General features: G+C 62.0%; 405 protein-coding genes, 5 tRNA genes, 1 other RNA gene, 17 pseudogenes and 2 riboswitches (2 of these 430 cut by a window edge). Of the genes and pseudogenes, 214 read left to right on the top strand and 214 right to left on the bottom strand.

What is annotated here, in order from left to right; genetic code table 11:
• Positions 1-449, bottom strand: the 5' portion of a protein-coding gene (locus tag E5E96_RS15570) for a LysR family transcriptional regulator (protein WP_171282547.1). It extends 400 nt beyond the left edge of the window; 449 of the gene's 849 nt are visible here — the first part of the coding sequence; it begins with the start codon at positions 447-449; the stop codon falls past the left edge of the window.
• A 110-nt stretch (positions 450-559) separates the two neighbouring features.
• Here E5E96_RS15570 and E5E96_RS15565 point away from each other — a divergent pair, with 110 nt between their 5' ends.
• Positions 560-1,063, top strand: coding sequence for a nucleoside deaminase (locus E5E96_RS15565; RefSeq protein ID WP_166463576.1), 504 nt, complete (start codon positions 560-562; stop codon positions 1,061-1,063).
• Positions 1,056-2,291: a cyanate transporter gene (locus tag E5E96_RS15560; protein WP_171282546.1), complete on the top strand. Its 1,236-nt coding sequence runs from the start codon at positions 1,056-1,058 to the stop codon at positions 2,289-2,291. The genes E5E96_RS15565 and E5E96_RS15560 overlap by 8 nt, the downstream gene beginning before the upstream one ends.
• Before the next feature lie 74 nt (positions 2,292-2,365).
• On the opposite strand, the gene rluF is transcribed toward E5E96_RS15560, so the two are convergent.
• On the bottom strand, positions 2,366-3,415 hold the full coding sequence (gene rluF, locus E5E96_RS15555; RefSeq protein WP_171282545.1) for a 23S rRNA pseudouridine(2604) synthase RluF: 1,050 nt from the start codon (positions 3,413-3,415) through the stop codon (positions 2,366-2,368).
• A gap of 619 nt (positions 3,416-4,034) precedes the next feature.
• On the opposite strand from rluF, the gene gdhA reads away from it, so the two are divergent.
• Both gdhA and E5E96_RS15545 read left to right on the top strand, forming a co-directional pair.
• Positions 4,035-5,381, top strand: coding sequence for an NADP-specific glutamate dehydrogenase (gene gdhA, locus E5E96_RS15550; RefSeq protein WP_171282544.1), 1,347 nt, complete (start codon positions 4,035-4,037; stop codon positions 5,379-5,381).
• A gap of 198 nt (positions 5,382-5,579) precedes the next feature.
• The gene (locus E5E96_RS15545; protein WP_171282543.1) at positions 5,580-7,163 is read left to right on the top strand and encodes a carboxylesterase; all 1,584 of its coding nucleotides are present in this window, start codon (positions 5,580-5,582) and stop codon (positions 7,161-7,163) included.
• A 114-nt stretch (positions 7,164-7,277) separates the two neighbouring features.
• On the opposite strand, the gene E5E96_RS15540 is transcribed toward E5E96_RS15545, so the two are convergent.
• Together E5E96_RS15540 and E5E96_RS15535 are read right to left on the bottom strand one after the other, a co-directional pair.
• Positions 7,278-7,646 carry a VOC family protein gene (locus E5E96_RS15540; RefSeq protein WP_043160720.1) on the bottom strand — a complete coding sequence of 123 codons (369 nt, stop codon included), beginning with the start codon at positions 7,644-7,646 and terminating at the stop codon, positions 7,278-7,280.
• A gap of 153 nt (positions 7,647-7,799) precedes the next feature.
• Positions 7,800-8,267 carry a hypothetical protein gene (locus tag E5E96_RS15535; RefSeq protein WP_171282542.1) on the bottom strand — a complete coding sequence of 156 codons (468 nt, stop codon included), beginning with the start codon at positions 8,265-8,267 and terminating at the stop codon, positions 7,800-7,802.
• A 256-nt stretch (positions 8,268-8,523) separates the two neighbouring features.
• Between E5E96_RS15535 and E5E96_RS15530 the strand changes: the two genes are divergently transcribed.
• Positions 8,524-9,201: an HNH endonuclease signature motif containing protein gene (locus E5E96_RS15530; protein ID WP_253264649.1), complete on the top strand. Its 678-nt coding sequence runs from the start codon at positions 8,524-8,526 to the stop codon at positions 9,199-9,201.
• Between the two features lie 57 nt (positions 9,202-9,258).
• Here E5E96_RS15530 and E5E96_RS15525 read toward each other — a convergent pair.
• The 4 genes and pseudogenes from E5E96_RS15525 to E5E96_RS15510 form a co-directional block, all read right to left on the bottom strand.
• A pseudogene (locus E5E96_RS15525) lies at positions 9,259-9,846 on the bottom strand (histidine phosphatase family protein).
• 144 nt (positions 9,847-9,990) lie between these two features.
• Positions 9,991-10,644 (bottom strand): transcriptional regulator, encoded by a 654-nt coding sequence (locus E5E96_RS15520; RefSeq protein ID WP_017779224.1) that lies wholly within the window; start codon positions 10,642-10,644, stop codon positions 9,991-9,993.
• A gap of 58 nt (positions 10,645-10,702) precedes the next feature.
• Positions 10,703-11,992, bottom strand: a complete 1,290-nt coding sequence (locus tag E5E96_RS15515; protein ID WP_171282540.1) for a serine dehydratase subunit alpha family protein — start codon at positions 11,990-11,992, stop codon at positions 10,703-10,705.
• Between the two features lie 22 nt (positions 11,993-12,014).
• Positions 12,015-12,398, bottom strand: coding sequence for a Rid family detoxifying hydrolase (locus E5E96_RS15510; RefSeq protein WP_171282539.1), 384 nt, complete (start codon positions 12,396-12,398; stop codon positions 12,015-12,017).
• Between the two features lie 248 nt (positions 12,399-12,646).
• Here E5E96_RS15510 and E5E96_RS15505 point away from each other — a divergent pair, with 248 nt between their 5' ends.
• From E5E96_RS15505 to E5E96_RS15495, 3 genes are all read left to right on the top strand, one after another.
• Positions 12,647-13,942: an amino acid permease gene (locus E5E96_RS15505; protein WP_216368090.1), complete on the top strand. Its 1,296-nt coding sequence runs from the start codon at positions 12,647-12,649 to the stop codon at positions 13,940-13,942.
• A gap of 189 nt (positions 13,943-14,131) precedes the next feature.
• Complete coding sequence (locus E5E96_RS15500) at positions 14,132-16,141, top strand: methyl-accepting chemotaxis protein (RefSeq protein ID WP_171282538.1); 2,010 nt, start codon at positions 14,132-14,134, stop codon at positions 16,139-16,141.
• A 285-nt stretch (positions 16,142-16,426) separates the two neighbouring features.
• On the top strand, positions 16,427-16,717 hold the full coding sequence (locus tag E5E96_RS15495) for a hypothetical protein (protein ID WP_171282537.1): 291 nt from the start codon (positions 16,427-16,429) through the stop codon (positions 16,715-16,717).
• A gap of 65 nt (positions 16,718-16,782) precedes the next feature.
• Here E5E96_RS15495 and E5E96_RS15490 read toward each other — a convergent pair whose 3' ends face one another.
• Positions 16,783-16,971, bottom strand: coding sequence for a hypothetical protein (locus E5E96_RS15490; protein WP_011705509.1), 189 nt, complete (start codon positions 16,969-16,971; stop codon positions 16,783-16,785).
• Between the two features lie 285 nt (positions 16,972-17,256).
• A complete protein-coding gene (gene speA / locus E5E96_RS15485) occupies positions 17,257-19,158 on the bottom strand; it encodes a biosynthetic arginine decarboxylase (RefSeq protein WP_024943754.1) in 1,902 nt (633 codons plus the stop codon).
• A 27-nt stretch (positions 19,159-19,185) separates the two neighbouring features.
• Here speA and E5E96_RS15480 point away from each other — a divergent pair, with 27 nt between their 5' ends.
• The 3 genes from E5E96_RS15480 (at position 19,186) to E5E96_RS15470 (ending at position 23,315) form a co-directional block, all read left to right on the top strand.
• Positions 19,186-19,443 (top strand): hypothetical protein, encoded by a 258-nt coding sequence (locus E5E96_RS15480; RefSeq protein ID WP_043124035.1) that lies wholly within the window; start codon positions 19,186-19,188, stop codon positions 19,441-19,443.
• 782 nt (positions 19,444-20,225) lie between these two features.
• On the top strand, positions 20,226-21,449 hold the full coding sequence (gene pepT, locus E5E96_RS15475) for a peptidase T (RefSeq protein WP_171282536.1): 1,224 nt from the start codon (positions 20,226-20,228) through the stop codon (positions 21,447-21,449).
• A 141-nt stretch (positions 21,450-21,590) separates the two neighbouring features.
• Entirely contained in the window at positions 21,591-23,315 is a 1,725-nt protein-coding gene (locus E5E96_RS15470) for a lysophospholipid acyltransferase family protein (protein ID WP_171282535.1), read from the top strand.
• A gap of 62 nt (positions 23,316-23,377) precedes the next feature.
• Here E5E96_RS15470 and E5E96_RS15465 read toward each other — a convergent pair whose 3' ends face one another.
• From E5E96_RS15465 to E5E96_RS15450, 4 genes are all read right to left on the bottom strand, one after another.
• Entirely contained in the window at positions 23,378-23,689 is a 312-nt protein-coding gene (locus tag E5E96_RS15465) for a SelT/SelW/SelH family protein (RefSeq protein ID WP_171282534.1), read from the bottom strand.
• Between the two features lie 37 nt (positions 23,690-23,726).
• Complete coding sequence (locus E5E96_RS15460) at positions 23,727-24,848, bottom strand: adenosylhomocysteinase (protein ID WP_171282533.1); 1,122 nt, start codon at positions 24,846-24,848, stop codon at positions 23,727-23,729.
• 186 nt (positions 24,849-25,034) lie between these two features.
• Positions 25,035-25,772: a hypothetical protein gene (locus E5E96_RS15455; RefSeq protein WP_102989058.1), complete on the bottom strand. Its 738-nt coding sequence runs from the start codon at positions 25,770-25,772 to the stop codon at positions 25,035-25,037.
• Positions 25,772-26,332: a YceI family protein gene (locus E5E96_RS15450; RefSeq protein ID WP_011705502.1), complete on the bottom strand. Its 561-nt coding sequence runs from the start codon at positions 26,330-26,332 to the stop codon at positions 25,772-25,774. Before E5E96_RS15450 ends, E5E96_RS15455 begins: the two co-directional genes overlap by 1 nt.
• 110 nt (positions 26,333-26,442) lie before the next feature.
• On the opposite strand from E5E96_RS15450, the gene E5E96_RS15445 reads away from it, so the two are divergent.
• Positions 26,443-27,345 (top strand): LysR family transcriptional regulator, encoded by a 903-nt coding sequence (locus tag E5E96_RS15445; RefSeq protein WP_005299405.1) that lies wholly within the window; start codon positions 26,443-26,445, stop codon positions 27,343-27,345.
• Between the two features lie 23 nt (positions 27,346-27,368).
• Here E5E96_RS15445 and E5E96_RS15440 read toward each other — a convergent pair whose 3' ends face one another.
• Complete coding sequence (locus E5E96_RS15440; RefSeq protein ID WP_171282532.1) at positions 27,369-27,785, bottom strand: hypothetical protein; 417 nt, start codon at positions 27,783-27,785, stop codon at positions 27,369-27,371.
• A 66-nt stretch (positions 27,786-27,851) separates the two neighbouring features.
• Here E5E96_RS15440 and E5E96_RS15435 point away from each other — a divergent pair, with 66 nt between their 5' ends.
• A complete protein-coding gene (locus tag E5E96_RS15435; protein ID WP_171282531.1) occupies positions 27,852-29,582 on the top strand; it encodes a formate--tetrahydrofolate ligase in 1,731 nt (576 codons plus the stop codon).
• A 330-nt stretch (positions 29,583-29,912) separates the two neighbouring features.
• Here the strand turns inward: E5E96_RS15435 and E5E96_RS15430 are convergent, their stop codons facing one another.
• Together E5E96_RS15430 and folE are read right to left on the bottom strand one after the other, a co-directional pair.
• Complete coding sequence (locus E5E96_RS15430; protein WP_060388980.1) at positions 29,913-31,568, bottom strand: methyl-accepting chemotaxis protein; 1,656 nt, start codon at positions 31,566-31,568, stop codon at positions 29,913-29,915.
• A 410-nt stretch (positions 31,569-31,978) separates the two neighbouring features.
• On the bottom strand, positions 31,979-32,635 hold the full coding sequence (gene folE / locus E5E96_RS15425; RefSeq protein ID WP_011705496.1) for a GTP cyclohydrolase I FolE: 657 nt from the start codon (positions 32,633-32,635) through the stop codon (positions 31,979-31,981).
• Positions 32,636-32,940: 305 nt separating this feature from the next.
• On the opposite strand from folE, the gene moeA reads away from it, so the two are divergent.
• Together moeA and moeB are read left to right on the top strand one after the other, a co-directional pair.
• Positions 32,941-34,167, top strand: coding sequence for a molybdopterin molybdotransferase MoeA (gene moeA / locus E5E96_RS15420; RefSeq protein WP_171282530.1), 1,227 nt, complete (start codon positions 32,941-32,943; stop codon positions 34,165-34,167).
• A complete protein-coding gene (gene moeB, locus E5E96_RS15415; RefSeq protein WP_171282529.1) occupies positions 34,164-34,919 on the top strand; it encodes a molybdopterin-synthase adenylyltransferase MoeB in 756 nt (251 codons plus the stop codon). Before moeA ends, moeB begins: the two co-directional genes overlap by 4 nt.
• Positions 34,920-35,021: 102 nt before the next feature.
• Here the strand turns inward: moeB and E5E96_RS15410 are convergent, their stop codons facing one another.
• The 3 genes from E5E96_RS15410 to E5E96_RS15400 form a co-directional block, all read right to left on the bottom strand.
• Positions 35,022-36,212, bottom strand: coding sequence for an amino acid aminotransferase (locus E5E96_RS15410; protein WP_171282528.1), 1,191 nt, complete (start codon positions 36,210-36,212; stop codon positions 35,022-35,024).
• 175 nt (positions 36,213-36,387) lie between these two features.
• The gene (locus E5E96_RS15405; RefSeq protein ID WP_171282527.1) at positions 36,388-37,329 is read right to left on the bottom strand and encodes a hypothetical protein; all 942 of its coding nucleotides are present in this window, start codon (positions 37,327-37,329) and stop codon (positions 36,388-36,390) included.
• 230 nt (positions 37,330-37,559) lie between these two features.
• Complete coding sequence (locus tag E5E96_RS15400) at positions 37,560-38,681, bottom strand: porin (protein WP_017409876.1); 1,122 nt, start codon at positions 38,679-38,681, stop codon at positions 37,560-37,562.
• 381 nt (positions 38,682-39,062) lie between these two features.
• Between E5E96_RS15400 and dinG the strand changes: the two genes are divergently transcribed.
• From dinG to E5E96_RS15385, 3 genes are all read left to right on the top strand, one after another.
• On the top strand, positions 39,063-41,135 hold the full coding sequence (dinG, locus tag E5E96_RS15395) for an ATP-dependent DNA helicase DinG (protein WP_171282526.1): 2,073 nt from the start codon (positions 39,063-39,065) through the stop codon (positions 41,133-41,135).
• Positions 41,136-41,308: 173 nt separating this feature from the next.
• A complete protein-coding gene (locus tag E5E96_RS15390) occupies positions 41,309-41,968 on the top strand; it encodes a DUF2057 domain-containing protein (RefSeq protein ID WP_171282525.1) in 660 nt (219 codons plus the stop codon).
• An 84-nt stretch (positions 41,969-42,052) separates the two neighbouring features.
• Complete coding sequence (locus E5E96_RS15385; protein WP_171282524.1) at positions 42,053-42,949, top strand: histone deacetylase; 897 nt, start codon at positions 42,053-42,055, stop codon at positions 42,947-42,949.
• Between the two features lie 185 nt (positions 42,950-43,134).
• Here the strand turns inward: E5E96_RS15385 and E5E96_RS15380 are convergent, their stop codons facing one another.
• Positions 43,135-44,283, bottom strand: a complete 1,149-nt coding sequence (locus E5E96_RS15380; protein ID WP_171282523.1) for an MFS transporter — start codon at positions 44,281-44,283, stop codon at positions 43,135-43,137.
• A 371-nt stretch (positions 44,284-44,654) separates the two neighbouring features.
• Complete coding sequence (gene ylqF, locus E5E96_RS15375) at positions 44,655-45,605, bottom strand: ribosome biogenesis GTPase YlqF (RefSeq protein WP_016351290.1); 951 nt, start codon at positions 45,603-45,605, stop codon at positions 44,655-44,657.
• Between the two features lie 332 nt (positions 45,606-45,937).
• Between ylqF and E5E96_RS15370 the strand changes: the two genes are divergently transcribed.
• The 8 genes from E5E96_RS15370 (at position 45,938) to E5E96_RS15335 (ending at position 54,573) form a co-directional block, all read left to right on the top strand.
• A complete protein-coding gene (locus E5E96_RS15370; RefSeq protein ID WP_171282522.1) occupies positions 45,938-47,329 on the top strand; it encodes an alkaline phosphatase in 1,392 nt (463 codons plus the stop codon).
• Positions 47,330-47,352: 23 nt separating this feature from the next.
• The gene (locus tag E5E96_RS15365; RefSeq protein WP_171283240.1) at positions 47,353-48,747 is read left to right on the top strand and encodes an alkaline phosphatase; all 1,395 of its coding nucleotides are present in this window, start codon (positions 47,353-47,355) and stop codon (positions 48,745-48,747) included.
• A gap of 50 nt (positions 48,748-48,797) precedes the next feature.
• Positions 48,798-49,481, top strand: coding sequence for a hypothetical protein (locus E5E96_RS15360; RefSeq protein ID WP_171282521.1), 684 nt, complete (start codon positions 48,798-48,800; stop codon positions 49,479-49,481).
• Between the two features lie 80 nt (positions 49,482-49,561).
• Entirely contained in the window at positions 49,562-50,293 is a 732-nt protein-coding gene (locus E5E96_RS15355) for an ABC transporter substrate-binding protein (protein ID WP_253264648.1), read from the top strand.
• Between the two features lie 231 nt (positions 50,294-50,524).
• On the top strand, positions 50,525-50,920 hold the full coding sequence (rnk, locus tag E5E96_RS15350) for a nucleoside diphosphate kinase regulator (RefSeq protein WP_011706600.1): 396 nt from the start codon (positions 50,525-50,527) through the stop codon (positions 50,918-50,920).
• A gap of 189 nt (positions 50,921-51,109) precedes the next feature.
• Positions 51,110-51,700 carry a transcriptional regulator UhpA gene (uhpA, locus tag E5E96_RS15345; RefSeq protein ID WP_171282519.1) on the top strand — a complete coding sequence of 197 codons (591 nt, stop codon included), beginning with the start codon at positions 51,110-51,112 and terminating at the stop codon, positions 51,698-51,700.
• Positions 51,697-53,217, top strand: a complete 1,521-nt coding sequence (uhpB, locus tag E5E96_RS15340; protein ID WP_011706602.1) for a signal transduction histidine-protein kinase/phosphatase UhpB — start codon at positions 51,697-51,699, stop codon at positions 53,215-53,217. The genes uhpA and uhpB overlap by 4 nt, the downstream gene beginning before the upstream one ends.
• A 27-nt stretch (positions 53,218-53,244) precedes the next feature.
• Complete coding sequence (locus E5E96_RS15335) at positions 53,245-54,573, top strand: MFS transporter (protein ID WP_011706603.1); 1,329 nt, start codon at positions 53,245-53,247, stop codon at positions 54,571-54,573.
• Positions 54,574-54,577: 4 nt separating this feature from the next.
• Here the strand turns inward: E5E96_RS15335 and E5E96_RS15330 are convergent.
• Positions 54,578-55,716: pseudogene (locus E5E96_RS15330) on the bottom strand (GGDEF domain-containing protein).
• 501 nt (positions 55,717-56,217) lie between these two features.
• Here E5E96_RS15330 and E5E96_RS15325 point away from each other — a divergent pair.
• From E5E96_RS15325 to E5E96_RS15315, 3 genes are all read left to right on the top strand, one after another.
• Positions 56,218-57,006 carry a transporter substrate-binding domain-containing protein gene (locus tag E5E96_RS15325; RefSeq protein WP_016351298.1) on the top strand — a complete coding sequence of 263 codons (789 nt, stop codon included), beginning with the start codon at positions 56,218-56,220 and terminating at the stop codon, positions 57,004-57,006.
• A gap of 90 nt (positions 57,007-57,096) precedes the next feature.
• A complete protein-coding gene (locus E5E96_RS15320; protein ID WP_041213497.1) occupies positions 57,097-58,056 on the top strand; it encodes an amino acid ABC transporter permease in 960 nt (319 codons plus the stop codon).
• Positions 58,040-58,783, top strand: coding sequence for an amino acid ABC transporter ATP-binding protein (locus E5E96_RS15315; protein ID WP_011706607.1), 744 nt, complete (start codon positions 58,040-58,042; stop codon positions 58,781-58,783). Before E5E96_RS15320 ends, E5E96_RS15315 begins: the two co-directional genes overlap by 17 nt.
• Positions 58,784-58,855: 72 nt before the next feature.
• Here E5E96_RS15315 and E5E96_RS22590 read toward each other — a convergent pair whose 3' ends face one another.
• The 3 genes from E5E96_RS22590 to E5E96_RS15305 form a co-directional block, all read right to left on the bottom strand.
• A complete protein-coding gene (locus E5E96_RS22590; RefSeq protein WP_253264645.1) occupies positions 58,856-59,074 on the bottom strand; it encodes a DUF2059 domain-containing protein in 219 nt (72 codons plus the stop codon).
• A complete protein-coding gene (locus tag E5E96_RS22585) occupies positions 59,071-59,316 on the bottom strand; it encodes a hypothetical protein (protein ID WP_253264644.1) in 246 nt (81 codons plus the stop codon). Before E5E96_RS22585 ends, E5E96_RS22590 begins: the two co-directional genes overlap by 4 nt.
• A 249-nt stretch (positions 59,317-59,565) precedes the next feature.
• A complete protein-coding gene (locus E5E96_RS15305) occupies positions 59,566-60,333 on the bottom strand; it encodes an ABC transporter substrate-binding protein (protein ID WP_043119166.1) in 768 nt (255 codons plus the stop codon).
• 229 nt (positions 60,334-60,562) lie between these two features.
• On the opposite strand from E5E96_RS15305, the gene E5E96_RS15300 reads away from it, so the two are divergent.
• Complete coding sequence (locus E5E96_RS15300) at positions 60,563-61,402, top strand: sterol desaturase family protein (protein ID WP_171282518.1); 840 nt, start codon at positions 60,563-60,565, stop codon at positions 61,400-61,402.
• Positions 61,403-61,489: 87 nt separating this feature from the next.
• Here E5E96_RS15300 and E5E96_RS15295 read toward each other — a convergent pair whose 3' ends face one another.
• From E5E96_RS15295 to tadA, 9 genes are all read right to left on the bottom strand, one after another.
• Positions 61,490-62,890 carry a basic amino acid/polyamine antiporter gene (locus E5E96_RS15295; protein ID WP_171282517.1) on the bottom strand — a complete coding sequence of 467 codons (1,401 nt, stop codon included), beginning with the start codon at positions 62,888-62,890 and terminating at the stop codon, positions 61,490-61,492.
• 9 nt (positions 62,891-62,899) lie between these two features.
• Positions 62,900-63,802, bottom strand: coding sequence for a homocysteine S-methyltransferase family protein (locus E5E96_RS15290; RefSeq protein WP_171282516.1), 903 nt, complete (start codon positions 63,800-63,802; stop codon positions 62,900-62,902).
• Between the two features lie 271 nt (positions 63,803-64,073).
• On the bottom strand, positions 64,074-64,616 hold the full coding sequence (locus tag E5E96_RS15285) for a hypothetical protein (RefSeq protein WP_017409856.1): 543 nt from the start codon (positions 64,614-64,616) through the stop codon (positions 64,074-64,076).
• Positions 64,617-64,635: 19 nt separating this feature from the next.
• Positions 64,636-65,955 carry a hemolysin family protein gene (locus E5E96_RS15280; protein WP_011706614.1) on the bottom strand — a complete coding sequence of 440 codons (1,320 nt, stop codon included), beginning with the start codon at positions 65,953-65,955 and terminating at the stop codon, positions 64,636-64,638.
• A 192-nt stretch (positions 65,956-66,147) separates the two neighbouring features.
• Entirely contained in the window at positions 66,148-66,858 is a 711-nt protein-coding gene (gene phoU / locus E5E96_RS15275) for a phosphate signaling complex protein PhoU (protein WP_005334097.1), read from the bottom strand.
• Positions 66,859-66,957: 99 nt separating this feature from the next.
• A complete protein-coding gene (gene pstB, locus E5E96_RS15270; RefSeq protein WP_011706615.1) occupies positions 66,958-67,776 on the bottom strand; it encodes a phosphate ABC transporter ATP-binding protein PstB in 819 nt (272 codons plus the stop codon).
• A gap of 109 nt (positions 67,777-67,885) precedes the next feature.
• The gene (pstA, locus tag E5E96_RS15265; protein ID WP_011706616.1) at positions 67,886-69,535 is read right to left on the bottom strand and encodes a phosphate ABC transporter permease PstA; all 1,650 of its coding nucleotides are present in this window, start codon (positions 69,533-69,535) and stop codon (positions 67,886-67,888) included.
• Positions 69,536-69,567: 32 nt separating this feature from the next.
• Positions 69,568-71,805, bottom strand: a complete 2,238-nt coding sequence (locus tag E5E96_RS15260; RefSeq protein WP_171282515.1) for an ABC transporter permease subunit — start codon at positions 71,803-71,805, stop codon at positions 69,568-69,570.
• A 206-nt stretch (positions 71,806-72,011) separates the two neighbouring features.
• Entirely contained in the window at positions 72,012-72,551 is a 540-nt protein-coding gene (gene tadA / locus E5E96_RS15255; protein WP_085735736.1) for a tRNA adenosine(34) deaminase TadA, read from the bottom strand.
• A gap of 272 nt (positions 72,552-72,823) precedes the next feature.
• On the opposite strand from tadA, the gene E5E96_RS15250 reads away from it, so the two are divergent.
• The 4 genes from E5E96_RS15250 to aceA all read left to right on the top strand — a co-directional run bounded on the left by E5E96_RS15250 (position 72,824) and on the right by aceA (position 77,047).
• A tRNA-Pro gene (locus E5E96_RS15250) sits at positions 72,824-72,900 on the top strand.
• Positions 72,901-73,187: 287 nt separating this feature from the next.
• A complete protein-coding gene (locus E5E96_RS15245; protein WP_162837656.1) occupies positions 73,188-73,334 on the top strand; it encodes a hypothetical protein in 147 nt (48 codons plus the stop codon).
• 716 nt (positions 73,335-74,050) lie between these two features.
• Positions 74,051-75,658 carry a malate synthase A gene (gene aceB / locus E5E96_RS15240; protein WP_171282514.1) on the top strand — a complete coding sequence of 536 codons (1,608 nt, stop codon included), beginning with the start codon at positions 74,051-74,053 and terminating at the stop codon, positions 75,656-75,658.
• A gap of 75 nt (positions 75,659-75,733) precedes the next feature.
• On the top strand, positions 75,734-77,047 hold the full coding sequence (gene aceA, locus E5E96_RS15235) for an isocitrate lyase (protein ID WP_011706620.1): 1,314 nt from the start codon (positions 75,734-75,736) through the stop codon (positions 77,045-77,047).
• A gap of 112 nt (positions 77,048-77,159) precedes the next feature.
• Here the strand turns inward: aceA and hda are convergent, their stop codons facing one another.
• The 3 genes from hda to upp form a co-directional block, all read right to left on the bottom strand.
• Positions 77,160-77,861 carry a DnaA inactivator Hda gene (hda, locus tag E5E96_RS15230; RefSeq protein WP_016351307.1) on the bottom strand — a complete coding sequence of 234 codons (702 nt, stop codon included), beginning with the start codon at positions 77,859-77,861 and terminating at the stop codon, positions 77,160-77,162.
• A gap of 215 nt (positions 77,862-78,076) precedes the next feature.
• Positions 78,077-79,105 (bottom strand): DUF2066 domain-containing protein, encoded by a 1,029-nt coding sequence (locus E5E96_RS15225; protein WP_171282512.1) that lies wholly within the window; start codon positions 79,103-79,105, stop codon positions 78,077-78,079.
• A gap of 143 nt (positions 79,106-79,248) precedes the next feature.
• Complete coding sequence (gene upp, locus E5E96_RS15220; protein ID WP_005302745.1) at positions 79,249-79,875, bottom strand: uracil phosphoribosyltransferase; 627 nt, start codon at positions 79,873-79,875, stop codon at positions 79,249-79,251.
• A gap of 175 nt (positions 79,876-80,050) precedes the next feature.
• On the opposite strand from upp, the gene purM reads away from it, so the two are divergent.
• Together purM and purN are read left to right on the top strand one after the other, a co-directional pair.
• A complete protein-coding gene (purM, locus tag E5E96_RS15215) occupies positions 80,051-81,088 on the top strand; it encodes a phosphoribosylformylglycinamidine cyclo-ligase (protein WP_016351309.1) in 1,038 nt (345 codons plus the stop codon).
• Between the two features lie 32 nt (positions 81,089-81,120).
• Positions 81,121-81,759: a phosphoribosylglycinamide formyltransferase gene (purN, locus tag E5E96_RS15210; RefSeq protein WP_029303974.1), complete on the top strand. Its 639-nt coding sequence runs from the start codon at positions 81,121-81,123 to the stop codon at positions 81,757-81,759.
• A 118-nt stretch (positions 81,760-81,877) separates the two neighbouring features.
• On the opposite strand, the gene E5E96_RS15205 is transcribed toward purN, so the two are convergent.
• The 5 genes and pseudogenes from E5E96_RS15205 to E5E96_RS15185 all read right to left on the bottom strand — a co-directional run bounded on the left by E5E96_RS15205 (position 81,878) and on the right by E5E96_RS15185 (position 87,903).
• Complete coding sequence (locus E5E96_RS15205) at positions 81,878-82,639, bottom strand: Nif3-like dinuclear metal center hexameric protein (RefSeq protein WP_171282511.1); 762 nt, start codon at positions 82,637-82,639, stop codon at positions 81,878-81,880.
• A 147-nt stretch (positions 82,640-82,786) separates the two neighbouring features.
• A pseudogene (locus E5E96_RS15200) lies at positions 82,787-84,129 on the bottom strand (sigma-54-dependent transcriptional regulator).
• A 61-nt stretch (positions 84,130-84,190) separates the two neighbouring features.
• Entirely contained in the window at positions 84,191-85,225 is a 1,035-nt protein-coding gene (locus E5E96_RS15195) for a sensor histidine kinase (RefSeq protein WP_011706627.1), read from the bottom strand.
• 106 nt (positions 85,226-85,331) lie between these two features.
• Positions 85,332-86,753: a sigma-54 dependent transcriptional regulator gene (locus E5E96_RS15190; protein ID WP_029303977.1), complete on the bottom strand. Its 1,422-nt coding sequence runs from the start codon at positions 86,751-86,753 to the stop codon at positions 85,332-85,334.
• Positions 86,754-87,030: 277 nt separating this feature from the next.
• Complete coding sequence (locus tag E5E96_RS15185; RefSeq protein ID WP_171282510.1) at positions 87,031-87,903, bottom strand: DUF2726 domain-containing protein; 873 nt, start codon at positions 87,901-87,903, stop codon at positions 87,031-87,033.
• Between the two features lie 211 nt (positions 87,904-88,114).
• Here E5E96_RS15185 and E5E96_RS15180 point away from each other — a divergent pair, with 211 nt between their 5' ends.
• The 3 genes from E5E96_RS15180 (at position 88,115) to ppx (ending at position 92,252) form a co-directional block, all read left to right on the top strand.
• A complete protein-coding gene (locus E5E96_RS15180) occupies positions 88,115-88,627 on the top strand; it encodes a glycine cleavage system protein R (RefSeq protein WP_016351315.1) in 513 nt (170 codons plus the stop codon).
• Between the two features lie 75 nt (positions 88,628-88,702).
• Positions 88,703-90,772 (top strand): polyphosphate kinase 1, encoded by a 2,070-nt coding sequence (gene ppk1 / locus E5E96_RS15175; RefSeq protein WP_044799672.1) that lies wholly within the window; start codon positions 88,703-88,705, stop codon positions 90,770-90,772.
• Complete coding sequence (gene ppx, locus E5E96_RS15170) at positions 90,762-92,252, top strand: exopolyphosphatase (RefSeq protein WP_065478294.1); 1,491 nt, start codon at positions 90,762-90,764, stop codon at positions 92,250-92,252. Before ppk1 ends, ppx begins: the two co-directional genes overlap by 11 nt.
• Positions 92,253-92,315: 63 nt before the next feature.
• Here the strand turns inward: ppx and E5E96_RS15165 are convergent, their stop codons facing one another.
• Both E5E96_RS15165 and dnaQ read right to left on the bottom strand, forming a co-directional pair.
• Entirely contained in the window at positions 92,316-93,581 is a 1,266-nt protein-coding gene (locus E5E96_RS15165; RefSeq protein ID WP_011705466.1) for a TIGR03503 family protein, read from the bottom strand.
• Entirely contained in the window at positions 93,578-94,312 is a 735-nt protein-coding gene (gene dnaQ, locus E5E96_RS15160; protein WP_011705465.1) for a DNA polymerase III subunit epsilon, read from the bottom strand. The genes E5E96_RS15165 and dnaQ overlap by 4 nt, the downstream gene beginning before the upstream one ends.
• A 52-nt stretch (positions 94,313-94,364) precedes the next feature.
• Here dnaQ and rnhA point away from each other — a divergent pair, with 52 nt between their 5' ends.
• The gene (gene rnhA, locus E5E96_RS15155) at positions 94,365-94,829 is read left to right on the top strand and encodes a ribonuclease HI (protein ID WP_017409841.1); all 465 of its coding nucleotides are present in this window, start codon (positions 94,365-94,367) and stop codon (positions 94,827-94,829) included.
• A gap of 51 nt (positions 94,830-94,880) precedes the next feature.
• Here rnhA and E5E96_RS15150 read toward each other — a convergent pair whose 3' ends face one another.
• Positions 94,881-95,603 carry a class I SAM-dependent methyltransferase gene (locus tag E5E96_RS15150; protein ID WP_016350242.1) on the bottom strand — a complete coding sequence of 241 codons (723 nt, stop codon included), beginning with the start codon at positions 95,601-95,603 and terminating at the stop codon, positions 94,881-94,883.
• Positions 95,604-95,674: 71 nt separating this feature from the next.
• Between E5E96_RS15150 and gloB the strand changes: the two genes are divergently transcribed.
• A complete protein-coding gene (gloB, locus tag E5E96_RS15145; RefSeq protein WP_171282509.1) occupies positions 95,675-96,439 on the top strand; it encodes a hydroxyacylglutathione hydrolase in 765 nt (254 codons plus the stop codon).
• A 70-nt stretch (positions 96,440-96,509) separates the two neighbouring features.
• Complete coding sequence (locus tag E5E96_RS15140; RefSeq protein WP_171282508.1) at positions 96,510-98,057, top strand: LysM peptidoglycan-binding domain-containing protein; 1,548 nt, start codon at positions 96,510-96,512, stop codon at positions 98,055-98,057.
• Between the two features lie 86 nt (positions 98,058-98,143).
• On the opposite strand, the gene E5E96_RS15135 is transcribed toward E5E96_RS15140, so the two are convergent.
• On the bottom strand, positions 98,144-98,989 hold the full coding sequence (locus E5E96_RS15135) for an endonuclease/exonuclease/phosphatase family protein (RefSeq protein WP_016350239.1): 846 nt from the start codon (positions 98,987-98,989) through the stop codon (positions 98,144-98,146).
• A gap of 111 nt (positions 98,990-99,100) precedes the next feature.
• Here E5E96_RS15135 and E5E96_RS15130 point away from each other — a divergent pair, with 111 nt between their 5' ends.
• On the top strand, positions 99,101-99,325 hold the full coding sequence (locus tag E5E96_RS15130; protein WP_005299261.1) for a hypothetical protein: 225 nt from the start codon (positions 99,101-99,103) through the stop codon (positions 99,323-99,325).
• A 6-nt stretch (positions 99,326-99,331) separates the two neighbouring features.
• Here E5E96_RS15130 and yciA read toward each other — a convergent pair whose 3' ends face one another.
• The 5 genes from yciA to E5E96_RS15105 all read right to left on the bottom strand — a co-directional run bounded on the left by yciA (position 99,332) and on the right by E5E96_RS15105 (position 106,634).
• Positions 99,332-99,727 (bottom strand): acyl-CoA thioester hydrolase YciA, encoded by a 396-nt coding sequence (yciA, locus tag E5E96_RS15125; RefSeq protein WP_005299258.1) that lies wholly within the window; start codon positions 99,725-99,727, stop codon positions 99,332-99,334.
• Positions 99,728-99,867: 140 nt separating this feature from the next.
• Positions 99,868-100,680, bottom strand: coding sequence for an NAD-dependent epimerase/dehydratase family protein (locus E5E96_RS15120; protein WP_171282507.1), 813 nt, complete (start codon positions 100,678-100,680; stop codon positions 99,868-99,870).
• Positions 100,681-100,938: 258 nt separating this feature from the next.
• Entirely contained in the window at positions 100,939-101,937 is a 999-nt protein-coding gene (locus tag E5E96_RS15115; RefSeq protein WP_024943788.1) for a LacI family DNA-binding transcriptional regulator, read from the bottom strand.
• Between the two features lie 179 nt (positions 101,938-102,116).
• Positions 102,117-104,033, bottom strand: a complete 1,917-nt coding sequence (locus tag E5E96_RS15110; RefSeq protein WP_029301374.1) for a transglycosylase SLT domain-containing protein — start codon at positions 104,031-104,033, stop codon at positions 102,117-102,119.
• Positions 104,034-104,117: 84 nt separating this feature from the next.
• Positions 104,118-106,634, bottom strand: coding sequence for a bifunctional diguanylate cyclase/phosphodiesterase (locus E5E96_RS15105; protein ID WP_171282506.1), 2,517 nt, complete (start codon positions 106,632-106,634; stop codon positions 104,118-104,120).
• A 371-nt stretch (positions 106,635-107,005) separates the two neighbouring features.
• Here E5E96_RS15105 and raiA point away from each other — a divergent pair, with 371 nt between their 5' ends.
• A complete protein-coding gene (gene raiA / locus E5E96_RS15100) occupies positions 107,006-107,344 on the top strand; it encodes a ribosome-associated translation inhibitor RaiA (protein ID WP_016350234.1) in 339 nt (112 codons plus the stop codon).
• Positions 107,345-107,425: 81 nt separating this feature from the next.
• Here the strand turns inward: raiA and E5E96_RS15095 are convergent, their stop codons facing one another.
• Positions 107,426-107,941, bottom strand: coding sequence for a VC2046/SO_2500 family protein (locus tag E5E96_RS15095; RefSeq protein ID WP_171282505.1), 516 nt, complete (start codon positions 107,939-107,941; stop codon positions 107,426-107,428).
• 125 nt (positions 107,942-108,066) lie between these two features.
• Here E5E96_RS15095 and E5E96_RS15090 point away from each other — a divergent pair.
• Both E5E96_RS15090 and E5E96_RS15085 read left to right on the top strand, forming a co-directional pair.
• Positions 108,067-108,151: transfer RNA gene (locus tag E5E96_RS15090), tRNA-Tyr, on the top strand.
• 52 nt (positions 108,152-108,203) lie between these two features.
• Positions 108,204-108,288, top strand: a tRNA-Tyr gene (locus E5E96_RS15085).
• A 137-nt stretch (positions 108,289-108,425) separates the two neighbouring features.
• Here the strand turns inward: E5E96_RS15085 and E5E96_RS15080 are convergent.
• Together E5E96_RS15080 and E5E96_RS15075 are read right to left on the bottom strand one after the other, a co-directional pair.
• Entirely contained in the window at positions 108,426-112,211 is a 3,786-nt protein-coding gene (locus tag E5E96_RS15080) for a translocation/assembly module TamB domain-containing protein (RefSeq protein ID WP_171282504.1), read from the bottom strand.
• Positions 112,212-112,420: 209 nt separating this feature from the next.
• Complete coding sequence (locus tag E5E96_RS15075; protein WP_282098626.1) at positions 112,421-114,121, bottom strand: autotransporter assembly complex family protein; 1,701 nt, start codon at positions 114,119-114,121, stop codon at positions 112,421-112,423.
• Positions 114,122-114,770: 649 nt separating this feature from the next.
• Between E5E96_RS15075 and E5E96_RS15070 the strand changes: the two genes are divergently transcribed.
• Together E5E96_RS15070 and E5E96_RS15065 are read left to right on the top strand one after the other, a co-directional pair.
• Positions 114,771-115,145 (top strand): hypothetical protein, encoded by a 375-nt coding sequence (locus E5E96_RS15070; protein ID WP_171282503.1) that lies wholly within the window; start codon positions 114,771-114,773, stop codon positions 115,143-115,145.
• An 81-nt stretch (positions 115,146-115,226) separates the two neighbouring features.
• Entirely contained in the window at positions 115,227-115,505 is a 279-nt protein-coding gene (locus E5E96_RS15065; RefSeq protein WP_011705448.1) for a peptidylprolyl isomerase, read from the top strand.
• A 14-nt stretch (positions 115,506-115,519) separates the two neighbouring features.
• Here the strand turns inward: E5E96_RS15065 and E5E96_RS15060 are convergent, their stop codons facing one another.
• On the bottom strand, positions 115,520-116,080 hold the full coding sequence (locus tag E5E96_RS15060) for a peptide-methionine (S)-S-oxide reductase MsrA (protein WP_171282502.1): 561 nt from the start codon (positions 116,078-116,080) through the stop codon (positions 115,520-115,522).
• A 51-nt stretch (positions 116,081-116,131) separates the two neighbouring features.
• On the opposite strand from E5E96_RS15060, the gene E5E96_RS15055 reads away from it, so the two are divergent.
• From E5E96_RS15055 to mltB, 8 genes and pseudogenes are all read left to right on the top strand, one after another.
• Complete coding sequence (locus tag E5E96_RS15055) at positions 116,132-116,806, top strand: DUF1499 domain-containing protein (protein ID WP_171282501.1); 675 nt, start codon at positions 116,132-116,134, stop codon at positions 116,804-116,806.
• An 11-nt stretch (positions 116,807-116,817) separates the two neighbouring features.
• Positions 116,818-117,399: a carboxymuconolactone decarboxylase family protein gene (locus tag E5E96_RS15050; protein ID WP_171282500.1), complete on the top strand. Its 582-nt coding sequence runs from the start codon at positions 116,818-116,820 to the stop codon at positions 117,397-117,399.
• Complete coding sequence (locus tag E5E96_RS15045; RefSeq protein ID WP_171282499.1) at positions 117,399-119,552, top strand: FAD-dependent oxidoreductase; 2,154 nt, start codon at positions 117,399-117,401, stop codon at positions 119,550-119,552. Before E5E96_RS15050 ends, E5E96_RS15045 begins: the two co-directional genes overlap by 1 nt.
• Positions 119,553-119,572: 20 nt before the next feature.
• Positions 119,573-120,756: pseudogene (locus E5E96_RS15040) on the top strand (ABC transporter substrate-binding protein).
• Positions 120,756-122,432, top strand: coding sequence for an ABC transporter permease (locus tag E5E96_RS15035; protein WP_171282498.1), 1,677 nt, complete (start codon positions 120,756-120,758; stop codon positions 122,430-122,432). The pseudogene E5E96_RS15040 and the gene E5E96_RS15035 overlap by 1 nt, the downstream one beginning before the upstream one ends.
• Before the next feature lie 23 nt (positions 122,433-122,455).
• On the top strand, positions 122,456-123,094 hold the full coding sequence (locus E5E96_RS15030; protein ID WP_171282497.1) for an ATP-binding cassette domain-containing protein: 639 nt from the start codon (positions 122,456-122,458) through the stop codon (positions 123,092-123,094).
• A 14-nt stretch (positions 123,095-123,108) separates the two neighbouring features.
• Positions 123,109-123,711, top strand: a complete 603-nt coding sequence (locus E5E96_RS15025; RefSeq protein ID WP_130632664.1) for a CDP-alcohol phosphatidyltransferase family protein — start codon at positions 123,109-123,111, stop codon at positions 123,709-123,711.
• Between the two features lie 95 nt (positions 123,712-123,806).
• Positions 123,807-124,910, top strand: coding sequence for a lytic murein transglycosylase B (gene mltB, locus E5E96_RS15020; RefSeq protein ID WP_171282496.1), 1,104 nt, complete (start codon positions 123,807-123,809; stop codon positions 124,908-124,910).
• A gap of 77 nt (positions 124,911-124,987) precedes the next feature.
• On the opposite strand, the gene E5E96_RS15015 is transcribed toward mltB, so the two are convergent.
• Complete coding sequence (locus tag E5E96_RS15015; RefSeq protein ID WP_171281221.1) at positions 124,988-125,653, bottom strand: peroxiredoxin-like family protein; 666 nt, start codon at positions 125,651-125,653, stop codon at positions 124,988-124,990.
• Between the two features lie 112 nt (positions 125,654-125,765).
• Here E5E96_RS15015 and E5E96_RS15010 point away from each other — a divergent pair, with 112 nt between their 5' ends.
• Positions 125,766-126,356 (top strand): TetR/AcrR family transcriptional regulator, encoded by a 591-nt coding sequence (locus tag E5E96_RS15010; RefSeq protein ID WP_162517039.1) that lies wholly within the window; start codon positions 125,766-125,768, stop codon positions 126,354-126,356.
• A gap of 24 nt (positions 126,357-126,380) precedes the next feature.
• Here E5E96_RS15010 and E5E96_RS15005 read toward each other — a convergent pair whose 3' ends face one another.
• A complete protein-coding gene (locus E5E96_RS15005; protein WP_039213181.1) occupies positions 126,381-126,863 on the bottom strand; it encodes a MarR family winged helix-turn-helix transcriptional regulator in 483 nt (160 codons plus the stop codon).
• 96 nt (positions 126,864-126,959) lie between these two features.
• Here E5E96_RS15005 and E5E96_RS15000 point away from each other — a divergent pair.
• Positions 126,960-127,840, top strand: a pseudogene (locus tag E5E96_RS15000) (DMT family transporter).
• Positions 127,841-127,924: 84 nt separating this feature from the next.
• Here E5E96_RS15000 and pgm read toward each other — a convergent pair.
• A complete protein-coding gene (pgm, locus tag E5E96_RS14995) occupies positions 127,925-129,574 on the bottom strand; it encodes a phosphoglucomutase (alpha-D-glucose-1,6-bisphosphate-dependent) (protein ID WP_043164826.1) in 1,650 nt (549 codons plus the stop codon).
• A gap of 57 nt (positions 129,575-129,631) precedes the next feature.
• The gene (seqA, locus tag E5E96_RS14990) at positions 129,632-130,141 is read right to left on the bottom strand and encodes a replication initiation negative regulator SeqA (protein WP_139392625.1); all 510 of its coding nucleotides are present in this window, start codon (positions 130,139-130,141) and stop codon (positions 129,632-129,634) included.
• A 292-nt stretch (positions 130,142-130,433) separates the two neighbouring features.
• Here seqA and E5E96_RS14985 point away from each other — a divergent pair.
• From E5E96_RS14985 to fldA, 4 genes and pseudogenes are all read left to right on the top strand, one after another.
• Positions 130,434-131,197 (top strand): annotated as a pseudogene (locus tag E5E96_RS14985) (alpha/beta fold hydrolase).
• 55 nt (positions 131,198-131,252) lie between these two features.
• The gene (locus E5E96_RS14980) at positions 131,253-131,474 is read left to right on the top strand and encodes a DUF2788 domain-containing protein (protein WP_011705431.1); all 222 of its coding nucleotides are present in this window, start codon (positions 131,253-131,255) and stop codon (positions 131,472-131,474) included.
• 20 nt (positions 131,475-131,494) lie between these two features.
• Complete coding sequence (ybfE, locus tag E5E96_RS14975) at positions 131,495-131,791, top strand: LexA regulated protein (protein WP_011705430.1); 297 nt, start codon at positions 131,495-131,497, stop codon at positions 131,789-131,791.
• Between the two features lie 39 nt (positions 131,792-131,830).
• A complete protein-coding gene (fldA, locus tag E5E96_RS14970) occupies positions 131,831-132,355 on the top strand; it encodes a flavodoxin FldA (RefSeq protein WP_011705429.1) in 525 nt (174 codons plus the stop codon).
• A gap of 60 nt (positions 132,356-132,415) precedes the next feature.
• Here the strand turns inward: fldA and E5E96_RS14965 are convergent, their stop codons facing one another.
• Positions 132,416-132,898 (bottom strand): DUF4442 domain-containing protein, encoded by a 483-nt coding sequence (locus E5E96_RS14965; protein WP_024943809.1) that lies wholly within the window; start codon positions 132,896-132,898, stop codon positions 132,416-132,418.
• 244 nt (positions 132,899-133,142) lie between these two features.
• On the opposite strand from E5E96_RS14965, the gene fur reads away from it, so the two are divergent.
• Positions 133,143-133,571 carry a ferric iron uptake transcriptional regulator gene (gene fur, locus E5E96_RS14960; protein WP_011705427.1) on the top strand — a complete coding sequence of 143 codons (429 nt, stop codon included), beginning with the start codon at positions 133,143-133,145 and terminating at the stop codon, positions 133,569-133,571.
• Positions 133,572-133,815: 244 nt separating this feature from the next.
• Here the strand turns inward: fur and glnS are convergent, their stop codons facing one another.
• The 4 genes from glnS to nagE form a co-directional block, all read right to left on the bottom strand.
• Positions 133,816-135,477: a glutamine--tRNA ligase gene (glnS, locus tag E5E96_RS14955; protein WP_171282495.1), complete on the bottom strand. Its 1,662-nt coding sequence runs from the start codon at positions 135,475-135,477 to the stop codon at positions 133,816-133,818.
• A 100-nt stretch (positions 135,478-135,577) separates the two neighbouring features.
• On the bottom strand, positions 135,578-135,721 hold the full coding sequence (locus E5E96_RS22860; protein WP_080644403.1) for an Ada metal-binding domain-containing protein: 144 nt from the start codon (positions 135,719-135,721) through the stop codon (positions 135,578-135,580).
• Between the two features lie 103 nt (positions 135,722-135,824).
• Positions 135,825-138,488, bottom strand: a complete 2,664-nt coding sequence (locus E5E96_RS14945) for a beta-N-acetylhexosaminidase (RefSeq protein ID WP_124251887.1) — start codon at positions 138,486-138,488, stop codon at positions 135,825-135,827.
• A gap of 122 nt (positions 138,489-138,610) precedes the next feature.
• Complete coding sequence (gene nagE, locus E5E96_RS14940) at positions 138,611-140,065, bottom strand: N-acetylglucosamine-specific PTS transporter subunit IIBC (protein WP_011705424.1); 1,455 nt, start codon at positions 140,063-140,065, stop codon at positions 138,611-138,613.
• A 273-nt stretch (positions 140,066-140,338) separates the two neighbouring features.
• On the opposite strand from nagE, the gene nagB reads away from it, so the two are divergent.
• The 3 genes from nagB to E5E96_RS14925 are packed head-to-tail and all read left to right on the top strand — an operon-like array spanning position 140,339 to position 143,513.
• Positions 140,339-141,139, top strand: a complete 801-nt coding sequence (gene nagB / locus E5E96_RS14935) for a glucosamine-6-phosphate deaminase (protein WP_011705423.1) — start codon at positions 140,339-140,341, stop codon at positions 141,137-141,139.
• Between the two features lie 9 nt (positions 141,140-141,148).
• Entirely contained in the window at positions 141,149-142,294 is a 1,146-nt protein-coding gene (gene nagA, locus E5E96_RS14930) for an N-acetylglucosamine-6-phosphate deacetylase (protein WP_017409813.1), read from the top strand.
• 4 nt (positions 142,295-142,298) lie between these two features.
• Positions 142,299-143,513, top strand: a complete 1,215-nt coding sequence (locus E5E96_RS14925; RefSeq protein WP_016350209.1) for an ROK family protein — start codon at positions 142,299-142,301, stop codon at positions 143,511-143,513.
• 111 nt (positions 143,514-143,624) lie between these two features.
• On the opposite strand, the gene E5E96_RS14920 is transcribed toward E5E96_RS14925, so the two are convergent.
• From E5E96_RS14920 to aspS, 3 genes are all read right to left on the bottom strand, one after another.
• Positions 143,625-145,241 carry a phosphoethanolamine transferase gene (locus tag E5E96_RS14920; RefSeq protein ID WP_171282494.1) on the bottom strand — a complete coding sequence of 539 codons (1,617 nt, stop codon included), beginning with the start codon at positions 145,239-145,241 and terminating at the stop codon, positions 143,625-143,627.
• A 281-nt stretch (positions 145,242-145,522) separates the two neighbouring features.
• Entirely contained in the window at positions 145,523-146,263 is a 741-nt protein-coding gene (locus tag E5E96_RS14915) for a YebC/PmpR family DNA-binding transcriptional regulator (protein ID WP_011705419.1), read from the bottom strand.
• 95 nt (positions 146,264-146,358) lie between these two features.
• Positions 146,359-148,125 carry an aspartate--tRNA ligase gene (gene aspS / locus E5E96_RS14910; RefSeq protein ID WP_016350206.1) on the bottom strand — a complete coding sequence of 589 codons (1,767 nt, stop codon included), beginning with the start codon at positions 148,123-148,125 and terminating at the stop codon, positions 146,359-146,361.
• A gap of 432 nt (positions 148,126-148,557) precedes the next feature.
• Between aspS and E5E96_RS14905 the strand changes: the two genes are divergently transcribed.
• From E5E96_RS14905 to E5E96_RS14880, 6 genes are all read left to right on the top strand, one after another.
• The gene (locus E5E96_RS14905) at positions 148,558-149,406 is read left to right on the top strand and encodes a DUF72 domain-containing protein (RefSeq protein WP_171282493.1); all 849 of its coding nucleotides are present in this window, start codon (positions 148,558-148,560) and stop codon (positions 149,404-149,406) included.
• Positions 149,407-149,799: 393 nt separating this feature from the next.
• Positions 149,800-150,549: a carboxy-S-adenosyl-L-methionine synthase CmoA gene (gene cmoA / locus E5E96_RS14900; RefSeq protein ID WP_011705416.1), complete on the top strand. Its 750-nt coding sequence runs from the start codon at positions 149,800-149,802 to the stop codon at positions 150,547-150,549.
• Positions 150,546-151,523 (top strand): tRNA 5-methoxyuridine(34)/uridine 5-oxyacetic acid(34) synthase CmoB, encoded by a 978-nt coding sequence (gene cmoB, locus E5E96_RS14895; protein WP_171282492.1) that lies wholly within the window; start codon positions 150,546-150,548, stop codon positions 151,521-151,523. The genes cmoA and cmoB overlap by 4 nt, the downstream gene beginning before the upstream one ends.
• An 82-nt stretch (positions 151,524-151,605) precedes the next feature.
• Entirely contained in the window at positions 151,606-152,364 is a 759-nt protein-coding gene (locus E5E96_RS14890) for an ATP-dependent zinc protease (RefSeq protein ID WP_016350202.1), read from the top strand.
• Between the two features lie 3 nt (positions 152,365-152,367).
• On the top strand, positions 152,368-153,906 hold the full coding sequence (locus tag E5E96_RS14885) for an inactive transglutaminase family protein (protein WP_011705413.1): 1,539 nt from the start codon (positions 152,368-152,370) through the stop codon (positions 153,904-153,906).
• A 3-nt stretch (positions 153,907-153,909) separates the two neighbouring features.
• Entirely contained in the window at positions 153,910-154,875 is a 966-nt protein-coding gene (locus E5E96_RS14880) for an alpha-L-glutamate ligase-like protein (RefSeq protein WP_011705412.1), read from the top strand.
• 209 nt (positions 154,876-155,084) lie between these two features.
• Here E5E96_RS14880 and E5E96_RS14875 read toward each other — a convergent pair whose 3' ends face one another.
• The gene (locus tag E5E96_RS14875; protein ID WP_005299113.1) at positions 155,085-155,687 is read right to left on the bottom strand and encodes a peroxiredoxin C; all 603 of its coding nucleotides are present in this window, start codon (positions 155,685-155,687) and stop codon (positions 155,085-155,087) included.
• A 146-nt stretch (positions 155,688-155,833) separates the two neighbouring features.
• Here E5E96_RS14875 and E5E96_RS14870 point away from each other — a divergent pair, with 146 nt between their 5' ends.
• A complete protein-coding gene (locus E5E96_RS14870) occupies positions 155,834-156,742 on the top strand; it encodes a hydrogen peroxide-inducible genes activator (protein ID WP_011705410.1) in 909 nt (302 codons plus the stop codon).
• Positions 156,743-156,807: 65 nt separating this feature from the next.
• On the opposite strand, the gene ahh1 is transcribed toward E5E96_RS14870, so the two are convergent.
• Positions 156,808-158,673 (bottom strand): hemolysin Ahh1, encoded by a 1,866-nt coding sequence (gene ahh1 / locus E5E96_RS14865; protein ID WP_171282491.1) that lies wholly within the window; start codon positions 158,671-158,673, stop codon positions 156,808-156,810.
• 854 nt (positions 158,674-159,527) lie between these two features.
• Here ahh1 and E5E96_RS14860 point away from each other — a divergent pair.
• A complete protein-coding gene (locus E5E96_RS14860) occupies positions 159,528-159,977 on the top strand; it encodes a C40 family peptidase (RefSeq protein WP_011705408.1) in 450 nt (149 codons plus the stop codon).
• A gap of 58 nt (positions 159,978-160,035) precedes the next feature.
• On the opposite strand, the gene E5E96_RS14855 is transcribed toward E5E96_RS14860, so the two are convergent.
• Positions 160,036-160,329 (bottom strand): hypothetical protein, encoded by a 294-nt coding sequence (locus E5E96_RS14855; RefSeq protein WP_005299095.1) that lies wholly within the window; start codon positions 160,327-160,329, stop codon positions 160,036-160,038.
• Positions 160,330-160,540: 211 nt separating this feature from the next.
• On the opposite strand from E5E96_RS14855, the gene E5E96_RS14850 reads away from it, so the two are divergent.
• The 4 genes and pseudogenes from E5E96_RS14850 to E5E96_RS14835 all read left to right on the top strand — a co-directional run bounded on the left by E5E96_RS14850 (position 160,541) and on the right by E5E96_RS14835 (position 164,281).
• The gene (locus E5E96_RS14850) at positions 160,541-161,971 is read left to right on the top strand and encodes a coniferyl aldehyde dehydrogenase (RefSeq protein ID WP_171282490.1); all 1,431 of its coding nucleotides are present in this window, start codon (positions 160,541-160,543) and stop codon (positions 161,969-161,971) included.
• Between the two features lie 10 nt (positions 161,972-161,981).
• Entirely contained in the window at positions 161,982-162,584 is a 603-nt protein-coding gene (locus E5E96_RS14845) for a TetR/AcrR family transcriptional regulator (protein WP_041216624.1), read from the top strand.
• Positions 162,565-163,080 carry an SCP2 sterol-binding domain-containing protein gene (locus E5E96_RS14840; protein ID WP_029303475.1) on the top strand — a complete coding sequence of 172 codons (516 nt, stop codon included), beginning with the start codon at positions 162,565-162,567 and terminating at the stop codon, positions 163,078-163,080. The genes E5E96_RS14845 and E5E96_RS14840 overlap by 20 nt, the downstream gene beginning before the upstream one ends.
• Positions 163,081-163,097: 17 nt before the next feature.
• Positions 163,098-164,281: pseudogene (locus tag E5E96_RS14835) on the top strand (iron-containing alcohol dehydrogenase).
• A gap of 33 nt (positions 164,282-164,314) precedes the next feature.
• On the opposite strand, the gene E5E96_RS14830 reads toward E5E96_RS14835, so the two are convergent.
• Positions 164,315-164,596 (bottom strand): hypothetical protein, encoded by a 282-nt coding sequence (locus tag E5E96_RS14830; protein ID WP_029303477.1) that lies wholly within the window; start codon positions 164,594-164,596, stop codon positions 164,315-164,317.
• 166 nt (positions 164,597-164,762) lie between these two features.
• Positions 164,763-165,666 (bottom strand): annotated as a pseudogene (gene cysM / locus E5E96_RS14825) (cysteine synthase CysM).
• A 134-nt stretch (positions 165,667-165,800) separates the two neighbouring features.
• On the opposite strand from cysM, the gene E5E96_RS14820 reads away from it, so the two are divergent.
• The 6 genes from E5E96_RS14820 (at position 165,801) to E5E96_RS14795 (ending at position 171,159) form a co-directional block, all read left to right on the top strand.
• On the top strand, positions 165,801-166,058 hold the full coding sequence (locus E5E96_RS14820; protein ID WP_011705401.1) for a GNAT family N-acetyltransferase: 258 nt from the start codon (positions 165,801-165,803) through the stop codon (positions 166,056-166,058).
• Positions 166,048-166,668 carry a nucleotidyltransferase family protein gene (locus tag E5E96_RS14815; protein ID WP_171282489.1) on the top strand — a complete coding sequence of 207 codons (621 nt, stop codon included), beginning with the start codon at positions 166,048-166,050 and terminating at the stop codon, positions 166,666-166,668. The genes E5E96_RS14820 and E5E96_RS14815 overlap by 11 nt, the downstream gene beginning before the upstream one ends.
• Before the next feature lie 70 nt (positions 166,669-166,738).
• On the top strand, positions 166,739-168,562 hold the full coding sequence (locus E5E96_RS14810) for a SulP family inorganic anion transporter (protein ID WP_171282488.1): 1,824 nt from the start codon (positions 166,739-166,741) through the stop codon (positions 168,560-168,562).
• A 146-nt stretch (positions 168,563-168,708) separates the two neighbouring features.
• Positions 168,709-170,055 (top strand): MATE family efflux transporter, encoded by a 1,347-nt coding sequence (locus E5E96_RS14805; RefSeq protein WP_039213156.1) that lies wholly within the window; start codon positions 168,709-168,711, stop codon positions 170,053-170,055.
• A gap of 11 nt (positions 170,056-170,066) precedes the next feature.
• Positions 170,067-170,657 carry a hypothetical protein gene (locus E5E96_RS14800; RefSeq protein WP_029303482.1) on the top strand — a complete coding sequence of 197 codons (591 nt, stop codon included), beginning with the start codon at positions 170,067-170,069 and terminating at the stop codon, positions 170,655-170,657.
• A gap of 286 nt (positions 170,658-170,943) precedes the next feature.
• Positions 170,944-171,159, top strand: coding sequence for a YdcH family protein (locus E5E96_RS14795; RefSeq protein WP_011705396.1), 216 nt, complete (start codon positions 170,944-170,946; stop codon positions 171,157-171,159).
• A 404-nt stretch (positions 171,160-171,563) separates the two neighbouring features.
• On the opposite strand, the gene E5E96_RS14790 is transcribed toward E5E96_RS14795, so the two are convergent.
• From E5E96_RS14790 to E5E96_RS14780, 3 genes and pseudogenes are all read right to left on the bottom strand, one after another.
• Entirely contained in the window at positions 171,564-171,923 is a 360-nt protein-coding gene (locus E5E96_RS14790; RefSeq protein ID WP_168755188.1) for a hypothetical protein, read from the bottom strand.
• Between the two features lie 212 nt (positions 171,924-172,135).
• Positions 172,136-175,710 (bottom strand): annotated as a pseudogene (nifJ, locus tag E5E96_RS14785) (pyruvate:ferredoxin (flavodoxin) oxidoreductase).
• On the bottom strand, positions 175,707-177,353 hold the full coding sequence (locus E5E96_RS14780) for an NAD(P)-binding protein (RefSeq protein ID WP_171282487.1): 1,647 nt from the start codon (positions 177,351-177,353) through the stop codon (positions 175,707-175,709). Before E5E96_RS14780 ends, nifJ begins: the two are co-directional and overlap by 4 nt.
• A 390-nt stretch (positions 177,354-177,743) precedes the next feature.
• Here E5E96_RS14780 and E5E96_RS14775 point away from each other — a divergent pair, with 390 nt between their 5' ends.
• On the top strand, positions 177,744-179,558 hold the full coding sequence (locus E5E96_RS14775; protein ID WP_171282486.1) for a hybrid-cluster NAD(P)-dependent oxidoreductase: 1,815 nt from the start codon (positions 177,744-177,746) through the stop codon (positions 179,556-179,558).
• Positions 179,559-179,780: 222 nt separating this feature from the next.
• Complete coding sequence (locus E5E96_RS14770) at positions 179,781-181,493, top strand: methyl-accepting chemotaxis protein (RefSeq protein ID WP_101614151.1); 1,713 nt, start codon at positions 179,781-179,783, stop codon at positions 181,491-181,493.
• A 61-nt stretch (positions 181,494-181,554) separates the two neighbouring features.
• On the opposite strand, the gene htpX is transcribed toward E5E96_RS14770, so the two are convergent.
• The 5 genes from htpX to bioB all read right to left on the bottom strand — a co-directional run bounded on the left by htpX (position 181,555) and on the right by bioB (position 186,377).
• On the bottom strand, positions 181,555-182,427 hold the full coding sequence (gene htpX / locus E5E96_RS14765; protein WP_011705391.1) for a protease HtpX: 873 nt from the start codon (positions 182,425-182,427) through the stop codon (positions 181,555-181,557).
• Positions 182,428-182,539: 112 nt separating this feature from the next.
• Entirely contained in the window at positions 182,540-183,220 is a 681-nt protein-coding gene (bioD, locus tag E5E96_RS14760) for a dethiobiotin synthase (RefSeq protein ID WP_044799636.1), read from the bottom strand.
• A gap of 82 nt (positions 183,221-183,302) precedes the next feature.
• Positions 183,303-184,106, bottom strand: coding sequence for a malonyl-ACP O-methyltransferase BioC (gene bioC, locus E5E96_RS14755; protein ID WP_171282485.1), 804 nt, complete (start codon positions 184,104-184,106; stop codon positions 183,303-183,305).
• Positions 184,096-185,292 (bottom strand): 8-amino-7-oxononanoate synthase, encoded by a 1,197-nt coding sequence (bioF, locus tag E5E96_RS14750; protein WP_171282484.1) that lies wholly within the window; start codon positions 185,290-185,292, stop codon positions 184,096-184,098. The genes bioC and bioF overlap by 11 nt, the downstream gene beginning before the upstream one ends.
• Positions 185,289-186,377 carry a biotin synthase BioB gene (bioB, locus tag E5E96_RS14745; protein ID WP_016350182.1) on the bottom strand — a complete coding sequence of 363 codons (1,089 nt, stop codon included), beginning with the start codon at positions 186,375-186,377 and terminating at the stop codon, positions 185,289-185,291. The genes bioF and bioB overlap by 4 nt, the downstream gene beginning before the upstream one ends.
• Before the next feature lie 191 nt (positions 186,378-186,568).
• Between bioB and bioA the strand changes: the two genes are divergently transcribed.
• Positions 186,569-187,843 (top strand): adenosylmethionine--8-amino-7-oxononanoate transaminase, encoded by a 1,275-nt coding sequence (bioA, locus tag E5E96_RS14740; RefSeq protein WP_171282483.1) that lies wholly within the window; start codon positions 186,569-186,571, stop codon positions 187,841-187,843.
• A gap of 135 nt (positions 187,844-187,978) precedes the next feature.
• Positions 187,979-188,812, top strand: coding sequence for a HAMP domain-containing protein (locus E5E96_RS14735; RefSeq protein WP_171282482.1), 834 nt, complete (start codon positions 187,979-187,981; stop codon positions 188,810-188,812).
• On the opposite strand, the gene E5E96_RS14730 is transcribed toward E5E96_RS14735, so the two are convergent.
• Complete coding sequence (locus tag E5E96_RS14730; RefSeq protein ID WP_171283239.1) at positions 188,809-189,111, bottom strand: hypothetical protein; 303 nt, start codon at positions 189,109-189,111, stop codon at positions 188,809-188,811. The genes E5E96_RS14735 and E5E96_RS14730 overlap by 4 nt on opposite strands.
• A gap of 240 nt (positions 189,112-189,351) precedes the next feature.
• Here E5E96_RS14730 and asnS point away from each other — a divergent pair, with 240 nt between their 5' ends.
• From asnS to E5E96_RS14715, 3 genes are all read left to right on the top strand, one after another.
• A complete protein-coding gene (asnS, locus tag E5E96_RS14725) occupies positions 189,352-190,752 on the top strand; it encodes an asparagine--tRNA ligase (protein WP_139392046.1) in 1,401 nt (466 codons plus the stop codon).
• Between the two features lie 377 nt (positions 190,753-191,129).
• A complete protein-coding gene (locus E5E96_RS14720) occupies positions 191,130-192,473 on the top strand; it encodes an anaerobic C4-dicarboxylate transporter (protein ID WP_168756560.1) in 1,344 nt (447 codons plus the stop codon).
• A 135-nt stretch (positions 192,474-192,608) separates the two neighbouring features.
• On the top strand, positions 192,609-193,265 hold the full coding sequence (locus tag E5E96_RS14715) for an adenine nucleotide alpha hydrolase (RefSeq protein WP_168756561.1): 657 nt from the start codon (positions 192,609-192,611) through the stop codon (positions 193,263-193,265).
• A 92-nt stretch (positions 193,266-193,357) separates the two neighbouring features.
• Here the strand turns inward: E5E96_RS14715 and E5E96_RS14710 are convergent, their stop codons facing one another.
• Complete coding sequence (locus E5E96_RS14710) at positions 193,358-194,497, bottom strand: M20 family metallopeptidase (protein WP_168756562.1); 1,140 nt, start codon at positions 194,495-194,497, stop codon at positions 193,358-193,360.
• An 84-nt stretch (positions 194,498-194,581) separates the two neighbouring features.
• Positions 194,582-195,958: a C4-dicarboxylate transporter DcuC gene (dcuC, locus tag E5E96_RS14705; RefSeq protein WP_043124176.1), complete on the bottom strand. Its 1,377-nt coding sequence runs from the start codon at positions 195,956-195,958 to the stop codon at positions 194,582-194,584.
• 285 nt (positions 195,959-196,243) lie between these two features.
• Between dcuC and E5E96_RS14700 the strand changes: the two genes are divergently transcribed.
• The 9 genes and pseudogenes from E5E96_RS14700 (at position 196,244) to E5E96_RS14660 (ending at position 204,668) form a co-directional block, all read left to right on the top strand.
• Entirely contained in the window at positions 196,244-196,558 is a 315-nt protein-coding gene (locus E5E96_RS14700) for a hypothetical protein (protein ID WP_024943845.1), read from the top strand.
• 316 nt (positions 196,559-196,874) lie between these two features.
• A pseudogene (locus E5E96_RS14695) lies at positions 196,875-197,785 on the top strand (LysR family transcriptional regulator).
• A 195-nt stretch (positions 197,786-197,980) separates the two neighbouring features.
• On the top strand, positions 197,981-198,331 hold the full coding sequence (locus E5E96_RS14690) for an ArsC family reductase (RefSeq protein WP_171282481.1): 351 nt from the start codon (positions 197,981-197,983) through the stop codon (positions 198,329-198,331).
• A 22-nt stretch (positions 198,332-198,353) separates the two neighbouring features.
• Positions 198,354-199,481, top strand: a complete 1,128-nt coding sequence (gene dapE, locus E5E96_RS14685; RefSeq protein ID WP_171282480.1) for a succinyl-diaminopimelate desuccinylase — start codon at positions 198,354-198,356, stop codon at positions 199,479-199,481.
• Positions 199,478-200,167, top strand: coding sequence for a M15 family metallopeptidase (locus E5E96_RS14680; protein ID WP_171282479.1), 690 nt, complete (start codon positions 199,478-199,480; stop codon positions 200,165-200,167). The genes dapE and E5E96_RS14680 overlap by 4 nt, the downstream gene beginning before the upstream one ends.
• Positions 200,164-200,310, top strand: a complete 147-nt coding sequence (locus E5E96_RS14675; protein WP_005298986.1) for a hypothetical protein — start codon at positions 200,164-200,166, stop codon at positions 200,308-200,310. The genes E5E96_RS14680 and E5E96_RS14675 overlap by 4 nt, the downstream gene beginning before the upstream one ends.
• A 242-nt stretch (positions 200,311-200,552) precedes the next feature.
• Positions 200,553-202,280 (top strand): potassium/proton antiporter, encoded by a 1,728-nt coding sequence (locus E5E96_RS14670; RefSeq protein ID WP_011705375.1) that lies wholly within the window; start codon positions 200,553-200,555, stop codon positions 202,278-202,280.
• 42 nt (positions 202,281-202,322) lie between these two features.
• Entirely contained in the window at positions 202,323-203,426 is a 1,104-nt protein-coding gene (locus E5E96_RS14665) for a beta-N-acetylglucosaminidase domain-containing protein (RefSeq protein WP_171282478.1), read from the top strand.
• A 33-nt stretch (positions 203,427-203,459) separates the two neighbouring features.
• Positions 203,460-204,668 (top strand): sodium:proton antiporter, encoded by a 1,209-nt coding sequence (locus E5E96_RS14660; protein WP_171282477.1) that lies wholly within the window; start codon positions 203,460-203,462, stop codon positions 204,666-204,668.
• 106 nt (positions 204,669-204,774) lie between these two features.
• Here the strand turns inward: E5E96_RS14660 and E5E96_RS14655 are convergent, their stop codons facing one another.
• Both E5E96_RS14655 and E5E96_RS14650 read right to left on the bottom strand, forming a co-directional pair.
• Positions 204,775-205,563: a DUF1460 domain-containing protein gene (locus tag E5E96_RS14655; RefSeq protein ID WP_171282476.1), complete on the bottom strand. Its 789-nt coding sequence runs from the start codon at positions 205,561-205,563 to the stop codon at positions 204,775-204,777.
• Positions 205,564-205,816: 253 nt separating this feature from the next.
• Positions 205,817-206,449 (bottom strand): LysE family translocator, encoded by a 633-nt coding sequence (locus E5E96_RS14650; RefSeq protein ID WP_011705371.1) that lies wholly within the window; start codon positions 206,447-206,449, stop codon positions 205,817-205,819.
• Between the two features lie 164 nt (positions 206,450-206,613).
• On the opposite strand from E5E96_RS14650, the gene E5E96_RS14645 reads away from it, so the two are divergent.
• The 3 genes from E5E96_RS14645 to E5E96_RS14635 all read left to right on the top strand — a co-directional run bounded on the left by E5E96_RS14645 (position 206,614) and on the right by E5E96_RS14635 (position 209,269).
• A complete protein-coding gene (locus E5E96_RS14645) occupies positions 206,614-208,236 on the top strand; it encodes a methyl-accepting chemotaxis protein (RefSeq protein WP_171282475.1) in 1,623 nt (540 codons plus the stop codon).
• Between the two features lie 177 nt (positions 208,237-208,413).
• Positions 208,414-208,944, top strand: a complete 531-nt coding sequence (locus E5E96_RS14640; protein WP_016350163.1) for a DUF1523 family protein — start codon at positions 208,414-208,416, stop codon at positions 208,942-208,944.
• Positions 208,945-208,972: 28 nt separating this feature from the next.
• Positions 208,973-209,269 (top strand): helix-turn-helix domain-containing protein, encoded by a 297-nt coding sequence (locus E5E96_RS14635; RefSeq protein ID WP_171282474.1) that lies wholly within the window; start codon positions 208,973-208,975, stop codon positions 209,267-209,269.
• Between the two features lie 178 nt (positions 209,270-209,447).
• Here the strand turns inward: E5E96_RS14635 and E5E96_RS14630 are convergent, their stop codons facing one another.
• Both E5E96_RS14630 and rihA read right to left on the bottom strand, forming a co-directional pair.
• On the bottom strand, positions 209,448-209,918 hold the full coding sequence (locus tag E5E96_RS14630; protein WP_016350162.1) for a hypothetical protein: 471 nt from the start codon (positions 209,916-209,918) through the stop codon (positions 209,448-209,450).
• A gap of 34 nt (positions 209,919-209,952) precedes the next feature.
• Positions 209,953-210,888, bottom strand: a complete 936-nt coding sequence (rihA, locus tag E5E96_RS14625) for a pyrimidine-specific ribonucleoside hydrolase RihA (protein ID WP_171282473.1) — start codon at positions 210,886-210,888, stop codon at positions 209,953-209,955.
• 151 nt (positions 210,889-211,039) lie between these two features.
• On the opposite strand from rihA, the gene E5E96_RS14620 reads away from it, so the two are divergent.
• Positions 211,040-211,804 carry an RluA family pseudouridine synthase gene (locus E5E96_RS14620; protein WP_171282472.1) on the top strand — a complete coding sequence of 255 codons (765 nt, stop codon included), beginning with the start codon at positions 211,040-211,042 and terminating at the stop codon, positions 211,802-211,804.
• Between the two features lie 121 nt (positions 211,805-211,925).
• Here the strand turns inward: E5E96_RS14620 and udp are convergent, their stop codons facing one another.
• Positions 211,926-212,681, bottom strand: a complete 756-nt coding sequence (gene udp, locus E5E96_RS14615; protein WP_011705364.1) for a uridine phosphorylase — start codon at positions 212,679-212,681, stop codon at positions 211,926-211,928.
• A gap of 392 nt (positions 212,682-213,073) precedes the next feature.
• Here udp and yiaY point away from each other — a divergent pair, with 392 nt between their 5' ends.
• The 3 genes from yiaY (at position 213,074) to E5E96_RS14600 (ending at position 215,459) form a co-directional block, all read left to right on the top strand.
• The gene (gene yiaY / locus E5E96_RS14610) at positions 213,074-214,225 is read left to right on the top strand and encodes an L-threonine dehydrogenase (RefSeq protein ID WP_106552128.1); all 1,152 of its coding nucleotides are present in this window, start codon (positions 213,074-213,076) and stop codon (positions 214,223-214,225) included.
• Positions 214,226-214,360: 135 nt separating this feature from the next.
• Complete coding sequence (locus E5E96_RS14605; protein ID WP_011705347.1) at positions 214,361-214,699, top strand: outer membrane protein assembly factor BamE; 339 nt, start codon at positions 214,361-214,363, stop codon at positions 214,697-214,699.
• A gap of 124 nt (positions 214,700-214,823) precedes the next feature.
• Positions 214,824-215,459: an NAD(P)H-binding protein gene (locus E5E96_RS14600; protein WP_171282471.1), complete on the top strand. Its 636-nt coding sequence runs from the start codon at positions 214,824-214,826 to the stop codon at positions 215,457-215,459.
• A gap of 127 nt (positions 215,460-215,586) precedes the next feature.
• Here the strand turns inward: E5E96_RS14600 and E5E96_RS14595 are convergent, their stop codons facing one another.
• Positions 215,587-215,934, bottom strand: coding sequence for an RnfH family protein (locus tag E5E96_RS14595; protein WP_011705345.1), 348 nt, complete (start codon positions 215,932-215,934; stop codon positions 215,587-215,589).
• Entirely contained in the window at positions 215,927-216,361 is a 435-nt protein-coding gene (locus tag E5E96_RS14590) for an SRPBCC family protein (protein WP_011705344.1), read from the bottom strand. The genes E5E96_RS14595 and E5E96_RS14590 overlap by 8 nt, the downstream gene beginning before the upstream one ends.
• 169 nt (positions 216,362-216,530) lie before the next feature.
• On the opposite strand from E5E96_RS14590, the gene smpB reads away from it, so the two are divergent.
• The 8 genes from smpB (at position 216,531) to E5E96_RS14550 (ending at position 226,194) form a co-directional block, all read left to right on the top strand.
• Complete coding sequence (gene smpB, locus E5E96_RS14585; protein ID WP_011705343.1) at positions 216,531-217,019, top strand: SsrA-binding protein SmpB; 489 nt, start codon at positions 216,531-216,533, stop codon at positions 217,017-217,019.
• A gap of 119 nt (positions 217,020-217,138) precedes the next feature.
• Positions 217,139-217,498: a transfer-messenger RNA gene (ssrA, locus tag E5E96_RS14580) on the top strand.
• Between the two features lie 203 nt (positions 217,499-217,701).
• A complete protein-coding gene (locus E5E96_RS14575) occupies positions 217,702-218,640 on the top strand; it encodes a restriction endonuclease (RefSeq protein WP_171282470.1) in 939 nt (312 codons plus the stop codon).
• Between the two features lie 2 nt (positions 218,641-218,642).
• Positions 218,643-222,176 (top strand): type I restriction-modification system endonuclease, encoded by a 3,534-nt coding sequence (gene hsdR, locus E5E96_RS14570; RefSeq protein ID WP_171282469.1) that lies wholly within the window; start codon positions 218,643-218,645, stop codon positions 222,174-222,176.
• A gap of 99 nt (positions 222,177-222,275) precedes the next feature.
• A complete protein-coding gene (locus E5E96_RS14565) occupies positions 222,276-223,790 on the top strand; it encodes an N-6 DNA methylase (protein WP_171282468.1) in 1,515 nt (504 codons plus the stop codon).
• Entirely contained in the window at positions 223,790-225,175 is a 1,386-nt protein-coding gene (locus E5E96_RS14560) for a restriction endonuclease subunit S (RefSeq protein ID WP_171283238.1), read from the top strand. The genes E5E96_RS14565 and E5E96_RS14560 overlap by 1 nt, the downstream gene beginning before the upstream one ends.
• Positions 225,172-225,528 (top strand): 50S ribosome-binding protein YggL, encoded by a 357-nt coding sequence (locus tag E5E96_RS14555; protein WP_171282467.1) that lies wholly within the window; start codon positions 225,172-225,174, stop codon positions 225,526-225,528. Before E5E96_RS14560 ends, E5E96_RS14555 begins: the two co-directional genes overlap by 4 nt.
• Positions 225,529-225,648: 120 nt before the next feature.
• A complete protein-coding gene (locus E5E96_RS14550) occupies positions 225,649-226,194 on the top strand; it encodes a M949_RS01915 family surface polysaccharide biosynthesis protein (RefSeq protein WP_146062331.1) in 546 nt (181 codons plus the stop codon).
• 83 nt (positions 226,195-226,277) lie between these two features.
• Here the strand turns inward: E5E96_RS14550 and dsdC are convergent, their stop codons facing one another.
• Positions 226,278-227,246, bottom strand: coding sequence for a DNA-binding transcriptional regulator DsdC (dsdC, locus tag E5E96_RS14545; RefSeq protein ID WP_171282466.1), 969 nt, complete (start codon positions 227,244-227,246; stop codon positions 226,278-226,280).
• Positions 227,247-227,459: 213 nt separating this feature from the next.
• Here dsdC and dsdX point away from each other — a divergent pair, with 213 nt between their 5' ends.
• The 3 genes from dsdX to E5E96_RS14530 all read left to right on the top strand — a co-directional run bounded on the left by dsdX (position 227,460) and on the right by E5E96_RS14530 (position 230,656).
• Positions 227,460-228,797 carry a D-serine transporter DsdX gene (dsdX, locus tag E5E96_RS14540; RefSeq protein ID WP_171282465.1) on the top strand — a complete coding sequence of 446 codons (1,338 nt, stop codon included), beginning with the start codon at positions 227,460-227,462 and terminating at the stop codon, positions 228,795-228,797.
• A 16-nt stretch (positions 228,798-228,813) separates the two neighbouring features.
• Positions 228,814-230,145, top strand: a complete 1,332-nt coding sequence (locus E5E96_RS14535; RefSeq protein ID WP_171282464.1) for a D-serine ammonia-lyase — start codon at positions 228,814-228,816, stop codon at positions 230,143-230,145.
• A gap of 334 nt (positions 230,146-230,479) precedes the next feature.
• The gene (locus E5E96_RS14530; protein ID WP_011705338.1) at positions 230,480-230,656 is read left to right on the top strand and encodes a hypothetical protein; all 177 of its coding nucleotides are present in this window, start codon (positions 230,480-230,482) and stop codon (positions 230,654-230,656) included.
• An 86-nt stretch (positions 230,657-230,742) separates the two neighbouring features.
• Here the strand turns inward: E5E96_RS14530 and icd are convergent, their stop codons facing one another.
• Positions 230,743-231,996 carry an NADP-dependent isocitrate dehydrogenase gene (gene icd, locus E5E96_RS14525; protein ID WP_011705337.1) on the bottom strand — a complete coding sequence of 418 codons (1,254 nt, stop codon included), beginning with the start codon at positions 231,994-231,996 and terminating at the stop codon, positions 230,743-230,745.
• A 202-nt stretch (positions 231,997-232,198) separates the two neighbouring features.
• The gene (locus E5E96_RS14520) at positions 232,199-233,074 is read right to left on the bottom strand and encodes an AraC family transcriptional regulator (RefSeq protein WP_171282463.1); all 876 of its coding nucleotides are present in this window, start codon (positions 233,072-233,074) and stop codon (positions 232,199-232,201) included.
• 129 nt (positions 233,075-233,203) lie between these two features.
• Between E5E96_RS14520 and manA the strand changes: the two genes are divergently transcribed.
• The 5 genes and pseudogenes from manA (at position 233,204) to E5E96_RS14490 (ending at position 239,365) form a co-directional block, all read left to right on the top strand.
• Entirely contained in the window at positions 233,204-234,403 is a 1,200-nt protein-coding gene (gene manA, locus E5E96_RS14515; protein WP_171282462.1) for a mannose-6-phosphate isomerase, class I, read from the top strand.
• 239 nt (positions 234,404-234,642) lie between these two features.
• Positions 234,643-235,148, top strand: a pseudogene (locus tag E5E96_RS14510) (hypothetical protein).
• Positions 235,149-236,109: 961 nt separating this feature from the next.
• Positions 236,110-237,996 carry a PTS fructose transporter subunit EIIC gene (locus E5E96_RS14500; RefSeq protein ID WP_171282461.1) on the top strand — a complete coding sequence of 629 codons (1,887 nt, stop codon included), beginning with the start codon at positions 236,110-236,112 and terminating at the stop codon, positions 237,994-237,996.
• Positions 237,997-238,197: 201 nt separating this feature from the next.
• On the top strand, positions 238,198-238,485 hold the full coding sequence (locus E5E96_RS14495; protein ID WP_017409991.1) for a hypothetical protein: 288 nt from the start codon (positions 238,198-238,200) through the stop codon (positions 238,483-238,485).
• 91 nt (positions 238,486-238,576) lie between these two features.
• A complete protein-coding gene (locus E5E96_RS14490; RefSeq protein ID WP_171282460.1) occupies positions 238,577-239,365 on the top strand; it encodes a hypothetical protein in 789 nt (262 codons plus the stop codon).
• A 27-nt stretch (positions 239,366-239,392) separates the two neighbouring features.
• Here E5E96_RS14490 and E5E96_RS14485 read toward each other — a convergent pair whose 3' ends face one another.
• Both E5E96_RS14485 and malX read right to left on the bottom strand, forming a co-directional pair.
• The gene (locus E5E96_RS14485) at positions 239,393-240,595 is read right to left on the bottom strand and encodes a MalY/PatB family protein (protein ID WP_171282459.1); all 1,203 of its coding nucleotides are present in this window, start codon (positions 240,593-240,595) and stop codon (positions 239,393-239,395) included.
• A gap of 73 nt (positions 240,596-240,668) precedes the next feature.
• Positions 240,669-242,255 (bottom strand): maltose/glucose-specific PTS transporter subunit IIBC, encoded by a 1,587-nt coding sequence (gene malX / locus E5E96_RS14480; protein ID WP_045790287.1) that lies wholly within the window; start codon positions 242,253-242,255, stop codon positions 240,669-240,671.
• A 275-nt stretch (positions 242,256-242,530) separates the two neighbouring features.
• Between malX and E5E96_RS14475 the strand changes: the two genes are divergently transcribed.
• Positions 242,531-243,568 (top strand): Mal regulon transcriptional regulator MalI, encoded by a 1,038-nt coding sequence (locus tag E5E96_RS14475; RefSeq protein WP_113994002.1) that lies wholly within the window; start codon positions 242,531-242,533, stop codon positions 243,566-243,568.
• A 25-nt stretch (positions 243,569-243,593) separates the two neighbouring features.
• On the opposite strand, the gene E5E96_RS14470 is transcribed toward E5E96_RS14475, so the two are convergent.
• Complete coding sequence (locus E5E96_RS14470) at positions 243,594-244,838, bottom strand: NADH:flavin oxidoreductase/NADH oxidase family protein (RefSeq protein ID WP_171282458.1); 1,245 nt, start codon at positions 244,836-244,838, stop codon at positions 243,594-243,596.
• A gap of 212 nt (positions 244,839-245,050) precedes the next feature.
• On the opposite strand from E5E96_RS14470, the gene E5E96_RS14465 reads away from it, so the two are divergent.
• The 21 genes from E5E96_RS14465 to E5E96_RS14365 all read left to right on the top strand — a co-directional run bounded on the left by E5E96_RS14465 (position 245,051) and on the right by E5E96_RS14365 (position 264,747).
• A complete protein-coding gene (locus E5E96_RS14465) occupies positions 245,051-245,515 on the top strand; it encodes a MerR family transcriptional regulator (protein ID WP_118881617.1) in 465 nt (154 codons plus the stop codon).
• Between the two features lie 95 nt (positions 245,516-245,610).
• The gene (locus E5E96_RS14460; protein ID WP_139397454.1) at positions 245,611-245,886 is read left to right on the top strand and encodes a hypothetical protein; all 276 of its coding nucleotides are present in this window, start codon (positions 245,611-245,613) and stop codon (positions 245,884-245,886) included.
• 55 nt (positions 245,887-245,941) lie between these two features.
• Positions 245,942-246,391, top strand: coding sequence for a GNAT family N-acetyltransferase (locus E5E96_RS14455; RefSeq protein ID WP_171282457.1), 450 nt, complete (start codon positions 245,942-245,944; stop codon positions 246,389-246,391).
• A 134-nt stretch (positions 246,392-246,525) separates the two neighbouring features.
• Entirely contained in the window at positions 246,526-246,984 is a 459-nt protein-coding gene (locus tag E5E96_RS14450) for a GNAT family N-acetyltransferase (RefSeq protein WP_171282456.1), read from the top strand.
• A 69-nt stretch (positions 246,985-247,053) separates the two neighbouring features.
• Positions 247,054-247,569, top strand: coding sequence for an AAA family ATPase (locus E5E96_RS14445; RefSeq protein WP_171282455.1), 516 nt, complete (start codon positions 247,054-247,056; stop codon positions 247,567-247,569).
• A 50-nt stretch (positions 247,570-247,619) separates the two neighbouring features.
• Entirely contained in the window at positions 247,620-248,075 is a 456-nt protein-coding gene (locus E5E96_RS14440; protein WP_171282454.1) for a hypothetical protein, read from the top strand.
• A 50-nt stretch (positions 248,076-248,125) separates the two neighbouring features.
• Positions 248,126-248,650: a hypothetical protein gene (locus E5E96_RS14435; RefSeq protein WP_171282453.1), complete on the top strand. Its 525-nt coding sequence runs from the start codon at positions 248,126-248,128 to the stop codon at positions 248,648-248,650.
• Between the two features lie 48 nt (positions 248,651-248,698).
• Positions 248,699-249,490: a hypothetical protein gene (locus E5E96_RS14430; RefSeq protein WP_171282452.1), complete on the top strand. Its 792-nt coding sequence runs from the start codon at positions 248,699-248,701 to the stop codon at positions 249,488-249,490.
• A 661-nt stretch (positions 249,491-250,151) separates the two neighbouring features.
• Entirely contained in the window at positions 250,152-252,059 is a 1,908-nt protein-coding gene (locus E5E96_RS14425) for a fructose-specific PTS transporter subunit EIIC (RefSeq protein WP_171282451.1), read from the top strand.
• 193 nt (positions 252,060-252,252) lie between these two features.
• Positions 252,253-253,674, top strand: coding sequence for a hypothetical protein (locus E5E96_RS14420; protein ID WP_171282450.1), 1,422 nt, complete (start codon positions 252,253-252,255; stop codon positions 253,672-253,674).
• Positions 253,675-253,682: 8 nt separating this feature from the next.
• Entirely contained in the window at positions 253,683-254,096 is a 414-nt protein-coding gene (locus E5E96_RS14415; RefSeq protein ID WP_171282449.1) for a CesT family type III secretion system chaperone, read from the top strand.
• 406 nt (positions 254,097-254,502) lie between these two features.
• Positions 254,503-255,909, top strand: a complete 1,407-nt coding sequence (gene uhpT, locus E5E96_RS14410) for a hexose-6-phosphate:phosphate antiporter (RefSeq protein WP_043124246.1) — start codon at positions 254,503-254,505, stop codon at positions 255,907-255,909.
• A 156-nt stretch (positions 255,910-256,065) separates the two neighbouring features.
• A complete protein-coding gene (locus E5E96_RS14405) occupies positions 256,066-257,028 on the top strand; it encodes an IS1595 family transposase (protein ID WP_118880797.1) in 963 nt (320 codons plus the stop codon).
• A gap of 174 nt (positions 257,029-257,202) precedes the next feature.
• Complete coding sequence (locus E5E96_RS14400; protein ID WP_101616025.1) at positions 257,203-257,508, top strand: PTS fructose transporter subunit IIB; 306 nt, start codon at positions 257,203-257,205, stop codon at positions 257,506-257,508.
• The gene (locus tag E5E96_RS14395; protein ID WP_171282448.1) at positions 257,509-258,276 is read left to right on the top strand and encodes a PTS sugar transporter subunit IIA; all 768 of its coding nucleotides are present in this window, start codon (positions 257,509-257,511) and stop codon (positions 258,274-258,276) included.
• Between the two features lie 77 nt (positions 258,277-258,353).
• Positions 258,354-259,298: a pseudouridine synthase gene (locus E5E96_RS14390; protein ID WP_171282447.1), complete on the top strand. Its 945-nt coding sequence runs from the start codon at positions 258,354-258,356 to the stop codon at positions 259,296-259,298.
• Positions 259,299-259,393: 95 nt separating this feature from the next.
• Positions 259,394-259,861, top strand: coding sequence for an NUDIX hydrolase (locus E5E96_RS14385; RefSeq protein ID WP_044799537.1), 468 nt, complete (start codon positions 259,394-259,396; stop codon positions 259,859-259,861).
• Between the two features lie 158 nt (positions 259,862-260,019).
• Entirely contained in the window at positions 260,020-261,126 is a 1,107-nt protein-coding gene (mnmA, locus tag E5E96_RS14380; protein ID WP_171282446.1) for a tRNA 2-thiouridine(34) synthase MnmA, read from the top strand.
• A gap of 212 nt (positions 261,127-261,338) precedes the next feature.
• Positions 261,339-261,953: a high frequency lysogenization protein HflD gene (gene hflD / locus E5E96_RS14375; protein WP_005334622.1), complete on the top strand. Its 615-nt coding sequence runs from the start codon at positions 261,339-261,341 to the stop codon at positions 261,951-261,953.
• Between the two features lie 127 nt (positions 261,954-262,080).
• On the top strand, positions 262,081-263,451 hold the full coding sequence (gene purB / locus E5E96_RS14370; RefSeq protein WP_113993992.1) for an adenylosuccinate lyase: 1,371 nt from the start codon (positions 262,081-262,083) through the stop codon (positions 263,449-263,451).
• A 165-nt stretch (positions 263,452-263,616) separates the two neighbouring features.
• Complete coding sequence (locus E5E96_RS14365; protein WP_039215278.1) at positions 263,617-264,747, top strand: cupin domain-containing protein; 1,131 nt, start codon at positions 263,617-263,619, stop codon at positions 264,745-264,747.
• A gap of 142 nt (positions 264,748-264,889) precedes the next feature.
• Here E5E96_RS14365 and E5E96_RS14360 read toward each other — a convergent pair whose 3' ends face one another.
• The 8 genes and pseudogenes from E5E96_RS14360 to E5E96_RS14330 all read right to left on the bottom strand — a co-directional run bounded on the left by E5E96_RS14360 (position 264,890) and on the right by E5E96_RS14330 (position 274,296).
• Positions 264,890-267,757 (bottom strand): hypothetical protein, encoded by a 2,868-nt coding sequence (locus E5E96_RS14360; protein ID WP_171282445.1) that lies wholly within the window; start codon positions 267,755-267,757, stop codon positions 264,890-264,892.
• 618 nt (positions 267,758-268,375) lie between these two features.
• Positions 268,376-268,885: a GNAT family N-acetyltransferase gene (locus tag E5E96_RS14355; protein WP_017409969.1), complete on the bottom strand. Its 510-nt coding sequence runs from the start codon at positions 268,883-268,885 to the stop codon at positions 268,376-268,378.
• A gap of 32 nt (positions 268,886-268,917) precedes the next feature.
• Entirely contained in the window at positions 268,918-269,430 is a 513-nt protein-coding gene (locus tag E5E96_RS22580; protein ID WP_253264641.1) for a hypothetical protein, read from the bottom strand.
• A gap of 38 nt (positions 269,431-269,468) precedes the next feature.
• Complete coding sequence (locus E5E96_RS14350) at positions 269,469-270,530, bottom strand: GNAT family N-acetyltransferase (RefSeq protein WP_253264640.1); 1,062 nt, start codon at positions 270,528-270,530, stop codon at positions 269,469-269,471.
• The gene (locus E5E96_RS14345; protein ID WP_171282444.1) at positions 270,530-271,144 is read right to left on the bottom strand and encodes a glutathione S-transferase family protein; all 615 of its coding nucleotides are present in this window, start codon (positions 271,142-271,144) and stop codon (positions 270,530-270,532) included. The genes E5E96_RS14350 and E5E96_RS14345 overlap by 1 nt, the downstream gene beginning before the upstream one ends.
• A gap of 29 nt (positions 271,145-271,173) precedes the next feature.
• Entirely contained in the window at positions 271,174-271,812 is a 639-nt protein-coding gene (gene pdxH / locus E5E96_RS14340) for a pyridoxamine 5'-phosphate oxidase (RefSeq protein WP_216368088.1), read from the bottom strand.
• 182 nt (positions 271,813-271,994) lie between these two features.
• On the bottom strand, positions 271,995-272,318 hold the full coding sequence (locus E5E96_RS14335) for a hypothetical protein (RefSeq protein ID WP_171282443.1): 324 nt from the start codon (positions 272,316-272,318) through the stop codon (positions 271,995-271,997).
• Positions 272,315-274,296 (bottom strand): annotated as a pseudogene (locus E5E96_RS14330) (reprolysin-like metallopeptidase). Before E5E96_RS14330 ends, E5E96_RS14335 begins: the two are co-directional and overlap by 4 nt.
• 209 nt (positions 274,297-274,505) lie before the next feature.
• Here E5E96_RS14330 and E5E96_RS14325 point away from each other — a divergent pair.
• The gene (locus tag E5E96_RS14325; protein ID WP_044799530.1) at positions 274,506-275,717 is read left to right on the top strand and encodes an RsmB/NOP family class I SAM-dependent RNA methyltransferase; all 1,212 of its coding nucleotides are present in this window, start codon (positions 274,506-274,508) and stop codon (positions 275,715-275,717) included.
• Between the two features lie 77 nt (positions 275,718-275,794).
• Here the strand turns inward: E5E96_RS14325 and E5E96_RS14320 are convergent, their stop codons facing one another.
• A complete protein-coding gene (locus tag E5E96_RS14320; protein ID WP_010673955.1) occupies positions 275,795-276,139 on the bottom strand; it encodes a Grx4 family monothiol glutaredoxin in 345 nt (114 codons plus the stop codon).
• Between the two features lie 286 nt (positions 276,140-276,425).
• Between E5E96_RS14320 and sodB the strand changes: the two genes are divergently transcribed.
• Positions 276,426-277,010 carry a superoxide dismutase [Fe] gene (sodB, locus tag E5E96_RS14315; RefSeq protein ID WP_011705306.1) on the top strand — a complete coding sequence of 195 codons (585 nt, stop codon included), beginning with the start codon at positions 276,426-276,428 and terminating at the stop codon, positions 277,008-277,010.
• A gap of 133 nt (positions 277,011-277,143) precedes the next feature.
• On the opposite strand, the gene E5E96_RS14310 is transcribed toward sodB, so the two are convergent.
• From E5E96_RS14310 to E5E96_RS14110, 41 genes are all read right to left on the bottom strand, one after another.
• Positions 277,144-277,956: a VacJ family lipoprotein gene (locus tag E5E96_RS14310; protein WP_162518589.1), complete on the bottom strand. Its 813-nt coding sequence runs from the start codon at positions 277,954-277,956 to the stop codon at positions 277,144-277,146.
• Between the two features lie 80 nt (positions 277,957-278,036).
• Positions 278,037-279,311 carry a c-type cytochrome biogenesis protein CcmI gene (gene ccmI, locus E5E96_RS14305; RefSeq protein WP_171282442.1) on the bottom strand — a complete coding sequence of 425 codons (1,275 nt, stop codon included), beginning with the start codon at positions 279,309-279,311 and terminating at the stop codon, positions 278,037-278,039.
• Positions 279,308-279,787 (bottom strand): cytochrome c-type biogenesis protein, encoded by a 480-nt coding sequence (locus E5E96_RS14300; RefSeq protein WP_011705303.1) that lies wholly within the window; start codon positions 279,785-279,787, stop codon positions 279,308-279,310. The genes ccmI and E5E96_RS14300 overlap by 4 nt, the downstream gene beginning before the upstream one ends.
• 11 nt (positions 279,788-279,798) lie before the next feature.
• Positions 279,799-280,329: a DsbE family thiol:disulfide interchange protein gene (locus tag E5E96_RS14295; protein WP_005298853.1), complete on the bottom strand. Its 531-nt coding sequence runs from the start codon at positions 280,327-280,329 to the stop codon at positions 279,799-279,801.
• Positions 280,326-282,281, bottom strand: coding sequence for a heme lyase CcmF/NrfE family subunit (locus tag E5E96_RS14290; protein ID WP_011705302.1), 1,956 nt, complete (start codon positions 282,279-282,281; stop codon positions 280,326-280,328). Before E5E96_RS14290 ends, E5E96_RS14295 begins: the two co-directional genes overlap by 4 nt.
• 82 nt (positions 282,282-282,363) lie before the next feature.
• Positions 282,364-282,855, bottom strand: a complete 492-nt coding sequence (gene ccmE, locus E5E96_RS14285; RefSeq protein ID WP_171282441.1) for a cytochrome c maturation protein CcmE — start codon at positions 282,853-282,855, stop codon at positions 282,364-282,366.
• Positions 282,852-283,058, bottom strand: coding sequence for a heme exporter protein CcmD (gene ccmD / locus E5E96_RS14280; RefSeq protein WP_011705300.1), 207 nt, complete (start codon positions 283,056-283,058; stop codon positions 282,852-282,854). The genes ccmE and ccmD overlap by 4 nt, the downstream gene beginning before the upstream one ends.
• A gap of 2 nt (positions 283,059-283,060) precedes the next feature.
• Positions 283,061-283,801 carry a heme ABC transporter permease gene (locus E5E96_RS14275; RefSeq protein WP_011705299.1) on the bottom strand — a complete coding sequence of 247 codons (741 nt, stop codon included), beginning with the start codon at positions 283,799-283,801 and terminating at the stop codon, positions 283,061-283,063.
• Positions 283,802-283,964: 163 nt separating this feature from the next.
• Positions 283,965-284,633, bottom strand: a complete 669-nt coding sequence (ccmB, locus tag E5E96_RS14270; protein WP_101616000.1) for a heme exporter protein CcmB — start codon at positions 284,631-284,633, stop codon at positions 283,965-283,967.
• A gap of 5 nt (positions 284,634-284,638) precedes the next feature.
• A complete protein-coding gene (gene ccmA, locus E5E96_RS14265; RefSeq protein WP_011705297.1) occupies positions 284,639-285,274 on the bottom strand; it encodes a cytochrome c biogenesis heme-transporting ATPase CcmA in 636 nt (211 codons plus the stop codon).
• A 154-nt stretch (positions 285,275-285,428) separates the two neighbouring features.
• Positions 285,429-285,815, bottom strand: a complete 387-nt coding sequence (locus E5E96_RS14260) for a DUF2802 domain-containing protein (RefSeq protein ID WP_011705296.1) — start codon at positions 285,813-285,815, stop codon at positions 285,429-285,431.
• Positions 285,816-285,833: 18 nt separating this feature from the next.
• A complete protein-coding gene (locus tag E5E96_RS14255) occupies positions 285,834-286,322 on the bottom strand; it encodes a chemotaxis protein CheW (protein WP_005298836.1) in 489 nt (162 codons plus the stop codon).
• A gap of 69 nt (positions 286,323-286,391) precedes the next feature.
• Positions 286,392-287,264, bottom strand: coding sequence for a chemotaxis protein CheW (locus E5E96_RS14250; protein WP_171282440.1), 873 nt, complete (start codon positions 287,262-287,264; stop codon positions 286,392-286,394).
• Positions 287,261-288,055, bottom strand: a complete 795-nt coding sequence (locus tag E5E96_RS14245) for a ParA family protein (RefSeq protein WP_011705294.1) — start codon at positions 288,053-288,055, stop codon at positions 287,261-287,263. The genes E5E96_RS14250 and E5E96_RS14245 overlap by 4 nt, the downstream gene beginning before the upstream one ends.
• Before the next feature lie 4 nt (positions 288,056-288,059).
• Positions 288,060-288,986 carry an OmpA family protein gene (locus tag E5E96_RS14240; RefSeq protein ID WP_017409958.1) on the bottom strand — a complete coding sequence of 309 codons (927 nt, stop codon included), beginning with the start codon at positions 288,984-288,986 and terminating at the stop codon, positions 288,060-288,062.
• Positions 288,987-288,988: 2 nt separating this feature from the next.
• Positions 288,989-289,726 (bottom strand): flagellar motor protein, encoded by a 738-nt coding sequence (locus E5E96_RS14235; RefSeq protein WP_024943899.1) that lies wholly within the window; start codon positions 289,724-289,726, stop codon positions 288,989-288,991.
• Positions 289,727-289,728: 2 nt separating this feature from the next.
• Entirely contained in the window at positions 289,729-290,844 is a 1,116-nt protein-coding gene (locus E5E96_RS14230; RefSeq protein WP_017409957.1) for a chemotaxis response regulator protein-glutamate methylesterase, read from the bottom strand.
• 32 nt (positions 290,845-290,876) lie between these two features.
• Positions 290,877-293,066, bottom strand: coding sequence for a chemotaxis protein CheA (locus E5E96_RS14225; protein ID WP_171282439.1), 2,190 nt, complete (start codon positions 293,064-293,066; stop codon positions 290,877-290,879).
• 11 nt (positions 293,067-293,077) lie between these two features.
• Entirely contained in the window at positions 293,078-293,818 is a 741-nt protein-coding gene (locus E5E96_RS14220) for a protein phosphatase CheZ (RefSeq protein ID WP_011705289.1), read from the bottom strand.
• Positions 293,819-293,830: 12 nt separating this feature from the next.
• Positions 293,831-294,214 (bottom strand): chemotaxis response regulator CheY, encoded by a 384-nt coding sequence (cheY, locus tag E5E96_RS14215; protein ID WP_010634617.1) that lies wholly within the window; start codon positions 294,212-294,214, stop codon positions 293,831-293,833.
• 111 nt (positions 294,215-294,325) lie between these two features.
• The gene (locus E5E96_RS14210; protein WP_017409955.1) at positions 294,326-295,045 is read right to left on the bottom strand and encodes an RNA polymerase sigma factor FliA; all 720 of its coding nucleotides are present in this window, start codon (positions 295,043-295,045) and stop codon (positions 294,326-294,328) included.
• Entirely contained in the window at positions 295,038-295,913 is an 876-nt protein-coding gene (locus tag E5E96_RS14205; protein WP_010634619.1) for a MinD/ParA family protein, read from the bottom strand. Before E5E96_RS14205 ends, E5E96_RS14210 begins: the two co-directional genes overlap by 8 nt.
• Before the next feature lies 1 nt (position 295,914).
• Positions 295,915-297,336 (bottom strand): flagellar biosynthesis protein FlhF, encoded by a 1,422-nt coding sequence (gene flhF, locus E5E96_RS14200; RefSeq protein WP_171282438.1) that lies wholly within the window; start codon positions 297,334-297,336, stop codon positions 295,915-295,917.
• Positions 297,337-297,352: 16 nt separating this feature from the next.
• The gene (gene flhA, locus E5E96_RS14195) at positions 297,353-299,455 is read right to left on the bottom strand and encodes a flagellar biosynthesis protein FlhA (protein ID WP_024943902.1); all 2,103 of its coding nucleotides are present in this window, start codon (positions 299,453-299,455) and stop codon (positions 297,353-297,355) included.
• Between the two features lie 107 nt (positions 299,456-299,562).
• Positions 299,563-300,693: a flagellar biosynthesis protein FlhB gene (gene flhB / locus E5E96_RS14190; protein WP_024943903.1), complete on the bottom strand. Its 1,131-nt coding sequence runs from the start codon at positions 300,691-300,693 to the stop codon at positions 299,563-299,565.
• 134 nt (positions 300,694-300,827) lie between these two features.
• Complete coding sequence (gene fliR, locus E5E96_RS14185; RefSeq protein ID WP_171282437.1) at positions 300,828-301,619, bottom strand: flagellar biosynthetic protein FliR; 792 nt, start codon at positions 301,617-301,619, stop codon at positions 300,828-300,830.
• A 67-nt stretch (positions 301,620-301,686) separates the two neighbouring features.
• Entirely contained in the window at positions 301,687-301,956 is a 270-nt protein-coding gene (fliQ, locus tag E5E96_RS14180) for a flagellar biosynthesis protein FliQ (protein WP_011705282.1), read from the bottom strand.
• A 27-nt stretch (positions 301,957-301,983) separates the two neighbouring features.
• Positions 301,984-302,763, bottom strand: a complete 780-nt coding sequence (gene fliP, locus E5E96_RS14175) for a flagellar type III secretion system pore protein FliP (RefSeq protein WP_171282436.1) — start codon at positions 302,761-302,763, stop codon at positions 301,984-301,986.
• Entirely contained in the window at positions 302,750-303,133 is a 384-nt protein-coding gene (gene fliO / locus E5E96_RS14170) for a flagellar biosynthetic protein FliO (protein WP_171282435.1), read from the bottom strand. The genes fliP and fliO overlap by 14 nt, the downstream gene beginning before the upstream one ends.
• A 61-nt stretch (positions 303,134-303,194) precedes the next feature.
• Positions 303,195-303,587 carry a flagellar motor switch protein FliN gene (gene fliN / locus E5E96_RS14165; protein ID WP_011705280.1) on the bottom strand — a complete coding sequence of 131 codons (393 nt, stop codon included), beginning with the start codon at positions 303,585-303,587 and terminating at the stop codon, positions 303,195-303,197.
• 51 nt (positions 303,588-303,638) lie between these two features.
• Positions 303,639-304,709 (bottom strand): flagellar motor switch protein FliM, encoded by a 1,071-nt coding sequence (fliM, locus tag E5E96_RS14160; RefSeq protein WP_011705279.1) that lies wholly within the window; start codon positions 304,707-304,709, stop codon positions 303,639-303,641.
• Positions 304,710-304,718: 9 nt separating this feature from the next.
• Positions 304,719-305,237, bottom strand: coding sequence for a flagellar basal body-associated protein FliL (gene fliL, locus E5E96_RS14155; protein ID WP_011705278.1), 519 nt, complete (start codon positions 305,235-305,237; stop codon positions 304,719-304,721).
• A 57-nt stretch (positions 305,238-305,294) separates the two neighbouring features.
• Complete coding sequence (locus E5E96_RS14150; protein WP_171282434.1) at positions 305,295-307,301, bottom strand: flagellar hook-length control protein FliK; 2,007 nt, start codon at positions 307,299-307,301, stop codon at positions 305,295-305,297.
• 91 nt (positions 307,302-307,392) lie between these two features.
• Positions 307,393-307,833: a flagellar export protein FliJ gene (fliJ, locus tag E5E96_RS14145; RefSeq protein ID WP_011705276.1), complete on the bottom strand. Its 441-nt coding sequence runs from the start codon at positions 307,831-307,833 to the stop codon at positions 307,393-307,395.
• A 26-nt stretch (positions 307,834-307,859) separates the two neighbouring features.
• Positions 307,860-309,191 (bottom strand): flagellar protein export ATPase FliI, encoded by a 1,332-nt coding sequence (gene fliI / locus E5E96_RS14140; RefSeq protein WP_011705275.1) that lies wholly within the window; start codon positions 309,189-309,191, stop codon positions 307,860-307,862.
• Between the two features lie 72 nt (positions 309,192-309,263).
• Positions 309,264-310,070, bottom strand: a complete 807-nt coding sequence (fliH, locus tag E5E96_RS14135) for a flagellar assembly protein FliH (protein WP_171282433.1) — start codon at positions 310,068-310,070, stop codon at positions 309,264-309,266.
• A gap of 64 nt (positions 310,071-310,134) precedes the next feature.
• Entirely contained in the window at positions 310,135-311,196 is a 1,062-nt protein-coding gene (gene fliG / locus E5E96_RS14130; protein ID WP_011705273.1) for a flagellar motor switch protein FliG, read from the bottom strand.
• Positions 311,189-312,901: a flagellar basal-body MS-ring/collar protein FliF gene (gene fliF / locus E5E96_RS14125; RefSeq protein ID WP_016350050.1), complete on the bottom strand. Its 1,713-nt coding sequence runs from the start codon at positions 312,899-312,901 to the stop codon at positions 311,189-311,191. Before fliF ends, fliG begins: the two co-directional genes overlap by 8 nt.
• Before the next feature lie 57 nt (positions 312,902-312,958).
• The gene (gene fliE, locus E5E96_RS14120; protein ID WP_029301485.1) at positions 312,959-313,276 is read right to left on the bottom strand and encodes a flagellar hook-basal body complex protein FliE; all 318 of its coding nucleotides are present in this window, start codon (positions 313,274-313,276) and stop codon (positions 312,959-312,961) included.
• Between the two features lie 202 nt (positions 313,277-313,478).
• A complete protein-coding gene (locus tag E5E96_RS14115) occupies positions 313,479-314,255 on the bottom strand; it encodes a hypothetical protein (RefSeq protein WP_171282432.1) in 777 nt (258 codons plus the stop codon).
• 217 nt (positions 314,256-314,472) lie between these two features.
• Entirely contained in the window at positions 314,473-315,564 is a 1,092-nt protein-coding gene (locus tag E5E96_RS14110; RefSeq protein WP_171282431.1) for an HD domain-containing phosphohydrolase, read from the bottom strand.
• A gap of 270 nt (positions 315,565-315,834) precedes the next feature.
• Here E5E96_RS14110 and rimO point away from each other — a divergent pair, with 270 nt between their 5' ends.
• The 3 genes from rimO to E5E96_RS14095 all read left to right on the top strand — a co-directional run bounded on the left by rimO (position 315,835) and on the right by E5E96_RS14095 (position 319,448).
• Entirely contained in the window at positions 315,835-317,163 is a 1,329-nt protein-coding gene (rimO, locus tag E5E96_RS14105) for a 30S ribosomal protein S12 methylthiotransferase RimO (protein WP_011705268.1), read from the top strand.
• A gap of 228 nt (positions 317,164-317,391) precedes the next feature.
• Positions 317,392-318,066 (top strand): response regulator, encoded by a 675-nt coding sequence (locus E5E96_RS14100; RefSeq protein WP_016350040.1) that lies wholly within the window; start codon positions 317,392-317,394, stop codon positions 318,064-318,066.
• Positions 318,066-319,448: an ATP-binding protein gene (locus tag E5E96_RS14095; RefSeq protein ID WP_029301488.1), complete on the top strand. Its 1,383-nt coding sequence runs from the start codon at positions 318,066-318,068 to the stop codon at positions 319,446-319,448. The genes E5E96_RS14100 and E5E96_RS14095 overlap by 1 nt, the downstream gene beginning before the upstream one ends.
• 301 nt (positions 319,449-319,749) lie before the next feature.
• On the opposite strand, the gene glk is transcribed toward E5E96_RS14095, so the two are convergent.
• On the bottom strand, positions 319,750-320,718 hold the full coding sequence (gene glk / locus E5E96_RS14090; RefSeq protein ID WP_171282430.1) for a glucokinase: 969 nt from the start codon (positions 320,716-320,718) through the stop codon (positions 319,750-319,752).
• Between the two features lie 349 nt (positions 320,719-321,067).
• On the opposite strand from glk, the gene E5E96_RS14085 reads away from it, so the two are divergent.
• Together E5E96_RS14085 and pyk are read left to right on the top strand one after the other, a co-directional pair.
• Complete coding sequence (locus E5E96_RS14085; protein ID WP_005298732.1) at positions 321,068-321,922, top strand: MurR/RpiR family transcriptional regulator; 855 nt, start codon at positions 321,068-321,070, stop codon at positions 321,920-321,922.
• Positions 321,923-322,085: 163 nt separating this feature from the next.
• Entirely contained in the window at positions 322,086-323,525 is a 1,440-nt protein-coding gene (gene pyk / locus E5E96_RS14080) for a pyruvate kinase (protein WP_024943919.1), read from the top strand.
• 65 nt (positions 323,526-323,590) lie between these two features.
• Here pyk and E5E96_RS14075 read toward each other — a convergent pair whose 3' ends face one another.
• The 4 genes from E5E96_RS14075 to E5E96_RS14060 all read right to left on the bottom strand — a co-directional run bounded on the left by E5E96_RS14075 (position 323,591) and on the right by E5E96_RS14060 (position 330,912).
• The gene (locus tag E5E96_RS14075; RefSeq protein WP_171282429.1) at positions 323,591-324,637 is read right to left on the bottom strand and encodes an efflux RND transporter periplasmic adaptor subunit; all 1,047 of its coding nucleotides are present in this window, start codon (positions 324,635-324,637) and stop codon (positions 323,591-323,593) included.
• Positions 324,638-324,652: 15 nt separating this feature from the next.
• On the bottom strand, positions 324,653-327,715 hold the full coding sequence (locus E5E96_RS14070) for an efflux RND transporter permease subunit (RefSeq protein WP_171282428.1): 3,063 nt from the start codon (positions 327,713-327,715) through the stop codon (positions 324,653-324,655).
• A gap of 170 nt (positions 327,716-327,885) precedes the next feature.
• The gene (locus E5E96_RS14065; protein ID WP_171282427.1) at positions 327,886-330,210 is read right to left on the bottom strand and encodes an acyl-CoA dehydrogenase; all 2,325 of its coding nucleotides are present in this window, start codon (positions 330,208-330,210) and stop codon (positions 327,886-327,888) included.
• A gap of 48 nt (positions 330,211-330,258) precedes the next feature.
• Positions 330,259-330,912: a TetR/AcrR family transcriptional regulator gene (locus tag E5E96_RS14060; protein ID WP_011705252.1), complete on the bottom strand. Its 654-nt coding sequence runs from the start codon at positions 330,910-330,912 to the stop codon at positions 330,259-330,261.
• 468 nt (positions 330,913-331,380) lie between these two features.
• Between E5E96_RS14060 and E5E96_RS14055 the strand changes: the two genes are divergently transcribed.
• Both E5E96_RS14055 and E5E96_RS14050 read left to right on the top strand, forming a co-directional pair.
• Positions 331,381-332,121 carry a phosphatase gene (locus E5E96_RS14055; RefSeq protein WP_005298720.1) on the top strand — a complete coding sequence of 247 codons (741 nt, stop codon included), beginning with the start codon at positions 331,381-331,383 and terminating at the stop codon, positions 332,119-332,121.
• Positions 332,122-332,206: 85 nt separating this feature from the next.
• Positions 332,207-332,282, top strand: a tRNA-Thr gene (locus E5E96_RS14050).
• Between the two features lie 116 nt (positions 332,283-332,398).
• On the opposite strand, the gene E5E96_RS14045 is transcribed toward E5E96_RS14050, so the two are convergent.
• Entirely contained in the window at positions 332,399-334,687 is a 2,289-nt protein-coding gene (locus E5E96_RS14045; protein ID WP_171282426.1) for an FdhF/YdeP family oxidoreductase, read from the bottom strand.
• A complete protein-coding gene (fdhD, locus tag E5E96_RS14040) occupies positions 334,674-335,480 on the bottom strand; it encodes a formate dehydrogenase accessory sulfurtransferase FdhD (RefSeq protein WP_029303622.1) in 807 nt (268 codons plus the stop codon). Before fdhD ends, E5E96_RS14045 begins: the two co-directional genes overlap by 14 nt.
• A gap of 148 nt (positions 335,481-335,628) precedes the next feature.
• Between fdhD and E5E96_RS14035 the strand changes: the two genes are divergently transcribed.
• From E5E96_RS14035 to E5E96_RS13955, 17 genes and pseudogenes are all read left to right on the top strand, one after another.
• Entirely contained in the window at positions 335,629-336,543 is a 915-nt protein-coding gene (locus E5E96_RS14035; protein ID WP_171282425.1) for a LysR family transcriptional regulator, read from the top strand.
• A 414-nt stretch (positions 336,544-336,957) separates the two neighbouring features.
• Complete coding sequence (locus E5E96_RS14030; protein ID WP_029303624.1) at positions 336,958-337,530, top strand: TetR/AcrR family transcriptional regulator; 573 nt, start codon at positions 336,958-336,960, stop codon at positions 337,528-337,530.
• A 21-nt stretch (positions 337,531-337,551) separates the two neighbouring features.
• Positions 337,552-338,361 carry a winged helix-turn-helix domain-containing protein gene (locus tag E5E96_RS14025; protein WP_029303625.1) on the top strand — a complete coding sequence of 270 codons (810 nt, stop codon included), beginning with the start codon at positions 337,552-337,554 and terminating at the stop codon, positions 338,359-338,361.
• Positions 338,361-338,876, top strand: coding sequence for a FidL-like protein (locus E5E96_RS14020; RefSeq protein WP_029303626.1), 516 nt, complete (start codon positions 338,361-338,363; stop codon positions 338,874-338,876). The genes E5E96_RS14025 and E5E96_RS14020 overlap by 1 nt, the downstream gene beginning before the upstream one ends.
• 725 nt (positions 338,877-339,601) lie before the next feature.
• Positions 339,602-339,880, top strand: coding sequence for a BMC domain-containing protein (locus E5E96_RS14015; RefSeq protein ID WP_010634659.1), 279 nt, complete (start codon positions 339,602-339,604; stop codon positions 339,878-339,880).
• 16 nt (positions 339,881-339,896) lie between these two features.
• Positions 339,897-340,181 (top strand): BMC domain-containing protein, encoded by a 285-nt coding sequence (locus E5E96_RS14010; protein ID WP_011705244.1) that lies wholly within the window; start codon positions 339,897-339,899, stop codon positions 340,179-340,181.
• 14 nt (positions 340,182-340,195) lie between these two features.
• On the top strand, positions 340,196-340,474 hold the full coding sequence (locus tag E5E96_RS14005) for a BMC domain-containing protein (RefSeq protein ID WP_002442217.1): 279 nt from the start codon (positions 340,196-340,198) through the stop codon (positions 340,472-340,474).
• Between the two features lie 53 nt (positions 340,475-340,527).
• On the top strand, positions 340,528-342,114 hold the full coding sequence (locus E5E96_RS14000) for an acetaldehyde dehydrogenase (acetylating) (RefSeq protein ID WP_171282424.1): 1,587 nt from the start codon (positions 340,528-340,530) through the stop codon (positions 342,112-342,114).
• Positions 342,115-342,140: 26 nt separating this feature from the next.
• Positions 342,141-342,398, top strand: a complete 258-nt coding sequence (locus E5E96_RS13995) for a EutN/CcmL family microcompartment protein (protein ID WP_010634663.1) — start codon at positions 342,141-342,143, stop codon at positions 342,396-342,398.
• Positions 342,399-342,413: 15 nt separating this feature from the next.
• Positions 342,414-343,568, top strand: a complete 1,155-nt coding sequence (locus tag E5E96_RS13990) for a 1-propanol dehydrogenase PduQ (RefSeq protein ID WP_171282423.1) — start codon at positions 342,414-342,416, stop codon at positions 343,566-343,568.
• Between the two features lie 25 nt (positions 343,569-343,593).
• A complete protein-coding gene (cutC, locus tag E5E96_RS13985; RefSeq protein ID WP_171282422.1) occupies positions 343,594-346,980 on the top strand; it encodes a choline trimethylamine-lyase in 3,387 nt (1,128 codons plus the stop codon).
• Between the two features lie 113 nt (positions 346,981-347,093).
• A complete protein-coding gene (gene cutD / locus E5E96_RS13980; RefSeq protein ID WP_171282421.1) occupies positions 347,094-348,041 on the top strand; it encodes a choline TMA-lyase-activating enzyme in 948 nt (315 codons plus the stop codon).
• A 12-nt stretch (positions 348,042-348,053) separates the two neighbouring features.
• Positions 348,054-348,287: pseudogene (locus E5E96_RS22855) on the top strand (BMC domain-containing protein); the annotation flags it as partial.
• A gap of 215 nt (positions 348,288-348,502) precedes the next feature.
• Entirely contained in the window at positions 348,503-349,123 is a 621-nt protein-coding gene (locus tag E5E96_RS13970) for a phosphate propanoyltransferase (protein WP_168756528.1), read from the top strand.
• Between the two features lie 11 nt (positions 349,124-349,134).
• Entirely contained in the window at positions 349,135-349,827 is a 693-nt protein-coding gene (locus E5E96_RS13965; RefSeq protein WP_171282419.1) for a hypothetical protein, read from the top strand.
• Between the two features lie 19 nt (positions 349,828-349,846).
• Entirely contained in the window at positions 349,847-350,260 is a 414-nt protein-coding gene (locus E5E96_RS13960; RefSeq protein WP_171282418.1) for a multidrug efflux SMR transporter, read from the top strand.
• 17 nt (positions 350,261-350,277) lie between these two features.
• On the top strand, positions 350,278-350,607 hold the full coding sequence (locus tag E5E96_RS13955; RefSeq protein WP_011705235.1) for a multidrug efflux SMR transporter: 330 nt from the start codon (positions 350,278-350,280) through the stop codon (positions 350,605-350,607).
• 138 nt (positions 350,608-350,745) lie between these two features.
• Here E5E96_RS13955 and E5E96_RS13950 read toward each other — a convergent pair.
• Positions 350,746-350,835, bottom strand: a tRNA-Ser gene (locus E5E96_RS13950).
• 419 nt (positions 350,836-351,254) lie between these two features.
• Between E5E96_RS13950 and E5E96_RS13945 the strand changes: the two genes are divergently transcribed.
• A complete protein-coding gene (locus E5E96_RS13945) occupies positions 351,255-352,172 on the top strand; it encodes a L,D-transpeptidase family protein (protein WP_171282417.1) in 918 nt (305 codons plus the stop codon).
• A 27-nt stretch (positions 352,173-352,199) separates the two neighbouring features.
• Positions 352,200-353,198, top strand: coding sequence for a DUF481 domain-containing protein (locus E5E96_RS13940; RefSeq protein WP_171282416.1), 999 nt, complete (start codon positions 352,200-352,202; stop codon positions 353,196-353,198).
• A gap of 148 nt (positions 353,199-353,346) precedes the next feature.
• Here the strand turns inward: E5E96_RS13940 and E5E96_RS13935 are convergent, their stop codons facing one another.
• From E5E96_RS13935 to E5E96_RS13925, 3 genes are all read right to left on the bottom strand, one after another.
• Positions 353,347-354,063, bottom strand: a complete 717-nt coding sequence (locus tag E5E96_RS13935; protein ID WP_171282415.1) for a MaoC family dehydratase — start codon at positions 354,061-354,063, stop codon at positions 353,347-353,349.
• A gap of 270 nt (positions 354,064-354,333) precedes the next feature.
• Positions 354,334-355,290, bottom strand: coding sequence for a 23S rRNA (adenine(1618)-N(6))-methyltransferase RlmF (gene rlmF / locus E5E96_RS13930; protein ID WP_171282414.1), 957 nt, complete (start codon positions 355,288-355,290; stop codon positions 354,334-354,336).
• 148 nt (positions 355,291-355,438) lie between these two features.
• Complete coding sequence (locus E5E96_RS13925) at positions 355,439-355,927, bottom strand: C40 family peptidase (RefSeq protein ID WP_005298673.1); 489 nt, start codon at positions 355,925-355,927, stop codon at positions 355,439-355,441.
• 275 nt (positions 355,928-356,202) lie between these two features.
• Here E5E96_RS13925 and E5E96_RS13920 point away from each other — a divergent pair, with 275 nt between their 5' ends.
• Both E5E96_RS13920 and E5E96_RS13915 read left to right on the top strand, forming a co-directional pair.
• Positions 356,203-356,925 (top strand): 4'-phosphopantetheinyl transferase superfamily protein, encoded by a 723-nt coding sequence (locus E5E96_RS13920; protein ID WP_171282413.1) that lies wholly within the window; start codon positions 356,203-356,205, stop codon positions 356,923-356,925.
• Positions 356,922-357,770 carry a tetratricopeptide repeat protein gene (locus tag E5E96_RS13915; protein WP_171282412.1) on the top strand — a complete coding sequence of 283 codons (849 nt, stop codon included), beginning with the start codon at positions 356,922-356,924 and terminating at the stop codon, positions 357,768-357,770. The genes E5E96_RS13920 and E5E96_RS13915 overlap by 4 nt, the downstream gene beginning before the upstream one ends.
• Before the next feature lie 142 nt (positions 357,771-357,912).
• Here E5E96_RS13915 and E5E96_RS13910 read toward each other — a convergent pair whose 3' ends face one another.
• Positions 357,913-358,155 (bottom strand): Lpp/OprI family alanine-zipper lipoprotein, encoded by a 243-nt coding sequence (locus E5E96_RS13910; RefSeq protein ID WP_010634682.1) that lies wholly within the window; start codon positions 358,153-358,155, stop codon positions 357,913-357,915.
• Positions 358,156-358,379: 224 nt separating this feature from the next.
• Complete coding sequence (gene ribB / locus E5E96_RS13905; RefSeq protein ID WP_011705223.1) at positions 358,380-359,033, bottom strand: 3,4-dihydroxy-2-butanone-4-phosphate synthase; 654 nt, start codon at positions 359,031-359,033, stop codon at positions 358,380-358,382.
• A gap of 102 nt (positions 359,034-359,135) precedes the next feature.
• Positions 359,136-359,293, bottom strand: a riboswitch (FMN riboswitch).
• 198 nt (positions 359,294-359,491) lie between these two features.
• Between ribB and purU the strand changes: the two genes are divergently transcribed.
• A complete protein-coding gene (gene purU, locus E5E96_RS13900) occupies positions 359,492-360,328 on the top strand; it encodes a formyltetrahydrofolate deformylase (protein WP_011705222.1) in 837 nt (278 codons plus the stop codon).
• 69 nt (positions 360,329-360,397) lie between these two features.
• Here purU and E5E96_RS13895 read toward each other — a convergent pair whose 3' ends face one another.
• On the bottom strand, positions 360,398-361,660 hold the full coding sequence (locus tag E5E96_RS13895; RefSeq protein WP_171282411.1) for a DUF945 family protein: 1,263 nt from the start codon (positions 361,658-361,660) through the stop codon (positions 360,398-360,400).
• Positions 361,661-361,755: 95 nt separating this feature from the next.
• The gene (gene cls, locus E5E96_RS13890; RefSeq protein ID WP_011705220.1) at positions 361,756-363,237 is read right to left on the bottom strand and encodes a cardiolipin synthase; all 1,482 of its coding nucleotides are present in this window, start codon (positions 363,235-363,237) and stop codon (positions 361,756-361,758) included.
• A gap of 97 nt (positions 363,238-363,334) precedes the next feature.
• Here cls and E5E96_RS13885 point away from each other — a divergent pair, with 97 nt between their 5' ends.
• Positions 363,335-363,877, top strand: a complete 543-nt coding sequence (locus E5E96_RS13885) for a DUF1439 domain-containing protein (RefSeq protein WP_026080151.1) — start codon at positions 363,335-363,337, stop codon at positions 363,875-363,877.
• Positions 363,878-363,881: 4 nt separating this feature from the next.
• Here E5E96_RS13885 and E5E96_RS13880 read toward each other — a convergent pair whose 3' ends face one another.
• On the bottom strand, positions 363,882-364,361 hold the full coding sequence (locus tag E5E96_RS13880; RefSeq protein ID WP_011705218.1) for a GNAT family N-acetyltransferase: 480 nt from the start codon (positions 364,359-364,361) through the stop codon (positions 363,882-363,884).
• Positions 364,362-364,789: 428 nt separating this feature from the next.
• Between E5E96_RS13880 and E5E96_RS13875 the strand changes: the two genes are divergently transcribed.
• The 3 genes from E5E96_RS13875 (at position 364,790) to E5E96_RS13865 (ending at position 368,464) form a co-directional block, all read left to right on the top strand.
• Entirely contained in the window at positions 364,790-365,950 is a 1,161-nt protein-coding gene (locus E5E96_RS13875; protein ID WP_171282410.1) for a M23 family metallopeptidase, read from the top strand.
• Between the two features lie 194 nt (positions 365,951-366,144).
• Positions 366,145-367,542, top strand: coding sequence for an alpha-amylase family protein (locus tag E5E96_RS13870; protein WP_171282409.1), 1,398 nt, complete (start codon positions 366,145-366,147; stop codon positions 367,540-367,542).
• A 172-nt stretch (positions 367,543-367,714) separates the two neighbouring features.
• Positions 367,715-368,464: a lytic transglycosylase domain-containing protein gene (locus tag E5E96_RS13865; RefSeq protein ID WP_171283236.1), complete on the top strand. Its 750-nt coding sequence runs from the start codon at positions 367,715-367,717 to the stop codon at positions 368,462-368,464.
• A gap of 123 nt (positions 368,465-368,587) precedes the next feature.
• On the opposite strand, the gene aqpZ is transcribed toward E5E96_RS13865, so the two are convergent.
• From aqpZ to E5E96_RS13845, 3 genes are all read right to left on the bottom strand, one after another.
• The gene (gene aqpZ, locus E5E96_RS13860; RefSeq protein WP_011705214.1) at positions 368,588-369,274 is read right to left on the bottom strand and encodes an aquaporin Z; all 687 of its coding nucleotides are present in this window, start codon (positions 369,272-369,274) and stop codon (positions 368,588-368,590) included.
• Positions 369,275-369,599: 325 nt separating this feature from the next.
• A complete protein-coding gene (gene ruvC / locus E5E96_RS13855) occupies positions 369,600-370,121 on the bottom strand; it encodes a crossover junction endodeoxyribonuclease RuvC (protein WP_005298649.1) in 522 nt (173 codons plus the stop codon).
• 273 nt (positions 370,122-370,394) lie between these two features.
• Entirely contained in the window at positions 370,395-371,303 is a 909-nt protein-coding gene (locus tag E5E96_RS13845; protein ID WP_171282408.1) for a Gfo/Idh/MocA family protein, read from the bottom strand.
• A gap of 187 nt (positions 371,304-371,490) precedes the next feature.
• Here E5E96_RS13845 and E5E96_RS13840 point away from each other — a divergent pair, with 187 nt between their 5' ends.
• Positions 371,491-372,024: a DinB family protein gene (locus E5E96_RS13840; protein WP_171282407.1), complete on the top strand. Its 534-nt coding sequence runs from the start codon at positions 371,491-371,493 to the stop codon at positions 372,022-372,024.
• Entirely contained in the window at positions 372,021-372,455 is a 435-nt protein-coding gene (locus E5E96_RS13835; protein ID WP_171282406.1) for a hypothetical protein, read from the top strand. The genes E5E96_RS13840 and E5E96_RS13835 overlap by 4 nt, the downstream gene beginning before the upstream one ends.
• A gap of 76 nt (positions 372,456-372,531) precedes the next feature.
• Here E5E96_RS13835 and E5E96_RS13830 read toward each other — a convergent pair whose 3' ends face one another.
• The gene (locus tag E5E96_RS13830) at positions 372,532-372,747 is read right to left on the bottom strand and encodes a hypothetical protein (RefSeq protein ID WP_171282405.1); all 216 of its coding nucleotides are present in this window, start codon (positions 372,745-372,747) and stop codon (positions 372,532-372,534) included.
• A 469-nt stretch (positions 372,748-373,216) separates the two neighbouring features.
• Here E5E96_RS13830 and E5E96_RS13825 point away from each other — a divergent pair, with 469 nt between their 5' ends.
• Positions 373,217-375,340: a P-loop NTPase fold protein gene (locus E5E96_RS13825; protein ID WP_171282404.1), complete on the top strand. Its 2,124-nt coding sequence runs from the start codon at positions 373,217-373,219 to the stop codon at positions 375,338-375,340.
• Positions 375,341-375,432: 92 nt separating this feature from the next.
• Here E5E96_RS13825 and E5E96_RS13820 read toward each other — a convergent pair whose 3' ends face one another.
• The 4 genes from E5E96_RS13820 to E5E96_RS13805 form a co-directional block, all read right to left on the bottom strand.
• Entirely contained in the window at positions 375,433-377,838 is a 2,406-nt protein-coding gene (locus tag E5E96_RS13820; protein WP_171282403.1) for a YgiQ family radical SAM protein, read from the bottom strand.
• A gap of 137 nt (positions 377,839-377,975) precedes the next feature.
• Positions 377,976-378,344: a hypothetical protein gene (locus E5E96_RS13815; RefSeq protein ID WP_168756539.1), complete on the bottom strand. Its 369-nt coding sequence runs from the start codon at positions 378,342-378,344 to the stop codon at positions 377,976-377,978.
• A 93-nt stretch (positions 378,345-378,437) separates the two neighbouring features.
• A complete protein-coding gene (locus tag E5E96_RS13810; protein ID WP_171282402.1) occupies positions 378,438-381,557 on the bottom strand; it encodes an efflux RND transporter permease subunit in 3,120 nt (1,039 codons plus the stop codon).
• The gene (locus tag E5E96_RS13805) at positions 381,557-382,606 is read right to left on the bottom strand and encodes an efflux RND transporter periplasmic adaptor subunit (protein WP_253264638.1); all 1,050 of its coding nucleotides are present in this window, start codon (positions 382,604-382,606) and stop codon (positions 381,557-381,559) included. The genes E5E96_RS13810 and E5E96_RS13805 overlap by 1 nt, the downstream gene beginning before the upstream one ends.
• Positions 382,607-382,814: 208 nt before the next feature.
• On the opposite strand from E5E96_RS13805, the gene E5E96_RS13800 reads away from it, so the two are divergent.
• Positions 382,815-384,368, top strand: coding sequence for a diguanylate cyclase (locus E5E96_RS13800; RefSeq protein ID WP_171282400.1), 1,554 nt, complete (start codon positions 382,815-382,817; stop codon positions 384,366-384,368).
• 33 nt (positions 384,369-384,401) lie between these two features.
• Complete coding sequence (locus E5E96_RS13795; RefSeq protein WP_024944723.1) at positions 384,402-385,268, top strand: patatin-like phospholipase family protein; 867 nt, start codon at positions 384,402-384,404, stop codon at positions 385,266-385,268.
• Between the two features lie 86 nt (positions 385,269-385,354).
• On the opposite strand, the gene E5E96_RS13790 is transcribed toward E5E96_RS13795, so the two are convergent.
• Both E5E96_RS13790 and E5E96_RS13785 read right to left on the bottom strand, forming a co-directional pair.
• Entirely contained in the window at positions 385,355-386,716 is a 1,362-nt protein-coding gene (locus tag E5E96_RS13790) for a sodium-dependent transporter (protein ID WP_171282399.1), read from the bottom strand.
• 205 nt (positions 386,717-386,921) lie between these two features.
• Positions 386,922-387,188: a DNA-binding transcriptional regulator gene (locus tag E5E96_RS13785; protein WP_005298604.1), complete on the bottom strand. Its 267-nt coding sequence runs from the start codon at positions 387,186-387,188 to the stop codon at positions 386,922-386,924.
• Between the two features lie 258 nt (positions 387,189-387,446).
• On the opposite strand from E5E96_RS13785, the gene E5E96_RS13780 reads away from it, so the two are divergent.
• From E5E96_RS13780 to E5E96_RS13765, 4 genes are all read left to right on the top strand, one after another.
• Positions 387,447-388,043 carry a hypothetical protein gene (locus E5E96_RS13780; RefSeq protein WP_085734680.1) on the top strand — a complete coding sequence of 199 codons (597 nt, stop codon included), beginning with the start codon at positions 387,447-387,449 and terminating at the stop codon, positions 388,041-388,043.
• Positions 388,044-388,351: 308 nt separating this feature from the next.
• On the top strand, positions 388,352-389,386 hold the full coding sequence (locus E5E96_RS13775; protein ID WP_011705194.1) for an OmpA family protein: 1,035 nt from the start codon (positions 388,352-388,354) through the stop codon (positions 389,384-389,386).
• A gap of 431 nt (positions 389,387-389,817) precedes the next feature.
• Entirely contained in the window at positions 389,818-390,819 is a 1,002-nt protein-coding gene (ompA, locus tag E5E96_RS13770; protein WP_016349943.1) for a porin OmpA, read from the top strand.
• 211 nt (positions 390,820-391,030) lie between these two features.
• Entirely contained in the window at positions 391,031-392,083 is a 1,053-nt protein-coding gene (locus tag E5E96_RS13765; RefSeq protein WP_171282398.1) for an OmpA family protein, read from the top strand.
• A 140-nt stretch (positions 392,084-392,223) separates the two neighbouring features.
• On the opposite strand, the gene E5E96_RS13760 is transcribed toward E5E96_RS13765, so the two are convergent.
• Entirely contained in the window at positions 392,224-393,918 is a 1,695-nt protein-coding gene (locus tag E5E96_RS13760) for an NAD-dependent malic enzyme (protein WP_011705191.1), read from the bottom strand.
• A 68-nt stretch (positions 393,919-393,986) separates the two neighbouring features.
• A complete protein-coding gene (locus E5E96_RS13755; protein WP_171282397.1) occupies positions 393,987-394,844 on the bottom strand; it encodes an AraC family transcriptional regulator in 858 nt (285 codons plus the stop codon).
• Between the two features lie 120 nt (positions 394,845-394,964).
• Here E5E96_RS13755 and E5E96_RS13750 point away from each other — a divergent pair, with 120 nt between their 5' ends.
• Together E5E96_RS13750 and E5E96_RS13745 are read left to right on the top strand one after the other, a co-directional pair.
• The gene (locus tag E5E96_RS13750; RefSeq protein ID WP_171282396.1) at positions 394,965-396,344 is read left to right on the top strand and encodes an MATE family efflux transporter; all 1,380 of its coding nucleotides are present in this window, start codon (positions 394,965-394,967) and stop codon (positions 396,342-396,344) included.
• A gap of 150 nt (positions 396,345-396,494) precedes the next feature.
• Positions 396,495-396,743: a YciN family protein gene (locus E5E96_RS13745; protein WP_005298586.1), complete on the top strand. Its 249-nt coding sequence runs from the start codon at positions 396,495-396,497 to the stop codon at positions 396,741-396,743.
• Positions 396,744-396,777: 34 nt separating this feature from the next.
• Here E5E96_RS13745 and E5E96_RS13740 read toward each other — a convergent pair whose 3' ends face one another.
• Positions 396,778-397,917, bottom strand: coding sequence for a diguanylate cyclase (locus E5E96_RS13740; RefSeq protein WP_011705188.1), 1,140 nt, complete (start codon positions 397,915-397,917; stop codon positions 396,778-396,780).
• Positions 397,918-398,163: 246 nt separating this feature from the next.
• Here E5E96_RS13740 and E5E96_RS13735 point away from each other — a divergent pair, with 246 nt between their 5' ends.
• Both E5E96_RS13735 and E5E96_RS13730 read left to right on the top strand, forming a co-directional pair.
• Positions 398,164-399,561 carry a nucleobase:cation symporter-2 family protein gene (locus tag E5E96_RS13735; protein WP_171282395.1) on the top strand — a complete coding sequence of 466 codons (1,398 nt, stop codon included), beginning with the start codon at positions 398,164-398,166 and terminating at the stop codon, positions 399,559-399,561.
• Positions 399,562-399,660: 99 nt separating this feature from the next.
• Positions 399,661-400,362, top strand: a complete 702-nt coding sequence (locus E5E96_RS13730) for a protein ligase (protein WP_171282394.1) — start codon at positions 399,661-399,663, stop codon at positions 400,360-400,362.
• Between the two features lie 108 nt (positions 400,363-400,470).
• On the opposite strand, the gene E5E96_RS13725 is transcribed toward E5E96_RS13730, so the two are convergent.
• Positions 400,471-401,847 carry a sodium:alanine symporter family protein gene (locus tag E5E96_RS13725; RefSeq protein WP_130632801.1) on the bottom strand — a complete coding sequence of 459 codons (1,377 nt, stop codon included), beginning with the start codon at positions 401,845-401,847 and terminating at the stop codon, positions 400,471-400,473.
• 249 nt (positions 401,848-402,096) lie between these two features.
• A riboswitch (glycine riboswitch) is annotated at positions 402,097-402,207 on the bottom strand.
• Positions 402,208-402,704: 497 nt separating this feature from the next.
• Between E5E96_RS13725 and E5E96_RS13720 the strand changes: the two genes are divergently transcribed.
• Positions 402,705-403,856, top strand: a complete 1,152-nt coding sequence (locus E5E96_RS13720; protein WP_171282393.1) for a type III PLP-dependent enzyme — start codon at positions 402,705-402,707, stop codon at positions 403,854-403,856.
• Between the two features lie 66 nt (positions 403,857-403,922).
• Here the strand turns inward: E5E96_RS13720 and E5E96_RS13715 are convergent, their stop codons facing one another.
• Both E5E96_RS13715 and E5E96_RS13710 read right to left on the bottom strand, forming a co-directional pair.
• Positions 403,923-404,891: a calcium/sodium antiporter gene (locus E5E96_RS13715; RefSeq protein ID WP_171282392.1), complete on the bottom strand. Its 969-nt coding sequence runs from the start codon at positions 404,889-404,891 to the stop codon at positions 403,923-403,925.
• A gap of 124 nt (positions 404,892-405,015) precedes the next feature.
• Positions 405,016-405,489: a peroxiredoxin gene (locus E5E96_RS13710; RefSeq protein WP_171282391.1), complete on the bottom strand. Its 474-nt coding sequence runs from the start codon at positions 405,487-405,489 to the stop codon at positions 405,016-405,018.
• A gap of 126 nt (positions 405,490-405,615) precedes the next feature.
• Between E5E96_RS13710 and E5E96_RS13705 the strand changes: the two genes are divergently transcribed.
• Entirely contained in the window at positions 405,616-406,542 is a 927-nt protein-coding gene (locus E5E96_RS13705) for a phenylacetate--CoA ligase family protein (RefSeq protein WP_171282390.1), read from the top strand.
• 62 nt (positions 406,543-406,604) lie between these two features.
• On the opposite strand, the gene yfcD is transcribed toward E5E96_RS13705, so the two are convergent.
• Positions 406,605-407,108, bottom strand: a complete 504-nt coding sequence (yfcD, locus tag E5E96_RS13700) for an NUDIX hydrolase YfcD (RefSeq protein WP_029301531.1) — start codon at positions 407,106-407,108, stop codon at positions 406,605-406,607.
• A 188-nt stretch (positions 407,109-407,296) separates the two neighbouring features.
• Here yfcD and E5E96_RS13695 point away from each other — a divergent pair, with 188 nt between their 5' ends.
• Entirely contained in the window at positions 407,297-407,512 is a 216-nt protein-coding gene (locus E5E96_RS13695) for a DUF1107 domain-containing protein (protein ID WP_016349931.1), read from the top strand.
• Between the two features lie 56 nt (positions 407,513-407,568).
• Here E5E96_RS13695 and E5E96_RS13690 read toward each other — a convergent pair whose 3' ends face one another.
• The 16 genes and pseudogenes from E5E96_RS13690 to E5E96_RS13615 all read right to left on the bottom strand — a co-directional run bounded on the left by E5E96_RS13690 (position 407,569) and on the right by E5E96_RS13615 (position 422,220).
• Positions 407,569-407,895, bottom strand: coding sequence for a DUF2845 domain-containing protein (locus tag E5E96_RS13690; protein WP_029303666.1), 327 nt, complete (start codon positions 407,893-407,895; stop codon positions 407,569-407,571).
• Positions 407,880-408,893 (bottom strand): ABC transporter permease, encoded by a 1,014-nt coding sequence (locus E5E96_RS13685; RefSeq protein ID WP_171282389.1) that lies wholly within the window; start codon positions 408,891-408,893, stop codon positions 407,880-407,882. Before E5E96_RS13685 ends, E5E96_RS13690 begins: the two co-directional genes overlap by 16 nt.
• A gap of 73 nt (positions 408,894-408,966) precedes the next feature.
• Positions 408,967-409,848, bottom strand: coding sequence for an ABC transporter ATP-binding protein (locus E5E96_RS13680; protein ID WP_171282388.1), 882 nt, complete (start codon positions 409,846-409,848; stop codon positions 408,967-408,969).
• A gap of 129 nt (positions 409,849-409,977) precedes the next feature.
• Positions 409,978-410,589 carry an FKBP-type peptidyl-prolyl cis-trans isomerase gene (locus E5E96_RS13675; RefSeq protein WP_005298548.1) on the bottom strand — a complete coding sequence of 204 codons (612 nt, stop codon included), beginning with the start codon at positions 410,587-410,589 and terminating at the stop codon, positions 409,978-409,980.
• A gap of 184 nt (positions 410,590-410,773) precedes the next feature.
• Positions 410,774-410,887: pseudogene (locus E5E96_RS13670) on the bottom strand (copper homeostasis protein CutC); the annotation flags it as partial.
• Between the two features lie 12 nt (positions 410,888-410,899).
• Positions 410,900-411,625 (bottom strand): copper homeostasis protein CutC, encoded by a 726-nt coding sequence (locus E5E96_RS13665; protein WP_171282387.1) that lies wholly within the window; start codon positions 411,623-411,625, stop codon positions 410,900-410,902.
• A gap of 42 nt (positions 411,626-411,667) precedes the next feature.
• Positions 411,668-412,569 (bottom strand): annotated as a pseudogene (locus E5E96_RS13660) (ROK family protein).
• A gap of 109 nt (positions 412,570-412,678) precedes the next feature.
• Positions 412,679-413,185, bottom strand: a complete 507-nt coding sequence (locus tag E5E96_RS13655) for a GNAT family N-acetyltransferase (protein ID WP_011705172.1) — start codon at positions 413,183-413,185, stop codon at positions 412,679-412,681.
• Positions 413,173-413,979 carry a M48 family metallopeptidase gene (locus E5E96_RS13650; protein WP_011705171.1) on the bottom strand — a complete coding sequence of 269 codons (807 nt, stop codon included), beginning with the start codon at positions 413,977-413,979 and terminating at the stop codon, positions 413,173-413,175. Before E5E96_RS13650 ends, E5E96_RS13655 begins: the two co-directional genes overlap by 13 nt.
• 163 nt (positions 413,980-414,142) lie before the next feature.
• Positions 414,143-415,117, bottom strand: a complete 975-nt coding sequence (locus E5E96_RS13645; protein ID WP_011705170.1) for a PstS family phosphate ABC transporter substrate-binding protein — start codon at positions 415,115-415,117, stop codon at positions 414,143-414,145.
• Positions 415,118-415,493: 376 nt separating this feature from the next.
• Complete coding sequence (gene phoR, locus E5E96_RS13640) at positions 415,494-416,789, bottom strand: phosphate regulon sensor histidine kinase PhoR (protein WP_011705169.1); 1,296 nt, start codon at positions 416,787-416,789, stop codon at positions 415,494-415,496.
• A gap of 8 nt (positions 416,790-416,797) precedes the next feature.
• Entirely contained in the window at positions 416,798-417,487 is a 690-nt protein-coding gene (phoB, locus tag E5E96_RS13635) for a phosphate regulon transcriptional regulator PhoB (RefSeq protein ID WP_005298527.1), read from the bottom strand.
• Between the two features lie 102 nt (positions 417,488-417,589).
• Positions 417,590-418,000 (bottom strand): VOC family protein, encoded by a 411-nt coding sequence (locus tag E5E96_RS13630; protein ID WP_171282386.1) that lies wholly within the window; start codon positions 417,998-418,000, stop codon positions 417,590-417,592.
• 127 nt (positions 418,001-418,127) lie between these two features.
• Positions 418,128-419,282, bottom strand: a complete 1,155-nt coding sequence (locus E5E96_RS13625; protein ID WP_171282385.1) for a CaiB/BaiF CoA-transferase family protein — start codon at positions 419,280-419,282, stop codon at positions 418,128-418,130.
• Positions 419,282-420,457, bottom strand: a complete 1,176-nt coding sequence (locus tag E5E96_RS13620; RefSeq protein ID WP_171282384.1) for an acyl-CoA dehydrogenase — start codon at positions 420,455-420,457, stop codon at positions 419,282-419,284. Before E5E96_RS13620 ends, E5E96_RS13625 begins: the two co-directional genes overlap by 1 nt.
• 86 nt (positions 420,458-420,543) lie before the next feature.
• Positions 420,544-422,220, bottom strand: coding sequence for a sigma-54-dependent Fis family transcriptional regulator (locus E5E96_RS13615; protein ID WP_171282383.1), 1,677 nt, complete (start codon positions 422,218-422,220; stop codon positions 420,544-420,546).
• 236 nt (positions 422,221-422,456) lie between these two features.
• Here E5E96_RS13615 and E5E96_RS13610 point away from each other — a divergent pair, with 236 nt between their 5' ends.
• The gene (locus E5E96_RS13610) at positions 422,457-423,974 is read left to right on the top strand and encodes an aldehyde dehydrogenase family protein (protein ID WP_171282382.1); all 1,518 of its coding nucleotides are present in this window, start codon (positions 422,457-422,459) and stop codon (positions 423,972-423,974) included.
• 62 nt (positions 423,975-424,036) lie between these two features.
• Here the strand turns inward: E5E96_RS13610 and E5E96_RS13605 are convergent, their stop codons facing one another.
• A complete protein-coding gene (locus E5E96_RS13605) occupies positions 424,037-424,843 on the bottom strand; it encodes a helix-turn-helix domain-containing protein (RefSeq protein WP_171282381.1) in 807 nt (268 codons plus the stop codon).
• Between the two features lie 103 nt (positions 424,844-424,946).
• Here E5E96_RS13605 and E5E96_RS13600 point away from each other — a divergent pair, with 103 nt between their 5' ends.
• Positions 424,947-425,846, top strand: coding sequence for a DMT family transporter (locus E5E96_RS13600; RefSeq protein WP_017408562.1), 900 nt, complete (start codon positions 424,947-424,949; stop codon positions 425,844-425,846).
• Positions 425,847-425,931: 85 nt separating this feature from the next.
• On the opposite strand, the gene E5E96_RS13595 is transcribed toward E5E96_RS13600, so the two are convergent.
• From E5E96_RS13595 to E5E96_RS13575, 5 genes are all read right to left on the bottom strand, one after another.
• Entirely contained in the window at positions 425,932-426,624 is a 693-nt protein-coding gene (locus E5E96_RS13595; protein ID WP_011705161.1) for a response regulator, read from the bottom strand.
• A 3-nt stretch (positions 426,625-426,627) separates the two neighbouring features.
• Positions 426,628-428,196 carry a sensor histidine kinase gene (locus E5E96_RS13590; RefSeq protein WP_024944745.1) on the bottom strand — a complete coding sequence of 523 codons (1,569 nt, stop codon included), beginning with the start codon at positions 428,194-428,196 and terminating at the stop codon, positions 426,628-426,630.
• A gap of 17 nt (positions 428,197-428,213) precedes the next feature.
• Positions 428,214-429,764, bottom strand: a complete 1,551-nt coding sequence (locus E5E96_RS13585) for an NAD-dependent malic enzyme (protein ID WP_171282380.1) — start codon at positions 429,762-429,764, stop codon at positions 428,214-428,216.
• An 11-nt stretch (positions 429,765-429,775) separates the two neighbouring features.
• Positions 429,776-431,083, bottom strand: a complete 1,308-nt coding sequence (locus E5E96_RS13580; RefSeq protein WP_101614614.1) for a 2-hydroxycarboxylate transporter family protein — start codon at positions 431,081-431,083, stop codon at positions 429,776-429,778.
• A 545-nt stretch (positions 431,084-431,628) separates the two neighbouring features.
• A complete protein-coding gene (locus E5E96_RS13575) occupies positions 431,629-431,820 on the bottom strand; it encodes a hypothetical protein (protein ID WP_073349272.1) in 192 nt (63 codons plus the stop codon).
• A gap of 319 nt (positions 431,821-432,139) precedes the next feature.
• On the opposite strand from E5E96_RS13575, the gene slyA reads away from it, so the two are divergent.
• The 5 genes from slyA (at position 432,140) to E5E96_RS13550 (ending at position 436,099) form a co-directional block, all read left to right on the top strand.
• The gene (gene slyA / locus E5E96_RS13570) at positions 432,140-432,613 is read left to right on the top strand and encodes a transcriptional regulator SlyA (RefSeq protein ID WP_010634735.1); all 474 of its coding nucleotides are present in this window, start codon (positions 432,140-432,142) and stop codon (positions 432,611-432,613) included.
• 1 nt (position 432,614) lies between these two features.
• Positions 432,615-433,670 carry an HlyD family secretion protein gene (locus E5E96_RS13565; RefSeq protein ID WP_171282379.1) on the top strand — a complete coding sequence of 352 codons (1,056 nt, stop codon included), beginning with the start codon at positions 432,615-432,617 and terminating at the stop codon, positions 433,668-433,670.
• Positions 433,671-433,680: 10 nt separating this feature from the next.
• On the top strand, positions 433,681-434,709 hold the full coding sequence (locus E5E96_RS13560) for a DUF2955 domain-containing protein (protein WP_011705154.1): 1,029 nt from the start codon (positions 433,681-433,683) through the stop codon (positions 434,707-434,709).
• 141 nt (positions 434,710-434,850) lie between these two features.
• Positions 434,851-435,612, top strand: a complete 762-nt coding sequence (locus tag E5E96_RS13555; RefSeq protein WP_171282378.1) for an ABC transporter substrate-binding protein — start codon at positions 434,851-434,853, stop codon at positions 435,610-435,612.
• Positions 435,613-435,739: 127 nt separating this feature from the next.
• Entirely contained in the window at positions 435,740-436,099 is a 360-nt protein-coding gene (locus E5E96_RS13550; RefSeq protein ID WP_029303683.1) for an MliC family protein, read from the top strand.
• 31 nt (positions 436,100-436,130) lie between these two features.
• On the opposite strand, the gene E5E96_RS13545 is transcribed toward E5E96_RS13550, so the two are convergent.
• The 4 genes from E5E96_RS13545 to nrdD form a co-directional block, all read right to left on the bottom strand.
• Positions 436,131-436,523, bottom strand: coding sequence for an energy transducer TonB (locus E5E96_RS13545; RefSeq protein WP_171282377.1), 393 nt, complete (start codon positions 436,521-436,523; stop codon positions 436,131-436,133).
• Positions 436,524-436,667: 144 nt separating this feature from the next.
• Positions 436,668-436,838: a YqaE/Pmp3 family membrane protein gene (locus E5E96_RS13540; protein WP_005303354.1), complete on the bottom strand. Its 171-nt coding sequence runs from the start codon at positions 436,836-436,838 to the stop codon at positions 436,668-436,670.
• 64 nt (positions 436,839-436,902) lie between these two features.
• A complete protein-coding gene (gene nrdG, locus E5E96_RS13535) occupies positions 436,903-437,412 on the bottom strand; it encodes an anaerobic ribonucleoside-triphosphate reductase-activating protein (protein ID WP_171282376.1) in 510 nt (169 codons plus the stop codon).
• Between the two features lie 96 nt (positions 437,413-437,508).
• Positions 437,509-439,626: an anaerobic ribonucleoside-triphosphate reductase gene (nrdD, locus tag E5E96_RS13530; RefSeq protein WP_045790404.1), complete on the bottom strand. Its 2,118-nt coding sequence runs from the start codon at positions 439,624-439,626 to the stop codon at positions 437,509-437,511.
• A gap of 442 nt (positions 439,627-440,068) precedes the next feature.
• On the opposite strand from nrdD, the gene E5E96_RS13525 reads away from it, so the two are divergent.
• Positions 440,069-441,046 carry an ABC transporter substrate-binding protein gene (locus tag E5E96_RS13525; protein WP_011705146.1) on the top strand — a complete coding sequence of 326 codons (978 nt, stop codon included), beginning with the start codon at positions 440,069-440,071 and terminating at the stop codon, positions 441,044-441,046.
• A gap of 73 nt (positions 441,047-441,119) precedes the next feature.
• On the opposite strand, the gene ligA is transcribed toward E5E96_RS13525, so the two are convergent.
• From ligA to E5E96_RS13510, 3 genes and pseudogenes are all read right to left on the bottom strand, one after another.
• Positions 441,120-443,126, bottom strand: coding sequence for an NAD-dependent DNA ligase LigA (ligA, locus tag E5E96_RS13520; protein WP_024946009.1), 2,007 nt, complete (start codon positions 443,124-443,126; stop codon positions 441,120-441,122).
• Positions 443,127-443,225: 99 nt separating this feature from the next.
• Positions 443,226-444,338: a cell division protein ZipA gene (gene zipA / locus E5E96_RS13515; protein WP_011705144.1), complete on the bottom strand. Its 1,113-nt coding sequence runs from the start codon at positions 444,336-444,338 to the stop codon at positions 443,226-443,228.
• A gap of 15 nt (positions 444,339-444,353) precedes the next feature.
• Positions 444,354-447,727, bottom strand: a pseudogene (locus E5E96_RS13510) (AAA family ATPase).
• Positions 447,728-447,836: 109 nt separating this feature from the next.
• Between E5E96_RS13510 and cysZ the strand changes: the two are divergent.
• Together cysZ and E5E96_RS13500 are read left to right on the top strand one after the other, a co-directional pair.
• Positions 447,837-448,601, top strand: coding sequence for a sulfate transporter CysZ (gene cysZ / locus E5E96_RS13505; RefSeq protein WP_016349905.1), 765 nt, complete (start codon positions 447,837-447,839; stop codon positions 448,599-448,601).
• A 142-nt stretch (positions 448,602-448,743) separates the two neighbouring features.
• Positions 448,744-449,358: a trimeric intracellular cation channel family protein gene (locus E5E96_RS13500; protein ID WP_011705141.1), complete on the top strand. Its 615-nt coding sequence runs from the start codon at positions 448,744-448,746 to the stop codon at positions 449,356-449,358.
• A gap of 94 nt (positions 449,359-449,452) precedes the next feature.
• Here E5E96_RS13500 and E5E96_RS13495 read toward each other — a convergent pair whose 3' ends face one another.
• From E5E96_RS13495 to E5E96_RS13480, 4 genes are all read right to left on the bottom strand, one after another.
• Complete coding sequence (locus tag E5E96_RS13495) at positions 449,453-449,704, bottom strand: hypothetical protein (protein WP_005303367.1); 252 nt, start codon at positions 449,702-449,704, stop codon at positions 449,453-449,455.
• Between the two features lie 92 nt (positions 449,705-449,796).
• On the bottom strand, positions 449,797-450,342 hold the full coding sequence (locus E5E96_RS13490; protein WP_011705140.1) for a DUF882 domain-containing protein: 546 nt from the start codon (positions 450,340-450,342) through the stop codon (positions 449,797-449,799).
• Between the two features lie 150 nt (positions 450,343-450,492).
• Positions 450,493-451,977 carry a murein L,D-transpeptidase gene (locus E5E96_RS13485; RefSeq protein WP_171282375.1) on the bottom strand — a complete coding sequence of 495 codons (1,485 nt, stop codon included), beginning with the start codon at positions 451,975-451,977 and terminating at the stop codon, positions 450,493-450,495.
• Positions 451,978-452,058: 81 nt separating this feature from the next.
• The gene (locus tag E5E96_RS13480) at positions 452,059-452,829 is read right to left on the bottom strand and encodes an ABC transporter substrate-binding protein (RefSeq protein WP_102989174.1); all 771 of its coding nucleotides are present in this window, start codon (positions 452,827-452,829) and stop codon (positions 452,059-452,061) included.
• Between the two features lie 326 nt (positions 452,830-453,155).
• Here E5E96_RS13480 and E5E96_RS13475 point away from each other — a divergent pair, with 326 nt between their 5' ends.
• The 5 genes and pseudogenes from E5E96_RS13475 to E5E96_RS13455 all read left to right on the top strand — a co-directional run bounded on the left by E5E96_RS13475 (position 453,156) and on the right by E5E96_RS13455 (position 458,666).
• Positions 453,156-453,701 (top strand): hypothetical protein, encoded by a 546-nt coding sequence (locus tag E5E96_RS13475; protein ID WP_016349902.1) that lies wholly within the window; start codon positions 453,156-453,158, stop codon positions 453,699-453,701.
• 56 nt (positions 453,702-453,757) lie between these two features.
• Positions 453,758-454,819: a glycosyltransferase family 2 protein gene (locus E5E96_RS13470; RefSeq protein WP_017408578.1), complete on the top strand. Its 1,062-nt coding sequence runs from the start codon at positions 453,758-453,760 to the stop codon at positions 454,817-454,819.
• Positions 454,816-455,186 (top strand): annotated as a pseudogene (locus E5E96_RS13465) (GtrA family protein). Before E5E96_RS13470 ends, E5E96_RS13465 begins: the two are co-directional and overlap by 4 nt.
• On the top strand, positions 455,186-456,349 hold the full coding sequence (locus E5E96_RS13460; protein ID WP_011705134.1) for a membrane protein: 1,164 nt from the start codon (positions 455,186-455,188) through the stop codon (positions 456,347-456,349). Before E5E96_RS13465 ends, E5E96_RS13460 begins: the two are co-directional and overlap by 1 nt.
• A 208-nt stretch (positions 456,350-456,557) precedes the next feature.
• Positions 456,558-458,666: an alpha-amylase gene (locus E5E96_RS13455; RefSeq protein ID WP_171282374.1), complete on the top strand. Its 2,109-nt coding sequence runs from the start codon at positions 456,558-456,560 to the stop codon at positions 458,664-458,666.
• 96 nt (positions 458,667-458,762) lie between these two features.
• Here the strand turns inward: E5E96_RS13455 and E5E96_RS13450 are convergent, their stop codons facing one another.
• Entirely contained in the window at positions 458,763-459,389 is a 627-nt protein-coding gene (locus E5E96_RS13450) for a glutathione S-transferase (protein ID WP_171282373.1), read from the bottom strand.
• A 158-nt stretch (positions 459,390-459,547) separates the two neighbouring features.
• Here E5E96_RS13450 and E5E96_RS13445 point away from each other — a divergent pair, with 158 nt between their 5' ends.
• The 3 genes from E5E96_RS13445 to E5E96_RS13435 form a co-directional block, all read left to right on the top strand.
• Positions 459,548-460,192, top strand: a complete 645-nt coding sequence (locus E5E96_RS13445) for a response regulator transcription factor (protein ID WP_171282372.1) — start codon at positions 459,548-459,550, stop codon at positions 460,190-460,192.
• Between the two features lie 87 nt (positions 460,193-460,279).
• Positions 460,280-460,861, top strand: a complete 582-nt coding sequence (locus tag E5E96_RS13440) for a TetR/AcrR family transcriptional regulator (RefSeq protein WP_017408581.1) — start codon at positions 460,280-460,282, stop codon at positions 460,859-460,861.
• A 71-nt stretch (positions 460,862-460,932) separates the two neighbouring features.
• On the top strand, positions 460,933-461,373 hold the 5' portion of the coding sequence (locus E5E96_RS13435; RefSeq protein WP_171282371.1) for an alpha/beta hydrolase. It continues 429 nt past the right edge of the window; only the first 441 of its 870 coding nucleotides appear in the window; its start codon is at positions 460,933-460,935; its stop codon lies off the right edge, out of view.

Below are 461,373 nucleotides of genomic sequence, written 5' to 3'. Positions count from 1 at the left end.
CCCTGTCCCCGCGCCTGTTTGACCAGCGCCAGATCCAGCTCGCCGGCCTCGAAGCGCTGCCAGATCGCGTGACTGAGGCCGCTGTGCACCTCCAGCCGCACCTGCGGGTAATCGCGGGCAAAGGCTGCCAGCACCGGGGCGATGGCGCCGGCGGCAAAATCCTCCGGTACCCCCAGGCTCAGTTGCAGGCTGGCCTCGGCCACCTGCTCCTCGGCCCGGGCCAGCAGGGCCAGGATGCTGCGGGCCAGCCCCAACAGCTTCTCCCCCTCTGCCGTGGTCACCACCTGGCGACCGGAGCGGTCCAGCAGCGGGCAGCCGAGCTGCTGCTCGAGCCGCCGCATCTGCTGGCTGATGGTGGATTGGGTGAGGTGCACCCGTTCACCGGCACGGGTAAAACTGCCGCTGTCGACGATGGCGACAAAGCTGCGCAGCAAGAGGGGATCCAGCATGGCGACTCCATTTACAAAACCACTGGATATCATTCTATCATTTAATTTCCCCATGACTGATTCCCCCGCTAGGCTGGTCTCCTCTCATCCCCTTGCCTCGAGGATCCGTCATGCCCCACTCCCTTGCCGAACCCGCCGGCTCACGCCTGATCGCGTCGCTGACCGCCAACCCCAGTCATCAGGAGTGGCTGGAGCAGGCGTTGCAACTGGCCCTCCATAACCGCCAGCAAGGAGGCCGCCCCTTTGCCGCCCTGCTGGTACGAGACAACCAGCTGGTCACCAGCGCCGTCAACGGCATGCACCAGGATGGCGACCCCACCCGCCACGCCGAGCTGGAAGCCCTGCGCCAGGCCAGCCAAGTCGGGCCGCTGGCGGGCGCCATCGTCTACGCCAGCGGTCACCCCTGCCCCATGTGCCTGAGCGCCCTGGTGATGAACGGCATTGCCGCCGTCTATTACGCCTTCGATAACGAGGATGCGGCCCCGTTCGGCTTTGACAGCACAGCCGCCTACCACAAGCTGGGCCTGCCCCTCGCCCCTACCCCCCTGCCACTCATCAAGCTGCCGAGCCCGCTGGCCGCCGCCGAGCTCTACGGTGCACAAGACCATGCTTAAGGCCCGCGTCGATGCGCGCCAGCAGCAGGCCCTGCTGGTGCTGGTGATCCTGATCGGGCTCAACCTGCGGCCGTTTCTCACCGCCATCGGCCCCCTCAGCCGCGACATTGCCGAGGCGCTTGGGCTTGGCATGGACACCCTGGCCTGGCTGACCCTGCTGCCACTCTGGCTCATCGGCGGCGGCGTGCTGCTCACCCCCGCCCTGCGCAGTCGCACCGGGCCGCGTCAGCTGCTGGGGGCGGCCCTGCTGCTGCTGGGCATGGGCAGCGCCATGCGCTTCGAAGCAGGCAGCGGCGCCCTGCTCATCGCCAGTGCCGCCCTCTGCGGGCTGGGCTCGGCCCTGGTGCAGGGGGTGCTGCCCGGCCTCATCAAGCAGGCCTTTGCCCAGAAGGTCCCGCTGGTGATGGGCATCTTCTCGGCCTGCATGATGGGGGGCGGGGCGCTGGGTGCCAGCCTCACCCCGCAGCTCGCCGCCCGGCTCGACTGGTCCCAGGCGCTGGCGCTGTGGAGCCTGCCGGTGCTGCTGGCCATGGGCTGGCTCGGCTGGCGAGTACGGCTGCCCGCAGCGCCGGTGGCGGTATCCGGCGGCGGCGAGCAGCGCCTCATCAGCCTGCCCCGCAGCTGGCTGCTGATAAGCTGCTTTGGCATCATCAACAGCGGTTACGGCATCGTCGTGGCCTGGCTGGCGCCGGCCTACATGGCGCAGGGCTGGAGCCCCCAGCAGGGGGGCGAGCTGGTGGCCTGGCTGGCGCTGGCCCAGACCGTGAGCGGCCTCGGCCTGCCGCTGCTGGCCGCCCGCCGGCTCGACCGGCGGCCCTGGATGGGATTGGCCATCGCCATGCAACTGGCCGGCTTTGGCGGCCTCTGGCTGGCGCCGACTGCCGCCCCCATCCTCTGGTGCATGCTGTGCGGCGCCGGCCTTGGCGGCAGCTTCTCCCTCATCATGGTCATCGCGCTCGATCACCTGCCGGATCCGCGCCGCGCCGGTACCCTCAGCGCCCTGATGCAGGGGTTCGGCTTCATGCTGGCGGCCACCGGCCCCTGGATAGCGGCCCGCCTGCATCACCTGAGCGGTGACTTCGCCGCCGCCTGGCAGTGGCAGCTGGCCGGCCTGGTGCTGATGAGCCTGCTGGTCTTGCGCCTCGACCCGCGTTACTACCCGAGGGCGATGCGACAATCCAGCAGCGAAGCCACGGCTCCGTTGACGCGGGACACCCCTTCCGCCTAGCTCAATCGCCAAAACAAAAACACCGGCCTGTGGCCGGTGTTTTTTTACTGTCAACGCGGGGAGTGAGAGGGCGCTTAGCGCCCCTTCTTCTGCCGCCCACCCTGACCGGCGCGCGGTTTGCCGGCGGCCGGTTTGGCCCCCTTGTTCGGGGCGCCTTTGCCTGCGCTCCCTTTGACCGAGCCGCCTTTTGCTGCGCCGCCTTTGCCGGCAGTCCCCTTGCCGGCCGGGCTCTTGCTTTCGAATGCCGACGGCCCCGGCACGTTGGGACGCCCGCCAATCTCGTGGTCATCATCCCGGCGCGGTTTTTTGCCCGGGGCCGGCTTGCCGGCTTGCGCGGTAGACCCCTTGGGTTTACCGCCTTGCCCGGCGGCAGCTTGCCCGCCTTTGGCCGGTTTCACCTCGGAGGAGGAGTCTTCAATCAGCTTGAACAGCTCGATCAGTTCGTCGTCGGTGAGATCGCGCCACTCGCCCACCGGCAGCCCCTTGAGGCTGACGTTCATGATGCGGATACGCTCGAGCTTGGTCACCTCGAAGCCGAAGTGCTCGCACATGCGGCGGATCTGGCGGTTCAGCCCCTGCACTAGCGTGATGCGAAACACGAACGGCGCCTCTTTTTTCACCTTGCACTTCTTGGTGATGGCACCCAGGATCGGCACCCCGGCGCCCATGCCCCGGATAAACTCGTCGGTGACCGGCTTGTCCACGGTCACCAGATACTCTTTCTCGTGATCGTTGCCCGCCCGCAGGATCTTGTTGACCAGATCGCCGTGGTTGGTCAGGAAGATGAGCCCCTGGGAGTCCTTGTCGAGCCGGCCGATGGGGAAGATGCGGGTACTGTGGTTGACGAAGTCGACGATGTTGTCCTTCTCGCCCGCCTCGGTGGTGGAGACGATGCCCACCGGCTTGTTCAGGACGATGAAGACCAGACTGTCCGCCTCGCGCGGCTCGATCACCTGGCCGTTGACCTTGACCAGATCCCCGGCAAACACCTGATCCCCCACCCCGGCCCGCTTGCCGTTGATGAAGACGTTGCCCTGCTCGATAAAGCGGTCAGCCTCGCGGCGCGAGCAGATGCCGCTCTCGCTGATGTATTTGTTCAGGCGCATGGATTCATCAGCCAGCATGGGTCACCTGCCACTGGCCTGCGGCCTGGATCCGGGTCATCAGGGCGGCACGCTGCCGGTTCACTAACTCAAAATTGTGCATATCATTCCATCTTCAAAAAAGGCCGCTACCGACCTGTCCGGCAAAAAGCGCCGACACATTAACATATTGCCCCCTGACACACGCCGGATAGTTGCACTCGGCCCGCCCCCTTCTCGCAAAATGCGCCCCCTGTCACGCGGCCAGCCCCCAAAAATGCATGACAATTCGATTGCCGCCGGCGCCGCCGAAGCCAGCATGGCAATGGCCACTTCTGCCGTTGCACGGGATCTTCTCGCTACGCCATAAAGATGCATAAAATATGCAAGAAACGATAACCCAAGCCAAATGACAGCAACATTTTCTTGCTATTTATTAATCAAAAATGCATAAAAAGATTTTGATTCGCGCGAATTATCTGCCCCTGTCGGCGCTCTTTTCTGCTGTTTTCGGCGATTCACACAATAATTTTCGCCCAATTGCGAAAAACACCAAATATTCACCTGCATCCAGGCCTGACAAAAACCATAAATTTGGCTGCAGGGTGTGCACTTTTCTCTGGCAAGAGGCCACTTTTACCCTTCACTACAGGAGTTACAGATGAGTCATTCCCTCTCCCAGGCGGATTTTCTGGCCCAAGTCGCCAGCCGCAATCCCCATCAACCGGAGTTCATTCAGGCCGTGAGCGAGGTGATCGCCTCCATCTGGCCTTATGTGACGCGCCACCCCCGCTACCTGCAGCACGGCCTGCTGGAGCGGCTGGTGGAGCCGGAGCGGCTGATCCAGTTTCGGGTGAGCTGGGTGGATGATCGAGGCCAGGTGCAGGTGAACCGGGGCTACCGGGTGCAACACAGCTCTGCCATCGGTCCCTTCAAGGGGGGGATGCGCTTTCACCCCTCGGTGGATACCTCGGTGCTCAAGTTCCTCGCCTTCGAGCAGACCTTCAAGAATGCCCTCACCACCTTGCCCATGGGCGGCGGCAAGGGGGGCAGCGATTTTGATCCCAAGGGCAAGAGCGAGGGAGAGGTGATGCGCTTTTGCCAGGCGCTGATGCTGGAGCTGCATCGCCACCTCGGCGCCGATACCGACGTGCCAGCTGGCGACATCGGGGTGGGCGGGCGCGAGGTGAGCTACATGGCGGGCATGATGAAGAAGCTCACCAACAGCGCCGAGTGCGTCTTTACCGGCAAGGGGCTCTCCTTTGGCGGCAGCCTGATCCGCCCGGAAGCCACCGGTTACGGCCTGCTCTATTTCGTCGAGGCCATGCTGGCCAACCGGGGACAATCCCTGGACGGCATGACGGTCTCTGTGTCGGGTTCAGGCAACGTGGCCCAGTACGCCATCGAGAAGGCGATGGCCCTCGGCGCCCGGGTCATCACCGCCTCCGACTCCGGCGGCACCGTCTACGATCCGGCGGGCTTTACCCCCGAGAAACTGGCGCGGCTGATGGCGCTCAAAAACGAGCAGCGCAAGCGCATCGCCGATTACGCCCACGAGGAGGGGCTGGAGTTTTTCAGCGGCCGCACTCCCTGGCACCTGCCGACGGACGTCGCCCTGCCCTGCGCCACCCAGAACGAGCTGGATGAATCGGACGCCGTCACCTTGATTGCCAATGGCGTGCAACTGGTGGCCGAGGGGGCCAACATGCCGAGCAGCGCCGCCGCCATCCGCCGCCTGCACGAGGCCAAGGTGCTGTTTGCCCCGGGCAAGGCCGCCAACGCCGGCGGGGTCGCCACCTCGGGCCTCGAGATGAGCCAGAATGCCCAGCGCCTCTGCTGGAGCCGGGATCAGGTGGATGCCCACCTCAAGGGGATCATGACCAGCATCCACGCCACCTGTGTGCACTATGGCCAGGATGAGACGGGTCACGTGAACTACGAAAGCGGCGCCAACATCGCCGGCTTCGTCAAGGTGGCCGACGCCATGCTGGCCCAGGGGGTCTGCTGACGCCGCCAGCGACCGCACAGACGGACAGCATTACCACAGAGGGCAGCCCCGGGGCTGCCCTCTGTTTGCTCGGATGAGTCGCTCACTGTCTGTACTTATCACCTTGTTTCCCTTAGGCTTTAAGCCAGCTTTCGACCCTTAGTACGGCCGCCGTGGACGCGGAGCCGCCCCTCTTTTATCAGTGCCAAGGATTCTCCCATGCTGGCTCGCACCCGCCGCCTCGTTCGCCGCCTTCTTCTCAGCCTGCTGGGCTTGCTGCTGCTCGGCTGGACCCTGATCGCCTACTTCGCCTGGCAGGCAGCGCCGCTGCAGCCCTGGCACACCCTGGTGCCACCCGAGCTCAGCGCCGAGCAGCTCGATGACAGCGACTGGCAGGCCTATCTGGCCCACGAGCAGCAGCTGTTCGAGCTGGTGACCAAGGAGGTGATCGTCAGAACGCCGCCGGAGCAGCAGCTCGACAGCAATCGCTACTATCAGGATGCCCCCATCAATCCGGCTCATTTTGCAACCGACTGGAACCGCTCCTATCTGCTGCGCCCAAGCGGCGAGGTGAAAGGTGTGGCGGTGTTCCTGCACGGTTTGACCGACTCCCCCTACAGCCTGCGCCACCTGGCCCAGCGCTACCGCGAGCAGGGCTTCATCGCCCTGGGGCTGCGCATTCCGGGCCACGGTACCGTGCCGGCCGGGCTGGTCGACATCGACTGGGAGACCTGGCTGGCCGCCACCCGGCTGGCGGTGCGCGAGGCCAGGGTACTGGCGCCCAGCCCGCTGCCGCTGCATCTGGTGGGGTTTTCCAACGGCGGCGCGCTGGCGGTAAAATATGCGCTCGATGCGGAAGGTGACAAGACGGGCACGCTGGCAAGGCCGGATCGGCTGGTACTCATCTCCCCCATGATAGGGGTGACCCGCTTTGCCCGTTTCGCCGGTCTCAAGGCGGTGCCCGCCCTGCTACCCGCTTTTGCCAGCGCCGCCTGGCTCGACACCATGCCGGAGTTCAACCCCTTCAAGTACAACTCGTTTCCGGTCAACGGCGCGCGCCAGTCCTACCGGCTGACCCACGCTATCCAGCAGCAGGTGCGTGAGCAGGCCGCCAGCGGCGAGTTGGCGGCCTTCCCGCCCACCCTCACCTTCCAGTCGGTGATGGACTACACCGTCAGTACCCGCTCCATCATCGCCGATCTCTATCACTTCCTGCCTGCCAACGGCAGCGAGCTGGTGCTGTTCGACATCAACCGCGGCACCCTGTTCGGCCCATTGCTGAGCAGCGCCTCCGAGCTGGCGCTGAGCCACCTGCTGCCGCGCCCGCCGCTCTCCTACCGGCTGACGGTGGTGGGCAACCAGGCGCCCGCCAGCACCCGCACCCAGGCTAGCAGTTTGCCGGCCGGTGGCGGGCCTGAGCAGATCCAGCCCCTCGACATCGACTACCCCAGGGAGATCTACTCCCTCTCCCACGTGGCCCTGCCCTTCCCGATGGATGACCCCCTCTACGGCATGGCGCCACGGCCAGAGCAGCGCGAGCAATACGGCATCAACCTGGGGGGCCTGGCCCTGCGCGGTGAGCGCGGGGTCCTGATCGTCAACCCCGGCGCCCTCACCCGCACCTCCTCCAACCCCTTCTACCCCTATCTGCAGCAGAAGGTGATAGAGACGCTCACCGCGCCAGCCCAACCGCCGGCCGGCAAGCAGCCAACCCCGGTCTGGGACAGCGAAGACGAGGCCGCCTATCAGGCGGAGCGGGAACAGTTTCTACAGGATGCGCAGGAGAGCGAGGCTCCCTTCTAGGGCCCTTGCCAGGGCCCGTTGCGGCTGTGCGTCAGGATGGGGCCAGCGCTAGGCCTCTCACAACTCGCCCCGGCAGGGCGGTATCCACCGGCCGTCACACGATGGGAAGCGCCATCAGGGATAGCGGCTGATCTCAATCAGGTTCTGATCCGGATCCAGGCAGTAGACCGACTCGATGGGGCCGCAGGCCCCGCTCTTGGTCACCGGCCCCTCCACTATCTCCACCCCGTGGCAATGGAGCTGGGCGATGACCTGATCCAGCGGCCAGCGAGTGATGAGGCAGAGATCCCCCGAGCCCACCTGCGCCCGGTTGCGCGGCTCCTGCCCCAGCAGTTGCAGATTGATCTTCTGGTTGCCAAAGCGCAGGGCCCGGCGCCCCGCCCCGAAGGTGATGGCTTCCATGTTGAGCACTGAGCTGTAAAACGCGACGGCCCGCTCGATGTCACTGACCGTCAATACCAGATGGTCGATATGGCTGATCATGTCCCCTCCTGGCTGATGTGTGTCGATAGTGCTGGCCCGACAGACGGCTCTGTGGGCACCCTCATCATACCCAATTGTCCACCTGGCAACTGTGCCGAATGGCGCAAAGGTGGCCGAGTAAAGCCGCTAGCTGAGCGAAGGCGGCATTGGCCTTCACTGCTGGGGACCACACGCCTGATCACGCTGGGCCAGCAGGGCTTCATCATCACTGTCCATCGCGGCCAGAATGGCCTGATTGCAGGCGCGCTCAGCCTGCCGAGCCGCATCCGGTTTGCTCTCGCGAATGTCGGCGATCATGGGGCGGTAGTTAACTGAAGCGGCGCAGTACATGGCGCGATACTGGGGCTGCTGCACGTTGCTGTCGTCCTGGCGGGACAACTCGCCACACAGCTTGCTAAATAGTGCCGCAGCCTTGACGGTGCATTGGCTGAAGCGCCGTGCATCCTGCTCGTAACTGCGGCAGACGCTTTTCGGCTGCAGTTGCCAAAACTGGAAAGCAAAGGGGATTTGTTCCCCCTCATACTCCACCACCAACGACTTGAGCTCAGTGCCATAAATATCCGATACCTGCTGCTGTACCAGATTGAGATAAGCCGAGAAAAGATAAGAAACCGGATCCATCACCACCTCCTTGTGGTTGACCTGGGTGAATTGACGTTTGTAACTCCCCTACTCTAAGTCCTCCACGAAAGGACCCACTCTAGCCTACTGCTTACTATCAGCTAATTGCTTGATGATGCACACATTATTGTGTCAACACAGCTGAAACAAGGTGTCGATTGGATTAAGATGCGCACCATATCAGGTAACTCGGATGGGGCCATCCCGATCAAATCGGGGCTCAGGGCGACCGAGAAACAGGGCTGAGGAGCCAGTTTTGCGCGGGACATGGACAGAAGAGGAATTAAGGGCGACGGTCAGCGCCTATCTGGCGATGCGCACCATGGAGCAAAATGGCGCCCCCTTCGTCAAAAAGCGCTATTACACCGAACTCGCTAACCAGTTTGGCCGCACCGAGAAGGCATTCGAGTATCGAATGCAGAACATCTCCTATATCTGCGCCCTGCTAGGGCGGACCTGGGTATCAGGTCTCAAGCCGGCTAAAAACGTGGGCCCCCACAATGCCCCCATCATAGAGCGCCTGCTCTGTGAGCTCGATGGCCAACCCTATACCGGCAAGGCTGCCTTTGAGCATCAAGTGAGCCGCTACCAGACCAAGCCAGTACTCCCCACGCCCATCGGCATCCAAGAACCACAGCCGCGTTATGGAGCCAACCCTGGCTATGGGCGAGATCCAAAGGTGAAGGCTTGGGTATTGATGACGGCGGTGGGCCATTGCGAAAGCTGCGCACAGCCGGCCCCTTTTCATGCCACCACGGGAGACGCCTTTTTAGAGGTGCATCATCTGCGCACACTCGCCGAAGGGGGTTCGGATACCATCAGCAACACGGTGGCGCTCTGCCCTAATTGCCACCGTGAGCTGCACTATGGCGTCAACCAGGCACAAAAGCGTGAAGCTCTTTACCAGGCGCTGCCCAGGCTGGTGCGAGAATAACGCGCCTGCTACGCTCATAAAAAACGGCTCGCCAATGGCGAGCCGTTTTGGTCGGGGTCAGCAGGGGATCCGCTCGATGCGGCCGCCGCTCAGTTTGAAGAAGGCATCCTGCGGCAGCTCCTGCAGCCAGGTGGTGGTGTAATCCAAGTCCGCATAGGCGCCGCGCAGCATGGCGCCGAACAGGCCGTGGGAGACCACGATGGCGCGCTCGGCGATACGCTCATCCTGCAACCAGCTCAGCGCCCGGCCTTGAATGCTTTGAAAACTCTCCCCCGCGGGAGCTTGCAGATACCAGTCTGGCTATTCCAGATCGAGCTCGGGGTGGGCCGCCAGCAGCTCGGGCACCCGGCGACTCTCCCACTCCCCCATCCCCAACTCCACCAGCCGCTCGTCCCAGACGATACGCGCTTGGTCCAAGCCAAGCTGCTGGCACACCCGCTCCGCGGTCTGGCGCGCCCGGCCGAGGGGGCTGGCGTAAATGGTCCAGTCGGCAGGCTCGGCCAGTAGCTTGGCCAGGCGGGTGCCCATGGCGAGGGCCTGGGCTTCCCCCTTGGCGGTCAGTTCGGAGTTGCAGCGCCCCTGCAGCCGCAGTTCGGCGTTGTAACGGGTCTGGCCGTGGCGCAGCAGATAGAGGGTACGGGACATGGTTTCTCCAGCAGGTTCAATGAGATAACAAAAACAGAAGAGGCATGATAACAGATGCGCCGGGGCAGCCAAGGCGCAGGCGGGGGGCGTAAAAAAACAAAACGGGTCAATGCTGACCCGTTAATGCTGGCAGGCGCCGCGCGCTCAGCCCTTCTTGATCTCCCGCAGATAGCGGTAGATGGAGTGCACCGAGATGCCGAGCTGGCGGGCGGCTATCTGGGCGCTGTCTTTGAGCTCGAAGATGCCGAGCTCGTGCAGCTGGTTGACCATGACCCGGGTCTTCTGGGACGGGGGCACCGCCTCGTTGCCGCGCACCTCGGCACTGACGGTGTCGATGGTGCTGTTGAGGGCCTCGTCGATGTTGCGGGCAAACACCTCCGGGGTGGCGTGACCATCGTGGCCGTGCAGGCACTCCGGCATCATGGTGCGCAGCACGGATTGCAGCGGGGCATCCATGTCGGTGTTGATGCAGAGCAAGCCGATGGCCTGCCCTTCACCATTGCGAATGACGGTGGTGAGCGAGCGCAGCGTCTTGCCGGTGGCGCACTTGGTCATGTAGGGGCTGGAGATATCCTGCCCGCTCTTGAGTTTCATCATCGCCAGATTGGTGATGGGGGCACCAACGCTGCGCCCCGTGATATGGCCGTTGGCAATCTTGATGATCGACGGATTGCGCGCATCCAAGCTGTGCAGCAACACCTCGGTGTGCTGACCATACATGGCGGCGATGCCGTCCACGATGATCTCCATCGCCTTGAGGATCTCGAAATCGGTCGGACTCAGCTCTTGCAGCTTCACATTGAAACCTTATAAAAGGGCCGCCGACCCGGGCAAGGGCGGCAGCCGACAGGGACACTCAGGCGGACATGATATCAATAATGGTGCTGTCTGTGGCAGACATGCCGTCTTTGACCATCTGGCCCACGTTGCGAATGGTCTGCTCCACGTTGCCCGCCACTATCCCCTGCCCCGATACCCCGTGGCTGTTGAGCGCCATCAGGAAGCCGCGCACCGCCGCCCCGGAGGAGGTGCTCACCTTCATGGCGCAGGAGGCCTTGGCGCCATCGCACACCATGCCGGCGCTGTCGCTCAGCACGTTCTGGATGGCGTGGCAGGATTGCTCGAAACTGCCGCCCGCCAGATAGACCATGGCCATGGCGGCCGCCGCGCTGGTGACCGTGTTGCCACAGAAGGCCGACAGTGGCGGATAGTGGGACTTGATGTAGATGGCCCCCAGGTGGCTCATGATGAGGGCGCGGGCCAGCTGCTCTTCGCTGGCACCGAAGCGCTCGGCGATGACCACCACCGGGATGGTGGCGGCGATGCCCTGGTTGCCGCTGCCGAAGTTGCTCATGGCCGGCAGGCTGGCGCCCCCCATGCGGGCATCGGAGGCCGCCGCGGTGCGCATCACGATGCGGTTCATCACGTCCTCGCCGATGAGGCCGGCCTGGATGTTCTGCTGCATGGTGCGGCCGATCTCGAGGCCGTAGGGGTTGTTCATCCCCTCGTCGGAGAGTTTGCCGTTGAGCTCGGAGGCCTGCAGGATAAAGCGGATCTGCTCGAACTCCACCTGGGTGGCGAACTCATGAATGGCGGCGATGCTGATGTCGACCCCGTCGCAGATGGCTCCGATGGCGCCGCCCTGGCCCTGCTCGGCCGTGAAGGTCACTTCATCATTGCGGCGCTGCTCGACGATGCGGGTATGGCCGCCGCACAGGGTCACCTCGGCGCTGTGTTCGGTGCCCTCTGCATCAAGGCCCAACAAGCGGACCCGGCAATAGATGAACTCAGGGGCCGAGGTGCGGCTCACCTGCACCTGGCCTGCATCGATCAGCTCCTGCGCCTCTGCGACCTGGGCCGGTGTGATGGCGGCCAGCACCTCCAGCCCGGCCTCGGCGTTGCCGCCGATGGCGCCGGCGGCAGCGGCAATGGCCAGCCCAATCTTGCCGGTGCCCGGCACATAGACCCCCATGGAGTTCTTGTAGAGGTTGTCCGAGACCACCACCTCCAGCCGGACGGGCTTGCAGCCCAGTTGCCGGGCGGCGACGGCGGCGGCATAAGCGGCGGCGATGGGCTCGGTACAACCCAGTGCCGGTTTGACAACCTGTTGAATAATCTGCAGATACTGCTGCCACGCTTGCTTCATCAGAACACCCTTTCTATCAACATTAACCAGCGATGTGAGCGATCGCTTCCACTTCCACCCTGACACCCATCGGCAGATCCTTCACGGCAAAGCAGCTGCGGGCTGGGCAATCTTTCAGGAAATAGCGTTTATAAACCTCGTTGAACGCGGCAAAATCAGTGATCTCGGCGAGATAGCAGGTGGTCTTGAGCACGGTATCCAGGTTGCCGCCGGCGGCCTCCAAGACATGCTTGAGGTTCTCCAGCGCCTGACGGCTCTGGGCTTCAATACCCCCTTCCACCACGCCGCCCTGCTGTTTGCACACCGGCAGCTGGCCGGAGGTAAAGATGAGATCGCCATAGGCAGTGCCATGGCTGTAGGGACCGATGGCATCGGGTGCGGCACCCGCCACGATGATCTTTTTCATATCGCCACTCCTTAAAATGCAATTATTTTTGCAATCAATAGTCTCGTCTTGTTCAACATTATTTGCTTATTAGGCATTCCATTCAACTAAAACCTGCAAAAACAGCGATAAATTCGGTAGCAGGCGCAAATTGAAAGCGTGATCTGTCTCCCTCTTTAGGTAGAAGAGCGATAAAAAGCATTGTTTTGCCGCTTTTCATTCAACTATATTTGCGCCTGATTTTTACCCCTACAAAAACAAGGTATTTTATGGACGCGCACAGTACGACACTCACCCGGCCCGTGATGGGCACGCTGGAATGGAAAGAAGCGGTTCGTTTCGACAGCACCGACTGGGGCTGGGTCATCATGAGCATCGGCATGGCCATCGGGGCGGGGATCGTCTTCCTGCCGGTGCAGGTGGGACTGATGGGGCTGTGGGTGTTTCTGCTGTCGGCGGTGATCGGCTACCCGGCCATGTACATGTTCCAGCGCCTCTTCATCAATACCCTGGCCACCTCGCCCGAGTGCAAGGACTACCCCAGCGTCATCACCGGCTACCTCGGCAAGAACTGGGGCGTGCTGCTCGGCGCCCTCTACTTCGTGATGCTGGTGATCTGGGTGTTCGTCTACTCCACCGCCATCACCAATGACAGCGCCTCCTTCCTGCAAAGCTTCGGGGTCACCCAGCAACTGCTCTCCGAGAATCCCTTCTACGGGCTGGTGCTGATCTGCGCCCTGGTGGCGCTGGCCTCGCGCGGCGAGAACCTGCTGTTCAAGATCTCCACCTTCATGGTGCTGACCAAGATCAGCGTGGTGGCGGTGCTCGGCCTGATGATGGTGAGCAAGTGGGATGCCGCCAACATCACCGCCATGCCGGCCAGCGGTGACTGGCTGAAGGATGCCATCGTCATGCTCCCCTTCACCCTCACCTCCATTCTCTTCATCCAGAGCCTGAGCCCCATGGTGATCTCCTACCGCTCGCGGGAAAAATCCCTGGAAGTGGCCCGCTTCAAGGCGATGCGCGCCATGAACATCGCCTTTGGCATCCTGTTCGTGGTGGTGTTTTTCTACGCCGTCTCTTTCACCCTGGCCATGGGCCACGAGCAGGCGGTCAAGGCCTCCGAGGAGAACATCTCGGCGCTGGCCATGGTGGCTCAGGGCATGCCGGGCCAGACCCTCAAGCTGCTCAGCCTCACCCTCAACATCTTCGCGGTAATGACCGCCTACTTCGGCGTCTATCTGGGCTTTCGTGAAGCCTGCCAGGGGCTGGCGATGAACCTGCTGCGCCGGGTGATGCCGGAAAATCGCATCAACAAGGGGCTGGTGGGCAAGGGCATCATGCTGTTCACCGTGCTGCTCTCCTGGGGGGCCATCGTGCTCAACGCCCCGGTGCTGAGCTTCACCTCCATCTGCAGCCCCATCTTCGGCATGGTGGGGTGCCTCATCCCGGCCTACCTGGTCTATCAGGTACCGGCGCTGCACAAGTACAAGGGAGTCTCCCTCTACATCATCATCGTCACCGGCCTGCTGCTCTGCGTCTCGCCCTTCCTGGCGTTCAACTGAGCCGCGACCTTCTCCCATCGGCAACGGGCCACCCTCAGGGTGGCCCGTTTTTCTGACCCATTCAGCCCCCCTCACCACGGGAAAAAGCCAAGGGGATCACAACTTCCACCCCGCCCCCAGCCGAGCCCCCCGGCGAGGAGTAATATCCAGCCATCCCGCTACACGCCCCGTCGGGGCCCGAGGCTTCATATGAAATGGATATTCACGCCCGCCATCCGGCTCGGCAATCAGCTCTCCTTCAAGTACAAGTTTTTGCTCTGGTCCTGCCTGATGCTGCTGCCGCTCGCCTACAGCATGACCAACCTGCTGGGCCGGCTGCAGGATGACAACACCCAGGCCCGCAAGGAGCTGGCCGGCGTGGTCAAGCTGGCGCCGCTGCCCGCCATCGAGCAGGCCCTGCTGAGCCATCGCAACCTGGTCACCCGGCACGGCTATGAGCAGAACCCGGTCGGCGAGGAGGAGGTCAAGGCCGCGGCCCGGGCCGTCGATGCGAGCCTGGCCGCCTTTGCCGCCACCAAACAGCAAAACCCCGTGTTCGATACTCTCGCCCAGGAGTGGTCCAGCCTGCAAAACGAGGCGCTCGGGCTCGAGGTGGATCAGAGCAACCTGCGCCACGACAAGCTGCTGACCGAGGTGCGCCACCTCTACAAGAGCACCACCGCCGCCAGCAGCCTGGTGCAGGATCCCGCGCTCGGCACCTACTACATGGTGGTGCTCGCCAGCGAGCGGCTGCCGCAGCTGCGCGATCTGCTGGCCCAGGTGCGGGATCGGGCCGCCACCATCGCCGACTTCGGCCTGTTTCAGGCCCAGGGCTACAGCGCCCTGCGCTTTCGCCTCGACCTCATCAACGCCACCCTGCAGGAGCTGGAGGCCGACCTGACCCTGCTCTATGAGATGGCGCCCGCCTATCGCAGCGAACTGGGGGGCCAGCAGACCGACGCCCTGCTGCAGCAAGCCTATCAGGGGATCGATACCCTGGAAAACAAGATGATGAAGGATCAGCAGGTGCAGCTCTCCAGCAAGGAGGTGCTGGCGCTGGGGGATGGGCTGGATGCCGCCATCACGGCGCTGGCGGGTCAGGTGCGCCAGCGGCTGGAGGCGGATCTGCACCAGCGCATGACCGCCAACCAGCGCCACTTCTGGTGGGTGACCGGGCCGCTGACCGCCATCCTGCTGGTCTATCTCTACCTGATGATCGGCGCCTATCTCTCCTTACGCGGCACCGTGGGCCGGGTGCGGGAGATCGCCGCCCGGGTCAACGCCCAGGATCTCAGCCAGCAGATCGAGATCGTCGGCCAGGATGAGCTGGCCGCCATCAGCCGGGATTACAACGTGACCCTGCAGACCCTGCGCACCCTGATGCTGCGGGTGCGGGAGAACGGCGTCAGCGTGGTGGAGAGCGCCACCGAAATCGACGCGCGGACCTGCCGCTCCCAGGAGGTGATCGCCGATCAGCAAGGGGAGACCCATCAGGTGGCCACCGCCATCAAGGAGCTGGCCGCCACCTCCCACGACATGGCAGGCAACGCCCAGCAGGCCGCCCGCATGACCCAGGAGGCGCAGGCTGTGGTGGGTCAGGGCGAGGCGGTGGTCGAGCGTACCATCAAGGCCATCGACCACATCAACCGCGAGGTGCTGCACACCGCCGAGACCATCGGCCAGCTGGAGCAGCAGTGCAGCCAGATTGGTGGCGTGATCGGGGTGATCCGCAGCATCGCCGAGCAGACCAACCTGCTGGCGCTCAACGCCGCCATCGAGGCGGCCCGCGCCGGCGAGCAGGGGCGCGGCTTCGCGGTGGTGGCCGACGAGGTGCGCTCGCTGGCCAACCGCACCCAGGGGGCCACGGTCGAGATCCAGCAGATGATCGAGCAGTTGCAAACCGGCGCCCGCGCCTCGGTCAGCGCCATGTCCGCCGCCAGCCGCGAGGCGCAGGAGGGGGTTGGTCTGGCCCAGGAGGCCCAGCAGGCCTTTGGCGCCATCACCGAGCGGGTGGGCAGCATGGTCGATACCAACTCGGTGATCGCCAGCGCCATCGAACAACAAGGGGCCGTGGTCAACGAAATAGAGCGCAACGTGGTGCGCATCTCCGATGGCAGCGACGAGGCGCTGCAGGTGGCCAACGCCGCCCGCGACGCCGCCCGCCAGATCCACCAGCTCACCGAGCAGCTGCGAGCCATGGTGCAAAGCTTCGTGCTCTGAGCCGGCGCCCATCACCCACGCCATCGCCAGCCCCTGCCGGGGCTGGTTTTTTTTGCCAATTCAGACGATCGGGCAGCATTGTTTTTCTTGGCGAAAAAAGTATCGACTACCCATTGTGCGATAAGGATAAAGCGGGGTAATCTTCAGCCACAACAAGATTCGAACGTTACCTTTATTGCCTGCAACAGGCCCGGGGATCAGTTCGACGCCCGAGAAACAGTTCGACGAAAGTTCGGCGAGAGGAAGCTCGCATCACGACACAACCGTTCAGGCGAGGTATCGCAAATGGCGAAGTACCAGTTTTTCTCTATCCCGGCCTCCAACCGGCAGCAGTACACCTTTATCGACATGGCCTCCCCCACTTTCCTGCCCGAGAAAGCGGCGCTGCTGGCGCAGGGGTTCGAGGTGGAAGAGGATTTCATCGACGCGGCCAACCCGCGCGAGGCGGTGGAGAAGTATCGCTCCAACTTCCTCTACGTGGCCGATGAGATAGGCAAGTCGGACGCCGGTTACGCCGCGGCCATCGCCGTGCAGGCGCTCGGCAAGACACTGCTGGGGCAAAACCGAGACAATTGAGCTGATAAATGAAGCGCGGCCAGCGGCAAGCTGCCGATGGCCGCAGGCAATGCTGGCAATGTAGTTCAGCAGCGGGCGAGCTGGCGGAGCATCTCGATAAGCTCCTCCTCGCTGCTGGGCTCATAAGCGAGCTGCAGGCTCGGCGCGGCGCCCCCCATCAACATGTAGACGTGGGTGCTGCAGTGATCGTAGTGATACCACTTACCGTCGATACAGACGTCGGTGTAGCATCTCGGGTCCCTTTCAAGTTCCATACGCACATCCTTTTGTTACATCCCTTCAACATCACTCTGACCGTAAGATAACCCGGCCACTGCAAACTTGATGCAGATCAAGGGAAGCGACGGCCGACGCGGATATCTGCCGGATCTGCGGTCCATGGGGCCCAACACCGACATCCATCAGCCGTACCCAACCCAAGATTCACCCCGCCAGCGCCTGCTGAGGCAGATCGTGCGCAACAAAAACGGCGCCCGCAGGCGCCGTTTTTTTATGCCCGCACCACATGGTCACGCGGTGCGGATGAACAAGTCTCGGGCTTATTCGTCTTCCAGGTAGGCGTAGCCTTGCAGACCCAGCTCCAGCTCGTCGAGCAGGGCCTTGCGGGTCGCGTCGTCCAGCGCCGGGTGGGAGACGATGCGCTGGTAGTTCTCGCGGATGACGGACGGGTCGATGTTGACGTAACGCAGCAGCTGGTCGACGGTGTCGCCGCGCACCACGTTGCGAATGTCCATCTTGCCTTCATCATCGAGCCACACTTCCGCGCAGTGGGTATCACCGAACAGGTTGTGCAGATCCCCCAGGATCTCCTGATAGGCACCGACCAGGAAGAAGCCGACGTGGCACTCTTCGTTCTCGCCATACACCGGCATCGGCAGGGTGCTCTCGACCCCCAGACCGTCGACGTAGTGCTCGACCTGACCGTCGGAGTCACAGGTGATGTCCATCAGGATGCCACGGCGGGTGAGCGGACGCTCGAGGCCGGCCAGCGGCATCACCGGGAACACCTGACCGATACCCCAGGCATCCGGCAGGGACTGGAACAGGGAGAAGTTGGCAAAGCACTTGTCAGCCAGTTTCTCGGAGAGCTCGTCAGCCAGCGCACGGTGGTTGCGGTTGACCGGGTTGAGCAGCTCTTTGAGCGCCAGACAGGTGTTCTGGTGCAGCATCTCGGCCCAGGCGCGTTGCTCCAGGTTCAAGAGACCCATGGTGTACTGGGTATTCACATCACCCAGATCGGCCACCGAGTCATGGAAGATCTCCAGCAGGGAGGGATCTTCGCTGCGCAGGTCCAGCCAGCCTTTCCACATGTTCTGCAGAATGGTGGGCGCATCGTCGTCCGGTGCGCTGATGTCGTTCATCTCCACCCCTTCGGCACCAATGATGTTGGTAACCAGCACGGCGTGGTGAGCGGTCAGGGCACGGCCGGACTCGCTGATGATGGTCGGGTGCGGCAGGTCGAACTCGCGGCAGACATCGCCGATGCCCCACACCACGTTGTTGGCGTACTCGGAGAGGCTGTAGTTGGCGGAGCAGTGGCTCTGGGAACGGGTTCCCTCGTAGTCCACCCCCAGGCCGCCACCGACGTCAACCACTTCGATGTTGGCACCGAGGCGACGCAGTTCGGCGTAGAAACGGCCGCACTCGCGGATGCCGCCCTGGATGTCGCGGATGTTGGCGATCTGGGAACCCAGGTGGAAGTGCAGCAGTTGCAGGCAGTCCAGCTTGCCCAGCCCGCGCAGACGCTCGATCAGCGCCAGGATCTGGGAGGCGGACAGACCGAATTTGGACATGGAGCCGCCGCTCGATTCCCACATGCCGGAGCCGGTGGAAGCGAGCTTGGCACGCACCCCGATGTTGGGCTTGATGTTGAGACGAGCTGACTCGTCCAGCACCATTTCCAGCTCGGAGGGCTTCTCCACCACGATGTAGACCTTGTGGCCCATCAGGTTGCCCAAGAGGGCGTGGCGGATATATTCGCGGTCTTTGTAACCGTTGCAGACGATCACCGAGCCTTGCTCATGGTGATGGGACAGCACGGCCAGCAGTTCCGGTTTGGAACCAGCTTCCAGGCCAAGCCGGGGCTTGTCGCTGTAGGACTGGCTGATGGTCTCGATGACGCGACGCTGCTGGTTTACCTTGATCGGGTAAACGCACAGGTAGTCCCCTTCATAGCCTGACTTCTCGATGGCCTGACCGAAGGCGTTGAACAGCGCATCGACCCGACTCTTGAGGATGTCAGGGAAACGCAGCAGTACCGGAGTGGTCAGCCCGGATTGACGCAACTGTTCGATGGCGTCGGAGAGCACGATCTGTGCATCAGGGCGTGATTTGTCGGGAGCGACGGTCACATGACCGGCGTCATTGATGTTGAAAAAACCCGCACCCCAGTAGGGAACGTTGTAGACCTTCAAGGAGTCCTTGCTGGACCAGTTAGTCATGGGCTATGCCTCGCAAATGAGCGGCCGGTGGCCGCCTTCGTTACCCTCAATCACATCCAGACCATCGATGACAAGGTGCGGCGCGCCGAGGCGGCCTGCCGGGTCGGGAAGGGCGACTCCTGCAACCTGCGCGCACTACGCGGCGGGTTGACCCGGGCCCTTCCGTCACATCCCTTGCACATCGCGGCAAGCCTAGGCTGCCTGGTGGATCTTGGGGAAGTAACGAGTCTTGATGTGGGGCTGGTGGCTTTACATCAAGCTCAACGGTATGCGGTGCTGCGCTAACAGCGCCGCGGTACTTTGATGACGGACAGCATCAGCCACGCGGTCCGTTCATCATTCGGCAGCCATCACGACAGCAAGGGAAGGTTTCAAGGAAGAGAAGCGAAGGCGTCAGCACGCGTGCGTGTTGATAGACGACAACAACCACAGCCAGCTCAGCACCAGTGACCGCCCATGACAAGGGAAGATGATGAGCCGTTGGCTCACTCGGTCAGCTGGACATTGAGTGTCCGTTGTTCTCCCTGATACCGGAGCCTAACCGGTATTAAAGAAACCATACCCTAGCAGTGTCTGTCGTTGCTGCGTGCCTCGCCCTATAGGCGTCTGATCTTCCGGGAGTCTGGCGGCCTCTGCCTGCTCAGGGTTACCCTTGGATCGGCGCGGAGTGTACACACTTACCGCCAGCGGTGACAATAAAAAATAGTGTTCAAAAACTGCTTTTAATAAGGCGATCAAATCTTGCTGCCAGCAGGCCTGGCACGCGGGGGAAGAAGTCCGTCCACCCCCTCTTTTCCACCCTGAAAATAACGCCGGTTTGCGCCATCCGTTGTCGCCCCCGACACCATAAGTAATGAGCGCCTGCCGAGCCACATCACAAGCCGCTTAAAAATGTCAGCTATTGGATATTTTATGCTGCGCTTGATATCAACAACCACAGCCTGAACCACCTTACACGTTTACAGCCAGATCTTCGCCAAAAAATGCGGCAAAAACTGCGCTGACGCAAAAAGCCGCGCCGCCAGATTGGCCACAATGGCCCTTCCCCACCGGTACGAGGCTTGCCAATGGATACCTTGCTTGAGCGTTTTCTGCGTTACGTGACTTTTCATACCCGCTCCGATGCGACCAATCCCGCCTGTCCCAGCAGCGAAGGGCAGCTCGTCTTCGCCCGCGCCCTGTGCGACGAGATGCAGCAGATGGGGCTGAGCCGGGTCACCCTGGACCAATACGGCTACCTCACCGCCTGTCTGCCGGGCAACCAGCCGGACGCGCCGGCCATCGGCCTCATCGCCCACATGGATACCGCCGACTACGAGGCGGCGCACGTGGTGCCCCAGATCATCGAAAACTATCAGGGCGGCGACATCTGTCTGGGCAAGGGGGACGAGGTGCTGGCCATTCGCGATTACCGCTTCCTGAAAAACTACCTGGGGCAGGATCTCATCACCACCGACGGCAGCACCCTGCTGGGGGCTGACGACAAGGCGGGCATCGCCGAGATCCTCACCGCCATCGACCACCTGCTGACCCACCCCGAGATCCCCCGCGGCGATGTCTGGGTCGGCTTTACCCCGGACGAGGAGATAGGCCGCGGCGCCGATCGCTTCCCGCTGGACCGCTTCCCGGCCAAGTGGGCCTATACGGTAGACGGCGGCGAGCTCGGTGAGCTCGAATACGAGAACTTCAACGCCGCCGGCGCCACCGTGCGTTTTATCGGCAACAACGTGCACCCCGGCACCGCCAAGGGCAGCATGATCAACAGCCAGACCCTGGCCGCCCGCTTCCACGCCGCCATGCCCGCCGAGCAGACCCCGGAGGCGACCGACGGCTATCAGGGCTTCTTCCACCTGGCCCAGATGAACGGCACAGTGGAAGAGACCAGCCTGCACTACATCATCCGCGACTTCGACGACGAGGGCTTCGCCGCCCGCAAGGCCCAGCTCAAGGAGCGGGTCGCCTCGTTGCAGCTGGAGGCCCCAAGGGCGCGCATCGAGCTCACCCTGACCGACAGCTATCGCAACATGCGCAGCCAGATCGAGCCGCACATGCACATCGTCGAGCTGGCCAAGGCCGCCATGCAGGCCGCCGACGTCACCCCGAGGATCAAGCCCATTCGCGGCGGTACCGACGGCGCACGGCTCTCCTTTATGGGGCTGCCCTGCCCCAACCTGTTTACCGGCGGTCACAACTTCCACGGCAAGCACGAGTTCATCCCGCTGCAATCCATGGAAAAAGCGGTCACCACCCTGGTGGCGCTGGTGCGCCTGACTTCGGCCTGGCGCGGCTAGACCGGCCATCGTCACCGCCATGACCAAAGAGGGGAGCCGGTTAACCGGCTCCCCTCTTTGCCATCAAACTGTCATCCCGCTGCCATGGGGCGGGAACAGAAGGGCGTCACGCTAGGGCAACGACTCATCGGAGCCCAGCCCATGTTCAGTGTCGATGCCCTGCTACAACAACACCTGCCCCGCCTCTCGGCCCACGGTCTGCTGCGCCCCCTGCTCCGGCAGGGGCTGCGCTGGCTGCTGCACGAGCAGGCGTTTCAACGCTTCGCCACGAGCCATCCCCACTTGCGCGGACTCGACTTCGTCGAGCAGGCGCTGACCGAGCTCGACTTCGACTACCGGGTGAGCGAGGCCCAGCTCGAGCACATTCCGGCCAGCGGCCGGGTCATCATCGTCGCCAACCATCCCATCGGCTCCCTCGACGGGCTGGCTCTGCTGCGCCTGCTTGGCCGCATCCGGCCGGACGTCAAGATAGTGGCCAATCAGCTGCTGGCCCAGCTGACGCCACTGCGCCCCCTGCTGCTGCCGGTGGACAACCTGGGCGGCAAGACCGACCGGCGCGCCATCCTGGCGATGGGGGAGCACCTGGCAAGCGAAGGGGCGCTGGTGATCTTTCCCGCCGGCGAGGTGTCGCGTCTCGGCCCCAAGGGGGTCAAGGACGGCCCCTGGCAGGCGGGCTTCATCAAGCTGGCCCAACGCACCCGCACCCCGCTGGTGCCCATCCACCTGGACGGGCGCAATGGTCTCTCCTTCTATCTCGCCGCCTGGCTCCACAACGACTGGGCGGGGCTGTTGCTGGTCAAGCAGCTGTTTCGCCAGCAAGGGAAACGCATCGGCGTCACCATCGGCGCCCGCATCCCGGTGAGCGGAGTGCAGGAGCTGCCCGCCAAGAGCGCGGCCCGGCTGGTGCGCAGCCACCTCTACCGGATCGGACGCGGCAAGCGGGGTTTGCTGGCCACCGAGGCCCCCATCGCCCTGCCGGAGGAACGCCGTCAGCTCAAACAGGCCATCGACGCCTGCGAGGCGCTCGGTCATACCCCGGATGGCCAGGGGATCTACCTTTACCGGCGCCACGAGCTGAGCCATTCGGTGATCCTGCGCGAGCTGGGGCGCCTGCGGGAAATCGCCTTTCGGGCGGTGGGGGAAGGCTCCGGCAGGCGGCGGGATCTCGACGCCTTCGACGATGACTACCACCACCTCATTCTCTGGGATCCGGCCCGGCTCGAGATCATCGGTGCCTACCGTTTCGCGCCGGTGGCCGAGTTGCTGGCTAGCAAGGGGCTTGGCGGCCTCTACAGCCACACCCTGTTCGGCTTCGAAGAGAAATTGCTGCCCAGGCTGGCGCTGGCCATCGAGCTTGGCCGCAGCTTTATCCAACCCGCCTACTGGGGCAAGCGGGGGCTCGATTACCTCTGGTTCGGCATCGGCGCCTATCTGGCGCGCTATCCCCGCTACCGCTACCTGTTCGGGCCGGTGTCGCTCTCCGGCAGCCTGCCGGCGGCAGCCAAAGATCTGCTGGTGAGCTTCTATCGCCAGCACTTTGCCCCCGAGCTGGCCCTGGCTCCGTCGCGCCGCCCCTACCCCGCCACACCGCCGCTGTTTACCGGGCTGGATTACGGCGCCGATCTGCGGGAGCTCAAGGCCCGCCTCGACAACCTGGGTTGCGCCATTCCCACCCTCTACAAGCAGTACTCCGAGCTGTGCGAGCCAGGTGGCGTGCAGTTCATGGATTTTGGCATCGACCCCGACTTCAACCACTGCATCGACGGCCTGGTGTGGGTGGATGTGAGCCGCCTCAAGCCCCACAAGCGGGCCCGCTATATCGGCCTTCCCGCAGAGGAAGAGCCGGGCACAACTGCCGACCGTTGAACGGGCGCCACAACGAGAGAGGGAGGCCTGTGCCTCCCTCTCTCTGTCATTGATGCTGTGGCCTACTCGGCGGCCGGCTTGCGATCGGCATGGCCGAGGTCGCGCTCGGGGGCAATAACATCGCGTACCCGCTGCTTGATCTCCTTGGCCTCGGGGAAGCCCTCGTCGGCCACCCTATCCCACACCAGCACCCCGTCCACCAGAATGCGAAATTCCCCCTTGCTGGCCGGCACCAGCGCCACCTCACCCAGATCGCTGTCGAAGGTAGAGAGCAGCTCCTGGGCCAGCCAGGCAGCGCGCAGCATCCAGCGACAGAGGGTGCAGTAGCGGATCTCGATGCGAGGTTTGGGGGCGGGCAGCGTCGTGTCGCTCATGTCGTCACTCCATCAATGGCGGCTAAGAAAAAAACACTCACTGGGCAACCCCGTGGAAGTCGGCCAGCCAGTGGCGGGCAATGGTGCGCATGGTCGATTGCGGCAGGTCAAACAGACCGGGGGCCAGCGGCTGCAACGCCAGCTGACGCACCCCTTCGATGATCTCCGCCAGCACCAGATAGACATATTCGCCGATGACGGCGCCGTGGACGAAGTTGACCGCCTCGCCCCGGTTGAGCAGGAAGATGGTGCTACCGTCGGGGCGGGTCAGTGCCAGCACGTGGGGGCACACCTCCTCGCTCGGCCAGGGCAGCTGGACGAGGCAGAACGCAAACTCGTCGTCCGCCGAGGTGACCGAGGCGACCATGGTGCCGGGGCGCAGCTGCTGCAGATCCGCCAAGTCCAGCGCGCCGTTGCCGGTGGAGCAGATCACCAGCTCGGCCCGACCGAGGGCTTCGGCCTTGCCCACCAGCTTGAAGCCGTGGGAGAGCGCCTCCACCTGGCGCAACACGTCGGTCTCCACCAGCTCCAGATGCAGGTTGCGGCACCTGAGTTCACGGGCGATGCTGCGGCCCACCTTGCCGTAGCCGAACAGGGCGGCCTGGCAGACATTGAAAGTACGGTTGAGGGTGCGGGCCAGGGATTCGGCGGAGTAGACCACGCTCAGACCAATCTGGATATCCTCGGCCTGCTTGAGGGGGCTGCGCGCCACCGAGATGACCGGGGTAGCCAGCACCTCCTGCTCGTAGCGCTGATGGCCGTTTTCGGTCATCTCCACCACCCCGAGGAAGCGGGGGCCAAAATACTCGCTGAGGGTGACCTGGGTCCTGGCGAAATAGCCCCCAATATCGAGGATAATCAGCCGCTCATGAGGCGCCACCAGCGGGGCTATGTGCTCGATCACCCCCTGCGGGGTGTTGGTCCACTGGCGATTGAGAGGCAGTACCGGATAGTGTTGCTGGGCCCAGGTCAGGGTCGGTCCATGCACTGACTTGGGTTTGGGCAGGATGGCGCCGATCCGCCCGATCTGATCGAGGGCCTGGATAAACTGGGGGCGATCGGGAAGCAGATGGGTAACCAGCAGAATGCAGAGCCCGTCGAGACGTCCCTGCTCGGTGAAATGGCGAAAAAACAGATGCTCAGATCCTTGACTGCGCAACTGTGGCCTCCTTAGCGCGCCGCAAACAAGCAGGCAAACAGAACCCGGTCAGACCGGGTTCTGTGTGTGTCCAGATAATTGAAAATCCTTTTTATCTGAAAGCACTATGGGGCTCAATCTTTATCTGTGCAGACTATGACGAAGTCGGCAACTTTTGGGTTAATTGTCTGTTTTTTATGCTAAAAATCAGTACAACGAGGCTTCCGGCCACACCTTCCAGAGACTGAGTCCGGCTCCTGCGCCCGCCAGCAGGATCAGCAGGGCCCAGCGCTGGATCCAGGGCTTGCTGCGCAAGGTCCACTCCAGCAGGGGCAGCAGCCAGACCGGCAGCAGCACCAGCAGCGGCACTTCCACGTATTGCCAGGCGAGCATCTGCACAAAGGCCAGCGCCAATCCGAGCGCCGCGGGCGCCACCTGGCAGCCGGCAAAGGCTCCGAGCAGGGCACGGAAACCGGCGAACGCCGCCAGCGCGCCGGCCAGCTGGGCAATCAGCAGGCTGCCGTCGATGCCGATCACCAGTGCCAGCCAGATGAAGCCGAGGGCAAAGCCGAGCCCCTCGCGGCTGTCACCGCGCAGCCCGGTCCATCCCAGCCAGGCAATGGCAGGCAGCAACGCCAGCCAGATGGCAGGCTCGCTCGCCAGCACAGAGGCCAGCCCCTGCCACCACACCAGCGCCCCCAGAGCGGCAAACAGTGCAAGCGCGGCCCGTTGGTCGGCCAGCTGCGCCGCCAGGGCGGGCACCAGCAGAGTCAGCGGCAGCCACTGCCACGCCTTGACCGGCAGCCCGTAGGCACCGCCCAGCAGACAGCCCACCAACCAGAGCGCCAGGGCGCCCCACAGATACCCCAGCCGCGGCCAGCGCCACGACAGCAAAGCGGCTCCCAAAGGAGCCGCCAGGGTTTGCAGCAGGAGTGCCGCGCCCATTACTTGCGCACGCCTTCGACGAACAGATTGATGCTCATCTCGTCAGGGATGTTCGGCACCATGTAGTTCACGCCAAAGTCGCTGCGCTTGATGGTGGTGGTGGCGTTGAAGCCGCTGCGGTAGCCACCCCAGGGATCCTTGCCTTCACCGATGTGGACCAGATCGAAGGCCACTTCCTTGGACACGCCGTGCAGGGTCAGGGTGCCTTTCAGTACGCCTTTATCCTTGGTGCCCTCATAGCCGGAGCTGACGAAGGTCATCTTGGGGAACTGCTTCACGTCGAGGAAATCAGGGCTGCGCAGGTGTTTGTCGCGCGGCTCGTGGTTGGAGTCCACGCTGGCGGCATCGATCTCGAAGCTCGCCTTGGCCGCCGCCGGGTTGGCGTCGTCCATGCTGAAGGTGCCGCTGAAGGTATTGAAACGGCCCACCAGTTCGGAGAAGCCGAGGTGACCCACCTTGAACTGCACCGTGGTGTGCGCCGCATCGACGTCGTAATCGGCTGCCATCAGGGGAGCCGCCATAAACAGGCAGGAGGCCAGCAGGGCCTTGGTCATTTTCATCCGTTCGTTCCTTCATATTGGGGGTTCACAACAACAGCCAAGATGCTAACCTCCATATCGGAATAGATAATCAGCGATTTATTAAAATAATTATCAACTGAGAGTGAAAGATGGACCAGATAGCCGCCATGCGCACCTTCATCAAGGTGGTGGAGTGTCAAAGTTTTACCAAGGCCGCCAACCAGCTCGGCATCTCGGTCGCCATGACCTCCAAGCTGATGCAGCAGCTGGAGGAGTCGCTCTCCACCCGGCTGCTGTCGCGCACCACCCGCCAGGTCAACCCCACCGAGGCCGGCCAGTTCTACTACCAGCGTTCCCAGGCGCTGCTGGCGGAACTTGAAGAGACCCACAGCCAGCTGACCCGCAACAACCAGCAGCCCCAGGGCACCCTCAAGCTGTCGGTGCCGATGGATTTCGGCTACCTCCACCTCTCCCCCGCCCTGCCGCTGTTTCGCGAACGCTACCCGGATCTGAAGCTGGAGATAGAGTACAGCGACCGACGGGTGGCGCTGGTGGAAGAGGGGTTCGATCTGGCGCTGCGCATCGGCAACCTGCCGGACTCCTCCCTGGTGGCCAAGCCGCTGGCCATGATGCGACTGGAGGTGTGCGCCAGCCCGGCCTATCTGGCCCGTCGGGGGACGCCAAACACCCCGGAGGATCTCAAGCAGCACGACTGCCTGCTCTATACCCTGACCCAGCCGGACTGGGTGTTCAAACGGGATGGCGAGCAGCTGAGCGTGCGCCCGCAGGGGCCGCTGCGAGCCAACAACGGGGTGGCCCTGACCCGGGCGGCCTGCGACGATCAGGGCATCATATTGCAGCCCACCTTCATCGTCGGCGATGCGCTGCGCTCCGGCGCCCTGGTGTCACTGCTGCCGGAGTGGGAGAAGGGGCAGGTGGGGCTCTATGCCCTCTATCCGCACCGCCGCTTCGTCTCGGCCAAGGTGCGCTGTTTCATCGAATTCGTGCAGGAGCGTTATCTCGCCCCCCACTACTGGGATCGCAAGGCTTAAGTCTTGCCGCGGTGACGGGATGGCTAAGAGGCGGCGCTATCGGCAGGCAGCGGCAGCTCGGCCACCAGCAGCAAATCGCGCAGGTTCAGCTGCCAGCGCGGCAGGCGCTGGCGCAGGGTCGCCAGCTGCGCCTCGTCAAAGGCATAGGGCAAGATGATGTGCAGGCAGTGGCAGTCGAGCATGCCGGCCAGCTGCAGGGTCAGGATGAGATTGGCCTCGTCGGTCTTGTGCTTGTTGATGCGCTTGCCCAGTTCATGGCGAAAGTGGGTCTCGGGATCCTGGGTCATCGCCTGCCAGCCATAACCAAACAGCGGAATGAAGGCGCTGACGACCCCCAGCGCGGTCAACGGCTGTTTGGGCGGGTGATAGAGGACGTTGAGATCCAGCTCGATGGGCGTTAGATGCAGCTCACGATTGCCGGACAAAATAGTATTACTCATTGGATAACCCTGTTGATTCCACTAGACTGCGCCGCATATTTGACCTGACATGCCAACGAGGTGCTGATGCTAAGCGATATCGAGATCTCCCGCCAGTCCCCCCGTCTCCCCATTCACGCGCTGGCCGAACGCCTCGCCATCCCTTCGCACCAGCTCCATCCTTACGGTCACTACAAGGGCAAACTCAGCCTCGAGCTGCTCAAGTCTCTCCCCAAACCGGCGGGCAAGCTGGTGCTGGTGAGCGCCATCACCCCCACCCCGCTTGGCGAGGGCAAGACGGTGACCACCCTCGGCCTCTCCATGGGGCTCAACCATATCGGCCAGGCCAGCATCGCCACCATCCGCCAGCCGAGCCTGGGCCCGGTGTTCGGGGTCAAGGGGGGCGCCGCCGGTGGTGGTCACGCCCAGGTGGTGCCGATGGAGGAGATGAACCTGCACCTCACCGGCGATTTTCACGCCCTCACTGCCGCCCACAACCTGGCGGCAGCGGCCCTCGATGCCCGCCTGTTCCATGAGCGCAAACTCGGCGACCAGTTCAGCGCCAGAACCGGTTTACAGCGCCTCGATATCGATGCAGACAACATCCTCTGGCCGCGCACCCTCGACATGAACGACCGCGCCCTGCGTCACCTCACCATCGGTCAGGGGGGCGCCGCCGATGGCGTCGAGCGCCAGGATCGCTTCGTCATCACCGCCGCCTCCGAGCTGATGGCCATTCTGGCTCTCGCCAGCGATCTGAAAGATCTGCGCCAGCGCATCGGCCGCATCCAGCTGGCCCGCGACCTGCACGGCAAGCCCATCACAGCCGAGCAGCTGGAAGTGGCGGGCGCCATGACTGTGCTGCTCAAAGAGGCCCTGCAGCCGACCCTGATGCAGACCACCGAGCAGACCCCGGTGCTGGTGCACGCCGGCCCCTTTGCCAACATCGCCCACGGCAACTCCTCGGTGATCGCCGATCGCATGGCCCTCGGCCTCACCGATTACGTGGTGACCGAGGCGGGCTTTGGCTCCGACATGGGGCTGGAGAAGTTCTTCAACATCAAACATCGCCAGTCCGGCATCACGCCGGCCTGCGTGGTGCTGGTGGCGACGGTGCGCGGCCTCAAGGCCAACAGCGGCCTGCTCGACATTCGACCGGGTCAGCCGCTCCCGGAAAGCCTGCTGCGCGAGGATCTGCCGACCCTTGAGCAGGGCTGCGCCAACCTCGGCTGGCACATCGCCAATGCCCGCCGCTACGGGGTGCCGGTAGTGGTCGCCATCAACCGCTTCCCCACCGACAGCGAGGCCGAGCTGGCCCTGCTGGCCCGCGCGGCGATGCAGGCCGGCGCTTGTGGCAGCGCCATCTCCAGCGCCTTTGCCCAGGGCGGGGCCGGTGCCAGCGAGCTAGCACAGGTCGTGGTGGCCGCCTGTGAGCAACCGGGCAAGGTCAAACTGCTCTACCCCGACGAGATGAGCCTCGACGCCAAGCTGGCGACCCTGGTGGAATGCGGCTACGGTGGGCGCGGCGTGCAGCTTTCCGATAAAGCGCGCCGGCAGCTGGCACAACTCTCTGCCGAGGGGTGGGATCACTTGCCGGTCTGTATGGCCAAGACGCCGCTCTCCATCAGCCATGACCCCGCCCTCAAGGGAGTGCCGACCGATTTCGAGGTACCCATCGACGAGGTGAAGCTGTGCGCCGGTGCCGGCTTCGTCTATGCGCTGGCGGGCCCCATCATGACCATGCCGGGCCTTGGCAGCCTGCCGGCCTACCGTCATATCGACATCGACGATAACGGCGAGATAGTCGGCCTGAGCTGATGGTGAGTGGCAGCTGCTGGCCAAGCCACCGCCTCGACAGCCTACCACCGGTTACCGTCATATCGATATCGACGATAACGGCGAAATAGTCGGCCTGAGCTGATGGTTGATGGTGAGTGGCAGCTGCAGGCCAAGCCACCGCCTCGACAGCCTGCCACCGGTTACCGTCATATCGATATCGACGATAACGGCAATATCGTCGGCCTGAGCTGAATGGCCGGATAAAGGGTCTGGCGCCGGCCGATGGCGCTGCGCTCAGCAAACCAGCCAGAAACAACAAGGCCCCGCCGATTGGCGGGGCCTTCTGTTATCTGTGACCGAGGGTCAGCCTTAGAGGGTGAAACGCTGGGTCATATGGTGCAGCGTATTGGCCAGCTTGCTCAGCTCCACGCAGGCCTGGGCGGTCTGCTGGGCTCCCAGGGCGTTCTCGTCAGCCGCATTGTGGATGTTGACGATGCTGCGGTTGAGCTCCTCGGTCACCGCGTTCTGCTCCTCGGTGGCGGTGGCGATCAGGGTGTTCATGTCGGTGATCTGGGTGACAGCACCGTTGATGGTGTCGATGCTGCTGCCCGCTTCCCGGGCCAGCCCCACGCTCTCCTGCATCTGCTGGCGACTCAGCTGCATGGCGCTGCCCGCCTCGGCGGTACGCTCCTGCAACACCTCGATCATCTTGCTGATCTCGGCGGTGGAGTTCTGGGTACGCTGTGCCAGAGAACGCACCTCGTCGGCAACGACCGCAAAGCCGCGGCCCTGCTCGCCGGCACGGGCCGCCTCGATGGCCGCGTTGAGCGCCAGCAGGTTGGTCTGCTCGGCGATGCCGCGAATGACGTCCAGCACCATGCTGATGTTGTTGCTGTCCTGCTCCAGCTGCTGCACCACGGCGCCCGCCTGCTCAATCTTGACCGATACCTCCTCGATGCTGCTGATGGCGCTGCGCACTACCTGGTTGCCCTGGGTCGAGGTACGGGAGGCATCCTTGGCGGCACTCATGGCGTCCGTGGTATTGCGGGCCACCTCGTTGACGGTGGACTGCATCTCGTTCATGGCGGTGGCGACCTGGGAAACCTCGCTCTGCTGGCGAGCCATGCCGGTGGCGGATTGCTCGGAGATGGCGCTCACCTCCTCCACCGCACTGCTGAGCTGGCTCACCGAGCCGGCGATCTCGCTCACCAGATCCGCGAGCGAACCCTGCATGCGATCGATGGCGGCGCCGAGCTGACCCAGCTCGTCACGCTTGAAGCGACTGCCGCGGATCCACTCCTGCAGTTCGCCCTTGCCCAGATCACCGCTCGCGATGCGCTGCGCCTGACGGGCCAGCATCACCAAGGGATCGCGGATCTGGCGGGTCAGCACGGTGGAGAGCACGGCCGCCAGCCCCAGACCCAGCAGCAGGGCGATGATGATGCTCAGCTTGGCGCTGTCAAACGCCTCCACCACCTGGGCACGAGAGTTGACGGAGTAGCCGTGGTTGATGCGGATCAGATCCGCCACCGACTTGGCCAGATTGGTATAGAGAGTGATCCCCTCGCTCATGAACAGCTGCTGGGCCTCGGCCAGCTGGCCGCCATCCTGCATCAGCCGCACCCGCTGGTGCAGGGCGACGTACTTGTCCCAATCCTGCTTGACGATATCGAAGGTGCGACGCTCCTCCACATCCTCTGCCCAGATGGTGGCATCGTGGGCTTTTACCTGCCGGGCAACCTCTTGCAGGCTCTGCTCGCTGAGATCCCGATAGTGGGCCCGCTGCTGCGGATCGGCCGCCACCAGAAACACATCCAGTTCATAGCGGCGCAGGGTGTTGATGGTCTCACCCAGAGTGCTGGTGCGCACCACGGCGGGCAGTATGCTGTCGGTAAAGCCGATGGCCGCCCGGTTCATGTTGCCGAACTGCAGCAACGAGAAGCCGCCGATGAAGGCCATCATCAGGCCGAGCACGGCAAAGCCGGCGGTGAGTTTCTTGCCAATGGTCATGGTACTGGTATTCATGGCATGTCCTGGATATGAGTGAACAGATAACGCTCGTCTGGACCGTAGCGATACGATCCGCGGTCACCGCCTCCATGGCGGCTCATCCAGCCTTGATGAATCTATGTCCTTGCATGAACGAGGCGAACAGTTTTGCCAAAGTGCCGATCTGCCCAAGCGCCGAGCCCAAGCCGCGATGGCACATGGCAGGGAAACGGCAGCAAGACCCGGTCGAGAGAGCCACCGGAACAGGCACCTTGCTGGCTTGCCTGCACTCCCAAAGAGCGCACCCAAGCCATGAAAAGATATATCGACCGGGCCTGCCAATCCCTTGAGGAAAATCGTCGGGGCGACCGGCGGGCAGTCAGGAGAAGGAAAAAGGATGGAAAAGCGAGGAGACATGCCGCAGCGGCGGCACGTCTCCGGGCAGATCAGCGCTTCAGGCCGGCCAGGAATTCGGCGCGGGTATCAGGCTGGGTCTTGAACACCCCACCGAGGGAGGTGGTGGTGGTGTAGGAGGTGGAGTCCATCACGCCGCGGGCCTTCACGCAGAAGTGGGTCGCCTTGATGCTGATGGCCACATCCTTGGTGCCGAGCAGGGTCTGCAGCGCCAGCAGGATCTGCTGGGTCAGCCGTTCCTGCACCTGGGGGCGGCGGGCAAAGAACTGCACGATGCGGTTGATCTTGGAGAGCCCGATCACCTTGCCACGGGGGATGTAGGCCACATGGGCCAGCCCGTCGATGGTGACGAAGTGGTGCTCGCAGGTGCTGGTGAGGCTGATGTCCCGCACCATGATCATCTCGTCCACCTTCATCTTGTTCTCGATCACCGTCACCTTGGGGAAGGTGGCGTAATCGAGGCCGGAGAAGATCTCGTTGACGTACATCTTGGCGATGCGGTGCGGCGTCTCCGCCAGACTGTCATCGGCCAGATCCAGCCCCAGCGTCTCCATGATGGCGCGCATGTGGCCTTCGATCTTCTCCCGCTTCTGCTGACCGTCCAGTGCATTGGCCACCAGAGGTGTTTCGAGGCCCTCGGCCTCGAGGGCGGCCCTGACCAACAGGGCTTCCCGACTTAAGCTCGTCATCTTGTTCCTCTCCCACGCTCAGGGACTGTGATGGCCGCCTTGTCTATGACGGCATTCTGTTTTGGCGCAATAGTAAACGGCGATTATTGTCATAATTCAAGCTAACTCAAGCCCGTTCCCTGACTTTATGCCAATCAGGCGAATTTTACCCCGCCGGCGCTCCCCATACGGGGGTACCCTTTCGCTCCGGTCGCTGCCTATCTGTGCAGCCAGTCGGTTTTATCCCGCGGCAACCTGCCCATCCAGCTGGATTTTTGGGATAATCCGCCCTCTACTCCCCCTCCATCACACAATGAGGTCATGACATGGGATTTGATACCAGCGGACTACTACCCCTGAGCGACGCCCTGCAAGGCATGCTGGCACAGCTTGACGGCTGCTGCGACAGCGAACAGCTGCCCCTGCCAGAGGCCCTTGGCCGGGTACTCGCCATGGATATCGCCTCCCCCCTCTCCGTACCTCCGTTCGACAACTCCGCCATGGATGGTTACGCGGTGCGGCTGGCTGATCTCGCCGGCGGCGCTCCCCTCATCATGGTGGGCAAGGCCTTTGCCGGGCAGCCCTATCAGGGCGAGTGGCCCGCCGGCCACTGCGTGCGCATCATGACCGGCGCCCCGGTGCCGGCCGAGACGGATGCGGTGGTGATGCAGGAAGAAACGCAGGCCGACGGCGACAGGATCACCTTTTTGACCACGCCGGTGCCCGGCCAGAACATTCGCCGCCGCGGCGAAGACATCCGCGAGGGCGCCAGCGTGCTCGCGGCCGGTACTCGCCTCACCGCCCGGGAGATGCCGCTGCTGGCCTCCCTCGGCATTGCCAGCGTGCCGGTACGTCGGCCGCTCAAAGTGGCCATATTCAGTACCGGTGACGAGCTCAAGCCGGTCGGTACCCCCCTTGCCCACGGCGACATCTACGATTCCAACCGCTACGGCGTGCGGGCCATGCTGGATCGCATGGGCTGTGATTGTCTCGACCTTGGCATCATCCCGGACGATCCGGCCCAGCTGCGCGCCGCATTCCAAAAGGCCGATCGCGAGGCCGACGCCCTCATCACCACCGGCGGCGTCTCGGTGGGGGAAGCGGACTTCACCAAACAGCTGCTGGAGGAGCTCGGCGAAATCGGCTTCTGGAAGCTGGCCATCAAGCCGGGCAAGCCGTTTGCCTTCGGTCGTCTGCCCCACGCCTGGTTCTTCGGCCTGCCGGGCAACCCGGTCTCCGCCATGGTCACCTTCGATCAGCTGGTGCAACCGGCGCTGGCCAAGCTGGCCGGCCAACGTTTCGAGCGCCCGCTTCAACTACAAGCCATTGCCGCAGAGCAGCTCAAGAAGGCGCCGGGCCGGCTCGACTTCCAGCGCGGCATCCTGACTCAGGGGCCAAACGGCCTGGAGGTGCGCAGCACCGGCTCGCAGGACTCCGCCGTGTTCAGCTCCCTGTCGCAGGCCAACTGCTACATCGTCCTTGAGCGCGAGCGGGGTCGTGTCGCAGCAGGCGAGACGGTCACCGTCGAACCGTTCGGGGGATTACTGCTGTGAGCGAAATCCTGAGCGATGCCGAGCTCTTGCGCTACAACCGCCAGATCATCCTCAAATCCTTCGACTTCGAGGGGCAGGAGGCGCTCAAACAGGCTCATGTGCTGGTGATCGGCGCCGGCGGCCTCGGCTGCGCCGCCAGCCAGTATCTGGCGGTGGCCGGGGTCGGCCAGCTCACCCTGGTCGATTTCGATCGGGTGGAGCTCTCCAACCTGCAGCGCCAGGTGCTGCACACCGATGAGCGCATCGGCCACTACAAGGTAGACTCCGCCGCCCAGTCCCTGCGCGCCCTCACCCCCTGGCTCAAGGTGGAGACCCACGCCGCCGTGGCCGACGAGGCGCTGCTCGATACCCTGTTGCCCCGCCACCAGCTGGTATTGGATTGCACCGACAACCTGGCCATTCGCAACCTGCTCAACCAAAAGGCCCGCCAGCACGGTGTGCCGCTGGTCAGCGGCGCCGCCATCCGGCTGGAGGGACAAGTCTGCAGCTTCACCTGGCAGGAGGGGGAACCCTGCTACGCCTGTCTCAGCGCCCTGTTCGGCGAGCAGGCGCTCACCTGCGTCGAGGCGGGGGTGCTGGCCCCCGTGGTGGGGCTGGTGGGCAGCCTGCAGGCGCTCGAAGCCATCAAGCTCTTGGCGGGGATGGGCCGCAGTTACAGCGGTCGCCTGCTGATGATCGACGGCCTTGGCGGTACCTTTCGTGAAATGAAGCTGCCCAAACGCCCCGACTGCCCGGTCTGCTCGCACGGATGAACAAGGCCGTTTTCGCATCATGATGCGGCTATGAGAAAAGACGAAAAAGCCCGTCGGGTCTCCCCGGCGGGCTTTTTACTGAACGGATATCGGCGGTGGTGCTTACAACACCTTGGCGATGGCATCGCACAGCGGATCTATGTTGGCGCGGGTGATACCGGCCACGCTGATCCGGCCCGAGCCGACGATGTAGATGGCAAACTCGCTCTTGAGGCGTTCCACCTGATCCTTGGAGAGACCGGAGAAGGAGAACATGCCGTTTTGCTCGCGGATAAAGCTGAAGTCCTGGTTCACGCCGCGCGCCGCCAGTCTCTCCACCAGCAGCTCACGCATCTCGCGAATGCGCACCCGCATGGCCGCCACTTCTTCCACCCACTCGGCATAGAGAGCCGGATCGCTCACCACGGCGGTGACGACGGCGGCACCGTGTGACGGCGGGTTGGAGTAGTTGGCACGAATGACAGTCTTGACCTGAGTAAAGGCCACATCGGCAATCTCCTTGGTCGCACTGACTAGGGTGAAGGCGCCGACCCGCTCGTTGTAGAGGCCGAAGTTCTTGGAGAAGGAGCTCGCCACCAGCAGTTCGTCGTGGCACTCGGCAAAGATGCGCAGACCTTCGGCATCCTCTTCGATACCACGGGCAAAGCCCTGATAGGCGAAGTCAAACAGCGGCAACCAGCCGGCGGCAGCACTCTGCTTGGCCAGTGCGCGCCACTGATCAGCGGTCGGGTCAATACCGGTCGGGTTGTGGCAGCAGCCGTGCAACAGCACCAGATCGCCTGCCTGCACTTCAGCCAGCGAGGCCTGCATGGCGGCAAAGTCGAGGCCCTTGCTGGCCGCATCGTAGTACTTGTACCACTTGACGGTCAGACCCGCGGCCTGGAACACGCTGACGTGGTTGGCCCAGGTGGGATCGGAGATCCAGACAGTCTTGGCCAGGCCGTTGCGCACCACGAACTCGGCGGCGATGCGCAGGGCACCGGTGCCGCCCGGCGCCTGAGCAGTCTTGGCCCGGCCGCTGGCGACCAGCGCAGAATCTTGCCCGAACAGCAGTTGCTGCACGATGCTGCCATATTCGATATTGCCTTCGATACCGAGGTAATTCTTGGTCTTCTCGTCGGTCAAGAGCTTCTGCTCGGCTTTCTTGACGCAGTGGAGAATGGGGGTGGCACCGGTCTCATCCTTGTAGATCCCGACCCCCAGGTTGATCTTGTGGCTGCGAGAGTCAGCACGGAAGGCTTCGGTCAGGCCCAGGATCGGATCCGCTGGGGCGGCAACAACCTTTTCAAACATGGTATTCCCTGTATTCCGTTGAGTTCGTTGGCTGGCAAAGCGTGTTGGCACACCGTCCGTGACACGCAAAACACGTGGCAAACAAAAGCGCCCATCTGGCGAGCGCTTCGTCAACTCTTTATATCACCGTGCAGGGTGGGGGCAAACCGCTTTTTCGGCCGGATCTGCGGCAATCTCAACCGATGGCATACCACTGCGGCGCCAACGCGCACACCTCAGCAGACAAGCCACCATTGGACTCAACCAAACCGCTACAAACTGCTAACAATGACTTGGGGATCCGGCTCGGCTCCCAGGGACGGGAATCGGTCAGCGGCAGGGCATAGGCCGCCATGATGGGAGCCAGTGAGGTAGGCAGCCACCAGCTAGCCGGACGGCCCAGCCGTTGGGCCAGGGTCAGCACCCGATCCACCCCGCTCGGATCGAGAGAGGTAAGATGGCTCCACTGCACCTGGGGCGGCAGAGCGGCGATCACTTGCTGCAGCGCCTGCTGCGCCGAGGCGGGAGCCCAGACCAGCAGCGTCCCCACCGGCAGCATCAGCTCGGCAAAGGCACCGACGCTGTCGGTGGTGATCACCCGCAGCAGCTCCCCCTCCCCCCACAGGATCTTGCCAAGGCCGGCCAGGGTACGCTCAGGTAGTGCCACCTCGCCGAGCGCCTGCAACCAGGGGGCGGCATCGAGCAGGGTGCCGCCGCTAAAAAACAGGCTGAACGGCTCAGAGGCGCGCAGACGCAGCAACTGATCGGCACAGAGCCGGATCCCCTTGTCTTCAAAATCGATCTGCTCGTTGGGGGAAAAGCTCACCTCGCTCTTGCGATAGAGCGCCGCGAGCACCCGCTCGTTGACCTGCTCCGCCAGCTGCCACCCCTGCCCATGCAGCCACTCCTCCGGGGTCGGTGGTGCCGTGGCGATCTCGGCCAGCGTCAGTTCACGAGTCAGGTAGCGGCGGCCGGCAGGTGTCAGCTCATAGTGGTGGTTGCCCAGCGCCAGTAGCAGCTGGTTGTCCTTGAGCAGGCCCAGCAGGGGTTGCCACTGACGGGCGCGGACCACCGAGGTGGGGTTGTCCAACAGCTGGCGGGCCAGCTCCCGCCACTGTGGGTGACTAAAGTCAATCAAGCGTCATCCTTCCCTGTCTGCCGAACATACTGCAACGAGCTGAATAATCTAGCGATTCGCTGACTAGGAGCCAAGTACAGAAAAGAGACAACGTGAACTGGCGCAAACCAAACAGGAGAAGGAGAGAATGATCAACAGAGGGGAACAGAGACAATCAGATGGGAAACAGATAAAACAAAACGGCCAAGCAAGCTTGGCCGTTTATCAACTAAATCAGCGCAGAGGCTAGATTAGAAGTTGTATTGCAGGGCAACAGTCCACTCGTCGTCCATCTTGTCGATACCCTGGATTTTGTACTCGGTGTAGGCTTTCAGCTTGGAAGTGAAAGCGTACTGTACGCCCAGCAAGGTTTCGTCAACGATGTCTTGGTACTCAGCACCAGCTTTGTTGGAAGCAACTTTACCTTCAGTGAAGTTGTAACCAGCCAGGAAAGTCCAAGCATCAACGTTGTAGGAAGCAGCCAGCTCGTAGCCACGGCCTTTGTCTTTGTCACCACCGGTGGTGGTGTCATAGCTCAGGTCTGCTTGGGTGTAGACACCGGCGAAGTAGAAACCGTTGATGGCGTAGTGCGCACCCAGTGCCCACTCTTTCTTGTCGCCAGTGTTGTTGGTTGCGGTATTTTCCAGATCGGAGTAGGCGTAACCTGCGTTCAGACCCAGACCGAAGTCGAAGTCATAACCGGCAGCAGCGGCATAACCGTAGTTACGCTTAACATCTTTGCCGTACACCGCTTTTTCTTTGATACCTTGACCAACATCGGTAACTTTAACGGCTTTGTCATCGTTGGTTTGATAGGACAGTTTGCCTTTGAAGCCGCCGTAGGTGTTGGAGTAGATGACCTGACCTTCTTGACGACCGTCATAGAAGTTACCTACATCGCCCCACTCGTTGAAGATATCGGTCGGTTCCAGCACGTCGTAGAACGCGGTGTCAGTCTGACCGAAGATGATCTTACCGTACTGGGTGCCGTCGAAACCAACGTAGATGTGGCGGGAGTCAAACTTGTTGGCAGAGTTTTCAGCAGAAACTTGCCACTCGGTCTTGGCGATACCGGACCAGGTGTTGTTCAGGGCAATCTTGCCGGACCAGCCCAGACGGGAAGAACCAACCAGCTCACCATCGACATCAGAGTAATGAGCCGCGGTACCAGGAGTATATTCCGGAGTACCAGTTTCACTGAAACCCCAAGATCCATCGGTAGCAGCTACAGATTTGTTGTGGTCACCGTAGTAGTTAGCCTGAACACGGCCGTATACGTCAAAAGTGGTACCGTCTTTGTCATAAACCACTGCAGCGTTAGCGGCAGATGCAAACAGAGCCGGGATAGCAATAGCCAGAATTGTCTTTTTCATAGTTTCCAATGCCTACTGTAATTAAACACTAAGTCGTTGTTATTCCCTGTGTTAGCGATGTACTTTGCATCACTATGGCGCCGAGACTAGCACCGGGTTTTCCAATCCGCAATGAAAAAACTTGGAACTTTTTACGAAAAGCATAGTCATAGCGGAAAAATTGTGACCTGAATCCCACATTGTTTGCACGTCATGGGAAAACGTTTACAGTGATAACCGCTGGTATTATTCGGTCAGATTGGTGATTTATCACACAATAGCGGTGCCACGCCCTATATAAAGAAGAGGAGGTCGGATCTGTGCGTTGCCACATGCCTCGACCCGGGTTGCCAGTTGCAGGTATCCTGTTCCCCTTCACCCTGTGCAACGGTCATTTTTTTCATGCTGTCTACCCGTCTCAAAACCACCATTCGCAATACCTATCGACAAATTGCCGATGGCTTACCCGGTTTTGTGCCGCGCAAGGAGCAGAATTTTCTGGTGGCCGAGATAGCCAAGACACTGACCGGGGAATATGACAAACAGCGTCGCATCCTGGTGGCCGAAGCCGGTACCGGCATCGGCAAGTCTCTCTCCTATGCCCAGGGGGCCATCCCGGTGGCACGGCTCACCCAGAAGAAGCTGGTGATCTCCACCGCCACCGTGGCGCTGCAGGAACAGCTGATCCACAAGGACCTCCCCTTCTACCACCGCCACAGCGAGTTGCCGTTTCGCTTCATGCTGGTCAAGGGACGCCAGCGCTACTGCTGCGAGCACCTGCTGGAACAGGCCGCAAACGGCAGCGAGATGGCCAACTTCGAGTTCGACTTCGGCAGTCTCAGCAAGCACAAGCCATCAGAATCCGACAAAAGCTGCTATCAGGCGCTGTGGCAGGCCTACACGGACGGTAAATGGGATGGCGATCGGGACAACTGGCCCAAGCCCATCCCCGATCTCTGCTGGGATCGCATCGCCGCCGACCGCCACACCTGCAACAAGGCGCTCAGTCATCATCAACACTGCCCCTTCCACCGCGCCCGCAACGACATGGATGCGGCCGATGTGCTGGTGGTCAACCATGCCCTGCTGCTCTCCGACCTCACCATGGGGGGCGGCATCATATTGCCGCCGCCGGACGAGTGTATCTATGTGCTGGATGAGGCCCACCACCTGCCCACCATCGCCCGTGATCACGGCGCCGCCTCGGCCAGCGTCAAGGGTTCGCGCCGCTGGCTGGAGAAGCTGGCGCAGGGTGCCGGCAAGCTGGCCAGAACCCTCAACAAGGAGAGCCTGCTCGATCCCCAGCTCAAGCTGCAGGATGCGCTGGCCTCCCTGCAGCCGGATCTGAAGGCGCTGGAGCAGTGGCTCGCCGCCAACGACCGGCTGTTCAATGAGGAAAAACACTGTCGCTTCGCCGATGGCGTCCTGCCAGACCCGCTGCCGATGCTGGCGGAAAACCTGAAGGAGGCGAGCAAGAAGGCACTGCGGGCGCTGGACAGAATGCAGGGCGCCATTGGCGAGGCGTTGAAGGATGGCGAGATCCGCCGCAAGGAGGCCGAACCCCTGCTGGCGGAGAGCGGCTTCTATCTGCAGCGGCTGGAGGGTTTTTGTGCCCTGTGGGAGATGTTGGGGCGGCACGTGGCACAAGGCAAAACGCCGTTGGCTCGCTGGATGGTCAAGAGCGATGACGGCGACATCTGGCTGCATGCCTCTCCCATCGAGGTCGGCTATCTGCTGGAAGAGTGGCTCTGGTCCAGGTGTCTTGGCGCCGTGCTGGTGTCTGCGACCCTGACCGCCCTCTCCTCCTTCAGCTATTTTCGCCATCAGGTGGGGCTCAAAGAGCACGACGGCTCCCGCTATCTGCGCCTGCGCTCCCCCTTCGATTACCAGAAGGCCGAGCTCTATCTGCCCAAAATGGAGCACGAGCCCAGCGCCCCCGCCTTCACCCAGGAGCTCATCAGCACCTTGCCCCGCCTGCTGGCAGGCAAGGAGGCGAGCCTGGTTCTCTTCTCCTCTTACCGGCAGATGAACGAGGTGGCGGTGGGGCTGCGGGCCAAGGGGCTCTCCCTGCTGGTGCAGGGCGAAGCCTCCCGCAATGCCCTGCTCACCCTGCACAAGCAAAAGTGCGATGGCGGCCAGGCCAGCATCCTGTTCGGCACCGGCAGCTTCTCGGAAGGGCTGGATCTGCCCGGCCACTACCTCACCAACCTGGTGATCACCAAGCTGCCATTTGCGGTACCCAACTCGCCAGTGGAAGAGGCCACCGCCGAGTGGGTCGAGAAGCGGGGCGGCAATCCCTTCCTGCAGCTGACGGTGCCGGAGGCCTCCCGCAAGCTCATTCAGGCCTGCGGTCGTCTCATCCGCAAGGAGGCGGACAGGGGCAGGGTCACCATCCTCGACCGACGTCTATTGACCAAGCGTTATGGCAAGGGGCTGCTCGACGCGCTGCCCCCCTTCAGCCGTCGGATTGAGTAAGACAAGGGTCGATTGGCTCAGCCAGAACCCGTGCCGTCGCTCGCGTTCGCTTTAAACAGCGGGGCCGAGAGGCAACCCAGGCGCCATAAACGCCTATTGCTGCCCTTGGGCAAACCTGTAAAAATGAGCCCCTGTTTTTCAGTGGGCACTCGCCGACTGTTCAAGGAGATGAAATGAAACTGACTGTTCTGGTGCCGGCCCTGGCTGGTCTGTTGTGGGCAGGTAGTGCCCTGGCCGATGCCCAATTCGAAGTGACCAACCCCTACGTCGTACAGCTGGTCGATGGCCAATCCATCAATCCCAAGCTGCTCGACAAGACGAGTACCTATCCTATCAAAGCTGGCAAGCACCAACTGGTTGTCGCCTTTGAAGGCAACTACTCCAGCCGCAACGAGACCAAGTTGGTCACTGCCGAGCCGCTGGTGATCAACTTCACCGCCGCCGACAACCAAAAGCTGGTGCTGGACTACAAGAAGCCGCGCAACGAAGCTGAAGCCAAGTTGTTCGTCAAAGAGCAGAAAGTCGCGCTGAAAGACAAGAGCAGCAACCAGGTCGTTGCCAGCGAGCAGTTCGTACTGCCGAAAGTCGAAGGCTTCCAGCTGACCCGTGACTATCAGCAAGAACTGATCAACATGGGCAAAGCCTTCAATCAGCCCAAAACTGTTGCCATCTCCACCGCCGCCGTCATGGCCGCCAACAGCGCCCCGGTGCAAGTAGCCCCGAGCAAGGCTCAAAGCAACCCGGAAGCCCTGACCCAGCTGCAAAACTGGTACAACAAGGCCGATGCGGAGACTCGCAAAGCCTTCCAGATCTGGGTGATCCAGCAGCAGTAATGGCGCGCGAGCACTCGTTTCGTGCGACAAGGGGAGCCTGGCTCCCCTTTTTCATATCTGCCTCTCTGCCAAGGCCCTGCCGTCATGTCACTGCGCATCTTCTATCACCCCCTCTACTCCGCCCTGACCCTGCCAGCGCGTCATCGCTTCCCGCTGGCCAAGTACCAGGCGCTGTTCGAGCGGCTCGGCAACCTCGGCTATCCGCTGGCAGAGGCCGCCCCCTCCAGCCCTGAGCAGATCAAACGGGTGCACGATGCCGCCTATGTGGAGGCCGCCCTCGTCGGCACCCTTGATGCAGGCGCAATTCGTCAGCTCGGTTTCCCCTGGTCGCCCCTGTTGATTGAGCGCACCCTGCGCTCGGTGGGGGCCACCCTGGCCGCCAGCCGCCACGCCTTGGAGCAGGGTTGTGGCCTGCAGATTTCCGGCGGCTATCACCACGCCCACCGGGATGTTGGCAGCGGCTTTTGCCTCTTCAACGATCTGGTGATCGCCGCCCAGGTGTGCCTGGACGAAGGGCGCTGCGAGCAGGTATTGATCGTCGATCTCGATGTCCATCAAGGGGATGGCAGCGCAGCACTGTGCCAGGGGCGGCGCGACATCATCACCCTCTCCCTGCACGGGGAGCACAACTTCCCCCGCCACAAGCCCGCCTCCCACATGGATTTTCCCCTGCCAAGCGGCATGGCGGACGATGCCTATCTCACCACGCTGGCAGAGGCGCTCAACCTGGCGCTGCGGCTCTACACCCCCGACCTCATCCTCTATCAGGCCGGGGTCGATGTGCATAAGGACGACGAGCTTGGCTATCTCGCCTTGAGCGATGAGGGGATACGCCAGCGCGATGCCATGGTCTTTGACTGCGCACTGCGGCACGGGCTGCCCATCGCTGCCGTGCCGGGCGGCGGCTACCGGCGCGACTGGCAGCAGTTGATCCCGCTGCATATGTCCTTGTTTGAAGAGGCGAAAAAGCGCTACGGCTAGCCGTTCATCTCTTCGTTCATCTCTTCGTTAATCTCTCCATGAATCTCTAACTGGCAACCGTTGCAAACAACAAGGCGGCCCTGGGGCCGCCTCTTCTTTATACCGGGTACCCTATTGACATCGGGCATCCTAGCACCGTTTTGAACCCCTTGTCGGAAAGTGAGGCTGGGGCCCTGCCGCCCCGTTCAGGCGTGTGCCACCGGCGTCGGGTGTTCACCCAGCTTGCGCAGCAACATCAGCAGATAAAGGCACGACACGCCGGCGATCACGATGAACAGCTGATTGTCCGAGTAGTGCTGCATCAACAGCGCGGTACAGGCCGGGCCCAGCAGGCTGCCGATGGTGTAGCTCAGCAGCAGCGCCTGATTCATCGCCACCAGCTGATGGTGCTCAACCTTCTCGCAGGCCCACGCCATGGCCACCGGATAGAGGGTGAAACCGGCGGCGCCCAGCACAAACAGCGCCGGGCCCATCGCCACACCGCCGAGCATGGCGCAACACCCCAGGATCACCACCAGCACCTGTACCCGCAGCACCGGCAGGCGACCAAACCGATCCGCCAGACGGCCCACCGGCCACTGCCCCAGGATGCCCGCGCTCACCATCACAGCCATCCAATAGCCAATGCCGGCATCGCTCACCCCGCGGTGGTTCAGATAAAGCGGCATCAGGCCGTACAGCGACCCCAATACCATGCCGGAGATGATGCAGCCATCGACCCCGAGCCGTGCCTGCCGCAGCCGCAGCATAGGCCAGACCCGGGTGCTCCCTTGCTGCTCATTGCGCTCACTGACAATGCGGGTGAACAACAGCGGCAGGATAGCCGCCAATATCAGCCCGGTCGCCCAGGGCAGTACCTCCATCAGACCGGTCGGCAGCTTGCTGATCAGCAGTTGCCCGAGCACGGTCCCCAGGTAATAGACCATCATGTAGGCGGCCAGCAGCCGCCCCCGATTGCACGCGTTGCCGCTGCACATCAGCGCGCTCTCCACCACCACCCAGATCATGGCGCAGCCGATGCCGGCGAGGAACCGCCAGCCGAGCCAGCTCCAAAAACCAAGGGTGATACCGAGCCCGACACAGCCAGCGGCAAAGAGGGCGGAGGCCAGGTAGTAGCTGCGGTTGAACCCGTAGCGCTTGATCAGCGCCCCCGCCAGCAGGGTGCCCAGCAGGTTGCCACTGAAATAGGAGGAGCTGACCATGCCCACCTGCCAGGTCGGTAGATTGTCATGGGCCAGCCAGAGCGGCACCAGGGTGTTCAACACCGCGATGGCCAGCGTGAGCAGCAGCAGGCCGCAGAGCAACAACAGCACTGGCCGGGTGTAGGTGGTCATGGGTAATACCGTGAGGAGAGTCAAAATGCGAGCGCATCATGCCACCGCCAATGCCATTGTCAATCGGCGTTAATTGGCGCAGGGGATGTTTTTTTCGCGCTGGCAACAAATCCTCATTTGGCACAGCGCTGCACTTGCTCGGCAGCCGGCTTATCCCCTTGATTAACGGGTAGTTTGGTGGTGTTGGTGAGGGCATGGCCGGTCGGTCATCCTCATCGACCTTGCGCGGCGCCATGAACATGGCAGCGGAGCGGCACACAAAAGTACGCGACCACAGTGGCCAAGCCGCCCCGTCACTGATGCTCAGTCTGCCCAAAAACGAAGAGGCGGCCCAGGGGCCGCCTCTTGGTGAGTACCAGGCACAACGCCGGTTAGCGCTGACGCTTCTTGGCGTACTTGCGACGCGCCCGTGCCTGACGCTCCTCTTCCCGCTCTGCCTTCTCCTTGGCCTTTTGTTCGGCCTCGGCCTCGGCTTCCACAATCTCGACGCTCACCATCGCCGGGGTCTCCAGAGAGATGCGACCCAACAGGCCTGAGCGGAACTCGTTGACCAGGATCTCGGAGGCCTTGTGCAGATCGGCCAGGCCGCCCTTGCGCATGAAGCCGCGCTGGCGAGCGATAAGCTCCAGCAGTTCGATCTCGGTTTCCGGCAGCTCGCTCAGCTGGTAGCGCGCCTGGATCCGCTCCGGGTAGGCCTTGATGAAGTAATCGGCGGCGAACATGGCGATGTCGGCGTAGTCAAACACCGTGTCCTTGATGGCGGCGGTGATGGCCAGCCGATAACCACAGGAGGGCGGGTTGAGCTTGGGCCAGAGGAAACCCGGGGTATCGGTCAGGATGACGTTGTTGTCGAGCTTGATCCGCTGCTGGGACTTGGTCACCCCCGCCTCGTTGCCGGTGCGGGCGATGATGCGCCCGGCCAGGGTGTTGATCAGGGTGGATTTGCCCACGTTGGGAATGCCCATGATCATGGCACGCACGCCGCGCAGCTCCAGATTGCGCTCCGGCAGCATCTCGTGGCAGAGAGTCAGCAGCTGCTTGATCTTCTCCGGCTCCTGCTGGGTCAGGGGCAATGCCTTGATCCCCTTCTCCTGCTCCATGTGGGCCACCCACAGCTCGGTGATCTCGGGATCGGCGAGATCCGCCTTGTTGAGCACCTTGATCACCGGAGTATCGCCGCGCAGCTCGGGCACCAGCGGGTTTTCGCTGGAGAAGGGGATGCGGGCGTCGAGCATCTCGATGATGACATCGACCTGGGGCATGACCTCGGCAATCTCTTTGCGGGCCTTGTGCATGTGGCCGGGGAACCAGTTGATGGACATATCCGTTACTCTCATCTAGGGACTGCGGGCGCTGGCTTGCGGTGGAGCGAGCGGCGAGCGGTGGCGGACGCAGGGCGTCGCAAGGGGGCGCATTTTACCTGCACACGCCCTGATTTGACAGGCCATTCTAGCCGCCAGCCCGCAATCCGGCCAGATTCGCCCCCACCCGGCCCCCTCGCCCACCGGCGTCCCGTGCTCCGGCTGCATTAATATAAGCTATTGATACAACATAACATTCACGCAACACCTTCATCGGATTGTCATCCCGTTTCACTAAAAGTGTCATCTGCGACCTCTAGGCTGCGCTCAGGTTTTACAAGGAGCGAACCCCAATGAGAAAGATGGCAGGACTTGCATTGATGATCGGCGCCGCCCTGGCCGCCGGCTGCAACTCCAACAACGACAGCAGTGCGCCCGCCCCCGGCGCCAAGAACGTGATCTTCTTCCTCGGCGACGGCATGGGTCTCAATACCCTGACCGCAGCCCGTATCTACGGCGTCGGTGAAGAGGGCAGCCTCACCATCGATACCCTGCCGGAGACGGCCTTCATCAAGACCTTCTCCCACGATGCCCAGGTGACCGACTCGGCCCCCTCCATGTCCGCCTACATGACCGGGGTCAAGAGCAACAACGGCGTCATCAGCATGGACAGCGACGCCACCCAGGAGAGCAACTGCAGCAAGAGCGGCGGCAAGCCGGTCACCACCTTGCTGGAGCTGGCCAAGGCCGCCGGTCGCGGCACCGGCGTGGTCACCACCACCCGGGTGACTCACGCCACCCCGGCCGCCACCTATGCCCACCTCTGCAACCGGGATCTGGAAGCCGACATCGCCGCCCAGCTGGTGCCCGGCGGCGCCGGTTACAACAGCGCCCTCAAAGAGGGGGTGGACGTGGTACTCGGCGGCGGTAGCAGCTTCTTCCTGCCCAAGGCCGACAAGGGCAAGCGCGAGGATGGCCGCAACCTTATTAGCGAAATGCAGGCCAAAGGCTACCAGTTTGCCAGCAATCTGGACGAGCTGAACAAGGCCGAGGCAGGCAAGCCGCTGCTGGGGCTGTTTGGCTCAAGCCACATGAAATATGACCTGGACCGGCCCGCCAGCGAGCCTTCCCTGGCCCAGATGACCCTGGCCGCCATCAAGCAGCTCAAAGACCAGAAACAGGGCTACTTCCTGATGGTGGAAGGGGGCCGCATCGACCACGCCCTGCACGACACCAACGCCAAGCGTGCCCTGCAGGATACCCTCGCCTTCGACAACGCCATCAAGGCGACCCTCGACGAGGTAAAGAAAACCGATCCCGAGCTGAAAAACACCCTGATCGTGGTCACCGCCGACCATGACCACACGCTAGTCCTGAATGGTTATGCCAAGCGTACCGGCAAGACCACCGCCGACAACCCCGGCGTGCTCGGGCTGGTGAAGAACTACGAAACCGGCGAGCCGAGCAAGGATGCCGATGGCATGCCCTACACCATCATCGGCTTTGGCAACGGCTACAACCGGGTGGACGGGCCGCGCAGCAGCGTGGCGCCGCTGGACGACGCCACCGTCTCCGCCAACGACTATCACCAGGAGGTGGTGGTCAAGGTGGGCGAAATAGGCAACGAGACCCACGGCGGCACCGACGTCTTCCTCGGCGCCATCGGCCAGGGAGCGGACAGCTTCCACGGCTCACTCGACAACACCGCCGTGTTCGGCAAGGTCAAGGCTGCGGCCGGGCTGTAAGGAGCATTCCCATGAAAAGAGCCATCAACCAATCCATGAAGCAGAACCTGCATAAAACCCTGGTCAGCACGGCCCTGCTGGCCGCCCTCGGCGGCGCGGCCCAGGCACAGGCAGCCGACGCCAAAAACGTCATCCTCTTCATCGGCGACGGCATGGGCCCCACCGTGCTCACCGCCACCCGCCTCTACAAGGTGGGAGAAGAGGGCAATCTGGAGATGATGAAGCTGGCTCGCAGCGCCCGCATCAAGACCTTCTCCAACGATGCCCAGACCACCGACTCGGCCCCCTCCATGGCGGCCTACACCACCGGGGTCAAGATGAACAACGAGGTGATCGCCATGAGCAGCGACACCAAAGCCGTCGCCCCCGGCAAGGATGTCAACGGCAACAAGGGCGTCAACAACTGCGCCAGCGACAACGGCAAGCCGGTGCCCACCCTTCTCGAGCTGGCCAAGGCGGCTGGCAAGTCGGTGGGGGCCGTCACCACCACCGAGCTGACCCATGCCACCCCGGCCGCCACCTACTCCCACATCTGCCACCGCGATGCCGCCTACGCCATCGCCGAGCAGGCGGTACCGGGCGGTGCCGGCTTCAACCAGGCGCTGGGGGACGGGGTCGACGTGCTGATGGGGGGCGGCGCCAATCACTGGACGCCTTACAACAGCACCAGCAACAAGGGTGGCCGCGCCGACGGGCGGGATCTAACCGCCGAGCTGACGGCCCAGGGCTATCGCTACGTCACCACCAAAGATGAGCTGGCTGGCGTCAACTCGGGCAAGGTGCTTGGGCTGTTCAGCACCAAATCCCACCTCGACTACGAGCTGGACCGCGTCGCCAAGGGGGCAGCCAATACCCAGCCGTCGCTCTCCGAGATGACCGCCAAGGCGATCGATCTGCTCAGCCAGAACAGCCAGGGTTACTTCCTGATGGTGGAAGGGGGCCGGATCGACCACGCCCTGCACGGCACCAATGCCAAGCGCTCGCTCACCGATGCGGTGGCACTGGACGACGCAGTCAAGACGGCGCTCGGCAAGGTGGATTTGAAAGATACCCTGATCGTGGTCACCGCCGACCATGACCACACCATGACCATCAACGGCTACTCGGCCAAGGGCAACAAGGTGCTGGATCTGGTGAAAAATGGCGACGGCTCGACCCAGAACGACGTGGATGGCAAGCCGTTCACCACCCTGGTGTTCGGCAACGGCCCCAACCGTCCCGACGTGCGCCCCACCCTCACCAGCGATCAGGTGATGGCGGACGACTACCTGCAGGAGACCGGGGTCAAGCTCGGCTCCGAGACCCACGGCGGCGGCGACGTGATGCTGTTCGCCGACGGTGCCGGCAGCAGCCGCTTCAAGGGGACGCTGGACAACACCCGGGTGTTCGGCAAGCTGAAGGAGGCGCTCGGCCTGTAAACGGCAGGGCCCGGCAGGGTGCCGGGCCCTGCTCGTTCGAGCGATCACCCATGATGCGATATTTACTTCCGTTGTGGCTGCTCGCCAGCAGCCTCTCTTTTCCCCTCCTGGCCGATGAAGTCCCCGATCTGGCCGCCCGCATCCGCTATCAGGACAGGGTCACCAGCAGCGATGGCATCAGCAAGGAGAGCCAGTGGCAGGAGAAGTGGCTGCGGGTTGGCGATCAGGTGTGGAGCCAGCGGCTCATCCCGCTGCCCCTTGCCCGCGCCTATCACGCTACCCACGATGCCACTCCGGGCCACAAGCACTTCACCCACCAGATGGCGGCGCGCTGGGTGACCCGCGACCAGCAGGGGATGCTGCAACTGTGCTACGCCGACAGCTGGCACAACCAGCTGGTGGAGGTGCCGGAGGAGGAGTACGGCCAGGTGGCCTTCAAGCCCGACTGGCTGCGGATCCGCCACCTCATCAACCCGGCTCTGTTGCAGGAGATGACCCCCCTCGACGAGGCGGCCCCCGAACAGGCACGCTGGTATGAAAAACGCGAGGACAACCAGCGCACCCGCATCCTCTGGTCGAGCCGCTGGCAGCTGCCGCTGGTGGTGGAGTCGGCAAGCCTCGACGGTTATCGCAGCTACCGGATGGAGGTGACCCTCAAGCCCCTGCCAAAGAGCCTGCCCTGGCAGCAGCTGGAGGGCTACCAGACCCTGGATCTGCGGGATTTCTTCGACTGACGGGACGCCCCGAATGGGGTGAGCTGATTTGTGCTGACGGGATGTTACACTCTGTGTACTCATCCCGGATCCGGCCTGCCATGCGTACTTCCCTGCTCTTGCTGCTTTGCGCCCTGCTCTTCCCCGCCGCCCAGGCTAAGGCCGTGGTGGTCATCGCCGCCGAGATCCCCCCCTATGTCATTCGCTCCTATCAGGGCGCCCCGAGCGGCATGGCCATCGAGGTGCTGGAGGAGGCGGCCCGCCGCCTGAAGGAGCCGCTCACCATTGAGCTGATGCCGCTGGCCCGCGCCCTCAGCCAGACCCGCCACCGCCAGGACGTGCTGCTGGTGCCGCCGGTGCGCAGCCCCCAGCGCGAGCCGCAGTTCCTGTGGATTGCGCCGTTGCTGGACGAGGCCTTCGTGCTGGTCAGCCATCGCCAGTACCACCCGGCCCCCATCACCAGCAAAGAGCTGCCCGGCCTCACCGTCGGGGTGATGCGCGGCTCCTATGGCCAGAGCCTGCTGCAGCCCTACCCGCAAGTGAAACAGGCGCTGGTGGCCGAGGAGATCCACAACGCCAGCAAGCTGGCGCTGGGTCGCATCCAGGGCTGGGCGGTGGCCTGGAACAGCGCCCGCTACAACCAGCAGCAGGCCGGCCTGCCGCTGGCGGATCTGGTGCGCGGCGACACCCTGCAGCGGGCTTCGCTCTATCTGGCCGCCAGCCCCCGTTTCCCGGCCGCCGAGGCAACCCGCTGGCGCAAGGTCATCGCCACCATGCACGACGATGGCAGCCTGGCGCGCATCATCAAGCAGTACGATTACCAGGCCCCCTGACAAGCTTGTCAGGATAATTGCCAAAGCAGTCCAGAATGGTTATGGTATCCCCATGAAAGCGCTCATTATTTTATCAAGCCAGCTCACACCCCGTTGAGCCCCCGCCCTCGCCTCCGACAGCGAGTCGTTCGGGGGCATCGCATTCCCGATCTGTTTTTTCGTATCGCACACTCTTTTTCGACCAGCTTGCCCGTCATCCTGGTCCTTTAACCCATTGATAAGGAATATCTTATGAAACAACCTCATCTCGTGATCTCCAGCCTGGATCTCGACCGCATCGAGCAACTGCTCGGCAACCATCCTCAGCACTTGGCCCTGCAGGAGGAGCTGGATCGCGCCGAGATGCGCGAGCCGGCCGACATGCCGCCGGACGTGGTCACCATGAACAGCACGGTGCGCTTCAAGATGCCGAGCAGCGGCAACGAATTCTGCCTGACCCTGGTCTACCCGAAGGACGTGCAGGGTGACGAGTCGAAGATCTCCGTGCTGGCCCCGGTCGGCAGCGCCCTGCTCGGCCTGAAGGTAGGCGACAGCATCGCCTGGCCCGGCCCGGCCGGTCGCACCATCGAGGTGGAGATCCTGGAAGTGGTCTATCAGCCGGAGCGTGCCGGCGAGCTGCATCGCTAATCCTCCCGGGTACGTGCCAAGTGGCTGCCGCAGGCCTGCGCACGTGCCCGCCCCTGATCCCGATCAAGCTTTGCCACAGAAGCGCCGCCGATCCCGCTCACCTGCCCTGCTTTCTCTTGAGCCCGGACGAGGCGGCAGGTATCTTGTTGGCCGCGCCAGCACCCTGGCCGCAGATTTCAGGCTGACATCATGATAAAGATTGCCCTCATCGACGATCACCAGATCGTCCGCTCCGGCTTTGCCCAACTGCTCAATCTCGAACCCGACCTGCAGGTGGTGGCCGAATTCGGCTCCGCCGCCGAGGCGCTGGCGGGCCTGCCCGGCAGCGGCGTGCAGCTGTGCGTGTGCGACATCTCCATGCCGGACCAGTCCGGGCTGGATCTGCTCAAGCACCTCCCTTCCGGCCTCGCCGTGGTGATGCTGTCGGTACACGACAGCCCGGCGTTGATCGAACAGGCGCTGCAGGCCGGCGCCAAGGGGTTCCTCTCCAAACGCTGCAGCCCGGACGAGCTGATCGCCGCGGTGCGCACCGCCGCCCACGGTGGCTGTTACCTCACCCCGGACATCGCCCACAAGCTGGCCTGCAACAGCCAGGATCCGCTCACCAACCGGGAGCGGGAGGTGGCCCAGCTGCTGGCGCGGGGACTGGAGGTGAAGGCCATCGCCGAGCAGCTCGGTCTCTCCCCCAAGACGGTGCACGTGCACCGCGCCAACCTGATGGACAAACTCAAGGTCAGCAACAACGTGGAGCTGGCCCACCGCATGCTGGACAGCTGGTGATCCCCCGTCTTGCCAGCTATGTCGCCATCTCGCTGGCGGCCTGTTTCATCTTTGCCGCAGGCTGGTTCTGCCTGTGGAGCATCGGCCTGCACCTGGCGGGATCGCCCATGCTGGCGGCCCTGCTGTTCCCCTTCGGCCTGCGTCTGGGGCTACTGCTGCAAAGCCCTATCTCCTACTGGCCGCCACTGCTGCTGTGCGAATCCCTGCTGCTCTACTGGCTCAACCAGGAGGTGGGGCTGCCGCTGTGGCCGCTCATTCAGGCTGGCAGCCTGCTCACCCTGCTGCCGCTGCTGATCGCCCGCCGCCAGCCGGTGCGCAACGACTGGCAACAGCTGCTGGTGCTGCTGGCCACCGTCACGGTGGCGGCGGGGCTGCAATCCCTGCTCTGGCATCTGGCCGGCGAGGATGGCCTCACCGCGCTGCTGCTCACCCTCACCGGCGGGCTGACGCTGACCTCCACCTGCATGCTGATCTGGCACTACCTCACCCGCGCCACCTGGGTGCCGCTCGGGCCGACCCTGGTGGATCAACCGGTGGACTGGCGTTTTCGCCATCTGGTCTGGTATCTGCTGCTGTTCGTGCTGAGCCTCTGGCTGCAGCTCGGCCTGCCCGACTCGCTGGTGCGCTTCACCCCGTTTTGTCTGGCCATCCCCATCATGGCCATGGCCTGGCGTTATGGCTGGCAGGGGGCCCTGCTCGCCACCCTGATGAACACGGTGGCGCTGATGGCCGGCCAGGCCTGGCACGATCATCCGCTCGACCTGCTGCTCTCCCTGCTGGCCCAGAGCCTCACCGGCCTGCTGCTCGGCGCCGGCATCCAGCGCCAGCGCGAGCTCAACCAGGCGCTGACCCGCCAGCTCGCCCACAATCGCCAGCTCACCGAGCGGCTGCTGGAGACCGAAGAGAGCATCCGCAAGGAGGTGGCGCGCGAGCTGCACGACGACATCGGCCAGACCATCACCGCCATCCGCACCCAGGCCGGCATCGTGCGCCGCCTCGCCCCGGACAATGCCGGGGTCGGCCAGAGCAGCGCCCTCATCGAGACGCTGTCGCTGGGCATCTACGACGCGGTGCGCGGCCTGCTCGGCCGGCTGCGCCCCCGCCAGCTCGACGACATGAGCCTGGAGCAGGCGGTACGCGGCCTGCTGCGGGAGCTGGAGCTGGAGCGCCGCGGTATCGTCACTCGGCTCGAGTGGCAGCTGGCGGACGCCGGCCTCTCCGATGCCCAGCGGGTCACCCTGTTTCGGGTCTGTCAGGAGGGGCTCAACAACGTGGTGAAACACGCCAATGCCAGCTCGGTCACCATTCGGGCCCACCGCCAGGGCGAGCGACTGACGCTGCTGCTGGAAGACGACGGCTGCGGCCTGCCCGAACACCGCACGCCCCAAGGCTATGGCCTGCTCGGTATTCGCGAGCGGGTGCAGGCGCTGGGAGGCGCATTGCAGCTTTCTTGCGTGCACGGCACCCAGCTGACCGTGACCCTGCCCGGCCGCAAACGGGAGGAGAGTCATGAGTAACACCCAGCCGCAGGGGAGAACCGCCTGATGCTCAGCTTCATGAGAAGCGCTCCGCCCCAGCCCCTCATCCGCGATCAGGCCGAGATCGACGCCTGTTATCGCCACTGGCGGCTACACATCCTGCTGACCATGTATCTGGGCTACGCGGTGTTCTACTTCACCCGCAAAAGCTTCAACTTCGCCATGCCGGACATGCTGGCCAGCGGCATGCTGAACAAGGCCGACATCGGCATGCTGTGGACCCTGTTCTACATCACCTACGGCTGCTCCAAGTTCTTCTCCGGCATCATCAGCGACCGCGCCAACCCGCGCTACTTCATGGGCCTCGGGCTGATGGCGACCGGAGTCATCAACATATTGTTCGGGCTCTCGTCGTCGCTGTGGCTGTTCGCCGCCCTCTGGGTGGCCAACGCCTTCTTCCAGGGCTGGGGCTGGCCTCCCTGCTCCAAGCTGCTCACCAGCTGGTACTCGCGCAGCGAGCGCGGCTTCTGGTGGTCGGCCTGGAACACGGCCCACAACGTGGGCGGCGCGCTCATTCCCCTCATCGTCAGCACCCTCGCCCTGCAGCACGGCTGGCGCTACGGCATGATAGTGCCCGGCCTTATCGCCATCCTGGCGGGATTGTTCCTCTGCTGGCGGCTACGCGATACCCCGGCCGCCATGGGGCTGCCCACGGTAGGCGAGTGGCGCAACGATGCCATGGAGCTGGCCCAGCAGACTCAGGATGCCGGCCTCTCCCATCGCCAGATCCTGCGCAAATACGTGCTCGGCAACCCCTATATCTGGCTGCTGGCCTGCTGCTACGTGCTGGTCTACGTGGTGCGCACCGCCATCAACGACTGGGGCAATCTCTACATGACCGAGCAGCGCGGCTTCAATCTGATGAGCGCCAACTCGGCCATCTCCATGTTCGAAGTGGGGGGCTTTATCGGTGCCCTGGTGGCGGGCTGGGGATCGGACAAGCTGTTCAACGGCAACCGCGGGCCGATGAACCTCATCTTCGCGGTGGGCATATTGCTGGCGGTGGGATCGCTCTGGCTGATGCCCTTCTTCAGCTACGTGATGCAGGCGGCCTGTTTCTTCACCATCGGTTTCTTCGTGTTCGGCCCCCAGATGCTGATCGGCATGGCGGCGGCCGAGTGCTCCCACAAGAATTCCGCGGGGGCCGCCACCGGCTTCGTCGGTCTGTTTGCCTACATGGGGGCGGCGCTCTCTGGTTATCCGCTCGCCAGGGTGCTGGAGATCTGGCACTGGCAAGGCTTCTTCGTGGTGATCTCGGTGGCCGCCGGCGTCTCCGCCCTGCTGCTGCTCCCCTTCCTCAAGGCGCAGGCGCCGCGCCCCCGCGACGCCGGTTGACCGGCTAGGCTTGTGCCAGCCGGCAGACCCGGTTCTTGCCCTCCCGCTTGGCCTGATAGAGGGCGCGATCCGCCTGGCTGAACAGGGTGTCGAAGTGCCAGCTGTGCTGGCAGCGCACCAGCCCCATGCTGACGGTGATGCCGATCCCGTGCATGTCCTGCGCCGCCAGAGAGCGAATGATCTGCTCGCAGCGCTGCTGCTGCGCCATTTCATCCTCCTGCGGCAGCAGCAACACAAACTCCTCGCCGCCAAAGCGACTGGCCACCAGCTCATGCTGAGCGCCGAGATAGGCCCCCACCGCGGCCAGCACCCTGTCGCCCATCTCATGACCATGGCGATCGTTGATCTGCTTGAAGTCATCGAGATCCAGCACCGCCAGGGCGCCGAACTCGGTCATCCGGCGCCGGGCCATCAGCTCCATGAAGCCGCGCCGGTTGAGCAGGCCGGTGAGCGGATCGTGGCTCGCCTGCTGGCGCAGGGCCAGTGCCCGGTACTGGGTGCAGAGCAGCAGCACCCCGAAGGTGGAGAGGTAGCTGCCCATCAGCATGGAGAGGAAGGGCAACACGTTGACACCGCTCTGATCCATCAAGACTCTGGCGTCCCCCTGCAGCAGAAATGCCATGCGCAGCAGGTTGAAGCCATAGAGCAGGATATTGACCACGGTGAACACCAGTACGGCGGGCAGATAGGCGGGATAGCCGTGCCGCCAGATGAGAAAGACGATCACCGCCCCCAGCACCATGTAGCTCAGGCAGGCCAGCAGCACCCGGGGGCCATCTGATCGTTGAAGGCAATGCTCCAGCTCAGGATCAGCACATAGATCAGCATGAACCAGCCGCTGGCAGACCAGCTGAGGGGCTGGCCGAAGAAACGCTGCAGCGCCAGCGGCATCAGGGCGATGCAGACGGTGATCAGCAGATTGGCCAGCCAGATCCCCGCCAGACTCGGCATGAAGGCCTGCAGGGTAAAGAGGCTCTGGGCCGCCAGTGCGAACAGACTGGACCACCACCAGTATCCGAGTCCGGGGATCTCCCTGTGGGTCGACCAGATGATGGAGAGGGTGATGAAGCCGAGGCTGTAGCCACCCAGCGCCATGATCATCAGGGTGAATACATCCAGCTTGAGCAGTATTGAGGCGTCCATACCAGTGCCACTAAACGAAGGTAACTGAGTATATTGGAAGCGCAAAACAAGACCCAGCGGTGTCTGACTAAATCCTCAATTAAAAACCATTTGGTGGGCGGCAATCGCACACACTAAATTCATTCGAATCTGTTTTTTGGCGCTTGGCGGCCAGGTGAGCAACAATTGACACTACTGATGGCGGACTGGCTTGTAACAAAATGTGCTGAATACATTTTTGGCTTGAACCCGCCTCATTAGATAGATATGTTGTTTTCGTGTGATTTTATGAGTGTCGCCACGGGGAAAAAGCGCCACTAACCTATTGAGTCATCTGGCACAATCGGAATTTGGTACATTTTTCACTCAGTCGGCAGCAAATAGAATCTCATATGGGGCTTTTGCCTCAATCAAGACAATAATCCTGTCTTGCCCTGTTGCCGGATGCAGCAGTCTCTTGTGCCACGGAGTCGCACGGGATCAGGTTCAAGGCCGAACACACTTTTGACAGAGACGTCACTTATGATCAAAAAACTCATTCTTTCTACCCTGCTGCTGTGCGGGCTGGCCAACGCCGCGCCCACTTCCACCCTGGATGCCGTGCTGGAGCGCGGCGTGCTGCGGGTCGGTTTCGACGCCGGCTATCAACCCTTCGAGATGACCAACAAGCAGGGCCAGTACATCGGCTTTGACGTGGATCTGGCCAAGATGGTCGCCAAGGAGATGGGCGTGAAGGTCGAGTTCGTCAACACCGCCTGGGATGGCATCATTCCGGCCCTCTTGACCGACAAGTTCGACGTCATCATGGGCGGCATGACCGTCACCCCCCAGCGCAACCTGCGCGTCAACTTTGCCGACCCCTACATCGTGGTCGGGCAGACCATCGTCCTGCGCAAGGACAAGGCCGGCGAGATCAAATCCTTCACCGACCTCAACGATCCCAAGTACAAGATCGCGGTCAAGCTCGGTACCACCGGCGAGCAGGCGGTCAAGCGTCTGATCCCGAAAGCCACCCTGCTGCAGTTTGAAACTCAGGATGACGCCAAGCTGGAAGTGATCAACGGCAAGGTCGACGCCTTCGTCTACGACCTGCCCTACAACGCCATCTTCGCCACCCAGAACAAGGGCGCCGTGGTGCACCTCGACAAGCCGTTCACCTTCGAACCGCTGGCCTGGGCCATCCGCAAGGGTGACCAAGACACCCTCAACTGGTTCAACAACTACCTGCGCCAAATCAAGGGCGACGGCAGCTACGACCGCCTCTACCAGAAGTGGTTCGAGTCCACCGCCTGGCTGAACCAGCTCAAGTAACCTCGCAAGGGGCGGCCCGCCGCCCCTTCACGCAGATCCCCACACAATAACTACAACGAGGTTGCGACAGTGCACAACCCAACAAGACAGATGGAAAAACAACCCAATCAACTGCTCTGGCACGGGATCTTCCTGCTGATCGTGCTGGCCGCCATCTTTGGCATCTACAAGGCCGTGCAATCGGTGGATTACACCTGGCGCTGGGAGCGGATCCCCCAGTACATCGCCTATCAGGCGGAACAGAAAAACTACGCCGAATTTGACGGTACCGTGGTCGCCGGCACCACCGAGGCCGACAAGGGCAAGCTGTTTTTGCAAAACGATCTCGATCCCAACCAGCGCCAAGCCATCGCCATCAGCGGCGGCCAGGTAGCGGAAGGGGACACCGTCTTTCGCGGCGACACCCTCGACACCCAGCTGAGCTGGACTGCCGGCCCCATCGCCTGGGGCGTCTGGGTCACGGTCAAACTCTCGCTGGTGGCAGGCATCTTCGCCATCCTGCTCGGCACCCTAGCCGGGCTGGCCCGACTCTCCCCCAACCCCGCCCTGCGCAACCTGGCGGTTACCTACGTGGAGCTCATCCGTGGCACCCCGCTGCTGGTGCAGATTTTCATCGTCTACTTCTTCATCGGCACCGTGCTGAACCTAGACCGGTTCACCGCCGGGGTGGCGGCACTGGCGGTCTTTACCGGCGCCTACGTGGCGGAAATCGTCCGTGCCGGCATCAGTTCCATCCACAAGGGGCAGATGGAAGCGGGCAGAAGCCTCGGCATGACCTCGGCCCAGACCATGCGCTACGTCATCCTGCCGCAGGCGTTCAAGCGGGTGCTACCACCGCTGGCAGGCCAATTCATCAACCTTATCAAGGACTCCTCGCTGGTCTCTGTCATCTCCATCACCGATCTCACCAAGGCAGGGCGCGAGGTGGTGAGCTCCACCTTCAGCCCGTTCGAGGTGTGGTTCACCGTGGCCCTGCTCTATCTGGTGCTGACTGGCACTCTCTCCTTCCTGGTGCGTCGTCTGGAGGTGAAATATGCGCGCAGCAACTGATCCCATTATCAAGGCCAGCGGTGTAGAGAAGTTCTACGGCACCGAAGTGCACGCCCTCAAGAACGTCAGTACCCAGGTCGCCGAGGGGGAAGTGGTGGTGATCGTCGGCCCCAGCGGCTCCGGCAAGTCCACCTTCCTGCGCACCCTCAACCAGCTGGAGACGATCAACGACGGCAATATCGTGGTGGATGGCATCAGCCTGACCGAGCCGGGGGACGTCAACAAATTGCGGGAAGAGGTGGGCATGGTGTTCCAGTCTTTCAACCTCTTCCCCCATCTGAACGTGCTGGACAACATCTGCCTCGCCCCGCAGAAGGTGCGCGGGCTGTCGCGTCGCGATGCCGAAGACAGAGCCAAGGCCCTGCTGCTCAAAGTCGGCTTGTCGGCCAAGGCCGAAAGCTACCCCTCCCAGCTCTCCGGCGGCCAGCAGCAGCGGGTGGCCATCGCCCGGGCGCTCGCCATGCAGCCGCGCATCATGCTGTTTGACGAGCCCACCAGCGCGCTCGACCCCGAGATGGTGGGCGAGGTGCTGGACGTGATGAAGGGACTGGCCCGCGAAGGGATGACCATGGTGGTGGTTACCCATGAAATGGGCTTTGCCCGCGAGGTGGCAGATCGCGTGCTCTTTATGGAGAGCGGCGAACTGCTGGTAGACGAGAAGCCGACGGACTTTTTCGACAATCCCCCCTCCCCGCGCCTGCGCCAGTTCCTGAGCCAGGTGCTGTAATAGCGCCGGCGATAAAAAACAGAAGAGGGAGCCCATGGCTCCCTCTTTTCGTTGATGCCCTGCCGACCATATCTATTTTGTCGCGTTGCGTTTTGCTTCATCCAGCATGGCTTGCAGTGCCGGCATGTTGCGCTCGGCCAGAGATTGGCCCACCAGCGAGCTCTCCTGAAAGATGGCCGGCATGGTATCCAGGGATTTCTTCCCGACCGGACTCTGATAAAAGGCGATCAGCGCCTTGAGCTCAGCCTCGGTGAAATGCTTGCGATAGATAGCGGCCACTTCGGTACTCATGGCCCCCAGGAGAGGTAACGGCTCACCCAGGCTTCCAGTACATCGCGGTGCTGGGCCAACTCCTGTGCATGTTCACCGGCGCCCCGGATGATCAGCGGGATCATCTGTGCCTGCATCTGGGCCTGCAGCTGCTCCGCCTGCTGCTCGCTGTTGAGCAGGTTGACTAGTTCCTGAGCGGGATCGGCCCACACACTGCCACTCCACACCAGGGCGATGACAACCCCTCTTTTCACCCACTGCATAATCACCTCACTAATCATATAAAAACAACAGGTTACATTGATTTATCAAACAGACCAGTCGCCAGATGGTGGTGATGAATGCAAGGTCTATGATGGTCACCCGGATCTGTGTCGGCGACCCCTGTGGTACAACCTTGCCCGCTGCCGTGACCGGTGACCCACCAAAAACAGCAGAGGGACTCTCAGTCCCTCTGCTGTTGGCCGAAACCCTGTGTTTATCGGCTGAATCTGACTGGCTCCCTTATCAGTTCAGCGCGGGGACTTTCCCAGATAACGCTCCACTATGGTTCGGATCCCGTCCCGCTTCTTGAGCTCGTAGAGCCGCTTGTCGAACTGCTCGGCAAAGTCCTCCTTGAAGTCGAACTCCCCCTTGCGGCTGTAGCCGAGAAACCCCTGCTCCTTGCTGAGCACCGGCCCCTGCTTGAGCTGAGACATGTCGGCCACCGCCAGCTGATTGCCCTTGATCATGTTGAGCAACTCATAGAGCAGGGAGAGGCGGTCGTTGACGGTACAGTCCACCCGGCCGCGCACTATCTTGAGCAGGTTCTCCCGGTTGCTCTTCACCTCCTCCAACCCGATCTTCTGCTGCTGGACCGCCTGCCAGAAGGGGGCACCACCTATGGTGAAACCGGCATTCATGCCAAAGCGCAGCCCGTAGTAGTCGACCGGGAACTGCGCCTGCGGGGTATTGACCGCCACCCCGGCGCCGCACATCACCACCAGCTCCTCGTCGAGCAGGGGTTGGGAGTAGGGCCACATCCAGGGACGGCTGTCGGGTTGGTAGTAGGGTGGAAAGATGGCGAAGGCACTGCCCTGTTCCACCATGCTGAGACCCCGCCGCCAGGGCATGGCCTTGAGCACCACCTCGTACTCATCCATGGAGGCCGTCACGCTGCGCACTATGTCGGCATAGATCCCCTTCACCTCCTCCCCCTCCTGCCAGGAGTAGGGCGGATAGTTGGCATCGGCCAGGATCTCGACCCGGGTCTTGGCCTGCGCCAGCAGGCAGACTCCCATCAACAAACAACACCACAGCCGCATCATCTGCCACTCCAGAGGTAGAAAACCTCATCAAGCATAGTCACTGCGCCATGGCTCAGAGGGCCATCACGCCCTTTCATGGCCATGCATTTGCGAACTCCTGCCGCCAGCATCAGATGGCGACGTCCATCGGGTGAAAATTGTTAATGAAAGATTAAATTCATCCTTTATGCTGGAGAGCAATTGCTCTGACTGGATACCCGACATGGATGTGCAACTGATCCTGCTCTACCTCTCGCCCCTCTTTCTGGCCTTCATCGGCTGGGAGATGCTCTACCTGCGCAAACATGGCGCCGCCTATCCCACCGCCGGCTACCAGTGGAAGGATCTCTTCGCCAACGCCACCCTGGCGCTGATGCATCAGGGGGGCGACGCGCTGACGGCCATCGCCATCGCCTATCTCTACGACGCCCTCTGGGGCTGGCGGCTGCTGGATATCGATCTCAACCTCTGGACCCTGTTGCTGCTTTTTCTGTTGCAGGATCTCTGCTACTGGCTGTTCCACTTCGCCAGCCACCACGTGCGCTGGTTGTGGGCCTCCCACGTGGTGCACCACAGCTCGGAGCGACTCAACCTCTCCACCGCCTTTCGCCAGAGCCTGATGTACCCGGTCTCCGGCATGTGGCTGTTCTGGATCCCGATGATCCTCATCGGCTTCCCGCCCGAGGCGGTGGTGGCCACCGTGCTGCTCAGCCTGGGTTTTCAGTTCTTCGTCCACACCCAGGTGGTGGGCAAGCTCGGCAGGCTGGAGTGGGTTTTCAACACCCCCTCCCACCACAGGGTGCACCACGCCAGCAACGCCAAATACATAGATCGCAACTTCGCCGGCGTGCTCATTATCTGGGACAGGCTGTTTGGCACCTTCGTGGAAGAGGACCCTGCCGAGCCGTGTCGCTTCGGCATCACCAAGCCCATCCACAGCTTCAACCCGCTCACCCTCACCTTCCACGAGTGGCGCGACATGCTGCAAGAGGCCCGCGGCCTGCCCTGGCGGCAAAAGCTCGCGGTGCTGTTTGGCAAACCCGCCGGCCCCGCCAGCCGCTAAGTCCTTGCCGCAGCAAAACAAGTCCGCATTGCAGACAAAATGAGAGCGCCCCCTTGGGCGCTCTCTTGCATTGGATCACCACCTCACTCAGACGTGGGCAAAAGACCAGATGGCGGGGATCAGGCTCAGCAGCGTCACCCCGGCCAGCAGCCGTTCTCGCCCGCTGAGTCGCAGTTCGGCCCCCAGCTGGCGGCGGCTGTAGAGAAACAGCAGCAGACCCGGCCCGTAGAGCAGCAAGGAGAGCAGCAGGTACTCCACCCCGGCGGCATAGAGCAGCCAGAGGCCGTAACCGCTCGATACCAGCGCTACCGCCCGCATCAGGCCATTGCCCTCCCCACGCAAGGAGAGCTTGAGCAGGAACAGACCGATCAACAGGTAGGGCACCAGGATCATCGAGGTGGAGATGAGCAGCAGGTTGGTGTAACCCTTGCCGAGCAGCCACACCAGCAGCAGACAGCCCTGCACCGTCAGGCTGGTGAGCCACAGCGATGCGATGGGGGTGCCGTTGCGGTTCTGGCGCCGGAAGATGGCCGGGAAGGCGCCGTGGCGCGCCGCGCTGAACGGCACCTCGGCCGAGAACAGGGTCCAGCTCACGTAGGAGGCCAGCACCGAGACGATGAGGCCGACGCTGATGAGCAGCTTGCCCCAGGAGCCGGTCATCTGCGCCATCAACCCCGCCATGGAGGGGTTGGGCAGGGCCGCGAGCTCGGGGCGGCTCAGGATCCCGAGCGCCAACACCGAGATGAGCACATAGAGCAGCAGCGCCAGCACCACTCCGAGCACGGTGGCGGTGCCCACGTCCCGCTTGTGTCTGGCCCGGGCCGACAGCACCGCTGCCCCTTCGATGCCGGTGAAGACCCAGAGGGTGATCAGCATGGTGTTGCGCACCTGCTCGGAGACCGGTACCGCCAGGGTGCTGCCCTGCTGATCCGCCGCGAAGGTGACCGGATCGAACCAGTAGCAGGCGAACAGGATGAACAGCAGCAGCGGCAGGCTCTTGGCCAGGGTCGCCACCAGATTGAACAGGGCCGCCTGCTGTACGCCGCGGGCCACCAGCAGGTGCACCGCCCAGAGGATGCAGGACTCGCCGATGAAGGCCGCCAGGGTGTTGCCCTCGCCAAACCAGACCTGTCCCGGGGTGTCGACGAAGCTGCCCAGCGCCGCGAAGGCGATCACCAGATAGCCTACCACGCCGATGGTGGCGCAGAGCCAATAGCCCCAGGCGGAGAAGAAACCCACCAGATCGCCGAAACCGGCGCGGGCATAGCTGTAGATGCCGCCATCGAGATCCGGCCTTAATCGCGACAGATACAGAAAACTCATGGCCAGCGCCAGGATGCCCACCCCGGTCATCCCCCAGCCGATCAGCACGGCGCGGGCGCCTGCCACCTCGGCCATGTTCTGCGGCAGACTGAAGATCCCCGCCCCCACCATGGAGCTGAACACCAGCGCGGTGAGGGACCAGAGCCCGATCTTGCTCTCTTTCATGGGCTCTCCTTAGCGCAGCCGACTGCTCAGTGCCTGGATATGCTCCGGCCCGATGCCGCAGCAACCGCCGATAAGGTTTGCCCCGGCAGCGCGCCAGCGCTCGGCCCAGCCAAGGTAATCCAGCGGTCCCAGATCGGTGCGGATCTCGTCCAGCCCGTCGTTGGCGGTCGCCTCCTTGGGCTGGGGCGGGAAGGCGTTGGCATAGGCGCCGAGCCGGATGTCGCTGCGACCCTGCTCTTGCAAAGCGGCACCGGCCACCCTGAGCGCCTCTTCGATCACCTCGGGCTGACAGCAGTTGAACAGGATGGCGTCCACCCCGGCCGATGCCAGCGCGGTAACCGCATCGGCCACTCGCTCGCCGGAGCGCAGGGTCGGCTCACTGCCCGGCGCCTCGTCTTCCAGGGTGAAGGAGACCCAGAACGGCTTGCCATCCTCGGGCAGCAGGGCCCGGATAGCCAGCGGCTCGGCGATGAGGCTCATGGTCTCCGCCAGCCAGAGATCCACGTGGGGGGAGAGCGCCCGAATAAGCGGGGTCGCCAGCTCGCTCGCCCGGCCCGCATCGAACAGGTCGGCGCGATAGGAACCAAACAGCGGCGGCAAGGAGCCGGCCACCTGCACGCGACCCGGCTGCTCGTCAGCCACCTCGCGGGCCAGCTGGCCGGCCAGCGCCGCCAGCCCTTCCCCCTCTGCCACAAAACGCGCATCACCAATATGAAACGGCACCAGCGCATAGCTGTTGGTGGTGATGACCCGGGCCCCGCTCGCCACATAGGCCTGATGCACCTCGCGCACCGTCTCGGGGGCCTCCATCAGGGCCAGCGCCGACCACTCCGGCTGGCGAAACGGCGCGCCCCGCCGTGCCAGCTCGCGTCCCATGCCACCATCCAGTACCCACAAATCCTTTGTATCCATCTCTGTCTCTCTGCGTGTCCCCGTCGTGACGGGTATTTATTGTGTTGAACCAAAAAAAAAGCCATCAAAACATCTAGACGGCTAGAATGCCTTTTCATCATGACCCAAAGTAGAACAAGAGGCAATCGGGTGCTACGAACAAATCTGAACAAGCTCAGGGAGATAGCGGCAAAGGAAGGGAGGTATGACTGTTGAAGGCTCAACACCAGGATGAGAAACGACAAGAGGCCACCCGAAGGTGGCCTCTTGTGGCGACAGGTACACTGGCGGCTCAACGCCCGGCCAGTACCCGCTTGGTCTGTTTGACCCAGTCGGACACTCGACCCTGCTGGGGATATCCCTGCCAGATCTGCTCCCACTGGGCGGGGCTGAGCGGGCGGCCCAACCGGCGCTGCACCCCGGCATAGAGGTAGTCGTGAGCCGTGGTGCGTGCCTGGGCGGAGGTAAGGAACTTGGCCACCGGATCGGTCAGGCGCACGTCCCGCATGCCGAGCAGCGGGTAGTCGCTGTGCACCGCCGCCAGCATGGTCTCGCGCATGGCCGATTCGATGTAGCCGCGGGCAAACAGGGCGGTCACCGACTCGAGCGATCCTTGATCCGGGCCGTGATACTCCTCGTCGAACACCGGACTCGGCTCCGCCACGGCGCTTTGCACCACCGCATCGGGATCCTGCTGCGGCACGACCACGGCCGCCTTGGGGGCAACCGGTTTGGCGACTGTGGTGGCCTTGCGCGGTGCGCTCTGGCTGCAGGCACCCAGTGCCAGGGCGAGCGCCACACAGGCCAGCGCACGGGAATGAGACTGCATCTTCATGATTGCTAACTAGCTCCTTTTACGATTCCTGAGCGGGTTTCTCGGCCGGCGTGGGCTCAACCCGGGTGACCAGCAGCTGGTCAATCTTGTAGCTGTCGATGTCCACCACTTCGAACTTGTAACCGGCGTATTTGACCGAGTCGGTTCGCTTGGGGATCTTGCGCAGCATGTACATGATGAAGCCGGCGATGGTTTCATAATTCTGGTTTTCCGGGAACTCCTCGATGTCGAAGGCGCGCATCACGTCGGAGATGGGGGTCACCCCGTCCACCAGCCAGGAGTTCTCGTCCCGCTGCACGATCTGCTCTTCCACCACGTGGGTGGCCCACTCGCCCATCACGGTGCTCATCAGGTCGTTCATGGTGACGATCCCCACCACCAGGGCGTACTCGTTCATCACTACGGCAAAGTCGCCACGATGGTTCTTGAAATACTCCATCGCCTCATAGAGGTTGAGGGTGTCGGGGATGATGATGACGTTCTGCACCAGCGAGCCGCTGTTGAGATCGATGCTCTGGCCGCTGATGACACGGATCAGCAGCTCCTTGGAGTCGACGAAGCCCTTGATGCTGTCGAGGTTGTGGTCACACACCAGGAACTTGTTGTGGGGGTGTTCGGCGATCTTGGCCTTGATGCTCTCCTCGCCCTCTTGCAGGGTGAAGTAGATGAGACTCTCTCGCGCGGTCATGGCGGAGGTGACGCCGAGGGACTGCAGCTCAAACACGTTCTCGATGAGCTGGTGCTCCTCACGCTGGATGACGCCAGCTTCGGCGCCTGCATCCATCACCGCATAGATGTCGTCGGAGGTGATCTCGTCGTTGCGCACCATGGAGATGCGCAGCAGGCGGAACAGGCCGTTGGCCATGCCGTTGAACAGCCACACCAGCGGCATCAGCAGGGTGACGCACAGCAGCATGGGGCGCACCACCACCACGGCGATCCGCTCCGGCATGGTCATGGCGAGGCGCTTGGGCATCAGATCGGCGATCAGGATGAACATGCCGGTGACGAACACGAAGGAGGCTGCCGAGCTGATCTCGCCAAGCCAGGGCCCCTGATAGAACTCGGAGATGAACTCCTTGATAGCCGGGTTCAGGGCAGACTCGCCCAGGATACCGCCCAGGATGGCGACGGTGTTGAGCCCGATCTGCACCACGGTAAAGAAGTTGCCCGGCTGGGCCTGCAGTGCCAGTACCTTTTCGGCATGGCGGTTGCCCTCATCGGCCATCACCTGCAACTTGATCTTGCGGGAGGCGGCGAGGGAGATCTCGGAGAGAGAGAAGAACACGCTGCCGGCGACCAGCAGCATCAGGAAAAATAAACTATCGGCAAAACTCATGATTAACCTATTGCAACAGCCGCCTTAGCACAAGACGGCAAACTGGGTCCGGGGGGCCGGACCGTGAGTCAATCCGGGACTCACACAGGGGGCATATTCTAGCAGAAAAGCGCCAAGCGGGTGGCGATATCTTGCGCTGACTGAAAAGGCAACAAAAAAGGCGCTCAAAGCGCCTTTTTATGCATCTCAGACTCACCCTTTCCCCAGCAGGGTGCCCAGATCGTCCGCCTTGGTGTGGCGCACGTCCTTGCCCTTGACGTAATAGACGATGTACTCGCAGATGTGCTGGCAGCGATCCCCCACCCGCTCAATGGCCCGCGCCGCCCACAGCACGTTGAGCACCTGGGGGATGGTGCGCGGATCTTCCATCATGTAGGTCATCAGCTCGCGGATAATGGACTCGTATTCGCGGTCCACCTTGTCATCTTCCTTGTAGACCGCCAGCGCCGCGTCCAGATCCATGCGGGCGAAGGCGTCCAGCACGTCGTGCAGCATCTTGATGGTGCGGCGCCCCATGTTCTCCAGCGACACCAGCGGCGGCTGCGGCTTGTTGGCGTTGTCGGTCAGCATGCGGGCGATCTTGTCCGCCACATCGCCGATGCGCTCGAGATCGGTGATGGTCTTGATGATGGCCATCACCAGCCGCAGGTCGGAGGCGGTGGGCTGGCGCTTGGCGATGATGCGGGTGCACTCCTCGTCGATCGCCACTTCCATGGCGTTGACCTTGTGGTCATTGGCGACGATCTTGCGCGCCGCGTCCAGATCCTGATCGTGGATCGCCGCGATGGCGTCGGTCAGCTGCTGCTCTACCAGCCCGCCCATCACCAGCACCTGGTTGCGCACGCTCTCGAGCTCGGCATTGAACTGACCGGAGATGTGTTTGTTGAGGTTCATATTGTCCATACAAATAATCCTTGATGCTCCGAGTATGCCTTAGTCGTTGAACTGACCGGTAATCTGTTTATTGATGCTCATCTTGCTCATCTCCATCGCCAACATCCCTTAGCCGTAACGACCGGTGATGTAGTCTTCGGTCTTCTTCTTGGCCGGGGTGGTGAAGATGGTGTTGGTGTCCGAGTACTCGATGAGCTCACCCATGTACATGAAGGCGGTCTGATCCGAGACCCGCGCCGCCTGCTGCATGTTGTGGGTCACGATCACCACGGTGAACTGGCTCTTGAGCTCGTTGATCAGCTCCTCGATGGTGAGGGTGGAGATGGGGTCGAGCGCCGAGGTCGGTTCATCGAGCAGCAGCACTTCCGGCTCGATGGCGATGGCACGGGCAATCACCAGTCGCTGCTGCTGACCGCCGGAGAGACCAAAGGCATTGTCGTGCAGACGATCCTTCACCTCGTCCCACAGGGCCGCGCCGCGCAGGGAGCGCTCAGCCGCCTCGTCCAGGGTGCGGCGGTCATTGATGCCCTGCAGGCGCAGGCCATAGACCACGTTCTCGTAGATGGACTTGGGGAAGGGGTTGGGACGCTGGAACACCATGCCCACCTGACGACGCAGGGCGGAAACATCGACGCTCTTGTCGTAGATGTTGTGGCCGTGAAGCTGAATTTCGCCCTCGATGCGGCAGATCTCCACCAGGTCATTCATCCGGTTGATGCAGCGCAGCAGAGTGGACTTGCCGCAGCCGGAGGGGCCGATGAAGGCGGTGACCTGGCCCTTGGGGATCTTCATGTTGACGTTGAACAGCGCCTGCTTGTTGCCGTAGTACAGGTTGAGATCCTTCACTTCCAGCGCGGTCTGCTCCGGGCTCAGGTTGAGCAGGTCGGTCGCAGTGTGCTGGCTGGATGCGGTCGTTACGTTGATCATCTGTTACCTCAAAATCTGTCGGTGGCGGCGGGCACTCTCATTGCCCGCGGCCGGAACGCTTGGCTGGCAGGGAACCCCGTTCCCTGCCCGTCTCTGTGGTGCTGGTCTATCAATGTTCCAGCGACCGGAATTTCTCGCGCAAGTGGTTGCGGATCCCGATGGCCGTCAGGTTGAGGCCGACGATCACCGTCACCAGCAGGAAGGAGGTGGCGTAGACCAGGGGGCGCGCTGCCTCGACGTTCGGGCTCTGGAAGCCGACGTCATAGATGTGGAAGCCCAGGTGCATGAACTTGCGCTCCACGTGCAGGTACGGGAAGTTACCGTCCATCGGCAGGGTCGGCGCCAGTTTCACCACCCCCACCAGCATCAGCGGCGCCACTTCACCGGCCGCGCGGGCGATGGCCAGGATAAGGCCGGTCATGATGGCCGGGCTCGCCATCGGCAGCACGATGCGCCACAGGGTCTCGGCCTGGGTGGCCCCCAGTGCCAGCGAGCCCTGGCGGATGGTGCTCGGGATCCGGGCCAGCCCCTCTTCGGTGGAGACGATCACCACCGGCAGGGTCAGGATGGCCAGGGTCAGCGCCGACCAGATGACGCCAGGGGAGCCAAAGGTCGGGCTCGGCAGCGCTTCGGGGTAGAACAGCTGGTCCAGCGAACCACCGAGGGTGTAGACGAAGAAGCCCAGACCGAACACGCCGTACACGATGGAGGGCACGCCCGCCAGGTTGATCACCGCGATGCGGATGATCTTGGTCAGGCTGTTCTTGCCCGCGTATTCATGCAGATAGACCGCCGCCACCACGCCAAGCGGGGTCACGATGATCGCCATCAGGAACACCATGAACACGGTGCCGAAGATGGCCGGGAACACCCCGCCCTCGGTGTTGGCCTCGCGCGGATCGTCGGAGACAAACTTGCCGATCTGGTGGAACCAGTAGCCCACCTTGGCCGGCAGACTCATGTCGTTGGGCCACACCACGTCCAGCACCTTGGACATGGGCATGGTCACCAGCTCGCCGCGCATGTCCTTGACCGTGATGCTGTCTCTGTCCGCCTGGGCACGCAGGGAGAACAGCTCTTTTTCCAGCACCTGATAACGGTCGTTGAGGGCCTGACGCTCGCTCGCCAGCTCGGCTTTAAGCTGATCGGTCAGCTTGTCGTCCAGCTCGGCCTTGCGCTCTTTCAGGCGCAGCCGCTCCAGCTGATAGTTGATGCTGCCGATGTCCCCTTTTTGCAGATCGTCGGCCTGCTCGGAGAGACCGTTGGCCCGCGCCAGCACGCGCTGCAGGGCCGGATGCAGGTTCTCGGTCAGCGCCTTGCCATCCTCTTTCACCCCGACGATGTAGCCGTAGAAGTTGCCGTTGGTGGCACGCTCCACCATGGCCAGCTCGGTCGGCAGGCTCTGGGACTTGATGTCGGTCTCCAGTACCCAGCGAAAATCCAGATCGACGAACTCGCGGTTGCCGGTCTTGACCAGATAGCGGGTCAGCAGCTCGCGCTCTTCCCCCTCCAGCGGCAGGCCGGCGGCCCGCAGCCGCTCTACCGGCACCAGCTCGCGGTCGTTGATTTCGCCGATCAGCACGCTCTTGTTGCCCTGGGCGTCTTCCAGTTGCCACTCATAGATGGGATGGGGCCAGAAGTAGACCAGACCACGCCAGCCGATCAGCAGCAGCAGGCCCAGTACCGCTACCAGACTCAGGCTGACGGCGCCGCCGGTCATCCAGATCCAGGGGGCCCCCGATTTAAACCACTTACCCATTGTCGATTCCTCGGTCCTTTCAGAGCAGCCCATCACAGAGAGCTGTATTTTTCACGCAACCGCTGACGGATGAACTCGGCCAGGGTATTGAACAAGAAGGTGAACACGAACAGCACGAAGGCAGCGAGGAACAGCACCCGGTAGTGCGAGCTGCCCACTTCCGATTCCGGCATCTCCACCGCGATGTTGGCGGCCAGGGTGCGCAGCCCCTGGAACATGGAGAAGTCCATGATGGGCGTGTTGCCGGTGGCCATCAGCACTATCATGGTCTCGCCCACGGCGCGGCCAAGGCCCATCATCACCGCCGAGAAGATGCCCGGGCTCGCGGTGAGGATCACCACCCGGCTCAGGGTCTGCCAGGGGGTCGCCCCCAGCGCCAGCGAGCCCTGAGTAAGGTGCTTGGGCACCGAGAAGACCGCGTCTTCGGCGATGGAGAAGATGGTCGGAATGACCGCGAAGCCCATGGCGATGCCCACCACCAGCGAGTTGCGCTGGTCGAACTTGATGCCCATCTCGTGGGTCAGCCAGATGCGTGAATCACCGTGCATGAAGGCGTTCTCGATGAGCGGGCTCACCGCGAAGGCGCCCCAGCCAATCAGCAGCAGCACCGGGATCAGCAAGATGGCGTGCCACCCTTCCGGCAGCCAGGATTTGCCGCGCTCCGGCAGGTAGTTCCAGATCAAGGCGGTCAGCAGCATCCCCATCGGCAGCAGGATCAGCAGCAACACCACGCCGGGCAGCGCCCCCTCGATGATGGGTGCCAGCCACAGACCGGCCAGGAAGCCCAGGATAACGGTCGGCAGCGCCGCCATGATCTCCACCGTCGGCTTGACGTATTTGCGCAGCCCCGCCGACATGAAGTAGGCGGTGTAGATGGCGCCGGCGACGCCGAGCGGCACCGCAAACACCATGGCATAGAAGGAGGCTTTCAAGGTACCGAACACCAGCGGCACCAGGCTCAGCTTGGCTTCGAAGTCGTTGCTGGCGGATGTGGACTGCCACACGTACTGGGGCTCGGGATAGCCTTCATACCACACCTGTTGCCAGAGGGCCGACCAGGTCACCTCGGGGTGTTCGTTCTCCACCGCGAACAGCTTGAAGGCATCGCCCTGCTGCATCAGCAGCACGTTGTGACGGGGTGAGATGGCCAGGGCCGACAGGGCGCCGCCCTCTACCTTCTCGCTCAGCAGCTTGGTCTCACCAGTGGCGTGGAAGAAGCTGACGGAGCCCTCTTTGTCGGCACTGATGAAGCCCTTGCGAAAGTGTTCCGGGGTCAGCTGCGCCACGGCACCATCGCCCTTGAAGTCACGGATCTGGGTGAACTGGCGCTTGCCATCCCGGGCCACTTCGAACCACTGGGAGATGACGCCGTTGTCGTTGCCCACCAGCAGGGAGGAGGCGCCGGAGAGCAGCTCGACCCGGGTCACGTTGGCGTTGGGGGCGTTTATCTCCATGACATCGCGCAGGGAGATGTCATTGAGGTTGTGAATGTCATAGACGGAGAGGCGGTTGCCTTCGCGCACGAACAGAATGCGCAGGTTGGGGGTCAGCAGCATCTGATCCACATGACGCGGCAGGGACGGGATGCTGTAGTTCTGGGCGCTCCACTCGATGTCACCGGAGAGGAAGTTCTCCTCGCCGCTCATCACCGCCATCACGCCACGACCATCGGCGGTCACGGCGGCGGTGGCCATCTTGTCCTTGGTGGCCTCAAACACCATCAGCGTCAGCGCCTTGCCCTGGGGGTCCACCACTACCGGCTCTTCGCCGAAGGGGGACTGCAGGCTGGGCTCAATGACCCGCACGTCGTTGGGATAGGAGACCTTGAAATAGGGCTGCACCACCTGGGCTTTGCCGTCGGCGAAACCATAGGCGATGAGCTTCTGGCCTGGTGCGGGAGGGGCGACAGCGGTGATGTCACCCTTCACCTGCGCCTGACCCAGCACCTGCCCCACCTTGACCTTGCCATCCCCCTGGACGGCGAAGAAGTTGACCTGGCCTTTGTCGCTGAAGCGATAGCCAATCTCGTTCTGCTCTTCCACCCCGAGCCAGGCGGTCTTGCCCGCCACGGGCAAGGTAAATGACGCGGTCGGCTCCATCGTGGCGCCATTGAAGATGGGTTTCACCACATAGAGCAGATAGAAGAAAATGAGCAACAGGGCGACCAGCACCAGAGCACCACCCGTGGTGACCCCGTACTTGGCCAACTTATCCTTGATACGGCGCTTTCTGCTGCCCGCCATACCTAAGTTTATCGATTCCGATGACATGCAAAACCTCAATGTGAGCTAGGCTTGGCGGCATTATATGGCGGTTGCATGACAGTTTTGTTACATTAAGGCCCTCTGGGAAGAGGTTATTTTGAAGGGGAATTCAGACCAGAACTCGCTGACAGACAGCATTGCCAACCATCTGTTTTATAAGAAGATACAGGTAAATATAACGCGCGAAGGCGGCCTCACCGACTTCGCCGTTCTCAGTCGGCGGGGCCGCCGCTTTGTTGCAGTGCCAATCTGGCGGCCTTTTTCTCGGCGCGCCGCCGCCGAAAGAAATCCGACAACTGGGCCGAGCACGCATCGGCCAGCACACCGCCGGTCAGTTCAACCCCGTGGTTGTGGCGCGGGTCCTGCAAGATCTCGAACACCGAGCCCGCCGCGCCGGTCTTGAGATCACGGGCGCCATAGACCACCCGTTTGACCCGGCTGTGGATGAGGGCACCGGCACACATGCAGCAGGGCTCCAGCGTGACATAGAGGGTGGTATCGAGCAGACGGTAGTTTTGCAGCCGAACGCCGGCGGCTCGGATCGCCATCACTTCGGCATGGGCACAGGCATCGTGCTCGCTGATGGAGCGGTTCCACCCCTCCCCCACGATCTCGTCACCCAGTATCAGCACGGCCCCGACCGGGATCTCGCCGATCCCCTCCGCCCTTTCGGCCAACGCCATGGCATGGCGCATCCAGCGTTCATCCTGCTCGCGCTGGCTCACTGATTCTGTGACGTCTGATGGTTTCACACCCTGGTTCCTCTCTGTGACGGGTTGCCGGCGATGCACTTGCAGCTTGATTGCCTGCCGACCATTGGCCGCAACCAGGTAGCGCCGCCAAGCAGCATGATGGCGGGATCCCCACAATACGGGGCGGCGATTATGCCAAATCTGCGCCACAGCCCCAAGTCGCATCTTGTCTGCACAATAAAGAAGCAGTCAGCATCTCCCTGATAAAAAAGGAGTTGCACCCATTTGCTCAGATCATTAGACTTCCCTCCGTCAGCTCGAACTGACCTCGTCGGTGTGTAGCGCAGCCAGGTAGCGCATCTGCATGGGGTGTAGAGGGTCGGAGGTTCGAATCCTCTCACACCGACCAATTTCCCCGAAAATAGCCCAGTCTCGCGACTGGGCTATTTTTTTGCCTGCTTTAATATTCCTGCCGCAACTGTCGTAGCACATCAGCCGACCGTCTGAATGCTTTTCCTGGGTGAACCTGTCGCAGAGTCACCACACAGTTGTGGTACAAATTTCATTCAGAATCGCTTGAAACCTTTCAAGAGTCCCGCTAGGATACGCCACTTTTCCGCCGGCAGTTCAAACAGGGAGGTGGGAGCGCGGGTGATGGAGTCACCGACCGGCTTGCAATCAATGAGGCAAGCACCCATGACCAAAGCAGTTGAAACACAGCCCGAGTACGCCCCCCTGCCCCAACCGGCTACCGAGTCGGCAACCAATCAGTATGCGACCGAACACGGCCCGGTCGTGCGACTCGATGTCGTCGATCTGGCGGCCCCGGACGATGATTACTGAGCCGACAGCGCAGACATGCCGCTCTTGAACTACCGGGAGAAAATGGCAGTGGCACTGGAAATGGCGCCCCGTTTTACCTCCTTTGAGGGCCAGGATGGCCCGCTGACACAAATAACAATAAAATGCTACACAACCAAACAACAGTAGTCATATCCACTGCCACATCCCCTCCCCGCCCCCAGGCACCTCATCCACCCAAGTGATACAAACCTACGTTATTGCGCCTCACTTTCTCCTCTTCTGTCGACCAGATCCCATTCGACCCCTTTTAGCCTAGTTTGTTTTAAACAAATGTTCTCTCCTTAACGCCAGCAGGAGTTATATGCCTGCTGGGTTTACGCCTTTCATTTCATACATGTGTTTTTTAGAAGCTTGGAGTTAGGTCGGGATTTGTTTTTGCATTTGTAATTTTATTACGTAATAACTTACACCCCCGTATCCATCTCCCCCCTCACCATCCGCCACCGGCAGGGGATGAAAAACAAGAGCATAACCATCTGCATAGAGTTTTTACGCTAATCACATAAACTCTTTATAAACATCAACTTAACATCATGACCAAAACGTGCGTTTTAAAAAACCTGTTGACGAATAGAGCAATATTTCGCACCTTATGAATCGTGTTACCCCGTTGTTACGGTAAGTTTGAAAAAACAGGGATCGACTTTAGTCGTAGTTAATTAGTTCAAAATGTAATTCTCAAAGGAGTGAACCCTATGTCGGCACCGGCCCAGACCCACTGCAGCGCTCGTCTGCGCATCCAGGGCGAGACGCATCCCGATTACGCGCAAATTCTGACGCCGGATGCGGTGGCCCTGGTATCCGAACTGGTGGAACGCTTTGCTCCCCAACGGGACGAATTGTTGAAACAACGTGTGGCGCGTCAGGCCCGCATCGACGGCGGTGAGCTGCCCGATTTTCTGCCTGAAACCGCCCACATCCGCGCCGGAGACTGGACGGTGCGCGGCATTCCCGCCGACCTGCAAGATCGCCGCGTGGAGATCACCGGCCCAGTCGAGCGCAAGATGGTGATCAACGCCCTCAACGCCAACGTCAAGGTATTCATGGCGGACTTCGAGGATTCGCTGGCACCGGCCTGGAACAAGGTGATCGAGGGTCAGATCAACCTGCGCGATGCGGTCAACGGCACCGTCTCCTATACCAGCCCGGAAGGGAAGGCTTATACCCTGAACGCCGATCCGGCCGTACTCATCTGCCGGGTGCGCGGTCTGCATCTGCCGGAAAAACATGTCACCTTCGATGGAGCACCCATTCCCGGCGGCCTGTTCGATTTCGCCCTCTATTTCCTGCACAACTATCAGGCACTGCTGGCCAAGGGCTCCGGCCCCTACTTCTACGTACCCAAGCTGCAGAGCCATCTGGAAGGGCGCTGGTGGAGCGAAGTGTTCGCCTGGACCGAGGACAAATTCGGCCTGCCCCGCGGCACCATCAAGGCCACCGTGCTGATCGAAACCCTGCCAGCGGTGTTCGAGATGGACGAGCTGCTCTATCAGATGAAGGATCACATCGTCGCCCTCAATTGCGGCCGCTGGGATTACATCTTCAGCTACATCAAGACCTTGAAGAACCACCCTGATCGGGTCCTGCCGGACCGCCAGGTAGTGACCATGGACAAACCCTTCCTCTCCGCCTATTCGCGGCTGCTGATCAAGACCTGCCACAAGCGCGGTGCGCTGGCCATGGGTGGCATGGCGGCCTTTATCCCGGCGAAAGATCCTGCCGTGAATGAACAGGTATTTGCCAAGGTTAAGACTGATAAAGAGCGTGAAGCCAACAACGGCCACGACGGTACCTGGGTGGCCCACCCCGGCCTTGCCGATACCGCTATGGCGGTGTTCAACGCAGCCATCCCGGCTGGCGCCAGCAACCAGATCGGCGTGCTGCGCGAGCAGGATGCCCCCATCACGGCCGCCGAGCTGCTGGCCCCCTGCGAGGGTGAGCGCACCGAGGCGGGCATGCGCACCAACATCCGGGTGGCGCTGCAATACCTGGAAGCCTGGATCAACGGCAACGGCTGCGTGCCCATCTACGGTCTGATGGAAGACGCCGCCACCGCCGAGATCTCCCGCACCTCCATCTGGCAGTGGATCCGCCACGGCAAGAGCCTGTCGAATGGCAAGGTGGTGACCAAGGATCTGTTCCGCCAGATGCTGGCCGAGGAGCAGGAGGTGGTCAAAGCCGAAGTGGGGGCCGAGCGCTGGCAGGCAGGCCGCTTCGCCGAGGCGAGCGAGCTGATGGAACAGATCACCTGCGCCGATACGCTGATCGATTTTCTGACGCTGCCCGGTTACGAGCGGCTCTGAACTACGGGCCTCCCCAGCGGGGCTCGCCAATAACAAGTCAATGGAAACGTGAAATCAATGAAAGAGGGAACTGATATGGCACTGACCCGTGAGCAACAGATCCAGGCTATCGAGAAAGACTGGGCGGAAAACCCCCGCTGGAAAGGGATCAAGCGCGGCTACAGCGCCGAAGACGTGGTAAACCTGCGTGGCAGCCTGCAACCGGTGCACACCCTGGCCCAGCGCGGTGCCGACAAGCTGTGGGAACTGATCCACGGCGGCGCCAAGAAAGGCTATGTAAACTGCCTCGGCGCGCTGACCGGCGGTCAGGCGGTGCAACAGGCCAAGGCGGGCATCGAGGCAATTTACCTCTCCGGCTGGCAGGTGGCGGCGGACAACAACCTCTCCTCCACCATGTACCCGGATCAGTCTCTCTACCCGGCCAACTCGGTGCCGTCGGTGGTGGAGCGCATCAACAACTCCTTCGCCCGTGCCGACCAGATCCAGTGGGCCAACAAGGTGGGCCCGCAGGACAAGGGCTTCATCGACTACTTCCTGCCCATAGTGGCGGATGCCGAAGCCGGTTTCGGCGGCGTGCTGAACGCCTTTGAATTGATGAAGGGGATGATTGAAGCGGGCGCCGCCGGCGTGCACTTCGAAGATCAGCTCGCCTCCGTCAAGAAGTGCGGCCATATGGGTGGCAAGGTGCTGGTGCCGAGCCAGGAAGCGGTACAGAAGCTCATCGCGGCCCGTCTGGCAGCCGATGTCTGCGGCACCACCACCCTGGTGATCGCCCGTACCGACGCCAACGCCGCCGACCTGCTGACCACGGACGCCGATCCGTACGATGCCGGCTTCCTGACCGGTGAGCGCACCTCAGAAGGCTTCTACAAGGTGCAGGCCGGTATCGAGCAAGCCATCTCCCGCGGTCTGGCCTATGCCCCTTACGCCGACATGGTGTGGTGCGAAACCGCCAAGCCGGATCTGGACGAGGCGCGCAAGTTTGCCGAAGCCATCAAGGCCCAGTACCCGGACAAGATCCTGGCCTACAACTGCTCGCCAAGCTTCAACTGGAAGAAGAACCTGGACGATGCCACCATCGCCCGCTTCCAGCAGGAGCTGTCCGACATGGGCTACAAGTACCAGTTCATCACCCTGGCGGGCATCCACAACATGTGGTTCCACATGTACGAGCTGGCCTACCAGTACGCTCGTGGCGAAGGGATGAAGCACTATGTCGAGATGGTACAGCAGCCGGAATTCGCCGCTGCCGAGCGGGGTTACACCTTCGTGGCACACCAGCAGGAAGTGGGAACCGGTTACTTCGACAAGGTCACCACCGTCATTCAGGGTGGCCAATCCTCGGTGACCGCGCTGACCGGTTCCACCGAAGAAGATCAGTTCCACTGATAGGCAAAACTCTTTGAGAGAGTCCTTGAGATAGCAAAACCCCGGCCAGTGGCCGGGGTTTCTTTTTATTCATTGCCTCGGCGTCGCTCGCGCTCAAGCACACCCGAAGGGCTCAGAGCTCGAGGATCTCTTTGACAAAGGGGATGGTCAGCTTGCGCTTGGCACGGAAGGAGGCGTTGTCGAGCTGATTGAGAGTGGTGAGCAGGGTGCGCATGTCGCGCGAGAGGCGGTTGAGCAGGAAGCGGCCCACGTCGATGGGCAATTTGAAGCCCCGCAGCTCGGCACGCAGCTGCAGGGCACTGAGCTTGCCTTCGTCGTCCAGCTCGTCGAGATGAAAGCTCACTCCCCAGTCCAGCCGCGAGGCGAGATCCGGCAGTTGCAGCCCCAGTTTGCGCGGCGCACTGCAGCCGGTCACCACCAGGGTGCCCTCGCCCTTCTCCTGCCAGCGGTTGTAAAAATCGAACAGGGCCCGCTCCCACAGCGCATTGCCGGCGATCGCCTCCAGGCTGTCGAGGCAGACCAGCGGCAGGCTTTCGAGGGCGTCGAGCATGCTGGGATCCAGCTGTTCGAACTGATCGAGGGAGAGATAAGCGGCTGCGGCGTCGCGGGCATTGACCTCGGCGCAGGTGGCGTGCAGCAGGTGGGAGCGGCCCGATCCCTTGGCCCCCCAGAAATAGAGGAAAGGTGAGCCCTGACCAATGGCCGCATTTTTGAGGGCGGTGATCAGATGAGCATTGTTGCCGGGATAAAAACTGACGAAGGTTTCATCATCCGGTAGTTGTACGGCTAAAGACAGTTGGGCCGGTTGCTTCACTCGTTGGGCTTTGACTGTGACATTTGCGAGCAAGTGTATCATCGCGAAGGCGGATAGAGAACCGCCCGGACGATGCCGGGCGGTGTGGATCCTCATAAAGGATCGAGGCTGCGACCATTGCTAACGAAAGCGGCTACTCCTTGGCCGGCGCGAAAAACCGCACCTTGAGCTCACGCTGGTTGTGCGCGACCAGCCGGTCAGGATCCTCGCCAGGATCAGGGCTGCGACCATTGATAACTCAGCCCCTCGGGAGTATCCGCCAGCTGGCGCAGCCGGCTCTCCAGCTGCAGCCCGCGGATGAGCTCGGCCTTGTCCCCTTGCAGGCTCAGGTTGAAGGTCACCTTGTCCCCCTCCAGTTTGCCAATCTCCACCTTGGTGACGCTGGCCATCCCCTGCAGCATCTTCTGCACCGTGATCATGCCGTCGATGCCGGACAACCCCTCCACCACCAGTGTCTGACTGGAGGCGACACCGGAGATACGCGCCCCGTAGTTCTGCACCAGCCAGCCTGCCAGGGCATCGGCGAACGTCTGCGCCACCTCGGCCTGGGTGCCGGCGCCCTCGCCCTTGGTCAGTTCGCTCAGCTCACCGCCCGCTTTGGGGCCGTAGAGTCCCCAGTCGATGTTCCACTTGCCCTCCTCCTTGCCATCGGGCGTCAGCTTGCCCAGCACCACCATCTCGGCGCCGTAACGCTGGCTCGCCTTGAGGATGGGGTCGGCGAAGCGGCCCCAGACGTCGGTGGCGTTGACCGCCATGTTGTCGTCCAAGTCCATCAGTGGAATGCTGACCGGCAGCCCCATGGCCTGGGCCTGGGTACGCAGGGCGGCAGCCCAGCCATCGCTGGACTGATCCGGCAGAATGCGCCGCTCCCCTTCATTGATCACCAGCCAGATGGCCACTTGTGGCCGAGCCGGGCCCAGCAGGGCGAACTTGCTCTCGGCCACCAGGGCATTGACCTTGGCCACATCGAAATCGGCCTTGAGAAACTTCACCGGCCCCACGTCCTGATAACCGTAGTGCTGCACGAACTCGCCGGGGGCCGCCAGCGCCTTGACCACCGCTGGCTGGGTCAGGATGTCGCGCTTGCCGGTCACCTTGATCAGCACCTCGCCCAAGGCCTGGGACTGGGCCGCCGCCATGTCGCCGCTGGTGGGCGCCTTGCCCTGATAGAGATCGGTCACCTGGGCGGCCGACACCATGAATGACAAGCCGCAGCAGAGGGCGGTCACAACACGTTTGAGCATGAGAGGAGTCTCGAAATGGGAGATGGTGCTTATGGTAGCGGCAAGGCGCGCATGGCAGCAAGCCGGGGCGGGAGAAACAGCGGAGCCGGCGGGGTGCCGGCTCCGTTTGCGCGCCTGCTGGCGCGCGATGAGGCGATCGAGGCTTACTTGGTGCCGAAGATCTTGTCGCCGGCGTCGCCCAGACCCGGAACAATGTAGCCCTTCTCGTTCAGGCCCTGGTCGATGGAGGCGCAGAACAGCTCCACGTCCGGGTGAGCGGCTTCCAGCGCCTTGATGCCTTCCGGCGCGGCAACCAGCACCAGCACCTTGATGGACTGGCAGCCCTTCTTCTTGAGCAGGTCGATGGTGGCGATCATGGAGCCACCGGTGGCCAGCATGGGGTCGATGACCAGCGCCAGACGCTCTTCGATGTTGCTGACGATCTTCTCGAAGTAGGGAACCGGCTGCAGGGTCTCTTCGTCGCGGTAGATACCGACCACGCTGACGCGGGCGCTCGGCATGTGCTCCAGCACGCCATCCATCATGCCCAGACCGGCACGCAGGATGGGCACGACGGTGACCTTCTTGCCCTTGATCTGGTCAACTTCCACTGGCCCATTCCAGCCATCGATGGTAACCTTCTCGGTTTCGAAGTCAGAGGTCGCTTCGTAGGTCAACAAACTGCCCACTTCCTTGGCCAGTTCACGGAAACGCTTGGTGCTGATATCGCCTTCACGCATCAGACCGATCTTGTGCTTGACCAGGGGGTGTTTGACTTCAACGACTTTCATTATTATCTCCTCTAACTGCCGCAAAAAAATCGCGGAATCATACAACAAAAGCCGCCGCTTGTAGAGCATTTCCGCGCAAAAACGCGCAAACGATTTCCTTTCTGGTTTTTCACCGCCACTGTTAGAATACGCCCCGAATTTTACCCTCCACTTCTTTATATGACGGGGAATACGCGTGACTGACAAAACCTCACTGAGCTACAAGGATGCTGGCGTGGATATCGATGCCGGCAATGCACTGGTTGAACGTATCAAGGGCGTGTCAAAGCGCACTCGTCGTCCTGAAGTCCTTGGTGGTCTTGGCGGCTTTGGGGCCTTGTGTCAAATCCCTGCGGGCTACAAGGAGCCGGTGCTGGTCTCCGGCACCGACGGGGTGGGCACCAAGCTGCGCCTCGCCATCGACCTGAAGAAGCACGACACCGTCGGCATCGATCTGGTGGCCATGTGCGTCAATGACCTGATCGTGCAGGGCGCCGAGCCCCTCTTCTTCCTCGACTACTATGCCACCGGCAAGCTGGACGTCGACACCGCCGCGGCCGTGGTCACCGGCATCGGTGCCGGCTGCGAGCAGTCCGGTTGCGCCCTGGTGGGCGGCGAGACCGCCGAGATGCCGGGCATGTATGAAGGGGAAGACTACGACATCGCCGGTTTCTGCGTCGGTGTGGTGGAGAAGAGCGAGATCATCGACGGCAGCAAGGTCGGCGAAGGGGATGCCCTGATCGCCCTGGCCGCCAGCGGCCCCCACTCCAACGGTTTCTCGCTGGTGCGCAAGATCCTGGAAGTCTCCAAGGCCGACGTGCAGCAGCCGCTGGGTGACACCACCCTGGCCAACGCCCTGCTGGAGCCGACCCGCATCTACGTGAAACCCGTGCTCAAGCTCATCAAGGAGTGCGAGATCCACGCCCTGTCCCACATTACCGGTGGCGGCTTCTGGGAGAACATCCCGCGCGTGTTGCCCGCCAACACCCAGGCGGTGATCGACGAGCAGAGCTGGCAGTGGCCGGCGGTGTTCAGCTGGCTGCAGCAGGCTGGCAACGTTACCCGCCACGAGATGTACCGTACCTTCAACTGCGGCGTCGGCATGATCATCGCCCTGCCGGCGGATCAGCTGGAAAAAGCCCTGACCCTGCTCAAGGCCGAAGGCGAGAACGCCTGGCATATCGGCCATATCGCCAAGGCGGCCGATGGTGAGGAGCAGGTCATCATTCAATGAATGACCGGATCAACAGCCAAATGACCTCCCCCATGAAACGCATCCTGGTGCTGATCTCCGGCAACGGCAGCAACCTGCAGACCATCCTCGACGGCTGTGCCGGCGGCAAGATTGCTGGTCAGGTGGTCGGCGTCATCAGCAACAAGGCCGATGCCTATGGTCTGGTGCGTGCCAAAGAGGCGGGGGTGGCCACCGCCATCCTGGCCCAGCAGCAGTTTGCCAGCCGGGAGGAGTATGACGCAGCCCTGCTGGCGCTGATGGCGGACTATCAGCCCGATCTGGTGGTGTTGGCCGGGTTTATGCGGATCCTGAGTGCCGACCTGGTGCGGCACTTTGCCGGGCGGATGATCAACATCCACCCCTCCCTGCTGCCCAAGTACCAGGGGCTGCACACCCACCAGCGAGCCATCGACGCCGGTGACGACGAGCATGGCGCCAGCGTCCACTTCGTCACCGAAGAGCTGGACGGCGGCCCGGTGATCCTGCAGGCCCGCGTCCCCATCTTCGAAGGGGATGATGCCGACGAGGTGGCGGCACGGGTACAGGTGCAGGAGCACAGCATCTACCCGCTGGTGGTGCAGTGGTTCTGTGAAGGGCGCTTGCAGATGCGAGCAGGGTCTGCCTTGCTCGATGGCAAGCAGCTTGGCCCGGCAGGCTATGCCAGCGAGTAATCGTTAACAACCGCATGCAAAATAGAACAAGGGAGGCCCAGGCCTCCCTTGTCATTTCTATCTACCAGCGCAATTGCTGTCATCACGTCCGATTACGCCGCTGCGCGGCTAACCGGCCCTACACCGGATTGTCGATATCGATAAAGGTGACATCCAGCCCGTGCACCGTCGCCAACCACTCCCCCAGCGCCTTGACGCCGTAACGCTCGGTGGCGTGGTGACCAGCGGCGTAGAAGTGCATCCCCATCTCGCGGGCGGTGTGGATGGTCTGCTCGGAAGCTTCGCCGGAGATGAAGGCATCGATGCCCTGCTCCGCCGCCAGATTGATGTAGCTCTGGCCGCCGCCGGTGCACCAGGCCACGGAGCGGATAAGCTCGGGGCCACTGTCGCCACAATGGAGCGGTTCACGGCCGAGCCGCTCGGCAATCAGCTTGGCAAAATCGCTGCCGCTCATGGGCTCTTCCAGCTTGCCCACCATGGCGACGCTCTTGCTGTTCCAGGGCTCGAGGCCGCGGCGCACCTTGATGTCGAGCAGCTTGGCGAGCTGGGCGTTGTTGCCCACCTCGGGGTGCACGTCCAGCGGCAGGTGGTAGGCAAACAGGTTGATGTCGTGGGTCAAGAGGGTCTTGATGCGGCGATGTTTCATGCCGGTGATCTGGGCCGGCTCACCGCTCCAGAAGTAGCCGTGATGAACCAGGATGGCGTCAGCATCGGCGGCCACGGCCGCATCGATCAGGGCCTGGCTGGCGGTGACGCCGGTCACCACCTTGCGAATGCGCTCACGCCCCTCCACCTGCAGGCCATTGGGGCAGTAATCCTTGATGGCGTGCGGTTCGAGCAGATGATTGAGTACGGTTTCGAGTTTTCGATGAGAGATCATAGGGGTCCCTTATAAAGGCGCCGACCCCTGTGCTGCGATACAGACAGGAATCGGGCTCATAACGCCGAGGCCCCATGATAATCGAGGCCGGCCGCCAAGACCATGATGCCTCCCGCACTGTGGCCCGTGGCAGGGCCTGGAATGGCTTCAGGCCGGCAGGTCGATCCCCGCCTCGCGCATCTGGGCCAGCTTGTAGCGCAGGGTGCGCGGGCTGATGCCGAGCCGGTCGGCCACCGCCTTGCGGCTGCCGTTGCAATCCTGCAGGGTGTCGAGAATGATCTGGTGTTCCTGCTGCTTGAGCTCGCTGCCCAGGTGTTCGCTGCCGCTGCTGCGCTCACTGCCGACAAGGCGGATCTCTTCTTCCTCCACCTCTTCCAGGATGAGGTGCTCGCAGCCGATGAGGCCATCCGGGCTCAGAATGAGGGCACGCTGCACCACGTTGTCGAGCTCGCGCACGTTGCCGGGCCAGGGGTGAGCCAGCAGCCGCGCGCGCGCGGGTTCTGTGAGCTGCGGCGTCGGCAATCCCTGCTGACCGGCATGCAGCGCCAGCAGGTGCTCCGCCAGCGGCAGTATGTCACCAGGACGCTCCCACAGCGCCGTCCAGCGCAGCGGGAAGACATTGAGCCGGTAGTAGAGATCCTCGCGAAACAGGCCGTCCTGCACCGCTTTCTTCAAATCCCGGTTGCTGGTGGCGATGACCCGCACGTCGAGCGGGATCATCTTGCGACTGCCGAGCCGCTCCACCTCTTTCTCCTGCAGCACCCGCAGCAGCTTGGCCTGCAGCCCCAGATCCATCTCGGTGATCTCGTCGAGCAGCAGGGTCCCCCCTGCGCCTGCTCGAACTTGCCGGGGCAGCCCTGTACCGCGCCGGTAAAGGCCCCCTTCTCGTAGCCGAACAGGGTCGCCTCCAGCATGTTCTCCGGAATGGCGGCGCAGTTGATGGCGACGAACGTCTGTTCGGCGCGGCTGGAGTTGTCGTGGATGTAGCGGGCCAGCACCTCTTTGCCCGTCCCGCTCGGACCGGTCACCATCACGGTGGCCTCGCTTCTGGCTACCCGGGTCGCCAGCTGGAACAACTCGGCGGTCTTGGGATCGCCGTAGACCACGGCCCGTTTCTCCACCTTCTGGGCCGGCACATAGCGGCTGACCTGGTTGAGCAGCACCTCGGGCGAGAAGGGCTTGGCCAGGTAATCGATGGCGCCTTCGCGCATGGCGCGCACCGCACCGTCGATGTTGGCGTAGGCGGTCATCAACAGCACCGGCACCTGGGGATATTGCTGACGAATGTTGGCCAGCAGGGTCAGGCCATCCATGCCACCCATCTGGATATCCGAGATCACCATGTCAAAGCTCTGGCGCGACAGGGCCAGCAAAGCCCGCTCGCCACTGTCCACCTCGCGGCACTCATAGCCCCCCAGCAACAGGGTATCCACCAGCGCTTCGCGCAGGCCATTGTCATCTTCCACTACCAGGATCCGGGCCTGAGTCATGCTACACCTCCCACCACAGCCAACCTGGCCGCTGCAATATTCATTTCCACGAGCCTGACGCTCATGCTACACCCCCCAGCTGCACCGCTTGCTGGTGCAGGGGGAACGACAGGGTAAAACAGGTCCCCTCGCCGGGTACCGAGGCCACGCTGACCTCGCCCTGATGGGCACGGACCACGGATTGCACCACCGCCAGCCCAAGGCCTGTGCCCTGGGAGCGGGTGGTGAAGAAGGGTTCGAAAATCTGGCTGAGCAGGTGAGCGGGCATCCCCTTGCCATTGTCGAGAATGCGCAGCTCCACCCGGGCGCCGCTGCGCACCGCGCTCACCAGAAGCGAGGTGGCGCCGGCCTGCTGGGCGTTGGCGATGAGGTTGTTGACCGCCCCCGCCAGCGCGCTGCTGTTGGCCAGCAGGCAGAGATCGGGCTCCGGTGCCTCCATGTGCAGCTCACAGCCCTGCTGGCTGCAAAATGCCTCGGCGCCGGCCTGCACCTCGGCCAGCAACCCCTGCACCGACGTCGGGGTCACCACCTGGTTGTCGCCGTTGCGGGCAAACAGCAGGATGTCGCTGATCTGTTTCTCGAGATCCTGCAGGCGCGCCATCAGCTTTTGCTGGAACTGGCTGCGGGATTCAGGTTTGAGGGTGCGGTTGGCCAGGTTGGCCGCATAGAGCATGGCGGCGGAGAGTGGCGTGCGGATCTGGTGGGCCAGCGAGGCGGCCATGTTGCCAAGGGCGGACAACCGCTTCATGTGGTTGATGCGGTCTTGCAGCTGGCGGGTTTCGGTCAGATCGTTGATGAACACCAGCTGGCCAGGCTGATCCGGCAGCGGCTGGGTCGACAGCTGAACCCGGCGCCCATCGCGCAAGGAAATCTCGTGGCCGTCATCCTCGCGGGGCTGGAAACAGCGGTCGATGATCTGGCGCCAGGCCTGGCCTTCCAGCGGCTCCCCCAGCAGCGCCTTGGCGGCCGGGTTGGCGCGGGTGATCCGGCCCTCGCCGTCGAGCAGCAAGACACCGGTGGGCAGCGCCGTGAAGATGGCGTAAAGCTGGCTCACCTCGTGAGACTGGAGCGGGGTATCCTGCGGCTGGGCTGTCATAAAGCTGACCTCAAACTGGCGACTGAGTCAGCTTATTCAATTTCCATGCCACTAAAATTCACGTATAAAATCAAAGCCTTGAAGCTTGGCGTCAAGGCTTTGACCCTTATGCTTCCTTGCTCATCCCGTATTTTTTCATCTTCTCCACCAGGGTGGTACGGCGCATGCCGAGCAGGTCAGCGGCGCGGGCCACCACCCCGTCCTGGGACTCCAGCGCCTGGCGGATCAGTTCCACCTCAAGGTCGGCCAGCATCTCCTTGAGGTTGACCCCCTCCTCCGGCAGTTGCATGGCGCGGGCGTGGCTGGCGGGCAGATCCAGCTCGGGCGGATCCTGGAACACGGCGGCCAGCGCATCGCGCTCGTCCATCTCGGTCAGCCGCTCGTCCCGCGGCTCGCACGGCAGCAACCGATAGCGGCTCGGCAAGTCAGCCACGTCGACGATCTGCTGCGGATAGAGGATGAGCAGCCGCTCCAGCAGGTTGGAGAGCTCGCGCACGTTGCCGGGCCAGGGGTACTGCATCAGGGATTCCATGGCGCGCTGGGTCAGGCGGATCATCCCCTGATGCAGCTCGGCATGGCGGTTGAGCAGCTCCTGCAGCAGCAGCGGGATGTCATCGGCCCGCTCCCGCAGCGGCGGGGTCTCGATGGGGAAGACGTTGAGGCGATAGTAGAGATCTTCACGAAAACCCTGGGTACGGATCATGGCTTCCAGATCCCGGTGGGTGGCCGCGATGATGCGCACATCCGCCTGAATGGGCTTGCCGCCGCCAACCCGATCAAACAACCGCTCCTGCAGCACCCGCAGCAGCTTGACCTGCATCGGCAGCGGCATGTCGCCGATCTCGTCGAGAAACAGGGTGCCCCCCTGTGCCAGCTCGAAGCGGCCGCGCCGGGCCGCGATGGCGCCGGTGAAGGCCCCCTTCTCGTGGCCGAACAATTCGCTTTCGAGCAGCTCAGCCGGAATGGCGCCGCAGTTGATGGGTACGAAGGGGCCCTGGCTTCGGCCGGACAGCTCATGGATGGCGCGGGCCACCACTTCCTTGCCGGTACCCGATTCGCCGAGGATCAGCACATTGGCATCGGTCTCTGCCACCTGGCTGATGAGCCGACGCACCTCCTGGATCCCCTTGCCCTTGCCCACCAGCAGGCGCAGCAGCGCCTGTCCCTTGTCGTGGGTCTGCTGACGGGGATGGAGGGAGACGAAGGCCTGGCAAAAGTGCAGATGGCGGGTCAGGGATTCGTAGGTGAAGGGCGCCTCGGCCACTCCGATGAAGTTGCTGTTGGGGAAGTCGGCCTCCACCAGCGACAGGAAAGGCACCCGGGGGAATCCGGTCAGCAGCTCGCCCAGCGGGCGGCCGTTGAGGGAGCCGGTCAACACCCCCTGCAGCGGGCCGGATGACTCGATGGCCACATCCAGATCGCCCTCGGCAACGTCCTGCCAGGGGATCCCCATGAACGAGAGAACTGTCCCCAACTGTTGGCGCCGCTGCGCATCGGCGTCAACAATCAACACTCCCATTGCCATCATATCCATCCCTCTATTCTCGACGTAACTTATTGTTTTATTGTGCTTATGTGGTCAAACCACGCACTTTATGCAGGATGCACAAAGTGCCAAAATTCCGACGCATTGTCAAAATTTGTCGCATTTCACCTAAGTTTATCGACCCAACGGCGCAACAAGATAAATTTTGTCGCCTCTTTTTTTGGGTACGGTGGGCAGGCAGCGGGCAAGCAAGAGAGGCAGGAACACGAGCAGATGCGCCTGTTTGCGGCCGGCAGCAGGCCGCAGACAGGCGGTGGGATCAATGGCGGGCGTGAGTATGGGGGGCGGCGTAGCGGCACTCGGGGAAGCGGCTGCAGGCCAGGAACAGCCGGCCGGCATGGGGGCCCTTCTTGGCTTCCCGCTCCACCAGCGGCGCATCACAGCGCGGGCAGTGCGGCACCTGATGGGGATACTCTTCCTCCTCATCCTCCTCTACCTCGGCAAACAGATTCTCCACCAGCTCGGCATCGGCCGCCGGCAGCGGCGCGCTGCGCGGTGATACGATCGCCTTGATGGGGGCTACGGCCGGGGCACGACCGCCATGGCGAGGCTCTTCCACCTCGACCCGATCCAGCTGCAGGGGGCTGAAAGTGGGCTCGCGGCGATCACCTGGCAGCAGATCCTCATCCGGAGCACGGCGGGGACCGCTTAGCAGCGGCAGGATCTGTTCGCGCAGCTCCTCGACCTGATAATGGCTGCTTGCCGGGATCTGCAACAGCGGCAGACCGGCGCTGTCAAAGGCGGCCTTGAGGAAACTGTCGCGCACCTTGCGCTTCTGGTGGCGATGGGAGCTGTCATCGAGCTCGATGGCGCAGATGAAGGAGAGATCGGAGGGGTGGCAGAGCAGATAGTCCACATGCTTGGCGCTGATCTTGTTGAACGCCTGCTGCCACTTGCTCTTGCCCATGCCCGTCTCCGGCGTCAGCACATCGGCCACCCGCACCTTGGCAAAGACCCGGGCCTGGTCGCCGACCGCCAGATCCAGCACGCCGAGGAAGGAGCGTTCGGCGGGGCTGAACAGGGTCTCCTGCAGATCATAGGGCAGCGCCTTGCCCTTCTTGCCCCTGCTCCAGAAGATCGCCAGCAGCAGCAACACCAACAACACCAATCCCGATACGACAAGGCTATTCATACGCGCACATCCCGTTCACAAGAGCTATCCGGTTCACAATACAAAACAGGGGCATCACTCTACCACGGTGCAGCGGGCGCAGGCAGTGCAGAAATGGCGCCCACCCCCTCCCGGCGGCGCTTTTTCGCCATATTTGCGGTGGGCGGGGCTTCATATGGCCTGTGACAGCAGGCACAATGCTACGGAGTACCCATTTTCCAAGGAGAGCAGGATGCAAAAGCAATTGGTCGTGACCGTGATAGGCGCTGACAAGCCCGGTATCGTCGAGAGTCTGGCGGACGTCATCACCCACCAGCAGGGCAACTGGCTGGCCAGTTCCATGAGCGAGCTGGCGGGACAATTTGCCGGCATCCTGCACGTCAGCGTGCCTGACGAGCACTACCGCAGCCTGTGCGAGGCGCTGGTGATGCTGCCCGGCCTTACCGTCAGCTTCGCCGAAGGCCAGCTCAGCCAGGAGCCGGAACGGCAGGTGATGGTCAGCGTCACCGGCAACGACCGGGCCGGCATCGTCCACGAAGTGGCCAGCATCCTGCGTCAGCTCAACATCAACGTGGCCGACCTCACCACCGGCTGCGAACCGGCTCCCCACTCCGGCGCCCCGCTCTTCTACGCCCATGCTCTGGTGGCGCTGCCGCCCCGACTCGAACTGGGGGATCTCATCAGCGCGCTGGAGTCGCTGTCGGACGATCTGGTGGTCGACATCGATCAGGCCATCATCGACTGAGCGGATGGTCATCAATCTGTCATATTTCCACGCCATAACTGCCGCGCAGACGCGACCTGACCACAGAGGCATCACATGAGCACCGACAAGCAGTATGAAGAGAAGGAGCTGAGTTGGCTCTCATTCAATGAACGGGTGTTGCAAGAGGCAATGGACAAGACGGTCCCGCTCATCGAGCGGGTCCGCTTCCTCGGGATCTTCTCCTCCAACCAGGACGAGTTCTTTAAAGTGCGGGTGTCGGACGTCAAGCGCCGCATCCTGATCAACGAGGTGCACGGCGGCGACGACGAGGCCAAGGTGCTGCTGCGCGCCATCCAGCAGAAGGTGATGGCGCTCGGCGAGGCGTTCGACAACACCTACAAGGAGCTGTTGATCGCGCTAGCCCGCCACAACATCTTCCTGGTCAACGAGTACCAGCTCTCCGAGTCCATCCAGCAGTGGCTGCGGGTCTTCTTCAAGGAGAAGGTGCTGCGCCACATCATCCCGATCCTGCTCAACAAAGAGGTCAACCCGGTCAAGTTCCTGAAAGACGAGTACACCTATCTGGCCATAGAGATGAAGAAGAACGGGCAGGTGATCCAGTACGCGCTGGTGGAGGTACCGACCGACGATCTGCCCCGCTTCTTCCAGCTGCCGCCGGAAGGGACCCGTCGCAAGAAGCAGATCATCATCCTCGACAACGTCATCCGCTTCTGTCTCGACGAGATCTTCAAGGGCTTCTTCGACTACGACGAGATAGCCGCCTACGCGGTCAAGCTGACCCGGGATGCCGAATACGATCTCTCCGACCAGCTGGACTTGAGCCTGGTGGACAAGATGAGTGACGGCTTGAAGCAGCGTCTCACCGCCATGCCGGTGCGCTTCGTCTACGAGCGGGAGATGCCGGCGGCGATGATCAGCTTCCTGAAGCTCAAGCTGCAGATCAGCTCCTACGACGCCATCATGCCGGGCGGCCGTTATCACAATTTCAAGGATTTCATCGGCTTCCCCAACGTGGGCCGGGACTATCTGGAAAACCCCAAGCTGCCGGCGCTGGATTGCCGTGATTTTGACGGCTTCGTCAACGCCTTCGACGCCATCACCAAGCAGGACATACTGCTCTACTACCCGTACCACAAGTTTCACCACTTCACCGAGCTGGTGCGTCAGGCGGCGTTCGATCCGGCGGTCAGCGCCATTCGCATCAATATCTACCGGGTAGCCAAGAAGTCGCGCATCATCCACTCCCTGATCGACGCCGCCAACAACGGCAAGAAGGTGACCGTGGTGGTAGAGCTGCGCGCCCGCTTCGACGAGGCGGCCAACATCGACTGGGCCAACATCCTGACCGATGCCGGCGTCAAGGTGGTGTTCGGAGTGCCGAGCCTCAAAATCCACTCCAAGCTCTGCCTCATCACCCGCCACGAGCAGGGTGAGGCGGTGCGCTACGCCCACATCGGCACCGGCAACTTCAACGAGAAGACGGCGAAAATCTATACCGACTTCTCCCTGCTGACCCGTCACCCAGACATCACCGCCGAGGTGGAGGGGGTGTTCGAGTACATCGAATATCCCTATCGGCGCTACAAGTTCAACCACCTGCTGGTCTCCCCCATCAACAGCCGCCGCCAGCTCTACCGGCTCATCGACAATGAACTGGCCAACGCCAAGGCGGGCCAGCCGAGCGGCATCACCCTCAAGATCAACAACCTGGTGGACAAGGATCTGATCAACCGGCTCTATGCCGCCGGTCAGGCCGGGGTGCCCATCCAGATGATCATCCGCGGCATGTGTGCCCTGCGTCCGGGCGTGCCGGGCCTCAGTGACAACATCAGGGTGATCAGCATCATCGACCGCTTCCTTGAGCACCCGCGGGTGATGGTGTTCCACAACAAGGGCAATCCACAGCTCTATATCTCCAGCGCCGACTGGATGAGCCGCAACATCGACGGCCGCATCGAGGTGGGCACCCCCATCTATGACGAGCGGCTCAAGCAGCGCATCCTCGACATTCTCGAGCTACAACTGAGTGACACCTGCAAGGCGCGGGTCATCGATGCCGACCAGAAGAACGAGTACGTGAAGCGGGGCAACCGCCGCAAGATCCGTTCCCAGGTCGCGATTTACGACTACCTCAAACGCATAGAGTCAAATAATGGACAATAGCCTGTACGCCGCCGTGGATCTGGGCTCGAACAGCTTTCACATGGTCATCGCCCGCCTCACCGAAGGACGGCTGCAGATCGTCGATCGGATAAAAGAACGGGTGCGGCTGGCAGAGGGAATGGACGGCCAGCGCCGCATGTCTGCCGAAGCCATGACCCGGGGCCTCGACTGCCTCGCCCTGTTTGCCGAGCGGCTGACCAACATCAAGCCGGATCAGATCCGCATCGCCGGCACCTATACATTGCGCCGAGCCAGCAACGCCCGTGAGTTCGTGAGCGAGGCGGCCAAGGTGCTCAACCACCCCATCGAGATCATCAGCGGCCAGGAAGAGGCGCGCCTCATCTATCAGGGGGTCGCCCATACCCAGCACATCGAAGGCCAGGTACTGGTGGTGGACATTGGCGGCGGCAGCACCGAGCTCATCATCGGCGAGGGGTTCGATCACAAGGCGCTCACCAGCCGCAAGATGGGCTGTGTCAGCTTCACCCAGAGCTTCTTTGCCAACGGCAAGCTGAGCGAGAAGGCCTTCAACAATGCCGTGCTGGAAGCCCAGCACCAGCTCGCCCCCATCATCAACCAGTACCGCAAGCTGGGCTGGCAGAGCTGCCTCGGCAGCTCGGGCTCCATTCGCACCGTGCGCGATGTGTTGCAGGGAGAAGAGTGGACCGATGGCGCCATCACCCTGGCCGGGCTGGAGCGGCTCAAGCAAGAGATGATCCGGCACAAGCGGGTCAGCGATCTCAAGCTGGCCGGCCTCACCGAGGAGCGTCAGGAGGTATTTGCCGCCGCTGTGGCCATCCTGCTCGGGCTCTTCACCTCGCTGCCCATCGAGCGGATGGACTATTCCGATGGCGCCCTGCGTGAGGGGCTGCTGTACGAGTTCGAGGAGCGCTTGCAGCACCACGACATTCGCGAGCGCACCGCCCTGGCGCTCTCCACCCACTATCGCATCGACAAGCGTCAGGCTGGCCGGGTCGAACAGAGCGTGCTGACCCTGTTCGATCTGCTCAGCGGCCCCTGGGAGATGCCGGAGGAGCCCTATCGCGCCATCCTCGGCTGGGCGGCGCGGCTGCACGAGATCGGCCTTGCCATCAACTACAGCGGCATTCACCGCCACTCCGCCTATATCCTGCAGCACACCGACCTGCCCGGCTTCAACCAGGACGATCAGGCCCTGCTGGCCGCGCTGGTACGTTTTCACCGCAAGGGGCTCAAGCTCTCCGAACTCCCTTCCCTTCCCAACCACGACGAACAGACGGTGCTGCGCTGCATCCGCATCCTGCGCCTCGCGGTCGCCGCCCACCACAGGCGCCAGGACAACCTGCTGCCCGATTGGCATGTGCAGGCCGCCGGCGATCAGCTGGTGGTCACCCTGCCACTGGACTGGTGCGACGAGAACAAGTTGCTGATGCAGAATCTGGAGAAGGAGCACCGCTACTGTCAGGAGCAGGGCTGGCCACTGCTGTTCCAGCTCGGCTGACGCCGAGCTACCCAGAAATAAAAAAGCCGCCTCGATGGGCGGCTTTTTCATGCGGTTACCCGGTTATTGTTCGGGCAGGTTCAGATCCAGCTTGGCTTCCGGCTTGGCGCTTTCGCTCTCGGCTTTCTGCGCCGCCATCGCTTTTTTCAGTGCTCGCCGCTTTTGCAGCAAGATGAAACCGACGCCGCCCAGCAAGACCAGCAGGATGCCGACCCCACCCAGCAACCAGATCAGCCAGCCGCTGCTCTGTTTTTCCTCGAATTTCACCTGGTTGGGCACTGCAGCCGAGGTTTCAGAAGCCGCAGAGGCCGCCGATGGCTCAGCCGCCAGCACCGGGAAGATATTGAACGATTTCACCGGCAGCGTGACCTGGATCTCGCGGCCCAGCCGGGTCGTGCCAAACAGGGTGGCAGTCACCTCATACTGGCCAACCTCCTTGATGGCGGAGAGATCCACTTCCACCCGGGGTTCGGTCGCCACCGCATTGAACGCCATGCTGGCTCCCACCGTGTTGGTCGCCTTGCCCTCAATCACCACGGAGGCCGGATCCAGCTCATCGGCATCGATCAGGAAGGAGAGTTTGGCGCCAAACTCCTGCGAGGGAGGCGCCAGGGTATAGCTGACCGGCAACGGGTAGATCAGCACGTCCTGATAGCGAGCGCGGGAGAACACCTGATTGCCCGTGCTGTACATGGCCCGGTATTTTCCCGCAGCCACATCCAGCACCGCCTCGGCGGTCATGATGCCGTCACCCGGCACCTCGTCGAGCCCCTTGCCATCGTCACGATAGTGGCCGAGCACTTCGTCAACGATGGGCTCCCCCTCCTGCTTGGCGTCGTTGAAACGCTGCAATCGCACCGTCATGCCAAGGTCGGTGAGGTAATAACCGGCCTTGGGCGGTGCATCGTCGATCAGCAGCCAGGACTTGAGCTTGACCCTTTCTCCCTGATAGAGCTGGGTCGGCAGTTGATCGGTTTCCAGCCTGATGTTCGACAGCAGGCGCACCCGGTTGTCCGGGTCCACCTCGCCGATGGCCTGCCAGGGGCCCGGCATGGGATCGCGGATGGTGATGAGATCCTGATCCTTGAGCGCCAGCCAGCCCACATCGGGGGGCGTCACCTTGCCCACATAGAGCTTGCTGCCGTCCGGACGCACCAGGATCACCGACGGGGTGCCCGGCTTGCGCGTCACGATGAAGGTGATCTCTTTCACCCCGTAATCAATGCGAAAGCGATTGTCGAGCAGGGGAATGTCGGAGGGGGCAAACACCTCGTTGGCCGAGGCCGTCAGCGAGGCCAATAACAGCAGGCCGCTCCATAGCTTGCTCATTGCCGCCACAGGCAGGCTCCTCCTTTTTTCTGCACCAGATCCAGCCGCGCTTCGTGCACCGCCTCAATCTCGGCGCTGGCACGGATCACCTTGAGCGGTGGGCGATTGCTCTCCAGCCGGCGGATGCTGGTGTCCTGATTGCTCTCATTTTCACTGCTCTCGGTAGCCAGATTCAACTTGGTCTGGCCACCCGTCATCAGCAGGTAGACGTCCGCCAGGATCTCCGCATCGAGCAAAGCCCCGTGCAGGGTACGGTGCGAGTTGTCGATACCGTAGCGATCGCACAGCACGTCGAGGTTGTTGCGCTTGCCCGGGAACAGGTCCCGCGCCATCGCCAGGGTATCCGTGATGCCGCAGATGTCGGCAGTCTTGAAATTGAGGCCGAGCTTGCCGAACTCATAGTCCATGAAGCTCACATCAAACGGAGCGTTGTGGGCAATCAGCTCGGCACCGCGGATGAACTCGATGAACTCGTCGGCTATCTGGCTGAACGACGGCTTGTCACGCAGGAACTCGTCGGTGATGCCGTGCACCTGGATGGCCTCGGGGTCCACCAGCCGATCCGGCTTGATGTAGACGTGGAAGTGGTTACCGGTCAGCTTGCGGTTGATCACCTCCACACAGCCGATCTCGATGATGCGGTGTCCCAGATAGACGGGGCCACCGGCGGTGTTCATACCTGTGGTTTCAGTATCCAGAATGATCTGGCGATTCAGTTGGGGTGTGTTCATGATCCAATCTATGTCAAACTTCGGCTTTACCCGCTAGTTTACCCCAAGACTCATGCTAAAAAAGATCGATTTGTATACGGATGGTTCCTGTCTCGGCAACCCGGGCCCTGGCGGCTATGGTGCCGTCATGGTCTATGGCAAGCACCGCAAGGAGCTCGCCGCCGGTTTTCGCCTCACCACCAACAACCGGATGGAGCTGATGGCCGCCATCATGGGGCTGCGCACCCTGAACGAGCCCTGCCAGGTCAGACTCACCACCGACAGCCAGTATGTGCGCCAGGGGATCACCCAGTGGATCATCGGCTGGAAGAAGAAAGGGTGGGTGACTGCCAGCCGCCAGCCGGTCAAGAACGTTGATCTCTGGCAGGCATTGGATGCGGAAGTGGCGCGCCATCAGATCGAATGGCTCTGGGTCAAGGGGCACTCCGGTCACCCGGAAAACGAACGCTGTGACGAGCTGGCCCGCGAGGCCGCCAGCGGCAAGCAGCTGGCCGAGGATACCGGCTACCAGCCCTGATCCAAGTCAGCCTCCCCCATCAGGACCGCCAGCCAGGGCGCCCGAGACTGGCTACCAGCCCTGACGCGCCATGCCCGGCGTCGCAATCGACTCGGGCAAGCGCCAGCGGCGGCGTACCGGCGTCAGGGGGAAGCGCCGCTTGCGCGCCGCTATCACGTAGACGGACGCAAACGGCCTGCAATAATCCCGCCCCACACTCTCCCGCCACCAGCCGATCCGGCTTTGCTTGCCCATGAACGAGTAGCCAAAGCGCTCGTCAAACATCACTTCACACCCGAGCAGCTGCAGCCAGTCGGTGACCCGCGCCGGAGTGAACATGCGGGCCGACCAGGGCAGATGTTGACGCAGGAAAGGCAGGCAGTGGCCGATGCCGACCAGGCTGAGCGGATTGTAGCCGCTGACGATGAGCCAGCCATCGTCGGTCAGTACCCGCTCCGCCTCGCGCAGCACCTGGTGGGGGTCTGGCGAAAAGTCGAGGCAGTGGGCCAGCAGGCAGGCATCCACGCTGCCGGTACGCACCGGCAAGGCCAGTGGATCGCCCTTGAGATCCAGCAATCTGCCGCTGGGGGCAACCCCTATCTGATGGCGAATGGAAGAGCAGCCGCAGGAGAGTTCGGCGCTCAGCGCCCCGACTTTAAGCAGATGATAACCAAACAGATGTGGGCACCAGCTGTCGAGCCGCTCCTGGATCTCGGCGGCTACCCAGTCCCCCATGGGCAGTGCCGACCAGCTGGTCGGGATCTCGATTTGTTGTTCGGTACGTGCCACCTGCATAATAGGGCTCAACTTGGGGTTCGAACGCCATCCAGTTATATAAGATACCCTCCATAAAGAGAAGCAGACTCATGTATCCAGTGATCACAGTTCCTGCCTTTAACGACAACTACATCTGGTTGATCCGACACGAAAATCACTGCCTGGTCGTCGATCCTGGCGATGCCGAACCCGTGCTGGAGCGACTGGCCGCGCTGGACCTGCAGCTCGATGCGATTCTGCTGACCCATCACCACCACGATCATGTGGGAGGAGTCACCGCCCTGCTCGGCTATTTCCCCCATGCCAGACTCTATGGCCCTAAACTTGACCCCATGCCCGCTCATCACGGCCAGTGGCTCGATGACGGAGATCAGATCAACTGGCACGGCCTGAGTCTCGAGGTGATCCATGTGCCCGGCCATACCCATGGCCACATCGCCTATTACGGCCACGGCATGCTGTTTTGTGGCGATACCCTCTTCAGTGCCGGTTGCGGCCGTCTGTTCGAAGGTACCCCGGCCCAGATGCACGCCTCACTGCAACGACTCGCCACCCTGCCCGACGACACCCTCATTTATTGTGCCCATGAGTACACCCTCTCCAACCTGCGCTTCGCCTACGCGGTCGAGCCGGACAACCAGGCGATCCAGCAGCGGATCGGGCTGATCAGCAAGCTGCGCCAGCAGGGTCTGCCGAGTCTGCCCTCACGGCTGGGGGATGAGCGGGAGTTCAACGTTTTTCTGCGATGCGAACAGGATTCCGTGAAATTTTCTGCTGAGAAACACGCCTTAAAATGCTTGGAAAATCCAGAGGATACCTTCACCGTGCTGCGATCCTGGAAGGACGTTTTTTGAACAAACCTTGATCAGGGGGCCATTGCCCCTTATGATGCGAGCTGTTTTTCCTAAAGATGACCTGAGCGAGATGAAGGTACGAACGGCCTTATTGGCGGCGCTGTTTCTCAGCGGCTGCCAAAACCTGAGCCATCAGGATGACCGGGCGCTAACGGCAATCGAGCCGATCAAGTCCCCCCAAGTCAACAAAAAAGCGTATAAAAAACATTCGGCGCGCTTCCTGTTCGGAGACGAACAGATCGACGAACTGGATGACACCGATAACCTGTGGGTGCGTATCAGCGATGATATGCAGTTTGAGCCGCAGGAGAACGACCGTGTCCGCCAGCAGCGTGATTGGTTGTTGCGCAATGATAAGCATCTGGCGACCATTGCCAGCCGGGCTGAGCCCTACCTGTATCTGATGGTAGAGGAAATCGAACGGCGTGAGCTGCCAATGGAGCTTATTACCATCCCCATGATCGAGAGCATGTTCGATCCCCACGCCCGTTCCCGCAGCAATGCGGTGGGTCTGTGGCAGTTCGTTCCTGCGACCGGCAAGAACTTCGGCCTGCGCCACGACAACTGGTACGACGGCCGCCGTGATGTACTGGCCTCCACCAATGCCGCGCTGGATTATCTGGAGTACCTGAACCGTTTCTTCGACGGCGACTGGCTACAGACGCTGGCGGCTTACAATGCCGGTGAAGGACGGGTGCGCAACGCCATCACCCGCAATCAGAAGGCAGGCCGACCGACCGACTACTGGTCACTCGATCTGCCCCGCGAAACCCGGATGTATGTGCCCAAGATCCTGGCCATGGCCGACATGATCCGCAATGCGGACAAGTACAATGTCACCCTGCCGGTGCTGGCCAACAAGCCTCAGCTGCGGGTGGTCAACACCGGCGGCCAGATCGATCTGAACGTGGCAGCCCAGCTGGCAGGCCTGCGTCCGGCTCAGCTGAAAGAGGTCAATCCGGCCCTGACGCGCTGGTCGACCTCACCCAAGGGGCCCTATCGCCTGCTGGTACCGGTCGAGTATGCCGATACCCTGGAGCTGGCCCTGGCCGATCTGCCCCAGAGCGAGCGCATCCGCACCCGCTCCTATCAGGTCACCAGCGGCGACACTCTCTCCCGCATCGCCCAGAATCACGGGGTGAGCGTGCAGCAGCTCAAGCTGGCCAACAACCTGAGTGGCAATCACCTGCGCCGTGGCCAGACCCTGATGATCCCGACCAGCGGCAGCAAGCCGGTGGTCAGTCAGAGCGCTCAGAGCAAGCCACAGCAGCTCGCCAGCCGCAGTGCCGGCAAGATCCAGTACAAGGTACGTGCCGGTGACAATCTGTGGAGCATCAGCCAGGCGCATGGGGTCACCCATGACGAGCTGGCCAAGTGGAACGGTCTCAACGCCAAGTCGGCCTTGAAGCCTGGCATGAAGCTGGTGGTCTGGCCCAAGCAGGGCAAGAGCAGCAACAAGTCCATGGTCTATCAGGTGCGCCGCGGTGATTCCCTCTCCTCCATCGCCGCCCGTTTTCAGGTTGCCGTGATGGATGTGATGCGCTGGAATCAGCTGGGCAAGAGCGATTACCTCAAGCCGGGTCAGGAGCTGACCCTGTTCGTGAAGAACAACAGCTGATCGTTCATCACTTCATAAAAAAATACCCCGCCAAAAGCGGGGTATTTTTTTATCTGGAACAGGCCACCCTAGCGGCCTGTACGGCTTCAGGGAGTGATGGCCTGAGCTGCGAAACGGGCCATGATGGGGTTGTGATCGGAGGCATCGGTCGCCGGGCTGCTCACTTCCACCAGGTCCAGGTTGCGGTAGTAGAGGTGATCGAGCGGCCGGCCGAAGGCGGTCCGGCGCAGATCCGGCACCGGGATCGCCTCCTGCAGCCCCAGTTCTCCCACCAGCTTGTTCAGCCAGAATTCGCGCTTGTCGCTCCAGGTGTTGAAATCTCCGGCCAGAATAACCGGGCCCTGATGGCGATGGATGAGGGCGGTCAGATCGTTGAGCTGCTCGCGAAAGGTCGCCATCCCCAGCTCGAAGTTCACCGCATGCAGGTTCACCACCAGCACGCCGTCAGGATCCCCCTGCAAGGGGTAGAGGCTGACCAGACCGGATTTGGGGATGCGCAGCAGCGGCTCGGGGGAACGCACGCCGCACACGAACGCCTGCGGCGTCTTGGCCACCGTCATCACGCCGAAAGAGACACCGCCCTGGGTAAAGGCTTGCAATTGCTGCCACTGGAAATCACCGGCCTTCAGCCATTCCAGCATGTCGGGGCGGGTCGCCGACTCCTGCAGCAGTACCAGATCCTGGGATTTGGCATACTCGTCCAGCCCTTCGCGCCAGTTTTTACGCTGACCCTTGTAGAGATTCCAGACGGTAATGCCGAACTCGCGGGGCAAGGCGGTGGAAGCCAGCGCCACCAGCGGCGGCTTCTGGCAGTTGGCGCCGGGAATGATGCCCTGCGCCGTGACCAGGTGATCCTGATCCGGCACCTCGAAACAGCCGACCAGTCCCAACGTCAGCAGCGACGTACCCAGAATGCGATAACTATTTTTCATTGGCTAACAACCACCTGCCTCTGCATTGTGTCCTGACCATCACAAATGTCATCGCTGCCGACTAGGCTGATAGCTCGTGTCCGGCCCGGCTCATCCAGAAGGAATTCAACGATGGCGAGACAGCACCAGTACCGCGTGACATTTTATGATCAACAAGGAAATTGTCATCAAGTGGAGCTTTCCACCGTCTATCAGATCAGACGGGATCCCCAGTGCGATCTCTGCCTGTTCGACACCCAGCAGTGCGTCGGCTCGGAAGAGATGCTGGAACGCATGATACGGCAAAAAACCGGGTTTGAGCAGGAAATATCCATCATCAACGCCCGGCTTATCTGAGCCGGATCAGACCGGTACCGGACGGGATTTTCCCTGTTCGTCGATGGCGACATAGGTGAAGATCCCTTCGGTCACGCAGTAGCGCTGGGCCTCGTTTTCACGCAGCACCGGCTTGACCCACACCTCCAGCTTCAGCCGCATGGAGCTGCGACCGATCTTCAGACAGCGCCCGTAGCAACACACCACGTCGCCCACCTTGACCGGACTGTGAAAGGTCATGCCCTCGACGGATACGGTACAAATACGTCCTTTTGCCAGCTCCTTGGCCATGATGCCCCCACCTATATCCATCTGGGACATGATCCAGCCCCCGAAGATATCGCCATTGGGGTTGGTATCGGCTGGCATTGCCAGGGTTCTCAGCAACAGTTCCCCATCGGGGTGACGTCTTGTATCTACCATCTTTACCGCTCTCTCTGTATGGATGGCGGCATGATAGGGGGCGAGCCCCCCCTTGGCAAACCTCAATTGCCCGCCGCGCCGCACCATTGGCGCCACCTGTGCCCCACCTGTGCCCCGCTCTATAGCACCGAACGGGATGCTCAGTGACCCCGGGCCGCCAGCTCGGCAAACCAGTGCGCCGGATCGGGCCAGCGATAGACAAAACCGAGCTGCTCGCAGATGCGCAGCCCCTCGACGGGGAGAAACCGGCCGGCCGGCTCGATGAAAACCGGAGCCGGCAGGCCCAGCTGGCGCGCGGCAAAGGGATAGAACTGCTCCCGGCGCGGGTGTACCGGCGCACTCAGGTTGTAGGCATCCCCATCCTTTCCCTGCGCCAGCAGCAGCTGACAAGCGGCCACCACGTCATCCAGGTGCACCAGGTTCACCGCCTGACCGCCGCCTTCCAGGGTCTTGCCCGCCAGGAAGCGACCGGGATGGCGCTGTGGCCCGTACAACCCGGCCGGGCGCAGCACCATGGCACAGGGAATGCTGACCCCCATCGCCGCCTGCTCGGCGGCCAGCATCCGCATCCCGCGCTCGTGGGCAGGCATGGGGTGTTCATCCTCCCCCTGCCCCGGCGCCCAGACCGAGGTGGCACTCACGAACACCAGCCGCTGCACACCGGCGGCCCGCGCCAGCTCGGCCACCCGCCCGATGGCGGCCGGGTAATCCTCAACCTTGCTCGGCGGCACGCAGATCACCAGCTCGCGGCAGCGAAACGGCAGGGCGGTCAGCCCGGTGCCCAGTTGCAGCGGCCAGGCCTGCAGCCCTTCTGCCGTCAGCTGTGCGGCTTTCTGGGCCGAGCTGACCGTCACCGCCACCTGGCGGCCCTCGGCCTGCAGCGCCCGGGCCAGCGGTAACCCCAGCCAGCCAGCGCCCACGATCCCCGTCTGGTATTCACTCTCTGTTGTCATGACAAAATCCTGGCAAAAAAAAACGGCCATCCATGATGACCGTCGAAAGTAACGAAGGAAATAGCTGGATTAACCAGTTACCTCCCACAGCGGGAAAATCGGGAGCGCAGGCTCCTAATTCGTGGGGCCTATGCTAGTGGCAGGCAGTCCAAAAAGCTTTGAAGCGGATCACAGTTGAAAAGGATTTCTGAAAACGCTTTCAATTTTTCCGCAAAACAGGGGAGCAACATTGGCCCATTCAGGGCCAATGTCGGCCACTCAGGCGACGGATTCCCGTCTGACCAGCTCGGCCTCGAACTTGAGCTCCAGCCCCTCGGCCGGTTTGTGATCCAGCAGGCTCAGCGCCAGTTCGGCAGCCCGGCCGCCCATCTCCTCAATGGGGTAGCGCACCGTGGTGAGCTTGGGGTAGATGTAGCGGGCATAGGGAATGTCATCGAAGCCCACCACCGAGATCTGCTGCGGGATCTTGTATCCCCGCTCCAGCAGACAGGAGATGGCCCCCGCCACCATGGCGTCGTTGAAACCGAGCACGGCGGTAAACTCAACCCCCCGATCCAGCAGTTCGCCCATCGCCACGTAGCCGCCGTTCTCGTCGGCAAAGGCGCGGCCGATAAGGGCAGGATCAAGAGCGATGCCGGCCCGCTGCAGGGCGTGATGATACCCCGCCATCCGCTGCTGGCCATCGACGAACTCTTCATCGTCCGAGGTGACGAAGGCAATCTTGCGATGGCCCGCATCCAGCAGGTGCTGGCAGGCGGTGGTGATGCCGGCCTGGTTGTCCAGCCAGACGCAGCGATCTTCGGCACCTGGCACCTGGCGGTTGATGAAGACCACCGGGGTGCTGCCCGCCACCAGCTCGCTCAGCTCCTCGTCGGGCAGCGCCTTGCTGTGCAGGATCAGCGCATCGCACTGGCGCTGCAGCAGCGCCTGGATGGCGTGGCGCTCGCGCACCTCGTCGTGATTGCCGGACATGACGATGGTGAACTTGTCCGCCTTGTCCACCACGCTCTCGATGCCGCGCATCATCTGGGCGAAGAAGGGGCCACCACACAGATCCCCCACCAGCACACCGATACAGTTGGAGCGCTTGCTGACCAGCGCCTGGGCAAAGCTGTTGGGACGAAAATTGAGTTCCTTCATGGCCGCCATGACGGCCTCACGCTTTTCTGGTGCCACCTGCGCCGTGTTGTTGATGACTCGCGACACAGTTGAAATGGACACATTAGCCAACCGGGAAACGTCTTTAATCGTTGCCACTATCAATTCCTTTGTTGGGGGAGCCTGTCTGTGTTGAACGGGCGATTATAACGAACCTGCCAGACCAAGAGATGGCGCCCGATCACCTGGCAGGTTTCCTTTTGTAACAAAACCTTATGGGATAATAACCATTTTGGGGAGGGAATGGGAATCCGGCTGCCGCCAGGGCGGCAGCCGTCTCAATAAGCGTGACTCAGCTCGCGCTCGGACATGAAGCGCAGCGGCTGCTGCAGCTTGTGCTGATAGATGAGATCGAACGACAGCACGTTCTGCACATAGTTGCGCGTCTCCTTGTAGGGGATGCTCTCGACCCAGACATCCATCGGCTTGTCCGCACTCTGATCGCGCCAGCGTTTCACCCGGCCGGGGCCGGCGTTGTAGGCCGCCGCCGCCAGGATCCGGTTGCCGTCGTACACATCCAGCAGCCGCTTGAGATAGGCGCTGCCAAGGCGGATGTTCATGGCGGGATCAAACAGCTGCTGCTCGTTGCGATAGGGCACTCCCAGCTTGCTGGCCGTCTCCTTGGCGGTGGTCGGCATCAGCTGCATCAGTCCCCTCGCCCCGACCGGCGACTGTGCCAGCGGGTAGAGCGCGCTCTCCTGACGGGAAATGGCGTAGAGCAGGCTGGTGTTCATGGTCCGCTCCTGTGCCATCTGGGAGAAGGTGTGCTTGAGCGGCAGCGGGAAGCGCAAATCGAGGGCATCCCAGGCCTCGGCCCGGATGCTGGCCAGAATGGCCAGTTCATGCCAGCCCTGGTTGAGGGCGATGTGACCGAACTCCAGGCGCTGGGCCACCGGATTGCGATCCATGTTGTGGATCCACTCCGCCCGCGCCGCCGTGATCTCGTTCATGTCGAGCAACTCGCGCACCCGCAACAGGAAGGGCCAGCGGCTGCTGGCGGTGCGCCAGTCCGGCACCTTCTTCGCCACGCTCTGATTCTTCATCCGATAGGGCACGCCGCTGCGCTGCGCTGCCATGAAGCCATAGAAGCCACGCAGATTGGCGGTTTCCAGATAGAGATCCCGCGCCGGTTTCTGCTGACCCTGTACCTCCAGCGAGCGCGCCAGCCAGTAGCGCCAGCGATCCTCCTTCTGCAGGGCCATGGGCATCCGCTTGACCCAGCCGGAGAGCCCTTTCCAGTCCTGCTCCCAGATGGCGAGCCGGGCCCGCAGCTCCAGCAGATCCGGGTCAGCCTGGCGCACCACGGTGGCATCCAGCCAGTTGCGCTGGGCGGTTGAGCGATCCAGCAGCAGCCGTCTGGCCACCGCCCGTTCCACCGGCTTGAGTTCGGCGGTGCTCAGCGCGAAACGCGAGCGCAGATAGCCGAGCTGTCCCAGCACCGCTTCCGGCTGCTGGTTGGCATAGCGGGCCAAGCCCAGCAGCAGCAACTTTTTGGAGGGCGCGGCGGTAGTGAAATAGGCCGTGTTCATCGCCTTGGCGGGCTGTTCGAACAGGGTAATCATCTGATCCCCGTACGCCTTCATGCCGCTGCCGAGCTGGGCACCGAGGTGGCGAATGAGGTTCGGGTTCTCCGCCTCGAAGGCCAAGGTCATGCGGGTCCAGATCTTCTCCTGGGTACGCAAACCGGCCTGTTGCCAGAGCTGGAACAGGGGATCGCAGGCATCGGGGCGAGACTGACCGCTCAGCCAGAGCTTGCCCGCCTCCTGCAGTGCCTGGCTCTGCTGGCCGGTGTAGTAGCGCGCCTGATAGTGCATGCAGAGCAGATCGGTGGAGTTCGGCTTGGCCGGATAGAAGCGCAGGAACTGGGACCACTGCTGGCTCTGGGCCAGATAGGTGAGGTAGCTGCGCTCCAGCCGGTTGGATTGGGGGGTGTCGCCGTGCTCGCGGATGAAGCGGGTCACGTCGTCATACTCTGCTGCCCCCGGCCGAAAGGCCAGCTGGTAGTAATCGAGATAGGGCAGCAGCGGATAATGGGTCAAACGGGCACGAATTTGCTGAAAACGGGCCTGATCGTCGGCCCGCACCGCGTCATAAGCCTGGCGATAGAGAGATTGTTCCAGAGTCTGCGCCGCAACCTGCGTCAGCAGCCCCGGCACGCACAGCGCCGATAAAATGATTCCCTGCACGGCTTTCACGAGAGACGTCTCCATTGAGAGGCAATGCCACCGCCCGCTGGCGGTGGTGTCATATTCCCTCATTCTACCCGTTAACCCGAGGGGCTACAGCTCGCCGGCGAGACTATTTTTACCCCCGGCCAGCGGGCTTTCGCTGCGGGCAAGGCGCTGCACGTAGCGCTCCAGATAGGGCACCGGCAGCGGCTTGGAGGCCAGGTAGCCCTGGTAGAAGTGGCAGCCCTGGGCCTGCAGAAACTCCAGCTGCTGACGCGACTCCACCCCTTCCGCCGTCACGTTGAAGCCCATGTGGCGCGCCATGGCGATCACCGCCTCGACGATGGCCATGTTGTCGCCATCGCGCGGGATGTCCTGGATGAAGGAGCGGTCGATCTTGAGTTCGTCCGCCGGCAACCGCTTGAGGTAGCTCAGCGATGAGTAACCGGCGCCGAAGTCATCGATGGCAAAGCTGATGCCGAGCACCTTGAGCTCGCTCATCTTGCTGATGGTGTCTTCTGCGTGCCCCAGCACCACGGATTCGGTGATCTCCAGGTTCAGGCTGGCGGGATCCATGCCGGTGGAGGCCAGCACGTCGTGGATCCGGTCGACGAAATCGGTGGCGTGAAACTGCTTGGCACTGACGTTGACCGACAGCTGCGGGATGTGGATGCCATTCTCCTCCCAGCGCACGTACTGGGCGCAGGCTTCGTACAACACCCAGTTGCCGATGTCGACGATAAGGTCCGTCTCCTCGGCGATGGGGATGAACTCGGCGGGTGACACCAGGGCCCGGCCTGGCGGCTGCCAGCGGATCAGCGCCTCGACGCCGATGATGTCTCCCCCCTCCACCATGTGCTGGGGCTGGTAGTAGAGGGTCAGCTCCTGCTGGTCGAGGGCGCTGCGCAGCTCGTTGTGGATGAGCAGCCGGCGATCCGCCTGCAACTGCATGGAGGCATCGAAGAAGCGCCGGGTCTTGCGACCGGCCGACTTGGCCTGATACATGGCGGTGTCCGCCTGCTTGAGCAGATCGTCCACCCCCTGCTCCCGGCCGGGGAAGAGGGTGATGCCGACGCTGGCGCCGATATGCAGCACCTGGCCCGCGTGGTTGTAGGGGGCCGCAATCTCGCTGATGAGCCGCTCGGCGATGAGGTCGGCCTGCATCTCCGCCTGGGGCGGGCTCGCCGAGAGCGAGGGCAGCAGCAGCACGAACTCGTCGCCGCCGAGTCGCGCCAGACAATCCCCCTGCCGCACCAGCCGCTTGAGCCGACTGGCGACCTCCTTGAGCAGCCAGTCGCCGGTGGCGTGGCCGAGGGAGTCGTTGATGGTCTTGAAGTGATCCAGATCGATGAACAGCAAGGCGCCGATCAGATGGTCGCGGCTCGCCTCGCCAAAGGCGTGGGCCAGGGTTTCGTGCAGCTGGCGGCGGTTGGGCAGGCCGGTCAGCTCGTCGTAATAGGCGAGATCCTGGATGCGGCGCTCGGCCTCTTTGCGCTCGGAGATATCCTCGAAGCAGATGACGAAGTGGCTGATCTCCCCCCTGTCATCCTGCACCGGGGTGACTATCTCCCACTGCGGATAGGGGTAGCCATCCGCGTGCAGCCGCTGGGTCTCCCCCTGCCAGCGGCTCAGGGTGCCGAGCTCGTAGCCAAGTCCCCCCAGCCCGCACCAGAGATCGTTGCCCAGATGCAGGCCGATCACCCGCTGGCTGTCAAAGCCGGTGATCTGGCTGAAGGCGTGGTTGACCCGCAAAATCTTGAAATCGGGGTCGGTGATGATGATCCCTTCATGGGTTTCAAACGCCACGGCCGACAGGCGCAGCTGGGCATCGCTCTGCAGCCGCTCCAGCTCTGCCACCATGCGCATGGAGAAGGTGGTCAGCACCGACCCCAGATTGGGGATCGCGCTCTGATCGGAGAAAAGCAGCGCCAGGTGGCCCAGGATCTGGCCGTTGCGATCACACAGCGGCAGGCCGTAGTAGCCCTGCCCCGCCTTGAAACCGGTATAGGAGGGCAGCTCGTTCGCCAGGGGAATGACGCAGGCCTCCCCCGCCAGATAGACCTGCTGGCAGGGCATGCCGTCGAGTTCGTACTCCTTGAGGTCGATGCCGTGGCAGGCCAGCACCTTGAGCCGTCCGCTGCCGGTGCGCTCCGCCAGCCAGACCGCGTCCGCCACCAGGATGTGGGCGAGCTGGTTGACCAGGGTATTGAAGAAATCGAGCCCGGTCCGGGCAGAGAGCGCCTGCGCCAGCTGGGTCAACAAGGGGTCTTGCAGCAGCGGCAGTTGCTGGGAGAGGTCGGCAGGCAGCTGGGTGCTGCGGGTGGTGTCGAGCGGTGCAATCCAGCCGCAACACATCTGCTGGGCCGGCACGTACTGGCCGCTCCAGAGCACATGGCGCACCTCGCCACTCTCCTCGCAGAGGTGACCGATGAACTGGGCCGGTTGATGTGAGTGGTAAAGTCTGGCGAGAAAGTCGGCAAAGCCGGCCTCGTCATCTGCCGCCAATTGCCCGAACCAGGGGTGAGGCCCCTCTCCTTGCCAGAGCTGGTAGGAGGCATGATCGGACAGACTCCACTGGGCGTGTTGCCGATCATAAAACCACATCATCTGAGTGGCCTGCTGTTTCATGTACTACTCCAACACCACAACAACCACGTTCAAGTCCCTGACGACTTGGCAGAGCCCACATTCACAGCGCGCACGTCGGCAAGGGCGGTGCGGGGAGAAAGTGCAAAAGATGCGAGACTAAGCGGTGAAAACCGGACATGAGGTCGACATGCGGCGCTGCCACGAAGGGACAGAAACGATCCAAGTTTCTCCATACTGCCTGCCAGTTTCGTGGAGCTCAAGCGCTTTTTGGTGCAGAACGGGAAAAGATCACAATTTATTCCTCCCCTCGGAAGCAAGGCCACAGTTCGTGACACAGATCACATTTTAATGTTCAGCCATGAGTAATCTGAAGGTGAAGACACAAGCAAGACGACCCGAAGGGGGCCAATATGAAAATCGAAATTACCAGCAAAATCATCGACATCACCCCGGCTATCCGCGAGCGCATTGAATCCCGTTTTGACAAGCTCGAGCGTCTTCAGGTGCCTCTTATCACACCCCATGTGATTGTCTCCAAAGAGCGTCTGATGTTCATCGTTGAAGCCACTGCTGGCATCCCCAACGGCAAGCTGTTTGCCCAGGCAGAACATGAGGACTTGTACGCCGCCATCACCGAACTGGGGCAAAAGCTGGAGCGCCAGATCAACCGCCACACCGAAAAACCCATCGCCCGTCGCGCCGCAGCGGCTGGCAAGGAAGTGCCGCAAGAGGATGAAGCCGACGCCTAAACTGCGCCACGGCACAGCCAACAACGACAAAGGCGGGATCTCCCCGCCTTTTTGCTGCCCGAATGCCGGCGCTTGCCGCCTTCAGCAACCACTGAGCCAGTGCAGCCTGGCATCCACCCCCGCCTTGAGCGTATCGAGGATCGGCAGCATCAGCAGGGGATCGTCGCGTCTGGGCTGATCCGCCAGCTTGCCCTGCCAGCGCTCCCGTCCAAGCGGCGACAGGTTGTCATAGACGGCGGGCTCCAGCGCCGGCGGGGCGCCGAGCAGCGGCGGTGAGCGCAGCGCCAGCCAGAGCCGCACATCCACCATGGAGCCCCCCTGTTGCAGCCGCTCGTTGAGCAAAGCGGCCTCTTCATCGTTTGCACTGCCCTGCAGGGGCGTGGCTGGCGGCAACTCAAAGCGGCTGCGCCAGACCCGGCTCTCACCCTTTGTTTGCTGCATGGGATCGAACCAGGGCTGCTCTTCCACCGCATCGGTCAGCAGGGCCAGATGCAGGCGAAAGTCAGCCCTGTCTCCGTGCTGGAGATCCTGATTGAGACGTTGCCCCAACTGGGCCTCGTCCACCAGCCACTGCTCACGAATGGTGCTGGGTAGCATGAGATAACTCTTGGAAACGGTGGTTTCATCCTTTATCGGCCGCAAATACGATCCTTTAAGCAGGAAAAATCCCGCCAAGGGGTTCACAACCCCGGCAGATCTGTTAGTATGCGCCTCGCACTTGTGGAGGGGTTCCCGAGTGGCCAAAGGGATCAGACTGTAAATCTGACGGCTCTGCCTTCGAAGGTTCGAATCCTTCTCCCTCCACCATTTCAAGTGCAATCACGGCGCCCGTCGTGGATAAAAATTGGCAATACCCCGTGGAGGGGTTCCCGAGCGGCCAAAGGGATCAGACTGTAAATCTGACGGCTCTGCCTTCGAAGGTTCGAATCCTTCTCCCTCCACCATCATTCAAGAAAACCCGGCCTCGCGCCGGGTTTTCGCTTTTCAGCATCCCCCTGATCATCAGCATCAACGTCAGCCGCATCAACACCGCCAATAAAAACGGGAGGCTTGCGCCTCCCGTTTTGTCTCTTCCTGCCCGCTACAGGGTGAAGCGATAGAAGATATCCACCGCCTGGGCCACCCCGCTCATTGCCTGCAGGTAGAGCCTGGGCATCAGCTCGTAGCGCAGCTTGAACTCGGCGATGGGGCTGAACACCCCGACCCCGTACTGGAACTGCAGCCCCGGCAGCAGATAGGCCGACAGGGTCACCTGGGTGTTGTCGCCACTGCCAGCGGTATCGAGGGCCACATCGCTCATGCCGAGAGATTCCCCCAGGCTGGAGACCACTCCGTTGGCCTGGCTGACCGCGCCCGCCACCAGCAGACCGTTGAAACCGCCATCCTCGCCACTGGTCTGCAGCCCCTTGCCGCGCAGCAGATAGGAGAGCTGCTCGGACTGGGCCAGCTGTGGCTCCGAGTAGACGGTGATCTTGGGCTTGCTGGCCGGCCCCGTCACCCGCACCCCGACCGTCACCTTGTCCTCTATGGTATCGGGATCCCGATACGCCTCTATGTTGAGGAACGGCTGATCGAGGGGGCCGGAGAAGAGGATGCGGCCATCCTTGATGATGAGGTTCTGGCCATAGGCCTTGAAGCGGCCATCGTTGAGCACCAGCTGACCGTTGCCCGCCAGCGGCCGCGAGGGATCCTGGCGGATGTTGATGCCGCCCCCCACCTTGGTCTTGAGCCCCATCGCCTCCAGCCGCACGTCGTCACCCAGCCGGATGGCCAGCTTGATCGCCATCGGCAGCGGCGCCGCCTTGGGCACCGGCGGCAGATCGTCGTAGACCACGGTCACGTCGTCGGAGACGGCCACCGCGCTCTCGGGCAGGCTCTTGACCAGGATCCGCGCCCAGGGGATGTCGACCTGACCGGTGATCCGGGTCTCCTCCCCCAGCGAGATGGCGATGTCCGGGGAGACCCGCACCCGACCCATGCCAGGATACTGGGCTTCCAGCTCCTTGCCCTGGATGGTGAGGCTGCCGGTGACCGGCAGTTGCGCCCAGCTCAGCCAGCCCCCCAGTGCCAGCGGCCCCTTGCCCACCAGCATGGTGCCGTCCAGCTCGGCCCGGTTGCCTTCAATCTTGAGGCGGGTCACCAGCTTGGAGAGGGTCACCATGTCGGAGTGGGTCTGCACCTCCCCATCCAGCAGGTTGAGCTGGCCAAACAGCAGCGGCGAAGCCAGGGTACCGTCGAAACGGGCATCGGCCGAGATGACTCCCTGCAGGGAGCGCACCTCGGGGATGAGCGGGGCGAAGGTGGTCAGCTTGAGGTCGTCAAACTTGAGCTGGCCGGAGAGATTGCCGCGACCGGACGGATCCCGGATATAGAGCTTGGTGTCGATGTTGCCAATCTGCTCGGAGGCAAAGTCGAGCCGGATGGCTGCCTGCTGGCGCTCGAAGTCCACCCCGAGCTCGAGGCGCTGATAGTCGGTCTTGAGCTCGTCGGCCACGAAGGTGCCCGGCGTGGTGCGCACGGTGGCGTGCAGGGTCGGCTGATTGCCGCGCCAGCTGGCCCGCCCGTCGGCGGAGAGCACCGCCTGCCAGCGGAAGTTGTCCGGCAGCCAGGGGCGCAGGCGCTTGAGGTCGAACTGGTTGAGGGCAAACTCCAGGCTGCCCTGCTGGGCCGATACCTGACTGCCCTTGACGCAGAGACTGGCCCCCTGGGAGCCGAGGCAGAGATCCCCCATGGTCAGCCGCTGACGCGGCAGATCGAGGTCGAGGGCCCAGGGCGCGCTCAGCTCCCAGCGCCGCAGCGGCGTCTTCAACTTGAGCTCGCTGAGGGCACCGCGCCAGCGCTCCCCGCGCAGACCGCCGCTCAGCTTGAGGTTGGCCGCCACCGGGTCACCCTTCATGGTGAGCGACAGGGCGTGCTGGTTGAGATCGCCGCTCAGGTTGAGCGCCAGCTGGCTGAGGCTGGTCGCCCCCTGCACCAGGCTGGCCACCGTCAGGGCCACTTCCCCTGCCGGCTTGTCACCGACCAGCGCATTGCCCTTGATGGCGATCCCCTTCAAATCGGTGCCGGCATAATAGAGGCGGCTGGCAGCCAGCTCTGTGGTGACCCGCGGCGCTTGCTGATTGCCGGTCAGACGCACCAGCCCCTTGATGTCCCCCTTGAGCCCGGGGTAGAGCCCGGCCAGATTGGGGGCATTGAGATCCGCATCCAGCTTCCACGCCTGCTGGCTCAGGCTGCCCTTGACCTGCAGCTGGTTGGGGCCGCTTTGCAGCGCCAGCGCCGGGATGGTCCACTCCATCTTGTCGTTGCCGCTCGCGCTGCCCTTGATGGCCAGCGGATACTGGTTGAGCTTGCCGTCCACCTTCAGCTCCGGCAGTTGCAGTTGCCAGTGGCCCGCCTCATCGAGCTCGAAACGGCTGGCAATCTTGCCCGCCAGCGCCCCCTTGAGCTCGGGCACCAGCTCGGCCGGGTTGATCCCCTTGAATTCCGTGGTGCCCTGCCAGCGAACCCCCTTGTCCCAGGCGAGCTTGCCGTCCAGCTTGAGCTCCCCCTTGAGGGCATTGAGCAGCAGGTTGATCTGGTTCAGCTGCGCCAGATCCCCCTTGCCCGTCAGCGCCAGCTTGAAGGGGGGCACATCCGTGCCCTTGCCGGCGGTATTCAAGGCAAACTGGTAGCCGGAAAGCTTGCCCTTGGCACTCAAACTGCCCTTGTCCAGCCGGTAGCTGGGCTCATCTTTGGCAGGCTTGTGCAGCGGCCAGCCCAGACTCTTCCACTCCAGCCCCGCATCAAAGGGCAAGTCGGGGTCGAGGGCCGCCAGAGAGCCCTTGAGGCTGGCGGCCACCGGCCCCTTGGCCTGCAGCGCCAATGCCAGCTTGCCCACCGAACCGCCGAGGGTCAGGCTGGCCTGCTGCCCCTGCAGTTCGCCATCCAGCAGCCCCTTGCGGGCCTTGGCATCCAGGGTCAGGGCGAGCGGATAATCGTCTTTGAGCTGGATCTTGCCCTTGAGCGCCAGATCCGCCATGGCGTGGCGCAGGGAGAGCTCGCGCAGTGCGATGTCGCTCCCCTCGGCACTGGCCGACAGCAGCAGCTTGTCGAGCCCTTCAATCAATTCACCTTGCTGATAGCGAAACGCCGTGACCTGCAACCCTTCCAGCTGGATGGGGAACGGCAGCCGGATGGCGGGCAGCTCGATGGGGGCCACCTTGGTTGCCTGCTGCGCCTTGCTCTCATCCGCCGGCTTCGCCTTGGCGGTGACAGGCGACTTGGCCACAGCCTTGTCTTGGGAGCTTGCCTTGGGGTTGGCCGGTTTGGCAGCCTCGGTGGCCTGCGTCTCGACCAGGGTCACCTTGAGGCCGTCCAGCACCGGCCCCTGCACAATGAGCCCCTTGCGGCTGAGGGTGGCGCCGATGTCGAGGGACTTGAGGCTCACACCGACTCCGGGCACCGTCACATCGAGATCCGCCACCTGGAGGCTGTCGACCTGAATTTTCAGGGGCAATGGGTGCCAGACGAAGGGCTCTGACGGCTCTTCCGGAGTCGGCTCGGAGTCGGCCACCTTGACCACCGGGTGGGTAACGTTAAGGGATTTGATCCAGAGCTTGCCCTGCAGCAGCTTGCCCAGATCCCAGTCCAGTACGGCGCGATCCACCGTGACGTCCACCAGCTCGTCCTGCCAGCCGACCCCTTCCAGGGTCCAGCCATAGCCGAGCTGGCCCGCCACCAGTTCCCCCTTGAGGGAAGGCAGGGCGGCCCTGGCCTGCTGCCACAGCCACTTGTTGCCCTGATGGGTGAAGCCCAGCAGGCTGACACCGATGAGCAGCAGGAAGATGAGCCCCATCAGCCAGAGAAAAATACGTTTTACCCAGATCACAGCGCAGACCCCCGCGAAAGATGCAGCCGCAGCGGCCAGAGAAAAATACGTTTTACCCAGATCACAGTGCAGACCCCCGCGAAAGACGCAGCCGCAGCGGCCAGAGAAAGATGCGTTTTACCCAGATCACAGCGCAGACCCCCGCGAAAGATACAGCCGCAGCGGCCGGTCAGGAGAACAGAAGAGAAGAAGAGTTGAGTGCGGCTGGATCATAGTTCAGGCCCCAGCGCGAAGTGGAGTCGCAGCGGCTTCTCCTCCTCGGAAATGCCCACCGCCAGGTCGAGCCTGACCTGACCGATGGGGGTCACCCAGCGCACGCCGACCCCGGTGCCTATCTTCCAGGCCTCGCTGTAGTCGACCGTGGCGGTACCGCTGTCGACGAACAGGGCCCCCAGCCACTTGTCGCTGAAGCGGTAGTTGTACTCGGCGCTGGCGACGCTCACGTAGCGGCCCCCCAGCAGCTTGCCGTCACTGCCGCGCGGCGAGATGGTCTCGTAGCCGTAGCCGCGCACCGTCTGGTCACCACCGGTAAAGAAGCGCAGCGAAGGCGGCACCAGCGAGAAGCTGTCCCCTATGATGGCCCCCTGTTCGGCCCGCAGCAGGAAGCGGTGATCCTCCCCCAGGGTGCGCAGCCACTTGCTGCGCCCCCACACCCGCACGAAGCTGATGTCGGAGCCCCAGTAGGGATCGGAGAACTCCAGGGTGAGCTGCTGGCGATCGCCCCAGTCGGGCACCAGACCGCCGCGCACCCGCAGCCGCGACCAGGAGACGCCAGGGATCAGCAGCAAGCTGTTGCCCTCGTCGGCGCCCTGGGTATAGATCTCGTTCTCCAGCCGGATGAACACGTCCCGATCCCAGCTCTCCGGCCGCCGCTTCCAGCGGTGCACGCTGAGGGTGGTCAGGTCGGAGCGGGTATCGTTGTTGTCCTTGTATTGATAACCGGCCTGCAGCGAGTAGTAGTCCCGCAGCGGGTTGCCCACCGGGATCTGGTAGTCGAAGCTGAGCTCGGCCTCGGGCTGGGAGACCTTGGCGGTGGCGTTGAGCCGGTGACCGTAGCGGTTGACCCAGGGCTTCTCCCAGGTGGCGCTCATGCGCGGCCCCACGTCGGTGGCATAGCCGATACCCGTTTCAATCTCGTGATCGACCCGGTTGGAAAGAGTCACCTGCACCGGCACCCGGTTGCCCTCGGCCTGGCTGATGAGGGGCTTGATGTCCACCTGCTTGAACAGCTTGGTGGAGGAGACATCCTGCGACATCTCCGCCAGCCGGATCGCCAGATAGGGGTCACCGCTCTTGATGTTGATCAGCGGGCGGATGAGGCGCAGCGCCTCCGGCGTGGCGTCGTAGTGGATCTCGCCGAAGTGGTAGCGCGGGCCGGAGCGAAACAGGATGTAGATCTCGGCGGTGCCCTGATCCGGGAACACCTTGACCTGGCTCTTGCTGATTTTGGCGTCGAAGTAGCCGCGGGCCAGCCCCAGACTGCCCAGATCCGCCTTGATGGATTCGTATTTGCCGTGGTTGAGGGGATCCCCCTCTTTCAGCGGCAGCTTGTCCAACAGCTCGCTGTAGAGCTCGTCGCTGCTGGCATCCCCTTCCAGCAGGATGTCGAGACGGGAGATGATGACCGGCTTGCCCGGCTCCACCTCGATGATCACTTTGGCGGGCGCCTTCTTGTCGCGGCTCAGGGTGATCTTGGGCTGGTAGTAGCCATAGACCTGCAGCGCCTTTTGCACGCTCTCGGTGATCTTGGCGCGGGCCGGACGGTACTGGCGCTCCTGATAGACCGGCAGGGCATTGAGGTAGGCCTCGACGTTGTCCTTGTTCTCCCCCTTCAGTCCCTTGATCTGATAGGTGAGTTTGGCCGCCATGGCAGGCGTGACAAACAGCAGCAGACAGAGGCTCAGTCCCAGCGCGCGAAGCCCACGACGAAAGGCCCGTGCGGGCGGTGAGATCCCTGCAGGCAGGGGCGGATTGCATCCTGTCAAACGTCAATTTCCCCGAAGAACATGATTAAAATAATGCGATATTCAGAACGAATATGAGGCTCACTCGATCGCAAACGCGCCTCATCCTAGCATATCCCCGGCCCGACATCAGAGCGGGGTAACACCGAATTTCGCCATATTATTGAAGCCTTTGCCCGCGCAGGCCGCGTATTTTTCACACTTTCCCCCGCAGACTTATGCCACTGCGGGCCAAAAAGGGCAATCCATGACCAGCACGACCATGCCAGATGGCCCCTGGCGGCCCATCCGGCCCGGTATCGCGCCATCCCTTGTTTGCCGATGGGCGCGACATCAACTGTCGGCAACTGGTCAAGATAGCGGCAATTCCCTCTCTCGCCGGGCCCACCAGCAGCATTCTGGCTACCACAGGGCCGCCCGCCTTGCCCCGCTCTCGCAGGATCAGTGCATTTTATCTCGCAGGATCAAACAGTTGCCATCACGCAATCAAAGCCTCGTTCAACCCAATCGATTTATCCCGCTGCCCCCCTGCTCACTTCTCGCCCACACTGGGCTTATTGCACCAAGGCTCGCATCCCATCAGAGGAGACACCGTATGCACGCACGCAGCGAACAGATGGCGGACTACATCGCCGACCGACTCGAATTCATCACCTTTCTCGCCTGTTGCAGCGCCCTGCTGGCCCTGCTGACCGGCATGAACGGCCAGCAGGCGCTCGCCTTCACCGCGCTGAACCTGCCGTTCGGGCTCGCCATCCTGCTGGGCATGGCCATGCTGGCACCGCTGCCGACCCACTGGCGCCTGCCGGGCATCACCTTGCTGCTGGCGGGCAGCGCCCTGGCGACCCTGCAACTGGGGGGCAACTGGCTCAACCCGCTGGCCATCTGGAGCCTGCATGCCCTGCTCGGGCTGGAGACCCTCTGGCAGGCACGGCCCAAAACCCGGCTTGCTGCCCGGGCCCGCAGCTGAATTTGCCATGACGGCTGACGCGCGGCAGGAATTGGAGTAATCTTTGCGCCCCCGATTTGCCCACCGCCGAGGAGCGTCCCGATGAGAAAAGCCTGTGCCCAGCACATCCTGGTCAAGACCGAGAAAGAGTGTCTGGAGATCAAGGAGAAGATTGCCAAGGGAGCCGACTTCGGCCAGATGGCCAAGCGCTTCTCCACCTGCGCCTCCAGCAAGCGCTTCGGCGATCTGGGGGAGTTTTCGAAAGGCGACATGGTCAAGGCGTTTGACGATGCCGTGTTCAAGGGCGAACTGCTGACCGTGCTCGGCCCGGTGCGCACCAAGTTCGGCTTTCACCTCATCAAGGTGCTCTACCGCAACTGAGTTCAGGGCCCGGTTCAGGGTTCAGGGGTCAACTCCACCGGCCAGCCGCCGCAGCGGCGGGCATAGAAGCCGAAACGCCAGGGATGGCGCGCCGCCCAGTCCTCCATCTCGGGCGCCGGGGTGAACCGGCTCTGCGGCCAGAGCGCAACCCGGCTCGGCCGCCCGTGCAGCGCCTGCCAGCGCGTCAGGCTCACCTGGGCCAAGCGCCACTGGTAGTCATCCTTCGGCAGCAGGGCCGGCGCAAATGCCAGCCCCCGGTTGCAATACTGGCCGTCGCCATCGAGTCCATCCACCAGTTGCCAGAAGACGTTGAGCAGATCGCCGTACCCCACCTTGACCGGGTCATAGTCGATGCGCACCGCCTGGCGTCGCGGCGGCACTTCCCGCCAGCTCGACCCCGTCGCCGCCAGCTGGCTGACGTAGCCAGGCTCCACCCGGCTGACCCCGGGCAGGGTCTCGTAGACGGCTTCGGCGCGCCACATGTCCCCCGCCGCCAGCACGGCGCTGTCCGCCCACAGCGGAACGCTTGGGAAAAGCAACAGGATTGAGATAAATTTACTAACGTTATCAGTCAATTAAGTTTATCCTTCTGGGCACTTGTCCATCATAACCAGTGGATCCCCGTTATGCCCAGTTATTTGTGGTGGCCGCTTCTGGCCTGGTTGCTGCCGCTCGCCGGCGCCCTCGGCAGCCGTGTTCACCTCTGGCCCTGGTGGCTGGGGTTTGCCATCTGCCTGCTCGGGGCTCTCGTCTCCCTCGTCTTGCTGGCTCGCCTGCCCTGGTCTCGCAGCCGCTGCGCCAACGGTTGGGGCGCCGTCCCCCTGCTGTTGCCCCTGGCCTTTGTGGTGCAGGCACTGCGCACGCCGCTGGTCAACGATGTGAGCACGGATCCCAACAACCCGCCCCAGCTGCACTGGGCCAGCGAGCTCAGAACGGCGCAGGATCTGCCGATTAATCCAGCTCCGTTGAAAGCATTTGAGGGGAAACCCGGTCCTCTCTTTACCAGCGCCTCCCCGGTCGAGGTGATCACCGAGGCCCACGCCCTGATGGAGCAGCTCGGCTGGCAGGTGCGGCCAAGCCCGGATGGCCTCGAGGCGGTGGTCACCACCGGCTGGTTCGGTTTTCAGGATGATGTGGCGCTGCGGGTCTTTGCCGGGCCCAAGGAGACCCGCATCGACATGCGCTCCGCCTCCCGTCAGGGGCAGAGCGACCTGGGCACCAACCGGGCCCGCATAGAGGAGTTTCTGATCCGCCTCAACGAGCGGCTGGGTCAGGCCTACAAACCCAACTTGAAGCAATAAGAAGGTCATCCATGCGCGTCGAGGTGAAAGCCGACCGGGAATATGCCTGGTTCATCCGCCCCTTTTTCTGGCTGCAACAGCGCAACTACGGCCAGGTGCTCATTCCGGGCAAGTGCTGGGGCCGCTCGCCGCGCCTGTTTGCCGCCGTCGCCATCCTCTATGGCGTCATCAACCGCAAGCGCTCCCCCATCGACCCCGTGCTGCGCTCCCTGGTGACGGTGCGGGTCTCCCAGCTCAACTGGTGCCGCTTTTGCGTCGACATCAACGCCATGACGCTCATCAAACGGGCGGGCTCCAGCGAGAAGGTGGAGGCGCTCGCCAACTGGCGCGAAAGCCCCTTGTTCGATGAGAGGGAGAACGCGGTGCTCGACTACACAGAGGCGATGACGGGGCTGGATGGGGTCAGCGATGAGCAGGCCGCCCGCCTCAAGCCCTGGTTCGACGACGACGCCATGGTGGAGCTCACCGGCCTCATCGCCTTCCAGAACATGTCGGCCAAGTTCAACGCCGCCCTCGATATCGCCCCGCAGGGCTTCTGCCAACTGCCGGTGCAACCCGAACGGCCAGCCCAGCCAGATAGCAAGGACGCCTGATGAGAGGCTCCCGCCTGCTGCTGGTGCTGGTGATGGGCTGCCTCATCGGCGCCTTTTTCGCCTTCGACCTTGGTCACTACCTGAGCCTGCCCCAGCTGCAGGCCCGTCAGGCCGAGCTGGCCGCTCTGGTCGATCGCCATTTCGTCAGCGCCGCCCTGCTGTTCGTCGCTGTCTATGTGGTGAGCACTGCTCTCTCTCTGCCTGGTGCCAGCCTGCTCACCCTGGCCGGCAGCGCCGTGTTCGGCGTTGTCTGGGGGCTGCTGCTGGTCTCTTTTGCCAGCAGCATTGGCGCGACCCTGGCCTTTCTCAGCGCCCGCTTTTTGCTGCGCGACTGGGTCGAGCGGCGCTTTGGCGACAAGCTGGCCAGCCTGCAGGCAGGCATGAAGAAGGAAGGGGCGCTTTATCTGCTGAGCCTGCGCCTCATCCCCATCTTCCCCTTCTTTCTGGTCAACCTGCTGATGGGGCTCACTCCCATCAGAGTCAGCACCTACTACTGGGTGAGCCAGCTCGGCATGCTGCCCGGCACCTTCGTCTACGTGCTGGCGGGCAGCGAGCTCGCCAACCTCACCAGCACCGGCAATATCCTCTCCCCCGGCCTGATGGTGGCGCTGACCCTGCTCGGGCTGATGCCGATGCTGCTCAAGGGCCTGCAGCGGCGCCTCGCCCTGCATCGGCTGCACGCTTCCTACCGCAAGCCGACCCGCTATGACTACAACCTGCTGGTGATTGGCGCCGGAGCCGGCGGCCTCGTGACCAGCTATATCGCCGCGGCGGTGAAGGCCAAGGTAGCGCTCATCGAGAAGCACAAGATGGGGGGCGATTGCCTCAACAGCGGCTGCGTCCCCTCCAAGGCATTGATCCGCAGCGCTCGCTTTGCCGCAGAGCAGCGCCGGGCCAGTGAGCTGGGCTTTGGTCCAAGCCAGACCAGCGCCGATTTCGCCGCCGTGATGGAGCGGGTCGCCCGCGTCATCAAGGAGGTCGAACCCCACGACTCCATCGAGCGCTATGAAGGACTTGGGGTGGAATGTACCGAAGGGGAGGCGCGGCTGGTCTCCCCCTGGGAGGTGGAGGTGAACGGCCAACGCCTTGCCAGCCGCCATATCGTGCTCGCCACCGGCGCCCGGCCGCTGGTGCCCACGCTGCCGGGCCTTGAGCAGGTGCCTTTCCTCACCTCCGACACCCTCTGGCAACTGCGAACCGCGCCGCGCCAGCTGCTGGTGCTGGGCGGCGGCCCCATCGGCTGCGAGCTGGCCCAGAGTTTTGCCCTGCTTGGGGTGCCCGTTACCTTGGTGGAACTCTCGGATCAGCTGCTGCCGCGCGAAGAGCGGGAGGTGGCCGAGTTGCTGGCGGAACAGCTGGCCCGCGATGGCGTGCGGGTGCTCACCGGCTGGCGCGCCGAGCGAGCCGACTATCTGCCAGCGGCCGCGGGGGATCTCCCCATCCGGCTGCAACTGCATCGGGGCGACGAGACACAAACCATTGCAGGGGATCAGCTGCTGCTGGCGCTGGGCCGGGTGGCCAACGTCAGCGGCTTCGGGCTCGAAGCGCTGGGAGTAGAGCTGGCCCCGCGCGGCACGGTGGCGGTCGATGGTTTCCTCGCCACCAACTACCCCAGCATTCTGGCGGTGGGGGACGTAGCGGGTCCTTACCAGCTCACCCATGCCGCCGCCCATCAGGGCTGGTACGCCGCGGTTAATGCCCTGTTCAGCCCGTTCAAGCGCTTTCGGGCCGACTATCGGGTCATGCCGGCCGCCATCTACACCACGCCAGAAATCGCCCGGGTCGGCCTCAACCAGAAAGAAGCCAGGGCGCAGGGCATCCCCTTCGAGCTGACCCGCTTCGAGCTGGCCGAGCTGGACAGGGCCATCGCCGACGGCGAGCGTCAGGGCTTTATCGAGGTGCTCACCGTGCCCGGCAAGGATCAGATCCTGGGTGTCACCCTGGTGGGCACTCACGCCGGCGAGCGGATCGCCGAGTTCGTGCTCGCCATGCGTCACCGCCTCGGCCTTGGCAAGATCCTCGCCACCATCCACGCCTACCCCACCCTGATGGAGGGGAACAAGTATCTGGCAGGCGAGTGGCGACGGGCCCGTCAGCCCGCCACCCTGCTGGCGCTGCTGACCCGTTATCACCGCTGGCGCCGCGGCGCCTGACCCAACTCCAGGTAACCCAGATGCGACACTCATTGCCCTTGTTCAAACAGCTGTTGCGCGCCCTGCCCCTGCTGGCAGGCAGTCTTCTCTTTACTCAGGCCAACGCCGCCGACAACCCGCAGTGGCAGCAGACCCTTGAGGAGGCCAAGGGGCAGACCGTCTACTTCAATGCCTGGGGCGGCAGCCCGGAGATCAACGCCTATCTGGTGTGGGCCAGCCAGGAGCTGGCACGCGAATACCAGGTCAAGCTGGTGCAGGTGAAGGTGGACGACATCGCCCAGAGCGTGAGCCAGCTGCTGGCCAACAAGCAGGCCGGCAAGCAAGCTGGCGGTCCCATCGACCTACTCTGGGTCAACGGCGAAAACTTCAAGGCGCTCAAGGAGCAGGGGCTGCTCGGCGCCCCCTTTACTCGTGAGCTGCCCAACATGGCGCTGGTCGACGGCGCCCTGCCGGTGAGTGAGGACTTCACCGTGCCGGTGGAGGGGCTGGAAGCCCCCTGGGGCATAGGCCAGCTCAACCTGATGGTCAACGGCGAAGAGGTCAAACAGCTGCCCACCTCGGCGGCGGCCCTGCTCGCCTGGAGCAAGGCCCACCCCGGCCGCTTCACCTATCCCAAGCCGCCCCAGTTTCACGGCTCCAGCTTTCTCAAGCAGATCTTGCTGGAGCTGACCCCGGACCCCGCCCCCCTCTATCGGGAGGCGACCGATACCGACTTTGCCAAGGTTACCGCCCCCTCTGGGCCTGGCTGGATGAGCTCCACCCGGCGCTCTGGCGCAAGGGCAAGCTGTTCCCCAGCAGCGCCGCCGAGACCCGCCAGCTGCTTGATGACGGCGAGCTGGCAATGGCCATCAGCTTCAACCCACAGGAGGCGCAGAGCGCGGTACAAAACGGTACCCTGCCCCCCGGCGTGATGGCGGTGGCCATGGCGAAAGGGGCGCTCACCAACAGCCACTTCCTCGCCATCCCCTTCAACGCCAACGCCCGCGCCGGCGCCAAGGTGGTGGCCAACTTCCTGCTGAGCCCCGCCGCCCAGGCGCGCAAGGCCGAGCCCGCCTTCTGGGGCGACCCCAGCGTGCTGCGGGCCGATGCCCTGCCCGCCACCCAGCAGCCGGTGCCGGCGCTGCGCTTCAAATCGGTGGCCGAACCCCACCCCAGCTGGCAGCTCAGGCTGGAAGCAGCCTGGGCCGAGCGCTACGGTCATTGATGAGCCGGTTCGGCCGCTCTTCGCTTGATTGGCGCCCTCTGTTCACCGCCGGGTGCGCCCTGGTTTTTGGCCTCCCGCTGCTGGCGGGAGGCTGGCAACTGCTGGCTGAGGGGCTGAGTCAGGCCCACCTGCAATTGCTGCTGGCCCAACCGGGCCTGTGGCACTCGGCGCTGCTGAGCCTGTGGATTGGCGCAGCCTCGACCCTGGCCAGTCTGCTGCTGACCGCCCTGCTGCTGGCCCACAGCGACAGCCGGGCCGTCGGCTGGCTGCGCCGGCAGCTCTCGCCCTTGCTGGCGCTGCCCCACGTCGCCTTTGCCATCGGCTTTGCCTTTCTGCTCGCCCCCTCCGGCTGGTTGCTGCGCCTGCTCTCACCGACCCTCACCGGGTTCGAGCTGCCCCCCGACTGGCAGACCCTGCGCGATCCCGCCGGGCTCGGGCTCATCCTCGCCTTGACCCTCAAGGAGACCCCCTTCCTGCTGCTGATGGCCCTCGGTGCGCAAGACCCCGCCAGGGTAGCGCGCCAGCAGTGGCTGGGGGCGAGCCTTGGCTTCAGCGCCCCCCAGATCTGGTGGCGCCTGCTGCTGCCGGCGCTGTGGCCTGCCCTGCGTCTGCCCCTCTACGCGGTGGCCGCCTACGGGGTAGCCGTAGTGGATCTGGCCCAGCTGCTCGGACCCGATGCCCCCGCCCCGCTGGCTGTGCGCCTGTGGCTCTGGTATCAGGACCCGGATCTGGTCTGGCGCGGCGCCACCGCCAGCGGCGCCCTGCTGCTACTCGCCATCACGGCGCTGCTGCTGCCCCTGCTGCGGTTGCTGGAGCTGGCCCATCGAACCCTTGGTAAACCCGGCTGGCTCGATGGCAGGCGAGCAAACCCAAGCACTCTTGGCCGCACCCTTGCCACCGGCAGCGTGACGACCCTCATCGTCCTCAATCTGACGGTGCTGGGGGCGCTGCTGCTCTGGTCGCTGGCCCGGCGCTGGCCCTTTCCCGCCCTCTGGCCGAGCCAGTGGAGCGGCCGCTATTGGCTCGACCTGCTGCCGACCCTGTCGCCGCTGCTGACCAGCAGCATCCTGCTGGCGCTGGCAAGCGGAGCCATAGCGCTGGTGATGGCGGTGCTGAGCCTGGAGGCGCAGGCCGGCCGCCGCCCCTGGCCGCTCTGGCTCATCTGCCTGCCACTGTTGCTGCCGCAGGCCAGCCTGCTGTTTGGCGTTCGCCTCGGGGTAGACTGTTTCAGCCTCGGGTGGGGGGGCGATGGCATCGGCTGGGGCTGGGTGCTCTGGGGCCAGCTGCTGTTTGTTTTTCCCTATGTTTATTTGTGCCTGCACGGCCCCTATCGCCAGTTCGACACGCGGATCACCCAGAGTGCCCTGCTGCTGGGGGCAACCCCGTGGCGAGCCTGGTGGCAGGTGAAAGGGCCGCTGCTGGCCCGTCCGCTGCTGTTTGCCTTCGGCGTCGGAGCCGCTGTGAGCCTGGCCCAATACCTGCCGACCCTGCTGTTTGGCGCCGGCCGGGTGGTCACCATCACCACCGAGGCGGTGGCCATCGGCAGCGGCCTCAACCGGCGGCTGGCGGGCCTCTACGGCCTGTTGCAACTGCTGCTGCCGCTCGTTGTCTATCTGCTGGCGCTCTGGCTGCCGGCCCGACTCAACCCGGCGCTCAAGGGGGGCGGCTCACGATGAACTCTCATGATGGAAATAGCCATATGCTGAGCACCACGCCCCTTCGCCTCTATCTGGAGGAAAACCTGCTGTTCTCGCTGCCCGCCCTGCAGGTGGCGCCGGGCGAAGTATTGACCCTGATGGGCCCCAGTGGCTGTGGCAAGAGCTCGCTGCTGGCGGCGCTGGCGGGGGTGCTGCCCGCAAGCGGCCCGCTCCGGCTGGAGGGGGACGTGACCCTCGGCGCGCGCCGGCTCACCCAGCTGCCGCCCCAGGCGCGGCGCATCGGCATGCTGTTTCAGGATGATCTGCTGTTCGAGCACCTGACGGTGGCCGAGAACCTGATGTTCGGCATGCCTGCGGCCATCAAGGGAAAAAGTGTGCGGCAGGAGAAGGCGGTGGCCGCGCTGGCGCAGGTGGATCTGACAAATCAGGTGGACAAGCTGCCGGGGGCGCTCTCCGGCGGCCAGAAGGCCCGCGTCAGCCTGCTGCGGGCGCTGCTGGCCGAGCCCGAGGCATTGTTGTTGGACGAGCCCTTCTCCCGCCTAGACAAGCCGCTGCGGGCCGCCTTTCGCGAACTGGTGTTCGCGCAGATCAAGGCGCTGGCCATCCCCGCCATTCTGGTGACCCACGACGAAGACGACGCGCCGGGCACCATACTCCAGCTCACCGAATCCCATTTTTGACCGAGGAGTGCACCTTGTTTGATCGCCACCTGATCCCCGTTATCCGCAGCCCCCTCACCCGGCTCGCCAGACCGCTCTGCCGAGCCGGGATCAGCGCCAACCAGATAAGCCTCACCGGCTTTGCCATCGGCATGCTGGCGTTGCCGCTGCTGGCTTTTGGCTGCTATGAGTGGGCGCTAGCAGCCATCCTGCTCAACCGGCTGCTGGACGGGCTCGACGGCGCCGTCGCGCGGGAAACCGGCATCACCGACTGCGGCGGCTTTCTCGACATCACGCTGGATTTCATCTTCTACGCCGCCGTGGTGCTGGGCTTTGCCCTCGCCGCCCCCGCCAATGCGCTGCCCGCCGCCACCCTGCTGTTTGCCTTCATGGGCACCGGCTCGAGCTTTCTGGCGTTTGCCATCATGGCGGGCAAGCGGGGCATCGACAATCCGGTCTACCACCACAAGTCCCTCTACTATCTGGGCGGCCTCACCGAGGGGAGCGAGACCATCGCCCTGTTCGTGCTGATGTGCCTGTGGCCCGCCGCCTTCGCCCCGCTCGCCTACGGCTTTGCCCTGCTCTGCGCCATCACCACCCTGACCCGGCTCTGGAGCGGTTACCACACCCTGCGTTGAGGCAGGACGACGGGAGGGGCCCGCTACGGAACACTTGCGCATGGACGACAATGTTTTACCATGGCGACACTCTTTTTCAGGCTCATGAGAACCTTATGCGTCGCCTTGTCTCCGTGCTCACCCTCTCCCTGTTTCCCATGCTCTATGGCTGCAGCAGCACGCCGGCTGCCAAGCCCGTGGTCAAGCCCCAGCCCAACAGCGCCTTCATCAACCAGACGCCGCCGAGCAACCCCTTCTACGGGCAGGTGAGCCAGCCGGGTGTCAGCAAGGGGGACTTCGCCAATCGCGCCAACGTGGACAACTTCGTACAGCGGATGGTGCAAAAGCACGGCTTCGACGGCGCCGAGCTGCACCGGGTGCTGGCCCAGGCCGAGCGCTACGACTGGATCATCCGCCTGATGGATGCCCAGGCCCCCACCACCACGCCGCCCACCGGCCCGACCGGTGCCTGGAATCGCTACCGCGCCAAGTTCATCACCCCGGACAACGTACAGAACGGCGTCAGCTTCTGGCGTGAGTACGAGAACGAACTCAACCGTGCCCAGCAGGTGTATGGGGTGCCGCCGGAGATCATCGTCGGCATCATAGGCGTGGAGACCCGCTGGGGCCGGGTGATGGGCAAGACCCGCATCCTGGATGCGCTGGCGACCCTGGCGTTCGACTACCCGCGCCGGGCCGAGTTCTTCACCAGCGAGCTGGAATCCTTCCTGGTGATGACTCGCGACGAGGGGATGGATCCCACCGAACCCAAGGGCTCCTACGCCGGCGCCATGGGTTACGGCCAGTTCATGCCCTCCAGCTTCCAGCGCTACGCGGTGGACTTCAACGGCAACGGCCACACCAACCTGTGGGACCCGGTGGATGCCATCGGCAGCGTGGCCAACTACTTCAAGGCCCACGGCTGGGAGAAGGGACAACCGGTGGCGGTGCGCGGTCAGGGCCAGCTACCCGGCTACGAGCACGGTTTCCAGACCCGCTACCCGGTCGCCTCCCTGCGCCGCGCCGGGCTGACCCCCACCAGCACCCTCGGCAACCACAGCGAGGCGAGCCTGTTGCGCCTCGATGTGGGCACCGGCTATCAGTACTGGTACGGCCTGCCGAACTTCTACACCATCACCCGCTACAACCACAGCACCCACTACGCCATGGCGGTGTGGCAGCTGGGGCTGGCGGTCAAGGATGCCCGCGGCGGTTACTGAGTCGGCCGGATAAAAAAGGCGGCCCTCTAGGCCGCCTTGCCAACCATCCACACTGCGCCTTCGGGCGCAGTGTGCGTTTACAGTGCCCCCGCCTTCGCCAGACGATCCAGCTCGGCAAGCAGGGCGGCCGGCTCGACCCGACGGGTGTAATCGGCGTTGATGAAGTGGTAGTGCACGGTGCGGTCCTGACCGATGATGTAGCTGGCCGGCACCGGCAGGGTGAAGCTCTCGTCGCCGTTGCTCGCCGGGATGTCGATGCCAAAGCCGGCATAGATGGGCCTGAGCGCCTCCGGCAGCTCGAACACCAGTCCCAGCGCTGCCGAGACCCGGTTGCCCTCGTCGCTCAGCACGGTGATCGCCAGCCCGTTGGCAGTGAGGGTATCCTGCGCCGAACTGGGGGTTTCCGGCGTCATGCCGATGAGGTTAACACCGCGCTCACGCAGCGCCGGCAACACGGCGTTGAGCGCCTGCATCTCCATGTTGCAGTAGGGGCACCAGCCACCGCGATAGACGTTGAGCAGCACAGGCCCCTCCGCCAGATAGTGGGAGAGCGGGCGCACCACCCCGTGCTGATCCGGCAGGGCGAAGTCGGGCATTCGCTCTCCGCGCCCCAGCGCCGCTTGCTCCAGCCCGCTTTTCTGCAGGCTGCGGGTCGCCTCCTCCATCAGGGCCAGTACCGGGGCCGGTACCTGGCGCTGCTTCTGCTCATCGTACGCTTTGATTTTTTGCTCGAGTGTGTGCATCATGACCATCCTTTTTGTAGTGGTCGCTACAATATCGAGCGGACCACGCCCCATGGTCAAGTTGTTTTTTAGCGATCACTCCAAAATGGAGTTTCACAAGGCAGGAATCGAGATGGCAAGACCCGCATCATTTGACAGAGAACAGGTACTGGAAATCGCTCTCAACGCCTTCTGGGATACCGGCTTCAGCAATACCGGCATTGCCGCGCTGGTCGAACGGATGGGACTCAAGCCCAGCAGCCTGTACGGCGCCTTCAGCTCAAAGGAGGGGTTGTTCATGGAGGTGCTGCAGCGCTATTCGGCGCAGAGCCTGGCGCAGATCGAGCAGATCCTGAGCTCGGCAGCCTCCCCCCTGGCGGCCGTGCAGGCCCTGCTCGATGCAGTGGCCCGGGATGCCATCGCCAGCGAGGCGCACCGTGGCTGCCTGCTGGTCAACACCTTGCTGGAAATCGGCCGCCACCACCCGCTCATTCAGGAGACCGCCAGCAGCCACCTCGCCGAGGTCGAGCTGCGGGTCAGCGCAGCCCTGCGCCAGGCGCAGGCGGCAGGGGAGCTAACCGCCGGGCGCGACGTCGATGCCACCGCCGCCTTGCTGATGACCATGGTGTGGGGATTGCGCGTACTGGGCCGCACCCATCCGCCCGCCACCAAGGTGAACGCGGTACTGGCCCAGATGCAGGCCATTCTGTCTGCGGACGCCTGACGACCGCTCACCCGGCTGCGGGGTTCACTCGTTTTCCAGCAGCCAGCGCTTGAGCAGGGCGGCCAGCTGGTCCTGCTCGGCCAGGGTCAATGGCGCCAGCAGGCGCCGCTCGTTGGCCACGTGCCGCTCCACCGCCCGGTCAACCAATTCCCGGCCCGCGTCGGTCAAACAGACCAGCAGGCTGCGCCGATCGCTCGGGGCGGCTTGGCGTTCGATCAAGCCCCGCTCTGCCAGTTTGTCGAGGCGGGCGGTCATGGCCCCCGAGCTCAACATGGCGGATTGATAGAGCACGGTCGGGGTAAGCGGTTCGCCGGCCCGACGCAGGGTCGCCAGAATGTCGAAGTCGCTGCCGAGCAGGCCGCACTCCTTGAGCTCCTCGCTCACCTCCCGTCCGGCGATCGCCGCCATTCGCGCCACCCGTCCCAGCACGCCCATGGGAGAGCAGTCGAGATCCGGTCGCTGCCGGGCCCACTGGGCCAGCAGCAGGTCTACATGATCTGATTCCATCTTCGGCCACTTATCTTTTTATCGAGATACTTGATGGTAAACCAATTTGAGGCTAATTTATCTTTACTTAAAGATACTTCATAAAGAGACAAGTTCATGCCCATGCTGATCGCCCTGCTGGCCCCCCTGCTCTGGGGCAGCACCTATGCCGTCGTCAGCCTCTATCTGACCGACTACTCCCCTACTGGGTGGCGGTGTGGCGGGCATTGCCGGCCGGGTTGTTCCTGTTGCTGGTACGCCCGCGCCTGCCGCCCCTGCCCTGGGGCAAGCAGTGCCTGCTGGCGTTTTGCAACATCGCTGCGTTTTTCGCCCTGCTGTTCGTGGCCGCTTTCCGGCTGCCTGGGGCCGTGGCGGGCACCCTGGGTGCCACCCTGCCGCTGGTCTTGATGTTGCTGGCCTGGTTGCAAGATGGCGTCAGGCCGTCCCTGAAATGGCTGCTGCTGGGCCTGATGGGGCTGGGTGGGGTCTTGCTGCTGCTCAACCCTTCCGCCAATCTGGATCCTGTCGGCGTGACCTGCGCCCTGCTGGCGACCCTGCTCATCGGCCAGTCCAGCCGCTGGATGCAGCGCTGGCCGGTGAGCGATCTGCTGGCGCTGACCGCCTGGCAACTGCTGCTGGGCGGCCTGATGCTGATCCCGCTCGCCTGGTGGCTGGCCGGCCCCATGCCGCTGCCGCAGCCGGCAAGCGTTCCCGGCCTGCTCTGGCTGATCCTGCTCAACACGGCGCTGGCCTACTGGGCCTGGCTGTGGGGGCTCAAGCGCCACGGCCCGGAGGTGATGGGCATGCTGGCCCTCACCAACCCCATGGTGGCGGTCTCCTGCGGCGTGCTGATGGTGGGGGAAACGCTGGATGCTCGCCAATGGCTCGGCATCGGGGTGATCCTGCTCTCCCTGTTCCTGATGAAGCTGCCTGCTCGCCCCTTCTTCAAACGCTGGCAGGCCCGCCGGGCGAGCACAGGCCAGTGCGGCAGGCCGTGAGCACGACCCATTCAGCTTAAGCGCAATAAAAAAGAGGAGCCATCAAGGCTCCTCTTTCACATTCCGCAGGTGTTTGAGTCGAACTCAGACCCCGGCCTTGGCCAGGGCGGCGGAGACGATCTGCTGGGCTTCCTGCTGGATGAGGTCCAGGTGCGCCTCGCCCTTGAAGCTCTCCATGTAGATCTTGTAGATGGACTCGGTGCCGGAGGGGCGCGCCGCGAACCAGCCGTTCTCGGTCACCACCTTGAGGCCGCCGATGGCCGCATCGTTGCCCGGCGCCTTGGTCAGCTTGGCGATGATGGGCTCGCCGGCCAGGGTGGAGGCTTCCACCAGCGCCGGATCCAGCTTGGAGAGCACCGCCTTCTGGGCGCTGTTGGCCGGGGCGTCGATGCGACGATAGCTGGAGCGACCAAACTTGGCTTCCAGTGCGTCGTAGTGGGCCTGCGGATCCTTGCCGGTCACCGCCAGAATTTCCGCTGCCAGCAGCGCCAGGATGAAGCCATCCTTGTCGGTGGTCCAGACGGTGCCGTCTTTGCGCAGGAAGGAGGCGCCCGCGCTCTCCTCGCCGCCAAAGCCGAACTCGCCGCTGTAGAGGCCATCCACGAACCACTTGAAGCCGACCGGCACCTCTTTGAGGGTGCGGCCAATCTCGCCGGCCACCCGGTCGATCATGGAAGAGGAGACCAGCGTTTTGCCGACCGCAGACTCTTTGGACCAGCCGGTACGATGGGTAAACAGATACTGGATCGCCACCGCCAGATAGTGGTTCGGGTTCATCAGGCCGGACTTGGTGACGATGCCGTGACGGTCGTAGTCAGGGTCGTTGCCAAGGGCGATGTCGAACTTGTCCTTGAGGGCAATCAGGCTGGCCATGGCGAACGGGCTGGAGCAGTCCATCCGGATCTTGCCGTCTTTATCCAGGGTCATGAAGGAGAAGGTCGGGTCGACCTTGTAGTTCACCACCTCGATGTTCAGACCATAGGTCTTGGCGATGACGTCCCAGTAGGCGACGCCGGAGCCGCCCAGCGGATCGACACCGATCTTGATGCCGGCCTGCTTGATGGCCTCCATGTCTAGCACGTTCTTCAGGTCATCCACATAGGGCGTCACATAGTCGTGCAGGGCCACGAACGGGCTCTTGAGGGCCTCGGCGAACGGCATGCGCTTCACCCCGGCCAGACCCGCTTCCAGAATCGCGTTGGCGCGATCCTCCACCCACTTGGTGATCTCCCCTTCGGCGGGGCCACCATGGGGTGGGTTGTACTTGAAGCCACCATCTTCCGGCGGGTTGTGGGACGGGGTGATCACCACGCCGTCGGCACGGGCAGCCGGTTTGCCCGCGTTGTGGCGCAGGATGGCGTGAGAGATGACCGGGGTCGGGGTAAAACCGAGGCCGGCCTGAATGCGAGTCTCGACGCCGTTGGCCGCCAGCACTTCCACCGCGCTGGCAAAGGCGGATTCAGACAGGGCATGGGTATCCATGCCGACAAACAACGGGCCCGTGATGCCGGCCTGCTGGCGATACTCCACCAGCGCCTGGGTCACCGCCAGGATGTGGGATTCGGTGAAGGCGTTGTGCAGGGCGCTGCCGCGGTGACCGGAGGTGCCGAAGGCAACCCGCTGCTCGGGGCGGCTCATGTCGGGCTTGTTGAGGTAGTAGGCGCTGACCAGACGGGGGATGTTGGTCAGGTCGCTCAAACGGGCCGGCTGACCGGCGTGGGAATGCTGTGCCATGGCGTTGTCCTTGCTTGATGGCGGCCTTGCCCGGCAAGGCCTGAGTCTGATGAACCGTTAAATTGCGCCGCACACCCGGGCGATCACCTCGTCGCCATACCCCATGCTGGTCATCAGCTGGGCCACCATGTTCTGCTTGCGACTGGTGTTGGTATTGGTGATCACCCAGAACGGGGTCTCCGGCACCGGCTTGGGCTTGGTGGTGCTGCCGCTGGCGCGCAGGGCATCGGGATCCCGCGAGAAATAGACGCGCTTGCGCCCCTTGATTTCGGTGGCCTGGGTAAATCCGACCGGGTCATCCCGGTAGAGGGTACTGAGCACCTGCATGAAGCGGTTGATGGACTTCTCTTCTTTTTGCAGCTCGCCAGAGTCGAGCAGCGCCTCCAGCCCCATGGCATCGGCCACGACGTGCGGCTGGGCCGTCGTCACCGGCTCGGCAACCGGCGCAGCCTGGTTGGCGGGCTGTTCCAGCAGGCGGCGCAGGATATCGGAGGCACTCTCGCCGATGTGCCGGGTCTGGCTGGCGATATAGAAGTAGAGATCGTCATCAAGCTCGATGGTTTTCATAGGGATGCGCTGGACTCGTCGAAATTCGGATGCGGCGATTATACATAGGCAAACCCGGCAGCCCAAGCAAGGGGCGGACAGATGTGCATGAATCTCATCGAGAATACGGCATAATAGCGGGCCAAGTGTGTGATCCGTCGCACTGATAGCCGATCTGGCAGACTTTTTTTAGAAAAAAAACCACACTTTTTTGCTCCGCAATGAGTGAAATCCTTTTCTTTCCAGTGTGTTAAATCACAACGTGCAACGCACTCACGACCGACAAGGTGTCATTTTGCAACAAAACCCATTATTGAACTTCAAGGAGCAGGGCCAGGGCCAGCCCGTCGTGCTGATCCACGGGCTGTTCGGCAGTCTGGACAACCTCGGCCTGCTGGCGCGCCCGCTGAGCGAACAATACCGGGTCATCAGCGTCGATCTGCGCAACCACGGCGCCTCCTTTCACTCCGACGAAATGAGCTACCCGGCCCAGGCCGCCGATCTGCTCGCCCTGCTGGATAAACTCGGGCTTGAGCAGGTGGCCATCGTGGGTCACTCCATGGGAGGCAAGGTGGGCATGCAGCTGGCGAAGCTCGCGCCAACGCGCGTTGCCAAGCTGGTGGTGGCCGATATCGCGCCGGTCGCCTACCCCCACGCCCGCCACCAGAATGTGTTCGCCGGCCTCAACGCCACCCTCGAACAGGTTCCGCAAAGCCGCAGCGAGGCGGAAGCCATCCTGGCGCAGCACATCGAGATCGCCGGCGTACGCCAGTTCTTGCTCAAGTCGTTTGCCAAAACAGGGCACGGCTGGAGCTGGCGTTTCAACGTCCCGGCCCTTGAGCGCAACTACGCCAACATCATGGGCTGGCCCGATGCACAGAGCCGTTTCGAGGGCCCAGCGCTCTTCATCAAGGGGGGGATTCCGACTACATGCAACCCGAGCATACCGAGACGGTGATGGCGCAATTCCCCGCCGCCAAGGCCCGGGTCATCGCCGGTACCGGTCACTGGCTGCACGCGGAAAAGCCGGTTTTGTTCAACAAACTGGTTGTGGATTTCCTGTCGACAGGCGGTTAACAGTTTCAAATCCTTTGTGATATAGTGCGCCCGTCATAAGGAGTGTGCGCAATCCATGCTAAGTGAACATATCGACCTGATTGAGAGTCTGGGCCTGAAGTTATTCTTTGTGGCCATTTTCGTATTGATTGGCCTGGCCATTCAGGACGTGCTCAAACGCGGTAACGTGCCCCGTTTTGGCCGACTCATCGTCTGGTTGGTACTCTTCCTGGGTTGTGCAGGTTTTGTCGCCAAGGGGCTGATCGAACTGGGCTGGGAAGGCTCAGGCATCGGCTAACTTATTTTCATCTGTGATGTATGGCCAAACAGCAAACTGATCGAACAACACTGGATCTGTTCGCAAATGAGAAGCGCCCCGGCAGGCCAAAGACCAACCCACTCCCCCGCGAGACCCAGCTCAAGATCAACAAGCGCAACCAGCTCAAGCGCGATCGGGAGAACGGTTTGAAGCGGGTAGAGTTAAAGGTGGAGGCCGAGTTGCTGGAACGCCTGAACCAACTTGCGTTACAACAGAACGTCAGCCGAGCCGAGCTGATCCAATCTATCCTGAAGCAACAGATTGAGTCTGCACATGCTGCAGGCATCACAATCTGACCGTTAAGCATTAACACCAGATACGGGTAACTAAACACTATGGCTAGTGTAGGTCTGTTTTTCGGCAGCGATACCGGTAATACCGAAGCTGTCGCCAAGATGATCCAGAAAGAACTGGGCAAACAACTGATTGAAGTCCGTGACATTGCCAAGAGCAGCAAGGCCGACATCGACAGCTTCGATCTGCTGATGTTCGGTATCCCGACTTGGTACTATGGCGAAGCCCAGGCCGACTGGGACGACTTCTTCCCCGAGCTGGAAGAGATCGACTTCACCAACAAGCTGGTCGCCATCTTCGGATGCGGCGATCAGGAAGACTATGCCGAATACTTCCTCGACGCCATGGGCACCCTGCGTGACATCGTCGAAGCCAAAGGCGCCATCGTCATCGGCAACTGGCCAACCGCCGGCTACGAATTCGAAGCCTCCAAGGCACTGGTGGACGACAAGCACTTCGTGGGTCTGGGCATCGACGAAGATCGCCAGCCAGAGCTGACCGCCGAGCGCGTCAAGGGCTGGTGCAAGCAGCTGCACGAAGAGATGTGCCTGGCCGAGCTGGAGTGATCCAGGCTCGCCAGCCTCTCTGACAACAAGGGCCCCCGCGGGGCCCTTGTTGTTTCTGACTCAGCCTCTTTCGCCACTTCGGTGTTCCGGTTTGGCCCGCACATAGAGGGTGCGCTTGACCTGGGCCACCAGCTCACCGCTTTGATCCTGCACCGTCACCTCGAACTCGGGGAAGTGCTTGTCTCCCCCATCGGTCGCCGCCACGATGGCAGCCAGCTTGCCGTCGGTCAGGTTGAATTCGGCCACCAGCTTGCCCTTGCCCGGCTTGATGTAGTTGATGCTGCCCGCCTTGTCCCAGACGTAATAGCGGTTCTTGAAATAGCCCATCAGCATCAGTGGATAGATGGGATCGGTCATCGCAAACATGCTGCCGCCAAACTGGGTACGGTTGGCGTTCTTGTTCCACCAGCGGGACTTGAGGGTGACCCGGCAGAAGCGAAAATCATCGCTCAATGTCTCTATCTTGATGCCGGCGCCCCAAAAGGGGGGCCAGGCGTTGAGGGCGCGGCGCACCCAGGCCGCATTGTCAAAAAGCCAATCCATGGATCTCATCCGACCAGACAGTGAAGAAGGTTACATTTTATCAACATTCACCAAACGAGCAAGCCGTCACGAGAATCCGTCCAATTCCACCGGATGGCGCCATCTGCGCTAAAGCCCTTGAATTACTGGGTTTATTTTTAGGTGAGCTACGACCTATAATGACAGGCCAAGCGAGTTCGTGGTTGCCATTCCAGCGGCAGTCAATCAGAATAACCACACCTTCGAGAATGCGAATAAATAGAATATGGCAGACAACAACCAAGCGTTAAAAAAGGCCGGGCTCAAGATCACCTTGCCCCGTGTCAAAATCCTGGAAATCCTGCAACAGCCGGACTGCCAGCACACCAGTGCGGAAGATCTGTACAAACGACTGATCGACCAGGGTGAAGAGATTGGTCTCGCTACCGTATATCGCGTTCTCAACCAGTTTGATGATGCCGGTATTGTTACCCGTCACCACTTCGAAGGGGGCAAGTCGGTGTTCGAACTGGCCACCCAGGAACACCACGACCACCTGGTCTGCCTCGACTGCGGCAAGGTGATCGAGTTCTCCGACGAGGTGATCGAGCAGCGCCAGCGCGATATCGCCCAGCAGCACAACATCCGGCTGACCAATCACAGTCTCTATCTGTACGGCCACTGCGCCGCCGGCGAGTGCAAGCACGAAGATTGACCCGCCAGACAGAGCCAATAAAAAAGCCAGCATCGCGCTGGCTTTTTTGCGTCCGTCATTTAGAACCCGCTTAAGCTCTTGCTCCGAGGTCGTGCTCAAGGCTCACCTGCTGCTCAAAACCCTCACGTATCTCTATACGCGCCGGTTCCTGTGCCGCTTCACCTTGCTGACAACCTCTCGTCACAGCTCGTAAACAGGCTCCCAGATCAAGAAAGGGCAGGGTCTCCCCTGCCCTCTTCTGTTATCAGGCCTCGGCCTTGCCCCACACGTCGCGCAGGGCCACGGTGCGGTTGAACACCAGATGCTCCGGGCTGGAGAGCTTGTTGTCGGCGCAGAAGTAACCTTCACGCTCGAACTGGTAAGCCTGCTCCGGCTTGGCGTTCTTCAGGGAGGCCTCGACACGGGCACCCTCGATGATCACCAGGGAGTCCGGATTCAGGGCCGCTTCGAAGTCCTCTTCGGCGCCCGGGTTCGGCACCTTGAACAGGCGGTCGTAGAGACGCACTTCGGCCGGCAGGGAGTGAGTGGCGCTGACCCAGTGGATCACCCCTTTCACCTTGTGACCATCAGCCGGATCCTTGCCCAGGGTCTCGGGATCGTAAGAGCAGTAGATGCAGGTGACCTTGCCATCGGCATCTTTCTCGACCCGCTCGGCCTTGATGACGTAGGCATTGCGCAGGCGCACTTCCTTGCCCAGCACCAGTCGCTTGAACTGCTTGTTGGCTTCTTCTTTGAAATCCGCTTCATCGATGAGGATCTCGCGGGTGAAGTTCAGTTCGCGGGTGCCCATCTCGGCGTTGTTCGGGTGGGCCGGGGCAGTCAGCACTTCGTCGGCGGCCAGGTTCTCGATAACCACCTTGACCGGGTGCAGCACAGCCATGGCGCGCGGGGCATTCTCGTTGAGATCTTCGCGGATGCAGGCTTCCAGCATGCTCATCTCGACGATGTTGTCCTGCTTGGTCACGCCGATGCGCTTGCAGAACTCGCGGATGGAGGCCGGGGTGTAGCCGCGACGGCGCAGACCGGAGACGGTCAACATGCGCGGATCGTCCCAACCGTCCACGTGCTTCTCGGTCACCAGCAGGTTCAGCTTGCGCTTGGACATGACGGTGTATTCGAGGTTCAGCCGGGAGAACTCGTACTGACGGGGGTGGCAGTCGATGGTGATGTTGTCCAGCACCCAGTCGTACAGACGACGGTTGTCCTGGAATTCCAGCGTACAAATGGAGTGGGTGATCCCTTCCAGGGCGTCCGAGATGCAGTGCGTGAAGTCATACATCGGGTAGATGCACCACTTGTCACCGGTCTGGTGGTGGTGGGCAAACTTGATGCGATAGATGACGGGATCGCGCATCACCATGAAGGGAGATGCCATGTCGATCTTGGCGCGCAGGCAGGCGGCGCCTTCGGCAAACTCGCCGTTCTTCATCTTCTCGAACAGGGCCAGGTTCTCGGCCACCGAGCGATCGCGGAACGGGCTGTTCTTGCCCGGCGCAGTCAGGGTGCCACGGTATTCGCGCATCTGCTCGGCAGAGAGCTCGTCCACGTAGGCCAGCCCCTTCTCGATGAGCTCGATAGCATAGCCGTGCAGCTTGTCGAAATAGTCGGAGGAGTAGCAGATCTCGCCGTTCCACTGGAAGCCGAGCCACTGCACGTCCTGCTTGATGGACTCAACGTACTCGATATCTTCCTTCACCGGGTTGGTGTCGTCGAAGCGCAGGTTGCACTGGCCCTGGTAGTCGCGGGCGATGCCGAAGTTCAGGCAGATGGACTTGGCGTGACCGATATGGAGATAACCGTTCGGCTCGGGCGGAAAACGGGTATGCACGCTGCTGTGCTTACCGCTGGCCAGATCTTCATCAATGATCTGACGAATAAAGTTAGTTGGGCTGTTCGCCTGACTCATGGCTCACCTCAAAAATGCGTCACTGGCGGAAGTTGTGCCGGCTGGCACCCTCATACCCCCGCCGTCAAGCCGGATATGATCCCTCATTACGCGCCCTGTCTCAACCTGAATTTGCCCGTTTCGGGGTACTGGCGCCGCAAAACGCCCTGCACTGGTGGCCGGTTTGACTGACTGACGAAAAAAAGACCCCGCGCGAGGCGGGGTTCAAGGTGATGAAAAACAAAAACAGACAATATACACACACAACAAAGGCTCACACGCACAGTCAACCTTTCCCAAGCCCGATGGCCATCGCCCTTGGGAAAGGCGGGTCTTGCGACCCACCTTGCGTTATGGATTGAAGGCTATCAGTTCAGCTCGGTGACGCGGCTGGTGCGCTTGCCATCGAAGCTGGTGGTACGCAGGTAGACCTTGCCATCCACGGTCGGCTTGGCTGCAGCGTCGTAGGCGCTCCAGCTCTTGCCATCCAGGCTGTACTGGATGGGCAAGCCCGGCAGATCCACGTTTGCTTCCAGCACGCCGTTCACCACCTTGGCGCCCGGTACGGAGAGGCGGTATTCCACCCCGGCCTGGTCCAGTTTCGGCAGCACGCGCTGACCCAGTACGTTGGCGAACTGGTTCCACTCCTTGTTCAGGGTGGCCTTGTTGACGAACTTGGTAGTACCGGAGAACTCGCGGTTCTTCACGTAGTCCAGCTCGAAGCCGCCCTTGTGCCAGGCACGCTCGGCCATGGAGAAGATACGCGGGTAGACCATGTACTCGTATTGCGCGTCGGTACGCACGGTTTCACTCCACTGCTGACCGGAGATCCCCTTGAACTTGACCGGATCCTGGTCACCCTTGGCCACGAAAGCGTTGCCGTCGCGGTCAACCGAGGTTTCGGCGTTCTGCGGCAGGTTTTCCGGGGCGAAGGCGAACACCTTGCGGGTGTCGTTGAAGCGGGTAGCCCAGTAGTAGCCGCGCTCGGCCGGGTGTACCTCGTTCGGGAAGTCGAAGTAGAGGTAATCCGGGTTGGAGAGCACCACGTCATAGCCCTTGTGCGCCCACTTCATCGCTTCGTTGAAGCCACCCCAGTAGAGGGTTTCCCAGAAGTTGACACGAGTCTTGTCAGTGGCAAACACGCTGGCATCCGTGGCGTACTTCAGACCATCTTCCCACGCCTGCAGGGTGGAGAAGCCGTGGCCCTTGACCATTTCGCTCACTTCCTTGGCGAAGTAGACCGGCAGCTCGGCCACGTCCTTGATCTTGCCATCGTCGATCATCTTCTGGCACATCGGCGACTTGCCGAACGGCTTGTCCTGCTTGCTGGAGTCGACGTTGCCCTTCCAGGCGACCAGCTCTTCTTTCTTGGTGACGGCCGGATCCTGGTAACCACCGCCCTGCATGATGTTCTTCGCCTCGTCACCACCGTAGTGCCAGGCGGTCAGCGGCTGGCCGGCGGCCTGGTGCATCTGGGCCACTTCGTCCATCACCTTGGCCACGAAGGTAGCGGCGCCCGGCTGGCAGGGGTTGATGAAGGACATCTTGTCGTAGAACTGCACCGAGGTGACGTTGGAGGTATCGGCCGGGTCAGTCAGACGGAACTGGTTGGCTTCGGTCTCTTTACCTTCAGCCATCAGGCGCTTGTAACGCGCTTCCATGGAGACCACGGCGGCACGGGCGTGTGCCGGCATGTTGATCTCGGGGATCACGGTCACGCCGCGGGCCTTGGCATAACGAACCAGGTCGATGTAGTCGGCCTTGCTGTAGAAACCGGAACCCTGGTTGTCGCTGGTCGGGCCGGAGCCCAGCTGCGGCATCAGGCACTTGGTTTCGGACTCGTCGTGGCAACGCTGGCTGCCGACGTCGGTCAGCTCCGGCAGACCCGGGATCTCCAGACGCCAGCCTTCATCGTTGGTCAGCCCCAGGTGCAGCACGTTGAGCTTCATGGCGGACATCTGGTCCACCAGCTTCTTCAGAGTCTCTGGGCTTCTGAAGTGACGGGCCACGTCGGTCTGCATGCCACGGTATTCAAAGCGCGGCGCATCTTCGACATGCATCTGGCTGACCAGCTTGTCGTTGACCCCCAGGAGGGAGATCAAGGACTGGGCCCCCCAGAAGGCGCCTTCGATGTCATGACCCTGCACCACAGTGCCTTTCTGGCCGATGGTCATGTCGTAGCCTTCGGCCTGCTTGAGCTTGCTGCCGAGCTTGATGGTCACTGGGTAGCCGGTGTCGGAGAGGGTAACACCCAGCTTGGTCAGTTGAGCCTTCAGGGCTTCGGCGCGATCGCTCGGCAGGTCCAGGGCATTGAGCTTGATGGTGGAGAAGTCGACCTGCGGGCCGGCCTTGACCACCTGCTTCATCGGGGTCGGCAGGATCTGGTTGTCGACCTTGCCAGCCGGCAGCAAGCTGCTGGTCTGGTTGGCGGCGAAACGGGTTTCGCTGTTCATCAGGATGTTGTTGTCATCCTTGGTGCGCTTCCAGCCGTCGGCCGGCATCGGCTTCTCGTAGGTGGTGGCATCGTCGATGTTGCTCATGCTGGCCAGCACTTTCGGCTCGGCCCCTTCGCTGGCGACATACCAGTTCGGCATGATATCAGATTCGAACAGTACCCAGTACTCCACCACCAGCGGCACTTCGACCGTGGCATCCTTGGCAAAGCCCTGGAACTTCTCGGTCGGCGTCAAACGATAGAGGTCGCCGGTCAGGTGGGTGATGGTGAACTGGTCGTTGTCCACCCGCTGGATGCGGCGGATGGAGGAGACATAGATGCTCCAGTCTTTGGAGGTGACGTCAGCACCGGTATTGGTCAGGTGCAGCTTGGCAACGCCGCAGCTCGCCCACTCGGAGCCCAGCGCCTGGCAGTCGAGGCCGGCGCCGGCACCGTCGTTGGTGACGACTTCGTACTTGACGACGAGGTTGCTGGCGAGGGCGTCGACCACGGCTTGCTTGGCGGCATCGGCTGCCTGTACCTGGCTGACGAAAACGGTAGACATGGCAATGGCTAACAGAGAATGTTTCAAGTTCATAACTGCTGCTCTCATTTGAAGTAAAGGTTGGATTTTCTTGGCTTTTTTTATATGGGGCCCCGAGGCGGGGCCCTTAGTTATGTCAACAATGGACTTAGACTTGAGGCGAGCTTGGCGCCCGATTAACGCAGGGCCTTCATCTCACCGGCGATGATTTCGGCCAATGGGCCCAGAATCACCTGCAGGTTCTGCTCACCGAGCTTGACCACACCGGCCGCGCCCAGGGCTTTGAGCTTGCGCTCGTCAACGATGCTGCGGTCTTTCAGGGTCAGACGCAGACGGGTGATGCAGGCATCGATGGTCACCAGGTTCTCCTGACCGCCCAGCACTTCCAGATACTGGCGTGCCAGTTCGGTACGGTCGGTGGTCTGAGCCTGTGCCGGTACTGCTTCGTCATCTTCACGACCCGGAGTTTTCAGGTTGAACTTGACGATGACGGCGCGGAACACCACGTAGTAGAGACCGAAGAACACCAGGCCTTGTACCAGCAGCATGTACCAGTGGGTCGCCAGCGGGTTACGGCTGGAGAGCACCATATCCACCAGACCGGCACTGAAGCCGAAGCCGGCAATCCACTGCATGGAGGCAGCGATGAACACGGACAGACCGGTCAGCAGGGCGTGGATGACGTACAGCACAGGTGCCACGAACATGAAGGAGAACTCGAGCGGCTCGGTCACCCCGGTGAAGAAGGCGGCAAAGGCGGCTGCGATCATGATGGACGCAACTTTCTCTTTGTTCTCTTTCTTGGCGGAGTGGTAGATGGCCAGCGCGGCACCCGGCAGACCGAACATCATGATCGGGAAGAAGCCAGCCTGATACATGCCGGTCACACCCACGATGCCCTTGCCGGCGTCGATGGAGGACTGGCCGCCCAGGAAGTTCGGGATGTCGTTGATGCCGGCCACGTCGAACCAGAACACGGAGTTCAGGGCGTGGTGCAGACCGACAGGGATCAGCAGGCGGTTGAAGAAGGCGTAGATACCGGCGCCGGTGGAGCCCAGGCTGACGATGGATTCACCAAAGCTCACCAGACCACCGTAAATGACCGGCCAAACGGCCATCAGGATGAAGGAGACGACGATCATCACCACGGAGGTTACGATCGGCACCAAACGGCGGCCGGAGAAGAAAGCCAGCGCCTTGTGCAGTTCCACGCTGCTGAAGCGGTTGTAGAGCTCAGCGGCGATGACACCACACAGGATACCGACGAACTGGTTGCTGATCTTGGCAAAGGCAGCCGGAACCTGATCGGCCGGGATACCCTTGATCTGGGCAACGGCGCCCGGACTCAGCAGCGTGGTCACCACCAGGAAACCGACCAGACCGGCCAGCGCGGCAGAACCGTCTTTGTCTTTGGACATACCATAGGCAACACCGACAGCGAACAGCACGGGCATGCTGTCGATGATGGCTGCGCCGGCCTTGATCAGGAACGCGGCGACAGGACTGCCACCACCCCAACCATTCGGGTCAATCCAGTAGCCAATCCCCATCAGGATCGCGGCGGCAGGCAATACCGCTACCGGCACCATCAGGGCACGGCCGATCTTTTGCAAATAACCGAGAATGTTCACGGTTCCTCTCCTTAGTTAATGTTTTTCTAGAAATTAAGTGCTTATCACGTTTGACGCATAAGCCATCAAGGCTTGATTGGCAGTCTAGGGCTTTTATTTCGCTGCGCAAATTAATAAACCTATAATCGTGATCATTATCACCCAAACGAGATAAAGGTGGCGGATAGATGTGGCTTAGTTCGCAATCTTTATTTACGCTATAAAACAACTTGAATCCGTCCCAGTCTATTTGCCGCCGACATCCCGGCAGCAACCCGTACAGAGGTATCTACAATGCGCCTGATCCCGTTGAAATCTGCCAGCCAAGTGGGCCTGTGGTCTGCCCGTTACATCGTTGACCGTATCAATGGGTTCAAACCCACTGCCGAGCGCCCCTTCGTACTGGGCCTGCCCACTGGCGGTACCCCGCTCAACACTTACAAGCGCCTGATTGAACTGCATAAAGCCGGTGAAGTGAGCTTCCAGAACGTGGTCACCTTCAACATGGACGAGTACGTCGGCCTGCCGGAAGATCACCCCGAGAGCTACCACAGCTTCATGCACAACAACTTCTTCAGCCACATCGACATTCGCCCCGAGAACATCAACATCCTCAACGGCAACGCGCCGGATCTGGTGGCCGAGTGCAAGCGCTACGAAGACAAGATCAAGTCCTACGGCAAGATCCATCTGTTCATGGGCGGTGTCGGCAACGACGGCCACATCGCGTTCAACGAGCCGGCCTCCTCCCTCTCCTCCCGCACCCGGGTCAAGACCCTGACCGAAGACACCCGCATCGCCAACTCCCGCTTCTTTGGCGGCGACATGGAGCAGGTGCCCAAGCTGGCGCTGACCGTGGGTGTCGGCACCCTGATGGATGCGGAGGAGATCATGATCCTGGTGACCGGTCACGGCAAGGCCCAGGCCCTGCAGGCCGCGGTAGAAGGTAGCGTCAACCACATGTGGACCATCTCCACCCTGCAACTGCATCCGAAGGGAATGATGGTGTGTGACGAGCCCTCCACCATGGAGCTCAAGGTCAAGACCGTGCGTTACTTCCAGCAGCTCGAAGCCGCCAACATCGGCCGTCTGTAAGGAGTCACCATGTACGCATTGACCAACTGCACCCTCTACACCGGCAGCTGCGTGCTGACCGGTTACGGGGTGGTCATCGAGGGCGACAAGATTGTCGCCATCTCCCGCCTGGCCGAACTGCCGGCCGGCATCGAACGCATTGATCTCAAGGGTGCCAACCTGAGCGCCGGTTTCATCGACGTCCAGCTCAACGGCTGTGGCGGCGTCATGTTCAACGGCCACATCACCACCCAGACCCTGGCGACCATGCAGGCCGCCAACCTGAAATCCGGTACCACCAGCTTCCTGCCGACCCTGATCACCAGTCCGGACGCAGACATGAAGCAGGCCGTCGCCGTCACCCGCGACTACATGGCGGCGCACCCCAACGAGGTACTGGGCGTCCATCTGGAAGGGCCCTACACCAACCTCAAGCGCAAGGGGATCCACCCGGCCGAGCAGATCCGCCAGCCCGCCGACGAGATGATCGACTTCTTCTGCGCCAACGCGGATGCCATCGCCAAGATCACCCTGGCGCCGGAGCGCAACAAGCCGGAGCACATCCGCCGGCTGGTGGAGGCCGGCATTCTGGTCTCCGCGGGCCATACCGCTGCCAACTATGACCAGGCCATGGCCGGCTTCGACAACGGCATCCGCTTTGCCACCCACCTCTACAACGCCATGACTCCGACCGTGAACGGCCGCGAGCCGGGCGTAGTCGGTGCCATCTACGATCGCAAGGATGTCTACGCCGGCGTCATCGTCGACGGTCATCACGTGCACTGGGCCAACGTGCGCCTCGCGCACAAGATGCTGGGAGAGCGACTGGTGCTGGTCACCGACGCGACCGCACCGGCAGGGGCACCGGAAGGCTTTGAGAAGTTTGATTTTTGTGGCGCAACCGTCTATTTCCGCGATGGTCAGTGCGTCGACGAGAATGGTACACTCGGCGGCTCTGCCCTCACCATGATTGAGGGGGTGGAGAATCTGGTCAAACAGGTCGGATTACCGCTCGATGAAGCACTGAGAATGGCCACCCTTTACCCTGCTCGCGCCATTGGATGGGACTCACGTCTCGGTAGTATCCAGGTCGGAAAAATAGCCAACCTGACTGTCTTTGATCAGGCCTTCACGGTCTGCGGGACCGTGGTTAACGGACACTACACAACACAGTGACACTATGACTGGCGGACAAATAGCAAACGTAGATCTTATCAAGCAGGTCAACAGTGCAGCCGTGTATCGGCTCATCGACCTACAGGGGCCCATCTCGCGGGTCAAAATTGCCGAGTTGAGTCAGCTGGCCCCGGCCAGCGTGACCAAGATAACCCGGCAACTGATCGAGCATGGCCTGATCAAGGAGACCTCGCCGCAAGCCTCCACCGGCGGACGGCGCGCCATCTCCCTGACCACCATCAAGCATCGCTTCCAGTTTGTGTCCGCCAAGCTCGGCCGCGGCTACCTGCAGCTCGCCCTGTATGACCTCGACGGCAAGGAGCTCGATCAGCACATCACCCAGGTGACCGAGATCGAGCAACAACCGGTGGTCGACATGCTGCTGCGGGAGATCGGTGCCTTCATCGACTCCCAGCAGGATCGCAGCCGCAACCTCATCAGCATTGCGCTGACCATGCCGGGTCTGGTCAATCCGGAATCGGGCATGGTCATCTACACCCCCAAGTACCAGATCCGCAATCTGGCGCTGGCCAAGCTGCTGGAAAACCACTTCAACCTGCCCTGCTACGTGGGCAACGACACCCGCTCGCTGGCACTGGCCGAACACTTCTTCGGCGAGTCCCGCGACTGCATGGACTCCATCCTGGTGAGCGTCCACCAGGGGGCGGGCTCCGGCATCATCACCAAGGGCAAGGTATTCCTCGGTCAGAACCGCAACGTCGGCGAGATCGGCCACATCCAGGTCGAGCCGCTCGGCAAGCGCTGCCACTGCGGCAACTTCGGCTGCCTGGAGACCATCGCCTCCAACGAGGCCATCGTCGACAAGGTGAAGGAGCTCATCAGCCGCGGCCACTTGAGCTCGCTGCAAGAGAAGCACATCACCATCCAGGAGGTGTGCAAGGCGGCCATGGCCGGTGACGAGCTGGCCCGCAGCGTGATCGAGAACGTGGGTGAGCATCTGGGACGGGCGGTGGCCATCACGGTCAACCTGTTCAACCCGCAGAAGGTGCTGATCGCGGGCGAAATCACCGCCGCCGAAGAGATCCTGTTCCCGGCCATCCGCCGCTGTGTGGAGCACCAGTCGCTGCCGAGTTTCCATCGTGGCCTGCCCATCGTGAAGGCACGCTTCCAGAATCAGCCCACCGTCGGCGGTTTCGCGCTGGTGAAGCGGGCCCTGCTGGAAGGGGATCTGCTGCAGATCATCATGGAGCAAAAGTAAGGCCCCGGCCTTGCAAGACAACAACGGCAGCCAGTGGCTGCCGTTTTTATTGATAGATTCTTCAAGCGTAGGTTCGATTAGCCTCATAGCGGCGTAATCGGACGCGGTGGCTCACCCTGCCCGGCACGGTTTGAACAGATCCAGCGCCCCGTTGTAGACCTGAGTCTGAACATCCATGATGCCGAGCATCGAGTGGAACAGATTGTCGTGGGAGAAGCGCTTGCTGGCCGCCTCCTGCTGCAGACAGGTCATATCCAGCTGGCGATCGGCCTGCAACTGGGGGGAGAACCAGGTCATCAGCGGCACCCGGGTCTGATCGTCCGGCGCGAACTTGTAGGGGGTGCCGTGCAGGTAGAGCCCCATGGCCCCCAGAGATTCGCCGTGATCCGACAGATAGACCAGCCCCACGTTGTAATCCTGCTCCAGCGTCTTGAGCTTGTCGATGAGACGGGCCACCACCTTGTCGGTGTAACGGATGGTGTTGTCATAGGTGTTGACCAGCTCTTCATTGGTGCAGTTTTCGATGTCGCTGCGCGGGCAGTCCGGCACAAAGGTCCGCTCACTGGCGGGATAGCGGCGATAGTAGGTCGGGCCGTGGCTGCCCATCAGATGGAAGGCCACCAGCTTGTTGCCCTTCATCTGCGCGATCTGCCGATCCAGCCCCTCCAGCATCACCTCGTCGTAGCAGGAGCCTCCCTGGCAATACTGGGGAAAATCCTTGGCCTCGATCTCGATGGTGGGCACGTTCTTGCACACCCCCTTGCAGCCGCCATCATTCTCCTTCCACAGCACGGAGACGCCGGCGTGCTGCAGCACATCCAGCATGCCGTCGCGGGACTGGGCCAGGGTGTCGTCATAGCCACGCCGCGTCAGGTTGGAGAACATGCAGGGCACCGAGACCGCGGTGGCGGTGCCGCAGGAACGCACGTTGCGAAACGAGACCATGCCCGATTCCCGCGCGGTGAAGCTGTTGGTGGCCTTGCCATAACCGTTGAGGGAGTAGTTCTGGCTGCGCGCCGTCTCCCCCACCACCAGGAACATCAGGGTCGGCTTGCCGCCCTGCCCCACCACCCTGGCATCCGTGCCCAACTGCTGATACGGGATCGGAGTGGCAAACAGGATGTCGGTGGCGTAGCGATAGAGGCCGTGCACATAGTTGGCGGGCACTATCTCCTTGCCGAGGGACTTGTTGTTGCGCCCGACCGAGGCGTAATCCTGGTAATAGAGCGCCGCCACCCCCACCAGAAACAGCAGGGACAGGGCGATGGAGCCGAGCCGCAGGCCCAGCCCCTTATACCAGGGACGGGGATACTCTATCTTCACCCACAGCAGGGCCAGCGCCGGCAGCAGGCCGGTCAGCACGAACCAGAGCAGGATGGAGGCATTGAAGTAGGAGGTCGCCTCCCCCGTGTTGGTCTCGACGATGTTCTGCACCATGCTCACGTCGAAGATGACGCCGTACTTGAGCATGGCGTAGCTGACCACGGATCCCATCAGGATCAGCAGCACGAAGAAGGGCTTGAGCAGATAGCGAAAGGTAAAGGGCAGGAACACCGCGTTGAGCGCGGCCAGCAGCACGAAGGGGATCGAGAGGGCGAAACCCGTCTTGACGTGTTCCAGCTTGGTGAGAATGGTGTAAAAGTGCAGGAAAATGGGCCAGTTGAATACCAGTGCAAACAACAGCACCAGCAACAGATTCACCTTCATCACACCCAGGGTGATGCGCATAACGATACTCCGACAAACCAGGCAGGACAGGGGCCACAGAGGGCACCTCTTGTTGCAGTCTCGCTTGCCGAACCCTCCTCCCGAGGTGATGGCGGCAAGGGGCAGCGAGGCCCGGACACGGCAGGCAGCTTAAAAAGCCAAACTTAAGGGAAAATTAAGGCGGGCAATGCCATGGTCGGACAGCCTTCAGGCGTCAGGTCATCACAAGAAAAACGGCAGCCGAGGCTGCCGTTTCAGCGGGGGCGAACAGAGCGTCGCCACCTGGGTGTTCACGAACCGGGTTACAGGGTCGCGGCGACTTCGTCGGAGATGGAGCCGTTGTGGTACACCTCCTGCACGTCGTCCAGATCTTCCAGCATGTCGATAAGGCGCATCAGCTTGGGCGCGGTCTCGGCATCCAGCTCGGCTTCGGTGGACGGGATCATGGTCACTTCGGCGCTCTGGGGCTTGAAGCCGGCGGCTTCCAGACCATCGAGCACGGTGCCGAAATCGTTCGGGGTGGTATACACCTCGATGGAGCCATCCTCTTCGGTCACCACGTCGTCGGCACCGGCTTCCAGGGCGGCATCCATCAGGGCATCTTCATCGACGCCCACGAAGGTCAGCAACCCTTTCTTGCTGAACAGATAGGCAACAGAGCCATCGGTGCCCAGGTTGCCACCGCACTTGCTGAAGGCGTGACGCACTTCGGCAACGGTACGGTTGCGGTTGTCGGTCAGGCACTCCACCATGACGGCAGAGCCGGCCGGGCCGTAACCTTCGTACACGATGGTCTCGAGCTGCTCGCCATCGCCACCGCCGGCGCCACGCTGGATGGCACGGTTGATGGTGTCGCGGGTCATGTTGCCGGTCAGGGCAGCCGCCACCGCCGCACGCAGGCGCGGGTTGTTGGCAGGATCGGCATCACCCAGACGCGCGGAGGTAGTGATTTCGCGGATCAGCTTGGTGAAGATCTTGCCGCGCTTGGCGTCTTGCGCCGCCTTGCGGTGTTTGATGTTGGCCCATTTACTGTGACCTGCCATAGGGACTCTCCGTTATTTTTGAATATCAGTAACACTGGTCATGACTAATGCAAGGGAAAGGCCGCATTGCTGCGGCCTTTGCTGCCGGTAACGGCTTATTCATCACCCTTGACGGTGGTCGCAATCGCCAGCTCGCCCAGTTGGGCGGCGTTGGCAAAGCTGGGGGCGTCTGTCATCAGACAGGCGGCCGCCGTGGTTTTCGGGAAGGCAATCACGTCCCGGATGTTTTCAGTACCGGTCAGCAGCATGCTCAGACGGTCCAGGCCGAAGGCCAGGCCGGCGTGCGGCGGGGTACCGTACTTCAGGGCGTCCAGCAGGAAGCCGAACTTCAGGCGCTGCTCGGCCGGGGTAATCCCCAGGATGTCGAACACGGTGGCCTGCATCTCGCTATTATGGATACGGACAGAACCGCCACCCACTTCGTAGCCGTTGATCACCATGTCGTAGGCGTTAGCGTAAGCGCCTACCGGGTTGGCTTTCAGCTGTTCCGGGCTCAGGCCGCTCGGCGCGGTGAACGGGTGGTGCATGGCCGCCAGACCGCCTTCGCCATCTTCTTCGAACATCGGGAAGTCGATGACCCACAGCGGCTTCCAGCTGTTCTCCAGCAGACCCAGATCACGGCCCACTTTCAGACGCAGGGCGCCCATGGCATCGCACACCACTTTCTTGGAGTCGGCACCGAAGAAGATGATGTCGCCGTCGGCAGCGCCGGTACGGGCCAGGATCTCGCGCACGATGGCGTCGGAGAGGAACTTGGCCACCGGGGACTGTACCCCTTCGATGCCGTTGGCCGCTTCGTTGACCTTCATCCAGGCCAGGCCCTTGGCACCATAGATGCCGACAAACTTGGTGTACTCGTCGATCTGCTTACGAGAGAGCTCGGCGCCGCCCGGTACTTTCAGGGCTGCCACGCGGCCTTTCGGATCGTTGGCGGGGCCGGCGAACACGGCGAACTCGACCGCGGTCAGCAGATCTGCCACATCGACCAGCTCCATCGGCAGACGCAGGTCCGGCTTATCGGAGCCGTAGCGACGCATGGCTTCGTCGAAGGTCATGATCGGGAAGTCGCCCAGATCCACGTTCAGGATGTGCAGCCACAGTTTGCGGATCATCTCTTCCATGATTTCACGCACCTGCGGTGCGGTCATGAAGGAGGTCTCCACGTCGATCTGGGTGAATTCCGGCTGGCGGTCGGCACGCAGGTCTTCGTCGCGGAAGCACTTGACGATCTGGTAGTAGCGATCGAAGCCGGACATCATCAGCAACTGCTTGAACAGCTGCGGGGATTGCGGCAGGGCGTAGAACTTGCCCTTGTGCACGCGGCTCGGCACCAGGTAGTCGCGGGCCCCTTCCGGGGTCGCCTTGGTCAGCATCGGGGTCTCGATGTCGAGGAAGCCGTGCTCGTCCATGAAGCGGCGCACGAAGGCACTGGCCTTGGCGCGGGTCTTCAGGTACTTGGCCATCTCGGGGCGACGCAGGTCCAGGTAGCGATACTTGAGGCTCACCTCTTCGCTGTTGACCTGGTTGAAGTCCAGCGGCAGCGGCTCGGCACGGTTGATGATGGTCAGCTCGTGGGCAAACACCTCGATGGCACCGGTGGCCATGTCGCTGTTGCGCTGGGAGTCGGGACGGGTGCGCACCACGCCGGAGACCTGAATGCAGAATTCGCCGCGCAGTTCGGAGGCCAGGGCAAAGGCGTCCGGTTTGTCCGGATCGAAGAACACCTGCACGATCCCTTCCCGGTCGCGCATGTCGATAAAGATGAGGCCGCCCAGATCGCGACGACGATGGACCCAACCGCACAATGTAATGGTCTGCCCTGCATGGGCCTCATTGACCTGTCCGCAATAGATAGAGCGCATGGACTTCTTCCTTCGAATTTGTAGAGAGACGGTTAACCTGGGTCGCCGGGCACGACTGGCAAGCACCGTCTGTCTCACAGCTGGCCAGATCCTGTTCTTGCCCGGTTTGAAATCTGTCTCGTACCGTCCGACCGCCGGGATCGGACACCTGCCGCCGATATCGGCTCGACCAGAGGCGGCTGGCAAGCGGCCGGGGTGTCGGGCGGAGGGCATCGGCAAGCGATTGTTGTTTGGCCGCATCATGGCCGCTGCCGTCGTCACAATATGCGTACAGCGGCGTGAGTCACAACAAATTGGCAAACAAAAGGGCTGGCATTATAGAGGAAAACCCCCATTTGGGTAAAATGGCCAGCAGCCTCCTTTGCCCTGTTTTTTACATCCCGGGGCAAAAAAGGGGGATAAAACGAGATAAACCCGCAGACAGGATCCCTCATGAGCCTCTTTTTGGGCCTGCCACAATGGTCTCACCCGGCCTGGCCAGGTCACTTGCTGGGCGTGGGCGCCAAGCCCGCCGAGCACCTCGCCCACTATGCCCGGGTATTCAACACGGTGGAAGGCAATACCACCTTCTACGCCTCGCCGACCCCCGACACGGTCCGGCGCTGGGCCGATGCGGTGCCCGCCCACTTTCGGTTCAGCTTCAAGTTTCCGCAAACCATCAGCCACCAGAGCGATCTGGTGAGCGCCGACAAGCAAGTGAGCGACTTCATCCGCCTGCTGGAGCCCTTGCACGACAAGCTGGGACTGCTCAAGCTGCAGCTGCCCGCTCGCTTCGGCCCACAGGGACTGCCCCGTCTGGCGGCCTTTTTCGAACGGCTGCCGCCGGCGTTTCGCTATGCCCTAGAGGTGCGCCACCCCGATTTCTTCGCCAAGGGCGAGGCGGAACGGCAGTTGAACCGGCTGCTGATGGAGAGAGGCATCAACCGCATCATGCTCGACAGCCGGCCGTTGTTCTCGGTGCCAGCCACCACGGCAGCCATGATCGATGCCCAGGGCAAGAAGCCGAGACTGCCGGTGCACCTGCTGGCCACCGCCAATGCTCCCGTGGTGCGGCTCATCGGCCTGCCGGATCCGGCCGCCAATCACCCCTTCCTGCCAGGCTGGCTCCCCCACTGGCGCCAGTGGCTGACGGAGGGCAAAGATCTCTACCTCTTTATACATACGGCTGACAACGCCCAGTCCCCCGAGCTGGCCCGTCAGGTTACCCGCCTGCTGGGGGAAGAGATGGCCCCCTGGCCGGGGGAAAACGATCGCGCACAGCAGGGCGTGCTGCCCTTTTAGTCAACCGCCTCACCCCGTCTTCCCCGCCGCGAAAAAAAGCCGTTTTTTTGTGGCCGGACGGGGCTTGGCGTCAAGACAAACGCCGACCTTTCCTCTACACTAGCGCCCCAAGTAAGGACCCGGACCGCCAGCCCAGCACAATCCGATGCAGGCAGGCATCCGGCGCCATAAACAGGGCCCAGACGCCAGTGCGCTGCAACTCGTTGCCGCAGATGGTGCCGCCCTCAGAAAGGACCAGGATGATGGTCCATTGCGAACGGAACCGGCCCGATGGATCTCAAGGCCCGCCACCCCGTTCGTGAACCGGTGACGATCCGGCCCGGACCGGTGTCACCCAACGATTCAATTGAACAAAACAGTCGGTTCGCGCACCGGCTGTCAGGTTGCGCCAGCATGCATACCAAAGATCAGATTTTTGCCGCCCCTATCGCTCGATTGGGGGATTTTTGCTTTGACGAACAGGTCGTCGATGTCTTCCCCGACATGATCCAGCGCTCGGTGCCGGGTTACAGCAACATCATCTCCGCCATCGGCATGATGGCCGCCCGTTACGCCCAGCCACAGAGCCGGCTCTATGACCTCGGCTGTTCGCTCGGCGCCGCCACCCAGGCGATGCGTCGCCACGTCACCCAGCCCGGCTGCCACATCACGGCGGTGGATCTCTCCCACCCCATGATCGAGCGCGCCCGCGCCCACCTCTCTGGCTTCAAGTCCGAGGTGCCGGTGGAGCTGGTGGAGGCGGACATCTGCGACATCGCCATCGAGAACGCCTCCGTGGTGGTGCTCAACTTCACCCTGCAGTTCGTCGAACCCGAGAAACGGGCCGCCCTGATCCAGCGCATCTTTGATGGGCTGCGCCCGGGCGGGATCCTGATCCTGAGCGAAAAGTTCCGCTTCGAAGATGCGCCGGTCAACGAGCTGCTCATCGACCTGCACCTCGACTTCAAGCGCGCCAACGGTTACAGCGAGCTGGAGATCAGCCAGAAGCGCACCGCCCTTGAAAACGTGATGCGCACCGACAGCCTGCCGGTCCATCAGGCCCGCCTGCGCGATGCCGGCTTCGCCCATCAGGATCTCTGGTTCCAGTGCTTCAACTTCGGCTCCATGATTGCCATCAAATCGAGCGAGCCTGCCCAGCCATGATCGACTTTGCCAATTTCTATCAGCTGATCGCCAAGAATCGGCTGAGCCACTGGCTGCATACCCTGCCCGCCCAGCTGCACGCCTGGCAGCACGACAACCAGCACGGCGATCTGCCGCGCTGGAACCGCGCCCTCAACAAGCTGCCGCAGGTGGCCCCCGGCCACATCGAGCTGCACAGCCAGGTCGAAATCGGCTCGGCCGAGAACCTCGGCGAAGGGGAACGCAAGAAGGTGGAGAGCCTGCTGCGCCACTTCATGCCCTGGCGCAAGGGGCCGTTCACGGTGCACGGCATCCACATCGACACCGAGTGGCGCTCCGACTGGAAGTGGGATCGAGTGCTGCCCCACATCAGCCCGCTTGCCGGTCGCTACGTGCTGGACGTGGGCTGCGGCAGTGGCTACCACCTCTGGCGCATGGTGGGTGAAGGGGCCAAGCTGGCGGTCGGCATCGATCCGAGTCCGCTGTTCCTCTGCCAGTTCGAGGCCATCCGTCACTTCACGGGCAACGACCAGCGTGCCCACCTGCTGCCGCTCGGCATTCAGGAGCTGCCGGAGCTGCGGGCGTTTGACACCGTCTTCTCCATGGGGGTGCTCTATCACCGAAAATCCCCCATCGAGCACATCGAGCAGCTGCGCAACCAGTTGAAAGACGACGGCGAGCTGGTGCTGGAGACCCTGGTGATCGACGGCGGCGTCAACGACGTGCTGGTGCCCACCGATCGATACGGCAAGATGCGCAACGTCTGGTTCATCCCCTCCAGCGCGGCCCTCAAGCTGTGGGTCGAGCGCTGCGGATTTACCGATGTGCGGATTGTCGACGAGAATATGACCAGCACCGACGAACAGCGTCGTACCGACTGGATGATTAATGAATCCCTGAGTGATTATCTGGATCCAACCAATCCCGCACTCACGGTAGAAGGACACCCGGCACCGAAACGTGCCGTACTGATTGCCAGAAAGGCCAAAGACTAGCCGATGGCGGCTGTGGAAGTTACACTGACCCAATTCCAGGAAGCACAGTTAAATGAATGACATGAAAAGCAAATTAAAAGGAATGACCCTGCTCTCCCTGCTCAGTCTCGGCGGGTGTGTCAGTATGGAGAAAGCGCCCCCGGTACCTACCTTGACGCTGGCCGAGCTTCGCAACGAGATCAATCTGAGCGAGCAGCGCCTGCAAACATCCATGGAACAGCAACAGAAGCAGTATGTGCAGCAACAGCACCTGCTGGTTCAGCTCAACACTGATGTCAACAACATGAAAGAGTCCGTGAACAAAGTCGGCAGCAAGCTCGAATCCCTGCCGCCCGAGCCGCCCAAGCCCATGGCGATCCCGACCGAGAAGTGCCAGGCCCCGAGCCAGGGTCACACGGTCGACGGCAAGCTGCTGGTCGGCGAGGCGGAGTGGATCTGGGTTGACGCGGCCAACGACGCCTTCCAGGCGCGGGTCGATACCGGTGCCACCACCTCCTCCATCAGCGCCCAGGACATCACCATCTTCGAGCGCAACGGCAAGAACTGGGTGCGCTTCTTCCTGAGCCATCAGGAGATGGACGACAAGATCCAGATTGAAGCGCCGCTGGTGCGCCATGTACGGGTGCGTCAGGCCTCCGCCGACGATCTCGACCGCCGTCCGGTGGTGCGCCTCGCGGTACGCATCGGCGACATGACCGAGAAGGCCGAATTTACCCTGAAGGACCGCAGCGACATGGCCTTCCCCGTGCTGCTCGGCCGTGAGTTTTTGAAAGACATCGCCGTGGTTGATGTGGCCCGCGAATATATCCAACCCAAACCCAAGCTCAAGGATGTGAAATAATCCATGGTTTCCCGTAAGCCGTTCTATTTGCTGGTAGCCCTGCTGTACATTGTCGGCCTGGGGATGACGTTCTATCACCACATCGCGCTGGACGTACCGCTCACGCCGGGTGAAAAACGCCAGATCTGGTCCATCGAAGCCAAGCTGGAATTCGAGGCCACCGGCGAGCCGGTGATCGCCTCCCTGGCCATTCCGGGCACCCAGCCCGGTTTCACCCTGATGAACGAGAACGCCGCGAGCCCCGGCTACGGCCTCTCCTTCGTCGAGAAGGATGGCGATGCCCGCGCCGAGTGGTCCATTCGCAGCGCCTCCGGTCGTCAGGAGCTCTACTACCGCGTCGACATGATGGCCGATGCCCATGCCAAACCGGCCGCCAACCCGCTGCCGCCGGCCATCGAGAAGCAGATCGAGAGCGAGCCCTACGCCACTGCCATGAAGCAGATCCTGGAACGTGCCCAGGAGCGCTCCGCCGACGGCTACACCCTGACTCGCGAGATCATCAAGGAGATCGAGAAGCAGGAGCAGAACGCCGAGCTGCTGAAGAAGCACAAGAGCCGCGCCAACCTGATCGCCGAGCTGCTCAACAACGCCGACGTACCGACCCGTGTCGTTCACGCACTGAGCCTGGAAGATGGCCGCCGTCGTCAGGAGCTGGTGGATTACCTGCAAGTGTTCAACAGCCCGACCGACTACAAGCTGTTCAATCCGCAGACCGGTGAACAGGGTCGCCCTGCCAACCTGCTGCTGTGGGAGTACAACTCCGGCGCCCTGCTGGACGTGACCGGTGGTCACAACTCCCGCGTCAGCTTCTCGATGATCGAGCAAGAGCAGCCGGTCAGCGTGGCGCTGGCCCAGAAGTTTGAAAAATCGGAGATGATGAACTTCTCCATCCACAGCCTGCCGCTGGAAGAGCAGACCCTGTTCAAGGGCTTGCTGCTGATCCCGATCGGCGTGCTGATGGTGGTGTTCCTGCGGGTACTGGTGGGGATCAAGACCTCGGGTACCTTCATGCCGGTGCTGATCGCAGTCGCCTTCATCCAGACCTCGCTGGTCACCGGTCTCATCGGTTTCCTGCTGATCGTCGGCACCGGTCTGGTGATCCGCTCCTACCTGTCGCGGCTCAACCTGCTGTTGGTCGCCCGAATATCGGCCATCATCATCATGGTGATCTCGATGATCGGCATCTTCTCCGCGTTTGCCTTCAAGCTGGGGCTGACCGACGGCATGAAGATCACCTTCTTCCCGATGATCATCCTCTCCTGGACCATCGAACGGATGTCCATCCTGTGGGAAGAAGAGGGTCCTAAAGAGGTGTTCCGCCAGGGTGGCGGCTCTCTGCTGGTGGCCGTCATCGCCTATCTGGCCATGGATAACGAACTGATCCGTCACCTCACCTTCAACTTCCTCGGCCTGCAGCTGGTGCTGATGGCGACCGTGCTGTTGATGGGTAACTACACCGGCTACAAGCTGAGCGAACTCAAGCGCTTCAAGCCGCTGGTGGACGAGATCAAATCGGGTGCCACTCCGGGTAAGGACAAGTAACAGATGTGGTTCTGGGAAAAGTACACCACCCCGTGGAGCCTGTCCCAATCAGGCATCCTCGGCATGAACAAGCGCAACCACTCCTACATCAGCCGCTACAATCCGCGCAGCCTCTATCCGCTGGTGGATGACAAGCTGCAGACCAAGCGCATCGCGCTGGATGCCGGCGTCACGGTACCGGAACTGATCGGTACCATTCGTGCCCAGCACGACGTGAGCCGCATCACCGAGCTGGTGAAGGATTGGCCGGGCTTCTGCATCAAGCCGGCGCGCGGCTCCGGCGGCAAGGGGATCCTGGTGATCCTGCGCCAGGAAGAGGGCCTGTTCTACAAGCCCAATGGCAGCGCCTCCAACGGGCAGGATCTGGAGCGCCATGTATCCAACATCCTGGCCGGGCTCTATTCGCTCGGCGGCAAGCCCGACGTGGCGCTGGTGGAAGGCCTCATCAACTTCGATGACGTGTTCGACGGCTACTCGTTCGAAGGGGTCCCCGATGCCCGGGTGATCATCTTCAAGGGCTTCCCGGTGATGGCCATGATGCGCCTCTCCACCGCTGCGTCCGACGGCAAGGCGAACCTGCACCAGGGCGCCGTGGGGGTGGGTCTGTGCCTGCGTACCGGCCGTGCGCTGCGGGCGGTGCAATTCGGCAATCCGCTGCGCCACCACCCGGACACCGGCCTCGATCTCTATGAGCTCAAGGTACCCCACTGGGACACCCTGCTGACCCTGGCGGCCTCCTGCTACGAGATGTCGGGCCTGGGCTACATCGGGACCGACATGGTGCTGGACAAGTTCCGCGGCCCCATGCTGCTGGAGCTCAACGCTCGCCCGGGCCTCGCCATCCAGATCGCCAACGGCCGCGGTCTGGTGCCCAATCTCAAGACCATCGAGAAGCTGGGCCAGGTGAAGATGAACGTGGAGCAGCGGGTCAACTTCGCCAAGGATCACTTCGGTATCTTTGACGAGTAGTCCAGGCCCCCATGACAAAAGCGCGCCAAAGGGCGCGCTTTTTTATGCATGCCGTTTATCGGCAATCTGCCGGCAACCACAATCCTGCTGAGCAAGGGTTGCTGGACAAGGGTTGCTGGACAAGGTTGCGAAACGAGAGTACCGAATCACGGCCATAAAAAAACCGATGCCTGGGCATCGGTTTTTCACTATCCGGTTTGCCGACCCGATTACAGGGAAGCAGCGTTCTCGGACAGGTATTTGGCAACGCCGTCCGGAGAGGCGGTCATGCCTTTTTTGCCTTTCTCCCACTGAGCCGGGCACACTTCGCCGTGCTCTTCGTGGAACTGCAGGGCGTCGACCATGCGCAGCATCTCGTCGATGTTGCGGCCCAGCGGCAGATCGTTGACAACCTGGTGACGAACGACACCGTTCTTGTCGATCAGGAAGGAGCCACGGAATGCCACGCCGGCTTCCGGGTGCTCGACGTCATAGGCTTTGCAGATCTCGTGCTTGATGTCGGCAACAAGCGGGTACTTGACCGGGCCGATGCCGCCGTCTTCGATCTTGGTGTTGCGCCAGGCGTTGTGGGAGAACTCGGAGTCAATGGAGACACCGATCACTTCCACGCCACGCTTGTTGAACTCTTCCAGACGGTGATCGAAGGCAATCAGCTCGGACGGGCAGACGAAGGTGAAATCGAGCGGATAGAAGAACAGGACGGCTGCCTTGCCCTTGATGTGGGATGCCAGGTTGAAGGAGTCAACGATCTGGCCATTGCCCAGAACGGCAGCAGCGGTGAAATCGGGTGCGGGACGGCCTACCAATACCATATTCAATTCCTCTTTATGTGAAGTGAACAATCCTGTCAGGATCAGGCTACCTAGAGCCAAGTCCGTCTAATTAAAGCGACAAACTATAGCCCCGATGGTAGATTAGTTAAATCAAATTAAATAGATAGCATTAATCGGGTTTTCCTATGCAACGTTGGCCCAGCCTGAAACAGCTGCAATATCTGGTTGCTCTCGACGAGCACAAGAACTTCAACCGCGCCGCCAAGGCCTGTCATGTCAGCCAGTCGACCCTGAGTACCGGGATCCAGACGCTGGAGGACATGATGAACCTGCAACTGGTGGAACGGGACCACAAGAGCTTCATTATGACCCCGGTCGGCATGGAAATCGTCGAGCGAGCTCGCAATTTGCTCTCCGATGCACGGGATCTGATGGAGCTCGGCCAGCATCAGGGGGGCGTCATGCACGGCACGGTACGCCTTGGCTGCATTCCCACCATCGCCCCCTTCCTGCTCAGCAAGCTGCTGCAGGTGTGCGGCAAGACTTATCCTGAGCTGGAATTGTTGCTGCGTGAAGACACCACCACCAACCTGCTCAAGCAGCTGGAACAGGGTCAGCTCGACCTGCTGATCCTGGCGCTGCCGGTGGAGATCGGCGGCTTTCACTGCAAGACGGTCGGCCAGGATCCCTTCCACATGGTGATGCCCGCCAGCATGGCGGCCAGCCTGCACACCCCGTTCGACTACAAGGAGCTGCCCAACCAGAGCATCTTCCTGCTGGAGCGGGAACACTGCCTCACCGAACACGCGGTGAGCGCCTGCCGGCTGCGGGACAAGAGCAAGATCAACCCGTTTGCCGCCACCAGCCTGCACACCCTGGTGCAGATGGTCGGCGCCGGGCTCGGCACCACCTTCCTGCCGCAGATGGCCATCGATGCCGGCATCCTCGACAACACGGATCTGGTGGCCATCCCGCTGCCGGGTGAGCACCCCTACCGCGAGATCGGGCTGGTGTGGCGCCCCAGCACCACCCGGGTGCAGACCTTCTACAAGCTGGCGGAGCTGCTCGCCCCGCTCATCGAAAACAAGGCCTGATCCGCCACCCATAAAAAACGCCGGCACTTGCCGGCGTTGTTGTCTTGGGCGCAAGGCCCTGCTCGTCAGTGACTGGTCGGTGGCCCGAAGATGCGGGTGTAGGAGGTCAGGGTCCGTACGCTCACATTCTGCGGGTTGCCGTTCTCGTCGTAGAGCCCCAGCGCTCCGCTCTGCTTGTCATGACCCAGCAGCTGGTGGGCACTCAGGTTGCTGAGCGCATCGCTGTCCGCTTTCCACTCCCAGCGCTGACCCAGGCTCAGGCTGCAGCTCTGCAGCTGGCCGAGGTTGTTGCCGTCCAGGCAGCGGCGGGTATCCTGCGCACTGACATAGCGGCCGTACTGGTCATAGATGAAGGACTGGGCGGCCGAGGTCTCGTCACAGGTTACCGCGCTCAGACCATGGTTGGCATCTGCGCTCAGGCAGCGGTTGTCAAAGCCCCCCAGCTGCAGGTTGACCGGGCGACCGCCGGTAAACACCGGGTGGTTCCAGTCCACCTTGAAGCTGGTGGACGCCGTCACCCGTCTGCGCTTGTCGGTATCTTCGAAGCCCTGGAAGGAGACATGGGCCCCCACCACGTAGTAGTGCTTGTAGATGCCGGTGTAGATGGGGCGGATGTTGACCGAGGAGTCGATCTTGAACTCGGTGCTGCCCGTCTCGTCCGGCGCGGCCTTGTAGATGACGTCCAGATTCGGCACGAACCCCTTGTAGCTGAGCGGCTGGATGCGGTTGTGATCCACGTCGTAGCCCATGCCCCAGACGGTGGCCGTCTTGGAGGAGAGCAGGGACTCCGCAGTCGCGTATTGATCGCGCACCCAGCTGAAACTCACCTTCTGGGCGCTCGGCGCCGAGCGTTCGACCCGGTAATCCTGGGTGTTGTAGGCCAGCTGGCGCTGCTGGCTGAACTTGGCCGACGCCTCCAGCTTGGCCTTGGGCCCATCCTTGTTCACCTCGACCCCGCCGGTCACCCCCACCTCGAAGCCCGAGATCTCGCGATGCTCGTACTTGCTGTTGAGGTTGGTCGGCAGGCTCTTGAGCACCGCCGCCTTGGTGTTGGACGCCTCGATGCTGAAGCGATAATCCTGGGCGATGGCATCGGTGGCATAGTCGCGGGCCCAGCCATCCAGCAGCAGGTAGTCCGCGATGTTCTCGCTCCAGCTCAGATCCTCGTTGAGCTGGATACCGGCACCGGCCGACTCTTCGTCCAGCGAGATCCGCACTATCTTGGCATCCGGCGTGGCGGAGCCGGTGTTGCCAAATTGCAGGGAGCGCTCCAGGTTGACCCGGTAAACCAGCGAGATGTTCGGCGAATCGCAGAACAGCCGATCGCCCCGGCTCCAGGTGCGCGAGCGCGGGAAGGTGCACTCGGCATCGCTGATCTTGCGGTTGACGTTGAGGTAGAAGGCCACGTGGGGCAGGCCGGCCTCGGCGGCGGGCGGCTGGGTCAGCGAGCGCTTGTGGCGCTTGCCCTGCCCTTCCAGGCTCTCGACCCGATCCATCACCTGATAGAAGGCCGGGTCATCGACGCCTCCCAGCGGGGTGAACAGCAACTCCCCCTTGTAGCCGGACACCAGCACCCAGTCCGCATCAAAAGAGATGCCGGTCAGCTGCTCCATGGCTTTTCTGGCTTGCTGTCGCTCATTCTTGTCGGTGACGGCGCTGAAATCGATGAACAGGCGCTCGCCCCGTGCCAGCACCCGCTCACGCAGCTGATCCCGGGTCATGAGCGGCGTCGCGCCCTGCCCCTTCAGCCAGACGTCGGCATTGAGGTAAATCAGCCCCTGTTCGGATTGCAGGCTGGCCAGCATGGCGGTGCCCTGGTCGGTACGTTCGCCAATATCTTCGGCTTGCACGCTGCCTGCCAACAAGGCCAGCGCGAGCAGACTGAGAGTGGGGGCTTGCGTGATGAATTTGCGTGGTTTTTTGTTTTTCATTGTTATCTCCTTGTCGAATCACGCCAAGCTATTTAAACAATGAACGAATACGGCATAACCATATTATTCACGGTTATATTTCGGGGCGTTATTCTGCTTGCCTGTCATGACATTCATTATTCTCGCCGTGAATTAACAGCGTGGCGGCGAATGCATTTATTGTTGACAGAACAAGGATCGCGATGCGATCTAAGGTGGATGATTCGGCATGCGCCGATGCTATTACACGGGAATCGCGCTCTGATGGCAATCTTCCCTCAAGGTCGCCTGACTGCGCCTTGCATCTCGCACCGTGCCCATTGGCTTGGCGGTAGCGCCCATCGGCCTGAACGATGGTGCGACAGCCTGATACCGCAGGCCTCCTGGTGCGAGGGAACACTCACTGCTATGGACCGGATATCATGGGATGGCCCTCCTCTGTCTGGTGATATTGTCAGCCGACGCCAGTCATTGGCCGAATATTATTATGTGAACCAGTTGCGGGAATATACCCAGAGATATCTTGTGGTGCTGCCATCATATTGGCGGTGAAAATGGCGGGGTCCCTTGCCATTTATTTGATGGCGCTATCATAACGAATTAACCCTGAGACAGAACGTGACACAGATCACGGGGCGGCGTCAACAAGGTTAATTATCATTTCATAACAAGGCTGATTGGAATAACTACTTTAATATTGAAATACTCATTCAAGATAATCGCCAAACATTATTCAAATGAATACAAATAATAATATAACCCTCTGCATTTTCGCCTCTTTTGAGGTAGCCAGAGGCTGTTTCTTGCAAGCAAGGCTATGTTCGAGCCCCGAACCCCGTTTATGATGGAGACGTTGTCGTCTCGAAGGAGCCCCCATGGATTGCAAATGGCTGCTACCCCTGCTGGCCCTGTTGCTGGCCGCCTGTTCCAGCACACCCGAGCCTGCCCCGCCGCGCCAGCAGAGCAGCGCCTTTGAAGGCTTCTATCAGCAGTGGCGCGGCGTGCCCTATCGCATGGGCGGCTCGGATCGGGCCGGCCTCGACTGCTCCGCCTTCACCCAGCTCGCCTACCAGCAGGTGATGGGCTTCAACCTGCCCAGAACCACCGAATCCCAGGCCAATCTGGGCCGACCGGTCGATCGCTACCGGCTACAGCACGGCGATCTGGTCTTCTTCAAGACCGGCTGGCAGCAATACCACGTCGGCGTCTACACCGGCGGCGGGGAGTTTATCCACGCCTCCACCAGCAAGGGGGTGATCCGCTCGCGCCTCGACAACGTCTACTGGAACAGCCGCTACTGGCAGGCGCGCCGCCTCACCCAGTGACCGCCATAAAACAACAGGGCCCGCAACGGGCCCTGTTGTTGTTGATTCAACGGATGGTTCAGTGCTTGCGATGCCAGCGCGGCGAGGTGGCCCGCTCACCCCAGGGGGTCACGCAGGGCAACAGCGCTCCTTCGATCACCTTGTCACTGCCAGCCAGGGCCTCGGCAATCTTCTCGTGCAGCACCCGCAGCAGGCGCCCCTCCTGTTCGGCCAGGGAGTGACCCGCGGCAAAAAACTCGCGCTGATGCTGCAACGCCAGCTTCTGGGCAAATTCATAGGTGTTGAAGCAATCCGGCATCCGCTCGACCACATCTTCCAGGCGGGCCAACAAGCTGTTCAGTTCCCTGGTCATAACACTCTCTCCTTGTCGGTTGATAGCCAAAAACTACCCCTTATTGGATAATTCACCAACCCCAAATCCACGAAAGTGTGGAGGCCAGCACAGTCGCCGGGTGAGTCATCCGCGCCCCTTCCTAAGCCAACGGGCAAAACTTTACAGCCAGTTAACAAGACGCTAGATTTAGACCGACCAATCAGTCGGTCCCTAACCAGCGGGGTATGCCATGGAAGCGATGCAGTTGCAGGAGGCCACCGACAAGCTGTCGCTGCCGGCCAGACTGGCCAGACTCAGAGACGCCTGTCAGCAACATCCCATGCCGAGTCTGAGCGAGCGCAGAGCCCACCTCAGCCAGCTCAAGCGCGCCCTGATCGCCTACAAGCAACCGCTGTGCGATGCCCTGGCCAAAGACTATGGCCAGCGCAGCGACTACGACAGCATGATTGCCGACATCCTCCCCTGTGTCATGCAGATCAACTACACCCAGAAACGGATCAAGCGCTGGATGCGCCCGCACCGCCGCCACACCGGCCTGCTGCTGGCGCCGGCCCGGGTGGAGGTGTTCTATCAGCCACTCGGGGTGGTCGGCATCATAGTGCCCTGGAATTTTCCGGTGATGCTGAGCCTCGGCCCCCTCATCAGCGCCATCGCCGCCGGCAACCGCGCCATGCTGAAGCTCTCCGAATTCACCCCCCACACCAACCGGGTGCTGCGCGAGCTGCTGGACGGCGTCTTCGACGAGCGCGAGGTGATGGTGATTGAAGGTGACGCCCAGGTGGCGGCTGCCTTCAGCGCCCTGCCCTTCGATCACCTGCTGTTTACCGGCTCCACCGCGGTGGGCCGGCTGGTGATGGCCGCAGCGGCCCCCCAGCTCACCCCGCTCACCCTGGAGCTCGGCGGCAAGAGCCCCTGCCTCATCGCCCCCGACATGCCGCTGGCGCTGGCGGTGGAGCGGATGATCTTCGGCAAGAGCCTCAACGCCGGCCAGATCTGCGTCGCCCCCGACTATGTGCTGCTGCCGCGCGGTCAGGAGCAGGCCTTTGTCGAGGCCTATCGCGATCACTTCGCCCGCCTCTATCCCCAGGGGCTGGCCAGCGCGGATTACGGCTCCATCATCAATGGCCGCCAGTATGAACGGCTCACCAGCTGGCTGGCCGAAGCCGAGCGGGCAGGCGCCCAGATACACCCCTGTGGCAGCCCGGCCCGGGACGATGGCGCCCACCGCCTGCTGCCCCATCTGCTGACCGAAGTGCCCAGCCACTGCCAGCTGATGCAGCAGGAGATTTTCGGCCCGCTGCTGCCGATCGTGCCCTATGACTCGCTGGACGAGGCGCTCGCCTACATAGCCGCGCGGCCCCGTCCGCTCGCCTTCTACCTGATGAGCCTGGATCCCGCCCTGCAGCACAAGGTGATCCGGGAGACCCACTCCGGCGGCATGGCCATCAACGACAGCCTGTTCCAGGTGGCCGCCGACGACGTGCCCTTTGGCGGCATTGGCGCCTCCGGCATGGGCCACTACCACGGCCACGAGGGGTTTCTCACCTTCTCCAAGGCCAAGACCGTGCTGAGCCGGGGACGCTTCAGCACCGGCACCATGGTGCACCCTCCCTATCGGCGCTGGCACCAGCGGCTGATGATGGCCCTGTTTTTGCGCTGACGAGACCAGCATGAACACACCCGTGACCGACAAGCGCCGCCAGATCCTGGATGCCGCCCTTGCTCTGTGCGCCGAAGATGGCTTGCAGGGCGCCGCCACCGCCCGCATCGCCAAGGCAGCCGGGGTGGCCAACGGCACCCTGTTTCACCACTTTCCCAGCAAGGAGGTGCTGATCCAGAGCCTCTATCAGGACATCAAGCTGCGCCTTGGCGCCGCCATCACCGAGGCCGACGCCGCCCTGCCCCTCCAGGAGCAGGCGCGCCACTACTGGAGCCAGGCGATGACCTGGATGCAGGCCCACCCCCACGAGCTCAAGTTCGTGCTGGGCTTCTTTCACTCACCCCTGCTGGCTCGCCCGCTGCGCAGCCAGATCCTGAGCGACACCCTGCGTTTTCTACCCCGCCTGCTGGCCCAGGGCCAGGCCAGCGGCGAATTGATGCAAGCTCCACCGGCCCTGATGCTGGAGGTGTGCCAGGGCCAGTTCCTGGCCTGCGCCTCGCTGTTTGTCGACCAACCTGAACTGGGACGGGACGGCCACTGGCAAGCCAGCGCCTTCGCCCTGTTCTGGTCCGCCATCTCGGGAGTTCACGCCTATGCACAACCGACACCTTGATTCCCTGGCGGCGCTGGGTCGCCGGCTCTGGATCAGCTGCCTGCTCTGGATCATCGGCCGCACCCTGTGCCGCGCCGCCCGCATCGACGAGGCGGTGCGCCAGGAGCTCGCCCCCCTGCCGGACGGGCTCACCATCCGGCTGGAGGTGAGCGGCATGGCCCACGGCCTGACCATCCACAAGGCGGCCGGCCGCTGGCAGAGCGGCCCCGCACCCGACACCGGCGGGCTGCATCCGCTGCGGGTGCGCTTCAAGCATCCTGCCATCGCCTTTCGCGCCCTCAGCTTTCGGCTCGGGGTCAATCAGGCGTTCAGCGAAAACCGTCTGCTGGTGGAGGGGGATCTCACCGTCGCCATGCACCTGGTGCGGGCGCTGGAGCAGCTGCAGGCGCTGATCCTGCCGGCCTTCATCGCCCGTCCCTTGCTGCGCCACTATCCGAGCCCGCGCCACAAGCTGAGCCGGGCCTGCCACATCTACCTGGGTCTGTTGACCGGCTGAACGAGAGGATGAGCACCATGAGTCGCTATTACGATTTTTTCTGTCCGGTCAAACTAATGGCGGGCGAGCAGGCACTGGAGCAACTGGCCGGCGAGCTGGCAGGATTGGGGGCACGCAGGCCGCTGCTGCTCACCGACAAGGGGGTCAGCGGCACTGGCCTCGCCACCCTGCTGGCCGGGGTACTGGCCGAAGGGGAGCTGCCGGTGGCCGCCATCTGGGACGAGATCCCGGCCGACTCCTCCACCGCCGTGGTAGAGCGGATTGCGGCCCGTCATCGGGAGCTCGGCTGTGACAGCCTGGTGGCGCTGGGCGGCGGCTCCGTCATCGACACCGCCAAGGCGGTCAACATTCTCGCCTCCATGGGGGGACGCGGCTGCTGGATTACGCCGGCGCCGGCTGCCTGACCCGGCCGCTGCAACCGCTGGCGGTGGTGCCCACCACGGCGGGCACCGGCTCGGAAGTGACCCTGGTGGCGGTGATCAAGGACGAGGCGAGCGGGCGCAAGGTGCCCTTTACCTCCCCCTTCCTGCTGCCCCAGCTGGCGGTGCTGGATCCGCGCCTCACCCAGGGGCTGCCTCTCAACATCACGGCGGCCACCGCCATGGATGCCATGACCCACGCCATCGAGGCCTTCATCGGCAATGCCAAGAACCCGGTCAGCGACGCCCTGGCCCTGATGGCGGTGGAGAAGATCGCCAATGCCCTGCCCCAGGTGCTGAGCAACCCGCAGGACAAGCGGCTGCGGCTGCAGCTGGCGGAAGGCTCCACCCTGGCGGGCATGGCCTTCTCCAACTCCATGGTGGGACTGGTGCACGCCCTCGGCCACAGCCTGGGAGCCCGCTGCCACCTGCCCCACGGCCTGTGCATGAACCTCTTCCTGCCCACCGTGCTCGACTACAACCGGCCGGGCATCGACCCTGAGCTGGCCCGCCTGCTGTTGCCGCTGGTGGGGGCCGAGCGCTTTGCCGCAACCCCGGCCGCCGCACGGGCCCAGGCCGCCATAGAGGCGTTGCAGGCGCTGCGCGATACCCTGTGGCAGGCGGTCAAGCTGCCGCGCACCCTGCGCGAGGCCGGCGTCACCGACAAGGCGCTGCTGCCCGAGATCCGCGATCTCGCCATCAACGACGGCGCCCTGCTCTACAACCGCAAGGATGCCGACCGCACCCAGCTGCTCGGCCTGCTCGAGCTGGCCTGGGAGTAATCAGACAGAGGCCCCGCATCGCGGGGCCTCCTGTTACCAGCTGATGGTGGCGCCAGCGCCGTAGTTGCCGCGCTCCTCGGGCGCTTTTTCACGCCAGATGGACTCCTTGTTGCGGCGAACGGCCTCTTCCCGCTCCTGCTTGCGCTCCCAGACGGGTTTTACCTCGTCCAGCGGACGCTCGTGTTTCTGCCCCTGGTGATCAATCACCGAGCACTGCTTGTCTCCGCACTGATAGGCATAGGGTTCGACGGTACAACCCGCCGTGGCCAGACAGAGGCCAAACAGAGAAAGACGAAGAGAGGAAGGCAAGATCATGGGACGCTCCTGTTTACATCGGTCAACCAAGGGCGCCGAGTGTCAAACAGGAGGCAAATGGAATCAACCCTGCCAGCAGGGTTGATTGTTACAAGGGGTACACAGTGCAATGTATCAGCAAGCTGTTGATAAATGTCACGTTAATCATCGCGCTGACGCAGCACTCTTACACCTGCTCGTCGCTGAACACCCCGGTGGAGAGGTAGCGATCCCCCCGATCGCAGATGATGGCCACCACCACCCCTGCTTGATCTCTGCCGTCACCCGCAAGGCGCCGGCCACGGCCCCCCCGAGCTGACCCCGCAGCAGATCCCCTCCTCCCGCGCCAGCCGGCGCATCATGGCGAGCGCCTCCTGCTGGGTCACGTCCAGCACCCGATCGACCCGGGCAGGCTCGAAAATGGCCGGCAGATAGGCCGCGGGCCAGCGCCGGATCCCCGGGATCTGGCTCCCTTCGGCCGGTTGCAGGCCGATCACCTGCACCGCCGGGTTCTGCTCCTTGAGGTAGCGGGAGACCCCCATGATGGTACCCGTGGTGCCCATGGCCGAGACGAAGTGAGTGACCGCCCCCTCGCTCTGGCCCCAGATCTCGGGGCCGGTGGAGAGGTAATGGGCATCCGGGTTGGCCGGATTGTTGAACTGATCGAGCACCAGCCCCTCGCCCCGCGCCTGCATCGCCAGGGCGAGGTCGCGCGCAGCCTCCATGCCGCCCTCCACCAGCACCAGCTCGGCGCCGTAGGCCTGCATGGCATCGCGCCGCTCCTGGCTCATGGTATTTGGCATGACGAGCCGCATCCGGTAGCCCCGCGCCGCCGCCACCATGGCCAGCGCGATGCCGGTGTTGCCGGAGGTGGCCTCGATGAGGCGGGCCCCAGGCGCTAAGTGACCGCTCGCCTCCGCACACTTGATGAGGTTCAGCGCCGGCCTGTCCTTAACCGAGCCGGCCGGGTTGTTGCCCTCCAGCTTGACCAGCAGGGTGACACCGGGGTGGGGATTGATGCGACGCAGCGCCAGCAGGGGGGTATTGCCGATCAACTCTTCCAGCGTGGCAAAAGCCATAATGGGATCCATCCTTCGTGAACTGTTCTATACCTTGGCTAGCGGGTATGTACCCGGCCGGGCTCGCAGTGTAAGCGACCCCGAACAGTTGGCAAAGGGGCGCCAACATGGTCAGATAACCCCATCCCCCGTACCGAGGAGCAAGCATGAGCGAGATCATTCATCAGGCCAACCAGCAGCAATTCATCTGTGTGGTGGATGGCAAGGAGTCCAGGCTGCGTTACCGGCGGCTCGACGCCAAGACCATCGACGCCTACAGCACCTTCGTCCCGCCCGAGCTCAGGGTACAGGGGATCGCCGATCAGCTGGCGCGCACCTTCTACAGCTGGACCCAGGCAGAAGGGCTCACCATAGTGCCGAGCTGTAGCTACATCGACGTCTGGTTGCGCCGCAATGCCGGCTGACACCCAGACGCGTCACAGCACGCCAGCCTCGCACGCTCGCCAGAGCGCCCTGGAAGCCGACCTGCAGGCACAGACCGAAGCCCTGCTGCGGGCCGATGATCAGCGCATGGATTGCCTGCGGGCAGCCCGTGAACTGGCACTGCCCGACTGGGCGCTGGGGGCCGGTTTTATCCGCAACCTCATCTGGGATCACCTGCACCATAAATCGGTGCCGACCGCCCTCAACGACATCGATCTTATCTATCTGGACAGTGCTGATCCCGCTGGATTGCAGGAGGCCGAACACGAAGCCTGGCTCGCCGCCAGGATACCGGGCCAGCAGTGGGAGGTGCGCAACCAGGCCCGCATGCATGTGCGCCAGCTGGTACCCCCGTTCACCAGCTCGCTCTCGGCCCTCAGCCACTGGGTGGAAGTGCCCACCTGCATCGGAGTCCGGCTGCTGGCAGACGATTCATTCGAGTGGCTGGCCCCCTACGGCTTTGCCCCCAACTGGTCCCTGCTGGTGGATCCCAACCCGCGCTGCCGCCAGGAGCGCCGGGTCTTTACCGAGCGGGTCAAGGCCAAGGGGTGGCAACAACTCTGGCCTGACCTGGTGGTGAACTGGCCATAACCTGATTGCAATGTTTCGATAACCTTGGGCACACTAAGGAAAAGCTGTTTGTAACTCAATGGGTTAAATAATGCGCGACTTCTTCTCACTCGAACGCTGGCTACCGGGCCTCGCCGCCCTGCTGCAATACCAGCGGGCCTGGCTGATGCCGGATATGCGCGCTGGATTGTCGGTGGCCGCCGTGGCCCTGCCCGTGGCCATCGCCTATGCGGAGCTGGCCGGCGTGGGGCCGCTGGTCGGCCTCTACTCCTGTATCCTGCCCATGCTGGTGTATGCCCTGTTCGGTACCTCCCGCCAGCTCATCGTCGGCCCGGACGCCGCCACCTGCGCGGTGATCGCCGCCGTGGTGACCCCGCTCGCCGCCGGGGATGCCACCCGCCACTGGCAGTTGGTGATGACCATGACCGCCATGACCGGCTTCTGGTGCCTCATCGCCAGCCGCTTCAAGCTGGGGGTGCTGGCGGACTTTCTCTCCCGCCCGATCCTGATGGGGCTGCTCAACGGGGTGGCCATCACCATCATGGTGGGCCAGCTCTCCAAGATCTTCGGCTTCACCTTCAGCGAGCGCTACCTCATCGAGCGGATCGCCGGCGGTGCCAGCTACATCACCCAGACCCATCTGCCCACCCTGGCCATGAGCCTGACCGCCCTGCTCACCCTGCTGCTGGCCAAGCGCTTCAAGCCGGCCTGGCCCTCCTCCATGGTGGCCATGGTGGTGACGGCGGGACTGGTGTGGGCGCTCGATCTCGGCCAGTTCGGCATCGCTACTCTAGGCGCCATCGGCTCGGGCCTGCCCGCCTTCCAGATGCCGGAGTTTCCCCCCGGCCTGATGCGGGAACTGGTGCTGCCGGCGCTCAACCTGGCCATGGTGAGCTTCGTCTCCATGATGCTGACCGCCCGCAGCTTTGCCGCCAAAAACGGCTACGAGATCGATGCGGACAAGGAGTTTCGGGCCCTCGGCATGGCCAACCTGGCGGCGGCAGCCTCTCAGGGCTTTGCCATCAGCGGCGCGGATTCGCGCACCGCGGTCAACGACGCCAACGGCGGCAAGAGCCAGCTGGTCTCCATCATCGCCGCCGCCGTCATCGCCCTGGTCACCTTCTACCTGACGGCGCCGCTGCAATACATCCCCACCGCCGCCCTCGGCGTGGTGCTGGTGATGGCGTCTTTGTCCCTCACCGACTTTCGCGGCCTGTGGGCCCTGCGCCACTCCGATCGCTCCGCCTTCTGGCTGGCGCTCATCACCTTCATCAGCGTGCTGGCCATGGGGGTCATTCCGGGCATCACCCTCGCGGTGCTGCTGGGACTGTTCCAGTTCCTGCGCAACGTGATGCGCCCCACCGACCAGCTGCTCGGCATGGACGACGAGGGCGTGGTGCGCACCCTGGGGGACAACGAACAGGCCAAGGCCATTCCCGGCATCCTGGTCTATCGCTTCAACTCGCCGCTCACCTACTTCAACGCCCCCTACTTCAAGCGGCGGGTACTGGCGCTGCTGGTGCAGGATCCCCACAGTCCCAAATGCCTGGTGGTGGATGCGGTCGCCTGCTTCACCCATCAGGACATCAGCGTGATGAGCATGCTGGGGGAGCTGCACAAGGATCTGAAACGGCGCGGCATCCACATGGTGATGGCCGGCCGCCACGGCCAGATGAGCCTGTGGCTCAAGCAGGCCGGGATCCGGGTCGGCGACGAGGGGATCATCCTCTGCCCCGACATGTATCAGGCGCTGCGCATGACCCGCTGCTACCGCGAGCCGGTGTTCAGGGATGATGAGGTGGTGGAGAGCACCACCGAGGCCATTCTCTCGCGCTGGCCCCAGGATGACGCCCTGCCCGATTCGGCGCGCCTCACCCTGCCAAGCGAACAGGAGGCGGGCGCCACCCCGGCCTGATCCCGAGCGGGCCCTGCCCATGGCGGCAGGGCCCGTGCGCTCTTCCCCTGCTTGGTGACCGCCACGATTGCGCCTCGCCCCCGCTTGGTGTTAAATGCCCGTCCAGATGGCGCTGACGAGGGCCATCCCCAGTATTTGGACACCCCATGCAAACTCAATCCCACGCAGGTCCGGGCACCCTCTTCTCCCTGACCTGGCCACTGTTTATCGATCTCGCCCTGCACTTTCTGACCGGGGCCCTCAACACCTTCATGGTGGGTCACGTCTCCTATCAGGGGGTGGCGGCGCTCGCGGTCGGCAACCAGGTGTTCGATCTCGCCATCACCTTATTCAGCTTCGTCAGCATCGGCACCAGCGTGGTGATCACCCAGTATCTGGGAGCTGGCGACAAGGAGAAGGCGCGCGTCGTCATCCACACCGCCATCGGTTTCAACCTGCTGGTGGGACTGGTGGCCGCCGTCGGCGTCATCGCCGGGGCCAGTACCATGCTGGCGCTGATGAACCTGCCCGCCAACCTGATGAGCGATGCCACCCTCTACCTGCAGATCATCGGCCTGTGCCTGCTGCCGGAAGCGGCGGCCCTCTGCCTGGCCGCCACCCTGCGCGCCCACGGCCACACCCGTCAGGCGATGTACGTGACCCTCATCGTCAACCTCATCACCTTCGTCGGCAACCTGCTGCTGCTCTACGGCTGGTTCGGCCTGCCCCAGCTCGGGGTAGCCGGGGTCGCCATCAGCACGGTGGCGGGCCGCATCGTCGGGGTGGTACTGCTGGTGTGGCTGGTGGCGCGCAAGACCGGCATCCGGCTGCGCCTGCCGGAGATCGTCAAACCCAGCCGGTTGATGCTGGGCAAGGTGCTGCACATCGGCCTGCCGGCCGCCGGCGAGAACCTCTCCTGGATGCTGCAGTTCATGGTGGTGACCGCCTTCGTCGGCCTGCTCGGCGACAAGGCGCTGGCGACCCAGTCCTACTTCTTCCAGATCTGCCTGTTCATCCTGCTGTTCGGCCTCTCCATCGGCCTTGGCAACGAGATCATCATCGGCCACCTGGCAGGGGCTCGCCGCTTCGAGCAGGCCTACCGCCAGCTGCTCAAAAGCCTGAAGCTAGGGCTCGTCGTCACCGCCTTCATCGCCTTGCTGGCGGCCCTCAACGGCCGCACCATCATCAGCCTGTTCACCGATGACGCCGACATCATCACCCAGGTGGCGCAGCTGTTCTTGATAAGCCTCATTCTGGAACCCGGCCGTACCTTCAATCTGGTGGTGATCAACGCCCTGCGCGCCACCGGGGACGCCCGTTTCCCGCTCTACATGGCGCTCGTCTCCATGTGGGGGATTGCCGTTCCACTGGCCTATTTCCTTGGTATCATGCAGGGTTATGGACTGGTCGGTATCTGGTTGGCGCTCGCCTGCGACGAGTGGGTGCGCGGTCTGGCCATGTTCTGGCGCTGGCGCAGTCGTCGCTGGCAAAACAAAATTCTTGTTGAAACATAAGCGGAATCACAATGAAGAAGATAGGACTCTTGTTGGCGGCCATCCTGCTCAGCCCGCTCGCCATGGCGCAAACCGCCCCCGCCGCCCCCAAGGCACAGGCGGCCCAGACCTGGTACGTGGCCCCCATCGCCATCGATGAAACCAGTGAAGCGCAAAAAGCGCTGACCAAGGACTTCATGGCCCAGATGATCAAGACCATCAAGATCAACGAGTACCAGACCGGCAAGGCGGTGGGCAAGACCAAGTCGCCCAAGTGGCTGATCCGCACCAAGCTGATGCCCGCAAGCCAAGAGCCGCTGGTCGGCAAGAAGCACCCGCAGGGCCTCACCTACGGCAAGGGCATCCCCACCCAGGAGATCGTCGGCGAGCTCATCATGAACGGCACCCTGGTGGCCCATGTGGGTCAGGGCTGGCGCGAGCCCATCGTCCCGGGTACCCCGGTGGCCGAGAAGATCACCATCGCCAACTACCAGTACGCCATCGGCAACGAAGCCAAGGCCGCGGATCTGGAAGAGCTGGCGGCGCAGATCGGCTTCGAGGTGGGCAAGGTGATCGCCCGCGATGGCAAGCCGCTGCCCGAGAAGAAAAAGAAAAAAGAGTAAACGCCACACCTGTTACCAAGAAGGGGCCCTGCGCCCCTTTTTGCTGCCCGCTTGGCGGCCACAAGCTGTCATCCGGCCGTCACAATTGTGATCCATCCGGCACTTTTCAGACTCTCTACTTACCGATAAAAGTCTTATCAGCTTGTGATTCAAACAGTTAAAAATCGCCCGTCGAATACAGCAAATCATTGGTCCCGAATTGGAGCCGGATCACATTTATCTCGCGGGGGACGCGGTAGTTTGGTCTTGCAGGCACAATCAAACGAAACCAAGGAGGCCGCATTACATGTTCCCAGAGTACAGAGAGCTCATCTCGCAACTGAAGAGCAGTGATGTCCATTTCCAAAAGAAGTTTGACTTGCACAACGACCTGGATGTGGAGATTAGAAAGTTGGAAAAGCATCACGCCAGCGACTACAGCTCCGAGGTGAAGGATCTGAAAAAACAGAAACTTAAACTGAAAGAGGAGATCTACGACATCCTCAAACAACATCCACAATAGACGCCTCGACGAATACCTGGATAAGCAACTTATCCTGCCAGCCCGGCCCGACGCCGGGCTTTTTGTTGGCTGCTCACGACAACGCTGAGCAGGCCATATCAGGTGGCACTCTCGCCGCTGCTAGCCGTGATAGCTAACTGCTGCCTGCCGACCACAAGGCACGCGCCAGCGGCAGCCCGAGCCAACCAGCCCCCAGAGTACCGATCGTCCCGGCGATATGTTGCTCTGTCATCGTCCCTTCTCCTGCTTGACGCTATTTGCCATGCACAGCTTACCTAACTTGGAAGGAAAACAAACCCTTAGCTTACCCCCTACAGCCTACAGAAATAAAATGCTGCCAAGGTGGCGGCATTTTATTTCTGTTTCTGTGTCTGTTTCTTATAAAGCCTTTTTCTACAGATCTTTCATCCTGCACTCTTGCCCTGAGCCTCTGCAAAAAGGTAACCACCAGAATCTCTGCGGATGGTTATGAATTCATCTTCATGTTCCCCGTCAAAAAAGGTGCACTCATACGAGGCGGATCGATCTGCTTCAATCCTTATGCCCGCTACTGTTGCAGGCACTGAACTTCCAATGCTTATCGCAGCAAGTTCTTCCACTCTGGAAATATCAGACTCTAGCTCAGGAAGAATTTCTTCTGCATTACGCAAACAAGCTACACGGTTTTTGCCTGAAGGGTACTCGACCCAAATAAGCAATCGCCCAATTTGAAATTCGTCGCACTTTGGATATGAACCCAAGAGATTTAAAAGGCGGTTAGTCATAAGCACCTAACAAATTTATTCAGTGAATGACTCACTCTAACACAGACATGTTTATTAAAAACTTTCAATGCCCTAGAGCCAATCCCTTTCAAAAGCAACCTCCATTAAAGTCGGAAATATGGATGTTTTTACTCTATACCGAGCCTGTCACTACCCAAATGCCAAAAAAGCGGGCCAATGGCCCGCTTTGTCATACCTATTTCACCCAATCATCACACCGGCGGATGGAAATGGCTGGCCTCGCGGGTAGCCATCTCCTCGTAGGTGGCCCACTTCTGCCACGCCACTTGTTGTGCCACCTGCATCAGCCGCTGCGCCTCTTCCGGATGGCTCTGGGCCAGCACCCGATAACGGGTCTCCTCTTGGCGGTATTCGGCAAGCGGAATGGAGGGGCGCAGGCTGTCGAGGCTGAAGGGGTTCTGCCCCGCACTGCGCAATACCGGGTTGTAGCGCATCAGCGGCCAGTGACCGGAGGCCACGGCGCGTTTTTGCTGGGTCAGGCCAAACTCCATATCGATGCCGTGGGCGATACAGTGGCTGTAAGCGATGATAAGCGACGGGCCCGGATAGGCCTCCGCCTCCCGCAGGGCCTGCAGCGCCTGCTGCGGGTTGGCCCCAAAGGCGATGCGGGCCACATAGACGTTGCCGTAGGAGATGGCCTGCAACGCCACATCCTTCTTGGCCAGCGTCTTGCCCCCCGCCGCGAACTTGGCGACGGCGCCGAGCGGGGTCGATTTCGACATCTGGCCGCCGGTGTTGGAGTAGACCTCGGTATCCATCACCAGCACGTTCACATCGCGCCCGGAGGCAAGCACATGATCGAGCCCCGCCGAGCCGATGTCATAGGCCCAGCCATCACCGCCGATGATCCAGACCGAGCGGCGCACCAGCTGATCGATAAGCGAGAGCAGCTCGCGAGCCTTGCCGGATTTCACCTCTTCCAACCGTTCCCGCACTTGCGCGACCCGGGTGCGCTGGGCGCGGATCTCCGACTCCAGCCGCTGCGGGGCGCTGACAAGTGTCTCCACCAGCTCGGCCCCGATCTCCCCCTTCATCGCCTGCAAGGCTGCCACCGCCTGACCGTGATGCTGATCGGCGGTGAGGCGAAAACCAAAGCCAAACTCGGCGTTGTCCTCGAACAGCGAGTTCGACCAGGCCGGTCCCTTCCCTTCGCCGTTCTTGGCCCAGGGGGTGGTCGGCAGGTTGCCGCCATAGATGGAGGAGCAACCGGTGGCGTTGGCCACCAGCATACGGTCACCAAACAGCTGGGTCAGCAGCTTGAGGTAAGGGGTCTCGCCACAGCCAGCGCAGGCACCGGAGAATTCGAACAGGGGTTCGAGGAACTGGGTGCCGCGCACCGTGGAGAAATCCACCCGCTCGCGAGCAGGCCAGGGCAGGCTCTCGAACCAGCGCAGCGCCTGTTTCTGGCCGGCGAGGTGCGGCGCCTTGTCCATCATGGCGATGGCCCGCTCGCCCTCACCGTTTTCATCCGCTCCGACCCGCACCGGACAGGCCTGCACGCACTGGCCGCAGCCGGTGCAATCCTCCGGGTAGAGCTGCAGGGTGTAGCGGCTGTCGGGAAAGCCCTTGGCGGTGACGGGTACCGACTGGGCTGCCTCGGGGGCAGTTGCCAGCCAGTCCTGATGGTAGAACTTGGCCCGCAGCGCCGCGTGGGGGCAGACAAAGACGCAGTTGCCGCACTGGATGCAGATATCCGAGTGCCAGATGGGGATCTCGCGGGCGATATCGCGCTTCTCGAAGCGGCTGGTGGCGGTGGGGTAAGTGCCATCTACCGGCAGCATGGAGACCGGGATGCGATCGCCGCGCCCCGCCAGCATCTCGCCGGTGACCCGCTGGACAAACTCGCTGCCCCCCGGAGCCAGCGGCAGCGGATAGTCGCTGAGCTGCTCCTCACCGGCTGGAATGGCCACCCGGTGTAGATGGGCCAGGGTGTCGTCCACCGCCGCGAAGTTGCGCGCCACCACCTCGGGCCCCTTGCGGGCATAGCTCTTCTCGATGCTCTCCTTGATGAGCGCGATCGCCTCGTCCCGCGGCAAGATGCCGGCCAGGGCGAAGAAGCAGGTCTGCATGATGGTGTTGATGCGATTGCCCATGCCGTTGCGCTCGGCCACCCGATCGCCGTCGATGCAATAGAGCTGGATATTGAGGGCGCGGATGCGGGCGCGCAGCCGCTCGGGCAGCTCGGCCCAGACCCGGTCGGGCTCATGGGGGGCATTGAGCAGCAGGGTCGCCCCCTCGGCGGCAAACTCCAGCAGATCCACCGATTCGACAAAGCCCCACTGGTGGCAACCGATAAAGCTCGCCTGCTCGATAAGCCAGGGGGCGTCGATGGGCTCGGGGCCAAAGCGCAGGTGGGAGACAGTGCGCGAGCCCGACTTCTTGGAGTCGTAGACGAAGTAACCCTGGGCGTGGAAGCCCTCCAGCTCGCCGATGATCTTGATGCTGTTCTTGTTGGCACCGACTGTGCCGTCGGCACCGAGGCCGAAGAACAGCGCCCGCACCCGGCTGGCAGGTTCCAGATCGCCGATGGGGTGCCAGGCCAGACTGAGGCCGGAAACGTCGTCCACAATCCCCACCGTAAAGCGCGGGCGCGGCGCATCGGATGCCAGCTCCTCGAACACCGCCGCGCACATGGCAGGGGTGAACTCTTTGGAAGAGAGGCCATAGCGGCCACCACTGAGCCACGGAAGCCGCTTGATAAGGCCGCGCTGCAAGCCGTCGATGAGGGCGCTCTGCACATCCAGCAGCAGCGGCTCGCCGCCGGCGCCCGGCTCCTTGGTGCGATCCAGCACCGCCATGCGCCGCACGCTCTCGGGCAGCGCATCGAGCAGCGCCTGTACCGGGAAAGGGCGATAGAGGCGAATGACCAGCACCCCGGTCTTGCGATCCTGCTGGTTGAGCCAATCCACCGTCGTGCGGGCGGTGGCCGCCCCCGACCCCATCAACACGATGACGTCGGTGGCATCGGGGGCGCCGTGATACTCCACCAGCCGGTAGTGACGACCGGTCAGCTCGCCGAGGTTGTCCATGCACTGCTGCACTCGCGCCGGTACCGCCTCGTAGAAGGGGTTGACGCTCTCGCGGGACTGGAAATAGGTATCCGGGTTCTGGGCGGTGCCTCGCATCACCGGATGATCCGGGTTGAGGGCCCGGGCACGGTGGGCGCGTACCCAGTCGTTGTCGATAAGGGCCCGGATCTCATCTTTATGCAGCGCGACTATCTTGTTCACCTCGTGGGAGGTGCGAAAGCCGTCGAAGAAGTGGATAAAGGGCACCCGGCACTGCAGGGTGACGCTATGGGCGACCAAGGCCAGGTCCTGCGCCTCCTGCACCGAGCCGGAGGCGAGCATGGCAAAGCCGGTGCTGCGCGCCGCCATCACATCCTGATGGTCGCCAAAAATCGACAGCCCCTGCGCCGCCAAGGATCGGGCCGCCACATGGAACACCGCCGAGGTCAATTCGCCTGCGATCTTGTACATGTTGGGCAGCATCAACATCAGCCCCTGACTGGCGGTGAAGGTGGTGGCGAGCGCCCCCGCCTGCAGGGCGCCGTGTACCGTGCCGGCAGCCCCCCTTCACTCTGCATCTCCACCACGGTGGGGATGTTGCCCCACAGGTTGGTCTGCCCTTCTGCCGCCCAGGCATCGGCCAGCTCGGCCATGGTCGAGCTCGGGGTGATGGGGTAGATGGCACACACTTCGCTCAGCTGGTACGCCACCCGGGCCGCGGCTTCGTTGCCGTCAACCATGATCAGTTCATGTTTCATTGGGACTCCTCCGGTTGGCGCAGCTCGATGGCGTGACAAGGGCATTGGTCGTGGCAGGCACCGCAGCCGGTGCAGCGCTCGGCATCCACCTGATACCCCAGACCCGGCCCCAGCTTGGCGATGGCCTGCTCGGGGCAGCTGCCATAGCAGCCGTCGCACTCAAAGCAGTTGCCGCAGGAGTAGCAGCGCGCCGCCTCGTAGCGAGCGGCCACCTCATCCAGCCCACCGATGATCTCGCCAAAGTCGTCCCGCGCCGAAGGCGGTTTGACCGGTTGGCTGCTGGCCGGCGCATGGGTCTGGAACCAGAGCTGCAACTGCTCCGGCCCCACCAGCGGGTAGGAGAGCGGTTTGTGATAGTGGCGACCGCGCAGCCAGGCATCCATGTGGCGTGCCGCCTTCTTGCCGTGACCGGTGGCGATGGTGACGGTGCGCTCGGAGGGCACCATGTCGCCGCCTGCAAACAGACCCGGCACATCCGTCATCAGGTTTTCGCCAACCTGCACCACCCCCTCCTTGTTGACCCGCACGCCGGGAATGCTCTCCAGCACCGAAAGGTCGACCTCCTGACCGAGCGCCAGAATAAGGGAGTCCGCTTCGAGGGTTTCAAACTTGCCGGTGGGTACCGGCTTGCCCTCGGCATCCAGCGCCATCACCTCCACTTCGATATTGGTGCTATCGAGCTGGCGGATGGTGCGCAGCCAGTTGATCTTGATCCCCTCCTCCTCGGCCTCATCGGCTTCGAAGGCGTGGGCCGGCATATGGTCGCGATCGCGGCGGTAGATGATCATCGCCTCTTCAACGCCCAAACGTCGGGCGGTGCGAGCCGCGTCCATGGCGGTGTTGCCGCCGCCGTAGATGGCCACCCGCCGTCCCAGTTTTGGCGGTGGCAGTCCTTTCTCTTCGGCAAGACTGGCCTGCTCGAGGAAACTCACCGCATCGAGGATCTTGCCCGCTTCCCGGGCCGGAATATCGACCCGCTTGGCCAGATGGGCGCCGATGGCCATAAAGACGGCGTCAAAGCCCCCCTCGTCGCGCTCGCGCAGCACATCCTCCACCTTGTGGTTGAGAGTCAGGGTCACCCCGGCAGCGACGATGCGGGCTACCTCCCTGTCCAGCATGTCGCGGGGTAGGCGGTAGGCGGGAATGCCAAAGCGCAGCATGCCGCCGGCGAGCGGGCCCGCCTCGCGGATCTCTACCTGATGGCCGAGCCGGTTGAGGTGCCAGGCACAAGAGAGGCCGGAGGGGCCGGCACCGATCACCAGCACCTTCTTGCCGCTGGCGGGCGCGGGGGGAGCAGGCTGCCAGCCACGGGCCAGCGCCTCGTCGCCGAGGAAGCGCTCGATGGCGTGAATGGAGACGGCATCATCCACCTGAGCGCGGTTGCAGGCCGTTTCGCAGGGGTGATAACAGACCCGCCCGTGGACTGCAGGCAGGGGATTTTCTTCGATCAGTCGTTGCCAGGCCGCCTCAAAGCGGCCCGCTTCGGCCAGGGCAAGCCAGGCCTGGATGTTCTCGCCAGCCGGGCAGGCATGGTTGCAAGGTGGCAGGGCCGGCCGCCAAACGGGTAGCCGAGTACGGACCGGGCCTGTTCCCGTTTTCTGGGAGAGATCCGGCTGTGGGGTCATATCCAGTTGTTTGCTCATACATTGCTTTCTTCTTTTTGTGTGACAGGCCCCATCCGATGGCGCTTGATACCGTTTTGCCTGGGCAGACGGTGGCCGGAGGGGGAAGAAGCGAAAGCGTTAGAAACTGGAAGCTGACTCGATAATGGACTGATTTGTGTACCGAATGACGGATCAGGATCAAAAAATGTTGCACTTTATGAGGTATGGAGTGCACAACGTGACCCGTGTAACATCTTGCCCGTCTGCAGGAGTCACCGCTCGGGCTCGCGCCCCGCAAGCAACGCCACGCCGTTCTCTGGCCCCGTGAGCCGGCCGCATCAGGCCCCCCTCCTGCAACGATTGCTGCACGGAACAGCTCCCGCTATCTTGTCTCCTGCACTGGAACCACCACAGCACAAGGACCCGGCCATGCCCAAGCTCGCCAGCATTCATCTCTACCCCATCAAGTCGACGGCAGGCATGCCACTGACCCGCGCCCTGGTCACCGAAGAGGGGCTGCAGGGGGATCGCCGCTACATGGTGGTCAAGCCGGACGGCAGCTTCATCACCGCCCGCACCCATCCCCAGTTGCAGCAGGTAGTGGCCACCCCCATCGAGGGCGGTCTGCAGCTGCGCTATCCGGGCCTTGACCCTCTCATCCTGCAAGAGCAGGAGTTTTCCCGCACGCCTAGGGCCACCGGAGTCTGGAGCGACAGCTTCAGCGCCCTGCAGACCCAGCCCCAGGCCAATCAGTGGCTGAGCCAGGTGGCGGGGGAGCCGGTTCAGCTGCTCTGGCTCGGTGAAGAGTCCGCCCGCTTTCGGGAGAAGACCGGCACCCGGGTCAGCTTTGCCGACGGCTATCCGCTGCTGCTGATAAGCCAGGCCTCGCTTGAGGATCTCAACCTGAGATCCGACGCGCTGCACCAGATGAGCCAGTTTCGCACCAACCTGGTGGCAAGCGGCACCCTCCCCTTCGAAGAAGACGGCTGGAGGCGGATCCGCATCGGCGAGGTGGAGTTTCGGGTCGCCAAGCCCTGCAGCCGCTGCATCATGACTACGGTGGAGCCGGGCACGGATCGCTTCAATGCCCTCAAGGAGCCGCTGGCTACCCTCACCCGTTATCGGCGCGGCGAGGATGGCGAGGTCTACTTCGGCCAGAACCTGGTGGCCCTCAACGAGGGCTGGATTGAGGCGGGCAGCGAGATCGAGGTGCTGGAGCGCGCCCGCGCCCCCGTCTACCCCAACGCGGCCCCGAAAAAACGGGAGCTGGTGTGCGTGGCCCGCGAGCCGCTGGCGCGGGATCTGGAGACCTTCTGGTTCGAGGCGGCCGATGGCGAGCCGCTGCCCGACTATCTGCCGGGCCAGCATCTGCCCATCAGCCTGGACATTGGCCTGGGTCTGCGGCGCGAGCGTCTGCAGCGCCGCTATACCCTGAGCTCCACGCCGGAGCGGCCCGAGCGTTACAGCATCAGCGTCAAGAAGGTGGGGGGCGGCCGCATCTCCCACTGGCTGCACCAGCAGTTGCAACCCGGTGACCGGTTGCTGGCCGCGGCACCGGCCGGCGAGTTTCACCTAGGCACCGGGCGCACCCTGCTGCTGCTCTCGGCAGGCTCGGGGGTCACACCCATGCTCTCCATTGGCCGCACTCTGGCCTTGCGTGGGGAGCTCGGCGATGTGCACTTTATGCACCTGTGCCGCAGCGAGGCGGATATTCCCGCCGCCGCCGAACTGCACGCCCTGGCGCAGCAGGGGATGACCCTCACCCTGATCCTGAGCCAGCCGGATACGCACTGGCAGGGGCTCAAGGGACGGCTCGGCGATGAGCACCTCAAACAGGTCAAGGCGCTCGCCGAACGGGAGGTGTTTATCTGTGGCCCCCACGGCTTTATGGCCGATGCGGCCGCCAGGCTGACCGCCCTTGGCGTGCCCGCCGAGCGGATCCGCCAGGAGAGCTTTGGCGGCGCCATCCTCTCGGTGGCGCGCCCCCACCAGGCGGTGCAACTGCGCATCGGCAAGCAGAGTTTTGCCGGCAACAATCAGGGCACAGTGCTGGATCAAGCCCACAAGCAAGGGGTGGATCTGCCCTGGAGCTGCCGCGCCGGCATCTGCGGCAGCTGCAAGCAGACCCTGCTCGCGGGCGAGGTGGATCACCCCGATGCCCCGGCCATCACCGCCGCCGAACGGGCCGAGGGCAAGATCCTCACCTGCTGCGCCGTACCGCTCACCGACCTTGTCATCAAATAAGGTGATCGAGCAGCGATAACCCCACCGGCCGGGCGCCCGCTCCCGGCCGTTTTCTATCTGTTTCGGTACGTTTTCCCTCGCCTCCACCTTTTCTCCAAACCCCCGTAACCTTGCCGGGCCCCGCTCCTATACTCACAGCAACAACAACAAAACCCCTCCGACGTAGCGGCCTTTGCCGTCTGACCAAGGGGGTTATCCGGTGAGAATAAGGACGCTCAAACCATGGAACAGAACAGACCCGCCTTTCAGCTCAACCTGCTGCTCTCCGTCGTCACCCTGATCCTGCTGTCGCTGGTATTTTTTGCCTACAGCTGGTCAGGAACGCAACTCGAGCAGAGCTATCAGCAACGCTATCAATCCTATCTGCTGGCCGATGAACTGCGGCAATCCTCCGACGACCTGACCCGCCTCGGCCGCACCTACGTGATCACCAAGGATCCGGCCTACGAACAGCAGTACATGCGGATCCTGGCCATTCGCAACGGGGAGCAGAACCGGCCGCAGGGCTACAACCGCATCTACTGGGACTTCGTCGCCGCCAACGGCCAGAACCCGCGGCCCGACAGCCAGGTGCGCCGTGGCCTCATCGACCTGATGAAGGACACCGGCTTTACCGAAGAGGAGCTGGCCAAGCTCAACGAGGCCAAGAACAACTCGGATGCTCTGGTCAACACCGAGGTAGCCGCCTTCAAGCTGGTGCAGCAGACGGACGGCGATCTGGTCGCCAACCAGCAAAAGGCCATCGCCATGATGCATGACAAGGCCTATCACCAGAACAAGGGGCGCATCATGTCCCCCATCGACGACTTCTACGTCCTGATGGAACACCGCACCCAGCAAGCGGTGGACGATGCCGCCAGCCAGTCCGCCATGCTGCGCTACCTGTTCATCGCGCTCGGCCTGGTGTTGATGTTCTTCCTCTGGCGCACCTACAAGGCGCTGCTCGACCTGGTCGGCACCTCGGTCGACCAGCTCAGAAGCGATCTCAACCACCTGGCCGAGGGGGACTTCTCCCAGCCGATCAAGGTGCCGGCCGGTGCCAAGGAGAGCCTGATCGGCCTGCTCGCCACCATGCAGGGCACCCTCAAGGGGATCATCGCCCAGGTCTCCCACTCCAGCGAGGAGCTCTCCGGTTCGGCCGACAGCATCGCCCAGATAGCGGAGCAGACAGCCCAGTTCGCCACCTCCCAGCAGACCAGCACCCAGACCATGGCGGCCGCCATCGAGGAGCTGGTGGTGAGCATCAGCCACCTCTCTGACAACGCCACCCACGCCGACGAGCTGAGCAAGGTCTCCGCCAACACCCTGGCGGAAGGCTCCGGGGTCATCAAGCAGACCCTCGACAGCATCCAGAGCATCTCGGATACCGTCTCCAACGCCGCCAGCAGCATCGCGGATCTCAACAGCCACACCCAGCAGATCTCGGAGATCATCGAGGTGATCCGCGGCATCGCCGATCAGACCAACCTGCTGGCGCTCAACGCCGCCATCGAGGCGGCCCGGGCCGGCGAGCAGGGCCGCGGCTTCGCGGTGGTGGCCGACGAGGTGCGCAACCTCGCCAGCCGCTCGGCCGCCTCCACCCAGCAGATCACCGGCATGATCGGCAAGATCCAGAGCGGGGCGGATGCCTCCATCCGCAGCATGGAGAACACGGTCAACAACGTCTCCCGCGGGGTGAGCCTGGCCAGCCAGACCGGCGAGGCCATCGCCAGCATCCAGAACCACGCATCCAACCTGACCGGCCTGATGGGGGAGATCAGCCACACCCTGCGCGAACAGTCCACTGCTGCCAACGAGGTGGTCTCCACCGTCGGCAACATCACCTCCCTCTCCGAGCAGTCGGGGGACGCAGCCCGCCACGTCTCGCAGGAGGCGGCCAAGCTCAAGCAGCTGTCACGGCTGCTGCGCCAGGAGATGGCCCACTTCAAGCTGTAGCGCAAAGCGCACAAAGCAAAACGGCTGCCCGAGGGCAGCCGTTTTCATTGGTACGGTACGCTTAACCGCGCAGGGCGGCGATGCGTTGCTCGATGGGCGGGTGGCTCATGAACAGCTCGCTCATGGAACGCTTGCCGTTGATGCCGAACGCCATCATGGAGCCTTCCAGCTGCGGCTCCGCACCGCGGGAGAGGCGCTGCAGCGCGGCGATCATCTTGTCGCGACCGGCCAGCTTGGCGGCACCGGCGTCGGCGCGGAATTCACGCTGACGGCTGAACCACATGACGATGATGGAGGCCAGCACGCCGAACAGCATCTCCAGCACGAACACGGTGATCATGTAGGCAAAACCGCCGGTGCTGCTGCTCTCTTCGTCATTGTTGGAGCTGAAGAAGTTGCTGATGACGCCAGCCACGATGCGGGCGAAGAACATCACGAAGGTGTTCACCACCCCCTGGATCAGGGTCAGGGTCACCATGTCGCCGTTGGCCACGTGGCTCACCTCGTGGGCCAGCACGGCTTCCGCCTCGTCACGGCTCATGCTGTAGAGCAGACCGGACGACACGGCGACCAGCGAGTCGTCACGGCGGGCGCCGGTGGCGAAGGCGTTCATCTCGGGGGAGTCGTAGATCCCCACTTCCGGCATCTTGATGCCCGCTTCACGGGCCTGACGGGCCACGGTACTGACCAGCCAGTGCTCGGTCTCGTTACGGGGTTGCTCGATGACCTGGACACCATAGCTGCGCTTGGCCATCCACTTGGACATCAGCAAGGAGATAAAGGAACCCCCAAAACCGAACACGGCGCAGAACACCAACAGACCGGAAATGCTGGACTTGTTGATCCCCAGAACCGAGAACAGGATATTGAGTACCACCCCCAGCACCAGCATGACGGCCAGGTTGGTCACCAGGAATAGCATAATTCGCTTCATATTGACTCCTTGTGAGATATGGACGCGTGGCCCGTCACCAGCTCGCTGCCGGTCGGGCCACACCTGTCACGCATAATAGACAGTTTCTATGAATGTTCGCTGAATGTCGGATTCAGAGCAGGGGCGAAATGTCGAGTCGCCCGCGCAGATCAGCCTCGAGCGGATTGTTTACAAAGGGTATTTCACCCAAAAACGGAGCCGGCAGCAAGCCCCGCAGGGTGTCCAGATTTTCCTGATAGTGGCTCATGGAGCCGTGCAGCCGGTTGATGACCCAGCCCGCCACCGGCAGGTTGTTGTTGCGAATGGCGGCGAAGGTGAGCAGGGCATGGTTGAGACAGCCCAGTTTGGCCCCCACTACCATGATCACCGGCATGTTCTCCTGCTTGACCCAGTCCGACAGCAGATGTTTGCGATCCAGCGGCAGGAACCAGCCCCCCGCCCCCTCCACCACCACCAGCTCGGCCCCCGCCTGTTCAATCTGGCGCAGCCCGTCCGACAACCCCTTCAGGGTAATGGCATCGCGCGCTTCGCTGGCGGCGATATGGGGCGCGATGGGCGGCTCGTAGGCGTAGGGATTGACCAGATCGTAGGGCAGCGGCAGGCTCGCCGCCTCCTGCAGCAGCACGGCATCAAGATTGCGCAGCCCGTCCGGGGTGCGGGCACAGCCGGCTGAGATGGGCTTGTAACCGGCGCAGCGAATACCGTGTGCGGCGAATTCCAGCAACAGGGTGCGGGCGACCAGCGTCTTGCCCACATCGGTATCGGTGCCGGTGACGAAGAAGGATTTAACCATGATGACTCCTCAATACGGGGCAGCTGCCCGGGCTCGCGATGGCGGGCAGCGGCTTCTCAATTCTCTCGGCCCATGAGACCGGTTAACGGCGGATCAGCTGGCCGAGGCACACCTGATAACTGGCGGCCAGCAGGCCGTCCGGTTGGCGATGGGCTTCATAGGCCTGGCTCAGGCGCTGCAGACGCTGGCGACTGCTAAGTCCGGTATGACGCTCGTCATTGACCTGGCTGGCGCCGATCCCCTTGAGATCGCGCAGCAAGCCGTTGAGTTCGGGGTAGGCGAGCGACCAGGTCAGGCTCTCCAGCACCGGGGCGGCAAAACCACCGGCGGCAATGGCATGCTGCAATTGTGGCAGGCTGAGGAAGCGATTGACATGATCACACTCGTCAACCGTGCGCCAGGCCTCACGCAATTGCCAAAGCGACTCGGCCAGCAGGGTGGAGAACAGCAGCCGGCCGCCGGGTTTGAGCACCCGGTGCAGCTCGGCGAAGGCCTGGGCCGGTCGCTCGCACCACTGCAGCGCCAGGCTGGAGAAGACCCAATCAAACGTCTCGTCGGCAAAGGGGAGCTGCTCGGCATCGCCGCACAGCAGGCGGGCGCCGCTGCCGCGAAGGGCGGCCTGCGCCAGCATGCCGGGAGCCAGATCCAGCCCGGTCAGCTCGCTGCAACGCCCGGCCAACGCCGGCAGGAAGAAGCCGGTGCCGCAGCCCAGATCCAGCCCGCTCACTGTCAGATCTGTGCCAACCTGCCTGTCCGGCATGCGCTCCAGCAGTGCCTGCCCCACCTCCTGCTGGAAGCGGGCGTGGGCGTCGTAGTGACGGGCGGCGGCGCCGAAACGGCGGGCAAGCTGGGCCTTGTTGACCGCCTGAAAACGCTCATGCAGCATGGATGCCTCCTCTTTCGTCGCCCACCGGGCAGGGGCCGAGGGCATCGAGCAAGCGATCCACATCCTGTTCACTGTGAGCGGCGCTCAAGGTGATGCGCAGCCGCGCCGTGCCCACCGGTACCGTGGGCGGGCGGATGGCGCCGGCCCAGACGCCGCATTCGCGCAGCCGCTCGGCCAGTTGCAGGGCGGCGATGCTCTCCCCCACCAGCAGCGGCTGGATGGGGGTAGTGCTGGCCCCAAGTTGCCAACCCAGCGCCTGCGCCCCTTGCCGAAAACGGGTGATCAGCTGGCCAAGCTGGGCGCGGGCCTCGTCGGCGGCGCGCACCAGTGCGATGCTCTGGCGCACCGCGCAGGCCTGGGCAGCCGGCATATGGGTGCTGTAGACGTAGTGGCGGGCGAAGTTGACCAGGTACGCCACCAGCTCGCGGCTGCCGCCCACAAAGGCGCCAGCCACCCCGAGCGCCTTGCCAAAGGTGCCCATCTGGATGTGTACGCTGGCAGGAGCAACCCCCTGCGCCGCCAGGGTGCCGCGCCCTTGTGGCCCCAGCACGCCGAGGCCGTGGGCATCGTCAATCATCAGCCAGTTGCCGCTTGTGGCAGCCAGAGCTGCGAGCTCGCGCCAGGGGCCCTGATCCCCGTCCATGCTGAACACCCCCTCCGAGACGATAAGCCCGCTATTTGGCTCAAGTTGACGCTCAAGGGCCGCCATGTCGTTGTGGCCGAAGCGCTTCATCTTGCAGGGGAGCTGGCTGCCCATCTCCTGCAGGGAGGCGTGGTTGAGTCTGTCCTGCCACAGCAGGTGATCCTTGCCGAGCAGGGCCTTGAGCACCGCCTGATTGGCGGAAAAGCCGCAGTTGAACAGCAGCACCGCTTCCACCCCGAGCCAGTCAGCAAGGGTCTCTTCCAGCTGTTGGTGGGCCCGGCTGTAACCGGTCACCAGCGGCGAGGCACCGGCCCCCGCACCATAGCGCTCGATGCCCTCCTGGAAGGCGACCTTGATGGCGGGGTGATCGGCCAGCCCCAGATAGTCGTTGGCGGAAAAGTTGAGGTAATCGCGCCCCGCCACCCTGAGCCGTCCGCCACTCGCCCCGTCGATCGCGATGCGGCTGCGCAGCAGGCCCGCCTGCTCGCGTTCGGAGAGCGCCGCGCTCAACCCAAAGGGGCCCGTTGCTGCAGGGCCGTTCATGACCGAGCGGCCCCAGCACGGGGGCGGGTGGCGTCATAAAACATCTCGGCGGGCTCGCTCTGGCGACTCACCTCGGCCAGCAGCTCCTCTTCCTGAACTTGATCCGGCTTCTGGGCCCGCTGGGCGGGGCGAATGCCGAGCCGCTTGAACAGCTGCATGTCGCTGTTCTCGTCCGGATTGGGGGTGGTCAGCAGCTTGCAGCCGTAGAAGATGGAGTTGGCCCCCGCCATAAAGCACATGGCCTGCATCTGCTCGTTCATCTTCTCCCGCCCGGCGGAGAGGCGCACGTGGGAAGCCGGCATCATGATGCGCGCCACGGCGATGGTGCGGATGAATTCGAATGGATCGAGGTTCTCCTGGTTCTCCAGCGGCGTTCCCTTCACCTTGACCAGCATGTTGATGGGCACGCTCTCCGGGTGGCGCGGCAGGTTGGCGAGCGCCATCAAGAGGCCCGCCCGATCTTTTGCCTGCTCGCCCATGCCGACGATACCGCCGGAGCAGACCTTCATGCCGGCGCCGCGCACATGCTCCAGGGTATCGAGCCGATCCTGATAGGTGCGGGTGGTGATGATGTCGCCGTAAAACTCCGGCGAGGTGTCGAGGTTGTGGTTGTAGTAGTCAAGGCCGGCGGCACCGAGGCGCGCCGCCTGATCGGCGGTGAGCATCCCGAGCGTCATGCAGGTCTCCATGCCGAGCCCGCGTACCTCTTCGATCATCCGCAGGATATAGGGCATGTCCTTCTCTTTGGGGTTGCGCCAGGCGGCCCCCATGCAGAAACGGGACGAGCCGTTGGCCTTGGCTTCGCGGGCCCGCTCCAGCACTTTCTCCACCTCCATCAGCCGCTCGGCCTCAAGGCCAGTGTGATAACGGGCGCTCTGGGGGCAGTACTTGCAATCCTCCGGGCAGGCACCGGTCTTGATGGAGAGCAAGGTGCTCACCTGTACTTCATTCGGATCGAAATGGGCGCGGTGCACGGTCTGGGCTTGGAACAGCAGATCGTTGAATGGCAGGGCAAACAGGGCCTGAACCTCGGCGAGGGTCCAGTCGTGACGAAGGGCGTGAGCGCCCGCGGTGACAGCATTCATACATGGCTTCCAATTGTTATAAGTGGGATCCTGCGCCGCCAGCTTGCATGGGCAAACGCAGAAGCCGCCACCCGGCCTGCACCCGAGTCGGGTTGCACGCAGCCAAGTGGCTGAAATTGTTGGCTAGTGTAGAGAGCGCGCGTAGACTGTCAACACCGACCAGATCAAACCAATTGACAACAGAATATAAAATGACCAATCAAGAATTCGACCTGCACCACGTCTGGCACCCCTATACCTCCCTCACCCATCCCCTGCCCTGCTATGAAGTGGCCAGTGCCAGGGGAGTGACCCTCACCCTCAGCGACGGCTGCGAACTGGTGGATGGCATGAGCTCCTGGTGGGCCTGCGTGCATGGCTATCAGGTACCGGAGCTCGATGCGGCCGCCACTGCCCAGCTCGGCAAGATGTCCCACGTGATGTTTGGCGGCCTCACCCACGCCCCCGCCGTCGATCTGTGCCGCAAGCTGGTGGAGATCACCCCGGCTGGGCTGGATCGGGTGTTTCTGGCGGACTCGGGTTCGGTAGCGGTAGAGGTGGCGCTCAAGATGGCGCAGCAGTACTGGCATGCCAAGGGGACGCCCAGGGCCAAGTTTGTCGCCCTGCGCGGCGGCTATCACGGCGATACCTTCGGCGCCATGAGCGTCTGCGATCCGGATGGCGGCATGCACGAGCTCTACAAGGGCTTCCTGCCCGAGCACCATTTTGTCGAAGCGCCGAGTTGCCGCTTCCACGCCGAGTGGGACGAGCAGTGCGTGGTGGAGCTCGCCACCCTGGTGGCGGACCACCACGAGGAAATCGCCGCCATCGTGCTCGAGCCTATCGTGCAGGGCGCAGGCGGCATGCGCTTCTATCATCCCCGCTACCTGCAGTGGGTACGGGCCCTGTGTGACGAGTTCGGCCTGCTGCTGATTGCCGACGAGATCGCCACCGGCTTTGGCCGCACCGGCCAGCTGTTTGCCTGCGACTGGGCCGGCATCAGCCCCGACATCATGTGTCTGGGCAAGGCGCTCACCGGCGGCTACCTGACGCTGTCGGCCACGCTCACGACCGAGCATGTGGCTCGCACCGTGTGTGACGGGAAGGCGGGCGTCTTCATGCATGGGCCGACCTTCATGGGCAACCCCTTGGCCTGCGCCGTGGCCAACGCCTCCATCGATCTGCTGCTGGCCTCGCCGTGGCAGAAGCGGGTGTGCGCCATCGAACACCAACTCAAAACCGAACTGGTGGCGCTGACCCTGCACCCGGCGGTGGCGGATGTGCGGGTACTCGGCGCCATCGGGGTGGTAGAGATGAAGGAGCGGGTGGACGTGGCGCGCATCCAGCGCAAGTTCGTCGAACTGGGTGCCTGGATCCGCCCGTTTGGCAAACTGGTCTATCTGATGCCCCCCTTCGTCATCAGCCCGGCACAATTAACCGTGCTGACCAACGCCATCACCGCCGCCATCCACAGCGGCGAGTTCTGAGTCAGACGTGGCAGGCCCTGCCCGACCAGGCAGGGTCTTTTGACTCTTTTTCATCAGAATGTGAGCGAGACACCAGACCCGGGCGGCCAAGACGCGTAGACTGCGCGGGTTTTACCCAACAGATGTACCGTTCCCATGCGCCTCTCCATTGCTGCCAAAATCAACTTCTTCCTGCTGTTCATCTTCTCCATGGTGCTGGTGTTCTCCGCCGCCTACCAGGCGGTGCGCGAACGCGACCTGATCCTGACCCTCATCAAGGAGCAGAGCCGCGAGCAGACCGAGGCCTACTTCGACGGCCTCAACATGCTGATGCTGACCGGCAAGATGGATGCCCGTGACACCCTGCGCGGCAAGTTTCTCGAGCACGCCCACGTGGAGGATGCCCGCATCGTGCGCAGCGAGGCGGTGAGCAAGCAGTACGGAGCTGGCCACCAGAGCGAGCAGCCCAAGGACAGGTTCGATGAGCTGGCACTGGCCGGCAAGGGCAGCCTGGAGGTGGTGCACGACGGCATGCACAGCAAGCTGGTGGTGACCCGCCCGCTGCTGGCCAAGAAGGATTTTCGCGGCACCGACTGCACCAGCTGCCACCTGGTGCCGGAGAATACCGTGCTGGGGGCGGTGCGCTTTGACTACTCCCTCGACACCCTGTTTACCCGGGTCGAGCAGAACATCCTCACCTCGGCGCTGAGCCTCACCGTCATCTTCGGCCTGGGTCTGTTGCTGACCCTCTGGGTCATCCGCACCTGGATCGTCCGCCCCCTCAACCAGCTGACCCGCTCCATGGAGGAGGCCACCGACCTGCACGACTTCGGCCACCGGCTGGAAGGGGATGAAGGGGACGAGATTGGCCGGGTGGCGCTCGCCTACAACCAGATGCTCGACAGCGTGGAGCGTCAGCTCGGCAAACGACCCGCCGCGCCGGTGGAGGGGAGCGAGCAGAAGGCGACAGAGAGAAGAAAAGAGGACTAGCCCAGGTAGTAGAACAGCAGACTGGCCATCAGGATCAGCAGCAAGATGGTCAGGTGCACCCGCCCCGTGTCCTCCTGCCGCCGGCAGCGTCGGCGCTCCGCCAGCAGCACCGCCAGGGTCAGCAGGCAGCATCCCCAGAGCCCGTGCAGCAGCCAGGGGGTGAGCAGGGGATCCCAGCTCTGGCGTACCCTGACTCCGCCATAGACCAGAAAACCGTAGGCCGTCTGAGGTCTGGCGAAGTGGTAGAGGGAGAGCAGACCGATGAAGCCGCCCCAGCAGAGCATCACCAGCCCCTGCAACACCCGTGTCAGCCGGTCCGGCCCCCGTCGCCGCTCTTTCACGCTTATCCCCTGTCCAACTGGCCTGCCAATCCGCCGATAGGCGCCGAAATCCCCCCAGAGTCCGACATTTTTGCTTGTTTATCAAACCTGCGCGGGTAAGATTGACGGCTTAGTCTGCCATGATGGGCCAAGATTGCCCGGGCCAGACCCCAAGTGTTGCAAATAGCGCTGCAAGAACAAGCTGGAGACAATATTTCGATGACGCACGCATCCGTAGTAGATGTGCTGACCGGTAAGTATGCGGTCGGCACCACCCAGACAGTCAAAGGGTGGATCCGGACCCGCCGCGATTCCAAGGCGGGGATCTCATTTTTGGCCATCTCCGATGGCTCCTGTTTCCATCCGGTACAGGCAGTCGTCCCCAATACCCTGGCCAATTACGAGAATGAAGTGCTGCGTCTGACCACGGCTTGCTCGGTGGAAGTGACCGGCCTGGTAGTCGAGTCTCAGGGCAGCGGCCAGGCGTTCGAACTGCAGGCCACTGACGTCAAGGTGGTGGGCTGGGTCGAAGATCCGGACACCTACCCCATGTCTGCCAAGCGTCACAGCATCGAATACCTGCGCGAGCAGGGCCACCTGCGCGCCCGCACCAACATCGTCGGCGCCGTGACCCGGGTACGCAACTGCCTCTCCCAGGCCATCCACCGCTTCTTCCACGAGCAGGGCTATCTGTGGATCGCAGCGCCGCTCATCACCGCCTCCGACACCGAAGGCGCCGGCGAGATGTTCCGCGTCTCCACCCTGGACATGGAAAACCTGCCGCGCACCCCGCAAGGCAAGGTGGACTATGACAAGGACTTCTTCGGCAAAGAGACCTTCCTGACCGTATCCGGCCAGCTCAACGTCGAAACCTACGCCTGTGCGCTGTCCAAGGTCTACACCTTCGGGCCCACCTTCCGCGCCGAAAACTCCAACACCAGCCGCCACCTGGCCGAGTTCTGGATGGTGGAGCCGGAAGTGGCTTTCGCCGATCTGGAAGACAACGCCGCCCTGGCCGAAGCCATGCTGAAGTATGTCTTCAACGCCGTGCTGGCCGAGCGCCGCGACGATCTGGAGTTCTTCGCCCAGCACGTGGACAAGGACGCCATCGGTCGTCTGGAGCGCTTCGTCGCCTCCGACTTCGCCCAGATTGACTACACCGATGCCATCGAAGTGCTGAAAAACTGCGGCAAGAGCTTCGAGTTCCCGGTCTCCTGGGGTATCGACCTCTCCTCCGAGCACGAGCGCTACCTGGCCGAAGAGCACTTCAAGTCCCCGGTGGTGGTGAAAAACTACCCGAAAGACATCAAGGCCTTCTACATGCGCCTCAACGACGACGGCAAAACCGTCGCCGCCATGGACGTACTGGCCCCGGGCATCGGCGAGATCATCGGCGGTTCCCAGCGTGAAGAGCGTCTGGACGTGCTGGATGCCCGTCTGGCCGAGATGGGTCTGAACAAGGAAGACTACTGGTGGTATCGCGACCTGCGCCGCTACGGTACCGTGCCGCACTCCGGCTTCGGTCTGGGCTTCGAGCGCCTGGTGGTTTACGTGACCGGCATGGGCAACGTCCGCGACGTGATCCCCTTCCCGCGCACCCCGCGCACCGCCGAGTTCTGATTACAGGACTTTGCCTTAAAAGCCGACCTCAGGGTCGGCTTTTTGTTGCCCGTTCGGCGGCCGGACGGCCTTGCCAGCACCACAATTAATCACTCTTGCCGCCCTCCGTCATGCCCCCTTGCTGACACACCCGCCCCGCGCCAGCCGTTGAGCCCCATACGCTGCCACTTATTGCCCGCAAAATAACAAAAACGTTAATACGTGGTTTTTATGACGTTAAATCAAAAAGCGATGAGTTATTGAAGTACCTCAAATTTTTGCCCTTTTTTGGCAGGCACAATAACCACTAACCCTTTAGGGCTAAATAAAAAACAGACAATCCCGGTCCATGAGCCCAACACAGCACAGACATGGATTAAATAACGCGAGGTAATGGAATGATCTTGATGGAATTTTTGGTGGTACTCGGCTGCTTGCTGCTGGGTACCCGGTTTGGGGGCATGGGGCTGGGTCTCATCAGCGGCATCGGTCTGTTCCTGCTGACCTTCGTGTTCGGTCTCACCCCGGGCGAACCGCCGGTGCAGGTGATGCTGACCATACTCGCGGTGATCGGCTGCGCCGCCACCCTGCAGACCGCTGGCGGTCTCAACCTGATGATGCAGGTGGCCGAGCGCCTGCTGCGCCGCCACCCCCAGTACATCACCCTGCTGGCGCCGCTCACCACCTGGACCCTCACCTTCCTGTGCGGTACCGGCCACGTGGTCTACACCATGTTCCCCATCATCGCCGACATCGCGCTGCAGAAGAACATCCGCCCGGAACGGCCGATGGCGGTGGCTTCCGTCGCCTCCCAGATGGCGATCTGCGCCTCGCCGGTGTCAGTGGCCGTGGTCTCCATGGTCTCCATCCTGGCGGCCGGTCATGGCATCGGTCAGGCCTACAGCCTGCTCGACATCCTGATGATCGCCATCCCCTCCTCGCTGACCGGGGTCATAGTCGCGGCCCTCTGGAGCCTGCGTCGCGGCAAGGATCTGGACAAGGACGAAGAGTTCCAGGCCAAGATCAAGGATCCGGAGCAGCGTGCCTTCGTTTACGGCGGCGGTGAGACCCTGCTCAACACCAAGTTCCCGAAAGAGGCCTACTGGTCGACCTGGATCTTCTTCGCCGCCATCGCCGCCGTGGTCGTGCTGGGGGCCGACGCCTCCCTGCGCCCGGTGTTCGAGATGGGTGGCAAGACAGGCCCGCTCTCCATGAACCTGGTGATCCAGATGATGATGCTGATCGCCGGCGCCATCATCCTGATGCGCTGCAAGGTCAAACCGGGTGACATCTCCAACGGCGCCGTGTTCAAGGCCGGCATGGTGGCGATCTTCTCGGTATTCGGGGTCGCCTGGATGAGCGAAACCTTCTTCCAGGCCCACATGCCGCTGCTCAAAGAGACCCTGGCCCACGTGGTGCAGGCCCAGCCCTGGACCTATGCCCTGGTGCTGTTCCTCATCTCCAAGCTGGTGAACAGCCAGGCCGCCGCACTGACCGCCATCGCCCCCATGGGGCTGGCGCTGGGTGTCGAGCCGAAACTGCTGATCGCCTTCCTGCCGGCCAGCTACGGCTACTTCGTGCTGCCGACCTACCCAAGCGATCTGGCCTGTATCGGTTTCGACCGCTCCGGCACCACCCGCATCGGCAAGTTCATCATCAACCACAGCTTCATCATTCCGGGTCTGATCGGGGTCGCCACCTCCTGTACCCTGGGTTATCTGCTGACCAACATACTGCTCTAAGCAACAGGCACCGCTTAGCCAGTTCAGCAGGCCCCCACCCGGGGGCCTGCTGTTTTGTGCCCTGCCCCATCCCGTTTTGCCAACTGCCCGCACTCTGGGTAGCATGGCCCCTCTTTTCTTTGCGGAATCTCCCCCATGTCTCGCGTCATCGTGCTCTGGAGCGGCGGCAAGGATGCCATGCAGGCCCTCTGTCATGCCCGCGAGGCGGGTCATCAGGTAGTGGCACTGGCCACCTTTGCCCCGCCCGAACCCCGCTTTCTGGCCCATCCCCTGTCACAGGTGCGTCGGCAGGCGGCGGCTCTCGGGCTGCCCCATCTGCTGATCACCATAAAAGCGCCGTTCGATCTCGGTTATGAGCGGGCGCTGGCGGCATTGAAAGAGGAGTGGCGCCTGGATGGGGTGGTCACCGGCGATATCGACAGCGTGGGGGGCGCACCGAACTGGATCCGCGAGCGCTGCCGCCCGCTCGATCTGGCCGTTCACACCCCGCTCTGGCAACAACCCCGCGAGGCGCTGCTGGCGGATCTGCTGACCCGCGGCATCGTCGCCCATCTCTCCTGCGTCGACACCCGGGTGCTGGTCCCCGAGTGGGTGGGGCGCACGCTCGATACCGCCACCCTGGCCGAATTGCAGCAGCTGGCGGCAAGCCGGGGCTTCGATGCCTGCGGCGAGCAGGGGGAGTACCACACCATGGTGACCGACGGCCCCGGCTTTGCGGCGCCGCTGGTGCTCGGTCACTGGCAGGTGGCCCGTCAGCAACAGCTTGCCTACCTGCTGGAGGATGAGGGGTAGCGGCGCAGCGCTGTTCGATCTCTCTGCACCGGCAGGACAGATAAAAAAACGGGAGGCGATGGCCTCCCGTTTTGCTTTTCTTTGACGCTGACCTAGTTGGCCAGCTTGCCCAGCACCCGCTGCAGCAGGCGGATGCGCGGCGCTATGCTGTCCAGCAGCAGGAATTCCGCCTCCGAGTGGAAACCGCCCCCCATGGGGCCGAAGCCATCGAGCGACGGCACACCGGCGGCGGCGGTAAAGTTGGCATCCGAGCCGCCACCGGCCTCCAGCCAGTTGAAGGAGATCCCCTCCTCTTTCGCTGTCGCAGCCACCAGCGCCATCAACGCCTCGGTGTCGCCACTCGGGCGCATCGCCGGCTTGAAGCTCTGGCGATCCACCTCGACCCGGCAACCGGCGAGGAAGGGGTTGTTGGCCATGAAGGTGAGCCGCTCGTGCACGGCGGCCGCTTCGTCATTGCTCCAGAAGCGCAAGTCGACGATCGCCTCGGCAAAGTCGGGCACCACGTTGACGCCGGTCCCCCCCTGCACCACCCCCACGTTCATGGTGGTGCCGGTATCGAGGTTGACCTGCTCGTTGATGGCGAGCACCCAATGAGCGAGTTCCGTGATGGCGGAGATCCCCTCGCTCAGCGCCGAGCCGGCGTGGGAGGCCTTGCCGTGGAAGGTAATGCGGTACTTGGCGTTGCCCTTGCGGGCGCTGATGAGATCCCCGTTCGGGCGAGCTGCCTCGGCCACCAGTACGCAGCCACTCTGTTTGGCTTTTTCCACCAGCCACTCTTTGGACCAGGGGGAGCCAATCTCCTCGTCGCAGTTGCAGCAGACCAGCACCTTGAGCTTGGCCAGCACGGCCGGGTCCATCTCCTTGAGGGCATACCAGGTGGAGAGCAGGCCGCTCTTCATGTCCGACACGCCGGGGCCAAAGGCCTGATTGCCCTCAATTTTCAGCGGACGCTTGGCCGCCGTCCCCTCGGGGAAGACGGTGTCCATGTGGCCCACCAGCATCACGTCGTAGTGAGCCGCCCCCGGCGCATTGGTTGCCTCGAGGCAGGGGCCGCACTCGGCGGCGAACTGGTGGCGAGTCACCTGCCAGCCGATGGCCTCATATTTCTCGGTCATGATGTCGGCCACTGTCGCCACCCCGGCCGGGGTGCGGGTGCCGCAATCGAGATTGATGAGGGGGGCCAGATCCGCCAGGTAGGCGTCCAGAGAAAAAGCGTTGCGAGAGTCTGTCATTGTCATCTCCTGGGACGGAAGGACACACCTCCCGCCCGACGGCCGAATGAAAGGGGCGGACGGCTCGTGCCGTCCGCCGCCCGGTTACATAAACAGCAGATAGTTGAGGGTCAGCGCCGTCACCAGGGCGCCGGCCATGGGCACGCAGGTGCGCTTGACCACCACGAAGGGGGAGACCTTGGCGATGCCCGCACAGGCGATCAGCACCGCCGCGATGGGGGAGACGGTGCGGCCGATGCTGGAGGCGAGCTGCATCGGCAGCAGCATGGTCACCGCCGGTACGCCGAACTTGGCCGCCACCGCCGGTGCCAGGGTCGAGAAGCTGAGGAACGCCGCGTTGCCCGACCCCATGATGACCGCCGCAACCATGATGAGGCCCACCATCACCAGCGTCATCAGGCCGCTGCCGATGCCGGCATTGCTGGCCGAATGAAGCAGGGTGTCGATGGCACCGATGGCCTTGAGGGATTCGGCGAACAGCTCGGCGCAGACGATGAGCGCCACCACGGGGCCGAACACCTTGCCCATGCCGTCGAGGAAACTGGAGAGCCCGGCGAAGGCGGTGCGCACCGAGCGGGTACGCAGCAGCTCGCACAGCATGCCGATAAAGACCGACAGCAGCATGGCCACCTCCACACTGACGCTGATGGTGGTCACCAGCAGCTTGGAGAAGGTCATCATCAACACGAAGGGGATGATGGGCAGCAGGGCGTACCAGATGGGCGCCGCTACCGCCTCGGTGCCTTTCTCGTCCAGCTCGGCGTGCTCGCCGCGATGCTGGGCCGGATCCCAGCCATCCTGGCGGTCACAGTGCCGCTGCCAGAAGAAGTGCAGCACCATGGTCACCAGCAGCATGGGGGCCACCAGCCAGATCTGGTAGTCGACGAAATAGCTGGTGGGATCCATGCCGGATTGGCCGGCGGAGAAGATGGCGTTGGTCTGGGTCGGGCCAATCTCGAACGCCTGGGAAGTGGCGATGACGCCGCAGGCGGAGGCCGGGCTGATGCCGAGGTTGCGCATCACCGGGTACATGGTGACCATCAACAGCAGGCCAAGGCCGGTGGCGGAGGTGACGAACAGGGAGACAAACACCGCCACCAGGTAGCAGATGGCCAGCATCAGGTAGCTGGACTGAATGCCCGCCACCGGTTTGACCGCCACTCGCACCAGCGCCTGGGAGGCACCGATATGGGACATGTAGGTGGCAAAGCCGGCCACCGCCATGATGGTGAGGCCGAGGCCCGCCGCCCGGTAGGAGAAGATCCCCTTGAACACCTCGAACAGATCGAACAGGGCGAAGCCGGTGCTCTTGTCGGCGGGCAGAATGGGGTGCAGTCCCAGCCAGTAGGCGACGGTGAAGATGGCCATGCCGGCCAGTGCCAGCACCGCCTGCGGGTTGTAATCCTTGACGATGCCGTAGACCACGGCCAGCAGTACGAGCAAGACGAAGACGAGTTCCAAATATTCACTCCTGATAAAGTTATCGAGGAGCGGAATCTAGTGGTCTGACCGCGCTTTCCCATTGATCCCCGTCAAGAAAGATGGCTTGACCGCATTCCAATGAAACAAAATGCTATACACTTGACAAAAAACAGCAATTTAAACTAAAGGCAAACCTTTAGAATCCCTTTGCCACGCGTTCTGGCGAATAACCTCAGGCTTTTTTGCTTTGGATCAACGTCAGGGGCCAGTGAACTGGCCAAGATGCGCATCGACACACAGCGACCATTCGCGCCGGAGAGAGTTATGACAGACCGAGCCAACGCAGGCATGACGACCTGCGACTACAAGCTATGGGACATCCTCGTCGAGTCTGCAAAGGAACGCACCACCATTCGTTACTCCAAGCTGGCCAGGCAGGCCGGGCTGGAGAATTGCCAGGATGAGCTGCGCACGCTGCTGCAACGCATCCGCATGTACTGCACCGAGCACCAGTTGCCGATCCTCTCCGCCATCGTGGTGGACGATGTGGGCAAATATACCGGCCTCTCCTCCAGTCTGCCGGACGCCCCCTGGGAACGTGCCAAGGTGTTTGACTACCAGTGGCCGGTTGCGCCCTGAGTCATCCACCCCTCACAATAACGCGCCCGCCGGCGCGTTTTGTACTTCTTTGGGCCCCCTTTTCCTGAACCGCAGGCAAAAAAAACCCGCCGAGACGGCGGGTACTAAGCAAGCAACGCTCTGGATGACCAGAGTAAAGAGTTCAGGCTGTCGAATCTTGCCACCTCCGGCACCACGCGAAAGAGGTAACAGGACAACATGGGTTTGCATAAATCGCTGATTTATCCAAGCTTCATGCTGACCATCGACGGGAAATGAGACTAAAGTGAAGGCCCTGCTTAAGGAAATGATTTATTAGTATTCCATTATGCACAGAATGAATTTACGAGGCGTCGACCTCAACCTGCTGGTGGTGCTCAAGGCACTGCTGGAGGAGCGCAACACCACCAAGGCCGCCGAACGGCTCGCCATGAGCCAGCCAGCCGTCAGCCGGGCACTGGCCCGCTTGCGTCTGCTCTATGACGATCCCCTGCTGATCCGCACTCCCCAGGGCATGGAACCCACCGCCCGGGCGGAGGCCTTGCTGTTGCCGCTGCGGGAGATCCTGCACGACATCGAGCAGACCTTCAGCCCCCCCGAGCAGCTCGACCCCGCCCAGTTCGAGGGGGTGCTGCGCATCGGGGCCCACACCTATGTGGAGTACGTGATGATGCCGAGCCTGCTGGCCCGGCTGCAGCAGCAGGCGCCCAACCTGCGCATCCACATGGTGCCGCTCAATGCGGACTACGAGAGCCAGCTCGACGAAGGGGTCATCAGCATGGTGATCAGCAAACAGGACGAGGTGCCCGGCCGTTTTCGCCGCATCCCGCTGTTCGAGGACAAGCTGATCTGCGCCGCCCACCGCAGCCACCCGCTGCAGGGCCAGGTGCTGTGCATCGAATCCTTCGCCCAGGCCCAGCACCTGCTGGTCGCCCCCCGCGGCAGCGAAGGGGCATCGTCGATGATCTGCTGGCCGCCCACGGCATGACCCGGCACACCCCCTTGATAGTGCAAAGCTTTCTGGCTGCCCCCTTCATCCTGCCGTGCGCGCCTCTGCTGCTCACCTCCCCCGCCCGGGTGCTGCGCCCGCTGATGCCGCTGCTGGATCTGGTGGAATACGAGACCCGCTTCGCCCTGCCCACCTTCGAAGTGAGCCTCATTCGTCATCGTCGCGACGACAACAACGCCATGCTCAACTGGTTCGAATCCGAACTGCACCTCTGGTGTCGCACCCAGAGCGAACTCTGATGCCCGCCGGCGCGTCCCGCGCCGGGCACTTTTCCCCTCCCCCCAGGCCCGACCAGCGCCTAGCCCCACCTCCCCCATGCGCATCGGCGTTGCCTTGAGATCGCCACAATGCCAGAATCGGGCCTCTTCTTGATTTCCCGTTTCAGGACTCAAGTTTCGGCTTTCCGGGCCCATGCCCGCAGACAAGGACTCCCCATGGCCACCACCCTCTATGGCATCAAGAACTGCGACACCATCAAGAAAGCCCGCAAGTGGCTGGAGCAGGCCGGCATCGACTACCGCTTTCACGACCACCGTGCCGACGGCCTGCATCCGGCCGACCTCGACCGCTGGCTGAGCCAGCTCGGCTGGGAGGCGCTGCTCAACAGCCGAGGCACCACCTTCCGCGCCCTGCCGGACGAGGCCAAACAGGGGCTCGACGCCGCCAAGGCGCGCGCCCTGCTGCTGGAGCACCCGGCCATGATCAAGCGCCCGCTGCTGGACCGGGACGGCGAGCTGACCCTGGGCTTCAAGGCCGATCACTACCAATCCCTCTTCTCTCGTTAAACTTTTTTGCTAAGGAACGCTGATGTCGGATGTCATCGCACTGGCCAAGGATCTGATCCGCCGCCCCTCCGTTACCCCGCTGGATGAAGGGTGCCAGACCCTGATGGCGGAGCGCCTCGCCAAGCTCGGCTTCGTCATCGAGCCCATGGTGTTCGAAGACACCACCAACCTCTGGGCCCGCCGCGGCAGCGAGGGGCCGCTGTTCTGCTTCGCCGGCCACACCGACGTGGTGCCCGCCGGTCCGCTGGAAAAATGGCATACCCCGCCGTTCGAGCCGACCATCCAGGATGGCGTGCTGTACGGCCGTGGCGCCGCCGACATGAAGGGCTCGCTGGCCGCCATGGTGGTAGCGGTCGAGCGCTTTGTGGCCGAGCATCCGGATCACACAGGGTCCATCGCCTTCCTCATCACCTCCGATGAAGAGGGGCCCTTCATCAACGGCACCACCCGGGTGATCGACACCCTGGAAGCGCGCCACGAGAAGATCACCTGGTGCATCGTCGGCGAACCCTCCTCCACCGCCGTGGTGGGGGACGTGGTGAAGAACGGCCGGCGCGGCTCCATCACCGGCGATCTGCTGGTGCGCGGGGTACAGGGCCACGTCGCCTACCCCCATCTGGCGGACAACCCCATTCACAAAGCCGCGCCAGCGCTGGCGGAGCTCGCCGCGACCGTGTGGGATCAGGGCAACGCCTACTTCCCCCCCACCAGCTTCCAGATCGCCAACATCTCGGCGGGCACCGGCGCCTCCAACGTCATTCCGGGCGAATTGCATGTCCAGTTCAACTTCCGCTTCAGCACCGAACTGACCGACCTGGATATCCGCGAGCGGGTCCAGGCCCTGCTGGACAGGCATGGTCTGGATTACCAGATCGACTGGACCCTCTCCGGCCAGCCCTTCCTCACCGACACCGGCAAGCTGCTGGCGGCGGCGGTTTCCGCCATCGAGGCGGTCAACGGCCAGCAGCCGGCCCTGCTCACCACCGGCGGCACCTCGGACGGGCGCTTTATTGCCCCCACCGGCGCCGAAGTGATCGAGCTGGGCCCGGTCAACGCCACCATCCACAAGGTGAACGAGTGCGTGAAGGCGGACGATCTGGATCTGCTGGCAGACATGTACCAAGGGGTGCTCGCGAGGTTGCTGGCATGACCCAGGAGCAACTGCTGGGGTTGGATGAAGGTCACCTCATTTTGGTGGGGCAAGGCCCGCACCGGCTGACGGCCGCCACCGCGGCGGCCTTCAACGACATGCAGGTGGCCGCCGCCCACGCCGGTTTCAACCTGCAGCCCGCCTCCAGCTGGCGCGGTTTTGATCGCCAGCTCGCCATCTGGAACGGCAAGTGGCGCGGCGAACGACCGCTGCTCGATGCCCACAGCCAGCCCATCGACGCCCTGCAACTGAGCGACGAGGAGCGCCTCCACGCCATCCTGCACTGGAGCGCCCTGCCCGGCACCAGTCGCCACCACTGGGGCACCGATCTCGACGTCTACGATCCGGACTGCCTGCCCGCCGGCACCAGGCTGGCGCTGGAGCCCTGGGAGTATGAAGCCGGTGGCTGGTTCGCCGACCTGAGCGAGTGGCTTGAAGATCGCATGAACGACTTCGGCTTCTTCCTGCCCTATGCCAAACCGGCCGGTGCCGGCAGCGGCGTCGCCTACGAGCCCTGGCACATCAGCTTTGCGCCTGAGTCCCGCGAGCAGCGGCTCGACCCGGCCGCGCTGGCACTTTGCCTGCAACAGGCGGATATTGAAGGCAAGGCGACCATACTGGCCAACCTCGACGAGATCCTGGCCCGCTATGTCACCCTGGCCACCGACGAAAGGAGTAGCACATGAACCTCTGGCTCTGGATAGGCTTGCCACTGCTCTTCCTGCTCGGCCTGTTTCTCAACGCCATCAAGGACATGAAGCGACTGGAGAAAGAGCTGCCCCGCTACAAGGACAAGATCCGGGAAGTGAAGGACGACGAGGACGACTGACTCGAGTCCGCCGACAGGGGCACCCACGGGTGCCCCTGTCGCTATCTGCCCACTTTGTGAACATGGTCACGTTGCTTGCCGCCCTGGCGACGCCAACGCACCCCTTTTGATGGCCAGAACCCTTCGCAGCCATGACACCAAAAATGTAAAAAACTGCAAACAAATGCACAATTAAGCCACACCGAGCCCAACAAACTGCATATAATGTGCCTGATTTGCATTTTGACAGAAGGAGTTCGCCATTGGATGCCGTCACCATCAACAGTTTTTTCCTCGTCGCGGCCTTGTTGGTGGGCGCCAGTGTCCTGTTGAGCGCGCTCTCCTCCCGTCTCGGTATCCCCATCCTGGTGATCTTCCTCGCCGTCGGCATGCTGGCCGGTGAAGATGGCCCCGGCGGCATCCACTTCGCCGACTACTCCATCGCCTATCTGGTGGGCAACCTGGCGCTCGCCATCATCCTGCTCGACGGCGGCATGCGCACCCGGGTCTCCTCGTTTCGGGTGGCGCTCTGGCCCGCGCTCTCGCTGGCCACGGTCGGGGTGGCCATCACCACCGGCCTCACGGGCCTCGCCGCCGCCTGGCTGTTTGACCTCAACCTGATGCAGGGGATGCTGATCGGCGCCATCGTCGGCTCCACCGATGCGGCGGCGGTCTTCTCCCTGCTCGGCGGACGCAGCCTCAACGAGCGGGTCAGCGCCACCCTGGAGATAGAGTCGGGCAGCAACGACCCCATGGCGGTGTTTCTCACCGTCACCCTAATCGAGGTGCTGGCCAGTGCCCAGCAGGACCTCAACGCCGGCTTTCTGCTGCTGCAACTGCTCAAGCAGTTCGGCCTGGGCGCCGGCATCGGCCTTGGCGGCGGCTGGCTGCTGTGGAAGCTCATCAACAGCGCCAAGCTGGCCCCCGGCCTCTACCCGCTGCTCACCGTCAGCGGCGGCCTGCTCATCTTTGCCCTCACCACGGCGGTGGGCGGCAGCGGCATCCTCGCCATCTATCTCACCGGCCTCTTGCTCGGCAACCTCTCCCTGCGCAGCCGCAGCACCACCTTGTCGGTGCTGGACGGCCTGACCTGGCTCAGCCAGATCGGCATGTTTCTGGTGCTGGGGCTGCTCGCCTCCCCCCACAAGCTGCTGCCCATCGCCCTGCCGGCGCTGGCGCTGGCCATGTGGATGATCCTGTTCGCCCGCCCCATCTCGGTCTGGATCGGGCTGCTGCCGTTCAAGAACTTTGCCCCCCGCGAGCGCTGGTTCATCTCCTGGGTCGGCCTGCGCGGCGCCGTGCCGATCATTCTGGCGGTGTTCCCCATGATGGCGGGGCTGCCCAACGCCCAGCTCTACTTCAATGTCGCCTTCTTCGTGGTGCTGGTCTCGCTCATCTTGCAAGGCAGCTCGCTGCCGCTGGCCTCCAGGCTAGCGCGGGTGGAGGTGCCGGCGCCCCCCTCGCCCATCAACCGCTCCGGGCTCGAGATCGATCTCGACTCCCAGTGGGAGACCTTCGTCTATCGCCTGAGCGACGAGAAGTGGTGTATCGGCTCGCCGCTGCGAGATCTGCGCATGCCCAAAGGCACCCGCATCTGTGCCCTGTTCCGCGATCAGGAGCTGCTGCACCCCTCGGGCAGTACCTGTCTGCAATCCGATGACATCCTCTGCGTCATCGGCCACGAGCGCGACCTGCCCGCCCTCGGCCAGCTGTTCAGCCAGGCGCCGGAGCAGGATCTGGGCCCGCGCTTCTTCGGCGACTTCCTGCTGGAGGCGGCCGCCAACCTGGTGGATCTCGCCCCCCTGTACGGGCTGGATGTGAGCGAGGTGGCGGATCAGACCCTGGGCCATTTCATTGCCCACCAGTTGGGCGATAATCTGGTGGTCGGCGACCACGTCGAATGGCAGGGACTGATCTGGACCGTGGCCGAAATGGACGAGGGTGAGCCCCGCAAGATCGGGGTGCGCTTTCTGGAAGAAGATCCGGTCTGATCGTCGTTGTCTGCCTCGTCCTCTGCGAGAAGGGAGTTACCTATGCCTTACCAAACCCTGTTGTCCGGCTTGCAACCCCCTTCGCCCCAGCTGGGGGTGCTCGAGGGCTTCTTTGGCAAGGGCTGGAGTTGGGAAGCCCGCGCCCGCTATGCCCAGTGGCTGCCCCGCCACGGTTACGGCTTCTATCTCTATGCCCCCAAGGAAGATGGCTACCTGCGCAAGCACTGGGCCAAGCCCTGGCCTGCCGCCCAGCTCGAGGCGCTGCGCCAGCTCGCCCGCCAGTGTCGCGACAACGGCCTCGCCTTCGGGGTGGGCCTGAGCCCCATGGGCGCTCACCACGACTATGCCCGCCAGCGGCCAGCCCTGCTGGAAAAGGTGCGGCTCATCGAGGAGGAGCTCAAACCCGACATCCTGGCCGTGCTGTTTGACGACATGAAGGGGGATACCCCGGATCTCGCCCACTGGCAGCTCACCATCGCCCACGACATCGCGGCCCACACCCGTGCCGGCCGACTGCTGTTCTGCCCCAGCTACTACTCGACGGACCCCGTGCTGGAGAAGGTGTTCGGCGCCATGCCGCCCCACTATCTGCAGGATCTGGGGCAGGGGCTGGACAAGCGCTTCGAGATCTTCTGGACCGGCCCCAAAGTCTGCTCCAGCGACTATCCGGCGGCTCACCTCAAACAGGTGGCCGAGTGGCTGCATCGCAAGCCGTTTCTGTGGGACAACTACCCGGTCAACGACGGCAGCAAGGCCAGCAGCTTCTTGCACCTGCGCGCCTTCGAGAACCGTCCGGCAGAACTCGCCGAGCTGACCTCGGGCCACGCGGTCAACCCCATGAAGCAGGCGGCGCTGTCGGTGCTGCCGCTGGCCACCCTGCCGATGAGCTACAAGCTCGGCAAGCAGTACGATCCGGACAAGGCGCTGCACGCCTCCCTCAATGCCACCTGCGGCCCGCAGATCTCCGCCATGATCCAGGCCGATCTGCCGCTGTTTCAGGACATAGGGCTGGCCCAGTTGACCCCTGAGCAGGTGGCCCATCTCAAGGCCCGCTACCTGCCGTTTCGCGACCAAGCCTGCGTCGGCGAGATCCTGCGCTGGCTGGATGGCGAATACGTGTTCGACCCGGACTGCCTGACCGACTGACCCCACCACAGAGACCCTGCCACAGGAGGCTGCATGGATGCGTCCCTGATTTACCAGAACCTGGCGGTGATCGCCGCCTTTCTACTGGTCTACAGCCTGATCGCCGGGCGCTTTGAATCGCGCCTCGTCAACGGCCCCCTGCTGTTTCTGCTGATGGGCTGGCTGCTGGGGCCGGGCGGCATCGAGCTGCTCTCCCTCTCCATCGACAGCGACGGCATCAAGCTGTTGGCAGAGCTGACCCTGGTCATCGTGCTGTTCAGCGACGCAGCCAACACCAACTGGCAGGTGCTGCTGGCCAACCGCGCCCTGCCCATCCGGCTGCTGCTGATCGGGCTGCCGCTCACCCTGGCGGCCGGCGCCCTGTTCGGCCACTGGCTCTTCCCCGATTTGCCGCTGCTGGAGATGGCGATCCTCTCCACCATACTCGCCCCCACCGATGCGGCGCTCGGCAAGGCGGTGGTGAGCAACCCGGCGGTGCCCGCCCCCATCCGGGAGGGACTCAATCAGGAGAGCGGCCTCAACGACGGCATCTGCGTGCCTGTGCTGCTCCTGCTGCTCGCCCTCATCGCCCCCACCGAGCAACACAGCGGCACCGGCCTGCTGGCTCTCACCTTGCTGCTGGAGGAGATCGGCATCGGCCTGCTGGTAGCCTGGGGGCTGACCAGCCTCACCCTGCACCTGCTCAAGACCTCCTACCTCAACGGCTGGCAGCTGCCGCTCTGGCGCCAGCTCACCATGCCCGGGCTGGCCCTGCTCTGCTTCGCGCTGGCCCAGACCCTGGGCGGCAGCGGCTTCATCGCCGCCTTCGTCGGCGGCCTGCTGATCGGCCGAAAACTGGGGGAGCACAAGCACGCCTATATGGACAGCTGCGAGGGGTACGGCGACCTGCTCTCGGTGGTGATCTGGATGGTGTTCGGCGCCACCCTGATGCCCATGCTGACAGAGCTGCTGCACTGGCAATACTGGCTCTATGCCGCCGCCAGCCTCACCCTGCTACGCATGCTGCCGGTCTGGCTGAGCCTGCTCGGTACCGGCCTCAAGCCCGAGCTCAAACTCTTTATCGGCTGGTTCGGCCCACGGGGGCTGGCCAGCATCGTCTTTGCGGTGATGGTGTTGCAGCACGAACCGGCCCTCCTCGGCCAGCGCCCCATCATCGCCACCGTGCTCTGCACCATCATCCTGAGCGTCATCCTGCACGGCCTCACCGCCAACCCCTGGGTCGCCCGCTTCAAGCCCCATTGACCCATTGAGGGGATACGCCGCCAACAAAAAAGCCCCGGGCATTACCCCGGGGCTTTTCTGTTATGAGGCACCAAGTGCGCCCGTGCCGGCCACCGTCAAACCTGCCCTAGGAGCTCGTACTCTCGGCCTGGGGCCGATAGACCAGGATCCCCGGCTTGTTCTGCACGTACTCCAGGAAGGGGGAGTCCACCACCTGCATGTTGCTCGAGAGGGAGGAGGCATTGCGCAGCACGGGGCCGTTCTCGCCGCGGATGAAGATGCCGGTGTGGGTCACGTCGAGCCCGGCAAGATCGGTATAGATGCCGATGTAGTCGCCCTCTTCCAGCAGACTCAGGGTGTTCTCGTCGATGCTGGCGGACGGAATGTAGGTGATGTCCCGCGCCGTCACCCCCAACCCAGGAATGTAGTGGCCACCGTCCGCCTTCTGGTTGAGCTGCTTGGCCGTGGTCACCACGGCGCCGCCCACCAGATGGGTCACGTCGCTCACCCGGTTGTCGCCATGCACCCAGTCAGAGAAGAAGTGCTTTCTGGTCAGGTAGTTGACCTCGCCGTTCACGTAACGAGTGTGCATCACGTTCTCGATGAAGTGATGCACACTCGTTGCGCGACGCAGTGACTCGACGTAATCCAGATAGGTGAAGCAATCGAGCCCGCCAAAATCCACCACCAGCTGCTCCTGGGTATCACTCGAGCCGACCAGCCGGTTGGCGACGTAGGGATTGCCCAGAAAGAGCCCGGAGAAATCCCTGATCGACTGACCCGGCGAGCCCTGCTGCCGGGCAAACAACTCGATAAGCTGCGGCTCCTCGATGTTGTAAAAATCGAGGTTCCTCTCTTTCCCGGCGACCGCCGCGCCGGCAAAGAGGAGCAATGCAACGCTGGTTAGCCTCATCATCCTTAATTCTCCTTGCTCAGAATGTTAAAAACGGACCGTTTGCATCCTCTTGCGGTTGCAAGCGAATGCCATTCGAGACTGACGATATTGCGGCCGTTTGCAAACCGGATAAATGTAAGCAAATGTGGCCAGTCTCCCCCATCCCATCCCAACGACAACCTCCATGGTCAGCCCTTGTATCCGCAGGCATGACGAAAAAGCCCCGCGGGGCGGGGCTTTTTGGCAAGGTCAGGCCAGCTGACAAGCGATGGCATCAACCCAGCGCCAGCCAGACCCCGACGCCAAACATCAGGGAGCCGGCGATCCGGTTCATCAGGGTGACGTTGCCACTCTTGGCGAGGAAGTGGCGCAAGGTGCGGCCACCGCTGGCATAGAGCAGCAGGCAGGAGAACTCGATGACCAGGATCAGGGCCACCAGGGCGCTGATCTGCGGCGCCATCGGCTTGGCCGCATTGATGAAAGGGGGCAGCAGGGAGACCATGAACGCCCACCCCTTGGGGTTGGCGATGGCGGTGACGAACCCCTGCATGGCCAGCGCCAGGGGACGGGTCTCCTGGGCCGCCGACAGATCGGCCGGGATGGCCAGCTTGCCTTTGGCCTGCCACATCTGGATGCCGAGCCAGATGAGGTAGGCGCCGCCCACGTATTTGAAGGCGGCAAACAGCGCCGGGTAGTTGAGCATGACGGCCGCCACCCCGATCACCGACAGTACCGACACCAGGCCGACCCCGATGAGCTCCCCCCACATCATGTGCAGGGTGCGGCGCACCCCCAGGCTCATGCCGAGGGTCATCGCCAGGGTCATGCACATGCCGGGGGTCACGGAGACAAAAAAGAACGTGGGAATAAACAGCGCCAGAATGGCGGGATCGATCCAGTCGGACACACTACACCTCCATGGTAACAGACCGATGATCTTGCCTATCACATTCATTTAACACAAGAAAAAACCTTTTCGTTCAGCATGATTTCAGCCATAAAAACCTGTGACAAGGTTTGTCGCGCCTGTGTAAGATGCCGCCTTGTTCCTCTTCTGGGTCAGGATCTTTCATGTCATTGAACAACCTCTCTATCCGTCTGCAAGTACTCATTCCTCTCCTGCTCGCCAGCCTGCTGATGATCCTGATGATCGGGATCGGCAAGCAGGATATCGACAGTGCCATCGGCGACATGAACGACACCACCGTCAGCGTGACCCGTCACAAGGACGACATCGCCACCCTGATCCACGCCACCTACCGGCTGCGCACCACCGCCATCTATGGCCTCTACGACCCCGAACGCTTTGCCACGCTGCCCGGTGACCTGACCGCCGCCGAGCAGGAGATCGGTACCATCCTGGCCAGGCTGGTCATCGCCGGCGCCGAGCAGGACAACAGCCGGGTGGCGGCCGCCCTGCAGGCCTACCTCGGCCACACCCGCAACAACATGCTGCCGCTGCTGGCCGCCAAGCACCAGGGCAGCGGCGATCCCGCCGCCTACGAGCAGGCCCGCCTGCGCTTTCGCGAGCTGGGGGAAGATCTCATCAAGCAGATCGATGCCATGTCGGCCCACATCAACCAACTGATCCAGGATGAGATCGCCCAGGAGCAGGCTCACTACCACGCCACCCTGCTGCGCACCCTGCTGCTGATGGGCGCGGCCCTGCTGGCTGCCCTGTTTGGTGGCTGGTGGCTCTCCGGCCGGATAGTGCGCCCCATCGGCCAGCTGCAGCAGGTGATGCGCGCCGTGGCCCAGGGCCGCTTCAACGTGCGCGCCGCTGCCGACGGTGACAACGAACTGAGCCAGCTGGCCGCCGACATCAACCAGACCCTGACCCAGCTTGGCAACACCATCCAGACCCTGACCGGCATCAGCGGCAACGTGGCCTCCGCCGCCACCGAGCTCGCCGCCGTGATGACCCAGTCCGAAGCCAACGCCCAGCAGCAACGCAGCGAGACCGAGCAGGTCGCCTCCGCCGTCACCGAGCTGGCCAGCACCGCCGACAACGTCAACCACAACGCCGCCCTGGCCGATGAACTGGCGCGCGATGCCAACGACAGGGTCGAGCAGGGTCTGACGCTGTTTGCCGAGAGCATCCAGGCCAACAGCCGCATGGCGGGCAGCCTTGAGAGCGCCGCCGCGCAGGTGGCCCAACTCAAGTCCCAGTCCGAGCAGATCGGCAAGGTGATCGAGGTCATTCAGGGGATTTCGGAGCAGACCAACCTGCTGGCGCTCAACGCCGCCATCGAGGCCGCCCGCGCCGGCGAAACCGGCCGCGGCTTTGCGGTGGTGGCCGACGAGGTACGCATGCTGGCGGCCCGCACCCAGGACTCCACCAAGGAGATCCAGGCCATCATCGAGCAGTTGCAGAGCCAGTCCCAGTCGGCCAACAGCGGTGTGCAGGAGACCCTCGCCATCCTGGCCCACAACCAGCAGCTCTCCGGCGAGGTGCAGGCGCTGCTGGGCGGCATCACCGAAGCGGTCAACCAGATCAACGGCGCCAACGCCCAGGTGGCCACCGCCGCCGAGGAGCAGTCCTGCGTCACCGCCGACATCAACCGCAACATCACCAACATCCACGAGATCGTCAACCAGAACGCGGCCGGCATCAGCCAGAGTGCCGCCGCCAGTCACGAACTGTCACAGCTCGCCGAGCAGCAGCGCAAGCAGCTGGCCCAGTTCCAGCTGTAACCACACCCTCGTGAGTACAGACAAGGCCCCGGATCCGGGGCCTTGCTGTTAATGAAGCTGACGGCTTGTTGTTGTTTTAAACGCTCTTTTTTATAACATGGCTTCATTGGGGGCTGGGCTACCTCACCAAATGTGGGTATGGTAGAGGCACGTCACTCCCCCTCATGCGAGATCATCATGAAGCTGTCCTTCAAGAAACCGGCCTTCATCGGCCTCGGGCTCATCGCCCTCGTCTCCGCCATCTGGCTCGATTTCTATCTGCCGGAGCACACCATCGCCACCATCACCGGGGTCGAGGTGAAACGCACCGACAAGGATGGCCCCATCAGCCAGAAGAATCCGGCCGACGGTCCCACCACCGACGTCTACTACATCTATACCGAGCGGCCCGGCGAGAAGATCCGCGTGTTCCGCAACGAAGATACCGAGTGGGGCTGGCCCTTCTACTTCAAGTTCAACGCCGCCGACGTGCAGGCCAAGGCCAAGTCGATGGAGTTCGAAAAACGGCTGGCCATCATTACCTCCTACGGCTGGCGCATCAACATGTTCTCCATGTTCCCCAACGTCACCAAGATTGAGAGCACCGAGCCCGACGCCTCCACCTGGAGCTTCTTCCGCTGGTTCTGGTTCGGCATCTGGGCTCTGGTGATGGGCAAGGCTGCCATCGCCACCTGGCGCTACTTCGATCGGCTCGAGGATGAGATATGAGCAACGCCGCTTGCTGGAGGAACGGACAATGAGTGAGCCGAGCAAGACGCGCACCAGCTTCTATCGCCGGCTCTACGTGGCCTGGCTCATCAGCCAGGGCACGGATACGGTGCCGGTCATCATGGAGGCGACCGGCATGCCGCGCCGCACCGCGCAGGATACGCTCAGCGCCCTGGCCGAGCTGGACATCAGCTGCGGCTTCGAGCAGACCGAGGGGGCTCGTCATCTGCAGGGGCACTATCGCATCAGTGACTGGGGGCCCATCAATCCGGCCTGGATCGCGGCGCAATTGCCTGCCATCAAGGAGACGCTGGGTTACCCCTGAGGTCGTCTGTGACTGGGGGACAATCCGAGCAATCCTGCCTGGATAAAGGCCCAACTGCCGGCCATCAAGGAAACGCTGGGGTATCCCTAATCAGGTCTCTGCCCACCAAAATAAAAGAGGGCCAGCCTTGTAGGCTGGCCCTCTTTTATTTATCTGTGCCAAGGCTTCGGCCTTGCACCTATTCGGGGAACGGCTCCTCCGGCAGCGGATCCTGGGTCTCCCCCTTGGTGCAGTCGATGATGGAGCGCTTGGGGTTGTTGGGATCGCGCAGCAGCAGGGGAGCCAGCCCGGCGTCGTGCTGCTGCTCGTCAGAAAACTCGCTGCCATAGGCGTTGTGGGTCAGACGCCGCGCATTGGCGATGGGAGTATCCACGAACAGGGCGTGCACCTCGAAGGTGGACGAGGGGATGAGAAAACCGCTGATGGGCAGACCGTGCAGATCCTGGCGGGTCTTGTACCAGGCAAAGCCGTCCGTCACCTTGTAGGGGGTGAAATGTTTGAGCTGCGGGTGCACCGGCTGGCCGGTCTCGCTGTCGAGATAGAGATCGTCCAGTTCGCAGGTCGCCAGCCCCTGCCACATCGACTCGAACGGCGTGGCACACCCCGTCAGTTGCAACCCGGCCAGCAGTGCCAGCCCTGTCTTCCACATCGCTTCGCCCCTTCTTGCAAGAGTGGAACTGCGTTCAGTCAAAGGCCCGCAGCCGCGTGACCAGCAGATCGATAAAACCGGCCCGATCCAGCCCCAGCAACACCAGCGCATTGGCCGCTTTGCCGGTCAGACCGTAGCGATCCACCACCGTCATGCCGCTAGTATGGGTGCCGCCGGTCTCGATATCGACCCGGCACTCGACCCCGTGAAACAGTGCGGGGGCCAGCAACCAGGCAATGGTACAGGGGTCGTGCAGCGGCGCGCCAGCAAATCCCCACTTGGGATCCCGGTGGTAGATCATGAAAAAGTCGAGCAGCCCGGCCACGCACTGGGCCACCGGATTGGTGATGGTACGCACCCGTTCGATATCCTCGTCCATCACCTGCGCCTCATGGGTCACGTCCAGCCCGCACATGGTGATGGGGAGCCCCGACTTGAACACCATATCGGCCGCTTCAGGGTCCACATAAATGTTGAATTCCGCCGCCGGGGTCCAGTTGCCGGCTCCCGCCGCGCCGCCCATCAGCACGATGCGGGCGATCTTGGATTTCAGCTCGGGGTGGGCCGCCAGCAGCAGGGCGATGTTGGTGAGCGGGCCGGTCGGCACCAGAGTCACGGGCTCCGGGCTCTCGCGCAGGCACTTGGCCATCAGTTCAAGGGCTGTCATGGCCACCGGGGCAAAGCCTGGATCCGGCAGTTGGGGGCCATCGAGACCCGATTCGCCGTGGACGTTGTCGGCAATGATAAGCTCGCGGGCCAGCGGCTTGGGGGCCCCCGCCGCCACCGGAATGTCGTCGCGCCCCAGCAGGGTGAGGATGCGCAGGGCATTGTTGAGGGTCTTGTCCGGCGTCTGGTTGCCGGCGCTGGTGGTGACCGCCAGCACCTTGAGTTCGGGGCTGGCCAGCGCCAGGATGAGGGCGATGGCATCATCGTGGCCGGGATCGCAATCGAGAATAACGGGCAACGCCATGGACGGACTCCTTACAACATGACAGGGAGCCATACCTTAGCAAGAGGCGGCAGGATTAACTCTGGAGGGAGTCACAAAACGCCTTGGCCAAACAGATCAATCACTTGCCGGCGGCACTCAAGTCAGTTCGCCGCGCTTCGCCGGTTCGGGTATGATCCCCCTCCCTTTTCAGACCGTGCGCCCCATGTCCATCATCGTCGACACCTTCATCGCCCCGCCCTGTGCGGCCACCATCGAGATCCTGTTCGAGGATGAGCACCTGCTGCTCATCAACAAGCCGAGCGGCCTGCTGAGCCTGTCGGGCAAGAACCCGCAGAACCTCGACTCGGTGCACCATCGGCTGGTGCAGGATTACCCCGGCTGCACCCTGGTCCATCGCCTCGACTTTGGCACCTCAGGCATCATGCTGGTGGCCAGGAACAAGGCCATCAACGCCCTGCTCTGCCGCCAGTTCAGCCAGCGCACGGTGAGCAAGGCCTACAGCGCCCTGCTGTGCGGTCACCTGGCCGAAGAGGAAGGGGTGATCGATGCCCCCATCGCCAAGGATCCGGCGCTGTTTCCGCTGATGAGCATCTGCGCCGTCAACGGCAAACCCGCCCGCTCCCGCTATCAAGTGATTGAGCGGCTTGATCAGCAGATGCAGGGACAGACAGTGCCGCTGACCTCGGTGCGGCTGGTGCCGGAGACCGGTCGTACCCACCAACTGCGCATCCACAGCCAGCAGCTGGGCCACCCCATCCTGGGCTGCGATCTCTATGGCGGCCTGCTGCCGCCCGGCTGCGAGCTGGCGCCGCGGCTGATGCTGCATGCCAGCGAACTCGATTTTGTCCACCCGGTCAGCGGCGAGCCGATGCAGATCAGCTGTGAGGCGCCCTTTGCGCAGGCGCTGGCCGCCATGACGGGGCAACCGGGGTAACCTAGAACAGGGAAGAAATGAAGGGGTAGGCAAGCAGAAGAGGGGCAAAGCGGTAAACGGCGGATAAAGATAGGGGCCGTGCTTTCGCAACGGCCCCCACCCCCCACTCGTGGTGGTGCTATCAGATCAGCTTGCGGGCGGCGCCCAGTACGATCTTGATGGCATCAGATTCGGTTTTCGCCATGGTCTCGGCGTTCGGGATTTCCTGCTGGGTACGGTTGACGATGACGCCAGCCACCATACCGGCACGCAGGCCCTGGCTGGTGCACATGGTCAGCAGGGTGGCTGATTCCATCTCGTAGTTCAGCACGCCCATGGCTTGCCACTCTTTCATGGAACCCTGGAAACGGCTGACGACGCGGCCGGATACGGTGTCGTAACGCTCCTGACCCGGGTAGAAGGTATCGGAGGAGGCAGTCACACCGATGTGCAGCTTGGAACCCAGCTCTTTGGCGGTGTTGACCAGCGCAGTGGTGCAGTCGAAGTCGGCCACGGCCGGGAACTCCATCGGCGCGAAGTGCAGGCTGGCACCGTCGAGGCGCACGGAACCGGTGGTGACGATCACGTCGCCCACGTTCAGGTGCGGCTGGATGGCGCCGGTGGTGCCGATGCGCAGGAAGGTACGGATGCCCAGCTGAGCCAGCTCTTCCACCGCGATGGAAGTGGACGGGCCGCCGATACCAGTGGAGCAGATGATCACGGCCTTGCCGTCCATCTCGCCGCGCCAGGTAGTGAATTCACGATGGCTGGCCAGGTGCACCGGGTTATCCAACAGCTCTGCGATGCGCTTCACGCGCTCGGGATCACCAGGGACGATCGCCAGGGTGGCGCCTTGCAGATCCGCTTTCTTCAAACCCAAGTGAAATACATCAGACATAGTGGACTCCTGGTTGCTCCCCACCAGCATGGTCAGGGCGCAAGTTAAGATGATTCTTTATGGTACTTTCAAGCCTTTACTCCCCTCGTCGGGGAGGCGCCAACTATGGTCGAAAGCGCTTTCCAATTCCTTGAAGCATCTCACACTTCCTTGCATTGACAGTGACAAATTCGGCGCAAAACGTTTGCTAACCTGATGAATTAATTGAAAAACGTTTTTCTGCCCGCGAACGGGCAAGGGCCCTTGTCAATCCCTGTCGCGCCCCATGTTTCCGGTACGTGATCGAGTCCATAAAGTTGCAAAGCAGATACCATTGACCCCTTTTCATCCCCTCTGACGATGTTATGTTGGCGCCCGCATACCACTTAATGGCTAATAAAACGGAGTCCATCATGGCGACATTCAAGTTCTACATTCCCGCAATCAACCTGATGGGAGCAGGCTGTCTGCAAGAGGCGGCAGCCGATATCAAGGGTTATGGCCATCGCAAGGCGCTGATCGTCACCGACAAGATCCTCAACCAGATCGGCGTGGTCGCCAAGGTCGCCGGCCTGCTGGCAGAACATGGCATTGAAAGCGCAGTTTTCGACGAGACCAAACCCAACCCGACCATGACCAACGTGGAAGCGGGCCTGGCCATGCTCAAGGCCAATGGCTGCGACTGCGTCATCTCGCTGGGCGGCGGCTCCCCCCACGACTGCGCCAAGGGCATCGCCCTGGTGGCCGCCAACGGTGGCAGCATCAAGGATTACGAAGGGGTGGATCGCTCCGCCAAACCGCAGCTGCCGCTCATCGCCATCAACACCACCGCTGGCACCGCCTCCGAGATGACTCGCTTCTGCATCATCACCGACGAGGCCCGCCACGTGAAGATGGCCATCGTCGACAAACACGTCACCCCGCTGATGTCGGTCAATGATCCCGAGCTGATGCTGGCGAAACCCGCCGGCCTCACCGCCGCCACCGGCATGGATGCGCTGACCCACGCCATCGAGGCTTATGTCTCCACCATCGCCACCCCGGTGACCGATGCCAGCGCCATCATGGCCATCCAGCTCATCGCCAAGCACCTGCGCACCGCGGTCAATCAGGGCGACGATCTGCACGCCCGCGAGCAGATGGCCTACGCCCAGTTTCTGGCCGGCATGGCCTTCAACAACGCAAGCCTCGGTTACGTGCACGCCATGGCCCACCAGCTGGGCGGCTTCTACGACCTGCCGCACGGGGTGTGCAACGCCGTGCTGCTGCCCCACGTGCAGGCCTACAACGCCCAGGTGTGCGCCGCTCGCCTGAAGGACGTGGCCCGTCATATGGGGGTGGACGTGAGCGCCATGAATGACGAGCAAGGGGCCGCCGCCGCCATTGCCGCCATCCAGCAGCTGGCGCGCGACGTCAAGATCCCGGCCGGGCTGGAGCAGCTCGGCGTCAAGGCAGACGATTTCAACCTGCTGGCCGAGAATGCCCTGAAAGACGCCTGCGGCTTCACCAACCCGAAACAGGCGAGCCACGCCGAGATCGTCGCCATCTTCCGCGCCGCCATGTAAGGGCGCAATCGGCAGAAAGGGTCGCATGGCGGCCCTTTTTATTGGCTGATGGATCAATGGCTTTTTACTTCCGTAGAGGGAGCCGGTATGATTTGCCGAGCTTAAAAAGACTTGAATGGATGATCTGAACTCGATATGCGGATGAAACACCTGATTGCCGCGGCCCTGACCGCCCTTACCCTGTCTGGTTGCAGCCTGGTCTATCGCATCGATATTCCTCAGGGCAACTATGTGGAACAAAAACAGGTCGACAAACTGCGCCAGGGCATGACCCGCGAGCAGGTCGAGTTCGTGCTGGGCTCCGCCATGCTGCGCGACGGCTTTGACCCGAACACCTGGTATTACCTCTATGAATTCCAGCCGGGGCGCGGCGAGAAAGAGCGCAAGGAACTCACCCTGACCTTTGCCAACGACAGATTGGCCACGGTCACCGGCGACTTCCCGCTGCCAGCGGCCTTCCATACCCCGCTCTGATCCCATCCACAAAACCGGCCTCGCGCCGGTTTTGTTTTAGCGCCGCCAGCCGCGGACAACCCGCTGGCAGAGGGCAGCCCCTCAGCGGATGCGGGCCTCACTTTCATCACACAGGGAGAGCAGCATGAGCCGGATCCTGATCGCCGGAGCCACCGGCCTCATCGGCCGCGAGCTGGTACGACAACTGCCAGCAGAGCACCAACTGACCCTGCTCTGTCGCAGGCCCGGGCCACCACAACCCGCCCACCACTGGCTGCCGGTCAATTTCGATATGCTGGCCGAGGTGAATCTGCCCGGACCGGTGGATCTCGCCTTCTGCTGCCTTGGCACCACCCGCAAGGAAGCCGGCTCGGCCGAGGCTTTTCGCCGGGTCGATCTCGACTATGTGCTGGCCTTTGCCGAACTGGCCCGCCGCCACGGCTGCCAGCGGCTGGTGGTGGTCTCGAGCCTGGGGGCCAACCCGCACTCCCCTGCCCTTTATCCGCGCACCAAGGGGGAGATGGAGCAGGCATTGCTGGCCCAGCCCTGGCCGCGACTCGCCATCGTGCGCCCCGCCATGTTGCTGGGCGATCGCCAGCCGCCGCGCCGCTCGGAGCAGTTTTTCCAGACTGTCTACCCGTTGCTGAAGCCTCTCCTGGTCGGCAGGTTGCGCCGCTGGCGCGCCATCGAGGCCGGCCAGGTGGCCCGCGCCATGATCGCCCTCTCCCGCCAGCCCGCTGGCTGCGAAGTGGTCGAGAACGAGCGACTGCTCCAGCTGTAGCGAAGCCCCTCGACTTGGCAGGTGGATGACGGGATCAAAAAAGGCGCCAAGGCGCCTTTTTTATATGAGGTATCGTGCCAGTGCTGACACTTTTTATACGAAGTATCATGCCTGCCAATGCAGGCATTTAGTCAGACTGTTTGCGATTGGCATTGGGGCGGCCACCCGTGACCACATCGGCACGTCCCTCCTCCTTGGCCTTTTCCGCGCGCTTCTTGCGCATCTCCTTGGGATCGGCGATGAGCGGACGGTAGATCTCGATGCGATCGCCATCTTGCAGCAACTCGGAGCCCTTGACCGGTCGGCTGTAGATGCCGAACTTGTTGACCGTCAGATCGATCTCGGGGTGTTTTTGCACGATGCCGGATTGCTCGAGGGCGGCCAGCACCGAGGTCTGTGCAGGCACCCGCAGCCGCAGCACCGTCTGCCGCTCGGGCAGGGCGTAGACCACTTCGATGTTGAGTTGATCAGGCACCGTACACCACCTTGGCGCGGTTGGAGAAGGCGAGCACCATGGAGCTCACCAGATCGCGGAAGATCTGGCCGAAGGCCAGCTCGATGAGTTTGGAGGTGAACTCGAAGTCGAGATCGAACTCCACCTTGCAGGCATCCACGTCCAGCGGCGTGAAGGTCCACCAGCCCGCCAGCTTGCTGAAGGGCCCCTCCACCAGCTCCATCTTGATCTGCCGGTTGGCATCGAGCAGATTGCGGGTGGTAAAGGTCTTGGCAATCCCGGCCTTGGCCACATCGACCGAGGCCGTCATATAGTCATCGCCGGTTTCGTGGACACGGCTGCCGACACAACCGGGCAGGAACTCCGGATAAGCGTGAACATCATTGACCAGCCTGAACATCTGTTCGGCGCTGAACATCACCAGGGCACTGCGAGTAATACGGGGCATGGCTTTTCCTCATCCAATCGCCGCGATTTTATCATCATGTTTCATCTTGTGGAGGTAAAACCTCGGTCAAACTGCTCATAAAGCCATCAGTTGACCCGCTGCGCGTTTTACAGCCGCCCTTGCCCACGTATAATGCCCTCCTCCCAGTCATTGCCGGAAATCGCCCGTCATGAGCAAAAAAAACAGTAAAAACAAAGCCGGGTCCAACACCATTGCACTCAACAGAAGCGCGCGCCACGAATACTTCATCGAAGAGAAGATCGAGGCGGGTCTGTCCCTGCAAGGGTGGGAAGTCAAATCTCTGCGGGCGGGCAAGGCCAACATCAGCGAAGCCTATGTCATCTTCCGCGATGGTGAGGCTTACCTGTTTGGCTCCAGCTTCCTGCCACTGCAAGCGGCCTCCAGCCATGTGGTGTGCGACCCGACCCGGACCCGCAAACTGCTGCTGAGCCGCCGTGAACTCGACAAGCTCGAGAGCCTGATCGCCCGTCAGGGCTACACCGTCGTTCCCCTCGCCCTCTACTGGAAACAGTGCTGGGTCAAGGTCGAGATCGGCCTGGTGAAGGGCAAGAAAGAGCACGACAAGCGTGAAGACACCAAGGCCCGCGAATGGGATCGGGAAAAAGCGCGCATCATGAAGAACAAGCACCGCGGTTGATGGTGCGCCGCCTGCCGGGCGCCGCCCAATAAACCAGCAATCGACCGGCCAAGGCCGGTCGATTGCCATCAACGCCTTGCCATGACAGGATTTTTGCGTACAATCGCTCTTACCAACTTGGGGCTGATTCTGGATTCGACAAGATTCACGAAACCCAAGGTGCATGCCGAGGTGCGGTAGGCCTCGTTAATAAACCGCAAAAAAATAGTCGCAAACGACGAAAACTACGCACTCGCAGCTTAATAACCTGCGCTGAGCCCTTCTACCCTAGCTTGCCTGTGTCCTAGGGAATCGGAAGGTCATCCTTCACAGGATCGTGTGGAAGTCCTGCTCGGGGCGGAAGCATTAAAACCAATCGAGCTAGTCAATTCGTGGCGTGTCTCTCCGCAGCGGGTTGGCGAATGTAAAGAGTGACTAAGCATGTAGTGCCAAGGATGTAGTAATTTTGGACGGGGGTTCAAATCCCCCCAGCTCCACCAAACGTTTGGAAAGGGCCACCTCGCAAGAGGTGGCCCTTTTTATTTAGGCTTTCTTTGCAGTGGGTCATTCAACAAGCCTCACGGCTCAAAGAGCATCTGCACAATAGGGGGAAGCGAGATCTTTTGAGTCTTGGATCAACCTAATCAAGCGGATTTTGTGAGATTATTCAGCACAATACTGTTTCTGAATTTATCCATCATCCATGACCGACGCAATTCCCAGCTATGAACACATGATGCCTGCCGTGCTTTTTTCATTGAAAGACGGCAACAGCTATACGCTTCGACAAGTGTATGAAGCTGTATGTGCTCATTATGCTTTTACTCCTGAACAACTGGCTCACACCCTGCCAAGCGGGCGACAAACCACGGTTCGCTCCCGGGTCGGCTGGGCCAAGACCTATTTGGTCAAAGCGGGTCTAATCGAGCAACCCAAGCGGGGCATTTGCCTTATCACCGAACGGGGCAAGGCGGCACTAGCCTCGGGACATGCTATCGACAACCACTATCTGGCCCAATTCAACGAGTTCGTGGCGTTTACCCTGGCCTCCAGTGAAAGCATGGGCAATCCGTCCCGGATCGTGACGGACGCAACGACACAGTCCACGCCAGAACAGGCCAGCACCCCTCAAGAGCAGATTGAGCAGGCGCTGGCCGCCATCAATCAGTCCCTTGCCGATGACTTGCTGGCCGAGATCCTTGGTCTTTCCCCTCGCTTCTTTGAACAGCTGGTAGTCGATCTGATGGTGGCCATGGGTTATGGCGGCAGCCAGCAGGATGCCGCACGCACCACACGCTACAGCAGCGATGGCGGCATCGACGGCATCATCAAGGAAGACAGACTTGGGCTCGACTCCATCTACCTGCAAGCCAAGCGCTACACCGACAAAACCGTCGGGCGTCCCGAGATCCAGTCTTTCGCAGGCGCCCTGGATCTGCACAAAGCCCGCAAAGGGGTCTTTATTACCACCTCCAGCTTTAGCCGTGAGGCACAGGAGTATGTCGGGCTAATTGAGAAACGTATCGTGCTGATCGACGGCGTACATCTGGCTGCTCTGATGATCGAATACGGCGTCGGCGTCACTGTCCGCCAGACCCTCACCATCAAGACCCTGGATTCGGATTACTTTCTGGAAGAGTGAACATGGACAAGAGCAATTTCGAGTTTCTCAAAGGCACCAACGACTTCCTCTATGCCATCGCCTGTGCCGCCGAGAACAACTATCCGGATGATCCCAATACAACCCTGATGAAGATGCGGATCTTCGGTGAGGCAACCGCCAAGCATCTTGGTAAATTGTTAGGCCTGCCTGCGACAGAGAGTCAACTCGACCTGCTAAGAGAGCTCGGCAAGATCAACTTTGTCGATGACGGCATCATGGGGGTATTTCATACCCTGCGTCGAACCGGCAACAAAGCGGTCCATGACTATCACAACGACCTTGATGATGCCGCCATGACCCTGAGACTCGGTTTCCGCTTGGGGGTCTGGTACTACCGCCTGATCAGCAAACAGTATGATTTTGCCGCTCCCATTTTTGTGCTGCCACAAGGAGAGCGCCACAACTATCACCAGGAGGTGATGGCGCTGAAGCAGGAGCTGGAACAGCGCAGCCTAGCCCAGCAACAGACAGCAGCCGAGATCGTAGCCCAACAACAACAGCTGATAGCGCTCAATGGCTATATCGCCATCCTCGAAGGCAAGCAGCAAGAGACCGAGGCGCAAACGGCAGCGCGTATCGCTGCCCTGGAGGCCCAGCTGGCCGCCAGAGAGGCCGAGCTGGCGAAGCTGACTGCTACCGAACGCGCGCTCTACCTCCAACAGGTCAAGGAGTTTGCAGCGGCTCGTTCGCTCGATTTGAGCGAGAGCGAGAGTCGTTATTTGATCGATGCCCAACTGCGCAAGGCTGGCTGGGAGGCCGATACCCAAAACCTCAAATTTGCCAATGGCACCCGCCCGCAAGCGGGCCGCAATATGGCGATTGCCGAGTGGCCTACGGCTGAAGATGAAACGGGTAAACGGGGTTTTGCCGACTACGTGCTGTTCGCGGGGCTTGTTCCTGTCGGCATCATTGAAGCCAAGAAGGGCAACATCGATGTGGCAGGCAAGCTTACGGAGGCTTACCGCTACAGCAAGTATTTCGATATGGCTCACCTCAAGGAGGAGCTCTATGCATCAGCCACCGACGCGCAGGCCCATGATCAGGTCACAGAGATGCATGCCAGCTACCTGCGCCAGTGGCATGAGCCCGGCAGCCCGGTGAGCTACAAGGTGCCATTTTGCTTCTCTGCCAATGGCCGCGAATATCGCGCCGCCATGAAGAGCAAGAGCGGCATCTGGTATCGGGATGTGCGCCACTCCGGCAATATGCCCAGAGCCCTGCCCGAGTGGCATCGCCCCGAAGAGCTGCTGGCCATGCTGGCGCGAGATCCCCAGCGCAACAACCTCTGGTTTGCCAGCCACAGCGATATGAGCGAACTGGGGTTGCGCTACTACCAAGAGGAGGCGGTACAAGCCGTTGAGCAGGCCATCATCGCCGGTCAGCAAGATATCCTGCTGGCGATGGCAACCGGTACGGGCAAAACCCGGACCGCCATTGCCCTGATGTTCCGCCTGATCCAGTCACAACGCTTCAACCGCATCCTGTTTCTGGTCGACAGAACCTCCCTCGGCAAACAGGCATTGGGCGCCTTTGAAGATACCCAGATAAGCGGCGATACCTTCAACGCCATCTTCAATATCCAGGGGCTGACGGACCGTTTCCCACAAGACAGCACCAAGATCCACGTCGCCACCGTTCAGTCACTGGTCAAGCGCACCCTGCAGAGCGATGAGGTGATGCCGGTTGGCCGCTACGACTGCATCATCATCGACGAAGCACACCGGGGTTACATTCTCGACAAGGAGCAGACCGAGGGCGAGATGGCCTTTCGCAACCAGCTCGACTACATCTCCGCCTACCGTCGCATCATCGACCATTTCGATGCGGTCAAGGTGGCGCTCACCGCGACCCCGGCGCTGCACACCATCGATATTTTCGGCGGGCCATCGCGCCAGCCGGTCTATCGCTACAGCTATCGCAAAGCAGTACTCGACGGCTATCTGGTGGATCAGGAGCCGCCCATTCGCATCATCACCCGCCGCAGCCAGGAGGGGGTCTACTTCGCCAAAGGGAGTCAGGTACACCGTCTGAGCAATCAGGGCGAGCTGATTGACGATACCCTCGAAGATGATCAGAACTTCGAGGTGGCCAACTTCAACCGCGAGCTGATCGCCTCCAACTTCAACCGGGTCGTCTGCGAGGAGCTGGTCAATCACCTCGACCCCACCGGCAATCAGAAGACCCTGATCTTCTGCGTCAACAACAACCATGCCGACAACGTGGTCGACGAGCTGCGCACCGCCTTCAAAGCAAAATTTCCGGCGCTGGAACATGACGCCATCATCAAGATCACCGGCGATGCCGACAAGGACGCCAACAAGGTGCAATCGATGATCACCCGCTTCAACAAGGAGCGGCTGCCCAACATAGTGGTCACCGTCGACCTGCTCACCACAGGTATCGACATCCCCAGCATCTGCAATCTGGTCTTTATGCGCAAAGTGCGCAGCCGCATCCTCTATGAGCAGATGAAGGGGCGCGCGACCCGTCTCTGCCCCCAGGTGGGCAAGAGTGCGTTTCGCATCTTCGATGCCGTCGATCTCTACGCCACCCTGGAGCAGGTCGATACCATGCGCCCGGTGGTGGTGCGCCCTGACGTCCCCTTGCAGACTCTGGTCAACGAGATCACCGACTCGGAAACTTATCAGGTGAAAGAGGCCGATGGCCGCAGCTTTGCCGAGCACAGCCACGAGCAGCTGGTGGCCAAGCTGCAGCGCATCAGCAACCAGGCCAGCTACAACCGCGATCGCTCAAAAGAGGTCGCCGAACAGCTGGCACGCCTCGATGAACTCTGCCGCGAGTCGGCTGGCTGTGATTTCAACCAGCTGGGCCGAACCTTGCGCAGCAATGGCCCGCGCTGGTCTGCCGAGGTGTTCAACCAGTTGCCAACCCTGATCCCACGCCTCGAGCACCTCAAGCGCACCATCAACGAGCTGCGGGATCTGCCCATCTTCAGCGATATCGACGATGAAGTGATTGAAGTGAGCCGTGCCTATGGCGATCACGACAGTGCAGAGGATTTCCTTGATGCCTTCGACCAGCTGGTCAGCCGCTCCCAAAACGAGCAGGCCGCCATCGACGCCATCATCAACCGCCCGCGCGATCTCACCCGCAGCGCGCTGCTGCAACTGCAAGAGTGGTTCGACAAAGAGAACTACAACGATTCGACCCTGCGCGCCGCGTGGAAGGCCGCCAAGAATCAGGATATCGCCGCCCGCCTGGTCGGCCATATTCGCCGTGCCGCCATCGGCGACCCCCTGCAGCCGTTCGAGGATCGGGTAGACAAAGCGCTGGCCCGTATCAAAGAGCAACACGACTGGAACAGCGAGCAGCTTATCTGGCTCGAACGGCTTGCCGACTCCATCAAGGAGAAGGTGGTGCTCGATGATGACACCTTCAAGGTAGGCAACTACCGCCGCCGGGGCGGCAAACCCAAGCTGATGCAGCTTTTTGATGACAAGCTCGATGAGCTGCTCGCCGAGTTCAGCCAACTGATCTGGGATAAACCCGCCTGAAACGGGTACAATCCTGCCCACTTTGGTGGTGCCTGACAGAGGCGCCCACTCACTCTTTACAAGGCGGCCTGCGGGCCGCCTGCTCAACGAGAAATACCGATGAACAACACCGATCTGGTCGCCAAGCTCTGGAAGCTGTGCGACAACCTGCGCGACGGCGGCGTCTCCTACCAGAACTATGTCAACGAACTCGCCTCCCTGCTGTTTCTCAAGATGTGCGAAGAGACCGGACAGGAGACAGATCTGCTGCCGGAGGGGTATCGCTGGCGCGATCTCAAGAGCAAGCTGGGGCAGGAGCAGCACCGCTTCTACCGCAACATGCTGGTTCAGCTCGGGGTTGACGATCACGCCATCGTTCGCGCCATCTTCCAGAACGTCAACACCACCATCACCCAGCCCGCCCAGCTTAGCGAGCTGGTCAGCAACATGGACAAGCTAGAGTGGTTCGACGGGGAAAAGGGCAAGAGCCGCGACGACTTCGGCGACATGTATGAAGGGCTGCTGCAGAAGAACGCCAACGAAACCAAGTCCGGAGCCGGTCAATACTTCACCCCGCGCCCGCTCATCAACGCCATCGTACAGGTGATGCAGCCTGCGCCCCGCGAGGTGATCCAGGATCCCGCCGCTGGCACGGCTGGCTTTCTGATCGAAGCCGACCGCTATATCAAGGCCCACAGCCGGGATCTCGATGATCTCGACGAGGCGGATCAGATCTTCCAGATGAAAAAGGCCTTCGTCGGCCTCGAGCTGGTGCCGGAGACCCGCCGTCTGGCCCTGATGAACTGCCTGCTGCACGATATCGAAGGGGATGACCAGCACGGCGCCATTCGCCTTGGCAACACCCTCGGCAAGGATGGCGAGACCCTGCCCAAGGCTCACCTTGTCCTCTCCAACCCCCCCTTTGGCAGCGCCGCGGGCACCAATATCACCCGCACCTTTGTCCACCCCACCAGCAACAAGCAGCTCTGCTTTATCCAGCATATCTACGACGCCCTCGAGCCCGGTGGCCGCGCCGCCGTGGTGATCCCCGATAACGTCCTGTTTGAAGGGGGCAAGGGCACCGAGATCCGCCGCGACCTGATGGACAAGTGCAACCTGCACACCATACTGCGTCTGCCCACCGGTATCTTCTATGCCCAGGGGGTCAAGACCAATGTCCTCTTCTTCCAGAAGGGCACCCCGGACAATCCGGCCCAAGACAAAGGCTGCACCAAGACGGTCTGGGTCTACGATATGCGCGCCAATATGCAGACCTTCGGCAAACGCGCCCCCCTCACCCAGGCGCACTTTGCCCCCTTTATCGCCGCCTATGGCCGTGACAAGAACGGTCAGTCACCGCGCAGCGAAGGGGTCTGGCAACAATTGGGCGAATTGCCACAGGAAGCCGTGCAAGCGCAGAGCCTCGAAACCGCCCGCTGGCGCAGCTTTAGCCGTGAGTGGATCCGCGATAACAAGGGGGATTCGCTGGATATCAGCTGGCTCAAGGATCAAAACAGCGTCGATGCGGCCGACTTGCCCGAGCCGCTGGCGCTGGCCAACGAGGCCAAGGATGAACTGGAAGCGGCGCTGGCCGAATTGCAGGATCTGGTTAAGGCGCTGGAGGGGATGGCGTGATGATTTCATTCCCTGCCGAATGGGTAGAAACCACCCTTGATAATATTGCTGATTGGGGCTCTGGTGGCACACCATCCAGAAAAAATGAAGATTATTATGGTGGTGATATCCCGTGGGTCAAAACTGGTGATCTCGGGGAGAAAATAATAAAAAAACCAAGCGAATACATTACTGAACTTGGTCTGAAAAATTCTAGCGCTAAACTTTTCCCAAAAGGTGCGGTAGCCATTGCAATGTATGGTGCAACTATAGGGAAAGCATCTATTCTTGGTATCGATGCGACAACCAATCAGGCTTGTGCTGTTGGCAATCCAAAGCCAAATGTTACCACATCGGAGTTTTTATATTATTTTTTGTTAAATGAGAAGGATGTTTTCGTTGCAAAGGGAAAAGGTGGTGCGCAACCAAATATATCTCAAGGGCTAATAAAGGAGCATGTAGTTTATCTCCCTCCAGTCGCAGAGCAAAAAGAGATTGTCGACCGGCTTGATATATTGCTGGCTCAGGTGGAGGCCACCCAAGCCCGTCTGGCACGTATTCCGGATATTATCAAGCAGTTCCGCCAATCCGTGCTCGCCGCTGCGGTGAGTGGGAAACTGACAAAAGAGTGGATAGGAATCTCAACCTCTAAGAGAACGTATTTAACGCTTAATGATGTCGGCATTGAAGTAAAAACTGGTCCTTTCGGCAGTGCATTGCATAAAAGTGATTATTTAACTGGAGGTATTCCAATTATAAATCCAATGCATATATCTGAAGGAAAAATAACGCCTTCTTTGAACATGTCAATTTCAAAAGAAAAATTCGAAGAGTTAGCTGCTTGGCAGCTTCGAAAAAACGACGTAATTATTGGTCGCAGAGGTGAAATGGGCAGGGCTGCTGTTGTAAACACAGATGGGCATCTTCTCTGCGGAACAGGCTCAATGATCTTGCGTGTTACAGATAACGCACTACCAAAATACCTTGAAATAATTTTGCGCTCACCTGTAGCTGTAGACTACTTCAATTCATCTTCCGTTGGCTCAACAATGGTTAACTTAAACCAAAAAATAATTAAAAACCTTAAAGTGTATTTTCCTGAAATTGAAGAGCAAACCGAAATCGTCCGCCGCGTCGAAAAGCTCTTTGCCTATGCCGATACCCTCGAGCAGCAGGCCAAAGCCGCAAAGGCGCGGGTCGATAACCTGACCCAGGCCATTCTGGCCAAGGCGTTTCGCGGTGAGCTGACTGCCGACTGGCGCGCAGCCAACCCGGACCTGATCAGTGGCGACCATAGCGCCGCCGCCCTGTTGGCCCGCATTCAAACCGAGCGGGCCACCGTCAAGCCGCGCAAACGGGCATCCAAACCAGCTATCAGCCCCACATCATCAGGAGTCCCCCAATGACCCCAGCTCGCTCTTATAAAAATCGTTCCCGCCGCCTGCGCAAAAAACTCCATGTCGGCGAGTTTCAGGAATTCGGTTTTCAACTCATGTTTAGCCTGAAGCCTCAGCTGGTGAGTTTTGAAGAGGCGCTCGATCGCTGGCTTGAGTTTATCGAGTCGCAAGGTTGGGGCTTTGGTGGAGGTGGTACTCTCTCTGCACACGAGATCAGTGGCTACCTCTGCAAGTTTGCCACCGGCTCCCTGACTGAGGCCGATCGGGAACAGGCGGCTTGTTGGTTGGCCAGCCAGCCCTGGGTTGCCGCCCACCAGGTCGAGTCGCTGAGCGATGCCTGGTACGGCCCCTGGCCAGAGTGATCGGGCTACCGGTTGAGTCTGCCTCCAGGCTCAACCTTTCCCTCATCCTGCGGATTTGATTAGCTTCGCCTAACGCCGCTCTTTTCAAGATCCATCACGACCTAAAGGGGATAAGTGGCCATGAAATGGATAGTCCTTGCGGGGTTGCTTGGCGCAGCACCGGCTTATTGCAGCGAGCAGCTATACAAGGCGTTGTGGCTTGATACCAATGGCAAGCATGAGGTCACGCTGTCGGTCGATGAGATCCCGGCTACGGAGAAAGACAGTCGCTCTCTGGCTATTACCGGATTGGGCACCCTGAACGGTGAGCAGGAGTGGGTCCTGTATGACAGCGTCACCAACTGCAACCTCGATATGTTCATTAATATCAACCCCGCCGGATTTGAGGTCGTCGAGCTCACCGGCAAGGGGGATTATTATCTGCTGCTCTCTTATTCAATGGCCTGTCGCGGCGGGCTCGATCCCGGTGATGTGAAATATTTTGCTTACCGAGATGGCAAAAAGTTTGCCCTGCGTGGGGTTGAACATTTTGTCGCTGATGGCAAGCCCCTGTACCCAGAGGAAAAACCTGTGCCTGTTGCAGGAACAAATCTTAAAAAACACCCAGAACTCTACCGCTACATGATGAAGAAATGGCCTGAACTTTCCACCGTTGTGATCCAGTGACAGGCGCGATTTACCAACCATCAGCTTGAACGGAAAGAGGGCCACCTCCCAAGAGGTGGCCCTTTCTATTTGCCAGCCCTTATCTACAAAACCGGTGCACTCTCCCCCGCCTGCTGGCAGGCCCAGTCGATGAAGGCTTGCGCCTTGGGGTTCTGGCAATTGGGCAGGGTGGCGATGTAGTAGCGCTGGGCGCAGCGCACCGCCATGTCCGGGAAGGGGGCCACAAGCTCGCGCCGGGCCAGCCGCTTGCTCACCAGGTTCTGCCGTCCCATGGCGATCCCGGCGTGGTTCATGGCGGCGATGATGGCGAGATCGGAGCGATCAAACCCCATGCTGGCCCTGCATGCCGAAAGCGACACGCCGGACTGCTCGGCCCAGCTGGACCACTCGTCGCCGTCGGAGTCATGGCCCCAGGCTTGCCGATCGTGCAGCAGGCGGCAGTGCGCTAGGTTGGCCGGGTTGCCGAGCAGCCCGTGCTGTTCGGCATACTCCGGGCTGCACACCGGCACCATGTACTCGTCCATCAGCGGATGGATGGCGAGCCGGGCAGGCGGCTTGTCGTCGAAATAGAGGGTGAGATCGATGCCGTAACCGTGCAGGTTGATGTTCTCGTTGCCGGTCATGATGTTGAGCTCGATCTGGGGATGCAGGCGGGAGAAATCCGCCAGCCGAGGCACCAGCCAGCACTGGGCGATGGAGGGGCGCGAGTAGACGGTCAGGGTGCCCGACAGCTCCTGATGCCGGATCTCCAGGATCTCCTGGTTGATGAACTCCAGCGATGACTTGAGCGCCCAGAACACCCGCTGCCCGTCTGCCGTCAGCGCCACCTTGCGGTGAAAGCGCTGGAACAGCTTGAAGCCGAGATCCTCCTCCAGCGCGCTTATCCGGTGGCTCACCGCACTCGGGCTGAGCGCCAGCTCGTCGGCGGCCAGCGCAAAGGAGCCGTGTCTGGCTGCCGCTTCGAAGGTGTGCAGCCTGGCCAGCTGATAGCCGTTGAGCAGCTTGTTTCCCGCAACACTGCTTCTTGCCACATAGTTCTCTTCGCCGTACATATGCCCCCCTTGCAAAACCGGCACCGATGATACCGAAAAAGTGGTCCGCTGCATCAGCTCACACCACGCAAAACCACCTTCACACCATAAATGTGATGAATGTGACACCTTTGCATCAATCCAGCTCACCCAAGCTGCCGGTTTCATCATTTGTCAGGGAACCTGCATTTTCATTCAATAGCGCCAACATCATTCCCATGACAGAGGCACGCCATGAATTCAGAAATGTGGATCGTCGGAACCCTGCTGACCAGCATATTGCTGATCGTCGTCACCATAGTGAAGGGCAAGGTCCACCCCTTCCTCGCCCTGCTGCTGGCGAGCTTCTATGTGGGCGCCCTGATGGGGATGAACCCGCTCAAGATGGTCAACGCCATGGAGGAAGGCATAGGCGGCACCCTGGGCTTTCTGGCCGCCGTCATCGGCCTTGGCACCATACTCGGCAAAATGATGGAGGTGTCGGGCGCCGCCGAGCGCATCGGCCTCGCCCTGCAGCAGTGCCGCTGGCTGTCGCCCCAGGTGACCATGGTGCTGGTCGGGCTGGTATGCGGTATCACCCTGTTTGTGGAGGTGGGGGTAGTACTGCTCATTCCGCTGGCCTTCTCCATCGCCCGCAAGACCAACACCTCGCTGCTTACCCTGGCCATTCCACTCTGTACCGCCCTGATGGCCGTGCACTGCATAGTACCGCCCCACCCCGCCGCCCTCCATGTCACCAATCAGCTGGGTGCCGACGTGGGATCCGTCATCGTCTATGGCCTCGCGGTCGGGTTGTTTGCCTCGCTGGTAGGCGGCCCGCTGTTTCTGAAGCTGCTGGGCAAGCGGGTACCGTTCAAGGAGGTGCCTGCCGCCTTTGCCGACATCCAGGCCCGTAACGAGGCCGAGCTGCCGACCTTGGGCGCCTCTCTCTTCACCGTGTTGCTGCCCATCCTGCTGATGCAGGTCAAGACGGTGGCCGAACTCAACATGGATCACGCCAGCCACCTCTATACCCTGCTGGAGTTTATCGGCAACCCCATCACCGCCATGTTCATCGCCGCCTTCACCGCCTACTACGTGCTGGGGATCCGCCGGCGCATGCAGATGGAAGAGCTGCTGGACCAGACCGAACAGTGCTTCTCCTCCATCGCCAACATATTGCTGATCATCGGTGCCGGCGGCGCCTTCAACGGGGTACTCAAGGCCAGCGGCCTGGGGGACGGCCTGGCCACCATTCTCTCCCAGCTCGACATGCATCCCATCCTGCTGGCCTGGCTGGTGGCCATCGTGCTGCACGCCGCCGTGGGCTCCGCCACTGTCGCCATGATGGGGGCTACCGCCATCGTCTCCCCCATCATGGTTCACTACCCGAACATCAGCCCGGAGATCATGACGCTCGCCATCGGCTCTGGCGCCATTGGCTGCACCATGGTCACCGACTCCCTGTTCTGGCTGGTCAAGCAGTATTGCGGCGCCACCCTGAACGAAACGCTCAAGTACTACACTACCGCCACCTTCGTCGCCTCCCTGATGGCGCTGGCCGGCACTTTCCTGCTCTCCTGTATCGTGTAACGAGGCCGAGAACACCATGAAAAACATCGACGTATCACAACTCACCCAGCAGTTTCCGCTGCTGCAATCCCTGATCGCGCTGGAACCGGTCAGCTGGTTCAACCCTAAGGCCACCACCCTAAAGGAAGGTCTGCCCCACGTAGGGCTGGATGGCCGCGATGTGGCGGATGCCTCCGCCCGCCTGGCCCGCTTCGCTCCCTACCTATGTGAAGCCTTCCCCGAGACCCGCGCCAGCAAGGGCATTCTCGAATCCGACATCGCCGCCATCCCGACCATGCAGCGCACCCTGAATGCCCGTTACGGGGTCGAGGTGAGCGGCCGGCTGCTGCTCAAAAAAGACAGCCATCTGCCCATCTCTGGCTCCATCAAGGCGCGCGGCGGCATCTACGAGGTGCTGGCCCACGCCGAGCAACTGGCCATCAAGGCCGGTCTGCTCTGCGAAGAGGACGATTATCGCAAGCTGTTCACGGACGAGTTCCGCCACTTCTTCAGCCAGTACAGCATCGCGGTGGGCTCCACCGGCAACCTCGGCATGTCCATCGGCATCATGAGCGCCCGCCTCGGCTTTCGCGTCACCGTCCACATGTCGGCTGATGCGCGGGCGTGGAAGAAGCGCAAGTTGCGCGAACATGGCGCCATCGTGGTGGAATACGCAGAGGATTACGGGGTCGCGGTGGAGCAGGGGCGCAAGGAGGCCGAACGCGACCCCAACTGTTTCTTCATCGATGACGAGAACTCCCGCACCCTGTTCCTCGGCTACGCGGTGGCCGGTGAACGGGTGAAAAAGCAGTTTGATGACATGGGGATTGTGGTGGACGCCGACCATCCGCTGTTTGTCTACCTGCCCTGCGGTGTCGGTGGCGGCCCCGGCGGGGTGGCCTTTGGCCTCAAGCTCGCGTTTGGGGACCACGTCCACTGCCTGTTCGCCGAGCCGACCCACTCCCCCTGCATGTTGCTCGGGGTCCACACCGGCTTGCACGATGCCATTGCGGTGCAAGACCTTGGCATCGACAACCTCACCGCGGCCGACGGCCTCGCGGTGGGGCGCGCCTCCGGTTTTGTCGGCCGCGCCATGGAGCGGCTGCTGGCAGGTTTCTACACCCTGAGCGATCAGGAGATGTATGACCTGCTGGGACTCTTGACCCGCGCTGAGCAGATCAAGCTCGAACCTTCTGCGCTGGCCGGCATGGCAGGCCCATGGCGCGTCGCGGCCGACCTTGGGTGGCAGGCTGGTCAGGGGCTGGATGCCGCTCGCATGGCCCGTGCCACCCACCTGGTGTGGGCCACCGGCGGCGGCATGGTACCCGCCGAGGAGATGGAAAAGTACCTGGCCAGCGCCCGCCGCTGATCTTTTTTTCAGCCATAAAACCCGCCTGACTGGCGGGTTTTTCTCGTGTGGGATCAGCAAGATGGCGCCCCTGCTCACCATCCCACACATCAGACGGCCAGACAGCTGGACACCCTGAATTGCCGACAATCCCCCCAAGCTGGTTATTTTGTGATACGATAGTGGCCGTTTTTTGACATCTGCACCCACGTTGGCGCCCTGATCCGGCGAGATCGCGACCCAATCCGTCGATCACAACCATCACGGGCATGCAGAAAAACCGTGGCCTGATGGCCCCGTCCGGCACAAAGCCTGGCGGCGGTCAGCAAGACACACGAGATAAGGAGATCGGGCAATGAAACAATATCAAAGCTGGCTGGGACAATATCTGATGAGTCGCCGCGATGGGGATCACGCCATGGCATCCGAACTCGCCAGCTCCATCTGCGAGTTCTGGCAGGCCCAGGGAGACGAGGCCGAGTTCAGCAAGTGGCAGCAGATCTACCAGCAGCACGTGGAAAAGACCACCTGACCCATTGGGTGCCCCCTCGGCACCCGCCCATCACCCATAAAAAAACCGGCGCTCATGGCGCCGGTTTTGCATTTCAGTGACCCGGATTACATCTGGTCGACCATGTCCTGGGCGAACTGGGAGCAGGAGCGCAGGGTGGCCCCTTCCATCAGACGCTCGAAGTCATAGGTGACGGTCTTGTTGCGGATCGCAGCTTCCATCCCCTTGATGATGAGGTCGGCCGCTTCGGTCCAGCCCATGTGGCGCAGCATCATCTCGGCAGAGAGGATCAGGGAGCCGGGGTTGACCTTGTCCTGACCGGCGTATTTCGGCGCGGTGCCGTGGGTTGCTTCGAACAGGGCCACGCCGTCGCCGATGTTGGCACCCGGCGCGATGCCGATGCCGCCCACCTGGGCCGCCAGCGCGTCGGAGATGTAGTCGCCGTTCAAGTTCATGCAGGCGATGACGTCATACTCGGCCGGGCGCAGCAGGATCTGTTGCAGGAAGGCGTCGGCGATGACGTCCTTGACCACGATGGTCTTGCCGGTTTTCGGGTTCTTGAAGGAGCACCAGGGGCCGCCATCGATGAGCTGGGCATCGTACTCTTTCTGGGCCAGGGCGTAGCCCCAATCCTTGAAGGCACCTTCGGTGAACTTCATGATGTTGCCCTTGTGCACCAGGGTCACGGAGTCGCGATCGTTGTCGATGGCATACTCGATGGCGGCACGCACCAGACGCTCGGTACCGGCCTTGGACATGGGCTTGATGCCGATGCCGCAGGTCTCGGGGAAGCGGATCTTCTTCACGCCCATCTCGTTTTGCAGGAAGGCGATCACCTTCTTGGCTTCGTCGCTGTCGGCTTTCCACTCGATGCCGGCGTAGATGTCTTCGGCGTTCTCGCGGAAGATCACCATGTCGGTCAGATCAGGACGCTTGACCGGGCTCGGGGTGCCCTCGTAGTAACGGACCGGGCGCAGGCAGATGTAGAGATCCAGCTCCTGGCGCAGGGCCACGTTGAGGGAGCGAATACCGCCGCCGACCGGGGTGGTCAGCGGGCCCTTGATGGCCACGCAGTATTCACGAATGAAATCCAGGGTTTCGGCCGGCAGCCAGGCACCTTCGCCATAGACATGAGTCGACTTCTCGCCGGTGTAGATCTCCATCCAGGCGATCTTGCGCTCGCCTTTGTAGGCTTTCTCGACCGCGGCATTCACCACATTCAACATGGCCGGGGTCACGTCCACACCGATGCCATCCCCTTCGATAAACGGAATGATCGGATGGTTGGGAACCTGCAGCTTGCCGTTGGCATCGACTGTGATTTTTTGACCCTGGGTCGGGATAACTACTTTGCTTTCCATCGGCATCTCCTAACTTCCGTTTGTTATCAATCTGTAAGTTGCGCGCGGCCATCTTAAGCCCATCCATTTGCAGAATCAAATGGCGAGCACGCATGTCAGACCATAGTCGCGCACTGGATCACAATGCGTCCCTTCTGCCTGCTCCGGATCCGAAGCAGCCCCGCCGGTGCCTGAGTTGGACAGGCTCCAGCAGCATCCCTGCTTATTCTGCCAGCCCCTCGGCCTGCCCCTGTGGCTGGCTGAGTGCCCGGTACTGGGAGGGGGTCAGCCCGGTCTTCTGCTTGAACACCCGGCAAAAATAGTTCACATCGCTGTAACCACAGCGGCTGGCCACCTCTTCAAGGCGAAAACGGTATTTCTTGAGCATGAACTTGGCCCGATCGATGCGCACCCAGCTGATGTAATCGGCCAGGCGCATGTGCCCCTGCTCGCGAAACAGGTGCGACAGGTGGCTGGCCGAGACGTTGAAGCGATGGGCGATCGAATCCCGGCTGATGGGGCGGTGAAAGTTCTCCTGGATATAGATGCAGATCCCGTGAAACAGCTCGGCCCCCCGCGGCCGCTCGAAGGTGGACTCGGCCAGCAGCTGGCGCACGCTGGTGAGCAGCGCCTGCAGCAGGTGATTGTCGGTGGGGGAGCGAGCGGGATCCTCGGTCAGCACGTTGAGTGCCGCCAGTATGTGTTCGTTCACATGGCCGGCCCGGGCCATGATGCTGTGCTTTTGCACGTCAAAAAAATCGGGGTCTTCCCGCCGCTTGCTCACCAGACTGAAGCCGAGCTGGCGCTTGCCGAACAGCAGGCTCAGCACCGAGCAGTCGGTGGTCCAGAGCGGCTTGTTCCAGCCATTGGGGGGGATGTAGAGCGCCTGCCCCGGGGCGATGCAGATCTCCTGGCAGCCCTGCTCCCTGTCCCAGATCTGGTTGCGGTACTCGCCGCTGAACACCAGCTCGAGGCGGGGAAAGTTGACCTGATAGCTGAAACCGGGCGGTACCCCCTGATCCTGGGCAAACCAGATCTGGTCGAAGGGGGCCTGCTCGTGGAGGGCGCCATCGAGCAACTGGCTGAAGACAAGAGACATGCTGATCCTGATCAAGAGAGAGGCAAGCGGTTGCGGTGCCCGCGACCGCCCATGTTATAGTCCGGTCCACGGCAGCAATGCCACCCTTTTCTGCACCCGATTTTCTGCACACCAAATGAGGCATCCCTTATGAGCAGTCGCGATCTGCCCTCTTTTTTGTCAATGCAAAATCCGATTCAAGGCTACGACTGGGGCAGCCATGACGCCCTCACCACCCTGTTCGGCATCCCCAATCCGGCGGGCAAGCCCCAGGCCGAACTCTGGATGGGAGCCCACCCCAATGGCTGCTCCGAGGTAGTACTGGCCGGACAGGCGCAAAAGCTCTCGACCCTGATAGAGCGCGCCCCCGCCGCCGTGCTGGGAGAGGCCACCCAGGCCCGTTTCGGCAGCCTGCCGTTCCTGTTCAAGGTGCTGTGCGCCGAAAAGGCCCTCTCCATTCAGGTGCACCCGAGCAAGGCGCAGGCCGAAGCGGGCTTTGCCAAGGAAGAGGCCGCCGGCATCTCGCCCAAGGCAGCCAATCGCAATTACAAGGATCCCAACCACAAGCCCGAGCTGGTGTTTGCCCTCACCCCCTATCAGGCGATGAACGGCTTTCGCGCCATCCCGGCCATCCTGGCGCTGTTCGAGCGGGTCAAGCTGCCCACCCTTGCCGAGCTGGTCGCCGCCCTCGCCGCCAGCCAGAATGAAGCGGGTCTGCAGCACTTCTTCCACCAGCTGCTGGTGCTGGAAGGGGCGTGCAAGGAGGAGACACTGGCGGGGCTGCTGGCCTATGCCGCGGCTCATCAGGATGAAGAGACCTTTGCGCTGATCACCAGCCTGGCCGCCCAGTACCCGGGAGATGTGGGGCTCTTCTCGCCGCTCTTGCTCAACGTGGTGACCCTGCAGCCCGGTCAGGCGATGTATCTGGACGCCTGCACCCCGCACGCCTATGTGCGCGGCACTGGCCTCGAGATCATGGCCAACTCCGACAACGTGCTGCGCGCCGGGCTCACCCCCAAGTACATAGACGTGGCAGAGCTGTTGGCCTGCACCCGCTGCTTACCCAAGCCGGACGACCAGATCCTGCTTGCCCCCCGCGTGGAAGGGGCGGTGCAGCACTTCGAGGTGCCGGTGCCGGACTTCACCTTCAGCGTCTACCCGGCGGGCGAGCACCAGCTCACCACCGCCAGCGCCGAGATCCTGTTTGCCATCGACGAGGCCGTGACCCTCAAGCGCGGCGACGACACTCTGCGCCTCGAGAAGGGGCAGTCCGCCTTCATCCCGGCCGCCACCGGCCGCTACCAGCTGCTGGCCGAGGGACGGGTCGCCCGCGCCGGCAACCGCTGCTAAACCGATTCAAATCGACCCATGACCACAAGGGCCATCCAGGATGGCCCTTGTTTTTTGGCGGTCTCAGCCACAGCGCCCCCCTGCCCTCTGCCGACAAATTTCTTGATGTGCGGCATAAATTCATCAGATCCTGCTGTCGTCCTCTGCCGGGTTGGCTATCATGCCCGTCTGGCTATCACTGCGCCTTGACCCTCGCCGGAGCCACCACAGTCACCCGGCACCAGTTCAGGAAGAACATAATGAAAGGCTACTGCGGACTATCCGTTTTATTGCTGGCGCTGCTGGGCAGCCCGGTGCATGCCGCCTGTGACAAGGGGGTGGCACTCAGGCTGGCCAAGGCGTTCTGGAACGAGCACAAGGATTTCTATTACGCCGACCCGGCGCCGCTCAAGGCACTGCTCACCCCCGACTTCTTCGCCGTGCTAAGCAGCGAGGCCGCCTGCAACGCCGACGGCGAGGTGTGCGCCATCGATGCCGATCCCTGGATCAACGCCCAGGATGGCGAGGTGAGCGAACCCGTCAGCTTCACCCTGGCCAACGAGCAAGAGCAAGGAGTAACGGTCAGGATGCAGTATCTGTTCGCCCTCTCCGACACCCAGAAAGAGCCGCAGACGGTCAGCCTCCACTTTCAACAGAGCGGCGACAATCGCTGCTACCTGATGGATGACTTCATCCCCCCGGCGACGGTTCCCTCAAGCAACGCCTGCGCCAATGGCAGAGCCACAACGCCATCGAGCCGCAATAAAAAACCCCCGCCGTGCCGGCGGGGGTTTTGCATTCTGCCGGGCCGCGTACGCATCAGCGCCGGGCTGGCCACGGGGTCACTCCTCCACGGCCTCCGGCTGAGGTTCTTCAGCGCGGATCTGCTGCAGCTCTTCGACCCTGGCCTGCCATTTGTCGTGGGCCTGTTTGCGCTCCTGTTGCTTGAACTCTTCGCGCATGGTGTCGATCTCTTGGACCAGTTTTTCCATCGGGATGTCTCCTTACATCTGGGTGAACATGACAAGTAAAACGGGTTGACGGCACACTCCGCATCAAGGGCGTTGGCCTGTCGGTTCATCAGGTTTGACTTCCGGTTTGCCAAAACTGTCCAACTAAATAAACGATTGGATATGCAAAAAGCAATCTAAAAAATGATTAAACGTCTCTCGACAGACCATCAAAAGAAGGTCAAAACCGCCTCTTCCCACTCCAACCAAGAAAGAACAAACAACTATTTATCAAATGGTTACATTCACACCACTGCAAGTCTGCATACCCTTTTCAATCGGCCGATTATGCACTGATTTTTCACACCCCCTTCTTGTGTTTCCTGCCACCCCGCCACCATGAGCATCCCCTACGGCCAGGTCGCCGCTTTTGCCGACCGGCTCACAATTTTCTCGCCTGCTCGAGCGCACAAATCTCCATCCCGCCGCCTGCCGACAGCATTCAGGCTCACCACTTATTGGTCATCAGCCGCACTCAGATTAAAAATAACAGACTGTTTTTAAATGCATTTTTATAAAAACCAGTTCCCCAGCACAGGCAGGATAAAATGCGAGCAGGGTCACAGGCAGGCGCCATCGACACAAAAATCCAGTAAAGGGCACATATCTCCGATTTCGGCCGAGGCACTTGGGAGAAACAATAGGCAGGTCAACCCGTTGCACCACCGTTTTCAACAGGACCAGTTCCATTCGGACGGCACCAGCCAGGAGAGAACCATGCTCACCACCCTGATAGATGAAGGATTGATCTGCCTCGAACTTGCGGCCCGCGACAAGCAGGCGCTGTTTGTCGAACTGGCCGCCAGGCTCAAGGCCAGCGGCAAGATAGCCAGTCAGGATCAGTTTGTCCGCGACCTCTGGGCGCGAGAGGAGCTGGACAACACCGGCTTCGAGCAGGGAGTCGCCCTGCCCCACGCCAAGAGCGAGGCGGTGCGAGAGCCCGCCATCGTGGTCGGCATCAGCCGCCAGGGCATCGACTACGGCGCCGAAGATGGCGAGCCCTCCAAGCTGTTCTTCATGATTGCCTCCCCGGCGGGCGGCGCCAACCACCATATCGAGGTGCTGGCCGAGCTCTCCACCAAGCTGCTGGAACCCGGTTTCATCGCCAGCATGCAGGCGGCCACCAGCCGCGCCGAGGTACTCGCCTTGCTGGCCGCACCAGGGCCGTCCGCAGCCCCTGCCGCCCCTCAGGCGCAACCTGCCCAGCCGGCGGAGCCGCAGGAGCGCGGCATCAAGGCCCAGCTCAACACCCTCAAGCAGCATTTGCTGTTTGGCACCTCCCACATGATCCCCTTCATAGTCGCGGGGGGCGTCTTGCTGTCGCTGTCGGTCATGATCAGCGGCAAGGGCGCCGTGCCCGAGGCGGGCGTGCTCAAGGACATGGCCGACATGGGGATTGCCGGGCTCACCCTGTTTACCGCCGTGCTGGGCGGCTACATCGCCTACTCCATGGCAGACAAACCGGGCCTGGCCCCCGGCATGATCGGCTCCTGGATTGCAGTGCAGCAGTTTCATACCGGTTTTCTCGGCGCCATCCTGGTGGGCTTTATCGCCGGCCTCATCGTCAACCAGCTCAAACGCATCAAGCTGCCGGACTCCATGAGTTCGCTCGGCTCCATCTTCATCTATCCGCTCATCGGCACCTTCCTGGTGTGCGGCATCGTCATGTGGGTCATCGGCGCCCCCATCGCCGCCATGATGGAAGGGATGAACCACTGGCTCTCCAGCATGGCGGGCTCTGGCAAGGTGATGCTGGGGGCCATCCTCGGTGGCATGACCGCCTTTGACATGGGCGGCCCCATCAACAAGGTGGCCACCCTGTTCGCCCAGACCCAGGTCAACACCCAGCCCTGGCTGATGGGTGGGGTCGGCATCGCCATCTGCGTGCCGCCGCTCGGCATGGCGCTGGCGACCCTGCTCTCGCCCAAGCGCTATAAGAAAGAGGAGCGTGAAGCGGGCAAGGCAGCCGCCATCATGGGCATGATCGGCATCAGCGAGGGGGCCATTCCGTTTGCCGCCGCCGACCCGGTGCGCGTCATCCCGGCCATCGTCGCAGGCGGCATCGTCGGCAACATCACCGGTTTCATGATGCACAGCATCAACCACGCCCCCTGGGGCGGCTGGATCGTGCTGCCGGTAGTGGAGGGCAAGATGGGCTATATCCTCGGTACCATCCTCGGCGCCCTCACCACGGCCCTTATCGTCAACCTGCTGAAAAAGCCGGTCAGCGACACCGAAGAGAGCAACGAGCGCCAGGAGGAGTACCAGATCATCGAGGCGGAAGGGGAAGCCGAAGTACTGGCCATCACCGCCTGCCCCTCCGGCGTGGCCCACACCTTCCTGGCCGCCAAGAGCCTGCAAAAAGCGGCCGCCAAGGCCGGCATCAAGCTCAAAGTGGAAACCCAGGGCGCCAATGGCATCATCAACCGCATCAGCGCCAAGGACGTGGCCAACGCCCGCTGCGTGATCTTTGCCCACGATGTGGCCATCAAGAACAAGGAGCGCTTCGCTAATATCGAGGTCATCGACGTGAAGACCCGGGAGGCCATCCACAACCCGGAAGGGCTGCTGGCCCGCACCCAGCCAGGGCGCCAGGTGGCCTGACAACGGCAGTTGAGAGATATATGACAAAAGGGGCTCTGGGCCCCTTCTTTTATCTCGGTATCAGGCAACAGCAAACCCCGTTCGTCAGCCGCCCGAACGGGGATAGCGCCCTCCCCCTCAGGATCGATAAGATAGGAGCCATATTGTGCCTTCGCCTGCCAGCCGGCCTGGCGACCGCACCTGGACGGAGCCTTGCAAAACATGGAATTGACGGACGTACTGCTCACCCTGGCGGGTCTGGTGACCGCCGGCATCATTCTCAAGAATCGCGCGGTGACCCAGCCCGACTGGGACAAGCTGCCCACCCTGCCCGAGTACCTCGCCCGCCATCCCGAATGCGCCACCGACGACAGTGAAAACGCCAGTTGCTGTGCCTGCGGTTCGCACAAGGTGCTGTTCAGCCCGTTGACCGGCGCCGGCGATTACCGTCTGCGCCACACCTGCCTGGCCTGCGGCAAGGTGCTGTTTCGCAGCCGCGCCATTCTCTGACAGAATGCCGCCGCCATGCCATTACTGTACGCCTCCTCCTTGACGGCTTAACCTTCATCACTACCAGACCCAAACAGCACGAAGGGATTTGATGACACCAGATCTGGATCTGAACACCCTGCGCAGACGCTGGCTTAAAAAACATTTGCAAGAACTGCGGGCGGCAAAAGATGAGGAAGAAGAGAAAGGAGGCATACTGGGATTCGTCGGTATTCTATGCGCTCTGATCCCCTTAATGACGGCGGCTGTGTACTTTGTGGGAATGCGCTATTACCAAGGTTACTTGGGGCAATTCAGACTGGACTCAACGGAGTTTTCTCCACCCGCCGACAACACACTTTTTACCGGTTTCTATCTGCTTATCCAGCTGCTTTTACCCTACGTAGTCCCAGTAATCGCTGCGCTAGGAACGCTTTTTCTTACTCTCTTTGCCATGTTGTTTACTGTGAGGTGGCGTCTGACTCTCTCCTGGTGGGTTATCCGCTTTTTTGTCCTAACCCCTTTGGTACTAAAGGGAGGAAAAATCGCCAATAACTACCCAGCCCCCTTAACCTTCCACACCATGATCTGGTTGCAGAGTTCTATTTTCAAACTCGCTATTTTCATCGTCCCTCCCTTGCTGGTCATCATGGCCTCTGAACATCTCAAACCCATAGGCGAAGAACTTGCCCAAAAACAGATAGACCAGTTAGAACAAGACAAATGGCCGCAGACTGAGGCCCATGGTCAGTCTCCCCTGCTGGGGGATGAGCCCCATATCCGCATCGCCTGCAACGCTTCCCACTGCGCCTATCGCCTCAAGGGGGGCGATACCCTGATCCTGCGCTTTGATCAGATAGAAGAGACCCGCTATCGGCCTGCAAAGGTCGCCTCGAAATAGCAACCGCCGCCCTCGGGCGGCGGCGCGCTATCTGGCCAGCAGCTCTTGCAGTGCGCTGATCAGGGCATCTAGGCCTTTATCTACTTTCGAGCGCGGGCAGCCAACGTTGAGGCGAAGATAGCCTGTGCCTTCCGGGCCGTAGGTGTCGCCGCGCATGATGGCAACCCGGTATTTTTCCACCAGCAAGGTTTGCAGCGCATCCATCCGTTCGGTGGTGTCGATGCCAAGGCCACGCAGATCAATCCAGGCGAGATAGGTCCCCTCGGGCACCCGATAGCCGATGGCGGGGAAGGCGGCGTTGAGCCGCGCCGCCACCTGGGTCAGGTTGCCGTGCAGATAGGATTTGAGCGCATCAAGCCAGACACCGCCATCGCGATAGGCGCTGATATGGGCCAGCACCCCGAGAATGGGCGGCGATGAGAGGCCATGGGCCGCCTTGAGCCGCTGCAGATAGCCGGCCCGCGCCTCGGCGTTGGCAATAAAGGCGTAGGCGCCGCCAAGGGCGGGAATATTGAAGGATTTCGAACCCGAGCTCACCAGCGCCCAGCTCTCGTCCTCTGCCACCTCGCTCCACGGCAGGTAGCGGGCAAAGCTCACATCCATATGGATGTCGTCCGAGATGACCTTGACTCCGTGCTGCTGGCAGATAGCGGCCATCCGGCCCAGTTCATCCCGCGTCCAGACCCGGCCGGTGGGGTTGTGGGGGCTGCAGAGCAGCAAAATCCGACAATCGGGGCGAGCGGCTTGCTGCTCAAAGCAGGCCCAGTCGATCTGGTAACTCCCCTCTGTTTTTTTGAGCGGGCAAGGCAGCAGCACCCTGTCGTTGGCAGCCAGCATATTGCCGAAGGCGTCGTAGGCGGGGGTATGCACCAGCACGCCTTCGCCCGGCGCAGACCAGAGGCTCACCAGCTGGGCGATGATGTAGATGACCGAAGGGCCGTAGACCAGGGTGTCAGGGTCGAGCTGCACTCCGTAACGGCTGGCAAACCAGTTGCTCACCGCCCCCTTGAAGTCGTCGTGATTCCAGCGGCTGTAGCCAAAGACCCCATGCTCAAGGCGCTTGGCCAGGGCCGCGCGAATGCAGGGGGCTGTCTCGACATCCATGTCGGAGATGGTAAAGGGGAGCAGGTCAGCGTGGCCAAAACGGTCAGCCACATAGTCCCACTGGGTGCAGTAGGTGCCGTGGCGATCGACGACGCGATCAAAATCAAAGGAGTCGGTATTGGGCATCTCTTTCTCACCAGTAAAACAGCAATGAACAAGGGGGCATGGCGCCCCCGAGGTAGGGTAACAGAGGGCCGGATCAGGCCCCCATCAGGCTCTGCAGCTGGTTTTTCACCAGATGGACCTGAGGCCCGATCACCACCTGCAGGTTGTGCTCGTCGAGCTTGATCACCCCGATGGCGCCGTTCGCCTTCAATACCTTGTCATCGACCCGGCTCATGTCCTGCACCGACATCCGCAGGCGGGTGATGCAGTTATCGAGCGCCAGGATGTTGTCGGCGCCGCCCAAGGCGTTCAGGATCACCTCGCCGTTGTAACCGCTGTTGCCTGCCTTCTTGCCCGCGGGCTGGGCAGCCTCGCTGGCCTCAATCTCGCGGCTCTCTTTTTCACGGCCAGGGGTTTTGAGGTTGAAGCGCACGATGGCAAAGCGAAACACCCCGTAGTAGATGGCAAACCAGATGGCCGCAGCGACCGGCACCAGATACCACTTGGTGGCGGTGCCCTGCAGCACGCCGAACACCAGAAAATCGATGAGGTTGCCGTCGGTGTTGCCGATGGTGACGCCGAGCAGCCCCATGGTCATAAAGCCCAAACCCGTCAGGATGGCGTGAATGACGTAGAGCACAGGCGCCACGAACAGGAACAGGAACTCCAGCGGCTCTGTGATGCCACCGATGACGCAGGCCACCACACCGGAGACCAGCAGCGCCTTGATCTTGCCGCGATTTTCCGGGCGGGCGCAGTGATACATGGCGAGCGCCGCCCCCGGCAAGCCGCCGAGGAAGGCCGGCATCTTGCCCTGAGAGAGGAAGGAGGTGGCCGATACCGAGAACTGGGTGGTATCGGCGCAGGAGAGCTCGGCGTAGAAGATGTTGAGCGCGCCGCTCACCTCGTTGCCGCACACCAGCGATGTGCCGCCCGCCTCGGTAAAGCGAATGAGCGCCACCAGAATGTGGTGCAGACCGAGCGGCAGCAGCAGCCGCTCGCCGGTACCGAACAGGAAGGGGCCGAAGGGGCCGGCGTGGGAGATAAGCGTCCCGATGCCGTTGATGCCGGCGGCAAACCAGGGCCAGACCAGGGGCACCACCAGACCGACCACCCCCAGCACGATGGCGGTGATGATGGGCACGAAGCGGGCGCCGCCGAAGAAGGCGAGCGCATCGGGCATCTGGTAGGTGTAGAAACGGGCGTGCAGTTTGGCGACGATCACCCCGACGATGATGGCCCCCAGAATGCCGGTGTCGATGGAGCTGATGCCGAGGATGGATTTCACCCCGTAGGCCTTCTCTGCCGCCCCGTCACCGATGACATTGGCCACCGTGAGGTAGAAGTTGATGGAGAGGTTGAGCGCCGCGTAGCCGACGAAACCGGCAAAGGCCGCCACCCCCTTCTCTTCCCGTGCCAGACCCAGCGGAATGGCCACCGCGAACATCACCGGCAGGTAGATAAAGGCCACCAGCCCGACCTTGGTCATCCAGAGGAACAGCAGTTGCAGCACGGTATTGTCGAGAAAGGGCATGCTCTGCTTGACCGCATCGCTGGTGAGCGAGCTGCCGACACCGAGCAGAATACCCGAGAAGGCCAGCAGGGCGACCGGCAGCATGAAAGTCTTGCCGAGGCTCTGCAGGAACTCCCAGATGGTGGATTTGGCGGGGGACTTGGCCATGTGTCAGATCCTTGTGAGGTGAGGGTCATTCGATACGCCTGCCCGGTAGCCTCCCTGACGGATGGCAACGGCGAACCGTATCTGGTTTTGCTGGATGATAAAACGTTTTATCAACTCACAAGTGCCGACAGGATCACAGTTCAACCGCCCTGCTGGACGCTGTTCCTCAAATTTGTGAGGCAGATCCATGGGTGCTGGATGTAACGTTTCACTCGGCAACCCAAGCGGGTATGCTGTGCACCTCCTCTCTTCGCCTTGATCGCCACCGCCTGCCTATGTCGCCCAAACCGCTGCTCGCCAACAACCCCAAGATCACCGACGTGGCCCGGCTGGCCGGGGTCTCGGTCACCACCGTCTCCATGGTGCTGCGCGGCAAGGGGCGCATCTCGCCGGCCACCGCCGAGCGGGTGCAGCAGGCGATAAAAGAGCTCGACTACGTACCCAACAGCGCCGCCGCCAACCTGCGCAGCCAGCAGTCCAACCTGGTGGGGCTGATCCTGCGCGACATCACCGACCCCTTCTACACCGAGGTGACCGCCGGGGTGAGCGAGGTACTGGAGCAACAGGGCTATCTGCTGTTTCTGACCCAGTGCGGCCACAGCCCCGAGCGGTTGCAGCAGAGCATCCAGTCCCTGTCGCGCCAGGGGGTGGCGGGCATCATCTTCAACCCGGTGCGCGGCGCCGCCGCCAAGCCGCTGGAGAACCTGCTCGGCTCGGCGCTGCCGCTGGTGTGCGCCGCCCGCTCCTACTATCGGGACGACGTGGACTTTATCGGCCCGGACAACACCCACGCCGCCCAGCAGGCCACCACCTATCTCATCGAGCAGGGCCACCGCCATATCGCCTACGTCGGCGGGCGGGCCGACTCCCTCACCCGCGCCGAGCGCATCGGCGGCTACTGTGCCAGCCTGCTGCAATACGGCCTCCCCTTCAAACCGGAGTGGGTACTGGAGTGCGAGCGCACCCAGCGCAGCGCCGCCGACACCATCGCCCAGCTGCTGCACCGGCATCCCAAGGTGACCGCCGTGCTCTGCCACTACCCGGAGGTAGCCCTCGGCGCCATCTACGGCGTCGAGGCGAGCGGGCGCAGCGTAGGCAAGGACAACTACGTCGGCCAACAGGTGGCCCTGCTCGGCTTTGACGATGTGGCGGAGGCCGAACTCACCTTCCCCGCCCTTACCTTCGTCAGCTCGCCGGCCCGCGACATCGGCCGCCAGGCGGCCCTGCGCCTGCTGACCCGATTGCAGCAACCCGAGCTCGCCCCCAACCGCCATCTCATCATCCCCAGCCTGCAAAAGCGGGCATCGGCCTGAGTTCGCTGGGTGGCAAGCCCCCCCTTCACTTTTCCTGCGCCTTGATCCAGCGTCTATAGCGGGCGTTGCCAAGCAGGGTCTGCCACTGCTGGCAGGCCAGCGCCAGGGCGGGCGCGATCTTGGGGCGGCTCGGCTGCCCGCGCCCCAGCCGCCGCAACTGGTATTTCACCATCGCCATGTAACCTACCGAGGCCAGCACCTTGTTGCGCCAGGGGATGGGCCTGAGCTCGGCACTTGCCGCCTGTTCACGGTGCCATCTAGCAGGCAGATCCGGGGCGATGGCCAGCGCAGTGGCCATGCCGGCGACCGCCACCCCGCTGCCAAGCACCTGCTCCACCACCGGGTAGCGGCGAATTCCCCCGGTCACCATCACGGGCATATGGGCAACAGAGACGATCTCCCGAGCGAACGCCAGAAAATAGGCCTCCCGCGCCAGAGTCCGACCATCGCGGGCCTGGCCGTGCATGGCGGGCGCCTCGTAACTGCCGCCGGAGAGCTCCACCAGATCCACCCCGAGCGGGTTGAGCATCTCCACCACCGCCTTTGCATCCTCGGTGCTGAAGCCGCCACGCTGAAAGTCGGCGGAGTTGAGCTTGACCGATAGTGAAAAGCGCTCCCCCGCCTGCTGGCGGATCCCTTCTACTATCTCCAGCAGCAAGCGGGCTCGATTCTCAAGGCCGCCGCCCCAACGATCACTGCGCTGGTTGGTGAGCGGCGAGAGGAACTGGCTCAGCAGATAGCCGTGCGCGGCGTGGATCTGCACCCCGTCAAAACCGACACGCTGTGCCAACAGCGCCGTGTTGATGAAGCGAGCTTTCACCTCGGCAATGTCGGCCTCGCTCATGGCTCTGGGCGGGGCGAACTGCCTCGAGAAACTGCCGAGCGCCATAGGCACGGCGGAAGGGGCCAGGGTGGGCTGCCCCAGCGCCGCCGGCATCTGGCGACCGGGGTGGTTGATCTGCATCCAGATCTGGGCGCCCCCGCTCTTGGCCGCCTCGGCCCAGGCACTGAAACGCTCGGTCAGCGCTGGGGAGAGATCGTGGGAATCTAGTACCACGCCCCCCGGCCCCGTCATGGCGTGGCCGTCCACCATCACATTGCCGGTGATGAGCAGGCCGGCGCCACCCTCTGCCCAAGTCCGATAAAGCTGGATCAGCGCCTCTGAGGGAGCATGGTCACGGTCGGCCATGTTCTCTTCCATGGCCGCCTTGGCGAGGCGGTTGATAAGCTGGCTGCCATTGGGCAGGGTCAGGGGAGTAAATGGGTTCATGGCGATCTCCTCGGTAATGAGGACCCCACCATAAGTTTGAAGCTGACTTGAAGGTCAAGCCCCCTTATCGGGATGCCGTCGCGATGGGAGAAATGGTATCCACCCGCACAGCCCATAGGACCGTTGACATTCAAGCGGGCTTTAACCCTAGAATTCCCCTTGAGCCCCCCTTTCGGCGGTCAGACCCGCCAACCCGCAGCCCAGGAGGCAAGATGAAGATCGGTGAACTGGCCAAACAGACCGGCATGGCGGCCTCGGCCATCCGCTTCTACGAAGCCAGAGGCCTGCTCAGCAAGGTACGGCGGGGTGCCAATGGCTATCGCGACTACCCGCCCGAGACGGTACCCTTGCTGACCATCATCGGCCAGGCGCAACAGGCGGGCTTCTCCCTCGACGAGATCAAGCAGTTGGTGCCCGCAGATATCAGTTCTTGGCAACACGCCCCGCTACTGGCGGCGCTCGAGGCCAAGGTGAGCGACATAGAAGCGCTGGAGGCAAGACTTGCCCACAGCAAGCAGCAATTGCAGGCCCTGATCCGGCTGGTGGAGTCCAAACCCGACGAGATGCCGTGTGAAGAGAACGCCGCCCGGGTATTGGCCAGCATGGGTATTCCCTCCCCCGAGGGCATCGCAAAAAAAACCATCGCAACCAAGCCCGTTACGCACCCCAAAAAGTGATCCCGCTCGCAACCAGCACACGCCCCCAGCATGGGGGATTGAGAGCCAACTGAAGAAGACTATGATGGGCGCGCCATCCATAACAGGTCATCATCATGACAACAGAGTGCACCGCCCAACCCCAAAGCGAGCCACCAAGCGAAATCCATCGCTGTGACAAATGCCGGGAGCGCACCCGCCATATCGTGGTGCTGGTCGCCCGCGATCACACTCAGGACATCATGCCCAAGGACCCCCGCAAAGCCTTCTGGCAAGCCTTTCGCTCCAGCAGTCTGACCAACGCGGTATTCGGCCAGACCCTCGCCTATCAGGCTACCCATGTAAAGCACCTGATCTGCGAGCGCTGCGGCGAGAAGTTTCTGGAGTATTGAGGCCCAGAGGACGGTGCACCACGGACCGTCAGAGCGGGATAAAAGAGAAATAAATATGACGTTTGTCGAGATGGACCCCAATCAACTGCCGCTGGCGCTGCTGCTGGAGGCAGATCCCGCAGAGCAGCGCATTGCCGCCTATCTGCCTGGCGCCTGGGGCTTTGCTGCCCTGGCGGGCAACGAGGTAGTAGGCGCCTGCGTGGCAGGTCTGGTGGGGGAGCAAACGGCCGAAATCTTCAATATCGCCGTTGACCCCAACCGCCAGCAGCAAGGCATCGGCTCCGGCCTGCTGCGCTTCGTGCTGACCAGCCTGGCCGGGAAAGGGGTACTCCGCGTCGGGCTCGGTACCGGCAGCTTCGGCCACCAGCTCACCTATTACCAGCGCCACGGCTTTCGCGTCGATGCCGTCGTCAAGGAGCACTTCCTTATCCACTACTCCGAGCCCCTGATGGAGCACGGCATCCAACACAAAGACATGCTGCGACTCTACCTTGAACTGGGCTAGGCTATCCCTACCCTCAGCAGCCTGTACGCCCTGGGGATAAATGGTGGGGGGATCAATTCAGCATCGCCACATCTCATCGAAAGCAACGAGAGACATATCGATCGCCATGACACTGGTAAAGGGATGAATGCAGGATGCAGACAAGAAAAGCAAGCCCAGATGAACTGAATGCCATCTTCTGGATGGGCTTTGATGCTTGGGGCGAAGGACTGTCACCGACTGAATATCTGGCGAACTGCCACGCCAGTCAAAAATACCGCTCCGGTGTGTGGTATGTCCTTATTGTGGGCAATCAGCCTGTCTCTTCCCTTATCGTCTATCGGGACCGATTTGGCCTTGGCCAAGGCTGTTTTGGCATAGGTTCACTGGCAACGGCACCTGCGATGAGGGAGCAAGGATTTGGCACCCATCTGCTGCGTGGGGTGACAGGCATGCTGCTGGATAGTCCCGATGCCGTCGCCACCTTCCTCCATGCAGATATCGACCATCACTTCTACGAGAGGCTGGGGTATAGGCGCATTCCGGGGGGTAATTGCATGTATTTCTCTCAGAGGCGGCCACGCTATGTCGGCGAACCGCCAACCTACTTTTAATCCACTCTCAGCGTCATCACCTCTACTTTCCAGCCTCCAGATATCTGTTCCAGAAAAGAGCACTCAAAGATGAAACGAATTCTGATTATTGGCAACTCGGGATCGAGCAAGAGCTGGTTGGCGGCTAGATTGGCTGAACAGTTAACTATCCGCGAGGTCAATCTGGACCCCATTGTCTGGCAGCCGGGCTGCTTTAACCAAAAACGGCCCCAGCATAAGATTGACCAGGCCATTCAAACACTTGCTCACGAGCCCTCATGGGTGGTCGAAGGGGTATTTGGTGCCCTAGCCGAGCAACTGCTTGATGCCGCCGATACCCTGCTCTTTCTGGATCTCGACTGGTCTGTATGCCGTGATTCACTGCTATCGCGTGGATCACAAAGCGCCAGACAACGGGATGCCGTGGCAGCCGAAGAGAACTTTCAACAACTGCTGGTGTGGGCATCGGAATATGGGCAGCGAGCCAGCAAAAGCTCCCGCCAATACCATCGCGAGCTGTTTGATCGACTCCCAAACGCCAAGCACCGTTTCACGACTCGGGCAGAGGTAAATCTCTATCTTAACCAACCAGTAACTAACCATTAGAGTGTGAGCGCTAGTCACAACTACAGTGATTAGTCTCTGTCGGGGGAAATATGGGACACAGAAGAGAGTTAATATGTGTAGCATCAGGAATCATCAATTCTTTTGCCAGTAGAAACAATGATATAGATGGATACTGGGGATTAGGGAAGCTGTACAAATCCCTTGAATCTGAAGAGTCAAAAATCGTTACTATAGAGTTGACCACCAAGGTCGTAACTCCAGATATATATGAATTGAAGATCATGTCTCTATCATATTCAGAAATGCTTACTAAATTAGTATACAATAAGAAAATACCTATCAACTGGATAATGTCTGCCACAATAACATCTGAATTTGAGGCAAAATATCAAAACCACCATTTCTGGCGTCGTGACCTTGGTAAGCCTTGTAATCTGACTTGCACTATTGTTGATGATATGGGTAATATTCATACAGCTAAGGCATATGTTAATTGCTTGCCACACAATCCACATAAAGAGCTGAGAAGTACAAGAGCTGAATGAATTTTAAAAACTTAGTGTAAATAAAAATTTAAAAACAAAGACAAATTATTATGAAAATATGTGTTATTTACTTCTTATCCTTCCTCGGACTATCCAGCCAAAGCACATTTGGTAGCGAAGCTGGATCTCAAGTGTCACCTCGGGCAGAGGACTATCCGGCACCACCTGTATATAAAGGTAAACCAGCCAAACTTTCACTAGACTCTGAATTGGCCAGAACATTCCGTACCCGACTTACCGCAGCATTGTCGCAAAAGCCAGTATATGCTGGTGAATATGTACTAACAGGTTGGGGATGCGGTTCATCAGGTTGTTATAATCAGGTCCTTGTCAACAAGCGCACGGGGCAGGTACTGGATACGGTATTTAATGCGTATAGCTCATATGATGTAAGTGATGATGCTGATACCCGTGTGGGAGAATGGATAGAGTCTCCCAAAATTGATAGCAACCTTCTTACTACAACCAAAGTGGAAAATAGCCAAGATGGAGAGTCATTTATTTATTACACCAATTACTATATCGTTGAGAAAAACAAGCTTACGCTTATAAAAACTGTCCAAGACAGTAAATAAGCTACAAAGTAACACCTTACAAAAACTCACGCAGAAGAATACATCACCATGAAATATATTGTCATCATTACATCTTTATTGTTGTGTTTATCCATCTCTGCAGAGACAAACTCATCTTATGTTATTGACGGATTAAAAATTGAAATACAAAAAGAGAATGCCTGTTATTATCTGTTGGCGATAGGGAAAGAGAAAGAAAAGCTGATATGTGTAGATGATGAACTGCAATCTGACATTATCATAAAGGATTTCAACTTTGATGGTTATAAGGACATTGCCATTACCAATTATCTTGGAATGGTAAACAATGCTTTCTATGCATTCTTATATGACCATGTAAATACAGCATTTAAAGAGCTAAAAATTGCAGACTCGAAGACGCCAACATCTGCCTGTGGCGATCTCTACAACCTTGCAGTTCAATTAGATTCTCTTTCTTTAGTTAGCTCTTGCCGTTCTGGCCCCGTCTGGTATTACGACTCTTACCGATATAACGCCCAAGGTGAACTCTGGCTATATAAAACAACAGAGTATCAGATCCAAAACTCCGAAATTGATACCTTCCCTCTTTACGAACACACATTTAATCAGAAGGGAGAGAAACTGGACACAGTTGCGATTGATTTTGATGGCAAGAAAATTCTCTGGTCAGTCACATCCGAGAAAGCCTTTCTCTACTCATCACCTGAAAAAACATCAAAGACCAAAGCCTATCTTATTCATAACGACAAAGTAGAAATTCTCGAGCAGAAAGATGACTGGATTCAGATTCGATTTGCCTCCAGAAAAGGCCCCCTTGTCCGCTGGCTTTACCTTCCAGAAGCAATAGCCAAAAGTTAGCTTGCAAATTTTAATATCCAATCGCACTTGGGCATTCGCGTCATCAATTCGGTAGGGTGCAATAAGCGCAGCGCATTGCACCTATACCTTTTCTGCAATCCCCTCTCCTACCTCCACCTTGCCTACCCAAACAAGCGGTGCAATTCACTTCGTTCATTGCACCCTACGGGGCCAATACCTGTGGTTTCACTCGTGCATTGTGGTGAGCTATTTGGCTCCAATGGCTCAATCCATTTCTCCACCTATTCCCTCGCCTGCATCCCCTTACCAAGCACCCCATCACCGCCATTTATGTGCGACAGCTCACACCCCGCCCGCTCTTTTCACCTCACAAATTTACAGTTTCACACCGTTTCCTGGCCGGATAACATCACCCTCTATCATAAAAGTACGTTGAAAGAATCAACACCAAGATACTGATTATTAAAAACAAAAAATCACTCATCGATTCAATCCAGACCCATTTTGTCAGCTGGTCTGCTGTGCGATCGGGGTCACACTCGAGGTGATGTCGCACAAAAATCCAGTATTTCGCAGTTTTGTCCGATAGGTGCACTGCCCTGTGAGCGGGATAATAGTGGGGTCACTTTTGTCTGCATCTCCTGGGCGGTAGCCCAGGAAAAGATGCCAACAGGCTCCGGCCAGGAGCAGGGAGAACGCCATGATCACCACCCTTATCAACGAGCAGCTGATCGCGCTCGACTTAAAGGCCACGCGCAAGGAGGAGGTCTTCACCGAAATGACCCGCCTGCTCGCGGCGCAAGGCAAGGTCAGCGACGAGCAGCAGTTCATCAAGGACTTGTGGGCCCGGGAAGAGCTGGACAACACCGGCTTTGAAGAGGGCGTTGCCCTGCCCCACGCCAAGAGTGCGGCAGTGAGCACCCCGGCGGTGGCCATCGGCATCAGCCGCGCCGGTATCGATTACGGCGCCGAGGATGGCAAGCCCTCACGGCTGTTTTTCATGATTGCCTCCCCGGCCGGTGGCGCCAACCACCATATCGAGGTGCTGGCCGAGCTCTCCGCCAAGCTGATTGAAGAGGGCTTTATCGATGCCCTGCTGGCAGCCAAGACGCCTACCGATGCGCTGGCGCTGCTGCTCGAGAAGAAAGAGCCGCAAGTGGCCGCCCCGGCCGCTGACAAGGGGCTGATCATCGGCGTCACCGGCTGCCCGGCCGGCATCGCCCACACCTATCTGGCGGCAGAATCCCTGGAGCGCGCCGCCAAGGAGCTGGGCTTTGAGGTGAAGGTGGAGACCAACGGCTCCATCGGCGTCAAGAACAGCCCGACTGCGGCCGAGATTGCCCGCGCCAGAGCCATCGTGGTGGCCTGCGACAAGCAGGTGGACATGGCCCGCTTCAACGGCAAGCCGCTCATCAAGACCGGCGTGAAGGCCCCCATCAAGGATGGCAAGGGCCTCATCGAGCAGGCGCTGAAGGCCCCCGTCTATGTGGCGGACAAGGATGAGCGCAAGAGCGAGGAGAAGAGCTCAGGCGGCAGCTCGGATCTCTACCGTTATCTTATGAACGGCGTCTCCCACATGATCCCGTTTGTGGTCACGGGGGGTCTGCTGATCGCCCTAGCACTGGCCATCGGCGGCGATCCGACCCCGAGCGGCATGCAGATCCCGGCAGGGAGCATGTGGAACCAGATCCTCAACGTGGGGGTCGCCGCCTTCACCCTGATGATCCCCATTCTGGCGGGCTACATCGCCTACGCCATCGGTGACCGACCCGCGCTGGCACCGGGCTTTATCGGCGGCTGGATCGCCAACAACGGCAGCTTCTACGGCGCCGACGCCGGTACCGGCTTTATCGGTGCCATCATCGCAGGCCTGTTGGTCGGTTACCTGGTGCGCTGGATTGCCACCCGCCACTACCACAAGATGGTGCAGCCGCTGGTGCCGATCCTGATCGCCCCCATCGTCGGGTCGCTCTTTATCGCCGCCGTCTTCATCTTCATCATCGGAGCCCCCATCGCCGACATGATGACCGGCCTGAACGCCATGTTGCTCTCCATGAGCGGCGGCAGCCTGGTGCTGCTGGGCATAGTGCTGGGCGGCATGGCTGGCTTTGACATGGGTGGCCCGGTCAACAAAGTGGCCTTCCTGTTCTCGGTGGGCATGATCGCCTCCGGCCAGACCCAGTTCATGGGCGCCATGGCCTGCGCCATCCCGGCCGCGCCCCTTGGCATGTCGCTGGCCACCGTGCTCGGTCGCAAGCTCGGCATCTTCGACGCCACCGAAATTGAAGCGGGCAAGGCTGCCGGCGCCATGGGCCTGGTGGGGATCTCCGAGGGTGCAATTCCGTTTGCCGCCCGTGATCCGCTCGCCGTCATCCCGGCCAACGTGCTGGGCAGCATGACCGCCGCCGTGATGGCTTTCCTGTTTGGCATCACCAACAGTGTCGCCCACGGTGGCCCCATCGTGGCCCTGCTTGGCGCCATCAACAAGCCGCTGCTGGCCCTGCTCTGCATGATCTGCGGCGCCATCGTCACCGGTGTGGTGGCGGTTGCCCTGAAAAAACTGCGGGTCAAAAAGAGCGACGAGGTGACGCTGGCCAAGGCCGCCTGAACGATCCAACCGCATTGATACGGCAAAGGAACAAGAGAGGCCCCATGGCCTCTCTTGTTGTTTCTCAACTTATTGTCTGCAACCAGCACCACTTTGAACAACAACCATTTTCTACAAATTGAGCACCGTTTAGTGACGGAGCACCTGCCGCCATCTTCATAGAATCCTTGCCATACACTCGCTCGGAGGTTCAATGCAGATCCACGCTCTACAATCACTCGTCAATCAGCAGATCAATCAGCTCGGCCATGCCGATCAGGCAGGCCGCCTCGGCAACCAGGGCCATACCAATACAGGGGCTGGGATCTCCTCTCAGGAACGGACATTTGCCCAGACGGTCCTCGAACAGGTGCGTAACATCTCCCTCAATCAGCAGGAGGTGGCGGGCTTGCTGCCCCATATCGCCAACTTCAAGCTGCAACAAGAGACGGGCGGCAATGCCATTCTCGCCGGATTGCGCTCAGACCAGCTCTCCCTCGCCGATGCCAAACTGCTGCTGGATGCCGCCGCTCGTCAGCTGCCGCCGCCAGTGCCGGATCGGGCAGCCAAGCCGGCTCCGGCTATCCCGGCGCGCACCCAGAACAACACAGTGGATCTGTGTCACCACTTCGCGGGACAGGATGTGCAGGTATTGGCCAACAAACCCGCCCCAGGCACCAATACAGCTGCTATCTGGCCCAGTGCCAGCAAACCGGGGCAATTTGGCATCTTTCTTCCCGGCGAGGGGATGAAACATGCACCGACCCTGGCCGATGCCAAAAGTCAGCTGAGTGCCTACAACGCCAGTCAGCTGACCAAACGGCTGGAAGCGCGTTGGGGCGGCGCCGTCAGTGTGCTCGCTGAAAAGCCGGCGGCCAGCTTTGACCGTCCGGCGATCTGGCCAAGTGCCAGCAAACCAGGCAGTTACGGTATCCACCTGCCGGGCAAGAGTGCCATGCGGGCAGAAGATCTTGCCAAGGCCGACAGCCTGTTTGCCAAAAATGGTGTTGCCGTTCGCCTGAGCGATGGCCAGCACATCAAGGTCAATGGTACCAATCTGCCTGAAGCAGCACGTGTTTCCCTTGAGCGGCAACATCAGATCGCCATCACCCCCATCACCATCAATGGCAAGGAGATCGCCTATCTGTTCAGCGGTCAGCAGCAACTCAACCGGAATGTGCTGCTCTCATCCCACGGCAGTGGCGTCAATGAGGGCACCTTTACCAAGCCGGAGGGGATCGAATTTGACTTTGCCTCGACCCGCAACAATGTGCTGGTCTCCAACACCATGGCCTTCGCCGAGAAGCTAAAGGACGGGCTGGTAGCGTTCAAGGAAGAGAGCCAGATTTACGACACCCTTAGCCGGGAGGCAACCAACTACCGGCTGGATGGCGGCATTCGCACCCAGCCGGAGCAGGCGGCCGAGCTGATCGGCAGAATGAATCGCAACGGCGCCGATCAGCCTTTTGACTTCGTGCTGCTCAACCGTGAGGCCAAGGGCGTGCACTTTGCCGACCTGCTGCAAGGGTTCAAGGACACACTGGGGTGGCTGCCCGACCAGCTGGTCTGCCACTTCTGCCGCCCGCAGGATGAGAACAAGGGCCGCTTCAACGTCAGCAACAACTATTTGGGATGAGTCACGCCATGAACCTTTATACCATTCGACTTGGCGAACTCGCGGCACACCTCGACATCGGGGCCATAGAGCAGGATGAGACGGGCCATGCCTGCCTGACGCTGGACAAGCTCTGGGCCATCCATCTAGCCCCGCTCGGCGAGGAGAGCCTGGTCATGTTCCTGCGCGCTGGCACCCTTGCTGGCGAGGCACAAGCCCGGGCGCTGCTGCGAGGCAACCTCTTCAGTGCCGAGCACGCCATCATACGGGTGGCTCTGGGGCAGGACGATCACCTGATCCTCTGGTGTCAACAGCGCCTCGAGTCGACCAATGCCGAGCAGCTCCATCAGGCCTTGGGGCAACTGGTGGCACGCGCGGTGGCGTTAACCGGAGAAATGGATGCCCCCTCATCTGCCAGCATCCCGCCAAGCCTGAGGGTATGACCAGTCGCCAAGGCGGCACGGGCGGCGACCAAACCGAGCGAGGCCACCTGCGAGTGGCCTCGCCTTTTGTCGGGTTCGAGAGAGCCCGTCCACCTCTGCTGTACGACGCCGGCTTGTGATCCTCTTCACGCTTCGCGGCCGGATCCCGCCAAACTAGGAAATTTTCCTACCCCCCCTAGGGATGGCTCTCACGCCATTTGCAGCGCGCCTCATTAAAGTCACGCTACCTGATGTCGTTACCCGACCCGCGCCATGGCGCAAGGGACGGGCATGGGTTCAATCGACAGGGGCTCGCCGCGCACCGCGCCCGCTTCCTGTTGTTCTTTCCGTGGCGTGACCTCCAACTCCAATCAAAAAGGGAGGAACGCGGCGGAAACAGCGTCTATCTCGCAGAGGATGAACGAAGATGTTTAAACTGCTCGAACAGGTCCGGGTCCCCACCCTGAACCTGCCGGTCGAAGCCCGGCGCAAGCTCTGGTTCAAACCGTTTATGCAATCCTATCTGGTTGTGTTCATTGGTTACCTGACCATGTATCTGATCCGCAAGAACTTCAACATTGCGCAGAACGACATGATCCAGGAGTACGGTCTCTCCATGACTGAGCTCGGCATGATCGGCCTTGGCTTCTCCATCACCTACGGGGTGGGCAAGACCATCGTCTCCTACTATGCCGATGGCAAGAACACCAAGCAGTTCCTGCCGCTGATGCTGATCCTCTCCTCCCTCTGCATGCTGGGCTTCAGTGCCAGCATGGGTGGCACCGGTTTCAGCCTCTACCTGATGATCTTCTTCTACGCGGCCAGCGGTTTCTTCCAGAGCTGCGGCGGCTCCTGCAGCTACTCCACCATCACCAAGTGGACGCCCCGCAACAAGCGCGGCACCTATCTGGGCATGTGGAACCTCTCCCACAACGTGGGCGGCGCCGGTGCGGCCGGTGTGGCGCTGTTCGGTGCCAACTACCTGTTCGATGGCAACGTGCTCGGCATGTTCATCTTCCCCTCCATCATCGCGCTGATCGTGGGCTTCATCGGCCTGCGCTTTGGTAGCGATTCGCCGGAAGCCTATGGCCTCGGCAAGGTGGAGGAGCTGTTTGACGAAGTGGCCAGCGAAGAAGATATCGCCACCGAAGAGCAGCAGCTGACCAAGTGGCAGATCTTCGTCAAGTACGTGCTGATGAACAAGGTGATCTGGCTGCTCTGCTTTGCCAACATCTTCCTCTACGTGGTGCGTATCGGTATCGACCAATGGTCCACCGTCTATGCCCACCAGGAGCTCGGCTTCTCCAAGGAAATCGCCATTCAGGGCTTTACCTTCTTCGAAGTGGGCGCCCTGGTCGGTACCCTGATGTGGGGTTACCTCTCGGATCTGGCCAACGGTCGCCGTGGTCTGGTGGCCTGCGTGGCACTGGCGCTGATCATCGCCACCCTGGGGCTCTACCAGCACGCCACCACCCAGTTCATGTTCCTGGGCTCCCTGTTCCTGCTGGGCTTCCTGGTGTTCGGTCCGCAACTGCTGATCGGCGTGGCCGCCGTGGGCTTCGTGCCCAAGCAGGGCATCAGCGTGGCCGATGGCGTCAAGGGCACCTTCGCCTACCTCATCGGTGACAGCTTCGCCAAACTGGGTCTGGGCATGATTGCCGACGGCACCCCCATCTTCGGCCTGACCGGCTGGACCGGCACCTTCGCGGCGCTGGACATGGCCGCCGCCGCCTGTCTGGTGCTGATGGCCTGCGTCGCGGTTGCCGAAGAGCGCAAGATCCGCCGCATCAAGCGGGAGCTGAAAGCCGCCACTTTGGCTACCCAATCCGTCTGAGTCCAAGCAGACCGGGCAGTCACTGCCCGGTCGCACGGTTTCACTCCGTAGTGTGCATTCGGCCCGCCCTCTGGCGGGCCGTTTTTTATGGCTCAGTCCCAGTTATGTGTTGAAAGGCTAACCTTGAAGTAGGTCATCACCTTGAGGGCCACCATCATGGATACCCAAGCCTTTCAACATCTACTGTCCCTCTTCCCATTGCTCACTTTGCGTCAGCGTCGTCTCGCGCAACAGGAACTCACCACCCCTCACCCCATCACCTCGTTGGCCACTCAACTGCCTGCATGCCAATGCTGCCCTCACTGCCAGGCCGCGGCCACACTGCTGGCTCCCTGGGGCTGGTCTCGAGGGCTGCGCCGTTATCGCTGCAAGCAGTGTTTGCGCACCAGTTCCGTTCTCACCAACACGCCTCTCGCTCGACTTCGCAAGCCACAATGCTGGGAAGACTATGCACAGGCCCTCATCGACGGTCTGACCGTCCGGCAGGCGGCGCTCCGCTGTGGGGTCGGTAAAAACACCGCCTTTTTGTGGCGTCACCGCTTCCTGAAGGCCATGGCTAGCCACCAGGCGGTACGGGAAGAGGGTATCGTCGAGGTCGATGAGACCTTCTTCCTAGAGTCGTTCAAAGGACAGCGCGGATTGTCCCGCCCGGCCCGCCATCGTGGAGGTAAAGGCCGTACCCGAGGCACAGGACCGGATTACATCCCGGTGATGGTGGTGCAAGACAGAGCAGGCCACCTGGCTGACTTCCAGTTGGAACAGTTGAATGTCAGGGCGGTGAAGGCAGTGCTTCGGCCACTTATCGCCCCGGATGCCGTCCTGTGCAGCGATGGTGCCGGGGTGTATGCCAGTTTCAGCGAGAGGCAAGGGATAACACACCAAGTGGTGCGCAATCGAGCGGGAGAGCGGGTGGTGGGTGCATATCACATCCAACATGTGAACGGGTACCACAGGCGATTGAAGGAGTGGATGGAACGGTTCCATGGGGTCGCGACCCACTATCTGAGGAATTATCTGGGTTGGCGAAGGATGTTGGAACGCTATGGGCAGGAAGTGAATATCTCACGTTGCTTGCATGAGGCGCTGGGGCGCCCCATGCAACACGTAATTGGGACATAGCCTTTTTTATCCCCTCTTTTCTCCACTTGTCCCTTTTGGGGCCGCAAAAGCGCTCACCCCTTGCCCATCCCCTCAGCAGAGCGCAGTCGGGATCCCATTTTTGCCTCCGCCCCTTTGGCAAGGACGCCCCTTGGCGCTATCTTGTTGCCCCACCCGAATTTGCCGTGAGAGCCCATGAAGATCCTCGCCGTCACCGCCTGCCCCACCGGCATCGCCCACACCTACATGGCCGCCGAGGCGCTGCAAAAAGCCGCCGACAAGCTGGGGCTCAAGATCAAGGTCGAAACCCAGGGTGCCATGGGGCTGGAGAACATCCTCACCGCCCGCGACATCGCCAGCGCCGATCTGGTGCTGATCGCCTCCGATATCGAGATTGAGCAAAAAGATCGCTTCCTCGGCTGCCCCATTCACCAGGTGGCGCTGGAGGCGGTGCTGCTCGATGCGATGGCCGTGCTCAAAACCGCCGCCCCCGGCGTCTGAATGCTGATCCGCGAGATCTCCTTTCACTGCCGGCTGGGGCTCACCATCACCCAGGCCAAGCAGCTGAGTCGGCTGGCCGGGCTGTTCAAGTCCCATATCCAGTTCATCAACGTCACCCGCCGTCAGGCGGTGGAGGCGACCAACCAGCTCTCCCTGCTCACCCTGGCCACCCAGCCCGGCGATCTCTGTCTGCTGCTGATCGAGGGGCTGGATGCCGAGCTCGCCCACATGGCCTTCACCTGCTGGTGCGTGGAGCTGGGCCAGCCGCTGGGGCGCCCCGGCAGCGCCGCCCTGGCCGAGCAGCGCCTGGGCCAGGCGCTGCCCGACTATTGCTTCACCCTGGCTCAACTTGGCCATGCCACGGCGCCCCTCGACAAGGCCCAGGCACTGGCGGTGCTGGTGGATCTGCTGCCCGCCGCGCTGATAAGCGACAGGCCAGCGCTGGAGCAGGCCATCGCCGCGCGCGAGCAGCTGGCCGCCACCATCATCCGGCCCGGGCTAGCCATGCCCCATGTCATCTGCCCCGCCATCCGCCGCCCCGCGCTCTCGCTGCTCAGCAGCAGCGAGCACATCGAGTGGGGCTCCGCACTCGGGCCGGTGCAGACCCTGATTTTGCTGGCGGTGCCCACCGGCCTGGCTCCCGAGCAGTTGCGCCCCCTCACCCGGCTGGCCCGCGCACTGATGGACGATCAGGTGGGCACAGCGCTGCTGCACGCGAGCTCCGCCCCCGCCCGTCAGGCCATCGTCATCGACGGCCTGCTCGGCTGAGCGGCTGGCCTCCCGTCCCCGTCGTTCATGCCCGCGACAGCCCCCTGTGGTACACTCGCCCTTCCTCTGTTTTTGGTATGCATGCGATGAAATCAGCCCGCCCCCGTCTCTCCCTCTCCGCCCGTCCCGATGCAGGCCGCACGGCCAGCGGACCCGCCGCCACGGCGCGCCCATCCCAACGCCGGGAGGCGCAACACACCATGAGAGACAAGGAGGGCGAGCGCAAACCGGCCCCCGCCCCGGCCGATCGCAAGCTGCTGCTGTTGAACAAGCCCTACATGGTGCTCTGTCAGTTCACCGACGAGGCAGGCCGCGAGACCCTCAAGGATTACATCACCGAGCCCGGCATCTATGCTGCGGGCCGGCTCGACCGCGACAGCGAGGGGCTGTTGCTGCTCACCAACGACGGCAAGCTGCAGGCGCGCCTCACCCAACCGGGCGAGAAGACCCCCAAGACCTACTGGGTGCAGGTGGAAGGAGTACCGAGCGAGGAGAAACTGGCTGCCCTGCGCGCCGGCGTGGAGCTCAATGACGGCATGACCCTGCCCGCCGGGGCGTGCATCATGGATGAACCTGCGGTGTGGCCACGCAACCCGCCCATTCGGATGCGCAAGGAGATCCCCACCTGCTGGCTGGAGATCAAGATAGTGGAGGGGCGCAACCGCCAGGTGCGGCGGATGACTGCCCACATCGGTCACCCCACCTTGCGCCTTATCCGCTACGCCATCGGCGACTGGACCCTAGACGCGCTGGCGCCGGGGGAGAGCCGCGCCCTGCCCGCTCCCGAACTGGCACCGGCCCCTCGGCCCACTGCCACGCAAGGGAAAGCACGAACATCCGCCAAGCCACAGGGAGCAGGCCAGCGAGGCGCACCGCGATCGGCTCGCCGCCCCCAGCATCAGGGCCAAGACCAAACACCACACCAAGGGCGGGGCAGCCGTGAGGCCGAGCCGCGCCCCGACCATCGCAGCGGCGGGCGCGGCACCGCCCGTCGCCCGGCCCGCAGCAAGCCGTCGGAATAACACGAGTAAGCCATTTGGCCAGCGTGCCGTCACCTGCACAGCACACTTGAATCCAGCGCCCCGCCGGGGCACCGCCAACCAGACAAGGAGTCCCTATGAGCGATCACCCACCGCTGCCCACCCGCCTCACCGTGGCCGCCCTGGTACACTGGCAGGGCCGCTTCCTGCTGGTGGAAGAGGAGATCAAGGGCCAGCGCCGCTTCAACCAGCCCGCCGGCCATGTGGAGCCGGGGGAAGATCTCATCCAGGCGGCCTGCCGCGAGCTGAAGGAGGAGACCGGGCTCACCGCAGCTCCCACCGGCTGGCTCGGGGTCTATCTCTACAAGCCGGCGGACAGCGAGGCCACCTTTGTGCGCACCGCCGTCATCTTCGACCTTGAAAAGGCGCCGGGTCAGCACCATCCAGAGGATCCTGACGGCGACGTGCTGGCCTGCCACTGGCTCACCCTGGCGGAGATCGCCGAGTGCAAACCGGCCCTGCGCAGCCCCCTGGTGTGGCAGTGCATTCAGGACTATCTGGCCGGCACCAGGCTGCCGCTGTCGGCCCTCAAGGCCTTCATTTAAGAGCCGTTAGAAGCTCTTTTTGACGCGATCGGGCCGAGACAAGAAAAACGATTTCCTGCTGCCGAGTTCCTGATGGGGACGGCGGCATGGATATGTGACCGGGGGCGCGAAATTCTGGTAGAATACGCCCCGTTTAAACGAACTGGTAACTTCGACTAATGACAGACAACAGCCAAATCAAGGTGATCGTCGGCATGTCCGGCGGCGTGGATTCTTCCGTCTCGGCCTACCTGCTCCAGCAGCAGGGCTATCAGGTCGAAGGCTTGTTCATGAAGAACTGGGAAGAAGACGACACGGACGAGTACTGCTCTGCCGCCCAGGATTTGGCTGATGCCAAGGCTGTTTGCGACAAGCTGGGGATGAAACTCCACACCATCAACTTCGCCGCCGAGTACTGGGATAACGTGTTCGAGCACTTCCTCGAAGAGTACAAGGCTGGCCGCACGCCGAACCCCGATATCCTGTGCAACAAGGAGATCAAGTTCAAGGCGTTCCTGGAGTTTGCCGCCGAAGAGCTGGGTGCCACCTACATCGCCACCGGCCACTATGTGCGCCGTGACGACAGCACCGGCCGCCCGCGCCTGCTGCGCGGTCTCGATACCAACAAGGATCAGAGCTACTTCCTCTATACCCTGAGCGAGAAGCAAGTGGGTCAGAGCCTGTTCCCGGTTGGCGATCTGGAGAAGCCGGAGGTGCGCCGCATCGCCGAGCAGCTGGATCTCATCACCGCCAAGAAGAAAGACTCCACCGGTATCTGCTTTATCGGCGAGCGCAAGTTCAAGGACTTCCTGGCCAAGTTCCTGCCCGCCCAGCCCGGGAAAATCGAGACCGTGGATGGCAAGGTGATCGGCGAGCATCAGGGTCTGATGTATCACACCCTGGGCCAGCGCAAGGGGCTCGGCATCGGTGGTCGTAAAGATGCCACCGAAGAGGCCTGGTATGTGGTCGACAAAGAGGTCGAACGCAACGTGCTGGTGGTGGCGCAGGGTGAACATCCCCGCCTCTACTCCGATGGTTTGATTGCCAGCCAGCTGCACTGGGTAGATCGCACCCCGATCCGCGAGCCGCGTCGCTGCACCGTCAAGACCCGCTATCGGCAGGAAGATATCCCCTGCCTGATCCAGCCCATCGACGATGAGACCATCCGGGTCATCTTCGACGAGAAACAGGCTGCGGTTACCCCGGGTCAGTCCGCCGTCTTCTACGACGGGGAAGTGTGTCTGGGCGGCGGCATCATCGAACAACGTTTCAGCCATCCGGTCTAAGGGCTGGGCGCTCACGAGCGTCCGCGCTGTACTCCCTTCTCCCCTCGCGGGAGAAGGGTTGGGGATGAGGGGGTAACCACCCTCACCCTGACCCTCTCCCTGAGGGAGAGGGGACAAAGACAAAACAGCACAAGGCAGCGATACATGATTGGCAACTTCCAGGCCGGCTCATGGCATCGGCCAGTGAATGAACAGAACAGGGCTGTGAAGATATGAGCGACAAATTCCAAGACAGAACCATGGCCTTTGCCGGCATCTGCCAGGCCGCCTATCTGGTGCAGAAGGTGGCCCGTGACGGCAGCTGCGACGAGGCAGCCCTGCGCGAGAGCCTCTCCAGCATTCTGGTGACCAACCCGAGCCAGCCGCTCGAGGTGTTCAACAACACCCACCTGGCCATTCGCGACGGCTACCGCGCGCTGGTCGAGCAGCTGGGCGCCGACGGCAGCCAGAAGAATGCCGAGCTGACCCGCTACGTGGTAAGCCTGATCGCGCTGGAGCGCAAGCTGGCCAAGCGCAAGGACATCCTCAACATGCTGGGTGAGCGGATCAGCCAGATTGGCCGCCAGCAACAGCACTTCGATCTGCTCGACGAGCAGATCCTGGCCAACATGGCGAGCATCTACAGCGATCTTATCAGCCCCATCGGGCCACGCATCCAGGTGGCGGGTACCCCGCTGTTCCTGCAGCAGCCGCTGGTGCAGCACAAGGTGCGCGCCCTGCTGCTGGCAGGCATTCGTGCCTGCGTGCTGTGGCGTCAGCTCGGTGGCAGCCGCACCCAGATCATCTTCGCTCGCAAGAAGATGGTGGAGCTGGCCAAACGTTACTAATCATCGGCTCGTGCGCGGGCCGAGGGACGACAGCAAGGCGGGCAGCCGCACATCCCCCTTGCTGACGACCCGGGCCCACGCGCGAGTGGATACGGATCCCCCACACCAATCATCAGGAGTTCACCCCATGGAGCTGTCCGCGCTGACTGCTGTTTCCCCGATTGACGGTCGTTATGGCGACAAGGCCGATGCCCTGCGCCCTATCTTCTCCGAATTCGGCCTGCTGCGTTTTCGCGTCGAAGTCGAGGTGCGCTGGTTGCAAAAACTGGCCAGCCACGCCGGGATCCCGGAAGTCCCTGCCCTGAGTGCGGCCGCCAGTGCCCTGCTCGACGGCATAGTCCAGAGCTTCAACGAGCAGGATGCCGCCCGCATCAAACAGATCGAGCGCACCACCAACCATGATGTGAAAGCGGTGGAGTACTTCCTGAAAGAAAAGGTCGAAGTGAACCCGGAGCTGGCCGCCATCAGCGAATTCATCCACTTCGCCTGCACCTCGGAAGACATCAACAACAACTCCCACGGCCTGATGCTGAAAACCGCCCGCGAAGAGGTCATCAAGCCTTATTGCGAGAAGCTGATTTCCGAGCTCAAGCGTCTGGCTCATGAGTACCGTGACATGCCGCTGCTGTCCCGTACCCACGGTCAGCCGGCCACCCCAAGCACCATGGGCAAGGAGATGGCCAACGTCGCCTACCGGTTGGAACGCCAGTACAAGCAGATCATGGCGGTGGAGATCCTCGGCAAGATCAACGGCGCGGTCGGCAACTACAACGCCCACATCAGCGCCTACCCGGATGTGGACTGGCACCAGTTCTCCGAGGAGTTCGTTACCTCCTTGGGCCTTTCCTGGAACCCCTACACCACCCAGATCGAGCCGCACGACTACATCGCCGAGCTGTTCGACGCCATGGCGCGCTTCAACACCATCCTGATCGACTTCGACCGCGACGTGTGGGGCTACATCTCCCTGGGCCACTTCAAGCAGCGCACCATCGCCGGCGAAATCGGCTCCTCCACCATGCCGCACAAGGTCAACCCCATCGACTTCGAGAACTCCGAAGGCAATCTGGGTCTGGCCAACGCCGTGTTCCAGCATCTGGCCTCCAAGCTCCCCATCTCCCGCTGGCAGCGTGATCTCACCGACTCGACCGTGCTGCGCAACCTGGGGGTGGCGGTGGGCTACTCCCTGATTGCCTATCAGGCGACCCTCAAGGGTATCTCTAAGCTGGAAGCCAACGACGCCGCCATGGCTGCCGATCTGGATGCCAACTGGGAAGTGCTGGCCGAGCCGATCCAGACCGTGATGCGCCGCTACGGCATCGAGAAGCCCTACGAGAAGCTCAAAGAGCTGACCCGTGGCCGCCGCGTCGATGCCGAAGGGATGCGTACCTTTATCGACACCCTGGAGTTGCCGGAAGCGGTCAAAGTCGAGCTGAAGAAGCTGACCCCGGCCAACTACATCGGCGACGCCCAGCGTCTGGTCGATCTGCTGAAATAAGCGGATAAGTGACACCACCGGGGCCCTGTGCATGATCTGCAACAGGGCCCCGGTTATTTTATGTGGCACCCTATACACCCTTTGCAAGAGGTCTTGCCCGAGGCCAGCCACCGCCTCCGGCAAGACCTCTCTTGACCTTTGTCGAACCCTTTGACGAGAAGATCTATGTACCAACTCAATCTGGATATCGCTCACTTCCTCGAGCACTACTGGCAGAAGCGCCCACTGCTCATCAAGGGCGGCTTCACCGACTTTCAGGATCCCATCAGTCCGGACGAGCTGGCAGGTCTGGCCATGGAAGAGGTGATTGAATCGCGCCTGGTCACCCGCTTCAACAACAAGTGGGAGGCAGCTCACGGCCCCTTCGAATCCTACGATCACCTGGGTGAAGAGAACTGGACCGTGCTGGTGCAGGCCTGCAACCACTGGGCCCCCGAGGTCAACGAGCTGGCGCTGCCGTTCCAGTTCATTCCGGGCTGGCGTTTTGACGATGTGATGGTGAGCTTCTCCACCCCTCACGGCGGGGTCGGTCCCCACATCGACAACTACGACGTCTTCATTACCCAGGGCCAGGGCAAGCGCCACTGGCGCGTCGGCGATGCCAAGCCCTTGAACGAGTTCGCCGCCCACGCGGCCCTGCTGCACTGCGAGCCGTTCGAGGCGATCATCGACGTCATCATGGAGCCGGGCGATATCCTCTACATCCCACCTGGATTCCCCCACGAGGGCTACGCCATCGAGCCCTCCCTGAACTTCTCGGTGGGCTTCCGCGCACCGGATGCCAAGGCGCTGATCTCCTCCTTTGCCGATCACCTGATCGACAACGAGGTGCGCACCGAACGTTACGGCGATGCCGATCTCAAGCCCCGTGCCCGCCACGGCGAGATCCAGCCCCACGAGCTGCACCGTCTGCGCGAGCTGATGCAGCAGGCCCTCGATGACGAGACCCTGTTCAAGGAGTGGTTCGGCACCATGATCTCCGAGGCCAAGCACGATCTGGACGTCAATCCGGTCGAGCCAGACTACAGCGCCGAGGAAGTGGCCGACCTGCTGACCCAGGGCGAGCCCGCCATCAAGGTGCCGGGTCTGCGCACCGTCTGGTTCAGCGGCGAGAGCCAGCAGTGCTATATCGATGGCGAAGCCTGGACCCTGCCAAGCGAAGATGCGGCAGCAATTTCGCTCTTGTGCGACAAGGACATGGTCACCCAGGCCGACATGGTGGAGCTTGCCGATCAGGCCGGTTTCCTGCAGCTGCTGACCCGGCTGGTCAACCGCGGCTACTGGTTCTTCAGCTGAGCTGACGGACAGAGATGAAAAAGGCGCCCGAGGGCGCCTTTTTTGTTATTTGCAGCCGATGTGGATGCACCTGGTTTTCGTACATGGACCGGTTCAATAGTGACGGCTCATGGCCAAGCGATGGATAAGAGACTCACCTCCGCTATTTCGGAATAAACGCATTCTTGTAGAAGGATCGGAATCCATTGTCCGGAACCTGAAACTCAACCCCATTGTACAATGACAATGAGGCATCATCAGTCTTACTCATAATTGCGCCATAGCGGGCATAGCCACTTTTTCCATCGTGATACATAAAGTCCATCCGCGAAACCAGATCGCTGGTTTTCTTGAACAACCTGCCAACAATCGGCGAGTCTGAGGACAGGGGATTATTGATGGTCCGCAGTAATTTCATACGGGTATAGTCACCATTGTCATCCCGGGTCAGCAGATAATGGTAGCGGGTCTCGGGAGCCTGCAGACCATTTAACCGATAGATCAAATTCACGTTGGTACCGAGTGCCAGGGCATTCAGGCCGTAGGTTATCGGTGCATCGCGCTGACCGACAAAGTCAGAGATTATCCTGCGCGCTACACCAGCTTTCACTTGATAGATATGTCGGGTAGTGAAGATAAGGAACATGGTCTCATCAAGGCCATTGATGGCAACCACATCCAGCGGATATTCTTGCCACTCCAGATCTAATTGACTCGTCAGCTCATTGCTGTTTGTCGGGGCATCTTCCAGGTGAGACGTCAAGAACGCGCGTGAAAAGCTTGAGTTGTTTCCCAGCGCCACAAATATAGCAGCACGACTATTATTGCTTGCCTGACTCTCAACGGCATGCAAGCAGGTCTGCAAATCACTCCCCGGCCGCCAGTTACTGATTGGTGTGGTGGCTCCCGCAGTGAAGAAATTCGATATATTTCCGTAACCTGGTTTTTGAATATTGGCAAAGTTATAAATCCTGCCATTTCTCGGGGAGGTCACCAGAGCCCCTGGCTGAGTATAAATCGGATTATCATGATCAGCGATACTTGGGACATAATCCCAATCGGTATTCATGGTCCTTGCATCGAATGCGCACACCAGAGTACGCTTCCAGTAACTGGATACCCGGCAAATATATGCACCAAGATCTTCATACTCAAGTCCCCGTGGCTTAATATATTCGTTGGTATATCTAGCGATCGGGGTAGGTTTGACCTCTTCTTTTTTAAGTAAGGTGTAGATCCACTGGGCAATGGCTACCACTATGCCTATCACCGCGACAATGATACCCAAGGGGCCGGCAATGGCAAACCCCATAAAAGAGGCAATGGCGACGCCCAACGCCACCGTGGCGACCAGCATATTGATTGCCGCAAATATAATATCCCCAATATCGCCGCCCTCGACAGCCTGATACAGGTTATACGCGGCCAAAGCCGCCCCCAGTGCCGCCAAGCCAACAAAACATATATTGATAACCCGAGTGATATTTTGTGTGGCGAGAAACATCTTGCTGGCTATCTGCCGCTCTACCACATTCGTGAGATGCTGGCCTTTGGCGGTAAGGTTGCTCAAGAATTGACTGAATTTCCCCATATTGATGGCAATGCTATTGATGATGCCTTCACCATTGCCATAAATAAACATGGTCACTTTATCAAGGAACCGACCGAGCTGGATCAGATTCAAGGTCACATCAAACAGGGCTGCCCCCAACTCCATCAAAGGAACAGGGTTGCTCCATTCCTCCCGATCGGTCGCCGTCAACCAGGTAAAGTTGCCCACCCCCAGCAACAAGGTGAACACGGAAAGGAATGAATCTATGGGGAAGGCTGCGGGAGCCACACCGGAGAAAGCAGTGGGTGCCATACTGCCTGCCGCCCCTGCCAGAGCAGGATATCGTTGAAGAATACGCTGCCGAGCCCCTTCATCCTGCAAGGTGCTCGTTCTCAGGCTCATATTATTCAGTTCATGCCAGAAGCTATCCGGACTATTCTGGTTGAAGAAACCGTTCCAGAAGGTGCGCTGCGTACCGCTTTCATTTCTCAGTAAGGTCACCACATCATCGAAATTTCTCCTGTTGGCCAGGACAGTGTATTTCTCGCTTTGGTGACCCCAGCTCATGTTCATGGCAAACCCGCTGTAAACAGATCCCGCCATGGTACGTTCAAATTTTTTCAGCTCATCTTCGGTGATGCGACGACCGGATGAAATATTGAGCGCTCTTACTTTATTGATGGTGTTGTACACTTGCCACATCGCCTTTTCAAACGATGAGCCTGACCCCAGATACTCCTGAACTTTAAAAGAGCTGATAAGTTCGTCTAACACCTCATTCTTGGAGTAGTGCTCGATAAGTTGACGAGCCCAGCTTTCTCCTCCTGCTTTGTAGGCGGTTAACTTTCCACTTTGACAATAATGGGTGGCGACAGAGTATAGCTGATCGATAATCTCCTTAAACTGCGCCCCCTTTTCTGCTTGCTTGATATTCGCATTTACCTTCACCATATCCCAGGAGTTATACAGCTTCCGGTCAGCTACTGTGACATTGGTTTGCTTACTATATGAGTTTTGTAACAAGCCACTCACGTACTCAACCATATTATCGGTAAAATAGCGTCGATTGCTGCTGTAAATAGCATTGACCGAGCTGATGCCATCACTCATTGTCAGCACATTATTATTAGGCTTCATGCCAGGGCCTAATGCTTCGCTTAATGAGCTGTTCTGATACTGAAATTCGTACTTCATCAACTCTTGAAACATCACCTGGGCAAGATATTGCGCTTCATCGGTTTCTTGTACAAAGTTGACCCGATTTGAATCAACGGCAGGCTGGTTAGACGCCATCACGTAAAAATTGATCGCATCCAGCTCAGCAAAATTGCCATTACTCAAGACAGCAATGGCAGCCTTCACCGGGGCAGGGAAAACGCTGCTGGCAGCCAGACCAATCAGCGACATGGAGGAAAACGTCAGAAAATCACGACGTCCTTGTGAAACCTCACGATGGATTATTGCTGAGAGTTTTTTCATATAATATATCCCTATCAGTGCTCAATTTATTCCAGATTGCCCGATATTTTCAGGTAATAGCTGGGCAGGCCATATCATCATGACCGAGCACATGCTTGTTGTTTTTGGGTGTAGGATGAAAACAGGTTACCCCATCAGCATTATTGATATGCAAACGAGAGCAACTCTATCGATATATAAGACAAGGGCAGGTATGAATAATTAAAGCCATGGCAATCGCACCAGGCCTCCTTGTTTATATATTCAACAACCTACCTTTACATCCTCATTTGAGTCAAACATCAATAATGAGGTCAAACCAAAAAATGTTACCCGTTAGACAAAAACAGATCTTACCGATAAAAGATTTGTAACAAGACATTGCAACAGAATACCTCCGGAAAAAGCAACGGCCAGCCCTCAGGCAGCAGACCCCATATTCAGAGAATATGGTGGCGCGCTCCATATATCCCGACACAGATTCAAGAGGTGTTTGCTCAATGGCATGGGCGTGGATACTGCCCAGGATGATGGAGTGGAGGAGCACAACGACTCATCGCTTATTCAAGGGGAAAGGCGCAGCGCCTGCTGCTCATGCAGATAACAAAACGGCAACCCGCAGGCTGCCGTTTGCGTTGCTCATTGTTCTTCGGGAAGCTCGTCAAACAGCGGGTGGTAGAGCACTTCGCCCTGCATCCCGCTCAGGCCGCCTTCTTGCAGCTCCATCGCCATGAAGCAGTCGGCGGGCACTTCGTAGATGCAGTGCAGGCCGAACTCACTGGCGGGGCGAAAACCGAAGCGGCTGTAATAGGTCGGGTCACCCAGCACCACCACCGCCTTCCAGTCCATCTCCAGCGCCGTGTCCAGCCCCTCGCGTACCAGATCCGACCCTATGCCCTGCCCCTGCCAATCGGGATGAACCGCCACGGGCGCAAGACCGAGCCAGGGCCCTTCCATGCCGTTAATGGTGATCGGGCTCAGCATCAGGTGCCCCATGAACTCGTACTCCTCCTCCTCGACCATGGTCACCACGGCGGCGCCACATTCGCGCAGGCGGTTGACCAGTTCGGCCTCGTCGGAACGGCCAAAGGCGGCGCTCACCAGGTCATAGACCGGCAGCATGTCGCCGGGGCGCTCGGTTCTCAGCATACAGCGTTACTCCTCGTACAGCAGAGCGGGCATTATTCCACAAACTGACCGCAGCCCTGAGCACCTTTGTCGAGAAATGGGAGGGTGGACTCAGGAAACCGCACGGCCAGCATGTGCAGCACGGTTTGCAGATCGCTCGGTTGCAAGGTGGTGATGGCCGCCCGATAGGCCGCAAACAGTTCGGCATCCGTCTGCTCCAGCCAGCTCAGCGTCTGGTCTGGTCCGCGATGCCAACGTCCAGCCAGCTCGTCGATGAGGGCAGGCAACTCCACCAGCAGCCAGAGCTGGTGATAACGGCGACTGACGCCATTCCCCTGTGTGTTCTCGCCGCTCGCCCGGCGGGCCAAGGTGCCCAGCCAGCCGAGCCGCTGACGCCGCTCCGCCAGCGTGAGCGGTGCCGGCCCCTGGTGCTGCAGGCTAGCCAGCTGCTGCAGATAAGCCAGCCCCTGCTCGTCATGGTCCTTGAGCAGCAGCCCCCGGTACAAGTAGAGCTGGTCCGGCTCGGCCTGCGCCAGCACCGTCTGCTCGTGATACTCCACCGCCAACGGACCATCATCCTCCTGCTCGGGCAGGGAGTCGACAGTCAGTCTGCCCTCCCCTGCTCTACCAGAAAGAGGGCCAACCGCCTCGGTTCGTCCTCCTCGACGCCTGCTTGCAGGATGGCCGCCACCACTCGTTCATCGGCCAGCAGAGGGGTCAGCTGCCGTTTAAGCGGCGCAGCCAGCGTCTGGCTTCGCTCCAGTTGCCAGTAGCTCACCTCGCACGGCGGCTGACCACTCAGCTCGCGCCGACCGCAATAGCGCATGCCCAGCTTGGCCATCACCCGGCCGGAGGCCAGGTTGCCAGGCATATGACGGGCGGTCAGCACCGGCAATTGCAGCCGCTCAAACGCAAAGACCTTTACCAGCCGGGCGGCCCGGGTCGCCAGCCCGCGATTTTGCCAAGGCACGCCCACCCACCAGGCGAGCTCGCCATTCCAGTGCAGCGAGATCACCCCCACCAGCGGCGCCTGGCCCTCCCCCCCTGGCAGGGTCAGCGCCCAGCTCCAGCCAAGCCCGAGCGCCGCCTTGCGCCAGCAGCCGGCCAGCCAGTCGCGGGCCGCCTCCGGCGGGTAGGGATGGGGGATGTTGAGGGTGTAGCGGGCGAGCGCCGCATCGCTGCAATAGCGCACCACGTCGGCTTCATCGCACGCCAGCAGGGGACGCAGTTGCAGGGCAGACCCCGATGGCGAGGCGGGCTCGGCCAGCACCGGCACCGTCAGGCGGCGGGCCAGCAGGCGGTTGAGTACGGCGCCCAGATCGTCTTGCGCCGTCAACGTCAGATCGGCGCCCTGTGGCCCCAGCGTCAGCAGCCCCTCCTCCCTGGCCAGGGTCAGCAGGGAGGCCGAGCCGCTGATAAGGATCTGGCGGCTCGGATCCCTCGCGGGCTGGGCAGGCAAGTCACCATCCAGCCAGGCGGCCAGCAGCGCGTTGGCCGAACGCACGCCATCGGGTGAACAACAGGACCAGAGTCCGCCGGTGTCGCTCGGCAAACCCTCATCGGCCTTGCTCTGCAACAGCAGCCAGCGGCCGCACTGCCGTTGCCAGGCCTGCAGTACCGGCGCCCAGTGGGGCTGCCACAGGGCCCGCTCAATCAGCAGCTCCATCAGCCGGCCTGACAGGCAGCCGGCAGGCTCAGGTGACGGGGATGCGCCTCGATACGGGCGATCCAGTCGCGAATAGCTGGCCAGCCCTGCAGCGAGAAGATCCCCTCCTCCGCCACATGGGTGTAAGCGTAAAGCGCGATGTCGGCGATGGTCGGGGAATCACCGCACAGGTAGGGACTCTGCTTGAGCTGCTGCTCCAGCACCGCCAGCGCCTTTTCACCGCCGGCTTTGAGCCCGTCGAGGCGTGCCTCCTGAGACTCCGGCCTCCCCAGATAGTGCACGATGAAACGGGCTACCGCGATATAGGGCTCATGGCTGTACTGCTCGAAGAACAGCCACTTGAGCACCTCGGCCTGCTGATGCGGCTCAGCTGGCCACAGGGGCGATCCCTGCGCCAGATAGAAGAGGATGGCGTTGGATTCCGCCAGGGTATCGCCGTGGGCCAGCTCCAGCACCGGGATCTTGCCGTTGGGGTTGATGGCCAGAAAATCGGGGGTACGGGTCTCCCCCGCCAGCACATCCACCGGCACCCAGTCGAGGGGCAGTTCAAGCCAGCGGGCCAGCAACCAGGGCTTGTAGCAGTTGCCGGACTTCAGATCGCCATACAGACGCATACAGACTCCTTGTCAGCGACAGCGGGCACTCAGGGCGCCAGCCGCTCGATGTGCCAACCTTCCCCCTCGCGGGTGTAGTAGAAACGGTCGTGCAGGCGATGCTCGCCCCCCTGCCAGAATTCGACCGTGTCGATCCGCACCCGAAAACCGCCCCAGAAGCTCGGCAGCGGCACCTCGCCATTGGCAAACTTCTGCTTGAGCTCCAGGAATTTTGCCTCCAGCACACCGCGCGCCGAGATGCGGGTCGACTGCTGGGAAACCCAGGCGGCGATCTGGCTGTCCTTGGGGCGACTGTGGAAGTACTTCATCACCTCGAAGGTGCTCATCTTCTCCACCCGGCCGGTCACATGCACTTGTCTATCCAGCGTGTGCCAGGGAAACAACAGGCTGATGCGGGGGTTGCCCTCCAGCTGATGCGCCTTGCGGCTGCCCATGTTGGTGTAGAACACCATGCCCTCGGCATCGTAGTGCTTGAGCAGCACGGTGCGCTGCCAGGGCTGGCCGTCGACATCGACGGTGCCCACCACCATGGCGGTGGGATCGGTCAGCTTGGCCTCGCACGCCTGGGCCAGCCACTTCTCGAACAGGGCAAGGGGCTCGGCTGGCAGATCGGCCCGGTGCAATCCACCCCGGGTGTATTCGCGGCGCAGATCGGCTACATCCATCATCTTGATTTTCCTTCTCTCTTTGCCGCCCATGCGGCCATGCGTGCTGGCATTGTGCGACGAGCACGCCATGGGTACAAGCCTTGTGACCGGCAAATGGCGGCAGCAAAAAAAGAGGGAGGCTCACGCCTCCCCCCTTGGTATGTCCTTCGTACGCACTTGGTACGCCATGCCCGCCGGCAGGCTTATTGCTTGCCAGAGGCCGCGGGACAATGCACCAGCATGCGCCGGTTGTAATCGGCCGCGTAGGCCGCCAGCTTGGCCTGCACCTCTTCCTGCCCAGGCTTGATGACATCCCCCAGGCCATCGAGGTAGCGCACGCCACAGCGGGTCTTGGCCGAGGCCTGCTGCTCCGGCGCGATACCGGGCGCCACCTCGCCGCGCCCGGCCCGCACGATCAGCCGGTAATCCTGCTTGGCCAGACTGGCGCTGACCGCCTGCTCCAGCGTATCGGCATCGGCCTGACAGCCGCCAAGCAGAGACACCAGCACCAGCCAGCCAGATCTCATCCGCGCCTCCGTTGCCAACCCAGCAGGGCCAGCGCCAGAGTCCAGAGACCGAGGGCACCACCACCACCGCCACCGCCCGAACTGCCGCCGCTTTGGGCGACCGGCAGCTTGGCCGGACTGATGGCGAAGAAAATGTTGTCGCTGCAGGCCACCTTCAGGCGGGCGGCGCTGGCCAGATCCGCCGGCAGGGTGACGGTGGCGGCGCCGCTGTTGGGCTGGCTGACCGCCAGATTGCTCCAGCTGGTCCCCTCGTTCTGGGTGATGAACAGGTCTACCTTGCTGCAGCTGATCGGCGCCAGCGTGGTGCCGGCCACATCCCAGCTGACCGCCTGGCTTGCCCCCGGCGTCAACGCCACCCCAAGCGGGGCAGTCAGCCGGAAGGCGCTGCCGGTGTTGACCACCTGAACCTTCATGTCGTCGCTGGCGACACCGCCCTTGCCATCACGCACCGTCAGCCGGAAGTTGAGATCCCGGTTGGTGGTGGGCCAGGCCTCGCCCTTGGCGAGCGTGCCCGAGAGCAGAGAGGACAGGCTCGGCAGGATCCGCTCCGGCGAGCTGGTGGGGGAAACGAAGCGAAACAGCGGCCGGCTGCCATCGTCCACCATGGTGGCCGGGCTGCTCGACTCCATGCCCAGGTCGATCTGCTCCCAGGTGTAGGTCAGAGGATCCCCGTCCAGATCGGCGCCGGCCCCCTTGAGCACGAACGGCGTGTTGGCCGGGATGATGCGGCTGGCCCCGGCCGCCGCCTGGGGCGCATTGTTGACGAGGTTGAGGGTGGTGCCACAGGCCGGCACGGTCGCCATGTGCGCTCGCATCTGCTCGATGGACTTGCTGTGGAAATAGGGGTCGCTGTGGGGCTGGATGTTCTCGTCCCCGCAGATCCCGGCATAGGCCATGATGGAGGTGCCGCTCCCCGGCTCCCAGGCTTGGGTCGCCTCCCGGTTGCCGCTGCCACAACTGTTGGTGGTGCCGTTGAAGGTATGGTCGGCGCCGAACTGGTGGCCGATCTCGTGGGCCACGTAGTCGATAAAGAAGGCATCCCCCACCGGCGTGGCCGAGCCGGTCATGCCCTGCGAACGCGTGGCGGTACAGAGCGCACCGAGATTGGCCAGCCCGCCGCCCCCGGTATTGACCACATGGCCGATGTCGAACTGTCCAAGCGGCGCACTGGGCAGGGTCTGGGCATTGGCCTGCACCACGCTGTTGATGTCGACGTCGGCATCACCATTGGTGAAGGGATCGCTGGCCGGATCGGTAAAGATGATGTTGTCGTTGCCGCTGGCCAGCTGAAACTCGGCCCCCACGTCACGCTGGTACACCTCGTTGACCCGGCCGAGCAGGGTGGCGATGGCCGCAGTGGCCAGCACCTTGGAGCCACCGTGGAACTGGGTGTATTCCCCCGCCGCCGAGATGGCGATGACGTAACGCTTGCGCACGTTGCCATCCACCTGCACCTTGTGCGCCAGCGCCCTGCTGGCCTCGCTGCCGATAACCTTGTCCGCGTCCTCCTCCAGCCGGCTGTAGGCATCCTGCTGGTAATAGACGGCATAACCGTCGGCATTGCGCAGCGGGTCGACGAATACCGTCTTGCCCTGATGGGTGAACATGGCGTGAAAACCCAGCGGCCCCAGGTCAAAACGTCCCGTCTCTACCGGTGCCGCCGGGTTATGGCCCTTGAAGGTCAGGATCTCGGGGAATTTGGCCGCCTGATCGGCCGGCAGCAGATCATAGGCTTGCAGGGTGAAGGTCACCTCTCCCCGTCGGGCAACGGCAGGGTCAGCGAACGGGCCCCGGCCTGCAGGCCGGCAAAATAATCGATGGGCACCTTGGCGACCCGAAACTGGTTGGCCCGCACTTCATAGCCGTCGGCGGCGCTGGCGCGCGCCGCCACCGTGTCCCACTCCTTGGCCGCGAGGCCACTCGAGCTCATCAGGCTGGCCACCACCAGCGCCAAGGGAGAAAATTTCATTAACTGCATCTTTTTAGTCCTTTTAAATGCACTCACCCAAACTGCAACTGGCATCATTCGCCTGCCGCCCTGCTTAGTCCAGCACCACCTGGCGGATATTCCCCGAATGGGGAGTGTTGCACCAACCCTGTCTAGCCCCTATCATTGCGCGGATTTATCAGTTTTTGAGTCGCGTCACCATGACGACGGTTCGTCTTTATCTGACCAAGGTTAATCTCATGCTCAAATCCCCACTGTTGCCCCGTTTCGGGGACCTGGTCGTTGCCATTGTTGACGATGTGCTGGGCCAGGGTCTCACCCTGGACCGCGCCTATGCCCGTCACTTCTCCGGCATCGAACTCAAACCGCAAGAACAGGCAAGGATTGCCCTGGTCACCGGCGATCTGCTGCGTCGCCTCAGCCTCTATTGCGCACTGACCGGCATCCAGGTCCGTCAGGCCGAGAAGAACGTCTGGCCGCTGCTGCACAGCTGGCACGCTTTTCACAAGATAGCCCAACCCAACCATCCGACACTGGATCGCTTCAATGAAGAGGCGTTTCGTCGCCGTCTGACCGAAGCCAAGAAGAACCCGGTGCTGATGGATGGTTGCCCGACCTGGCTGGAAAAACTTGGCAGCGAGCAACTGGGCGAAACCTGGCCTGCCGAGCGTGCCGCGCTGGCCTGGATGCCCAAGCGTTACCTGCGGGTCAACAGCCTCAAGTGCACCCGTGAAGAGCTGCAGGCCGCACTGGCCAAAGAACAGGTCACCACCATTCCAGTGGAAGGGGTCGATTCGGCCCTGCAAGTGACCTCGGATGCCGCCCTGTTTCGTACCAAGGCCTTTGCCGACGGCTGGTTCGAGCAGCAGGATGCCGGCTCCCAGCAGGTTGCAGCCGCGCTGGAAGTGAGCCCCGGCATGCGCGTCATCGATGCCTGCGCCGGTGCCGGTGGCAAGACCCTGCATCTGGCCGCCATGATGCAAGGCAAGGGCCGCCTGCTGGCGATGGATGTGGAAGAGTGGAAGCTCGAAAACCTCAAGCAGCGCGCCCGCCGCGCCGGGGCCCACAACGTGGAAACCCGGGTCATCACCAGCAGCAAGACCGTCAAGCGCCTCAAAGAGAGTGCGGATCGCGTGCTGCTGGACGTGCCCTGCTCCGGCCTCGGCGTGCTCAAGCGCAATCCGGATGCCAAGTGGCGCGACACCGCCGAGCGGCTGCCGGTACTGGTTGCCCTGCAGGCGGAGATCCTGCAGCGCTACAGCCAGATGGTGAAGGTGGGCGGTCTGCTGGTTTATGCAACCTGCTCCATCCTGCCGGAAGAGAACCGTCAGCAGGTAGACAAGTTCCTCGCTGCCAATGAAAACTACCGCCTGCGGGATGACCACACCGTCAGCCCGGCCGCCACCGGCTTCGATGGCTTCTACATGGCACGCATCGAACGCATCGCCTGATGCCTGTCGTGACATAAAGTTGTGAAATAAAAAAGGGGAGCCACTGGCTCCCCTTTTTGCATGATGCAGATGCTGCCTTATTCGGCGGCGGCGTCATCCTGCTTGTGTTTGGCGGCAGTTTCCTTGATCAGGGTCTGCAGCTCGCCGGCCTGGAACATCTCGATCATGATGTCGCAGCCACCGACCAGCTCACCTTCCACCCACAGCTGGGGGAAGGTCGGCCAGTTGGCAAACTTCGGCAATTCGGCGCGGATATCCGGGTTTTGCAGGATGTCGACGTAAGCAAACGGCTCGCCACAGGACATAAGGGCCTGGGAGGCCTGGGCAGAGAAACCGCAGCTGGGTAGCTTGGGGGAGCCCTTCATGTACAGGATGATGGGGTTTTCAGCCAGCTGCTGTTTGATCTTTTCAATAGTTTCCATAGGTGCCTCACTAGAGCGATTTCGGCGGCCATTCTACTGCAATCCGGGCAGACCACAAACTGGCAAACCACCTCGGATGCAAGAAGTGATGAATCAATACGCCGCAGCTTGATCCGGATCATGGCGAGAATCAAGAGTTGTTAGCCCATCTTTGATGCTGGTACAATCGATGGGCTTTGGGCCATCTGGCCCCCTTATTTCAAGAACAATTCTTTTCAAGATAGAAAAGAGTACGCAATGTCTTGCAACCGTCGCCTTCGCACGGCCAGCCAATGGAGAGTAGAAAATGGCATTCGAACTTCCCGCTCTGCCCTATGCAATCAATGCTCTGGAACCGCACATCTCCCAGGAAACTCTGGAATACCACCACGGCAAGCACCACAACACCTATGTGGTCAACCTGAACAACCTGGTGCCGGGTACCGAGTTTGAAGGCAAGTCTCTGGAAGAGATCATCAAGACCTCCACTGGCGGCATCTTCAACAACGCCGCCCAGATCTGGAACCACACCTTCTACTGGCACTGCCTCTCCCCGAACGGCGGTGGCGAGCCTACTGGCGCCCTGGCCGATGCCATCACCAAGGCCTTCGGCTCCTTCGCCGAGTTCAAGGATGCGTTCACCAAGTCTGCCATCGGCAACTTCGGTTCCAGCTGGACCTGGCTGGTGAAAAAGGCTGACGGCTCCCTGGCCATCGTCAACACCTCCAACGCCGGTTGCCCGCTGACCGAAGCCGGTACCACTCCGCTGCTGACCGTCGACCTGTGGGAACACGCCTACTACATCGATTTCCGCAACCTGCGTCCGAAGTACATGGAAACCTTCTGGACCCTGGTCAACTGGGAATTCGTGGCCAAGAACCTGGCTGCCTGATAGCCCCCGTTCTTGCCAAAACGCCCCGCTCTTGCGGGGCGTTTTTTTATGCCTGTGCACCTGTGCAACAGCAGAGACGAAAAAGGCGCCCTCAGGCGCCTGTGTTACGTTACTCGAGCCGGATGCGCTGGCATCACTGGTCGATTTCATCCAGATAGTCGTCCAGATTGCTGTCGTCTTTCTTCTCCTGCTGCTCTTGCTTGAGCTCGGTCTGACGGCCGGTCACCTTGTTCTGGTTGTACTGCAGATAGAAGTCCTTGGTCAGGGCGTAAGGATCGAGCGCGTTGTCGATGATCCGCTCCTGATCGATCAATTTGGAGCGGGTCCCCAGACCATCCAGCGCCCAGTGGGTGATGCGCAGGGGCAGGGTCAGCAAGGCATAGGGGAAGTAGATGGTATCGATGGTATCCCCCACCAGCTTGCGGGTGGTGGTCGGGCCGTAGACCGGCACCATCAGGTAGGCGCCATCGCCGATATCGGCGCGGCCCAGCACGGTATTGAGCTCCAGCTTGTTGCGCGCAAGGCCAGCATGCTTGGCCACGTCGAAGATACCCAGCAGACCCACGGTGGTGTTGAGGGTGAAGCGACCCAGGTTGGTGCCCGCCCCCTTCAAATCACCAGTGATGAGATGGTTGACCATGCTGCTCGGCTCGTTGAAGTTTTCCACCAGGTTTTCGATGCCATCCTTCATTCCTTGCGGAATATAGCGGGCATAGCCATGCACCACGGGACGGGCCACATAGGGCTCCAGCACATCGTAGTTGACGGCCCACATGGCCCGGTTGGCGCCCTGGAACGGGTCACGCCCATCGCTGGCCGTGCTGGTCGCACCGGGCCGGCTCGGCGTCTCCTTGAGGTCAAGGCTCTCGGGCCCCTGCTTGGGCGGGCCGCCAGCACAGCCACCCAGCAACAAGGCCACCATCAATGCCCCTACACGCACATACATATGGAAGTCCTAGCTTTTTATTGTGATTAATCTGAATTATAGGCAGCCCGGCCCCATCGAGGGGCCGGGCCAAAGGCGTATTAGAGGGCGTGATCGATGCGGATGTCAATCGGCGCTGAAGGAATCGAACCGGTGGCGACCGGAACGGAGACGCCTTCAAACGCCCCTTCCTTGTTCATGACGTTGCCACCACGGGAGAGGCGCGCCTTGAACTGCAGCTCGGGGTAGGCAGCCAGCTTGTTGCCTTCCATCATGGCGTCACCGTCACCCAGCGACAGGGTCAGCGGGAAGTGCGGCCCCGGGATACGCTTGACCGCGATGGGCATGGGCGGTCCGTTGGGGATCACCGCAAACACGAACAGATGGGCATCTTCCGGCAGTGCAATGCCATCGGCCAGCGTCACCTTGAGTGGGAACTCGCCAGCCTTCACCTCCAGCACCTGGTCAGAGGCCGCGTTCTGCCCGCTCGCCTCAGCCGGCACGGTCACACCGGCCATGCCGCGTTTCTTCAACTGCTGCTCGGCATAGTCGATGGAGCGCTCCACCATGGTGTAACGGGTCGAGCCCTTCTCCATCAGCGGCAGCATCTCGCGCCAGCGTTGCAGGGCGGTCTTGAAGTCCTCTTTTTGCAGCGCCATGAAGGCGTAGACGGAGCGCGCCTCGATATTGGCAGGATCCTGGGCAATGGCCACCCGCAGCAGCTGGTCGGCTTGCGCGTCATCCCCTGTCATCATCAGCGCCTGGGCGTAGGGCACCGCCACCATCGCCTTCTGTGGAGCCAGCCCGTAGGCCCGCTCCAGCGCCTCGCGGGCCATCTCGGGATCATTGCCATCCAGTGACAGCCGACCCAGCAGCAGCCAGCCACGATAATCGTTCGGCTCGTCCTTCAGGCGGGTACGCAGGCCTAAGGTGAAGTCCAGCAGATCCTGCTCGGTCACCTCGGCGTCCCGCTCCACCAGGATGCGGTTGCTGAGCTCGCCCAGCCGGCTGTTGGCATCCTGCCAGCGGCTGACCTCCTGCCAGGAGCCGAGCTTGTAGTAGAGCCCCAGGCTCACCACCAGCAGCACCAGCACACCCGGGATCCAGATCATGCTCTTGCCGCCGCGGGCGGTCTGCTCCACGTCGGGAATGTCGTCCAGCAGGCTGCGTTGCAGCTCGATCAGGGAGTCCTGCTCTTCCGCCAGCACCCCTTGCTCGCGCTCTTCCCCGATCTCCAGCAGACGCTGGCGATAGAGCTGTTTGTTGAGGGCCGAGCGGCTGATGCTCTGCTTGCCCTCACCCCGCCACAGCGGCAGCACCAGTGCCAGACTCACCAGCGCCAGCAGGGCCGCGATCACTATCCAAAATGCGGTCATTGTTTCTCTTCCTCTTTGAGCAGGGCAGCCAGACGACGCTGCTCCTCCGCGCTCAGGGCGCTATCCGCCGGCGTGGCAGCCGCGGGACGACGGCGACTGCGCACCACCACCATGACGACACCGATGACGATCACCAGCAGGGGCCCGAGCCAGAGGATCAGGGTCGACGCCATCAGCGGCGGGTTGTACAGGATGAAGTTGCCGTAGCGGGCGACCATGTAGTCCACCACTTCCTGCTTGTCCTTGCCCTCGCGCACCATCTGGTAAGTCTTGTCACGCAAGTCCTTGGCCAGGCCCGCGTTGGAATCGGCGATATCCTGGTTCTGACACTTGGGGCAGCGCAGCTCCTTGGTCAGCTCGCGAAAGGTCTGCTCCTGGGCGTCGCTGTCGAAGGTGTAGACGTCGATGGCGGCCAGCGCCTGGCCCGCCCCGCCCAGTCCTGCCAGCAGCAGCAGGGACGCAATAAACATTCTCATCAGGCTCTCCCTCACTTCATGGCGTCATAGATGGGTTTGAGGGTGCTGGCCCACACCTCGGGGTTGACGTCTCCCACGTGGCGATAGCGAATGATGCCCTGACTGTCGATGAAGAAGGTCTCCGGCGCGCCGTAGACCCCCAGATCCAGCCCCAGCATGCCGTCGGGATCATAAAGATTGATCTGGTAGGGATTGCCGAGCTCCGCCAGCCAGTTGATGGCCTTGGCCCGTTCATCCTTGTAGTTCATGCCGACGATGTAGATCCCCTGCCCCGCCAGCTGCTTGAGGTAGGTGTGCTCCCCATAGCAGGTCGGGCACCAGGTGGCCCAGACGTTGAGCAGCATGGGGCGCCCCTTGAGGATGCTCCTGTCATGCTGCTTATTGAGGTCGTAGATGTCCTGCAGGGTGAACACGGGCACCTCCTTGCCCACCATCACGGACTCGAGCTTGGTGGGATCGGAGTAGAGCCCCTTGAACAAAAACACGGCCCCCAGCAGAAACACGATGAAGGGGATCAGAAACAACCAGGTCTTCTTGCTCATGCCTTGGCCTCCTCGTCACGGCGACCGAAACGGTAGCGCTTGTCCAGCATCGCCAGCACGCCGCCGATGGCCATGAAGACGCCGCCGAACCAGATCCAGCGCACGAAGGGTTTGTAGTAGATCCGTACCGCCCAGGCGCCGCTGTCGAGCTGCTCGCCGAGCGCCGCGTAGAGATCCCGGGTGAAGCCGGCATCGATGGCCGCCTCGGTCATCGGCATCCGGGTCACCTTGTACATGCGTTTCTCCGGCTTGAGCAGGGCGACCTGCTTGCCGTCCTTGTGCACTTCCAGCACGCCCTTGAAGCCGTCGTAGTTGGGGCCGTTCTTCTCCTTGATGCCGGTGAAGACGAACTCGTAGTCGGCAAACTGGACCCGATCGCCGGCCTGCATCCGCAGATCCTTCTCGATGCTGTAGTTCTGGGTACAGGCGATGCCGATGATGCTGACCGCGAGGCCCACGTGGCCCAGGATCATCGCCCAGTGGCTGTTACCAAGGCGGCGCACGCCGACGGCGAAGCTGTGCTTGTGGGTGGCACGCACCCAGGTCTCCTGCACGCTGGTCACGATGATCCAGGCGCCAAGCCCGATACCGAGCGCAGCCCAGGGCTTGAACTCCTCGGCCAGCAGCAGCGGCAGCAAAATGGCGGCGGCCAGGCTCAATACCAGCGCCAGCACCACCTTGCCCTTGAGCTCGCCCAGCTCCTGGCGGCGCCAGCGAAACAGCGGGCCGACCCCCAGCAACAGGGCGAACGGAATGATCAGCCAGCTGTAGATGTGGTTGAAGAAGGGAGTACCGATGGAGATGCTGCCCAGCCCCAGCTCCTTGTGCACCAGCGGCAGCAGGGTGCCAAGCAGCACGGTCAGCAGACCCGCCACCAGCATGATGTTGTTGCACAGCAGCAGGGTCTCGCGGCTCCACAACTCGTGCTTGCCGTGGCTTCTCACCTGGGAGCCCTTGAAGGCAAACAGCAGCAAGGATGAACCGATTACCGCCAACAGGAAGCCCAGAATGAACAGGCCGCGGGTCGGGTCGGAGGCAAACGCATGCACCGACACCAGCACGCCGGAGCGCACCAGGAAGGTACCCAGCAGGCTCAAGGAGAAGGCGGAGAGCGCCAGCAACACGGTCCAGGCCTTGAAGGTGGCGCGTTTTTCACTCACCGCCAGCGAGTGCAGCAGGGCGGTGCCCGCCAGCCAGGGCATGAAGGAGGCGTTTTCTACCGGATCCCAGAACCACCAGCCACCCCAGCCGAGCTCGTAATAGGCCCACCAGGATCCCAGCACGATACCCAGGGTGAGGAAGACCCAGGCCGCCATGGTCCAGGGACGGGACCAGCGTGCCCAGGTGGCATCAAGCCGACCTGTCATCAGCGAGGCGATGGCGAAGGCGAAGGCCACCGAGAAGCCCACATAGCCCATGTAGAGCATCGGCGGGTGGAAAATGAGACCCGGGTCCTGCAACAGCGGGTTGAGGTCGCGCCCATCCACCGGGAAGTAGGGCAAGGTACGAATGAAGGGGTCGGAGGTAAACAGCACGAAGGCGGTAAAACCGACCGAGATGAGGCCGAGCACACCGAGCACCCGCGCCACCGCATCGAGCGGCAGGCGACGGCTGAACATGGCGACGGCCGCAGTCCAGCCCCCCAGGGTCAGCACCCACAGCAGCAGCGAACCCTCGTGGGCGCCCCACACCGCGGAGATGCGATAGGCCAGCGGCAGCAGGCTGTTGGAGTTGGTGGCCACGTACTGCACGGTAAAGTCGTTGTCGATGAAGGCCCAGGTCAGGCACAGGAACGACAGCAACAACAGCAGGAACTGGGCATAGGCGAGCGGGCGGGCCGCCGACATCATGCCAAGGCGCCCCCATTTGGCCCCGAGCAGCGGATAGCTGCCCAGCAGCAGGGCGGTGGCAAAGGCCAGGATCAGTGAAAACTGTCCCAATTCAGGGATCATGGCTGAACTCCTTTCAAATGAGCCGCAGCACGAACCTGTAAACCGGCTTGAAAAGGTGAAAACGGTGCGAATGCTGCCGGGATCATTGCTTGCTCCCCTTCAGCTGCACCTCGGTATATTCCGGCTTGAAGTGCATGCCGTTGGTGGCATCGGCCACTTCCGGCGGCATGTAGTTCTCATCGTGCTTGGCCAGCACCTCGAAGGCGGCGACCGTGGTGGCATCCTTGAGGGTGCCCTGGGCGACGATGCCCTGCCCCTCGCGGAACAGGTCCGGCAGGATGCCGTCAAACTCGACGGTCACCAGATGCCCGCCGTTGTCCACCAGCTTGAAGGCCACCTTGAGGCTCTGGGGATCCCGCTGTACCGAACCCGGTACCACCAGACCGCCGATGCGCAGGCGCTGCCCCTCTTCCGGCTTGATCTTGTCCGGCCCCTTGCCCTCCACCAGCTCGCTCGGGGTATAGAAGAGATCGATGTTCTGGCTGAGGGCATAGAGCACCAGGCCGATCACCGCCGCAAGCCCGGCACTGATCGCCAGGATGATGGTGAGGCGTTTCTTGCGTCTCGGGTTCATAGGGTGTTCTCCATCTGCTGGGCCGCCTTGCGGCGGGCCTCGCGCGCCTGCTTGTTGCGCAGTTCACCGAGCAGGGCGCGGGTTTTCATACGGGTGGAAATGACGATGCCGACCAGGCAGAGCAGGGTCAGACCGAAAGAGAGCCAGACGTAGAAGGCGTAACCGCCCATCGCCAGAAAGTCACTGAATGAGGCAAAGTGCATGCTTACTTCTCCTGCTCGGCTATCTCTTTGACCCAGGGGCGGTGCCACTCCCGCATCAAGAGCTCGTTTCGAAAACGCATCAGGGAGAGGGCCCCGAGGAAGGCGGCAAAGGCCAGGATCATGATGAGCAGCGGCCACAGCATCTCGGGGGAGATGGAAGGCTTGTCAAACTTGGTGATGCTGGCGCCCTGGTGCAGGGTGTTCCACCACTCCACCGAGTAGTGGATGATGGGCAGGTTGATCACCCCCACCAGCGCCAGGATGCCGGCGGCGCGACCGGCCAGCACCTTGTCGCTGAAGGCGTTGTAGAGAGCGATGACACCGAGGTAGAGGAACAGCAGGATCAGCTCGGAGGTGAGCCGCGCATCCCACACCCACCAGGTACCCCACATGGGTTTGCCCCAGGCGGCGCCGGTAAACAGTGCGATGAAGGTGAACACGGCGCCGACCGGCGCGACCGCGGCCACCGTCATGTCCGCCATCCGCAACTGCCACACCAGACCGATGAAGGCAGCCACCGCCATGGTGGAATAGGCCCCCATAGAGAGGATCGCGGCCGGAACATGGATGTAGATGATCCGGAAGGAGTCGCCCTGCTGATAATCCGCAGGTGCAAAGGCCAGCCCCCAGAGGGTGCCGATGATGAATGCCAGCAGGCTTGTCACGGCAAACCAGGGCAGCAAGGTTCCTGCCAGCTGGTAAGCGCGCTCGGGTTTAGCGTAAGGGTGCAACCATTTCCACATAGCTCACAAAACCTTTCTGTTATTAATATCGTGGCGAGGCCTACCATACCCACTGCCGGAAAACATCACATCCCCCGAAAGCAATAAGCAGCCATCCTCTTGATCTATCTCAATTATATTTTTTATAACGGCCCTTCCATGGCCACTTTTTCAGACGCTTTCGTCAATTCACGCTGACTCGCAGCGCCGCCGAGACCGCCAGCGGGGTCAGGGTCAACGCACCGGCCAGCATGGCCCCCAGAATCGCCAGCTGCCCCGAATAGGGCAGCCCCATCCCCGCCGCATCGATGGCGGAGGTGGCAAAAATCAGTACCGGAATATAGAGCGGCAGGATCAGCAGGCTTAGCAGTACGCCCCCCTTGCGCAAACCGACCGTCAGCGCGACGCCGACCGCCCCGAGAAGGCTCAGTACCGGCGTCCCCAACGCCAGGGTGGCGACCACCGCCAGATAAGTGTTCATGTCCAGCGACAGCAAAATGGCGAGCAGCGGGGAGATGATCAGCAGCGGCAGGCCGGTCAGCAACCAGTGAGCGATCACTTTGGCCAGCGCCAGCAAGCCCAGCGGATGGGGCATCAGCATCATCTGCTCCAGCGCTCCGTCGCCGAAGTCGTCGCGAAACAGCCGCTCCAGCGACAGCATGGCCGCCAGCAGGGCGGCCACCCAGATGATGCCGGGAGCGATGCGGGCCAGCAGCTTGGGCTCGGGGCCGATCCCTAACGGAAACAAGGTGATGACGATGAGGAAAAACCAGAGCGGGTTGAGAATGTCGGAGCGCTGGCGCAGGGCCATCAACAACTCTCGGTGGATCAGGTGCATTACGGCGCGCAACATCAGAACTACTCCTGCAGCAAGGGCGTGAGAGAGAGGGTCTTCAACCGTCCCTGCATCAGGGTCATGTCCTGATGGGTGGTGAGGATCACCATGCCCCCTCGTTCGGCGTGGGTCAGGAACAGCCGTTCCAGCACCTTCACCCCCTGCTTGTCGATGGCGGTGAACGGCTCATCCAGGATCCAGAGCGCCGGCTTGTCGCTGAGCCACAGGCGGGCCAGCGCGACACGGCGCTGCTGGCCGGCAGAGAGCTGACCGGTGGGGTTGTCTTCAAACCCGGCCAGACCGACCTGGGCCAGTACCCGCCACAGATCCACGCTGGTATCGGCCGCATGGTGCAGTTTCTGGTAGAAGGCGAGGTTTTCGAGCGGTGTCAGGGCAGCCTTGACGCCAGGCTGATGACCGAGATAGAGCAGATTGGCGTGATATTCATCGCGGCAACTGCGGATATTTTCGCCATTCCAGCACACTTCACCGGCAAATGGTTGGGACAAGCCAGTCAGCAAGCGCAGCAGGCTGGTCTTCCCTACCCCGTTGGGGCCTTCAATTTGCACCAGATCACCGGGAGCCACCGCAAAGGAGAGATGTTCAAACAGAGTGCGATCTTCACGCACGCAGCTCAGATTGTGAATTTGAAGCAGCATGAGGATGTAATCAGTGAAAAGAAGCGGCCTGCATATTAACACAGTATCGGGAAGCGTCTTTTCAAAGATGCCAATTATCAGCAGGATTTGTGGGGGAGATCCCGCCTTGAAGAGAGGGGAGGAAAATCAGGAAGGCGGACGCCTTCCCGAACATTCATGAGCGGCCTTTTCGCAATGAAATCAACAATTCAGCCTCGGCCTTAGGCAATTCACATTCATTCATGACCTCATCGAGGTCGGCACCGAGTTCCACCATCTTGGCGGCGCGGCTGTACAGGCGACGTTCCGGATCCTGCAGGGTCAGCTCCTGCTGGCGATCGTTGATCTGCTGCATGGCCCCTTCGACGGACTGCAGACGCTGGCCCATGCCGATGGCCCCGGTATGCAGCTCCATCATCTGCTTGCGCAGGCTCTCGAGCTGCCCTTGCAGCGTCTCCACCCTGGCCTCGGACTCTCGCTGGCCACGTCGGCTGCCAATCACCCCATACAGGGCCAGCACCAACGCCAGCAAGGACAACCCCAAGGCGGCAATTTCAATCATCAACACATTATCTTCCTATCAGAGGGAACCGATATCTTCCCACTCTTCATCGGAGAGCAGCTTGTTCAGATCGACCAGGATCAACAGCTGACCATCGCGGTTGCTGACACCCTGAATGAACTTGGCACTCTCTTCGGTACCCACCGCCGGGGCCGCGTCGATCTCGGAGGAGCGCAGATAAACCACCTCGGCCACGCTGTCGACCATGATGCCGATCACCTGCTTCTCCGCCTCGATGATGACGATACGCGAGTTCTCACTCACATCGCCGGAGGGCAAGCCGAAACGGGAACGGGTATCGATGACGGTCACCACGTTGCCGCGCAGGTTGATGATGCCCAGTACATACTCGGGCGCACCGGGCACAGGGGCGATCTCGGTGTAGCGCAGCACCTCCTGCACCTGCATCACGTTGATGCCGTAGGTTTCATTTTCCAGCTGGAAGGTGACCCATTGCAGCACTTCATCTTCGGCCAGATTCTGTGCAATATTGCGCTTTTCTGTCATGTTTTTATTCCTTTTATGAAAACGTCTACTGGTAAAACTAGCAATAAAACAGCCCGAGTGCAGAAGTTATCAGCGACCTTCTATGTTGACCCCGCGCTCCAGCAACAGGAGCAATTCCTTCACGTGCAGCAGGGCACACATCTTCTCCTTGACCATGCCAGCCAGCCAGGGGCGTTTGCCCTCCTGATGGCGCCATTTGACCTGGTCACGATGCAATAACTCCGTTCCCTTAAGATGATGACAGGCAAGTCCCCAGGGAGATTCACCCAACATGATCAAATACTTGTAATCAGGCACTTCCAGATGCTGGCCGGGCATGACCCACTGCGCCGTGTCCACCACGTTCATCTTCTGTTCGCGGGAAGTCATGATCCCCTTGTACCAGCCTGGCTGACCAAACAGGGTGTTCACTTCCCCCAGTTGATGAATACCGCCAAGCTCGGTCAACGGCACCGCAAAGGTGACACCGGCGACCTCAAAGAACAGCGCCTGAAACTCCTTGCCGGTATCGATATTCTCCCAGGTGGAGGGTGCAACCTCCTCCTGTGGCGCCAGCGCAACTTCTGTCTCCGTCACCACCAGCGTGGCAGGATCCGCAGCTGCAGGCTCGGGCATCACTTCGGGCCAGACTGGCTCGACGGGCAGCAGGGCATCCTCAGCCTCAATCTGGAGCGGCTCGCTGACGACCTCTTCATGGCTCAGCGCATCTATTTCAAACTGCACCTGACCGACCTGAGCCAGCAATTCACTCAACTGCTCCAGCCGTTGATCCGCTTCCAGATAGGGTTGCGCCACCTTATCGACAACCGGCTGGGGCTGACGCTGCAATTGGATGACGGGGGCAGAGTCAGGCTCGTCAGACGAATCCAGCAACAGCGCATCATCCAGCAACAGGGAGTGGAAGTAATCATCCATGGCCCGAACTTGGGTGGTATCTCTCATGATGTCACCTCATGAGCACGCTGACGCTCTTGCGCATCAAGATAGTTGAGCAGGGTCTCATAGGCATAGGTGCCACGGCTGCTCGGCGAATAGATGGAGGGGGGAATGTGAAGCAAACTGGCATCCCGGAATTTGGTATCTATGGGTATGACGGCATTCCATACCGCATTGCCGTGCTGCTCCTTGATGGACTGCAGAGTCATCAACGAGGCACGGGTTCGCTTGTCAAACATGGTGGGAATGACGGTATAACGGAACTTCTCCCGTTTGGAGCGCTGCATGATTTCAAACGTCTTCATCATCCGCTCCAGCCCTTTGAGCGCCAGAAACTCGGTCTGCACCGGTACCAGGATCCGGTCACACGCCGCCAGCGCATTGACCATCATGACCCCCAAGACAGGCGGGCAGTCGATCAGCACGTAATCATACTGATCCTGAATGCGCAGCAACGCCCGTTTGAGTACCAGCCCCATCCCTTCCCGATTGCCCATCACCCGATCCAGGGTCGCCAGGGTGATTGACGCGGGCAGCAGATGAATGTTGTCAAACTTAGTGCGCAGCGTCAGTTTATTGACGAGCTCTGCCGTTGGTTTGACCGCCTGAAACAGCTCATAAAGAGTACCATCCAGCCGGTCGGAATCAAAATCGAGATAAGAGGTCAGGGAGGCATGAGGGTCGGTGTCAATCAACAGCACCCGCTGGCCGCGCTGGGCCAGAATACCGGCCAGCGAGACCACTGTGGTGGTTTTACCGACCCCACCCTTTTGGTTGGCAACCGTCCAAACAATCACTGTATCAATCCTGCCTCGTTGTTATGCGTATGCCACCACCTGGCAGCGTGATCACCTTGACCTCTCCTGCCTCGACCGCCTGTTGCACGGCCGGCACTTGCGTCTCCGTTACAGCCTGCACTGGAGGAGTTGAAACCGGTGCAGGTGGCACCCAGGCGAACTTGGAAATAGCGACCACCACCTTGCGATTCTGTAAACGTCCCTGCTCGGTACTGTTGTCCGTGAAGGGAGAAAACTCCCCGTAAGCTTCATAGGCCAACCGCTGCGGCGCTATCCCTTTGGCGATGAGTGCGGTGAGCACGGCTTCCGCCCTTGCCGCAGACAACGTCCAGTTGGAACGAAAAATTTCATTATTTATCTGCTGGTTATCGGTATAACCGCGCACTCTTACATAGTTATCGACCTGCTTCAGAATACTTGAAAGAGTATTTAGCACGGGATCGGCATTGGTACTCATGAAGGCGCTGCCACTACCGAACAACAGACCTGAGCTCAACTCGACCGTCAACCAGTTGTCATTGAGCGTCAGCTTGACTACCCCGGCATCGACCAGAGAGCCCATGCTCTCCTGCAATTGCGTATCGATCTTCGCAAGAGTCATACCATCTTGCGCGATGGGAACACCTGAGATGGGAGCCAAAGAGGGTGAGCGGGCTGTGGCGCTCTCCAGAACCGAGGAGGCGGCAGATACCTCGTTGTTCAACAACGACTTTCCCTGCCCTTCCAGCAAACCGTCGCTGCGTGGCTGCATGACGTTGAATGCCTGGGTCATGCCATCGATGACCGCGCGATACTTGTCCTTGTTGACCAGTGCCACCGAATAGAGCACCACGAACAGGGCGAAGATCAGCGTCATGTAATCGGCGTAGGAAACCAGCCAGCGATCGAGATGTTCCCGACCTTGCAGATGCAAACGGTAGCGCTTGCGCATGGCTATTCTCCCTTCAGATAAGCCTTCAACCGCCGTTCAACCTGAGGACCATTTTCGCCATGGGCGATTGCCATCAAGCCTTCCAGCGTCATCTCCTGAAACAGGGCGTAATGATAGTGAAAAGCCCGCAACCGGTTGGCAATCGGCAGGTATAACAGGTTGGCAAAGCCAACCCCGTAAATAGTGGCGACAAACGCAACGGCGATACCAGCACCCAGCGAGGCAGGTTCTTCCAGATGAAACATGGCCTGGATAAGTCCAATCACTGCACCGATGATACCTATGGTCGGACTGTAGCCACCCATGGCTTCAAAGACTCTGGCGGAGTGTTCGTTTCGCTCCTGCTCGATGTCGATATCCGCTTCGAGCAACATGCGAATATCATCTATCGACACCCCGTCAACGATCATGGTGAGTCCCTGCCGGGTAAATTCGTCGCTCTCCTGATCAGCCTGGTTCTCCAGCGCCAGCAACCCTTGCTGACGTGCAAACACGGCCCAGGCTTGCAGTCGTTCAGCTTGTGCGACCAGATCCCAGGCGGGAGGCAGCAACATCCAACGGGTCTGTCTTATCGCTTCCAGTAGAAACTTGCGTGGCGTCTGCAAAATGACAGCCCCCCAGGTTCCTCCTACAACGATGACGAAAGCAGGCCCATCAAGCAGGGTGAGCAGGTTGCCGCCATGCCATAACTGGGCAATGGCGATGGCTCCCAGTGCCAGGATCAGGCCGAACATGCCCATCGTTAGCGGCCCAGCTCAACCAGGATTCGTTGTGCAACCCGATCCAGCGGCAGTGATTCCGTGGCGATGCCGGCTTTGGCAACCGCTTGCGGCATGCCATATACCACGCAGGAGGCTTCATCCTGTGCCCAGATGGTAGAGCCCTGCTCCTTGAGCAGACGCGCACCATCCCGACCATCCGCCCCCATACCGGTCAACACGATGGCAAGCACCTTGTCGGCATAGGTTTTAGCAGCAGACGCAAAGGTGATGTCGACGCACGGCTTGTAATTCACCTTGTCATTGCCATCGACAATCCGAATACGGGCACCCGCACCACGCCCCTCCAGCAGCATCTGCTTGCCGCCCGGAGCCAGGTAGGCATGACCAGGTTTGAGCACATCGCCATCTTCCGCTTCCTTGACTCCGATCTGGCACAGACCATTGAGGCGAGCGGCAAACGCGGCGGTAAAGGTTGCCGGCATATGCTGGATCAACAAGATGGGATGAGGGAAATCACCGGGTAATTTGGTCAACACGTTCTGCAGCGCAACCGGGCCACCCGTCGAGGTACCGATGGCCACCAGCTGATAACTCTTGCCACTGCGTTTGAAGGCAGCCGCAGGCATGGCGCGCGGCGGCTCGGCCTGACGCTCTGCCGGCCGGGCGATTGAGCTGCCCAGCGGGGAACGGGCGGCAGGTTCAGGTGCTTTGGGACGAGCAGGAGCCGCCATCAGGAAACGCTTGCGAGAAATCTCCTTGACTCGCTGCTGCAATAGGCGAACGGCTTCATCCTTGTCACGGGCGATATCCTCAAATTTCTTGGGCAGGAAATCGAGCGCCCCGGCATCCAGCGCATCCAGCGTCGCCTTGGCCCCTTCATGGGTCAAAGAGGAAAACATCAGGATCGGAGTCGGACACTTGGCCATGATCTCGCGTACGGCGCTGATGCCATCCATCACGGGCATCTCGATGTCCATGGTGATCACATCCGGGCGCAACTGGATCGCCTTGTCCACGGCTTCGCGTCCATTTTGAGCCGTATCGATCACCGTCAGCATGGGATCCTGAGTAATGATCTCGCTGACCCGACGACGGAAGAAGCTCGAATCGTCGACAACTAATACCTTGACTGCCATTGTTATTTTTCTAACTCCTTGGGCCTGGGCTATCAATGTCTACGGGCATACGCCTTGAGCAGACTCGGCACATCCAGAATGAGTGCAATACCGCCATCGCTGGTGATGGTTGCTCCCGCCATGCCTGGAGTACCTTGCAACAGGCTGTCCAGCGGCTTGATCACCACTTCTTCCTGGCCAATCAGGTTATCCACGACAAAACCGATCTGCTGCGTGCCAATCTGCACGATCACCACATGACCCGTATCCTGCCGTGACTTCTTGTGCTTGCCCCTGACCAGCCAGTTGTACAGATAGAAGAGCGGGATGGCTTTTTCGCGCACTATGATGGTGAGCTGACCATCCACCATGTTGGCCTTCTTGAGGTCCAAGTGGAAAATTTCGTTCACGCAGCCCAGCGGCAACGCGAAGGTCTGCTCACCCACTTCCACCATCAGGGTCGGCAGAATGGCCAGGGTCAGCGGCACCTTGATTTCAAGACGGGTGCCCTTGCCCCAGGTCGAATCGATATGCACCGAGCCATTCAGGCTGACGATACTGGTCTTCACCACGTCCATCCCGACACCACGGCCGGAGATATCCGAGATCTCGGACTTGGTAGAGAAACCGGGGGCGAAGATCAGGTTGTAGGCATCGTTGTCGCTCATCCGCGCCGCCGTATCGGCATCCAACACGCCACGGCTGATGGCGATGGACTTGAGCTTCTCGGGATCCATACCGGCACCATCATCTTCGATGCACAGCAAGATATGATCGCCCTGCTGGGAAGCGCTCAGGGTAATGGTGCCCTGCCGTGGCTTACCTGCTTTCTCACGGACATCCGGCATTTCAACCCCATGGTCACAGGAGTTGCGCACCAGGTGAACCAGCGGGTCAGCCAGCGCTTCAACCAGGTTCTTGTCCAGATCCGTCTCTTCCCCGACCATCACCAGCTCAATTTCTTTCTTGAGGGTACGAGCCAGATCACGAACAACACGCGGGAAGCGACCAAACACTTTCTTGATGGGCTGCATGCGGGTTTTCATCACCGCACCCTGCAGATCTGCCGTCACCACATCCAGGTTGGCAACCGCTTTTGACATGTCTTCATCGTTGCTGGCAATACCAAGGCTGACCAGACGGTTGCGCACCAATACCAGCTCACCCACCATGTTCATGATGACGTCCAGCGTCTTGGTATCCACCCGAACAGTGGTATCGCTTTGCACTGCGTTGTCAGCAGGCGCAGGGGCCGGTTGCTTGGCTGGCGCAGGGGCTGGTGCCGGTTTTGCCGGGGCCGCAGCCGGTTTGGCGGCAACGGGGGCTGGGGCAGGCTTGGCTGCCGGAGCTGGCGTGGCGGCTGCGGGAGCTACCGCTGTCTGCACAGGCGCTGCTGGCGGCGTAATACTGGTTTGCGGCCCCTGGCCACGACCGTGCAGTTCATCCAGCAGTCGCTCGAATTCATCATCATCGATCAGTTCATCGACTTCTTTTTGTACTGATTTCAATGGATTGCTTTCAGGGGCACCACCATGTTGGCCCTGACCATGCAACTGATCGAGCAGGGCCTCGAATTCATCGTCGGTAATATCTCCGGAGCTTGCCACCACCGGGCTGGCGGCAGCAGTCGGAGCACCTCCCACCCCATGCAGTTCATCGAGCAGGCGTTCGAATTCATCGGCGGAGATCTCGTCGATGGATCCCCCACCGCTGACGACGGAAGAAGCGGGGACGGGATCGGCGACAGGTTCCGGGATGTCTGCGGCCACCTCGACCACCTCTTCAACGGCAGGAGCCATCTCTTCAGACACCACATTGCCACCCGCAGAGGCGGTCAACAACTGCTCTTCCCCTTCAGGCTTGCAGAGCTCATGCAGGTCGTGCAGGATTTCAGCGGAAGCCGGGCTTGGCGGTTCGCGATTCTGCACCTGGGCAAACATCACATTGATGGCATCCAGCGCCTGCAAAATGACATCCATCAACTCGGCGGTAACGGTCCGCTTGCCATTGCGCAAGATATCGAACACGTTTTCAGCGCCGTGACAAACATCCACCAACTCGGTCAGCGAGAGAAAGCCGGCACCGCCTTTGACGGTATGGAAGCCGCGAAATATGGCATTCAACAGATTCTTGTCATCGGGTCGCTTTTCCAAGTCGACCAGTTGTTCAGACAACTGTTCCAATATTTCGGATGCTTCGACCAAAAAGTCTTGCAGTATGTCTTCATCAACTTCGAAGGCCATGCGTCACTCCATTAAAATCCCAGGCTAGACAGCAGATCGTCCACATCATCCTGACCATTGACCACATCGGAACGAGTCTCAGGGTTCATGATGGGGCCTTCAGCTTCAATCCCGCTTACAGGAAGGCTGCGAGAAGAATGCTCAGCAGATGCCTCACCAAACATAGTCAGCATTTCTATTAATTTAGTTTCAACTTCCTGAACCAACTTGATGACCTTGCGGATCATCTGGCCGGTCAAATCCTGAAAATCTTGCGCCATCAGGATTTCTGTCAGCAGTTGCCGTAATTTATCGGCATCAGATTCAGAAGCCTTAATGAAATCATCCAGTTGGTGACATAAAGACTTGAACTGCCCAACACTCATCTCTCTGCTCATCAGGGCATTCCAGTTGGGCAGAACAAGCTGAATATTGTCATTTAGTCGATCGGCAATCGGTAGACTGGCTTCCACAGCATCCATGGTGCGATTGGCAGCTTTGTCCGTCATGTCGATGACATAACTGAGTCGCTCCCGCGCATCGGGGATTTCATGGGTGGCCAGATCGGGGATCCGGGGATCTAGCCGAAAATCTTGTAGGGAATCATGCAGTTGTCGGGTCAACTGACCCACTTTGTCAAACAGGGCCGCCGCATTGGGAGCACACGCATCGGCGATGAGAGTGTCGGCCTGTTCAAATTCACCTTGCTCAAGATGGGCAACAAGCATCCTTGCCTGATCGAGCGAAATCATTGCACTCGTTTTGGCCTTCATCCCTGCTGCTCCTTAGCCGATTCGTTCAAAGATTTTGTCGAGTTTCTCTTTGAGCGTTGCAGCAGTGAAAGGCTTGACGATATAGCCATTGACGCCGGCCTGGGCAGCTTCAATGATCTGCTCGCGTTTCGCTTCGGCAGTCACCATCAGCACCGGCAGGTGTTTGAGTTTGTCATCGACGCGAATAGCCTTGAGCAGGTCGATGCCTTGCATGCCCGGCATGTTCCAGTCGGTCACGACAAATTGAAAATCACCATTTTTCAACATTGGCAAGGCCGTGTTGCCATCGTCTGCTTCGTGGGTATTGTTGAATCCCAAGTCACGCAGCAAGTTCTTGATAATCCGGCGCATCGTTGAAAAATCGTCAACAATGAGGATTTTCATGTTCTTGTCCAAAATTCCCTCCTAAATAGCCGCCAGAGCGGCTCACTTACATGATGCAGATCGCAGGTTTTATTTTGCGGATTATGCCTTAGAGTTTTGTTTCAGTGTAGCCAGTACAAACACTTATACATGCCAATCTCTTAAACGCGCGCGTAATCTGTGCATCGCCTGACTGTGTATCTGGCTCACGCGAGACTCGCTGACGTTCAATACCTCGCCTATTTCACGCAAGTTCAGTTCTTCATCGTAGTAAAGGGAGAGCACCAGCGCTTCCCGCTCCGGCAGGCGGCCGATGTGTTCGGCCAGCGCCCCTTGAAAACGCTCGGCGGCCAGTTCATCAAACCCGTTGCTGCCCGGCTCGTCATCGGGATGACCGATGACATCCTCGCTGACGCCAAGATCTTCGATGCCGATGATCTTGCCGCAGGAGACATCCTGCAGCATGGCGTGATACTCACCAAGGCTAACCCCCATCTGGGCGGCGACCTCGCTATCGCGAGCATCACGGCCATGGGCTTGTTCAACATTTTCGATGGCTTCTGCGATGGTGCGGCTGTTGCGGTGTACCGAACGCGGCACCCAGTCACCCCGCCGGATCTCGTCGAGCATGGAACCGCGGATGCGGATCCCGGCGTAGGTTTCAAAGCTCGCTCCCTTGCTGCCATCAAAATTGCGGGAGGCTTCGAGCAATCCAATCATACCTGCCTGGATCAGGTCATCCAGCAAGACACTGCTTGGCAGGCGAGCCAACAAATGCTGGGCGATCCGTTTCACCAGCGGAGCATGACGCTCGACCAGCACATAGGAATCCTGATGACGCAAGTACGCTTGGGCTTTATTCACGGGAACCTTCCTGTGCTATGACCGGCTTTTGCAGCAAATTTTCCAGGAAAAATTCGAGATGACCGCCGGGTTGGTTAGGAATGGGCCAGCTTGCCGCCTTGTTGGCCAGCGCTCTGAACGCCAGCGCGGCCGGGGACTTGGGGAAGGCTTCGACAATCAGCTTCTGCTTGCGCACGGCGGCTCGCAGATTGGTGTCGTAGGGGACGCAGGCAACCAGCTCCAGCGAGGTATCCAGGAAACGGTCGGTGACCCGGGTCAGCTTGGCATAGAGTTCCTGCCCTTCGCGCAAGGAGCGAACCATGTTGGCCACCACCTTGAAGCGGAAGACGCCGTGCTCCTTGGAGAGGATCTTGATGAGGGCGTAGGCATCCGTGATGGAGGTCGGTTCATCGCACACCACCACCATGATGTCCTGGGCCGCACGGGTGAAGCTCAGCACCATGTCGGAGATACCGGCCGCCGTATCCACCAGCAGGATGTCGACCTGGGTCTTCATCTCGCTGAAAGCGCGGATAAGCTCGGCGTGTTGCACCGGCGAGAGCTCGACCATGGACTGGGTGCCCGAGGTGGCCGGCACTATCATCATGCCGTACGGGCCCTCGACGATGATGTCGTCGATGGTGCATTCGCCGGCCAACACGTGGGACAGGTTGCGATGCACCCGCAGTCCCAGCATGACGTCCACGTTGGCCAGGCCAAGGTCGGCGTCCAGTACCATCACCCGTTTGCCCTGGGCGGCCATGGCTCCCGCCACGTTCAGGGTCACGTTGGTCTTGCCTACGCCACCCTTGCCACCAGACACGGCGATCACTTTTACTCGATTGTTTTGACGCATTTTGCGCAGACCACTCGCCTGATCCATATACATGTTACTCATAAAACTCCGAATCTTCGGCCTCGCCAAAGCCTGTGCCCCAGAAATAGGGTTCTTCTGTTTCCCGCTCCAGCGAGCCCATGGCAGCTCCGACGAGCTGTGCCGCATTGGCGACCTGAATATCTTCCGGAACCCTTTGTCCATCAGTGATATAGCTGATAGGCAATGCATTCTGGATACACACGTTAATCACTTCGCCCAGATTCAGACTCTCATCCAATTTGGTAAGTATGCAGCCGCTCAATGGAATACGCCGGAAATGGTCCACCGCTTCCTGCATCACCCGACGCTGGGAAGTGGCTGACATCACCAGGTAGCTGCGGATGCGTACCTTGGCATTCTTGACCAGGGTATCGAGCTGCTCGGTCAACCGAATATCCCGCTGCCCTACCCCGGCGGTATCAATGAGCACCAGCCGGCGGTGACGGAACTGATAGAGCGCATTGGCCAGCTCCTCGGCATCCCGCACCTGCCGCACCGGGCAGCCCATGATGCGACCATAGGTCTGCAGCTGTTCATGGGCACCGATCCGGTAGTTGTCGGTAGTGATGAGCGCCACCTGCTCGGCGCCATACTTCATGGCAAACCGCGCTGCCAGCTTGGCGATGGTGGTGGTCTTGCCCACCCCGGTCGGCCCGAGCAGGGCAACCGCCCCACCCTGCCGCAGAATTTCGTCTTCGCTGATCTTGAGCTGGGCCGTCAACACCTCGGCCAACTGGGCCATGGCCTGATGGATCGACATATCCTCGGGGATAAGGCCGGCCAGCTGATCGGCAAAGGCATCGTCAAACCCTATCTTCTTGAGCTCCTTGATGAGCAAGGCACGCATCGGCTCACGACGCTCAACCTCCTGCCACATCAGTCCGGAGATCTGATGCTCCAGCAGCTTGCGGATGCTGGCCATCTCCTTGCGCATCCCCTCCATCTCCTGATCCCGCTGGGGGGATTGGGGAGCACGGCCGGGCGCGGCGGCTCTCGCCTTCGGTTTGGCGGGCTCGGGAGCCGCTCCCCATTGCCCCTGCTCGGCCAGAGTACGGGGCGCGCCGCTGGCAGCGGCCGACGGGGCGCCGCTCTGGCCCCCCTGACTGTTCTGGGCCGGGTTCAACTTCTGCTGGCGGGCCAGCAGGGCGGCCAGGGTGTCGGCATAATGTTCGTTCTGCTCCTGGGCCAGACTCGGTGCAGGGCGGGTCATCTGCCGTCCGGCAGACGAGATATTGACGCTCTCATCGTTCAACTGACGGCGAACCGGCGCATCTTTGGGTCCCGGAACCTGGGATTGATAATCGACAGCGGCGACTATCTCCACCCCACCGGTGACCTTCTTGTTGGACATGATGATGGCATCAGGCCCGAGAGTCTCCTTGACCTCGGCCAGAGCCGTTCGCATGTCCTTGGCAAAAAACCGCTTAATCTTCACCCGTCATCTCCGCTAACTAGTTCTGCCCTACCGCACTGACGATGCGGATTTGCTTGTCATCAGGCACTTCCTGATAAGACAGAACGCGCAATCCAGGAATGGCATTCTTGACAAATTTCGCCAGGGTATTGCGCAGTATCCCTGATGTCAGAAGCACGGCCGGTTGGCCTTCCAGTTCTTGTCGTTGAGTGGCTTCCACCAGCGAGCGTTGCATCCGCTCCGCCAGACCCGGCTCGATGCCGGCGCCATCACCACCCCCTGCCTGCAGGGATTGATGCAATATACGTTCCAATTCCGGTGCCAAGGTGATCACCGGCAGTTCGGGATCCGGGCCGGCAATCTCCTGCACGATCAGCCGGCGCAAGGCGATACGGCAGGCCGCCGTCAGCACTTCCGGATCCTGGCTGCGCGGGGCATATTCCACCAGGGTCTGCAGGATAGTGCGCATATCGCGGATTGGCACGCCTTCATTGAGCAAATTCTGCAATACCTTCACCAGGTTACCCATGCTGATGACCTCAGGAACCAGCCCTTCCACCAGCTTGTTCTGGTGCTTCCCAATCATGTCGAGCAACTGTTGTACTTCGTCATGGCCCAGCAGTAGGGCGGCATGGTTGGAGAGGATCTGGCTCAGGTGAGTAGCCACAACGGTCGCGGTATCCACCACTGTGTAGCCAAGGGTCTGCGCCTGGGAGACCTGCTCCTTGGCAACCCACACCGCCTCCAGTCCGAAAGCGGGATCCCGGGTCGCAACCCCCTGGATCTGGCCGAACACCTGGCCCGGATTGATGGCCATTTCCTTATCATGGTAAACATTGGCCTCGCCGGTACTGACTCCCATCAAGGTGATGCGATATTGGTTCGGAGCCAGATCCAGGTTGTCGCGGATATGCACCGCAGGCACCAGAAAACCCAGCTCCTGGGAGAGCTTCTTGCGCACCCCCTTGATCCGGTTGAGCAGCTCGCCGCCCTGGTTGCGATCCACCAACGGGATAAGTTGATAACCCACCTCCAGCCCGATGATGTCCACCGGCATCACGTCGTCCCAGCTCAAGTCTTTCTGCTCGTGGGTCTGCTCCGTGCTCGCCGGCATCAGCTCGCCCTTGGCCGCCTTGGCCGCCAGCTGTTTCTCGCGGCGCAGCAGCCACCAGGCACCGGCGGCAGCGATGGCCCCCAGACTGAGGAACGCCAGATGGGGCATGCCGGGCACGCTGCCCATCATCAGCAGGATACCAGCCGAGATGATCAGGGCTTTGGGATTGTCGAACAACTGGCCCAGCACCGCGGTGCCCATGTCCTGATCCGTGTTCTGGCGGGTCACTATGATGGCGGCGGCAATGGAGAGCAGCAGCGACGGGATCTGGGCCACCAGACCGTCACCGATGGCGAGCAGGGTATAGATCTGGGCCGCTTCGCCGAAGGTGAGCTGGTGCTGCACCATCCCGATGATGAAGCCGCCCAGGATGTTGATGAAGAGGATCATGATCCCCGCCACCGCATCCCCTTTCACGAATTTCGAGGCACCGTCCATGGAGCCGTAGAAGTCGGCTTCCTGGGTCACGTCCTGGCGGCGCTTCTTGGCCTCTTCCTGATTGATGAGGCCGGCGTTCAAGTCCGCATCGATGGCCATCTGTTTGCCGGGCATGGCATCCAGAGTGAAGCGGGCGCTAACTTCTGAGATCCGGCCCGCACCCTTGGTGACCACCACGAAGTTGATGATCATCAGGATCATGAAGACGATGATGCCGACCGTGTAGTTGCCGCCGATCACCACGTTGCCGAAGGCTTCGATCACGTGGCCGGCTGCCGCACTGCCGTTGTGGCCTTCCAGCAACACCACCCGGGTAGAGGCGACGTTGAGCGCCAGCCGCAGCAGGGTCGCTATCAGCAGCACGGTCGGGAAGGCGGCAAATTCGAGCGGACGGCGGGTGTAGACGGCCACCAGCAGCACCACAATGGAGAGCGCGATGTTGAAGGAAAACAGAATATCCAGCATCAGCGGCGGAATGGGCAGCACCACCATGCCAAGAGAGGCCAGCACCAGCAGCGGCGTCCCCAGGCCCTTGGTCAACAGCCACTTGTACTCTTTGATTCGGCCCAATGATGCCTGGAGTTTCATCGTTTTTCTCAATCTCAAACCGCTGATGCCAGATTAAAGCAAACATCAAGCCAATAATACAAGGCATTGAAATACAATGATTTTATTTTGACTGTGTCAGAAGTTTGTCATTTGCGGAATTCGGTTGGAATGGGTAGATCCTTGGCCAGCGGATTGGGACGGCGACCACGGCCACGACGGAACTTCTTGAGCTGATAGACATAGGCCAGCACCTGGGCCACGGCGGCAAACAGCCCTTCCGGGATCTCGTGACCAATCTCGGTGGCGTGGTAGATGGCGCGGGTCAACGCCGGGGACGGCATCACCGGGATCTCGTACTCCCTGGCTATCTCTCTGATCTTCATCGCGATTTCATCGGTGCCCTTGGCCACTACCTTGGGTGCGCTGCCCGGCTTGGCTGTATCGTACTTGAGCGCCACCGAGTAGTGGGTCGGGTTGGTGATCACCACGTCCGCCTTGGGCACATCCCCCATCATACGGCGCATCGCCATCTCCATCTGCAAGCGGCGGATCCGCCCCTTCACCTCGGGTTTGCCTTCGCTGTCCTTGAACTCGTCCTTGACCTCCTGCTTGGTCATCTTGAGCTGGCGCATGTGGTTCCACTGCTGGAACGGCACGTCGATGGCCACGATGGGAATGAGGGCGCAGCAGAGGATGATCAGCATCCACAGCAGCAGATCCAGCGCGTCTATGATACCGCCCGGGTAACCCTCGAGGGAGAGATTGAGCAGGTGGTTGAACTGGCTGGAAAGCATCCACCAGGCGAACAGGGAGATGAACACCACCTTGGCGATGGACTTGACCAGCTCGACCAGGGATTGTACCCCGAACATCCGCTTGATGCCGTTGAGCGGGCTCAGCTTGCTCCACTTGGGCAGCATGGCTTCGGAGGAGAAGTTCATCCCCCCCATCAGGGTGTTGCCGACGAAGGCGGCGATGGCCACCAGCATGAACAGCAGACCGAGTGGGTGCAGCAGCTCGCGCAGCAGGGCCGGCAACATGGTCATCATGGCATTGGGATCGAACGCCTGCTCCCGATCCAGGGTAAAGCCCATGGTGAGCACCTTGACCATGGCGCCGGCCAGGCTCTCCTTGACCATCAGCAGGCCAAACACGGCCGCCAGCAGGACGCTGGCGGTACCCAGCTCCTTGGATCGTGCAATCTGCCCTTTATCACGGGCTTGTTGCAGTCGTTTGCCCGTGGGTTGTTCGGTACGTTCCTGATCGGTATCAGCCATGCTGACCCCCGCACAGGTCGAGACAATCAGGCATCAAAGCCGCCTGAGCGCCGTTGTTCTGTCGCACGAAGCCAACAGGGCAACCCCAAGTGGTTCGTTCAAAGCAATGGAGCCCCCAACCTGCCGCCGGCATCTTACTGGCCCCCCAGACACTGGGTGCCGATGAGGGTGCAACTGGTCTCCTGCACCCGCTCCCACATGCTGTCGAAATGGCCGAGGAAGCCACCTATGGTCAGCCAGAGGATCAGCAGGCCCGACATCATGCTGACCGCAAAGCCGATACTGAAGATGTTGAGCTGGGGTGCGGCACGGGTCATGATGCCGAAGGCAAAGTTGATGAGCAGCAAGGCGACGATGGCGGAGAGCGCCATCACCAGCGAGGCCTGATACATGACCCCGAGAAAACCGATCAGATCGCGAATGGAAGGCAGGCTGAGGCCGCTGTCCGACACCGGCAGGGTATCAAAGCTCAGCACCACCATGCGCAGCATGATGAGGTGGCCGTCCACCGCCAAAAACACCAGGGTCGCCAGCATCAGGTAGAACTGGCCCACCACCGGTGCCGACTGGCCGTTCATGGGATCCACCAGAGTAGCGAAACCCAGACTGGTCTGCATGGCGATGATCTGGCCGGCCATCACGAAGCTCTCCATCAGGAACTGGGTCATGAGGCCGAGCGCGACCCCGATGAGCAACTGCTGGCCCAGCACCAGAAAACTGCCGACCGAGAACAGCTCGATCTTGGGCATGGGGGGGAGCAAAGGGGCAATCATCAGGGTCAGTGCCAGCGCCAGGCTGATGCGCACGCGAGCCGGCGTCAGCCGGCTGCCAAACACCGCCATCACCATCAGCAGCCCACTCACCCGCGCCAACGGCCAGACGATGGAAGACAACCACTCCATGATGAGAGCGGTTGTGTAGGTCATCCCGGCACCTTGTGGGCCATCGAGCCCGGCAACGGGCACAGCAGGCCGCTCTGCTCGAGCGGGCCCCTCATCCCACCACCTCCGGAATTTGGCTCACCATCAGCAGGAAGAAGTCCATCAGACTCTGCAAGCCCCAGTGCGCCCCCGCCCCCAGTGCAAACAGGGTGACGATGAGGCGGGGCAGAAAGCTCAAGGTCTGTTCGTTGATAGAGGTGGCCGCCTGGAAGATGGCCACCAGCAAGCCGACGCAGAGGCTCGGCAGGATCACGGCGCACACCATGATGGTGACCAGCCAGAGCGCCTCGCGAAACACGTCGATAAAGGTTTCAGGACTCATGCCGTTCGCTCCTTGCGTTGCTTGCCCTTAACCACCGGCGCCCAGCCCGAAGCTGTTGGCCAGGGATCCCAGGATCAGGTTCCAGCCATCCACCATGACGAACAGCATCAGCTTGAATGGCAGGGAGACCAGCATCGGCGACAACATCATCATCCCCATCGCCATCAGGATACTGGCCACCACCAGGTCTATCACCAGGAACGGCAGAAACAGCATGAAGCCTATCTGGAACGCGGTCTTGAGCTCGCTGGTGACAAACGCCGGGATCAGCACCCGCAGCGGCACGTCGGCGGGCTTGTCCACCTGCACGTTCGCTATCTCCATGAAGGTGTTGAGATCCTTGATCCGGGTCTGGGCCAGCATGAACTGGTGGATGGGCAGTTCGGCCTTCTCCAGCGCCTCCTTGGCCTGGATGGTCTCGGCCAGATAGGGTTGCAGCGCCTCGTTGTTGATGCGATCCAGCACCGGCGACATGATGAAGAACGACATGAACAGGGCGATGCCGATCAACACCTGGTTGGAGGGGCTCTGCTGCAGGCCGATGGCCTGGCGCAGAATGCCGAGCACTATGATGATGCGGGTAAACGAGGTCATCATGATGACCATGGCCGGCAGGAAGGAGAGCGCCGTCATCAGCGCCAGCACCTGCAGGGTCAGGCTGTATTCCTGGCTGCCGTCCGCCATGGTCTTGATGGTGACTGCCGACATGCCGTCCTGGGCCAGCGCCAGCGGCGAGCAGAGGATCAGGAGGGATAACAGGCCGACCAGCAGCCCACCGTGCGGCCGTAAGCCGTTAGCTTTTTTCATGCTTGCCCATCAATTTGCCAAGCTGCTGGGAGAACGCCTGGGGCTGGCTCTCGTCCAGCGGCTCTTCCAGGCGATAGAGAAAGTTGACCTGCTGCGGCGTCACCCCGAGCAACAGCTGCTGATCGCCCACCTTGACCACCAGCAGCTTCTCCTTGTAGCCCACCGGCAGGCTGGCGATGATCCGCATCTGGCCGCCCCCCATGGCGGTGGCAATCTTGCTCTTCTTGAGCAGGAAACCGAGCACCAGGATGAGGCCGATCACCATCAGGCTGGAGAGCAGCCAGGAGGTGAGGCTGGGCGGATTGGCGCCCGCAGCGGGTTCGGCCAGTGCGGGGAGGGACAACAGCAGTAACGGAAACGCGCGGATCATTTGAGTTTTTTGATCCTTTCGGCCTGATTGATGATGAGACCAGTCAACGCAATCATTTTGGTCATTTGAGTTTCTTGATCCTTTCGATTTGACTGATGACGTCAGTCAGCCGGATGCCGAACTTGTCGTTCACCACCACCACCTCGCCGTGGGCGATCAGGGTGCCGTTGACCAGTACGTCGAGCGGCTCACCCGCCACCCGATCCAGCTCCACCACCGAGCCCTGGTTGAGCTGCAGCAGGTTGCGGATGCTGATCTGGCTGCGGCCCACTTCCATGGCGATGGTCACCGGAATATCCAGAATGGTATCCAGCTTGCGCCGCTCCTCGGCACTGATGGGGGCATCATCCTTGAGCTCTTCGAGGGGAGCGGGCTTGGCTTCGGCAGTCACCTGCTCTTCCAGCGCGGCTGCCCAGGCGTCCGCCATCAGATCCTCTTCATCAGTTCCGCTCATCTTGAATTCCTTATGCTGCTTTCTTGACGGTCTGCCAGCGCAGATCGCCGTTTATCGTTGTTGATCTTCGATGCTGCGCTCGAGCTCTTCCAGCTCGGCCTCGCCATCGATGCGTACACCGCCCCGGGTCACCAGATGCATCTCGGTCTTGACCCCTTCCGGGCGCTTGAGTTTGTCGGTGATCTTGAGCGCCACATTGTCCTTGGTCCGCCCCATCTTGGCATGGAAGGTGGGCAAGTCCTCCACGAATACCAGCAGGTTCTCCGGCATCTCCACCGGGATGATGTCGCCGGGCTGCAGCTCCATCAGCTCGCGCAGGGTGAGCTCGGTCTCCAGCAACTTGGCCCGCAGCTCCACCTTGACGTCCATGATCTCGTCGCGCAGCGCCTTGCTCCAGCGCACGTCGGTGTCACCCTTGTCGCTCTGCACGCCGGCATCCAGCAGCTCGCGGATAGGCTCCAGCATGGAGTAGGGCATGGCCACGTGGAAGTCGCCGCCACCGCCATCCAGCTCGATATGGAACGAGCTGACCACGATCACCTCGGTGGGGCTGACGATGTTGGCCATGGCCGGGTTCACCTCGGAGTCGAGGTACTCGAAGCCCACGTCCATCACCGGCGCCCAGGCGTCCTTGTAGTCCTCGAACACCAGCTTGAGCAGCATCTGGATAATGCGCCGCTCGGTGGGGGTGAACTCGCGTCCCTCGATCTTGGCGTGGTAGCGACCATCGCCACCGAAGAAGTTCTCCACCAGGATGAAGACCAGCCGCGCCTCCATGGTGATGAGCGCCGTCCCCTTGAGCGGACGGAAACGCACCATGTTCAGGCTGGTCGGCACGAACAGGGTGTGCACGTACTCGCCGAACTTGAGCATCTGCACGCCGTTGATGGAGACCTCGGCGGTGCGGCGCATCATGTTGAACAGGCTGATCCGCATGTGGCGGGCGAAACGCTCGTTCACCAGCTCCAGGGTCGGCATGCGACCACGGACGATGCGGTCCTGGGAGGAGAAGTCGAACTGGGCGACGCCGGGATCCCCCGCCGCACCTATCTCTTCCTCTTCGACATCATCGACCCCGTGCAAGAGGGCATCAATTTCGTCCTGACTTAACAGATCGCTCACGCTTCACCCTTATTGCATGACAAAGCCGGTAAACAGCACTTGTTCGATAACGGGGGAAGAGACCAGGTCATTGAGCACCCGACGGCACTCTTCCAGTGAATCCTTGCGCAGCTTCTCCTTGCCCTCGAAGGTCATCAGCTGCTCGCTGGTAGCCGCACTGAAGACCCGCAGCAGGGTGCCTTCGATGAGGGGGATATTCTGCTTGGCCAGCGTCTCGTCGGCGGTGCCGCGCACCATCAGCTGGATCTTGATCTGCACCAGCCGGTCACGCTGACCACCGGAGACGTTGAACACGAAGGGGCGTGGCATGCCCACGTAGAGCGAAGGCTGAGGCGCCGCCTCCTTGGGCTTGGCATCTTTGCCCTCCCCCGCGGCCTCGGCCGCCGGTTTGTCGCCGCCGGACAGCATGAACCAGGCGCCGGCCCCGCCGCCACCCAGCACAATCACGGCCAGGGCGATAATCATGATCAGCTTCTTTTTCTTACCTGCCGCCGGATCTTTCAGCGTCAGTTCGTTATCGTCTGCCATCCCTTGTCCACCCTAGTCTCAAACTTGTTCGATATCATAAACTTACTCGGGCTGGCATCAAGCATAGAAATCAATTCCGCTGTCGTTTGTCGATTCCGTCGACAAACGCATGCCGGCGCCCGTGACCTCTGCCTCAGTTTGGCCTGTTTCGGCAAAAGATCCGCTGCCTTTTTGGCCTTGCTGGCCCTGACCGGCAAACGCCGACTGGCCCTGTGACTGCTGCTGCGGCTGTTGTTGCACCAGGGTCTGGCCCAGCTGGATGCCCTGCCCGGCCAGCATATCACGCAGCCGGGGCATGGCCTGCTCCAGCATTTCCCGTGTCTGGCCGTGCTGCACCACGAAATGGACGTTGGCCTGGCTGTCCGCCCCCATCTGGATCTGGATCTTCATCTTGCCAAGGCCGAGGGGATCGAGCTGGATCTCCGCCTGCTGCAGCTTGTCCGCCAGCATCAGGTTGACCTTCTGATGCAACTGGGCCGGCGCCTCCGGATCGGCCAGCTTGAGGTGGGGCAGGTTGGCGGGCTCGCGCCGCGCGGCCGCTTCGGTGGCCGCCGGCCGGTTGTCATGACCCACCGCCTGGGGCTGGCTGTTCTGCTGGACCTGCTGGCTGCGGCTGCTCTCCGGGGTGGTGGTCGTCTCGCTGCTCTCCTGAGCGCCGCCGCGAGCCAGATCTGCCACCTTCTGCTTCACGTCGACTTTCACCTCACTGCGGGCCCTGGGCGCGTCGCTGCGCTCGGTGGCTTCCATCTGCTTGAGCCCGGCTGACAGGCTGGCCAGGGACGCTTGCGGACCCTGCGGCTCGCTGCTGGCGAGCACCTGTTGCGGCGCCACCAGCACGGGTTCGTTGGCGGGGGCGGTGGCCGGCGCCGGTGCGCCGCTGCTGGCGGCAGGAGCAGGCTGGCCCTCGGCCTTGGCAGCTACCGGCTTGGACTGCCCATCCCCCTCGGCAGCGGTCTGCGTCGGCGCCTTGTCAGCAGCGGCGCTGCTCGAGCCGCCATCGGTGCGGGTCACCCCCTCTTCAAACGCTCTGGCGGCGCCGGGCTGAGTGGCCACGGCCTGGTGGGTGGCCTGCAGCGGAGCGGTTTTTACCGACTCTTCCTTGCCCGCCATGGGCGGCACCACAGGCTTGGCCCCCTTGTCGGCGCCCTCCAACTGGATCCTGGTGTCATCCTCACCCTGTTCGCTTAACGCGGCGGCAGGCACCTTGCTCAACAAGGCCGCCCGCTCGGCGGTGGAGAGCTCGCTTTTGCTCCCCTTGGTCTCTTTGCCACTGTTATCGGCCTGTTGGTCAGCATTGGCGCCGGCGCCGCTCTCCTTGCCACCGCCCTCTTGCCCGGCGCCCTGCAGCTGAGCCGTCAGGGCGGCGTCATCCGTCACGACGGCATCCGGCTGCGCGGCTTTCGCATCAACCGGTGTACTGGTTTCTCCCGTGAGCAAGCTGGCAGCCTGGCGGGCCAGCGCGGCGGCACTGGTCGTCGCCCCCTGCTTGTCGCTGCTGCCGGCGAGCGGCTGGGTGAGGGTGGCCGATGCCTCGGCCGACTCGGCGTCCGCGTCTTCCTGCGGCAACATCTTGCCGTCCGTCTCGACGACGGGAGCCGTGGCGACCAGATTGATGGCCGGCGGGGCCACCAGAGAGGTGTCCTGTTTGAGGGCATCCTGCAAACGCTGCAAGAAATCGTTGGGGGCGAGAGCGGGGTCGGGCTCGCTCCCCTTCTGTGGTTTGTCGTCGGCGCCAGCGGTCTCCTCGGCCTCATTCGCCAAAGATTTGGCAGCCTCGCCCTTGGCGGTCGGCACCGGCTTGTTGCTGTCCGCTGCACCAACATTCCCCTGCTCGGCGCCGGGCCGCGCCGGAGCCTTGCCACCAGCGTTGGCAACCTTGCCATCGGCTTTGGCATTGACCTTGTCAGCCTGCTGCACCCGGTTCATCACCTCGGAAAAGCCGACCTTGCCGTCGCTCTGCAGGGCCCCTTCACCGCCATCCTGGTTCGCCGTCAGCACAGCGCTCTTGTCGGCTGCAGTAGCGGTCGGCGCGGCGGGAGAATTGGTTAACAGTGTCTGCATCATGGTGAAGATTCCTGGCGACATTCGGCTTCGGGTTTATCCTCAGCTCCCCGGGGGAAGTGAGGCGCACACGGGATGGCAAGAAGAAAGCAAGTTACAGGCCAGAATGGTGGAAACGGCGCAGCATGGCGTACTCGTCCAGCATCTTCTGCTCCTGGCGCTGGGCTTTCTGCTGCTCGCGTCCCGCCTGCTTGGCCAGCAGCAACTCCACCGCCTTGCGCCGCTGCTGGGCGGCCAGCCACTCCTCGCGGCGCAGCTCCAGCGCCTGGCGTACCTGCAGCACTCCTTCGTACTGCTGGGTGGCTGCCTGCTCGAGCTTGTTGATGAAGGCGTGATACTGGCTGTTCTGCTGGGCACCTATGCCCTGCAGGCCGCGGTCGGTCCACTGCTGGTGGTAGATCTGGCGGTACTGGTTGAGCGCGTCCTGCTGCTCCATGAAGATCTTCAAGTCCTGCTGGGCCTTGGCCAGCGCCAGCGCCGCCTGCTGTTCGGCCTCCACCAGCCGCTCCGACAACATTACCAAGCCTTTACTCATGGGCACGCCTCCCTCTTATCTTCTCGTCAACGCATCAGCGGCATGGCCACTAGCTGCAGGGCCTGCAGGCCCGCATCGTAGTGAATGACCTCGCGCATGCCTTGCTGCAAGAACTGATCCAGATAGGGTTTCTGGATGATGGCGCGGTCGATGCGGGGGTCGGAGCCCTGGCTGTAGGCACCAATGGTGATGAGATCCCGGTTCTGCTGGTAGAGGGAGTAGAACTGCTTGAGGGTGCGCGCCAGCTCCATGTGTTCCGGCGAGGTCACCATGGGCATCACCCGGCTGATGGATTTTTCGATGTCGATGGCCGGGTAGTGGCCCGCATCGGCCAGCTCGCGCGACAGCACGATGTGGCCGTCGAGGATGGCCCGCGCCGCATCGGCGATGGGATCCTGCAGATCGTCCCCTTCCGTCAGCACGGTGAAGAAGGCCGTGATCGAGCCCTGGCCGTCGCTGCCGTTGCCAGCCCGCTCCACCAGTGCCGGCAATTTGGCGAACACCGAGGGCGGATAGCCCTTGGTGGCCGGCGGCTCGCCCACCGCCAGGGCGATCTCGCGCTGGGCCTGGGCGTAACGGGTGAGCGAGTCCATCAGCAGCAGCACGTTGAGCCCCTGATCGCGGAAATACTCGGCGATGGCCAGCGCCGTCTCACACCCCTTGAGCCGCATCAGCGGCGAGGCATCGGCCGGCGCCGCCACCACCACGGAGCGGGCACGCCCCTCCTCCCCCAGGATCTCCTCGATGAACTCCTTCACCTCGCGGCCCCGTTCGCCGATGAGCCCGACCACCACCACGTCGGCCACCGAGCCGCGGGTCATCATGCCGAGCAGCACGGATTTGCCGACGCCGGAGCCGGCGAACAGCCCCATCCGCTGGCCCTGCCCCACGGTCAGCACGGCGTTGATGGCGCGCACCCCCACGTCCATCGGTTGATGGATGGGGCGGCGGGAGAGCGGGTTGATGCGGTGCTGGGCAAACTGCACCGTCTGGGAAGAGAGGATGGGGCCGAGCCCGTCCAGCGGCTGGCCGATGCCGTCGATGACCCGGCCCAGCAGGTTCATGCCGACCGGGATGCCGTGCTCCTCGGTGATGGGCACCACCCGGGCACCGGGAATGACCCCCTTGAGCTGTTCGCTTGGCATCAGAAACAGCCGATCGCCGGAGAAACCGACCACTTCGGCCTCCAGCGAGCCATCCTGGGTATCGATGCGACAGAGTGCCCCGATGGCGGCGCGGCAGCCAATGGCTTCGAGGGTCAGCCCCACCACCCGGGTCAGCTTGCCGGCCACCGGCGGTTTGGGGGCGATATCGCGTACCCGATACCCTTGCAACCGATTGAGTAACGAGCCGCTCATCCGGCCTCCTGAGATATGACGTTGAATGGGTAGAGAAAGCAGACGGGCCACACCCTGGCGGCCCGCACGCCCTTAGCCGCGGGCATCCTGCGATGCATTGTCGCGCAGGAAGTTGCGCAGCAGCTGATCGATGCGTCCCGCCAGCGTCAGATCGATGCTGGAGAGCTCGGTGGCCAGCTGCAGATCGCCGGGGGAGAGGGTGGGATCGCTTTGCAGCCGCCAGTGGCGCTTGGCGCACTCCTCGGCGCCGAACGCCTGCTCGACCCGGGCCAGATCGTCCGGGTGCAGCATCAGGGTGACCCCCAGTTCGGCGGCCGGCAACAGTGCCAGCCCCTGCTTGAGCGCTTCGAGCAACAGCCGGGGCGAGGTTTCCGCCTCGTGACGGATGAGGGCGCGGGCCAACTGCATCACCAGGGCGATGAGCTGCTGCTCCACCGCGCCGTCCAGCTCCTTGAGCGGGTTGGCGAGGCGATCGATGAGCCCCTGCCAGTGGCTCATCTGCTGATCCACCAGCTCGCGACCGAGGGCCAGCCCCTCCTCCTTGCCCTGCTCCAGCCCGGCGGCATGGCCCTGCTGCAGACCTTCCAGCTTGCCCTCTTCGAGCCCCTTGGCGTAACCGGCTTCACGCCCCTCGGCCATGCCCTCTTCCCAGGCAGCCTGGCGGATCGCTTCGAGCTCCTCGGCAGTGATGCTGGGGGTCGGTTCCTCCACCGGCTCTTCGACCGGGACCTCTTCTTCCTGCCGATACCAGTCCGGCGTCAGCCCGAGGGCATTGGTCTCGACTTCGGCCTCGACCTCCATCTCGGGCCAGCCCCAGGTCTGGACCTGGCTCTCATCCCCGTCGGGTCTGACATAACCGCGCAGCTTGTTGTTGTTCATCTGCCTGCCGCACTCCTCGCCATTCTACTGCCCGGCCTGCTATTCACGCCGACGTGACCGTTCATCAGAGGAACTCCTCGCCGCCACCGGCACCCAGCATGATCTCGCCGGCATCCGCCAGACGGCGGGCGATGGAGAGGATCTCCTTCTGGGCGGCTTCCACTTCGGAGACCCGGATCGGCCCCATGGCCTCCAGATCGTCCGCCAGCATCTCGGCGGCCCGTTTGGACATGTTCTTGAACACCTTCTCGCGCATCTGATCGTCGGAGCCCTTGAGCGCCCGTTGCAGCAGATCGCCCGGCACTTCCCGCAGCATGGTCTGGATGCCGCGATCGTCCACATCGATGAGGTTTTCGAACACGAACATCAAATCCTGGATCTGCTGGCTCATCTCCTCGTCCGACTCGCGGATGGAGTCCATCAGCTGGCCTTCGATGTTGGTGTCGAGGTAGTTCATGATGTTGGCTGCCGCCTTCAGGCCGCCCATCTTGGCTGCCTGGGCACCCGCCGCACCGGCGAACTGTTTCTCCATGATGTCGTTGAGCTCTTGCAGCGCCGCCGGTTGCACCTCTTCCAGGTTGGCGATACGCATCACCAGATCGAGGCGCACCTGTTCCGGGAACTGGCTCAGGATCTCGGCCGACTGTTCCGGCTCCAGATAGGAGAGGACGATGGTCTGGATCTGCGGGTGTTCGTTCTGGATGATGCTGGCCACCTGGCGGGCATCCATCCACTTGAGCGAGTCGAGGCCGCGGGCACCTGAACCCAGGATGATCTGGTCCACCAGGTTGCTGGCCTTGTCTTCGCCAAGGGCCGCCACCAGCGCCTTGCGTACGAAGTCTTCGCTGCCGATACCGATGTTGGTGTACTTCTGGATGTCGTCGATGAATTGACGGTGGACCGCCGCCACCCGGTCGTGACTAAAATCCGACATGGAGGCCATCGACATGCCGAGCCGCTGCACCTGCTTGGGTTCGAGATGGCGGAAGATCTGGGCGGCATCCTCTTCGTTGAGGCTCAGCATCAATACCGCCGCCATCTCCATCCCGCTCATCTGATCCAGGATCTGGCGCTGACTGTCGGTGATGTCATTGCCGGTGACCTGTGTCTTGTTTTCGTCAGCCATCTTTGTTCGCTACCCATTCTTTAATGACCTGTGCGGCCAGATCCGGTTCGTTCGCCACCAGCGCACGTACCGCCTTGAGCAAGTCTTCGTCACGGTGCAGATCCGGCAGTTTCAGATGGCCGTCACGTACCCCGAACACCGGCTCGGATTCAGCTTGAGCCGCCAGCAGACTGAGCTCGTCATCCCCACCCAGGACGGTGTGGTTGTCGAAGTCCAGTTCCCCTTCCGGCTTGGCATCCGGATAGAGCAGGCGCTTGAGCATGGGTCGCACCACGGTGACGATCAACACTATGATGACCAGCACGGAGGCGGCGATGCGCACCGCACGCCAGAACCAGGGCTGCTCGTAGAGCGGCGCTTCGGCCACGCTCTCAAGCTCGGGCCGGTTGAACGGGATGGCGACCACCTCCAGAGTATCACCACGGGTCACATCAAAGCCAAGGCCACCGCTCAGCAGACGGCGCAGGGTATCGAGTTCGGGCTGGGTACGGGGCTCGCGGGTCACCTTGCCATCGGCAGCGGTAGACGCCTTGTAATCCACCGCCACCGAGACGGTCATGCGGCGAATGCCTCCCATCTGGCGCCGGATATGGCTGACGGTGGTATCCAGTTCGAAGTTGCGGGTCGCCTCCTTGCGGGAGCGGCCGGAAGAGGACGCGGTTGTTTCGGCATTGGGGCCGGTCGCCTGCTGCGGAATGTTGGAGGCGGCAGGCGGCTGGTTGGAGAGGGCGCCGGGCACGCCGCCGTTGCTGCCGTTGGCGCTGTTCTCTTCCATGGTCATTTCGGAGCGCACCGCCGGCAAGTCCGGGTTGTAGGTCTTGCGGGTCTGCTCCTGCTGGGAGAAGTCGAGGGAGAGATCGACCTCCGCCGTATAATTGTCAGCGCCGAGCACCGGGATCAGGATGGCGTCAATTTTTTGTTTGTATTCCAGCTCCTGCTTCTGCTGCATCGCAAACTCCTTGCGAGTCTGGGCAGAGACGGGATCCTGGGAGCCCGAGTTGAGCAGGCGGCCGTTCTGGTCGGTCACGGTAACGCGAGTCGGCTCCAGACCGTGCACCGCGGAGGCGACCATGTCGACGATGGAGTCCACTTCCCCCTGGCCGAGGGCATTGCCCTTGAGGCTCAGCACCACAGTCGCGCTCGGTTTGCGTTCGTTGCGGGCAAACACGTTGTCTTTCGGGATGGCCAGCAGTACCTGGGCCTTGGCCACGTTCTGGAACTGCTCGATGGCGCTGGCCAGCTGACGCTCGCGGCTCAGCTTGAGACGCTCGCTCTCCATGCGCTGGCTGACGCCGAAGCTGGAATCTTTAAGCAGGATGTCTTCCCCGTCACTGGTGGTGTCGGTGGCGTTGGCCAGGCCGGCACGGGTCAGCGCCAACCGGATGCTGGAGTAGTTCTCGGCACTGACCAGCACGCTCTTGCCATCCACCTGATAGGGGATCTTCTGCTGATCGAGGTAGTCGAGGGTCTTGACCAGCTCCTGGGTGGTGTAGGTGCCAAGGGGCCGCATGTCCGGCTCCTTGCCCCACAGCAGGATGAAAACGGCGATCGCCAGACAGATGGCCAACCCCAGGATCAGGGTGATCTGACGCAGCACATCCGTGTTGGACAGAAAGCCGAGTGCTGAACTCTTCTGCTCATTCTCATCGAGGGCGGCACTGCCCTCATCGTTCATCAGCAGTTCGCCGTTTTGGTCATTAGCCACGATTTATGTCCTTATTGCTGACATGTTCATGATGTTCAGTTGCCATGGTGAGCGCGCTTATACCGGCATGTTCATGATGGTCTTGTAGGCATCGACCATCTTGTTGCGTACCTGCACCGTCGCTTCGAAGGCGATGGAGGATTTCTGGCCGGCGATCATCACCTCGGACAAGTCGACCGAGTTGTCGCCCATGTCGAAACGGGTACGCAGATCGTTGGCGGCCCCCTGCAACTCGTTGACGTTGCCAAGGGCCTGTTGCAGCAACTGGCCAAAGTCGGACGTGACCTGGCGGCCGGGCTGGGTCAGCGGCGTGGCGCCGGCTTCGACCTTGAGAGCCTGCATCTCTTGCATCAGGCTGCTTGCACTAATTTCCATATTCTATCCCCAGACAAATCATTGACGCTGTCAAGGTGTAAGCAATTAGGGTGCCAACAAGTAGAAAACCACTAGGCAAGCGGGATGAGAGGGGGTAAGCAGCCTGTAACAGGCGATGCGAGAGCAGATTATTTGCCAAGTAGCAGGCCTTCCCGTCAGCCAGCAAGATGCGGGCCGACGGAAAAGGCCGGAAAGCGGGTGACTAGCGGGTTAGATCCTTGTCCACCCAGTACTTGGAGCCAGAGATGTTGGCATCGAGCAGCAAGCCTTTCTCGCCGATCTGGTAGATGGCCATGCCGCCGTTGTACTTGGCGCTGAGCTCGGCGCTCTCCTTGCCCGCCACGGCCCCCATCTCGGAGGTGGCCTCCCAGCCTTGGCTCACGAAGGCATCGAACCTGGCCTTGTCTTCAAACAGGATCACCTGCTGGTAGAACTTGCCGCCGAGCCCGGCCGCGAGCCCGGCACCGAACATCTTCATGTAGGTGTGCTTGCCGCTGGTGCGATTGACCGCCACCCCGGCCCCCTGGTTGGTGTGCAGCATCAGGGAGAACTTGCGCGAGTCGAACACCGCATAGCCATAAGCCTTGTCAAACAACAGCTTGGCCGAGGGTTGCTGGTTGAACAGCCGCACCAGGGCGGTATCTGCCATGGTATCGAGGGCAAGCCGCGCCTCGTCGGCCGTCTTGGGCTCGAGCATCTCGTCGAGCTTCTTGTCAGCCACCGTGAGCCACTCCTTGCCGGTCGCCACGCTCTTGTCGGTCCAGGCGCCGGCGGTGTTGAACGCCTCCGAGCCCCATTGGGAAGCCGATGCCCAGGTCGCCTTGGAGAAGTCGGTGACGCTCTGCCACGCCTCCTTGCTGGTGTCGCTCACCGCGCTGCCGAGCTCGCTCGCGGCCGCTTTCACCTTGGCCCAGTCAGCCAGGCTGGGGGCTGACGCCAGCGCCATGGCCGTTGCTATCACCAGGAATCGAATCTTCATGCTGTGCTCCACCCTTTGTGATGAGTTGATGGTCACAGTAGCAGATCTGGCCAAAGCCGGATAAGCCCAATGGCACGAGGCGGGTCAATCAGTGACGCTCGTCATGATGGGCTCCATCCGATTGACGGCCGCGACGAGGCAGAGCCCGCCGCCGCTCTCACGCTATCTCACGCAGAGCTCCAACAGGGTTGAATGGGATAGGCACCAGGCCCGCCGCCTAGCTGGCGGCGGGCTCTCGGTATTGCTGATGGATGGCGCGAAACGCCTCCTTGTTGCACAGCGCCGCAGCGACACAGGCGGGGTCGAACTGGCTGCCGGCGTGGGTTTCGAGGTAGGCAAAGGCCGCTTCGAACGTCCAGGCCTGCTTGTAGGGCCGCTCGCTGGTGAGTGCATCGAACACGTCGGCTACCGCGACGATACGGGCCTCCAGTGGTATCGCCTCCCCCGCCAGCCCCTCCGGATAACCCTGCCCGTCGAAGCGCTCGTGGTGATAGGCGATGATGTTCTTGAGCATGTCGGTGTGATGGATGCCGTCGAGACCAAACTCGCTGATCATCAGGGCGATCATCTCCCGCCCCTTGAGCGGGTGGATCTTCATCACCCCGTACTCCTCTGGCGTCAGCTTGCCGGGTTTGAGCAAGATGGCGTCGGGCACCGCAATCTTGCCGATGTCGTGCAGCTCGGAGAAGAGATAGATGAACTCCACCTCCTCATCGCTCAAGGGATAACGGGTGGCCACGGCGCGGGCGATGAGCCGTGAATAGGCCGACATCCGGTGCAGGTGATTGGCGGTCTCTTCATCCCGGTAGCGGCTGAACTCCCGCGCCGTGGTGAGCGCACCGCTCAGGGTCTGAATCGAGAAAAACTCCACCGCGATGATGGCCGCCAGGATCTGGGCGTATGCCGCCAGTTCACCGCGGATGGCGGGGTCGAAGTAGCCAGGCTCCCTGGCATCGCAAAACAGAAAACCGAACAGTTTGCTGTTGAACAACAACGGCTCGGTGTAGCTGGACTCATAACCGGCCGCCAGCAGCTTGCGGCTGTGCTCGGAGGGGGAGCCCAGCAGCGCATCCAGCGTGTCGAGCACCCTTGCTTGCCGGTGTTCGGCCAGATAGCGCAGAGAGGGGACGTCGCTCAGCTTGACCTCGTACTGCACCAGCGGGGAACTTCCCTCGGTGCTGTGGGCAAAGGTCTTGAGCCTGTCCGTGTGCTGGTCATAAATCGCGATGGCCACCCGGCTCAACTTGTCAAACCGCTGCCTGAGCGTAGCGTGCACGTTCTGCATTCTCTCGCCAAATGAGCTGTCCATCCCGTCCTTCCTTCCAGTCTGCCTGCAGGGAGTATAGTGACACCCGTCTTCCCGCTCTCGCAAAATTGAGTTGAAACTCAACAGCCAGCAAGCTGACGGGGCAAGGGTGCCGTCATCGGCCCGTATCGGCTCAAAACGGGCCTGCCTTGGCACAATCCTGCCTCGCCGGAGATATTGTTCGATTCCGCCGTGCCGGCTGTATAGTTTTTGGTTAGCCATTCCGGTAAAATCCGCGCCCTAAAACTAGAGCCACCTAAGAGTGATTGAGCGATGTCCAACACAAAACAGGCCCCCAAAGTAGGATTCGTCTCCTTGGGTTGCCCCAAAAATCTGGTCGATTCCGAGCGCATCCTGACCCAGCTGCGTACCGAAGGGTACGACGTGGTGCCCAGCTATGACGATGCGGAAGTGGTGGTGGTCAACACCTGCGGCTTCATCGACAGCGCGGTACAGGAGTCCCTGGAAGCCATCGGCGAGGCCCTGGCCGAGAACGGCAAGGTGATCGTCACCGGCTGCCTCGGTGCCAAAGAGAACCAGATCCGCGAGATCCACCCCAAGGTGCTCGAGATCACCGGTCCCCACGCCTATGAAGAGGTGCTGGGCCACGTGCACAAGTACGTCGAGAAGCCGACCCACAACCCCTTTACCAGCCTGGTGCCGGCCCAGGGCGTCAAACTGACCCCCCGCCACTACGCCTATCTGAAGATTTCCGAAGGCTGCAACCACCGCTGCACCTTCTGCATCATCCCCTCCATGCGCGGGGATCTGGTGAGCCGTCCCATCGGCGAAGTGCTGGCCGAGGCCAAACGCCTGAAAGAGGCCGGCGTGAAGGAGATCCTGGTGATCTCCCAGGACACCTCCGCCTACGGCGTGGACGTCAAGCACCGCACCGGTTTCTACGACGGTATGCCGGTCAAGACCAGCATGGTGGCCCTGTGCGAAGAGCTGGCCAAGCTCGGCATGTGGGTGCGCCTGCACTACGTCTACCCGTACCCGCACGTGGATGACGTCATCCCGCTGATGCGCGACGGCAAGGTACTGCCCTACCTCGACATCCCGCTGCAACACGCCAGCCCGCGCATCCTCAAGCTGATGAAGCGCCCGGGCACCGTCGAGCGCACCCTGGAGCGGATCCAGAAGTGGCGCGAGATCTGCCCCGAGATCACCCTGCGTTCCACCTTCATCGTCGGCTTCCCCGGCGAGACCGAAGAAGAGTTCCAGATGCTGCTGGACTTCATCGACAAGGCGGAGCTGGATCGGGTCGGTTGCTTCAAATACAGCCCGGTCGAAGGTGCCAAGGCCAACGAGCTGCCGGATCCGGTACCGGAAGAGGTGCAGGAAGAGCGCTTCCAGCGCTTCATGGAGCTGCAGCAGCAGGTTTCCATCCGCAAGCTCGCCCGCAAGGTCGGCAAGGAGATGCTGGTGCTGATCGACGAGGTGGACGAAGAGGGTGCCACTGGCCGCTCCGCCGCCGATGCCCCCGAGATCGACGGCCTGGTCTACCTGAACGGTGAAACCGGCCTCAAGCCCGGCGACATGGTCAAGGTCCGCATCGATGAAGCGGACGAGTACGACCTGTGGGCCAGTCTCATCGACTGATCCCCGACAAGCGCCAACAAATTGGTAAAAGCCAGTCAGTGACCCTGACTGGCTTTTTTTGTTGGCGCCACTTGGCGGATAAATACCGTTACCGCAATGGGTTAGAGGGAATTAACCAATAGCCGGCTGATTCAGTCCCGATACAGCCAGGGCTGTTAGGATCCGGATTGACTCTCCCCGTCATAAGCCCTCTAATTGACAGCCTGGATCCCCATGATCGCGCACCTTATGAAAATATTGTTGGTCGAAGACGACAAGCTGCTCAATCACCACCTCAGCACCCTGCTGACCGAAGCCCAGAATCAGGTACACAGCACCGACAGCGCCCAGGTGGCACTGCATTACGCCGCCGACTATCCCATCGACGTGGCCATCATCGATCTGGGCCTGCCGGACATGGACGGTTTGCAACTCATCCGCCAGCTGCGCGAGCAGCAGATCCCCTTCCCCATCATCGTATTGACCGCGCGCGGCAACTGGCAGGACAAGGTGGAGGGACTGGAAGCCGGGGCGGACGACTACCTGGTCAAGCCGTTCCAGAAGGACGAGCTGCTGGCCCGTCTCAACGCCCTGGTGCGCCGCAGCGCCGGCTTCATCTCCCCCAGGGTCAAGGCCGGCGACTACGAACTGGATCTCTCCCGCAAGGAGCTGACCATCGCCGGCACCCCGGTGGTGCTCACCAGCTTTGAATACCTGATCCTCGAATACCTGATGCGCAACGCCCGCCAGGTGGTCTCCAAGCAGCAACTGCTGGACCAGCTCTATGGCGACGGCGAGGGGGACCCCAACACCATCGAGGTGATGGTGAGCCGGCTGCGCAAGAAGCTGGATCCGGAGGGGACCATCCAGCCCATCTCCACCATCCGCCGCCAGGGTTACATCTTCAACCTGTCGTGCAACTGATGGACTCTCGTCTGCTGCGCCCCATGCGCTTCATCCGCCGCTCGCTGCACATCAAGCTGATGCTGAGCGCCATGCTGGTCATCGCGCTCATCATGGCCTTCTCGGTCTACATCCTCTATCTGGGCCACACCGAGGAGCAGGCCCAGAAGGCCAGCACCCGCATGCAGGAGAACCTCTCCAAGCTGTTCTCCTCCAAACTGCCGGACGCCCATGCCACCACGGATCTGGGCCGGATCACCCCGGATGCCGTCGACCCCAATCTGGATACCCTGATCTGCCGGGCCGACGGCCAGCTGAGCTGGTCCAGCATGCACATGCCGGAGGTGATCCAGGCCAGGGACACCATCTGCCAGGATCTGATGAAGTATCTGGGCGGGCTGGATCAGGACTACTTCTTCAAGCGCCACACCATCAAGAACGGCGAGAGCTACTTCATCTACAGCCTGCGCTTTTTGCGCAATCACGGCGACGGCCCCACCACCTATTACGTGGTGATGGTCGATTCGGCCAAGCGCTACCTGGCCCAGACCCGCGATTACCTTTACCAGTGCATCCGCCAGGCCCTGCTCGCCTACTCCCTGCTCGGCGCCCTGCTGCTGCTCACCAGTTTCTGGAGCCTGGGATCCTTGCGCACCATGGCGCGCCAGATGGACGAAATCCGGGCCGGCAAGCGGGAGGCCCTCTCCAACGACTATGAGCGGGAACTGACGCCGCTGACCGAGTCGGTCAACCAGCTGCTGGAGAACGAACGGCAGCAGACCCAGCGCTACCAGCACGCCCTGAACGATCTGGCCCACAGCCTGAAAACCCGGCTGGCGCTGATCCAGATGACGGCGCAGGAGGTCAAGCTGGGGCGCGACATCCACGACAACATCAATGAGCAGATCCTGACCATGGATCAGATCATCCAGTACCAGCTGCGCCGCGCCGTCACCGGCCGCAAGCGCCTCGCCAGCAAGGGTACCGAGCCGGTGCCCCTCATCGAGAAGCTGCTGGCCAGCCTCGCCAAGGTCTATCGCCACAAGAAGCTGCAGACCCGCTTCAAGTTCGATGACGACGTCTTCTTCGCCGGCGAGCAGGGAGACCTGATGGAGCTGATGGGCAACCTGCTCGACAACGCCTTCAAGTTCGCCATCAGCGAGATCAAGGTGACGGTGAGCCGCCGGCTTGACCGGCTGCGGATCGAAATCGAGGACGACGGTCCCGGCATCGACCCCGGCAAGTCGCAGCAGATCTTCCAGCGCGGAGTACGCGCCGACAGCTCCCCCGGCCAGGGCATCGGGCTGGCGGTGGTCACCGAAATCGTGCACAGCTACGGCGGCCAGATCATGGTGGATGAATCCCCGCTCGGGGGCGCCCGCTTCACCCTCGACCTGCCCTGAGCCCATCCCAGCCCACACACTGCGCCTGCCACCCGGCAGGCGCAGTGCATTGCGGCGCAGGCCCATCCTTTCGCAAAGGACGGCATCTCCACCAGCCGGCAACCCGCAGGCATAAAAAAACCGGCCGCGAGGGCCGGTGAAACAGTTCAGGCTTGTCAGGTGACAAACGCACCCAGCGGATGAAGACAAGTCCCAACTCCTTATGGAGCCCTGCCTTCTTGAGTACGTGTTGACACTCTACGCCATGGTCACTGAATCAAGGCTGAACCATGGCCGATCCGTCCCCTGGCAAGCCGCCTGCTTATAGCTTGATGCCGAGCGACTGGCGCAGATAGGCGCCGGCCCCGAGCAGACCCGGCCCCTCGTGGGTGATGAGGAAGACGGGGATATCCTTGAGGTAGGATTTGAAACGCCCCTTGTCTTCGAAGGCCACCCGAAAGCCCGAGCCGATGAAGAACTCCTGAAAGCGCGGCACTATGCCGCCGGCGATGTAGACGCCGCCGAAGGTGCCCATGTTGAGCGCCAGGTTGCCGGCAAAGCGGCCCATCAGCACGCAGAACAGGCTCAAGGTACGGCGGCAGTCCAGGCACTCGCCCGCCAGCGCGCGCTCGGTGATATCCTTGGGTTCGAACGCCTGCGGCTCGCGGCCGTCGGATTTCACCAGCCCACGGTAGATGTTGACGAGGCCGGGGCCGGAGAGCAGCCGCTCGGCCGAGACGTGGCCCAGCTCGGCGCGCATCACCTGCAGCACCGCATCCTCTTCTTCGCTGTTGGCGGCAAAGTCCACGTGGCCACCCTCGCCCGGCAGACTCAGCCACTGCTCGCCGGTGTGCACCAGGTGGGCCACGCCAAGACCGGTACCGGCACCGTAGATGGCGATGGGCTTGCCGGCCACGGGCGCCGCGCCTCCCAGCTGGATGCAGTCAGCCGCGTTCAGCACCGGCACCGCCATGGAGACGGCGGTAAAATCGTTGATCACCTGCAACCGGCTCAGGCCCAGATTGGCCTGCATCTCGCTGATGGAAAACTCCCAGCTGTGGTTGGTCATGGCGACCCAGTCGCCGTTGATGGGGCAGGCGATGGCGATGCAGGCTTCGCCCACCTGCACCTTGTGTTCATCCAGATAGAGGCGAACCACGGCTTCCAGACTGGGATGGGCCAGCCCGGAATAGGTCTTGGCCTGGGAAATGGTGCCGGTTGCCAGCTCGCACAGGGCCAACCGGGCATTGGTGCCGCCTACGTCGCCGACCAGCGCATGGGTATGCTGCATAAAACAACTCCTTCGTTACTGGGGTCGGGGCGGCCGTTACCGTCCCGCACTTATTATTTGGTGCCAATTCTACCCGAGCCCCTCCCCTTGCGGCGCGTTTGATGGGTGCAACTGTGCGCCCGCTCACAGTGTTGTTGCTTTGCAACATTTGTAAGCGCTTTCACGGAATGACTGGAAGTTTGTAACCAAAACAACGAAATAATTAGACATGAGTCATACTTTGCAGGGCCGAGATTAGTTTCGATAAGAGCTTGTCTTGTATAGTCATCAAGTTGATTGGAAACCTGCTTAGCCATGAATTTAGTGCAAAGACACTGAAGCTAAATTACAAAAACGCCTGGTGGTGATGATGAATACCCTTGATAAAATTACTAATAATTTGGAAAGTTTCAGTAAATCAGAGCGTAAAGTCGCCGAGGTCATCCTGGCCTCCCCGCAGACGGCCATCCACTCCAGTATCGCCACCCTCGCCAAGATGGCTGACGTCAGCGAGCCGACCGTCAACCGTTTCTGCCGCCGTCTCGATACCAAAGGCTTTCCCGATTTCAAACTGCATCTGGCCCAGAGCCTGGCCAACGGCACGCCCTATGTGAACCGCCACGTGGAGGCGGAAGACGGGCCCGATACCTATACCGCCAAGATCTTCGAATCCACCATGGCCTGCCTCGATGCCGCCAAGAACAGCCTGGACATCTCCGCCATCAATCGCTGCGTCGACATCCTGACCCAGTCCAAGAAGATCAGCTTCTTTGGCCTCGGCGCCTCCTCCGCCGTCGCCCGCGATGCCCAGAACAAGTTCTTCCGCTTCAACATCCCGGTGGTGAGCTTCGATGACATCGTCATGATGCGCATGAGCTGCATCAACAGCAGCGAAGGGGACGTGGTGGTGCTCATCTCCCACACCGGCCGCACCAAGGCGCTGGTGGAGATTGCCGCGCTGGCCCGTGAAAACGACGCCACCGTCATCGGCATGACTGCCAAGGACTCCCCGCTGGCGCGCGAGTGCAACCTGGTGCTCTCCATGGACGTGCCGGAAGACACCGACGTCTACATGCCGATGGCCTCCCGCATAGCCCAGCTCGCCCTGGTGGACGTGCTGGCGACCGGTTTCACCCTGCGCCGTGGCATGAAATTTCGCGAAAACCTGAAGAAAGTCAAAGAAGGTTTGCGCGAATCCCGCTTTGATACACCCCACTCTTCGTAAGCAGCGGGGGCCTCGGCCCCCGGCTGTCTCTGCCACCTTCCTTGGTGTAGTATTGTAATTTAGTAACAAAAGCCACCCAGATGGCTTGCAAGCGGGTGCAATGGGTCATGCGCTTGACGGGGCAGTATCTCAAGTCATATCAACTTCAAAACTGGAGTCTTTCATGCCAAGACGTACAAAGATTGTAACCACACTCGGTCCGGCCACCGATCGCGAAGGGATCCTCGAGGGGATCATCCGTGCCGGCGCCGACATGGTGCGGATGAACTTCTCCCACGGCACTGCTGAAGACCACATCCTGCGCGCCAACCAGGTGCGTGACATCGCCGCCAAGCTGGGTCGTCACGTCGCCATCATGGGCGACCTGCAGGGCCCCAAGATCCGTGTTTCCACCTTCAAGGACGGCAAGATCTATCTGGCCGTCGGCGACAAGTTCATCCTCGATGCCGCCCTTGGCAAGGGTGAAGGCTGCCAGGAGCAGGTCGGCATCGACTACAAGAGCCTGCCGGGCGACGTGATCGCCGGCGACATCCTGCTGCTGGACGACGGTCGCGTGCAGCTGAAGGTGGAGCAGGTCGAAGGCACCCGCATCCACACCTCGGTCACCGTGGCCGGTCCGCTCTCCAACAACAAGGGCATCAACAAGAAGGGTGGCGGTCTCTCCGCCCCGGCCCTGACCGAGAAGGACAAGGAAGACATCAAGACCGCCGCCCGCATGAACGTGGACTACCTGGCCGTCTCCTTCCCCCGTTGTGGCGATGACCTGCGTTACGCCCGCGAGCTGGCCCGCGAAGCCGGCTCCAACGCCAAGATCGTGGCCAAGGTCGAGCGCGCCGAAACCGTCGCCACCGACGAGGCGATGGAAGACATCATCCTCGGCTCTGATGCCGTCATGGTGGCGCGTGGTGACTTGGGTGTCGAAATCGGCGATCCGGAGCTGGTCGGCGTGCAGAAGAAGCTCATTCGCCACTCCCGTCGCCTGAACCGCGTCGTCATCACCGCCACCCAGATGATGGAGTCGATGATCAACGCGCCGCTGCCGACCCGTGCCGAAGTCATGGACGTGGCCAACGCCGTGCTGGACGGTACCGATGCGGTGATGCTCTCCGCCGAGACCGCCGCCGGTCAGTTCCCCATCGAGACCGTCACCTCCATGGCCAGCGTCTGCGTCGGTGCCGAGAAGCATCCGAGCCTGAACGTCTCCAACCACCGCATGAGCTACACCTTCACGTCGGTGGAAGAGGCCGTCGCCATGTCCACCATGTATGCGGCTAACCACCTGGAAGGGGTCAAGGCGATCGTGGCGCTGACCGAATCGGGCACCACCCCGCTGCTGATGTCCCGCATCAGCTCCGGCCTGCCGATCTTCGCCATGTCACCGCACAACAAGACCCTGGCCTGGACCAACCTCTACCGCGGCGTCACCCCGGTGCTGTTCGACGGCGACGAGACCAAGCCGGTCTACGAGGTGTGCCGCGACGCGCTGGACGTGCTCAAGGCCAAGGGGCTGCTGCAAAGCGGTGACATGGTGTTGCTGACCCACGGCGACAAGATGGAAACCGTCGGCAGTACCAACACCTGCAAGGTGATGATGGTCGAGTAATCGCCCTTCACCGGCACCAAAAACGGCTCCCGCAGGAGCCGTTTTTTTATGGCGAAATCGCCGCCTCAGCCGCGAAACAGTTCGACCTTGTCGCCATCCTGCAAGCTGCCGGCGCCACGTACCACCACTCTGTCACCCTGCTTGAGCGCCCCGCTCACCGCCACCTGCCGGCTGTCGCCAAACAGCACGGTCACCGGCACCCGGTTCACCGTCAGCTCCTCGCCGCGCTGCTCCACCTGATAGACCACGCTCCCCTCGGTGTTGAGCACCAGGGCATCGCGCGGCAGCAGCATGGTCTGCTGCTCCGCCAGCGGCAGCGCCACCCGCACCGGCGAGCCGATGATGAAGCGGCCCGCTTCGGGCTTGAGGCGCAGCTCGATGAGGCGCGACTTGGGATCGGCGCTCGCCGCCCGCTGGTAATAGACACCGTGGCCGCTGAGCTGCTCCCCTTCCACCCGCAGCCGGGTCTGGGGTGCCAGCTGGCCAGCCCAGACGATGGGGGCCTGCAGGCGGATGTCGGGCTGATCGGGGTTGACCAGCTCCAGCGCCTGCTCGCCGGCATCCACGTGCTCCCCCGGCTGGATGAAGTGGTTGTTCACCACCCCGTCGAACGGGGCAAAGATGTGGCTTCTGCGCAGCTGCTCCTCAATCTGGCGCACCTGTACCCGCGCCAGCCGCTCGGCCAGTTCAGCCTGCTCCACGTCGTAACGCGCCTTGTCATACTGGCTCTGGGAGGTGCTCTTCTGGCGGTGCAGCGTCGCTAGCCGGCCAAACTCGGCGCGGGCGAAGCGCACGTTGCTCTCCCACTTGGCCTGCTCGGCCTGAGCCTGCTCCAGCGAGAGCCGCAGCGCCGCACTGTCGAGACGCAGCAGCTCATCCCCCTTGCTGACCCGGCTGCCGAACTCGGCGATCCACTCCACCCGGCCGCTCACCTCGGCGCTGAGCGCCGCCTGCTGGCGGCTCGCCACCGTGCCGCTGACCCAGATGCTGGCCGCCGCCTCCCCCCGGGTCACGTCCGCCAGGGTCACCATCTTGCCCTGGGACAGCGCGGGGAACACGCCCCCCGCCAGCAGCGCCGCGCCCACTACCATCCTTGTAAAACCGTGTGTCATCGATGAGCTCCTTGCTCAGGCCCGCTGGCGCAGGGCGAGCGGTGATTCGACCCGCTCTCCCAGTCGCAGGAAGGCGGGCAACAGGATCAGGGTAAACAGGGTGCTGCAGCTCATGCCGCCGACGATGACGGTGGCCAGCCCCCGGTAGATTTCACTGCCCTCGCTCGGGCTCAGCATCAGCGGCAGCATGCCGAAGATGCTGGTGAGGCTGGTCATGGCGATGGGCCGCATCCGACTTTGCAGGGCATCGGCCACCGCCAGCTGGCGGCTCATCCCCTCCCGCTCCGCGGTGCGGGTCTGATGCACCAGCAGGATGGCGTTGTTGACCACCAACCCCAGCAAAATGACGAAGCCGATGATGGTCAGCAGATCCATCGGCAGCGGCACCAGCAGGCCGCTCAGGTGCAGCGCCAGCACGCCGCCGACGGTGGCAAGCGGCAGGGTCAGCAGCACCAGCACGGCATCCTTGAGGGAGGCAAAGACTCCCCATAACAGGATCAGCAGGATCATCACGGCAAACAGGAAGATGGCCCCCAGGTTGCCGAGCGCCTGTTGCAGGCTGTCGGCATTGCCGGAGACGCGCAGCTCACCGCCGGCGGGCAGCAGTGGCCGGATGGCGGCAAAGCTTTTGCTCTGCAAGGTATCGAGCACCTGCTCCATGCTCATCCCCACCGGGGGCGAGATCTGCAGGCTGATGCTGCGCCGGCCGTCGGCCCGAAAGATGCTGGCCGGCCCCATGTCGTGCTCCACCCGCAGCAGCTCGCCGAGCGGCACGATGCGCCCGGACGGGGTCGCCAGCGGCACCGCCTTGAGCTCGTCCGGGTTGGCCGAGGTCTGTCCCATCAGCATGATGTCGAGCCGCTCCTCCCCGTCGAAGTACTCGCCGACCCGCAGCCCGTCACCGAAGGTCTGGATGATGGCGGGCATGGGCGTGCGATCCCAGCCCACCTCGGCCAGACGCCTGTCCTGCGGCACCAGCCGCAGCTCGGGGGCGGTGAAATCGAGATCCGGCTGCGGCCTCACCTGGGCACCCGGCAGATCCTGTTTGACGATGGCCATGGCGGCCCGCGCCGCCTGGTAGAGCTCGGCCAGATCGCCCCCCTGCAGCAGCAGGGAGATGCCATTCTCGCTGTCAAAGCCGCCGAACAGCGAACCCTGGCCGCCAAACACCTGGGTGTCGGGGATCCCCACCAGCAGCTGCTTCATCAACAGCTGCTCCAGCACCTTGATCTGATCCTCCTCTTTCGGTCGCACCCCGATCTGGGCACCGCCCGGGTAGCGCAGGATGTAGTAGTTCTTGAGGGCCGGCTCCCGCTCCCCTTTCATGTAGGGGGCGAGACGGGCGATCAGGGTGTCGATCACCTCCTCGCGCTGGGCCTGCAGGTTGAAACCCGGGGTGAAGTTCATCCAGACATCCACCGCATCGCGCTTCACGTCGGGCAGATAGTCCATCTTCGGCAACAGAGCCCAGGTGGCCAGCGCCGGCAGGCTCATCATCAGGGTGATGACGGTCCAGCGCTGGCGGGAGGTGCCGGTCCAGCGGATCACCCGTCGGGTGGTGCCCTGCCACAGCCCCTCATAGGGATCGATCAGCCGCTCACGCCCCATCCAGCGCGCCGCCACCGCCGGCAGCACGGTGACCGCCACCAGCATGGAGACGGTCACCGCGCAGGCGATGGTCAGCGCCAGATCGGCAAACAGCTGCCCCTCCACGTCGTTGAGCAGCAGCACCGGCAGGAAGATGGCGACCGTGGTCAGGGTGGAGGCCACCAGCGCGGTCCACACCCGGCTGGTGCCTTCCAGCGCCGCCTCCGCCTTGCTCAGATCCCCCCGCTCGTGGCGCCGGTAGATGCTCTCCAGCACCACGATGGCGGCATCGAGCACCATGCCCACCGCAAAGGCGATCCCCGCCAGCGAGATGACGTTGAGGGTCCGCCCCAGCACCTTGAGCAGGCAGAAGGTGAGCATGATGCTGATGGGAATGGCGATCGCGATCATCAGGGTCGCCTTGAGCTGGCGCAGAAAGACCCAGAGGATGGCGCAGGAGAGCAGCACGCCGAGCCCCAGGTTGGCGGTCACCATGCCCACCGCCCGGTTGATGTAGAGGGAGGCGTCGAACGACTGCTCCATGTGCAACCCGACCGGCTCCAGCACCTCGCGGTTGAGCTCGCCCACCTTGAGCTTGATGGCCTCCAGCGCCGCCAGGGCGTTGGCACCGCTCTCCTTGAAGATCTGGGCCGCGATGGCGGTGTTGCCGTTCTGGATGCGCAGCACAGGGTTCTCCTCCCGGGCCAACCTGACCTCGGCCACATCCCGCAGGTAGATGGGCAGGCCGTCGCGCCAGTCCACCACCTTGTCCCCCAGGGTCGCCACGTCGTAGCGACCGGCAAAGCGCAGCTTGTACTCCCAGCGGCCGATGTCGAGGGTGCCGGCGGAGACGTCCCAGCCGGTGCTGGCCCGGCTGGCCAGTACCGGGATCTCCACCCCCAGCTCGGCGGCGCGGTAAGGGTCGAAACGGATCTGGATCTGGCGCTCGTTGATCCCCTCGATGTCGACCGTCGACACCCCGGGGATGCGCTCCAGCTCCGGCTTGACCCGCGCCTCGATCAGCGCCTGATGATCGTCGATCTGCCCCTTGGCACCGGGCAACTGCTGGATGAAGAAGAAGGTGAGAGTGTCGTTGCTGCTGTAGTTGTTGACGTAGGGGCCGCCAATCTTGTCCGGCAGGCCGGAGACCCGGTTCAGGCGGGAGATGACGTCGAGCTGGGCCCGCTGCATGTCGGTGCCGAGGGCAAACTCCAGGTCGATCTCGGTGAAGCCGGGGAAGCTGTTGCTGGTGAGGTTCTTGAGCCCCTGCACCCCCTGCATCTCCTGCTCGATGGGGTCGGTTATCTCCGACTCCATCTCCTGGGGTGAGGCCGAGCGCCAGTCCACCGAGATGTTGAGGTGCGGGCGATCGATGTCGGGAAACAGCTGGATCGGCAGCCCCCGGATGCTGAGCAGGCCCAGCAGAAAAATCAGCACGATCGAGACCGCCACCCAGATGGGGCGTTCGATCGCCGTTTTGGCGAGATTCATTCACTCTTCCTGAGTTTGTTGTTGTCGGCCATTCCGCTGGCCTTGCTTCCTGCCCCAAGGGTGAGGGGCCATTGCATTAAACTGGAATTAATCGAGGTTGTAAATGCAGGGTTAACAAACAAAAAAACCGGCCATGACGGCCGGTTTCAGGTTCAGGAGTGAGCGCTCTCTCAGGCGGCGTGCACCACCGGATTTTGCTGGGATAACCCCTCCAGCTCGCCCGGGGCAAAGTTGTCCACCTGGATCGCCTCGTAGCGCAGGGCATCGGCGGCCAGCAGCTTGTCCGCCTCGTCCTTGCTCAGGATGGATTGGGACAGGGCAGCGGCGACCAGCTCCGGCAGCGCCAGTTTGCGGGGCAGTTTGCCCTCTTTCTGGGCCTGTACCAGCTTCTTCTCGTAGGGCTGCACTGCGACCATGGCCTGGAAGGCGCGATCCATCAGACCGACCGGATCCGCCTCGTCCTTGCCGACGTAGCACAGCGCCGTCAGACGGTCGCGGAACTCGCCCGGCTTCATCATGGCCAGACAGATGGCGTGGCAACGATCGTCGGCCGGCATCTTGTAACCCACGCCGAACGGGAACACCACCCGCTTGAGCACGGCCCCCACCACCTTGTTCGGGAAGTTCTGGAAGAAGCCCTCGAACGCCTTGCCAATCAGGTAGAGGTTGCGCTCCACCGCGTACTGCACGAACGGCAGATCGGAGACCATACGGCCCTGATCCTCGTAGTGCTTGAGGGTGGCGGAGGCCAGGTAGAGGTGGCTCAGCACATCACCCAGACGAGCGGAGATCATCTCCTTGCGCTTGAGATCGCCACCCAGCATCAGCATGGAGACGTCGGCGCACAGCGCCAGCCCTTTACTCATGCGAGAGAGCTGCTTGTAATAACGGGCGGTTTCGCCAGCCACCGGCGCGCTGTTGAACTGGCCCAGGGTCAGCCCCTGGAACAGGGAACCGAAGAAGTTGCCGGCACCGAAGGCGATGTGCTTCAGCAGCAGGGCGTCAAACTTCTCGAGACCGCGCTCCACATCGGTATCGGCTGCCGCTTCCAGCTCGGCAAACACGTACGGGTGGCAGCGGGTGGCACCCTGCCCGAAGATCATCAGGTTGCGGGTCAGGATGTTGGCCCCTTCCACCGTGATGGCCACCGGAATGCCCATGTAGGCGTAGCCGGTGTAGTTTTTCGGGCCCAGCTGGATGGCGCGGCCGGCGTGGATATCCATGGAGTCATCCATGATCTGGCGCGCCATTTCGGTCATGTGGTACTTGGAAATCGCGGTGACGATGGCCGGAGCCTGACCCAAGTCCAGCGAACCTGCGGTCATGCGGCGGGCACCTTCCAGCTGATAGGTGAGGCCGCCGATGCGGGCCAGCGCTTCCTGCACCCCTTCAAACTTGCCGATGGACATGCCGAACTGCTTGCGCACGTAGGAGTAGGCGCCCACGGTGCGGCTCGCCATGTGACCGCAGGCGGTGCCCAGAGCAGGCAGCGAGATGCCGCGACCGGCGGAGAGGCACTCCACCAGCATGCGCCAGCCGCGGCCGGCGTAATCCGGGCCGCCGATGATCCAGTCGAGCGGAATGAACACATCTTTGCCAAAAGTCGGGCCGTTCAGGAACGCCAGCCCCATGGGGTAGTGGCGATCGCCGACGCGCACGCCGGGGTGGCTGGTGGGGATGAGCGCGCAGGTGATGCCGAGCTCTTCCTTGTCACCCAGCAGTTTTTCCGGGTCATACAGTTTGAATGCCAGCCCCAGCACGGTGGCACGAGGGGCCAGGGTGATGTAGCGCTTGTTCCAGTTGAGGCGAATACCCAGCACCTCTTCACCCTTGTGCATCCCCTTGCAGACGATCCCCTTGTCCGGGATGGCGCCGGCATCGGAGCCCGCTTCCGGCCCGGTCAGGGCGAAGCAGGGCACTTCCTTGCCGTTGGCCAGCCCCGGCAGCCAGAAGTCCTTCTGGGCCTGGGTGCCGTAGTGCATCAGCAGCTCGCCCGGGCCAAGGGAGTTAGGCACCATGACGGTGACCGCTACGCTCAGGCTCTTGGTGGCGATGCGGGTGACGATGGTGGAGTTGGCGATCGCCGAGAATTCACGGCCGCCATAGGATTTCGGGATGATCAGGGAGAAGAAACCTTCCTTCTTCAGATAGTCCCAGACCGGCTCCGGCAGGTCTTTGGTTTCGTTGACGATCTTGAAGTCGTCGACCATGGCGAGCAGGGTTTCGACCTGGTTGTCGATGAAGGCCTGCTCCTCGGCGGTCAGCTCGGCTTTACCGTAGCCGTGCAGTTTTTTCCAGTCGGGGTTGCCGCGAAACAGCTCCCCATCCCACCAGACGGAGCCGGCTTCCATGGCCTCCCGCTCGGTGGCAGACAAGGGCGGCAGTATCTTCTTGAAGATGCCAAACACCGGGCGGGTGACCACCTTTTTACGGATGGAGGGCACGCCGAGCACGACGGCTATCGCCAGCACCAGCAGGATAAGCAATGTGATCATACTCAAGTTCCTTCTATTTCACTGTTTCCGTTGATTTATTGTTGGTTGTTACACGGCCAGGGAGAGCCTGGTCGACTCCACGGGCGCCCCGACACCGGACGCCAGATAAGGAATGACGTTGCGTACCAGCCCCTCCACATCGAGCTGCTGGCCGAAATCGGCCTGGGCGATGTCGCGCAGCGCATCGGCCGAGGCCATGGTGAACACGACGGTGCCCAGGGTGAAGTGCAGCCGCCAGAACAGATCCGCAGGCGACAAGGCCGGGTTGGCCTTGGAGATGGCCTGAGTGATCCGTTGCAAAATGGGGCCGTAGTGGGCGGTAATGAAGCGGCGCAGGTGGCCCTGGCTGTCGATGTAGCCGCGCCCCAGCAACTGCATGAAGATGGCCGGACCGTTGGTGCGCACCGCCACCAGCTTCATCAGCGGGTCGACGAAGCTCTCGAACACCTGCAGCAGGGTCAGCTGCTCCTGCGCCATCAGGGTATGCAGGCGTGCATCCAGCTCGGGCATGAACAGGCTCAGATAGCGATCGAGCACCGCCTGGATCAGCTCCTTCTTGGAGCCGAAGTGGTAGTTCACCGACGCCAGGTTGACATCGGCCTCGCTGGTGATCAGACGCAAAGAGGTATCGGCGAACCCCCGTTCGGCAAACAACACCTCAGCGGCATCGAGAATGCGGTTTTTGGTATCGATTTTACTCACAGGACACCTCACTTAAACGAATGTTTAAAAAGTACGTTTCACAACCTTTTGTGTCAAGAGAATGTGAACGGGTGTTAGTGAAATGTTTTTGTTGAAAATGGGGAACAAGGCGGGAACTTCACGGACGAATCGGACTCTATATCTATGCCACTGCAATTAAACATTAAGTCTCGCCCAACCTGCTTCATGCTAGTTGGGCATTTTTTTGCCCGGTAACCACGCTGCGCGCTGGCAAACAGGCAAAAAAAACCGTCGCAGGGCGCGACGGCGGGGAAATGAGGTTGCACCATCCTGATCCAACCCATCGATGCGAGTTCAGGCTTTCATCGATGACGCCATCATGACCGCCAAGCGTGTTCAAACTTTGTCAGCCAGAGCCCAATTTGTGACAAAGTATGACAAGCCACGACATGGTCTCGACCCGCCGCCTTTGCTATGCTGGCGCCTCACGCCAGAGGGGAAGATAAGATGAAGTACACGGTCGATACCCACACCCACACCGTCGCCAGCACCCACGCCTACAGCACCATTCACGACTACCTGCCCATCGCCAAGGCAAAGGGGATCAAGCTGTTCGCCACCACGGATCATGGCCCCGACATGGCCGATGCCCCCCACTTCTGGCACTTCGTCAATCTGCACGTGCTACCACGGGTGGTCGACGGGGTCGGCATCCTGCGCGGCATCGAAGCCAACATCAAGAACATCGATGGCGAGATCGACTTCCCCGAGCGCTACGAGTCGCGGCTCGACATGATCATGGCGGGCTTTCACGAACCGGTATTTCCCCCCTGCGACCAGGCCACCCATACCCAGGCCATGATCAACGCCATCAAGAGCGGCCGGGTCGACATGATAAGCCACCCCGGCAATCCCGCCTTCCCCATCGACATCCAGGCCGTGGTCAAGGCGGCGGCAGAGTATCGGGTAGCGCTGGAGCTCAACAACTCCTCCTTCAGCCACTCCCGCCCGGGCAGTGAAGGCAACTGCCGCGCCATCGTCGAGGCGGCGCGGGACATGGGTGCCTACCTCACCTTCGGCTCCGACTCCCACGTGGCCTTCAGTCTCGGAGATTTCGAGCACTGCCACCGACTGGTCACCGAGGCCGACTTCCCGGCAGAGCGGATCCTGGCACGCTCCCCCCGTGCACTGCTCGATTTTCTCGAAAGCCGCGGCCGGGCCCATATTCCGGAGTTCGTCGACCTCTGACATTGGCCGTAACCCCATGAGCCCACTCATAAAACTGAGTGCAGCTCATTGACTTGCCCCGCTGTTTTCGGGAATCTAGTGGCACGCCGGTATAGCTCAGTTGGTAGAGCAGCGCATTCGTAATGCGAAGGTCGGGGGTTCGACTCCTCTTACCGGCACCAATCACGCAAACAACAACGCCGCATTTCTTATGCGGCGTTGTTGTTTATAGAATGTCCGGGCTCTGCTGCATTGGGCTGGCAGACTTGAACCGGCTCAAGCCTGCAAACCTCCCAGTTCATAGCAGCAACAGATTGTCCTGCCGATTGGAAGCAGTCACCAGCACCGGGATGGACTTGGAGGTCGGGGTGAACGAGCCTGCCCCTATGCTGTCGATGGGCACCAGCGGGTTGGTTTCCGGGTAGTAGGCCGCGATGTTGCCACGCGGGATCTCGTAGATCACCACCACAAAACCGGTCACGCTACGCTCGCGCCCGTCGTTGCAGATGGCCGCCATGTCGACCCTGTCCCCTTCGGCAAAGCCAAGCTGGCGAGCATCCGCCTCGTTCATGAACACCACGTTGCGCTGGCCCTTGATGCCGCGATAGCGGTCATCCATGCCGTAGATGGTGGTGTTGTATTGATCGTGAGAGCGCAGGCTCTGCAGCAGCAACACCGGCTGACCCACCATCTGCTCCGCATGGCGGGTACACTCCGGCAACACAGAGTGCGGCAGGGTGCTGGCACGAAACTCGGCCTGGCCGCTGGCGGTATTCCAGGTCAGCAGCGCCGCAGAGTTATCGAGATGAAAACCGCACGGCTGCTGGATGCGGGCATTGAAATCGGCAAAACCGGCGATGGTCTGCTCGATGAGATCGCGGATGCGGCCATAGTCATCGCGCAGGGCCAGCCAGTCGACCCGTTCGCTGCCCACGGTAGCATGAGCCATCCGCGCCACTATGTCGGTCTCGGAGAGGCAGAGGGGCGATACCGGCTCGGCCGCACCGGTCGAGGCGTGCACCATGCTGAAGGTGTCCTCCACCGTGATCTTCTGGTTGCCGCTGCGCTGGATATCGAGCTCGGTGCGGCCGAGACAGGGCAGGATCAGCGCCGCCTTGCCCACCTGCAGATGGCTGCGGTTGAGCTTGGTGCTGATCTGCACGTTGAGCTCGGCTTTTTTCATCGCCCCGTAGGTGAAGTCGGTATCGGGCGCCGCTGCCGCCAGGTTGCCACCCAGGCAGATGAGCACCTTGCTCTTGCCCTCCTCCAGCGCCTTGAGCGCCTCGTAAACATTGTGACCACGAGCCCGTGGCAGGCTCACCTGCAGGTGACGTTCAAGCCGGTCGATAAAGGCGGCGGTCGGCTTTTCGTTGATCCCCATGGTGCGGTTGCCCTGCACGTTGCTGTGGCCCCGTACCGGACAGAGCCCCGCCCCCGGCTTGCCAATCTGGCCGCGCATCAGGTGCAGGTTGACGATTTCACGGATGGTATCGACCGAGTGCAGGTGCTGGGTCACCCCCATGGCCCAGCAGCTGATGATGCGCTGGCTGGCGGCAAAGACCTTGGCTGCCTGCACGATGTCGGTGCGAGTCAGGCCGGACTGCTGCTCGATCGCCGCCCAGTCGGTGGCACGTACCTGCGCCTCGTACTCGGCAAAGTGGCGGGTGTGGCGGGCGATGAAGTCGCGATCCACCGCCTCTGGCGCCTCTTCCAAAATGTACTTGGCCATGCCACGCATGGCGGCCATGTCGCCACCCAGTTTCGGCGTCAGGTACTGGTGGCTGATGGTGGTGGCCGCCGGGGTCAGCAGCTCGAGCGGGCTCTGCGGGCTGGCGAAGCGCTCCAGCGCCACCTCTTTCAAGTTGTTGAAGCTGACGATCTTGCAGCCGCCGCGCGCAGCCTGGCGCAGGGCATTCATCATGCGTGGGTGGTTGGTACCGGGATTCTGGCCATAGACGAACACCGCATCGGCCTGGTCGAAGTCATCCAGCACCACAGTGCCTTTGCCGATGCCGACCGACTGGATCAGCGCTACCCCGCTCGCCTCGTGGCACATGTTGGAGCAGTCGGGGAAGTTGTTGGTGCCAAACAGGCGGCCAAACAGCTGATAAAGATAAGACGCTTCGTTGCTGGCACGCCCCGAGGTGTAGAACTCCACCTCGTCCGGGCTATTCAGCCCCTTGAGGGTGTCGGCAATCAGGACGAAGGCGTCGTCCCAGCTTGTTGGCTCGTAGTGATCGGTCACCGGGTTGTAGCGCATCGGCTCGGTCAGCCGCCCCTGATACTCGAGCCAGTAGTCGCTCTGGGTAGCCAGCTGGCGCACCGAGTGGGCGGCGAAAAACTCGGCCCCCACCGTCTTGCCAGTGGATTCCCAGGCCACCGCCTTGGCGCCGTTTTCACAAAACTGGAAGGTGCCGTGGTCGTTGTCACCCCAGGCGCAGCCCGGGCAGTCGAAGCCTTCGGTCTGGTTGACCCGCAGCAGGTTCTTGATGTTCTGACGGGTCTTCTGGCTGCGCAGCACCTGTTTCATGGTGGATTGCAGGGACGAAAAACCGCCGGCTTTGGCGGGCTTTTCAATATGACTCATGGCACTCTCCGATGGGATCCGCCGGGCGATAGCTCGAATAGCTGACCGGGGCATCAAACTTGGGAATATGAACGACGTTGAGGTTGTATTTGAGGGCCAGCCTGACCGCCAGCTGGCTGGGCGATGCCAGACAGATGAGGTGACGGGCACCGAAACGGGCGGCTTTTTGCACCAGCTCGCTGCCACAGCGGCTGGTCACCACCAGGGTGTCGCACGCACTTTGCTGACGCAGCAGCAGGCCGATCAGCTTGTCGAGGGCATTGTGGCGCCCGATATCTTCCCGGCAGTGCAGGATCCGGCCCTCGGCATCCAGCGCCAGCGCCGCATGCAGGGCGCCATGCTGCTGCCCCTTGAGCTGCCACTGGGCGATCTGCGCACGCAGCCCCGCCAGCAAGGCCCCATCCAGCGGCGGCGTCAGCGGCAACACCGGCAGTGCGGGCAGCGCCTGCTCCACCGCCGCCACGCCGCAGATGCCGCAACCGGTCGCCCCGGTCAGCCGGCGCTTGTGCTGGGCCAGAGCGCCTAGGGAACGGTTGGCGATGGTGATGTCCAGCACCATCCCCTGCTCGGCTGGCGCGATCTGGATGTCGTGGACCTCGTGGTTGTGCCGGATGATCCCCTCGCCAAACAGAAAGCCGACGGCAAAGTCGTCGAGATCGTCCGGGGTCGCCATCATCACCGCATGGTTGATGCCATTGATGTTGATGGCGACGGCTACCTCCTCCACCAGATGATCCAGTGAAGGCGAGGCAGGCAGATTGACGGGGATGTCGACGGACGCGTAGGCAGGCATGCAGGTTGGCCTAAAAATGCAAACTGCATTCAAGTTTAGAGAGGCGGCAGACGCAAAACCAATGAAATAAATCTATATGGCAATAGAGTTGTTCTATTGACGGCGTTTTTTCAATTGATTAATTTTTAGATTCATCCTCACCTCCCGAATGATCATGAACATCAAGCAGCTGCACTATTTCCACGAACTGGCCAAACACCAGCATTTTGCCAGAGCGGCCAAGGCCTGCCACATCACCCAGCCGACCCTCTCAGCCAGCATCACGGCACTGGAGAAAAACCTCGGCACCGACCTGGTGGTGCGTACCAGCCAGTTCGTCGCCCTCACCGAAGCGGGCGAGCTGGTGCGCCAGTATGCCGAGCGGATGCTGCTGGAGCAGGAGGCGCTCAAGCAGGAGCTGGCACTGTTTCATGGCGAGCTCTCCGGCACCCTGCGCATCGGTATCGTGCCCCAGTCCAATGTCGACATCATGCCACTCATCGCCCGCTGCAAGCAGCGCTACCCCGACATCGTCATCCGTCTCTCGGTGCTCAGCAACGAAGCCCTGCTGTCACAGCTGGAGCTGCACCAGTGCGATATCGGGCTGGGGTTTGATGAGCCGCTCACCGGCGCCGCCAGACAGACCTTCCACCTCTATCCCCAGGGCAACAACCAGATGGCGGTGCTGATGAACCGCGACGAGGCGGATCAGTGCCTCCCCGACGACGAGCTGACCCTGACGGCACTGCAGCAGCGGCCGCTGGTACTGCCCAGCCGCACCATGCAGTTTCGCAAGTATCTGGACCGTGCCGCCGAGTGGGCCGGCATCCGGCTTGACGTGGTGCTGGAAACCGACTCCCTGTTTCACCTGGTGAGCGCCGTGCGCCACCGGCTGGGCTGGGCCATCGTCAGTGCCGGCCTCGCCCGCTCCGCCAGCAAGCTCTCGGATCTGGTCTGCCTGCCGCTGACGCCGCAACGCGACATCGGCCATACCGCCTTCATCACCCGCCAGCACAGCATCACCCCCGCCATGCGCGCCTTCCTCGAGCTGGTGCAAGAGGCTGACGCCCCCCTTGAAAAATAAGGTGACGCCAACAGGCACACTTATTTTTATATTTCTGCCATAACCAAAGGTGGCAGAAATATATACCTTCCCGCTAAAAAGCAACCGTTAATTGGTTAACAACAAGAGATAAATCCTCAGGAAAATGTTTGCTGCAATGAGGTATACAAATGACAACTTAATCCCTATCCCGACTCCTTAAAATAGTTATTTCTCATTGAAAATGACTTTAACCAGGAGATAAGCAAGTCGTGACTAATTGACAAATTAAGTTCTCAAACAAATCCAATTTTAATATTTAAAGCGACTCTTCCATCTTTATTTTAAGGTTATTTGTGAAGCACCACACAATAACGACTTTTCCTCCCGTCCCCCATTTCCTCATATTGATGGCGATCAAGAATCAACATACCGTCTGGTCGGTATGATTGGGCCATGAACATCGAAACCCAACATAGAAAAAAAGACCCTGTACGTCTTTATCGACAACTGCTGGAGTCGGCCGCCACCATCGCCGGCCGGGACGGTATCGCCGCCCTGTCGTTGAACGCCGTTGCCTATGAGGCCGGGGTGAGCAAGGGGGGCTTGCTGCACCACTTCCCCAACAAGCAGGCGCTGATCTTTGCCCTGTTTGCGCGTCTGCTGGCCATCATGGAAGAGGCCATCTCAGCACTGATGGCGGCAGACAAGACCGCCTACGGCCGCTTTACCCGTGCTTACCTGCACTATCTCTCTGCCCCTGAATTGACGGACACCCAGGAGAGCCGCCAGCTGATGGTGCTCTCGCTGGCCATGCCGGATGAGCCGGTGCTGCGACAATGCTGGCGTGACTGGATGCTGGCGCATCTGGCGCAAGGGGATGAGCTGGATAATGGCCATACCGGCACCCTGGTACGTTATGCCGCAGACGGCATCTGGCTATCGGAATTGACCGAAGGGCGCACCATGAGCAGCGAGCACCGTCAGGCGCTGGTCAAGACCCTGCATAATATGACGCTCCCCACGTGAAGCTGATGGATTGAGGCCGAGATGCGCTACCACATCAATGCCCGCTTCATTTATGACGCGACCGATGGTTCCCTGACTCAGCGGGAAAGCGTTGAGCCAGACAGCCAATTATCCATCACCGCCAATGCGCTGTTTTATTTTTTCTTGCGAAATACCGGGATAGTCAGCCGCGAGGAAGTGCTTAAAAAAGTTTGGGACGATAACGGATTAACCTCATCAAACAGCAACCTCAACCAATACCTGAGCATATTGCGCAAGGCTTTTCGCCACTACGATATCGACAATATCATCATCACGGTGTCGCGCGGTTATTTGCAGCTCAATCCCGAGGTCATTATCGAGCCTATTGAGCATGTACCTGCACCGTCCATTGAAATAGTACCTTCGCCTTCCACGGTGGTGGCCGCCGAGCCGGCATTCGACCCTGCCGAATGGCCACTTCCCCTCACCCCCCGTTCACGCGGCATCTGCTGGTACATCGCGGGGGGCTGCATGCTCGCGTTTGCCCTCATGCTGGTGGCATTTGGTCTCTTGAATGGCCGTGAGCCGCGCCCCGTCACCCTGACCGGGATCCCCAACAGCCAGTGCGAATTGCTGGCCAGCGACGAGATGCTGCGCTCGGTCAGCGCCACGACCTACGGTGAGCACTTCGAGCAGGTGCGCCAGCGTTTGAACATCAGCTGCAAACCCGGCGAGCGTTTTCTGTTTTTCTACGGGGACAGACTGGAAACCAACGGCCTGGGCCGGGTATTTCTGGCCCACTGCGCCATGCACGAAGACAACCCGTTCAGCTATTGCGACAACTATTTCTACTACTCCTGGAAGCCGTGATGAGACTTGCGCCGCGTCCCTTCTTTCTCTTCTCCTGCACCCTGTTCCTCGCCGCGGCACTCTATGCCTGCTACCAGCTGCCGACCGAAAATGATGGTGTCATGAGCTGCGCCACCAAAGGCATCATGCGCTTTGAGGACATGCACAAAGAGAACGTCAACGGCAACATCCACTTCAATTTCGGCCGCCAGGGGAAAGGCTCCATGGTGGTTGAAGGCTATACCGATTCGGCCGCAGGCTGGCTCTATCTCCAGCGCTACGTCACGTTTACCTACAGCAGCAACCGGGTCTCCGCCACCGAGCGTCAGTACCGCATCAACAAATGGGAAGCGAGCGCCTCCTCCATCGATCAATCGCCGGACGTGATCTTCGACTACTTCATGCGCGAGATGTCCGACAGTCACGATGGGCTGTTTCTGAGTGCACAGCGGCTCAATCAGCAGGCCATACTGCTGAGCTCCATCAACTCGCCGCTCTGGATCTGCACCCTCAAATCCGGCAGCGAACTGCACTAGTCCCGGCAATACGGCGGATGCCCCGACCCAAGCGTCGATGACGCGCACGTATCGCCCGGCCCCGACAACCAGACCTGCTCAAGCCCCCTGATGACTCAGCCCTGATTCGGCTTGTCAGCCATTTGCCCTGAAGGCAATGCCGAGGTGACTTCCTGCCCGCCCCTTCCCCCAACTGCGCATCCGTACCGACAAGACGCCCCTTGTATATCACCAAGCAGGACCAGCACCCGCTACTTTTCCAGCTCATCCCAGCCACTCTCGCGCCGGCACCCACATGACGCGCGCCTCGCTCTCAATGCCACCTCATCCCGTCTGACCCGCCATCACCACCCTGATCTCTCCTTCCCGCCACACCCCGCTCATTTTTTACATTTAGCGTCGCCGGCAAAACATGAGCTCCGCCACAGTTAGCAGCCGGCCAAATTACCTCTCGGCCCCCATTGCCCAACAACTCATTAACATCGACCGACGATCTTTTCCCGGGCCTAAATTCGGCCTTATGCAAGGCGAAAACAGCCTCGTGGTCGCAGCATAAATAGATAAATACGGCTTATAAAAATCATAAATCCAGAACAACAAACTAAATATCTCAGTTTTACAGATTCAAATTCCACAAATGCCGCCAGTACCTATAGTGGCGATTGAACGCCGCAACCGTGGCTCAACGCCGTGACACGGACGGAGTTCCTTAACCACACCACACAATCTGTTCTGAGGAGATCACCATGGGTGACGCATTGGGGCTTATCGAAACCAAAGGTCTGGTGGCCTGCATTGAAGCCGCGGATGCCATGTGCAAATCCGCCAACGTGGAGCTGATCAGCTATGAAAACATCGGCTCCGGCCTGGTCACCGTCATGGTGAAGGGGGATGTCGGCGCGGTGAAAGCGGCGGTGGATTCCGGCGTGGAGTCGGCACAGCGCATCGGTGAAGTGGTGACCTCGCTGGTCATCGCCCGTCCGCACAACGACATCAACAAAATCGTCATTAAACACAAGGCTTGAGGCCGGGAGATCGCAAATGGGTGATGCATTGGGTTTGATTGAAACCAAGGGCCTGGTGGCCTGCATTGAAGCGGCGGATGCCATGTGCAAAGCCGCCAACGTCGAGCTGATCGGCTATGAGAACGTCGGCTCTGGCCTGGTCACCGCCATGGTGAAAGGCGACGTAGGGGCCGTGAAAGCCGCGGTGGACTCCGGCGTGGAATCCGCACAGCGCATCGGTGAAGTGGTGACCTCGCTGGTCATCGCCCGCCCGCACAACGACATCAGCAAGATTGTCGCCCACTACAAAATTGCCGAATAACGGGAGAGAACATGATGAAAGAAGCGCTTGGTCTGATTGAGACCAAAGGCCTGGTGGCCTGCATCGAAGCGGCAGATGCCATGTGCAAGGCCGCCAACGTCGAGCTGATCGGCTATGAGAACGTCGGCTCTGGCCTGGTCACCGCCATGGTGAAAGGCGACGTCGGTGCGGTCAATGCGGCGGTGGATTCCGGCGTGGAAGCGGCGAAACGCATTGGCGAAGTGGTCACCTCTCGCGTCATCGCACGCCCGCACAACGACATCGAAAAAATCGCGGCGCAGCACAAGGCATGACCTGAGAGGGCACGCCCCGCCCGCACTTTTTTAGTCTGATGAAGGATAGATTCATGATTGAACTCGATACCGATTTGCTCTCCCGCCAGAACGCGAGAGAACTGGTGCGCAACGCCAAACAGGCGCAGGTGATTATGGCCACCTTTTCGCAGCAGAAAATCGACGCCATCGTGAAGAACGTGGCCGAAGAAGCCGCGCGCCATGCCGAAACGCTGGCGAAAATGGCCGCAGAAGAGACCGGTTTTGGCAACTGGCAAGACAAGGTGCTGAAAAACCGGTTCGCTTCGCTGCACGTTTACGATGCCATCAAAGAGATGAAGACCGTCGGGATCATTCATGACGATCAGGTGAAAAAAGTGATGGACGTGGGCGTGCCGCTGGGCGTGATCTGCGCGCTGGTGCCCTCCACCAACCCCACCTCCACCATCTTCTACAAAACCCTGATCGCCCTCAAGGCGGGCAATGCCATCATCTTCTCGCCGCACCCGGGCGCACGCCAGTGCAGCTGGAAAGCCATTGAGATCGTCAAGCGCGCCGCCGAAGCCGCCGGTGCCCCGGCGGGCATCGTGGACGGCGTCACCCAGCTGACCCTGGAGGCGACCTCCGAGCTGATGCACAGCAAGGACGTGTCGCTGATCCTGGCAACCGGTGGCGAAGGCATGGTGCGCGCGGCCTATGCCTCCGGCACCCCGACCATCAGCGGCGGCCCGGGCAACGGCCCGGCCTTTATCGAACGCAGCGCCGACATTCACCAGGCGGTGAAGGACATCATCACCAGCAAGACCTTCGACAACGGCGTGATCTGCGCCTCCGAACAGTCGATCATCGTCGAACGCTGCATCTACGACGAGGTTCATCGCGAGCTGGCGACCCAGGGCGCCTACTTCATGAACGAAGACGAAGCCGCCAAGATGGCCGCCCTGCTGCTGCGCCCGAACGGCACCATCAACCCGAAAGTGGTGGGCAAGACGGCGCTCCATCTCAGCCAGCTGGCCGGTTTCAGCGTCCCCCCCAGCACCCGCGTGCTGGTGGCCGAACAGACCACCGTCTCCCACAGCAATCCCTACTCCCGTGAAAAGCTCTGCCCAGTGCTCGGCCTCTACGTGGAAGAGGAGTGGCGCGCCGCCTGTCATCGGGTGGTCGAGCTGCTGACCAACGAAGGGCTGGGCCACACCCTGGTGATCCATACCCGCAACCAGGACGTGATCCGCCAGTTCAGCCTGGAAAAACCGGTCAACCGGATCCTGATCAACACCCCCGCCGCCCTCGGCGGCATCGGTGCCACCACCAACCTCACGCCGGCACTGACCCTCGGCTGCGGCGCCGTCGGCGGCGGTTCCAGCTCCGACAACGTCGGCCCGATGAACCTGCTCAACATCCGCAAGGTGGGTTATGGCGTGCGCACCATCGAAGAGCTGCGCGCCCCCATCCAGCCGGTTGCGATGCAGCCAACCAGCGCCGCCCCGGCCGCGCCCCAGCCCTGCAGCATCCTCGATGATGCCCGCTTCAGTGCCTCGGCGCCGGCCTGCCACAGCGCCGACGACCGCTTTGCCGGCGCTACTGCCTCGGCCGGTGGCGAGATTAGCGAGCAGAACGTGGAGCGGGTCATCCGTCAGGTGCTTGAGCGCCTTGGCAAGTAACCCATTGAGATAAGGCGATAAGAACCATGATTCTCGCAAAGGTAACCGGACATGTCGTCGCCACGCAGAAATGCGATGAGCTGCGTGGCAGCAACCTGCTGCTGATCACCCAGCTGGACGATCAGCAGCAACCGATGAAGGACCGCTCCTGGGTCGCCGTCGACAGCGTCGGCGCAGGCATGCACGACGTCGTACTGGCCGAGGAGTACCTCGCGCTCAACAGAGACCGCTACAAGGCCATGTCGGTGGTCGCCATTGTCGAGAAGGTGTTTCGGGACGCTTGAGGAGTGAATGACCCAATGAGTGAATTTTTGCTGAAACCCCGGATCCGCTTCGGTCAGGACGCCCTGTCCGCCCTGGCCGAAGTGCCCGCCCGCCAGGCGCTGCTGGTCACCGACCAGATGATGGTGAAAGTTGGCCTGGCCGACCGGGTGACGCAGATCCTGCGCCAGCGCGGCATCCCGTTCCAGTGCTGGGACGATGTAGTGGCCGATCCGGACATCACCACGGTCGTGCGCGGCATGAAGCTCATGGACAGCTGCTATCCGGATCTGGTGATCGCGCTCGGCGGCGGTTCGGTGATTGATGCAGCCAAAGCGGTCATGTTCGCCCTGGCGCAAACCCGCCCGAATCTGGGGCGCGAGCGCCCCTGTTTCGTGGCCATCCCGACCACCAGCGGCACCGGTTCGGAAGTGACCAGCTTCTCGGTGGTCAAGGCCCGCAGCGAGAAGCTGGTGCTGGTCGACCCGTCATTGCTGCCGGATATCGCCATTCTCGATCCGTCGCTGGTGGCATCGGTACCGCCCGCCATCACCGCCGACACCGGGATGGACGTGCTGTGCCATGCGCTGGAGGCCTATGTATCCCGGGCGGCCAGCGACTTTTCCGACGCCCTGGCGGAGAAGGTGGTGCAGCAGGTCTTTCGCTACCTGCCCGCCTGCTGGCGCGACGGCCACGATCTGCTGGCGCGGGAGAAGATGCACAACGCCTCCTGCATGGCGGGCATGGCCTTCACCAACGCCTCGCTCGGCATCACCCACAGCCTGGCTCATGCCCTCGGCGGCGTGTTCCGCGTCCCGCACGGGCGTGCCAACGCACTCCTGATGGCGCAGGTCGTGGCATGGAACGCCGACCACGACGGGCAGTGCGATACCCAGGCCGCCCACAAGTATGCCCGCCTGGCCCACCTGCTGGACCTGCCCGCCCAGACGCCGCGCGAGGGGGTCAACAGCCTGCTGGTGGCCATCCAGGCGCTCAAAGACGAGATGAAGATGCCCACCGGCATTGGCGATACCGGCCTCCTCGCTGCCGATTTCGACCAGCGGCTGGCGGAGATGGTCAGCCAAGCGCTGCGCGACAACTGCACCCCGACCAACCCGCGCGCACCGGATGCCTGGGCATTGACCGAACTCTATCGCAAGGCATGGTGCGGCACTCTCGCCGCCGGCCACTAAGAACAAGAACTGGAGAACCTACCTCATGGCACACTACAGCTTAACGCCGCGCGTCAACGTGCTGGCTGAACGTTTACTGGCGCACACCAGCACCCTGTGCAGCGAACACGCCACGATTTTGAGCGGGCTGGATGGCGACATCGCGGGCATTCCTGCCGCCGTCAAACCGGCACGCCGCTTTTACGAGCTGATGCGCCAGCTGCCGCTGACCATCAGTGCCGACGAGCTGATTGTCGGCAACCAGACCCGCACCCCGCACGGCGCCATTTTCCACGACGAAAGTGCCGGGCAGCGCCCGTCCACCTTCCAGTTCCTGAATCTGAACAGCGCCATCGACTCCCCCGACTACAAGCTGGTGGTGGAGAAGGGCGTGCTGGCCATCAGGCAGCAGCTGGAAGAGAAAACCCGCGCACTGGGCAGCGCCGTCAGCCGCAGTGGCATGGACGAGGTCAACGGCTGCCGCGCCGCCATCCACGCCTGCGACGCCCTGATGGCGCTGGCACAGAACCTGGCCAACAGCGCCGAAACCCTGGCCGCCGCAGAAACCAACCCGTTCCGCCAGGCCGAGCTGCGCGACAGCGCCGCCATTTTGCACCATGTACCGGCCCATCCGGCACGCAACTTCAAAGAGGCCTGCCAGTCGTTCTACCTGTTCCAGCTGGCGCTTCAACTCGACAACGGCAGCTATGCGGTCAACCCGGAAGGGGCCGACAAGGCGCTGCTGCCCTACTTCCAGCGCGATATCGCCAACGGCGCGCTGACCGAGCAGCAGGCGTACGAGATCGTCGAGTGCCTGTGGTTCAAGCTGGCAGAGCTGAGCGAAGTGCGCGCCACCTGCGCCATCGACGGCTACCCCATGTTTGATGCCCTGCTGCACGGCGCCAGCCTGGAACAGGCGAGCATCAACCCGCTCTCCGAAATGTTCCTCTGCGCCCAGCAAAACCTGAGCGCCCTCAAGCTGCCGGTTCGCCTCTTTCGCGGAGTGCAGCACGTCTCTGCCGCCCCGTTCGCCGCCTGTGCCGATACGCCGGTGATGGAGGGGCTGACGCCGCGCCTGCAGCGCCTGCGCAACCACTATCTGACCGTGCGCCCCAGCGTCTCCATCTACCGGGCACTGGCCTTTACCGAGGTCGTCAAGGCCAACCCTGGCATGCCGACCATCTTGCTGCGGGCCAAGGCGTTTCGTCACGCCTGTGAAACCGCCCCCATCCTTATCCAGGACGACGAGCTGATCGTCGGCCACCCGTGCGGCAAGCCGCGTGCCGGTGCCTTCTCGCCGGACATTGCTTGGCGCTGGGTACGCGACGAGCTCGATACCATGAGCACCCGTCCGCAAGATCCCTTTGAAATCAGCGAAGCGGACAAGAAAACCATCCGCGAAGAGATAGTGCCGTTCTGGGAAGGTCGCTCGCTGGACGAGATTTGCGAAGCGCAGTACCGGGAAGCCGGCGTCTGGGCCTTCAGCGGCGAGACCTTCGTCAGCGACCTCTCCTACCATCAGATCAACGGGGGTGGCGACACCTGCCCGGGCTACGACGTGCTGCTGTTCACCAAGGGGATGAACGGCATCAAGGCCGACGCCCAGGCCCATCTCGACCAGCTGAGCATGGAGAACCCGGACGACATCGATCGCATCTACTACTACAAGGCAGCGATCGAAACCTGTGAAGGGGTGGTCAACTACGCCCGCCGCATCGCGGCCCATGCCCGTGAACTGGCCGTGAAAGAGCAGGATGCCCAGCGCCGCGCCGAGCTGCTGACCATCGCCGAGGTGAACGAGAACGTGCCGGCCAACCCGCCCAAGACCCTGCAAGAAGCGCTGCAGAGCATCTGGACGGTGGAGTCGCTGTTCGAGATCGAAGAGAACCAGACCGGTCTGTCACTCGGTCGGGTCGACCAGTACTGCTACCCCATGTTCGAAGCGGATATTCGCGAGGGTCGCCTGACCCACGAAAGCGCGCTCGAGCTGATGCAGGCCTTCATCATCAAGTGTGCCGAGCTGATGTGGATGTCGAGCGAGCTGGGGGCGAAATACTTCGCCGGCTATCAGCCCTTCATCAACCTGACCGTGGGCGGCCAGAAGCGCAGCGGCGGCGATGCCTGCAACGATCTGACCTACCTCATCATGGACGCCGTGCGGTTTGTGAAGGTCTACCAGCCGTCGCTGGCCTGCCGCATTCACAACCAGTCACCGCAGAAATACATGGAGAAGATCGTCGACGTCGTGAAGGCGGGGATGGGTTTCCCGGCCTGCCACTTCGACGACTCCCACATCAAGATGATGCTGCGCAAGGGCTTCGACTTTGAAGACGCCCGCGACTACTGCCTGATGGGCTGCGTCGAGCCGCAAAAGTCGGGGCGCATCTATCAGTGGACCTCCACCGGTTACACCCAGTGGCCCATCGCCATCGAGTTCGTGCTCAACCGGGGACGGATGGTGCTGTTCGACAGCCATCAGGGGCTGGATACCGGCGACCTGCGCGAGCTGCGCACCTTCGAGCAGTTCGATGCGGCGGTCAAACAGCAGATTGCCCACATCGTTCGCCTGTCGGCCATCGGCACCGTGATCAGCCAGCGCGTGCACCGCGACGTGGCGCCGAAACCGCTGATGTCACTGCTGGTGGAAGGCTGCATGGAGAAGGGCAAGGACGTCGCCGCCGGTGGCGCCGTGGTCAACCACGGTCCAGGCCTCATCTTCTCGGGGCTGGCGACCTATGTCGACTCCATGGCGGCAATCCGCAAGCTGGTGTTCGAGGAGCAGAGATACACACTCGAACAAATTCGCGATGCGCTGCTGGCCAACTTCGAAGGGTTCGAAGCGCTGCGCCGCGACTGCCTCAATGCCCCCAAGTACGGCAACGACGACAACTACGTCGACCAGTACGCGCTGGATATCACCGAGTGGACCGAGCGAGAGTGCCGCAAGTACAAGATGCTCTACTCCACCCTGAGCCACGGCACCCTCTCCATCTCCAACAACACCCCCATCGGCGAGCTGACCAACGCCACGCCGAACGGGCGCCTGGCCTGGATGCCGCTCTCCGACGGCATCAGCCCGACCCAGGGGGCGGACAAGCAGGGGCCGACGGCCATCATCAAGTCCGTCAGCAAGATGAACGTGGAGACCATGAACATCGGCATGGTGCATAACTTCAAGTTCCTAAAGGGGCTGCTGGATACCCAGGAGGGACGCCATGGCCTCATCACCTTGCTGCGCACCGCCTCCATCCTCGGCAATGGCCAGATGCAATTCAGCTATGTCGACAACGAAGTGCTGAAAAAGGCGCAGCAGGAGCCGGAGAAGTACCGCGACCTAATCGTGCGCGTCGCCGGCTACAGCGCCTATTTCGTCGAGCTGTGCAAAGAGGTGCAGGACGAGATCATCAGCCGCACCGTGATTGAGAAGTTCTGATCGATGCGTTGATAACCCGTCTTTCTTAATCGCAAAAATAACCGGAAGTACTCCGTGATGGCAGGTCGCAAATAATGCGACTGCGGCCTGCCACATCCGGAGAGGAGGCAAGCGTGATCGCAAATAATGAATTAACCGGCCGCATATTCAATATCCAGAAATATTCGATATATGACGGCGATGGCATTCGCACGCTGGTTTTTTTCAAGGGCTGCAACCTTCGCTGTCCCTGGTGCGCCAACCCTGAAGGGCTCAGCAGCCAATTTCAGGTGATGTTTTCGCACGACAAATGCATCAACTGCGGTGACTGCGTGAATGTCTGTCCGGCCGGAGTCCATTACCGGGCCGAGGAGAACGGCAGCATGAAACACTTCGTCGATCGTAATAAGGATTGCATCGGCTGCCGCAAATGCGAAGAGGTCTGCACCCAGCATGCGCTGGACATCATGGGCAAGGATGTCACCGTCAGCGAGCTGATGGAGATCATCATGCAGGACTATGACTTTTACATCTCCTCCGGCGGTGGCGTCACCATCGGCGGCGGCGAGATGAGCCTGCAGACCGACTTTGCCGTCGCGCTGTTTAGCGAATGCAAGAAGATGATGATCAATACCGCCATCGAGACCCAGGGCACCACCTCGCTGGCCAATTACCAGCAGCTGGCGCCCGTCACCGATACCTTCCTATTCGATATCAAGCAAATCAACAGCGAACAGCATAAGGCGATGCTGGGTATTGGCAATGAAGGTATTCGCCGCAATCTGGAATGGCTGGTTGATTACGGCGCCAAGGTGATTGTGCGCATGCCGCTCATCCGTGGACATAACGATTCATGGGATGCCATTACCGGCGCCATCGAATATGTACAGAAATTGGCAAAGCGGGGAAATATCCTGCGGATTGACATGCTGCCGTACCACCAGCTGGGCCGCAAGAAATATGAGCGGCTGGATATGCCCTACCCGATTGCGCAGGACCCCTCTTACACGCCGGACGAGTTGGATCGGCTGGAGGCCTTCTTTGCACAATTTGATTTCGATATTCGCTTGGTCCGCCATTAACAGGAGTCGACGATGAAAAGTTTGGGCGTAATTGAAACGCGAGGATTGGTCGCCGCCATTCAGGCGGTGGACGCCGCCTGCAAAGCGGCAGGCGTCAGCTGCATCGGCTATCGCAAGGTGGGTTCTGGGCTGGTGAGTGTCTGCTTCGAAGGGGAGATCAGCGCCATCCACACCGCCATCGAGCGTGGCGTCGCGGTGGCCGCCACCATCGACCAGCAGGTCCACTCCCTGGTGATTGCCCGTCCGGAGCCAAGCGCGGTAGCGGCGCTCGGCAACCTCAAGGGCTACCCGCCGCGCGCACCGGCCAACACCAAGAAGGAGATGACGACCGCAACAAGCGCTGTGCCGGCCCTGTCACCGGAAAGCAGTGCCGATACCGAACCGGCCACTCCACCTGCCAGCCAGCCAGCCGCGGATCAGGCGGAAGACCGACAGGGCGCGGCAAGAAAAGGGAAGAAAGCATGATCGATCCCCAGCTGCATCAAAAGATCGCCGCCCGTCTGAGCCTGGTCAGCCCGGCGATCCCGGTCGGCATCTCGAATCGCCACGTCCACCTGGCACAACAGGATGTCGAGGCCCTGTTCGGCAAGGGCTACACCCTGACGCCGCTCAAACCGCTGCGCCAGCCGGGCCAGTTTGCTGCAGAGGAGTGCGTCACCGTGGTCGGCCCCAAGGGTTCGCTGACCCGGGTGCGGGTACTCGGCCCGACCCGGCCGATTTCACAACTGGAGATCTCCCGCGCCGACTGCTTCACCCTCGGCATCAAGGCGCCGGTCCGTGAGTCAGGCCAGCTGGAAAATACCGGCAGCGCCCTGCTCATCGGCCCCGCCGGCCACGTGGAGCTGCGCTCTCAGGTGATCTGCGCCTGGCGCCATATCCACCTCTCGCCACAAGACGCTCGCCAGCTGAACGTGACCCACGGCCAGAAAGTGAGCGTGCGCAGCGACGGTGAGCGCCAGTTGACCTTCGATGAGGTGGTGGTGCGGGTGCGCGACGATTTCGCGCTGGAATTTCACATCGATACCGAAGAGGCCAACGCCGCCGGCTTGAAAAACGGCGCGCAGGTCAGGCTGCTCGGCTAACGGAGATCCCCATGACCGACGAACAGATTGAACGCCTGGTCGAACAGATGCTCAGGCGCCTGCAGCCGCCACTGCTGGTGATGGTGACCGCGGCCCAGGGCTATCGGCAGGCCATTCGAAACCGTCTGGCCGGCTGTGGGCAGCCCCTGCAGCTTGCGCTGGCAGCAGAGATCGAGGATGGCGCGCTGTGGCAGCCGCTGGGAGAGACAGTGCCGGCCAGCGTCTGGCAACAGGCCCTGCCGCCCGCCCCCTATCGCGCGCTGGTGCTGCCCTTTCTCGACTACCCGCTGGCGATGGACCTGCTGAGCGGCTCACTGCAAAGCCCCGTCGCCAGGCGGCTGCACGATGCCCTGCTGAGCGGCTTGCCGGTGCTGGCGCTGCGCTATCACTGCGATCCCGCCAGCGAGCTGAATCAGCTGCTGGGGGCGCAACCGAGCACGCCATATGCCGGGCACATGCAGGCGGCGCTCAGCCGTCTGGGCGAGATCGGTGTGGTGCTGTGCACCATGAATGAACTGCTGGAGAAGCTGGCACCGGCGAACGACGCGGCTACTGTGCCGGCGGGCACGGCGCGGCGTTATCTCACGGTCAGCGATGTTGAGAAGGATCCGGTGCTGGCACAGACGGCCGAGGCCCAACTGACCGATGCCGCCATCGATTTTTTGAAAAGCAGAAGAAAAGAAAAACAACCTTACCTTAAATAACAAACCCGGAGTTTAACTTATGTCTTCAAAAACAAAATGTTGGCTATGGATGCTGCTGGTGATCGTGTCCGAAACCTCGGCCACCTCCACCCTCAAGATGTTTGGCAGCAGTGAAGGAACCACCAAGATGCTGCTGCTCGGTCTGCTCGTGCTGCTCTATTGCACCTGCTACTACTCCCTCTCCCGCGCGGTAAAAGACATTCCCGTTGGGCTTGCCTACGCCACCTGGTCCGGCACCGGCATCCTGGTGGTCTCCACGCTGGGGATGGCATTTTACGGCCAGCACCCGGACACCGCCGCCATGATCGGCATGGCCGTCATCGCCAGCGGCATTGTCATCATGAACCTGTTCTCCAAGATGGGCAGCGAAGAGGGCGCCGATGCCTCCGCCGAGTCCCTCACTCCCCCCATGAACAACAACATCGCCAACTGACGCAAAAGGAATGACCCATGTTTAATTTCGGATTTTTATGGCTGGCGCTCTCTATCGGTTCTGAAATCACCGGCACCTCGATGATCAAGAAGACCAACGGTTTCAGCAGACTGGGGCCATCCATACTGGTCGTCTGCGCCTACAGCCTGTGCTACTTCGCCCTCACCCGCGCCATGAGCACCATTCCGGTCGGCGTGGCCTATTCGCTCTGGTGCGGCTTCGGCATCGTCGGGGTCACCATCTGTTCGATGATCCTCTACAAGCAAAAACCGGATCTGCCCGCCATCCTGGCGATGGCGCTGATCATCTCGGGCGGGGTGATCATGAATGTCTTCTCCAGCATGTAACGCCGTGACAACACCCTAGCAGTGGCGCTCTACCCCTGCCATCGGTGCACCGGCCCTGACGCGCCCTGCCGGGTAACAAGCCAGCAAGCATGCAAATAGAGAAAGGCCCAAGCTGGCTGGCAGCTTGGGCCTTGAAGATGGCGGAGAGACAGGGATTCGAACCCTGGGTGGCATTGCTGCCACAATTGATTTCGAGTCAATCCCGTTCGGCCACTCCGGCATCTCTCCACGGGGCATCATTGTTACCGGAGCCGCCTCTGGAAATCAACTTCAATCTCTTTAAAGATCAAACAACTGCACATAAAACCAGCAGGTGAGCGCGCCCCGTGGCGAGATGCTCCCCGCCGTCGTGCCTGTTGCCGATGCAGTACCGACGCCGAGACACTCCCCCTGCACCGGTGCCGCCGGCACTACTCACCACTCATCCCCTCTCCCACCGCCCTCCAAGCATGCTGTTCATTGCAGGTTATGCTGCCTTGCATTAAAAACGGGCAAGAAACGGTCAAAATGATGGATTGCCATATCGGGACCCGGCTGTAACCCTGGCCGGCCAAGCTGGCAATCGTCACCCATTTGACTGACAATTTCCCCCTTTTACTCAAGGCGGTCGCCTCGCGGCCCCCTCATCTCAATCAGACAGGAAGTACATGTTCATAGCACGAACCCTCTCATTGCTGGCGCTGGCCGCCAGCCTGCTGACGGCTCCCGTCCTCGCCACCACCTATCCGCTGCCCCCGGCTGGCAGCCGCCTGATCGGCGAACTGGAGGACTACATAGTCCAGCCAGATGAACATCTTGAGCTCATCGGCAAGCACACCCAGATTGGTTTTTTGGCGCTGCTCGAAGCCAATCCGGGGGTCGATCCCTATTTGCCCAAGCCGGGCACCCGGCTGACCCTGCCGACCCAGATGCTGCTGCCGGACGTGCCTCGCGAGGGCATCGTCATCAATCTGCCGGAGCTGCGCCTCTACTACTTCCCGAAAGGCAAAAACGAAGTGATGGTGCTGCCCATCGGGATCGGTGACATAGGGCGGGAGACGCCGGAGATGACCACCACGGTGATCGCCAAGAATCCCAATCCGACCTGGGTGCCCGGCCCCATGGTGCGCAAGTCCTGGCTCGAGCAAAAGGGGATCACCCTGCCGGCGGTGGTGCCGCCCGGTCCTGACAATCCCCTCGGCAAGTTCGCCATGCGCCTCGGCTATGGCAAGCAGGACTACCTCATCCACGGCACCAACAAGGATTTTGGCGTCGGTCTGCGGGTCAGCGCCGGCTGCATTCGGCTGCGCCCCGACGACATCGAGGCCCTGTTCAAGATTGTCCCCATCGGCACTCAGGTGCGGGTGATCAACCAGCCGGTCAAAACCGCCATCGAGCCTGATGGCCGCCACTGGCTGGAGGTGCACTCCCCGCTATCTCGCACCGAACTGGAGCTGGAGCAGGGCGCCCCGCTGATCCTCTCCCCTGAGGTGGAAGCCTTCATCGCCAAACCGGAAATCGATGGTGACAAGGCCGCCAGCGTGCTAAACAGCAAGAACGGTATCCCCCGTCCCGTCAGCGGCTGATGGCCAACCATGTTCACGAGGATCTTCATGAGCTACCGCATTTTTTGTCTGCTGGCCCTGCTGCTGAGCCCGGCGGTATCGGCCGACATCCTCTGGATGGACAACGGGGACCGGCTGACCGGCACCATAGAGGAGATAGGTGACCAGCAGGTGCGCATCGCGCTCCCTTACAGCGCCCCCATCACCGTCAAGCGCGAGGCGGTCAAGCGCTGGCGCATCGAGAAGCAGGACAAACCCAAACCGACCGTCAAGACCGGCATTACTCTGCTGGCCCTGACGCCGGATGACCAGAAAGCCTGGTTGTGGAGCGGCAGCAGCGATCTGAACGTCAAGCTCAAGCACAGCGACAAGCAGACCAACAACGTCAACCTGAAGGCCTCCACCGAGGTGGCCAACCTCGACTGGCGCTATACGCTGGATGGGGAGTACATCTACGAGACCGCCAACAACGTCACCAACAGCCATGAGTACCGGCTCAAGCCCATGCTGGACTTCTTCTTCGATCAGCGCTGGTTTCTACGCTCCGCCGTCGACTTTGAATACCAGATGCTGAGCCCCGACTACATGGATGTGGGTTATGTGACCGGGCCTGGTTACCGGTTCTGGAACGACAAGCGGCGACGGCTGGAGCTGATCAGCCAGGCCGGACTGGAGCGTTCCTACGTCAGGCCGGGTTATTGGGACAACTTCATCATCCCCGATATTTTCAACGACAGGATCATCAGCTATCCCCTGATGGGCCTTGGTTGGGACTACCGCCAACCCATCGCGCTCTGGTCGGAGCAACTGGAGCTGTTCAGCAAGGGCACCTACAAGCGCTATCTGGACCAGCCCTCGCCCTACATCACCCGGGCGCAGGCCGTAAAAGGCAGCCTGGGGATGCGCTACTACTTCAACGACCACCTGCGCCTCTCCTGGTCGAGCGAGCTCGATTGGGAAGATGCCAGATTAGACTATCAAGGTGTGCAGACACCCTTATCAGACAAAGAGTGGCGGCATCTGATAAGCCTGGGGGCCAGCTTCTAGCCCTCGGGGCAAGCCATGGATGCATGAGTGGCGGCGACTTAGAGGCAGCATAGGCAAGTACAACAAACGCCATCAACAAAACAGGCTCACCGAGGTGAGCCTGTTTTTTTCAATACGATTCATGCCAGCGGGTGACACCGTCACCCCGTCAGAAGTAGATCCGGGTGACCGATTCAATGACGCAGCCTGGGCGACGAATACCCTCGATCTCGACCTTGATCTCCTTGAGCAGCTCCAGCCCGCCCTTGATCGGGGTAACCCGAGCCAGCTTGGTGCGGGCGCGGATGTTGCTGTCCACCTTGATGGGGTACGGGAAACGCACCTGATCCAGGCCGAAGTTCACCACCATGCGGGCGGTCGGAAACTCGGGGGCGGCCTCGTTGATGCTGCCCGTCAATTGCGGCAACAACGCCAGGGTCAGGAAGCCATGGGCAATGGTGGTCTTGAACGGTGACTCGGCCGCTGCGCGCTCCGGATCGGTGTGGATCCACTGATTGTCGCCGGTCACGGCGGCAAACTCGTTGATCATCTGCTGGCTGACCAGCAACCACTCACCGACATGGGTCTCTTCGCCGATGCGCTCCTGCAAGGTGGCAAACAGAGTGGCTGCCTCGCCGCTGAGCTCGACGGCAGGGGTAAGCGGCACGGGCTGGCCGTTGACGGCTTGCGCCGCGCCCTGCTGTTGCTGCGTCGACTGGCTGTCGCTCTGCAAATCCAGCACCCGGCCCAGCAGAGGGTGGAGGTGTGCCTTTTGCTGAAACTCACGCCAGTAGTCGCGGATCGCCGGAGAGAGCCAATCCTTGAGCTCAAAGGGGTGCTGCGCCAGTATTTCGCGCTTGCGCTTCAGAAAATCGACAACTTTCATGTACCGATCCCTATTCGATTCAAAGCCTGTAAAGAGGTCTAACCAGTCCTATTTTATGAAAGTTTCAACTGCAAGTGCAAAAAAATCTCAGCGTACAACTGTACCGAGGATGAAAGTGATCACTAACATGCAGGCGCCAGCCCCTATGCCACAAGGGGAAAAACGATTGTCATGGGTGCCGGGTATCGACCCAGACTGGCCACTGACACCCATCAAAAAACAGGGGCATACCATCGGCATGCCCCTTGTCGTCGTCCCGCCTCAGCAGGCTCAGGTGTTATCCTGCGTCATTGGCGACCACCACTGCCTGCTGGCCGCCTCGTCCAGGAAAGACCAGGCCAGAACCCGGCTCACCTTGTTGCCCTGAGCCATCTCGAGCACCCGCACCTGACGGGCCCCGATCCGGCTCAGCCCCTGCCTGGCCGCCGGCAGGTTCTCTTTTTTTGAGACCAGCGAGCTGAACCAGAGGCACTGGCTGGCGAATGCCTTGCTTTGAGTGATCATGCTCGCCAGAAAGGCGGCCTCCCCCCCTTCGCACCAGAGCTCGGCCTTCTGGCCGCCGAAATTGAGCACCGGCTTGGCCGTCGCCGCCTTGCCCAGGTTGCGCAGCTTGCGCTCCGTACCCTTGCTCGCCTCTGCCAGCGAAGCATGAAAGGGAGGATTGCAGAGGGTCAGCGCAAAACGCTCGCGCGGCGCTACAATCCCCTGAAAGATGTCGCCAGCCTTGTCCTGCAGGCGGCATTCGATCTGGCCACCCAGCCCGTTGCTCTTGGCCAGCAGGGTAGCGGCCTTGACCGACACCGGATCGATGTCGGAACCGACGAAGCGCCAGCCATATTCGCGGGCCCCCAGCAGCGGATAGATGCAGTTCGCACCGACCCCGATATCCAGCACCCGCACACCCTTGCCGGTCGGCACCTTGCCGGCACTCTCGGCCAGCAGATCGGCCACCCGATGCAGGTAATCCACCCGCCCCGGAATGGGCGGGCAGAGATAGCCGGCCGGCAGATCCCAGTGCGCAATGCCATAGTGCAGCGCCAGCAACGCCTTGTTCAGCGCCTTGACGGCGGCCGGATCGGCAAAGTCCAGGGTCTGGGTGCCGTGCTCGTTGACGAACACGAAGGGTTGCAGCTCGGGGGTACGCTGGCAGAGCGCATCGAAATCATAGGGAGCCTGATGGCGATTGCGTGGATGCAATCCGGATTTGCGGTCGGAATGGGTCTTCATGCTGGGCCTGCCGAGGAAAACGGGCCCACACTATAGTGACTTGGCCCCGGAAAGTCTAAATGACGGCCATAAAAAACCGGGCTGTCGAGCCCGGTTCAAGTGAGGTTGGAAAAACAGTCCGTACTGCGAGCCGTTTGTCCAGCCTGACTCAGATGTCGATCCGGCGTGCCTGCCAGAATTTGCTGCGCCAGTAGGAGCTGTCGAGCTTGGAGCGCGTCACCCCGGCGCGGGTGGAGGCGTGAATGAATTCACCATTGCCCACATAGATGCCGACATGATTGAGACGGCGATTGATCTTGAAGAAAACCAGATCACCTTCGACCAGATCCTGCTTGGAAACGCGGGTGCCTTCATGGACTTGGGAGCGGGTATCACGGGGAAGTTCGATGCCGACGGCGTTGCGGAACACTTCACGGGCGAAGGCGGAACAATCGATGCCGCGCTGGCTGCTGCCGCCCATGCGGTAAGGAACACCACGCCACTCTTTGTATACTGTCAGGATTTCGTTTACATCTGGGGTTTGCGAAGCTTCCGGTTCAATAACGGGTTCCATCATGGAAACTTCAATCTTGCTCGCAACCTCGGGCTGGGGTGCCGAGGCACAACCCACCATTCCGAGCGCGACCAGCAGTAGCATCAGGTGGCGCAATCCTTTATCCCCGCAAAATAGTAAAACTTGTTAAAATACGGCCCGAACGGGCAATTTATAAGGCAACAGCACCCGACTATATCCAAGAATTCTATCGAGGCAAGCGAAAATCCCTATCGACATCACATTTCTGCAAGGAAATGCATTATTTTTCCTGATTAATGTGATCGTGGCCAAACAATATACAGTCTCGAAAGGGGCCACCCAGGCCGGATCAAACTGACTTTTATCGCTGTTTCAGCATGCTTTTTAAGTGAAAAATTATGATCTCTGTGGATCTCTATTTGTTAAAACCGGCAAACACGGACGCCGACCAGCTGAGCCTGCTGCAAACCCTGCTCTCCCCCGAAGAACGGCAGACATGGCAGTCCATCGGTCAGCTGGCACGCCGCCAGGAGTACCTGCTCAGCCGTGGCTTGCTGCGACGGCTGCTGGCCGAGCGCCTGCAGTGCCGCCCCGATGCGCTGCAGTTTTGCAGCAACCCGCACGGCAAGCCGGCACTGAGCGACGGGCGCTGGCAGTTCAACCTCAGCCACAGCGGTGACTGGCTGGCGATTGCCCTCTGTGCCACCGGCCCGCTCGGAGTGGACATAGAGATGGGTCAGCGGCGCCGCCAGATTCTGCCACTGGCCCGCCGTTTTTATGCGCAGAGTGAATATGAGTGGCTGCTCGCCCTGCCAGAGGCGGAGCAAGAGCCGGCCTTCTATCGGCTCTGGTCGCGCAAGGAGGCGGTATTGAAGGCCCACGGCGCCGGCATCGCCGCCGGCCTCGACAAGGTGCGCTTCGTGCCAGAGGAAGCGTGGCGGCTCGACAACCAACTCGATGAACAGGATTACCGGGTACAGGATTGGCCCATCGGCCGGGGCTGGCTCAGCCTGGCGGCACCGACCCTCGCCGTCAACGGCTGGCTGCTCGATGGCAGCTTGAATTCTGTGCCCATCAACCCCATGTTAACTCACACCATTTTCCAAGAGTCAGCCTCATGATCGTCGACATCCATCCCCAGAATTTCCAAGCCGCCCTGATCGATGCTTCCATGAAAAAGCCGATCGTCATCTATTTCCACGCTCCCCAGATGCCGGAGTGTCAGACCATGACTCCGCTGGTGGAAGCGCTGGTCGGCCCGGCCAATCCCCAGGTGACCCTGGCCAGGGTGGACATGAACGATCCGCAGCTGCAGCCGCTGGCTGGCCAGCTCGGCCTGCGCGCCCTGCCGGCACTGGTACTGTTCCACCAGGGCCGCCCTGACGAGCAGGCCATTCTGGAAGGCCCGCAGGACGAAGCCACCCTGCGCCACTACTTTGCCGCCTTCGCTCCCAAGGAGGAGGAGTTGCTGTTCGAACAGGGACAGCAGGCGCTGGCGGAGGGTCAGGCAGACCTTGCCTATGCCCATCTCGGCAAGGCCCACCAGCTGGCACCGGAGCGCCACGACATCAGCCTGTGGCTCATTCAGGCGGCGCTCGATCTCAATCTGCTGGACGAAGCGCAGGAGCGACTGGGCAAGATCCCGATGATCGCCCAGGACGATCACTACCAGACCCTGACATCCCGGCTGGCACTGGCCCAACAGGCCGCCGACAGCCCGGAGCTGCGGGCGCTGGAAGCCCGTCACCAGCAGGAGCCGGACAACTTTGCCCTGGCCCAGGAGCTGGCGGTGCAATACAGCCAGGCCGGCCGGCAGGAAGAGGCGCTGACGCTGCTGTTTACCATCCTCAAGCGGGATCTCGCCTTCGGTGATGCCAAGAAGACCTATCTCGACATCCTGACCACCATGGGCAGCAACCCGGCGGCGCAGAGCTACCGTCGCAAGCTCTACAGCCTGCTCTACTGATCGATGCGGAAATGAAAAACGGGGTGATGCCGAGTGTTCGGCATTGCCTTGTCAGGCGGGTATCAGCGGGGAAAACGCGGGAATTTGACGAATTTCAGGCAAAAAAAAATGGCGCATAACTGCGCCATTTTTTTCGCATGGATTACTTCTTGTAGGAAGTAGCCATGTTGTCGATGCGCTGGTTAGCACGCATAGCTTCTTGCTTGGCTTCTGCAACATCAGCAGCGATCTTGGATTGATCAGCACGAACAGCGCTAACATCTTGAGCCAGTTGGTCAACTTTGTTAGACAGATTCTGAACGGAAGTTTCCAGTTCGCTGGTGTTTGCACAACCGCCCAGCAGAGCGGACAGACCAACAACACCTACCAACAACATTTTTTTCATTTTAAAAGCTCCCTTTAACTCGCCAGACGTTTAGCAAGCGGCGTGATTATGGCACAAAAAAATCATAGTTTGGATAGGCCCCATCACAGATAAATGCATTAAAACCCTCATTTTTTTTTAAACGTACACTTTTTGTGCAAAGTTAAGCCAAAAATGAGGGTCTCTGGATGAGGTTCGCACAAAGCGTAACCAAATTTTGTGCTTATTACAATTTCGTATGAGGCTCAGGCTGAACGTTCTGACAGCAATTGACGATATTGCACCAGATCCTCGATGGTCAGCACCGGCATCTGATGCTGGCGACCGAATGCCACCAGATCCGGCAGCCGCGCCATGGAGCCATCTTCCTTGGTCAGTTCGCACAACACGCCGAACGGTTTGAGTCCGGCCAGCTGCATCAGATCGACCGTGGCTTCGGTGTGGCCGCGACGGGTCAACACCCCGCCGGTACGGGCCCGCAGCGGGAAGACGTGGCCCGGGCGGTGCAGGTCGGACGGTCTGGCGCCGTCGGCGATGGCGGCCCGAATGGTGGTGATGCGATCGGCCGCCGACACGCCGGTGGTCACCCCCTGCGCCGCTTCGATGGTCACGGTGAAGGCGGTCTGATAATGGCTGGAGTTGGCCTCCACCATCATCGGCAGTTCGAGCTGGCGTACCCGCTCATCGGTCAGACAGAGACAGACGATGCCGGAACACTCGCGGATCATCATCGCCATCTGTTCGTTGGTCATGGATTCGGCGGCGAAGATGAGATCCCCTTCGTTCTCCCGATCTTCATCGTCGGCCACCAGCACGCCGCGGCCGGCGCGCAGAGCCGCCAGCGCCGCTTCGACACGGGCAATGGGATCACCAAATTCACTGAGAAGAGACTGATTCATGGTAAGACTCCTAAACAAGACAAGGACCAGAATCAGGGCATGGAAAGGCAGACAGAGATAGGTATGCAGCGGCCGGCCCATGGGGCTTGCCTGCAATATCTGTCTTATCCTCTTTCATCCGGACTATGACCGTCGGCTCCGGCATCTCACCGGATCTGCTGACCCCGTCCCGGTGCAATACCGGGTCGGGCGCTCGCGGGCTCCCCGAGTCACATCGGGATACCGCCGGTGGGGAATTTCACCCCGCCCTGAGAATAAGCGCAGATAGCGTAAAGAAAAAAAACGCCGGATGCCAGCCCAAAACCCATCAAAGATGAATAGCGTACCGCTTGTGGCCGCATTGCATCAGGGCGCACGGCGCACTGTCTTTTCTGATTTTGTTTGTGGCATAGTGCCTGAAAAAACGCGCAGCCTGCGCAGACTCAGGCGCCAACAACACAAACGGAATCATGACAGAGATGGAAAAGAAAATACTGCTGACGGACTGCCCGGACGCCAAGGGCCTCATCGCCAAGATCACCAACATCTGCTACAAGCACCAGCTCAACATCAACAAGAACGACGAGTTCGTGGATCACGAAAACGGCCGCTTCTTCATGCGCACCGAGCTGGAAGGACGCTTCAACGACGAGACCCTGCTGGCGGATCTGGATGATGCCCTGCCCGCCGGTGCCCAGCGTCGCCTGGTCAAGGCCGGCAAGAAGCGCATCGTCATCCTGGTGACCAAGGAGACCCACTGCCTCGGCGACATCCTGATGAAGAACTACGCCGGTGCGCTGGACATGGACATAGTCGCGGTGATCGGCAACTACGACACCCTCGCCGAGTTGACCGGCAAGTTCGACATTCCGTTCCACACCGTCAGCCACGAGGATCTGAGCCGCACCGAGCACGAAGAGCAGGTACGCGCCATCATCGACGGCTACCAGCCCGACTACGTGGTGCTGGCCAAGTACATGCGGGTGCTGACCCCGAGTTTCGTCGAGGCCTATCCGCGCAAGATCATCAACATCCACCACTCCTTCCTGCCCGCCTTCATCGGTGCCCGCCCCTATCGCCAGGCCTTCGATCGCGGGGTCAAGCTGATCGGCGCCACCGCCCACTTCGTCACCGACGATCTGGATGAGGGCCCCATCGTCGAGCAGGACGTGATCCACGTCGATCACACCTTCAGCGCCGACGACATGGCCAAGGCCGGCCGCGACGTGGAGAAATCGGTGCTGAGCCGGGCACTGGAGCTGGTGCTGAACGAGCGGGTGTTCGTCTACGGCAACAAGACGGTGGTATTCAAGTAATCCCGGCCACTGAAAACAACAAAGGCTCCCGCGGGAGCCTTTGTTGTATGTGCACGAAAGCAACGTCAATCAGAGCGGCAGACCGTTGACGGTCATGGCACCCTTGTCGAGCTTGAGCTCGGCCGTCAGCTGCTCCTTGTCCGCCTTGAGGTAACCCATGGCGGCGAACTGATCCAGCATGGGCGCCAGTTGCGGCACCGCCTTGCCCAGCTTGCCGCTCAGGTTGGCGTGCAGCAGGCCGGAGAGAGCGTGCATCCCCTCTTCGCTGTTGAACAGCTGCTCGAGCGAGGTGGCCGCCAGCTTGATGTCGCCCTTAATGGCCACCGGCTCGCCATTGAGGTGAGAGCTCAAGTCCACCAGCTCCAGCGTGGCGCCACGCTTGAGCATCTTGTCCAGCGCCTGCTGGATCGCTTCCTCTTCCACGCCCTGGCCGCTGGAGGCCTGCAGCGCCTGATAGCCTTCCAGATCCAGCCCCTTCAGATTGAGGGCCAGCTTGCTCTGGGTCAGCGCCAGGTTGTCGGTCTCGTTCTCCAGATTGAGGGTGTCCACCTTCATCTGGTAGCTGCTGGATAGGGTCTGGGCATCATCCCCCGCCAGCTGGGTTTCGGTGGTCAGCCCCTGCAGGGAGACCTTGACGCTGTCCGGCAGCTGTACCGACAGCGCGGAGAGAGTCATGTCGCTGCGGGGAGAGAGCCAGATCCCGCTAATTTCGGCCATATCGGCACTGCCCTTGAGCTCGGCCAGCACCATGTCCATCTTGTTCTGCTCTTCGTGCACCGTCATGCCCTGCCAGTGGAAGGTGACGTGACCATTGCCCTCCAGATCGCCGTGATAGTCGCCCTTCATCGGCAGGAAGTTGAACTCGTCGAGCCCCTGCTTGATCTTGAACTCGTTGGCCCAGAAGCGGCTGCTGTTGCTAGCGGTCCACAGGCTGCTGACCGACTCGATGCCGAACTGCCACTGCTCCATCTTGAAGACGTTGAACACCGGCGCCAGCGAACCCTGCTTGGTGTCGAGCAGCATGTGGCTCTTGATGTAGAGCGGCAGGATGCGGCTGTTGACGATGAACTGCGCCTCGACCGGCTCGCTCCCCTCCAGCTGACCATCCAGGCTGGCCAGGGTCTGCGGGGTGACCACCACCTTCAGCACGCCATCGCGGGCAAACAGGTTGCTCGAGCTCGGCTGCCAGCTCAGTTCGACGCCGCTCTCCTGTTTCACCTTGGCGATCTGCTCGGCCATGATGCGATCGAACGTGTTGCCCGTGTACCAGCAGGCACCCAGCCCACCCACCACCAAGGCCGCCGTGACGGCCAGCGCTACTCGCTTCTTCATCTTCTTCTGTTTCTCCAGGGAGTGATTGCCGCACTCTACGGGGCCAGCTTGGGGCTAGGCAAGCGCAATTCGGCGCCTGCCGCAATTAAGTGATGTCACAACAAGGGGCTGAACAGGTAGAACATGTTCTCCATCACCTTCTTGTACCAGGGGCGTGCCCGCCACTTGGCCAGCGACATGGGGGTCGCCTCTATCATGTAGCCCTGCACCAGCTGGGTCATCTCGGCGACGAATACCGGGTTGTCGATAAGCAGGGTCACCTCGAAGTTGAGCCAGAGGCTGCGCCGGTCCAGGTTGACCGTGCCCACCAGGGCAAAGTCGTCATCCACCAGCACGCTCTTGGTGTGCAGCAGGCCGGCGTCATAGCGATAGACCTCCACCCCCGCCTCCAGCAGCTCCTCCATGAAGGCATTGCAGGCGTAATTGGCCATCAGGGAGTCGTTGCGCGCCGGCAGCACCAGCTGCACCTGCACGCCGCGAGCCGCCGCCGAGGAGAGCGCCGCCGCCAGCGGATCGTCCGGCACAAAGTAAGGCGTGGTCAGCACCAGATGGTGGCGGGCCTGGTAGATGGCCAGCAGCAGGCTCTGCTGGATGCAGTCGCCGCCGACGAAGGGGCCGGACGGAATGAGCTGGGCCCGGTAGTTGCTCTGGGGCCAGGCCTCCGGCTCGTGCTGCAGGCTGTCGAGCAGCCGCTCGCCGGTCTCCATCTCCCAGTCCCAGACGAAGATGGACCACATCAGCGGCACCATGGGCCCCTGCACCCGGATCATGATGTCGACCCACTGGCCAACCCCGGCGTTCTGCTTGAAGAAGCGGGGATCCACCATGTTCATGGAGCCGGTGTAACCGACCCGATCGTCGATCACCACCAGCTTGCGGTGCATGCGCAGGTCCTGACGCTGGAACGGGATGCGCCAGGCACCGACCGGCAACACCTCCACCAGCTTGACCCCTGCCTTGCGCAGCTTTTTCGGCCAGGACGAGCGAAAGAAGGTCTTGCTGCCCATGGAATCGAGCAGCAAGCGACAATCCACGCCGCGCGCCGCCACTTCCATCAAGGCTTCGCACACCTCGTCGGTGTCGCCGCCCGGGTGCCAGATGTAGAACTCCAGGTAGCAGGACTGGGAGGATTGGCGGATGTCGCGCACTATCTCGCGCAGGATGGCTTCCGGCTTGCTCAGGAGCGTCATCCGGTTGCCGGAGAGCATGGGCATGGCCAGCCGGCCCTGGATCAGATCGTGCAGCGGTTGGGCCTTCTCCCCTACCTCGCAGCAGTGTTGGGGGAAGAGCCGGGCCAATTGGCGGATCCAGATGGCGTAAGGGCGGTACATGGCCTGCGCCCGCTCGGCGCGGCGCCGGCCGAGGCGGATCTCGCCGAACAGCACGTAAAAACCGACCCCGGCAAACGGGATGGCATAGATGAGGGCGAGCCAGGCCAGTGAGACCCCGATGGGGCGCCGTTTCATCACCACCCGAAATGAGACCCCCGCCACGATCACGGTGTGAAACAGCAGCAGCAACCAGCCGAGGAACTGGGAAAACAGCAGTTGGATGTCGTGCTCCAGACCGTTGATCACGAGAACTCCTTTTACAGACGAGTGAAATGCGGTGGGCAGATCCCGCGAAGCCAGGATGGTATGCTGTAAAACACACCCATTCTATCAGGTCGTTAGCATGATCCTGCAATCTATGCTGCTCAGTCTGGCCATGCTAGGCCAAGGCTCATATGACATCAATGAGCAACAGATAAACCAGTACCTGCAATCCCAGGTGCAAGTGAACAAACAGCTGGAGCTGCCCGGCATCATCAAGGCCCATGTGCAGCTCGAGCAGAGCGATGTCCAGATCGGGCGCCAGAGCCCGGACACCGCCCGGGTCTATGGCAAGGGCAAGCTCAAGATCGCCCTGCCGGATCAGACCGAGTACGACGCGCGGCTGAACATGACCTATGAGGCGAGACCGCGCTACGACAAGGCGCAGAGCGCTCTGTTCCTCGACAACATGAAGTTGATTGAATACAAGCTGGAGCCGGAGGCGGCGCAGCAGAAGTTCGGTTTCATGCTCGGCATGCTGCTGCAGAGCATGGAGAAGCGGCTGGAGACCCAGCCGGTCTATCGGCTCAATGACAAGGATCCGAACCAGGCCTGGCTGAAGGAGAATCTGTTGGGGCTGGAGCTGTCACCGGGCAAGATCCATCTGTTGACCAAGCCTCAGTGAGTCGTCAGTTGTAGACCGGGGCCTTGGCCTGGCGCACCAGCAGCTCGATCTGGTAACCCTGTTCGCGCTGCTGGTCATACAGCGAGAAGAGCGGCCCCTCCAGTTCATGCAGGGGCAGGTCGGCAAAGCCGGCCTTGAGGTAGAACGGCTTTTCAAACGGCAAGGCCTGACACACCACAGGTTTGTCCTGCAGATCGTTGCAGGCATGCTGCAACAGGCGCGAGCCCAGTCCCAGCGACTGGTAGTGGGGCAGCAGACGAAAACCGCACAGGTGGTAGTAATCCTGTTCGTCGCGCAGGCGCACGGCTCCCACCAGCCAGTGGGCGTCGCGTACCACGAAGATCCGCTCGGCCAGATCCGGCACATAGTGGGAGAAAGTGGTTTCGTAGTAATCCCTGATCAGGGAAAGGTCTGCATCACAGTACTCTTCGAACGTGAGTTCCATCGCCCGCTTGCCTATCACACCCGTTCCATCCATGGCCATTCGGCCCGGTCCTCATACATTGATGTCGGTCGCAGAGATCCGACCAGATTGACGATATCACGGCTTTTAATAACAAAAAAGCCAATAACCACACCGAGTTGCATAATTTTTAACATGCCGTCAGCCGGTCTGGCCAGTGGCGATCCTATCACGGCAAGCCAGTGGCAGACACTGTTTGCGCCTCTTCCCCGCCCTTTACGGCAGCCCGCCATTTCTTGGCCCGCAACTCACTGATTTGGCTCTACAAACCCTTTTCGTAAACATTTGTTAACAAACAAATACCGCTCTCCCTCGGCATGAAAAGCCCCATTTGAATAGCAACTTTGGCATTTGCCCCTATGGTGAAGCCTTGGCATAGCCTCGCGCTATTGTTGCCCGCGTGGGTCCATCCCCACACCGACACCTCACCACTTTGCCAAGGAGTTATCATGTCCAGACCGATCCCCTCCCTGCTGATGCTGGCCCTGCTTCCCGCCGCCGGCTGGGCCGGCGACATCCATGCCCCGCTTGCCCCCTATCACTTCACGGCGCAGCAGCTTGCCGCCAGTCAGACCCCGGCCCTCCCCCTGGATGAGGCCCACTTCGTGTTCAGCGAGGCGGCCATGGCCTTCGATCTGCACGACTTTTTGCTGCAACAGGCGCCTCACCTGCTGCCCAAGGAGGAGGTGATCCTGCACTGGAGCGGCATCACCAGCCTCAACCCCCAGCTGCTGCTGGCCCTGATGGAGGCGAGCAGCCAGCTCATTTCGGCCCCCTCCGAGCAGGCCATGGCGGCGCCGTTCGCCAGGCTGGTCAAGGCCAGGGGCTTTGACAACCAGCTGGAGCTGATGGCGCGCCAGCTCTCCGAGCGCTTCTATCAGGCCCGTGCCCAGCAACAGCTCATGCAGCGCAGCGCCCCCGCCCTGGCGCCGCAGGCCGCGCACCAGGCTGCCCTCGCCAGCATGCTGAGCACGTCGGTACAGCGCCAGCTCGGTGAGCAGTGGCAGACCCTGTTCGGCCAGGACGCCATGACCTCTCCCAGCGGCGCGGCCGCCCCCGCCGCGCCGCTGGCCGGCGGCCAGTTCCAGCTGCCCTGGCGCCAGGGCTACAGCTGGAAGGCCAATGGCGCCCACTCCCATACCGGCTCCGGCTACCCCTACTCCTCCATCGATGTCTCCTACGACTGGCCGGGCTGGGGCGGCGCCACCTACACGGTCACCGCCGCCAACAGCGGCACCGTTACCGTCTTCTCCCGCTGCCAGGTGCGCGTCACCGCCCCCAACGGCTGGGCCACCAACTACTACCACATGAGCGGGATCTCGGTGCGCAGCGGCGACTACGTGGCCGCCGACACCCCCATCGGCACCTATGCCAGCAACCGCAACGAGGCGCTGTGCGAGGGAGGCTCCTCCACCGGCCCGCACCTGCACTTCTCCCTGCTCTACAACGGGGTGTTCCAGTCCCTGCAGGGGCAGCGGCTGAGCAGCTATGCCGTCAACGTCGGTGCCAGCAACTACGACGACAACTGCAACCGCTTCTGGCTCTACAACCAGCGCAATGGCCAGCGCTACTGCGCCTGGCAGCCGCTCTACAACAACGGGGTTGACTGAGCCGAAAACAGCCCGGTGAAGTGATTGAAAAGTCAGTAATGACGCGGCCTGCGCGGTTTTTTGCAAGCCGTCACAGATCTGCACAGTCCGCTTTGAAAGTGCTCACAAAATCGCCGCCCGGCGATTGCTGGCAAGACAGGCCGGTGTGAGGCTCTGGGTGCCCATCTGGGCACCCAAAACAAGGACTGACAATAATGAAACACACAGCGGGAATCTGGGCGATCGCAGGCATGCTGATCGCGCCTTTGGCACATGCCGACGTCATACTGCACGCTTTCAACTGGAAATACAGTGAAGTCACCGCCAAGGCCGATCTCATCAAGGCCGCCGGCTACAAACAGGTACTCATCTCGCCGCCCCTCAAGTCATCGGGCAACGAGTGGTGGGCACGCTACCAACCCCAGGATCTGCGCCTCATCGACACACCGCTTGGCAACAAGCAGGATCTCGAGCAGCTGATCGCCGCCATGCAGGCACGGGGCATCGCCGTCTATGCGGACGTGGTGCTCAACCACATGGCCAACGAGAGCTGGAAGCGCAGCGATCTCAACTACCCCGGCAGCGACCTGCTGCAAAGCTATGCCGCCAACCCCGGCTACTTCGAGCGGCAGAAGCTGTTTGGTGATCTGGGCCAGAACTTGCTCGCCGGTCAGGACTTCCACCCAGAAGGGTGCATCAGCGACTGGAACGATCCGGGCAACGTGCAGTACTGGCGGCTGTGCGGCGGCGCGGGTGACAAGGGGTTGCCGGATCTTGACCCCAACAACTGGGTGGTGAGCCAGCAGCAGGCCTACCTCAAGGCGCTCAAGGGGATGGGGATCAAGGGCTTTCGGGTCGATGCGGTCAAGCACATGAGCGATTACCAGATCAACGCCGTGTTCACCCCCGAGATAAAGCAGGGGATGCACGTGTTCGGCGAGGTGATCACCACCGGTGGCGCCGGCAGCAACGATTACGAGCGCTTCCTCAAGCCCTATCTCGACAGCAGCGGTCAGGGCGCTTATGACTTCCCGCTGTTTGCCTCCCTGCGTGGGGCGCTCGGCTATGGCGGCAGCATGAACCAGCTGGCGGATCCGGGGGCCTACGGCCAGGCGCTGCCGGGCAGCCGGGCGGTCACCTTCGCCATCACCCACGACATCCCCACCAACGACGGCTTTCGCTACCAGATCCTGAACCCGACCGACGAGAAGCTGGCCTATGCCTACCTGCTCGGCCGCGACGGCGGCTCGCCGCTGGTCTATTCGGATCATGGCGAGACCCAGGCCAAGGATGGGCTGCGCTGGCAAGATTACTACCTGCGCAGCGACCTCAAGGGGATGATCCGCTTCCACAACGCGGTGCAGGGCCAGCCCATGCAGCTGGTCGGCAGCGGCGACTGCTTCGTGCTGTTCAAACGTGGCAAGCAGGGGCTGGTCGGCATCAACAAGTGCGACTACGAGCAGGAGTACTGGCTCGATACCGCCAAGTTCGAGATGAACTGGTATCGCAACTACCGGGATGTGCTCGACCAAAACGCTGTGGTCAACGTGCAGAGCCAGTGGGTGCGGGTCGCCATTCCCGCCCGCAGCGCCCGCCTCTGGCTACAGGAGTAAACCGGCCACTGCCGCGCGAGGCCGCCACCGGGCGGCCTCTTTATTTGCTCTGCCGCCGCTATTTTCTCGGCCGAGTGCACGGGTCGGTCAGGGCGGGCTTGTTCTGCCCGCGCCGTGATGCTTTACTCAACAAGGCTAACGAGGCTGAAGGAGCAAGCCGTTGAAAGCATGGATGTTGATGGGATTGATCCCGCTGTTTTCCGCACCCGGCTGGAGCCAGGCACCCGCCCCGGCCGAGGTGGTGATTCTCACCGCCGAGCCGCCGGCACCGCCCCCCGCGACGGCGCCCGTCACCCTGCACACCCCGGGGGTTCTGCCGCCCCCCGAGCCGGCCAGCCCCCCGCTGCCGCCCGGCACCCGCCAGATCCAGGTCTACAAGTCGGTGCAGAAGAACGGCGTGGTACGCTACTCCGACATGATGCCGGAGCAGGGTCACTACGAGCTGCTGCTGTTCAATGACTGCTACGCCTGCGACCCCGACTCCAAGGTCAACTGGCACACCACCGGCCTGTTTCTCTATGACTACGCCAGCACCATCCAGGCGGCGGCCAAGGCCTATCAGGTGGAGCCTGCCCTCATCCGGGCGCTAATCCACGCCGAGTCCGCCTTCAACCCCCTCGCTGTGTCCCGCAAGGGGGCCATGGGGCTGACCCAGCTGATGCCGGCCACGGCGCGGGAGCTGGGGGTGGGCAACGCCCTGCTGGCGGAGCAGAACATCTTTGGCGGGGTGAAATACCTGGCGGGGCTGCTCAAGCAGTATGGCGGCAACGTGGCACTGGCCACCGCGGCCTACAACGCCGGTGCCGGCGCGGTGCAAAAGCATGGGGGCATTCCCCCTTATGCTGAAACTCGCGCCTACGTAGAGCGGGTGCAACTGCTGCGCCAGCGCTACAAGGACATGTTGAGCGCCAAGGGGCTGTGACCCCTTCCCTCTTTCACCCTGCAACGCAACCAGCCGGGCCTTTGCGGCCCGTTTTCGTGCCCGCCAGAAACGAAAAAACACGCCCGGGGGCGTGTCGATACCACACTTTGTTGCCCTGACGGATCAGGCTTTGGTCGCGATCGCGCGATAGGCCAATGCACCCAGAATGGCACCGACGATGGGCGCAACCCAGAACAGCCACAGCTGGCCCAGTGCCCAGTCCCCTACGAAGAAGGCCACACCCGTGCTGCGCGCCGGGTTGACCGAGGTGTTGGTCACCGGAATGCTGATGAGGTGAATGAGGGTCAGGCACAGGCCGATGGCGATGGGAGCAAAACCGGCCGGGGCCCGGCTGTCGGTGGCGCCCATGATGACGAACAGGAAGAAGCCGGTCATCACCACTTCACACACCAGCGCTGCCAGCATGCTGTAGCCGCCTGGGGAGTGCTCGCCATAGCCGTTGGAGGCAAAGCCCGCCGCCAGATCGAAACCGGCCTGACCGCTGGCAATCACATAGAGCACCGCCGCTGCCGCAATCCCGCCCAACACCTGAGCGACCATGTAGGGCAGCACGCCGGAGGCCGGGAAACGACCGCCGGCCCAGAGCCCGATAGTCACGGCCGGGTTCAGGTGACAGCCAGAGATATGGCCGATGGCGTAAGCCATGGTCAGCACGGTCAGACCGAACGCCAGTGCCACGCCGAGCAGGCCGATGCCTACGTTCGGAAAGGCGGCGGCCAGCACGGCGCTGCCGCAGCCCCCCAGCACCAGCCAGAAGGTGCCCATGAATTCAGCTGCAAAAGGTTTCACTTCTCAACTCTCCCAATGATGGATGAAGCGGGAGCCTGCGGCTCACCGGGCCGCACCACGCGGCCGGCGCACATTATGGGAGTCCCGATCGGGCAAGCGAAGGGAAGCGATGAAGGCCGAAAAACGTGACTTGCGTCACAAGTTGTTGATTAACTGAGAAGATTGTCGTTAGCGTCCGGGCGGGCTGCGCCTCGCGGCAGGCAGGCAGTGCGACAGCTTGTGACTCTGTTGGGGCTTTTGCCGACAGCCGCCGCAACCAGAGGGGCAACCAACCGGCACAGGGCCGCTTCCCTGAGATTGCCGGTATCAGACCGGCAATATCGGCTCAGCGGTAACGACCGCGCACCGATCCCGTGCTGCGCCCGGCCATCTTGATCAGGATCTGGCGAGTATGGAAGTGGCAGAGCGCCACCCCGAGGGCATCCGCCGCATCCGCCTGGGGAGTGGCCGAGAGCTTGAGCAGGTGAGTCACCATATGCTGCACCTGCTCCTTGGCGGCGCCGCCGGTGCCCACCACCGCCTGCTTGATCTGGGTGGCCGAGTATTCGCTCACCGGCAGCAGAGCATTGACCGCCGCCACGATGGCGCTGCCGCGAGCCTGACCCAGCTTCAAAGCCGAATCGGCATTGCGCGCCATAAAGACCCGCTCGATGGCGAACTCGTCCGGTTTGAACTGGGTGATGATCTCGCTCACCCCGTCATAGACCTGCTTGAGGCGCGACGGCAGCTCACCCAAATCGGTGCGGATGCAGCCCGAGCCCAGGTACTCCGCCTTGCCCGCCACGATGCGAATGACCCCGTAACCTGTGATGCGCGAACCCGGGTCTATCCCCAAAATGATGCTCATGGACGGGCCACCCTGGCCATCATGGCGGGGATCCGCTCCCGTTTGGCAAGGGCGGCCAGCCGGCCACCCCGTTTCAATAGCTGGTTCATCACACTCTGTCGCTCTGCTGGCAGTTCATGGCCGCCAAGATAGCAAACAAGCGCCCGCTTGGCTTGCCCGGCAGCGCCCCCGCCAATCAACTGCGCAGGGATGCGCCATCTCATACAGTGGTCCGGCGATTTTTTCGCCCGCAGCCCCACCGATGGCCCGAACAAACCGGTGCGACGATCACCCTCACTCCCCCGCCAGAGCCACCAGTTGCTCTGCCAGCCGGTGGCTGTGCAGGTAACTCTCAATCAGCGCCCCGTCGGCCCGCCCCGCTTCAATCTGCTGATACCAGTGAGCCAGCATGGCGGCAAAGCCCCGTTGGGTAAGCACCGACTGCCAGTCGTCGGGGGCCAGGGTCTGCACGGTTTTATCGCGGGCCAGGGTGCCCCGGGTGCAATTTTCGATATGCAGGGAGAGGTTGTCGCCATAGGCATCGATGCGCTCCTCGGTGAGGCCGGCGCTGCGGTTCATGCTGCCGCTCACCGCCACCTGCCCGCTCTGCCAGGCAACGCTCACCCCGGCCAGCAGCTCGGGTTGACGGGCACAGCGCCGCAGCACCGCATGCAGATCCCCATCAGGCGCGCCGCCGTAGTAGCAGAGGCTGTCGAGCACATGGATGAAGTCGTCGAACAGAAACGAGCGCGGCGTCCCCGGCAGGGCGTGGCGGTGCTTTTGCCAGTTGAGCTCGGTAAGCGGCTGGCCGCGGGCCGCGCTCATGGCGGGCAGATAGCGGCGGTTGAAGCCGACAAACAGCGGGCGGTTCTGCGCCAGCGCCAGGTTGGCGAGCTCCTCTACCCCGGCAAGAGTGTCGCAGAGCGGCTTGTCGACAAAGGTGGGGATGCCGGCGCGCAGGCACTGGGCAGCCAGCTCAAGGTGCACCGCGGTGGCGGCGTGGATCATCACCCCGTCGGGGCGGCTTGCCAGCAAGTCGCCCAGCTCGGTGAAGCACTCCGCGATCCGGTACTGACGGGCCAGCTTAGCCAATACCGCTGGATTGCGGGTACAGAGCAGCGGGGTGACTCGCTCGTCACTGGCAAGCAGCGGCAGATAGGCTTTCTGGGCGATATCACCCAGACCTACGAGGGCAATGCGCATGGGGACTCCTTGTGGCGGCGGGTTATGGGCGCCGTTTTATCCGGCAACGGCTGACAGGGTAGCATCCCCGCCGACCCGGACACAGCCGATGGCTGGCCCAACCCCGTCCTCTGCCGGGGGAGTGTCATTTTTGGCTCCATCTGGCTAAGATGCCCGCTTTTGGACATAAGAAACGCCAAGGAGTGCCATGCCAAGCTCAACCCTGCTCTCGCTGTTTCGCTACAAGGCTTGGGCCGATGGCGAACTGCTCGATGCCCTCGCCACCCAGGATGCCGCGCAAGATGGCGAGGCTCACCACACGGCACTGCGCATCTTCAACCATATCCATGTGGTCGATGCCATCTTCAAGGCCAATCTGCTGGGGGAACGGCACGGCTTTACCGCCACCAATACCCCCGAGACGCCGACCCTGGCGATGCTGCGCAGCGCCATCGGCAAGCTGGATGCCTGGTATCTGGATTACGTTGCCGGCCTGAGCCAGGCAGATGGCGAGGCCATGCTCTCGTTCAACTTCGTGGATGGCGACCAGGGGCAGATGAGCCGCACCGAGATGCTGCTGCATCTGGTGACCCACGGCGGCTATCACAGGGGGGCGATCGGGCGGCTTCTGGTGCAGTGCGGCATCACGCCGCCGCGCGATACCCTGACCACCTTTTTGCATCGCAGCGAACCCGGGCGGCGAGGCGATGCCACCCTGGCAGATGGCGAGGCCCGCCCATGAAACGTGCCTGTCTGCGGCTCACACCGCTGCTGCTGATCGGGCTGCTGAGCGGCTGCGCCGCCGCCATCGATCACTACTCGGGGCGCTTTCGCAATACTCTGGTGTCGGGGGAGACCCGCGCGACCATTCGCACCGAGCTGGGCGAGCCCCAGCTCTGCCAGCAGGCCGCCTTTCTGACCGAGGATAAGGTGCAGGGTTGCGATCGCTTTACCGTACTCGGCAAGATCCACAAACGCACTGACGGCAATGGCCAGGCCACGGCGAGCGCCGTGACAATGGGGTTGGGGGAGCTGATCCTGATACCCATGACAGTGGCCGGCGTGGCGGCGGATTACACCGAGCGACACACCCTCACCGTCTATTACGACCGGGACGATCACTATCTGTTTCACACCCTGCTCAATGGCAAGGGGCAGGAGGTGTGGCAATAAGGGGCGATAAAGCGGAACGCTTTGCTGCCCCATGGCAATGTGACAGCCGTTTGCTGGATGACTCGGGGAGATCCCGTCAAGATTGCTCCCGGCAATCCAGCCACTTGCCCACTCTGGCCCCCAGCTCGGAGCAGAGCAGCGCCGTCACGGCGGCCCAGAGCATCTGACTGCCATCAAAGCCCACCTGTTTTTCAAAGAAAAAAGGCACCAGCAGATTGAAGCCGATGATCCCGAGCAGCAGCCCAAGGCCGCTGCCCACCTTCTCCCTGCGGGATCGCGTTTTTATTGCCATCTGATTTCCCCTGATTCTGGGATACCCGCTGCAGTATGTTCAGGGAACAATCCATTATCCCTCCTCACTCCTTTAAGCAGCCACCAAGATAGCAAAGCCAGCGCCACCTGACTGCTTTTGGTTGTGTGATAATGCGCTTTGATGACATAGCTCAAAAAACGATAATTTTCTGATGGTTGTGTCAGTTCTGATGCTCGCCTCAGTAGTCTCGTTTGACTTACCATGACAATTCAGAACCTGTTGAGCTGTAATGGGTTGCTGCCAGCGCGGGTCAAGGGAGCATATTGGAAGCTGTAATTCACGGGCGGTAGCGTGAGATTCGGGGGCGTTAAGCTTTGCTCAGAAAGATGGGTGTCCCAGATTCAGCCTGCTCTTACCCTGGAAAGGTGGGTGCCCCAGATTTCCGCCACAAGATTTATTGCTTTAATTATTCAATTGCTAGTCACAACAATCCAATACAGGCGAAAACATGGGAAAATATCACAACGATCAGCCTATTCATGGTGGTTATAATGATCCAGACTTATTGAACAGGGCTGATTTCGCAAACAACCTTGCAAACATCTTATTATTAAATCATGGAGAAAGCAGCCTGACTGTTTCCCTAGAGGGTGAATGGGGGTATGGGAAAACATCCGTAATAAACCTTGTAAAAGGTGCCCTAAATGAAAAAGATAGTTTCCCAATAATCGTTGAATACAATCCATGGCTAGCAGGGAAACCAGAGTCCTTAATTCAGGATTTTTTATTGCAACTTTCTGCCCAATTAAATATTAGAGATGCATCAGAAGACACATTAAAAGCATCCAAGGAATTGATTGCTTATTCTAGCTTATTCAATGTTGCCAAACTGGTCCCTGGAGCTGAACCTTGGGCATCAATAATTGGAAATGTTTTTTCAAAGTTCGGGAATGCAACGAAAAAAATTGCAGAACTAAAGAAGCTTGATTTACTTGGCAAAAAGCACAGTGTCATCAAAGCAATTTCAAAGATCGATAGACCCATCGTTGTTATTATCGATGATATTGATCGGCTAACGCCAGTAGAAACATTTCAAGTTCTCCGACTAGTCAAAGCAGTCGCAGATTTCCCAAGTACATCGTTTTTGTTAGCCTTTGATCCTAAATACCTAACTTCTGTGCTAGATAAGAATGATATAATTAATTCTCATGAGTATATAAATAAAATTATTCAACTCAGAGTCCCCCTGCCTGTAATATCTGAAAAAGGAATGAATGAATTAGCTAGCCTTGAACTTGAAAATCTCAATCAGATAAATCTAACCAAGCATTTCGAGCAAGACCAAGAGAGGCTAAGCTGGATTTATCACATGTATTTCAAACATCTCATTAAAAACCCAAGAGAACTAAAAAGATGTTTTAATCATTTGCGATTTGTATTAGAACAGATTGAGGGCCAAGTATGTTTTGCAGACTTATTTTCTTTATCCATTATTTCAACTAAAGCAAATGCTATTTACGAGCATATAAAATGTACACCTGAAGCATATATAGGAAAGAGATTTGAAAACGATGGTTTGATGATGGATAAAGAAAGTGATGTAGCAAAGCGATTTGAAAGTGAGAGGGATAATTTACTTGGAAATTTTAATGCAAGCGATCAAACACTGATATCTGGACTAATAGGCGATATATTTCCTTTAATTAATGGCGATAGATACTCACATTATAGTGTTTCAGATGGTGATGCTGCTGGACGGGTGTCATCTCCACAGCGATTATATGTAGCATTCCATTATAAAACTCCAATAGGATATATATCTGACAAGGATATACTAAAATTCATAAATGGAGATATTGATAGGATTGAATTCATCAATGAATTACTTAAAGATGATGCAGATGAACGTTTCTTTGAAATGATGATGAATTATTCAGCAAAATGTAAAAAAGATAGCTTTGATATTCTAATTAGTATATATGATTGTTTTCTAAATTCAGAAAAACTTAAAATATCTCTTGAAAGTAATTATGGATTTCTATCAAAAGACATTTATCGCCAGATAAACTGGCTTACAAATAAAATTATCTCTGATTATGAACATAAGTATTCACTCATAAAAAAACTGATCGAACGAGAAAATAGTGCTCCGTTCGGTGGGGATGTGCTGTATAAAGTGAGAGAGCAATATAATGGAGAATACCATGAAACAAAATGGATCAGTGAGGCTGAACTAAAAGAGATGGAAGAAATATTTCAATCTGTAGTTATTCACGCCCTCTCAACTAAAAAATTCATTAATAATCACTTAGAATCTCACATTTTCTTTGAGCTAAAACGGTCCTCTAAAACAAAAGCAGCTCATTATATCATTGATACTTTAAATTCTTATGATGGTATTATTAGAGTTGCTGAAATTATAGGTAACTCAGGTAGTGACTCTACTAATGGACCCTATGTAAAAATTGAGAAAGATGACTTTTATGACATGATCAATATCGAAAGATTAAAAGAACATGCCATGAATATAAACTTAGAAACACAACCTATTCATATTCAAGCAGTCATAAAGAGTATTATTGATGGAAAAAAATACTATTTAAGAGATGGTAGCTTGGGAGAAATGTGGTAACAAAATAAACTCCACTGTTAGAACCTCTCTCATATAAAAAGGCGACCATTCGGTCGCCTTTTTTATTTCTATCGCTTTCCAATCAGGAAATATCACCGAGCCGGTCGCTTGGCACCATTTCCTTTGGCCGCAGGCTTGCCGCCCTGAGTGGCGGGCTTGGCAGAACCGGCGCGGGTTGGCGCCTTGCCCTTATGGGCGGGTTTGCCGGCCGGTTTACCTTGCCCTGCCCCCTGCCCAGCACCCTGTGCAGCAGACTTGCCGTTGCCAGCCTCTTTCTGGAGCTGGGATCCCATCGGTTTGCCATTGCCGGCCTTGCCGCCATTTCTGCTGGCCGCTGGGGCATTGCCTGCACCGGCCTCGCTGCGGGCGCCCTTGTTGCCCGTCCCGTTGCTGCGCTGATGGGTGATGGCGCTGTGGCGGGTCAGGGCAGGTTTCAGGCCCTTGCTACGGCTGCGTTCGGCCTTGGCTTCGCCACGGCCTTCCGGCGGCACCAGGCAGTCGGGGCCGTTGCCAATCAGGTGACCCTTGCCCATCTCCAGCAGGGCTTCGCGGATCATCGGCCAGCCGGCCGGATCGTGATAGCGCAGCAGCGCCTTGTGCAGGCGACGACGACGCTCCCCTTTCACCACGAACACGTCCCCGCCCTGGCGGCTCACCTTGTTGAGCGGGTTTTTCTCGGTGTAATACATGGTGGTGGCGTTGGCGAGCGGCGACGGGTAGAAGTTCTGTACCTGATCGAGCTTGAAGCGGTTGGACTTGATCCAGAGCGCCATGTTCACCATGTCTTCATCCGTGGTGCCCGGGTGGGCGGAGATGAAGTAGGGGATCAGGTACTGCTGCTTGCCCGCCTCTTTGGAATACTTGTCGAACAGCTCCTTGAAGCTGTAGTAGCTGCCCATGCCCGGCTTCATCATCTTGGAGAGCGGGCCCTCCTCGGTGTGTTCCGGCGCGATCTTGAGGTAGCCGCCGACGTGGTACTTGGCCAGCTCCTTGATGTAGCGCGGATCTTCCACCGCGATGTCGTAACGCACGCCGGAGGCGATCAGGATCTTCTTGATACCCTTGAGGTCGCGCGCCTTGCGATAGAGGTTGATGGTCGGGCTGTGGTCGGTGTCCATGTGCGGGCAGATGGTCGGCCAGACGCAGGAGGCGCGCCGACAGGTCTGCTCGGCCTTGGGGCTCTTGCAGCGCAACTTGTACATGTTGGCGGTGGGGCCGCCCAGATCCGAGATGACGCCGGTAAAGCCCGGCACCTTGTCGCGGATCTCTTCGATTTCTTTCAGAATCGACTCTTCCGAGCGGCTCTGGATGATGCGCCCCTCGTGCTCTGTGATGGAGCAGAAGGAGCAGCCGCCGAAGCAGCCGCGCATGATGTTGACCGAGGTCTTGATCATGTCGTAGGCCGGGATCTTCTCGTTGCCATAGGCCGGGTGCGGTACCCGCTGGTACGGCAGGCCGAACACCCCGTCCATCTCGTCGGTTTCGAGCGGGAAGGCAGGCGGGTTGACCCAGATGATGCGATCACCATGAGCTTGGGAAAGTGCGCGGGCGCAGCCCGGGTTGGTCTCGTGGTGCAGGATGCGCGACGCATGGGCGTAGAGCACCTTGTCCTCTTTGACCCGCTCGAACGCCGGCAGCTTGACATAGGTCAGCTCCCAGGGTTTTTGCTTGGGCGGCTGCACCAGGATGGGCTTGGCCTCCTGCTCCACCGGCGCCGTCCCTTCGTCGTCCGCGCAGGGCGCCCCTTCCATATAGGGATTGGGAATGGGATCGATGCGGCCAATCTGGTCGAGCTTGCTCGAATCCACCCCGCGCCAACCCGGCAACGGCTCCTTGCGGATAACGGCAGTGCCGCGAATGTCCTGCATGGTGTCGATGGTCTCGCCGCCTGCGATGCGGTGAGCCACCTCGATCAGCGGCCGCTCGGCGTTGCCGTAGATGAGGATGTCGGCCTTGGCGTCGATCAGAATGGAGCGACGGATGGTCTCGGACCAGTAGTCGTAGTGGGCGATGCGGCGCAGGGATGCCTCGATGCCGCCGATGACCACCGGCACCTCTTTATAGGCCTCTTTGCAGCGCTGGGTATAGACCAGGGTGGCGCGGTCCGGCCGCTTGCCGCCCACGTCCCCCGGGGTGTAGGCGTCGTCGTGGCGCAGCTTCTTGTCGGCGGTGTAGCGGTTGATCATGGAGTCCATGTTGCCCGCGGTCACCCCGTAGAAGAGGTTCGGCTTGCCCAGGCGCATGAAGTCATCTTTCGATGACCAGTCCGGCTGGGCGATGATGCCGACCCGAAAGCCCTGGGATTCGAGCATGCGGCCAATGACCGCCATGCCGAAGCTCGGGTGATCCACGTAGGCGTCCCCGGTCACCAGCACGATGTCGCAGCTGTCCCAGCCAAGCTTGTCCATCTCCGCGCGGGACATGGGCAGGAAGGGCGCCGTGCCGTAGCACTCGGCCCAGTAACGGGGATAGGAGAAGAGGTTGGTAACCGGCTGCATTTTGACCACCTGGAACAATTCGGGTCGCGCATTATACCGGCAGAGCAAGGCGGGGGCGACGGCTTTTTGCCCCTACGATAGATACGGAAAAGGCGAGCCAGCGGGGCTCGCCTGAAAAGTGCGGGTTGATTGTCGGCTCAGGCCAGGACGCGGGCCAGCACGATGCGGTTGTAGTGGCGCTGCAGCAACTGATAGCCGCCCAGCAGGCACCAGACCAAGGCGGGCGCCAGGAAGACCGGGTGGGTGGCCAGGCGCAGCATCAGCAGGCCCAGCAGGATCAGCGCGAACGGCCGGCTCTCGTAGAGCCACAACGGCCAGCCCTGCTTTCGCAGCTGCAGCTTGTCGGGCCGGCGATAGGCGCCGCGTCGAAACCAGGCCAGCGAACCGGCCAGATAGAATGCCAACCCGGCCAGCAACAGCCCCGGCTGATCGGCAATCCCCAACAACAGCAAACCGCTGCCCATATAGGCAAAGGGCAGCGGTTCATAAATGGCTGATGGCAACATATGTTCACCTCAACGTTAAACTGGCTACATATTAACCTGCTCACCCGAGGATGCCATCAGCTTGCGTTGCTTTCACCTATATGGGTGTAGGCATCAGGCCGCCGGTTTGTCCTGCTGCGAGGCGGCCTCGCTGGCCGCCAGCGCCTCGTCCACCAGTTGATCCCGCGCCCCGGTCATGCCGGCCCGCTTGGCCAGCAGATGGTAGATGGCGGGCACCAACAGCAGGGTCACCAGAGTCGCGAGCGATAACCCAAAGAAGACCACTGTCCCCACCGACATCCGGCTTTCATACCCCGCCCCCATGGAGAGCATCAGCGGCACGGCCCCTATGATGGCGGTGAGCGAGGTCATCAGGATCGGGCGCAAGCGGCGCACCGAACCTGCGATGATCGCCTCGTCGAACCCCTCGCCGCGCTGGCGCAGCTGGTTGATGAACTCGACGATCAGGATGCCGTTCTTGGTCACCATGCCGATCAGCATGATCATGCCGATCTGGCTGTAGATGCTCATCTCCTGCCCCGTCAGCCAGAGGCCGAGCAGACCGCCGAAGATACCGAGCGGCACCGTCACCATCACCACCGCCGGGGTCAGCATGCTCTCGAACTGGGCCACCAGCACCAGATAGACCACCAGCAGGGCCAGACCGAACACCATCACCATCTCGCCCTGGTTGTCGCGATAGTCCTTGGACTCGCCGGCATAATCCACCGTCATGCCGCTTGGCAGGTTGGCGCTGGCCCAGCCGTCGAGGTAATCCAGCGCCTCGCCCAGGGTGTGACCCGGCGCCAGATCCGTGGTCAGGGTCACCGCCTTCTGGCGCTGATAGTGGTTGAGGCGCTGCGGGCTCGCCACCTGCTTGACGGTAGCCAGGGTCGAGAGGGTCACCATCTCGCCGTTGGCCGCCTTGAGGTAGATGCGGCTCAAGTCGGAGACGCCGTTGAAGTCGCGCTGGTTGGCGCGCAGGTAGACGTCGTACTCCTCCCCTCTGTCGACATAGGTGGTCTGGCTGATGCCGCCGAGCAGGGCCTGCAGGGAGCTCGCGACGGTGGAGACCGGGATGCCGAGCTGGTTGGCCCGATCCCGCTCTATGGTCACCTGCAGCTCCGGGGTCTTCTCGGCATAGTCGAGATCCGGCGTTTCCATCAGGCCACTCTGGGCTGCCGCCTCTTTCAGGGCCAGCCCTTGCTGATAGAGCTCGGCGTAATCGGAGCCCTGCAGCACGAACTGCACCGACGCGGTGGAGCCGCCGCGAAAGCCCGGCTGGAAGGTGCGGATCATCACGTCCGGAATGCCGGCCAGCCGCCCGCTCAGGGATTTGGCGAACTCGGTGGCGGTCTCATCCCGCTCGGCCCAGTCGGTGAGCTGGATGATCGCCATGCCGGTCTGATCGCCGCCGCGGCCGAAGGCCGGGGTGCTGAAGCTCATGGCCTGCACCACCCCCTTGCCGAGCAGCGGCATGATGGCCGCCTCCACCTGCTGCATGTTGCGCTTCATCCGCTCGATGCTGGTGCCCTCGGCCCCCTTGACGAACACGTAGAGCACGCCCCGATCCTCGGTCGGGGTCAGGCTGGTAGGCAACTGGGCAAACAGGGCGCCGATGCCGCCTAGGCAGAGCACCAGCACCAGCGGGGTCCAGCGCGAATGGTGCAGCATCCAGCCGAGCAGCCGGCGGTAGTGGGTCTCCACCCAGCCGAGGCCGCGATCGAGCGCCGCCGTCAGCCGGTTGGGCCGATCCACCGAGCGCATCAGCCAGGAGCCCATGGCCGGGGTCAGGGTGAGCGCGATCAGCGACGAGAAGAGCACCGCCAGCGACAGCAGGATGGCGAACTCGGTAAAGAGCCGGCCCACCATGCCATCCATGAAGGCGATGGGCACGAACACCATCACCAGCACGGCGGTGGTGGCGATCACCGCAAAGCCCACCTCGCGGGTGCCGTGCCACGCGGCCAGCAGGGGCGGCTCACCGCGCTGCAGATGGTGGTGAATGTTCTCCACCACCACGATGGCGTCATCTACCACCAGACCGATGGCGAGAATGAGCGCCAACAAGGTGATGAGGTTGATGGAAAAGCCCAGATACCAGGCCCCGATAAAGGCGGAGATAAGGGAGACCGGCACCGTGATGGCCGGAATGAGGGTGGTACGCCCCTGCCCCAGGAACAGGTAGAGCACGGCCACCACCAATACGGCGCAGATGGCGAGCGTTTCGTACACCTCGTCGATGGCCTGCTTGATGAAGATGGTGGAGTCGTAGTCGACCTCCAGCGTTGCCCCCTCCGGCAGGAAGCGCTGCATCTCGGCCATCTTCTTCTCGACCCCCTGCGCCACCGCCAGCGGGTTGGCGGTGGACTGGGCGACGATGCCGATCCCCAGGCTCTCACGGCCGTTGCGCTGGTAAGCGCTGTCTTCGTTCTTGGCGCCCACCTCCACATCGGCGATGTCGGCCAGATAGATGCTCTGGCCGTTGGTGGCGGTGCGCACCTGCAGCGCCTGGAAATCGGCGGCGGTGTGGTAGAGCCGGGCGATCTGCACCGCCATGGTCATGCTGTTGTTGCGGATCTCGCCGCCCGGCAGCTCGATGTTCTCGCGCTTGAGGGCGTCCTGCACATCCGCCACCGTGACGCCGCGCGCCGCCATGTCAGATGGCCGCAGCCGCACGTACATCACCTGGGTCAGATCGCCGGAGAGCGACACCTCGCTCACCCCGTCCACCAGGCTCAAGGGATCCACCAGTACCCGGTTGGCGTAGTCGGTCATGGCGGTGCGGTCCATCTGGGTGCTGCTGAAGTTGAGCCAGACCGCCACGTCGCCGTTGCCGTTGTCCTTGGTGACCAGGGGTTCATCCACCTCGTCCGGCAGCTTGGGACGGGCGCGGGAGATGGCGTCGCGCACATCGGAGATCCCCTCCACCATGTTCCAGCCGAGCTTGAACTCCACCGTGATGACAGAGCGCCCCTTGCGGGTCACCGAGTTGATGTTCTTGATGCCGCTGATGCCGGAGAGCTGATCCTCGATGGGCTTGGTGACCTGACTCTCCATGACGGCGGGGGCGGCCCCCTCGTACATGGTGGTGATGGAGACGGACGGCGTCTGCACGTCGGGCATCTCCCGTACCGTCAGCTTGGAAAACGCCACCAGACCGAACACGGTGAGCAGCGCGCTCAGCACCACCGCCACCAGCGGGCGGCGGACAGAGATATCGGAGAGCCACATCAGCCTTTGACCTCCGCCAGATCGTGCACGCTGACGCCGTCACGCAGGTTGACCAGCCCCTCGACCACGATGCGATCGCCCACCTTGAGCCCTTCGGTCACCCATACCTCTTCGCCATGGGTATCCCCCAGCACCACCGGCACCCGCTTGACCTTGCCATTGGGTTCGAGACGATAGACGAAGCGTTGCTCGCCGGCATACTCCACCGACTGGGCCGGGATCAGGGTCATCTTCTGTGGCGGCAATGAGAGTTCGACGTTGAGCAGCATGCCGGGGCGCAGCTGGCCATCTGGATTGGGGATGATCACCCGCGCCTTGATGTTCTGGGTATCGTTGGAAACGCGGCTGTCCAGCGTCTCCAGCACACCGCGAAAAGATTGGTCCGGCCAGGCCGAACTGGTCGCCGTCACTGCCATGCCGGGGCGCAGCAGCGAGAGGTAGCGCTCGGGCACCGCCAGATCGAGCCGCAGCTTGGCCAGCTCGTCCAGGTGGAGCAGGGTATCGCCGCTGTTGACCAGGGCCCCTTCGCTCAGATCGATGAGGCTGACCGAGCCGTCGAACGGCGCCAGCAGGGTGCGCAGGGAGAGCTCGTACTTGGCGGCATCGGCGCGGGCCTGAGCCTGGGCGACCGTGGCCTCCTGCCCCTCCAGCTCCGAGGTGGTGATGGCACCGCGCGGCACCAGCCGGCGCATGTCCCGCAGCTTGCGGCTCTCGTCGCGCACGCTGGCGCTCTGCTCGGCCAGTTCCGCCTGCTGCTTGCCGGCGTCGAGGGCGATCAGCACATCCCCCTGCTTGACCTGCTGGCCGGAGCGCACCGCGATCTTGACGATGCGGCCGGTCACCTCCGGGCTTATCACCACGGAGCGGTTGGCGGCCAGCTTGCTCACCAGCTTGATGGAGGGCTCGGCCAGGCTCTGGCTGACCGTCTGCGCCCTGATGTTGACCTGACGTGGCTGGGGTTTGCCGGCAGGGGCGGAGTGGCGGTAATACCAGCCGGCGGAAATCAGCAGAGAGAGGCAGGCAAGCACCAGCCATATACGCATTTTCATCAAGCAATCCATGAAATTAAGAGAAAAGAGGGCACTTCATCAATGATGGTCACCATGTTACCCCCTGACTATGCCGTGACTATGTATAAATGTGACAAAACGTAACAGAAACGGCGATATTTGATTGAAATAGCAGTAGCAGAAGACGGGCTTCACGATTGTGCCCTAAACTGATGCTCCGAACCTGTCCGGATCCCGCCTAACGCCTATGCCTGAACCCAGATCTCATTTTGTTAACTGTCGCCTGCAATGGCTGCTCTGCGCCTTCGTCGCCCTGCTGCTGGCCATCACTCTCAAGCTGACCCTGACCCAGGTCACCGACCATTATCAGAGCGACACCCTCAGCACTGCCTCCCGTCTGAAATCCCAGTTTCAGCAGATGGAAACCTTTCTCGAGGCAATGCGCGGTCAGGCAGAGGAGCGGCTGCGCAGCAACCCGCAATCCGCCCTCACCCAGCAGCTCTACGGCGCCCTGCGGGAGAATGGTGACCAGGGCTTTGCGCTGGATAAGGTGCCCGCCAATCTGCCCAAGGGGCTGAGCGGCAACCTGACCGGACTGGGGCCGCTGCCGGCCCCCGGCAGCCAGCGCGCCGCCAGGCTGCACCTGGCGCTGAGCCTCTCCCCCCTGCTCTCCACCGCCAGCAAGCTGCTGGGGGACAAGGTCGGCTGGCTCTACTTCACCGGGGTCGATGATTTCGTCTATCTCTACCCCTGGGTTCCCGCCAGCCAGTTTCACTTTCGGCGCAACATCTATCTCAAGTCCTACTGGCAGGATGCCCTGAAACAGAAGGAGAAGAGCCTGCACGCCACCGTCTCGCGCCCCTACGAGGACTTTGCCGGCGCGGGCCAGATGATCACCCTGTCACAGCCAATCGTGAAGGATCAGGTGCTGGTGGGCGTCATCAGCATCGACGTGCTGCTCTCCCGGCTGGAGCAGCTGCTGCGCGAATCCACCCCCGGCATAGGCACCCTGTTTCTGGTCAACCAGCATCAGCAGATCCTCGCCAGCAGCAATCAGGAGGTCGACTTCGTCCCAAAGCCGTCAACGGCTCGGGATGGCTACCGCTGGCAGCAGGGGGCGTTTCAGTTCCAGTACGCCATTCCTGACACCGAGCTCACCCTGCTCCACCGCATCCCCCTGTCCTCCCTGCTGTGGGCCCTGCTCTGCCAGTCCGCTCCGACCCTGATCGCCCTGTTTTTCATGGCCTGGGCCGTGCTTGCCAATCTCAAGTCCCGCCGCCTGAACCGGCAGCTGGACTATCTCTCTCGCCACGATGCCCTGACCGGCGCCTTCAACCGCCACTACTTCGACGAGTTTGAGCGCCGCCATCAGCAGCTCGGGGGCAGCGTCGGGGTGATCATGTTCGACTGCGATCACTTCAAGCAGGTCAACGACCGTTTTGGCCATGAGGTGGGCGATCAGGTGCTGATCCATCTGGTGCGCCTGTGCCAGCAGCACCTGCGGCGGGAAGACGCCCTGATCCGCTGGGGCGGCGAGGAGTTTCTGCTGCTGGCGGCCAAAGGGGGGGAACCACTCGACCAGCTGGCCGAGCAGCTGCGTCTGCGCATCGCCCGCCACCCTTGGCAGGAGCTGGCGCCGGCCCTGGCGGTGACCGTCAGCCTGGGTTACCACCACAGCACCACCGATACCCAGTTGCAGGAGGCCATTCGGCGGGCCGACGTGGCGCTCTATCAGGCCAAGGCCAACGGTCGCAATCGCAGCGAACGCTGGCAGGATGACGGCGCCGGCAACTGCGGGTAAGCTGGCTTTCTCACTCACTCCTGGAGAGACAAAGTGGCACGAAAACCCCGTGTGGGACTGGCTCTTGGCAGCGGCGCAGCCCGTGGATGGGCGCACATCGGCATCTTACGGGCGCTGGAGCGGCTCGGCGTCAAACCGGATCTGGTGGCAGGATGCTCCATCGGCAGCTTTGTCGGCGCCGCCTATGCCGCCGGTGAACTGGACAAGCTGGAGAGCTGGGTACGCGGCTTCAACCGCTTGCAGGTGGTCAGCCTGCTCGATCCGGCCCTCTCCGGCGGCCTGTTTCGCGGCGAGAAGGTGTTCGGCATCGCCGCCAACCACCTCGGCGATCCCGCCATCGAAACGCTGCCGCTGCCCTTTGCCTGCGTCGCCACCGAGCTCGACACCGGCCGCGAGATCTGGCTGCAGCAGGGGCCGCTGCGCCAGTGCGTGCGCGCCTCCTGCGGCATGCCCGGCATCCTGACCCCGACCCGGGTCGAGGATCGCTGGCTGGTGGACGGCGCCGTGGTCAACCCGGTGCCCATCTCGCTGGCCCGCGCCATGGGGGCCGAGGTGGTGATCGCCGTCAACCTCAACGCCGACATGCACCAGCCCTGGACCGACGAGCCGGATGAGCCGAGCGGCGGCAACCGCTTCAGCCAGTGGTTCAACCGGGGCGACAGCCCCAACACGCCGGGCATGTGGAGCGTGATGACCGGCTCCATCAACATCATGCAGGAGCGCATCACCCGCGCCCGGATGGCCGGTGACCCGCCCGAGATCCAGCTCTGCCCGCGCCTTGGCAGCTTCTCCATCATGGATTTCCACCGCGCCAGCGACGCCATCAACGAGGGCGAAGCCTGCGTCGAGCGCAACCTCGACCAGCTCAAGGATGAGCTCGGCCGCCTCGGTGTGCTCTAGCGCGGTTCACCGGATCGTCATCACCAACAAAAAGAGCGCCTTGTGGCGCTCTTTTGCTGTGGGAACTGTGGGCCCAACCCTGCTGGCTAGAACAGCCCCAACCCTTTGAGCATCACGATCAGGATCAACAGCGGCGACACGTAACGGATGATGAAGAACAGCGGCTTGAGGATCGCCAGCTCCAGCTCGCCGCCGTTGGTCAGCGCCTCCTTCATTCGCTCAAAGCCCCACACCCAGCCCACAAACAGGCAGAGGAAGATACCGCCAAGAGGCATCAATACGTTGGAGGAGACGAAATCGAACAGGTCGAAGAAGGTCTTGCCGGCGATATGAACGTCCGCCAGCGAGCTGTTGGAGAGCGCGCAGGTCGACCCCACCGCTCCCAGTACCAGCAGGTTGAGCAGGGTCGCCTTGGGGCGGCTCATGCCAAATCGTTCTGACACCACCGAGACCGGCACTTCCAGAATCGAGAGCATGGCGCCGGTGGCGGCGATGGCGGAGAGCACGAAGAACAGCACCATGAACAGGTGGCCAAACGGAATGCTGGCGAAGACCGCCGGAATGGTGATGAACAGCAGGGAGGGACCGGCGGTGGGCTCAAAACCGAAGGCGAATACCGCCGGGAAGATGGCGATGCCGGCCAGCATGGAGACGAACAGGTCGGCGCACATCACCCGGAAAGTGGTCAGCGGGATGTTCTGATCATTCCGAAAGTAGCTGCCATAGGTCATCATGCAACCCATGCCGATGGAGAGCTTGAAGAAGGCCAGCCCCATGGCGGTCAGCACCACCCCGGCCGTTATCTTGGAAAAATCCGGTGAGAACAGAAAATGCAGCCCCTGGCTCGCCCCCGGCAGGGTCAGACTGCGGATGCCGATAACGAGCAGCAGGATGAAGAGCACCGGCATCAGCTTCTTGGTTACCGCCTCGATCCCCTTGGAGACCCCCATCAGCAGGATGCCGCCCATCAGCGCCAGCACCAGCCACTGCCAGAGCAGGCTCTGCAGCGGGTCGCTGATCAGCGCCCCGAAGGCCGCCCCGGTCACCTTGGGATCGGTCGACAGGATGGAGCCGTCAACGGCCTTGAAGATGTAGGCAAAGACCCAGGCCGCTACTTCAGAATAGAAAGACATGATAAGGAAGGCGGCCAGCACCCCCATGGCCGCGATCAACCACCAGGGCTGCCCCTTGGGAGCCAGCTTGCTGAGGGTGGTGACGGCATCGGACTTGCCTTTGCGCCCCAGCATGATCTCGGAGATCATCACCGGCAGGCCAACCAGCAGCGTCGCGATGACATAGACCAGCAGGAAACCGGCGCCGCCGTTTTCGCCCGTCAGGTAGGGAAACTTCCAGATATTTCCCAGCCCGACGGCTGAGCCCAGGGTGGCGGCAAGGACGCCGAATTTGCTGGTAAAGCCATCTCTGGCCTTGGGGGTGATTTGACTCATGCTTGTCTCACTGTGCGCATCATGCGAGGGATACCGCTAATTTTAGCGGTCAGAATTTTCTGAGGATTAATCCGGCTTGCCAAGGTATTTTCGTGAAAAGCCTTGGTGAGAGCACAATTAGCCAAATTTAATTAATTTCGTGGGTTCTTTGATGGATAAAAAAATGCCGCCTCGATGGCGGCATTTTTGTCAAAGCTCAATCAAATCAAGCCTTGGCAATATCGTCCGGGCCGATCTGACCGATTTCGGCGACTTTTTTGTCAGCCAGCAGCCAGAGGGTGAACTTGTGCAGTTCCGGGTGATGAGCCAGTGCCACCAGGAAGGCGCCACCAACTTCACGATAACCCAGTTCGTAGTTCTTCAGGGTGGTCGGGGGAACGCCCAGCAGATCTGCAAACTTGGGACGGCTCAGGCCGACCGCTTCACGGATCTGACGGATCTTCTTGCCAACAGTTACGATATTTGAATTCATGTGTTCCATACTCCGTACGGCGGATTGACTCCACCTTTATTTTTCGCGACGACTCGTAGTCAAGTGTATCAGTTTTGAACGGACTCGTTATGGTCGAGCCTCTATCTTTAATCAGCGTCTTTCGACGACAACCCTTGCAAACATCGGGGATGGTAATCGCTCAACCGCCTCAGGTAAACAGTCTCGAAAAGAAACCTTTATTGTTGCCACAGGAATAACTCGTATAATTCGCCGGCTATCCCTTAAGAGTAAGAACTCATGGCGCTTCCCGGCATAATCTCCTGTTTACACCCTGTCACCACCCCCGCAGAACTCGCTCGTCAACTGCAGCAAGGCCAGCAGACTCGTGCCGAGGCCTTCTGGTTGCCCGCCGCGCTGCACGATCAGGCGGCAGCAGTTTTGGCTGCGCTCGATGACAAGAGCAGCCTGTTTCTTGAGCGGCCCGCAACCGGGCTGCCATTGCGCAGTCACGACGGCGTCATGCAGGAAGATGGAACCCTGCTGCTTGGCAATGGCCAGCAACTGGTGCTGGCCAAAGAGTCGGGCGATGGCGGCCTAGTCCCCGTCAACGGTCTGGCCGAGATGGCCGACTGGCTCGAAGCAGGCCACCTGCATTTTTGCTGTTCAGCTGCAGTACAGCCTGTGGCGCGGGCCATCCTCAACATCTGGCCGCTCGATCCCTACCTGGCCCGTCATTTTTTGTGCAGTTTTACACCCTTACTGTGCGAAGCAACCGAGGCCGATTACCTGGCCGTGTTCCAGGCGAGGGAATTTCCCGCCATGGCGCAATCTGACTGGGTTCAGGCCTATATGAAACTCGAGAAGAGACTGCACCGAGCCTATTTGGATCACTAATTAATTTGGATAAACAGCCAGTTATCCACACGACACAATTTGCCATATGGATTATGTGTGAGCTTGATCATGTTTTGAAATCGGCATAGAGTGCGCCACGTCATCGGAATGACATCAGCTGTTCGTGAAGGGTTGAAGGCATTGCTTACGCTGCCACCCGCTCGCTTGTGCACCAGGAATGTGTGCCTCCCGGATGGATCCGGGATCCCTGCCAGACTCAACGCTGTTGTTCGGCAGAGCCTGCAGCTTACATAAATTAAAAAGTGCGAAGCACGTGAACAACGTGCCATCTCAACGAGGATTTTTTTATGATGAAAATGGCTCCTTCCCTGATCGCCATCGCCATGGCTGCCATGGGTGCAACTGCAGCTCACGCCGCTGACGACATCTACTTCGGTGCCGGTGCCGGTGCTGCCCACTTCAACGGTCTGAACAAGATCGGTGGTGGCGGTTACGCTGGTACTGAAGACGCTGCTGCTGCCAACGCCTTCGTCGGTTACAACTTCACCGAAAACTTCGGTACCGAGTTCGGCTACCAGTACGCTGGCCGCGGCAACACCGACGGTCTGCGTTACGAGAACCAGGGTGCCACCCTGTCCGGTATCGCTCGTCTGCCGCTGGGCGGCGACTTCTCTGCCTTCGCTGAAGGCGGTGCCTACTGGGCTCACACCGACGGTCTGGGCACCAGCGACACCAAAGTATCCCCGCTGGCCGGCCTGGGCGTGACCTACAAGGTTAACGACGCGCTGGATCTGCAAGCTCGTTACCGCTACATGTGGGACGTGGCTGACCTGCACGCAGGCGATGCCCCGGACGACGTACGCTACAAGTCCAACCAGAGCGTTGCGACCCTGGAAGCCGTATACCACCCGTTCCGCACTTCCTACGTAGCCCCGGCTCCGGCCCCGGTTGTTGAAGAAGCGCCGGCCCCGGCTCCGCAGGTTGTCGAGAAGAACTTCGCCCTGAACTCCGACGTGCTGTTTGCCTTCGGCAAAGACAGCCTGAAGCCGGAAGGCGTTGCTGCCCTGAACGGTCTGTACCAGCAAATCGTTGAATTCCAGCCGAAAGATGGCAACGCTGTTGTCGTTGGTTACACCGACCGCATCGGTTCCGACGCTTACAACCAGAAGCTGTCCGAAGCTCGCGCTCGCACTGTTGCCAACTTCCTGGTCAGCAAAGGCATGGCCGCCAGCAAGGTTGCTGTTGAAGGTCGTGGCGAAGCCAACCCGGTCACCGGCACCAAGTGCAACGGCGTGAAAGCCAAAGCTCAGCTGATCTCCTGCCTGGCTCCGGACCGTCGCGTTGAAGTTCGCGTATCCGGTGTACAAGAAGTTCAGAAGTAATCTGACTCCGTTCAGATGATGCGAAAAGGGGATGCCACGGCATCCCCTTTTGTTTGCCTCCTCGCCGCCAACTGACCAAAAACACAGCAAGGCGCGTCACTTTCTGTCAAATCGTTTCCCTCCGCCAGTTTTCTAGCACCCCGTGCAGAGCCGCGCCAGCGCTGGATATCTGTACAGAAACTTGATCAACGCGAGTCAAAAGAATACAGTAACCCCGCTTGTAAGGCATTGGATGAACTATTAAAAGTGCTTCCGGCCCGGTTAGTTGTCCATGGAGCCAAGGCTTCGTGAGTATCCAGGAACCATCTCTTTTTTCATTCAGGCCAACCGTGGTTCACCATGGCGGTCGCAGCTGAATTGTCACTTGTGACCGGTATAACTGAAGAGTGCGCAGTACGCCCTAGCACGGCAAACTCAACGAGGATAAAACGATGAAAATGAAAATGGCACCCGCCCTGATTGCTCTGGCCATCGCGGCCATGGGGACTTCCACCGCTCAGGCTGCCAACGATTGGTACACAGGTATCGGTGCTGGTTGGGCTTATGGCCACGACCTGAACGACTTTGGCAAAGATGCCGACAAGGATGCCACCGCGCTCTCCCTGTTTGGCGGCTACAACTTCAACGATAACTTCGGCGCCGAGCTGGGTTATCTCTACGCCGGCAAGGGTGGCGTCGATGGCGTTGACTTCAAGACCCAGGGCGCAACCCTGTCCGGTCTGGCTCGTCTGCCGCTCGGCGACATCTTCTCCGTGTTTGCAGAAGGCGGCGCCTACTTCAACCACGTCAACGGCAACGGCAGCAGCGACAACGGTACCGCGCCGCTGGCCGGTCTGGGCGTGACCGCCAAGCTCTCTGACCTGATCGATCTGCAGGCCCGTTACCGCTACATGTGGAACCTGGGTGACGAGCAGAAGACCTGGGAAACCAACATGAGCGTGGCCACCCTGGAACTGGTGATGCACCCGAACCGCTCCACTTACGTGGCACCGGTAGCGGCCCCGGCTCCCGAGCCGGTTCCTGAGCCGGTCGTGGTCGACAAGAACTTCGCCCTGAGCTCAGACGTGCTGTTTGCCTTCGGCAAATCCACCCTGAAACCGGAAGGCGTTGCCGCTCTGAACACCCTGTATCAGCAGATCGTCGACGTACAGCCGAAAGATGGCAGCGCCGTGGTCGTTGGTTACACCGACCGTATCGGCTCCGACGCCTACAACCTGAAGCTGTCTGAAGCCCGTGCCCGTACCGTGGCCGACTTCCTGGTCGGCAAGGGTCTGCCCGCTGGCAAGGTAGCCATCGAAGGTCGTGGCGAAGCCAACCCGGTCACCGGCACCCAGTGCAACGGCATCAAGGCCAAGGCCCAGCTGATCGCCTGCCTGGCCCCGGATCGTCGCGTAGAAGTGCGCGTCACCGGCGTACAGCAAGTCACCCAGTAAGTCACCTTGGTGACCGAAAAGGAGGCCGTCAGGCCTCCTTTTTTATTGCCTGGCGCTCACCCTGAGCACCTCGACTGACCCGCAGATCCCCGCTCATTGCCAGCCTCGCTACCACCTAAGTGGTTAAAAACCCTGCATCGCCTATAAATAGTGGTGGTTGTACACAACAGGGCTTACGCCCTACTACACCAGACATCGACGAGGATACGCGATGAACATAAGAGTAAAACCTGTTTGGATTGCATTGGCACTGGCAGCCACGGGCGCACAGGCGGCGCCGGACAACGACTGGTACGCCGGGGTGGGAGGTGGCTGGGCCATCGCTCACGATCTGGGTGACTTTGGCAAGGATGCGAGCAAGGACGCCACTGCGCTCTCCCTGTTCGGCGGCTACAACTTTACCGAGAATCTGGGGGCTGAGCTCGGCTACCTGTCCACCGGTGACTGGGACGTGCAGGGCAACGACTTCAGCAGCCAGGGCGCCACCCTGTCGGTGATTGGTCGGTTGCCACTGGGGGATATCTTCTCGGTGTTCGCCGAGGGCGGCGGTTATATCTACCACGTCAAGTCCATCAACGGCGGCGACAACAACCTGGCTCCGCTGGCCGGCCTCGGCCTCACCGCCAAGCTGCACGACTGGGTCGACATCCAGGCCCGCTACCGCTACATGGTCCGGGTCGGCGACGATCCCGACAATGACAAGGTGGGCAGCGGCACCCAGCGCTGGGTCAGCGACATCAGCACCGCCACCCTGGAGCTGGTGATCCATCCCAACCGCAGCAAACCGGTCGAACCGGCCCCCGCGCCCATGGTCGTTCCCCCGCCACCGCCCGCTCCCGAGCCGGTGGATCAGACCTTCAACCTGAGTTCGGACGTGCTGTTTGCGTTCGGCAAGGCGGAGCTGAAACCGGAGGGGATGCAGGCGCTGGAGTCGCTCTATCAGCAGATAGCCGACGTCAAGCCCAAGGATGGCAATGCCGTGGTGATGGGCTACACCGACCGCATCGGATCGGATGCCAACAACCAGGCGCTGTCGGAAGCCCGTGCCAGCACGGTCGCCAACTTCCTGATCGGCAAAGGGCTGCCCGCCGACAAGGTGAGCATCCAGGGCAATGGCGAGAGCAACCCGGTCACCGGCAGCCAGTGTGATGCCATCAAGGCCAGGGCCGCCCTCATCGACTGCCTGGCACCGGATCGCCGGGTAGAAGTCAGGGTCACCGGCACTCAGGGTGCCCCCGAAGCCGCCGCCCCGGCCGAGCAGTAAGCCCAGCCACGAAGAGAGCACAGTGCCAGACGTGTGAAGAGGTGCAGATAACAACAAGTGGTGAGCAAGCCCACCCACAACGCGATGCACAAAAAAGGGATGCCGAGGCATCCCTTTTGCTTTGCGCCTTCCCGCAGAAATCAGAAGGAGGTACGGCGATAACGGCGATACTCGGGGCGCCAGAAGTTGGCCTCGATGGATTGATCGATCACCTCGTCCGGGGTCTGTACCGCCTTGCCCTGCAGCATGGCGGTCTTGGCCACCATCTTGGCGATGTAGCGGGAGACCTGGTGAATGTCCGCCAGATCCGGCAGCAAGGAGCCCTCCTCCCCCTTCACCAGCGGCGAGCACTCTGCCAGTGCGCGGCTGGCCGACATCAGCATGGCGTCGGTCACCCGGGTGGCACCGGCGGCGATGACGCCAAGGCCGATCCCCGGGAAGATGAAGGAGTTGTTGCACTGGGCGATGACGTAGCGCTTGCCCTTGTACTCCACCGGTGCAAACGGACTGCCGGTGGCCACCAGCGCCTGGCCGTCGGTCCAGCGGATCAGATCTGCCGGGGTCGCCTCGACCCGGGAGGTGGGGTTGGAGAGCGGGAAGATGATGGGGCGGGCACAGTGCTTGTGCATGGTCTTGACCACCTCTTCGGTGAACAGCCCCGGCTGGCCGGAGACCCCGATCAGGATGTCCGGGCGACCGTGCTCCATCACCTCCAGCAGGGAGATGTTGTCCCCCACCGGCCAATCGGCGATGCGCTCCACCGGCTGGGAGAGGCGGCGCTGGAAGTCGAGCTGGTTGGGGATCTTGTCGGTGATGAGGCCGAAGCGGTCCACCATGAAGACCCGGCTGCGCGCCTGGGCATCGGTCAGCCCCTCGGCTTTCATCTGCGCCACGATCTGCTCGGCGATGCCGCAACCGGCGCTGCCAGCGCCGAGGAAGGCGACCCGCTTCTCGGAGAGCTTGGCGCCGGAGGCCTTGCAGGCGGCGATGAGGCTGCCCAGGGTCACGGCGGCGGTGCCCTGAATGTCATCGTTGAAGCAGCAGAGCTCGTTCTTGTAGCGATTGAGCAGCGGCATGGCGTTGTTCTGGGCGAAGTCCTCAAACTGCAGCAGGATGTCGGGCCAGCGGCGCTTGACCGCCTGAATGAAGGCGTCGACGAACTCGGCATACTCTTCACCCGAGATGCGCGGATTGCGCCAGCCCATGTAGAAGGGGTCGTTCAGCAGCTGCTGGTTGTTGGTACCCACGTCCAGCACCACCGGCAGGCAGTAGGCCGGCGAGATGCCACCGCAGGCGGTGTAGAGCGACAGCTTGCCGATGGGAATGCCCATGCCGCCGATGCCCTGATCGCCGAGGCCCAGGATCCGCTCACCGTCGGTGACCACGATCACCTTGACGTTCTGCTTGGTGGCGTTCTGCAGCATGTCATCGATCCTGTCCTTGTCCGGATAGGAGATGAACAGACCGCGGGCGCGACGGTAGATGTTGGAGAACTCCTCGCACGCCTTGCCGACCGTCGGGGTGTAGATGACCGGCAGCATCTCGGTCAGGTGGTTGGTCAGCAGCCGGTAGAACAGCGTCTCGTTGGTGTCCTGGATGTTGCGCAGGTAGATGTGCTTGTCCATGTCGTTACCGAACGCCATGAACTGACGGTAGGCCCGTTCGGCCTGCTCTTCGATGGTCTCGATATTCTGGGGCAGCAGGCCTTCGAGGTTGAAGTTGCTGCGCTCTTCGCTGGTGAAGGCGCTGCCCTTGTTGAGCAGCGGGGTCTCCAGCAGGGCCGGACCGGCATAGGGGATGTAGAGGGGACGTTTCTGGTTATTATCTTCAAACATGGATCGGGTACCTAAACGATGACCTGGACGAAGGAGTCCGCCGATCCTATGGGCTTGCGCCATTAATTTCAAAGAGTTTGCACATCCGTTGCAAAAGGTTTGCGACCCAGGCGACGAAAGGCGCCGGGGGTCAGACCAGTGAGCCGGCGAAAGCGGTTGGCAAAGTTGGCGCCGTCGCTGTAACCGACCCGACCGGCCAGCTCGCCGAGGGGCCAGTTGGTGTAGAGCAGCAGCTGGCGCGCCTTGTTCATCCTGAGCTCGGTCACCTTCGCCATGGGCCCCATGCCGAACGCCTGCTGGCAGAGCCTATGCAGATGGGGTACCGAGCAGGCCATCTGGTCGGCCAGCAACGCCACGCTCCAGGGCTCGTCGAGGCGCGCCTCCACCCGCCGAAACAGCGCCTGCAGCCTGAGCTCCGGGGTGCCGCGCACCTCCCCCTGCAGGGTGCGCTCCAGGAGCGCCAGCAGCAGGCTGAGCAACTGGGGCTGCAGCGGTGAACGAGTGCCTTCCCCCTGCATCAGGCTGAGCAGGTGATAGAGCTGCTCCCCTTCCTCCCCCTGCCAGATACGGTGGCCGAGCCGGTGCAGGTGCTGCCAGCGCGGCACGTCATCCAGCAGGATCCAGCTGGTGCGCCACTGCGCCCCCACCAGCTTGAGACCACCGGGCACTGCCGCCGGCAAGAAGATGAGCGAACCGGCCGGGATGGGCTGCTCGCCACCATCGGTGAGCAGGGCGCCCCCTTCGTCGTGGCTCACCATCAGGATGTGAAACTCCGGCCGGTTGCGACGGATCAGGTAGTGATCGCGAATGTTCGAGAGCCCGGTCAGGAAGATGCCCGCCTCGCCGAGCAGCGGCAGCCCTTCGCGTCCCAGCATCCGCTCCTCGCAGGCCGGGGCAATTTCCAGACACTCGCTGACAAACGGCATAACACCTCAACAGGATAGTTTTACACAAGAAAGCCGAGAGAGGCTCACAGTGAAGCCGCCCGCCACTCCCCCTATCATACCCATGACGAACCTTGCTTTTTATCTACCCGGTTAACATAAATGAATTATTGGCAAGCGATTTTAAAACAAACCACCGATCGTGAGTTCATGACCCGATTGTGGCGGCTGGCCCTGCCGGTCTCGCTGCAATCCATGATGTTCTCCCTGCTCGGCCTCATCGACATCATGATGGTGAGCCAGCTTGGCACCACGGCTGTGGCGGCGGTCGGCTTGGGTAACCGGGTCTTCTTCTTCAATCTGCTGGTGATAGCAGGACTCTCGGGCGGGGTCTCGGTGTTGGCGGCACAGTATTACGGTCGCGGCGAGATGGCCGGGGTGCGCCGCTCGCTGGCGCTGGCGCTGGTGGGGGCCCTGCTGGTGAGCCTGCCGTTTGCCCTCGTCTACGTGCTCTCACCGGGCAGCGTGCTCGGCTTTGCCAGCCAGGAGCCTGCGCTGCGCGAGCTGGCCGATCAGTTTCTGATGATCACCGGCGCCACCATCCTCTGCACCGCCGTGGTGGTACCGCTGGAGTCGGCGCTGCGTTCGGTCGGCAATGCCGCCGCCCCCACCCGCATCGGCATCATCGCCATCATCGCCAACGTCATCCTCAACTACGCCCTCATCTTCGGCCATTTCGGCTTCGAGGCGATGGGGGTAGCCGGCTCGGCCTGGGGCACCACCCTTTCACGGCTGCTGCAAACGGCCCTGCTGCTGCTCTACGTGAGACGCTACGAGGCGCGCCTGATCCCGCGAAGAGATGACTGGCTGGCCGCCTTCAAGCGCAAGGAGGTGGTGCGCTTTACCCTGATCGCCCTGCCGCTCCTGTTCCACGACGGGCTCTGGGCCTTCGGCATGCTGCTCTACGGCTTTCTTTACGCGCACCTTGGCACCGACTCGCTGGCCATCATGACCACCCTCGGCACGCTGGAGAGCATCCTCATCTCCCTCTTCTTCGGGTTGGCGGTGGCCTGCTCCACCCTGCTCGGCCACCGGCTCGGAGCGGAAGAGTACGAGGTTGCCTGGCAGCACTCCCAGCTCTTTCTGCTGCTCGCCCCCATCGGTGCCCTGCTGGTGGGGATCGCGGTCTGGCTGCTGCAGACCCACCTGCTGCAGTGGGTCGGCAACCTGCCGGGCGAGCTGATGACGGAGGCCGGCCAGGTGCTCGCCATCATGTGTCTGGGCATGCTGCTCAAGGTGTTCAACATGGTGGGCATCATAGGGGTGCTGCGCTCGGGCGGGGATGTGAACTACAGCATCTTCATCGACATCGTCGGCATGTGGTGCATCGGCCTGCCACTCGCCTGGGGCGCGGTCAACCTGCTGGGCTGGCCCCTCTCCTGGGTGGTGGCGGTGGTGTTGCTGGAAGAGCTCAGCAAGGTGTTGCTGGTGCAGCGCCGTATTCGCCAGCGCCGCTGGCTCAGAAATCTGGTGCTGGGATAAGGGAAGAGAGCAAAGCGGGAAAATGCGGGGTCATATCAATGACAGAAAATCCCTGTTTGCAGTATGCTGGCCCCCTCTTCAATCAGAGGCAGGGCGCACCGCGTGCAGCGACATTATGCCCCTGCCCAGTAGTCGTTTAAGGAGACGAGCATGCAACCACAGAAAGAGCTGATCACCGAGACTGCCCTGCTGGAGATGGCCAACAAGATCATCAAGGAACACGAAGACTTCATCCACGGCATGCGTGCCGATTCGGTGGAGCAGAAGGGGGAGATCCTGGTGTTCAAGGGGGAGTTCTTCCTGGCCGAAGATGGCACCCCGACCGGCAAGACCATGGCGGTGTTCAACATGTTCAAGCTGCTGGCCCAGCAGCTCTCCGGCAAGTACCAGCTGGGCTGAGCCCGCTCAACACCGCTCAATCAAGATGCCGCCCTCAGGCGGCATCTGTCTGTATGGCGGCAGGCTGTGCCGGTTTACCACCCAGCTCCCCCACCACGCAGTTGCGCCCGGCCATCTTGGCCATGTAGAGGCACTCGTCGGCCCGGTTGAGCAGATCCTCCACCCCCTCGCCGCGCAGGGCCAGGGTCAGGCCGATACTCACCGTCACCTCCAGCAGTTCGTCCGAGGTGGGGCTCTTCACCAGCCGCGCCTCCACCGCCACCCGCAGCCGCTCGGCCACCCGCTTGGCCTGGGCCAGCTCGGCGCAGTTGGGCAGCAGGATGGCAAACTCCTCGCCGCCGTAGCGGCCCAGCACCATGCCGGGCTCCAGCTGCTCCGCCAGGGTCGCCGCCACCTCCTTGAGCACCGCATCCCCCGCCAGATGGCCGAAGGTGTCGTTGATGCGCTTGAAGCGGTCCAGATCCAGCAGCAGCACCGCGAACGGCGCCTGCTTGCGGATCATGCTCATCCTCGCCTTCTCCAGCTGTTTCATCAGCAGGCGGCGGTTCATCATGCCGGTCAGCTCGTCGGTGGTGGACTCCCGGTAGAGCTGCAGCAACATGTTGAGCTGGCCGCACTGCACCCAGCTGCTGGCCAGGGCAAACAGCCCCAGCAACCAGATCTGGTTGAGGGTCTGCACGCTCCAGAGCGGCTGCCCCACCAGCAGCCAGTTGCCGGCCAGCATGGTGACCAGAATGCCCCCCGCCAGCTGCAGGCCGAGGGAGAGCGGAATGGGGAAGATGGCGAACAGGCTGATGAGCAGGTAGGGGAAGGCCATGTAGCCCGCCTGCAGCTCCTGATCCGCGCCGAAGCTGTGCAGGCAGATGAGGGAGAAGAGCATCATCACCGCCATCAGGTAGCCGAGCGCCAGCTTCATGCGTTCGCGTCTGAAGTGGATGAGGTAGGAGAAGGGGATTAGCGGGGAGAGGGCGAGCAGGCAGAAGATCCGGGCCTGAAACAGTTCATCGAACTGGGCGGAGGGCAAGGTCAGCCAGTCCACCACCGCCCAGGCGGGCAGGCCCACCATCAACAGACAGGTGAGCAGCCGAAGACGCACCGTCATAAAGCCCATGCGGGTCAGGGTAAAATCTTCGGAGTGGGCACGGGCACTCCAGAACTCCGACAGCTTCAGCATCCAGAGCCTCCAAATCGCAACAGAGGGCTCATTCTACGCCGTGCGGCGGCAAAATCCTATGCAACCGGCGCCATTTCCGGGCGAGCGCCGTCACACAAACCGGCGGATCATAATCGCCGCGCGCAAACGTTTCAACCCATCAAAAAATAAACCCGTTACAACCCGAATTAGCGCTGGTCAGCCCGTTCTCAATCACTAAAATAGCGCCCAATTTTCTGCCCCCTCCCCCACACATTCGAGGTATTTATGGAACAGGCTGCCGCCGTACGCGCAACCCGAGAGGCCCATCCCCCCAGGCGAGCCCACAGCGAACTGGTCTATGGCATAGAGGATGTCCCGCCCCTGCCCCAGACCCTGTTCGCCGCCCTGCAGCATATGCTCGCCATGTTTGTCGCCATCATCACCCCGCCCCTCATCATCGCCAACGCCCTCGGCCTCCCTGCCGCCGACACCCGCTATATCGTCTCCATGTCGCTGGTCATGTCCGGCATCGCCTCCTTCATCCAGACCCGCCGCTTCGGCCCCCTCGGTTCCGGCCTGCTCTCGGTACAGGGCACCAGCTTCAACTTCCTCGGCCCCATCATCGCCTCCGGCCTCGCCCTCAAGCAGGCGGCCATGCCCACCGAGGATCTGCTGGGCACCCTGTTCGGCACCATGCTGGCGGCCGCCCTCACCATCGTGGTGATGAGCCGCTTCCTGCACCTGGTCAAACGGATCATCACCCCGCTGGTGACCGGCATCGTCGTGCTGCTGATCGGCCTGACCCTCATCAAGGTGGGCCTCATCAGCATGGGGGGTGGCTACGGCGCCCTGGCGGACGGCAGCTTCGCCAGCCACACCAACCTCTTCCTCTCCCTGCTGGTGCTCGGCCTCATCGTGCTGCTGCAGCGCAGCCGCAACCCCTGGCTGCGCCTCTCCGCCATCATGCTCGCCATGCTGGTGGGCTATGCAGTAGCGCTGCTGCTGGGCAAGGTCAACGCCCCCACCTTCGACGGCCCGCTGCTGATGGTGCCTATTCCGCTCCACTACGGGCTCGGCTTTGACTGGCAGCTGTTCGTGCCGCTCGCCATCATCTTCGTGGTGACGGCGCTCGAGGCCATCGGCGACATGACCGCCACCTCCGACATCTCCGGCGAGCCGCTGGAAGGGCCCGTCTACATGGAGCGGATCAAGGGCGGCGTGCTGGCCGATGGTGCCAACTCCATGCTGGCGGCGGTGTTCTCCACCTTCCCCATGTCCACCTTCGCCCAGAACAACGGCGTCATCCAGCTGACCGGGGTGGCCAGCCGCCACGTCGGTCTGTTCATCGCCGCCATGCTGGCGCTGCTCGGCCTGTTCCCGGCGGTGGCCAGCCTGGTGCAGCAGATCCCCGAACCCGTGCTGGGGGGCGCCACCATCGTCATGTTCGGCACCATCGCCGCCGCCGGCGTGCGCATCATCTCCCGCGAGGAGCTCGATCGCCGCGCCCTGATGATCCTGGCGGTATCGCTGGCCATGGGCCTCGGGGTGGCCCAGGTGCCGGAAGTGCTGCAGCACCTGCCGGATCTGGCCAAGAGCGTGCTCTCCTACGGCGTCGCCACCGGCGGCCTCACCGCCATCATCATGAACCTGCTGCTGCCCAAGCGCGCCGCCGCACAGGCCTGACACACCGCCATCCTTGCACCAAAGCCCCGCCATGCGGGGCTTTACCTCCTTCGCTGCCAAGGGTAGTGTGCTGGGCAGCCTCTGCTCAGGATGCCTTTCATGCCCTATACCCTGCTTTCCCCCCTGCCCAGCAGCCACACCCCGGATCAGATCCTGGCCGAGGAGCAGCGCTGGCTGCGAGAATGCGCCCATGACCGCCAGCCCCGCGCCCACCTTTGGCAGGCGCCCCAATGCCTCATCGTCACCCGCAAGGACACCCGTTTGCCCCGCTACCAGGCTGCCTGCGAGCAGCTGGCCGCCGAGGGCTGGCCCGTGCATGTGCGCGACAGCGGCGGCACTGCCGTGCCCCACGGGGCCGGCATCCTCAATCTGTCGCTCATGCTGCCTCGCACCACCACGGATCTGGCTCACTACTACCGGCTGCTGGGGGCGCCGCTGCTCGCCCTGCTGGGGGAATACGGTCTCGCGGGCAGCTATGACTTCGTGCCCGGCTCGTTTTGCGATGGCCAGTACAATCTGGTGATCGGGGGTCGCAAGGTGACCGGCACCGCCCAGCGCTGGCTGGCGCCGGGTCAGGATCACCACGGCGCCGTACTGGCCCAGGCCATGCTGCTGGTGGCCGGCAACGTGGACCAAGGCACCCGGATGGCGAGCCGCTTCTACGAGCTGGCGGGCGGCGAGCTGCGCTTTCTCCCCGCCACCTCCACTACCCTGGCGCAGGCCATAAACTGGCAGGGGAGCGAGGGCGAGCTGGTGGAGAGGGTGCAAACCCGGCTCACCGCGCTGCTGACCCAGGAGTGAGCACAGCGCCCTGCTGCCGGGCACCCAACCGGCCCCCTCATCAAAAACGCCCATAAAAAAAGCCACGACCCGGGTCGTGGCTTTTCGTTGGAATGGGTGGTCGCGGCGTCAGGCCGTCTGCGGCTCGGGCTCGGACTCCGTATCCCGATCCCGGCTGAAGTAGGCGCGGGTCTCGGCAATCACCACGTGGCGCAGGCCGATGAGGCCGATGAGGTTGGGCACCGCCATCAGGCCGTTGACGATGTCGGCCAGCAGCCAGATCAGATCCAGATGGAGGAAGGCACCGCTCGCCACCAGCACCAGATAGATGAGGCGGTAAGGTTTGATCGCCTTCACCCCGAACAGGTACTCGGTGCAGCGCTCGCCGTAGTAGTTCCAGCCAAGGATGGTGGTAAAGGCGAAGAACAACAGGCCAATGCTCACCAGATACTGGCCGACATGGGCATCGAGCCCCTGGGCAAAAGCCAGACTGGTCATGGCCGCGCCGCTCACATCGCCGCTCCACACCCCGGTCACCACCAGGGTCAGACCGGTCATGGTGCAGATGATGATGGTGTCGATGAAGGTACCGGTCATGGAGACCAGCCCCTGCTCCACGCACGAATCGGTCTTGGCCGCCGCCGCCGCGATGGGGGCAGAACCCAGCCCCGACTCGTTGGAGAAGACCCCGCGCGCCACCCCGGACTGGATCGCCAGCATAATGCCGGCACCGACGAAGCCGCCGGTGGCTGCATGGCCGGTGAAGGCGCTCCCGATCACCAGGGCGATCGCCTCCGGCAGGGCGGCGGCATTGTTCACCAGCACACCGAGGCAGGCGACGATGTAGAAGATGGCCATGAAGGGCACCACCTTGCTCGACACGCTGGAGATGGACTGGATGCCCCCCAGGGTCACCAGCGCCACGATCAGGGTCAGCACCACGGCGGTCACTTCACGGGGTACCGAGAAGGAGAGGCTCATGGCGTCACTGATGGCGTTGACCTGCGGGAAGGTGCCGATGCCGAAGAAGGCGACGCCGATGCCGAACAGGGCGAACAGCTTGGCCAGCGGCTTGGAGCCGAGCCCCTTCTCCAGATAGTACATGGGGCCGCCCGCCATCTGGCCGTTGGCATCCTGCTGGCGATATTTCACCGCCAGCAGGCACTCGGCGTACTTGGTGGCCATACCGAACAGGGCGGCCATCCACATCCAGAACAGGGCACCCGGGCCCCCCAGCTTGATGGCGGTGGCGACCCCGACGATGTTGCCGGTGCCTATGGTGGCCGAAAGCGCAGTACAGAGGGCGCCGAAGCTGGAGACATCCCCCTGCTTGCCCTGGCCCTGATCGCGACCAAAGACCAGCCGCAGGGCGAGCGGCAAGCGCACCACCTGAAGCAGACCCAGACGCAGGGTAAGGTAGATACCGGTCCCGACCAGCAGGATCAGCAGGGGTGGCCCCCAGATAAAGCTATCGATGGCGGCGAGCGCCGATTGAATTGATGACATGCATCCTCCTTAAGAAACAAAAATTAAGGAGGAGAAGGATGATCTTCCCATAGGTGTCGCGATCCCCAAAGGCGATCGGATGCGGGCCAAGAACCTGTTCACACTCTTGCTGCGAGGCCGTGATCAAGGCTCATGCGCGGCTCGGAAGCCTCATGTATTTACATACACTCCGGTTCCTGCGCTGCTCTTTGCCTTGCTGACGACCTCTCGCTACCGATCGTGAACAGTTCCAAGCTCAGGTACAACCATCCCATCCCCTCTGTCCTTTTGCCTGAGAGTTTCCGGCGCCAGATTGCGATGCAATCACGGTGCCTTGCTCCTTCGGCGCCCGATTCAACGGGTCTCTCCAGAGTATCGTCCAGTAGCAGTCCACACCGGTTGCCCGGTACCTGAAAGATTCACTTCTTCGGTGGATGGTTGCCCATCGCTCTCCTGCTACCTTCATCCGAACTAGTTTGGATTAGGAAGCGGGCATGGTAATCCAAAAAGTGTGAGCTGTCTCCCACTCGGCCACCCCGGCCGCCGTTTTTTTTCGCACCGAACCATCTGTTATTTGTTCGTTAACTATCAATAAGTTATTCCCACCTGCCGCTGTTCGCCCAGCTTCACTAGCCGATACGGCCGCCATATCAAGATGATATTTCGTCTCGACCAGAAAAACTTGCCGACATATCCAATCAAAAGGGTTGCACACAAACGCAATAAGCCGATAATCCCGCGCATAACTAAGCACTTTGCAATGGAGTTATGCAATGTGCCTGGTTGGTCCCTCCGGACCGCTCGCCTGAGCCGGCCGTCGCCGGTTCAACCCCATATGGCTTGGGCATATCACGCCCCCTAAGGATGACCAAAAGAGAATGAACGAGACCCTGGTAGCACAAGATTACCGTCAGCTGGTTGAACAGTTCGGCTCCCCCCTGCTGCTGCTCGACAAGGCAGCCGTCCGCAAACAGTATCGGGCCCTGGCAGCCGCCCTGCCCGATGTACGATTGCACTATGCACTCAAGCCCCTGCCCCACGAGGCAGTGGTCTCTGTCTTGAAGGAAGAGGGGGCCTGTTTCGATCTGGCCACCAATGGCGAAGTGGATCTGGTGCGCAGTCAGGGTGTCCGCCCGGGACGCTGCATTCATACCCATCCCATCAAGCGCGACAGCGACATCCGCTATGCGCTGGAGTACGGTTGCACCGTGTTTGTCTACGACAACCCGCTGGAGCTGGAGAAGTTCATCCCCTACAAGGATGAAGTGAAACTGCTGCTGCGAGTCAGCTTCCCCAACCCCGAGACCAAGGTCGACCTTTCCAAGAAGTTCGGCTGCACCCCGGAACAGGCGCTGCCGCTGCTGCAGCTGGCCCACGCCAAGGGGATCAAGGTGATGGGGCTGTCGTTCCACGTCGGCTCCCAGGTGCCCCACGCTCGCCGCCACGTGCAGGCCATCGACGCCTGCCGCGAGATCATGGAGCAGGCCTGGGAGCTTGGTCTCAAGCCCTGGGTACTGGATATCGGCGGTGGCTTCCCGGTGGATTATGAGGGCGGCGAGTTCGACATCGACGGCTTCTGCGCGCCGATCCGCGAGGCGCTGGCCAAGCTGCCCGCCACGGTACAGAAGATTGCCGAGCCGGGCCGCTTCATCAGCGCGCCGGCCATGACCTCGGTCTCCAGCGTGATGGGCAAGGCCCATCGCGGCGACAAGATCTGGTACTACCTGGATGACGGTCTCTACGGCAGCTACAACGGCCAGCTCTACGATCACGTCACCTACCCGGTGAGCACCCCACTGGCGCGCGGAGAGCTGTACAACTCGGTGCTCTCCGGCCCCACCTGCGACAGCGTGGACGTGATCCGTGACGGCATCATGCTGCCGGATCTGGCCATCGGCGAGCTGGTGGTGGGCCGGGTGATGGGGGCCTACACCTGGGCCTCGGCCTCCACCTTCAACTTCTTCCCCAAGGCGAGCATCCTGATTCTGGACAGCAGCCAGAAGGGACAGAAGCTGGTGGCTGTCGCCTGACAACAGGCCGAATGCAAAGAGGGGAAGCCGCGGCTTCCCCTCTTTCGTTTCATCCAGCTCAAACGGCTAGATGAACTGACTGGCCAGCAACCAGCCGGTGTAGCCGACGAAGCAGGCGAGCAGCAGGCCCCCCTCCAGCCGGTTGATCCGCCCCTGCCCCTTGCGGCCCAGGCACATCACCAGCAGCAACAGGGTCAGCCCCATCATCACGCTCCAGTCGCGGGAGAGCACTTCCGGTACCACGTCGAGCGGGTGGATCCCCGCCGCGATCCCCACCACCGCCAGGGTGTTGAACAGGTTGGAGCCGAGCACGTTGCCAAGGGCCAGATCGTGCTCGTTCTTGCGAATGGCGATAAGCGAAGAGGCGAGCTCCGGCAGCGAGGTGCCGACGGCGACGATGGTGAGGCCAATCACCAGATCGCTGATGCCAAGCGCCTGGGCGATGGTCACCGCCCCCCACACCAGCAGGCGGGAGGCCGCAATCAGCAGCACCAGCCCGACGATGAGCCAGCCGATGGCCGCCTTGAGAGACATCCCCTCGCTGTCGATGCTCTCCTCGGTTTCCGCATCCAGCGCATCCCCCTTGCCGCGCATGCCAGCCCGGATCGACCAGCCCATCAGGCCGACGAACACCACGCCGAGGATGACGGCGTCCGTGCGGTCCAGATGACCGTCCAGCAGCAGGGCGCCGGAGAGCAGGGTGATGCCGAGCAGGATGGGGATCTCCTTGCGCACCACCTGGGAGGCCACCGCGATGGGGCTGATCAGCGCGGTCAGCCCCAGGATCAGGGCGATATTGGTGATGTTGGAACCATAGGCGTTGCCGAGCGCGAGGCCGGGGTTGCCCTGGGAGGCCGCCAGTGCGGAGACCACCATCTCGGGGGCCGAGGTGCCAAAGCCGATGATCACCATGCCGATCAGCAGCGGCGGCATGCCGGCATAACGGGCGGTGGCGGCGGCGCCATCGACAAACTTGTCCGCACTCCAGACCAGCAGCGCCAGTCCGGCAATCAGGGCAACAAAAGCCAGGGTCATAACATCTCCATTCCATCGCCAGCAAACGCAAGAGCCAGGCGATGGCCCGGCTCTTTGCAGAAGTGGGCCCAGTGTAGCGGGCCGACTTTCCATTTCAAGAAGAAATCAAACGACGATTGATATTTTACAGCGCCGCCAGCAGGCTCTGGGCATCCGATACCTCGAACTTGCCAGGGGCCTCCACGAACAGCTGCTCGACCACGCCATCGTTGGCGATGAGGGCAAAGCGCTGGGCGCGCACGCCACCAAAGGCCCCGGTCTCCTTGGCCAGACCCAGTGCCCGGGTCCAGCTGCCGTCGCCGTCGGCCAGCATGGTGATGGCCTCGGCGTTCTGGGCATCCTGCCACGCCTTCATCACGAAGGCGTCGTTGACCGACAGACAGCAGATGGCATCGACCCCCTGCTCCTTGAACTTGTCCGCCAGCACCACATAGCCGGGCAGGTGGGCGTTGGAACAGGTGGGGGTAAAGGCACCGGGCACCGCAAACAGCACCACCCGCTTGCCGCCAAACAGGCTTTGGCTATCCCGCTGCTGCTTGCCCTCGGCGGTGATGAAGGTGAATTCGCCCACGGGCAGGGCTTGGCCAATCGCTATCATGATCTCTCGTCCTCAACTGGATGGCAGGGGCTCCAGTCTACCCCACTCCCGTCATGTGACACAGACCCCGATCCCGTTCGCCTTTTGGACTAACCTTGAGCAGGATCAGCCGACCAAGGAGGCCTCATGCAGCACTATTACGATGGACTGGAAATTCGCCCCTCCGCCTTGCGAGAGCAGCAACAACTGGATCAACTCAATCACCTGCTTACCCATGTCGGCCAGTATTGCGCCGGTTATTCCAGTGCCTATCGCCAGCGTCGCCTGCAGGAGCTGGGCGAGCTGACCAGCCTGCCCCTGCTCAATGCCAGCGAACTGTTCGCCGCCCAACAGGCTCACCCGCCCTTTGCCGGCCTCACCGGCCGCCCCGCCAGCCAGGCGCTGCGGGTCTTCGCCTGTCCGGGCCAGCTGGCCATTCCCGAGTACGCCGGCGCCGACTGGTGGGGGGCGGCGCGCGCCCTGTTCGCCGCCGGTTTCAAGGCCGGGGAGGTATTGCTCAACGGCCACGACTACCACATCAGCCCCACCGCCTTCATCTTCGACAACGGCGCCCGCCAGCTGGGTGCGCCCGTGGTGCCCTGCGGCCCCCACGATACCGGGCGCCAGCTGGAGGCGCTGCAGCGCTATGAGCCGACCGGGTTCGTCGGGCCGCTGGCGGTGCTGCTGGATCTGCTGGAAGCGGCAGAGCGGGCCGACGTGCCGAGCGACAGCCTGCGCTGCGCCCTGCTGTGCGAATCCTCCCACCCCGATACCCGGCCACTGCAGGCGGTGCACGGCATCCGGGCGCTCAACTGCCTACTACTGCAGGATGCGGGGGTGATCGCCTATGAGAGCCAGCCCGGCCAAGGCTTCATCGTCAACGAAAGCTGCCTCATCGAGATCATCGATCTGGCCAGCGGCGAGCCGGTCATCGGCGATGGCGTCGGTCAGCTGGTGGTGACCCGGCTCGATCTGGAATACCCGCTGCTGCGTCTGGTCACCGAGTGGCAAGGCCACTGGCTCGCCGGCGCCAGTCCGTGCGGGCGCACCAACCGCCGGCTCAGGCTGGTCTAACATCCCCCGCCCGAAACAAAACGGGCAGCCAGTGGCTGCCCGTTTTACATGCTGGGTACGCGTCAGCGCCGCGCCTGCCAGGTGGCGATGGCAAGCAGGGAGTCGGGGGTAAATTCGGCGGCCCGCGCGGCGATCTCCGCCTGGCTCATCCAGCACACCTCGCTCACCTCTTCGGCCTGCAGTTGCAGCGGCCCCTGATAGCGGCAACTGAAGAGACCGCCCCAAACCCGGTACCCCTCCCCTTCGGCATAGAAGTCACCGAAAGCCTGCAGCGGCACATCGCGGATCCCCAGCTCCTCGGCCAGTTCGCGGCGGGCGGAGGGCTCCATCTGCTCGCCCGTGGTGACCACGCCGCCGGCGCAGGCATCCAGCATGCCGGGGCAGAAGTCCTTGCTGAGGGTGCGGCGCTGCACCAGGATGCGGTCAGCCTCGTCGAGCACCAGGATATAGCTGGCGCGGTGGCAGAGGTTCTCCCGCCGCACCTTGGCACGCTCGGCAACCCCGACGACCTGATTGTTTCCATCCACCACATCCACCCATTCCACACGCAGACCCTTCTTGTTCATGGCGTTAAACTGCCCGCAGTATATCGGGGTAACGGCTTGTCATGGCAGCCTTTTTTCACTCTCACTCCACATGGACGGCCAATGCGGACAGAGGACAAACCGGATTCATACAAACCTCCACAAACTGTCACATCCGTGTCACCTGGCAACGCCATAGTGTGCCCTGTCCACGCAACAGGTGTTTTGTGATGAAGGTGTTCAAGAACTTGTCTCCCCGCCAGATTGCCCGCTACATCAAGAGCTTCCATCACGGCAGCTTCATGGTGGAGGCCCACGGGCGGTTCGAGTTCAGCGGCGGCGAGATCAATCTGGAGAGCCTGACCTGCCGTCAGACCCTGAGTCTGGCCCGGCAGATCAATCTGGAGGTTCGCGGCCTGCGTCACACCACCCTGCTGTTGGGGTAACTTCCATAGTCCTTTCTGTTTTGTAGTCTGCGTTCATGCACGTCTTTGCCCGCCGGCTACTCGCCGCGCGGGCCGTTTTCGATGTCGGTGATCACCCCGTTGCGCACGGTGACGAAGCGCATGAACTCGTTCTTGCCGAAGTTGTAGGTCCAGCGCTCCCCATACTTCACCTGCATCAGGTTGCCGAATTGATTCTCCTCGTTGCGGGTCAGCTCCTCGCGCAGCATAGGTTCGCCGCACTTGAGCAGCATCTCGGCGGTGCTGTCCCCTTCGGTGATCAGCGCATTCTTGCAGCGCATGGCGCCGGCACTGGCCGGCAGACTCAACAGCAGGGCCAGCAGGGCCCCGCCAACCAGCGGTAGTGACTTCATCGGTGACTCCATTTGAACAGGGCACTGCCCAGGGTGATGCAGCAGAGCGTAAACAGCAGGACCCAGCCCAGTGGCGCCGCCACCTCGGCCCAGCCTGCCCCTTCCAGCATGACGGCACGGGCCGCCGCGATGATCTGGCTGAGCGGCAGCCAGGCCGCCAGCTGCTGCAGCCAGGCGGGGGCCCCTTCCAGCGAGAACCAGACGCCGGAGAGAAACATCATCGGCATGCTGATGACGTTGAGCAGCCCGCTCGCCAGCTCCTCGTTCTGGATGCGGGCCGCCACCAGCAGACCGAGGGACGCCATGGACGCCCCGCCCAGCAGGGCGATCAACAGCAGCAGCCAGCCCGAGCCCAGCAGCGGCACTCCAAGCAGGCCGTAGGCCACCAAAAATACCAGCAGGCTCACCACCAGGGTGATCAGGATGCGCGACAGCAGCTGGGCGCAGAGAAACTCGACAGCCGAAAGCGGGGTGGCTCGCAGCCGCTTGAGCACTCCGTTCTTGCGGTAACGAACGATGACGAAGCCCACTCCGAACAGGCCGGAGAACATCAGGTTCATGCCGATCACCCCGGGCAGCAGCCAGTCACCGTAGCGAATGGCACGCCCGCTCAGGGTCTCTCGCACCAGCCGCACCGACACGGCCTGGCGCAGCAGGTACTCGGCCATGGCTCCCTGAGGGGCGTCCGGGTTGATCCAGTAACGGCCCGTGCCGGGCGAGAGCAGCAGATCCAGCTGATGGTGGCGCACCTTGAGCCGGCCCTTCTCCTCCTCGTCATAGGGGATGATCTTGAGCAGCGGCACGGCGCGCAGCGGGGTATAAGCTGCGGGCAACTCCCCCACCACGCCCATCTGCACCAGCGGCTTGGGTGGGCCGGAGAAGATGAGGGTGAACCCCAGCACCAGCAGCAGCGGAAAGGCCAGGTTCCAGACAAGCGCGGCCCGATCCCGCACGAACTCCAGGTTGCGGGCATAGAAGAGCGCCCCGATGCGCTTGAGGGATCCCGTCATCTGGTGCTCCTTGGACTGGCAGGCTGGGGCGACATGCAGGCAGATACCGCTGCGGGGTACCACAGAACCGCCTTCATGCGCCGCTCCGCAGGCTATGACCGGTCAGATGGAGGAAGAGATCCTCCAGATTGGGGGAGCGCACCTGCATGCCGGTCAGCGGCACGCCCAAGCTCAGCAGCCGTGGCAGCAAGTCCGCCACGTCAGGACAGCTCAGCTCCACCTGCTCGCCCAGCGGGCGCAGGGGATAGCCGAGACTGGCGAGGGCCGGGTGAGCCGCAAGGCGCACCAGCACGCCGTCAAAATGCTGGGCCAGCAGGGCGACCGGGGTATCCAGGCTGAGCAGATGGCCGTGATCGACGATGGCAATCTGATCGCACAGCTGCTGGGCCTCGTCCATGTAGTGGGTGGTGAGCACCACCGTCTTGCCCTCCGCCTTGATCGCCTCGATGCGCAGCCAGAAGTGATGGCGGGCCTGGGGATCGAGCCCCGTGGTGGGCTCGTCCAGAAACAGCAGCTCGGGATCGCCGAGCAGGGCCAGCGCCAGCAGCAGCCGTTGCCGCTGACCGCCGGAGAGCTTGCGGCTGTCCCGATCGATGAATTCCCCCAAGGCACACAGCTCGATGAGCTGGGCCTGGGGCAAGGGGGCCGGGTAGAGGCAGGCAAACAACCGCAGGGTATCGCGCACCGTCAGGAAATCCTGCAGCGCCGTGTGCTGGAACTGGATGCCGATGCGGGAGCGGTAGTCGGGGCCACGCGGGGCACCGTGGAACAGGATCTGGCCGCTGTCCGGGGTGAGGATCCCCTCCAGCAGTTCGATGGTGGTGGTCTTGCCCGCCCCGTTCGGGCCGAGCAGGCCGAAACAGCTGCCGGCGGGAATGGCAAAGCTGAGCCCGTCCACCGCCTTGACGCCGGGGAAGTGCTTGACGAGATCGACGACTTCAATGATGGCAGCCATGGGCGCTCTCCCAGCAGGAGCCATGACTATATCCAAAAGCGCAGGCGCTGCCCATGCCCCGCCGTGCGCGGCGCAAAAAAACAGACGGCGACCCGAGGGTCGCCGTCCGTATCAATCAAGCCAGCCGGATCACAGGATGTCCAGCAGCTCCACTTCGAATACCAGGGCGGAGTACGGCGGGATGGAACCGGCACCGCGTGCGCCGTAGGCCAGATCCTGCGGAATGTAGAGCTTCCACTTGGAGCCAACCGGCATCAGTTGCAGCGCTTCTACCCAGCCAGCGATCACGCCAGTGACCGGGAATTCGGCCGGCTGGCCGCGGGCGACGGAGCTGTCGAACACGCCACCGTGGGTGAAGGTACCGTGGTAGTGCACGCGCACGGACTGACCGGCTACCGGTACGGCACCGTTGCCTTCCACCAGCACTTCGTACTGCAGACCGGACTCGGTGGTCTTCACTTCGGCGCGCTTGGCGTTGTCGGCCAGGAAGGCTTCGCCTTCGGCGGCGGCAGCCTTGGCAACGGCTTCCTGCTCTTCCTGCATACGGGCAGTGATGACCTGGAAGGCATCGTTGATATCGTCACGGCTGACCGCGAACTCCAGACCATTCAGGGCATCTGCCAGACCTTGCTGCAGGGCCGGGATATCCAGACCGGCGAAGGCTTGCTGCGCCAGTTGATCACCCATGTTGCGGCCGATGCCATAGCTGGCCTTCTGTTCGATAGAGTCGTATTGGGACATTGAGAAGTTGCTCCGGGTCCTGAGGGTAAAAGAGACGGGATAATATCAGACTTTTGCGCCGGGTGCTGCCGGCCTGGCGCCTGATTTCCCCCACCGTGGGAGAGAGTTCACACTAGCCGGCAGAAGGGCGCCGACACGCGGCGCCCTTCTGTTTCGTAGGATTATCTCCTTCGCTCAGCCGGTATCAGGCCCTGTCCAGCAGAGCCCGTACCGCCGCCACCTTGGCGCCGTCGGTAATATTGACCCGGCCATCGTCCGAGGTACCCATGTTGACGCCATGAAGAGACACCATGTCGCCGCACGGCCCGTATCAGGCCCTGTCCAGCAGAGCCCGTACCGCTGCCACCTTGGCGCCGTCGGTGATATTGACCCGGCCATCGTCCGAGGTGCCCATGTTGACGCCATGGGGCACCATGCCGCCGCGCCAGCCCATGCCGGACATGTGCACCTCGTTCACCCCGGTGAACTCCACTATGGTGCGCACGTTGTCGGCATTGACCCCGGCCCCCGGCATCAGACTGGCTCGCCCCGCCAGCGCCTGCTGCATCGCCTGCAGGGTTTCCAGCCCCGCCAGCGCGGTCGGCGCGTGGCCCGAGCTCAGAATGCGCTCGCAGCCGGCGGCGACTATGGTCTCCAAGTCGAGGCGCCAGTCGGAGGAGAGGTCGATGGCACGGTGGAAGGTAACGCCAAGAGGCCCTGCCGCCTCCACCAGCTGGGTGAGTTTGGTGGCAGGCACCCGTCCCTGCTCGTCCAGCAGACCGACCACTACCCCTTGCAGGCCGGCGGCGCGGGCCGCCGCGATATCCTGCAGCATCATCTCGAACTCCCCGTCGCCAAAGCAGAAGTCGCCGGCCCGGGGCCGGATCATGGCGTAGACGGGAACGGTGGCATGGCGCGCCGCCAGCTGCATGAAGCCATAGGAGGGAGTCAGGCCGCCCAGCCCCAGCGCAGAGCAGAGCTCGATGCGATTCGCGCCAGCCTCCTGGGCGGTAAACAGGGATTCCAGATTGTCGATACAGATTTCAAGAGAGGTCATGATGGACTCCTTTATTGGGGAGATCAGACCCCGGATCTGATCTCATAAATTGAGCAAGGCGGCCCCGCGCACCCCGCCGGCGCCGCCGAAGCGGGCCTCACGGATCTCGGGCAGGGCGACCCCGGGCAGCAGATGGCCAGGCAGGCGCAGCGGCAGCTGTTCGTAGAGCGCGGGCAGGCCGCTCAGGCCGCCCCCAGCACCACCACGTCGGGGTCGACCACCGAGATGGCGGTGGCAAGCCCAGCGGCCATGATTTCGAGCCAGCAGTCGACCGTGGCCACCGCATGGGGCTCGTGCGCCTCGAAGCGCCCCACTATCTGGTGGCCGCTGGCACGCTGACCGTGAAAGTGGTGGTAGAGCCGCTCCAGCCCGGTGCCGGAGGCATAGGTTTCAAAACAGACCAGACGGCCGCAGCCGCAACGGGGACGAGGCAGGTCGGGGTACTTCATCAACATGGTGGCCGGCAGCGGGTAGTGGCCTATCTCCCCCGCCAGCCAGTTGCGGCCCTGGATCAGCTTGCCCGCCAGATAGACGGCGCCACCGATGCCGGTGCCGATGGTGACGCCGAGGGCGCTGTCGGCCCCCGCCGCCGCCCCCTGATGTACCTCGGACCAGAGGAAACAGTTGGCATCGTTGTCCACCTTGACCGGGCGCTCCAGCAGTTCGGCCAGATCGGCGCCCAGGTGGCGGCCATTGATGGAGGGCAGATTGGCCGCCACTATGCTGTGGTCGTGCCGGTTGAGAATGCCGGGGAAGCCGATGCCCACCGCACCACGGGCGCCGAAACGGGCATCAGCCTGTTCGACCCGCGCGCGGATCAGCTGCTGCAGCCCTTCATAATCATTGCCAGGAGTGCTCATGCGCTCCTCGTGACAGAGATTCAAGGCGCCGTCATACACAGCGAACGCTATCTTGGTGCCACCAATATCAAAGCCGTAATACATGCCACACTCCCTTGTCGATGAGTAGCCTCACCTCAGCCTGTCCAGAGGGGGACATTGTATTAATTCGCAAAAAAAATAAAGTGACCGGAGGCGAAAAACGGGAGAGAGATCAAAGCAAACGAAACATTTGTCGCTGCAGGCAGGGCTGGCCGAGGCTCATCAGGGTGCGCTCCTGACCATCAAACATGAAGCCGCGGCGCAGGTAAAACCCCTCGCCGATGTGGTTGCCATCGAGCAGCCACAATCTGACGCCTTCACAGCCGGCGCGCCGCATCTGCATCGCCACCGCCTGCCACAGCCGCTTGCCATGGCCCTGACGCCAGTGGTCGGGATGCAGGTAAAAGGCGCGGATCCAGGCGGTGGGGTACTCCCCCGTCGTCTCCGGCTGCCAGTAGAGCAGGCCGATGACCACCTCGTCCTGGCACAGCAGCATGGGCCTTGGGCCCGTCTCCGCCAGCCGGCGCTGCCAGATCTGCAGATGCTCGGTCACCGCCAGCTGGGCCAGCATGTCGGCACCGAGCACGCCGCCGTATGCGGCGAGCCAGCTGGCCCGCTGCATCACCGTCATGGCGGCGGCGTCATCGGGCCGCGCCATGCGCAGGCTTATGCCTTGCATTGGGGTACCAGACCGGAGGCGCGGGCCTGCTCGTAGAGCGGCACGGCTTCAGCCTGCTGAGCCTGCAGCTCGGCGATCCGGTTCTCGTTGCTGGGGTGGGTGGAGAGCAGCTGGGGCGGCGCATTGCCGCCTGCGGCGGCACTCATGTTCTGCCACAGGGGAATGGCTTCGGCCGGATTGAAGCCAGCGCGGGCCATCAGGTCCAGACCCAGCCGGTCCGCCTCGCTCTCCTGCTCGCGGCCATAGGGCAGCATGACGCCGACCTCCACCCCGAGCCCCAGCGCCGCCATGGTGGCACCGCGGTATTCGCTGCTGCCCATGGCGATGTCGGCCGCCGCCAGGCCAAGGCCGGTCAGCTGGCTGCGAGAGAGCCGCTCGTTGGAGTGCTGGGCCAGCACGTGGGTCAGCTCGTGGCCGATGACGGTGGCGAGCTGATCCTGGTTCTTGGCCACCTTGAGCAGGCCGCTGTAGACCCCGATCTTGCCGCCAGGCAGGGCGAAGGCGTTGACCTGCTTGGAGTCAAACACCACCACTTCCCAGCTGGTGATGCCGTACTGGCTCGGCACCTGGGCGGTCACCGCCTTGGCGACGCAGGAGACATAGGCGTTCATCTTCGCATCCGTGCTCACCTTCTCCTGCTTCTTCATCTCTTCGAAGGAGTCGGCCCCCAGCTTGCTCATCTGCTGGGGCGAGAACAGCAGCATCTGGCTGCGGCCGGTGGGAGACTGGGCACAGCTGGCGAGCAGGGTGGAACAGAGTGCCGCCAGGCCAAGCTTGAACAGGGGAGATGTCATGGAGGTGTCCTTCACCATAAAGATGCCCTATTTTCGGAAATGCGGGCGTCCGGTGCAAGTCGACAAATCACCCGGTCTGGCGAAAGCGGTCACATACCGCCATCATGCGGCGGCCAAAAAACAAAACGGGCCCCGCAGGGCCCGTCTGGCAAAGGAAACCGGCTTACATGATGCCCAGTTTCTTCAGGTCGGCTTCGACCACCTTGGCCGGTACCGGTACGTAGCCATCTTTGGCAACGATGTTCTGGCCCGCCTTGGAGAGCACCATCTTCAGGAACTCTTGCTCCATCGGAGAGAGCGGCTTGTTCGGGTGCTTGTTCACGTAAACGTACAGGAAGCGCGACAGCGGATATTTGCCGGTGATGGCGTTGTCAGAGGTCGCCTCGATGAAGGTCTTGCCATCCTTGGAGAGCGGTACGGCGCGCACGCCGGAGGTGACGTAACCGATGCCGGAGTAGCCGATGCCGTTCAGGGAGGAGGAGACGGACTGCACCACGGAGGCAGAACCCGGCTGTTCGTTCACGCCGCTCTTGAAGTCACCGTTGCACAGGGCGTGTTCCTTGAAGTAACCGTAGGTACCGGACACCGAGTTGCGACCGAACAGTTGCAGATCCTTGGAAGACCAGTTGCCGTCCAGACCCAGATCAGCCCACTTGGTGGCCGCCTTGGCTTCACCGCACTTGAGGGTGCTGGAGAAGATGGCGTCCAGTTGCGGCATGGTCAGCCCCTTGATGGGGTTGTCCTTGTTGACGAACACCGCCAGGGCATCGACCGCGACGCGGATGGCGGTCGGCTTGTAGCCGTAGCGCTTCTCGAAGGCCTCTTCCTCGCCGGATTTCATGGCGCGGCTCATGGGACCGAACTGGGCAACGCCTTCGGTCAGTGCGGTCGGCGCGGTGGAAGAACCGGCGGCCTGGATCTGCACGTTGACGTTGGGGTACATGCGCTTAAATTCTTCGGCCCACAGGGTCATCATGTTGGCCAGGGTGTCCGAGCCGACAGAGGACAGGTTGCCCGAGATGCCGCTGGTCGGAGTGTAATCCGGCAGGTTTTTATCCACACCGGCAGCCAGGGTGCTGACGGAAAACAGGGTAGCTGCGGTGAATCCGATTACACCAGCCAGTTTGTTGAGTTTCATCCAATCTCTCCAAGGTTGCAGAACGCAGTCCATCAAAACACGGGTTAACTTGGCTCACCGCCGGCCACGCCGGACGATTCGCTGAGTGTCATTTCTTGCCCTCTTCCCCCAGTCCTGTGGTGGCAGAAGGCAAGCGTCAATCTGAGGCCGAAAGTGGTCACATCCCGAGCACTGCGATCGGCTGGTCGCGTTTCGTACTCTCCCTGCCCCAAACCGGCGACAGGTCCGTTCTCAAGACGGCGCCAGTATCTGACCTGGCAGTGACAAATTTATGGATTTAATGTGACACTTTAATGACATGGCGGGCTTGTTTAACAAATGAAAAAAGGGCCGCCATCGCCGCCCTCTTTTGATGCCAACCCCTTGCCGGCAAAGACTATTTCACCACCACCATGCGGCCGGGGATGAGAAAGCTGAAACGGCTGCCGAGGCCGACCCGGCTCTCGATGTCGAGCTGGCAGTCGTGGTGACTCAGAGCATGCTTGACGATGGCAAGCCCCAGCCCCGAGCCTCCGGTGTGGCGGGAGCGGGCCTTGTCGACCCGATAGAAGCGCTCGGTGAGCCGCGCCAGGTGCTCGGGCGGGATCCCCTCCCCCTCGTCCTGCACCGCAAACAGCGCCATCGCCCCCTGCTTGCGCCACTCCACCGTGATCTTGCGCCCCGCCGGGGTGTAGTGGATGGCGTTGTAGACCAGGTTGGAGACGGCGCTGCGCAGTTGATCCTGATCGCCACGCACCAACAGATTGGGCTGCACCATGAACTCGATCTGGTGGGCCCGCTCGCCGGAGAGCGCCCGCGCCTCCTGCTCCAGCAACCCCAGCATGGCGGGCATGTCCACCAGATGGGAGAGATCCACGGTCGGCGCCGCCTCGATGCGCGACAGGGTGAGCAGCTGATTGACCAGATTGTCCATCCGGATGGTCTGCTCCATCATCACCTTGTGCGCCTTGGCCCACATGGCGGGCGGCGGCGGCTCCTCGGTCATCTCCAGATAGCCCTTGAGCACGGTGAGCGGGGTGCGCAGCTCGTGAGAGACGTTGGAGACGAAGTGCTTGCGGGTTTTCTCCAGGCTGCGCAGCCGGGTCACGTCCCGCACCACCAGCATGGCCTGATCCTCGGCGTAGGGCATGATCCGAAACTCGAGAAACTTCTCCTCGTTGATGGGCGAGGTCATCTCGAACGGTTCGTCATACTGCCCCTTGCCGAGGTAGGCACCGAAGGCGGGATTGCGAATGAGGTTGCCGATGTGCTGACCGGCGTCTTCCGGCCAGCGAAAACCGAGCAGCTGCTCGGCCAGCCGGTTGCACCAGAGGATGCTGCCGTCGGTGCGAAACACCACGGCCGCGTCGGGCAGTGCCTCCGCCCCTTCCCGAAAGCGGCGGATCAGCCCCGCCAGCTCGCGGCGGCGGGCCCGGTGGCGCTGCTGCAACTTGTAGATGCCGTTGAAGATGTACTCCCAGCTGCCGCTGCCGTTGGGGGGCACCAGGCTGCGATCGTGCCACAGCCAGTCAGACAGCCGCTTCTGGAAGCGATAGTGCCAGCCCAGGTGCAGCACGGTGGCTGCCAGCAGGCAGAGGGCGAGGGTATTCGTCAACCAGCCGACCAAGGCGAAGGGCGCATAGAAGAACGCCATTCGCCACAACTGGCGCCGCCAGGCATAAGGTTGCAACATAACTTCCTCTACAGACGGGTTGAGAAGCGATAGCCTGCGCCGCGCACCGTCTGGATCAAGCGATCGTGCCCCGTCTCTTCAATGGCCTTGCGCAGGCGACGGATGTGCACATCCACGGTTCTGTCCTCGACGTACACATTGGTACCCCAGACATTATTGAGCAGCTGCTCGCGGCTGTAGACCCGCTCCGGGTGGGTCATGAAGAAGTGCAGCAGCTTGAATTCGGTCGGCCCCATGTCGAGCGCCTTCTCCTCGGCGCTGACCCGGTGAGAGACGGGGTCCAGCTTGAGCCCCTGCACCTCGATCACCTCGTCCACCGAGGTGGGAGAGACGCGGCGCATCACTGCATGCAGGCGAGCGGTGAGCTCCTTGGGCGAGAACGGCTTGGTGATGTAGTCATCGGCCCCCGCTTCCAGCCCGCGCACCTTGTCCTCTTCCTCGCCGCGGGCGGTCAGCATCACCACCGGGATCTGGCGGGTCACCTCATCCTGCTTGAGCTGCTTGATGAACTGGATGCCGCTGCCGCCCGGCATCATCCAGTCCAGTACGATGAGTTCGGGGTAGGGTTCGCGCACCTTCGCCAATCCGTCGGCAAAATCTTCAGCTTCTACTGTTTCATATCCCTTCTGCTCGAGCACGAAGCAGAGCATTTCGCGGATCGGTGCTTCGTCCTCGACCACCAGAATTCGCTTAGCCATATCCCTTCTCTCTCCTCTGTGAAGATGGGTGCGCCAATTATTAGAACTTTCTGTGACACTTTTATGACTTTATGACAGGCGGGATGATAAACGTTTTCAGATTCAGTTGGCAGCAGCGAGTTGCAGCAGATCCCAGCGGTTGCCACTGATGTCCTCGAACACCACTACTGTGCCGTAAGCCTCGAGACGCGGCTGTTCACAAAAGTGGACACCGTACGCCTGCATGCGCTGGTAATCACCCCAGAAGTCATCGGTTTCGAGGAACAGGAAGACCCGACCGCCCCCCTGCTGACCGATGGCGGCCCGCTGCTCCGGGGTCGCGGCCCGCGCCAGCAACAGGGCGGAACCCGGGGCCCCCTTGGGGGCAACCCGCACCCAGCGCTTGCCCGGTTTGCCCGGCTCGTCGAGGGGCGTGTCTTCCAGCAGCTCGAACCCCAGTCCCTGGGTAAAGAAGGTAATGGCCTGGTCGTAATCGGCCACCAGCAGGGCCAGGGCGCCAATGTGTTGTGCCATGGGAAGTTCCTCAACAGATGAATGGACGGGGCGCATCATAACGGGGTAAGACCCCGGGCTCCAGCGCCGGGGCAGATGAGAGGACAAAAGGGTAGAAGGTGGGAGCATCCCGCCTAAAGCAACCGGTTCAGCCCTGCCCGAGCCAGTCGCGCAGCACGCTATCCCGGTCCCCGTCCAGCGCCGGCGAGGCGCGCCCGTAGCGCACCGGGGTGGCCGACAAATGCAGCGGATTGGCCAGGGTGGGCAAGGGCTGCTCGCCGCGCTGCACCTGCTGCACCCAGCCGCGCACCGCCCCCTGTTCGAGGGCAAACAGGGCATCCAGGGTGAGGATGGGGCCGCCCGGCACCCCGGCCGCCTCCAGCATGGCACTCCACTCGGTGCTGCTGCGCGCCAGCAGCCGCTCGGCAATCAGGGCATTGAGCCGGTGGCGCTGGCGCACCCGGGCGCTGTTGCTGGCAAAGTCCGGGTCCTGCGCCCAGCCGGGTTCCCCCAGCAGGGCCGCCAGCGCGGCAAACTGGCCGTCGTTGCCCACCGCGAGGATCAGATGGCCATCCCGGGTGGGATAGACGTCGTAGGGGACGATATTGGGGTGGCCGTTGCCAAGGCGTCCGGGCGCCTGACCGGTGGCGAGATAGTTCATCGCCTGGTTGGCCAGCACCGCCACCGACACGTCGAGCAGGGCCAGATCGATCTGCTGCCCCTCTCCGGTCTGCTCCCGGTGGCGCAGGGCCGCCTGGATGCCGATGGTGGCGTAGAGGCCGGTGAGGATGTCGACAAGCGCCACCCCCACCTTGACCGGCCCGCCGCCGGGGGCCTCGTCCGGCTGGCCGGTGATGCTCATCAAGCCGCCCAGCCCCTGGATCAGCAGATCGTAACCGGGTCGCTGGGCCCAGGGACCGTCCTGGCCAAAACCGGTGATGGAGCAGTAGATAAGCTCTGGGTGGCGGGCCTTGAGGCTCGGGTAATCCAGGCCGTAGCGCGCCAGCCCCCCTACCTTGAAGTTCTCGATCACCACGTCGGCCCGGTCCACCAGGGCCAGCAGGGTCTCGCGATCGCGGGCCAGATCGAGGGCGATGGAGCGCTTGCCCCGGTTGGCGGCATGAAAGTAGGCCGCCTCCCCCGCCACCAGCTCGGGCGGGCCCCAGTGGCGGGTGTCGTCACCGCGCCCGGGGGCCTCCACCTTGACCACGTCGGCGCCGAGATCGGCAAGCAGCTGGCTGGCCCAGGGGCCGGCCAGCACGCGACTGAGATCCAGCACGCGCACACCGGCAAGGGGCCCCATCACTCAAACGCCTGCAGATCGGTCTGGGCCCGCCCCAGGATCAGGGCGTGGATGTCGTGGGTTCCCTCGTAGGTGTTGACCGCCTCCAGGTTCATCACATGGCGAATGACGTGAAACTCGTCGCTGATGCCGTTGCCACCGTGCATGTCGCGGGCGACGCGGGCTATCTCCAGCGCCTTGCCGCAGCTGTTGCGCTTGATGAGCGACACCAGCTCCACCGGGCAGCGCCCCTCGTCCATCAGGCGCCCGGCCTGCAGACAGCCCTGCAGGCCGAGGGCAATCTCGGTCTGCATGTTGGCCAGCTTGAGCTGAAACAGCTGGGTGGCGGCCAGCGGGCGGCCGAACTGCTGGCGATCCAGCCCGTACTGGCGGGCGGCATGCCAGCAGAACTCGGCGGCGCCGAGCGCCCCCCAGGCGATGCCGTAGCGCGCCTTGTTGAGGCAGCCAAACGGCCCCTTGAGGCCGCTCACCCCCGCCAGTCGGTTCGCTTGTGGCACGAAGACCCGCTCCATCACGATCTCGCCGGTGATGGAGGCGCGCAGAGAGAACTTGCCCTCGATCTTGGGGGCAGAGAGCCCGGCCATCCCCTTCTCCAGCACGAAGCCGGTGATCTCGCCATCCAGCTTGGCCCACACCACGAACAGATCGGCGATGGGGGAGTTGGTGATCCACATCTTGTTGCCGGTCAGCAGGTAGCCACCGTCGACCCGCTCGGCGCGGCTCTTCATGGAACCCGGGTCGGAACCCGCGTCCGGCTCGGTGAGGCCGAAGCAGCCCACCAGCTCGCCCCGGGCCAGCCCCGGCAACCAGCGCTGGCGCTGGGCCTCGTCGCCATAGGCGTGGATCGGGTGCATCACCAGGGACGACTGCACGCTCATGGCCGAGCGGTAGCCGCTGTCGACCCGCTCCACCTCCCGGGCGATGAGACCGTAGGCCACGTGATTGACCCCGGCGCAGCCGTACTGCTCCGGCAGGGTGGCGCCGAGCAGCCCCAGCTCCCCCAGCTCGTTCATGATGGTGCGGTCAAACTGCTCGCGGCGGTTGGCCTCCAGCACCCTGGGCATCAGCCGCGCCTGACAGTAGTCGCGGGCGGCGTCGCGAATGAGCCGCTCCTCTTCGCTGAGCTGGCTGTCGAGAAAGAAGGGGTCTTGCCAATCAAATCGGGTACGCGTCATAAAGCACTCCATGCCATGCAAAAGAATCATCAAAGGGTCTCTTGTGGACCCATCTTAACCACGAAAAAGCTCGGGTAACAAACACCTCAGCCTGCCTCCCGCAGCGCCCGATAGAGGGTGGTGCGGCTGATGCCGAGCCGGCGTGCCGCCTCGCTCACGTTGCCATCGCACTCTGTCAGGGTCTGCTGCACCCGTTGCCGGTTCTGCTCGCGCAATGTGCTGCCCGCCAGCGCCGTGTTGGCGACCGGCGCCACCGCCACGGTCGGCAGATGCAGGTGGGCAGGCTCAATCCAGCCCAGCCCCTCCGCCAGCACGCAGGCCACCTCCAGCGCCTGCTTGAGCTGGCGCACGTTGCCGGGCAGCGGGTGGGCCAGCAGTTGGCGCTCGGCCTCATCGGTCAGGCGCAGGGCAGGATCCATCTCGGCCAGCAGCCGCCGGACCAGCGCCTGCCGCTCGCGGGGCGGCCAGTCGCGCAGCGGCGCCAGCTGCTGGCGCCAGCCGCAGATGCGGTAGTAGAGATCCTCACGAAAGGTGCCGGCCGCCACCATGGCCGCCAGATCCCGATGGCTGGCGCTGACCAGCCAGAAATCCACCGCCTCAGGTCTGTGGCTGCCAACCGGGGTGACGGCGCGCTCCTGCAACACCCGCAGCAAGCGGGTCTGGGCCAGCAGCGGCAGCTCGCCGATCTCGTCCAGCATCAGGATGCCGCCGTGGGCGGCGCGCAGATACCCCTGGCTGCCCTGGCTGCGGGCACCGCTGAAGGCCCCGCCGACATAGCCAAACAGCTCGGCCTCTACCAACTCCGCCGGCAGGGCACCGCAGTTGACGCACACCAGCGGTTGCGCCCGCCGGCTCGACTGCCCGTGCAGTTCGCGCACCAGGTGCTCCTTGCCGCTGCCGGTCTCCCCCTCGATGAGCAGCGAGATGCCGCGCTCCAGCATCTTGAGCGGCACCTGCCGGCCGTGCGAGCCGCCGGCATCGGCCGGCAGGCCGGGCAGGGTCGCCACGGGACTTGCCTCCGGCACCAGCCGCAAGCCACGCCGATCCCGCAGCAGCTGCTTGCCGTCGAAGGGGTGCTGGCCAAGCCAGAGCCGACCGGCCCGGTTGGCCCCGAGCAGCTCGCCCTCCTCCCCCAGCAGCAGACGGGCGGACCAGAGACTCTGGGGCTCGAGATCCACCAGCCAGCCCGGCTGGCGCGCCAGCAGCGCGTTTTCCAGGGTCATGGCCAACAGCCGCACCGTGCCCAGCATGTCGCCGTCGTGATGGGCCGCGTCTGTGGAGATGTCGAGCACCCCGAGCAGTTGCCCGTCTGGCCCGAGCAGCGGGCAGGCGCTGCAGCTGAGAAAGCTGTGCTGGGCGAAGAAGTGCTGATTGCCGAGTACCTGCACCTCGCTCTGTTCGGCCAGCGCAGTGCCGATGGCGTTGGTGCCCTTGCTCGCCTCCCCCCAGCGGGCGCCGCTGCGCAAAAAAATGCGCTCGGCGTGGCGGGCGAAGCCGTCGTCACCGCTGGCGGCCAGGATGGCACCCTCGCCATCGCACAGCAGCAACCGACAGGGGCGCCCTGCCAGTAGCTGGCCAAACAGCGGCAACACGAAGCGCTGGAAGCTGGCGATCAGCACCCTGTGCTGCTCCTGACGGGCCGACAGCTCCCCCTGGGGCAGCAAGTCCAGCTCGGCGCTCTGCCGGCGGCTCAGCCCCTGATGCAGGCAGCGCTGCCAGGAGCGCTCGATCGGGCTGGCACTGGATTGAGATAATTCGCTCATCACGCCTCCTGTTCACAAACGGCACGACTGTCACGGCCACTGTCCAGAATCGGCACAGTTTCCTCACCTTCGCCCTGGTCATTGGTTAACCAAGATACGCTGCCACATCCCGTTTGATAACGTTTTTGTAACTTTTCCTGTGCTGGTCAGACCCTCTGGCACGCCCCTTGCGATACACAGCAGCAACCGGGTTGCCCGCCAGCCCGGTCAGGACCACACACATAAAGGATGATGAGATGATTTATACCGCTCCCGGTCAGGCAGGTGCCCTGGTCAGCTTCAAGTCCCGTTACGACAACTTCATCGGTGGTGAGTGGGTGGCGCCGCGCGCCGGCCGCTACTTTGAAAACATCTCGCCGGTGGACGGCAAGGTGTTCTGCGAAGTGGCCCGCTCCGACGCCGCCGACATCGAGCTGGCGCTGGACGCCGCCCACAAGGCGTTCGCCAGCTGGAGCAAGACCAGCGTCACCGAGCGCAGCAACCTGCTGCTGCGCATCGCCGATCGCATCGAACAGAACATCGAGGTGCTCGCCATCGCCGAGACCTGGGAGAACGGCAAGGCGGTGCGCGAGACCTTGGCCGCCGACCTGCCACTGGTGGTGGATCACTTCCGCTACTTCGCCGGCTGCATCCGCGCCCAGGAGGGTTCGGCCGCCGAGCTGGATCAGAACACCGTCAGCTACCACTTCAAGGAGCCCATCGGGGTGGTCGGCCAGATCATTCCGTGGAACTTCCCGCTGCTGATGGCGGCCTGGAAGCTGGCCCCGGTGCTGGCGGCCGGCTGCTGCAGCGTGCTCAAACCCGCCGAGCAGACCCCGGTCACCATCATGCTGATGATGGATCTCATCAAGGACATCCTGCCTGCCGGGGTGGTCAACGTGGTCAACGGCTTTGGCGCCGAGGCGGGCCAGGCGCTCGCCACCAGCAACCGGATCCAGAAGCTCGCCTTCACCGGCTCCACCGAGGTGGGCGCCCATATCCTGCGCTGCGCCGCCGACAAGCTGATCCCCTCCACCGTGGAGCTGGGTGGCAAGTCCCCCAACATCTATTTCGCCGACGTGATGCAGCACGAGAGCAGCTACATCGACAAGGCGGTGGAAGGGATGCTGATGACCTTCTTCAACCAGGGCGAGGTGTGTACCTGCCCCTCCCGCGCCCTGGTGCAGGCCAGCATCTATGACGACTTCATGGACAAGGTGCTGGCCCGCGCCCGCACCATCGTCCAGGGCAACCCCCTCGACACCGCCACCCAGGTCGGTGCCCAGGCGTCGCGCGAGCAGTTCGACAAGATCCTGAGCTACATGGAGATAGGTCGCGGCGAAGGGGCCAAGATGTTGATCGGCGGCGGCCCGGCCAGGGTGAGCGGGCTGGAGGGGGGCTTCTACATCCAGCCCACCATCTTCCACGGCCAGAACAAGATGCGGGTGTTCCAGGAGGAGATCTTCGGGCCGGCGCTCGGGGTCACCACCTTCAAGGACGAGGCGGAGGCGCTGGCGATTGCCAACGACACCCAGTACGGGCTGGGGGCGGGCCTGTGGACCCGCGACAGCAACCTGGCCTGGCGCATGGGACGCGGCATCCAGGCCGGCCGGGTCTGGGTCAACTGCTACCACGCCTACCCGGCGCACGCGGCCTTTGGCGGCTACAAGAAGTCAGGGATCGGCCGCGAGACCCACAAGATGATGCTGGACCACTACCAGAACACCAAGAACCTGCTGGTGAGCCACGACATCAATCCCCTCGGCTTCTTCTAGGCCCCTCTCATGATCAACAAGGGCGCCTGCGGGCGCCCTTTTCATTGCCAGAACCGTCGCAGCTAGAGCACCGCCTGCCCGGCGCCGATCCCCAGCTGCTGGCGATAGCGCTGGGGCGAGCAGCCCAGCTCCCGGTTGAACATGGCGATAAAGGCCGAGGTGGAGCCGTAACCGAGCCGCCAGCCAATCTCCTGCACCGGCAGTTCGCCCTTGAGCCAGGCCAGCGCCTTGAGCAGCTTGAGCCGGGCCCGCCACTGGCCGAAGTTCATCCCCAGTTCCCGCACGCAGCGCCTGGCCAGGGTGCGCTCGGTGGTGTGCAGCTGCTCGGCCCACTGGGCCAGGGTGCGCGGGTCGGCAGGGTCGCTGTGCAGTGCCGCCAGCATGGGGGCCAGCAGCTTGTCCTGGCTCATGGGCAGGTAGCTGTCCTGGCAGCGGGTGCGGGTCAGCTTCTCCACCAGCAGCTCGGCCTGGCGTACGTCCCACTCATCCGCCATGTGGCCCAGCTTGCGATCGCAAAAATCCGCCAGGATGGCGCGGATCAGCGGGGTCATCTGCAGCAGCCTGGGCTCGGCAGGCAGCCGCGCCGCCAGAGCGTGATTGACGTAGATGGAGGTGTAGTCGAGGGCCTGCTGGTTGTAAGAGGCGTGCTCCAGATCCGCCGGCACCCAGATGAGGTAGTCGGCCGGCGCCACCAGCCGGTGATCGTCCAGCACTATCTCCATCACCCCCAGGCTGATGAGGCTGAGCTGGCCCCAGGGGTGGCTGTGGGGGGCACATGCGCTCTCGGCCTGGATCTGCTGGTAGCGTAAGTAGAGCGGATTGGGCTCTGGCAGATGCAGGTCCGTCGGATGGTAGTGACGTATGGCCATGGCGGGCGGATTGTCCTTTGCGCGGGATGATTTGTCAGTTTTACGTTACTTGATATCAGAAAGACAAGGGTAGACTGGTCACCTCGATAATAAGGAGTCTTTGATGCGTATCTTCTACCCGCTGATGTTTCCGCTGCTCGCCGTGCTGATCTGGGCCACCAATACCGTGGTGTCCAAGGCCGCCGCCGATGTGCTGGATCCCGCGGCCATCTCCTTCTACCGCTGGGTGATCGCCGCTCTGGCACTGACCCCCTTCTGCCTGCCGCAGCTGTGGCGCCGCCGTGGCGAGATACGCCCCTGGCTCGGCAAGCTGCTGGTGCTGGCGGCCCTTGGCATGGTGCTCTACCAGTGCCTCGCCTACTACGCCGCCCACACCACCTCGGCCACCAACATGGGGGTCATCGGCTCCCTTATCCCGCTGCTGACCCTGCTGCAGAGCGCGCTCTTCTTCGGCCAGCGGCCGGGCAAACAGGCGCTGCTCGGCATGAGTATCTCCCTGTTCGGGGTGTTCTGGCTGCTGAGCCTGGGTCAGCCGCTGGCGCTGCTGCACGACGGCATCAATCAGGGCGACGGCCTGATGCTGCTCGGCTCCGCCAGCTACGCCCTCTATGGCCTGTTGATCCGCCGCTGGCAGCTGCCGTTCGGCCCCTGGCTCAACCTCTACCTGCAGATCCTGCTGGCGGTCTTGCTGCTGGTCCCGGTGGCCCTCTGCGCCGAGTCGCTGGCGGTGCCGGCCGAAGGCTGGGGACTGGTGCTGTTTGCCGGCATCGCCTCCTCCCTCTTCGCCGCCTACTGCTGGATGCGCGGCCTTGCCTGCATGGGGGCAGAGCGCACCTCGGTGTTCATGAACCTGATGCCGCTGTGCACGGCGCTGATCGCCGTCATCAGCCTGGGGGAGCCGATACACGGCTACCACCTGCTGGGGGGCGGTCTCATCCTGGCGGGGGTCATGCTCTCCCAGTTCAAACCGAAGGCCCGCCCGGCCCTGCTGGAAGAGGCCTGAGCGGCCTTTTTACACCAACGACAGACACAAAAAAGGGAGCTCAGGCTCCCTTTTTGTTGGTATGCATCCGCATGCGGCAAGCGGCTCAGCTGCCCCGCCGCCAGTGGTAGCGGCGCTCGGGCCGGCCGCGCTGACCGTAGTTGAGATCCACGTCCACCCGGTCCTCCGACTCCAGATACTCCAGATAGCGGCGCGCCGTGGTGCGACTGAGGGACAAGCGCAGCGCCACCGTGTCGGTAGAGAAGGCGCTGTCCGGCTCGCCCGCCAGCAGCTCCAGCACCTGGCGCAGGGTGATGGCGTCGATCCCCTTGGGGGTGTCGCGCACCTCGCGCCCCTGGGGCCTCACCTTGCCCATCAAGCGGTCCAGGTCGCTCTGCTCGAGGGAGCCGCGCTCGCAGATGCGCCGGTGCAGGGTGAGGATCTCGTCCAGGCTCTGCTGGATGCGAAACAGCCGCAGCGGTTTGATGATGTAATCCTGTACCCCCTGATTGAGGGCCTGCTGGATGGTCTCCACGTCGCAGGAGGCGGTCACCATGATGACGTAGGCTTCGCGGTTGTGGCTGCGCAGCCGGTTCACCCACTCCAGGCCTGAGCCATCGGGCAGGGAGATGTCCACCAGCAGCAGTTGTGGCTGGGCCGCGCGCATCATGAGATCGGCCTGGGTCAGGCTCTCGGCCCGACCCAGCAGGGAAAATCCGGGGGTGGAGGAGACCAGCTCGGCCAGAATGGATCCTATCCGTTCGTCATCCTCGATCACCAGAGTGAAAATGGGCTCCATAGATCACACCAATTGGTTTTTATTCAAGTAGATACCGAACAGCGTCGTCTGTTCGGCGGTGCGGCGCCATTCTATCACACCCCCTCGCCTGGCCACCGTCTCCTTGACCAGGAACAGGCCGACACCGTGATCGCCGGTCTGGCGGCTGATGCCGTAATCAAACAGATGATCCGCCAGCGCCTCGTCCACCCCCTCGCCGCTGTCCTCCACCTCTATCACCAGCCGGCGTCCGAAGTCGTTGAGGGAGATCAGCACCCGTGGCGGACACTGCTTGCGCCGGGCCCAGGCGGCGCGGATGCCGTTGTCCAGCAGGTTGCCGATGAGGGTGATGAGATCCGCCGACACCGCCGCCGGGTACTCGCCCAGCGCCGAATCGGGATCCAGCACCAGCTCCACCCCAAGCTCGCGGGCCCGGCTGAACTTGCCGAGGATGAGCCCGGCCACCGGCTTGTCCTCGATGGCCCGCAGCAGATCGTGCAGCATGGTCTGACACGCCTCGCTCTCCTGCTGGATGAGCTCCACCGCCTGCTCCACGTGGCCCAGCTGCAGCAGACCGGAGAGGCTGCTGAGCTTGTTGGCGAACTCGTGGGTCTGCATCCGCAGCATCTCGGCATACTGGCGCAGGTGAGTCACCTGCATGCCGAGACTGCCGGTCACCTCGGGGCGGCTGAAGATCAGCAGCCGACCGGGGATCTTGCCCTCCACCGCCTGCCAGCGCCCGATGAACGACTCGCCGTGCACGGTGAAGCCGAGCTCGGTCTCGAGCTGGGTCAGGGCGGGGGCGAGCGGCGGCGACAGCTCAGCCAGCGGCTGGCCGAGCAGGGAGTGGCGGCCGGTGCCAGGCAGGCGCAGCTGGTAAAAGGCGGCGCTGTTGAGCATGCGGATGTGGCCGTGACTGTCGAGGGCGATCACCCCCTCCGAGATATGCTCCAGCACCAGCTCCTGCAGCACGAAGCGGTTGACGATGGTCTCCGGCTCCAGATCCAGCAGGGTGCGCCGCAGCCGATGCTGGATCCAGAGCGCCAGCAGCAGGCCGCAGCCCAGCACGGCGCCGATGGCGCTGATGAGCAGGGCGATCCGATCCAGATAGATGCCCTCCACCGTCTGCATCAGATAGCCCACCACCACGGCGCCGATGGCGCGTCCGTCCGCCCCGATCACCGGGGCGAAGCAGCGAATGGCCGGCCCCAGGGTACCCACATCCTTGGAGCAGTAACTGCTGCGCTCGTTGAGGGAGGGCCAGATATCCTCGCCGCGAAACAGGCCGCCCACCAGCTCCGGGGAGGGGTGGCTCAGCCGGCGGGCGTGCTCGTCGGTCACTACCATGTAGGCGGCATCGGTGCGGCTGCAGATCCCCTGCACATAGTCGCGCAGACCCGGATCGCTGCCCCACTCCAGTGCCTGCACTACCCGCTGGTCCGCCGCCAGCACCCGTGCCAGATCGCCCCCCTTCTCCTCCAGATTCACTTCCAGCAGGTGGCGGATAAAAAGCGCCAGCAGGCTGCCCAGGATGACGATCAGGAGCAGTGACAGGCCCAGGGAGAGGGTGACCAGTTGGTGACGCAGTTTCATCTATTAGCCTTGCAACATCAGGACGCGGACCAATAGTGCGGGCGCCACCAGGTCTGGTCAATCAAAGGTGCGGGATCGCCGGCAAAATCCGCCAGCCCCTCGGCACGGGCACACAGTGCCACCGCCCTCGCCACGGCGCGGGCCACCTCCCCCACCTGTTCGATGGGAGGCAGCAGCCGCCCTTCGGCCAGCGGATAGGCACCCACCGCCTGCACCGCCGCCCGCAACATGCCGTCGCTGATGCGCCGCGCCTTGACCGCGCAGGCACCGAGGCCGATGCCCGGGAACACATAGACGTTGTTGCACTGGGAGACCACTCGCGCCTCCCCGTCCACCGTCACCGGCGGGAAGGGGCTGCCGGTGGCGAGCAGAGCGCGCCCGCCGGTCGCCTGCCACACTTGGGCCGGGGTCGCCTCGGCGCTGCGGGTGGGGTTGGAGAGCGGCAGGATCACCGGTCGCTCGCACACCTCTCCCATGGCCGTCAGCACCGCCTCGTCAAACAGGCCGCCCTGACCGCTCACCCCGATCAACACCCCGGGGCGCAGCCGCTCGATGAGCGCGGCCAAGGAGTTGCACGCCTCCGCCGCCGGACGGGCGAACGGCTGCTGGGCCGGGGTGAGCCCGGCGCGGTCCAGGCAGACCAGGCCATCCTGATCAAACAGCTGCACCCGCTCCGTGCTGCCCGCCAGCTGGGCCAGCATGGCGGCGATGCCGCAGCCGGCCGAGCCTGCCCCGACGATCAGCACCGGGGTCTCGGCAAGCACACTGCCCGCCTGCTGCAGGCCCGCCAGCACGCAGGCCGATGCCACCGCCGCCGTGCCCTGGATGTCGTCGTTGAACATGCAGAGCTCATCGCGGTAGCGAGCCAGCAGATTGGCGGCATGCTTGCCGGCAAAGTCTTCAAACTGCAGCACCACCTGGGGCCAGCGTTTGCGAATGGCGGCCACCACCTTGTCCATGAACTGGTAGTAAGGCTCGCCATCCACCCGCGGCGCCTGCCAGCCGAGGTAGGAGTCATCTTCCAGCAGCTCGGGGTTGTTGGTGCCCACATCGACGCATAGCGGCAGGGTGCGCGCCGGGTTGATGCCGCCAGCGGCGGAGTAGAGCGCCAGCTTGCCGATGCAGATCCCCATGCCGCCGATGCCGAGATCGCCGAGCCCCAGCACCCGCTCGCCATCGGAGATGACGATGACGTCCACCTCCTGCTCCACCGCCGCGAAGATGTCGTCCAGCTCGTCCCGATCGTGCCAGGAGAGATAGAGGCCGTGGCTGCGCAGATAAAGGTCGCTGTGGCGCTGGCACGCCTCCCCCACCACCGGGGTGTAGATGATGGGCAACAGCTCGGGCAGATGGTGGCGCACCAGCTCGTAGAACAGCACCGGGTTGTCCTCCTGCAGCTGGCGCAGCAGCAGGTGCTGATCAAACGGACTCTGCATGGCCGAAACCAGCCGGTAGATGCGGCGCCGCTGCTGGGCCAGCGACTCCTCTTTGTGGGGCATGCGCCCCATCAGTCCCTGTCGCTTGCGTTCGGCATAGGGCAGGCTGGTACCCATCATGATGTCGTTCATTGGTCTGTTCCTTATGCCAGCAGCGAAATGAGCAGGGTGGCCAGGATCAGCATGACGGCGCCCCCGAGACGGGAAGAGATCTGGGCAAACGGCATCAGGGTCATGCGCTGGGCCGCCGAGAGCACGGCCACGTCGCCGGTGCCCCCCATGTTGGCCATGCACAGGCCGCCGGTGATGGCCGCCTCGATGGGGTAAAAACCGATCATTCGGCCCACCAGCGCCGCCCCCAGGGCACCGCCGACCACGGTCACCAGCACCAGTACGAAGTAGCTGACCGAGAAGGCGCTGATGAGCTCGGGGATGCTGGTGTAGGCGACACCGATCCCCACCAGCAGGGAGGGAGTCAGGTTGCTGACCACGAACTGGTACCAGTCGGCCGCCGCCTGCTCGTAGCGACGGGGCAGCAGGCCGCTCACCTTGATGACGGCCACCGCCAGGATCATCAGGGCGAAGGGGTGCATGGGGATGAAGTTGCCGAGCAATGAGCCCAGCACGAACATGCTGGAGCTGATGAAGAGCCCGAGACCCAGGCTCTCCAGCGTCGGCGCCTGCACCTTCTCTTCGGCCACGCCAGCGGCACTCTCCTTTATCATCAGCTTGCCGTTGCCGGTCAGGGAGGGGTAGCGGCGACCGAGGCGGGCCAGCAAGGTCCCCACCAGGATGGCCAGGGTGTTGGCGATCACCACCGCCGGCACCATGCGCGAGAGCAGATCGGCGCTCGACATCTGCAGCGGCCCGGAGAGGATCTCCACCAGCGGCACGGCGCCAGCCCCCATGCCGCCACCCATGATGGGCAGACCGATCAGCAGCACCGCATTCTTGAAGCCGTACCCCATCAGGGCGCCCACCAGACCTACGCTGAGCAGCGCCAGCGCGACGCCTCCCAGGATCACCGGCAGGTAGCGCATGGCGGCGTTTTTCAGCAGGGCGCCGCTCATGCCGAACACCGAGCCGGTCACCAGACTGGCGATGAAGAAGTTGAGAAAGCCCCCCTCCTTCATGAAACCGATGATCACCTGGCCCGCCTCGACGGGCAGGATCCGGTATTCAAACAGGGCGGCGCCGCCGAAGATGGCGAGTATGGTGCCGCCACCTAGGTATTCGCGGATGGGAGTGATGCGCTCCCCCAGTTCGGTCAGCAGGGTGCCGAGCACGAACATCAAGGCCAGCGCACCGACCATGCCGAGTGGCAAAGAGCCGTTCCAGCCCGAGAAGAGTACGCAGGTGGCAAGCCCGAGGAAGATCATCATGGGCATGCCGGCAATCTGTCGGTCGCCAAACAGCGCGATCCGGGTTGGTGGGGTAGAGAGGTTTTTCATTGTTATGCTCCAGCGTGTGGTGTGGCGCCACTCTAGCCATCTCTCTCCCCCCTGTCGGTTAGCCTCTCTGCAAAGGCATATAAAAACATTAAATTCTTAAACGTTATGGCTGGCAGAGGATGCCGCCAGGCCTGTTATTGGCATTATTAAGACGCACTATTGTGCCGTGCCAATCAAACCGGTGGGCACTCATCTCTCAATGCCATCAGGCTCTTGATGGGGCCATTATCAAATAACGATTAAATAATGGGCGGCATGCTTCTCAATAATGGGAAACCATGCTTGCCCCGCTCCATGCTATTTCGACTGATCACCGGCAAGGATTGAGTAGTGATCTCAAGATCGGCAAATGCCAATCGGATAAACCGCCGCAGACCGGAAGAGACAACTGGAAGATTGCGGGCGTGCGATCACGCCGAGGCCCGCAAAGAGGATCTGCCCATGGCAGGCCGTGCCTGCCTCAGGGGAGCGTTTGAGCCGATACAAGCGGGCCCTGCAACAGACCGTCAGATGATGATGACGGCCTCATGACACCAACCGAAAAACTATTCGGCTAATAACAGTGGAATATTGGCAGGGTCAAATTCATGACAGGTTTCGGTACTTTCCAGGCTGAGCCCATAATGGCCATCGGCAACATATTCCACCTCCACCAACAGGCTCTCGATGGAGAAATGGGGGTCACCCGATTCATATCGTTCCACAGCTATCGTCTCCCTGTTTAGCTGACCCATCAATATTAGTGGATAAAAAACAGCCTGCCGAATGCAGATAATATTTTTCTGCTGCCAACATTATCGGCCATGGCTATTCCCAGGCTATTTTCAGCATGGATTGGTGACATGATTTGGTTATTTCGCCGGCCCATGGCGGGAATGATTCACCCAAATAGGCTCGCGGCAGACACCGGTGGCTGCCGGCGAGGTGCTCAAGCCCAGCAAGCAAGCTCCACAAGAAACCTACCTCCAATTTTCATAAACAAGATCGCGATCACACTATTTACTTAGCCTGCTAAACAACTACAATGCTTAGCAAGCTAAGTAAATGGAGAGCCTCATGATGAAGGATCTGGAAATGTTGCGCGAGCTGTCCCTCGCCGAACGGGTCGGCCGGCTGCATCGGCTGTGGCGCACCGTGGCCGATCTCGAACTGGCCCCCCTCGGCCTCACCCACCCCCGCTGGACAGCGCTGTGGAAGCTGAGCCGGCTCGGTGGCCACCTCAGCCAGAAGACCCTGGCCGAAGCGCTGGAGATCGAACTGCCCTCCCTGATGCGCACCCTGGGCCAGCTGGAAGAGCAGGGGCTGGTGGAGCGCCACTGCTGCAGTCAGGACAAGCGGGCCCGCATCGTCACCCTGACCCCGGCCGGCAAGGCGCTGCTCGACCAGATTGAAGATCGCATCATGGAGATACGCCGGGAGCTGCTCGCCGGCATCAGCCAGCGGGAGCTGGAACAGTTTGAAGATATCGTGCACCGCATCTGCGCCAATGCCCTCGGCAAGATAGGTGCACAGAGTGAAGAGAGAGAGTGAAATGACCCCGGATCAACAATTCAAGCGCTGGATAAAATGGGCTATGGGCGCCTTCGTACTGGTCTTTGCCTACTTCCTGCTGGCCGACCTCAAGATGCCGCTCACCCCGCAAGCCATGGCGACCCGCATCGTGACCAAGATGGCGCCCCAGGTCAGCGGCAAGGTGGTCGAGGTGGCCGTCGGCAACAACCAGCACGTCAAGCAGGGCGACCTTCTGTTTGTACTCGATCCCGCCCCCTTTGAACTGGCGGTGGAGCAGGCCCGCCTCGCCCTGGCCCAGGCCGAGCAGCAGAATCGCCAGCTCGATGCCACCCTCAATGCCGCCAGCGCCGACTTCAGTTCGCTGCAGACCCAGGCCGCCCTCAAATTGCGGGAAGCTGAACGCATCGACGCCCTCTATCGCCGCCACATGGTCTCCGAGCAGCAGAAGGATGATGCCGACAGCGCGTTTCGCACCGCCCAGGCCAACCTGCTGGCCAGCAAGGCCCGCATGACCCAGGCCAGGGTCAACCGTGGTCTGCCCGGCGATGACAACCTGCTGCTGCGCCAGGCCCGCAACCGTCTCGCCCAGGCCGAGCTCAACCTCGCCTACAGCCGGGTTCACGCCAGCCAGGACGGCATCATCACCAACCTGCAGCTCAAGCCGGGCAGCTTCGCCGCGGCGGGCGCACCGCTGCTGGCGCTGGTCTCCGAGCAGGTGGACGTGATCGCCGATTTTCGCGAGAAGAGCCTGCGCCACGTCAATCAGGACAGCCAGGCACTGGTCGCCTTCGATGGCGAGCCGGGTCGCCTCTATCCGGCCCGGGTCACCAGCCTGGATGCCGGGGTCAGCGCCGGCCAGTTCGATGCCAACGGCCTCCTGGCCAGCCCTACCGAGTCGGATCGCTGGGTGCGCGATGCCCAGCGTCTGCGTCTGCACCTGGCGCTGGAACAGCTGCCCGCCCATCTGCCGGCCGGTGCCCGTGCCACCGTGCAGCTGCTGCCCGACAACGCCCTGACCGGACTGCTGGCCCGCACCCAGATCCGCCTGCTCAGCCTGCTGCACTACATCTACTGAGGTGACGGCAATGACGCTATGGCACAGGCCCCTCACCGCCAACGAACTGCGCCAATGCCTGCGCATCGCCTTTGGCAGCACCACCGGCTTTCTGCTCTGCAAGCTGTTCGGCTGGAACTACGGCGTCTTCTACACCGTCACGCCGGTGCTGCTGCTGGGCATGGTGCCGGTGATGAACGGCCATGCCGCCCGCCAGCTGATCGCCGCCGCCGTGGTCTGCGGGCTGGAAGTGGGGCTGCTGGGGGGGCTGTTTGGCGGCCATCCCGGTCTGATGGTTCCCATCGCCTTCCTGCTGTTTCTCTACCGCTTCGCCGCCATGTCACGGGGCAGCCTGTTCCTGTTCGGTGCCAACGGGGTGTTGAGTCTCAGCATCATGCTGCACTTTGCCAGCTACCCGCAGACCGATCTCAACGACCTCATCTTCAGCAACCTGTGGGCCAGCGTGCTGTCGGTGCTCATCGCCTACCTGATGACGGCGTTGATCCCGGACGTGGAGGAGCGCCCCAAACCAGCCCCCTCCCCCAAGGCACCGCACCGGATGCGGCACGAGGCGCTGCTTGGCGCCAGCATCGCCACCCTCTCCTTCATGGTGTTCCAGATCTTCGATCTGCGGGACTCCATGTCGGCCCAGGCCACGACCCTGCTGGTGCTCTTCCCCATGCACTGGGACGGCGCCCTGAGCTATGCCCGCAAACGGGCCATGGGCACCCTGCTCGGGGTGAGCTTCGGCCTGGTCAGCCAGCTGGTGCTCTACGACTGGTCGGGACTGCTGTTGCTGGTCGCCCCCATGCTCTGGCTCGGCGCCATGCTGTTCAGCCATGCCCACGTGAAGGAGGCGAGCGGTTCCGGGGTCGGCTTCGGCGCCCTCACCACCCTCGGCATCCTGTTCGGCCAATACCTGACGCCGGGCAACGATCTGGTGTTCAGCGCCCTCTACCGGGTCAGCAGCATCTTGTTTGCCATCGTCGCCACCCTGCTGGCCTGTTACCTCATCCACCGACTGCTTAACCGCTTCGAGGCCACTCGGTTCGGTTATTGACCCCCTGTTGTTAGCTCAAGGATGTGCTGCCTTTCGCCCCGCTATGCCTACCGGGGCGTTTTTTTGTCTCCCGTTTGGCGACGCCTGCGGCCAGCCCCAGCAACTATGCTTGCTAGGGCAGTCGGCAACAGGAGAGAGACCATGGCACGAGCAGCATACATCCACTGGTTGGCAATCACTCTGCTGCTGGGGATGACCTGTGCCCGGGCAGAGCAGGTGCTCATTGCCGCCGAGGATGACTGGGGCCCCTACTGCGCCCTCGACAAGCAGAGCGGTCAGCCGCAGGGGCTGGCCCCCGAGCTGGTGAAGGCGGCCTTTGCCGCCGAGGGGGTCGACGTCGAGTTTCGCACCATCCCCTTCGCCCGTTGCATGTACGAGGCACGCAGCGACAAGGTGCTCGGCTGCTTCGATGCCACCATCACCGAGGAGAACCGCTACCAGTACTTCTGGCACGAGACCCCCATGTTCGAGGAGGATCTCGCCATCTTCGCCCTGGCCCGCGAACCGCGCCGGGATCTCAAGCTCACCTCGCTGGAACAGAAGACGGTGGGCATCACCCTCGGCTACACCTACCCCACCGACTTCATGGAAAACCCCAGGATCACCCGCTTCCAGGCCAAGTCCGACGCCCAGATCATCGAGATGCTGGTGCGCGGCCGGGTCGACTACATCCTGATGAACGAGATGCCGGGCTACCTCAAGATCCAGCAGAAGCAGCTGAGCGGGAAGGTGGTCAAGGTGGGCAAGATCTCCACCGACGGTTTCTGGCTCGCCTTCTCCCGCGCCCACCCTCAAGGCGAGGCAATGGCCAAGCGCTTCGAGGAGGGGCTGCAGAAGATCCGCAACAACGGCACCTACGAGGCACTGGTGCGCGCCTTCGAGGCCAGACTCGGCCTGCATTGAGCCACTTCTCATTAGCGCTTCTTTTGACGCCCATGGACGCATATCGACGCAAGCCGGGTCGAGGCGCATTGCGCCCCTTTGGCAAGCTGTTAGGATCACGCCCGGATGACACCGATGGAGAATCAACATGAAGCACGCCAACCTTCTGCTGCTGGGCATCACGAGCCTGACCCTGCTGAGCGGCTGCGAACGCGGCGCCGGTACCCTGAGCGTGACCGGTGGCGACCCCGTCACCTATCTGTGTGAACAGGGCCAACGGGTGCAGGTACGCTACTTCGCCCTCTCCGATCAGAGCCTCAACTTCGTCAAACTGGCGCTGCCAGATGGCAAGGATTACACCCTGCCGCAGAGCGTTTCCGCCTCCGGCGCCCGCTACACCGACGACCATGAGGCCGTCTGGTGGAACAAGGGAGATGAAGGCTTTGTCGAGATGCGCGACAAGGATGGCGAGTGGCAGAGCGTCTACAACGACTGCAAGCAGCAGTAAACTGCAACCCCGGCCAGGCCGGGGTTGTTCATTACTCCACTTCAATCTCGTAGCGACCCACCACTCGTACCGGAATGGCCTGCGGGTTCTGCTCCGACACTCGATAGCGGGTCTTGGCCAGCCCCGACAGGGCGATCAGGTCCAGCACGCCGGGCGGCTCCGAGGCCACAATCTCTGGGCTGAACAGATTGCCGTTGGAGTCGATGAGATAACGGATCTCCACATAGCCCCTGACGGGCCGCTTGGCTGGCGCGCCGCCCACCGGTTCAAACGGGGGCACCTCGCCATCCTGCACCCAGTATTTGCCAAGCTCTGCCATGGTCACCTCCAGCGGCGGCTGGTTCAGTTTCACGGTGGGACTGGGGCTGGCACAGCCCCCCAGCAGACCGAACACAGTACCCAGCAGCAAGACCTTCAAACCCATTCAACACTCCTTGTTGAGTCAGATCAGAGGGGTCACCCCTCTCCGGCAGGGTTGCCGGCCCATTACTGTAACAATCGGAACCCGTTTGGGCAGCATAAAAAAAGCCAACCCCATCGGGTTGGCTTTTGGCAAAGCGGCTCAGCGTCAGCCGCGCTTGTCGCTGACCACCAGCCAGAGCGCATGCACCATGCCGGGCAGGCCGCCGAGCAGGGTCAGCACTATGTTGATCAGAAAATGCAGGCTGAAGCCCACCTGAAGAAAGGCACAGACCGGGGGCAGAAAGATGGCCAGCAGGATCTTGAGCAGATTGTTCATCTCGGATTTCCTCGTCAACGATGTCACAGGGATAGCAATGGGCTAACCATAAACATCCCTGGCTTCAACTGCAAACCAGACAGGGAATGCGCTCACCCCCTTCCCGCCAGGCATTGAGGTCGTGGATGACCTGATTGCTGCTGCCGCGCCAGAGCAGGCCGGGATCCGCCAGGGCCTTCTCGAACTTGCCGTCCACCAGCACGTCCAGCAAGGCCACCAGCTCGCGCTGGGCCGGGCTGAGATCTGCCAGCAGATAGCCGGTCCAGCACCAGATGTCCTTGCCGGGGCACTCGGTGCGCACCCGCTGCACCAGCGCCAGCACCTGGGGCACGTTGGCGGGGTGGAGCGGATCGCCGCCGGAGAGCGACAGTCCGCGCCGTTTGATGCGCGTGTCGTTGAGATCCGCGATGACGCGATCGCTCATCGCCTCATCGAACGGCTTGCCGCCATCGAGCCGCCAGGTGCTCTGGTTGTAGCAGCCGGAGCACTGGTGCTCGCAGCCCGAGACAAACAGGGTGGCGCGGGTGCCGGGGCCGTTGATCACATCGACCGGGTAGTATTGGTGGTAGTGCATCGCTTGTTTCCTGCCTCCTTCATGGGTGTGCAAACGGTCGCCACCCCATGAAAATGGCCCCTTGCAACAGGGGCCAGCGCTTCATCGTTACCGTACTTACATATGTTTGACGCGGCGCTTCACCTCTTCCTGCTTGCCCGCATTGAAGGGGCGCGCATCCGGGCTGCCGAGGTAGCCGCAGACACGGCGGGTCACCGACACCTTGGCCGGGTCGTGGTTGCCGCAGCGCGGGCAGGTGAAGCCCTTGGAGGTGCACTCGAACTCGCCGGTGAAGCCGCAGTCGTAGCACTCGTCGATGGGGGTGTTGGTACCGTAGTAGGGCACCTTGTCATAGCTGTAGTCCCAGACGTTCTCCAGCGCTTCCAGGTTGTGCTGGATGTTGGGGTACTCGCCGTAGCAGATGAAGCCGCCGCTGGCGATGGGCGGATAGGGCGCCTCGAAGTCCAGCTTGTCGTACGGATTGACCTGCTTCTCCACGTCGAGGTGGAAGCTGTTGGTGTAGTAGCCCTTGTCGGTCACCCCCGCCACCACGCCAAACTCCTTGGCGTCGATGCGGCAGAAGCGCGAGCAGAGGTTCTCGCTCGGGGTGGAGTAGAGGCTGAAGCCGTAGCCGGTCTCCTCCTTCCACTCGTCGGTGGCCGCCTTGAGCCGCGCAATGATGGCGATGGCCTTCTGCTGCAGTTCGGCGCTGTCAAACAGGTGCACCTGATCGCCAAACAGGGCGTTGATGGTCTCGTGTACCCCGATGTAACCAAGCGAGATGGAGGCGCGGCCGTGCTTGAAGATCTCGCTGACATTGTCGTCCGCCTTCAGGCGCACCCCGCAGGCCCCTTCCATGTAAAGGATGGGCGCGACCCGGGCCTTGACCCCGTCGAGGCGCTTGATGCGGTACATCAGTGCGGTCTTGGCTACCCGCAGGGCGGCATCCAGCTTGTCCCAGAAGTCCGCTTCATCGCGGGATTTCAGGGCGATGCGCGGCAGGTTGAGGCTTACCACGCCTAAGTTGTTGCGCCCTTCGTGGACCAGCTCGCCGTGCTCCTCATAGGCACCGAGGAAAGAGCGGCAACCCATGGGGGTCTTGAAGGAGCCGGTCACCTTGACCACCTGGTCGTAGTTGAGGATGTCCGGGTACATCCGCTTGGAGGCGCACTCCAGTGCAAGCTGCTTGATGTCGTAGTTGGGATCGCCCTGCTTGTGGTTGAGGCCATCCTTGATGGCGAACACCAGTTTAGGGAACACGGCGGTTTTCTTGTTCTTGCCAAGGCCGGCGATGCGGTTGCTCAAGATAGCGCGCTGGATCAGACGTGACTGCCAGCTGTCACCGAGGCCAAAGCCGAAGGTGACGAACGGGGTCTGACCGTTGGCGGTGTGCAGGGTGTTCACCTCATACTCCAGCGACTGGAAGGCGTCGTAGCACTCCTTCTCGGTGCGGGCCATGGCGTAGGCATCCACATCGCCGATGCCCCACTCCAGCGCCACTTCCCGGTGCTTCTCCCAGCTGATGGTCACATAGGGGGCCAGCACTTCGTCGATGCGGTTGATGGTGGTGCCGCCATAGATGTGGCTCGCCACCTGGGCGATGATCTGGGCCGTGACCGCGGTGGCGGTGCTGATGGACTTGGGAGTGTCGATCTCCGCATTGCCCATCTTGAAGCCGTGGGTCAGCATCCCCTTCAGGTCGATCAACATGCAGTTGAACATGGGGAAGAAGGGGGAGTAGTCGAGGTCGTGGAAGTGCAGATCGCCACTCTCGTGGGCCTGTACCACATCGCGGGGCAGCATGTGGCTGGTGGCGTAGTGCTTGGCGACGATGCCCGCCAGCAGGTCACGCTGGGTCGGGATCACCTTGGAATCCTTGTTGGCGTTCTCGTTGAGCAGGGCCGCGTTGGTCTGCTCCACCAGGCCGCGGATCTCCTGAGCCAGCCGGCCGCGCGCCTCGCGGGCCTGATCCCGGTCGTGACGGTATTCGATGTAGGCGCGGGCGATGGCCTTGTCGTCGGAGGCCATCAGGTGGTTCTCGACCCGGTTCTGGATCTCGTGGATGTCCACTTCCCCTCGTCCTTCCAGCTCCTGGGTGACGGCGGCGGCAATGCGCTCGGCCAGCGCCGGACTGGCCTGATTGACCGCTTCTGCCGCTCGGCCCACCGCCTCGGCAATCAGCTGGGCATTGAATGGTGCGCGACATCCATCACGTTTGATCACAACCGGTTTCATGGATTTTCCCCGTTAAAAAGGCCAGGCTCTCGCCCTCGGCTTACCCTTGTTTGGCCCCCTCCTCCACGCCTCGTCCTCGGCGCAAATAAATTCAGCCGAGGCTTGACAAGCCAGGGCTGACGATGAGAAGGGAACAGCTTGTACACAGCTTAATAACACAACATATAGGGATTAAAAACGAATGCAGCCCTATATGTGGTGTCTATTAGGCACCAAAGCGTGACCGTATTTCTTGATCCAGAACAGGTTTTGAGGCGAGTGGCGCAGTTCCCGACCAGTCACAAACGGCCCCATACAAGACCCAATTCAAGCCTGATGCGGGCTGGCGCCCGATACCGGCCAGAGGGAAAAAGATTTCCCTTCCGACAGTAATTGACCGGGACAGGTTTGCACCAAGATGGACATAATGAAGGACAACTCCTCTTGTTCGATGGGAAGCGACATGACCAACCCGCTATTGCTGCTACTGCTGCTGTGTGCCCTCCCGTTGCGGTTGTGGGCGGCCGAGATTCTGGTGATCAGCAGCTACCACCCCGAATACCTGTGGGATCAGAGCTACAACGCCAGCCTGGCCGCCAACCTCAAGGGTGACCACCACATCAGCCACTTCTACATGGATACCAAACGCCGCCCCGCCGAGGAGTTCGATCAGATAGCCGAGCAGGCGCTCGCCTACTATCGCCAGGTGAAACCGGATCTGGTGGTGCTCGGCGATGACAACGCCATCAACTACCTGGCCAGCGACATCGCCTCCCTCGGCACCCCTGTGGTGTTTCTCGGCATGAACGAGAACCCGCGCCACAAGGGGCTGGTCGGCCACCCCAAGATCACCGGCGTGCTGGAGCGCCCCCTGCTCAAACGCAACATCAGCGAGATGAGCCAGCTGATGGGTGGGATCAAGAAGGCACTGGTGCTGTTTGACTCGAGCAACGTGGCGCTCACCGCCATCGAGGATGAATTCAAGACTCAGACCGAGCTGCGGGTCGGCCAGACCCGGGTCAACAGCCAGCTCATCGGCGACTACAGCCTGTGGCAGGAAGCCGTGCTCAATGCCAAGCAGAGTGGTTATGAAGCCATCTTCATCGGCCTCTACCACACCCTCAGCGACGAACAGGGCCGCCATGTGGATGAGAACAGGTTGCTGGAGTGGACCAGCGCCCACAGCCCGGTACCGCTGTTCTGTTTCTGGGAATTTTCGGTCGGCAAGGGCAAGGCCATCGGTGGCCTGGTGCTGGATGGCCGCGATCAGGGGGCCAAGGCGGCCGAGCTGGTCAACGCCATCCTGGCGGGTGCCCAGCCCAAAACCCTGGCACCGCGCGCCGCCCTGCGGGGCGAGTATGTGTTCAGCAAGAGCGAGCTGGCCCGCTGGCAACTTACCCTGCCGGACAAGTGGCGCTACAAGATCCTCTGGCGTGATTGAGCACTGATCAGCGCCCCCATAACAAAGAACCCGGCCATGCCGGGTTCTTTGTTTCTCTTTCTGCGTGAGCGACTCAGCCCTGCAACGCCTGTTGCAGCTCCTCTTCACTCCAGACGGTGATGCCGAGTTCCTGGGCCTTGGCCAGCTTGGAGCCTGCCGCCTCCCCCGCTACCAGCACATCGGTCTTGGCCGACACCGAGCCCGCCACCTTGGCCCCCAGCGCCTGCAGCGCCGCCTTGGCGTCGTTGCGCGACAAGGTGGTGAGGGTACCGGTCAGCACGAAGGTCTTGCCAGCAAAGGGCTGCTCACTTGCCTCCTTCTTCTCGATGGCCGGCCAGTGGATGCCGGCCGCCAGCAGGGCCTCCAGCACCTCGATGTTGTGGGGCTGGCGCAGGAAGTAGTAGACATGCTTGGCCACTATGTCCCCCACGTCGGCCACTTCCAGCAACTGCTCCACCGAGGCGGCGCGCAGGGCATCCAGGGTGAGGAAGTGGTTGGCGAGGTTCAAGGCGGTCGCCTCCCCCACTTCGCGGATCCCCAGCGCAAACAGGAAGCGGGGCAGCGTGGTGCTGCGGGCCGCATCGATGGCCGCCACCAGGTTGAGGGCTGACTTTTGCCCCATCCGCTCGAGCCCGGCCAGCTGAATGGCGTTGAGGCTGAACAGATCGGCCGGGGTCTTCACCAGCCCCTTGTCCACCAGCTGCTCCACTATCTTGTCGCCAAGGCCGTCCACGTCCATGGCACGGCGGGCGGCGAAGTGCTTGATCGCCTCCTTGCGCTGCGCCTCACAGAACAGGCCGCCGGAGCAGCGGGTTACCGCCTCTCCCTCCAGCCGCTCCACCGCCGAACCGCACACCGGGCACTCGGTCGGGAACAGGATAGCGCGGGCATCCGCCGGGCGCTGCGCCTCCACCACAGCCACGATCTGCGGGATCACGTCCCCGGCCCGGCGCACGATCACGGTGTCGCCGATCATCACGCCAAGACGCTCGATCTCGTCGGCATTGTGCAGGGTGGCGTTGGAGACGGTGACCCCGCCGACAAACACAGGTTTGAGCTTGGCCACCGGGGTCACGGCGCCGGTACGGCCGACTTGGAACTCGACGTTCTCAAGCTCCGTCATCTCCTCCTGGGCCGGGAACTTGTGGGCGGTGGCCCAGCGCGGGGCACGGGCCACAAAGCCGAGTTCCTCCTGCAGGGGGATGGCATCCACCTTGTAGACCACGCCGTCAATCTCGTAGGGGAGCTCGCCGCGGCGCGCCAGGATGTCGTCGTGGAACGCCTGGCAACCGGCGGCCCCCTCCTTGAGCTTCACTTCGGGGCTCAGCGGCAGCCCCCACTCTTTGAGCTGATTGAGGCGACCGAAGTGAGAGCCACCGAGCTGCTCGCCGCCCACCCCCACACCATAGGCGTAGAAGGCCAGCGGGCGGCTGGCGGTGATGCGCGAGTCGAGCTGGCGCAGGCTGCCGGCGGCGGCATTGCGCGGGTTGACGAACACCTTCTCGCCGGCGGCCAGCGCCTTGGCGTTCATCGCCTCGAACCCCGCCTTGGGCATGAACACCTCGCCACGCACCTCCAGCCTTGCCGGCCAGCCCTCGCCGCGCAGGGACAAGGGAATGGCCTTGATGGTACGCACGTTCTCGGTGATCTCCTCACCCGTGGTGCCATCGCCCCGGGTGGCGGCCTGCACCAGCTGGCCATCCACATAGAGCAGACTCACCGCCAGGCCGTCCAGCTTGGGCTCGCAGCAGAAGGTAAAGCTCACCTCCCGCTTGAGGCGATCGCGCATGCGCTGCTCGAAGGCCTGCAGCTCCTCACCGCTGAACACGTTGTCCAGGCTCAGCATGGGGATCTCGTGGCGCACCTGCTTGAAGGCGGTCAGCGGCTGGCCGCCCACCCGTACGCTCGGCGAGGCCGGCGTCTTCAGCTCGGGGTGCTCGGCTTCCAGCGCGATCAGCTCGCGCATCAGCCGATCGTATTCGGCGTCCGGCACCGTGGGGTTGTCCAGCACATAGTACTGATGACCGTACTCGATCAGCAGCTCACACAGTTGACGGTGGCGGGAGAGGATATCGCTCATGAAAAAGTCTCGAAGTGTGATGGAAAAACCGGCCAGCGGACCAATAAAAATGCGGCACCTGGGTACCGCACTTTTTATTCATTCGACCCGCATGGCGTATTAGTCGCGACTGGCCTCGTAGGCGGCCAGCTCATGCCGGTAACGGGCGATGGTCTCGTCGCTCAGCGGGCTGCGATCCATATCCGTCAGCATGGCATCGAGATCGCTGGCCAGCTGATCGGCGGCCTGCAGCATGTCCTCGAAGGCAAACGCAGCGTTGCTGCGCAGCGGCAGCTGCATGAAGAGCGACACGCCCGGGGTGGCGAACTGCTCCATCCGGTACGGGTTGAAGGTGCCCGGCTTGACCATGTTGATCATGGAGAAGAGCACTTCTCCCTTACCGTTCGGATCTTCATGGCGGTGGAAAATATCCATCTCGCCAAACTTGAAGCCCAGCGCCAGCAGGGAAGAGAGCAGGGTGGCCCCTTGCAGATCGTGACCCGGACGGCCCATCAGGTTGATGACATAGACATCCTGCCAGATCTTCTCGACCGGCGCGGCACGTACCGGCTCTTCATAGACGGGCTCCTCGTAGGCAGGCTCGGGGGCTGCATGACGGGGCTGCGCCTGGTATTCGGGAGCGGCGACCGGGGCCGGCTCGCGGGCACCGAAAGTGGGTGCGGTCGCGTAGGCGGGCTCGACCAGCGGCTCTTCGTCCAGCGGTTGCAGCAGCGGCTCGCGCTGGGGACGGGAACGGTGGACCGGGGTACGGCGAATGACCTGGGCGGGCTTGCGCACCGGCGCGGCAGGCACTTCCTCGACGGCAGCGGCAACCGGCTCCTCGAACTCCTCCTCGTCTTCTTCATAGACGGGGGGCGGCGGCACGGGGCGGGCGGCAGGCTTGCGTACCACAGGCGGCGGCAGATCGGCGTCATCATCTTCATCATCGAAGGCGGGCGCAGGCGCACGACGGCTGACTTCCGGCTGACGGGGCTCATCATGGTGGAGTTTGGGCTCGGCACGACGGCCACCGCTGACCACTCGCACCTGACCGATGCCATCGCTGTCGAAGGCGTCGTTGTCACGATCCCGTGATTTGGATTCCATCCGGCCCAGAGGTTTCTCTTTGATCGGTGCCTGACGATTCTTTCTGTTGCTCCACAACCCGTGAATGAGCAATGCCGCGATGGCAATACCGCCCAGGGCAACCAAGATGTAACGCAATTCCTGCATTAGCTGCTTCTCTTTCTAGTTTTGCTCAGCCAAAGCGACGGCTTCACCGATATCGACCGACACTATGCGCGAAACCCCGGGCTCTTGCATCGTGACGCCAACCAGCTGCTCAGCCATCTCCATGGAGACCTTATTATGACTGATGTAAACGAACTGTACTGTGCTCGACATCTCTTTGACAAGAGAACAGAAGCGACCGACGTTCACTTCATCGAGCGGTGCATCCACCTCATCCAGCAGACAAAATGGTGCTGGGTTGAGTCTGAAGATGGCAAAAACCAGCGCAAGTGCGGTTAACGCCTTCTCCCCCCCGGAAAGCAGGGCAATGGTAGCATTCTTCTTACCCGGAGGTCTCGCCATGATGCTCACTCCGGCCTCCAAAAGATCATCGGAGGTGAGCTCAAGCCAGGCACTGCCCCCCCGAACACTTTCGGAAAGAGGGATTTTAAATCTTCATTGACCTTATCGAAAGTATCCCGGAACCGTATTTGTGTCTCTTTATCAATTCTTTTAATGGCTTGGCTCAAGGTTTCCAGCGCCTGCTCCAGATCCTGGCACTGGTTTTCCAGGTAGCTTGAGCGGGTTTTCGCCTCTTCATACTCCTCGAGGGCCGCCAGGTTGATGGCGCCAAGTGCCTCCACCTGTGCCTCCAGGGTCTGGATCTCCTGGCGCAGCTTGCCGCGATCAGCGGCAATCAACACCGCCTGATCGAGATCCACCAGCCGCACGCCCAACTCTTCGAACTGCTCGTGCAACCCCTGCCGGCGCGTCAGGTTGCGTTCACGCTCAAGGCGCAGGGTCGCCAGTTTCTCCTGAATTTGCACCAGCTGCTTGTGATCGGCGCTTCTGGCCTGCTCCAGCTCGGTCAGCTGACGCTCCAGCTCCGCAAGCCGCTGATGACAGGCGAGCTGCTGCGCCTCAAGATTGCGCTGCTCGGCCAGCAGGGGCGACAGATCCTGACCCGGCGCAGCGCCCGGCTCCTTGAGCTCGGCCAGCTCCAGCCCGAGGCGGGCCAGCTCCTGTTCGCGCAGGGCGATGAGCTGGCGCAAGTTCTGCTGCTCCAGTTGCAGTCGCTGGCAGGCGGCCTGCTGCTGCTCCCGGCGCAGGCGCGCCTCCTCCAGCGCCCGCTCCGCCCCGCTCGCCTGCTCTTGGGCAAGCAGCAGCGCCTCGGCAAGCGCCTCGCCCTGCTCCTGCAACTCGCCAAGGGCCGCTTCACCCTGCTCAAGCCGCTCCCCGGCCGACGCCAGACGCTCGGCCTCCTCGGCCTGCTCCTGGTCGAGCCTGATCAGCTCTTCCCCCAGCTGGCCGAGGCGCTGCAACCGCTCCTGCCGTTGCCCCTCGCGCAGGCTCCAGGCTTCGCGCAGTTGCTGCCACTGCTGCTCCTGCTCGCGCAGGGTGCGCTGAGCCAGCTCATGGGCGCCGTGCAGCTGGGCCCGCGTCGCGTCGGCGGCGGCAAACTGCTCATCGAGCCGGCGCAGCGCCTCCCGGCCTGCGGCCTGCTCGGTGTGCAACCGCTCACGCTCGCCGAGCAGCGCCAGGGTACCGAGTGCCATGCCCTCCCCCAGATCCGCCCAGTTGGGACCAAACCAGTCGCCCGCAGGAGTGAGCAGCGACTCACCGGCCGTCAGGCTCGGCTGGCGGGCCAATGCTGCCTCCCGACTCTCCACCAGCCAGATGGCATTGAGGAAGGAAGGAATATGCTCGCCGCCCAGCTGCGCCGCCAGGGTACCGGCAACCGCCGGCTGGGCCGGGCCGATCCAGAGCCCGGACTGCGTCAGATTGCACTCATCCGCCGGGGTGGCGGTGAGCCAGCGGCCGAGCACCTTGTCCAGCCCTTGAGCCCACTCGGGGGGCACCTGCAGCCGATCCGCCAGGGTGGCGCCCGCCATCTGCTCCCCCAGGATCTGATCCAGGGTGGCGAGGCGAGCCTCCAGCTCGCGCAGCAAGCCCTGCTGGTGACCCTGCTCTGTCTTGAGTGCTTCATGATGTGCCACGGCGGCCTGCCACGCCGCTTCGGACTCCTCATGGCGGGCGCGGGAGAGCGCGAGTTCCGCCGCCAGCACATCGAGCGCCGGTTGCAGATTCTCCCCTTCCCCGCCGAGGGGCCCGGCCTGTTCATCTTCCAGCTTGAGACGGGCCAGCCGGGTCTTGGCCTGCAGCTCCTGCAGACCGTTCACCTCGGCGCGGGTCTGATTGAGCCGCCCCTGTAACTGGCCCAGCTGCTGCTGCCACTGCTGCTGGCGCTGGCGCGCCTGCTCGAGCCGCTCGGTCGCCGCCGCCCGCACGCTCTGCTGGTCGGTAAGCAACTGCTCACACTGCTCGAGGCGCGCCGATGCCACCTCGCCCTGCAACGTGCTTTCGCTCAACTGTTCCAGCTGGCTAGCCAGCTGGGCCTTGAGCCCCTCGATACGCTCGCCGAGGGCTTGTCGCCTTGCCTGCCAGTCGCGGCCGAGCTCGCTCTGGTGCAGTTGCTGCTGCTCGAGGCGAGCGATGGCCTGCCCGCCGAGAAAAATCTGTTGCTGGCGGCTGGCCTGCTCGGCCTGCGCCTCCTGGCGGGCCACCGACAGGGTGACGTGGCGCCCCTCGTCGGCGGTGCGCTTGGCATCGAGCGCCGCCAGTGCCTGTTCGGTCTGGGCCAGTTCGGTCTTGGCCTCGCCGAGGCGCGTCTCCAGCGCCCACAGTTCCGAGCCGATCAGCTCGGCGCGGGCGGCGCGCGAACGGCTCTTGAGCTGCTTGTAGCGCTCGGCGGTCTCGGCCTGGGCCTTGAGATGCTCGAGGCGCGAGCCCAGTTCGCCGCGGATGTCGCCCAGACGCTCCAGGTTTTCCTGGGTATGGCGGATGCGCTGCTCGGTCTCGCGGCGCCGCTCCTTGTAGCGGGAGACCCCGGCAGCTTCTTCCATGAACAGCTTGAGATCGGCGGGGCGGGACTCCACCAGCCGGCTGACGGTGCCCTGTTCGATGATGGCGTAACTGCGTGGCCCAAGGCCGGTGCCGAGGAAGAGGTCGGTCACGTCCTTGCGGCGGCACTTCTGGCCGTTGATCTGGTAGTGGTTGGAGCCGTCGCGCAGCACTTCGCGGCGCACCGAAATCTCGGTAAAGCGGCCGAACTCGCCGGGCACCCGGTTGTGGGGATTGTCGAACACCAGCTCCACCGAGGCACGGCCGTGGGCGCTGCGGTTGACGGAGCCGTTGAAGATGACGTCGGTCATGTTTTCGCCGCGCAGATGGCGGGCGGAGCTCTCCCCCAGCACCCAGCGCACGGCGTCGATCACATTGGATTTGCCGCAGCCGTTGGGGCCCACCACGGCGGTCATGTCGGCGTTGAGCTCAATGCGGGTCGGCTCGACAAACGACTTGAAACCGGCGAGTTTGATCAATTTCAGACGCATGGCGGCCTATGTGGGTAACGAAATAAAGAGGAGGCGGGCAGGCGACTTTACCAAATCAAAAGCTTGTTTGTAATATGCAGGCAGTTTCCCATGAACAGATGGAGCTCAGATGAGCCACTCACCCCGTATGGTAAAAGACTCGATCAGCGGCGCAGACTACTTCCTGCGCGGCTTCTCGCTCATTCGCCAGCCCGGCATCCGCACCTTCGTGCTGATCCCCCTGCTGGTCAACTTCGTGCTGTTTGCCGGCGCCTTCTACGCCCTGCTGCTGCAGCTGGACGGCCTGTTCGGCTGGCTGCACCAGCAGATCCCGAGCTGGCTCGACTGGTTGGACTATCTGCTCTGGCCCATCGCCCTGGTCACCATCCTGGTGGTCTTCTCCTTCCTGTTCAGCTCGGTGGCCAACTGGATAGCGGCCCCCTTCAACGGCCTGCTGGCGGAGAAGGTGGAACAGGCCCTCACCGGCGAGACCGTCAGCGATACCGGCATGCTGGACATCGTCAAGGACGTGCCACGCACCTTCGGCCGTGAGTGGACCAAGCTCAAATACTACCTGCCCAAGGCCATCGGCTGCCTGATCCTGTTCCTCATTCCGGTGGTGGGCCAGACCCTGGCGCCGGTGCTATGGTTCCTGTTCAGCGCCTGGATGATGGCGATCCAGTACGTCGACTATCCGTTCGACAACCACAAGATCGACTTCATCACCATGCGCGACGCCCTCAAGCAGCGGCGCGGCAAGTGCCTGAGCTTCGGCGCCCTGGTCACCCTCTTCTCCGCCATCCCGGTGGTGAACCTGTTCGTGATGCCGGTGGCCATCTGCGGCGCCACCGCCATGTGGGTCGATCACTACCGCGCCGAACAACTCAGACGTTGAGCCGGTTGGCGGTGACAACGGGGTTCCCTTGGGGGCCCCGTTTCATTTTTGCATTATAAAAAATAATGCATAGCCTTCATTGCTTGTCCCCTATAGCGCGAGTTGATAGGATGCGGAGCTTTCTCGCACCCTGGGATATCTCATGTTACATGCACTCTTCTTGCTGGGCCTGGTGGCCGAAGGGATGACAGGCGCGCTGGCCGCGGGCCGGCGACGGATGGATCTGTTTGGCGTGGTGATCATCGCATCGGCGACGGCCATCGGGGGCGGCACCATTCGCGACGTGCTGCTGGGCCATTACCCCCTGCTCTGGGTTGAACACCCGGAATATGTGCTGCTGGTCGCCGGCGCGGCCATGGCCGGCGTCATCTCGGCGCCGCTGATGCGCTACCTTGGCAAGCTGTTCATGGCGCTCGATGCCCTGGGGCTGGTGGTCTTCTCCATCTTCGGCGCGGCAAGGGCGCTGGAGATGGGCCACGGTGCCGGCATCGCCTGCATCATGGCGGTGGTGACGGGGGCCTTCGGCGGCGTGCTCAGAGACCTGCTCTGCCAGCGCATTCCGCTGGTGTTTCGCCGCGAGCTCTATGCCGCCATCTCGCTGGTGACGGCCGCCATCTACTGCCTGGCACTGGATCAGGGCCTGCCCAACGACTGGGCCGCCTTCGGGGCCATCGGCATCGGCTTCGTGCTGCGACTCCTGGCGGTGCGCTTCAAGTGGGGGCTGCCGACCTTCCACTACCAGTACGCCACGCACTGAGCGCGCCAGCTTCTGGCAAGCCGGTACGGATTGCAGCCAACAAAAAAGCGCCGGTCAGGCGCTTTTTTATATGGGCAACGGGGCTGTGGCTGCCTCAGTTGATCCCTTCCGAGCTGAAGAAGGTCGCCTTGTCGGCGATGAAACGGATCTTGATGTTCTTGCCCTCGTCGCCCCATATGCAGCTGGTGGTCCCCAGCGCATCGTCACAACGCTCGGCCTTGCCGAGGATGCTGCTCGCCTCGGCGTAGCTGATCCCCATCTTGAGCTTGTCGTAGTTTTCACGGTTGAGCTTGCCGCAACCGGTCAGCAGCAGGGCAATCAGCCCGCCAAGCAAAATATGTTTCATCTGGTTCTCCTCTGCATGGTGTCCAGAGCCTACCAGCTCGGCCACCCCGCTGACCAGTCACCCGCCGGGCAGGAGTCGCCAGCGGCCGGCCGTTACCAGCTGCGCACGGGCCCGGTGTCGAGGTGCACGAAGTTGTCGCTCGGGTAGTAACCGACGCCGCCTACCTTGAGATGGAGCGCCGCCTTGCGCAGGTGTGCCAGCTGTACTCCGGGAATGCGCACATCCACCGCCTGCCCCAGGGTATGGTAGCTGTGTTTGGCCACGGCGCGGCTGCGGCTGCGCTTCTGGCGATTGGTCACAGGCGAGCGATAGCCAGAGATGAGCTGGATTTCACCGTGACGACCCAGCTTGTGCTGCAGCAGGTAGAGCTGGTCGAACAGTTTGCGGTCGATGTTGAACACTTCGTTGCGACGGTAGTCGCGAAAGATGTGGTTGAGCTCGGCCAGCCCGTCTTTCAGGTAGCGGCCGTCTTCCCAATAGCTGGCGCGCACCCGCTCGCCAGTATTGAGATTGAAGAAACTGAGTTCACGTCCTGCCGTACTGCGGCTCGCCATGGCGGGGAAGGACAGCAGCGAGCCCCCCAGCAGGCAACCGGCACCCAGCAGCAGGCGACGTCGGCTTATCTCTTGATCAAGCATCCCTTGTCCGTCCATCGCTATGTTGAGGTGAAACCGTTGAATGAATTTGATACAGGCGCTTGAAACTACCCGCCGAGCCGGCCGCTGTCAAACCGCAAGGGGCCATGAAAAAGCCCGGCGCAGGCCGGGCTTTTCACTCTGTGGCGAGGATCACAGCAAGCGACTCTGGTAGCTGACTCGATCAAATCCATAGATGTCGTTGCGCAGTTGCTGACGTCCATCCTCGTCGATCCAGCTGCTCCAGTAGACGGTGAATACCGGGATCGGGGTGGTCAGCGGCAGCCACTTGGTCTGGGTCTCTTTCAGGATGCTGGCCACCTTGTCCGGCTGGTAGCGAGAGTCTGCCAGCAGCAGCTCGGCCAGATCGTCGGCATGCTCCACCCGGATGCAGCCGGAGCTGAAGGCTCGCGCACCCTGCTCGAACAGCGCCTTGCGCGGCGTGGAGTGCAGGTAGATGGCCTCGTTGTTGGGCAGATAGAACTTGTAGCGACCCAGTGCGTTGTGATCGCCCGGCTTTTGCCGCAGCCGGTAGGGGAAGCCGGACGCCAGCGCCTGCTGCCAGCCCTCTTCGGTGAACTGCACCGGATTGCCCTCGCCGTCGATCACCTCGAACTGCTCGCGATTGAGGTAGGCGGGATCCCGTCCCAGCTTGGGCAGAATGTCCTTGCTCAGGATGGAGCGCGGCACGTGCCAGGCCGGATTCAGCACGATGGAGCGGATCTCGCTGGCGAGGATCGGGGTCGCCCGTTGCTCCTTGCCCACGATCACCCGGCTGGTGAACACCTCGTTGCCGGACTCCACCACGCTCAGCCGATAGTCGGGGATGTTGACCAGCACGTAGCGGGCGCCGGAGAGCTGATCCACCAGGTCACGTCGCCACAGGTTGCGCAGCAGCAGGCTGGCGCGCACCTCGGGCCCGGTATTGAGCCAGCTGCGGGTCTGCCGGCCTATTATGCCGTCGGCAGTCAGGCCGTGGCGGCGCTGGAACTGCTTGACGGCCTGCAGGGTCTCGGCGTCGTAGGTGGCGTCATCATGGCGCGGGGCCGTGTCGCCCAGCTCGTTGAGGATGGAGCGGATCTGGCCCAGCTCCGGGGAGACTTCACCGGCCCGCAGAGTCGGCATGGTCAGGGTCGGCCACTTCTTGGCCATGGGCAGCGCCAGCAGCTTTCGCACTTCCTCGCGTACCGCGTCATATTCCGCGACCTGGGGTCTGAGCTGCCTGACCTGCTCCAGCAGGTTGTCGCCCGCCGGCTCGTGGGCCAGCGGCTTGCTGAGGTTGAGCTTGAGGGTCTGCATCTGCTCGCGGGAGACCAGATCCATGGCCCGCCACGCCTGCTGGAACCGGGCCAGCTTGCCGAACGCCTCGTCATAGAGGGCACCACGCTGATCCGCCGGCTTGGCCTGCAGCTTCTTCCAGAGCGTGTAAAAATCCGGGTGCAACTGGGCCAGCACGGCCTCCTGCAGCTGCAGCTCCAGCTCACGCCTGGCCTGCTCCGTCGTGCTGTTCTGATACCAGTCGTGCTGCATCGCAGCATTGCTTACCACCACCTGGCCTTCGCTGGCCTGTACCATGGCCGCCGGCCAGCAGCCCAGCCAGATCAGGTTTGCCAATGCCAGCCAATACTTCTTCCCCATGCTTACCTCAAGATCGGTTCACTTCAGCCTGTCAGACCCGGCGGTCAAGGCGATCATGATGCGTGAATGCCCGCGACTTTACTAGCTGGCGGGCGCGTAGCGCCGCCAGATAATGTCATACTCATTTGTTGCTTTAAATTCAGCCAGCTCGCGATTGAACGCGCTGACAAATTCGGGTGACAGCCGCTTCTTGCTGAACATGAAGAAGGTCGGCGCTTCATATACGGCCATGGTGTGGGGGACGATCAGATCGCTCAGCCCCTCCTCCTTCAGACCCCAGGGGGTGGCCAGCAGATCGCCGAGAAAGCCGTCGATGCGCCCCAGTACCAGCTTGCCATAGTTTTGCTCGTCATTGACCACGCTCACCTGGGCGGCATAACGGCGCAGCAACTCGCTGATCTCGGCCCCATAGTAGTAGTCCTTGGTGATGCCCAGGGTATGGCCGCTGGCCAGCCAGCTGGCCAGATCGGTTTCGGGGTAGGAGGATGACTTGCGGATCCAGAGCGCACTGCGGCCTGGATTATAGGCATCGGAGAACCAGGCATAGCGGGCGCGATCCTCGTTGAAATAGGCCTCCATGGCGATGTCGACCGAGCCCAGCGACAGACCGTGCAGCACCCGCTTCCAGGGCATCTCCACATAGCTGGCCTTGCAGTCGAGCCGCTTGAGCATGGCGGTGAGCGCCTCGACGGCAAAGCCGCGCAGCTCTTTCTGCCCGGCCGCCGTGCCGGCGTAATAGTGATAAGGCGGCCAGTTGTCAAAACCGACCCGCAAGGGCGAGGGACACAGACTGTTTGCCGAGGCCAGCGGCGCCAGCAAGCAGAGCATCCAGCAGCAGAGTTTCAGCTTCATGGGTCATCCTTGACTGCGTGATACGCCATCATAAATCGGCCTAGGCAAAATGGCGACAGATCCTGCCACAGCGATGCAGGCTCCCGGCCGTGTGAGCGGCGCCCTCGTTTATGCTTGTCGAAGCCGGGCCTGAAATGCGCCCGGCCTGCGCCGGATCTCCGGCTCGCCAGGGCAGGTAAAAAGCGGAAACAGCAACATTTGGAACACCGGCCGGAAAGGGGTTAATATGTGACCAAATATATTTTTGTGATCCACTATGCTTTTTTTGCAATTGGATTAGCATATGCGCGAAATCAGCCTACAAACCGTGAGGCGCAGAGAGTGATATGACGTACAAAAAGTTTGGTTTTCTGACCGCCATCATGGCGCTGAGTGGTTTCTACCTTTATACCCTCTACCTGGCCGCCCACCCCAACGTGAGCCTGGCCTACAAGCTCTATTACCTGGAAGGCAAGACCCGCTTCTGGGAGCACAACTCCAGCATGACCTACCAGCCCGGCAACGAGCTCAATCTGACCAAGCCGAGCCGTTTCCTCTCCAGCGAAGGCTGGGCCAAGAAACCGAGCGCGGACGGCACCGAACTGAGCGGCCAGGGTGGCCTCTACTTCGTGCTGCCCAAGCAGCAGGCACAGCCGGAACAGCTGACCATCCAGGCCCGGGTCAACAGCCCGCAGGCCGGTGCTCTGCTCAAGGTGGCACTGGGTCACGATTTCACCACCACCGTCAAGCTGGCCAAGGCCGGCATCAACGAGATCCGTCTCAGCCTGCCGGGCGAGTCGCTGACCTCGGACCCCAAACGTCCCAACTTTCTGGCGCTCTCCGCCCCGACTCCGCTCAATGTCCAGTCGGTGCGCTTGACCGTCGCCCAATAAGACGTATTCTCCAATACGCTGTTTTATAAAATAATTTTCCAAATAAGGAAGTTTTCATGTCGCATGCCGATTTTCGACTCTCTCTGATCGTTCCCGTTTACAACGAGGAAGAGAGCATAGATGCCTTCATCAACGCGATAGATAACGAACTGGCGCCGCTCAAGGATCAGCTGGAAATTGTATTCGTCAACGACGGCAGCCGCGACCGCACCCGTGAGGTCGTCGAACAGGCCATCACCCGCGACCCGCGCGTCACCCTGGTCAACCTGGCCCGCAACTTCGGCAAGGAAGCGGCCATGACCGCCGGCCTGCATCACGCCAAGGGTGATGCCGTGGTGCCGATGGACGTGGATCTGCAGGATCCGCCCGCACTCATTCTCGAATTCGTCAAACTGTGGCAGACCGGCGACTACGACACCGTCTACGGCATCCGGGTGGATCGCAGCGCCGACACCCCGATGAAGCGCCTCACCGCCGGCGGCTTCTACCGCTTCTTCAACGCCCTCTCCACCAGCACCAAGCTGCCGGAGAACGCCGGCGACTTCCGCCTGATCGACCGCAAGGTGGTCGAGGCGATCAAGCAGTTGCCGGAGCGCAATCGCTTCATGAAGGGGCTGTTCGCCTGGGCCGGTTTCCGCGCCGTCGGCGTCCCTTATGAGCGCCCCGCCCGCCACGCCGGCGAGACCAAGTTCAACTACTGGAAGCTGTGGAACTTCGCCCTCGACGGCCTGATGAGCTTCTCCAGCTGGCCGCTGCGGGTATGGAGCTACGTCGGCGTCGGCGTCTCCTTCGTCGCCTTCCTCTACATCCTCAAGATCGTCACCCAGGTGGTCTTCTTTGGCATCGACGTGCCGGGTTACGCCTCCCTGATGTCGGTGGTGCTGTTCCTCGGCGGCATCCAGCTGCTGTCGCTCGGCATCATCGGCGAGTACATCGGCCGCATGTTCGTGGAAGTGAAGCAGCGCCCCGTCTACCTCATCGAAGGGGTATACGGCCAGTATGCCAAGCAGGATGAAGAGCCGAAGCAGGACGCCGCCACCGGCAGCAAGAAGAGCGCCGGCAAGAAGGCTGCTGCCGCGAAAGCCGCTGATGACCAGCAGGAGCAGGCTTCTCAATGATCTCCCGCGAGGAATTCTGGCGGCTGGTACGTTTCGGGTTTGTCGGCGGGGGGCCACCCTCGTCGATCTGGGCACCTCCATCGCCCTGTTTCACACCTGGCCCACCATCTCGGAGCACCTGGTGACGACGCTGGCCTTTGCCATCGCCTTCTGGTTCTCCTTCTTCGGTCACCGTTACATCACCTTCCAGAAGCAGGGTGCCGCCAGCAAGTTCTTGCTGGTCGCCCTCTTCTCGCTGGCGGTGCGTAACCTGATATTGAGCGGTCTGCTGTTTGCGGGTCTTTCCGGTCTGTTGCCGGTGGTGATCGCCACCCTGACGGTCACCGTGCTCACCTACCTCCTCTCCAGGATCTGGGTATTTGCCTGATGAATGACATGACTACCTCCATCACCCCTGACAATGCGGGCCCCTATCGCCCGTCACTGGCCATCAGCAGTCGTGACTGGCTGATGATCATTGCTGCCTTCGTGCTGAGCCGTGCCGCCCTCTACGGCATGGGCTATTTCGGTGTGCAGCTCTACGGCTCCCCCGACATAGGCCCGCTGCAGGCCTATTGCCAGTTCGACTGCGTCTGGTTCCAGCGCATCATCGAGAACGGCTACGATCTCTACCCGCGCTGGCTGAGCAAGGGCAATGCGGCCAACTGGGCCTTCATGCCGCTCTACCCGATGATCTCCGGCACCATCTCCAACCTGCTCAACGTCGAGAGTCTGATCGGCCTGATGCTGGTGGCCAACCTGGCATTCTTCATCAGCCTACCGCTGATGCTGCTGGTGCTGCGTCAGCTCAAGCTGGGTGACGACACCGCCCGCTTCGGCGTCTGGCTGCTGGCCTTTTCCCCCTTCTCCGCCTACTTCGTCTCCGGCTATACCGAGTCGATGTTCATGGCGCTGATGCTGGGCATGTTCCTGTTCGCCTATCGCCAGCAGTGGCTGATGGTGGCGCTGCTCGGCGTGTTCATCTCCGCCACCCGCAACCTGGGGGTGATGATGGTGTTCCCGGTGCTGATCCTGGCGCTGCAGGCCTACGGCTGGCGCGAGTTCTTCCGCTTTACCGAGCGCGCCTTCAAGGTGGTGTTCACCCTCTGGATGATCCCGCTCGGCCTGTTCGCCTACATGTTCTACCTCTATCACCTCACCGGTGATGCGCTGGCGTTCAAGCACATCCAGGTGGCCTGGGGCCGTTACATGGACAGCCCGCTGGACTGGTGGCTGAGCGGCTTCGAGCTGGGCGGACGCAAATCCTACCTCTCCATCATGGTGATGTTTGGCTGGGCTCTGAACCTCTATCTGTTCAGCCAGAAGCGCTGGGCCGAGGCGACCCTGATGTTCATCTGCTGCACCATTCCGCTGATGACGGGGCTCAACGCCATGCCGCGCTACATGTTCGGCCTCTATCCGACCATGCTGGCCATCATCCTGCTGACCCATCGCTGGCCAGCCATTCGCCCGGCCGTGCTCTGCCTGAGCGGCATGGTGGCCTCCTTCATCGCGGTGGCCTTCGTCAACTTCAAGTTCTTCACCGTGTGACGAAGGTGGCAATGCAACAAGCCGGTCTATCGACCGGCTTTTTTTATGGGCGCGACACCCCGCTCACACTTTTCCATTCTTGAAAACGTAACCATTTGAACTGATGTCACAAATCGACGGTTTGCCTGTCCAAGCCCGCCCTCATGCCTCCTAGAATGAGCCCCATTGACGGCAATCTGGTCCGCTTAACCCCAGCAAGGAATGGCTTATGCGTCGCACTCCCTCGGTTTCTTCCCTCTGGCTCGCCCTGCTGGCCAGCCCCCTCTTCCTCCATCAGGCCATGGCCGCAGAGGTACGCCTCTACGTGGATGACCAGCCGGTCGGCGCGCCGCTGACGCTGGACAAGGGGGCGGTGCAGATGACCCATCCGCTCACCAAGGGGAGTCACCAGATCCGCATCAGCGACGCAGGCAACAGCTGCGGCACCAGCTTCGGCCCGAGCGAGGTCAAACCGCTCCCCTTCGGCACCGCCCAGCCCATGGACAAGTGCAGCAAGGGGCAGCACTTCAACCTGCGGGTGATGCTGGCAGGGGACTATCAGTTCACCTTCAACCCGGATACCCCCAGCCTCAAGGTGCTGCGAGCCACCAAGAAGAGCGAATTCAAACGCCAGCCGCCAGCAGAGCCCTGCATCAGCTGGGATGGCGGTCCGGTCACGGTATCCCTGAAAGGAGTCTGGCCCGACGGTACCCAGCTGCGGGACGCCTACTCCGGCCAGCAAGGGGTGGTCAAGGTTGGCAAGCTGACCCTGACGCCCAGTAAAGAGAGCGGCGGCCTGCTGCTGCTCGAGCCGGTCAAGGCAGCCACGGCGGCCCCCTTCAGCTGGGATCAGGCGAGCGTCTATTTCCTGCTGACTGACCGCTTCAACAACGGCGATCCCGCCAACGACCACAGCTTCGGGCGCCAAAAAGACGGTCAGGATGAAGTGGCCACCTGGCACGGCGGCGACTTCAAGGGGTTGACCGCCAAGCTCGACTACATCAAGCAGCTTGGCATCAATGCCATCTGGATCACCCCCATGGTGGAGCAGGTGCACGGTTTCATCGGCGGTGGCGAGCAGGGCAACTTCCCCTTCTACGCCTATCACGGCTACTGGGCGCTCGACTTCACCAAGATAGATCCCAACTACGGCGACGAGGAGAGCCTGAAGACCCTGGTGGACGAGGCCCACAAGCGCGGCATGCGCATCATCCTCGACGTGGTGATGAACCACGCCGGCTACGCCACCCTCGCCGACTTGCAAGATCTGGGGCTCACCGACCTCACCCAGAACACCGGCAAACTGCCGGCCCGCTGGAACCAGTGGCGCCCGAGCGGCGGCCTCAACTGGCATGGCTACAACCAGTTCATCGACTACCAGTCGCCGAAGTGGGACCAGTGGTGGAGCGGTGACTGGGTGCGGGCCGGCCTGCCCGGCTACCCGCAGCCCGGCACCGACGACGTCACCGGCTCGGTGGCGGGACTGCCGGACTTCCTCACCGAATCCACCAAGCCGGTGGGGCTGCCGCCGCTGTTGGCGGCCAAACAGGACTCCAGGGCCAAGGCGCGGCCCAACGCCACCGTAAGCGACTATCTGATTGCCTGGCACACCGACTGGGTACGCCGCTTCGGCATCGATGGCTTCAGAGCCGACACCGTCAAACACCTGGAGCCCGAGGTGTGGGCCCGCCTCAAGCAGGCCGGCACCGCCGCCCTCAAGGAGTGGAAAGCCGCCAACCCGACCAAGAAGCCCGATGACCTGCCCTTCTACATGGTGGGTGAGGTGTGGGATCACGGGGTGGCCAAGGATTTCTGGTATCAAAACGGCTTCGATTCGCTGATCAACTTCGACTATCAGCGCGAGTTCGCCCTGCCCCAGGCCCAGTGTCTGGCCAGCGCCGAGCCTACCTATGCCGGCTACGCCAGCCGCATCAATCAGGATCCCGAGTTCAACGTGCTGAGCTACATCAGCTCCCACGACACCAAGCTGTTCTTCGGCGACTATCAGGACGTGCCGTTGCAGCGCCGGGTCGCCAGCAGCTTCATGCTGCTGCCGGGCGGCATCCAGATCTACTACGGCGATGAGTCCGGCCGCGGGCTCGCCAAGGATGGCGGCGTGTTCGATCAGGCACTGCGTTCCGACATGAACTGGCAGGAGCTGGCCGGCGGTGAGAAGGCCGAGCTGGTCAAGCACTGGCAACGGCTCGGCCAGTTCCGCGCCGCCCACCCGGCGGTGGCGGGGGGCAGCCACAAGAAACTGGCCGACAGCCCCTATGCCTTCGTGCGGGAGAAGGGGGATGACAAGGTGGTGGTGGTGTTCGCCGGCCGCCAGCCGTAATCCAGCTTAAGGAATCAACCCCAAACAGAGAGGGGAGCCAGTGGCTCCCCTCTCTTTTGACACCAGCCGTTCAGACAGGCTGTTTCACCCGCAGGTTCACTGCGGCTGATGAGCGGCCGCCGGCCACTGCAAACGCGCCTTGACCAGGGTCTGCTGCCACAGCGGCCAGGCCAGCAGCGCCTGCTGATAGGCGCCCGCCTGCCCCGGCAGCTGGATGCCGTAGCTCGCCAGCCGATAAGCCATCACCGCATAGAAGGCATCGAGGATCCCCGCCTCGCCAAAATAGAAGGGGCCCCGCGCCTGGGACCAGATGGTCTGCAACCGGGCCAGCTCGCCGATGGCTTCCACCGGCGGTTCGCTGCGGGTCGGGGCGCCGAGAAAGAAAGGCAGCAGGGTACGAATTTGGCGAAAACCGGCGTGCAGCTCGGCGCAGAGACTGCGGGCCAGCGCCCGCTCGGCTCGCGCTTCGGGATAGAGCCGGCGCGCGGGGCAGAGCTCGTGCAGGTACTCGGCGATAGCCAGCGAGTCGTGTACCCGCACGCCGTCGTGATCGAGCCAGGGCACCAGGCCGGCGGGGGCCAGCCGCTTGAGCCGCTGCAGCTCCTTGGCATCCTCCAGGTCGAACACCTGCTCCTGCCACTCCAGTCCGCTCATGGCCAGCACCAGCGCCGCCCGCATCGCCCAGGTGGAGCCCGTGCCCACCGTCAATACCAGAGATCCCATCTATTGCCTCCTGCATGGGTTGTTCATGACCATCCCATCTGCCCCAATGGCACGACATCCGACGGTCGCTTCACATTTGCGCGCCGACAGGTTTGACCCTCTCCGGGAGCGGTGCTAGTTTGATTTTCCAAAACAATCAGTTAGCAACAATGTGAGCAATGGACAGCCAATTTACCATCGTCATCGCAGATGACCACCCCCTGTTTCGGGGCGCCCTCTATCAAGCGGTGCACATGGCCATCGACGATGCCCAGCTGCTGGAAGCGGACTCCATCGACAGCCTGGCCCACCTGCTGGGTGAGCACCCGGAAGTCGACCTGCTGCTGCTCGATCTCAAGATGCCGGGGGCCAACGGCTTCTCCGGCCTCGCCCACCTGCGCGGCCAGTATCCCGACCTGCCCATCGTGGTGGTATCGGCTTCGGAAGAGCCCGCCATCATCCAGCAGGTGCTGCGGCTCGGTGCGCTCGGCTTCATCCCCAAATCGGCGCCGATGAAGGAGCTGGTCAACGCCCTCAATACGGTGATCGGGGGTGACAACTGGGTGCCGGCCGGCATCTCGCTCCACCCCGAGCCCACTGACGGCGCCGATTTCGCCAGCAAGCTCGCCAGCCTCACCTCCCAGCAGTACAAGGTGCTGGTGATGCTGCGCGACGGCAGCCTCAACAAACAGATCGCCTGGGAGCTCAACGTCTCCGAGGCCACCATCAAGGCCCACATCACTGCCATTTTCCGCAAACTGGGCGTCAAGAACCGCACCCAGGCGGTCATCGCCCTGCAGCAGATGGATATCAAGGAGGGTTAGCCCTCCCATCCAACCCTCAACTTATCTGCCGCTCGACAAATAGCACGGTCGTACTTTATGCTGCCCAGGTCAATGAAGGAGAGTGCGATGAGCAAGGGCCGGCTGACCCGCGACAACATTTTGCAGACTGCGTTCGAGCAGGCGAGCCAGCAGGGGCTGGAGAGCCTCACCATAGGCTCCCTTGCCAGCGCCTGCGAGATGTCGAAAAGCGGCCTGTTTGCCCACTTCCAGTCCCGCGACAACCTGCAGATCGCCGTGCTGGAGTACGCCGCCGAGGTGTTCCGGGAGCGGGTGATCCAGCCGGTGCGCCAGCAGCAGCACGGCAGCCAGCGAGCGAAGCTGACGGCCCTGCTGCAGGCCTGGCTGGCCTGGAACCAGTGCTTCGCCGGCCGCTGCATGTTCCTCGACGCCTGGACCTCGGCCCAGGAGGGGGAGGTGCAGCAGGCCGCCCGCCAGCTGGTGCGCTTCTGGCTCGACTACCTGGCCCGTCAGGTAGTGCAGGGACAGAGCGAGGGTGAGTGGCGCAGCGACATGGATCCCTGGCGCGCCGTCTATCGCCTCTATGGTCTCTATCTGGCGGATCAGGTGTTCAATGCCCTCGATCTGTGTCAGGATCCGGCCCGCCACTTCTGGCCAGAAGTGGAGACGCTGCTGGATGGCTGGCGCTGATGGATTGACCTCTCTTTTTTAAAACCGACAAAAAAGCACGACCGTTCGCACATAAAAACCACAGGATGACCATGAGCAGCAAGATCTACTTCAACACCCGCCGCTTCAGCCCGAGCAAATGGCTGCTTGGCCTTGGCACCCGCTTGCATCACACCCTGGCCCCCGCTCATGCCAAGCGCACCGCCAGCAAGCTGCTGCTCACCCCCCAGCGCAACCAGCGGGATGGCACGGCGCCGGCCGGACTGGTCAAACAGGCCGTGCACACCAGCGAAGGCACCCTGATGAGCTACCGGCTCGGCCAGGGGCCGGTCTGGCTGCTGATGCACGGCTGGTCAGGCAGCGCCGGCCAGTTCTACCCGCTGATGAGCCACATCGCGGCCCAGGGCTTCACGGCCATTGCCTACGATCACCCGGCCCACGGCCACAGCGCCGGCCATACCGGCCACCTGCCCCGCTTCGTGCGCGCCTTCGACGAACTGGTGGAGAAGATGACCGCGGAGTACGGCCCGCTG

The organism is Aeromonas sp. 1805, assembly GCF_013085525.1.
Classification (GTDB): domain Bacteria; phylum Pseudomonadota; class Gammaproteobacteria; order Enterobacterales; family Aeromonadaceae; genus Aeromonas; species Aeromonas hydrophila.
Note: the sequence above shows the minus strand (reverse complement) of the source record. Positions and strands in the feature narration are given on the sequence as shown.

Bases quoted from the DNA above. Each gene is read 5' to 3' on its own strand.
- E5E96_RS15565 (WP_166463576.1), top strand. From the start codon at position 560: ATGCCCCACTCCCTTGCCGAACCCGCCGGCTCACGCCTGATCGCGTCG.
- E5E96_RS15560 (WP_171282546.1), top strand. From the start codon at position 1,056: ATGCTTAAGGCCCGCGTCGATGCGCGCCAGCAGCAGGCCCTGCTGGTG.
- rluF (WP_171282545.1), bottom strand. From the start codon at position 3,415: ATGCTGGCTGATGAATCCATGCGCCTGAACAAATACATCAGCGAGAGC.
- gdhA (WP_171282544.1), top strand. From the start codon at position 4,035: ATGAGTCATTCCCTCTCCCAGGCGGATTTTCTGGCCCAAGTCGCCAGC.
- E5E96_RS15545 (WP_171282543.1), top strand. From the start codon at position 5,580: ATGCTGGCTCGCACCCGCCGCCTCGTTCGCCGCCTTCTTCTCAGCCTG.
- E5E96_RS15540 (WP_043160720.1), bottom strand. From the start codon at position 7,646: ATGATCAGCCATATCGACCATCTGGTATTGACGGTCAGTGACATCGAG.
- E5E96_RS15535 (WP_171282542.1), bottom strand. From the start codon at position 8,267: ATGGATCCGGTTTCTTATCTTTTCTCGGCTTATCTCAATCTGGTACAG.
- E5E96_RS15515 (WP_171282540.1), bottom strand. From the start codon at position 11,992: ATGAAGCAAGCGTGGCAGCAGTATCTGCAGATTATTCAACAGGTTGTC.
- E5E96_RS15510 (WP_171282539.1), bottom strand. From the start codon at position 12,398: ATGAAAAAGATCATCGTGGCGGGTGCCGCACCCGATGCCATCGGTCCC.
- E5E96_RS15505 (WP_216368090.1), top strand. From the start codon at position 12,647: ATGGACGCGCACAGTACGACACTCACCCGGCCCGTGATGGGCACGCTG.
- E5E96_RS15500 (WP_171282538.1), top strand. From the start codon at position 14,132: ATGAAATGGATATTCACGCCCGCCATCCGGCTCGGCAATCAGCTCTCC.
- E5E96_RS15495 (WP_171282537.1), top strand. From the start codon at position 16,427: ATGGCGAAGTACCAGTTTTTCTCTATCCCGGCCTCCAACCGGCAGCAG.
- E5E96_RS15490 (WP_011705509.1), bottom strand. From the start codon at position 16,971: ATGGAACTTGAAAGGGACCCGAGATGCTACACCGACGTCTGTATCGAC.
- speA (WP_024943754.1), bottom strand. From the start codon at position 19,158: ATGACTAACTGGTCCAGCAAGGACTCCTTGAAGGTCTACAACGTTCCC.
- pepT (WP_171282536.1), top strand. From the start codon at position 20,226: ATGGATACCTTGCTTGAGCGTTTTCTGCGTTACGTGACTTTTCATACC.
- E5E96_RS15470 (WP_171282535.1), top strand. From the start codon at position 21,591: ATGTTCAGTGTCGATGCCCTGCTACAACAACACCTGCCCCGCCTCTCG.
- E5E96_RS15465 (WP_171282534.1), bottom strand. From the start codon at position 23,689: ATGAGCGACACGACGCTGCCCGCCCCCAAACCTCGCATCGAGATCCGC.
- E5E96_RS15455 (WP_102989058.1), bottom strand. From the start codon at position 25,772: ATGGGCGCGGCACTCCTGCTGCAAACCCTGGCGGCTCCTTTGGGAGCC.
- E5E96_RS15450 (WP_011705502.1), bottom strand. From the start codon at position 26,332: ATGAAAATGACCAAGGCCCTGCTGGCCTCCTGCCTGTTTATGGCGGCT.
- E5E96_RS15445 (WP_005299405.1), top strand. From the start codon at position 26,443: ATGGACCAGATAGCCGCCATGCGCACCTTCATCAAGGTGGTGGAGTGT.
- E5E96_RS15440 (WP_171282532.1), bottom strand. From the start codon at position 27,785: ATGAGTAATACTATTTTGTCCGGCAATCGTGAGCTGCATCTAACGCCC.
- E5E96_RS15435 (WP_171282531.1), top strand. From the start codon at position 27,852: ATGCTAAGCGATATCGAGATCTCCCGCCAGTCCCCCCGTCTCCCCATT.
- E5E96_RS15430 (WP_060388980.1), bottom strand. From the start codon at position 31,568: ATGAATACCAGTACCATGACCATTGGCAAGAAACTCACCGCCGGCTTT.
- folE (WP_011705496.1), bottom strand. From the start codon at position 32,635: ATGACGAGCTTAAGTCGGGAAGCCCTGTTGGTCAGGGCCGCCCTCGAG.
- moeA (WP_171282530.1), top strand. From the start codon at position 32,941: ATGGGATTTGATACCAGCGGACTACTACCCCTGAGCGACGCCCTGCAA.
- E5E96_RS15410 (WP_171282528.1), bottom strand. From the start codon at position 36,212: ATGTTTGAAAAGGTTGTTGCCGCCCCAGCGGATCCGATCCTGGGCCTG.
- E5E96_RS15400 (WP_017409876.1), bottom strand. From the start codon at position 38,681: ATGAAAAAGACAATTCTGGCTATTGCTATCCCGGCTCTGTTTGCATCT.
- dinG (WP_171282526.1), top strand. From the start codon at position 39,063: ATGCTGTCTACCCGTCTCAAAACCACCATTCGCAATACCTATCGACAA.
- E5E96_RS15390 (WP_171282525.1), top strand. From the start codon at position 41,309: ATGAAACTGACTGTTCTGGTGCCGGCCCTGGCTGGTCTGTTGTGGGCA.
- E5E96_RS15385 (WP_171282524.1), top strand. From the start codon at position 42,053: ATGTCACTGCGCATCTTCTATCACCCCCTCTACTCCGCCCTGACCCTG.
- E5E96_RS15380 (WP_171282523.1), bottom strand. From the start codon at position 44,283: ATGACCACCTACACCCGGCCAGTGCTGTTGTTGCTCTGCGGCCTGCTG.
- ylqF (WP_016351290.1), bottom strand. From the start codon at position 45,605: ATGTCCATCAACTGGTTCCCCGGCCACATGCACAAGGCCCGCAAAGAG.
- E5E96_RS15370 (WP_171282522.1), top strand. From the start codon at position 45,938: ATGAGAAAGATGGCAGGACTTGCATTGATGATCGGCGCCGCCCTGGCC.
- E5E96_RS15360 (WP_171282521.1), top strand. From the start codon at position 48,798: ATGATGCGATATTTACTTCCGTTGTGGCTGCTCGCCAGCAGCCTCTCT.
- E5E96_RS15355 (WP_253264648.1), top strand. From the start codon at position 49,562: ATGCGTACTTCCCTGCTCTTGCTGCTTTGCGCCCTGCTCTTCCCCGCC.
- rnk (WP_011706600.1), top strand. From the start codon at position 50,525: ATGAAACAACCTCATCTCGTGATCTCCAGCCTGGATCTCGACCGCATC.
- uhpA (WP_171282519.1), top strand. From the start codon at position 51,110: ATGATAAAGATTGCCCTCATCGACGATCACCAGATCGTCCGCTCCGGC.
- E5E96_RS15335 (WP_011706603.1), top strand. From the start codon at position 53,245: ATGCTCAGCTTCATGAGAAGCGCTCCGCCCCAGCCCCTCATCCGCGAT.
- E5E96_RS15325 (WP_016351298.1), top strand. From the start codon at position 56,218: ATGATCAAAAAACTCATTCTTTCTACCCTGCTGCTGTGCGGGCTGGCC.
- E5E96_RS15320 (WP_041213497.1), top strand. From the start codon at position 57,097: ATGGAAAAACAACCCAATCAACTGCTCTGGCACGGGATCTTCCTGCTG.
- E5E96_RS15315 (WP_011706607.1), top strand. From the start codon at position 58,040: ATGCGCGCAGCAACTGATCCCATTATCAAGGCCAGCGGTGTAGAGAAG.
- E5E96_RS22590 (WP_253264645.1), bottom strand. From the start codon at position 59,074: ATGAGTACCGAAGTGGCCGCTATCTATCGCAAGCATTTCACCGAGGCT.
- E5E96_RS22585 (WP_253264644.1), bottom strand. From the start codon at position 59,316: ATGCAGTGGGTGAAAAGAGGGGTTGTCATCGCCCTGGTGTGGAGTGGC.
- E5E96_RS15305 (WP_043119166.1), bottom strand. From the start codon at position 60,333: ATGGGAGTCTGCCTGCTGGCGCAGGCCAAGACCCGGGTCGAGATCCTG.
- E5E96_RS15300 (WP_171282518.1), top strand. From the start codon at position 60,563: ATGGATGTGCAACTGATCCTGCTCTACCTCTCGCCCCTCTTTCTGGCC.
- E5E96_RS15295 (WP_171282517.1), bottom strand. From the start codon at position 62,890: ATGAAAGAGAGCAAGATCGGGCTCTGGTCCCTCACCGCGCTGGTGTTC.
- E5E96_RS15290 (WP_171282516.1), bottom strand. From the start codon at position 63,802: ATGGATACAAAGGATTTGTGGGTACTGGATGGTGGCATGGGACGCGAG.
- E5E96_RS15285 (WP_017409856.1), bottom strand. From the start codon at position 64,616: ATGAAGATGCAGTCTCATTCCCGTGCGCTGGCCTGTGTGGCGCTCGCC.
- E5E96_RS15280 (WP_011706614.1), bottom strand. From the start codon at position 65,955: ATGAGTTTTGCCGATAGTTTATTTTTCCTGATGCTGCTGGTCGCCGGC.
- phoU (WP_005334097.1), bottom strand. From the start codon at position 66,858: ATGGACAATATGAACCTCAACAAACACATCTCCGGTCAGTTCAATGCC.
- pstB (WP_011706615.1), bottom strand. From the start codon at position 67,776: ATGATCAACGTAACGACCGCATCCAGCCAGCACACTGCGACCGACCTG.
- pstA (WP_011706616.1), bottom strand. From the start codon at position 69,535: ATGGGTAAGTGGTTTAAATCGGGGGCCCCCTGGATCTGGATGACCGGC.
- E5E96_RS15260 (WP_171282515.1), bottom strand. From the start codon at position 71,805: ATGTCATCGGAATCGATAAACTTAGGTATGGCGGGCAGCAGAAAGCGC.
- E5E96_RS15245 (WP_162837656.1), top strand. From the start codon at position 73,188: ATGACCAAAGCAGTTGAAACACAGCCCGAGTACGCCCCCCTGCCCCAA.
- aceB (WP_171282514.1), top strand. From the start codon at position 74,051: ATGTCGGCACCGGCCCAGACCCACTGCAGCGCTCGTCTGCGCATCCAG.
- aceA (WP_011706620.1), top strand. From the start codon at position 75,734: ATGGCACTGACCCGTGAGCAACAGATCCAGGCTATCGAGAAAGACTGG.
- E5E96_RS15225 (WP_171282512.1), bottom strand. From the start codon at position 79,105: ATGCTCAAACGTGTTGTGACCGCCCTCTGCTGCGGCTTGTCATTCATG.
- upp (WP_005302745.1), bottom strand. From the start codon at position 79,875: ATGAAAGTCGTTGAAGTCAAACACCCCCTGGTCAAGCACAAGATCGGT.
- purN (WP_029303974.1), top strand. From the start codon at position 81,121: ATGAAACGCATCCTGGTGCTGATCTCCGGCAACGGCAGCAACCTGCAG.
- E5E96_RS15205 (WP_171282511.1), bottom strand. From the start codon at position 82,639: ATGATCTCTCATCGAAAACTCGAAACCGTACTCAATCATCTGCTCGAA.
- E5E96_RS15195 (WP_011706627.1), bottom strand. From the start codon at position 85,225: ATGACAGCCCAGCCGCAGGATACCCCGCTCCAGTCTCACGAGGTGAGC.
- E5E96_RS15190 (WP_029303977.1), bottom strand. From the start codon at position 86,753: ATGATGGCAATGGGAGTGTTGATTGTTGACGCCGATGCGCAGCGGCGC.
- E5E96_RS15185 (WP_171282510.1), bottom strand. From the start codon at position 87,903: ATGAATAGCCTTGTCGTATCGGGATTGGTGTTGTTGGTGTTGCTGCTG.
- E5E96_RS15180 (WP_016351315.1), top strand. From the start codon at position 88,115: ATGCAAAAGCAATTGGTCGTGACCGTGATAGGCGCTGACAAGCCCGGT.
- ppk1 (WP_044799672.1), top strand. From the start codon at position 88,703: ATGAGCACCGACAAGCAGTATGAAGAGAAGGAGCTGAGTTGGCTCTCA.
- ppx (WP_065478294.1), top strand. From the start codon at position 90,762: ATGGACAATAGCCTGTACGCCGCCGTGGATCTGGGCTCGAACAGCTTT.
- E5E96_RS15165 (WP_011705466.1), bottom strand. From the start codon at position 93,581: ATGAGCAAGCTATGGAGCGGCCTGCTGTTATTGGCCTCGCTGACGGCC.
- dnaQ (WP_011705465.1), bottom strand. From the start codon at position 94,312: ATGAACACACCCCAACTGAATCGCCAGATCATTCTGGATACTGAAACC.
- rnhA (WP_017409841.1), top strand. From the start codon at position 94,365: ATGCTAAAAAAGATCGATTTGTATACGGATGGTTCCTGTCTCGGCAAC.
- E5E96_RS15150 (WP_016350242.1), bottom strand. From the start codon at position 95,603: ATGCAGGTGGCACGTACCGAACAACAAATCGAGATCCCGACCAGCTGG.
- gloB (WP_171282509.1), top strand. From the start codon at position 95,675: ATGTATCCAGTGATCACAGTTCCTGCCTTTAACGACAACTACATCTGG.
- E5E96_RS15140 (WP_171282508.1), top strand. From the start codon at position 96,510: ATGAAGGTACGAACGGCCTTATTGGCGGCGCTGTTTCTCAGCGGCTGC.
- E5E96_RS15135 (WP_016350239.1), bottom strand. From the start codon at position 98,989: ATGAAAAATAGTTATCGCATTCTGGGTACGTCGCTGCTGACGTTGGGA.
- E5E96_RS15130 (WP_005299261.1), top strand. From the start codon at position 99,101: ATGGCGAGACAGCACCAGTACCGCGTGACATTTTATGATCAACAAGGA.
- yciA (WP_005299258.1), bottom strand. From the start codon at position 99,727: ATGGTAGATACAAGACGTCACCCCGATGGGGAACTGTTGCTGAGAACC.
- E5E96_RS15120 (WP_171282507.1), bottom strand. From the start codon at position 100,680: ATGACAACAGAGAGTGAATACCAGACGGGGATCGTGGGCGCTGGCTGG.
- E5E96_RS15105 (WP_171282506.1), bottom strand. From the start codon at position 106,634: ATGAAACAGCAGGCCACTCAGATGATGTGGTTTTATGATCGGCAACAC.
- raiA (WP_016350234.1), top strand. From the start codon at position 107,006: ATGAAAATCGAAATTACCAGCAAAATCATCGACATCACCCCGGCTATC.
- E5E96_RS15095 (WP_171282505.1), bottom strand. From the start codon at position 107,941: ATGCTACCCAGCACCATTCGTGAGCAGTGGCTGGTGGACGAGGCCCAG.
- E5E96_RS15070 (WP_171282503.1), top strand. From the start codon at position 114,771: ATGCACGCACGCAGCGAACAGATGGCGGACTACATCGCCGACCGACTC.
- E5E96_RS15065 (WP_011705448.1), top strand. From the start codon at position 115,227: ATGAGAAAAGCCTGTGCCCAGCACATCCTGGTCAAGACCGAGAAAGAG.
- E5E96_RS15055 (WP_171282501.1), top strand. From the start codon at position 116,132: ATGCCCAGTTATTTGTGGTGGCCGCTTCTGGCCTGGTTGCTGCCGCTC.
- E5E96_RS15050 (WP_171282500.1), top strand. From the start codon at position 116,818: ATGCGCGTCGAGGTGAAAGCCGACCGGGAATATGCCTGGTTCATCCGC.
- E5E96_RS15045 (WP_171282499.1), top strand. From the start codon at position 117,399: ATGAGAGGCTCCCGCCTGCTGCTGGTGCTGGTGATGGGCTGCCTCATC.
- E5E96_RS15035 (WP_171282498.1), top strand. From the start codon at position 120,756: ATGAGCCGGTTCGGCCGCTCTTCGCTTGATTGGCGCCCTCTGTTCACC.
- E5E96_RS15030 (WP_171282497.1), top strand. From the start codon at position 122,456: ATGCTGAGCACCACGCCCCTTCGCCTCTATCTGGAGGAAAACCTGCTG.
- mltB (WP_171282496.1), top strand. From the start codon at position 123,807: ATGCGTCGCCTTGTCTCCGTGCTCACCCTCTCCCTGTTTCCCATGCTC.
- E5E96_RS15015 (WP_171281221.1), bottom strand. From the start codon at position 125,653: ATGCACACACTCGAGCAAAAAATCAAAGCGTACGATGAGCAGAAGCAG.
- E5E96_RS15010 (WP_162517039.1), top strand. From the start codon at position 125,766: ATGGCAAGACCCGCATCATTTGACAGAGAACAGGTACTGGAAATCGCT.
- E5E96_RS15005 (WP_039213181.1), bottom strand. From the start codon at position 126,863: ATGGAATCAGATCATGTAGACCTGCTGCTGGCCCAGTGGGCCCGGCAG.
- pgm (WP_043164826.1), bottom strand. From the start codon at position 129,574: ATGGCACAGCATTCCCACGCCGGTCAGCCGGCCCGTTTGAGCGACCTG.
- seqA (WP_139392625.1), bottom strand. From the start codon at position 130,141: ATGAAAACCATCGAGCTTGATGACGATCTCTACTTCTATATCGCCAGC.
- E5E96_RS14980 (WP_011705431.1), top strand. From the start codon at position 131,253: ATGCTAAGTGAACATATCGACCTGATTGAGAGTCTGGGCCTGAAGTTA.
- ybfE (WP_011705430.1), top strand. From the start codon at position 131,495: ATGGCCAAACAGCAAACTGATCGAACAACACTGGATCTGTTCGCAAAT.
- fldA (WP_011705429.1), top strand. From the start codon at position 131,831: ATGGCTAGTGTAGGTCTGTTTTTCGGCAGCGATACCGGTAATACCGAA.
- E5E96_RS14965 (WP_024943809.1), bottom strand. From the start codon at position 132,898: ATGGATTGGCTTTTTGACAATGCGGCCTGGGTGCGCCGCGCCCTCAAC.
- fur (WP_011705427.1), top strand. From the start codon at position 133,143: ATGGCAGACAACAACCAAGCGTTAAAAAAGGCCGGGCTCAAGATCACC.
- glnS (WP_171282495.1), bottom strand. From the start codon at position 135,477: ATGAGTCAGGCGAACAGCCCAACTAACTTTATTCGTCAGATCATTGAT.
- E5E96_RS14945 (WP_124251887.1), bottom strand. From the start codon at position 138,488: ATGAACTTGAAACATTCTCTGTTAGCCATTGCCATGTCTACCGTTTTC.
- nagB (WP_011705423.1), top strand. From the start codon at position 140,339: ATGCGCCTGATCCCGTTGAAATCTGCCAGCCAAGTGGGCCTGTGGTCT.
- nagA (WP_017409813.1), top strand. From the start codon at position 141,149: ATGTACGCATTGACCAACTGCACCCTCTACACCGGCAGCTGCGTGCTG.
- E5E96_RS14925 (WP_016350209.1), top strand. From the start codon at position 142,299: ATGACTGGCGGACAAATAGCAAACGTAGATCTTATCAAGCAGGTCAAC.
- E5E96_RS14920 (WP_171282494.1), bottom strand. From the start codon at position 145,241: ATGCGCATCACCCTGGGTGTGATGAAGGTGAATCTGTTGCTGGTGCTG.
- E5E96_RS14915 (WP_011705419.1), bottom strand. From the start codon at position 146,263: ATGGCAGGTCACAGTAAATGGGCCAACATCAAACACCGCAAGGCGGCG.
- aspS (WP_016350206.1), bottom strand. From the start codon at position 148,125: ATGCGCTCTATCTATTGCGGACAGGTCAATGAGGCCCATGCAGGGCAG.
- E5E96_RS14905 (WP_171282493.1), top strand. From the start codon at position 148,558: ATGAGCCTCTTTTTGGGCCTGCCACAATGGTCTCACCCGGCCTGGCCA.
- cmoA (WP_011705416.1), top strand. From the start codon at position 149,800: ATGCATACCAAAGATCAGATTTTTGCCGCCCCTATCGCTCGATTGGGG.
- cmoB (WP_171282492.1), top strand. From the start codon at position 150,546: ATGATCGACTTTGCCAATTTCTATCAGCTGATCGCCAAGAATCGGCTG.
- E5E96_RS14890 (WP_016350202.1), top strand. From the start codon at position 151,606: ATGACCCTGCTCTCCCTGCTCAGTCTCGGCGGGTGTGTCAGTATGGAG.
- E5E96_RS14885 (WP_011705413.1), top strand. From the start codon at position 152,368: ATGGTTTCCCGTAAGCCGTTCTATTTGCTGGTAGCCCTGCTGTACATT.
- E5E96_RS14880 (WP_011705412.1), top strand. From the start codon at position 153,910: ATGTGGTTCTGGGAAAAGTACACCACCCCGTGGAGCCTGTCCCAATCA.
- E5E96_RS14875 (WP_005299113.1), bottom strand. From the start codon at position 155,687: ATGGTATTGGTAGGCCGTCCCGCACCCGATTTCACCGCTGCTGCCGTT.
- E5E96_RS14870 (WP_011705410.1), top strand. From the start codon at position 155,834: ATGCAACGTTGGCCCAGCCTGAAACAGCTGCAATATCTGGTTGCTCTC.
- ahh1 (WP_171282491.1), bottom strand. From the start codon at position 158,673: ATGAAAAACAAAAAACCACGCAAATTCATCACGCAAGCCCCCACTCTC.
- E5E96_RS14860 (WP_011705408.1), top strand. From the start codon at position 159,528: ATGGATTGCAAATGGCTGCTACCCCTGCTGGCCCTGTTGCTGGCCGCC.
- E5E96_RS14855 (WP_005299095.1), bottom strand. From the start codon at position 160,329: ATGACCAGGGAACTGAACAGCTTGTTGGCCCGCCTGGAAGATGTGGTC.
- E5E96_RS14850 (WP_171282490.1), top strand. From the start codon at position 160,541: ATGGAAGCGATGCAGTTGCAGGAGGCCACCGACAAGCTGTCGCTGCCG.
- E5E96_RS14845 (WP_041216624.1), top strand. From the start codon at position 161,982: ATGAACACACCCGTGACCGACAAGCGCCGCCAGATCCTGGATGCCGCC.
- E5E96_RS14840 (WP_029303475.1), top strand. From the start codon at position 162,565: ATGCACAACCGACACCTTGATTCCCTGGCGGCGCTGGGTCGCCGGCTC.
- E5E96_RS14830 (WP_029303477.1), bottom strand. From the start codon at position 164,596: ATGATCTTGCCTTCCTCTCTTCGTCTTTCTCTGTTTGGCCTCTGTCTG.
- E5E96_RS14820 (WP_011705401.1), top strand. From the start codon at position 165,801: ATGAGCGAGATCATTCATCAGGCCAACCAGCAGCAATTCATCTGTGTG.
- E5E96_RS14815 (WP_171282489.1), top strand. From the start codon at position 166,048: ATGCCGGCTGACACCCAGACGCGTCACAGCACGCCAGCCTCGCACGCT.
- E5E96_RS14810 (WP_171282488.1), top strand. From the start codon at position 166,739: ATGCGCGACTTCTTCTCACTCGAACGCTGGCTACCGGGCCTCGCCGCC.
- E5E96_RS14805 (WP_039213156.1), top strand. From the start codon at position 168,709: ATGCAAACTCAATCCCACGCAGGTCCGGGCACCCTCTTCTCCCTGACC.
- E5E96_RS14800 (WP_029303482.1), top strand. From the start codon at position 170,067: ATGAAGAAGATAGGACTCTTGTTGGCGGCCATCCTGCTCAGCCCGCTC.
- E5E96_RS14795 (WP_011705396.1), top strand. From the start codon at position 170,944: ATGTTCCCAGAGTACAGAGAGCTCATCTCGCAACTGAAGAGCAGTGAT.
- E5E96_RS14790 (WP_168755188.1), bottom strand. From the start codon at position 171,923: ATGACTAACCGCCTTTTAAATCTCTTGGGTTCATATCCAAAGTGCGAC.
- E5E96_RS14780 (WP_171282487.1), bottom strand. From the start codon at position 177,353: ATGAGCAAACAACTGGATATGACCCCACAGCCGGATCTCTCCCAGAAA.
- E5E96_RS14775 (WP_171282486.1), top strand. From the start codon at position 177,744: ATGCCCAAGCTCGCCAGCATTCATCTCTACCCCATCAAGTCGACGGCA.
- E5E96_RS14770 (WP_101614151.1), top strand. From the start codon at position 179,781: ATGGAACAGAACAGACCCGCCTTTCAGCTCAACCTGCTGCTCTCCGTC.
- htpX (WP_011705391.1), bottom strand. From the start codon at position 182,427: ATGAAGCGAATTATGCTATTCCTGGTGACCAACCTGGCCGTCATGCTG.
- bioD (WP_044799636.1), bottom strand. From the start codon at position 183,220: ATGGTTAAATCCTTCTTCGTCACCGGCACCGATACCGATGTGGGCAAG.
- bioC (WP_171282485.1), bottom strand. From the start codon at position 184,106: ATGCTGCATGAGCGTTTTCAGGCGGTCAACAAGGCCCAGCTTGCCCGC.
- bioF (WP_171282484.1), bottom strand. From the start codon at position 185,292: ATGAACGGCCCTGCAGCAACGGGCCCCTTTGGGTTGAGCGCGGCGCTC.
- bioB (WP_016350182.1), bottom strand. From the start codon at position 186,377: ATGAATGCTGTCACCGCGGGCGCTCACGCCCTTCGTCACGACTGGACC.
- bioA (WP_171282483.1), top strand. From the start codon at position 186,569: ATGACCAATCAAGAATTCGACCTGCACCACGTCTGGCACCCCTATACC.
- E5E96_RS14735 (WP_171282482.1), top strand. From the start codon at position 187,979: ATGCGCCTCTCCATTGCTGCCAAAATCAACTTCTTCCTGCTGTTCATC.
- asnS (WP_139392046.1), top strand. From the start codon at position 189,352: ATGACGCACGCATCCGTAGTAGATGTGCTGACCGGTAAGTATGCGGTC.
- E5E96_RS14720 (WP_168756560.1), top strand. From the start codon at position 191,130: ATGATCTTGATGGAATTTTTGGTGGTACTCGGCTGCTTGCTGCTGGGT.
- E5E96_RS14715 (WP_168756561.1), top strand. From the start codon at position 192,609: ATGTCTCGCGTCATCGTGCTCTGGAGCGGCGGCAAGGATGCCATGCAG.
- E5E96_RS14710 (WP_168756562.1), bottom strand. From the start codon at position 194,497: ATGACAGACTCTCGCAACGCTTTTTCTCTGGACGCCTACCTGGCGGAT.
- E5E96_RS14700 (WP_024943845.1), top strand. From the start codon at position 196,244: ATGACAGACCGAGCCAACGCAGGCATGACGACCTGCGACTACAAGCTA.
- E5E96_RS14690 (WP_171282481.1), top strand. From the start codon at position 197,981: ATGGCCACCACCCTCTATGGCATCAAGAACTGCGACACCATCAAGAAA.
- dapE (WP_171282480.1), top strand. From the start codon at position 198,354: ATGTCGGATGTCATCGCACTGGCCAAGGATCTGATCCGCCGCCCCTCC.
- E5E96_RS14680 (WP_171282479.1), top strand. From the start codon at position 199,478: ATGACCCAGGAGCAACTGCTGGGGTTGGATGAAGGTCACCTCATTTTG.
- E5E96_RS14675 (WP_005298986.1), top strand. From the start codon at position 200,164: ATGAACCTCTGGCTCTGGATAGGCTTGCCACTGCTCTTCCTGCTCGGC.
- E5E96_RS14665 (WP_171282478.1), top strand. From the start codon at position 202,323: ATGCCTTACCAAACCCTGTTGTCCGGCTTGCAACCCCCTTCGCCCCAG.
- E5E96_RS14660 (WP_171282477.1), top strand. From the start codon at position 203,460: ATGGATGCGTCCCTGATTTACCAGAACCTGGCGGTGATCGCCGCCTTT.
- E5E96_RS14655 (WP_171282476.1), bottom strand. From the start codon at position 205,563: ATGATGAGGCTAACCAGCGTTGCATTGCTCCTCTTTGCCGGCGCGGCG.
- E5E96_RS14645 (WP_171282475.1), top strand. From the start codon at position 206,614: ATGTCATTGAACAACCTCTCTATCCGTCTGCAAGTACTCATTCCTCTC.
- E5E96_RS14640 (WP_016350163.1), top strand. From the start codon at position 208,414: ATGAAGCTGTCCTTCAAGAAACCGGCCTTCATCGGCCTCGGGCTCATC.
- E5E96_RS14635 (WP_171282474.1), top strand. From the start codon at position 208,973: ATGAGTGAGCCGAGCAAGACGCGCACCAGCTTCTATCGCCGGCTCTAC.
- E5E96_RS14630 (WP_016350162.1), bottom strand. From the start codon at position 209,918: ATGTGGAAGACAGGGCTGGCACTGCTGGCCGGGTTGCAACTGACGGGG.
- rihA (WP_171282473.1), bottom strand. From the start codon at position 210,888: ATGGCGTTGCCCGTTATTCTCGATTGCGATCCCGGCCACGATGATGCC.
- E5E96_RS14620 (WP_171282472.1), top strand. From the start codon at position 211,040: ATGATCCCCCTCCCTTTTCAGACCGTGCGCCCCATGTCCATCATCGTC.
- udp (WP_011705364.1), bottom strand. From the start codon at position 212,681: ATGTCTGATGTATTTCACTTGGGTTTGAAGAAAGCGGATCTGCAAGGC.
- yiaY (WP_106552128.1), top strand. From the start codon at position 213,074: ATGGCGACATTCAAGTTCTACATTCCCGCAATCAACCTGATGGGAGCA.
- E5E96_RS14605 (WP_011705347.1), top strand. From the start codon at position 214,361: ATGCGGATGAAACACCTGATTGCCGCGGCCCTGACCGCCCTTACCCTG.
- E5E96_RS14600 (WP_171282471.1), top strand. From the start codon at position 214,824: ATGAGCCGGATCCTGATCGCCGGAGCCACCGGCCTCATCGGCCGCGAG.
- E5E96_RS14590 (WP_011705344.1), bottom strand. From the start codon at position 216,361: ATGCCCCGTATTACTCGCAGTGCCCTGGTGATGTTCAGCGCCGAACAG.
- smpB (WP_011705343.1), top strand. From the start codon at position 216,531: ATGAGCAAAAAAAACAGTAAAAACAAAGCCGGGTCCAACACCATTGCA.
- E5E96_RS14575 (WP_171282470.1), top strand. From the start codon at position 217,702: ATGACCGACGCAATTCCCAGCTATGAACACATGATGCCTGCCGTGCTT.
- hsdR (WP_171282469.1), top strand. From the start codon at position 218,643: ATGGACAAGAGCAATTTCGAGTTTCTCAAAGGCACCAACGACTTCCTC.
- E5E96_RS14565 (WP_171282468.1), top strand. From the start codon at position 222,276: ATGAACAACACCGATCTGGTCGCCAAGCTCTGGAAGCTGTGCGACAAC.
- E5E96_RS14560 (WP_171283238.1), top strand. From the start codon at position 223,790: ATGATTTCATTCCCTGCCGAATGGGTAGAAACCACCCTTGATAATATT.
- E5E96_RS14555 (WP_171282467.1), top strand. From the start codon at position 225,172: ATGACCCCAGCTCGCTCTTATAAAAATCGTTCCCGCCGCCTGCGCAAA.
- E5E96_RS14550 (WP_146062331.1), top strand. From the start codon at position 225,649: ATGAAATGGATAGTCCTTGCGGGGTTGCTTGGCGCAGCACCGGCTTAT.
- dsdC (WP_171282466.1), bottom strand. From the start codon at position 227,246: ATGTACGGCGAAGAGAACTATGTGGCAAGAAGCAGTGTTGCGGGAAAC.
- dsdX (WP_171282465.1), top strand. From the start codon at position 227,460: ATGAATTCAGAAATGTGGATCGTCGGAACCCTGCTGACCAGCATATTG.
- E5E96_RS14535 (WP_171282464.1), top strand. From the start codon at position 228,814: ATGAAAAACATCGACGTATCACAACTCACCCAGCAGTTTCCGCTGCTG.
- E5E96_RS14530 (WP_011705338.1), top strand. From the start codon at position 230,480: ATGAAACAATATCAAAGCTGGCTGGGACAATATCTGATGAGTCGCCGC.
- icd (WP_011705337.1), bottom strand. From the start codon at position 231,996: ATGGAAAGCAAAGTAGTTATCCCGACCCAGGGTCAAAAAATCACAGTC.
- E5E96_RS14520 (WP_171282463.1), bottom strand. From the start codon at position 233,074: ATGTCTCTTGTCTTCAGCCAGTTGCTCGATGGCGCCCTCCACGAGCAG.
- manA (WP_171282462.1), top strand. From the start codon at position 233,204: ATGAGCAGTCGCGATCTGCCCTCTTTTTTGTCAATGCAAAATCCGATT.
- E5E96_RS14500 (WP_171282461.1), top strand. From the start codon at position 236,110: ATGCTCACCACCCTGATAGATGAAGGATTGATCTGCCTCGAACTTGCG.
- E5E96_RS14495 (WP_017409991.1), top strand. From the start codon at position 238,198: ATGGAATTGACGGACGTACTGCTCACCCTGGCGGGTCTGGTGACCGCC.
- E5E96_RS14490 (WP_171282460.1), top strand. From the start codon at position 238,577: ATGACACCAGATCTGGATCTGAACACCCTGCGCAGACGCTGGCTTAAA.
- E5E96_RS14485 (WP_171282459.1), bottom strand. From the start codon at position 240,595: ATGCCCAATACCGACTCCTTTGATTTTGATCGCGTCGTCGATCGCCAC.
- malX (WP_045790287.1), bottom strand. From the start codon at position 242,255: ATGGCCAAGTCCCCCGCCAAATCCACCATCTGGGAGTTCCTGCAGAGC.
- E5E96_RS14475 (WP_113994002.1), top strand. From the start codon at position 242,531: ATGTCGCCCAAACCGCTGCTCGCCAACAACCCCAAGATCACCGACGTG.
- E5E96_RS14470 (WP_171282458.1), bottom strand. From the start codon at position 244,838: ATGAACCCATTTACTCCCCTGACCCTGCCCAATGGCAGCCAGCTTATC.
- E5E96_RS14465 (WP_118881617.1), top strand. From the start codon at position 245,051: ATGAAGATCGGTGAACTGGCCAAACAGACCGGCATGGCGGCCTCGGCC.
- E5E96_RS14460 (WP_139397454.1), top strand. From the start codon at position 245,611: ATGACAACAGAGTGCACCGCCCAACCCCAAAGCGAGCCACCAAGCGAA.
- E5E96_RS14455 (WP_171282457.1), top strand. From the start codon at position 245,942: ATGACGTTTGTCGAGATGGACCCCAATCAACTGCCGCTGGCGCTGCTG.
- E5E96_RS14450 (WP_171282456.1), top strand. From the start codon at position 246,526: ATGCAGACAAGAAAAGCAAGCCCAGATGAACTGAATGCCATCTTCTGG.
- E5E96_RS14445 (WP_171282455.1), top strand. From the start codon at position 247,054: ATGAAACGAATTCTGATTATTGGCAACTCGGGATCGAGCAAGAGCTGG.
- E5E96_RS14440 (WP_171282454.1), top strand. From the start codon at position 247,620: ATGGGACACAGAAGAGAGTTAATATGTGTAGCATCAGGAATCATCAAT.
- E5E96_RS14435 (WP_171282453.1), top strand. From the start codon at position 248,126: ATGAAAATATGTGTTATTTACTTCTTATCCTTCCTCGGACTATCCAGC.
- E5E96_RS14430 (WP_171282452.1), top strand. From the start codon at position 248,699: ATGAAATATATTGTCATCATTACATCTTTATTGTTGTGTTTATCCATC.
- E5E96_RS14425 (WP_171282451.1), top strand. From the start codon at position 250,152: ATGATCACCACCCTTATCAACGAGCAGCTGATCGCGCTCGACTTAAAG.
- E5E96_RS14420 (WP_171282450.1), top strand. From the start codon at position 252,253: ATGCAGATCCACGCTCTACAATCACTCGTCAATCAGCAGATCAATCAG.
- E5E96_RS14415 (WP_171282449.1), top strand. From the start codon at position 253,683: ATGAACCTTTATACCATTCGACTTGGCGAACTCGCGGCACACCTCGAC.
- uhpT (WP_043124246.1), top strand. From the start codon at position 254,503: ATGTTTAAACTGCTCGAACAGGTCCGGGTCCCCACCCTGAACCTGCCG.
- E5E96_RS14405 (WP_118880797.1), top strand. From the start codon at position 256,066: ATGGATACCCAAGCCTTTCAACATCTACTGTCCCTCTTCCCATTGCTC.
- E5E96_RS14400 (WP_101616025.1), top strand. From the start codon at position 257,203: ATGAAGATCCTCGCCGTCACCGCCTGCCCCACCGGCATCGCCCACACC.
- E5E96_RS14395 (WP_171282448.1), top strand. From the start codon at position 257,509: ATGCTGATCCGCGAGATCTCCTTTCACTGCCGGCTGGGGCTCACCATC.
- E5E96_RS14390 (WP_171282447.1), top strand. From the start codon at position 258,354: ATGCATGCGATGAAATCAGCCCGCCCCCGTCTCTCCCTCTCCGCCCGT.
- E5E96_RS14385 (WP_044799537.1), top strand. From the start codon at position 259,394: ATGAGCGATCACCCACCGCTGCCCACCCGCCTCACCGTGGCCGCCCTG.
- mnmA (WP_171282446.1), top strand. From the start codon at position 260,020: ATGACAGACAACAGCCAAATCAAGGTGATCGTCGGCATGTCCGGCGGC.
- hflD (WP_005334622.1), top strand. From the start codon at position 261,339: ATGAGCGACAAATTCCAAGACAGAACCATGGCCTTTGCCGGCATCTGC.
- purB (WP_113993992.1), top strand. From the start codon at position 262,081: ATGGAGCTGTCCGCGCTGACTGCTGTTTCCCCGATTGACGGTCGTTAT.
- E5E96_RS14365 (WP_039215278.1), top strand. From the start codon at position 263,617: ATGTACCAACTCAATCTGGATATCGCTCACTTCCTCGAGCACTACTGG.
- E5E96_RS14360 (WP_171282445.1), bottom strand. From the start codon at position 267,757: ATGAAAAAACTCTCAGCAATAATCCATCGTGAGGTTTCACAAGGACGT.
- E5E96_RS14355 (WP_017409969.1), bottom strand. From the start codon at position 268,885: ATGCTGAGAACCGAGCGCCCCGGCGACATGCTGCCGGTCTATGACCTG.
- E5E96_RS14350 (WP_253264640.1), bottom strand. From the start codon at position 270,530: ATGGAGCTGCTGATTGAGCGGGCCCTGTGGCAGCCCCACTGGGCGCCG.
- E5E96_RS14345 (WP_171282444.1), bottom strand. From the start codon at position 271,144: ATGCGTCTGTATGGCGATCTGAAGTCCGGCAACTGCTACAAGCCCTGG.
- pdxH (WP_216368088.1), bottom strand. From the start codon at position 271,812: ATGATGGATGTAGCCGATCTGCGCCGCGAATACACCCGGGGTGGATTG.
- E5E96_RS14335 (WP_171282443.1), bottom strand. From the start codon at position 272,318: ATGAGATCTGGCTGGCTGGTGCTGGTGTCTCTGCTTGGCGGCTGTCAG.
- E5E96_RS14325 (WP_044799530.1), top strand. From the start codon at position 274,506: ATGCTCAAATCCCCACTGTTGCCCCGTTTCGGGGACCTGGTCGTTGCC.
- E5E96_RS14320 (WP_010673955.1), bottom strand. From the start codon at position 276,139: ATGGAAACTATTGAAAAGATCAAACAGCAGCTGGCTGAAAACCCCATC.
- sodB (WP_011705306.1), top strand. From the start codon at position 276,426: ATGGCATTCGAACTTCCCGCTCTGCCCTATGCAATCAATGCTCTGGAA.
- E5E96_RS14310 (WP_162518589.1), bottom strand. From the start codon at position 277,956: ATGTATGTGCGTGTAGGGGCATTGATGGTGGCCTTGTTGCTGGGTGGC.
- ccmI (WP_171282442.1), bottom strand. From the start codon at position 279,311: ATGACCGCATTTTGGATAGTGATCGCGGCCCTGCTGGCGCTGGTGAGT.
- E5E96_RS14300 (WP_011705303.1), bottom strand. From the start codon at position 279,787: ATGAGAATGTTTATTGCGTCCCTGCTGCTGCTGGCAGGACTGGGCGGG.
- E5E96_RS14295 (WP_005298853.1), bottom strand. From the start codon at position 280,329: ATGAGCAAGAAGACCTGGTTGTTTCTGATCCCCTTCATCGTGTTTCTG.
- E5E96_RS14290 (WP_011705302.1), bottom strand. From the start codon at position 282,281: ATGATCCCTGAATTGGGACAGTTTTCACTGATCCTGGCCTTTGCCACC.
- ccmE (WP_171282441.1), bottom strand. From the start codon at position 282,855: ATGAACCCGAGACGCAAGAAACGCCTCACCATCATCCTGGCGATCAGT.
- ccmD (WP_011705300.1), bottom strand. From the start codon at position 283,058: ATGCACTTTGCCTCATTCAGTGACTTTCTGGCGATGGGCGGTTACGCC.
- E5E96_RS14275 (WP_011705299.1), bottom strand. From the start codon at position 283,801: ATGTGGAAATGGTTGCACCCTTACGCTAAACCCGAGCGCGCTTACCAG.
- ccmB (WP_101616000.1), bottom strand. From the start codon at position 284,633: ATGTTGCGCGCCGTAATGCACCTGATCCACCGAGAGTTGTTGATGGCC.
- ccmA (WP_011705297.1), bottom strand. From the start codon at position 285,274: ATGCTGCTTCAAATTCACAATCTGAGCTGCGTGCGTGAAGATCGCACT.
- E5E96_RS14260 (WP_011705296.1), bottom strand. From the start codon at position 285,815: ATGATTGAAATTGCCGCCTTGGGGTTGTCCTTGCTGGCGTTGGTGCTG.
- E5E96_RS14255 (WP_005298836.1), bottom strand. From the start codon at position 286,322: ATGACAGAAAAGCGCAATATTGCACAGAATCTGGCCGAAGATGAAGTG.
- E5E96_RS14250 (WP_171282440.1), bottom strand. From the start codon at position 287,264: ATGAGAGATACCACCCAAGTTCGGGCCATGGATGATTACTTCCACTCC.
- E5E96_RS14240 (WP_017409958.1), bottom strand. From the start codon at position 288,986: ATGCGCAAGCGCTACCGTTTGCATCTGCAAGGTCGGGAACATCTCGAT.
- E5E96_RS14235 (WP_024943899.1), bottom strand. From the start codon at position 289,726: ATGGGCATGTTCGGCCTGATCCTGGCACTGGGAGCCATCGCCATTGCC.
- E5E96_RS14230 (WP_017409957.1), bottom strand. From the start codon at position 290,844: ATGGCAGTCAAGGTATTAGTTGTCGACGATTCGAGCTTCTTCCGTCGT.
- E5E96_RS14225 (WP_171282439.1), bottom strand. From the start codon at position 293,066: ATGGCCTTCGAAGTTGATGAAGACATACTGCAAGACTTTTTGGTCGAA.
- E5E96_RS14220 (WP_011705289.1), bottom strand. From the start codon at position 293,818: ATGAAGGCCAAAACGAGTGCAATGATTTCGCTCGATCAGGCAAGGATG.
- E5E96_RS14205 (WP_010634619.1), bottom strand. From the start codon at position 295,913: ATGTATATGGATCAGGCGAGTGGTCTGCGCAAAATGCGTCAAAACAAT.
- flhA (WP_024943902.1), bottom strand. From the start codon at position 299,455: ATGAAACTCCAGGCATCATTGGGCCGAATCAAAGAGTACAAGTGGCTG.
- flhB (WP_024943903.1), bottom strand. From the start codon at position 300,693: ATGGCTGATACCGATCAGGAACGTACCGAACAACCCACGGGCAAACGA.
- fliR (WP_171282437.1), bottom strand. From the start codon at position 301,619: ATGACCTACACAACCGCTCTCATCATGGAGTGGTTGTCTTCCATCGTC.
- fliQ (WP_011705282.1), bottom strand. From the start codon at position 301,956: ATGAGTCCTGAAACCTTTATCGACGTGTTTCGCGAGGCGCTCTGGCTG.
- fliP (WP_171282436.1), bottom strand. From the start codon at position 302,763: ATGAAAAAAGCTAACGGCTTACGGCCGCACGGTGGGCTGCTGGTCGGC.
- fliO (WP_171282435.1), bottom strand. From the start codon at position 303,133: ATGATCCGCGCGTTTCCGTTACTGCTGTTGTCCCTCCCCGCACTGGCC.
- fliN (WP_011705280.1), bottom strand. From the start codon at position 303,587: ATGAGCGGAACTGATGAAGAGGATCTGATGGCGGACGCCTGGGCAGCC.
- fliL (WP_011705278.1), bottom strand. From the start codon at position 305,237: ATGGCAGACGATAACGAACTGACGCTGAAAGATCCGGCGGCAGGTAAG.
- E5E96_RS14150 (WP_171282434.1), bottom strand. From the start codon at position 307,301: ATGATGCAGACACTGTTAACCAATTCTCCCGCCGCGCCGACCGCTACT.
- fliJ (WP_011705276.1), bottom strand. From the start codon at position 307,833: ATGAGTAAAGGCTTGGTAATGTTGTCGGAGCGGCTGGTGGAGGCCGAA.
- fliI (WP_011705275.1), bottom strand. From the start codon at position 309,191: ATGAGCGGCTCGTTACTCAATCGGTTGCAAGGGTATCGGGTACGCGAT.
- fliH (WP_171282433.1), bottom strand. From the start codon at position 310,070: ATGAACAACAACAAGCTGCGCGGTTATGTCAGACCCGACGGGGATGAG.
- fliG (WP_011705273.1), bottom strand. From the start codon at position 311,196: ATGGCTGACGAAAACAAGACACAGGTCACCGGCAATGACATCACCGAC.
- fliE (WP_029301485.1), bottom strand. From the start codon at position 313,276: ATGGAAATTAGTGCAAGCAGCCTGATGCAAGAGATGCAGGCTCTCAAG.
- E5E96_RS14115 (WP_171282432.1), bottom strand. From the start codon at position 314,255: ATGAAGATTCGATTCCTGGTGATAGCAACGGCCATGGCGCTGGCGTCA.
- E5E96_RS14110 (WP_171282431.1), bottom strand. From the start codon at position 315,564: ATGGACAGCTCATTTGGCGAGAGAATGCAGAACGTGCACGCTACGCTC.
- rimO (WP_011705268.1), top strand. From the start codon at position 315,835: ATGTCCAACACAAAACAGGCCCCCAAAGTAGGATTCGTCTCCTTGGGT.
- E5E96_RS14100 (WP_016350040.1), top strand. From the start codon at position 317,392: ATGAAAATATTGTTGGTCGAAGACGACAAGCTGCTCAATCACCACCTC.
- E5E96_RS14095 (WP_029301488.1), top strand. From the start codon at position 318,066: ATGGACTCTCGTCTGCTGCGCCCCATGCGCTTCATCCGCCGCTCGCTG.
- glk (WP_171282430.1), bottom strand. From the start codon at position 320,718: ATGCAGCATACCCATGCGCTGGTCGGCGACGTAGGCGGCACCAATGCC.
- E5E96_RS14085 (WP_005298732.1), top strand. From the start codon at position 321,068: ATGAATACCCTTGATAAAATTACTAATAATTTGGAAAGTTTCAGTAAA.
- pyk (WP_024943919.1), top strand. From the start codon at position 322,086: ATGCCAAGACGTACAAAGATTGTAACCACACTCGGTCCGGCCACCGAT.
- E5E96_RS14075 (WP_171282429.1), bottom strand. From the start codon at position 324,637: ATGACACACGGTTTTACAAGGATGGTAGTGGGCGCGGCGCTGCTGGCG.
- E5E96_RS14070 (WP_171282428.1), bottom strand. From the start codon at position 327,715: ATGAATCTCGCCAAAACGGCGATCGAACGCCCCATCTGGGTGGCGGTC.
- E5E96_RS14065 (WP_171282427.1), bottom strand. From the start codon at position 330,210: ATGATCACATTGCTTATCCTGCTGGTGCTGGCGATAGCCGTCGTGCTC.
- E5E96_RS14055 (WP_005298720.1), top strand. From the start codon at position 331,381: ATGAAGTACACGGTCGATACCCACACCCACACCGTCGCCAGCACCCAC.
- E5E96_RS14045 (WP_171282426.1), bottom strand. From the start codon at position 334,687: ATGAGTCATATTGAAAAGCCCGCCAAAGCCGGCGGTTTTTCGTCCCTG.
- fdhD (WP_029303622.1), bottom strand. From the start codon at position 335,480: ATGCCTGCCTACGCGTCCGTCGACATCCCCGTCAATCTGCCTGCCTCG.
- E5E96_RS14035 (WP_171282425.1), top strand. From the start codon at position 335,629: ATGATCATGAACATCAAGCAGCTGCACTATTTCCACGAACTGGCCAAA.
- E5E96_RS14030 (WP_029303624.1), top strand. From the start codon at position 336,958: ATGAACATCGAAACCCAACATAGAAAAAAAGACCCTGTACGTCTTTAT.
- E5E96_RS14025 (WP_029303625.1), top strand. From the start codon at position 337,552: ATGCGCTACCACATCAATGCCCGCTTCATTTATGACGCGACCGATGGT.
- E5E96_RS14020 (WP_029303626.1), top strand. From the start codon at position 338,361: ATGAGACTTGCGCCGCGTCCCTTCTTTCTCTTCTCCTGCACCCTGTTC.
- E5E96_RS14015 (WP_010634659.1), top strand. From the start codon at position 339,602: ATGGGTGACGCATTGGGGCTTATCGAAACCAAAGGTCTGGTGGCCTGC.
- E5E96_RS14010 (WP_011705244.1), top strand. From the start codon at position 339,897: ATGGGTGATGCATTGGGTTTGATTGAAACCAAGGGCCTGGTGGCCTGC.
- E5E96_RS14005 (WP_002442217.1), top strand. From the start codon at position 340,196: ATGAAAGAAGCGCTTGGTCTGATTGAGACCAAAGGCCTGGTGGCCTGC.
- E5E96_RS14000 (WP_171282424.1), top strand. From the start codon at position 340,528: ATGATTGAACTCGATACCGATTTGCTCTCCCGCCAGAACGCGAGAGAA.
- E5E96_RS13995 (WP_010634663.1), top strand. From the start codon at position 342,141: ATGATTCTCGCAAAGGTAACCGGACATGTCGTCGCCACGCAGAAATGC.
- E5E96_RS13990 (WP_171282423.1), top strand. From the start codon at position 342,414: ATGAGTGAATTTTTGCTGAAACCCCGGATCCGCTTCGGTCAGGACGCC.
- cutC (WP_171282422.1), top strand. From the start codon at position 343,594: ATGGCACACTACAGCTTAACGCCGCGCGTCAACGTGCTGGCTGAACGT.
- E5E96_RS13970 (WP_168756528.1), top strand. From the start codon at position 348,503: ATGATCGATCCCCAGCTGCATCAAAAGATCGCCGCCCGTCTGAGCCTG.
- E5E96_RS13965 (WP_171282419.1), top strand. From the start codon at position 349,135: ATGACCGACGAACAGATTGAACGCCTGGTCGAACAGATGCTCAGGCGC.
- E5E96_RS13960 (WP_171282418.1), top strand. From the start codon at position 349,847: ATGTCTTCAAAAACAAAATGTTGGCTATGGATGCTGCTGGTGATCGTG.
- E5E96_RS13955 (WP_011705235.1), top strand. From the start codon at position 350,278: ATGTTTAATTTCGGATTTTTATGGCTGGCGCTCTCTATCGGTTCTGAA.
- E5E96_RS13945 (WP_171282417.1), top strand. From the start codon at position 351,255: ATGTTCATAGCACGAACCCTCTCATTGCTGGCGCTGGCCGCCAGCCTG.
- E5E96_RS13940 (WP_171282416.1), top strand. From the start codon at position 352,200: ATGAGCTACCGCATTTTTTGTCTGCTGGCCCTGCTGCTGAGCCCGGCG.
- E5E96_RS13935 (WP_171282415.1), bottom strand. From the start codon at position 354,063: ATGAAAGTTGTCGATTTTCTGAAGCGCAAGCGCGAAATACTGGCGCAG.
- rlmF (WP_171282414.1), bottom strand. From the start codon at position 355,290: ATGAAGACCCATTCCGACCGCAAATCCGGATTGCATCCACGCAATCGC.
- E5E96_RS13925 (WP_005298673.1), bottom strand. From the start codon at position 355,927: ATGCTACTGCTGGTCGCGCTCGGAATGGTGGGTTGTGCCTCGGCACCC.
- E5E96_RS13920 (WP_171282413.1), top strand. From the start codon at position 356,203: ATGATCTCTGTGGATCTCTATTTGTTAAAACCGGCAAACACGGACGCC.
- E5E96_RS13915 (WP_171282412.1), top strand. From the start codon at position 356,922: ATGATCGTCGACATCCATCCCCAGAATTTCCAAGCCGCCCTGATCGAT.
- E5E96_RS13910 (WP_010634682.1), bottom strand. From the start codon at position 358,155: ATGAAAAAAATGTTGTTGGTAGGTGTTGTTGGTCTGTCCGCTCTGCTG.
- ribB (WP_011705223.1), bottom strand. From the start codon at position 359,033: ATGAATCAGTCTCTTCTCAGTGAATTTGGTGATCCCATTGCCCGTGTC.
- purU (WP_011705222.1), top strand. From the start codon at position 359,492: ATGGAAAAGAAAATACTGCTGACGGACTGCCCGGACGCCAAGGGCCTC.
- E5E96_RS13895 (WP_171282411.1), bottom strand. From the start codon at position 361,660: ATGAAGAAGCGAGTAGCGCTGGCCGTCACGGCGGCCTTGGTGGTGGGT.
- E5E96_RS13885 (WP_026080151.1), top strand. From the start codon at position 363,335: ATGATCCTGCAATCTATGCTGCTCAGTCTGGCCATGCTAGGCCAAGGC.
- E5E96_RS13880 (WP_011705218.1), bottom strand. From the start codon at position 364,361: ATGGCCATGGATGGAACGGGTGTGATAGGCAAGCGGGCGATGGAACTC.
- E5E96_RS13875 (WP_171282410.1), top strand. From the start codon at position 364,790: ATGTCCAGACCGATCCCCTCCCTGCTGATGCTGGCCCTGCTTCCCGCC.
- E5E96_RS13870 (WP_171282409.1), top strand. From the start codon at position 366,145: ATGAAACACACAGCGGGAATCTGGGCGATCGCAGGCATGCTGATCGCG.
- E5E96_RS13865 (WP_171283236.1), top strand. From the start codon at position 367,715: ATGTTGATGGGATTGATCCCGCTGTTTTCCGCACCCGGCTGGAGCCAG.
- ruvC (WP_005298649.1), bottom strand. From the start codon at position 370,121: ATGAGCATCATTTTGGGGATAGACCCGGGTTCGCGCATCACAGGTTAC.
- E5E96_RS13845 (WP_171282408.1), bottom strand. From the start codon at position 371,303: ATGCGCATTGCCCTCGTAGGTCTGGGTGATATCGCCCAGAAAGCCTAT.
- E5E96_RS13840 (WP_171282407.1), top strand. From the start codon at position 371,491: ATGCCAAGCTCAACCCTGCTCTCGCTGTTTCGCTACAAGGCTTGGGCC.
- E5E96_RS13835 (WP_171282406.1), top strand. From the start codon at position 372,021: ATGAAACGTGCCTGTCTGCGGCTCACACCGCTGCTGCTGATCGGGCTG.
- E5E96_RS13830 (WP_171282405.1), bottom strand. From the start codon at position 372,747: ATGGCAATAAAAACGCGATCCCGCAGGGAGAAGGTGGGCAGCGGCCTT.
- E5E96_RS13825 (WP_171282404.1), top strand. From the start codon at position 373,217: ATGGGAAAATATCACAACGATCAGCCTATTCATGGTGGTTATAATGAT.
- E5E96_RS13820 (WP_171282403.1), bottom strand. From the start codon at position 377,838: ATGCAGCCGGTTACCAACCTCTTCTCCTATCCCCGTTACTGGGCCGAG.
- E5E96_RS13815 (WP_168756539.1), bottom strand. From the start codon at position 378,344: ATGTTGCCATCAGCCATTTATGAACCGCTGCCCTTTGCCTATATGGGC.
- E5E96_RS13810 (WP_171282402.1), bottom strand. From the start codon at position 381,557: ATGTGGCTCTCCGATATCTCTGTCCGCCGCCCGCTGGTGGCGGTGGTG.
- E5E96_RS13805 (WP_253264638.1), bottom strand. From the start codon at position 382,606: ATGAAAATGCGTATATGGCTGGTGCTTGCCTGCCTCTCTCTGCTGATT.
- E5E96_RS13800 (WP_171282400.1), top strand. From the start codon at position 382,815: ATGCCTGAACCCAGATCTCATTTTGTTAACTGTCGCCTGCAATGGCTG.
- E5E96_RS13790 (WP_171282399.1), bottom strand. From the start codon at position 386,716: ATGAGTCAAATCACCCCCAAGGCCAGAGATGGCTTTACCAGCAAATTC.
- E5E96_RS13785 (WP_005298604.1), bottom strand. From the start codon at position 387,188: ATGAATTCAAATATCGTAACTGTTGGCAAGAAGATCCGTCAGATCCGT.
- E5E96_RS13780 (WP_085734680.1), top strand. From the start codon at position 387,447: ATGGCGCTTCCCGGCATAATCTCCTGTTTACACCCTGTCACCACCCCC.
- E5E96_RS13775 (WP_011705194.1), top strand. From the start codon at position 388,352: ATGATGAAAATGGCTCCTTCCCTGATCGCCATCGCCATGGCTGCCATG.
- ompA (WP_016349943.1), top strand. From the start codon at position 389,818: ATGAAAATGAAAATGGCACCCGCCCTGATTGCTCTGGCCATCGCGGCC.
- E5E96_RS13765 (WP_171282398.1), top strand. From the start codon at position 391,031: ATGAACATAAGAGTAAAACCTGTTTGGATTGCATTGGCACTGGCAGCC.
- E5E96_RS13760 (WP_011705191.1), bottom strand. From the start codon at position 393,918: ATGTTTGAAGATAATAACCAGAAACGTCCCCTCTACATCCCCTATGCC.
- E5E96_RS13755 (WP_171282397.1), bottom strand. From the start codon at position 394,844: ATGCCGTTTGTCAGCGAGTGTCTGGAAATTGCCCCGGCCTGCGAGGAG.
- E5E96_RS13750 (WP_171282396.1), top strand. From the start codon at position 394,965: ATGAATTATTGGCAAGCGATTTTAAAACAAACCACCGATCGTGAGTTC.
- E5E96_RS13745 (WP_005298586.1), top strand. From the start codon at position 396,495: ATGCAACCACAGAAAGAGCTGATCACCGAGACTGCCCTGCTGGAGATG.
- E5E96_RS13740 (WP_011705188.1), bottom strand. From the start codon at position 397,917: ATGCTGAAGCTGTCGGAGTTCTGGAGTGCCCGTGCCCACTCCGAAGAT.
- E5E96_RS13735 (WP_171282395.1), top strand. From the start codon at position 398,164: ATGGAACAGGCTGCCGCCGTACGCGCAACCCGAGAGGCCCATCCCCCC.
- E5E96_RS13730 (WP_171282394.1), top strand. From the start codon at position 399,661: ATGCCCTATACCCTGCTTTCCCCCCTGCCCAGCAGCCACACCCCGGAT.
- E5E96_RS13725 (WP_130632801.1), bottom strand. From the start codon at position 401,847: ATGTCATCAATTCAATCGGCGCTCGCCGCCATCGATAGCTTTATCTGG.
- E5E96_RS13720 (WP_171282393.1), top strand. From the start codon at position 402,705: ATGAACGAGACCCTGGTAGCACAAGATTACCGTCAGCTGGTTGAACAG.
- E5E96_RS13715 (WP_171282392.1), bottom strand. From the start codon at position 404,891: ATGACCCTGGCTTTTGTTGCCCTGATTGCCGGACTGGCGCTGCTGGTC.
- E5E96_RS13710 (WP_171282391.1), bottom strand. From the start codon at position 405,489: ATGATAGCGATTGGCCAAGCCCTGCCCGTGGGCGAATTCACCTTCATC.
- E5E96_RS13705 (WP_171282390.1), top strand. From the start codon at position 405,616: ATGCAGCACTATTACGATGGACTGGAAATTCGCCCCTCCGCCTTGCGA.
- yfcD (WP_029301531.1), bottom strand. From the start codon at position 407,108: ATGAACAAGAAGGGTCTGCGTGTGGAATGGGTGGATGTGGTGGATGGA.
- E5E96_RS13695 (WP_016349931.1), top strand. From the start codon at position 407,297: ATGAAGGTGTTCAAGAACTTGTCTCCCCGCCAGATTGCCCGCTACATC.
- E5E96_RS13690 (WP_029303666.1), bottom strand. From the start codon at position 407,895: ATGGAGTCACCGATGAAGTCACTACCGCTGGTTGGCGGGGCCCTGCTG.
- E5E96_RS13685 (WP_171282389.1), bottom strand. From the start codon at position 408,893: ATGACGGGATCCCTCAAGCGCATCGGGGCGCTCTTCTATGCCCGCAAC.
- E5E96_RS13680 (WP_171282388.1), bottom strand. From the start codon at position 409,848: ATGGCTGCCATCATTGAAGTCGTCGATCTCGTCAAGCACTTCCCCGGC.
- E5E96_RS13675 (WP_005298548.1), bottom strand. From the start codon at position 410,589: ATGTCCCAATACGACTCTATCGAACAGAAGGCCAGCTATGGCATCGGC.
- E5E96_RS13665 (WP_171282387.1), bottom strand. From the start codon at position 411,625: ATGACCTCTCTTGAAATCTGTATCGACAATCTGGAATCCCTGTTTACC.
- E5E96_RS13655 (WP_011705172.1), bottom strand. From the start codon at position 413,185: ATGCAAGGCATAAGCCTGCGCATGGCGCGGCCCGATGACGCCGCCGCC.
- E5E96_RS13650 (WP_011705171.1), bottom strand. From the start codon at position 413,979: ATGACATCTCCCCTGTTCAAGCTTGGCCTGGCGGCACTCTGTTCCACC.
- E5E96_RS13645 (WP_011705170.1), bottom strand. From the start codon at position 415,117: ATGAAACTCAACAAACTGGCTGGTGTAATCGGATTCACCGCAGCTACC.
- phoR (WP_011705169.1), bottom strand. From the start codon at position 416,789: ATGTTGCAACCTTATGCCTGGCGGCGCCAGTTGTGGCGAATGGCGTTC.
- phoB (WP_005298527.1), bottom strand. From the start codon at position 417,487: ATGGCTAAGCGAATTCTGGTGGTCGAGGACGAAGCACCGATCCGCGAA.
- E5E96_RS13630 (WP_171282386.1), bottom strand. From the start codon at position 418,000: ATGGCACAACACATTGGCGCCCTGGCCCTGCTGGTGGCCGATTACGAC.
- E5E96_RS13625 (WP_171282385.1), bottom strand. From the start codon at position 419,282: ATGGGGCCCCTTGCCGGTGTGCGCGTGCTGGATCTCAGTCGCGTGCTG.
- E5E96_RS13620 (WP_171282384.1), bottom strand. From the start codon at position 420,457: ATGACGCGTACCCGATTTGATTGGCAAGACCCCTTCTTTCTCGACAGC.
- E5E96_RS13615 (WP_171282383.1), bottom strand. From the start codon at position 422,220: ATGAGCGAATTATCTCAATCCAGTGCCAGCCCGATCGAGCGCTCCTGG.
- E5E96_RS13610 (WP_171282382.1), top strand. From the start codon at position 422,457: ATGATTTATACCGCTCCCGGTCAGGCAGGTGCCCTGGTCAGCTTCAAG.
- E5E96_RS13605 (WP_171282381.1), bottom strand. From the start codon at position 424,843: ATGGCCATACGTCACTACCATCCGACGGACCTGCATCTGCCAGAGCCC.
- E5E96_RS13600 (WP_017408562.1), top strand. From the start codon at position 424,947: ATGCGTATCTTCTACCCGCTGATGTTTCCGCTGCTCGCCGTGCTGATC.
- E5E96_RS13595 (WP_011705161.1), bottom strand. From the start codon at position 426,624: ATGGAGCCCATTTTCACTCTGGTGATCGAGGATGACGAACGGATAGGA.
- E5E96_RS13590 (WP_024944745.1), bottom strand. From the start codon at position 428,196: ATGAAACTGCGTCACCAACTGGTCACCCTCTCCCTGGGCCTGTCACTG.
- E5E96_RS13585 (WP_171282380.1), bottom strand. From the start codon at position 429,764: ATGAACGACATCATGATGGGTACCAGCCTGCCCTATGCCGAACGCAAG.
- E5E96_RS13580 (WP_101614614.1), bottom strand. From the start codon at position 431,083: ATGAAAAACCTCTCTACCCCACCAACCCGGATCGCGCTGTTTGGCGAC.
- slyA (WP_010634735.1), top strand. From the start codon at position 432,140: ATGATGAAGGATCTGGAAATGTTGCGCGAGCTGTCCCTCGCCGAACGG.
- E5E96_RS13565 (WP_171282379.1), top strand. From the start codon at position 432,615: ATGACCCCGGATCAACAATTCAAGCGCTGGATAAAATGGGCTATGGGC.
- E5E96_RS13560 (WP_011705154.1), top strand. From the start codon at position 433,681: ATGACGCTATGGCACAGGCCCCTCACCGCCAACGAACTGCGCCAATGC.
- E5E96_RS13555 (WP_171282378.1), top strand. From the start codon at position 434,851: ATGGCACGAGCAGCATACATCCACTGGTTGGCAATCACTCTGCTGCTG.
- E5E96_RS13550 (WP_029303683.1), top strand. From the start codon at position 435,740: ATGAAGCACGCCAACCTTCTGCTGCTGGGCATCACGAGCCTGACCCTG.
- E5E96_RS13545 (WP_171282377.1), bottom strand. From the start codon at position 436,523: ATGGGTTTGAAGGTCTTGCTGCTGGGTACTGTGTTCGGTCTGCTGGGG.
- E5E96_RS13540 (WP_005303354.1), bottom strand. From the start codon at position 436,838: ATGAACAATCTGCTCAAGATCCTGCTGGCCATCTTTCTGCCCCCGGTC.
- nrdG (WP_171282376.1), bottom strand. From the start codon at position 437,412: ATGCACTACCACCAATACTACCCGGTCGATGTGATCAACGGCCCCGGC.
- nrdD (WP_045790404.1), bottom strand. From the start codon at position 439,626: ATGAAACCGGTTGTGATCAAACGTGATGGATGTCGCGCACCATTCAAT.
- E5E96_RS13525 (WP_011705146.1), top strand. From the start codon at position 440,069: ATGACCAACCCGCTATTGCTGCTACTGCTGCTGTGTGCCCTCCCGTTG.
- ligA (WP_024946009.1), bottom strand. From the start codon at position 443,126: ATGAGCGATATCCTCTCCCGCCACCGTCAACTGTGTGAGCTGCTGATC.
- zipA (WP_011705144.1), bottom strand. From the start codon at position 444,338: ATGCAGGAATTGCGTTACATCTTGGTTGCCCTGGGCGGTATTGCCATC.
- cysZ (WP_016349905.1), top strand. From the start codon at position 447,837: ATGAGCCACTCACCCCGTATGGTAAAAGACTCGATCAGCGGCGCAGAC.
- E5E96_RS13500 (WP_011705141.1), top strand. From the start codon at position 448,744: ATGTTACATGCACTCTTCTTGCTGGGCCTGGTGGCCGAAGGGATGACA.
- E5E96_RS13495 (WP_005303367.1), bottom strand. From the start codon at position 449,704: ATGAAACATATTTTGCTTGGCGGGCTGATTGCCCTGCTGCTGACCGGT.
- E5E96_RS13490 (WP_011705140.1), bottom strand. From the start codon at position 450,342: ATGCTTGATCAAGAGATAAGCCGACGTCGCCTGCTGCTGGGTGCCGGT.
- E5E96_RS13485 (WP_171282375.1), bottom strand. From the start codon at position 451,977: ATGGGGAAGAAGTATTGGCTGGCATTGGCAAACCTGATCTGGCTGGGC.
- E5E96_RS13480 (WP_102989174.1), bottom strand. From the start codon at position 452,829: ATGAAGCTGAAACTCTGCTGCTGGATGCTCTGCTTGCTGGCGCCGCTG.
- E5E96_RS13475 (WP_016349902.1), top strand. From the start codon at position 453,156: ATGACGTACAAAAAGTTTGGTTTTCTGACCGCCATCATGGCGCTGAGT.
- E5E96_RS13470 (WP_017408578.1), top strand. From the start codon at position 453,758: ATGTCGCATGCCGATTTTCGACTCTCTCTGATCGTTCCCGTTTACAAC.
- E5E96_RS13460 (WP_011705134.1), top strand. From the start codon at position 455,186: ATGAATGACATGACTACCTCCATCACCCCTGACAATGCGGGCCCCTAT.
- E5E96_RS13455 (WP_171282374.1), top strand. From the start codon at position 456,558: ATGCGTCGCACTCCCTCGGTTTCTTCCCTCTGGCTCGCCCTGCTGGCC.
- E5E96_RS13450 (WP_171282373.1), bottom strand. From the start codon at position 459,389: ATGGGATCTCTGGTATTGACGGTGGGCACGGGCTCCACCTGGGCGATG.
- E5E96_RS13445 (WP_171282372.1), top strand. From the start codon at position 459,548: ATGGACAGCCAATTTACCATCGTCATCGCAGATGACCACCCCCTGTTT.
- E5E96_RS13440 (WP_017408581.1), top strand. From the start codon at position 460,280: ATGAGCAAGGGCCGGCTGACCCGCGACAACATTTTGCAGACTGCGTTC.